The sequence below is a fragment of the Bradyrhizobium sp. USDA 3240 genome (genome assembly GCF_054063295.1).
In genome coordinates, this window is the sequence record NZ_JBSSGD010000002.1 from 892912 (window position 1) to 1341372 (window position 448461).

At 64.6% G+C, this 448461-nt stretch carries 427 protein-coding genes, 1 tRNA gene, 12 pseudogenes and 3 riboswitches (2 of these 443 cut by a window edge); of the genes and pseudogenes, 194 read left to right on the forward strand and 246 right to left on the reverse strand.

The window, feature by feature from the left end:
* Positions 1-314, forward strand: partial view of an N-acetyltransferase family protein gene (locus tag ACVIGA_RS04875; RefSeq protein WP_456665501.1) — the 3' portion only. The gene continues 247 nt to the left of window position 1, outside the view; only the last 314 of its 561 coding nucleotides appear in the window; the start codon falls outside the window, past its left edge; its stop codon occupies positions 312-314.
* Positions 315-658: 344 nt separating this feature from the next.
* On the opposite strand, the gene ACVIGA_RS04880 is transcribed toward ACVIGA_RS04875, so the two are convergent.
* On the reverse strand, positions 659-880 hold the full coding sequence (locus ACVIGA_RS04880) for a dodecin (protein WP_456665502.1): 222 nt from the start codon (positions 878-880) through the stop codon (positions 659-661).
* Between the two features lie 240 nt (positions 881-1120).
* Between ACVIGA_RS04880 and ACVIGA_RS04885 the strand changes: the two genes are divergently transcribed.
* Entirely contained in the window at positions 1121-1702 is a 582-nt protein-coding gene (locus ACVIGA_RS04885) for an HdeD family acid-resistance protein (RefSeq protein WP_456665503.1), read from the forward strand.
* A 64-nt stretch (positions 1703-1766) separates the two neighbouring features.
* On the opposite strand, the gene ACVIGA_RS04890 is transcribed toward ACVIGA_RS04885, so the two are convergent.
* Together ACVIGA_RS04890 and ACVIGA_RS04895 are read right to left on the reverse strand one after the other, a co-directional pair.
* Positions 1767-2153, reverse strand: a complete 387-nt coding sequence (locus ACVIGA_RS04890) for a COG4315 family predicted lipoprotein (RefSeq protein ID WP_456665504.1) — start codon at positions 2151-2153, stop codon at positions 1767-1769.
* Between the two features lie 144 nt (positions 2154-2297).
* On the reverse strand, positions 2298-3038 hold the full coding sequence (locus ACVIGA_RS04895; RefSeq protein ID WP_456665505.1) for a bestrophin-like domain: 741 nt from the start codon (positions 3036-3038) through the stop codon (positions 2298-2300).
* 157 nt (positions 3039-3195) lie between these two features.
* Here ACVIGA_RS04895 and ACVIGA_RS04900 point away from each other — a divergent pair, with 157 nt between their 5' ends.
* Positions 3196-4140 carry an ornithine cyclodeaminase family protein gene (locus tag ACVIGA_RS04900; protein ID WP_456665506.1) on the forward strand — a complete coding sequence of 315 codons (945 nt, stop codon included), beginning with the start codon at positions 3196-3198 and terminating at the stop codon, positions 4138-4140.
* A gap of 109 nt (positions 4141-4249) precedes the next feature.
* Here ACVIGA_RS04900 and coaA read toward each other — a convergent pair whose 3' ends face one another.
* The 4 genes from coaA to ACVIGA_RS04920 all read right to left on the reverse strand — a co-directional run bounded on the left by coaA (position 4250) and on the right by ACVIGA_RS04920 (position 8966).
* Positions 4250-5212, reverse strand: coding sequence for a type I pantothenate kinase (coaA, locus tag ACVIGA_RS04905; RefSeq protein ID WP_456665507.1), 963 nt, complete (start codon positions 5210-5212; stop codon positions 4250-4252).
* Between the two features lie 151 nt (positions 5213-5363).
* Positions 5364-7622, reverse strand: coding sequence for a xanthine dehydrogenase family protein molybdopterin-binding subunit (locus tag ACVIGA_RS04910; protein ID WP_456665508.1), 2259 nt, complete (start codon positions 7620-7622; stop codon positions 5364-5366).
* A complete protein-coding gene (locus ACVIGA_RS04915) occupies positions 7619-8101 on the reverse strand; it encodes a (2Fe-2S)-binding protein (RefSeq protein WP_456665509.1) in 483 nt (160 codons plus the stop codon). The genes ACVIGA_RS04910 and ACVIGA_RS04915 overlap by 4 nt, the downstream gene beginning before the upstream one ends.
* A 4-nt stretch (positions 8102-8105) precedes the next feature.
* The gene (locus tag ACVIGA_RS04920) at positions 8106-8966 is read right to left on the reverse strand and encodes an FAD binding domain-containing protein (RefSeq protein WP_456670738.1); all 861 of its coding nucleotides are present in this window, start codon (positions 8964-8966) and stop codon (positions 8106-8108) included.
* A 356-nt stretch (positions 8967-9322) separates the two neighbouring features.
* Here ACVIGA_RS04920 and ACVIGA_RS04925 point away from each other — a divergent pair, with 356 nt between their 5' ends.
* Positions 9323-10933 (forward strand): ABC transporter substrate-binding protein, encoded by a 1611-nt coding sequence (locus tag ACVIGA_RS04925; protein WP_456665510.1) that lies wholly within the window; start codon positions 9323-9325, stop codon positions 10931-10933.
* A 318-nt stretch (positions 10934-11251) separates the two neighbouring features.
* Here ACVIGA_RS04925 and ACVIGA_RS04930 read toward each other — a convergent pair whose 3' ends face one another.
* Positions 11252-13261 (reverse strand): SPFH domain-containing protein, encoded by a 2010-nt coding sequence (locus tag ACVIGA_RS04930; protein WP_456665511.1) that lies wholly within the window; start codon positions 13259-13261, stop codon positions 11252-11254.
* Positions 13262-13613: 352 nt separating this feature from the next.
* Between ACVIGA_RS04930 and ACVIGA_RS04935 the strand changes: the two genes are divergently transcribed.
* Positions 13614-14519, forward strand: a complete 906-nt coding sequence (locus ACVIGA_RS04935) for a transglutaminase family protein (protein ID WP_456665512.1) — start codon at positions 13614-13616, stop codon at positions 14517-14519.
* Positions 14520-14573: 54 nt separating this feature from the next.
* Here ACVIGA_RS04935 and ACVIGA_RS04940 read toward each other — a convergent pair whose 3' ends face one another.
* Positions 14574-14837, reverse strand: a complete 264-nt coding sequence (locus ACVIGA_RS04940) for a GlsB/YeaQ/YmgE family stress response membrane protein (protein WP_223976434.1) — start codon at positions 14835-14837, stop codon at positions 14574-14576.
* 225 nt (positions 14838-15062) lie between these two features.
* Between ACVIGA_RS04940 and ACVIGA_RS04945 the strand changes: the two genes are divergently transcribed.
* The gene (locus tag ACVIGA_RS04945; RefSeq protein ID WP_456670739.1) at positions 15063-15812 is read left to right on the forward strand and encodes a potassium channel family protein; all 750 of its coding nucleotides are present in this window, start codon (positions 15063-15065) and stop codon (positions 15810-15812) included.
* 101 nt (positions 15813-15913) lie between these two features.
* Here the strand turns inward: ACVIGA_RS04945 and ACVIGA_RS04950 are convergent, their stop codons facing one another.
* The 4 genes and pseudogenes from ACVIGA_RS04950 to ACVIGA_RS04965 form a co-directional block, all read right to left on the reverse strand.
* Positions 15914-16762 (reverse strand): SDR family NAD(P)-dependent oxidoreductase, encoded by an 849-nt coding sequence (locus tag ACVIGA_RS04950; RefSeq protein WP_456665513.1) that lies wholly within the window; start codon positions 16760-16762, stop codon positions 15914-15916.
* Between the two features lie 196 nt (positions 16763-16958).
* A pseudogene (locus tag ACVIGA_RS04955) lies at positions 16959-18099 on the reverse strand (amidohydrolase/deacetylase family metallohydrolase).
* A 58-nt stretch (positions 18100-18157) separates the two neighbouring features.
* The gene (locus ACVIGA_RS04960) at positions 18158-20104 is read right to left on the reverse strand and encodes a cyclic nucleotide-binding and patatin-like phospholipase domain-containing protein (RefSeq protein WP_456665514.1); all 1947 of its coding nucleotides are present in this window, start codon (positions 20102-20104) and stop codon (positions 18158-18160) included.
* Between the two features lie 110 nt (positions 20105-20214).
* Positions 20215-21366 carry a zinc-binding dehydrogenase gene (locus ACVIGA_RS04965; RefSeq protein WP_456665515.1) on the reverse strand — a complete coding sequence of 384 codons (1152 nt, stop codon included), beginning with the start codon at positions 21364-21366 and terminating at the stop codon, positions 20215-20217.
* A 75-nt stretch (positions 21367-21441) separates the two neighbouring features.
* On the opposite strand from ACVIGA_RS04965, the gene ACVIGA_RS04970 reads away from it, so the two are divergent.
* Positions 21442-22116: a hypothetical protein gene (locus tag ACVIGA_RS04970; protein WP_456665516.1), complete on the forward strand. Its 675-nt coding sequence runs from the start codon at positions 21442-21444 to the stop codon at positions 22114-22116.
* Positions 22117-22142: 26 nt separating this feature from the next.
* Here the strand turns inward: ACVIGA_RS04970 and ACVIGA_RS04975 are convergent, their stop codons facing one another.
* On the reverse strand, positions 22143-22634 hold the full coding sequence (locus tag ACVIGA_RS04975) for an MBL fold metallo-hydrolase (RefSeq protein ID WP_456670740.1): 492 nt from the start codon (positions 22632-22634) through the stop codon (positions 22143-22145).
* Positions 22531-22806, reverse strand: a complete 276-nt coding sequence (locus tag ACVIGA_RS04980; protein ID WP_456665517.1) for a hypothetical protein — start codon at positions 22804-22806, stop codon at positions 22531-22533. Before ACVIGA_RS04980 ends, ACVIGA_RS04975 begins: the two co-directional genes overlap by 104 nt.
* A gap of 172 nt (positions 22807-22978) precedes the next feature.
* On the opposite strand from ACVIGA_RS04980, the gene ACVIGA_RS04985 reads away from it, so the two are divergent.
* The 4 genes from ACVIGA_RS04985 to ACVIGA_RS05000 all read left to right on the forward strand — a co-directional run bounded on the left by ACVIGA_RS04985 (position 22979) and on the right by ACVIGA_RS05000 (position 27428).
* The gene (locus tag ACVIGA_RS04985; protein WP_456665518.1) at positions 22979-23932 is read left to right on the forward strand and encodes an acyl-CoA desaturase; all 954 of its coding nucleotides are present in this window, start codon (positions 22979-22981) and stop codon (positions 23930-23932) included.
* Between the two features lie 243 nt (positions 23933-24175).
* The gene (locus ACVIGA_RS04990; protein ID WP_456665519.1) at positions 24176-25714 is read left to right on the forward strand and encodes an FAD-dependent monooxygenase; all 1539 of its coding nucleotides are present in this window, start codon (positions 24176-24178) and stop codon (positions 25712-25714) included.
* A gap of 149 nt (positions 25715-25863) precedes the next feature.
* Positions 25864-26481: a PilZ domain-containing protein gene (locus ACVIGA_RS04995; protein ID WP_456665520.1), complete on the forward strand. Its 618-nt coding sequence runs from the start codon at positions 25864-25866 to the stop codon at positions 26479-26481.
* A gap of 332 nt (positions 26482-26813) precedes the next feature.
* Positions 26814-27428: a transglutaminase-like cysteine peptidase gene (locus tag ACVIGA_RS05000; protein ID WP_456665521.1), complete on the forward strand. Its 615-nt coding sequence runs from the start codon at positions 26814-26816 to the stop codon at positions 27426-27428.
* 130 nt (positions 27429-27558) lie between these two features.
* Here the strand turns inward: ACVIGA_RS05000 and ACVIGA_RS05005 are convergent, their stop codons facing one another.
* Positions 27559-27969, reverse strand: a complete 411-nt coding sequence (locus tag ACVIGA_RS05005; RefSeq protein ID WP_456665522.1) for a hypothetical protein — start codon at positions 27967-27969, stop codon at positions 27559-27561.
* 101 nt (positions 27970-28070) lie between these two features.
* Between ACVIGA_RS05005 and ACVIGA_RS05010 the strand changes: the two genes are divergently transcribed.
* From ACVIGA_RS05010 to ACVIGA_RS05020, 3 genes are all read left to right on the forward strand, one after another.
* Positions 28071-28700, forward strand: coding sequence for a TetR/AcrR family transcriptional regulator (locus ACVIGA_RS05010; RefSeq protein ID WP_456665523.1), 630 nt, complete (start codon positions 28071-28073; stop codon positions 28698-28700).
* A gap of 33 nt (positions 28701-28733) precedes the next feature.
* Positions 28734-29264 (forward strand): bifunctional 3-hydroxydecanoyl-ACP dehydratase/trans-2-decenoyl-ACP isomerase, encoded by a 531-nt coding sequence (fabA, locus tag ACVIGA_RS05015; RefSeq protein WP_456665524.1) that lies wholly within the window; start codon positions 28734-28736, stop codon positions 29262-29264.
* A 161-nt stretch (positions 29265-29425) separates the two neighbouring features.
* Complete coding sequence (locus tag ACVIGA_RS05020; protein ID WP_456665525.1) at positions 29426-29917, forward strand: hypothetical protein; 492 nt, start codon at positions 29426-29428, stop codon at positions 29915-29917.
* Positions 29918-30316: 399 nt separating this feature from the next.
* Here the strand turns inward: ACVIGA_RS05020 and ACVIGA_RS05025 are convergent, their stop codons facing one another.
* The gene (locus tag ACVIGA_RS05025; RefSeq protein WP_456665526.1) at positions 30317-30466 is read right to left on the reverse strand and encodes a hypothetical protein; all 150 of its coding nucleotides are present in this window, start codon (positions 30464-30466) and stop codon (positions 30317-30319) included.
* A gap of 849 nt (positions 30467-31315) precedes the next feature.
* Positions 31316-31627 (reverse strand): hypothetical protein, encoded by a 312-nt coding sequence (locus tag ACVIGA_RS05030; protein WP_456665527.1) that lies wholly within the window; start codon positions 31625-31627, stop codon positions 31316-31318.
* Positions 31628-31714: 87 nt separating this feature from the next.
* On the opposite strand from ACVIGA_RS05030, the gene ACVIGA_RS05035 reads away from it, so the two are divergent.
* Positions 31715-31969, forward strand: a complete 255-nt coding sequence (locus ACVIGA_RS05035) for a hypothetical protein (protein WP_456665528.1) — start codon at positions 31715-31717, stop codon at positions 31967-31969.
* Positions 31970-31973: 4 nt separating this feature from the next.
* On the opposite strand, the gene ACVIGA_RS05040 is transcribed toward ACVIGA_RS05035, so the two are convergent.
* Positions 31974-32504, reverse strand: a complete 531-nt coding sequence (locus ACVIGA_RS05040) for a gamma carbonic anhydrase family protein (RefSeq protein WP_092115174.1) — start codon at positions 32502-32504, stop codon at positions 31974-31976.
* 98 nt (positions 32505-32602) lie between these two features.
* Entirely contained in the window at positions 32603-32932 is a 330-nt protein-coding gene (locus ACVIGA_RS05045; protein ID WP_092115175.1) for a DUF6949 family protein, read from the reverse strand.
* Between the two features lie 220 nt (positions 32933-33152).
* On the opposite strand from ACVIGA_RS05045, the gene ACVIGA_RS05050 reads away from it, so the two are divergent.
* Positions 33153-33863 carry a hypothetical protein gene (locus ACVIGA_RS05050; protein WP_456670741.1) on the forward strand — a complete coding sequence of 237 codons (711 nt, stop codon included), beginning with the start codon at positions 33153-33155 and terminating at the stop codon, positions 33861-33863.
* A gap of 64 nt (positions 33864-33927) precedes the next feature.
* Here ACVIGA_RS05050 and ACVIGA_RS05055 read toward each other — a convergent pair whose 3' ends face one another.
* Together ACVIGA_RS05055 and cysE are read right to left on the reverse strand one after the other, a co-directional pair.
* Complete coding sequence (locus ACVIGA_RS05055; RefSeq protein ID WP_223976396.1) at positions 33928-34146, reverse strand: DUF3126 family protein; 219 nt, start codon at positions 34144-34146, stop codon at positions 33928-33930.
* Positions 34147-34284: 138 nt separating this feature from the next.
* Positions 34285-35112: a serine O-acetyltransferase gene (gene cysE, locus ACVIGA_RS05060; protein ID WP_097674153.1), complete on the reverse strand. Its 828-nt coding sequence runs from the start codon at positions 35110-35112 to the stop codon at positions 34285-34287.
* Positions 35113-35308: 196 nt separating this feature from the next.
* Between cysE and ACVIGA_RS05065 the strand changes: the two are divergent.
* Positions 35309-36697 (forward strand): annotated as a pseudogene (locus ACVIGA_RS05065) (hypothetical protein); the annotation flags it as partial.
* Positions 36698-36703: 6 nt separating this feature from the next.
* Here ACVIGA_RS05065 and ACVIGA_RS05070 read toward each other — a convergent pair.
* Both ACVIGA_RS05070 and ACVIGA_RS05075 read right to left on the reverse strand, forming a co-directional pair.
* Positions 36704-37456, reverse strand: a complete 753-nt coding sequence (locus ACVIGA_RS05070) for an alpha/beta fold hydrolase (RefSeq protein ID WP_456665529.1) — start codon at positions 37454-37456, stop codon at positions 36704-36706.
* Between the two features lie 90 nt (positions 37457-37546).
* The gene (locus ACVIGA_RS05075; RefSeq protein ID WP_456665530.1) at positions 37547-38680 is read right to left on the reverse strand and encodes a hypothetical protein; all 1134 of its coding nucleotides are present in this window, start codon (positions 38678-38680) and stop codon (positions 37547-37549) included.
* 249 nt (positions 38681-38929) lie between these two features.
* On the opposite strand from ACVIGA_RS05075, the gene ACVIGA_RS05080 reads away from it, so the two are divergent.
* Both ACVIGA_RS05080 and ACVIGA_RS05085 read left to right on the forward strand, forming a co-directional pair.
* Positions 38930-39175, forward strand: coding sequence for a zinc-finger domain-containing protein (locus tag ACVIGA_RS05080; protein WP_092115185.1), 246 nt, complete (start codon positions 38930-38932; stop codon positions 39173-39175).
* Positions 39176-39182: 7 nt separating this feature from the next.
* Positions 39183-40385 (forward strand): FAD-dependent monooxygenase, encoded by a 1203-nt coding sequence (locus ACVIGA_RS05085; RefSeq protein WP_456665531.1) that lies wholly within the window; start codon positions 39183-39185, stop codon positions 40383-40385.
* Positions 40386-40434: 49 nt separating this feature from the next.
* Here the strand turns inward: ACVIGA_RS05085 and ACVIGA_RS05090 are convergent, their stop codons facing one another.
* Entirely contained in the window at positions 40435-40869 is a 435-nt protein-coding gene (locus ACVIGA_RS05090) for a twin-arginine translocation pathway signal (RefSeq protein WP_456665532.1), read from the reverse strand.
* Positions 40870-41093: 224 nt separating this feature from the next.
* On the opposite strand from ACVIGA_RS05090, the gene ACVIGA_RS05095 reads away from it, so the two are divergent.
* A tRNA-Leu gene (locus ACVIGA_RS05095) sits at positions 41094-41180 on the forward strand.
* 18 nt (positions 41181-41198) lie between these two features.
* Here the strand turns inward: ACVIGA_RS05095 and ACVIGA_RS05100 are convergent.
* Positions 41199-43115 (reverse strand): phospholipase D-like domain-containing protein, encoded by a 1917-nt coding sequence (locus ACVIGA_RS05100; protein ID WP_456665533.1) that lies wholly within the window; start codon positions 43113-43115, stop codon positions 41199-41201.
* Between the two features lie 123 nt (positions 43116-43238).
* Positions 43239-43526 (reverse strand): PilZ domain-containing protein, encoded by a 288-nt coding sequence (locus tag ACVIGA_RS05105; protein WP_456665534.1) that lies wholly within the window; start codon positions 43524-43526, stop codon positions 43239-43241.
* A gap of 279 nt (positions 43527-43805) precedes the next feature.
* Between ACVIGA_RS05105 and ACVIGA_RS05110 the strand changes: the two genes are divergently transcribed.
* Positions 43806-44126, forward strand: coding sequence for a hypothetical protein (locus ACVIGA_RS05110; RefSeq protein WP_456665535.1), 321 nt, complete (start codon positions 43806-43808; stop codon positions 44124-44126).
* A gap of 81 nt (positions 44127-44207) precedes the next feature.
* On the opposite strand, the gene ACVIGA_RS05115 is transcribed toward ACVIGA_RS05110, so the two are convergent.
* Positions 44208-45827, reverse strand: coding sequence for an ABC transporter substrate-binding protein (locus ACVIGA_RS05115; protein WP_456665536.1), 1620 nt, complete (start codon positions 45825-45827; stop codon positions 44208-44210).
* Positions 45828-46096: 269 nt separating this feature from the next.
* On the opposite strand from ACVIGA_RS05115, the gene ACVIGA_RS05120 reads away from it, so the two are divergent.
* The 11 genes from ACVIGA_RS05120 to ACVIGA_RS05170 all read left to right on the forward strand — a co-directional run bounded on the left by ACVIGA_RS05120 (position 46097) and on the right by ACVIGA_RS05170 (position 60300).
* A complete protein-coding gene (locus tag ACVIGA_RS05120; RefSeq protein ID WP_456665537.1) occupies positions 46097-47227 on the forward strand; it encodes a M20/M25/M40 family metallo-hydrolase in 1131 nt (376 codons plus the stop codon).
* Positions 47228-47318: 91 nt separating this feature from the next.
* Positions 47319-47423: riboswitch (glycine riboswitch) on the forward strand.
* Between the two features lie 3 nt (positions 47424-47426).
* Positions 47427-47541: riboswitch (glycine riboswitch) on the forward strand.
* Positions 47542-47609: 68 nt separating this feature from the next.
* On the forward strand, positions 47610-48917 hold the full coding sequence (locus ACVIGA_RS05125) for a D-amino acid dehydrogenase (RefSeq protein ID WP_456665538.1): 1308 nt from the start codon (positions 47610-47612) through the stop codon (positions 48915-48917).
* Positions 48918-49043: 126 nt separating this feature from the next.
* Complete coding sequence (locus ACVIGA_RS05130) at positions 49044-50360, forward strand: ArgE/DapE family deacylase (protein WP_456665539.1); 1317 nt, start codon at positions 49044-49046, stop codon at positions 50358-50360.
* A 262-nt stretch (positions 50361-50622) separates the two neighbouring features.
* A complete protein-coding gene (locus ACVIGA_RS05135) occupies positions 50623-51564 on the forward strand; it encodes an ABC transporter permease (RefSeq protein WP_223976367.1) in 942 nt (313 codons plus the stop codon).
* 3 nt (positions 51565-51567) lie between these two features.
* Positions 51568-52455 (forward strand): ABC transporter permease, encoded by an 888-nt coding sequence (locus tag ACVIGA_RS05140; protein WP_223976365.1) that lies wholly within the window; start codon positions 51568-51570, stop codon positions 52453-52455.
* Between the two features lie 147 nt (positions 52456-52602).
* Positions 52603-54252, forward strand: coding sequence for an ABC transporter ATP-binding protein (locus ACVIGA_RS05145; RefSeq protein ID WP_456665540.1), 1650 nt, complete (start codon positions 52603-52605; stop codon positions 54250-54252).
* A gap of 240 nt (positions 54253-54492) precedes the next feature.
* On the forward strand, positions 54493-56013 hold the full coding sequence (locus tag ACVIGA_RS05150) for a M81 family metallopeptidase (protein WP_456665541.1): 1521 nt from the start codon (positions 54493-54495) through the stop codon (positions 56011-56013).
* A 6-nt stretch (positions 56014-56019) separates the two neighbouring features.
* The gene (locus ACVIGA_RS05155) at positions 56020-57192 is read left to right on the forward strand and encodes a M20 aminoacylase family protein (RefSeq protein ID WP_223976362.1); all 1173 of its coding nucleotides are present in this window, start codon (positions 56020-56022) and stop codon (positions 57190-57192) included.
* A complete protein-coding gene (locus tag ACVIGA_RS05160; protein ID WP_456665542.1) occupies positions 57185-58603 on the forward strand; it encodes an amidase in 1419 nt (472 codons plus the stop codon). Before ACVIGA_RS05155 ends, ACVIGA_RS05160 begins: the two co-directional genes overlap by 8 nt.
* A gap of 135 nt (positions 58604-58738) precedes the next feature.
* The gene (locus ACVIGA_RS05165) at positions 58739-59629 is read left to right on the forward strand and encodes a crotonase/enoyl-CoA hydratase family protein (protein ID WP_456665543.1); all 891 of its coding nucleotides are present in this window, start codon (positions 58739-58741) and stop codon (positions 59627-59629) included.
* Positions 59626-60300 (forward strand): esterase/lipase family protein, encoded by a 675-nt coding sequence (locus tag ACVIGA_RS05170; protein ID WP_456665544.1) that lies wholly within the window; start codon positions 59626-59628, stop codon positions 60298-60300. Before ACVIGA_RS05165 ends, ACVIGA_RS05170 begins: the two co-directional genes overlap by 4 nt.
* Before the next feature lie 85 nt (positions 60301-60385).
* On the opposite strand, the gene ACVIGA_RS05175 is transcribed toward ACVIGA_RS05170, so the two are convergent.
* From ACVIGA_RS05175 to ACVIGA_RS05185, 3 genes are all read right to left on the reverse strand, one after another.
* Positions 60386-61360: an NADPH:quinone oxidoreductase family protein gene (locus ACVIGA_RS05175; RefSeq protein WP_456665545.1), complete on the reverse strand. Its 975-nt coding sequence runs from the start codon at positions 61358-61360 to the stop codon at positions 60386-60388.
* On the reverse strand, positions 61360-61971 hold the full coding sequence (locus ACVIGA_RS05180) for a DsbA family protein (RefSeq protein ID WP_456665546.1): 612 nt from the start codon (positions 61969-61971) through the stop codon (positions 61360-61362). The genes ACVIGA_RS05175 and ACVIGA_RS05180 overlap by 1 nt, the downstream gene beginning before the upstream one ends.
* Before the next feature lie 99 nt (positions 61972-62070).
* Positions 62071-62775: a glutathione binding-like protein gene (locus ACVIGA_RS05185; protein ID WP_456665547.1), complete on the reverse strand. Its 705-nt coding sequence runs from the start codon at positions 62773-62775 to the stop codon at positions 62071-62073.
* A 99-nt stretch (positions 62776-62874) separates the two neighbouring features.
* Between ACVIGA_RS05185 and ACVIGA_RS05190 the strand changes: the two genes are divergently transcribed.
* Entirely contained in the window at positions 62875-63897 is a 1023-nt protein-coding gene (locus ACVIGA_RS05190) for a methionine synthase (RefSeq protein WP_456665548.1), read from the forward strand.
* 15 nt (positions 63898-63912) lie between these two features.
* On the opposite strand, the gene ACVIGA_RS05195 is transcribed toward ACVIGA_RS05190, so the two are convergent.
* The 3 genes from ACVIGA_RS05195 to ACVIGA_RS05205 form a co-directional block, all read right to left on the reverse strand.
* Positions 63913-64536: a hypothetical protein gene (locus ACVIGA_RS05195; RefSeq protein WP_456665549.1), complete on the reverse strand. Its 624-nt coding sequence runs from the start codon at positions 64534-64536 to the stop codon at positions 63913-63915.
* Between the two features lie 164 nt (positions 64537-64700).
* Positions 64701-65228 (reverse strand): xanthine phosphoribosyltransferase, encoded by a 528-nt coding sequence (gene gpt, locus ACVIGA_RS05200; RefSeq protein WP_223976341.1) that lies wholly within the window; start codon positions 65226-65228, stop codon positions 64701-64703.
* 6 nt (positions 65229-65234) lie between these two features.
* Entirely contained in the window at positions 65235-65987 is a 753-nt protein-coding gene (locus ACVIGA_RS05205; protein ID WP_223976339.1) for a competence/damage-inducible protein A, read from the reverse strand.
* 225 nt (positions 65988-66212) lie between these two features.
* Between ACVIGA_RS05205 and ACVIGA_RS05210 the strand changes: the two genes are divergently transcribed.
* The 4 genes from ACVIGA_RS05210 to ACVIGA_RS05225 all read left to right on the forward strand — a co-directional run bounded on the left by ACVIGA_RS05210 (position 66213) and on the right by ACVIGA_RS05225 (position 70221).
* Complete coding sequence (locus tag ACVIGA_RS05210) at positions 66213-67631, forward strand: circularly permuted type 2 ATP-grasp protein (RefSeq protein ID WP_223976336.1); 1419 nt, start codon at positions 66213-66215, stop codon at positions 67629-67631.
* Positions 67632-67639: 8 nt separating this feature from the next.
* A complete protein-coding gene (locus tag ACVIGA_RS05215) occupies positions 67640-68584 on the forward strand; it encodes an alpha-E domain-containing protein (protein ID WP_456665550.1) in 945 nt (314 codons plus the stop codon).
* A gap of 149 nt (positions 68585-68733) precedes the next feature.
* Entirely contained in the window at positions 68734-69576 is an 843-nt protein-coding gene (locus ACVIGA_RS05220; RefSeq protein ID WP_456665551.1) for a transglutaminase family protein, read from the forward strand.
* Positions 69577-69810: 234 nt separating this feature from the next.
* On the forward strand, positions 69811-70221 hold the full coding sequence (locus ACVIGA_RS05225) for a carboxymuconolactone decarboxylase family protein (RefSeq protein ID WP_456665552.1): 411 nt from the start codon (positions 69811-69813) through the stop codon (positions 70219-70221).
* Positions 70222-70381: 160 nt separating this feature from the next.
* Here the strand turns inward: ACVIGA_RS05225 and ACVIGA_RS05230 are convergent, their stop codons facing one another.
* Complete coding sequence (locus ACVIGA_RS05230; RefSeq protein WP_456665553.1) at positions 70382-71977, reverse strand: ABC transporter substrate-binding protein; 1596 nt, start codon at positions 71975-71977, stop codon at positions 70382-70384.
* 271 nt (positions 71978-72248) lie between these two features.
* Between ACVIGA_RS05230 and ACVIGA_RS05235 the strand changes: the two genes are divergently transcribed.
* Complete coding sequence (locus ACVIGA_RS05235; RefSeq protein ID WP_050406373.1) at positions 72249-73010, forward strand: proteasome-type protease; 762 nt, start codon at positions 72249-72251, stop codon at positions 73008-73010.
* Between the two features lie 12 nt (positions 73011-73022).
* Positions 73023-73784, forward strand: a complete 762-nt coding sequence (locus ACVIGA_RS05240; protein ID WP_223976325.1) for an SDR family oxidoreductase — start codon at positions 73023-73025, stop codon at positions 73782-73784.
* Positions 73785-74044: 260 nt separating this feature from the next.
* Here the strand turns inward: ACVIGA_RS05240 and ACVIGA_RS05245 are convergent, their stop codons facing one another.
* Positions 74045-75268, reverse strand: coding sequence for an MFS transporter (locus ACVIGA_RS05245; protein ID WP_456665554.1), 1224 nt, complete (start codon positions 75266-75268; stop codon positions 74045-74047).
* 116 nt (positions 75269-75384) lie between these two features.
* Here ACVIGA_RS05245 and ACVIGA_RS05250 point away from each other — a divergent pair, with 116 nt between their 5' ends.
* The gene (locus tag ACVIGA_RS05250) at positions 75385-76635 is read left to right on the forward strand and encodes a NupC/NupG family nucleoside CNT transporter (RefSeq protein ID WP_456665555.1); all 1251 of its coding nucleotides are present in this window, start codon (positions 75385-75387) and stop codon (positions 76633-76635) included.
* Positions 76636-76768: 133 nt separating this feature from the next.
* On the opposite strand, the gene ACVIGA_RS05255 is transcribed toward ACVIGA_RS05250, so the two are convergent.
* Entirely contained in the window at positions 76769-77335 is a 567-nt protein-coding gene (locus ACVIGA_RS05255; protein WP_456665556.1) for a cupin domain-containing protein, read from the reverse strand.
* A 110-nt stretch (positions 77336-77445) separates the two neighbouring features.
* Positions 77446-77736, reverse strand: a complete 291-nt coding sequence (locus ACVIGA_RS05260) for an usg protein (RefSeq protein WP_212309910.1) — start codon at positions 77734-77736, stop codon at positions 77446-77448.
* 380 nt (positions 77737-78116) lie between these two features.
* Between ACVIGA_RS05260 and ACVIGA_RS05265 the strand changes: the two genes are divergently transcribed.
* From ACVIGA_RS05265 to ACVIGA_RS05275, 3 genes are all read left to right on the forward strand, one after another.
* Positions 78117-78431 carry a co-chaperone GroES gene (locus ACVIGA_RS05265; RefSeq protein WP_223976313.1) on the forward strand — a complete coding sequence of 105 codons (315 nt, stop codon included), beginning with the start codon at positions 78117-78119 and terminating at the stop codon, positions 78429-78431.
* 55 nt (positions 78432-78486) lie between these two features.
* Positions 78487-80127 carry a chaperonin GroEL gene (groL, locus tag ACVIGA_RS05270; RefSeq protein ID WP_223976311.1) on the forward strand — a complete coding sequence of 547 codons (1641 nt, stop codon included), beginning with the start codon at positions 78487-78489 and terminating at the stop codon, positions 80125-80127.
* Positions 80128-80295: 168 nt separating this feature from the next.
* Complete coding sequence (locus tag ACVIGA_RS05275) at positions 80296-80583, forward strand: GIY-YIG nuclease family protein (RefSeq protein WP_456670742.1); 288 nt, start codon at positions 80296-80298, stop codon at positions 80581-80583.
* A gap of 71 nt (positions 80584-80654) precedes the next feature.
* Here ACVIGA_RS05275 and ACVIGA_RS05280 read toward each other — a convergent pair whose 3' ends face one another.
* Positions 80655-81557 carry a DUF3313 domain-containing protein gene (locus ACVIGA_RS05280; protein WP_456665557.1) on the reverse strand — a complete coding sequence of 301 codons (903 nt, stop codon included), beginning with the start codon at positions 81555-81557 and terminating at the stop codon, positions 80655-80657.
* Positions 81558-81762: 205 nt separating this feature from the next.
* Between ACVIGA_RS05280 and ACVIGA_RS05285 the strand changes: the two genes are divergently transcribed.
* Positions 81763-82374: a TetR family transcriptional regulator gene (locus tag ACVIGA_RS05285; RefSeq protein WP_456665558.1), complete on the forward strand. Its 612-nt coding sequence runs from the start codon at positions 81763-81765 to the stop codon at positions 82372-82374.
* Between the two features lie 187 nt (positions 82375-82561).
* Here the strand turns inward: ACVIGA_RS05285 and ACVIGA_RS05290 are convergent, their stop codons facing one another.
* Positions 82562-83401: a LysR family transcriptional regulator gene (locus ACVIGA_RS05290; RefSeq protein WP_456665559.1), complete on the reverse strand. Its 840-nt coding sequence runs from the start codon at positions 83399-83401 to the stop codon at positions 82562-82564.
* Between the two features lie 128 nt (positions 83402-83529).
* Here ACVIGA_RS05290 and ACVIGA_RS05295 point away from each other — a divergent pair, with 128 nt between their 5' ends.
* On the forward strand, positions 83530-84123 hold the full coding sequence (locus ACVIGA_RS05295) for a cysteine hydrolase family protein (RefSeq protein ID WP_456665560.1): 594 nt from the start codon (positions 83530-83532) through the stop codon (positions 84121-84123).
* Positions 84124-84133: 10 nt separating this feature from the next.
* A complete protein-coding gene (locus tag ACVIGA_RS05300; RefSeq protein ID WP_456665561.1) occupies positions 84134-84763 on the forward strand; it encodes a glutathione binding-like protein in 630 nt (209 codons plus the stop codon).
* 22 nt (positions 84764-84785) lie between these two features.
* On the opposite strand, the gene ACVIGA_RS05305 is transcribed toward ACVIGA_RS05300, so the two are convergent.
* From ACVIGA_RS05305 to ACVIGA_RS05350, 10 genes and pseudogenes are all read right to left on the reverse strand, one after another.
* Positions 84786-86282, reverse strand: coding sequence for an AMP nucleosidase (locus ACVIGA_RS05305; protein WP_456665562.1), 1497 nt, complete (start codon positions 86280-86282; stop codon positions 84786-84788).
* Between the two features lie 99 nt (positions 86283-86381).
* Entirely contained in the window at positions 86382-86732 is a 351-nt protein-coding gene (locus ACVIGA_RS05310; RefSeq protein ID WP_456665563.1) for a DUF779 domain-containing protein, read from the reverse strand.
* A gap of 86 nt (positions 86733-86818) precedes the next feature.
* A complete protein-coding gene (gene adh / locus ACVIGA_RS05315; protein ID WP_456665564.1) occupies positions 86819-88336 on the reverse strand; it encodes an aldehyde dehydrogenase in 1518 nt (505 codons plus the stop codon).
* A 187-nt stretch (positions 88337-88523) separates the two neighbouring features.
* Positions 88524-89480: a GAF domain-containing protein gene (locus ACVIGA_RS05320; RefSeq protein ID WP_223976281.1), complete on the reverse strand. Its 957-nt coding sequence runs from the start codon at positions 89478-89480 to the stop codon at positions 88524-88526.
* Positions 89481-89671: 191 nt separating this feature from the next.
* Positions 89672-90799 carry a tlde1 domain-containing protein gene (locus ACVIGA_RS05325; RefSeq protein ID WP_456665565.1) on the reverse strand — a complete coding sequence of 376 codons (1128 nt, stop codon included), beginning with the start codon at positions 90797-90799 and terminating at the stop codon, positions 89672-89674.
* 424 nt (positions 90800-91223) lie between these two features.
* Positions 91224-91917: pseudogene (locus ACVIGA_RS05330) on the reverse strand (DUF899 family protein).
* A 79-nt stretch (positions 91918-91996) separates the two neighbouring features.
* Positions 91997-93500, reverse strand: a pseudogene (locus tag ACVIGA_RS05335) (glycosyltransferase family 39 protein).
* Between the two features lie 7 nt (positions 93501-93507).
* A complete protein-coding gene (locus ACVIGA_RS05340) occupies positions 93508-94641 on the reverse strand; it encodes a glycosyltransferase (protein ID WP_456665566.1) in 1134 nt (377 codons plus the stop codon).
* Between the two features lie 276 nt (positions 94642-94917).
* Entirely contained in the window at positions 94918-95127 is a 210-nt protein-coding gene (locus ACVIGA_RS05345; RefSeq protein ID WP_456665567.1) for a hypothetical protein, read from the reverse strand.
* 68 nt (positions 95128-95195) lie between these two features.
* Positions 95196-95567, reverse strand: a complete 372-nt coding sequence (locus tag ACVIGA_RS05350) for a hypothetical protein (RefSeq protein WP_375775474.1) — start codon at positions 95565-95567, stop codon at positions 95196-95198.
* Between the two features lie 141 nt (positions 95568-95708).
* Here ACVIGA_RS05350 and ACVIGA_RS05355 point away from each other — a divergent pair, with 141 nt between their 5' ends.
* The 3 genes from ACVIGA_RS05355 to ACVIGA_RS05365 all read left to right on the forward strand — a co-directional run bounded on the left by ACVIGA_RS05355 (position 95709) and on the right by ACVIGA_RS05365 (position 98021).
* Positions 95709-96548 carry a DUF72 domain-containing protein gene (locus tag ACVIGA_RS05355; protein WP_456665568.1) on the forward strand — a complete coding sequence of 280 codons (840 nt, stop codon included), beginning with the start codon at positions 95709-95711 and terminating at the stop codon, positions 96546-96548.
* Between the two features lie 10 nt (positions 96549-96558).
* Positions 96559-97020, forward strand: coding sequence for a DUF488 domain-containing protein (locus ACVIGA_RS05360; protein ID WP_456665569.1), 462 nt, complete (start codon positions 96559-96561; stop codon positions 97018-97020).
* 146 nt (positions 97021-97166) lie between these two features.
* Complete coding sequence (locus tag ACVIGA_RS05365; protein ID WP_456665570.1) at positions 97167-98021, forward strand: hypothetical protein; 855 nt, start codon at positions 97167-97169, stop codon at positions 98019-98021.
* Positions 98022-98228: 207 nt separating this feature from the next.
* Here the strand turns inward: ACVIGA_RS05365 and ACVIGA_RS05370 are convergent, their stop codons facing one another.
* The 9 genes from ACVIGA_RS05370 to ACVIGA_RS05410 form a co-directional block, all read right to left on the reverse strand.
* On the reverse strand, positions 98229-99146 hold the full coding sequence (locus ACVIGA_RS05370) for a PhzF family phenazine biosynthesis protein (protein WP_456665571.1): 918 nt from the start codon (positions 99144-99146) through the stop codon (positions 98229-98231).
* Between the two features lie 92 nt (positions 99147-99238).
* The gene (locus tag ACVIGA_RS05375; protein WP_456665572.1) at positions 99239-100138 is read right to left on the reverse strand and encodes an amidohydrolase family protein; all 900 of its coding nucleotides are present in this window, start codon (positions 100136-100138) and stop codon (positions 99239-99241) included.
* A 15-nt stretch (positions 100139-100153) separates the two neighbouring features.
* Positions 100154-101398: an MFS transporter gene (locus tag ACVIGA_RS05380; protein ID WP_456665573.1), complete on the reverse strand. Its 1245-nt coding sequence runs from the start codon at positions 101396-101398 to the stop codon at positions 100154-100156.
* Positions 101399-101443: 45 nt separating this feature from the next.
* Positions 101444-102172 (reverse strand): GntR family transcriptional regulator, encoded by a 729-nt coding sequence (locus ACVIGA_RS05385; protein ID WP_456665574.1) that lies wholly within the window; start codon positions 102170-102172, stop codon positions 101444-101446.
* Positions 102173-102243: 71 nt separating this feature from the next.
* On the reverse strand, positions 102244-103557 hold the full coding sequence (locus tag ACVIGA_RS05390) for an adenylate/guanylate cyclase domain-containing protein (protein ID WP_456665575.1): 1314 nt from the start codon (positions 103555-103557) through the stop codon (positions 102244-102246).
* A 72-nt stretch (positions 103558-103629) separates the two neighbouring features.
* On the reverse strand, positions 103630-104793 hold the full coding sequence (locus ACVIGA_RS05395) for an ABC transporter permease (protein WP_456665576.1): 1164 nt from the start codon (positions 104791-104793) through the stop codon (positions 103630-103632).
* A gap of 5 nt (positions 104794-104798) precedes the next feature.
* Positions 104799-105758 (reverse strand): ATP-binding cassette domain-containing protein, encoded by a 960-nt coding sequence (locus tag ACVIGA_RS05400; protein WP_456665577.1) that lies wholly within the window; start codon positions 105756-105758, stop codon positions 104799-104801.
* Positions 105755-106540 carry an HlyD family secretion protein gene (locus tag ACVIGA_RS05405; RefSeq protein WP_456665578.1) on the reverse strand — a complete coding sequence of 262 codons (786 nt, stop codon included), beginning with the start codon at positions 106538-106540 and terminating at the stop codon, positions 105755-105757. The genes ACVIGA_RS05400 and ACVIGA_RS05405 overlap by 4 nt, the downstream gene beginning before the upstream one ends.
* The gene (locus tag ACVIGA_RS05410) at positions 106537-107160 is read right to left on the reverse strand and encodes a TetR/AcrR family transcriptional regulator (RefSeq protein ID WP_456670743.1); all 624 of its coding nucleotides are present in this window, start codon (positions 107158-107160) and stop codon (positions 106537-106539) included. The genes ACVIGA_RS05405 and ACVIGA_RS05410 overlap by 4 nt, the downstream gene beginning before the upstream one ends.
* Between ACVIGA_RS05410 and ACVIGA_RS05415 the strand changes: the two genes are divergently transcribed.
* Positions 107072-107275, forward strand: a complete 204-nt coding sequence (locus ACVIGA_RS05415; RefSeq protein ID WP_456671013.1) for a hypothetical protein — start codon at positions 107072-107074, stop codon at positions 107273-107275. The genes ACVIGA_RS05410 and ACVIGA_RS05415 overlap by 89 nt on opposite strands.
* Positions 107276-107613: 338 nt before the next feature.
* On the opposite strand, the gene ACVIGA_RS05420 is transcribed toward ACVIGA_RS05415, so the two are convergent.
* Positions 107614-108024, reverse strand: a complete 411-nt coding sequence (locus ACVIGA_RS05420) for a DUF2000 family protein (protein ID WP_456665579.1) — start codon at positions 108022-108024, stop codon at positions 107614-107616.
* A 54-nt stretch (positions 108025-108078) separates the two neighbouring features.
* Complete coding sequence (locus ACVIGA_RS05425; protein WP_456665580.1) at positions 108079-108849, reverse strand: Crp/Fnr family transcriptional regulator; 771 nt, start codon at positions 108847-108849, stop codon at positions 108079-108081.
* Positions 108850-108941: 92 nt separating this feature from the next.
* Here ACVIGA_RS05425 and ACVIGA_RS05430 point away from each other — a divergent pair, with 92 nt between their 5' ends.
* A complete protein-coding gene (locus ACVIGA_RS05430) occupies positions 108942-110375 on the forward strand; it encodes a serine hydrolase domain-containing protein (protein WP_456665581.1) in 1434 nt (477 codons plus the stop codon).
* Between the two features lie 25 nt (positions 110376-110400).
* Here ACVIGA_RS05430 and ACVIGA_RS05435 read toward each other — a convergent pair whose 3' ends face one another.
* From ACVIGA_RS05435 to ACVIGA_RS05480, 10 genes are all read right to left on the reverse strand, one after another.
* Positions 110401-110757, reverse strand: coding sequence for a DUF4189 domain-containing protein (locus ACVIGA_RS05435; protein WP_456670744.1), 357 nt, complete (start codon positions 110755-110757; stop codon positions 110401-110403).
* Positions 110758-110922: 165 nt separating this feature from the next.
* Entirely contained in the window at positions 110923-111864 is a 942-nt protein-coding gene (locus tag ACVIGA_RS05440; protein WP_456665701.1) for an IS110 family transposase, read from the reverse strand.
* A 273-nt stretch (positions 111865-112137) separates the two neighbouring features.
* A complete protein-coding gene (locus tag ACVIGA_RS05445) occupies positions 112138-113742 on the reverse strand; it encodes an NTP transferase domain-containing protein (RefSeq protein WP_456665582.1) in 1605 nt (534 codons plus the stop codon).
* Positions 113739-114440 (reverse strand): XdhC family protein, encoded by a 702-nt coding sequence (locus ACVIGA_RS05450; protein ID WP_456665583.1) that lies wholly within the window; start codon positions 114438-114440, stop codon positions 113739-113741. The genes ACVIGA_RS05445 and ACVIGA_RS05450 overlap by 4 nt, the downstream gene beginning before the upstream one ends.
* A 2-nt stretch (positions 114441-114442) precedes the next feature.
* Positions 114443-114766 carry an XdhC family protein gene (locus tag ACVIGA_RS05455; protein WP_021077800.1) on the reverse strand — a complete coding sequence of 108 codons (324 nt, stop codon included), beginning with the start codon at positions 114764-114766 and terminating at the stop codon, positions 114443-114445.
* A gap of 29 nt (positions 114767-114795) precedes the next feature.
* Positions 114796-115998 carry a vWA domain-containing protein gene (locus ACVIGA_RS05460; protein ID WP_375775489.1) on the reverse strand — a complete coding sequence of 401 codons (1203 nt, stop codon included), beginning with the start codon at positions 115996-115998 and terminating at the stop codon, positions 114796-114798.
* Positions 115999-116139: 141 nt separating this feature from the next.
* Positions 116140-117045: an AAA family ATPase gene (locus ACVIGA_RS05465; RefSeq protein WP_223976218.1), complete on the reverse strand. Its 906-nt coding sequence runs from the start codon at positions 117043-117045 to the stop codon at positions 116140-116142.
* 97 nt (positions 117046-117142) lie between these two features.
* The gene (locus tag ACVIGA_RS05470) at positions 117143-117949 is read right to left on the reverse strand and encodes an FAD binding domain-containing protein (RefSeq protein WP_456665584.1); all 807 of its coding nucleotides are present in this window, start codon (positions 117947-117949) and stop codon (positions 117143-117145) included.
* Positions 117950-117998: 49 nt separating this feature from the next.
* Entirely contained in the window at positions 117999-118484 is a 486-nt protein-coding gene (locus tag ACVIGA_RS05475) for a (2Fe-2S)-binding protein (RefSeq protein ID WP_021077804.1), read from the reverse strand.
* A gap of 155 nt (positions 118485-118639) precedes the next feature.
* Complete coding sequence (locus ACVIGA_RS05480; protein ID WP_016840413.1) at positions 118640-119086, reverse strand: SRPBCC family protein; 447 nt, start codon at positions 119084-119086, stop codon at positions 118640-118642.
* Between the two features lie 211 nt (positions 119087-119297).
* On the opposite strand from ACVIGA_RS05480, the gene ACVIGA_RS05485 reads away from it, so the two are divergent.
* From ACVIGA_RS05485 to ACVIGA_RS05495, 3 genes are all read left to right on the forward strand, one after another.
* Positions 119298-120653 (forward strand): 3-carboxy-cis,cis-muconate cycloisomerase, encoded by a 1356-nt coding sequence (locus tag ACVIGA_RS05485; protein WP_456665585.1) that lies wholly within the window; start codon positions 119298-119300, stop codon positions 120651-120653.
* 102 nt (positions 120654-120755) lie between these two features.
* Positions 120756-121538 (forward strand): 3-oxoadipate enol-lactonase, encoded by a 783-nt coding sequence (gene pcaD, locus ACVIGA_RS05490; protein ID WP_456665586.1) that lies wholly within the window; start codon positions 120756-120758, stop codon positions 121536-121538.
* 126 nt (positions 121539-121664) lie between these two features.
* On the forward strand, positions 121665-122057 hold the full coding sequence (locus tag ACVIGA_RS05495) for a carboxymuconolactone decarboxylase family protein (RefSeq protein ID WP_173637433.1): 393 nt from the start codon (positions 121665-121667) through the stop codon (positions 122055-122057).
* On the opposite strand, the gene ACVIGA_RS05500 is transcribed toward ACVIGA_RS05495, so the two are convergent.
* Positions 122037-122579 carry a hypothetical protein gene (locus tag ACVIGA_RS05500; protein WP_456665587.1) on the reverse strand — a complete coding sequence of 181 codons (543 nt, stop codon included), beginning with the start codon at positions 122577-122579 and terminating at the stop codon, positions 122037-122039. The genes ACVIGA_RS05495 and ACVIGA_RS05500 overlap by 21 nt on opposite strands.
* 183 nt (positions 122580-122762) lie before the next feature.
* On the opposite strand from ACVIGA_RS05500, the gene ACVIGA_RS05505 reads away from it, so the two are divergent.
* From ACVIGA_RS05505 to ACVIGA_RS05535, 7 genes are all read left to right on the forward strand, one after another.
* Entirely contained in the window at positions 122763-123521 is a 759-nt protein-coding gene (locus ACVIGA_RS05505) for a hypothetical protein (protein WP_456665588.1), read from the forward strand.
* A 380-nt stretch (positions 123522-123901) separates the two neighbouring features.
* Positions 123902-124819, forward strand: a complete 918-nt coding sequence (locus ACVIGA_RS05510; protein ID WP_223976205.1) for an ABC transporter permease subunit — start codon at positions 123902-123904, stop codon at positions 124817-124819.
* A 10-nt stretch (positions 124820-124829) separates the two neighbouring features.
* Positions 124830-126155: a high-affinity branched-chain amino acid ABC transporter permease LivM gene (gene livM, locus ACVIGA_RS05515; RefSeq protein WP_275945293.1), complete on the forward strand. Its 1326-nt coding sequence runs from the start codon at positions 124830-124832 to the stop codon at positions 126153-126155.
* Entirely contained in the window at positions 126152-126985 is an 834-nt protein-coding gene (locus ACVIGA_RS05520; protein WP_223976203.1) for an ABC transporter ATP-binding protein, read from the forward strand. The genes livM and ACVIGA_RS05520 overlap by 4 nt, the downstream gene beginning before the upstream one ends.
* A complete protein-coding gene (locus ACVIGA_RS05525) occupies positions 126982-127731 on the forward strand; it encodes an ABC transporter ATP-binding protein (protein ID WP_456665589.1) in 750 nt (249 codons plus the stop codon). Before ACVIGA_RS05520 ends, ACVIGA_RS05525 begins: the two co-directional genes overlap by 4 nt.
* Before the next feature lie 166 nt (positions 127732-127897).
* On the forward strand, positions 127898-129016 hold the full coding sequence (locus ACVIGA_RS05530; protein ID WP_456665590.1) for a branched-chain amino acid ABC transporter substrate-binding protein: 1119 nt from the start codon (positions 127898-127900) through the stop codon (positions 129014-129016).
* Between the two features lie 206 nt (positions 129017-129222).
* Positions 129223-130218, forward strand: a complete 996-nt coding sequence (locus ACVIGA_RS05535; protein WP_456665591.1) for a P1 family peptidase — start codon at positions 129223-129225, stop codon at positions 130216-130218.
* Here the strand turns inward: ACVIGA_RS05535 and ACVIGA_RS05540 are convergent.
* A complete protein-coding gene (locus ACVIGA_RS05540; protein ID WP_456665592.1) occupies positions 130215-131042 on the reverse strand; it encodes an EF-hand domain-containing protein in 828 nt (275 codons plus the stop codon). The two genes, ACVIGA_RS05535 and ACVIGA_RS05540, sit on opposite strands and share 4 nt — an antisense overlap.
* A gap of 251 nt (positions 131043-131293) precedes the next feature.
* On the opposite strand from ACVIGA_RS05540, the gene rpe reads away from it, so the two are divergent.
* The gene (gene rpe, locus ACVIGA_RS05545) at positions 131294-131995 is read left to right on the forward strand and encodes a ribulose-phosphate 3-epimerase (protein ID WP_223976193.1); all 702 of its coding nucleotides are present in this window, start codon (positions 131294-131296) and stop codon (positions 131993-131995) included.
* Positions 131996-132006: 11 nt separating this feature from the next.
* On the opposite strand, the gene ACVIGA_RS05550 is transcribed toward rpe, so the two are convergent.
* From ACVIGA_RS05550 to ACVIGA_RS05580, 7 genes are all read right to left on the reverse strand, one after another.
* The gene (locus tag ACVIGA_RS05550; RefSeq protein ID WP_456665593.1) at positions 132007-133467 is read right to left on the reverse strand and encodes a serine/threonine protein kinase; all 1461 of its coding nucleotides are present in this window, start codon (positions 133465-133467) and stop codon (positions 132007-132009) included.
* Positions 133468-133472: 5 nt separating this feature from the next.
* Positions 133473-134213, reverse strand: coding sequence for a metallophosphoesterase family protein (locus ACVIGA_RS05555; protein WP_456665594.1), 741 nt, complete (start codon positions 134211-134213; stop codon positions 133473-133475).
* A gap of 106 nt (positions 134214-134319) precedes the next feature.
* Positions 134320-134913 carry a TetR family transcriptional regulator gene (locus tag ACVIGA_RS05560; RefSeq protein ID WP_456665595.1) on the reverse strand — a complete coding sequence of 198 codons (594 nt, stop codon included), beginning with the start codon at positions 134911-134913 and terminating at the stop codon, positions 134320-134322.
* Positions 134910-135044, reverse strand: a complete 135-nt coding sequence (locus tag ACVIGA_RS05565; protein WP_016843141.1) for a hypothetical protein — start codon at positions 135042-135044, stop codon at positions 134910-134912. The genes ACVIGA_RS05560 and ACVIGA_RS05565 overlap by 4 nt, the downstream gene beginning before the upstream one ends.
* A 623-nt stretch (positions 135045-135667) precedes the next feature.
* Complete coding sequence (locus ACVIGA_RS05570) at positions 135668-136276, reverse strand: hypothetical protein (RefSeq protein WP_456665596.1); 609 nt, start codon at positions 136274-136276, stop codon at positions 135668-135670.
* A complete protein-coding gene (locus ACVIGA_RS05575) occupies positions 136269-136958 on the reverse strand; it encodes a hypothetical protein (RefSeq protein WP_223976185.1) in 690 nt (229 codons plus the stop codon). The genes ACVIGA_RS05570 and ACVIGA_RS05575 overlap by 8 nt, the downstream gene beginning before the upstream one ends.
* Complete coding sequence (locus tag ACVIGA_RS05580) at positions 136955-137734, reverse strand: MotA/TolQ/ExbB proton channel family protein (RefSeq protein WP_456665597.1); 780 nt, start codon at positions 137732-137734, stop codon at positions 136955-136957. The genes ACVIGA_RS05575 and ACVIGA_RS05580 overlap by 4 nt, the downstream gene beginning before the upstream one ends.
* 221 nt (positions 137735-137955) lie before the next feature.
* Here ACVIGA_RS05580 and ACVIGA_RS05585 point away from each other — a divergent pair, with 221 nt between their 5' ends.
* The 4 genes from ACVIGA_RS05585 to ACVIGA_RS05600 all read left to right on the forward strand — a co-directional run bounded on the left by ACVIGA_RS05585 (position 137956) and on the right by ACVIGA_RS05600 (position 142867).
* Positions 137956-139326, forward strand: a complete 1371-nt coding sequence (locus tag ACVIGA_RS05585; protein WP_456665598.1) for a sensor histidine kinase — start codon at positions 137956-137958, stop codon at positions 139324-139326.
* 40 nt (positions 139327-139366) lie between these two features.
* Complete coding sequence (locus ACVIGA_RS05590; protein WP_375775503.1) at positions 139367-140011, forward strand: response regulator; 645 nt, start codon at positions 139367-139369, stop codon at positions 140009-140011.
* A gap of 163 nt (positions 140012-140174) precedes the next feature.
* Positions 140175-141482 (forward strand): adenylosuccinate lyase, encoded by a 1308-nt coding sequence (purB, locus tag ACVIGA_RS05595; protein ID WP_456665599.1) that lies wholly within the window; start codon positions 140175-140177, stop codon positions 141480-141482.
* Between the two features lie 212 nt (positions 141483-141694).
* Positions 141695-142867 carry a M20 aminoacylase family protein gene (locus ACVIGA_RS05600; protein WP_456665600.1) on the forward strand — a complete coding sequence of 391 codons (1173 nt, stop codon included), beginning with the start codon at positions 141695-141697 and terminating at the stop codon, positions 142865-142867.
* 160 nt (positions 142868-143027) lie between these two features.
* Here the strand turns inward: ACVIGA_RS05600 and ACVIGA_RS05605 are convergent, their stop codons facing one another.
* Positions 143028-144053: an agmatine deiminase family protein gene (locus ACVIGA_RS05605; protein ID WP_456665601.1), complete on the reverse strand. Its 1026-nt coding sequence runs from the start codon at positions 144051-144053 to the stop codon at positions 143028-143030.
* 93 nt (positions 144054-144146) lie between these two features.
* On the reverse strand, positions 144147-144746 hold the full coding sequence (locus tag ACVIGA_RS05610; protein ID WP_456670745.1) for a cytochrome b: 600 nt from the start codon (positions 144744-144746) through the stop codon (positions 144147-144149).
* A 173-nt stretch (positions 144747-144919) separates the two neighbouring features.
* Here ACVIGA_RS05610 and murI point away from each other — a divergent pair, with 173 nt between their 5' ends.
* Positions 144920-145717, forward strand: coding sequence for a glutamate racemase (murI, locus tag ACVIGA_RS05615; protein ID WP_456665602.1), 798 nt, complete (start codon positions 144920-144922; stop codon positions 145715-145717).
* Between the two features lie 59 nt (positions 145718-145776).
* The gene (locus tag ACVIGA_RS05620) at positions 145777-146553 is read left to right on the forward strand and encodes an HpcH/HpaI aldolase family protein (RefSeq protein WP_456665603.1); all 777 of its coding nucleotides are present in this window, start codon (positions 145777-145779) and stop codon (positions 146551-146553) included.
* 60 nt (positions 146554-146613) lie between these two features.
* Here the strand turns inward: ACVIGA_RS05620 and ACVIGA_RS05625 are convergent, their stop codons facing one another.
* The 8 genes and pseudogenes from ACVIGA_RS05625 to ACVIGA_RS05660 form a co-directional block, all read right to left on the reverse strand.
* The gene (locus ACVIGA_RS05625) at positions 146614-147639 is read right to left on the reverse strand and encodes an ABC transporter substrate-binding protein (protein ID WP_456665604.1); all 1026 of its coding nucleotides are present in this window, start codon (positions 147637-147639) and stop codon (positions 146614-146616) included.
* Position 147640: 1 nt separating this feature from the next.
* The gene (locus ACVIGA_RS05630; RefSeq protein WP_456665605.1) at positions 147641-149743 is read right to left on the reverse strand and encodes a cache domain-containing protein; all 2103 of its coding nucleotides are present in this window, start codon (positions 149741-149743) and stop codon (positions 147641-147643) included.
* A 113-nt stretch (positions 149744-149856) separates the two neighbouring features.
* Complete coding sequence (locus ACVIGA_RS05635) at positions 149857-150882, reverse strand: SphA family protein (RefSeq protein ID WP_456665606.1); 1026 nt, start codon at positions 150880-150882, stop codon at positions 149857-149859.
* A gap of 49 nt (positions 150883-150931) precedes the next feature.
* Positions 150932-151933 (reverse strand): DUF1254 domain-containing protein, encoded by a 1002-nt coding sequence (locus tag ACVIGA_RS05640; protein WP_456670746.1) that lies wholly within the window; start codon positions 151931-151933, stop codon positions 150932-150934.
* A pseudogene (locus ACVIGA_RS05645) lies at positions 151922-153304 on the reverse strand (DUF1254 domain-containing protein); the annotation flags it as partial. The gene ACVIGA_RS05640 and the pseudogene ACVIGA_RS05645, both read right to left, overlap by 12 nt.
* A gap of 84 nt (positions 153305-153388) precedes the next feature.
* On the reverse strand, positions 153389-154405 hold the full coding sequence (locus ACVIGA_RS05650; RefSeq protein WP_456665607.1) for an HAD family hydrolase: 1017 nt from the start codon (positions 154403-154405) through the stop codon (positions 153389-153391).
* A 72-nt stretch (positions 154406-154477) separates the two neighbouring features.
* Entirely contained in the window at positions 154478-156166 is a 1689-nt protein-coding gene (locus tag ACVIGA_RS05655) for an arylsulfatase (protein ID WP_456665608.1), read from the reverse strand.
* A gap of 26 nt (positions 156167-156192) precedes the next feature.
* On the reverse strand, positions 156193-157194 hold the full coding sequence (locus tag ACVIGA_RS05660) for a formylglycine-generating enzyme family protein (protein ID WP_456665609.1): 1002 nt from the start codon (positions 157192-157194) through the stop codon (positions 156193-156195).
* 939 nt (positions 157195-158133) lie between these two features.
* Between ACVIGA_RS05660 and ACVIGA_RS05665 the strand changes: the two genes are divergently transcribed.
* From ACVIGA_RS05665 to ACVIGA_RS05680, 4 genes are all read left to right on the forward strand, one after another.
* The gene (locus ACVIGA_RS05665) at positions 158134-158523 is read left to right on the forward strand and encodes a cupin domain-containing protein (protein WP_420964847.1); all 390 of its coding nucleotides are present in this window, start codon (positions 158134-158136) and stop codon (positions 158521-158523) included.
* A 112-nt stretch (positions 158524-158635) separates the two neighbouring features.
* Positions 158636-159421, forward strand: a complete 786-nt coding sequence (locus ACVIGA_RS05670; RefSeq protein WP_456665610.1) for an acyltransferase — start codon at positions 158636-158638, stop codon at positions 159419-159421.
* Between the two features lie 270 nt (positions 159422-159691).
* Complete coding sequence (gene rpsD, locus ACVIGA_RS05675) at positions 159692-160309, forward strand: 30S ribosomal protein S4 (RefSeq protein WP_456665611.1); 618 nt, start codon at positions 159692-159694, stop codon at positions 160307-160309.
* A gap of 92 nt (positions 160310-160401) precedes the next feature.
* Positions 160402-161469 (forward strand): threonine aldolase family protein, encoded by a 1068-nt coding sequence (locus tag ACVIGA_RS05680; protein WP_456665612.1) that lies wholly within the window; start codon positions 160402-160404, stop codon positions 161467-161469.
* Between the two features lie 22 nt (positions 161470-161491).
* Here the strand turns inward: ACVIGA_RS05680 and ACVIGA_RS05685 are convergent, their stop codons facing one another.
* The 4 genes and pseudogenes from ACVIGA_RS05685 to grxD all read right to left on the reverse strand — a co-directional run bounded on the left by ACVIGA_RS05685 (position 161492) and on the right by grxD (position 165076).
* Positions 161492-162754: a serine hydrolase domain-containing protein gene (locus ACVIGA_RS05685; protein ID WP_456665613.1), complete on the reverse strand. Its 1263-nt coding sequence runs from the start codon at positions 162752-162754 to the stop codon at positions 161492-161494.
* A 104-nt stretch (positions 162755-162858) separates the two neighbouring features.
* Positions 162859-164146 (reverse strand): annotated as a pseudogene (locus tag ACVIGA_RS05690) (serine hydrolase domain-containing protein).
* A 49-nt stretch (positions 164147-164195) separates the two neighbouring features.
* The gene (locus tag ACVIGA_RS05695) at positions 164196-164741 is read right to left on the reverse strand and encodes an O-acetyl-ADP-ribose deacetylase (protein ID WP_456665614.1); all 546 of its coding nucleotides are present in this window, start codon (positions 164739-164741) and stop codon (positions 164196-164198) included.
* 2 nt (positions 164742-164743) lie between these two features.
* Positions 164744-165076, reverse strand: coding sequence for a Grx4 family monothiol glutaredoxin (grxD, locus tag ACVIGA_RS05700; RefSeq protein ID WP_212309969.1), 333 nt, complete (start codon positions 165074-165076; stop codon positions 164744-164746).
* Between the two features lie 292 nt (positions 165077-165368).
* On the opposite strand from grxD, the gene egtB reads away from it, so the two are divergent.
* From egtB to ACVIGA_RS05715, 3 genes are read left to right on the forward strand one after another with little or no spacing between them, the layout of a single operon-like run.
* Positions 165369-166622: an ergothioneine biosynthesis protein EgtB gene (egtB, locus tag ACVIGA_RS05705; RefSeq protein ID WP_456665615.1), complete on the forward strand. Its 1254-nt coding sequence runs from the start codon at positions 165369-165371 to the stop codon at positions 166620-166622.
* Positions 166623-166675: 53 nt separating this feature from the next.
* Positions 166676-167644 carry an L-histidine N(alpha)-methyltransferase gene (gene egtD, locus ACVIGA_RS05710; RefSeq protein ID WP_456665616.1) on the forward strand — a complete coding sequence of 323 codons (969 nt, stop codon included), beginning with the start codon at positions 166676-166678 and terminating at the stop codon, positions 167642-167644.
* 33 nt (positions 167645-167677) lie between these two features.
* Positions 167678-168073 carry a DUF4345 domain-containing protein gene (locus ACVIGA_RS05715; protein ID WP_456665617.1) on the forward strand — a complete coding sequence of 132 codons (396 nt, stop codon included), beginning with the start codon at positions 167678-167680 and terminating at the stop codon, positions 168071-168073.
* A gap of 8 nt (positions 168074-168081) precedes the next feature.
* On the opposite strand, the gene ACVIGA_RS05720 is transcribed toward ACVIGA_RS05715, so the two are convergent.
* Together ACVIGA_RS05720 and ACVIGA_RS05725 are read right to left on the reverse strand one after the other, a co-directional pair.
* On the reverse strand, positions 168082-169263 hold the full coding sequence (locus ACVIGA_RS05720) for a low temperature requirement protein A (protein ID WP_456665618.1): 1182 nt from the start codon (positions 169261-169263) through the stop codon (positions 168082-168084).
* A 30-nt stretch (positions 169264-169293) separates the two neighbouring features.
* Positions 169294-169530: a BolA family protein gene (locus tag ACVIGA_RS05725; RefSeq protein WP_021077843.1), complete on the reverse strand. Its 237-nt coding sequence runs from the start codon at positions 169528-169530 to the stop codon at positions 169294-169296.
* Positions 169531-169740: 210 nt separating this feature from the next.
* On the opposite strand from ACVIGA_RS05725, the gene ACVIGA_RS05730 reads away from it, so the two are divergent.
* Positions 169741-170100, forward strand: a complete 360-nt coding sequence (locus ACVIGA_RS05730) for a DUF427 domain-containing protein (RefSeq protein ID WP_097675699.1) — start codon at positions 169741-169743, stop codon at positions 170098-170100.
* Between the two features lie 129 nt (positions 170101-170229).
* Here the strand turns inward: ACVIGA_RS05730 and ACVIGA_RS05735 are convergent, their stop codons facing one another.
* Positions 170230-170403 carry a DUF1328 domain-containing protein gene (locus ACVIGA_RS05735; RefSeq protein WP_021077845.1) on the reverse strand — a complete coding sequence of 58 codons (174 nt, stop codon included), beginning with the start codon at positions 170401-170403 and terminating at the stop codon, positions 170230-170232.
* 186 nt (positions 170404-170589) lie between these two features.
* Here ACVIGA_RS05735 and ACVIGA_RS05740 point away from each other — a divergent pair, with 186 nt between their 5' ends.
* Both ACVIGA_RS05740 and ACVIGA_RS05745 read left to right on the forward strand, forming a co-directional pair.
* Complete coding sequence (locus ACVIGA_RS05740) at positions 170590-171774, forward strand: acyltransferase family protein (protein WP_456665619.1); 1185 nt, start codon at positions 170590-170592, stop codon at positions 171772-171774.
* 302 nt (positions 171775-172076) lie between these two features.
* Positions 172077-172337 carry a GlsB/YeaQ/YmgE family stress response membrane protein gene (locus ACVIGA_RS05745; RefSeq protein WP_456665620.1) on the forward strand — a complete coding sequence of 87 codons (261 nt, stop codon included), beginning with the start codon at positions 172077-172079 and terminating at the stop codon, positions 172335-172337.
* 110 nt (positions 172338-172447) lie between these two features.
* Here ACVIGA_RS05745 and purL read toward each other — a convergent pair whose 3' ends face one another.
* The gene (purL, locus tag ACVIGA_RS05750; protein ID WP_456665621.1) at positions 172448-174679 is read right to left on the reverse strand and encodes a phosphoribosylformylglycinamidine synthase subunit PurL; all 2232 of its coding nucleotides are present in this window, start codon (positions 174677-174679) and stop codon (positions 172448-172450) included.
* Positions 174680-174865: 186 nt separating this feature from the next.
* On the opposite strand from purL, the gene ACVIGA_RS05755 reads away from it, so the two are divergent.
* Together ACVIGA_RS05755 and ACVIGA_RS05760 are read left to right on the forward strand one after the other, a co-directional pair.
* Positions 174866-175357 (forward strand): PaaI family thioesterase, encoded by a 492-nt coding sequence (locus tag ACVIGA_RS05755; RefSeq protein WP_456665622.1) that lies wholly within the window; start codon positions 174866-174868, stop codon positions 175355-175357.
* A gap of 271 nt (positions 175358-175628) precedes the next feature.
* Positions 175629-177863, forward strand: a complete 2235-nt coding sequence (locus ACVIGA_RS05760; protein ID WP_456665623.1) for an alkaline phosphatase family protein — start codon at positions 175629-175631, stop codon at positions 177861-177863.
* A 73-nt stretch (positions 177864-177936) separates the two neighbouring features.
* Here the strand turns inward: ACVIGA_RS05760 and ACVIGA_RS05765 are convergent, their stop codons facing one another.
* Positions 177937-178650, reverse strand: a complete 714-nt coding sequence (locus ACVIGA_RS05765) for a glutathione S-transferase family protein (RefSeq protein WP_456665624.1) — start codon at positions 178648-178650, stop codon at positions 177937-177939.
* Positions 178651-178757: 107 nt separating this feature from the next.
* Between ACVIGA_RS05765 and ACVIGA_RS05770 the strand changes: the two genes are divergently transcribed.
* Entirely contained in the window at positions 178758-179132 is a 375-nt protein-coding gene (locus tag ACVIGA_RS05770) for a winged helix-turn-helix transcriptional regulator (protein WP_342728147.1), read from the forward strand.
* 185 nt (positions 179133-179317) lie between these two features.
* Positions 179318-180268 (forward strand): DMT family transporter, encoded by a 951-nt coding sequence (locus ACVIGA_RS05775; RefSeq protein WP_456665625.1) that lies wholly within the window; start codon positions 179318-179320, stop codon positions 180266-180268.
* 8 nt (positions 180269-180276) lie between these two features.
* On the opposite strand, the gene ACVIGA_RS05780 is transcribed toward ACVIGA_RS05775, so the two are convergent.
* The 5 genes from ACVIGA_RS05780 to purC all read right to left on the reverse strand — a co-directional run bounded on the left by ACVIGA_RS05780 (position 180277) and on the right by purC (position 183582).
* Complete coding sequence (locus ACVIGA_RS05780) at positions 180277-181251, reverse strand: tripartite tricarboxylate transporter substrate-binding protein (RefSeq protein ID WP_456665626.1); 975 nt, start codon at positions 181249-181251, stop codon at positions 180277-180279.
* Between the two features lie 5 nt (positions 181252-181256).
* A complete protein-coding gene (gene purQ / locus ACVIGA_RS05785) occupies positions 181257-181958 on the reverse strand; it encodes a phosphoribosylformylglycinamidine synthase subunit PurQ (protein ID WP_223976121.1) in 702 nt (233 codons plus the stop codon).
* 4 nt (positions 181959-181962) lie between these two features.
* The gene (locus ACVIGA_RS05790; protein ID WP_456665627.1) at positions 181963-182274 is read right to left on the reverse strand and encodes a hypothetical protein; all 312 of its coding nucleotides are present in this window, start codon (positions 182272-182274) and stop codon (positions 181963-181965) included.
* A gap of 282 nt (positions 182275-182556) precedes the next feature.
* Positions 182557-182799, reverse strand: a complete 243-nt coding sequence (purS, locus tag ACVIGA_RS05795; RefSeq protein WP_456665628.1) for a phosphoribosylformylglycinamidine synthase subunit PurS — start codon at positions 182797-182799, stop codon at positions 182557-182559.
* Between the two features lie 15 nt (positions 182800-182814).
* Complete coding sequence (purC, locus tag ACVIGA_RS05800) at positions 182815-183582, reverse strand: phosphoribosylaminoimidazolesuccinocarboxamide synthase (RefSeq protein WP_016843454.1); 768 nt, start codon at positions 183580-183582, stop codon at positions 182815-182817.
* A gap of 347 nt (positions 183583-183929) precedes the next feature.
* On the opposite strand from purC, the gene ACVIGA_RS05805 reads away from it, so the two are divergent.
* Complete coding sequence (locus tag ACVIGA_RS05805; RefSeq protein ID WP_456665629.1) at positions 183930-184253, forward strand: DUF1476 domain-containing protein; 324 nt, start codon at positions 183930-183932, stop codon at positions 184251-184253.
* A 33-nt stretch (positions 184254-184286) separates the two neighbouring features.
* Here the strand turns inward: ACVIGA_RS05805 and ACVIGA_RS05810 are convergent, their stop codons facing one another.
* Positions 184287-185231, reverse strand: coding sequence for a LysR family transcriptional regulator (locus tag ACVIGA_RS05810; protein WP_456665630.1), 945 nt, complete (start codon positions 185229-185231; stop codon positions 184287-184289).
* Positions 185232-185346: 115 nt separating this feature from the next.
* On the opposite strand from ACVIGA_RS05810, the gene ACVIGA_RS05815 reads away from it, so the two are divergent.
* The gene (locus tag ACVIGA_RS05815; protein ID WP_456665631.1) at positions 185347-186174 is read left to right on the forward strand and encodes an isocitrate lyase/PEP mutase family protein; all 828 of its coding nucleotides are present in this window, start codon (positions 185347-185349) and stop codon (positions 186172-186174) included.
* 186 nt (positions 186175-186360) lie between these two features.
* A complete protein-coding gene (gene purB / locus ACVIGA_RS05820; protein ID WP_456665632.1) occupies positions 186361-187791 on the forward strand; it encodes an adenylosuccinate lyase in 1431 nt (476 codons plus the stop codon).
* Positions 187792-187850: 59 nt separating this feature from the next.
* Here purB (ACVIGA_RS05820) and cynS read toward each other — a convergent pair whose 3' ends face one another.
* From cynS to ACVIGA_RS05840, 4 genes and pseudogenes are all read right to left on the reverse strand, one after another.
* The gene (cynS, locus tag ACVIGA_RS05825; protein ID WP_050629156.1) at positions 187851-188339 is read right to left on the reverse strand and encodes a cyanase; all 489 of its coding nucleotides are present in this window, start codon (positions 188337-188339) and stop codon (positions 187851-187853) included.
* 99 nt (positions 188340-188438) lie between these two features.
* Positions 188439-189317 (reverse strand): sulfurtransferase, encoded by an 879-nt coding sequence (locus tag ACVIGA_RS05830; protein WP_456665633.1) that lies wholly within the window; start codon positions 189315-189317, stop codon positions 188439-188441.
* A gap of 46 nt (positions 189318-189363) precedes the next feature.
* Positions 189364-190491 (reverse strand): annotated as a pseudogene (locus ACVIGA_RS05835) (acyl-CoA dehydrogenase family protein).
* A gap of 35 nt (positions 190492-190526) precedes the next feature.
* Complete coding sequence (locus ACVIGA_RS05840; RefSeq protein ID WP_298374753.1) at positions 190527-191069, reverse strand: OsmC family protein; 543 nt, start codon at positions 191067-191069, stop codon at positions 190527-190529.
* 267 nt (positions 191070-191336) lie between these two features.
* On the opposite strand from ACVIGA_RS05840, the gene ACVIGA_RS05845 reads away from it, so the two are divergent.
* Positions 191337-191996 (forward strand): TetR/AcrR family transcriptional regulator, encoded by a 660-nt coding sequence (locus tag ACVIGA_RS05845; protein WP_375781187.1) that lies wholly within the window; start codon positions 191337-191339, stop codon positions 191994-191996.
* 16 nt (positions 191997-192012) lie between these two features.
* Here ACVIGA_RS05845 and ACVIGA_RS05850 read toward each other — a convergent pair whose 3' ends face one another.
* The gene (locus ACVIGA_RS05850) at positions 192013-192861 is read right to left on the reverse strand and encodes an aminoglycoside N(3)-acetyltransferase (RefSeq protein ID WP_456665634.1); all 849 of its coding nucleotides are present in this window, start codon (positions 192859-192861) and stop codon (positions 192013-192015) included.
* Positions 192862-193206: 345 nt separating this feature from the next.
* On the opposite strand from ACVIGA_RS05850, the gene ACVIGA_RS05855 reads away from it, so the two are divergent.
* Positions 193207-194424: a diguanylate cyclase gene (locus tag ACVIGA_RS05855; RefSeq protein ID WP_456665635.1), complete on the forward strand. Its 1218-nt coding sequence runs from the start codon at positions 193207-193209 to the stop codon at positions 194422-194424.
* Between the two features lie 45 nt (positions 194425-194469).
* Here the strand turns inward: ACVIGA_RS05855 and ACVIGA_RS05860 are convergent, their stop codons facing one another.
* From ACVIGA_RS05860 to ACVIGA_RS05870, 3 genes are all read right to left on the reverse strand, one after another.
* Positions 194470-195753, reverse strand: a complete 1284-nt coding sequence (locus ACVIGA_RS05860) for a tetratricopeptide repeat protein (protein ID WP_456665636.1) — start codon at positions 195751-195753, stop codon at positions 194470-194472.
* 104 nt (positions 195754-195857) lie between these two features.
* Positions 195858-196586, reverse strand: coding sequence for an SDR family oxidoreductase (locus tag ACVIGA_RS05865; protein ID WP_456665637.1), 729 nt, complete (start codon positions 196584-196586; stop codon positions 195858-195860).
* Between the two features lie 103 nt (positions 196587-196689).
* On the reverse strand, positions 196690-197580 hold the full coding sequence (locus ACVIGA_RS05870) for a LysR family transcriptional regulator (protein ID WP_456665638.1): 891 nt from the start codon (positions 197578-197580) through the stop codon (positions 196690-196692).
* Positions 197581-197729: 149 nt separating this feature from the next.
* On the opposite strand from ACVIGA_RS05870, the gene ACVIGA_RS05875 reads away from it, so the two are divergent.
* The 6 genes from ACVIGA_RS05875 to ACVIGA_RS05900 all read left to right on the forward strand — a co-directional run bounded on the left by ACVIGA_RS05875 (position 197730) and on the right by ACVIGA_RS05900 (position 203175).
* A complete protein-coding gene (locus ACVIGA_RS05875; RefSeq protein ID WP_456665639.1) occupies positions 197730-198191 on the forward strand; it encodes a PACE efflux transporter in 462 nt (153 codons plus the stop codon).
* Positions 198192-198432: 241 nt separating this feature from the next.
* Positions 198433-199659: an ABC transporter substrate-binding protein gene (locus ACVIGA_RS05880; RefSeq protein WP_456665640.1), complete on the forward strand. Its 1227-nt coding sequence runs from the start codon at positions 198433-198435 to the stop codon at positions 199657-199659.
* Between the two features lie 118 nt (positions 199660-199777).
* A complete protein-coding gene (locus ACVIGA_RS05885) occupies positions 199778-201442 on the forward strand; it encodes a thiamine pyrophosphate-binding protein (RefSeq protein WP_456665641.1) in 1665 nt (554 codons plus the stop codon).
* A gap of 100 nt (positions 201443-201542) precedes the next feature.
* Positions 201543-202313 (forward strand): SDR family NAD(P)-dependent oxidoreductase, encoded by a 771-nt coding sequence (locus ACVIGA_RS05890; RefSeq protein ID WP_456665642.1) that lies wholly within the window; start codon positions 201543-201545, stop codon positions 202311-202313.
* A gap of 96 nt (positions 202314-202409) precedes the next feature.
* Entirely contained in the window at positions 202410-202604 is a 195-nt protein-coding gene (locus ACVIGA_RS05895; protein ID WP_456665643.1) for a hypothetical protein, read from the forward strand.
* A gap of 181 nt (positions 202605-202785) precedes the next feature.
* Complete coding sequence (locus ACVIGA_RS05900; protein WP_456665644.1) at positions 202786-203175, forward strand: DUF1330 domain-containing protein; 390 nt, start codon at positions 202786-202788, stop codon at positions 203173-203175.
* 534 nt (positions 203176-203709) lie between these two features.
* Here the strand turns inward: ACVIGA_RS05900 and ACVIGA_RS05905 are convergent.
* The gene (locus ACVIGA_RS05905; protein WP_456665645.1) at positions 203710-204909 is read right to left on the reverse strand and encodes a TrmJ/YjtD family RNA methyltransferase; all 1200 of its coding nucleotides are present in this window, start codon (positions 204907-204909) and stop codon (positions 203710-203712) included.
* Positions 204910-205225: 316 nt separating this feature from the next.
* Here ACVIGA_RS05905 and ACVIGA_RS05910 point away from each other — a divergent pair, with 316 nt between their 5' ends.
* From ACVIGA_RS05910 to ACVIGA_RS05920, 3 genes are all read left to right on the forward strand, one after another.
* Positions 205226-206953 (forward strand): alpha/beta hydrolase family protein, encoded by a 1728-nt coding sequence (locus ACVIGA_RS05910; RefSeq protein WP_456665646.1) that lies wholly within the window; start codon positions 205226-205228, stop codon positions 206951-206953.
* Positions 206954-207147: 194 nt separating this feature from the next.
* Positions 207148-208362 (forward strand): NADP-dependent isocitrate dehydrogenase, encoded by a 1215-nt coding sequence (locus ACVIGA_RS05915; protein WP_298374716.1) that lies wholly within the window; start codon positions 207148-207150, stop codon positions 208360-208362.
* 36 nt (positions 208363-208398) lie between these two features.
* Positions 208399-208899: a DUF3455 domain-containing protein gene (locus tag ACVIGA_RS05920; RefSeq protein WP_456665647.1), complete on the forward strand. Its 501-nt coding sequence runs from the start codon at positions 208399-208401 to the stop codon at positions 208897-208899.
* A 94-nt stretch (positions 208900-208993) separates the two neighbouring features.
* Here the strand turns inward: ACVIGA_RS05920 and ACVIGA_RS05925 are convergent, their stop codons facing one another.
* Positions 208994-210241 (reverse strand): cyclic nucleotide-gated ion channel, encoded by a 1248-nt coding sequence (locus tag ACVIGA_RS05925; protein ID WP_456670747.1) that lies wholly within the window; start codon positions 210239-210241, stop codon positions 208994-208996.
* Positions 210242-210252: 11 nt separating this feature from the next.
* Positions 210253-212925 carry an alanine--tRNA ligase gene (gene alaS, locus ACVIGA_RS05930; protein ID WP_456665648.1) on the reverse strand — a complete coding sequence of 891 codons (2673 nt, stop codon included), beginning with the start codon at positions 212923-212925 and terminating at the stop codon, positions 210253-210255.
* Positions 212926-213128: 203 nt separating this feature from the next.
* A riboswitch (glycine riboswitch) is annotated at positions 213129-213217 on the forward strand.
* 141 nt (positions 213218-213358) lie between these two features.
* Here alaS and gcvT point away from each other — a divergent pair.
* The 4 genes from gcvT (at position 213359) to ACVIGA_RS05950 (ending at position 218405) form a co-directional block, all read left to right on the forward strand.
* Complete coding sequence (gene gcvT / locus ACVIGA_RS05935) at positions 213359-214504, forward strand: glycine cleavage system aminomethyltransferase GcvT (RefSeq protein ID WP_456665649.1); 1146 nt, start codon at positions 213359-213361, stop codon at positions 214502-214504.
* Between the two features lie 20 nt (positions 214505-214524).
* Positions 214525-214890 (forward strand): glycine cleavage system protein GcvH, encoded by a 366-nt coding sequence (gene gcvH, locus ACVIGA_RS05940; RefSeq protein ID WP_223970335.1) that lies wholly within the window; start codon positions 214525-214527, stop codon positions 214888-214890.
* 22 nt (positions 214891-214912) lie between these two features.
* A complete protein-coding gene (gcvP, locus tag ACVIGA_RS05945) occupies positions 214913-217786 on the forward strand; it encodes an aminomethyl-transferring glycine dehydrogenase (protein ID WP_456665650.1) in 2874 nt (957 codons plus the stop codon).
* A 181-nt stretch (positions 217787-217967) separates the two neighbouring features.
* Positions 217968-218405 carry an acyl-CoA thioesterase gene (locus ACVIGA_RS05950; RefSeq protein WP_456665651.1) on the forward strand — a complete coding sequence of 146 codons (438 nt, stop codon included), beginning with the start codon at positions 217968-217970 and terminating at the stop codon, positions 218403-218405.
* 159 nt (positions 218406-218564) lie between these two features.
* On the opposite strand, the gene recA is transcribed toward ACVIGA_RS05950, so the two are convergent.
* The gene (gene recA / locus ACVIGA_RS05955) at positions 218565-219653 is read right to left on the reverse strand and encodes a recombinase RecA (protein WP_223970326.1); all 1089 of its coding nucleotides are present in this window, start codon (positions 219651-219653) and stop codon (positions 218565-218567) included.
* Positions 219654-221268: 1615 nt separating this feature from the next.
* Here recA and ACVIGA_RS05960 point away from each other — a divergent pair.
* The gene (locus ACVIGA_RS05960) at positions 221269-221475 is read left to right on the forward strand and encodes a hypothetical protein (protein WP_456665652.1); all 207 of its coding nucleotides are present in this window, start codon (positions 221269-221271) and stop codon (positions 221473-221475) included.
* Positions 221476-221497: 22 nt separating this feature from the next.
* On the opposite strand, the gene ACVIGA_RS05965 is transcribed toward ACVIGA_RS05960, so the two are convergent.
* Together ACVIGA_RS05965 and ACVIGA_RS05970 are read right to left on the reverse strand one after the other, a co-directional pair.
* Positions 221498-221728 (reverse strand): hypothetical protein, encoded by a 231-nt coding sequence (locus tag ACVIGA_RS05965; RefSeq protein WP_223970324.1) that lies wholly within the window; start codon positions 221726-221728, stop codon positions 221498-221500.
* 197 nt (positions 221729-221925) lie between these two features.
* A complete protein-coding gene (locus ACVIGA_RS05970) occupies positions 221926-222234 on the reverse strand; it encodes a hypothetical protein (RefSeq protein WP_223970322.1) in 309 nt (102 codons plus the stop codon).
* Between the two features lie 88 nt (positions 222235-222322).
* Between ACVIGA_RS05970 and ACVIGA_RS05975 the strand changes: the two genes are divergently transcribed.
* The 4 genes and pseudogenes from ACVIGA_RS05975 (at position 222323) to ACVIGA_RS05990 (ending at position 225919) form a co-directional block, all read left to right on the forward strand.
* Entirely contained in the window at positions 222323-222637 is a 315-nt protein-coding gene (locus tag ACVIGA_RS05975; RefSeq protein WP_456665653.1) for a hypothetical protein, read from the forward strand.
* Positions 222634-224109 (forward strand): amidase, encoded by a 1476-nt coding sequence (locus ACVIGA_RS05980; protein ID WP_456665654.1) that lies wholly within the window; start codon positions 222634-222636, stop codon positions 224107-224109. The genes ACVIGA_RS05975 and ACVIGA_RS05980 overlap by 4 nt, the downstream gene beginning before the upstream one ends.
* A 388-nt stretch (positions 224110-224497) precedes the next feature.
* Positions 224498-225294 (forward strand): annotated as a pseudogene (locus ACVIGA_RS05985) (formylglycine-generating enzyme family protein).
* 163 nt (positions 225295-225457) lie between these two features.
* Positions 225458-225919: a PaaI family thioesterase gene (locus ACVIGA_RS05990; RefSeq protein WP_456665655.1), complete on the forward strand. Its 462-nt coding sequence runs from the start codon at positions 225458-225460 to the stop codon at positions 225917-225919.
* A 59-nt stretch (positions 225920-225978) separates the two neighbouring features.
* On the opposite strand, the gene ACVIGA_RS05995 is transcribed toward ACVIGA_RS05990, so the two are convergent.
* Positions 225979-226272 (reverse strand): HdeA/HdeB family chaperone, encoded by a 294-nt coding sequence (locus ACVIGA_RS05995; protein ID WP_223970317.1) that lies wholly within the window; start codon positions 226270-226272, stop codon positions 225979-225981.
* A gap of 492 nt (positions 226273-226764) precedes the next feature.
* On the opposite strand from ACVIGA_RS05995, the gene ACVIGA_RS06000 reads away from it, so the two are divergent.
* Positions 226765-227742, forward strand: a complete 978-nt coding sequence (locus ACVIGA_RS06000; protein ID WP_456665656.1) for a Bug family tripartite tricarboxylate transporter substrate binding protein — start codon at positions 226765-226767, stop codon at positions 227740-227742.
* A gap of 152 nt (positions 227743-227894) precedes the next feature.
* On the opposite strand, the gene ACVIGA_RS06005 is transcribed toward ACVIGA_RS06000, so the two are convergent.
* From ACVIGA_RS06005 to ACVIGA_RS06020, 4 genes are all read right to left on the reverse strand, one after another.
* Positions 227895-228434 carry a hypothetical protein gene (locus ACVIGA_RS06005; RefSeq protein WP_456665657.1) on the reverse strand — a complete coding sequence of 180 codons (540 nt, stop codon included), beginning with the start codon at positions 228432-228434 and terminating at the stop codon, positions 227895-227897.
* Positions 228435-228787: 353 nt separating this feature from the next.
* The gene (locus ACVIGA_RS06010) at positions 228788-230812 is read right to left on the reverse strand and encodes a pyrroloquinoline quinone-dependent dehydrogenase (protein WP_456665658.1); all 2025 of its coding nucleotides are present in this window, start codon (positions 230810-230812) and stop codon (positions 228788-228790) included.
* 72 nt (positions 230813-230884) lie between these two features.
* Positions 230885-232315, reverse strand: a complete 1431-nt coding sequence (locus tag ACVIGA_RS06015) for a caspase family protein (RefSeq protein ID WP_456665659.1) — start codon at positions 232313-232315, stop codon at positions 230885-230887.
* A gap of 129 nt (positions 232316-232444) precedes the next feature.
* Positions 232445-232672 carry a hypothetical protein gene (locus ACVIGA_RS06020; protein WP_176530277.1) on the reverse strand — a complete coding sequence of 76 codons (228 nt, stop codon included), beginning with the start codon at positions 232670-232672 and terminating at the stop codon, positions 232445-232447.
* A 181-nt stretch (positions 232673-232853) separates the two neighbouring features.
* On the opposite strand from ACVIGA_RS06020, the gene ACVIGA_RS06025 reads away from it, so the two are divergent.
* From ACVIGA_RS06025 to ACVIGA_RS06035, 3 genes are all read left to right on the forward strand, one after another.
* Entirely contained in the window at positions 232854-233285 is a 432-nt protein-coding gene (locus tag ACVIGA_RS06025; protein ID WP_375775572.1) for a hypothetical protein, read from the forward strand.
* 224 nt (positions 233286-233509) lie between these two features.
* Entirely contained in the window at positions 233510-234694 is a 1185-nt protein-coding gene (locus ACVIGA_RS06030; RefSeq protein WP_456665660.1) for a GNAT family N-acetyltransferase, read from the forward strand.
* 86 nt (positions 234695-234780) lie between these two features.
* Positions 234781-235614, forward strand: coding sequence for a transglutaminase domain-containing protein (locus ACVIGA_RS06035; RefSeq protein ID WP_456665661.1), 834 nt, complete (start codon positions 234781-234783; stop codon positions 235612-235614).
* Between the two features lie 247 nt (positions 235615-235861).
* Here ACVIGA_RS06035 and ACVIGA_RS06040 read toward each other — a convergent pair whose 3' ends face one another.
* From ACVIGA_RS06040 to ACVIGA_RS06050, 3 genes and pseudogenes are all read right to left on the reverse strand, one after another.
* A complete protein-coding gene (locus ACVIGA_RS06040) occupies positions 235862-236500 on the reverse strand; it encodes an NIPSNAP family protein (RefSeq protein WP_456665662.1) in 639 nt (212 codons plus the stop codon).
* 85 nt (positions 236501-236585) lie between these two features.
* Positions 236586-237252, reverse strand: a pseudogene (locus ACVIGA_RS06045) (DsbA family oxidoreductase).
* Between the two features lie 62 nt (positions 237253-237314).
* Positions 237315-238140 (reverse strand): annotated as a pseudogene (locus tag ACVIGA_RS06050) (helix-turn-helix domain-containing protein).
* A gap of 94 nt (positions 238141-238234) precedes the next feature.
* Between ACVIGA_RS06050 and ACVIGA_RS06055 the strand changes: the two are divergent.
* Together ACVIGA_RS06055 and ACVIGA_RS06060 are read left to right on the forward strand one after the other, a co-directional pair.
* Entirely contained in the window at positions 238235-238459 is a 225-nt protein-coding gene (locus ACVIGA_RS06055) for a hypothetical protein (protein ID WP_223970294.1), read from the forward strand.
* 26 nt (positions 238460-238485) lie between these two features.
* Positions 238486-238884, forward strand: coding sequence for a hypothetical protein (locus tag ACVIGA_RS06060; protein WP_375775579.1), 399 nt, complete (start codon positions 238486-238488; stop codon positions 238882-238884).
* Between the two features lie 59 nt (positions 238885-238943).
* Here the strand turns inward: ACVIGA_RS06060 and ACVIGA_RS06065 are convergent, their stop codons facing one another.
* Both ACVIGA_RS06065 and ACVIGA_RS06070 read right to left on the reverse strand, forming a co-directional pair.
* Positions 238944-239102: a hypothetical protein gene (locus ACVIGA_RS06065; RefSeq protein WP_223970292.1), complete on the reverse strand. Its 159-nt coding sequence runs from the start codon at positions 239100-239102 to the stop codon at positions 238944-238946.
* Positions 239099-239560, reverse strand: a complete 462-nt coding sequence (locus ACVIGA_RS06070; RefSeq protein ID WP_456665663.1) for a group III truncated hemoglobin — start codon at positions 239558-239560, stop codon at positions 239099-239101. The genes ACVIGA_RS06065 and ACVIGA_RS06070 overlap by 4 nt, the downstream gene beginning before the upstream one ends.
* A gap of 83 nt (positions 239561-239643) precedes the next feature.
* Between ACVIGA_RS06070 and ACVIGA_RS06075 the strand changes: the two genes are divergently transcribed.
* Positions 239644-240078, forward strand: coding sequence for an RrF2 family transcriptional regulator (locus ACVIGA_RS06075; protein ID WP_456665664.1), 435 nt, complete (start codon positions 239644-239646; stop codon positions 240076-240078).
* 29 nt (positions 240079-240107) lie between these two features.
* Here the strand turns inward: ACVIGA_RS06075 and ACVIGA_RS06080 are convergent, their stop codons facing one another.
* Positions 240108-240830 (reverse strand): SET domain-containing protein, encoded by a 723-nt coding sequence (locus ACVIGA_RS06080; RefSeq protein WP_456665665.1) that lies wholly within the window; start codon positions 240828-240830, stop codon positions 240108-240110.
* 165 nt (positions 240831-240995) lie between these two features.
* Here ACVIGA_RS06080 and ACVIGA_RS06085 point away from each other — a divergent pair, with 165 nt between their 5' ends.
* Complete coding sequence (locus ACVIGA_RS06085; RefSeq protein ID WP_456665666.1) at positions 240996-241598, forward strand: hypothetical protein; 603 nt, start codon at positions 240996-240998, stop codon at positions 241596-241598.
* 25 nt (positions 241599-241623) lie between these two features.
* Here the strand turns inward: ACVIGA_RS06085 and ACVIGA_RS06090 are convergent, their stop codons facing one another.
* On the reverse strand, positions 241624-242346 hold the full coding sequence (locus ACVIGA_RS06090; RefSeq protein WP_456665667.1) for a TetR/AcrR family transcriptional regulator: 723 nt from the start codon (positions 242344-242346) through the stop codon (positions 241624-241626).
* A 113-nt stretch (positions 242347-242459) separates the two neighbouring features.
* On the opposite strand from ACVIGA_RS06090, the gene ACVIGA_RS06095 reads away from it, so the two are divergent.
* The 5 genes from ACVIGA_RS06095 (at position 242460) to ACVIGA_RS06115 (ending at position 246182) form a co-directional block, all read left to right on the forward strand.
* Complete coding sequence (locus ACVIGA_RS06095; protein WP_456665668.1) at positions 242460-243863, forward strand: carotenoid oxygenase family protein; 1404 nt, start codon at positions 242460-242462, stop codon at positions 243861-243863.
* A gap of 147 nt (positions 243864-244010) precedes the next feature.
* A complete protein-coding gene (locus tag ACVIGA_RS06100) occupies positions 244011-244424 on the forward strand; it encodes an MAPEG family protein (RefSeq protein WP_456665669.1) in 414 nt (137 codons plus the stop codon).
* Between the two features lie 139 nt (positions 244425-244563).
* Positions 244564-245139: a hypothetical protein gene (locus ACVIGA_RS06105; RefSeq protein ID WP_456665670.1), complete on the forward strand. Its 576-nt coding sequence runs from the start codon at positions 244564-244566 to the stop codon at positions 245137-245139.
* A 58-nt stretch (positions 245140-245197) separates the two neighbouring features.
* Positions 245198-245752, forward strand: a complete 555-nt coding sequence (locus ACVIGA_RS06110; protein WP_223970279.1) for an inner membrane-spanning protein YciB — start codon at positions 245198-245200, stop codon at positions 245750-245752.
* Positions 245753-245885: 133 nt separating this feature from the next.
* Positions 245886-246182, forward strand: a complete 297-nt coding sequence (locus tag ACVIGA_RS06115; protein WP_097676020.1) for a hypothetical protein — start codon at positions 245886-245888, stop codon at positions 246180-246182.
* A gap of 10 nt (positions 246183-246192) precedes the next feature.
* Here the strand turns inward: ACVIGA_RS06115 and ACVIGA_RS06120 are convergent, their stop codons facing one another.
* Positions 246193-246867 carry a DUF429 domain-containing protein gene (locus ACVIGA_RS06120; RefSeq protein WP_456665671.1) on the reverse strand — a complete coding sequence of 225 codons (675 nt, stop codon included), beginning with the start codon at positions 246865-246867 and terminating at the stop codon, positions 246193-246195.
* Positions 246864-248516, reverse strand: coding sequence for a fumarate hydratase (locus ACVIGA_RS06125; protein ID WP_456665672.1), 1653 nt, complete (start codon positions 248514-248516; stop codon positions 246864-246866). Before ACVIGA_RS06125 ends, ACVIGA_RS06120 begins: the two co-directional genes overlap by 4 nt.
* 233 nt (positions 248517-248749) lie before the next feature.
* Here ACVIGA_RS06125 and ACVIGA_RS06130 point away from each other — a divergent pair, with 233 nt between their 5' ends.
* The 4 genes from ACVIGA_RS06130 to ACVIGA_RS06145 all read left to right on the forward strand — a co-directional run bounded on the left by ACVIGA_RS06130 (position 248750) and on the right by ACVIGA_RS06145 (position 250830).
* A complete protein-coding gene (locus tag ACVIGA_RS06130; RefSeq protein WP_456665673.1) occupies positions 248750-249067 on the forward strand; it encodes a Kazal-type serine protease inhibitor family protein in 318 nt (105 codons plus the stop codon).
* A 123-nt stretch (positions 249068-249190) separates the two neighbouring features.
* Entirely contained in the window at positions 249191-249634 is a 444-nt protein-coding gene (locus ACVIGA_RS06135) for a hypothetical protein (protein WP_223970351.1), read from the forward strand.
* Between the two features lie 152 nt (positions 249635-249786).
* Positions 249787-250461 (forward strand): methyltransferase family protein, encoded by a 675-nt coding sequence (locus ACVIGA_RS06140; protein ID WP_456665674.1) that lies wholly within the window; start codon positions 249787-249789, stop codon positions 250459-250461.
* Between the two features lie 9 nt (positions 250462-250470).
* Positions 250471-250830, forward strand: a complete 360-nt coding sequence (locus ACVIGA_RS06145; protein WP_223970270.1) for a GFA family protein — start codon at positions 250471-250473, stop codon at positions 250828-250830.
* A gap of 35 nt (positions 250831-250865) precedes the next feature.
* Here the strand turns inward: ACVIGA_RS06145 and ACVIGA_RS06150 are convergent, their stop codons facing one another.
* A complete protein-coding gene (locus ACVIGA_RS06150; protein ID WP_456665675.1) occupies positions 250866-251573 on the reverse strand; it encodes a glutathione S-transferase in 708 nt (235 codons plus the stop codon).
* Positions 251574-251726: 153 nt separating this feature from the next.
* Here ACVIGA_RS06150 and ACVIGA_RS06155 point away from each other — a divergent pair, with 153 nt between their 5' ends.
* Entirely contained in the window at positions 251727-252134 is a 408-nt protein-coding gene (locus tag ACVIGA_RS06155) for a DUF3606 domain-containing protein (RefSeq protein ID WP_456670748.1), read from the forward strand.
* Between the two features lie 181 nt (positions 252135-252315).
* Here the strand turns inward: ACVIGA_RS06155 and ACVIGA_RS06160 are convergent, their stop codons facing one another.
* The 9 genes from ACVIGA_RS06160 to flgB form a co-directional block, all read right to left on the reverse strand.
* Positions 252316-252942, reverse strand: a complete 627-nt coding sequence (locus tag ACVIGA_RS06160; RefSeq protein WP_223970349.1) for a lectin — start codon at positions 252940-252942, stop codon at positions 252316-252318.
* A 199-nt stretch (positions 252943-253141) separates the two neighbouring features.
* Positions 253142-254101: a Tim44 domain-containing protein gene (locus tag ACVIGA_RS06165; protein ID WP_456665676.1), complete on the reverse strand. Its 960-nt coding sequence runs from the start codon at positions 254099-254101 to the stop codon at positions 253142-253144.
* Positions 254102-254349: 248 nt separating this feature from the next.
* A complete protein-coding gene (gene cckA / locus ACVIGA_RS06170; protein WP_456665677.1) occupies positions 254350-256929 on the reverse strand; it encodes a cell cycle histidine kinase CckA in 2580 nt (859 codons plus the stop codon).
* 141 nt (positions 256930-257070) lie between these two features.
* Entirely contained in the window at positions 257071-258144 is a 1074-nt protein-coding gene (gene flhB, locus ACVIGA_RS06175; protein WP_223970264.1) for a flagellar biosynthesis protein FlhB, read from the reverse strand.
* Positions 258145-258156: 12 nt separating this feature from the next.
* Positions 258157-258927, reverse strand: coding sequence for a flagellar biosynthetic protein FliR (fliR, locus tag ACVIGA_RS06180; RefSeq protein WP_456665678.1), 771 nt, complete (start codon positions 258925-258927; stop codon positions 258157-258159).
* An 18-nt stretch (positions 258928-258945) separates the two neighbouring features.
* Complete coding sequence (fliQ, locus tag ACVIGA_RS06185) at positions 258946-259209, reverse strand: flagellar biosynthesis protein FliQ (protein ID WP_050401183.1); 264 nt, start codon at positions 259207-259209, stop codon at positions 258946-258948.
* A gap of 130 nt (positions 259210-259339) precedes the next feature.
* A complete protein-coding gene (gene fliE / locus ACVIGA_RS06190) occupies positions 259340-259651 on the reverse strand; it encodes a flagellar hook-basal body complex protein FliE (RefSeq protein WP_244067853.1) in 312 nt (103 codons plus the stop codon).
* 26 nt (positions 259652-259677) lie between these two features.
* Positions 259678-260103: a flagellar basal body rod protein FlgC gene (flgC, locus tag ACVIGA_RS06195; protein ID WP_223970258.1), complete on the reverse strand. Its 426-nt coding sequence runs from the start codon at positions 260101-260103 to the stop codon at positions 259678-259680.
* Between the two features lie 27 nt (positions 260104-260130).
* Positions 260131-260541: a flagellar basal body rod protein FlgB gene (gene flgB / locus ACVIGA_RS06200; RefSeq protein WP_456665679.1), complete on the reverse strand. Its 411-nt coding sequence runs from the start codon at positions 260539-260541 to the stop codon at positions 260131-260133.
* 370 nt (positions 260542-260911) lie between these two features.
* On the opposite strand from flgB, the gene ACVIGA_RS06205 reads away from it, so the two are divergent.
* The 4 genes from ACVIGA_RS06205 to ACVIGA_RS06220 all read left to right on the forward strand — a co-directional run bounded on the left by ACVIGA_RS06205 (position 260912) and on the right by ACVIGA_RS06220 (position 264777).
* Positions 260912-261850: a flagellar biosynthetic protein FliO gene (locus ACVIGA_RS06205; protein ID WP_456665680.1), complete on the forward strand. Its 939-nt coding sequence runs from the start codon at positions 260912-260914 to the stop codon at positions 261848-261850.
* Positions 261847-262599, forward strand: a complete 753-nt coding sequence (fliP, locus tag ACVIGA_RS06210) for a flagellar type III secretion system pore protein FliP (RefSeq protein ID WP_456665681.1) — start codon at positions 261847-261849, stop codon at positions 262597-262599. The genes ACVIGA_RS06205 and fliP overlap by 4 nt, the downstream gene beginning before the upstream one ends.
* Positions 262600-262684: 85 nt before the next feature.
* Entirely contained in the window at positions 262685-263572 is an 888-nt protein-coding gene (locus ACVIGA_RS06215) for a hypothetical protein (RefSeq protein WP_456665682.1), read from the forward strand.
* Positions 263573-263625: 53 nt separating this feature from the next.
* Positions 263626-264777, forward strand: coding sequence for an aminotransferase class V-fold PLP-dependent enzyme (locus tag ACVIGA_RS06220; RefSeq protein ID WP_456665683.1), 1152 nt, complete (start codon positions 263626-263628; stop codon positions 264775-264777).
* Here the strand turns inward: ACVIGA_RS06220 and ACVIGA_RS06225 are convergent.
* From ACVIGA_RS06225 to ACVIGA_RS06240, 4 genes are all read right to left on the reverse strand, one after another.
* A complete protein-coding gene (locus tag ACVIGA_RS06225; RefSeq protein ID WP_456665684.1) occupies positions 264774-266015 on the reverse strand; it encodes a YbfB/YjiJ family MFS transporter in 1242 nt (413 codons plus the stop codon). The genes ACVIGA_RS06220 and ACVIGA_RS06225 overlap by 4 nt on opposite strands.
* A 130-nt stretch (positions 266016-266145) precedes the next feature.
* Positions 266146-266856: an SDR family NAD(P)-dependent oxidoreductase gene (locus ACVIGA_RS06230; protein WP_456665685.1), complete on the reverse strand. Its 711-nt coding sequence runs from the start codon at positions 266854-266856 to the stop codon at positions 266146-266148.
* Positions 266857-266944: 88 nt separating this feature from the next.
* Positions 266945-267904 carry a LysR family transcriptional regulator gene (locus ACVIGA_RS06235; protein ID WP_456665686.1) on the reverse strand — a complete coding sequence of 320 codons (960 nt, stop codon included), beginning with the start codon at positions 267902-267904 and terminating at the stop codon, positions 266945-266947.
* 25 nt (positions 267905-267929) lie between these two features.
* A complete protein-coding gene (locus ACVIGA_RS06240; protein ID WP_050631036.1) occupies positions 267930-268166 on the reverse strand; it encodes a hypothetical protein in 237 nt (78 codons plus the stop codon).
* A 270-nt stretch (positions 268167-268436) separates the two neighbouring features.
* Here ACVIGA_RS06240 and ACVIGA_RS06245 point away from each other — a divergent pair, with 270 nt between their 5' ends.
* On the forward strand, positions 268437-269282 hold the full coding sequence (locus ACVIGA_RS06245; RefSeq protein ID WP_456665687.1) for a glyoxalase superfamily protein: 846 nt from the start codon (positions 268437-268439) through the stop codon (positions 269280-269282).
* A 112-nt stretch (positions 269283-269394) separates the two neighbouring features.
* Here the strand turns inward: ACVIGA_RS06245 and ACVIGA_RS06250 are convergent, their stop codons facing one another.
* A complete protein-coding gene (locus tag ACVIGA_RS06250; RefSeq protein ID WP_456665688.1) occupies positions 269395-273204 on the reverse strand; it encodes a tetratricopeptide repeat protein in 3810 nt (1269 codons plus the stop codon).
* A gap of 213 nt (positions 273205-273417) precedes the next feature.
* On the opposite strand from ACVIGA_RS06250, the gene ACVIGA_RS06255 reads away from it, so the two are divergent.
* Positions 273418-273627, forward strand: a complete 210-nt coding sequence (locus tag ACVIGA_RS06255; protein WP_456665689.1) for a hypothetical protein — start codon at positions 273418-273420, stop codon at positions 273625-273627.
* A gap of 22 nt (positions 273628-273649) precedes the next feature.
* Here ACVIGA_RS06255 and ACVIGA_RS06260 read toward each other — a convergent pair whose 3' ends face one another.
* Genes ACVIGA_RS06260 through fliL form a run of 4 tightly spaced genes read right to left on the reverse strand, consistent with a single transcriptional unit; the run spans position 273650 to position 276626 of the window.
* Positions 273650-274453: a MotE family protein gene (locus ACVIGA_RS06260; RefSeq protein WP_456665690.1), complete on the reverse strand. Its 804-nt coding sequence runs from the start codon at positions 274451-274453 to the stop codon at positions 273650-273652.
* Entirely contained in the window at positions 274450-274923 is a 474-nt protein-coding gene (locus ACVIGA_RS06265; RefSeq protein ID WP_456665691.1) for a DUF6468 domain-containing protein, read from the reverse strand. The genes ACVIGA_RS06260 and ACVIGA_RS06265 overlap by 4 nt, the downstream gene beginning before the upstream one ends.
* On the reverse strand, positions 274920-276119 hold the full coding sequence (fliM, locus tag ACVIGA_RS06270; RefSeq protein WP_223970241.1) for a flagellar motor switch protein FliM: 1200 nt from the start codon (positions 276117-276119) through the stop codon (positions 274920-274922). Before fliM ends, ACVIGA_RS06265 begins: the two co-directional genes overlap by 4 nt.
* A gap of 18 nt (positions 276120-276137) precedes the next feature.
* A complete protein-coding gene (gene fliL, locus ACVIGA_RS06275) occupies positions 276138-276626 on the reverse strand; it encodes a flagellar basal body-associated protein FliL (RefSeq protein WP_223970240.1) in 489 nt (162 codons plus the stop codon).
* 382 nt (positions 276627-277008) lie between these two features.
* Between fliL and flgF the strand changes: the two genes are divergently transcribed.
* The 8 genes from flgF to ACVIGA_RS06315 all read left to right on the forward strand — a co-directional run bounded on the left by flgF (position 277009) and on the right by ACVIGA_RS06315 (position 282535).
* A complete protein-coding gene (gene flgF, locus ACVIGA_RS06280; RefSeq protein ID WP_456665692.1) occupies positions 277009-277773 on the forward strand; it encodes a flagellar basal-body rod protein FlgF in 765 nt (254 codons plus the stop codon).
* Between the two features lie 16 nt (positions 277774-277789).
* The gene (gene flgG, locus ACVIGA_RS06285) at positions 277790-278578 is read left to right on the forward strand and encodes a flagellar basal-body rod protein FlgG (protein WP_173637555.1); all 789 of its coding nucleotides are present in this window, start codon (positions 277790-277792) and stop codon (positions 278576-278578) included.
* Positions 278579-278580: 2 nt separating this feature from the next.
* Entirely contained in the window at positions 278581-279636 is a 1056-nt protein-coding gene (gene flgA / locus ACVIGA_RS06290) for a flagellar basal body P-ring formation chaperone FlgA (protein WP_456665693.1), read from the forward strand.
* A gap of 5 nt (positions 279637-279641) precedes the next feature.
* Complete coding sequence (flgH, locus tag ACVIGA_RS06295) at positions 279642-280394, forward strand: flagellar basal body L-ring protein FlgH (RefSeq protein WP_223970235.1); 753 nt, start codon at positions 279642-279644, stop codon at positions 280392-280394.
* Between the two features lie 267 nt (positions 280395-280661).
* The gene (locus tag ACVIGA_RS06300) at positions 280662-281096 is read left to right on the forward strand and encodes a hypothetical protein (protein WP_456665694.1); all 435 of its coding nucleotides are present in this window, start codon (positions 280662-280664) and stop codon (positions 281094-281096) included.
* A gap of 96 nt (positions 281097-281192) precedes the next feature.
* Positions 281193-281486 (forward strand): antibiotic biosynthesis monooxygenase, encoded by a 294-nt coding sequence (locus ACVIGA_RS06305; protein ID WP_176530232.1) that lies wholly within the window; start codon positions 281193-281195, stop codon positions 281484-281486.
* Positions 281487-281641: 155 nt separating this feature from the next.
* Entirely contained in the window at positions 281642-281980 is a 339-nt protein-coding gene (locus ACVIGA_RS06310) for a hypothetical protein (protein WP_456665695.1), read from the forward strand.
* Between the two features lie 147 nt (positions 281981-282127).
* Positions 282128-282535: a hypothetical protein gene (locus ACVIGA_RS06315; protein WP_223970230.1), complete on the forward strand. Its 408-nt coding sequence runs from the start codon at positions 282128-282130 to the stop codon at positions 282533-282535.
* Between the two features lie 26 nt (positions 282536-282561).
* Here ACVIGA_RS06315 and ACVIGA_RS06320 read toward each other — a convergent pair whose 3' ends face one another.
* The 7 genes from ACVIGA_RS06320 to ACVIGA_RS06350 form a co-directional block, all read right to left on the reverse strand.
* A complete protein-coding gene (locus ACVIGA_RS06320) occupies positions 282562-283617 on the reverse strand; it encodes a phosphatase PAP2 family protein (RefSeq protein ID WP_456665696.1) in 1056 nt (351 codons plus the stop codon).
* Between the two features lie 194 nt (positions 283618-283811).
* A complete protein-coding gene (locus ACVIGA_RS06325) occupies positions 283812-284312 on the reverse strand; it encodes an N-acetyltransferase family protein (protein WP_456665697.1) in 501 nt (166 codons plus the stop codon).
* Between the two features lie 40 nt (positions 284313-284352).
* Complete coding sequence (locus ACVIGA_RS06330) at positions 284353-284787, reverse strand: DUF1801 domain-containing protein (RefSeq protein WP_456665698.1); 435 nt, start codon at positions 284785-284787, stop codon at positions 284353-284355.
* Positions 284788-284820: 33 nt separating this feature from the next.
* Positions 284821-285054, reverse strand: a complete 234-nt coding sequence (locus ACVIGA_RS06335; protein WP_456665699.1) for a hypothetical protein — start codon at positions 285052-285054, stop codon at positions 284821-284823.
* 162 nt (positions 285055-285216) lie between these two features.
* On the reverse strand, positions 285217-285648 hold the full coding sequence (locus ACVIGA_RS06340) for an SRPBCC family protein (protein WP_456665700.1): 432 nt from the start codon (positions 285646-285648) through the stop codon (positions 285217-285219).
* A complete protein-coding gene (locus ACVIGA_RS06345; RefSeq protein WP_050403489.1) occupies positions 285645-285968 on the reverse strand; it encodes an ArsR/SmtB family transcription factor in 324 nt (107 codons plus the stop codon). The genes ACVIGA_RS06340 and ACVIGA_RS06345 overlap by 4 nt, the downstream gene beginning before the upstream one ends.
* A 292-nt stretch (positions 285969-286260) precedes the next feature.
* Positions 286261-287202 carry an IS110 family transposase gene (locus tag ACVIGA_RS06350; RefSeq protein ID WP_456665701.1) on the reverse strand — a complete coding sequence of 314 codons (942 nt, stop codon included), beginning with the start codon at positions 287200-287202 and terminating at the stop codon, positions 286261-286263.
* A gap of 370 nt (positions 287203-287572) precedes the next feature.
* Between ACVIGA_RS06350 and ACVIGA_RS06355 the strand changes: the two genes are divergently transcribed.
* Both ACVIGA_RS06355 and ACVIGA_RS06360 read left to right on the forward strand, forming a co-directional pair.
* On the forward strand, positions 287573-288319 hold the full coding sequence (locus ACVIGA_RS06355) for a carbonic anhydrase (protein ID WP_456665702.1): 747 nt from the start codon (positions 287573-287575) through the stop codon (positions 288317-288319).
* Between the two features lie 97 nt (positions 288320-288416).
* The gene (locus tag ACVIGA_RS06360) at positions 288417-288776 is read left to right on the forward strand and encodes a ClpXP protease specificity-enhancing factor SspB (protein ID WP_456665703.1); all 360 of its coding nucleotides are present in this window, start codon (positions 288417-288419) and stop codon (positions 288774-288776) included.
* A gap of 36 nt (positions 288777-288812) precedes the next feature.
* Here the strand turns inward: ACVIGA_RS06360 and ACVIGA_RS06365 are convergent, their stop codons facing one another.
* Positions 288813-289598: a 2-keto-4-pentenoate hydratase gene (locus ACVIGA_RS06365; protein WP_456665704.1), complete on the reverse strand. Its 786-nt coding sequence runs from the start codon at positions 289596-289598 to the stop codon at positions 288813-288815.
* A 109-nt stretch (positions 289599-289707) separates the two neighbouring features.
* Positions 289708-290736 carry an SDR family oxidoreductase gene (locus ACVIGA_RS06370; RefSeq protein WP_456665705.1) on the reverse strand — a complete coding sequence of 343 codons (1029 nt, stop codon included), beginning with the start codon at positions 290734-290736 and terminating at the stop codon, positions 289708-289710.
* Positions 290737-290833: 97 nt separating this feature from the next.
* Here ACVIGA_RS06370 and ACVIGA_RS06375 point away from each other — a divergent pair, with 97 nt between their 5' ends.
* Positions 290834-291262 (forward strand): winged helix-turn-helix transcriptional regulator, encoded by a 429-nt coding sequence (locus tag ACVIGA_RS06375; protein ID WP_456665706.1) that lies wholly within the window; start codon positions 290834-290836, stop codon positions 291260-291262.
* Positions 291263-291292: 30 nt separating this feature from the next.
* On the opposite strand, the gene ACVIGA_RS06380 is transcribed toward ACVIGA_RS06375, so the two are convergent.
* From ACVIGA_RS06380 to ACVIGA_RS06390, 3 genes are all read right to left on the reverse strand, one after another.
* The gene (locus ACVIGA_RS06380; RefSeq protein WP_456665707.1) at positions 291293-292099 is read right to left on the reverse strand and encodes a phytanoyl-CoA dioxygenase; all 807 of its coding nucleotides are present in this window, start codon (positions 292097-292099) and stop codon (positions 291293-291295) included.
* 257 nt (positions 292100-292356) lie between these two features.
* The gene (gene dksA, locus ACVIGA_RS06385; RefSeq protein WP_021077973.1) at positions 292357-292722 is read right to left on the reverse strand and encodes an RNA polymerase-binding protein DksA; all 366 of its coding nucleotides are present in this window, start codon (positions 292720-292722) and stop codon (positions 292357-292359) included.
* A gap of 222 nt (positions 292723-292944) precedes the next feature.
* Entirely contained in the window at positions 292945-293556 is a 612-nt protein-coding gene (locus ACVIGA_RS06390) for an NAD(P)-dependent oxidoreductase (RefSeq protein ID WP_456665708.1), read from the reverse strand.
* 102 nt (positions 293557-293658) lie between these two features.
* Here ACVIGA_RS06390 and ACVIGA_RS06395 point away from each other — a divergent pair, with 102 nt between their 5' ends.
* On the forward strand, positions 293659-294045 hold the full coding sequence (locus ACVIGA_RS06395; RefSeq protein ID WP_029085377.1) for a winged helix-turn-helix transcriptional regulator: 387 nt from the start codon (positions 293659-293661) through the stop codon (positions 294043-294045).
* A gap of 25 nt (positions 294046-294070) precedes the next feature.
* Here the strand turns inward: ACVIGA_RS06395 and ACVIGA_RS06400 are convergent, their stop codons facing one another.
* Complete coding sequence (locus ACVIGA_RS06400; protein WP_456670749.1) at positions 294071-294484, reverse strand: flagellar assembly protein FliX; 414 nt, start codon at positions 294482-294484, stop codon at positions 294071-294073.
* A 266-nt stretch (positions 294485-294750) separates the two neighbouring features.
* On the opposite strand from ACVIGA_RS06400, the gene ACVIGA_RS06405 reads away from it, so the two are divergent.
* From ACVIGA_RS06405 to ACVIGA_RS06420, 4 genes are all read left to right on the forward strand, one after another.
* Positions 294751-295875, forward strand: a complete 1125-nt coding sequence (locus ACVIGA_RS06405) for a flagellar basal body P-ring protein FlgI (protein ID WP_223970201.1) — start codon at positions 294751-294753, stop codon at positions 295873-295875.
* Positions 295875-296231 (forward strand): flagellar assembly peptidoglycan hydrolase FlgJ, encoded by a 357-nt coding sequence (gene flgJ / locus ACVIGA_RS06410; protein ID WP_456665709.1) that lies wholly within the window; start codon positions 295875-295877, stop codon positions 296229-296231. Before ACVIGA_RS06405 ends, flgJ begins: the two co-directional genes overlap by 1 nt.
* A gap of 23 nt (positions 296232-296254) precedes the next feature.
* Positions 296255-296752, forward strand: coding sequence for a hypothetical protein (locus ACVIGA_RS06415; protein WP_456665710.1), 498 nt, complete (start codon positions 296255-296257; stop codon positions 296750-296752).
* A 160-nt stretch (positions 296753-296912) separates the two neighbouring features.
* The gene (locus tag ACVIGA_RS06420; protein WP_456665711.1) at positions 296913-297299 is read left to right on the forward strand and encodes a hypothetical protein; all 387 of its coding nucleotides are present in this window, start codon (positions 296913-296915) and stop codon (positions 297297-297299) included.
* A gap of 18 nt (positions 297300-297317) precedes the next feature.
* Here the strand turns inward: ACVIGA_RS06420 and ACVIGA_RS06425 are convergent, their stop codons facing one another.
* From ACVIGA_RS06425 to ACVIGA_RS06435, 3 genes are all read right to left on the reverse strand, one after another.
* Positions 297318-297680 carry a hypothetical protein gene (locus tag ACVIGA_RS06425; protein WP_456665712.1) on the reverse strand — a complete coding sequence of 121 codons (363 nt, stop codon included), beginning with the start codon at positions 297678-297680 and terminating at the stop codon, positions 297318-297320.
* 28 nt (positions 297681-297708) lie between these two features.
* Positions 297709-298074 (reverse strand): flagellar biosynthesis regulator FlaF, encoded by a 366-nt coding sequence (flaF, locus tag ACVIGA_RS06430; protein WP_212310070.1) that lies wholly within the window; start codon positions 298072-298074, stop codon positions 297709-297711.
* A 228-nt stretch (positions 298075-298302) separates the two neighbouring features.
* Positions 298303-299472: a flagellin N-terminal helical domain-containing protein gene (locus tag ACVIGA_RS06435; RefSeq protein WP_212310071.1), complete on the reverse strand. Its 1170-nt coding sequence runs from the start codon at positions 299470-299472 to the stop codon at positions 298303-298305.
* Between the two features lie 363 nt (positions 299473-299835).
* Between ACVIGA_RS06435 and flbT the strand changes: the two genes are divergently transcribed.
* On the forward strand, positions 299836-300267 hold the full coding sequence (flbT, locus tag ACVIGA_RS06440) for a flagellar biosynthesis repressor FlbT (protein ID WP_223970197.1): 432 nt from the start codon (positions 299836-299838) through the stop codon (positions 300265-300267).
* A 133-nt stretch (positions 300268-300400) separates the two neighbouring features.
* Here flbT and ACVIGA_RS06445 read toward each other — a convergent pair whose 3' ends face one another.
* The 5 genes from ACVIGA_RS06445 to ACVIGA_RS06465 all read right to left on the reverse strand — a co-directional run bounded on the left by ACVIGA_RS06445 (position 300401) and on the right by ACVIGA_RS06465 (position 308393).
* Positions 300401-302281: a flagellar protein gene (locus ACVIGA_RS06445; RefSeq protein WP_456665713.1), complete on the reverse strand. Its 1881-nt coding sequence runs from the start codon at positions 302279-302281 to the stop codon at positions 300401-300403.
* A 7-nt stretch (positions 302282-302288) separates the two neighbouring features.
* The gene (flgK, locus tag ACVIGA_RS06450) at positions 302289-304166 is read right to left on the reverse strand and encodes a flagellar hook-associated protein FlgK (protein WP_456665714.1); all 1878 of its coding nucleotides are present in this window, start codon (positions 304164-304166) and stop codon (positions 302289-302291) included.
* Between the two features lie 46 nt (positions 304167-304212).
* Positions 304213-306048 (reverse strand): flagellar hook-basal body complex protein, encoded by a 1836-nt coding sequence (locus ACVIGA_RS06455; RefSeq protein ID WP_375775624.1) that lies wholly within the window; start codon positions 306046-306048, stop codon positions 304213-304215.
* Positions 306049-306317: 269 nt separating this feature from the next.
* Positions 306318-306818 carry a peptide-methionine (R)-S-oxide reductase MsrB gene (msrB, locus tag ACVIGA_RS06460; protein WP_212310076.1) on the reverse strand — a complete coding sequence of 167 codons (501 nt, stop codon included), beginning with the start codon at positions 306816-306818 and terminating at the stop codon, positions 306318-306320.
* 78 nt (positions 306819-306896) lie between these two features.
* A complete protein-coding gene (locus ACVIGA_RS06465) occupies positions 306897-308393 on the reverse strand; it encodes an NAD(P)/FAD-dependent oxidoreductase (RefSeq protein ID WP_456665715.1) in 1497 nt (498 codons plus the stop codon).
* Between the two features lie 94 nt (positions 308394-308487).
* Between ACVIGA_RS06465 and ACVIGA_RS06470 the strand changes: the two genes are divergently transcribed.
* The 3 genes from ACVIGA_RS06470 to ACVIGA_RS06480 all read left to right on the forward strand — a co-directional run bounded on the left by ACVIGA_RS06470 (position 308488) and on the right by ACVIGA_RS06480 (position 310151).
* Positions 308488-309030: a SixA phosphatase family protein gene (locus tag ACVIGA_RS06470; protein ID WP_223970187.1), complete on the forward strand. Its 543-nt coding sequence runs from the start codon at positions 308488-308490 to the stop codon at positions 309028-309030.
* A gap of 156 nt (positions 309031-309186) precedes the next feature.
* Positions 309187-309612, forward strand: a complete 426-nt coding sequence (locus ACVIGA_RS06475) for a universal stress protein (protein WP_163159795.1) — start codon at positions 309187-309189, stop codon at positions 309610-309612.
* A gap of 416 nt (positions 309613-310028) precedes the next feature.
* Complete coding sequence (locus tag ACVIGA_RS06480; RefSeq protein ID WP_456665716.1) at positions 310029-310151, forward strand: hypothetical protein; 123 nt, start codon at positions 310029-310031, stop codon at positions 310149-310151.
* Positions 310152-310376: 225 nt separating this feature from the next.
* Here ACVIGA_RS06480 and ACVIGA_RS06485 read toward each other — a convergent pair whose 3' ends face one another.
* Complete coding sequence (locus ACVIGA_RS06485; RefSeq protein WP_456665717.1) at positions 310377-310637, reverse strand: hypothetical protein; 261 nt, start codon at positions 310635-310637, stop codon at positions 310377-310379.
* A 611-nt stretch (positions 310638-311248) separates the two neighbouring features.
* On the opposite strand from ACVIGA_RS06485, the gene ACVIGA_RS06490 reads away from it, so the two are divergent.
* Positions 311249-311929, forward strand: coding sequence for a Crp/Fnr family transcriptional regulator (locus ACVIGA_RS06490; protein WP_456665718.1), 681 nt, complete (start codon positions 311249-311251; stop codon positions 311927-311929).
* A 440-nt stretch (positions 311930-312369) separates the two neighbouring features.
* On the opposite strand, the gene ACVIGA_RS06495 is transcribed toward ACVIGA_RS06490, so the two are convergent.
* Positions 312370-312504: a hypothetical protein gene (locus ACVIGA_RS06495; protein WP_420967075.1), complete on the reverse strand. Its 135-nt coding sequence runs from the start codon at positions 312502-312504 to the stop codon at positions 312370-312372.
* A gap of 655 nt (positions 312505-313159) precedes the next feature.
* Here ACVIGA_RS06495 and ACVIGA_RS06500 point away from each other — a divergent pair.
* Complete coding sequence (locus ACVIGA_RS06500; protein WP_212310088.1) at positions 313160-313378, forward strand: hypothetical protein; 219 nt, start codon at positions 313160-313162, stop codon at positions 313376-313378.
* A gap of 300 nt (positions 313379-313678) precedes the next feature.
* On the opposite strand, the gene ACVIGA_RS06505 is transcribed toward ACVIGA_RS06500, so the two are convergent.
* Both ACVIGA_RS06505 and ACVIGA_RS06510 read right to left on the reverse strand, forming a co-directional pair.
* Positions 313679-313945: a hypothetical protein gene (locus tag ACVIGA_RS06505; RefSeq protein ID WP_456665719.1), complete on the reverse strand. Its 267-nt coding sequence runs from the start codon at positions 313943-313945 to the stop codon at positions 313679-313681.
* Between the two features lie 95 nt (positions 313946-314040).
* On the reverse strand, positions 314041-315621 hold the full coding sequence (locus tag ACVIGA_RS06510) for a winged helix-turn-helix domain-containing protein (protein WP_456665720.1): 1581 nt from the start codon (positions 315619-315621) through the stop codon (positions 314041-314043).
* A 149-nt stretch (positions 315622-315770) separates the two neighbouring features.
* Here ACVIGA_RS06510 and ACVIGA_RS06515 point away from each other — a divergent pair, with 149 nt between their 5' ends.
* From ACVIGA_RS06515 to ACVIGA_RS06535, 5 genes are all read left to right on the forward strand, one after another.
* A complete protein-coding gene (locus ACVIGA_RS06515; protein WP_456665721.1) occupies positions 315771-316010 on the forward strand; it encodes a DUF1127 domain-containing protein in 240 nt (79 codons plus the stop codon).
* A gap of 273 nt (positions 316011-316283) precedes the next feature.
* The gene (locus ACVIGA_RS06520; protein WP_456665722.1) at positions 316284-317216 is read left to right on the forward strand and encodes an AraC family transcriptional regulator; all 933 of its coding nucleotides are present in this window, start codon (positions 316284-316286) and stop codon (positions 317214-317216) included.
* A gap of 128 nt (positions 317217-317344) precedes the next feature.
* Positions 317345-317761, forward strand: coding sequence for an SPW repeat domain-containing protein (locus ACVIGA_RS06525; protein WP_456665723.1), 417 nt, complete (start codon positions 317345-317347; stop codon positions 317759-317761).
* 64 nt (positions 317762-317825) lie between these two features.
* Positions 317826-318743: an NADP-dependent oxidoreductase gene (locus ACVIGA_RS06530; RefSeq protein ID WP_456665724.1), complete on the forward strand. Its 918-nt coding sequence runs from the start codon at positions 317826-317828 to the stop codon at positions 318741-318743.
* A 99-nt stretch (positions 318744-318842) separates the two neighbouring features.
* Positions 318843-319496, forward strand: a complete 654-nt coding sequence (locus ACVIGA_RS06535) for a nitroreductase family protein (protein ID WP_456665725.1) — start codon at positions 318843-318845, stop codon at positions 319494-319496.
* Positions 319497-319829: 333 nt separating this feature from the next.
* Here the strand turns inward: ACVIGA_RS06535 and ACVIGA_RS06540 are convergent, their stop codons facing one another.
* The 5 genes from ACVIGA_RS06540 to ACVIGA_RS06560 form a co-directional block, all read right to left on the reverse strand.
* The gene (locus ACVIGA_RS06540) at positions 319830-321215 is read right to left on the reverse strand and encodes a serine hydrolase domain-containing protein (RefSeq protein WP_456665726.1); all 1386 of its coding nucleotides are present in this window, start codon (positions 321213-321215) and stop codon (positions 319830-319832) included.
* Between the two features lie 246 nt (positions 321216-321461).
* A complete protein-coding gene (locus ACVIGA_RS06545; protein WP_456665727.1) occupies positions 321462-322607 on the reverse strand; it encodes an acyltransferase family protein in 1146 nt (381 codons plus the stop codon).
* Between the two features lie 33 nt (positions 322608-322640).
* Positions 322641-323732, reverse strand: a complete 1092-nt coding sequence (locus ACVIGA_RS06550; protein ID WP_456665728.1) for a helix-turn-helix domain-containing protein — start codon at positions 323730-323732, stop codon at positions 322641-322643.
* 291 nt (positions 323733-324023) lie between these two features.
* On the reverse strand, positions 324024-326567 hold the full coding sequence (locus ACVIGA_RS06555; protein WP_456665729.1) for an EAL domain-containing protein: 2544 nt from the start codon (positions 326565-326567) through the stop codon (positions 324024-324026).
* 254 nt (positions 326568-326821) lie between these two features.
* Positions 326822-327058, reverse strand: coding sequence for a DUF1127 domain-containing protein (locus ACVIGA_RS06560; RefSeq protein WP_456665730.1), 237 nt, complete (start codon positions 327056-327058; stop codon positions 326822-326824).
* A 181-nt stretch (positions 327059-327239) separates the two neighbouring features.
* On the opposite strand from ACVIGA_RS06560, the gene ACVIGA_RS06565 reads away from it, so the two are divergent.
* Positions 327240-328583, forward strand: a complete 1344-nt coding sequence (locus tag ACVIGA_RS06565) for an aminotransferase-like domain-containing protein (RefSeq protein WP_456665731.1) — start codon at positions 327240-327242, stop codon at positions 328581-328583.
* A 277-nt stretch (positions 328584-328860) separates the two neighbouring features.
* Here ACVIGA_RS06565 and ACVIGA_RS06570 read toward each other — a convergent pair whose 3' ends face one another.
* The 3 genes from ACVIGA_RS06570 to ACVIGA_RS06580 form a co-directional block, all read right to left on the reverse strand.
* Complete coding sequence (locus tag ACVIGA_RS06570) at positions 328861-329217, reverse strand: hypothetical protein (RefSeq protein ID WP_456665732.1); 357 nt, start codon at positions 329215-329217, stop codon at positions 328861-328863.
* A gap of 87 nt (positions 329218-329304) precedes the next feature.
* Positions 329305-329898 carry a YdcF family protein gene (locus tag ACVIGA_RS06575; protein WP_456665733.1) on the reverse strand — a complete coding sequence of 198 codons (594 nt, stop codon included), beginning with the start codon at positions 329896-329898 and terminating at the stop codon, positions 329305-329307.
* 72 nt (positions 329899-329970) lie between these two features.
* A complete protein-coding gene (locus ACVIGA_RS06580; RefSeq protein ID WP_456665734.1) occupies positions 329971-330624 on the reverse strand; it encodes a hypothetical protein in 654 nt (217 codons plus the stop codon).
* A gap of 44 nt (positions 330625-330668) precedes the next feature.
* Between ACVIGA_RS06580 and ACVIGA_RS06585 the strand changes: the two genes are divergently transcribed.
* Positions 330669-331103: a hypothetical protein gene (locus ACVIGA_RS06585; RefSeq protein ID WP_223970159.1), complete on the forward strand. Its 435-nt coding sequence runs from the start codon at positions 330669-330671 to the stop codon at positions 331101-331103.
* On the opposite strand, the gene ACVIGA_RS06590 is transcribed toward ACVIGA_RS06585, so the two are convergent.
* The 3 genes from ACVIGA_RS06590 to ACVIGA_RS06600 all read right to left on the reverse strand — a co-directional run bounded on the left by ACVIGA_RS06590 (position 331100) and on the right by ACVIGA_RS06600 (position 337153).
* Positions 331100-333502 carry an EAL domain-containing protein gene (locus tag ACVIGA_RS06590; protein ID WP_456665735.1) on the reverse strand — a complete coding sequence of 801 codons (2403 nt, stop codon included), beginning with the start codon at positions 333500-333502 and terminating at the stop codon, positions 331100-331102. The two genes, ACVIGA_RS06585 and ACVIGA_RS06590, sit on opposite strands and share 4 nt — an antisense overlap.
* Positions 333503-333649: 147 nt before the next feature.
* On the reverse strand, positions 333650-335656 hold the full coding sequence (locus ACVIGA_RS06595) for a S9 family peptidase (RefSeq protein WP_456665736.1): 2007 nt from the start codon (positions 335654-335656) through the stop codon (positions 333650-333652).
* 78 nt (positions 335657-335734) lie between these two features.
* The gene (locus ACVIGA_RS06600) at positions 335735-337153 is read right to left on the reverse strand and encodes an MFS transporter (RefSeq protein ID WP_456665737.1); all 1419 of its coding nucleotides are present in this window, start codon (positions 337151-337153) and stop codon (positions 335735-335737) included.
* 618 nt (positions 337154-337771) lie between these two features.
* On the opposite strand from ACVIGA_RS06600, the gene ACVIGA_RS06605 reads away from it, so the two are divergent.
* Both ACVIGA_RS06605 and ACVIGA_RS06610 read left to right on the forward strand, forming a co-directional pair.
* A complete protein-coding gene (locus tag ACVIGA_RS06605) occupies positions 337772-338848 on the forward strand; it encodes a lysylphosphatidylglycerol synthase transmembrane domain-containing protein (RefSeq protein WP_092115450.1) in 1077 nt (358 codons plus the stop codon).
* A 103-nt stretch (positions 338849-338951) separates the two neighbouring features.
* A complete protein-coding gene (locus tag ACVIGA_RS06610; RefSeq protein WP_456665738.1) occupies positions 338952-340910 on the forward strand; it encodes a hypothetical protein in 1959 nt (652 codons plus the stop codon).
* A 63-nt stretch (positions 340911-340973) separates the two neighbouring features.
* Here the strand turns inward: ACVIGA_RS06610 and ACVIGA_RS06615 are convergent, their stop codons facing one another.
* Both ACVIGA_RS06615 and ACVIGA_RS06620 read right to left on the reverse strand, forming a co-directional pair.
* Positions 340974-341546, reverse strand: coding sequence for a DUF2147 domain-containing protein (locus ACVIGA_RS06615; protein ID WP_456665739.1), 573 nt, complete (start codon positions 341544-341546; stop codon positions 340974-340976).
* Between the two features lie 128 nt (positions 341547-341674).
* Positions 341675-342703 carry an NAD(P)/FAD-dependent oxidoreductase gene (locus ACVIGA_RS06620; RefSeq protein WP_456665740.1) on the reverse strand — a complete coding sequence of 343 codons (1029 nt, stop codon included), beginning with the start codon at positions 342701-342703 and terminating at the stop codon, positions 341675-341677.
* Positions 342704-342865: 162 nt separating this feature from the next.
* Here ACVIGA_RS06620 and ACVIGA_RS06625 point away from each other — a divergent pair, with 162 nt between their 5' ends.
* Positions 342866-343327 (forward strand): acyl-CoA thioesterase, encoded by a 462-nt coding sequence (locus ACVIGA_RS06625; RefSeq protein ID WP_456665741.1) that lies wholly within the window; start codon positions 342866-342868, stop codon positions 343325-343327.
* Positions 343328-343431: 104 nt separating this feature from the next.
* On the opposite strand, the gene ACVIGA_RS06630 is transcribed toward ACVIGA_RS06625, so the two are convergent.
* Together ACVIGA_RS06630 and ACVIGA_RS06635 are read right to left on the reverse strand one after the other, a co-directional pair.
* Positions 343432-343752 carry a 2Fe-2S iron-sulfur cluster-binding protein gene (locus ACVIGA_RS06630; protein ID WP_092115454.1) on the reverse strand — a complete coding sequence of 107 codons (321 nt, stop codon included), beginning with the start codon at positions 343750-343752 and terminating at the stop codon, positions 343432-343434.
* 162 nt (positions 343753-343914) lie between these two features.
* Positions 343915-344292: an Hpt domain-containing protein gene (locus ACVIGA_RS06635; protein WP_092115455.1), complete on the reverse strand. Its 378-nt coding sequence runs from the start codon at positions 344290-344292 to the stop codon at positions 343915-343917.
* A 380-nt stretch (positions 344293-344672) separates the two neighbouring features.
* Between ACVIGA_RS06635 and ACVIGA_RS06640 the strand changes: the two genes are divergently transcribed.
* Complete coding sequence (locus tag ACVIGA_RS06640) at positions 344673-350642, forward strand: apolipoprotein A-IV repeat region-like domain-containing protein (protein ID WP_456665742.1); 5970 nt, start codon at positions 344673-344675, stop codon at positions 350640-350642.
* A 221-nt stretch (positions 350643-350863) separates the two neighbouring features.
* Here ACVIGA_RS06640 and ACVIGA_RS06645 read toward each other — a convergent pair whose 3' ends face one another.
* The 3 genes from ACVIGA_RS06645 to ACVIGA_RS06655 all read right to left on the reverse strand — a co-directional run bounded on the left by ACVIGA_RS06645 (position 350864) and on the right by ACVIGA_RS06655 (position 353761).
* Entirely contained in the window at positions 350864-351733 is an 870-nt protein-coding gene (locus tag ACVIGA_RS06645) for an MlaD family protein (RefSeq protein ID WP_223970151.1), read from the reverse strand.
* 121 nt (positions 351734-351854) lie between these two features.
* Entirely contained in the window at positions 351855-352625 is a 771-nt protein-coding gene (locus tag ACVIGA_RS06650) for an ABC transporter ATP-binding protein (protein ID WP_456665743.1), read from the reverse strand.
* Positions 352626-352627: 2 nt separating this feature from the next.
* Complete coding sequence (locus ACVIGA_RS06655) at positions 352628-353761, reverse strand: MlaE family ABC transporter permease (protein ID WP_456665744.1); 1134 nt, start codon at positions 353759-353761, stop codon at positions 352628-352630.
* A 141-nt stretch (positions 353762-353902) separates the two neighbouring features.
* Between ACVIGA_RS06655 and dgcA the strand changes: the two genes are divergently transcribed.
* Positions 353903-354904, forward strand: a complete 1002-nt coding sequence (dgcA, locus tag ACVIGA_RS06660; RefSeq protein ID WP_456665745.1) for an N-acetyl-D-Glu racemase DgcA — start codon at positions 353903-353905, stop codon at positions 354902-354904.
* Here dgcA and ACVIGA_RS06665 read toward each other — a convergent pair.
* Positions 354901-356073 (reverse strand): MFS transporter, encoded by a 1173-nt coding sequence (locus ACVIGA_RS06665; RefSeq protein ID WP_456665746.1) that lies wholly within the window; start codon positions 356071-356073, stop codon positions 354901-354903. The two genes, dgcA and ACVIGA_RS06665, sit on opposite strands and share 4 nt — an antisense overlap.
* 75 nt (positions 356074-356148) lie before the next feature.
* Between ACVIGA_RS06665 and ACVIGA_RS06670 the strand changes: the two genes are divergently transcribed.
* On the forward strand, positions 356149-357480 hold the full coding sequence (locus tag ACVIGA_RS06670; RefSeq protein ID WP_456665747.1) for a hypothetical protein: 1332 nt from the start codon (positions 356149-356151) through the stop codon (positions 357478-357480).
* A gap of 10 nt (positions 357481-357490) precedes the next feature.
* Positions 357491-357727 (forward strand): annotated as a pseudogene (locus ACVIGA_RS06675) (ADP-ribosylation/crystallin J1); the annotation flags it as partial.
* A gap of 90 nt (positions 357728-357817) precedes the next feature.
* On the opposite strand, the gene ACVIGA_RS06680 reads toward ACVIGA_RS06675, so the two are convergent.
* From ACVIGA_RS06680 to thiD, 4 genes are all read right to left on the reverse strand, one after another.
* Positions 357818-358807 carry a threonine/serine dehydratase gene (locus tag ACVIGA_RS06680; RefSeq protein ID WP_456665748.1) on the reverse strand — a complete coding sequence of 330 codons (990 nt, stop codon included), beginning with the start codon at positions 358805-358807 and terminating at the stop codon, positions 357818-357820.
* Positions 358808-358849: 42 nt separating this feature from the next.
* Positions 358850-359941, reverse strand: a complete 1092-nt coding sequence (locus ACVIGA_RS06685; RefSeq protein WP_456665749.1) for a glycosyltransferase family 4 protein — start codon at positions 359939-359941, stop codon at positions 358850-358852.
* Entirely contained in the window at positions 359938-360750 is an 813-nt protein-coding gene (locus ACVIGA_RS06690) for a UDP-2,3-diacylglucosamine diphosphatase (protein WP_375775652.1), read from the reverse strand. Before ACVIGA_RS06690 ends, ACVIGA_RS06685 begins: the two co-directional genes overlap by 4 nt.
* Before the next feature lie 440 nt (positions 360751-361190).
* On the reverse strand, positions 361191-361988 hold the full coding sequence (thiD, locus tag ACVIGA_RS06695) for a bifunctional hydroxymethylpyrimidine kinase/phosphomethylpyrimidine kinase (RefSeq protein WP_456665750.1): 798 nt from the start codon (positions 361986-361988) through the stop codon (positions 361191-361193).
* A gap of 193 nt (positions 361989-362181) precedes the next feature.
* On the opposite strand from thiD, the gene ACVIGA_RS06700 reads away from it, so the two are divergent.
* Complete coding sequence (locus tag ACVIGA_RS06700) at positions 362182-362427, forward strand: Lrp/AsnC ligand binding domain-containing protein (protein ID WP_044539700.1); 246 nt, start codon at positions 362182-362184, stop codon at positions 362425-362427.
* Between the two features lie 43 nt (positions 362428-362470).
* On the opposite strand, the gene ACVIGA_RS06705 is transcribed toward ACVIGA_RS06700, so the two are convergent.
* A complete protein-coding gene (locus tag ACVIGA_RS06705) occupies positions 362471-363076 on the reverse strand; it encodes a TetR/AcrR family transcriptional regulator (protein ID WP_456665751.1) in 606 nt (201 codons plus the stop codon).
* 124 nt (positions 363077-363200) lie between these two features.
* Here ACVIGA_RS06705 and ACVIGA_RS06710 point away from each other — a divergent pair, with 124 nt between their 5' ends.
* Together ACVIGA_RS06710 and ACVIGA_RS06715 are read left to right on the forward strand one after the other, a co-directional pair.
* Positions 363201-363875 (forward strand): hypothetical protein, encoded by a 675-nt coding sequence (locus ACVIGA_RS06710; protein WP_456665752.1) that lies wholly within the window; start codon positions 363201-363203, stop codon positions 363873-363875.
* Positions 363876-363895: 20 nt separating this feature from the next.
* Positions 363896-364249, forward strand: a complete 354-nt coding sequence (locus ACVIGA_RS06715) for a DoxX family membrane protein (protein WP_456665753.1) — start codon at positions 363896-363898, stop codon at positions 364247-364249.
* Positions 364250-364273: 24 nt separating this feature from the next.
* On the opposite strand, the gene ACVIGA_RS06720 is transcribed toward ACVIGA_RS06715, so the two are convergent.
* Positions 364274-365212, reverse strand: a complete 939-nt coding sequence (locus ACVIGA_RS06720; RefSeq protein WP_375775656.1) for a c-type cytochrome — start codon at positions 365210-365212, stop codon at positions 364274-364276.
* A 166-nt stretch (positions 365213-365378) separates the two neighbouring features.
* Here ACVIGA_RS06720 and ACVIGA_RS06725 point away from each other — a divergent pair, with 166 nt between their 5' ends.
* Entirely contained in the window at positions 365379-365801 is a 423-nt protein-coding gene (locus tag ACVIGA_RS06725; RefSeq protein ID WP_223970130.1) for a CHRD domain-containing protein, read from the forward strand.
* Between the two features lie 81 nt (positions 365802-365882).
* Here ACVIGA_RS06725 and ACVIGA_RS06730 read toward each other — a convergent pair whose 3' ends face one another.
* The 6 genes from ACVIGA_RS06730 to ACVIGA_RS06755 all read right to left on the reverse strand — a co-directional run bounded on the left by ACVIGA_RS06730 (position 365883) and on the right by ACVIGA_RS06755 (position 374382).
* Positions 365883-366329 carry a c-type cytochrome gene (locus ACVIGA_RS06730; protein ID WP_456665754.1) on the reverse strand — a complete coding sequence of 149 codons (447 nt, stop codon included), beginning with the start codon at positions 366327-366329 and terminating at the stop codon, positions 365883-365885.
* 102 nt (positions 366330-366431) lie between these two features.
* Positions 366432-368741: a xanthine dehydrogenase family protein molybdopterin-binding subunit gene (locus ACVIGA_RS06735; protein WP_456665755.1), complete on the reverse strand. Its 2310-nt coding sequence runs from the start codon at positions 368739-368741 to the stop codon at positions 366432-366434.
* A 128-nt stretch (positions 368742-368869) separates the two neighbouring features.
* Positions 368870-370399 (reverse strand): murein biosynthesis integral membrane protein MurJ, encoded by a 1530-nt coding sequence (gene murJ / locus ACVIGA_RS06740; RefSeq protein ID WP_456665756.1) that lies wholly within the window; start codon positions 370397-370399, stop codon positions 368870-368872.
* 102 nt (positions 370400-370501) lie between these two features.
* On the reverse strand, positions 370502-371653 hold the full coding sequence (locus ACVIGA_RS06745) for a DegT/DnrJ/EryC1/StrS family aminotransferase (RefSeq protein WP_456665757.1): 1152 nt from the start codon (positions 371651-371653) through the stop codon (positions 370502-370504).
* Between the two features lie 50 nt (positions 371654-371703).
* Complete coding sequence (locus ACVIGA_RS06750) at positions 371704-372720, reverse strand: Gfo/Idh/MocA family oxidoreductase (RefSeq protein ID WP_456665758.1); 1017 nt, start codon at positions 372718-372720, stop codon at positions 371704-371706.
* Between the two features lie 249 nt (positions 372721-372969).
* On the reverse strand, positions 372970-374382 hold the full coding sequence (locus ACVIGA_RS06755; RefSeq protein WP_456665759.1) for a mannose-1-phosphate guanylyltransferase/mannose-6-phosphate isomerase: 1413 nt from the start codon (positions 374380-374382) through the stop codon (positions 372970-372972).
* Between the two features lie 351 nt (positions 374383-374733).
* Between ACVIGA_RS06755 and ACVIGA_RS06760 the strand changes: the two genes are divergently transcribed.
* Positions 374734-375699, forward strand: coding sequence for a lysylphosphatidylglycerol synthase transmembrane domain-containing protein (locus ACVIGA_RS06760; RefSeq protein ID WP_456665760.1), 966 nt, complete (start codon positions 374734-374736; stop codon positions 375697-375699).
* Positions 375700-375707: 8 nt separating this feature from the next.
* The gene (locus tag ACVIGA_RS06765) at positions 375708-376718 is read left to right on the forward strand and encodes a glycosyl transferase (protein ID WP_456665761.1); all 1011 of its coding nucleotides are present in this window, start codon (positions 375708-375710) and stop codon (positions 376716-376718) included.
* A 51-nt stretch (positions 376719-376769) separates the two neighbouring features.
* Here the strand turns inward: ACVIGA_RS06765 and ACVIGA_RS06770 are convergent, their stop codons facing one another.
* The 6 genes from ACVIGA_RS06770 to rfaD form a co-directional block, all read right to left on the reverse strand.
* On the reverse strand, positions 376770-377711 hold the full coding sequence (locus ACVIGA_RS06770) for an NAD-dependent epimerase/dehydratase family protein (RefSeq protein ID WP_223969274.1): 942 nt from the start codon (positions 377709-377711) through the stop codon (positions 376770-376772).
* Positions 377708-378922, reverse strand: a complete 1215-nt coding sequence (locus tag ACVIGA_RS06775) for a glycosyltransferase family 4 protein (protein ID WP_456665762.1) — start codon at positions 378920-378922, stop codon at positions 377708-377710. Before ACVIGA_RS06775 ends, ACVIGA_RS06770 begins: the two co-directional genes overlap by 4 nt.
* 48 nt (positions 378923-378970) lie before the next feature.
* Positions 378971-380884, reverse strand: coding sequence for an SDR family NAD(P)-dependent oxidoreductase (locus ACVIGA_RS06780; protein WP_456665763.1), 1914 nt, complete (start codon positions 380882-380884; stop codon positions 378971-378973).
* 83 nt (positions 380885-380967) lie between these two features.
* Positions 380968-382248 (reverse strand): O-antigen ligase family protein, encoded by a 1281-nt coding sequence (locus ACVIGA_RS06785; protein WP_456665764.1) that lies wholly within the window; start codon positions 382246-382248, stop codon positions 380968-380970.
* Between the two features lie 8 nt (positions 382249-382256).
* Entirely contained in the window at positions 382257-383729 is a 1473-nt protein-coding gene (gene rfaE1 / locus ACVIGA_RS06790; protein ID WP_456665765.1) for a D-glycero-beta-D-manno-heptose-7-phosphate kinase, read from the reverse strand.
* 18 nt (positions 383730-383747) lie between these two features.
* Positions 383748-384728, reverse strand: a complete 981-nt coding sequence (gene rfaD, locus ACVIGA_RS06795) for an ADP-glyceromanno-heptose 6-epimerase (protein ID WP_456665766.1) — start codon at positions 384726-384728, stop codon at positions 383748-383750.
* Positions 384729-384863: 135 nt separating this feature from the next.
* Here rfaD and waaF point away from each other — a divergent pair, with 135 nt between their 5' ends.
* Positions 384864-385928 (forward strand): lipopolysaccharide heptosyltransferase II, encoded by a 1065-nt coding sequence (waaF, locus tag ACVIGA_RS06800; protein ID WP_456665767.1) that lies wholly within the window; start codon positions 384864-384866, stop codon positions 385926-385928.
* Here waaF and ACVIGA_RS06805 read toward each other — a convergent pair.
* Complete coding sequence (locus tag ACVIGA_RS06805; RefSeq protein ID WP_456670750.1) at positions 385910-386950, reverse strand: glycosyltransferase family 4 protein; 1041 nt, start codon at positions 386948-386950, stop codon at positions 385910-385912. The genes waaF and ACVIGA_RS06805 overlap by 19 nt on opposite strands.
* A 137-nt stretch (positions 386951-387087) precedes the next feature.
* Between ACVIGA_RS06805 and galE the strand changes: the two genes are divergently transcribed.
* A complete protein-coding gene (galE, locus tag ACVIGA_RS06810; protein WP_456665768.1) occupies positions 387088-388101 on the forward strand; it encodes a UDP-glucose 4-epimerase GalE in 1014 nt (337 codons plus the stop codon).
* Positions 388102-388209: 108 nt separating this feature from the next.
* Entirely contained in the window at positions 388210-390021 is a 1812-nt protein-coding gene (locus tag ACVIGA_RS06815; protein WP_456665769.1) for an ABC transporter ATP-binding protein, read from the forward strand.
* Positions 390022-390034: 13 nt separating this feature from the next.
* Here ACVIGA_RS06815 and ACVIGA_RS06820 read toward each other — a convergent pair whose 3' ends face one another.
* The gene (locus tag ACVIGA_RS06820; protein ID WP_456665770.1) at positions 390035-391219 is read right to left on the reverse strand and encodes a dipeptidase; all 1185 of its coding nucleotides are present in this window, start codon (positions 391217-391219) and stop codon (positions 390035-390037) included.
* Positions 391220-391366: 147 nt separating this feature from the next.
* Between ACVIGA_RS06820 and ACVIGA_RS06825 the strand changes: the two genes are divergently transcribed.
* Entirely contained in the window at positions 391367-392068 is a 702-nt protein-coding gene (locus ACVIGA_RS06825; protein ID WP_456665771.1) for a fumarylacetoacetate hydrolase family protein, read from the forward strand.
* A gap of 69 nt (positions 392069-392137) precedes the next feature.
* Here ACVIGA_RS06825 and ACVIGA_RS06830 read toward each other — a convergent pair whose 3' ends face one another.
* Positions 392138-392371 (reverse strand): hypothetical protein, encoded by a 234-nt coding sequence (locus ACVIGA_RS06830; RefSeq protein ID WP_456665772.1) that lies wholly within the window; start codon positions 392369-392371, stop codon positions 392138-392140.
* Positions 392372-392577: 206 nt separating this feature from the next.
* Here ACVIGA_RS06830 and ACVIGA_RS06835 point away from each other — a divergent pair, with 206 nt between their 5' ends.
* A complete protein-coding gene (locus tag ACVIGA_RS06835) occupies positions 392578-392850 on the forward strand; it encodes a hypothetical protein (protein ID WP_456665773.1) in 273 nt (90 codons plus the stop codon).
* 36 nt (positions 392851-392886) lie between these two features.
* Here ACVIGA_RS06835 and ACVIGA_RS06840 read toward each other — a convergent pair whose 3' ends face one another.
* Complete coding sequence (locus ACVIGA_RS06840) at positions 392887-394590, reverse strand: NAD-dependent malic enzyme (RefSeq protein ID WP_456665774.1); 1704 nt, start codon at positions 394588-394590, stop codon at positions 392887-392889.
* A 496-nt stretch (positions 394591-395086) separates the two neighbouring features.
* Here ACVIGA_RS06840 and ACVIGA_RS06845 point away from each other — a divergent pair, with 496 nt between their 5' ends.
* Positions 395087-395242, forward strand: coding sequence for a hypothetical protein (locus ACVIGA_RS06845; protein ID WP_198964751.1), 156 nt, complete (start codon positions 395087-395089; stop codon positions 395240-395242).
* A 385-nt stretch (positions 395243-395627) separates the two neighbouring features.
* Here the strand turns inward: ACVIGA_RS06845 and ACVIGA_RS06850 are convergent, their stop codons facing one another.
* Positions 395628-396557: an aspartyl/asparaginyl beta-hydroxylase domain-containing protein gene (locus ACVIGA_RS06850; RefSeq protein ID WP_456665775.1), complete on the reverse strand. Its 930-nt coding sequence runs from the start codon at positions 396555-396557 to the stop codon at positions 395628-395630.
* A 358-nt stretch (positions 396558-396915) separates the two neighbouring features.
* Here ACVIGA_RS06850 and ACVIGA_RS06855 point away from each other — a divergent pair, with 358 nt between their 5' ends.
* The 5 genes and pseudogenes from ACVIGA_RS06855 to ACVIGA_RS06875 all read left to right on the forward strand — a co-directional run.
* Positions 396916-398118 (forward strand): ABC transporter substrate-binding protein, encoded by a 1203-nt coding sequence (locus ACVIGA_RS06855; RefSeq protein WP_456665776.1) that lies wholly within the window; start codon positions 396916-396918, stop codon positions 398116-398118.
* A gap of 10 nt (positions 398119-398128) precedes the next feature.
* Positions 398129-399847, forward strand: coding sequence for an FAD-dependent oxidoreductase (locus tag ACVIGA_RS06860; protein WP_456665777.1), 1719 nt, complete (start codon positions 398129-398131; stop codon positions 399845-399847).
* Positions 399844-400608, forward strand: coding sequence for an SDR family NAD(P)-dependent oxidoreductase (locus ACVIGA_RS06865; RefSeq protein WP_456665778.1), 765 nt, complete (start codon positions 399844-399846; stop codon positions 400606-400608). Before ACVIGA_RS06860 ends, ACVIGA_RS06865 begins: the two co-directional genes overlap by 4 nt.
* 29 nt (positions 400609-400637) lie before the next feature.
* Positions 400638-401432: an IclR family transcriptional regulator gene (locus tag ACVIGA_RS06870; RefSeq protein WP_456665779.1), complete on the forward strand. Its 795-nt coding sequence runs from the start codon at positions 400638-400640 to the stop codon at positions 401430-401432.
* A 355-nt stretch (positions 401433-401787) separates the two neighbouring features.
* A pseudogene (locus ACVIGA_RS06875) lies at positions 401788-402777 on the forward strand (IS30 family transposase); the annotation flags it as partial.
* Between the two features lie 110 nt (positions 402778-402887).
* On the opposite strand, the gene ahcY reads toward ACVIGA_RS06875, so the two are convergent.
* The 3 genes from ahcY to ACVIGA_RS06890 all read right to left on the reverse strand — a co-directional run bounded on the left by ahcY (position 402888) and on the right by ACVIGA_RS06890 (position 407054).
* Positions 402888-404315 (reverse strand): adenosylhomocysteinase, encoded by a 1428-nt coding sequence (gene ahcY / locus ACVIGA_RS06880; RefSeq protein WP_456665780.1) that lies wholly within the window; start codon positions 404313-404315, stop codon positions 402888-402890.
* A gap of 126 nt (positions 404316-404441) precedes the next feature.
* Positions 404442-405638: a methionine adenosyltransferase gene (metK, locus tag ACVIGA_RS06885; protein ID WP_223969238.1), complete on the reverse strand. Its 1197-nt coding sequence runs from the start codon at positions 405636-405638 to the stop codon at positions 404442-404444.
* 60 nt (positions 405639-405698) lie between these two features.
* On the reverse strand, positions 405699-407054 hold the full coding sequence (locus tag ACVIGA_RS06890) for a hypothetical protein (protein ID WP_092115496.1): 1356 nt from the start codon (positions 407052-407054) through the stop codon (positions 405699-405701).
* A 184-nt stretch (positions 407055-407238) separates the two neighbouring features.
* Here ACVIGA_RS06890 and ACVIGA_RS06895 point away from each other — a divergent pair, with 184 nt between their 5' ends.
* A complete protein-coding gene (locus ACVIGA_RS06895) occupies positions 407239-408963 on the forward strand; it encodes a caspase family protein (protein WP_456665781.1) in 1725 nt (574 codons plus the stop codon).
* A gap of 202 nt (positions 408964-409165) precedes the next feature.
* Here the strand turns inward: ACVIGA_RS06895 and ACVIGA_RS06900 are convergent, their stop codons facing one another.
* The 7 genes from ACVIGA_RS06900 to ACVIGA_RS06930 form a co-directional block, all read right to left on the reverse strand.
* Positions 409166-410746: a serine hydrolase gene (locus ACVIGA_RS06900; RefSeq protein ID WP_456665782.1), complete on the reverse strand. Its 1581-nt coding sequence runs from the start codon at positions 410744-410746 to the stop codon at positions 409166-409168.
* Positions 410747-411004: 258 nt separating this feature from the next.
* Complete coding sequence (locus ACVIGA_RS06905) at positions 411005-412123, reverse strand: cobalamin-independent methionine synthase II family protein (RefSeq protein WP_456665783.1); 1119 nt, start codon at positions 412121-412123, stop codon at positions 411005-411007.
* Positions 412124-412142: 19 nt separating this feature from the next.
* On the reverse strand, positions 412143-412859 hold the full coding sequence (locus ACVIGA_RS06910) for an ABC transporter ATP-binding protein (RefSeq protein ID WP_456665784.1): 717 nt from the start codon (positions 412857-412859) through the stop codon (positions 412143-412145).
* Positions 412852-413604 (reverse strand): ABC transporter ATP-binding protein, encoded by a 753-nt coding sequence (locus ACVIGA_RS06915; protein WP_456665785.1) that lies wholly within the window; start codon positions 413602-413604, stop codon positions 412852-412854. Before ACVIGA_RS06915 ends, ACVIGA_RS06910 begins: the two co-directional genes overlap by 8 nt.
* Positions 413601-414632, reverse strand: coding sequence for a branched-chain amino acid ABC transporter permease (locus ACVIGA_RS06920; RefSeq protein WP_456665786.1), 1032 nt, complete (start codon positions 414630-414632; stop codon positions 413601-413603). The genes ACVIGA_RS06915 and ACVIGA_RS06920 overlap by 4 nt, the downstream gene beginning before the upstream one ends.
* A 7-nt stretch (positions 414633-414639) precedes the next feature.
* Positions 414640-415509, reverse strand: a complete 870-nt coding sequence (locus tag ACVIGA_RS06925) for a branched-chain amino acid ABC transporter permease (RefSeq protein ID WP_456665787.1) — start codon at positions 415507-415509, stop codon at positions 414640-414642.
* Between the two features lie 103 nt (positions 415510-415612).
* Positions 415613-416794 (reverse strand): ABC transporter substrate-binding protein, encoded by a 1182-nt coding sequence (locus ACVIGA_RS06930; RefSeq protein WP_456665788.1) that lies wholly within the window; start codon positions 416792-416794, stop codon positions 415613-415615.
* Between the two features lie 374 nt (positions 416795-417168).
* Here ACVIGA_RS06930 and ACVIGA_RS06935 point away from each other — a divergent pair, with 374 nt between their 5' ends.
* Positions 417169-417441, forward strand: a complete 273-nt coding sequence (locus tag ACVIGA_RS06935; RefSeq protein ID WP_456665789.1) for a hypothetical protein — start codon at positions 417169-417171, stop codon at positions 417439-417441.
* Positions 417442-417445: 4 nt separating this feature from the next.
* On the opposite strand, the gene ACVIGA_RS06940 is transcribed toward ACVIGA_RS06935, so the two are convergent.
* A complete protein-coding gene (locus ACVIGA_RS06940) occupies positions 417446-418231 on the reverse strand; it encodes a metallophosphoesterase (RefSeq protein WP_456665790.1) in 786 nt (261 codons plus the stop codon).
* Between the two features lie 61 nt (positions 418232-418292).
* A complete protein-coding gene (purU, locus tag ACVIGA_RS06945; protein WP_456665791.1) occupies positions 418293-419156 on the reverse strand; it encodes a formyltetrahydrofolate deformylase in 864 nt (287 codons plus the stop codon).
* 135 nt (positions 419157-419291) lie between these two features.
* Between purU and ACVIGA_RS06950 the strand changes: the two genes are divergently transcribed.
* Positions 419292-420134 carry a uroporphyrinogen-III synthase gene (locus ACVIGA_RS06950; RefSeq protein WP_456665792.1) on the forward strand — a complete coding sequence of 281 codons (843 nt, stop codon included), beginning with the start codon at positions 419292-419294 and terminating at the stop codon, positions 420132-420134.
* Between the two features lie 9 nt (positions 420135-420143).
* Here ACVIGA_RS06950 and fcl read toward each other — a convergent pair whose 3' ends face one another.
* The 3 genes from fcl to ACVIGA_RS06965 all read right to left on the reverse strand — a co-directional run bounded on the left by fcl (position 420144) and on the right by ACVIGA_RS06965 (position 422998).
* Positions 420144-421100 (reverse strand): GDP-L-fucose synthase, encoded by a 957-nt coding sequence (gene fcl / locus ACVIGA_RS06955; RefSeq protein WP_456665793.1) that lies wholly within the window; start codon positions 421098-421100, stop codon positions 420144-420146.
* Positions 421081-422181: a GDP-mannose 4,6-dehydratase gene (gmd, locus tag ACVIGA_RS06960; protein ID WP_456665794.1), complete on the reverse strand. Its 1101-nt coding sequence runs from the start codon at positions 422179-422181 to the stop codon at positions 421081-421083. The genes fcl and gmd overlap by 20 nt, the downstream gene beginning before the upstream one ends.
* A 142-nt stretch (positions 422182-422323) precedes the next feature.
* Positions 422324-422998 (reverse strand): Crp/Fnr family transcriptional regulator, encoded by a 675-nt coding sequence (locus tag ACVIGA_RS06965; RefSeq protein WP_223969213.1) that lies wholly within the window; start codon positions 422996-422998, stop codon positions 422324-422326.
* Between the two features lie 415 nt (positions 422999-423413).
* Between ACVIGA_RS06965 and ACVIGA_RS06970 the strand changes: the two genes are divergently transcribed.
* The 6 genes from ACVIGA_RS06970 (at position 423414) to ACVIGA_RS06995 (ending at position 430589) form a co-directional block, all read left to right on the forward strand.
* On the forward strand, positions 423414-424235 hold the full coding sequence (locus ACVIGA_RS06970) for an ABC transporter ATP-binding protein (protein ID WP_375775695.1): 822 nt from the start codon (positions 423414-423416) through the stop codon (positions 424233-424235).
* Positions 424232-426160 (forward strand): AMP-binding protein, encoded by a 1929-nt coding sequence (locus ACVIGA_RS06975; RefSeq protein WP_456665795.1) that lies wholly within the window; start codon positions 424232-424234, stop codon positions 426158-426160. The genes ACVIGA_RS06970 and ACVIGA_RS06975 overlap by 4 nt, the downstream gene beginning before the upstream one ends.
* Positions 426161-426302: 142 nt before the next feature.
* Positions 426303-427196: a branched-chain amino acid ABC transporter permease gene (locus ACVIGA_RS06980; protein ID WP_223969207.1), complete on the forward strand. Its 894-nt coding sequence runs from the start codon at positions 426303-426305 to the stop codon at positions 427194-427196.
* A gap of 3 nt (positions 427197-427199) precedes the next feature.
* Positions 427200-428273, forward strand: coding sequence for a branched-chain amino acid ABC transporter permease (locus tag ACVIGA_RS06985; protein ID WP_456665796.1), 1074 nt, complete (start codon positions 427200-427202; stop codon positions 428271-428273).
* Between the two features lie 53 nt (positions 428274-428326).
* Positions 428327-429610: an ABC transporter substrate-binding protein gene (locus ACVIGA_RS06990; RefSeq protein WP_420965081.1), complete on the forward strand. Its 1284-nt coding sequence runs from the start codon at positions 428327-428329 to the stop codon at positions 429608-429610.
* Between the two features lie 139 nt (positions 429611-429749).
* On the forward strand, positions 429750-430589 hold the full coding sequence (locus tag ACVIGA_RS06995) for an ABC transporter ATP-binding protein (protein WP_097674824.1): 840 nt from the start codon (positions 429750-429752) through the stop codon (positions 430587-430589).
* Positions 430590-430653: 64 nt separating this feature from the next.
* Here the strand turns inward: ACVIGA_RS06995 and ACVIGA_RS07000 are convergent, their stop codons facing one another.
* The gene (locus ACVIGA_RS07000) at positions 430654-431802 is read right to left on the reverse strand and encodes an AGE family epimerase/isomerase (RefSeq protein ID WP_456665797.1); all 1149 of its coding nucleotides are present in this window, start codon (positions 431800-431802) and stop codon (positions 430654-430656) included.
* 95 nt (positions 431803-431897) lie between these two features.
* On the opposite strand from ACVIGA_RS07000, the gene ACVIGA_RS07005 reads away from it, so the two are divergent.
* Together ACVIGA_RS07005 and ACVIGA_RS07010 are read left to right on the forward strand one after the other, a co-directional pair.
* Complete coding sequence (locus ACVIGA_RS07005) at positions 431898-433121, forward strand: phenylacetate--CoA ligase family protein (RefSeq protein ID WP_456665798.1); 1224 nt, start codon at positions 431898-431900, stop codon at positions 433119-433121.
* Positions 433122-433219: 98 nt separating this feature from the next.
* Positions 433220-433750, forward strand: coding sequence for an HAD-IIIA family hydrolase (locus ACVIGA_RS07010; protein ID WP_456665799.1), 531 nt, complete (start codon positions 433220-433222; stop codon positions 433748-433750).
* A 31-nt stretch (positions 433751-433781) separates the two neighbouring features.
* Here ACVIGA_RS07010 and ACVIGA_RS07015 read toward each other — a convergent pair whose 3' ends face one another.
* Genes ACVIGA_RS07015 through ACVIGA_RS07025 form a run of 3 tightly spaced genes read right to left on the reverse strand, consistent with a single transcriptional unit; the run spans position 433782 to position 436415 of the window.
* Positions 433782-434879 (reverse strand): DegT/DnrJ/EryC1/StrS family aminotransferase, encoded by a 1098-nt coding sequence (locus ACVIGA_RS07015; RefSeq protein WP_456665800.1) that lies wholly within the window; start codon positions 434877-434879, stop codon positions 433782-433784.
* Between the two features lie 10 nt (positions 434880-434889).
* On the reverse strand, positions 434890-435357 hold the full coding sequence (locus tag ACVIGA_RS07020) for an acyltransferase (protein ID WP_456665801.1): 468 nt from the start codon (positions 435355-435357) through the stop codon (positions 434890-434892).
* Entirely contained in the window at positions 435354-436415 is a 1062-nt protein-coding gene (locus ACVIGA_RS07025; protein WP_456665802.1) for a Gfo/Idh/MocA family protein, read from the reverse strand. Before ACVIGA_RS07025 ends, ACVIGA_RS07020 begins: the two co-directional genes overlap by 4 nt.
* A 364-nt stretch (positions 436416-436779) precedes the next feature.
* Here ACVIGA_RS07025 and ACVIGA_RS07030 point away from each other — a divergent pair, with 364 nt between their 5' ends.
* A complete protein-coding gene (locus ACVIGA_RS07030; protein WP_456665803.1) occupies positions 436780-438141 on the forward strand; it encodes a hypothetical protein in 1362 nt (453 codons plus the stop codon).
* 34 nt (positions 438142-438175) lie between these two features.
* Here the strand turns inward: ACVIGA_RS07030 and ACVIGA_RS07035 are convergent, their stop codons facing one another.
* The 8 genes from ACVIGA_RS07035 to ACVIGA_RS07070 form a co-directional block, all read right to left on the reverse strand.
* On the reverse strand, positions 438176-439480 hold the full coding sequence (locus tag ACVIGA_RS07035) for a nucleotide sugar dehydrogenase (RefSeq protein ID WP_456665804.1): 1305 nt from the start codon (positions 439478-439480) through the stop codon (positions 438176-438178).
* A 209-nt stretch (positions 439481-439689) separates the two neighbouring features.
* Positions 439690-440739: a non-hydrolyzing UDP-N-acetylglucosamine 2-epimerase gene (gene wecB / locus ACVIGA_RS07040; RefSeq protein WP_456665805.1), complete on the reverse strand. Its 1050-nt coding sequence runs from the start codon at positions 440737-440739 to the stop codon at positions 439690-439692.
* A 138-nt stretch (positions 440740-440877) separates the two neighbouring features.
* Positions 440878-441660 carry an NAD-dependent epimerase/dehydratase family protein gene (locus tag ACVIGA_RS07045; protein WP_456665806.1) on the reverse strand — a complete coding sequence of 261 codons (783 nt, stop codon included), beginning with the start codon at positions 441658-441660 and terminating at the stop codon, positions 440878-440880.
* A gap of 7 nt (positions 441661-441667) precedes the next feature.
* Positions 441668-442879 (reverse strand): class I SAM-dependent methyltransferase, encoded by a 1212-nt coding sequence (locus ACVIGA_RS07050; protein WP_456665807.1) that lies wholly within the window; start codon positions 442877-442879, stop codon positions 441668-441670.
* Positions 442816-444678, reverse strand: a complete 1863-nt coding sequence (gene asnB / locus ACVIGA_RS07055) for an asparagine synthase (glutamine-hydrolyzing) (RefSeq protein WP_456665808.1) — start codon at positions 444676-444678, stop codon at positions 442816-442818. The genes ACVIGA_RS07050 and asnB overlap by 64 nt, the downstream gene beginning before the upstream one ends.
* Before the next feature lie 6 nt (positions 444679-444684).
* Positions 444685-445866 (reverse strand): glycosyltransferase, encoded by a 1182-nt coding sequence (locus tag ACVIGA_RS07060; protein ID WP_456665809.1) that lies wholly within the window; start codon positions 445864-445866, stop codon positions 444685-444687.
* A 9-nt stretch (positions 445867-445875) separates the two neighbouring features.
* Entirely contained in the window at positions 445876-447423 is a 1548-nt protein-coding gene (locus ACVIGA_RS07065; RefSeq protein ID WP_456665810.1) for a glycosyltransferase family 4 protein, read from the reverse strand.
* A gap of 22 nt (positions 447424-447445) precedes the next feature.
* Positions 447446-448461 carry the 3' portion of a glycosyltransferase gene (locus tag ACVIGA_RS07070; protein WP_456665811.1) on the reverse strand. The gene runs 382 nt beyond the window's last position, so the window shows 1016 of its 1398 coding nt (coding positions 383-1398); the start codon falls outside the window, past its right edge; the stop codon is at positions 447446-447448.

The window sequence follows — 448461 nt, forward strand, 5'->3', positions numbered from 1 at the left end:
CGGCCTATCGCTACACGGTGAAGCATTCGATCTATATTCACCACGGCTTCACCGGCAAGGGCGTCGGCGGCCGGCTCTTGCAGGAACTGGTCGACACTTGCGCCGCTTCCGGCTTCCGCCAGATGATCGGCTATATCGACAGCGACAATGCCGCGTCGCTGGCGCTGCACGAGCGCTTCGGCTTCACGCGCGTCGGCCATCTGCCCGGCGTCGCCTATCGCTACGGCCGCTGGTCCGACACCGTGATGGTGCAACGCTCGCTCGCCGCCGGCGCCACCGCCCCGCCCCCACCCGCGCCGCTGTCGCGGCGGTGATGGGGGATGGGGACAACTTTCACCACTCGTCGTCCTGGCGAAAGCCAGGACCCATAACCACCGCGTTCGGTGATGAACGGGACGACGGCCCCAGCGTCGCACAACAATTGAGATTTGGGGTAATGGGTCCTGGCTTTCGCCAGGACGACGATGAGGATGGTTCTCGTTTCAAGCCATCACACACGGGGTGTCATCACCCGCGCATGCGGGTGATCCAGTATTCCAGAGACGGCTGTGCTTGAGCCGAGAAGCCGCGGCGTACTGGATCGCCCGGTCGAGCCGGGCGATGACAGTTGTGGATGCGATTCAGCTTCGCGCTCTCACGTTAAGCTGCCCTGAGCGCCCTATTCCAGCGTAAACCCGACCCGCAGCGACACCTGGTAGTGGCGGACCTTGCCGTCTTCGATATGGCCCCGGGTCTGCACCACCTCGAACCATTTCATTTCCCGGATCGTCTTCGAAGCACGGGTGACGGCGTTCTCGATCGCCGCCTCGATGCTCTTGTCCGATGATCCGACCAGTTCGAGGATCTTGTAGACGTGGTCCTTGTCGTGCGTGGTGGGCATGTCGACCTCCTGGGGTGGATGCGCGATCCGGACAATTTGCACTCCGATCCGGACAGTCCGTCGTCCGGTACGGGCTGTCGTCAAACCACGAATGCTGCGCGGCAACACACCGGTTGACTTGAATCAACGTGTTACAGCGCCTTTGGTGCCAGCATGCATTTGGTGCCAGCCGGGCGCCTGCCCTTGTCCGCGCCTTGACCTATGGTAGCATGGTTTGACCAAGTATTCGGGAGCGATACGATGTCGACAGCGTCCAGCTCACCCGCCACACCTCCTCACAGCCTCGGATCCGGGCTTGCCAACCTTCGCGCGAAATGGGGCTGGATCGTCGCCCTTGGCGTGATCTACCTGATCGCAGGCGTGTTCGCCTTCGGCAGCGTGTTCTTTGCCACCGTCGTCAGCGTGCTGTTCGTCGGCGCCATGATGATCGTCGCCGGCGTTGCCGAGATCATCAACGCCTTCCAGTTCAAGACGTGGGGCAAGTTCCTGTTCTGGCTGCTACTCGGCGCGCTCTATGTCGTTGCCGGCTTCATCACCTTCGAGAACCCGCTGCTCGCCGCAGCGACGCTGACGCTGTTCCTCGGCATCGCGCTGGTGGTCTCCGGCATCGTCCGCATCTTCCTGGCGTTCGGCATGAACTCGGCGGCGCCGTGGGGAATGGTCGCGATCTCCGGGCTGATCACGCTGGTGCTCGGGGCCATGATCCTGGCGCGCTGGCCGGTGTCGAGCCTCTATGTGCTCGGCATCTTCCTCAGCGTCGACCTGATCTGCGCCGGCGTCAGCTGGATCAGCATGGGCATGGCGCTGAAGCAGCGAGCGTGAGGCGAGATCGCAGGGAAAACGTAGGGCGTGTTAGCGAAGCGTAACGCGCCCTACGCAGTCCGCCCTACGGCTGCACGAGGTGCCAGGCGCCGTTGAGAAAGCCGTCGCCGGTGATGTCGCCGGCCTTCTGGTCCTTGGCGAAGGTATAGAGCGGCTTGCCCTTGTAGGCCCACTGCTTCGAGCCGTCGTCACGGGCGATGATGGTGTAGCCGCCTTCGGCCTTGTCGCTGGCTTCCGCCTTCAGCACCGGCCAGTTGGTCGCACAGGGACCGTTGCAGGCTGATTTTCCGTCGGTGTCCTTGTCGAAGGTGTAGAGCGTCATGCCCTTGGTGTCGGTCAGAACCGAGCCCTTCGCCGTGGTGCCGGTCTTGGTCGGCGGCGCGGCAAGCGCGGCGGATGCGAGTGCGAACGAAGCCGCGGCGGCGAGCGCGAGTGCGAGCGTTGTCTTCATGAGATCTCCCTTTCGAATGCAAATGGCTTGCATGCGTAGGACGCCGGAAGGCGCGCGCTATTCCGCCAGCGGCGCGGAAACAATTTCGGGCCGAGCGACGGGCGTAAGGGGAATAAAGCCGAGAACGCGTGCTGATACCGGCAGCTACCGCCTGATCTCCTCGGCCGCGCGCACCAGCGGGCGGTCGGAGAGCTGGATCGGGCCGGAGAACGGTGTGCTCATTTCGAGGATCAGATAGATCGCGGCCGCGACCAGCGCCGCGGCGGCGACATAGGTCGAGACCACGACCGCGTTACGCGGCGCGCGAAAGCCCAGCGTCGCGAACATCAGCGTCAGCCATCCGACCAGGATGCAGATCAGCGGCGACGGGAACGAACTGTCGGACTGCTCGACAAAGGTCCAGCGCTGCTGCACCGCCTGGCGATAGACCGACCGGGCCTCGTTCCACAACGCGATCTTCTGCTCGTCGTTGAACTTCAGCTCGCGGAGACTGGTGCCGACCTCGTCGAGCAGATGTTCGGACACCTCGTTCGCGCGCGAGATCGGGGCATCCTTGAGCGCCTGCTCGACATAGGCGACCAGCCGCTTGCGCGGCTCGTCGGCGCTGGGGCCGAGCGGCCGCAGGCTGCGGTCGAGCAGGATGAGGTCAGTGGCGAAGACGTGCAGATTGCGGTCAACCGCCGCATAGGTGTTGGCCGAATTGTTCATCATCAGACCGAGCAGCAGGGACGGCATGGTGACGAACAGGGTCGCGACCAGGCGTACCGAGGTATTGGTCTCGTCGCTGCGGTGATGCTCGCCGAGCCGGCCATGGACCGCCATGGTCGCAAGCGCGGCGCCGCCGAGCAGCATGAAGATCAGGATGGCGACGACGACTGCAACCACGGCTTGCAAGGACCTGCGAGAGAATCAGGCGCGCAGGATAGCAAGTGCCGCGCGGCGGCGCATGCCCGGTTGACTGGCCTTCCCTACGCGCTATCCAGTCCGGAGCGGCTTTGGCGCGCGCCGGCAGGCGCGCAAGGGCGCCCTGGGAGAGCAACACGTGCATATTGTCGACGACCACGAGGTCAACCGCGTCCTGACCTTTCCGATCCTGATCGAGGCGATCGAGGCCGCGCACCGGCGACCGAAGATCGCGGTGCACGACAGCTATCTCGGCGACGACAAGGGCCAGCAGCTGGTGACCCGCAGCGCGGTCGACGCCGGCCGCTTCATGATGACCAAGCTGTACACCAGCTTCCCGGGCAATCTCGCGCACGGCAAGCTGCCGGCGGTGCAGGCGGTCTGCGTGCTGTTCGACGGCAATGACGGGCGGCCGCTGGCGGTGATGGACGCCGCCGAGATCACCCATTGGAAGACCGCAGCCGACTCCGCGCTCGGCGCCAAGCACCTGGCGCGGCCGGATGCCGAGACGCTGCTGGTGGTCGGCGCCGGCGAGATGGCGCGCTGGCTGGTGCGCGGCCACCACACGGTGCGGCCGTCTCTGAAGCGGGTACGGATCTGGAACCGGACGGTCGAGCGCGCGCAGGAGCTCGCCGCACAGCTTGAAAGCGACGGCATCGCCGCCGATATCGTCACCGATCTCGACGCCGCGACACGCGAGGCCGACATCATCACCACCTGCACCCGCTCGCGCGAGCCGCTGGTGAAGGGCGCGAACCTGAAGCCCGGCACCCATCTCGATCTGGTCGGCGGCTTCACCCCCGACACCCGCGAGTCCGACGACGAGGCGGCGCGGCGCGCGCGCATCTTCGTCGACCGCCGCGAATCCGCTTTCGACGGCGTCGGCGACATCCTGCAGCCGATCGCCAGCGGCGCGATCAAGGAGAGCGACGTGCTCGGCGATCACTATGACCTCGCGACCGGCAAGGTCGCCGGCCGCCAGTCGGCCAGTGACATCACCTTCTTCAAGAACGCCGGCGGCGGGCATCTCGATCTGATGACCTGCGAGACGGTGCTTGCGCAGCTGGGGAAGGAGTTAGGGTGAGGATCGTAGGGCTGGTTAGCGAAGCGTAACCCGCCGACGTAACTCGATACGCGGAAAGGACGGCGGGTTACGGCTTCGCCTAACCCGCCCTACGCCATCATTCTCTACTTTACGTCTCCCGCAGCCAGACCTCGCCGATCGAATGGTCGGAGCGCTTGCGCAGCACGACGTCGGCCCGCGTCCGCGTCGGCAGGATGTTCTCCCTGAGGTTGGCGCGATGATGCTCACGCCACAGCCGCTCCGCGACCTCGCGCGCGTCGCCGGGCGGCAGGTCCCTGTAGTGGTGGAAATAGGAGGCGGGGTTCCGGAACGCGGTCGGCTGCAGCCTGAGGAAGCGCTCGACATACCAGGATTGGATGTCGGCCTCATCGGCATCGAGGTAGATCGAGAAGTCGAAGAAATCCGACACCACCACCGGCGCCGCGCCGCGCGCCAGCAGCACGTTGAGGCCCTCGAACACCAGGATGTCCGGCTGCTGGATGACCTGCCGTTCCGATGGCACGATATCGCCGATCAGATGCGAGTAGACCGGCAGCTCGAGCTCACCTTCACCTGCCTTTGCAGCCGCGAGAAACCGCAGCATCCGTGGCAGATCGTAGCTCTCGGGAAAGCCCTTGCGCCGCATCAGGCCGCGCTCTTCCAGAACAGCGTTGGAATGCAGGAAACCGTCGGTCGTCACCAGCGCGACGCGCGGGTGATCGGTCCAGCCGGCCAGCAGCGCACACAGCACACGGGCAAAGGTGCTCTTACCGACGCCGACACTCCCGGCCAACGCGACAATGTAGGGCGAATGGCGCGCCGGCCGGCCGAGAAACTCCGCCTTGACCTGCATCAGATTGCGCGCCGCCGAGAAATGCAGGTTCAACAGGCGCGTCAGCGGCAGATACACGTCGCTGACTTCGGCAGACGTGATCGGCCCGTTCAAGCCGCGGAGCGCCGTGAGATCGGCATCTGACAGTGTCAGCGACGTGCTGGAGCGCAATGCCGCCCAGTCGCCGCGGCCAAACATCATGTAGGCAGAGAGTTCGTCGGGGTGGGTCATTCTCATCCGTTCACGGTGAGCCTGATGCATCCCATCGATCTTGCCGAGGTGAAGCCGGATACGTCAATGGCCGTTGTGCGAAACGGAATCGTAGGGCGGGTTAGCGTTAGCGTAACCCGCCGCAACTCGACGTACGGAAAGACGGCGGGTTACGGCTTACGCCTAACCCGCCCTACGGTCCCTACTCCACGGCTTGCTGCGCCGGTGCATCCAGCGCCGCCGAGACCTTCGGCGGCGACATCGGCAGGCTGTAGAAGCGTTTGCCGAGCGCGTTGTGGACGGCGTTGGCGACTGCGGCCATGACGGGGACCAGCGGCACTTCGCCGACGCCCTTGACGCCCTGCGGATGCTTCGGGTTCGGCACCTCGACCAGCGCGCAGTCGAGCATCGGCAGGTCGGAACAGACCGGCATCCGGTAATCGAGGAAGCCCGGATTATCGACCTTGCCGTCCTTGTTGTAGATGTACTCCTCATTCAGCGCCCAGCCGATGCCCTGCGCGACGCCGCCCTGCAGCTGGCCCTCGACATAGCTCGGATGCACGGCACGGCCGACATCCTGCACGGCGGTGTAGCGGATCACGCGCACGATCCCGAGATCGACATCGACCTCGACGTCGCAAATGTGCGTGCCGAAGCCGCCCTCGGCGCCTTGGGTGTTGAGCTGCACGCTGGCGCCGATCGGGCCGCCCTGCGACGGTGCCTTCTCGGCGAGGTCGGCGAGCGTCAGCGGCTCGAACTGGCCGGCGTTTGGACTGACGGGATGCGCGGCGCCGTTCTCCCATTTCACGGCCTCAGGGTCGATCTCCCAGATCTTCGCCGCGCGCTCGCGCAAGGTCGCGATCACCTTGTCGGCCGCCTGTGTCACCACCATCGAGGAGGCGAACAGCACGCGGCTGCCGCCGGTGAGGTTGGAGAAGCCGACCGTCTGGGTGTCGCCGATGATCACCGAGATGCGCTTGTAGTCGATGCCAAGCAGTTCGGCACAGATATTGGCGATGCCGGCGCGCGAGCCGCCGATGTCGGGATGCCCCGTGGTGACGACGACATTGCCGTCCTCGGTGATGTTGACCTGCGCGGAGGATTCACCGCCGGCGTTGAACCAGAAGCCGGAGGCGACGCCCCTGCCCTGATATTTGCCGAGCGGCGCGGCATAATGCGGATGGTTCTTGGCGGCCTCCAGCGTCTCGATATAGCCGATGCGCGGAAACACCGGGCCGTGCGCCGCCTTGGTGCCTTCCTTGGCCGCGTTCTTCAGCCGCAGCGCCAGCGGATCGATCTTGAGCGCCTCGGCTAATTCGTCGAGCACGCATTCCACCGCATAAGCGCCGATCGGCGCGCCGGGCGCGCGATAGGCCGCGACCTTGGAACGGTTGGAGCAGACGTCAAAGCCTTCCGACAGCACGTGCGGAATGTCGTAGGGTGCAAAGCTGCACCCTACCGCGCCACGGATCGGCGAACCCGGGAAGGCGCCGGCCTGCAGATAGAAGCTGCCATGGGCAGCAACGATGGTGCCGTCCTTCTTGGCGCCGATCTTCACCGTGCTCTTCGAGCCCGAGGTCGGCCCGGTGGCGCGCATCACCTCCTCGCGGGTCATCACCATCTTGACCGGGCGGCCGGATTTCTTGGCAAGCAAGGTCGCGAGCGGTTCGAGATAGACGATGGTCTTGCCGCCGAAGCCGCCGCCGATCTCGGCGGGGATGGCGCGGATGTCGTTCTGCGGGATGCCCGTCAGCATCGACGTCATCGCGCGCACCATGAACTGGCCCTGGCTCGACGACCAGATCGTGGTCTTGCCGTCGGCCGCGACCGAGATCAGGCAGGCATGCGGCTCGATATAGCCCTGGTGCACCGGGCGCGTGGTGAACGAACGCTCGATGACGATTTCGGCTTCCTTGAAGCCTTGCGCGATGTCGCCCTTCTTGGATTCGATGCGGCCCATGATGTTCGAGGGCTTGCCGTCGAATCTGTTGAACTCGTGCAGGATCGGCGCGTCAGGCCTGAGCGCGTCGTCGATCTCGATCGCCCAAGGCAGCACCTCGTAGTCGACCTCGATCAGCTTGCAGGCTTCCGCGGCGATCGCCTCTGTGGTCGCGGCGACGGCGGCGACGGGGTGGCCGGGGAACAGCGCCTTGTCGCGTGCCATCACGTTGCGGCACATCCAGCGCATGTCCTGGATGCCGAGCATCACTGCGCCCTTCGCGATCGTGAAGTCGACGATGTCGCGCGAGGTGACCACCGCTTTCACGCCGGGCAGCGCCTCGGCCTTCGCGGTGTTGATCGACTTGATGCGGGCATGCGGATGCGGGCTGCGCAGCACCTTGCCCCAGATCATGCCCGGCATGGTGGTGTCGGCGGCAAACGCCGCGCGGCCGGTCACCTTGTCGACGCCATCGGGCCTGATGGTGCGCTGGCCGATCCATTTGTTGTTGACGACGTTCATGGCCGCATCTCCCGCATTTCGGCGGCGGTCTCCATCACCGCGCGGACGATCTTGTCGTAACCGGTGCACCGGCAGAGATTGCCGGCGAGCCAGAAGCGGACTTCCTCTTCGGTCGGATTAGAATTTCTGGCCAGCAGCGCCTCGGAGGCCACCAGCATGCCCGAAGTGCAGATGCCGCACTGAAGCGCGGCGTGCTCGAGGAATTTCTGCTGCAAGGGATGCAGCTTCTCGCCCCTGGCCATGCCCTCGATGGTCCGGATCTCGTGGCCCTCGGCCTCGGCCGCGAGCATCAGGCAGGAGCAGATCAGCCGGCCGTCGAGCGTGATCGAGCAGGCGCCGCAATCGCCGGAGGCGCAGCCCTCCTTGGAGCCGGTCAAGCCCAATTGCCCGCGCAAGGCGTCGAGCATGGTCTCATACGGCTCGCACAGGAATTCGACCGGCTCGCCGTTGACGGAGGTGGTGACGTGCAGTTTCGGCATGGTGCTAGTGTCCTCCCGCGCGCTGGGCGGCGATCGCGGCGGTGCGCTTGAGCAGCACGCCGGCGGTTTTTATCCTGTAGGCGATGGTGCCGCGCTTGTCGTCGATCGGACGGCAAGCGGCGCGGCAAGCAGCAGCGGCAGCCTCCAACGCAGCGTCGTCGAGCTTCGAGCCGAGCAGCGCCTGCGCAGCCGGCGTGACCAAAAGCGCGGTCGGCGCCACCGCGCCGAGGCCGACGCGGGCCGCGGTGCAGACGCCGTCCTTCAGGGTCAGGCTGACGCCGATGCCGACCACCGCGATGTCCATCTCGGTGCGCGGAATCATCCGCAAGTAAGCATCGCCCGAGCCTTTGGGTCGCGGCGGCAAGGTGAAGCTGACGAGGATCTCGCCCGGCTTGAGGTTGGTGCGGCCGGGTCCGGCCGGCACGTCCTCGACCTTGAGCTCGCGGCGGCCGTTCGGGCCCTGCACGGTGACGACGGCGCCCGCCGCGATCATCGCCGGCACGCTGTCGCCGGCCGGCGAGCCGTTGCAGAGATTGCCGCCGGCGGAGGCGCGGCCCTGCACCTGCTTGGAGCCGATCAGGTTCACGGCCTCGAGCACGCCGGGCCATACCTTGCCGAAGCGCGCGTGATCGGCGAGCTCCATGCCGGAGACGGCAGCGCCGACGCGGAAGCCGCCATCGGCGGCCTCGGTGATCTCGGTCATCTCGCCGATCTTCTTGATGTCGACGATCAGTCCCGGCCGCACCAGGCCGGAGCGCATTTGCACCAATAAGTCGGTACCCCCCGCCATAATGCGGGCGGCACTCCCGGCGGCAGCAAATGCGCCAATCGCTTCATCAAGCGTGCGCGGTGCTACGTATCGGATATCGGTCATGACGGTTCTTCTGGACTCCCTCGGCTGCTTGTTCCCATAGATTGTGCGGGATATGGCCTTATTGCTGGCCGGCAGACCACAAGCCTACACGGCGGATCGGGGTCCGAACAGCCTGTGAGGTGCGGCAGGAAGCGCAGGCTCCTATGCAGGATGCGCGCTTGCGCGGTGCCTGCCGTGCGCGCGACGGCCGCGGTCATCGAACGTTCACGTCACGGTCCACGCCAACCCGCCGCCGAAACCCTGAGATTGGCGGCATGGCCCTTGCTTGCTTTCAGTAACAGATTGGTGAAGCATGCGGGCCGCTGCGGCCTACGTGCCGGCGCAACGACAAAATCGGGGGACGGCGAATGGTCGATGTTTCGCGCAGAACGCTCCTCAAGCTCGCGGCCAGCGTGCCGCCGGTCATCGCGGCCCCGGCTATCCTCGCATCGAGAGCGATCGCCGCCGGCAAGGGCAAGACCATATCGGCGGTGATGCATTCGGACCTGCGCATCATCGATCCCGGTTTCACCACCGCCTATATCACCCGCGACCATGGCTACATGGTCTACGACACGCTGCTCGGCATCGATTCAAGCTTCAAGGTCCGGCCGCAGATGGCGGACTGGACGATCTCGGACGACAAGCTCACCTACACATTCACGCTGCGCGACGGCCTGAAATGGCATGATGGCGCGCCGGTCACGGCGGAGGACTGCATCGCATCGCTGAAGCGCTGGACCGTCGTCGACGGCATGGCGCAGAAGCTGGCTGAGTTCACCGCCTCGCTGGAGGCCGGCGGACTGAAGACGATCGTGCTCAAGCTCAAGGAGCCGTACGGCCTGGTGCTGGAGTCGCTGGCAAAGCCCTCCTCCTATGTCGCCTTCATGATGCCGAAGCGGCTCGCGGAGACGCCGGCCGGCAAACAGATCGCCGAGCAGATCGGCAGCGGGCCGTTCAAGTTCGTGCAGGCCGAATTCCAGCCGGGCGTGAAGGCGGTCTATGAGCGCAACGCCGACTACGTGCCGCGCAAGGAAAAGCCGGACTGGCTGTCGGGCGGCAAGATCGCGAAAGTCGATCGCGTCGAATGGATCACGATGCCGGATGCGCAGACCGCGATCAACGCGCTGCAATCCGGCGACATCGATTTCCTGGAACAGCCGTCGATCGACCTGGTGCCGGTGCTTGAGGCCAATTCCGATCTCACCGTGGCCGTGCTGAACAAGTTCGGCTTCCAGATCGAGGGCCGGATGAACTTCCTGCACCCGCCATTCGACAATCCCAAAATCCGCCGCGCGGCATTCCTGGCGATGAACCAGAAGGACGTGCTCGACGCCACCGTCGGCAACGCCAAATACTACGAGATCTGCGGCTCCTATTTCGCCTGCGACACACCGCTCGCCAGCGACGCCGGCGCGGAGACGCTGATCAAGGGCAACGGCATGGCCGAGGCCAAGAAGGCGCTGGCCGCCTCCGGCTATGACGGCACGCCGGTCGTGATCATGATCCCCGGCGACGTGCAGACGCTGAAGGGCCCCCCGACCGTCGCGGCGCAGCTGTTGCGCGCGGCCGGCTTCAATGTCGACGCGCAGGTGACCGACTGGCAGACCGTGGTGAGCCGCCGCGCCAGCCAGAAGCCGCCCAAGGAAGGCGGCTGGAACCTGTTCTTCACCTTCACGGGTGCGACCGAGGTGATGAACCCGATCGTCAACAACCAGATCGCCGCGAATGGCAAGCGGGCCTGGTTCGGCTGGCCCGAGGACGCCAAGCTCGAGCAGATGCGCGACGCCTACGCGCGCGCCACTTCCGCTGAGGACCAGAAGAAATTCGCGGTGGAGATCCAGAAGCAGGCCTATGATCAGGTGATCTATGTCCCGCTCGGCCAGTTCCGCTTGCCGAGCGCCTGGCGCAAATCGCTGACCGGCGTGCTGGAAGGCCCGGCGCCGCCGGTGTTCTGGAACGTCGACAAGACTGAATAGGGTCGGCGGCGCGATCTTTGTGCCGCAGATTATCGTTCGGTTAGCCGCGCAGCACGCAGGCAGGTTGATCGGCTTTCTCCACAACGTGGCTCGCGGAGAGAGCCCACCCGAGGCCGCCCCACTGCGCGCCGCCAAAATATCGAAAACAACCCCATGCAAAGTAGCCGACGGCTGCCGCCGTCCCACCGGGCAACTTGACACGTCGGGCAAATCACCGATATATTTCTAATATTCCGAATTCGTGCAAATACCCCTCCCCCGCAAGCGGGAGAGGGAGTGCACTTGTCTGCTATTCGACTTCGCCTGAGTATCGCCACCTCACTGACCGTTGGTGCGGCGCGCGGCCTTCGGTGCCTCGTCCCTCAACTTCTCCAATGCGCCGGGCATCATCTGCCCGAACATCGAGCTCAGCATCGCGGTCGGGATCAGGCCCGCATTGCTGCTCTCTTGCCCCTGCCCGCCCGACATCAGGAATTGCGGCACCAGCGGCTGGTTGATCCGTGTCAGCGCATCGGCGAACTTCGCGAAGTTCTGCTCGGCCAGGCGATATTCCGGCCCGCCATAGGCATCGACCGACAGCTTGGTCGCCTGCGCGTTGGCGGTACCGACGGCGAGCACCCGGTCGGCCTCGCCCTGGCCTTCCAGCCGCGACTGCTCGCCGACCGCGGCTGCGGTCACCTTCCTCGTCTCGGCGTCCTTCTGCGCACGGGCCAAGGCAGCGGCGCCCTCGTTCTCGTTGACCTTGACCTGGATCAGCGACTGCGTCAGCGCCGTCTGCGCCGCCGCCGTCGCCTTGGCTTCGTTCAGCGCGCGCTCCTGCACCGCGGCCTTCTCCTGCTCCTGATAGGTCTCGATCTGCTCGCGCGCGATCTGGCGCGAGCGGAGCTGGATCAGGATGTTCTCGATGGTGTGGTCACCAGGGGCCGCGCGCGGCGTGCCGATCAACACCTCCTGAAGGTCGAGCGAATAGCTCTCGAACCTCGCCTTCATGTCGTGGGCCGCTTCCTCCTGGATTGCGGCGCGGTTCTGCAACAGCTCGATCAGCGTCATCTTCTGCGCGATGTTCTTGAAGAACGCGCTGACCATCGGGTCGAGCGTCTGCTCGACCAGCTTCTTCACATCGCCGAAGCGCTGGATGATCATCGGTGCCTTCTTGTAGTCGATATGCATCACCACCGAGAGCGGCAGCGTCGGCTCGAACGCGTCCTTGGTGATCAGCGAGATTTCCGACAGGTTCTCGTCGAGCTTCATCGATCCGACCTCGCCGCGCATCCATTTCAGGATGAAGTTGACGGTCGGGATCACCTCGATCTTGCCGGCATAGGTGTTGAACGCGTACTTGCCCGGCAACAGCGGGTCCTTCCAGACGCCGCGGCTGCCGTTCAGCACCAGCTCGCCGTGGCGATACTGCTCGCCGGAAACGTCGTCGGTGCGCGGGCCGGTATAGAAGATGACGACGCCGACATTGCCGACCGGGATCACCGTCTTCGGCACCGCCTCGACGGTCGCGAACAGGCGGTTGATGTACCAGGTTCCCTCGACGATGACCTGGAGCTGGCGGCCGCGATAGCCGCCGGCGCTCAGGAATTTCTCGGGCTCCTGGAAATTGTTGTGGAAGGTCGCCGCGTCGCGCAGCTCGATGCCGACTTCGGGCGCGATGATCTCGCCCGGGGGCAGCGACGGGCCGTCATGCACGGTGACGATGCCGACCAGATCGTGATCGGCCGCCAGCACGACCGGCGCAAAACCCCAGCGTTCGGTGATCGTGAGCTGCATGCTCTCGAGCACGCCGCGTTCCCGCTCGCTGAGCGCATGACCATAAACGCGCTCGTCGGTGATGACGGCGAACTGCGTCGTGTTGATCGCATAGGTGCCTTCGCGCAGGATCTTGCGCTGCGGACCCTTCTGGCCGCCGCCGATCAGGAAGCGGCGCGCGTCCTGGAAGTCCGACTTGTCTTCGGTGTCGTTGGCGCCGAGCACCTGCGAAGGCTCCAGCACCGCGCCGTCGCGCGCGAACACATAGGCGATCTTGCCCTGGCCGACGGTGACGAGGTCCGAGCGGTGAATCCGGTACATGAAGGGAAACATCACATGCAGGCCGCCGCGCAGCACCTCCGGCTCGTAGCCGGCCTCACCGTTCAGCGCGATGAAGCCGTTCTCGATCGAGCCCCTCATCGCCCACATCTTCTCGACGATGCCGACCTGGTTGTTGGGAATGTAGCGAAATACGTTCGATATGCGCAGCAGGATCACACATGCGACCGCTGCAGCGATCCAAATGGCAGGCTGAGTCAAACCTGAACCATTAAGAAAACCGAGGAAGTCCATAGTCCATCTCCACAATTCGCAACTGGGCGGTTTGGGAGCCAAACCTCACCCAAGAATTGCGGTGCGGAGATGTGGTGCGGCCTTGGCGGCGCAAGGCGTGAACATTATTCGCACTGCCGATCTTTTTTTGATGACAGCATGAACCGGCGAACCGGTCGCGCGACATCGATCGGCGCGATTGGTTTGCTGCGACTGCGCATCATTCGCAGCACAGGGATGTTGACCTAGATCAAGATCAACTTCCTTTCGTCTGCATGAAGTCCGGTTGGCGGCGCGTTCCACTGCTTCGGCCACGCACTAACCCGATCTTCGTTCTTCCTCGACGCGACAGTCGAACCGGGAGAAGGCTCGTATGGCGATGCTCGGCGAAATAAGCCATACCACCACCTACCGATACGCTGCGCCTGTCACCTTCGGTACCCATCGAGCCATGTTCCTGCCGCGGCGCGGCGCTTCTGCGCGGTTGCTGAGCTGGTCGGTAAAGACCAGCGTGCCGTCAACGATCCGCTGGGTTACCGACCCCCGGACCAACGCCATAACGGTGATGGACTTCAGCGAGCGATCCAGTGAACTCAAAATCGCGTTCAAGGTTCGCGGAGTCTATTTCGGGGTGAAGGGGATTGAGGCGTTTCCGCTCGAGTCTCGGGCCGACGAGGTGCCGGTACAGTACACCCCGGATGAGTGGACCGATCTCGCCGGTTATCTGCGGCCTCACGCGGACGATCCCGACGGCAGCGTGTCAGCATGGACGAAGAGCTTCGTCGCGGGTGACCAGGATCGAACAACCGATGTTTTGCAGCGCCTGCTCGGCTCGTTTCGCGACTCCTTCCGCTATTGCGCGAGGGATGCCGAGGGGACGCAATCGCCAGGCGATACTCTCCGCACAAGGTCTGGCACCTGCCGGGACTTTGCCTGGCTGATGATCGAGACCTTGCGCCGGCTCGGGTTTGCGGCGCGCTTCGTCAGCGGCTACCTCTATGACGCAACCGTGGACGGTGGCGCGGTTGGCATGACCGGGTCCGGCGCAACGCATGCGTGGCTGCAGGTGTTTCTTCCCGGTGCCGGTTGGCTGGATTACGACCCGACCAACAGCATCAGTGCCGGATTTGATCTGATCCCGGTGGCGATTGCGCGCTATCCAGGCCAAGCGATCCCATTGGCTGGTTCATGGTTTGGCGATGCGAAAGACTATCTGGGGATGTCGATCGACGTCGCCGTACGCAAGATCGGCGAGTTTCGCGATCCTTCCGAAGGGTAGTGGCCAGCCGCAATGATCGCCCGCCTGTAGCGACGACCGCCGATGGCCAATCAATCAAGCGCGCCCTTGGCGGCCCATCACGAGGCCGTAGAGAAACAGCAGAATGATTGAGCCGACAACAGCACCGATGAAGCCTGTGCTCTCCCCGGGTGCGTACCATCCAACGGCCTGGCCAAGGTAGGTCGCGACGAAAGCGCCGACAATTCCAAGGACGGCCGTGAGAATGAAGCCCTTGGGCTCCGACTTGTCGCCAGGCATGATGAACTTGGCGATCACTCCGACAATAAAACCAATAATAATCGTCCAAATAACGCCCATTGGATTTACCCCACAGCTCTGGCAACAGACTGTCGGAATTGACCGGGACCAGTTGCTCCCGCCTTGACCTACATCAAGCTTCGTCATTTGGCGTGGTTGCAGGAACGGTTAGGCCAGGTGCCGGAGGCTGGCAGGCCACAGCCTGTGGAGGCGACAAGCGTGTCAGCACTGGGAGTGCAGGCTGAGGGCTCTCCCCGAACGCCGCTTTCACGATTTCGGACTTCGATGCGCCACCTGTACTGTGGACGCAGCGCTAATTCGCGTCGCTTTCTCTATGCGCTTCTGGTCTTTGATTTGGCCTCACTCCTGTTCATCATCGGCACGTCGTTCCTGCCGCGCAGTGCTTTGGTACGTGGCCTCGATGTTGCCTTTGGTGTCGCCTTTCTGGTCGAGTTGATGTTGCGCATGGCAGGAAGTCGTCGGGTGAGCCGCGAACTGCTCAGCATCACGACCTGGACCGACGTCGCTGCGATCGTATCCTTGCTGGCGGCAACAGCGAGCGAAGCCGCGGCCTTCCTGCGCGTACTCCGCACGTTTCGGCTGTTGCGAACGTACCGGGTGGTACGATTCCTCCGTGAGGACAGCGTCTTCTTTCGTCGCAACGAAGAACTGCTGGTCGCAATCACCAATCTGTCCGTCTTTGTTTTCATCATGACGGGCGTGGTTTACGAAACGCAGCGAGGTGTGAACCCCGGCATCAAGAATTACGCAGACGCACTTTACTTCACGATTACCGCGCTCACGACCACGGGCTTTGGCGATATCACTTTACCGGGAACGCCGGGTCGCATGATTACAGTTGTGATCATGATATTCGGTGTCACACTCTTCCTGAACCTGGCAAAGGTGTTGTTCAGCCCAAGCAATGTGCGGTTCAGATGCCCATCCTGTGGCCTTCTTCGTCACGATATCGATGCGGTCCACTGCAAAAGCTGCGGCATCGTGTTGAATATTCCCGACGAGGGCGCCGTCTAGGCGCGATCTTGCGATCACCGGAGCGCCATCGCGGCATTGACAGTGGACGCAGCGATCAGGTCGGGTAGTAGCACCACCTTCTTCACCCGCGCCCTGCGCACTCAACGTTTCGGGTTGCGCCCGCGGATGTGGTCAAAGCCTTGCTTGATTGCAGCGAAGCGCGCGTCGACGATCGGCTCGAATTCGAGGTCGGTGAAGATATAGGGCCAGTCGTTTTCGACGCCTTCGCGGACGAGTTCACCGACATACATCGGATCGATGCCCTGAGAGACGCGCTCGCGCACCAGATTGATCCGCTCGGCAATCGGGCCTGAAGTCGGCATGGCACGGACCGCCCCCTCGAAGCGCTTGGGTAGGTTGCGCCCTGAGTTCACGATTTGAGTGCGGATGAACCCGGGACACAGCACCGATACGCCAATCCCGCGCGGCGCAAGTTCAGGCCGCAGGCCTTCGGACAGCGCGACCACGCCATATTTTGAGACGTTGTATGCAGTGCTCCCCCCTGAAATAAGCCCGGCGAGCGAGGCTGTGGAGACGATGTGTCCACCCTCGCCATGCTGCTCGATCAACGGCCCGAAAATCTCGATCCCCCAAATGGTCGCCATCAGGTTGACGCCCAGGGTCCAATTCCATGACGCGTCGGTCCAGGTGCCATAGGGGCCACCGCCGCCGACGCCCGCGTTGTTGACGAGGATATGCACCTTGCCGTAGCGGGCCGTCGTGGCTTCAGCCGCCGCCGCGAGTTCGGCTTTGAGCGAGACGTCGGCTTTCACGCCGTCGACATCGACGTTGGTGAGCCTCAGTTGCTCGAGCGCCGTGGACAGGGCCGCTTCTTCGATATCGCAAAGCATGACTTTCACCCCCGCCTGGGCGAGAGCTGTCGCGATTCCCAATCCAATGCCTGACGCTGCACCGGTCACGAACGCGGTCTTTCCAGCGAGTTCCTTCACGCGCATTCTCCCCGTGCAGGCGGGCACCGTGGGCCCAAGACACCAAGTGTCACCGGACGCCATATGACCGCACTTTCAAGCGATTGGAAAGTGTGCGGGATATGTGCTGCTGGCCCTTGGCCGACATTCATTCAGATCGGCTTCCATGTCGCCTTTATGAAGGGCGAAGCGGACGCGGATCTTGTGAGGACGCGCGCTATCTCGGATGCCACCAGCGTCCGCCGATCACGACGCCTTCGGAGACGATCTTGCGATCGCCGGTCAGGTGTTCGCCGACGACGTCGACATAGTCGAACTGCCCTTCTTTGATCGAGATCAGCGTGGCGTCGCCGACGCTGCCGGGCTTGAGGCTGCCGAGCTCCGGGCGACGCAACGCCATCGCGGCGTTGACGGTGGACGCCGCGATCACGTCCGGCAGCGACATCCCCATGCAGAGGAATTTCGACATCGTCGTCACCTGGTCGAAAGCCGGGCCGTCGATGCAGAGCTGATGGATGTCGGAAGAGATGGTGTCTGGGTAGAAGCCATTGGCGAGCATCGCGCGCGCGGTCTTGAAGGCGAACGAGCCCTTGCCATGGCCGATATCGAACAGCACGCCGCGCTCGCGCGCCTCCAGCACCACCTTCTTCACCGTGCCTTGCGCGGTCGCGGGCGTGTTGGGAAACGGACGGAACGCATGCGTCAACACATCGCCCGGACGCAGCCGCGCGAGCACCTCCTCATAGCTCGGCGGCGGATGGTCGATATGCGCCATCAGGGGCATGCCGACCTGTTCGGCAACCTCGAGCGCGATCTCGAGCGGCACCAGCCCCGAGGTGCCCGAGGCGAACAGGCCGACCCGCACCTTGATGCCGACGATGAGGTCGCGGTTCTCGTCCGCCACGCGCGCCGCGTCGACCGGATTCATCAGCCGCAACTCCTCGCTCTCGCCGACCATCACGCGGTCGGAGAAGCCGAAGATGCCGGCATGCGAGACATGCAGATAGGCGAGGATGCGGACCTGGCTCGGCTCGATCACGTGCTTGCGGAAACCGGCGAAGTTGCCGGGCCCGGCGCTGCCGGTATCGACCGACGTGGTGACGCCGGACGTCCGGCAGAACTCTTCCGCGTCGATGCCGAGCGAGGTGCCGCCCCAATAGACATGGGTGTGCAGGTCGATGATCCCCGGCGAGACGATCAGCCCGGAAACGTCGCGGACCTCGGTTGCGGGATCGGCCTTCAGCTCCCGGCCGACCGCGGCGACCTTGCCGCCGGCAAAGGCGACATCCGTCACCGCATCGAGCTTTTGCGACGGGTCGACCACCCGTCCGCCGCGCAGAAATCAAATCGAAAGGCATCGTCATCTCCGGATTTCGGCCGGCACGATGATCGACTTCGACGCCGCCTGCAAGACGTTCAGCCGACGCGGGCCTGATGGGAAATGGGTGCGGTCACAGTCGTCGTCTGATCCGCACTGTTGTCCGCGGACAAGTCGGTGCCCGTGTCCGTTACCTTGGCCGACGCGACGATCGCTGCAATGGCCGGATGATGCGCCGCCTCCGAGGCGGCAATGGTCTCTTGCGCCCAGCGGTACGAGGATTCGAAGATTTCCTGATGACGGTCGAAGTCGGTCACGTCGACGCCGTCAGGCGTCGGCGGGCGCATCACGAAGTCGAGCGGCGTCGTCGGCAGCGTATCGTAGCGCTGATGCGCGACGAGGCTTCGCCACAACACGTTGACGGCGCTCGGCGCGGCAGGAAGCGCTTTCCGCCGGAACGGCGTCAGCAGCGACGCGAGCAGCTCGAACCTTCCCGGCAGCGCGGCATAGTCGACGTCGAACATCTCGGTCGCCGGCTCGCCGAAATGCACCACCAGGTTCGGTCCGCTCTTCATCTGATGCATTTGCGCCAGCGGAACGTTGTCGACGAGACATCCGTCGACCAGCATCGAGCCGTCCTTCGTGTAGAACGGCGGCAGCAGGCCGGGGATGGCGCTGGATGCCCGCACCGCCTGCCAGAGCAGGCCGGTTCTGATCAATTCGAGATTGTGCGTCGACAGGTTGGTCGCGACCGCCGCGAACGGCCGCCAGCAATCCTCGATCCGGCAGGTGTGGCCGTATTGATCGGCAAGCGCCCGATCGAAGGCCTTGTGGTCCAGCAGCGCGTAGCGCGGCCAGGTCGGGCGGCGGAAGCTGCGGCTGGAGACGAATATCTCATGGGTACCGCGCTCGAGATGCTCGGCGTCGTAATTCTTGGCAAAGCCGGCCGCCATCGCCGAACCGACGCTGGTGCCGACAAAAATATCGAACATCGCGCCGCGCTCGCGAAACGCCTTGTAGACGCCGACATGCGCGGTGCCGAGGCTGCCGCCGCCGCCGGCGACAAACCCGACGGCACGGCCGCACAGGAAGCGCACCAGGCTCTCGATATCGATCTGGTCCTCGAGCGCGACATGGTGATGCATGAAGCAAGGCAGCCGCGCGAGCCAGGCCGCGGTGCCGCTGACCTCGTGTTGCCTGATATCATGAACGCGAACCAGGCGCCGCGCCGACGCCGGATGCACGCCGCAGGCGAAGCTTTCGATCTCGGTGAGAACCGGTGGCGGAGCATCACCGCGGCAGGCGAACACCACGAGGTCGGCCTGGCGAATGGTCTTGCGCGCCCATTCGGATGCTTCAGCACCACCGAAATAAGCCACCAGCGGCGCGTCATACTCGATCCGGTTGAGCCAGTCGGCGACCTCGGATGAATCGAGCGCGCGGCCGGGGAACATGGCCTGAATGCGCGCGAGATCGACGATCTCGGCACCTGCGGCGGAAAGGCCTTCGCGCAACCTCTGTTCGAAGGCAGGCGGCACCGGCTCCCGCCCGCCCGCAATCAGCGCGACGGTCCGTGCCTTCGGCGACGCCCGGGCCGGCAACAGTCGCGCGGTCTGGACGGCAAAGCGCTGTGCAAGGGCGGCAAGCACCGCCTCGACGATGCCGGGCGTTTCCTGCACTAGCCGCGCATAGGCCGCCCGCGTCAGCACCAGCACGCTGGTATCGCGGATCGCGATCACGTTGGCCGTGCGCGGGATATTGGCGAAGAAGCCGATCTCGCCGACCAGCTCGCCAGCGCGAAGCTCCGCAATCGGCTCGGGATGATCGGTCCGGTACACCGCGAGTGCGCCGTGCAGCACCAGGAACAATGAATCCGAAGCGCCGCCCTGCTCGACCAGCAGCTCGCCACGCACCAGGTCGCGCCGGGTCATCGCACCAAAGGCGATCAGCCGCTGCTCCGCGCTGAGCGTACGGAACAGCGCGAAGTCCTCGGACAGGTTTCCCCACGCAAACGTTACACTCGGCGGCACACGGTTCGATTGCATGGGCGGATGTTAGCGCCGCACCGTCGTCCCGGCGAGCGATATCACGGCCATCCCCGGCAGGCATTCTTGAGGGCACTGCAACAGGAATAGCGCCGCTTCCATTTCCTGCATCACCCGACCAGCTCCGGCCACAGCACGATGGTCGACTTCACCGTCTTCATCGCCATCGCGTCCGCGACCGCCTGCGCGACGCCGTCCTCGGTAAACGGATAGATCGTCTGCATATCGAGCCAGGGGTATTTGTTGCGCGTGCGGTAGAGCATGTCGACGCCGAGCGGCAGGTCGTTGCCGGTAAAGCCCCAGGAGCCGAGCACATTGAGGTCCTTGGTGCAGATGCGATGCCACGACGTATTGATCGAACCGGCGTCGGTGAACTGTCCCATCTCGACATAGGTGCCGCCGTCGCGCAGCATCTCGATGCCCTCGGGGCCGGCGGTCGGATGGCCCGAGCAATCCATCACGAGATCGGCACCGAAGCCGCCGACGATATCGCGCACCGCCTTGATGCGCTCCTCCGGCGTCTTGAGCTGCTCGATATCGACGGTCGCCTCGGCGCCGAACTTGCGCGCCAGCGCCAGCCGCGGCACCTCCGGCGCGCCGACGCAGATCACGCGCCCTGCTCCCATCTCCTGCGCGGCCGCGACCGCGAGGATGCCGATCGGCCCGGAGCCCTGGATCACCACCGTGTCGCCCCAGCTGAAGCCGCCGGCGCGGCTGGCGCGGTTGAAGGCGCGGATGCAGGACGTCAACGGCTCCGAGAGCGCGCCGAGCCGCAGCGACATGTCGTCGGGCAATTTGTAGATCTTGGTGCCGGGCAGCATGTCGAGATCGACATAGACATATTCGGCCCAGCCGCCCCACATGTGCGGCGCCTTGTCGAAGCCGAGATAGCGGCCGTAATACACCGGCGTCAGGCACTTGTTGGCGCTCGCGGGATAATGGATGCAGTAGTAGCAGCGGCCGCACGGCATCAAAGGCGGGATCATCACCTTCGATCCCACCCGCAGCGGCTTGCTCATGAAGTCTTCGGTGAACTCCGGACCGCATTCGACGATCACGCCACCGAGCTCATGGCCGAGCGTGAACGGCCATGGCAGTGGCTTCGGCCAGTGTCCCTTCAGGATGTGCAGATCGGTTCCGCAAACACCGCAGGCGCCGACCTTGATCAAGGCCGCCTTTTTGCCGACATCCGGCCATGGCACCGTCCGGATTACGGGCTTGGCTCCAGGTCCGTCATGCGTGCAGACGCGGATCTGCTCCATCGGTTCGCTCTCCCTGTCCTTGTCATTGGGCCGGGTTCGGCCGCACCGACTTTAGGTCAGGACGATCGGGATGTCATGAACGCCTGTCATGAAGGTCCTCGTGACTGGTCTTGGCGGGAAGAGGCGCTTCAAGTCTTGACGGAGCATTATCCCGCAAGCAAGCATCGATTTGTGAACGCTACCGAGGGCAAACAGGATTGTAGCATTGCGGGGAACGACACCATGAATCCTGGTATCGAAGGTATCGTCGGCATGTACGTCAAGTTGGGCGAGCTGGACACGCTGCAACGAATGAAGGCGCATCGACAGAACCTGCTCAAGCAGTGTGTCGATACGGCGAATTTCAGTTTCGATGTGACGCGATCGATCTACGAGAGCGACCTCGAGGTGATCGAGGCCGGCATCGAGAGCCTGTATGGCGAGATCACCGGCCATGTCGACGTCTTCAACGAAAAGCGGATTGCCGGCTGGGCCCTGTACAACCAGCACCCCGACAAGAGGGTACCGATTGATATCTACTTCAACGGTAACCTTGTCGGCGAAGTCGTTGCCGATCAGTTTCGCAACGATCTGCTCAAGCTCAACAAGGGCGACGGACACCATGCCTTCACGTTCGAGCCGCCGGCCGGGTCCTATCAGCTGCCGTTGCAGCTCGAGATCCGCGCGGCAAAGCGCAAGGTGCTAAAGGCCGTGACTATTGAACCACCGGCGGTGCCGGCCGAACCGGCCATGGATGCCGAAGCCAAGTAACCCGCCGCGCGGCTTCGCACGGATCGTCACTTCATCGCGGTGCCGTCGGGCGCAAAGCCCTCGACCTTGTCCGAGATCACGAACGACATCAGGTCGTGCCCGATCACCAGCGGTCCCTGATAGGTCGTGCGCGTCCGCTTCAGCAGCGCGTCCTCCGGCACATCCTGCGTCGGCGGCTGGCTCGCGAACACGATGTGCGAGTAGACCGCAAGCTTCGGCCTGGCCTGCGCGAAGATCTTGCCGGCCTCTTCCGGCGAGGTGTGATGGTTCTCGATCGCCCGATAATTCGGATAGGCCTTGAACAGGTCGGGATCGATCACCGCGACCTCGTGAATCAGGAGATCGGCACCCTCGGCCGCCTTCGCCACCCGCTGGTCCGGCCTGGTGTCGCCCGACAACACCACCTTCTTGCCGTCATACTCGACGACGTATCCGAACGACGGCTTGATCTTCTCGCCGTGATTGACCTCGATCGCGGTGACCTTGACGCCGTTGTTCTCGTAGACCGGGCCCGAAATCGAAGATCAGCTTCTCGGGCCCCGCCTCGACCAGCGTCGCGGCGCTGAAGCTCGAGAGCCGCGGCGTCGGCGTACCGGTGCCGAGCAAGGTGACCCGCATCTCGGCGGCGCGTGCCATGCCTGTTCCGGCGAGGATCGCCGCAACGAGTGCAAACCAGAATTTCAGTCGCATGATCGAACGTCTCCGCCCCAAACGCTGACTAAGCCGATGAGCTACTAAGCCACGTCAGGCTAGGTGAAGCGGCCGGAGATGCCAATGCGGACTGCGACATGACGGAGGCGCGTGGCGGATTGACAGCAACGGCTACTCCATCCAAACCTGCGGTACAATTTCAGGTTACGGAATGAAGCTGCAACCCGGATCCGAACGCATCTTCGCGGACGACGGCACCGACCCGCTGGATGGGCGCGTGCAATGGGCGCCGGCGAAGTCGTTGTGGCTCGGCGGCATGACCGCGGTCGCGATCGTGTTCGGACCGCTACTGTTCTCGTGGAGCGCATTCGCGCTGTTCATCGTGACCAGCGCGATCACGCTATGCTTCGGCCATTCGGTGGGCATGCATCGCCGCCTGATCCATGCGAGTTTCGACTGCCCGCTGTGGCTAGAACGACTCTGCATCTATCTCGGCACGCTGGTCGGGATGGCCGGCCCCTACGGCATGGTGCGGCTGCACGATTTCCGCGACTGGGCGCAACGCCAGGCGGCGTGCCACGCCTACTCCCGCCACGCCGCCGGCTTCTGGCGCGATGCCTGGTGGCAAATGCACTGCACCCTCGTGCTGAAGCACCCGCCGGTCTTCCGGCTCGAACCGCGGCTTGCCGACGACCGCTTCTATGCCTTCGTCGAGCGCACCTGGATGTGGCAACAATTGCCCTTGGCGATCCTGTTGTTTGCCATCGGCTCGTGGAGCTGGCTGGTCTGGGGCATCTGCGTCCGGGTCGCCGTCTGCGTCACCGGCCACTGGCTGATCGGTCATTACTCGCATCGCAAGGGCGGACAGACCTGGGTCATCGAAGGCGTTGCCGCCCAGGGCTACAATGTCGGCATCGCCGGGCTGATCAGCATGGGCGAGAGCTGGCACAACAATCACCACGCCTATCCGGGCTCCGCCAAGCTTGGGCTGTTGCCGGGTCAGATCGATCTCGGCTGGTGGCTGATCAAGGCCTTCGAGGCCGCAGGCCTCGCCAGCAACATCAAGACGCCGGACAATCTTGCACCGCGCCCCGGCTCGCGCCGCGTCGACGGTCCCGATAATGCCGATGCGGCCGCACACGGCGGCCGTGCGTTGTTCCCATAACCCGCACGCACAGATCGCCATTGCGGATCTGCCGCGACGCCGCTATATCGCCGGTGTCGGAAAAGGCAGACTTGGTTTGATAAGCCCAAGTCCTTTCGCAAACGAAGCGAAAGCTCTGGTCTCCTGCCTCGTGCACGAGATCCCCACGACGAACACCGGACGCCGTCGAAGCGTCCATTGTTCGTCCGTGTGGTTCTCAACCCGACGAACCGCTCCGGTCGAACATCGACAAAGGAGCAGTTCATGCACCACCCCCTCCCCCATGATGTCGTGATCGCCGGCGCCGGCCCGGTCGGCCTGCTGCTTGCCTGCGAGCTGCGGCTCGCAAAGCTCTCAGTCCTGGTGCTCGAGCAGGCCGCGGACCCGCGCTCGCCGTTGAAGCGGCTGCCGTTCGGCATGCGCGGCCTCTCGGCGCCCACCATCGAGGCCCTCTATCGTCGCGGGATGCTGGACGACATCGCGGCGCCGCAGCGTACGAAGGATGACGCGTCGAACGGCGCGCATTGGATGCAGCAGCCGCGCCGCCCGGCCGGCCATTTCGCCGGCATCCAGTTTTATCACGACGATATCGACACGTCGAAATGGTCGTATCGCCTGCCGGGTCCGGCCGGCACCAGCATGGCGGTCGACATGGAGACGCTCGAAGCCGCACTCGCCGCGCGCGCAATCGCGATGGGCGTCGAGATCAGGCGCGGCGCGGGCGTCGAGGGGTTCGATCAGTCGGATGACGGCGTGATCGTTCGCGCCGGCGGCGAGACGTTTCATGGACGCTGGCTGGTCGGTTGCGACGGCGGCCGCAGCACGGTGCGCAAGGCGGGCGGCTTTGAGTTCGTCGGCACCGATCCCGAATTCACCGGCTATTCGGTCGAGGTCGAGATCGCCGATCCGGACACGCTCCGCCCCGGCCGCCACTACACGCCAACGGGCATGTATACCTATGCGCATCCCGGCACCATCGCGATGGTCGACTTCGACGGCGGCGCCTTCCACCGCACCCAAGAGATCACGCGCGAGCATGTGCAGGCGGTGCTGCGCCGCGTCTCCGGCACCGACGTGTCGTTGACGGCCCTCCAGCTCGCCACCACCTGGACAGATCGCGCCTGTCAGGCGACGGCTTACCGGAACGGACGCGTGTTGCTCGCCGGCGATGCCGCGCACATCCATTCTCCGCTCGGCGGCCAGGGGCTCAACCTCGGGCTTGGCGATGCGATGAATCTCGGCTGGAAGCTCGCGGCCACGATCCGCGGCGACGCGCCGGCGGATCTGCTCGACAGCTATTGCAGTGAACGGCATCCGGTGGGTGCGCAGATCCTGGACTGGTCGCGCGCCCAGGTCGCGCTGATGCGGCCGAGCCGAAGCTCACGCGCGCTCGAAGCCATCATTCGCGATCTGATCGCGACATCAGACGGCGCGACATATTTTGCCGAGCGCGTCTGGGGCGTTTCGCTGCGCTACGATCTTGGCGGCGGCCATCCGTTGGTGGGTCGCAGCGCACCCGACTTCGAGCTCGCCTGCGGGATGCGACTCGGCGAACTGCTCAGAGATGGACGCGGCCTGCTGCTCGACTTTGCGCCGCGCTCTCCCCTGCGCGCGCTGGCCGAGCGCTGGCGTGGGCGGTTCAACTATGTCGCAAGCGATGCCGGCGATCGGCTGGGCTTGTGCGCGGTGCTGGTGCGTCCCGATGGGTTTGTGGCGTGGGCCACAGACATCGAACCGGGTCTGGAGGAGACTGCACAAGCCGCAGCGGGATGGTTCGGAGAACCTGACGCGGCATCTGAATGAGCCTATCGTCCCCAGGTACGGCGCACGTGAGCTTCGCTCATCGCTCTCGCACCGTGTCCGGGTTCCCTTTCACAACCGTAACGCCCCGTTAACCCTATCAGCCTTAGGGTCGTCGGGGCTCCGAATGGACGGTGGTCGGGTTTGTTGTGATGTCGTTTGCACAGAAGAAAACTACCGTCGTCCCCGTTGCCGAGGAGCGGCGGCGCTTCCAGCGCGTCAAGGTGCACCTGCTCGGCCGCTACATGCTGCCCGACCGGCGCGAGTTTCCCTGTCAGATTATCAACATGTCCCCGGGCGGTCTCGCCTTGCTGGCGCCCGGCATCGGCAATGTCGGCGACCGCGTGATCGCCTATCTCGACCATATCGGCCGGGTCGAGGGCCGCATCACCCGCATCATCGACAACGGCTTTGCGATGACGATCGGCGCGACCGCGCGCAAGCGCGACAAGCTCGCCGCACAGCTCACCTGGCTCGCCAACCGCGACATCCTCAATCTGCCCGAGGATCGCCGCCACGACCGTATCGTGCCGCGCAACCCGATCGCCCTGCTCACCCAGGAAGACGGCACGCGGATGACCTGCCGCATCATCGACCTTTCCCTGTCCGGCGCCGCCATTGCGGCGGAGAACCGCCCGCCGCTGAAGTCGCTGGTGATGCTCGGCCGGGTGCAGGCCCGCGTCGTGCGAAATCTCGAAGAAGGCTTCGCGCTCGAGTTCGTCCACGAGCAGTCTGCGGAAACGCTCGAAGAGAGCGTTACCGTGAGGTAAAGCGAAAAACCGCTCACGACCCCGTTTTCGGCCCGCGAAGGCGGCCTCCGGTGCACCGGTGGCCGCCTTCGCGGCGTTTGGCGCCGTGAAATCGGCGGTTAACGGCCCGAGCGTTTGAGGCAACAAACCGTGCAGGCGCAGCGCTTGCCGCGTTAATAGATAAAATTTGAATCAATTGCAGTTGTTTCAAATTTTACGCGATTTCGATTCAAGTAAAGATCGAATTCGCCGCAGCTTTTACCAGTATTCGCGTCAAATCTACTTCACGCACTTAGCGGCGGCGCAAAAGCTTTGTGCGAAACGTGGTCCCAACAAGAAGAACGGGGGCCACGATGTTTGGGTTCAGGGGACAGGGGAAAGGTTTGGCGGTTGCCGCCATTCTGTTTGCGACGTGCGTGTCGGCTAAGGCCGGCGACATGGTCTACGCCAGCTTGGGTGACGTTGCGCGCTCGCCGATCGGCTGGGTCGAATTCTGCACCGACAATCCCGCCGAGTGCCGCGGCGGCAAGACGCAACCACGCGACATCGTGTTGTCGCAGACCGCCTGGCGCGACCTCGTGCGGGTCAACAAGTGGGTCAACGAATCCATCAAGCCGATGACCGACATGGATCATTGGGGCGTGATCGAGAAATGGTCGTTGCCGACTGACGGTTACGGCGACTGCGAGGACTACGTGCTCCTGAAGCGCAAGATGCTGATGGATGCCGGCTGGCCGCGCGAGGCGCTGCTGATCACGGTGGTGCGCGACAAGAAGGGCGAAGGCCACGCGGTGCTGACGGTGAAGACCGACAAGGGCGAGTTCGTGCTCGATAACCAGAACGAGAGCATCGTCGCCTGGACGGAGACCGGCTACCGCTTCGTCAAGCGGCAATCGCAGAGCGATCCCAATGTGTGGGTCTCGCTCGGTGACAACCGCCCGGCAGTTTCAACCGCAAGCTCGCGCTGAGCGGCAACAAGGAATCGAGTTCGCGACCCGGTCACATCCCCACCCCTCCCCGTCCCAGACCGGTTCGCGCGCGGCCAGCCTTCCCCCAAAGGCTGGCCGCAACTTTTTGCGGGGACACGGCTGTGGCCGATCAGAAGAACCGATCGAGGAACGCCGCCGTCTCATCCGTGATGCCGACGATCTTGTTGGTGGCCTGGCGATAGAACTTGAAGTTGAGCTCGGTCTCTGGCCGGCCGTCGTCCCAATCCTTGAAGCGCTTGAGCTCGTCGCGTCCCAGCGGCCGCTTCGCCAACGCAACGCGCCTGACCGCGATACTGACCCGCGGCGTCTGCCTGGCGATGTCAGGCTTGCGCGGCACCGGTTCGGCTGAGGTCACCACCGCGCGGGCGATCAGGCCGTTGCCGCCCTCGTTCTCGCTCGCGAACACGAACACGATGTCGCCGGCCGCGATCAGCTTGCCGCCGTACATGGTCTTCTGCGCGGTGAAGATGAACGCATTCGCCCGCGGTTCGGAGATCCCGGTCTTGATCGCAAACGCCATTCGCTAGCCCCGCACCGGCACGCTCGGCCATTCGGCGCCCAGGCTTGACATCCTAGCATCCGCCAGTTTGAATTGAATTCAATTCAAACGATGAGCCGACGATGAGCGCAACGAGCCAGGGGACACGGGAGCGACTGCTCTCGGCAGCCCAAGAGGAGCTGATCGAAGGCCAAGGGCATATCGAGATGCAGGCCGTCGCGAGACGGGCCCAAGTCTCGGTCGGGCTCGCCTATCACCACTTCGGATCGAAGGCCGGCCTGATCGCCGCCGTGGTCGAAGACTTCTATGAACATCTTGATGAGGCCGCATTCGGCGGCGCCAAGCTGTCCGCCAGCAACTGGGCGGACCGGGAGAAGGCGCGGATCGGCGCCTATGTCGCGTTTCACTATGAGCACCCGTTTGCGCCGCTGGTGATCGGACCGCTGAGCCGGGCGCCCGAAGTGCTTGATGTCGAGACCGCCTTCACCAGCCGCCAGCTGGCAGCCGGGGCACGAATGATCGAGGCCGCTCAGCGCGACGGGATCGTACCCGGCAACCTCGACTCTCACCTCACCATCGCGCTGATGATCGGCGGCATCCGCCAGGCACTGATCGGCGCGCTCACGGCCGACCGGCGGCCGGATCCGGCAAGGCTGACCGGCGACGTCTGGGCGTTCATGGCCGCGGCGCTGCGCCTGCCTGCCAGGTCCCCGCCGGTGAAGCCAAAAGCCACGCGGCGCAGCCGCTCCTAACGTTCAACCATAACCCCAAGGTCGGTGGCCATCTTGTTCAACCCGCATGATTTTCACACACCGCAATCGTCCTACACGAGAGAAGATCTGCTGCGATCGAGCGCGGGCGGCTATTTCGGCCCCGGCAATGCGCAGCTGCCGGCACCACCGATGCTGATGATGGATCGCATCACCGACATCGGCATCGACGGCGGCGCCTTCGGCAAGGGCCGGGTCGCCGCCGAACTGGACGTTGCGCCGGACCATTGGTTCTTCGCCTGCCACTTTGCCGGCGACCCCGTGATGCCCGGCTGCCTCGGGCTCGACGCGATGTGGCAGATCATCGGCTTCTGGCTCGGCTGGTCGGGCTCGCCGGGCAAAGGCCGCGCGCTCGGGGTCGGCGAGGTCAAGTTCAGGGGCCACATCACGCCGGACGTCAGGCTCGTGCGCTACGAGATCGACATGCGTCAGGTCAGGCGCGGCCGGCTGGTGCTGGGCATCGCCGACGGCCGCGTGCTGGCCGACGGCGCTTGCGTCTATCTGGCGAAGGACATGAGGGTCGGCCTGATCGCGCCGACGGGCTGAACCACGAACGCGCGCCGGGCAGTCCCGTTTTGAGGCAGGAGCCCCCGGAATTTGCGGCGAGTTTTGCACTCCCCTCGCCACCTGCTTGAATCCCCGGGGGTTTTGCCCGCGCCGAGGTTGTGCTATTCGGAACCTTTCAATTGATGTCCGGTTCTGGTCGCATGGTCGAACTTGCCCCCCGGAATGCACAAGCCAGCAGCCTGATCGGCGTGCAGCCGATCGCGATCGGCGCCGTGGCACTGGTGCTCGTGCTGTTCGGGATCGGCTCGATCGCGCTGTGGCGCAGTTTCAGCGGCAACGTGCCGGAAACTGACCGGATGGTCGCCGCCCGTCAGTTGCAGGCGCGGACCGCGCAGGTCTCCGAGGCCCTGGTGGAAAAGACCAAGGGCATGGAGGTGACCCAGCAGGAATCCATCGACCAGTTGCAGGAAGTGCAGGACCAGCTGCTGAGCATGCGCAAGCAGTTTGCCGCGCAGCAGGCCGACGCCAAGAAGCTGTCCGACCAGGTCGCCGCACTGACCGAACAGGTCGAGGGCCTGCGCCAGTCGCTGGCGAGCGCGCAGGCCAATGAGCCGGCCGCCGACCCCGAGCCGCGCAAGCGGTCGAAGGCCACTCGGAGCGCCAACCGGAAGCGCCACAGATCGCGCGGTTGAGGATTGATGGCGGCCGAGCGCCCTGTCACCGGCCCGGCCATCAAAAAGCGCCAAATCCCGAGCAACATCAGGACCTAAGGTGGAACTTCCAGCTCCAGGCCTGCCGACAGCAGCCTCGCAAGAGTGCCCGTTACCGTGAATTAATCCGGACTTTGTGAACTGGTTCACATATCCGACTTCGAATCCGAGTCATCCTTAAACACCGGATGGCGTGAGCCGATTTCAATATCCGGGGCTGGCAAGGTCGTTGACGGTATACTACGTCGACGGCCTTGTTCTTTTGGGGCCGTGAATTCTCCCTATCTCTGGATTGCCAACCCGAAAACGCGCCGCGCTGAGCTGACGCTCTGCACGCGCAACGTTGCTGCGGCTGAAGCCGCGGCGATCCGCCGTTGCCGTCTACCTGGTGCGGTCACGCAAGACGCGCTCGCCCCGCTGCCGCAGCCGTGCAAGCTTCGGCTCGAGCTCGTGGAGCATGTAGACGAATGCGATGGCGAGGCCCGAAACAACGACCATGAACAGCAATGTCAGATCAGGAGTGGTCAGCATCTCTGATATCCTCTGAGGCCCGGCTCCAATCGCAGCCGGACCGTTTGTTTTCGCGACGCGTTCACGCACAGACTGCTGCGATGCGGTGCAAGCCGCATACCAATGCGCGACGGCCCCGGCATCAAAACACCGAGGCCGCGCCGATCATTCCAACATCATCGGCATGGCGATCCAATGGAGCGGCCATGCGTCAGCAGATGTCTCAGTTGCAAACCTGCACGGGCCGGACCTGCCAGCCATAGGGCGTCAGCATGCGACGGCGCACGACGTAGCAGCCGCCGTCACCATATCCATAGCCGTAGCCATACCCGTCATCGTAGCCGTAACCGGCGTAGTACGGGTTGCCGTAGTAGCCGTCATAGTAATCGTAGGCGCCGTAGCCCAGGCCGAAGCCGATCGCGGCCGCCGCGAACGGATAACCCCAGCCACGCCGATGCCAGCCGCCGCCGTGCCAGCCTCCACCATGCCAGCCGCCGCCGTGCCAACCGCAGCCGACCGGAAGCCACCGCCCGCGCCCATGGCGCGGAAAGCGCCGCCACCACCGTGGAAGCCACCAAAGCCCCCACCACCGTGGAAGCCACCACCGCCGTGGAAACCGCCACCACCAAAACCACCTCGAGCCGACGCGGCATCGACCGTGAACAGGCCGACCATCGCCGTCGCCAGCAAGGCAATCATCGTTTTACGCAACATCACCCGTCACTCCTCTGTCCAAGGCTTTTCTTTGCAAGCCTCCTCCGCCGCGTCCCGCCCATGCTAACTCAATGTAGGACCGCGGCTTCAGCCGCGCGCTCATGTCGCGCTCACATCTGCGCGACCCGCGTTCATCAAAGGCGCGGCCGCCAAGAGTTAACAGCCGCGGCAGATGCCGTTGACCCGGCGGTCGACCGTCCTGTTCTCGTCGGCGATCGCCTTGTCGAAGCTTTCGCTCGACGCTGCGCCGGTGGTGACGCCCTCACTGGTGTTCAGCCGGCCGGCAGATTGCGCCGTGCCGGCGCTGTTGGTGCCGGGCGGCGGTGACGCGACTTGCGGCGATGTCGGGCTGACTGACGAGGGGCTGCCGGTCCCGGTGCCGCTTCCGTTACCTTGGGCGACGCTAACGGTGGGCGCCAGCAGAATGGCGATTGTCGCGAACACGGCGGTGGCGGATAATTTGCGCATGGCAATTCTCCCTTGCGGACATCAACGGGTCCGCAAAACGCCGGTTCCCACAGGCGTTGGGGCAATACAGTTTGGGAGCAATGCAATTTGCGCAAGCTAATCGAATTTGACGACGATACTGCCGACAAGCTGAAGCAGCTTGGGCGCGATCGGATGGCGACGTTGCAGGAGCTGGCGGACGAGGCCTTCGCCGACCTCCTCAAGAAGCACGGTATTCCGATCGACCTGAAGGATGCGCTGCGCAAGAGCGCAAGACTTCAGGAGACAGCAGGACTGCAGCAAGCAGCCAAGCCAAGCCCCGCACCCCCGAAGGGCGCACGCAAGCAGGGCCGGAAGCGCTAAGGCTTCAGCCGATCTTCTTCAGTCCGGCCTTGTACTGCGGGCCCCTGATCGCGTAGGACTTCGCCGGCCGCGACAACGCCTCTGCCTGCGCGGCGTCCAGCGTGCGCACCACGCGCGCGGGGGCACCGATGATCAGGGAATTTTCCGGAAACTCCTTGCCCTCGGTGATGACGGAGCCGGCGCCGACGACGCTGCCGCGCCTGATGCGCGCGCCGTTCATCACGATCGATCCCATCCCGATCAGCACGCCGTCTTCCAGCGTGCAGCCGTGCACGATCGCGTTGTGGCCGATCGTGACGTTGTTGCCGATGGTCAGGGGAAAGCCGGGATCGACATGCAGGGTCGAATTGTCCTGGACGTTGGAGCCCTCGCCGATCTCGATCCACTCATTGTCGCCGCGCAGCACAGCGCCGAACCAGACGCTCGCCGCGGATTTGAGGCGCACCTTGCCGATCACAACGGCATTGTCGGCGATGAAGTAGCTGCCGTCGGCGGGAAGATCGGGCCCCTGCCCGTCGAGTTCGTAGATCGCCATGAAGGTCTCCTTGGATCAAGGTGACCTTGGCACAGCGGACGACGTGGTTTCAAGCAAGTGCAGTCATGATCCGGACACGGATCAGGATCAGGCGCGGATCACCCGATCACACCGGCAGCGCGCAGCGTCATCACGAAGAAGGTGCCCGACATCAAGCTCCAGAAGCCGGAGATGACGGTCGCCATCATCACGAACTCGAAGCGGCGGCGCTCGATGCGCGCACCGCGCAGCGTGTTGCGCATGATGATGAACGGTGCGGCGAAGACGAGAAACGGGACCGCAGCGAAGGTCCTCGGCGCCACGCCCTCCTGCAGCAGGCCGAAGCCGGCCGGACGCTCCGCCATCGCCTGATAACCGCTGGCCAATGCGCCGGCGAGCGCGAAGCCAATGAAGAGCGAGAACAGGGAATTCAAGGTATCGGGCGACATCGGGACTTCCGCTACGCAACAGGCCACTCACACCTGCTTCGCAGAATTGGCGGCGGGCCGCCACATCATCCTTAAGGAAAGGTTAACCGGGGACACCAGGCGCGGCGTTTGCGCATGACCATTCGCTCCGGGATTCCGTTGCAATCGTACGGAAATTCCGCGTCACGTGGCATATTCGGCAGGTGATTCGGCCACTCCCGGTCTGCTGTTTGCCTCGCTCATGACGCTACTCTCGACTGCCCAGCATCTCGCCCGCGACACCCGCCGCAATCCGCGCGCGCATCTCGTTCCGATCATCGCCTCGGCCGTCATCGCGGCCGGTGCGATTGCCCTCGTCGCCTATCTGTTGTGGCCGACCTATACGACCGTGCCGCCCAGCGATCCGTCGCGGCTGCCGGTGAGCGTCGGCGGCACGCTGTTCAACGTGCCGACCATGGCGGTGCGCATGAAGATCCAGCGCCATTCCGGGCCGCAGGAGCGCGTCGATCTGAGCTTCCTCTATCCGTCGCTGGAGGCGCCTGCCGCGCCGAAGCACTACAGCGCCGAGACGGTCGAGGACAAGGTGCAGCCGATCGACAGGATCTTCGTGTCGATCGCGGCACATCACGATTCACTCGCGCCGGACATGCGGCTGCGCACGATCTATCCGCGCTATCTCGACGAGCGCGCGAACACCGATGACGGCCTGACGGCGCGCGCGTTCCGCGACGGCACGCCCTATGGCGGCGAAGATTTGTTCACCGCGACCGAGCCGCAGCTGATCGCGCGCTGCACGCACGATACCTCCACGCCCGGCATGTGCCTGAGTGAGCAGCGCATCGAGGGCGCCGACCTGACCTTCCGCTTTCCGCGCAGCTGGCTGGCGCAATGGCGCGACATCGCCACCGCGATGATCCGCCTCTCCGCGCAGATGCACAGCGCGAAGGGGTAACGCCGTCATTGCGCCTGAGCGACGCCCGCTCCGCGGGTTCCTCGCAATGACGGCCTTAGGCTGTTCAGCCCTGGTCGCCCAGATCTTCTTCCAGGATGGCCATCTGGAACTGGAACGAGCGATCATCGTCCTCGTCGTCGACGAACAGCACGCCGATGAACTCCTCGCCGATATAAACCTCGGCCGAGTCGTCCTTCTTGGGCCGCGGCACCACGCGGATCTTGGGATTGCTGAACACGCGTTTGAGATACGCGTCGAGCTTCCTGACTTCCTGTACGTCCACAGCCGTCTCCAATCGGGTCGATGATTTTCGGGGGAGTTTTAGGACGAGACGGCAAAGATCGCCAGAGCCTTTTCAGGCTTTGGCGACGTGATGTTGCGCACAGGCTAAAGCGCGGTACCGATCAGAAAGCGAATGAAATCAAAGCCCGATCGCATTGAGCATCTGGTCCATGGTGCGCGACGGCTCGGCACAGCCGGCCTCGCCGACGATCTTCGCCGGCACGCCCGCAACCGTGACGTTGTGCGGCACGGGCTTGACAACGACGGAGCCCGCCGCGATGCGCGCGCAGTGACCGATCTCGATATTGCCGAGGATCTTGGCGCCGGCGCCGATCAGCACGCCGTGGCGGATCTTCGGATGGCGATCCTCGTTCTCCTTGCCGGTGCCGCCGAGGGTGACGCCATGCAGGATCGAGACATCGTCGTCGATGACGGCGGTCTCGCCGCAGACGAAACCGGTGGCATGATCGAGGAAGATGCCGCGGCCGATCCTGGCCGCCGGATTGATGTCGGTCTGGAACACCGCCGACGAGCGGCTCTGCAGGTAGAAGGCAAAATCCTTGCGGCCCTTCTGATAGAGCCAGTGCGCGAGACGATGGGTCTGCAGCGCGTGGAAGCCCTTGAAGTAGAGCAAGGGATCGATGAAGCGCGAGGTCGCGGGATCGCGGTCATAGACGGCGACGAGATCGGCGCGGAAGGCGTTGCCGATATCGGGCTCATCGCGCAATGCCTCGCCAAAGGTCTGGCGGATCAGGTCGCCCGACAGCGCGGCGTGATCGAGCCGCTCGGCAATGCGATGGACCACGGAATCTTCCAGGCGCTCATGATGCAGCACGGTCGCATAGATGAAGGATGCAAGCTCCGGCTCGCGCCGCAGGATGTCTTCCGCCTCGCCGCGAATTCGATCCCAGATCGGATCGAGCGCCGCCAGCTTGCTCCCCTGCGGATTGACCTGATGAACTGCCATAGCTGCTCTCGCAATTCGGTTGTTCTGATGTGCGTTATAGCACGGTGACCCCAGCGCGTCCCGGGAAGGCTCGGTACGGTAAACCCCAGCCGAACGGCCCCGGGCCGACGTCTAGGGGAATTGGTCGGGATTTTGCCGAAATCAAGCCGTGCTTCTGCAACTATTGGCGGATTTCGTCCCGAGTGTGGTTTTGGGCATGGTCGGCCCCAATAAAAAGGGGGGAAATACCATCAATACCCAGACGTTACGTGGGCGCCTGACCGATGCACGGTCGGTCTGGATCGCCACCATTGCCATTCCCCTCCTGCTGCTCGCGCCTGCCTTCTGGAACGGCTATCCGCTGCTCCAATGGGATACCGGCGGCTATCTGGCGCGCTGGTACGAGGGCTATCTGGTGCCGAGCCGGTCCACGGTGTTCGGCATCTACCTGCACGTCGGTGAGACGTCGGGCTTCTGGCTCAACCTCGGCATCCAGACCCTGGCAACGCTGTGGATCCTGCAACTGACCCTGCGCATGCTCGAGCTCGCCCGGCCGGTCCGGCTGATCGCGATCAGCCTTGCGCTGATCGCAACCACCGCCCTGCCCTGGCTCGCCAGCATGCTGCTGACCGACATCTTTGCCGGCCTTGCGGTGCTCGCGCTCTTCGTCCTCATCCTGCACGGCGACAGGATCTCGACCCTGGAGAAGGCGGTGCTGTTCGGATTCACAGCGTTTTCTGCCGCCACGCATAGCGCGACGCTCGCGGTGCTGCTCGTCCTGTGCTGCGTCGGCTGGATGCTGCGTCCGTGGCTCGGCCGCCGCGTCCCGGTCGCGGGGCTCGTGCAGGGCAGCCTGACCATCGTCACCGGCGCGGTGATGCTGCTGGCGGCGAACTTCGCGCTGTCGGGACAGCTTGCCTGGACACCCGGCGGCTATGGCGTCGCCTTCGGCCGCATGCTGCAGGATGGCATCGTCGCGCAATATCTGCGCGATCATTGCGCGACGGAGAACCTGAAGCTCTGCCCCTATCGCGACGAGTTGCCGCCGACCGCCGACGACTTCCTGTGGGGCCACAGCATGTTCAACACCCTCGGCCGCTTTCAGGGACTGAATGACGAGATGGGCCACATCGTGGTGCGCTCGCTGGCCGAATATCCGACATGGCAGGCCAAGGCGGCGCTGAAAGCGACCGCCGACCAGCTGTTGGATGTCGCGACCGGCGAAGGCTCCTCGGGCTGGATCCCGCACACCTACGGCATCATCGGGCGCTATATTCCCAAGCAGGTCGCGCCGATGCGCGCCGCGCGGCAACAACAATGGGCCCTCGACTTCACAACGATCAACCGCATCCACGTGCCGGTCGCGTTCGGCTCGATGCTGCTGGTCGTGATCCTGTTCGGCCGCGGACTGTGGCAGCGGCGGCTCGACGATCTGACGCTGTTGGCGGGCACGGTGACGCTCGCTCTGCTCGGCAATGCCGTCGTCTGCGGCGTGATCTCGGGGCCGCACGACCGCTACGGCGCGCGCCTGGTCTGGGTTGCGACCTTCGTGGTGTTGATCGCAGCGTCACGCGCCTTCGCCAAGGACGATGCCGAGAGCGATTCCGACGAGCTATTTTCGATGCGACAGGAAGTCGATGACGCCGGTCTTGTAGACCTTGTCACCGACCGCCCGCATGTGGTCGCGGTTCGGAATGTCGAGCACCTGCGATCCCGGAATGACCCGGCCGAGCGCTGACGCCGAGCCCGCGATCTCATCCTTGCTGCCGACTGCGATCAGAACCGGCACGCCGATCCCGGCGGCCTCCTCGCGCGTCATCAGGCGGCGCGAGCCGCGCAGGCAGGCGGCGAGCGCGCGGCGGTCGGAACGGGTCTGATCGGCGAAGGCGCGGAAAGTGCGGCCGACCGGATCGGTGACATCGTCGAGCGACGGCGCCTCCAGCGCAAGCGCGACGGCCTCGCCGGGGCCGCCGCCCTCGATCAACCCGATGCCGATGCCACCGAGGATCGCCGAACGCACCCGATTGGAATTCTCGAGCGCCAGGATCGCCGTCATCCGCGAGCCCAGCGAATAGCCCATGATGTCGGCGCGTGCGATTCCGAGATGATCCATCAGCGCGATCACGTCGCTTGCCATGGTCGCGATCTCGTACTGCGCGGCGTCGTAGAGCTTGGCGGATTCACCGTGGCCGCGATTGTCGAGCGCGATGACGCGCCGGCCGGCCTTGACGAGCTCCGAGACCCAGGTCGGATAGATCCAGTTGACGTTCTTGCTCGAGGCAAAGCCGTGCACCAGCACGATCGGCTCGCCCGCGCCTTCGTCGATATAGGCAATCTCAACATCGCCGTGGTGGAAACTCGGCATCTTCGATTCCGTTTTTTCTTGAGACTTGGGATTTGAGACTTGGGATTTGCGATTGGCGATCGACCGGCGACCGCAAGCTTAGCGTGAAATCTAGCCTTGGGCGGGCATACTCGCCAAGGTAGCCTGGGCAGCCATCTGCCGCTTCAGGCGCAGCGCCTTGCTGCGTCTGAGCCACCATGCCGTGGCTCGCTCGGTGGTGGCCTTGATCGACGACAGGAAGCCGAACAACGCGAGCAGCGCGCCGAACAGCCACATGGTGAGATTGAATGTGCCGGCCACGAGCAGCAGGGCGCCGCGGCCGAGCAGCTTGATGATCGCGCGGGTCTGGCCGCCCTTCGTCTCCGCGATGCGGGCCGCGCGCGCGATCTCCTGCGGGTTCTCCGCGACCTTCAGCGTGTCGCGCGCGGCACGAACCCCGGCCGCCTCGCCGATACGCCCGACGTCCTTGGCGACGCGCACCAGTGCGCCGGCCTTCTCGGCGCGAAATGCCGCGCGGATCGCGGTTGCAGTTTCCGCCGGCCGCAGCACCGAGCCGGAGGCGACCGCCTCACGGAGCGCCGGCTGATCGACCACCTCGCGCGTCGAGCGCCCGGCCCATTCGATCATCCCCTCGCTCAGCCGTCCGGCCTTGCGCGTATCCTTGACCAGCGTCAGTCCGGCGCGCAGCGGCGCGGCGCCGCCGATCGACACATAGGTGGCCGCGGTCACGGCGAGCCCGGCGGCCGCAAGGCCGAGCACCAGTTGGTCGGTATCCTCGCCCATCACGAGATGCTTGCCCTCGCGCACGACGTCCCTGACGTCACCGAACACGAACAGGTCGCCTGCGACCGTGCCGGACAGGCTTGCGACATCGTCGGCATTGCCGGTCACGAGGCCGGTGGCAAATCCCTTGGCGAAATGCGTGGTGGACGACTGCTCGGCCCGCGCGTCGTCGACGCGTTTTGCGAGTTCATCACTGAGTGCGATGTTCTGCTCGCTTGCGAGCGCGACGAAGCTGGTCGCAAGATCGGCATCTCCCGAAGCGAGTGCCGCCTCGATATTGTCCGATATCAACGCCGGGTTGTTGCGCAGGACGGAATTGAGCCTGAGGTCGGCGAGCGCAGCCGGATCGTTCCGCGCTGACAGCACCATGCCGGCGTCCCGGGCGTGCGGCCAAATGGCCGCGCCCACGGCAGCGCTTGCTGCCAGGCCGGCCACCGCAAGACTGAGGCGCACGCCGTTCATTCCGCTGAAAACCTCAAGTTTAATTCGTCTTGTTCAGTTGGCCTTGGAAATAGTGTGCCGTTTTTGCGACACAACGGCTCCGACCAAAGAAGGGCTTCTCTGGGACGACAAGATTGTGTCGAATTTGCATGAGCAAATGAGCCATCGGGGCTCTAGGAATCAACTGTTCCCGCCAGTATGGTGCGCGGCATTTCGCGATGCCGCATGCAGTTGATTGCGTCTGCCCATCGTTGCTACCAAGGTGAGAATATGTCCGACCACGTCGTCCCGCACTTCCATAACGATGCCGGTGTCTCGGTGATCGAGATCGGGTCGCAGGAGTTCATGTGCGTGGGCGCCAACCCTCCGTTCGACCATCCGCACGTGTTCCTCGACCTCGGCAACGACAGCGAGATCATCTGCCCGTACTGCTCGACGCTCTATCGCTTCGCATCCGACCTCGCTGCCGGCGAAGCCCGGCCGCCGGAATGCGTGCTGAAAGACAAGGTCGCCTGACCGCCCCGTGGCGCTGACGCGAACCGTCATCGTTGCCGGCGCCGGGATCGGAGGACTGACGGCGTCGCTGACCTTGACGGCACAAGGCTTTCGTGTCGTCGTGCTGGAAAAGGCCGAGCGGCTCGAGGAAGCCGGCGCCGGAATCCAGCTCTCTCCCAATGCCAGCCGCATCCTGGTCGAGCTCGGGCTCAAGGAACCGCTTGCGCGCCGCGCGGTCACGCCGGAATCCGTCAACATCCTGAGCGCGCGGGCCGGTGGCGAGATCGCACGGATGCCGCTCGGCCAGGCCGCCGAGTTCCGCGCCGGCGCCCCCTATTGGGTGATCCACCGCGCCGATCTGCAGGCCGCGTTGCAGGCCGCCGTCAATGAGCATCCCGATATCGACCTGCGGCTCGGCTGCCAGTTCGAGGACGTGACCAAGCATGCCAAGGGCCTGACGGTGGTGCAGCGCCGCGGCAACGCACGGCAGGAGGAATTGGCGGTTGCGCTGATCGGCGCCGACGGCATCTGGTCGTCGGTCCGCGGACATTTGTTTCCGGATGTACAACCGAAATTCTCCGGCCTGATCGCCTGGCGCGGCACGCTGGACGCGACCGCCCTGCCGCGCGAATACACCGCGCCGCGCGTGCAGCTGTGGATGGGACCGGACGCGCATCTCGTGGCCTATCCGATCTCGGCCGGGCGCCAGGTCAACGTGGTCGCGATCATGTCGGGTACCTGGAACCGGCCGGGCTGGAGCGCGCCCGGCGACATCAACGAGATCAAGGGCGCGTTCGCCACCGCGCGCTGGCCCGCCACGGCGCGGATGCTGATCGGCGCGGTCGACGGCTGGCGCAAATGGGCGCTGTTCACCCTGCCCGACATCGGCCGCTGGAGCGAAGGCGCGGTGACGCTGCTCGGCGACGCCGCGCATGCGATGCTGCCGTTTGCCGCGCAAGGCGCCGGCATGGCGATCGAGGATGCGGCCGTGCTCGCCAAGGCCCTGGCCGACTGCACCGGCGAAAACACCGCAGGGATTCCCGCCGCGTTGAAGCGCTACGCCGAGATGCGGCGCGGCCGCGTGCTGAAGGTGCAGCGCATGGCGCGGCAGCAGGGCCGCATCTATCATTTGAACGGCCCCCTGGCGATCGCGCGCGATCTCGCGATCCGCGCCATCGGTCCGCAGCGCATGCTGGCGCGGCAGGACTGGATCTACGACTGGCGCGCCTAGCCACGCGCGCTTGCACGCACACAGCACCGGGTCGTATGGAAACGTTGACTTAGTGAACGAGGCCTCGCGGCGCGCGCGGGCCCTTCGCCCCCGGCGCAGGCGCCGCGGGTGCGGCCGCCGCAGGCGCATCCGGCGGGCTCCCATGGCACTTGTTGGCGCGCCAGGCCTGATCCACCAGCCTTTGCTGGGCGTGGATCGAAATCAGCTCGTTGCGATAGACCATCTCGGAGACCACGGTACCGCCGACGCCGGTCTCCGCCTTGGCCATCAACTTTTCCTGATCCGTCGCGCGAGACGCGAGATTCTTGCGCTCGGTCTCGAGCTGCTTGCAATCATACAAATCGTATTTGGCGGGATCGGCGAATGCACCCGGCACGCTGTCGCCGATCTGCGCGCAGCCGGAAACGCCCGCAGCCGAGGCGAGCAGCGCAACGATGGCTGCCGCGCGCGACAGATTTGGGCGGCGGGGAAGACGAACAGACATTCAGCTTTCTTAATCCGACAGTGTTGAGATTGCCTAAAGCAGCCGCCGGTGTCCGGATTGAGGCTCAATCGCGGCGGCGCGCTGCTTATCCCAATGCTCGGCCGCCGAAGCAAATGGAATTGCAGGCCACGCCTTAAGCCTTTGAATGCGCACCTGTTAGCAGCGGATAATGGCAATTCCACTCCGCCGGCAAACGCGCTAGTAATCGGCGCGCCTGGCGCAATGCGGACGTGGCGGAATTGGTAGACGCAAGGGACTTAAAATCCCTCGACGGCAACGTCATGTGGGTTCGAGTCCCACCGCCCGCACCAGCCCGTTGCGCACCGCTCTTACTTCTTGGCCTTCGCCTTCTTTGCCTTGGCCTTCTTCGTCGTTCGGGCCTTGGCTTTCTTTGCCTTCGCGGCCTTTGCCGGCTTGCCGGCCTTCGCCTTCTTCGCCGATTTCTTGGCTGACTTCTTGGCAGCTTTCTTGGCCGATTTCTTCGGGGCTTTCCTGGCAGCTGTCTTCGTCGAAGCCCTAGCAGCCACTGCGGGCCGTTGCGCCGCGCCGACGCTGCCCGCGCCACGCGTCGGGCGCGGCGGCACCGGCTCCTCCATCCAGAAATCCAGCTCCTGCTCCTTGCCGCCGCCCGGCTTCCAGCCGTCGAGCGAATAGATCTGATCCGGATTGCCGCCGCTGCCGAGATAGCCGCGCCAGGAATAGTGGTCGTAAACGCCGTTGATGTGCAGCGCATAGGCCTGGGCAAGCTGCTTGTTGCCGCGGATGATCACCAGATTCTCGTCATTCTTCTCGGAGGCCGCGACCGAGAAATTGTGCGACCCGGTGATGACGGCGCAATTGTCCGAGAACGGATCGATCACGATGGTCTTGGAGTGAACGATCGCGATCATCCCCGCGTTGCGGATCTGCTGGACGCTGAATTCGACGTCTGCCCATGAAGGTTCGTTGGTGGCGCTCACGCCATGCGGCAGCTGGACGTCGTCATGAAAGGATTGCTGCGGCGCGCCCGATTTGACGACTTCTCCGCCGACCGAAACGATGTCGCCGTTCTTGCTGGGCATCATGGTCGACACCACGCCACGAACATAGACGTCGTTTTGCTGTGCGCGGTCCAGCAGGGCATCCAGCAGCGGCGATTGCCCCGGCATGAACATCAGGAAGAGCGCGCCGTCCTTGGCGTTCTTGATCAGGTCCAGCACCGGCTTGAATTCCGCCTCGCCGTTGGTCGCGGCGAAATAGACCGAAATGTTGCTGTCGCTGGTCGGAGTGGAATTCGACGTCTTCAGCGCGGGCGGCATGGCGTTGCCGGCAGCGACCAGCTTGCCCCACTGATCGAGATAGCGCTTGGCGATTACCGCATTCTCGATGATCAGCACGTTGTTGAGCTGCGTGCACAGCCCGGTGGTGGTCCAGTTGGTGCTGCCGGTCAGCACGCGGATCGCGTTGCCGTGCGCGTCGCTCTCGACCACGAACTTGTTGTGGACGCTGGGCGACGACCTGCCCGCATTCGACAGATCGCGATGCTTGACCGTCAGGCCGGCGCCGCTGAGCTCGCCCGCGATGTTCGGCTTGGTCGCGCTGCCGTTGCCGAGCAGGACGTTGCCGCGGCTGCCGAACGGCTTCAGCGCGCCGACCAGCTCCTCGTCATTCATCTCGTAGATCGCTGCATGGATCTGGCTGCCGCGGAGATCGGCATCGTGCAGGAAGGCCAGGATCTCGTGCAGGGCATCGCCCGAAAGGTAGCGCCGCGCCTGGTTGGCCGGGTCGGACAGGCCCTTGACGAAATTGCGCAGCGAGTCGTCGGACGCATCACCCTTCACGAAGCGGCTGACGATCTGGGACATCAGGGTGCCGCGGTTGAAATAGGCCGACAAGCCGCCGCCCGCATCGCCGGAAGCGACCGCCGGCGTCGTCCAGGCGGACACCGAGGCGGCATCGGGCGTGAACGTCCCGTTCGCGGCGCTCTTCATCGCTGTCACGCGATACGAGACATTGTCGGTGTCGACGACGCTGTGATCGGTCCAGATGCAGCGCCGGAACGGCGATTGCGTCGAGGAGATGCCGGCGTCCGCCACCGGCTTCTCGCCGGGCTTCGGCGGAATGCGGTTCGACAGCACGGTCGTCTGTTGCGTGATATTGTTGCGCCGCTCGAGCTGGAAACCGACCCAGTCGTTGGACCAGGTGTCCGGCTGCCAGGCGATCAGGATATCATCGGCGTTCGCGTAAGCCTTGACATTGATTGTCATCGCAATTTCCCCGAGGCTGGGTATCGGCCCGGCGGACAATACTCCGCTAACCTTGGGTAGTTTGTGAAATAGACGACAACTTTTCGTGCAAATCGGCGCGGAGCGGACGCCGGGCATCGAGCCCTACTCGAACGCCAGTCCCAGCCGCTTCTGCTTCTTCCATACGATGCGGCATGGCCACCGCTGGCCGTCGACGGCGAGAGTGAAGCGGTCGGGAAACCACAGCGGCGAGTTCACTTCGATGCAGGCGCCCTGAGGCGAGAGATTCCGGACCGTGCAGGCGATCACTTCATTGCCGAACTCGATCGCTCCCGACTTGAGGACGCGGCGGTGTGCGCCGGCACGGCGCTGCTCGGTCGGCATTGGCTGTTGCGCGCTGGCCGGTGCGGGCCTGCTATCGTCGTCGGCCATGGGCCCGTCGCGGTAGGTACACAGACTGGCGGTCAGGTTACGATCCAATACTGACAGGAACCTTAAGCCGCCGCCAACCGAATTGGTATGCCAGGACGTGCCAGCGGGCTGGGCAGATGCGCACGGCATCGTGGTCTCGCATCACCTCATCGTGTCTTTCTACTGTGGCGCGCTTCACATGCCGCGATCGCTGACTGTGGTAGTGTCGGCCCGTTGGAAAATTCTGGCCGCACATTTCGCGGCCGTCACATTTCGAAATCAATGAGTTGGAGATAGGCGATGACGATTGCGGATCGCAATCGGATTGCCAGTCGCAATCAGATTGTCGGCAATACCGCGCCCGATCACGGTGCTTCCATCCTCGAGCACAGCGACGACGCGGCTCACTGCAGCAACGGGCTCAACGCACAGAGATTCCTCGATGCGACGCCCAACGATCGTGCGATCTACCGGCGATGGATTCGCAGCGCGGTCGTGGCGTGCGGATTGTTGGCGTTCGCCGCGGGCGCAATGGTCTGGATGAACGGCGCCAGCGTCGGACAGACCCAGCTCTCGAGCCTGTCGAGCACGAGCAACGCGAAATCGGGCCACGGCAATTAAGGAACGCCGTCGCGCAGACGGCGCGAAACGAAAAATGGCCGGGACAAGTCCCGGCCACTCGTATTGCGTCAAGCTGCAAGCTTACTCGGACTTGTCGACATTCCAGAAGATCGGCGTCGCCGGACCATCGAGCACACCGGACAGCGACTTCCGCCAGGCGCTCGGACCCTGATACTGACCGAGCGGAATGTAGATGACCTGCTCGTAGGCTTCCTTCTGGATATCGGCCGCGATCTTCTTCTGCTCGTCGAGCGACGGCGCGCGAACGAAGGCGTCCTTCAGCTGTTCGATCTTCGGATCGTCGGCCCAGCCGAACCATCCGCCATTCTTGCCCTGGCCGCCAATCGAGAGGTTGGAGATCGGGTTGGAGACGTCGGCACTGACCCAGTTGGTGAAGAACATGTTCCAGCCGCCATCCTTCGGCGCCTTCTGGCTGGCGCGGCGGGTCACCACGGTCTGCCAGTCGGTGGCCTGCAGGTCGACCTTGAAGCCGGCGTCGCGCAGTTGCTGGGCCACAACAACCGGCTGCGCCTTGAGCGTGGTGACATCGCCAGGCGCCATGATGACGACGGGCGTGCCATCATAGCCCGACTCGGCAAGCGCCTTCTTGGCCGCCGCCATGTCGCCGCCCTTCAACAACGTCTCACCGCCGACCTCGGACGCGAACGGCGTATCGCAGATGAAGAAGGAGACGCAGGTCTTGTAATACTTGGGATTGCCGACCAGCGCGTCGAGCACCTGCTTCTGGTTGATCGCCATCAGCGCCGCCTGGCGAACCTTGATGTTGTCGAACGGCGGATAGAGGAAGTTCATGCGGCCCAGCGTCTGGAAGCCGAACTTGTTCAGCGTCTCGACCTTCAGGTCCTTGTCGCCTTCCAGGATCGACAACGTGTCGAACGACGGGTTCTCCAGGAAATCGATGTCGCCGGATTGCAGCGCATTCATCGCCGTCTGCGCGTCGGCCATCGTGACCCACTCGACGCGGTCAACCTTCACGACCTTGCCGCCCGCGGTCCAGCTCGCCGGCTCCTTGCGCGGCACGTAGTCCGTGTTCTTGACATAGACCGCCTTCACGCCCGGCTGGAATTCAGCCTGAACGAATTTGAACGGGCCCGAGCCGATCTGCTCCGGGATCGGCTTGTCCGGCGGGGTTTCGGCCAGCCGCTTCGGCATCATGAAGGCAACGCGCGACGACGGCTTGCCGATCGAATCCAGCACCAGGCCGTAGGGCTCCTTCAGCTTCAGCGTGATCGTCTTCGCGTCGGTGGCCTCCAGGCTCGCCGTGAAGTCCATCAGCTTCTGGCCCATGCCGTCGACCTTGGCCCAGCGCTTCAGCGAGGCGACGCAGTCTTCGGCAGTCACCGGCGTTCCATCGTGCCACTTCAGGCCGTCGCGCAAAGTGAACGTGTAAGTGAGCTTGTCGTCGGATACCTTCCAGTCGGCCATCTGCGGCTGGATCTTGAAGTTGGAGTCGGTCGCCACCAGCGTGTCGAAAACCATGTAGCCATGGTCTCGCGTGATGTACGCCGTGGTCAGGATCGGATCGATGACGCGCAGATCCGAATGCATCACCGCGGTGATGGTCTTGCCCGCGGCCATGGCCTGCGGTGCAAGCGACAATTCCTGCGGCGCGAACGACAACGCTAGCGCCGTCAACGCAGCCGCTAGCGTGCGGTGCTTCCAACGCGAGATAGGCAACATGCAATTTCTCCTGACGTGTAACTGGTCAAAGCCGGCTTATTCGTTATGCATGCGGTTCGTTATTTAGGCGAACTAACATGCTGTATGGCTTGTGAAATCGAGACTTGCATCAAGCGCAATGCGCGTCAATCGGTTTTGGGCAGGATCAAACGTATACGAACGAATGAGCGGCGGGTGCAGCGCATTTGACTTTACAAACGCGTCTTCCGAGCTTTTCGTACGGCACGCGAACCCGTATCGGCGCGAACAAACAACAAGAGAGAAAAGACATGAACCCCGCCAATCTTCCTTTTGATTCCGAAGCGATGCTGCAGGGGCTGCGCAACTGGGTGGAATGCGAGAGCCCGACATGGGACGCGGCCGCGGTCGAGCGCATGCTCGACCTCGCCGCGCGCGAAATGGCGGTGATGGATGCGACGATCGAACGCATCGCGGGACGCCAGGGCTTTGCCGGCTGCGTCCGCGCCCGCTTTCCCCATCCGAAACAAGGTCAGCCCGGCATCCTGATCGCCGGCCATCTGGACACCGTGCATCCGGTCGGCACCATCGAGAAGCTGGCGTGGCGGCGCGAAGGCAACAAGTGCTTCGGGCCCGGCATCTTCGACATGAAGGGCGGTAACTATCTGTCGATCGAGGCGATCCGGCAATTGGCGCGCGCGTCCTTTACGACGCCGCTGCCAATCACGGTGCTGTTCACGCCCGACGAGGAGGTCGGCACGCCGTCGACGCGCGACATCATCGAGGCGGAAGCCGCACGCAACAAATACGTGCTGGTCCCGGAGCCCGGCCGGCCGAACAACGGCGTCGTCACCGGCCGCTACGCCATCGCACGCTTCAATCTGGAAGCTGTCGGCAAGCCGAGCCATGCCGGCGCGACGTTGTCCTCCGGCCGCTCCGCGATCCGTGAAATGGCCCGGCAAATCATAGCCATCGACGGCATGACCACCGAGGACTGCACCTTCTCGGTCGGCATCGTGCATGGCGGGCAATGGGTCAATTGCGTCGCAACGACCTGCACCGGCGAAGCGCTCAGCATGGCCAAGCGCCAGGCCGATCTCGACCGCGGCGTCGAGCGCATGCTGGCGCTGTCGGGTACGGCAAATGACGTGACATTCAAGGTGACGCGCGGCGTCACGCGCCCGGTGTGGGAGCCGGATGCCGGCACCATGGCGCTCTATGAAAAGGCAAAGCGTCTCGCCGCCGATATGGGTCTTGATTTGCCGCACGGCAGCGCCGGCGGCGGTTCTGATGGCAACTTCACCGGCGCGATGGGTATCCCCACCCTCGATGGCCTCGGCGTTCGCGGCGCTGACGCCCACACTTTGAACGAACATATCGAAGTCGAGAGCCTCGCCGAGCGCGGCCGCCTGCTGGCGGCACTGCTGGCGACGCTCGATTAACTCGATTTGCACTGCACAACACGTTGGCACTGCCGGACCGAAATTTAGCCTTGTCCAATTTTTTGGCTTCGCCTACGGTCCGGCCGTCCAACACGACGATGCGGGAGAGATCGAAGCGACAACATTCGTGTTGTGCTTCGGCGCCGACGGAGCAACCGCCCCGGAAACTCTCAGGCAAAAGGACTGTATCGTCAGGACGATCTGGAGAGAGACGGCATGGCCAAATGGAAACGGCCATGACGTCCACCGAAGGGGATAGTCTGCTATTGGGCCGAGGCCCAATGCGGATCAAGCTCTCAGGTACCGTGACAGATGGGGCGTCGAAACAGCCGGTTTCACCGGTGGTTCGGCGACTCTAACCCACGGGAGCCTGAAGACCACCATGCCTCACATCGCAATCATTGGCGCCGGCATCACCGGCGTGACGACGGCCTATGCCCTGCTCGAACGCGGCTACCGGGTGACTGTCCTCGACAGGCATCGCTACGCTGCGATGGAAACCTCATTCGCCAACGGCGGACAGCTTTCCGCCAGCAATGCGGAAGTGTGGAACAGCGCCGCGACCATCCTCAAGGGGTTGCGCTGGATGCTTCGAAGCGACGCGCCGCTCTTGATGAATCCGAAGCCGAGCTGGCACAAATATTCCTGGATCGGCGAGTTCGTCGGCCACATCGGCCGCTATCGCACCAACACCATCGAGACCACGCGGCTCGCAATCGAAGCGCGCAAGCATCTGTTCTCGATCGCCCAGCGCGAGAACATCGCTTTCGATCTCGAACGCCGCGGCATCCTGCACGTCTATCACGACAAGGCCGGCTTCGAGGCGGGCCTGCGCGTTAACACGCTGCTGCAGCAAGGCGGGCTCGACCGCCGGCCGGTGACGGCGGACGAAATCCGCAGCATCGAACCCGCGCTGCAGACCACCTGCTATGGCGGCTTCTTCACGCCGTCGGACGCCACCGGCGATATCCACAAGTTCACGCGCGGCCTCGCCGACGCCTGCATCCGCCGCGGCGCGAGCTTCGTCCATGAAGCCGACGTCGACGCGATCGCGCGCGGCGATGACGGTTTCCGCATCGGCTGGAACGATACCGCCTCGCACGATGCTGAGGTCGCTACGCGACACGAGTTGCAGGCGGACGGCATCGTGATTTGCGCCGGTGTCGCGAGCCGCCACTTCGCCGGCCTGCTCAACGACCGCGTCAACGTCTATCCGGTGAAGGGCTATTCGATCACCGTGCAGCTCGATGCGCCGCAAAGCCGGGACGCCGCGCCTACCGTCAGCCTGCTCGATGAAGCCGCGAAGATCGTCACCAGCCGGCTCGGCGCCGACCGCTTCCGCGTCGCCGGCACGGCCGAATTCAACGGCTTCAACCTCGACATTCGCGCCGACCGCATCCAGCCGCTGGTGGATTGGGTGCGGCAGCATTTCCCCGGTGTCGACACGTCGAAAGTCGTGCCATGGGCCGGCCTGCGCCCGATGATGCCGAACATGATGCCGGTGGTTCGCGCCGGACGGATTCCGGGCGTGTTCTACAACACCGGCCACGGTCATCTCGGCTGGACGCTGTCCGCCGCGACGGCGCAGATGGTCGCAGGGGCGATCGATGACTGGCGCGACCTCGTCACGCCCTCGATGGTGCCGTCGCCGGTCGATACGACCGAGACCACCCGCGCAGCTTTCCTCTAATTATCCGGCCGGCGAGGAAGAATATGAGCGTATTTGTGTGTAGCCAAGTCGGAATTCGCAGAGAAACACCGCATGACAACGACTAGCGTCACAATGGGGCAAAGCGCTTCAGCGCGGGAGGGGACAATGCGCATTGGGGTGGCGGACACGCGTGAGACGCTGACCAAGCCGGATCAGATTGCCGCGGAGCTGTGCGCGGCCGTCGATCGAAACTTCAACGATCAGGTCGCGTTCCTGTCGCGCATGGTGCAGTTCCGCAGCTTGCGCGGACAGGAAGCGCCGCAACAGGCTTGGCTGGCGGAGCAATTCGCAAAGCGCCGCTACGACGTCGATACGTTCAGCCTTGCCGACGTCAACCTGATGAGTCATCCGAAGGCTGCACCGATGGACGGCATCGACCTTGCCGGATCGCAGCAGGTCGTTGCGACGCTCGACAGCAAAGGCAGCGGACGCAGCCTGATCCTGCAAGGTCATATCGACGTGGTGCCGGAGGGGCCCGCCGATCTTTGGGAACAACCGCCGTTCTCGGGCGCCGTGCACGACGGCTGGATGTTCGGGCGCGGCGCGCAAGACATGAAGGCCGGTGTCTCGGCAATGATCTTCGCGCTCGATGCTATCAGAGACGCCGGCTATGCCCCGGGCGGACGCGTCCATCTGCAAACCGTGACCGAGGAAGAGAGCACCGGCAACGGCGCGCTGTCGACCTTGATGCGTGGCTATCGCGCCGACGCCTGCCTGATTCCCGAACCGACCGGACACACACTGACGCGCGCCCAGGTCGGCGCCGTCTGGTTTCGACTGCGCGTCCGCGGCACGCCGGTGCATGTCGCCTATTCCGAGGCCGGTACGAGCGCCATCCTGTCGGCGATGCACCTGGTGCGCGCATTCCAGGATTACACCAAGGCGCTCAATGCCCGGGCGCTCGACAACAGCTGGTTCCGCAGCGTCAAGAACCCGATCAAGTTCAACGTCGGGATCATTAAAGGCGGCGATTGGGCCAGTTCGACCGCGGCGTGGTGCGAGCTGGATTGCCGGCTTGGTCTCCTGCCAGGCGAGACACCGCAGCAGGCGATGCGTGGCATCGAGGAATGCCTGACCGAAGCGCACAAGGCCGACGACTTTCTGTCCGACAATCCGGCCGAGCTCGTGTGGAGCGGTTTTCAGGCAGACGCGGCGGTGTGCGAGCCTGGCAGCGAAGCGGAAGCGGCGCTGACTGCCGCGCATCACTCCGTATTCCAGGCCCCGATGCAGGAGCGCCTGTCCACCGCCGTCAACGACACCCGCTACTATTGCGTCGATTACGGCATCCCTGCCCTTTGCTACGGTCCGTACGGTATCGGCCCGCATGCGTTCAACGAACGCGTCGAGCTCGACAGCCTTCGCAAGACAACGCAGAGCATCGCACTGTTCGTCGCCAATTGGTGCGGCGTGGCGAAAGCGTGAATAGACTTCCCGTTTCAGGTCGGTGGCACATGGCGACATGTGCAATTCGAAATAGCAACTTCAGACCAAAGGAGGCTCCGACGGCCTGAACCGCGCCTTGATATGACGTCGCCATTGGCACAGTATTTGCCTGCAAATTCATCACGTTCGCGCTAGCCTTGAGACAAGACGCAGAAGCGCATGAGACACATCACGGGGACACCATGAGTATGATGCGGCCCAGCCTTCGCCTCGCACCGTCTGACGGCAGGAGATAGCAGCGATGATCGGCTATCTCCTCCGCCGAATCCTCGCCGCCATTCCCGTGATGGGCGTGGTGGCACTGTTCGTGTTTCTGTTGCTGCGGCTGACGCCGGGTGACCCGGCCGCAATTCTTGCCGGCGACAATGCGACACCGGAACAGCTCGACCGCATCCGCACCTCGCTTGGTCTCAACGAGCCGATCTACATCCAGTTTTATACCTGGGTCGCCAAGCTGCTGCACGGTGACCTCGGCGTCTCCCTGATCTCGAACAAGCCAATCCTCGAAATGATCGGTCCGCGCCTCGAGCCCTCGATCTCGGTCGCGCTCGCCACCATCGTCCTCTCGATCCTGGTGGCGGTGCCGCTCGGCGTGATCGCGGCGTGGAAACACGGCACCTGGATCGATCGCTTCGTGATGGGGCTCTCCGTGCTCGGCTTCTCGGTGCCGGTGTTCGTGATCGGCTATGTGCTGATCCAGGTGTTTGCGATCGATCTGCGCTGGGTGCCGGTGCAGGGCTTCAAGAGCATCTCGGCCGGCTTCGGTCCGTTCTTCGAACGCATCATCCTGCCAACCTGCACCCTCTCCTTCATCTATGTCGCGTTGATCGCGCGCATGACGCGGGCCTCGATGCTCGACGTGCTGGGCGAGGACTACGTGCGCACCGCGCGCGCCAAGGGCATCGGCGAGAGCGGCGTACTGATGCGCCATGCGCTGCGCAACGCCGCGGTTCCGGTCATCACCGTGATCGGCTCCGGCTTCGCGCTGCTGATCTCGGGCGTCGTCGTCACCGAGAGCGTGTTCAACCTGCCCGGCATCGGCCGCCTCACCGTCGATGCGGTGCTGGCGCGCGACTATCCGGTGATCCAGGCCATGATCCTTTTGACATCGGGTATCTATGTCGCGGTCAATCTCTTGATCGACCTCGCCTACACCCTGCTCGATCCTCGCATCCGGTACTGAGCAATGGCGATCGAAACCCTTCCCGAATCCTCTATCCCCGTCACCCGGCCGTTCCGCGTCAAGTTCGGCTTCCTGGCGTCGACGCCGATCATCGCGGTTGCGACGATCTGCCTCGTCCTGATCATCCTGATGGCGATCTTCGCGCCGCTCCTTGCGCCTCATGATCCACTCTTGCTGACGCCGTCGCAGCGGCTGAAGCCGTCGAGCGCGCAATACCTGCTCGGCACCGACGCCTACGGACGCGACCTGCTGTCGCGCGTCATCTACGGCGCACGGATCTCGCTGCTGATCGGGCTCGGCGCCGCCGTCTGCTCGATCGCCATCGGGCTCTTGATCGGCCTCGTCGCCGGCTTCTTCCGCTGGGTCGATGCGGTGATGATGCGCGTGATGGACGGCTTGATGGCGATCCCCGCGATCCTACTCGCGATCGCCGTGGTGTCGCTGTCGGGCGCCAGCATCTGGACCGTGATGATCGCGATCACCATCCCCGAGATCCCGCGCGTGGCGCGGCTGGTGCGCTCGGTGGTGCTAACCGCGCGCGAGGAGCCCTATGTCGAGGCCGCGATCTCGCTCGGCTCGAGCCTGCCGAAGATCATGTGGCGGCATTTGATGCCGAACACGATCGCGCCGCTGATCGTGCAAGGCACTTACGTCTGCGCATCCGCGATCCTGACCGAGGCGATCCTGTCGTTCCTCGGCGCCGGCATCTCGCCGGAAACGCCGACCTGGGGCAACATCATGGCCGAGGGCCGTGCCTATTTCCAGGTCAAGCCGTCGCTGATCTTCTGGCCGGGCCTGCTGCTCTCGATCGCCATTCTCAGCGTCAACCTGATCGGCGACGCCGCGCGCGACGCGCTCGATCCCCGCATGAAACAGCGTGAGGGCAAATGATGGCTTCGATGCCAATTGAAGCCGTCATCCCGGGGCGGTGCGAAGCACCGAACCCGGGATCTCGAGATTCCGGGTCTGGTGCTTGCGCACCGTCCCGGAACGACGGTGACGGACCCATCGTGCCTCCTCGCAACACGAGACCCTGACATGACCAACGTCGTCCTCGACATCAACAACCTCGTCGTCGGTCTCGGCCGCAAGACGGACGCGCACCGCATCATCGACGACCTCTCGTTGCAGGTGAGCGAAGGCGAGACGCTTTGCCTTGTCGGCGAAAGCGGCTCGGGCAAGTCGGTGACCTCTTTGACCACGATGGGCCTGCTGCAGAAGGGCACACTGGTGCCGTCGGGCGGCAGCGTCAAACTGGTCGGCGAGGAACTGCTCACCGCGAGCGATCGCCGCCTAAGGCAATTGCGCGCGACGCGGATGGCGATGATCTTCCAGGAGCCGATGACCGCGCTCAATCCGGTGGTGCCGGTCGGCCGCCAGATCGACGAGGTGCTGCGCGCCCATACCGATCTCGACTCCCGCGCGCGACGTCAGAAGATCCTGGCGATGATGGAGCATGTGCGGCTGCCCGATGTCGAGCGCATCTTCTCCTCCTATCCGCACCGCCTCTCCGGTGGACAGCGCCAGCGCATCATGATCGCGATGGCGCTGGTGCTGGAGCCGAAGCTTTTGATCGCGGACGAGCCGACCACCGCGCTCGACGTCACCACCCAGAAGCAGATCCTCACCTTGATCCGCGACCTGCAACGCGACCACGGCACCGCTGTCCTGTTCATCACCCACGACATGGGCGTGGTGGCCGAGATCGCCGACCGCGTCGCGGTGATGCGCCATGGCCGGCTGGTCGAGACCGGCGCGCTGCAGGACGTGCTGCGCAAGCCGACGATGGAGTACACGCGCAACCTGCTCTCCGCGGTGCCGAGCCTCGTGCCGCGCGCGCCGCGTCCGGACACCACCGAGCCCGTGGTGCTGGAAGCCAACGAGCTCAGCAAGATCTACCGGGAGCGGTCGCTGTACGGCAAGGCCCGCGAGGTCGCCGCCGCCAGCAACGTCACGCTCACTTTGCGCAAGGGCCGCACGCTCGGCATTGTCGGCGAAAGCGGCTCCGGCAAGTCGACGGTCGCACGCTGCATCGTCCGCCTGATCGATCCGACCTCGGGCGGAGTGCGGCTCGCCGGCCGCGAGATCTCCGACCTGTCGCGCCGGCTGTTGCAGCCGCATCGCCAGAAGATCCAGATCATCTTCCAGGACCCCTACCGCTCGCTCAATCCGCGCGTCACCGTCGGCGAGAGCATCGCGGAAGGCCCGATCAACTACGGCATGCCGCGCAAGGATGCGCTGGCGCGGGCCCGCGAGCTGCTCGAGCTCGTCCACCTGCCGCCCGACGCGATCTCGCGCTATCCGCACCAGTTCTCCGGCGGACAGCGCCAGCGCATCGCGATCGCGCGCGCGCTGGCGCTCGATCCCGACGTGCTGGTCGCGGATGAGGCGGTGTCCGCGCTCGACGTCTCGGTGCAGGCGCAGGTTCTCAATCTGCTCGACGAAATCCAGCGGCGGCTCGGCATCGCGCTGCTGTTCATCACGCATGATCTGCGCGTTGCCGCACAGATCTGCGACGACGTCGCCGTGATGCAACATGGCCGCGTCGTGGAACAGGGACCGGCGGCCGAGGTGCTGACCAATCCGCAACAGGCCTACACCCGTGCGCTGCTCGAAGCAGCACCGGGGCGCGGCTGGGATTTTGCGAATTTCCGCCCGGTTTCGGAAGGCCTCGTGGCAACGGCCTAGGTCTTTAGACTTAATCTCGCGACGTACCTTTGGGCCTTTCAATACGCCCATAGGGCATGCAAATCCGGAGGTGCTCCCCGGCTTGCGCTTGGCGCGACGACACGCTTAACGTCGCGCGCTAGGGCATGCCCTGGAAGGTGGACGCCGGTCTTCCCGAAAGAACACGCTCAAACCAACGAGATCGTGGCGCGAACCGTTCCGATCGCATCACGACCGAAGAAACGTATCGAGACCAACTTGATGACCCGCATTGCCGTTGGCGGCTTCCTGCACGAGACCAACACCTTCGCGCCGACGAAGGCAACCTATGACGACTTCGTGCACGGCGGCGGCTGGCCGTCGATGACGCATGGCGCCGAGGTGCTCAAGGTCATGCGCAAGATCAATGTCGGCCTCGCCGGGTTTGTCGAGGCTGCCGAAGCCAATGGCTGGGAGCTGGTGCCGACGATTTTCGCGGCGGCCAGCCCGTCGGCGCATGTCAGCAAGGATGCGTTCGAGCGGATCGTGACCGAAATGGTCGACGGCATCGTCGCGGCCGGCCCGATCGATGCCGTCTATCTCGACCTGCACGGCGCCATGGTCACCGAGCATTATGACGACGGCGAAGGCGAAACCCTTGCCCGCGTGCGCAAGGCGATTGGCCAGGACCTGCCGCTGGTGGTGAGCCTCGATCTGCATGCGAACGTCTCGCCCAAGATGATCGAGCATGCCGATGCGCTGATCGCCTACCGCACCTATCCGCATGTCGACATGGCCGACACCGGCCGCGCCTGCGCCCGGCATCTGGCGCTGATGCTGAAAACGGGACAGCGGTTTGCCAAGGCATTCCGGCAATTGCCGTTCCTGATCCCGATCAGCTGGCAATGCACCAACGACCAGCCCACCAAAGGCATCTATCAAAAGCTCGCCGCCCTCGAGAGCGACGCCGTGCCGACGCTGTCGTTTGCGCCGGGCTTTCCGGCCGCCGATTTCAGGGATTGCGGGCCGAGCGTGTTCGCCTACGGCCGGACCCAAGCCGATGCCGATGCGGCGGCCGACAAGGTCGTCGCCCTGGTCGAGAGCCATGAGGACGATTTCGACGGCCGGATCTATGCGCCCGACGAAGGCGTGCAGTTGGCGATGCAACTGGCGAAGTCGGCGAGCCGGCCGATCATCATCGCAGACACCCAGGACAATCCCGGCGCCGGCGGCGATTCCGACACCACAGGCATGCTGCGCGCGCTGGTGCGCAACAGAGCGAGTGCCGCAACCGGCGTGATCTACGACCCGCAATCGGCCAAGGCCGCGCACACGGCCGGCGTCGGCGCCACCGTCACGCTCGAGCTCGGCGGCAAGTCCGGCATTCCCGGCGACGCGCCGTACCGGGAGACTTTCGTGGTCGAGCAGCTCTCCGACGGCAAGTTCGTTGCGCCCGGCCCGTATTTCGGCGGCCGCGACATGGACATGGGGCCCTCGGCCTGCCTGCGGGTCGGCGACGTCCGCGTCGTCGTCGGCTCCTACAAGGCGCAGCTTGCCGACCAGTCGATGTACCGCTATGTCGGCATCGAGCCGACCGCGCAGAAGATCCTGGTCAACAAGAGCTCGGTGCATTTCCGCGCCGATTTCGAGCCGATCGCCGAGAAACTGCTGATCTGCGCTGCGCCCGGCGCCATGCCGGCCGATACCGCCACGCTGCCGTGGAAACATTTGCGACCGGGCATTCGTATCAAGCCTAACGGCCCCACGTTCACCCCCTCCTCCCCATCACGCACAAACGGATAGAGAGCCATGCCGACCATTGAGCGCATCGACAGTTTTGCCGACGAACTCACCGCCATCAGACGGGATCTGCATGCGCATCCCGAGATCGGCTTCGAGGAGGTCCGCACCTCCGGCATCGTCGCCGACAAGCTCACGAGCTGGGGCATCGAGGTGCATCGCGGCCTCGGCGGCACCGGCGTGGTCGGCGTGCTCAAGGGCAAGGGCAACAGCAGCAAGAAGATCGGCCTGCGCGCCGACATGGACGCGCTGCCGATGGAAGAGAACACCAATCTGAAGTGGCGCTCGACCATCCCCGGCCGCTTCCACGGCTGCGGCCATGACGGCCACACCACGATGCTGCTCGGCACGGCGCGCTATCTCGCCGAGACCCGCAATTTCGACGGCACCGTGCATTTCATCTTCCAGCCGGCCGAGGAAGGCCTCGGCGGCGCGCGCGCCATGATCAAGGACGGCCTGTTCAAGCAGTTCCCCTGCGACGAGGTCTACGGCCTGCACAACGCGCCCGACCTCAACCATGGCGAGATCGCGATCCTGCCGGGCCCGGCAATGGCCGCAGCCGACTTCTTCGACATCAGGATCCAGGGCTACGGCGCGCATGGCGCGATGCCGGAGCGCTCCAAGGACGCGGTGGTGATCGCAATGACGCTCGGACAGGCGTTGCAGTCGATCGTCAGCCGCAACGTCGATCCGCTGCAGGCTGCGGTGCTGTCGATCACCCAGATCCATTCCGGGTCGGCCTACAACGTCATTCCCGGCGAAGCCTGGATGTGCGGCACGGTGCGCTGCTTCTCCGACGAGATCCGTGAACTGATCCGCAAGCGCATGCGCGAGATCGCCGCCGGCTTTGCCGTGGCCTATGGCGCCGAAATCTCGGTCGAGATCCGCGACGGCTTCAGCGTATTGGTGAATCAGGAAGAGCAGTCGCGCGTCGTCGAGGAAGTCGCGCGCACCGTGGTCGATCCGGCCAAGGTGATCACCCGCTCGACGCCCAAGATGGGCAGCGAAGATTTCGCCGACATGATGCAGGCCATTCCCGGCGCGTATTTCTGGGTCGGCCATGACGGTTCGGTGCCCGTGCACAATCCCGGTTACGTTCTCGACGACAAGATCCTGCCGATCGGCGCCAGCATGTTCGCCCGCATCATCGAGAAACGTATGCCGGCAGGTGCGCATGCATAAGCCGAAAGGGGACGCCATCACGTCGCTGCACGATCTCTCGGCCGTCGACCTGCTCGCCGGCTACCGTGCCAAGCAGTTCTCGCCGTCCGAAGTGCTCGAGGAAATCATCTCCCAGGTCGCGACCTGGGAGCCGCACATCAAGGCGCTGTATCTGTACGATCCCGAAGGCGCGCGGAAGGTCGCCAAGGCCGCGACTGAGCGTTGGCAGCAGAGCGAGCCGGTCGGCACGCTCGACGGCGTTCCCGTCACCATCAAGGACAACGTCGCGACCAAGGGCCAGCCGGTGCCGCTGGGTGCGGCGAGCGTCAAGCTCGCGCCCGCGGAAAAGGATGCGCCTCCTGCCGCGCGGCTGCGCGAAGCCGGCTGCGTGATCTTCTCCAAGACCACGATGCCGGATTACGGCATGCTGTCGTCAGGGCTGTCGTCGTTCCATCCGCTGACCCGCAATCCCTGGGATGTCAGCAAGAACCCCGGCGGCTCGAGCGCAGGCGCAGGCGCGGCCGGTGCTGCCGGCTACGGCCCGCTGCATCTCGGCACCGATATCGGCGGCTCGGTGCGGCTGCCGGCCTCCTGGTGCGGCCTCGTCGCCCTGAAGCCGAGCCTCGGCCGCGTGCCGATCGATCCGCCCTATGTCGGCCGCGTCGCGGGACCAATGACCCGCACCGTGGACGACGCCGCGCTGATGATGAGCGTATTGTCGCGCCCTGATCGCCGCGACGGCATGAGCCTGCCGGCGCTCGAGGTGAACTGGAAGGCGCTGGAGAAGTCGCCGCGCAAGCTGCGCATCGGGCTGATGCTCGACGCCGGATCCGGCCAGAAGGTCGAGAAGGACGTTCGCGAGGTCGTCGTCAAGGCCGCGAAGGCGCTCGAATCCGCCGGCGCCGTCATCACCGAGATCGACGGCATCCTGACGCCTGAGATGCTCGAGGGGCTCGACAATTTCTGGCGCGCACGAACCTGGGACGAATTGTCGAAGCTGTCGCAGGCCGACCGCGGCAAGACCCTGCCTTACATCCTCAACTGGGCCGAGGCCGGCGCAAAGCTCTCCGGCGTCGACGTGGTGCGCGGCTTCAACCAGACGATGGCGATCCGCGCGGCCGCTGCGAAGCTGTTCTGCGAGGTCGACTATGTGATCTCGCCGGTGTCGCCGGTCGTGAACTTCCCGGCGGAATTCGCCGCACCTCTCAACGACCCCACGAAGCCGTTCGAGCACATCTGCTTTACCGTGCCGTGGAATATGTCGGAGAACCCGGCGCTGTCGATCAACGCCGGCTACGACAAGAAGGGCTTTCCGATCGGCGTCCAGATCATCGGCCGCCGCTTCGACGACATCGGCGTGCTCGGCATCGGCAAGGCGTTCGAAGGCTTGCGCGGCCCGCAGAAGCCGTGGCCTGCACCACCGAAGAAGTAGCGCCTCAACGCAAGTCAGGATGCGCGGAACCACGCCGCGCATCCCTCTTCTTCACAAGGGATGATTGCCGGGTTAACTGAATGGAGACGCGCGTCAGCGCCGTTCATTCAAGAAAACCGAGAGGAAATCATCCCCATGGCGTATGAGACGATCAAGTACGAGGTCGCCGAGCAGATCCTGACCATCACGCTGAACCGGCCCGACAAGCTCAACGCCTTCAACGCCACGATGCAGCAGGAGCTGATCGACGCGTTCGACAAAGCCGACAAGGACGACGACGTCAGGGCCATCATTGTCACCGGTGAAGGCCGCGGCTTCTGCGCCGGCGCGGATCTATCCTCCGGCGCCAACACCTTCGACCGCGATGCGCGGCGCGGTCCGGTCAAGCGCAATGCCGACGGCAGCGTCGACTACAGCGATCCGCAGGTGCGTGACGGCGGCGGCCAGGTGACGCTGCGCATCTTCAAGTGCCTCAAGCCTGTGATCGCCGCCGTGAACGGCCCGGCGGTCGGTATCGGCGTCACCATGCAGCTTGCGATGGATATCCGCATCGCCTCCGAAGCCGCGCGCTTCGGCTTCGTGTTCTCGCAGCGCGGCATCGTGCCGGAGGCCGCCTCGAGCTGGTTCCTGCCGCGCATCGTCGGCATCTCGCAGGCGCTGGAGTGGTGCTACTCGGGCCGCGTCTTCCCGGCGCAGGAAGCGCTCGCCGGCCGTCTCGTCAGCAAGGTGGTGCCGCCCGACGATCTGCTGCCGACCGCGCGTGCGCTCGCCAAGGAGTTCGCGGCCAAGACCGCGCCGGTGTCGGTGGCGCTGATCCGCCAGATGATGTGGCGCATGATGGGCGCCGACGATCCGATGGAGGCGCACAAGGTCGACAGCCGCGGCATCTATGCCCGCGGCCGCTCCGAGGACGTCAAGGAAGGCGTGGTGTCGTTCCTGGAAAAGCGTCCGGCGGAGTTCAAGAACAAGGTGTCGTCGGACATGCCCGACTATTTCCCGTGGTGGCAAGAGCGCGACTATAAGTGACCGAACGGCGTCCCGCCGCGTCCACGACTGACGGCGTCGTCCTGCTGCACGGCATCAGCAGGACGGCGCGTTCGTTTGGCAGGATGGAGCTGGCGCTGCGCGATGCCGGCTTTGCCACCCTCAATCTCGACTATGAGAGCCGGCGCAAAGGGCTCGATGCGCTGGCGGAGGACATCCATCCGTCGCTCGATCGCTTCGCGCAGAGCCTCGACGGCTCCGTGCATTTCGTCTGCCATTCAATGGGCGGCCTGCTGGCCCGCGTCTATCTGGCACGATATCGCCCGGCGCGGCTCGGTCGCGTAGTGATGCTGGGCACGCCGAACGGCGGCAGCGAGATCGCGGACCGTTTGAAACACCTAGCCGCCTATCACGCCTTCTTCGGCCCGGCCGGCCAGCAGCTCGTCACCCGCCGCGATACCGCAACCAGCGCGCTGCTGCCGGCGATCGATTATGAGGCCGGCATCATCGCCGGCAACCGCTCGGTCTATCCGATCACGTCCATGGGACTGCCGCGGCCGCACGACGGCCGGGTGTCGGTCACCAACACCCGGCTCGACGGCATGGCCGATCACATCGTGATCCGCACCTCGCATCCCTGGCTGGTGCGCAACCGGGATGCAATCGCGCAGACGATTGTGTTTTTGCGGCAAGGCAAGTTCACGCCGCACTAACCGTCATTGCGAGGAGCGAAGCGACGAAGCAATCCATACCGCCCACACGGTGACTATGGATTGCTTCACTCGCAATGACGAGCTACTACTGCATCATCAGCGCCACACGCCCGATCGCCTTGCGCTCGATCAGCAACCGCATCGCCTTCGGGTAGTCTTCCAGCGGCAGCCGGTGTGAGATATTTGGCCGCACCCGGCCCGCCTCGGCCCATTCGCTCAGCGCCTTGAACCTGACCTCGCCGAGCGCGGGGTCCTTCCGCACCGCCTCGCCGGCGCGAACGCCGAGCACGCTCGCGCCCTTGATCATCAACAGATTGGTGCGGGCAAGACCGATGCCGCCGGTGAAGCCGACGACGAGAATGCGCGCGCCCCAGTTGATGCAGCGCATCGAGTTCTCGAACACCTCGCCGCCGACGGGATCGAACACCACATCGGCACCACGACCATCGGTGATACGCTTGACCGCGTCGCGGAACGGCTCGCGCGCGTAGAGCACGAGATGATCCGCGCCACGTTGTTTGGCAATCGCAAGCTTCTCCTCGCTCGAGGCCGCCGCGATCACGGTGGCGCCGAGCAGCTTGCCGATCTCGACCGCGGCGAGCCCGACGCCGCCGCCGGCGCCATGCACCAGCAGCACTTCGCCCGGCTTGATCTGCCCGCGATCGATCAGCGCGTGATACGCGGTGCCGTGTGCGGCAAGGAAGGTCGCGCCTTCCGCATAGTCGAAGGTCGACGGCACCGGCACGAGCTGCGACCGTGTCGCGACGGCCTCGTCGCAATAGGCGCCGAAGCGCATCTTGACGATCACCTTGTCGCCGACGGTGACCCCGGCTGCGTCATTGACCTCGACGACATCGCCGGCAGCCTCCGAGCCCGGCGTGAACGGCAGCGGCGGCTTCAGCTGATACTCGCCGGCGGCCATCAGGATGTCGGGGAAATTGATCCCGGCGGCACGGATCGCAACGCGCACCTGCCCCGGCTGCAGCGGCAACGAGGCAAAATTCTCGAGGTGAAGGCGCTCGGGCGGGCCGAGCTCGCGGCAGACGACGGCTTTCGGCATCAGGCGGCTCGCGCCTTGAGGCGTGCGAGCGCCTCGCGGATCAGCGGCAGGCGGTCGTTGCCGAAATACATGTCGGTCTTGTCAAGATAGATCGTGGGCGAGCCGAAGCCGCCGCGCGCCATCACCTCCTCGGTGTTGGCCTTGAGCTGATCCTTGATTGCCTGGTCGCCGATGCCGGCAAGGAATTTTTCGGGATCGATCCCGAGCTTGGTGCAGATCTCGGTCAGCACGGCATCCTGCGAGATGTCCTTGTCATCACCCCAATAGGCCTCGAACACCGCGCGCGCGAACGGCACCATCTTGTCGTTGCCGAGAAGGATGCAGCCGCGCATCGCCTTGACGCTGTTCACCGGGAACACGGTCGGCGGCATCTTGATCGCTAGCCCAGCCGAGCGCGCCCAGTCGCCGAGATCCTTCTTCATGTAGCGCGCCTTCAGCGGCACCGGCGTCTCGCGCTGCGCGTAGACCGACGGATTGACGGTGTTGAAGATGCCGCCGACCAGGATCGGCCGCCAGCTGATCGGCGCGTCGAACTCCTTCGCCAGCGGCTGGATGTTGTGCCAGGCGAGATAGGTCCACGGGCTGGAACAGTCGAAGAAGAATTCGATCATGGCGTTTCCCTTTGTCTTTTCCACATTCATTGTCGTCATTCCGGCATGCGCCGCAAGGCGCAGAGCGCGCGCCTGTGTCACGCCACGGAATAACTGCCATTATTTCTTCTCGACCAGCTCCTTCGCACGCTGGCCGAACATGTTCTTGCGTGATTCCTCGTCGAACGGCTCCTTGACGAATTTTCCGATCGCAAGGCCCGCCTGCACCTGCGGCCGGGCGCGCACGGTGGCGTACCAGCGCTTGATGTTCGGGTAGTCGTCGAGGGTAAAACCCTGCGCCTTGTGGGTCATGGTCCAGGGGAAGCAGGCGATGTCGGCAATCGAATAGTCGTCACCGGCGACATAGGCGCCGGTGTTGCCGAGCTGACGGTCGAGCACGCCATAGAGCCGCGCCGTCTCGTCGCGGTAGCGCTCGATCGCGTAGGGAATTTTCTCGGCCGCATAGAGCGCGAAATGGCCGTGCTGGCCGAGCATCGGCCCGAGGCCGCCCATCTGCCACATCACCCATTGGATGACGTTCGACCGCGCACGCAGCTCCCGCGACAGGAAGCGGCCGGTCTTGTCGGCGAGATAGATCAGGATCGCGCCGGTCTCGAACACCGAGAACGGTCCACCGCCGTCTGCAGGCGCACGGTCGACGATCGCGGGAATCCGGTTGTTCGGGCTGATCGCCAGGAATTCGGGCCGGAACTGCTCGCCGGCGCGGATGTTCACCGGGACCACCTGATAGGGCAGCCCCAGTTCCTCCAGCATGATCGAGATCTTCCAGCCGTTCGGAGTCGGCGCGTAGTGCAGGTCGATCATCGGCGTCCTATTCCCCGTCCTGAAGACTTTTGTTGTTCTGTACGTCTACCTTAGGACATGGCACACAGGCGCTCAATCAGAACCCACCGGGAGGCACCCATGCTGTTTCCAACCACGATCGCAGGCTCCCTGCCGAAGCCGGAATGGCTCGCCGAGCCGAACATGCTGTGGGCGCCGTGGAAATCGGAAGGCGCCGAACTCGCCCGCGCCAAACGCGATGCCACGGTGCTAGCGGTCAAGCTGCAAGAGGATGCCGGCGTCGATATCGTCACCGAAGGTGAGCAGGCGCGCCAGCACTTCGTGCATGGTTTCCTGGAGCGGATCGAGGGCATCGATTTCGCCCACAAGGTCGAGATGGGCATCCGCAAGGACCGCTATAAGGCCATGGTGCCGCAGGTGGTCGCGCCGCTGCAACTCAAGGGCCGCGTCCATGAAGGCGAAGCGCGTGCGGCGCGCGCCCACACCAGGAACCGGCTGAAATTCACCCTGCCCGGTCCGATGACGATCATCGACACCATCGCCGACCAATATTACGGCGACCGCGTGAAGATGGCGTTCGCTTTCGCGGAGCTGTTGAACCAGGAGGCCAAGGCATTGCAGGCCGACGGCGTCGACATGATCCAGTTCGACGAGCCGGCCTTCAACGTCTACATGGATGAGGTGCGCGACTGGGGCATCAAGGCGCTGGAGCGCGCCGCCGAGGGCCTGACCTGCGCCACCGCCGTGCACATCTGCTACGGCTACGGCATCAAGGCCAACAACGACTGGAAGCAGACGCTCGGCGGCGAGTGGCGGCAATATGAAGAGACCTTCCCGGTCATCGACAAGAGCACGATCCAGCAGGTCGCGATCGAGTGCCGCAACTCGAAGGTGCCGATCGAACTGCTCGCGGCGCTCCCCGGCAAGATCGTGCAGGCCGGCGTCATCGACGTCGCCAGCGACGAGGTCGAGACTGCGGAGGATGTCGTCAAGGTGATCGAAGCCGTCGCAAAGCATGTCCCGAAGGGCAACATCATCGCGACCACCAATTGCGGCATGGCGCCGATGCGCCGGGATATCGCCGAAGCCAAGCTGATCGCGCTCGGCGCCGGCGCCAAGCTGGCGCGGCAGCGGCTGGCGTAAGGCAGCGCCGACGGCTCAGCCGCGCGCCATCTCCGTGCTCGGATGCAGCACCGGCCGATAGCCGGCCTGAAACGCACGCACGGTTGACGGCGGCGTCAGCAACATCGCGGGAGCGGTCACATTGGCTCGCTCGTAGCCTGCGAATGACCAGCGCAGCGTCTTGCCGTCGGCAATGAGATAACTCTCTGCTCCTGCCTTCACCATTGTCCCGTCGGGCAGTTCGTCAATCGGCAGCGGCAGCGGATGCAACCGCTTCTTGCCGCGGTCGAGCCGCTCGGCGTGCAGCACCGCATCCATCGCCTTGGCGCTGAGATCGCTCGTGCCGTTACCTTCCTCCCAGCGGCTGCGAAACCGCTTGGCGTCGTCGCGGCGGCAGTAGAAGCAGGGCCGGTGTCCGGCCGCGAATGCGGTGGCTTCATCGAGGAAGAACAGCTCGGTCCAGCTCTTCCGGGTCATCACCTTGCGTCGCCGTCCCCTGAACTCGCAGACGCAGGTGAGCCACGCCGGGCTCGACCAGCGCTTGTTCAACAGTGTGCGGGTCGCCGGATCATGGATGATACCGCGATTGCCGGTGAAGGTGCCGCGATGTTCGGTCGCGACAATGTCGCCGGTGGGGGTGACGCGGTTTTGCAGGGGCATGCTTCTTTACTTCCCCCTCGCCCCGCGCTTGCGGGGAGAGGGTCGGGGTGAGGGGCTGCTTCCGCAAAGATAGTGAGAGATAGACACGTGGTGAATCCCCCTCACCCGGATCGCATCTAACGATGCGATCCGACCTCTCCCCGCACGCGGGGCGAGGTGACTCTTTATGCCGCCCCATCCCGGATCGGCGGCTGGAACGACAGCGCGGTGTCCCAGGGAAAGAAGATCCAGGTGTCCTGCGACACCTCGGTAATGTAGGTATCGACCAGCGGGCGGCCCTTCGGCTTGGCATAGACCGTTGCAAAATGCGCATCGGGGAGCAGTTCGCGCACCAGCCTGCCGGTCTTGCCGGTGTCGACGAGGTCGTCGACGATCAAGAGCCCCTTGCCGGTGCCGCCGCCGAGCTTGGCGGTCTGCTCCGAAATTCCCTTAAGCACCTTCAGGTCGCCCTGCTTGTCGTGGTCGTAGCTGGCGACGCAGACGGTATCGATCACCCGCAAGCCGAGCTCGCGCGCCACGATCGCCGCCGGCACCAGCCCGCCGCGGGTGATCGCGATGACAGCATGGAACGGGCCGACCTCGTTGAGCCGCCAGGTCAGCGCCCGGCAGTCCCGGTGGAATTGATCCCACGAGACCGGGAACGGCCTGCCGGCCCGATCCTGTGCACTCGGTTCAGAATCTCGTTCAACCATGTCGCTTCAACCCGCCGGCTTCTTCTGCGCGGCCTGCACTTGCTTCAGCATCTCCTTCACCGCGGCCATCGCCGCGGCGAGCTTCTCCGGATCGCGCGAGCGGACCACCAGATTGGTGTTCGGTTTCTGGTTCTCGTCCTGGAACGGATAGCTGCCGATGATGGTGTCGGGATTGGCTTCCGCGATCGCCCGCAGCGGGCCGCCGATGTCGCCTTCCCTTGCGTCGGCGCGGACCGAGTCCGACAGCATCCGCACGCCGGATTTCAGGGTCGGCGCCACGATGTCCATCATCGCCTGCATGATGGTGGGGATGCCGGCCATCACGATGACGTTTCCGAGCTTGAAGCCCGGCGCGAGGATGGTCGCGCTCTGGATCAGCTCGGCGCCATCGGGCACCCGGGCCATCCGCAGCCGCGCCTCGTTGAGGTCCTGCTCGGTCCAACGCTCCCTGAACCGCGCCACCACGTCGGGATGATGGTGGATCTCGACCCCGAACGCCTTCGCCACACTGTCGGCGGTGATGTCGTCATGGGTCGGCCCGATGCCACCGGTGGTGAACACGTAATTGTACCTATGCCGCAGCGCATCAAGGGCGGACACGATGTCAGCCTCGTCGTCGGCGACGACGCGAACCTCCTTCAGGTCGATGCCGATATTGGTCAGGTATTCGGCGATGAAGCCGATGTTCTTGTCCTTGGTCCGGCCGGACAGGATCTCGTCGCCGATCACCAATATCCCCGCCGTGACGATCTCGCTCATGGTCTCATTCCCTTAACTTGATCCCCTGACATTGCCGATCCAATGCCTTGATGTCACGGGGTTTTGCCGCCGAATTAAGCAGACCTCAGCCGGTTTTTCGGGCAGGCCTTCCGCCTCCCCCTAGCAAATGCCACGAGCCAATGCATATCGCGCTGGCCCGCCCCTTGCTACCATCCCATCAAGTCATGCACTGTGTCACATGGCTTGGGAGGGCAGTCGGGATATATGGCAGTCGCGTTCGATGAGATGAACGGCCTCGGCGAGGATCTTCGCCCGGCCTACCAAGAGCTCTCCCGCTGGCTCAAAGAGACGCCTCCGGATGCGCTCGAGTATCGGCGCCAGGAAGCGGAGCTGCTGTTCCGCCGGATCGGCATCACCTTCGCGGTCTACGGCGATTCCGAGGCCCAGGAACGGCTGATCCCGTTCGACGTCATCCCGCGCATCATGTCCGCGACCGAATGGACGCTGCTGGAGAAGGGCCTCAAGCAGCGCGTGCTCGCGCTCAACATGTTCCTCAAGGACATCTACCACGGCCGCGACATCCTGCGCGCCAACATCATCCCCGAAGACCTGATCTTCCAGAACCCGGTGTTCCGGCCGGAGATGAACGGCCAGGACGTGCCGCACGACATCTACGTCCACATCGCCGGCATCGACATCATCCGCACCGATCCGGACAACTTCATCGTGCTGGAGGACAATGCGCGGACGCCGTCCGGCGTCTCCTACATGCTGGAAAACCGCGAGATCATGATGCGGCTGTTTCCGGACCTGTTTTCGCGCCACCGCGTCGCGCCGGTGGAGCGCTATCCGGACGAGCTGCTGTCGGCGCTGCGATCGGTGGCGCCGCACAGCGCCTCGGCCGAGCCGACGGTCGCGCTGATGACGCCCGGCGTCTACAACTCGGCGTACTACGAGCACTCCTTCCTCGCCGACAAGCTCGGCATCGAACTGGTCGAGGGGCGCGACCTCATCGTCAAGAACGACGAGGTGTTCATGCGCACCACCGAGGGGCTGAAGCGGGTCGACGTGATCTACCGCCGCGTCGATGACGACTTCCTCGATCCCCTCACCTTCCGTCCGGATTCCGCGCTCGGCGTCCCCGGGCTGATGTCGGCCTATGCGGCCGGCAACATCACGCTCGCCAACGCGGTCGGCACCGGCATCGCCGACGACAAGGCGATCTATTCCTACATGCCCGACATCGTGAAGTTCTACCTCAGCGAGGAGCCGATACTGAAGAACGTGCAGACCTGGCGCTGCCGCGAAGCGCAGGATCTGTCCTACGTGCTCGACAACCTCGCCGACCTCGTCGTCAAGGAGGTGCACGGTTCGGGCGGCTACGGCATGCTGATCGGTCCCGCCGCCACCAAGGCGACCATCGAGGCGTTCCGCGACAAGCTCAAGCGCGAGCCGGAGGGCTTCATCGCGCAGCCGACGCTGGCGCTGTCGACCTGCCCGACCTGCACGGACAAGGGCCTGGCGCCGCGCCATGTCGACCTCCGCCCGTTCGTGCTGACCGGCTCCAGCCACACCACCATCGTGCCCGGCGGGCTGACGCGGGTGGCGCTGAAAGAAGGCTCGCTCGTGGTCAATTCGAGCCAGGGCGGCGGCACCAAGGACACCTGGATACTGAGCGAGTAGTTGAAAGCATGCTGTCGCGCACCGCTGAAAACCTGTTCTGGCTGGCCCGTTATGTCGAACGCGCCGAGTATCTCGCGCGCACGATCGACGCCACGCTGCGCGTCACCGCGCTGCCCGCGGCCTATATCGGCAAGACCAATGAGTGGGACTCCGCGCTGCTCACCGCCGGCGTCGGCGCGGCCTTCTACGACCATTACGAAGAAGCCAACGAGCGAAACGTCGTCGAGTATCTGTCCTTCTCGTCGGAAAATCCCTCCTCGATCAAGAACTGCATCGAATCTGCGCGGCTCAATTCGCGTTCGGTGCGCACCGCGCTGACGTCGGAGATGTGGGACACCATCAATTCGGCGTGGATCGAGTTGCAGGCGGTCTGGAACAAGGGTCCCGCCAACCGCGAGGAGCTGGCCAAATTCCTGCGCTTCGTGCAGGAGACCTCGCTGCGCTTCGACGGCTCGGCCTACCGCACCATGCTGCGCAACGACGCCTACTGGTTCTCGCGGCTCGGCGTGCATCTCGAGCGCGCCGACAACACCGCCCGCATTCTCGATGTGAAGTATCACATGCTGCTGCCCGAGGAGGAGCATGTCGGCGGCCCGCTGGATTACTACCAGTGGACCTCGATCCTGCGCTCGGTGTCGGCGACGACCGCCTATCACTGGGTGTACCGGGAAACCCTGAAACCCTGGCTGATCGCCGACCTCCTGATCCTCAACGACACGCTGCCGCGGTCGCTCGCCAGCTGCTACAGCAACCTGGTGCGCAATCTGGACCAGATCGGCGTCGCCTACGGCCGCCAGGGGGCAGCCCAGCGCCACGCCCGCGGCATCAGGAACCGGCTCGAGCACAGCCACATGGACGACATCTTCCAGCACGGCGTGCACGAATTCATCCAGGAATTCCTCGCGGACAATTCGCGGCTGGGTGAGATCGTCACCAAGCAATATTTGATCTGACCTCTGCGGCGGAAAAAGTGCTCAAAATGTCGTCATGACCGGGTCGATCCCGGTCACCCATGTCTTGCTTTCGCGGCCGATTAGGGAGAAAGACGTGGGTGCCCGGGCATGACGTTCCTGCCCCAGACCGACTGAACTCCGGTTGAGCCATGCGCCTGCGGATAGCCCACACCACCACCTATCGCTACGAGCCGGCGGCCTCGGGCGTGATCCAGATTCTGCGGATGACGCCGGGCAGCCATGACGGCCAGTATGTCGCCGACTGGCAGATCGACGTCTCGACCGATTCCCGGCTCGACATCCATGAGGACGCGTTCGGCAACGTCACCCATGTGCTGACGCATGGTTCGATCACCGACCTCACCATCCATTGCGAGGGCCTGGTCGAGACCCAGGACACCGGCGGCGTGCTGAAAGGCAGCGACGAGCGGTTTCCGCCGAGCCTGTTCCTGCGCCCCACGCCGCTGACCGACCTCAACCCGGCGATGACGAGCTTCGTGCGCGAGCTGCGCGCGGAAGCAGCTAGCGACGTGCTCGGTTTCCTGCACGCGCTGATGGTGCAGATCTACGAGCACATGACCTTCGACGAGGACCCGACCAACAGCGCCACCTCGGCCTCCGAGGCGTTCGCGCTGAAGCGCGGGGTCTGCCAGGACTACGCGCACATCCTGATCGCCTGCGCGCGCGCCGGCGGCGTTCCGGCGCGGTTCGTCTCCGGCCACTTCCTGCGCTCCGACGGCATGGTCAACCAGCAGGCCGGCCACGCCTGGGCCGAGGCCTTCGTGCCCGACCTCGGCTGGATCGGCTTCGACGCCGCCAACGGCATCTGCACCACCGACGCCCATGCCCGCGTCGCGATCGGCCTCGACTATCTCGGCGCCGCCCCGGTCCGCGGCACCCGCTATGGCGGCGGCAACGAGACCCTGTCGGTCGCGGTCAAGGTCGACCTTGCCGGCCGCCCCGGGCAGTGGCAGAGCCAGTCGCAGTCGTAAGAAGCCTACTCCCCATCGTCATTCCGGGGCGCGCCGTTTGGCGCGAACCCGGAATCCATTCGTCCGCACAATCGGTGGCGCGATGGATTCCGGGCTCTCGCGGAGCCAGTCATCGGACGCGCGTTCGCGCGACCCGTTGGCGAGCCCCGGAATGACGATGGTGAGACCGGTCAAGTCGACAACGGTTCGGCCGTGATATGATCGCCGCTGCAAACCGGATCAGCGAGAGAAACCATGGCAACTGTGAAACTGCTTTCCGACGACGAACTCTCGGCCGACGCACGCGCCGTCTTCGACGACATCCGCAAGACGCGGAACTCGGACTTCATCAACAATTTCTGGCGCGCGCTCGCGCATGATCCGAAGACGCTGCGGCGGACCTGGGAAAGCATCAAGGAGGTGATGGCACCGGGCGCGCTCGACCCGAAGGTCAAGGAGATGCTCTACGTTGCGGTCTCGGTGGCGCATGGCTGCAGCTACTGCATCCATTCGCACACCGCGAGCGCCCGCGCCAAGGGCATGACCGACGCCGAATATCAGGAAATGCTGGCGATCGTCGGCATGGCCGCCGAGACCAACCGGCTGGTCACCGCGCTCGGCGTGCCGGTCGATGAGGCGTTTCTGGTCGGGGCGGCGGATACGTAGGTTCGACACGCTTTGCTTTGCCCACCCTCATCCTGTCATTCCGGGGTGATGCGAAGCATCGAACCCGGAATCCCGAGATTGTTGATCGAGATTCCCCGATGCGCAATTGCGCATCTGAGGTTCGCGCTTAGCGCGCCCCGGAATGACCGCTATATCGCGGTCACTTGTCCAGCCAGACATCCTCGAAGCGCAGATTGTTGTACTGGCTGTTGTCGTGCGGACGAAAGTTCTTCACGTAAGGCTGCCAGCAATTGCCGGCCGATGAGTGCAGGATGACCGGACGCGCCGCGTCGTCGACCAGCAGGCGCTCGATGTCGAACACGATATTTCGGCGCTTGTCCTTGTCGACCTCGCGCGACTGCGCGGCGAGCAACTTGTCCACCTCGGCATTGCAATACTGGGTATAGTTGCGCTCCGAATTGCAGGAATAATTCTCGACCAGATTGCCGTCGGGATCGTCGACGCTGACGCCGGTGACGTTGAGGCCGATCGTGTAATCCTTGCGTTGCAGCCGCGAGTACCAGCGCGGCGTGTCGACGATATCGAGCTCGGCGACGATGTAGATCTTCTTGAGCTGGTCGGCGAGGATCACCGCCGGGTCGCGATAGGTCGGCAGGTTGCGGGTCTGGATCTTGATCGACAGCGGCTTGGCGTCGCTGTAGCCGAGCTTCTGCATGATCGCCTGCGCGTCCGCGAGGTTCTTCCCGGTATCGGGACCATAGCCCATCAGCGTCGACAGGATCTCCGGCGGCATGCCCCATTCGCCTTCCGGCTTGGCCTGCATCGCGCCGCCGAGCCGTCCGGTGCCTTCGAACAGGATGCTGTTGAAGGCCTGGCGATCCAGCGCCAGCGACATCGCCTTGCGGATCTCCGGATTGTCGAACGGCGGATTGACGCGGTTGACCAGCAGGTTGATCTGCAGATTGGTCGAGGTCATCTCGCAGATCGCGTTCGGCGCCCGCGCCTTGACGTCCTTCATCAGGGGAATGCTGACGTCGGACGGAAAGGTGATGTCATAGTCGCCGGTCGCGAACGCCAGCATGCGCGTGGCGCGGCTGTCGATCGAGCGCACCGTGATCTCGTCGAGATACGGCCGGTCCTTCTTGAAGTAATCGGGGTTGCGGACGAGACGGATCGAATCGCCGCGCCGGAATTCGACAAATTTGAACGGCCCGGTGCCGATTGGCTTGGTGCGCATCACCTGCTGCGGCACGTGGCAGGGATAGACCACCGAGAAGGCGCTGGCGAGTAGCGCCAGCAGGCCGGGCTGCGGCTCGGTCAGCTCGAAAGTCGCTTCATCGTCGCCATTGATGCTGATGTCCTTGAGCTTCGAATACCAGACCTTACGCGGATTGCGCTTGAAGTCCTGTGTCTCGCTCTTGCCGATCAGCATCCGCCAGGTGCACTGCACGTCCTTGGCCGTGAACGGCTGGCCGTCATGCCACTTTACGCCGTGATGCAGCTTGAAGGTGAGCTTCGTGTTGGTAGAATCCCACGACCAGCTCTCGGCGAGATCGGGGATCACGGTGTCGATGCTTTCATGCACCTTGGCCGGATCGAACACCACGAGGTTGTTGAAGACCGCCGCGAACGGCATCACCGAGGCGATGGTGGATTCCTCGAGCAGCGAGGTCGAGGGCGGATTGTCATTGTGATAGAGCCGGAGCGTGCCGCCCTTCTTCTGGGCCGATGCAGGGCTCGCAGCCATCACGGCTGTACCCAATGCCATGATGAACATGGCCAGCTTGAACGACATTCTCGCCTCCCGGAATTCTTGTTGTTCTTGTCGATTGCAGGCAGTCGACCACAACGCCAGGTGCCTCGCAATGAGACGAGGCGCCGATCATTGCCGGCTGCGTGCAACGCAGAACGAGGCCGGGGCACGAACCGCGATTTCAGGACGGGTCCTGACACGGACCGTCGCCGGCCCCCTCGTATGTCCCGTCACGGGGAATTGGGGTTGGATGCGACCTCGAAATTGGCTACACGTTTGGCGCCGAGAAACTCGGACCGTTTGAGGGCTGTAAATGACCTATTGCTGCGGAATTCTGGTGCGCGACGGCCTCGTCATGATCGCCGATACCCGCACCAATGCCGGCCTCGACAACGTCTCGACCTTCCGCAAGCTGCACATCTTCGAAAAGCCCGGCGACCGCATCATGGCGATCGCCAGCGCAGGGAATCTCGCAATCAGCCAGTCGGTGCTGTCGACCCTGACCGAGGGCATGGAAGATCCGCACACCGGCGAGCTCGAGACGCTGATGAATGCGCCGACCATGTTCCAGGCGGCGCAGCGGATCGGCCGCGCCATCCGGTCGGTGCATGCGACCGAGGGCGATGCGCTGCGTTCCGAAGATATCTCCTTCGACGTCTCATTCCTGTTCGGCGGCCAGATCAAGGGCTCGCGGATGCGCCTGTTCATGGTCTACACCGCCGGCAACTTCATCGAGTGCACCACCGACACGCCCTATTTGCAGATCGGCGAGCACAAATACGGCAAGCCGGTGCTCGACCGCGCCATGCATTACGACGTCGAGCTCTACGAGGCGCTCAAGACAGGCCTGATCTCGATGGATTCGACGATGCGCTCCAATCTCGGCGTCGGCCTGCCGATCGACGTGCTGGTGGTGCGCACCGATGCCTGCGAGGCCGATCTCAATCACCGCATCGAGGCCGGCGAGCCTTATTTCCACGATCTGCGCTCGCGCTGGTCGGCGGCGCTGCGCGCGGCGCACCAGAACATTCCACGCCCACCCTACAAGAACGAAACCGAAGCAAAAACCAAGTAAGAGGAAACTCGGATGACCGAAGCAACCAGCAAGATCGCACTCGTCACCGGCGCCGGCACCGGTGTCGGCCGCGCGGCATCGCTCGCTTTGATGGACAAGGGTTACACCGTGGTGCTCGTCGGGCGCCGCCTGGAGATGCTGGAAGAGACCAGCAAGCTCGGCCCCGCCGGCAAGAGCCTGTGCGTCACCGCCGACATGGCCAACCCGGCCGCGATCGCCGCGCTGTTCGACAAGGTGAAGGCGACCTACGGCCGGCTCGACGTTCTCTTCAACAATGCCGGCATGGGCGCGCCGCCGGTGAACTTCGAGGATCTGCCGCTCGAGCAGTGGCAGGCCGTGGTCAACACCAACCTCACCGCGCCGTTCCTGTGCACCCAGCACGCCTTCCGCATCATGAAGGACCAGACGCCGCGCGGCGGCCGCATCATCAACAACGGCTCGATCTCGGCGCATGCACCGCGGCCGTTCTCGGCGGCCTACACCTCGACCAAGCACGCCATCACCGGCCTGACCAAGGCCTCCAACCTCGACGGCCGCATGTATGACATCGCAGTCGGCCAGGTCGATATCGGCAACGCCGCGACCCCGATGACCGACCGCATGGTCAACGGCCCCGGCGTGCTGCAGCCCGACGGCACCACCAAGCACGAGCCGCGCATGGACGCCAAGGCGGTCGGCGACGCCGTCGCCTACATGGCCGGCCTGCCGCTCGACGCCAACGTGCTGTTCATGACGGTGATGGCGACCAAGATGCCGTTCGTGGGACGGGGCTGATCTCTCGTCGGCTTGGCCGGGCTTGTCCCGGCCATGCCGTCCCAGGGGCACACTGCCAAAATATCGAAAACAACCCCATGCAAAGTAGCCTGCGGCTGCCGGAGTACGGCACGGCAACTTGACACGTCGGGCAACTCAGTCGTATTTTTCCATTATTCCGAAATTGCGCGCCGTCATTGCGAGCGAAGCGAAGCAATCCATGCCTCCGCATGTGGCAAGATGGATTGCTTCGCTTCGCTCGCAATGACGGGCGGAAAAACCTACTCCAGCTTCTCGACATCCCGTAGCGTCGGGAACAGCTTCATCCAGAGCAGCGCGACGGCGACCGTCGCAACGCCGCCGAGCACGGCCGACGGCACGGCGCCGAGCAGCGCCGCGGTGACGCCGCTCTCGAACTGGCCGAGCTGGTTCGACGCGTTGATGAACAGGAAGTTCATCGCCCCGACGCGGCCGCGCATCTCGTCCGGAGTAGCAAGCTGCACCAGCGAGAAGCGGATCACGACGCTGATCGTATCGGCGGCGCCGAGCACCGCGAGCGCCAGCGCCGACAACCACATCCATTGCGACAGCGCGAACACCACCGTTGCGACGCCGAACACGATCACCGACTGGAACATGCGCATGCCGACGCGGCGGTTGATGGTGTGCCGCGCCAGCACCATGGTCACCAAGAGCGCGCCGACCGCGGGCGCGGCACGCAGGATGCCGAGCCCGAGCGGGCCGGTCTGCAGGATGTCGCGCGCGTAGATCGGCAGCAGCGCGGTGACGCCGCCGAACAGCACCGCGAACAAGTCGAGCGAGATGGTGCCGAGGATCGCCGGGTTGCTGCGAACGAAGGTGACGCCGGCATACAGGTCGTCCGACACCTCGCCGTTCTTCGCCGTCGCCCGCTGCAGCCGACCGATGCCGCCGGTCAGCACCGCGCCGAACAGCCAGAACACCATCATGATGCCGTAGGGCGCGCTCGGCATCAGCGCGTAAGCGAAGCCGCCCAGCGCAGGTCCGGTGATGGTCGCGACCTGCGCCGCGCCGCTCGAGATCGCGGTCGCCCGCTGCAGCGAGCCTTGCGGCGCGATCAGCGGCAACAGCGCGGCGGTCGCCGGGCTCTCGAACGCGCCGGCTATGCCGAGCACGAAGGTCGCAGCGAAGATCTGGATCTCGGAGATGGTGCCGGCGAATGTGCTTCCGGCGAGAAACAATGCGGTCAGCGCCTCTGCGACCTGGCAGGCCTGCACCACGCGCTTGCGTTCGAAGCGGTCGGCGGCGTGACCGGCGACGAACACCAATAGCGCCGTCGGTAGAAACTGCACCAGGCCGACCATGCCGAGGTCGAACGCGCTGCCGGTCAGATCATAGATCTGCCAGCCGATCGCCACCGCGCCGATCTGGCTGGAGAAGCGCGACAGGCTGCGCGACGACAAGAAGAACAGGAAAGGTCGGTGGCCCAGCAGATCGCGGGCGCCGGCCGGCGTGACGGAGGACATGCATGATTGCGTGGCTGAGCTCCTGCAACTTGTCAATGGATTCGGGATCAACGCGCAACAGCATTGCGCTGCGCGAGGCCCCTGCCCATAATCGCCCGAGGGTTCTTGGGGGCGTGATGCTGCAGTTGCAATCGGCGTTCGGCGTGGTGGCGTTGCTGGTGATCGCCTGGGCGTTGAGCGAGAATCGCTTGAAGGTGTCGCTGCGGCAGGCCGCGATCGGGCTTGTCGTCACCGTCGTCACCGCGCTGGTGCTGATCAAGGTGCCGCTGGTGACGCAGGCCTTCGGCGCGATCAACGATGCCGTCGGCACTATCGCCGCCGCAACGCGCGCCGGCACCGCCTTCGTGTTCGGTTATGTCGGCGGCGGCCCGGCACCATTCGATCCCAAGGCGCCCGGCTCGGATTTCATCCTCGCCTTCCAGGCGCTGCCGATCGTGCTGGTCATGAGCGTGCTGACGACGCTGCTGTTCTATTGGCGCGTGCTGCCGCCGGTGGTGCGCGGCATGGCCTGGATTCTCGAGCGCACGCTCGGCGTCGGCGGCGCGGTCGGGCTCTCCACCGCGGCCAATATCTTCCTCGGCATGGTCGAAGCGCCGCTCTTCATCCGCCCCTATCTGGCGCAGCTGACCCGCAGCGAATTGTTTCTGGTGATGACCGGCGGCATGGCCGGGATCGCCGGCACCGTGCTGGTGCTATACGCAACACTGCTGGCGCCGCTGATCCCCGATTCGGCCGCGCATTTCGTCATCGCCTCGGTGCTCGGCGCGCCGGCCGCCATTCTGGTCAGCCTGATCATGGTGCCGGAAACCTCCGCCAAGCGCACCGGCGGGTCGCTCGACGATCCCGATGTTCAGGTGTCCTCGACGATGGACGCGATCGTGAAGGGCACCGCCGCCGGGCTCGAGCTGCTGATGAACATCATCGCGATGCTGCTAGTGCTGGTGGCGCTGGTGTATCTCGCGAACGCGATCATCGGGCTGCTGCCCGAAGTCGGCGGCGCGAAGATCTCGCTGCAACGGCTGCTCGGCTACGTCATGGCGCCGGTGTGCTGGCTGATGGGCCTGCCGTGGCCGCAGGCGATCACGGCGGGAAGCCTGATGGGCACCAAGACCGTGCTGAACGAGCTGATCGCTTATGTCGACCTGTCGAAGCTCGGCCCCGACGCGCTCGATCCACGCTCGCGGCTGATCATGCTGTACGCGATGTGCGGTTTTGCCAACTTCGCGAGCCTCGGCATCATGATCGGCGGCCTCGGCATCATGGCGCCCGGGCGGCGCGACGAGATCAATGCGCTCGGGCTGAAATCGGTCGTCTCGGGCACGCTGACGACGTGCCTGATGGGGGCAATCGTGGGGATGATGACGTGACTTTTTCTTTGTCATTCCGGGGCGGCGCGCAGCGCCGAGCCCGGAATCCATCAAGCCGCAAGCCAAGTGGAGAAATGGATTCCGGGCTCGATGCTTCGCATCGCCCCGGAATGACGGCGGAGGGTGGCGGCGCCTACGCCTTCAGCTCCACCGTCTTGAACTCGGCCGGCAGGATCACCTCCAGCAGTTCGACGTCGTCGGAGTAGTCCAGGATCATGTGCCGGATGCGTGGCGGCTGGGTCCAGGCGCTGCCCTCTTTCATCAGCGTCTCGCCTTCGCCTTCCATGTAGGTCTTCACCCAGCCCTTGAGCACGTAGACCATCTGGAATTCGACGTCGTGGAAGTGCAGCTTCGACACTTCGTCCGGATTGCACGGTCCCTGCAGCCGGATGACATGCGCCTGCGCGAGGCCATGGGATGCTGCTGATATGCCGAGGTCGCGATACTTGGCGTAGGTGCGCAGCCCGTCGGCCTTGAAATCCTCTTCGCGGTGATGGCTGACGGCGACGCGCTGCTTGGGCCGCGCCTTGCTTGTCGCTTTCGGCGCGCTCTTCTTGGCCGCGGTGACGCGGCCCTTGGACTTGATGGTCTTGCGCGCGGACGATTTCGCGGATGATTTCTTGGCGCCGGCGCCAAGCCCCGACCATTTCTTCTTCACCGCGGTCTTGGCTGCGGATCTCGATGCCGTCTTCTTGGCCATTGTTCGCCTCCGTCTTTTTGTGACTGATGAAGGCTAACACAAGTCGCGCCGCACGAGGTGGGCAAAGGCGCATGCTGCGCCTTGCCCCCTTGCCTTGCCCGCTTTGCGGATCAATGCAGCCGGAACACGCCGTCGACGGCGCGCAGTTCGGCCGGCTTGACCAGTTTGGAATGCGCCACCGTCACCGAGAACAACGGGCCTTCGAGCTTCTCCTCCCAGAAGGCGAGGAAATCCCGCAGCGCCGGAAATTTCGGAAACAGGTCGTAGTTCTGCCAGACATAGGTTTGCAGCAACGAGGGATGGTCCGGCATCCGATAGAGGATTTGCGCCGTCGTTAGCCCATACCCCAGCAACTGCTTCCGGAAATCGTCGGAAACAACCCCACCAACTCGCGAGACCATGCCAACCTCCTGTGACGGAGCGCATTCACATGGCGGCCGACCCCCGCCGGACCACCGGCAATGGATGCGCTCACATGATACAAATGTGACGCACGCGACTGCCCCATCTCAAGCCTAAATGTTTAATAGGTTGTTGAAATTTCTTGCGTTAGCAGCAGCTTACCGCATCTGCTAATAGCCCTGGCGGCCTCCGCTGGCGGCATTAAGGATGCCGAAATGAAGCTGGCAGCCGTCATTCGCGAGTGCCAATTTTTCTGCTACAGCCACTTGCCCGCCGCCAAGGCTTGGCCTATCTCCTGCCCAGTCGGTCTGGCACTCGCTGGGCTGGACTGCTAAAACTCCAAAAATCTACAGAATCCGCAAACGTTTAGGAGGACTGCATGAAATTCCGTCCGCTTCACGACCGCGTCGTGGTCAAGCGTATCGACGCCGAAGAGAAGTCTGCTGGCGGCATCATCATTCCGGACAGTGCCAAGGAAAAGCCCTCGCAGGGCGAAGTGACCGCCGTCGGCCCGGGCGGCCGCGACGAAGCTGGCAAGCTGATCCCCATCGACCTCAAGGTCGGCGACCGCGTCCTGTTCGGCAAGTGGTCCGGCACCGAGGTCAAGATCGACGGTGAAGACCTGCTGATCATGAAGGAAAGCGACATCATGGGCGTGCTCGACGTCCCCGCTTCCAAGAAGAAGGCGGCCTAAGCGCCTCCTCCCTCCCCAAGATTCCTCTAGGACAACCTTCCAAGGAAAAATTCAGATGGCAGCTAAAGAAGTCAAATTCTCCGTCGATGCGCGCGACAAGATGCTGCGCGGCGTCGACATCCTCGCCAATGCGGTGAAGGTCACTCTCGGCCCGAAGGGCCGCAACGTCGTGCTCGAGAAGTCGTTCGGCGCTCCCCGCATCACCAAGGACGGCGTCACCGTCGCCAAGGAGATCGAGCTCGAGGACAAGTTCGAGAACATGGGCGCGCAGATGGTGCGCGAAGTCGCCTCCAAGTCCGCTGACGCGGCCGGCGACGGCACCACCACCGCCACCGTGCTCGCCCAGGCGATCGTGCGTGAAGGCGCCAAGTCGGTTGCCGCCGGCATGAACCCGATGGACCTGAAGCGCGGTATCGACCTCGCGGTCGAAGCCGTCGTTGCGGACCTCCAGAAGAACTCGAAGAAGGTCACCTCGAACGAGGAGATCGCCCAGGTCGGCACCATTTCGGCCAACGGCGATGCCGAGATCGGCAAGTTCCTCGCCGACGCCATGAAGAAGGTCGGCAACGAGGGCGTGATCACGGTCGAGGAAGCCAAGTCGCTCGAGACCGAGCTCGACGTCGTCGAGGGCATGCAGTTCGATCGCGGCTACATCTCGCCCTACTTCGTCACCAACGCCGACAAGATGCGCGTTGAGATGGACGACGCCTACATCCTCATCAACGAGAAGAAGCTCTCCTCGCTGAACGAGCTGCTGCCGCTGCTCGAGGCCGTGGTGCAGACCGGCAAGCCGCTGGTCATCGTCGCTGAAGACGTCGAAGGCGAAGCCCTCGCCACCCTCGTCGTCAACCGCCTGCGTGGCGGCCTGAAGGTCGCGGCCGTCAAGGCTCCGGGCTTCGGCGATCGCCGCAAGGCCATGCTGCAGGACATCGCGATCCTGACCGGCGGCCAGGCCATCTCGGAAGACCTCGGCATCAAGCTCGAGAACGTCACGCTGCAGATGCTCGGTCGCGCCAAGAAGGTGATGATCGACAAGGAAAACACCACGATCGTCAACGGCGCCGGCAAGAAGGCCGACATCGACGCCCGCGTTGCCCAGATCAAGGCGCAGATCGAGGAGACCACCTCGGACTACGACCGTGAGAAGCTGCAGGAGCGTCTCGCCAAGCTCGCAGGTGGCGTCGCGGTGATCCGCGTCGGCGGCGCGACCGAGGTCGAGGTGAAGGAGCGCAAGGATCGCGTTGATGACGCGATGCATGCGACCCGTGCGGCTGTCGAGGAAGGCATCGTCCCGGGCGGCGGCGTCGCCCTGCTCCGTGCTTCCGAGCAGCTCAAGGGCCTGCGCACCAAGAACGACGACCAGAAGACCGGCGTCGAGATCGTGCGCAAGGCGCTCTCCTCCCCCGCTCGCCAGATCGCGATCAACGCCGGTGAAGACGGTTCGGTCATCGTCGGCAAGATCCTGGAGAACAAGGCCTACAATTACGGCTTCGACTCCCAGACCGGCGACTATGCCGACCTCGTCAAGAAGGGCATCATCGACCCGACCAAGGTCGTCCGTACCGCGATCCAGAACGCTGCCTCGGTTGCCGCGCTGCTGATCACCACGGAAGCGATGGTTGCCGAGCTGCCGAAGAAGAACGCCGGCGGCCCCGCGATGCCTCCGGGCGGCGGCATGGGCGGCATGGACTTCTAAGTCCAGCCTCTCAAGGCGATTTACGGAATGCAAAACCCCGGCAGCGATGCCGGGGCTTTTGTTTGCGGGGAGCGCGTATTGATTACGCATGCAGGTCCGCCTTACCATCCACCGTCATTCCGGGGCGCGCGCAGCGCGAGCCCGGAATCCATAACCACGACTACCGGGATGGCTTACTACGTCTATCTCCTTGCGAGCAGGAAGCACGGCACACTCTATCTGGGTGTGACAAACGACATTGTGCGTCGTGTCCACGAACATCGGACGAAAGCCGCTCCGGGCTTCACGTCGCGATATGGCGTCGACAAGCTGGTCTGGTTCGAAGTCTACGACGACGCGACAAGCGCTATCACGCGCGAGAAAGAACTGAAAAAATGGCGGCGCGATTGGAAGATCCGGCTGATTGAGGAGCAGAATCCCGGTTGGGAGGATCTGTTTCCAGGGATATCCAACTAGCTTTCGTGGTTATGGATTCCGGGCTCGCGCTACGCGCGCCCCGGAATGACGAATAGTCGGAGGCTGAGCCCTCACTCCATCTTCGCCGCAACCGGTCCCTTGTCGGTCCAGTCCGGCGGCACGCCGGCGCTGTCGCCGACCATGCCGACGAGACCCGGCGCGCGTCCGAACGCTTCGCAGGCGGGAAATTTCGGCGCGCCGCCGAGCAGGAAGCCCAGCCGCTGCATCGAGGGCATCGATGGCACGCCGCCGAACGGCGTCACGCCGGTGACCAGCATCTGGCTGAAATCGCCGCCGAACGATGCCGCAAGGCCGTACGCATCCCCCTCCTCCGACATCCGCCCGTTGTCGAAGGCACTCGCCGCACGGCCCCAGACCATCGCGGCCTTTTGCTGTCCGGCCGGATCGCGCGCCTCGGCTTCAAGCGACAGGCTGCCGAGCCCCACCGGAATGCGCGGAACGGGCACCGGCACGCCGGGCAGCAGAATCGTCTTCGCGACCGACACGCCCTTGGAGACGCCGACCGCGGTCGGATCGGTCGGCACCACATGCGTGATGACGGCGTGAACGGTCAGGTCGGCCGGCTCGGACGCAACCACGTAGAAGCGTTCGCTCAGGCCCGCACACAATGCGCGGTCGGCGGCGTTGGTGACGAGCCTGCGCTGTACGGCCGTGAAGGGCACCGACGTTCCGTCGGAGAACACGGTGGGCACGATCCTGATCGTCTTCGCCGCCAGCACCTCGTCCTTGCTCACCCGCAGCTTCGAACGGGTCAACATCCCGTCCGATTGCTCCATATTGTCGTAGGAGCGCAGTGAACCGGCCTGATCCAGCGTCGCCGTCGCGCAGCCCGAGACCAAAAGACCGAGCAGGTTCGCCGCCGCCCAGCCGCGAAAGAGTGCCCCGCGCTTGCGCACAAATCCATCTGCCGCCGGAATCAGCTTGATCCGGCCTACGCGCGAGCAGGTTGTCATTGGGGCCCCACTGACTTACACTTGGTGTAATTATTACACTTGGTGTAATTATTGTGTTGGGCGGTTTTATGGCCGCGACCGCCGGCTGCGACCGGATGACGCGCATCCAACTGCGCCGCTTCGCGCGTTGACGCCGACGGCCGCGCGAACCCTTGAGGCCACGAATTGCTTTTGCCCTGATTGCCTGTTCAGGAGAAGGCCGCCGATGCCCGAGACATTGACGAAAACCCAGACGCCTGCAAAATCCGAAGGCCTGCGCGAGCGAAATCGCCGCGAGACGCTGCAACGCATCGCCGATGTCGGCATGGAGCTGTTCCTGGCCAACGGCTTTGATGCGACGACGCTGGATGAGATCGCGGCGGCGGCCGGCATCTCGCGCAGGACCTTCTTCTACTATTTCAGGAGCAAGGACGACATCCTGCTCGCCCACATCGCCGGCTATGACGACGCGCTCAGGGCATCGATCCGCGACCATGCCGTGGCCGGTGCGCCGATCGACGTCGTCCGCGACGCCTTGCTGGATGTGTGCGCCCGCTTCCAGACGTCGCGGACGGTTGCGATTTCGCGCCTGATCCGCGAGAGCGAAGTGCTGAGCTCCCGCAAGCATCGGAGCGATCAGCATCGGGAGCAGGTCGTCTACGAGACGCTGTGCGAATTGTGGCCGGGCAAGGACCGCCGCGACCGCCTCCGCCTCGTCGCGATGGCCGCGAGCGGCGCACTGCGCATCGCAGTCGACGCCTGGCTCGAGCAAGGCGGCAAGCGCCAGCTCACCAAATATGTCCAGGACGCCTTCGCCAATCTGAAAGCGGCGATTTGAGCCCTCTCCTCGTCATTCCGGGGCGCGCCTCTGCCGCGAGCCCGGAATCCATAACCACAAATCTCAGTTGGATATCCCCGGAAAGAGATCCACCCACCCGGGATCATCTCGACCATCGTGGTTATGGATTCCGGGCTCGCGACTTCGTCGCGCCCCGGAATGACGGAGGGTAAGTCCCGTCGCCACCTCACTCGCTGCGCGCGACGTCCTGGAAGCAGGCGCGCAGCCAGTCGATGGTGACGCGCGTCGCCGCATCGCGCTTGAGGTGGCTTTGCACCAGAAGCCAGACGTCGCGCCGCCTCGGCAGCAGCGTGGCGCGCAAACGGCGATCCGTCATCAGATCCACGCAGCTATGCTCCGGCAGCACGCCGACCGCCCGATGCGACTGGATCAGCCTGTGGATGATCCGGACATTGTCGGTCACGCAGCGCGCACGAAGTCGCTTCGCGCGCAGGAACTGCATTTCCGGAATCCCGCCGAGCTCATCGGGATAGACACACGTCACCGCCTCTCCCGCGGTCGTCGCGACCGGCTCGAAGAAATACAGCCTGACCTCGGCGAGCTTCGAGATCGCAAAGTCGCCCTTGTCGGGCTTGCGCAGGCGGATCGCCAGATCGGCCTCCCAGCGCGAGAATTTGACGTTGTCGCTCGAGGTCAGGAATTGCAGCGTGAGGCCCGGATTGGCACGCAGCAATTCGCTGGTGCGCGGCGCCAGCACTTCTTCCGCGATCGCATTGGTGGAAGCGATGCGCAGCCGGCCGACCGGGCCGGGGAGGCTCTCGCCAATCCGGCCGATCTCCTCGGCATGCGCGGCCATCGCCTGGACGTGCGCGAGCACCACGTCGCACTGCCGGGTCGGCTTGCGGACGCCGTCGGCGGCCTCGAACAGCCGCAGGCCGAGCGCCCGCTCGATCCGCGCCAGCCTGCGGCCGACGGTAGTCTCGTCGATGCGTAGCCGCGCGCTGGCGCCGGCATAGGTGCCCTCGTCCCTGACGGCCGCGATGATGCGAAGGTCGTCCCAGTTCATGGCGTCAGGCTACACCGCCTCTGGCTTACCTGCAATAACGCAGCCACCGGCTGCAATATCCCTGCATAACGGCAGGAAGGTCCGCGGCTATATTTTCGCAAGACACATCCGCTGGAGATCGCAGGACCATGACCGCAGCCAAAACCTTGATGCAGCTTGCCGGTATCGACCTCACCCCGCCGCGCCTCGGCGATGCCTGCCTGGTGCTGATCGATATCCAGAACGAATATCTCGCCGGTCCGCTGGCCCTGCCCGACGCCAGCCCCGCGATTGCGCGCGCCACCGCATTGCTCGCGCGCGCGCGGGAGAGCGGCGCCGCCATCATCCACATCGCGCACAAGGGAGCGCCGGGAAGCCTGTTCGATCGCAGCGCCGAGCGGGGCGCGATCGTGGCGCCGCTCAAGCCGCGTCCCGGCGAGATCGTGATCGAGAAGCAATTGCCGAACGCCTTCGCCGGCACCGACCTGAACGCGCAGCTTGCCGCGACCGGTCGCAAGGAGCTCGTGCTCGCCGGCTTCATGACCCATATGTGCGTGAGTTCGACCGCCCGCGCCGCCCTCGACCTCGGCTTCCGCACCACCATCGATGCCGACAGCTGCGCCACCCGCGACCTGCCCGACGGCATCGGTGGCGCGATTGCCGCAAAACTCATTCACGACGTCGCGCTCGCCGAACTGTCCGACCGCTTCGCGATCATCGCGCGCGGCAACGCCCTCGCCTGAGACCACCACCATGCTCGAGCTCTATTTTTGGCCGATGGCCTGCTCGCTCGCCAGCCGGATCGCGCTGATGGAGGCCGGCATCGACGCGCGCTATCACATGGTCCATCTCTGGACCAAGAAGGTGCTGGAGGACGACGGCGACTTCCGCGCCATCGCGCCGAAGGGCGCGGTGCCCGTGCTGGTGCTCGAGAATGGCGAGCGGCTGACGGAGAGCGCGGCGGTGCTGCAATATATCGCGGACCTCAAGCCCGAACTCGGCCTCGCGCCACCGGCCGGCCATCCGGATCGCTACCGGTTGCAGGAATGGCTGAGCTTCATCGGCACCGAGATCCACAAGGGATTTTTGTTTCCGACCTTCTGGTACAAGGATGATGCATCGCTCGCCAAGCCGCGTGCCAGGATCGGACAGACCTTGTCGGTGCCATCAGCCCATCTTTCCGACCGCGAATTTCTGGTCGGTAACCGCTTCACCGTAGCGGACGCGCATCTCGCCTGGGCTCTGCTGTTGCTTCGCTCCGCCGGCGTCGATGTGGCGCAATGGCCGCCGCTGGCCGCCTATCTCGGACGCATCCAGGCGCGGCCGCAGGTCAAGGCCGCGATCGGCACCGAGATGCAATTGTGGAAGAGCGTCGCGGCGTGATCGCCGCGCGCCCGGCGCTGCGTTACTGAAACGCGACCTCGGCAAAGCTGCGCAGCTTGCGCGAATGCAGCCGCTCGGACTCCTGCTGCTTGAGCCGCTCCAGCGCTTTCAGGCCGATCTGAAGATGCTGGCCGACGCGCTGGCGATAGAACTCGCTCGCCATGCCCGCCAGCTTGATCTCGCCATGTAGCGGCTTGTCGGAGACGCACAGCAGCGTGCCGTAGGGCACGCGGAAGCGATAGCCGTTGGCGGCGATCGTCGCCGATTCCATGTCGAGCGCGATGGAGCGCGATTGCGACATCCGCCGGATCACCTGCGGCCCGCTGATCTCCCAATTGCGGTTGTCGACGCTCGCGACGGTGCCGGTGCGCATCAAGCGCTTGAGCTCGAAGCCGGTGAGCCCGGTCACCTCGCCGACCGCCTCCTCGAGCGCGACCTGCATCTCGGCGAGCGCGGGGATCGGCACCCAGAGCGGCAGTTCGTGATCGAGCACGTGATCCTCGCGGACATAGCCGTGGGCCAGCACGTAATCGCCGAGCCGCTGCGTGTTGCGCAAGCCGGCGCAATGCCCGATCATCAGCCAGGCATGCGGCCGCAGCACCGCGACATGATCGGTGATGTTGCGCGCATTCGATGGACCGATCCCGATATTGATCAGGGTGATGCCGCGATAACCGGGCTCGACGAGATGAAACGCCGGCATCTGCGGCACACGATCCGATGCCGTCCCGATGGTGCCGCCGCCTGCCAGCGCGTTGTGCGTGATCACATTGCCGGGCGCGACGAACGCCTCGAGGCCTTCCTCACCCGTCGCGAGACGCTGCAGGCTCGATTGCGCGAAGGCGTCGACATAGAACTGGTAGTTGGTGAAGATCACGAAATTCTGGAAGTGCTCCGGATCGGTGCCGGTGTAGTGATAGAGCCGGCGCAGCGAGTAATCGACGCGCGCTGCGCGAAACAGCGCCAGCGGCTCGGGCGTGCCCGGCGTCAGTTCAAACGTGCCGTCGGCGATCGCATCGTCCATCGCGGCAAGGTCCGGCGTGTCGAACACGTCGCGCAGCGACCTTGTAAAGGCCGAACTGTCGGCGATGGTCAGCGCCGCCTCGATATTGATGTCGCGCCGGTAAGCGAAATGGATCGGAATCGGTTCGTTGGACTCGCCGATCTCGACCGCCACGCCATGGTTCTTGATCAGGAGCCCGATCTGCTCGGTGAGATAGGTCCGGAAAATATCCGGCCGCGTGATGCTGGTCTCGTGGACGCCGGGTCCGGCGACAAAGCCGTAGGCTAGCCGGGAATCGAGCCGGGCATGCGACGAGGTCGTGATGCGGACGAACGGGTAATGCGCCCGCACCCGCGTCGTGAACGGCACCCCGTTGACATAGGCCTCGAAGCGACTGCGCAGGAATCCGGTGTTGCGCTCGTAGATCTCCTCGAGACGGGCAACGGCGGCGCTAGCATCGACGAACGCTTCGGTCGTGATCGGCGGCGGGGTTTCGATGGGAGGTGTCGGAGACATGTTCGCTTTGCACCGGATCCGCTGCCGAGTCGGGACTCGCCCTGGATCAGTGCAGTATAGCGACAATGGCCTCCAGTTCCAGATCGACGCCGGACCGCCCTAGTCGGGCTCGCGCGGCGGCAGCGTGCAGATCTCGGACCGGGTCAGGAACCGGCGTTCGCGGCCATTGTCGAGCGAGAACATGCCGCCGCGGCCGGGCACGACGTCGATGATCAGGTCGGTGTGCTTCCAGACGTCGTATTGCGAACCGCTGATGTAGAACGGCGCCCCGCCGATCTCGCCGAGCTTGACGTCATGATCGCCGATCAGGAAGTCACCTTGCGGATAGCACATCGGCGACGAACCGTCGCAGCAGCCGCCGGATTGGTGAAACAGCACCGGCCCATGATCGGCGACGATCTCGGAAATCAGCTCCAGCGCAGCCGGCGTCGCGGTCACCTTGTCAGCCATCTCGGCCTCCGTGATGGAGGCTCCGGCGGGACACTCCGCCGAAGCCTGTCGCCTTCGTGCCCTCAAACGCGGGGGCAGTCGGGATATCAGAAGAAGCCGAGCTTCTTCGGGCTGTAGCTCACCAGCATGTTCTTGGTCTGCTGGTAGTGGTCGAGCATCATCTTGTGGTTCTCGCGGCCGACACCGGACTGCTTGTAGCCGCCGAACGCCGCATGCGCGGGATAGGCGTGGTAGCAATTGGTCCACACCCGACCTGCCTGGATGGCCCGGCCGAACCGGTAGCAGCGATTGACGTCGCGGCTCCAGATGCCGGCACCGAGGCCGTAGAGCGTGTCGTTGGCGATCGAGAGCGCGTCCTCGTCGTTCTTGAAGGTGGTCACGGACACCACGGGCCCAAAGATCTCCTCCTGGAAGATGCGCATCTTGTTGTGGCCCTTGAACACGGTCGGCTTGACATAGTAGCCGCCCGACAGCCCGCCGCCGAGATTATTGCGCTCGCCGCCGGTCAGCACCTCGGCGCCTTCCTTCTTGCCGATGTCGATGTAGGAGAGGATCTTCTCGAGCTGCTCGGAGGACGCCTGCGCGCCGATCATCGTGGTCGGGTCGAGCGGGCTGCCCTGGGTGATCGCTTCGACACGCTTCAGCGCGCGCTCCATGAAGCGGTCATAGATCGATTCCTGGATCAGCGCGCGGCTCGGACAGGTGCAGACCTCGCCCTGATTGAGCGCGAACATCACGAAGCCCTCGACCGCCTTGTCGAAGAAATCATCGTCTTCTTCCAGAACGTCCTTGAAGAAGATGTTGGGCGATTTGCCGCCGAGTTCGAGCGTCACCGGGATCAGGTTCTGCGAGGCATACTGCATGATCAGCCGGCCCGTCGTGGTCTCGCCGGTGAAGGCGATCTTGGCGATCCGGTTCGACGAGGCCAGCGGCTTGCCGGCCTCGAGGCCGAAACCGTTGACGACGTTCAGCACACCCTTCGGCAGCAGGTCGCCGATCAGCTCGAGCAACACCATGATCGAGGCCGGCGTCTGCTCGGCCGGCTTGAGGACGACGCAGTTACCGGCGGCGAGCGCCGGTGCAAGCTTCCAGACCGCCATCAGGATCGGGAAATTCCAGGGAATGATCTGGCCGACGACGCCGAGCGGCTCGTGGAAGTGATAAGCGATCGTGTCGTGGTCGATCTCCGAGATCGAGCCTTCCTGGCCGCGGATTGCGCTCGCGAAGTAACGGAAGTGATCGATCGCGAGCGGCATGTCGGCGGCCATCGTCTCGCGGATCGGCTTGCCGTTGTCCCAGGTCTCGGCGGTGGCGAGCTTTTCGAGATTGGCCTCCATCCGGTCGGCGATCCTGTTGAGGATCAGCGAGCGCTCGGCGACACTGGTCCTGCCCCATGCGTCTTTGGCCGCATGCGCCGCATCGAGCGCCGCCTCGATGTCCGACGCGTCGGAGCGCGGGATCTCGCAGACCGGAAGGCCGGTCACCGGCGAGATGTTCTCAAAATACTTTCCGGAGCGGGGCTCGCGCCATTCGCCGCCGATGAAATTGCCGTAGCGCTTGGCGAACGGCGCCTTGAGCACGGCCTGTATGTCAACCTTGTTCATGTGTTCCTCCGTTGGCACGCCGATGGGCACGGCGTTGGGTCGGAACGCTCGGTCAAAACCACGATACAGAACAGGGGGAGACCGCAACGGCCGCAGGGGAACTGTCGCAAATCTGAGACAGGGTGCGCCGCAAATTGGCACAGGCGCGCCAGCGGTCCGGATGCTGGTTTTGAGCCTCGGTTATGCTCTAGCGATGCAGGCCGAGCTGCTTGAGCTTGCGGTGCAATGTGGCGCGGGACATGTCGAGATCCTTGGCGGCTTTCGACACGTTGCCGCCGGCGCGCGCCAGCGCGCGCTGCAACGCTGCGCGCTCCGCGGCAGCAAGACCGCCATCGTCGCGGGTCTCGCCGATCAGATCGGCCGCCGGCAATGGCCGCGCCAGCGACGCCGCGTTGAGGCCAAGCGCGCGGCGCGCGGCGCGCGTTGCACCGATCACGAGATCGTCGCGATCGACCGCGAGCAGCGAGTTGACGGCGCGCTCGCTGCGCGGTGTCAGCAGGATTCGCGCATCGGGAAACGCGCGGCGGAAATTCTCGGCTTCGATCGCGCGCGCGGCGTCCGTCACCGTGGTCGCGATCAGCCGGGAAAATCCGTCGGTCAGATCCGCCCGGCAGGACGAGACATCAAGCGCGGCGGCAAGCTCGCCATGCTCATCGAAGATCGGCGCGGTGGTGCAGAACAGTCCGGAATTGCGGGTGAAGAAGTGCTGCTCGCGGTCGATCGACAGCGGACGCTTCTCGACGATGCAGGTGCCTATGCCGTTGGTTCCCTCGTACTTCTCGCTCCAGACCGCACCGGTCCAAAGCCCCCAGGCGTCGAACGTCGCATCATCGGCGCCCGCACCGCGCCGGTCGACGACGACGCCGTCGCGGTCCGCGAGCAGCACCGAACAGCCGACCCCGCCCACCGCAAGGAACAGCCGGTCGAGCGTGCTCTGGGCGACCTTCAAGAATTCACCGAGGCGCTGCTGTGCAGCGGCGATTTCAGCCTGGCCGAGACGATGCGAAGGCAGGCGGCTCGCCGGATCGAGCGCATGCAAATGGCCGGACCGACGCCACGACGCCGACAGGTCGGATGGCGCTCCGCCTCCGGCCAGCACGTCGAGAACCTTGTCCGCGTGCACGACGCCTGGCGACCGGCTCATGCTTCCCTCCCCTGCTCCCCGGGTTCTGTGACCCACGGGAGCGCGGCGCTGTTGGCCCTGGCACCCTTGTATTTTGCAGGATATAGCGCTGCCAGCGGCCTTTCAAGGGACGGGACTGCGACCTTCGGACAGGTACGGGGGCTGCATCGCTCGTTCACGCCGTGGGGGCAGCGCCCCCGCCAGGACGGCGCTTACTGAACCCTCGCCAAGACTGCGAGGCGGCGGATGCCCTTGTTACGGTAGGCGTCGAGGAACGCGTAATAGTCCTTGAACGAGACGCAGCCGTTGGAGTCGCCGTTCGGGCCGAGCATGAAGGTGTGTGCGAGCAGGCCGTCGCGGTTGAAGATCTTGCCTTCGCCGCCGATCGGATTGAGTCGCAGCGCCGGCACGCCGTGGAACAGCGCCTCACGCGGCTTGAGCTCGTAAATGTGCGGCGGCGTCACGCCGACCATCTTCATATGCGAGGACCTGGGATCGTCGAGCCGGGAGCCGAGGCCGGAATGCGCCTCGAGGCGCGTGCCGTCCGGCAAATACACGGTCTTGGCCGAGATGTCGTAGACCGCGGTCTGGCGGTCATAGGGCGGCGAGCCGCCGAGCATCGGGTTCTGGTCCAGCGTCGAGGGGATGCTGCCGGTGACACTGGCATCGGCGGAAGCGAAGGAGAGCAGCCCGCCGCTCGACTCGCGCTTGCCCCACAGCTTCTCGACCATGGTCTGCCGCTCGCTCGATGCGATCGACAGCACCGCGGCCTTGGCGCGTGCGGCCATGTCACGGACGCCTGCGGATTTCGTCGCCAGCTTGGCGTCGGGCGCCTTCTCGGCCGCTTTGGGCTCAACCGTTGTGGCGGGATCGTTGAGCGCCACCTTCAGATTGGCCGCGGCTTGCTTCTTGGCGGTCTCGACCGATTTCGGCGCCGGCAACGGCTTCGATGTCTCGGCGAGCTCTGCCGTCGCCACCGCCCTCGCCGCTACGGCGACCTTGGGTTCAGCGGCCTGCTTGATCGGGTCGATCTGCGGTGCGGCGTCAGCCACGACGCTGGACGCGACGCCCCCAGGCGAGGCGGCCGCAAACCGATCGTTAAACATAAGTGAGGGTGTCGGGGCTTCCGACTTCGCGACCTCGGTCTTGGCGGGCGCCGCCGGCGCCGGCGTCAGGGACGCGAACACCTCGTTGAATGCGGGTGCGGGCCGCGCGGCAACGGCGGCCGGCCGCTTCGCCACCGGCGCGTCAAGCGACGCATTGCCGACCGACGGATAGACGCTCGCCGCAAAAATGTTGGCATAGACGGTCCAGGCGCAGCCCAGCACCAGCCCCGCCACCGCGGCGCTGCCGAGGAAATGCTGTGGGAGGATTTTTCGGGAGGTTTTCTTGCGGCTTGGTGCCCCAAGAACATACGCACTCGCACTCGTACTCATACGCCCGGCGCTCAAAACAGGTCCACCTTTGTCCCTCACTCGACGCATCGTCGAACGATGTTCGGCTCAACGTCGCGCGGGGCACAGACGGCCATTAAGGCGACTTTTAGTTAAATGCGACTTAACCGGATGTGATCCCCTGCAACGCGGGAAGTGCCTGTGGCGTAGGGCTTTTTTAAGATGGCATTGGACCGCCGAAGCGGCTTTTTTGTCCCATGATGGGACATTCCGGCACCCGGTTCCGCTACCGCATGCCGAGATAAATCCTAGGGAGAATTTCCTTGCCGATCGCCCCGTAATCGAGCGGGGATCGAGCAAAAACCATCTCTCAATAGCTGAGCTTCGGATACCAGTCCGCGCCGCGCCCCTCGCGCGTGGTGTCGAGCAGGGTCCAGAGCGGATCCATGTCCGGCGCCGCGCGGGTCCTGGCCGGGATCGACGGTGCCGGCCCCCATCTCGCCGGCCCAGAAATGCCGGATCACGCCGCTCTGGCGCGTGAAGACATTGTAGCCGGGCACGTCGCTGTCATCCTTGCTGACATAGTCACGCGTGTAATCGCCCGATGCATCCGAATAGACCTTGTGACGCGTCCAGCCGCGCGCCTTCTTCGCCTCGATCAGCCGCGCGATCGGCGAGCGCGCCACGAACACCAACGCAACGCGCTGCTCGATATCCGGCAGCTTCTCCTCCCATGTGCTCATGAACGATGTGCACATCGGGCACGGCTTCTCGCGCTGCGGGCCGAACATGTAGCTGTAGATGATCAGCGTCTGCTTGTTGCCGAAGAGGTCGGCGAGTGAGGCCGCGCCGGACTCGCCCATGAACTCATACGCCCTGGTCACCTCGCCGCCCGGCGGCAAGGCGCGACGCAGCTCGGCGACGCGCGCGATGTGCCGGCGCAGCTCGATCTCCTCGACGAGCAGCGCCTGGCGCGCCCGGCGATACTCGGCGCTCTCATTGGGAAAGCGCCTTGCGTTGGTGCTGGCGAGCTCGGCGGCGGGCTTGAGGACGGAACTGGTCATGGTTGGAACCTCGCATGGTTGACGGGCTCCCTGGAAGACGAGCCGGAACCGGACGATCCGACACGTAACGGCGAAGGTTTTACTGCAGTTCCGGCGGCGGCGACCGGTCGAATACGTCGCCCTTGGCGCCATCAAGCAGATCGAGCGCGTAATTCTCGATCACCAGCGGCCCACGCATGCGTTTGGCCTCGGCCACCGTTTCGACATGGGCGAAATTGTCGCGCACCGAGGCCGGCATCGGCTGCTCGACCTCGTGCACATACAGCAGCTTGCCGGCCAGTTGCGCCGGGCTCGGCTCGGGCATATTGACCCAGCGAATGCGCTGGCCCTGCTGGGCGACGCAGGTGCCCTTGGGGAGATAGAAGGCAAGCCAGCCGGTGGTGCCGTAGTCCGGCGACAGCACGCAGGTCGCGCCTGTGCGCGCGCGCACCGCCTCGATCTCGCCCGCGAGCTCCTGCCAGCCGACGCCGACGCTGCGCACGGTGGCGTCGCGGCGATAGCCCGAGAGCATGCCGGTGTTGGCCTGCACGATCAGCAGCGCGAACAGCACGACGCCGGTGGGCGCGGCCCAGCGGCGGCAGAAATCGATCGTGCGCTGCTCGCGCGGCGCCCACTGCACCTGGATCGCCGCGACCGCGGCCGCCACCGCAAAGGCCGGATAGACCGGGCGCGAACCAATTGGCCTCGACCCGCGCATGCAGCGCGTGCCAGGTGAAGTAGACCACGATGGTCCAGAACATCGTGTTGACCAGCACGCGTGCGGGCATCGCGCCGGCGCGGCGCCGGTAGAGCGCATAGAGGCCCATCACACCGAGGATGAAGACCAATGGCGTCGCGAACGCAAACTGCGTCGGGATCAGCTCGGCGATGTAGTTCGGCCGGAAGTCCTCGATCCGGGCGCGGCCCATCTGCTTGATGAACGACACCCAGTGGTGATCGGCATTCCAGAGGATAACCGGCGCAAACAGGCCGACCGCAACCAGGCCGCCGAGATAGAGCCATGGCGAGAGATACCAGCGCCGCAGCTTCGGCACGACAGCAAGCCAGATCAGGATCGCGGGTCCGAAGAACAGCGCCGTGTATTTCGACAGCAGCGCCAGGCCTGCGCTGACCCCGACCGCAAGCCACCAGGCGCCGCGGCCGCTCTCCAGCACCTTTGCCAGCGAATACAGCAGGAAGCTCGCGGCAACCAGCAGCGGCGCATCCGGCGTCACGATCAGCGTGCCGACGGCGGCCATCAGCGTGACATTGAGCAGGATGGTTGCGCTCGCGGCGATGCGCCGGCCGCCGAACAGGATCTCGGCCGCGCGGTAGATCGCCCAGCTCATCGGCAACGCGAGCAGGATCGACACCAGCCGAACGCCGAACGGCGTATCGCCCGCGATCATGGTGCCGAGCCGGATCACGACCGCCACCATCGGCGGATGGTCGTAATAGCCGCCGGCGAGCGCCTTCGACCACATCCAGTAATAGGCTTCGTCGAAGGTCAGCGGCGTCCATGCGGCGGCGGCCAGCCGCAGGACGACCAGCGCGCACACCGCAAGAGCGGTGTTCCGGGCCAGCCGCGCCTCGTTCGCGTTCATGCCACCGTCATCGCTTGCGCCAGACGAACAGCCCGGACATCGCGTAGTTCCACACCACGCCCATCAGCGCGCCGGCCGCGCCCGCAAGCCACCAGATCGGCTCCTGGTCGTAGACCGAGAATGCGACGCCGACATTGGCGAGCAGGCCGACGCTGCAAACCAGATAGAACAGCAGCAGGCCGCGCAGGATGCCAAAGCCCTTCAGCCGCTGGTCGCGATAGGTCAGGAAATTGTTGAGGATGAAGTTGCTGGTCATGGCGACGATCGCGCCGGTGGCCTGCGCCTCCGGGAACGGCGCCTTGAACAATTCCAGCGCGATGAACAGCACGCTGAGATGCACCAGCAGGCCGAGCCCGCCGACGGCTGCGAACAGAATGAAGCGCAGCGAGATCAGATCGTTGGTCAGCTTCGCCAGCACCAGGCCAAGGAAGTCGAGCGCGACCATCGAGTCAAGCTTGCTCTCGCCATGCTGGCGGGCACCGAAGGTGTAGGGAATCTCGACCGCGCGCAGCTTGCCCTCGGCCGTTGCCACGACATCGAGCAGGATCTTGAAGCCCTGGGTCGAGAGCTGCGGCGCAAGCTGTTCGAAGCGGTCGCGGCGGATCATGAAGAAGCCGCTCATCGGATCGGCGATCTCGACCTTCAACGAGCGGCGCGCGATCTCGGTGGCAAAGGCGCTGGCGCCGGCGCGCTGCTTGTTGAAGCCTTCGGTCTTGTAGCCCTCGATATAGCGGCTGCCGACCACGAGCTCGGCCTCGCCGCTTTGCAGCAGCGCGACCATCTTCGGGAGCTGGGTCTCGTCATGCTGGAGGTCGGCGTCCATGACCGCGGCAAAGGGCGCGCTCGACGCCAGGATACCCTCGATGCAGGCGCCGGACAGGCCGCGCCGGCCGATCCGGCGGATGCAGCGCACGCGGGAATCCTTCCGCGCCAGGGCGCGCACCACGTCCCAGGTCCCGTCGGGCGAATTGTCATCGACGAAGATGACCTCCCAGGAGACGTCCTTCAGGGTCGCGTCGAGCCGCCGGTACAGCACCGTGACATTGTCGCGTTCGTTGAAGGTCGGGACGACCACCGAAAGCTGCGGCAAACTTGCTGCCTGCGAGGCGGCTTCGGGGGCTAGCTTGATGGCGTCATTCATGAGCGCCAGCGTATAGCCGCAGCCTCCCCCGCTGCCAAGGCGGGCCGACCCAAACGCGGTCTCGGGAAGCGGGAAAACGGGGCAAAATACCCCTAAAAATGCCAACGACCACGAACAAGGGGCGCGCGTACATCCGGCGCAGCCAAACAATGTCGTGGTCGTCCCGGCGCCGGAGCCCTTAAGCTGCAACGTCGCCGTTATGAGCCAGATAGGAAGCCCCCATGCGATCCGCAAGGGGCGGTCTGCAAGGGGCGGTCTGCAAGGGGGGCAGAGGCGCTAGTTGTTCGGGACTTCCCGGATCACCGGGCCGCGTGGCACCGGGGCCGCCGGTGCGGCCTCGGCGGCGGGCGCCGCCTGCGGCTGCACGGCTCCGGGCTTGGTCGGGTTACGGAGCTGGCTCGGCGACGGCCCATAGATGAACGCCGCCGCGAGCGCCACGGCCGCGACCACTGCGCCCAGGAAGCCTGCCGTCGATTGTGACCTCATGCCGATCAATCCCCTCGCCTCCGCGGATTGATATCAAAAATCGGCCGGCCGCAACAGGATTCGGGAACCTATTTCGCCGCCGCCCTGCGGCGGGTGAAGGCGGTCACGATGTCCTTCTGCGCCAGTTCGATCGCGCGATTGGCGGTGGTCAGATTGGCGTCTGCATCCTGCTTCGGAAACTGCAGCGACAGGAAGTCGATCAGCGACACCCGAAAATTCTGCCGCTCCGAGGGACAGACATTGGCGATCAGCGAAGTGAACTCCTGGTCGGACAGCGCCTTGTTGCTGTCGCGCGGATATTCGCGGGCGAGACAATTCCAGTAGGCGTCGCGACCGGTGATCGCGAGCTTGTGCGCATCGTCGACCTCGTCGGCCATTGCAGCAGACGATATGGCGGCGGAGGACGTGATCAGGAGGGCGGCCGCAACCAGCATGCGCATGTGTTGTTCTCCATTTTCGCGCATCGTAGCGAAGAGCGACAACCACGATAAGCACCCGCGCGGCAATCTGGCAAACTGGCCAATCACGATTATTTTGACTACTCTCGATCCCTGTTCCCCCTCCTCGCGATGAGTGCAGTCGTGGCCAAAGCTCCCACCAAGGCGACCAAGACAGATACTAAGACAGACGCAGGCAACATCTATATCGGCATCGGCGGCTGGACCTTCGAGCCGTGGCGCGGGGTGTTCTATCCCGAGAAGCTGACGCAGGCGAAGGAGCTGTCCTACGCCGCCTCCAAGCTGACCTCGATCGAGATCAACGGCACCTATTACGGATCGCAGAAGCCGGAGAGCTTTCGCAAATGGGCCAGCGAAGTGCCCGACGGCTTCATCTTCTCGCTGAAGGGGCCGCGCTTTGCCACCAACCGCCGCGTGCTCGCCGAGGCCGGCGATTCGGTGAAGCGGTTCTATGATTCGGGCGTGCTGGAGCTGAAGGACCGGCTCGGCCCGGTGCTCTGGCAGTTCGCGCCGACCAAGAAATTCGACGGCGCCGATTTCGGCAAGTTCCTCGAGCTTTTGCCGCGCAAGCTCGACGGCCGCGCGCTGCGCCATGTCGTCGAGGTGCGTCACGACAGCTTTTGCGTGCCCGAGTTCATCGCCCTCATTCGTGAGCACCAGGTGCCGGTGGTGTTCGCCGAGCACGGCAAGTATCCGGCGATCGCCGACGTCGCCAGCGACTTCGTCTATGCCCGGTTGCAGAAGGGCAATGACGAATTGAAGACCTGCTATCCACCGAAGCAGCTCGACGCCTGGGCCAAGCGGTTTCAGGACTGGGCCGGCGGCAGCGAGCCGAACGATCTGCCGCGGGTCGACAAATCAGCGCCGAAGAAGGCCCCGCGCGACGTGTTCGCCTACGTAATCCACGAGGGCAAGATCCGCGCGCCGGCGGGCGCGATGGAATTGATCGAACGGGTGAAGTGAGGGAGACCCGATGGCGAAGGCAAAAAAGCTGTTCACCATCGGCTACGAGCAGACGCCGTCGAAGGCCGTGCTCGACGAGCTGGAGCACGCCGGCGTCAAGCTCTTGGTCGACGTCCGCGCGGTAGCCTCTTCGCGCCGCCCCGGCTTTTCCAAAACCCAGCTCGCCGCAGGCCTCGACGAGCGCGGCATCGGCTACGTCCACCTCCGCGGCCTCGGCACCCCGAAGAGCGGCAGGGAGGCGGCGCGCAGCGGGCAATATGCGCTGCTGCACAAGATCTATTCGGCGCACCTCAAGACGGTGCAGGCCAAGGAGGAGCTCGACGAGCTATCGGCGCTGGTGAAGAAGTCCGGCCCGGTCTGCATCCTCTGCTACGAGCGCGACCACGAGCACTGCCACCGCCGCTGGATCGCCGAGATCATCGAGGACCGCGACGGCGTCAAGATCGAGAACCTGGCCGCGCCGCAGGCTTAGCAGAAACTTCCTGCTCAATCAGAGCATTGCCGGTTTTGACCCGAAGCAGAATCGCACCGTGCGTAAATGCCACGATACTATTAGTCATTGTCGGCGTCTTCCGCTAAAGGTTGTCGGCGATTGACACGCAACTTTTGGATGATTTAGTGCAGGTCGAGAGAATTCTTCGGAGCCGCGCCGGCATATTTGTCGTCATCGGCTGGCTCCTTTTCGTGGTGTCGATCCCGATTTGCCTTTCGGTCGTCGTGGGTACGGCTATCAGTCTGACCTATTTCCCCGCAAGCCCGCAGGTCCCATTCGCTGCGTACGACAATCATGCTTCCTGGATATTTCTTGCTTCTGTCGCGTCTGCCGCGGTTGCGTCTACAATCGCGCTCGCTTTGAATTTCCGAGCCACCGCGTCCGCGTTGGTGGTTGTGACTTGGAGTATCACAATTGCCGGTATTCCGGTTGGTCGTTTGTTTGTGAAACCCGGACCGGAATATTTCGAGCGGCATGTCGGCCAGGAAGTCTTTCTGGTGCCTTGGAAGTATGTGCCGACCAGCCCTGGGGTGCCCCTTGATAAAATGCCGAAGGAGGTTGGTTTCTCTGCGAGTCTCTGTCTTTCCAATCTCGGGGCGCGCACGGACGTAGGCTGCGGTTTTATTCAGAGCGTCCATGTTTTGCCCAGCGAGAACAGTGGTGCTGATCCCGACCTAAGATCATGGCGCGAGTACCGATCTCAGATGAGTCGCGGCCTGGACCGCAACGGGTATCAGTCATTTGACTTGAGCTTTACGCAGTCTAACGGCCGTCCGATGGTCGGACATTACTTCGCTCGTCTGAACTCGAACGGACAGCTCACTCGGCTCGTCATCTGTGGCGCTAACAGCGAGAAATTCTGTACAACCCACGCGCTGGTAGGCAACTATTGGCTTCGATACCAAGCAGGCTTGGCAGAGGGCGATGAAGTGCTCGACGGCAAGCTCGCGGCGTTGATCGAGTCATGGCGACGCAATTAGCGTGTTTGAATGAGTACACGCCCGAGAGCATGATGAGATCAGGCTCGTCGGGAGCGGCAGGCGGGTTTATCTCTCCCTTGGGAAAGGTCGGCGCGTAGCGCCGGGTGAAGCACTACGGTCTCTGGTTAACACCGCGGCCCCCCCACCCGTCAGGGAAAGGTGAATTGCATCATTGGCCAAACCGATTCAACTTAACTTCATCCCGTTTTAGCTCTCCGCGCCCCGCAGGTTCAACGTCCCCTGCATCATCTGCACACAGGCCCCGCCGACATGCGCGGATAGGACTGCGCCATCCTGCTTGCGCACGCGGGTCAGCAGCAGGCTCGGCCGGCCCATGTCGAAACCCTGGCCGACCGTCAGCTTCAAGTCGCCGTCGCGCAATGGATCGAGCGTGGCAAGCAGCGCGGCCGCGGCGACCGTGGCGCTGCCGGTCGCCGGGTCCTCGATCAGGCCGCTCGATCCCGGAAAGAACATCCGTGCCTGCAGATCGCACGGCGCCTCCGCGACGGGGACGTCGCGCGTGTAGAAATACGCGGAGAAGGCTCCGTCACGCGGGAAGAAGCGCGCGAACGCTGCCGCATCCGGTTTTGTCCTCCGCACCGCATCGCGCGATGCGACCTCAAAGACCAGGAACGGCGTTCCGACGCCGACCACCTGCGGTGCCTGGCGATCCGTCCTGACGTCGTCTGCCGTGAGCGAGATCAGGCTTGCGACCTCGCCGGCGGAGAACTGCGCCAGGCGCGACAGCGGCTGCGGCGCGGTCAGCTCAGTGGCGACGACCTTGCCGCCCTCGCGCGCGATATCGACCGGGACCAACCCCGCCTTCTCCTCGAAGATCAGACGTGGCTTCGGCTCCTTCGCAAACTGCGCCAGCACGAAGGCGGTGCCGACATTGGGATGGCCGGCAAACGGCAGTTCTCTCACTGGCGTGAAGATGCGAACCTGGGCGTCGTTGGCCTTGTCCTGCGGCGGCAGCACGAAGGTCGTCTCGGAATAGTTGAACTCGGTCGCGATCGCCTGCATCGCTTCGCTCGACAGCCCTTCGGCGTCGAGCACCACGGCGAGCGGGTTGCCGCCGAAGGCGCGATCGGTGAAAACATCGACGGTGATATAGCGGCGCTGCATCTTGCGTGTCCTTGTGCCGGTCGTTCCGATGGCGTCATCGTAACACAGCAGCAACGACGCCCTTCAGAGCACTCGGTACAATCACCCGCGAGCTAGAAGCGAAACAGCTCGCGCGGCGATGCGAGCACGCGGGCGCGCTCATCGGCATCGGTGATAAGCTCGTCGAGAAATTTTCTGTTCTTGGCGTAGCTCTGCGTCGCCTCGAATTGGGTGTGCGGCCAGTCGCTGCCCCACAGCAGCCGGTCGACGCCGAAAGCCTGACGCAGCAGCGGATAGGCCTGCTTCGCGAACGCCTCGCCGGCCGCGCCGTTGCGATAGGGCGCGGAGATCTTGACCCAGACATTTCGCGTCGCGCCCAGCTTGAGCACCGACTGGAATCTGGGATCGTCGATGCCTAGCTTCGGATCGGGCAAGGCGAAATGATCGAGCACGACTTTCACGCCCTGGTCGAGCAGCTGAGGTGCGAGCGTTGCGAGATCGCCGGCGTTGCGCTGGATCTCGACCTGCCAATCGAGCGTCCTGATCTGCGCCAGCAGCGCCGTCCACTCGCCCGACGTCAGATCAGGCAGCTTCTGGCCGACCAGATTGAGACGGATGCCGGCGACGCCGGCACGATCGAGCGCGCGCAACTCGTCGGCGGTAGCGGCAACGTCGACCACGGCGATGCCGCGCAGGCGGCCGTTGGTCGCCGTCAGGCATTCGACCAGATAGGAATTGTCGGTGCCGAGAAAGCTCGGCTGCACCAACACGCCATTGGTGATGCCGTTCTGGTCGAGCTGCTGCAGATAGAGCGCAAGCGGCGCGTCGTAGTCCGGTGCGTAGCGCCGGCCCGGCGCGAGCTTCAGCCCGCGATGGAAGACGTGGGCGTGGGTATCGATCGCCAGTTTCGGCACCTCAGCCCTCGCCTTGCTCGCCAATGCACTCGCCGACAGCGCGGCAACCATTCCCGCGGCAAACCGGCGCCGCGTCAACCCGTGTTCGTCCGATGTCATGATCATTCCTCATCATCACGCGCGCGTGGCGGCGGCCTGCTCGAAAACCTTGCCGCGGGTTTCCGGCAGCATCAGCACCGCGACCAGCACCAGCGAATAGGCGAACGCCGCGTCGATCCCGATCGCAGCACCAAGGCCGATGTGATCGCTGAGGTAGCCGACCAGGAAGGGGAACGCCGCGGAGACGATGCGGCCGAAATTGTAGCAGAAGCCGACGCCAGTGCCGCGCACGCCGGCCGGATAGAGCTCACTGAACAGCGCCGCCATGCTGGCGGGGATGCCCGCTGAGAAGAAGCCAAGCGGAAAACCGAGCACCAGCATCTGCGAATTGGAGAGCGGCGCGAAGATGTAGACCAGCACCGTCACGACGCAGGCTGCCGCGAACAGCGTCACGTTGGCGCGCCGCCCGATCCGGTCGCTGATGATTCCCGAGACCACGCAGCAGCAGAAGAAGGCGACAATGATCACGGCGAGATAGGCGCTGGAGCCGAGCACCGAGAGATGCCGCACCTCGCGCAGAAAGGTCGGCAGAAATGTCGTCAGCGCCGCATAGCCGCCATGGGCGCCGATGCCGAACAAGCCTCCGATCAAGGTCGAGCGCAGCACGTCGCGATGAAAGATTCCGGCAAGCGTCGCGAAGAACGGCGGCTCGGCCTCGCGCGTTGCGGCGCGCGGCGGCTCCTTCAGCCCGCGGCGGATGTAGAGGATCAGGAGCGCCGGGATCAGGCCGACCGCGAACAGGATGCGCCAGGCGATATCGGCCGGCGCATAGGTGAAGACCAAAGCCGAGAGCAGCACCGCGGCGCCCCAGCCGACCGCCCAGGCGCTCTGCACGGCGCCGAGCGCCTTGCCGCGATGCTCGGCGCGAATGATCTCGGCCATCAGCACCGCGCCGCAGGCCCATTCGGCGCCGAAGCCGATGCCCTGAATGGCCTTCAGGACCACGAGCTGGCTGTAGTTCATCGCGAAGGCCGAGGCGAAGGTCGCGAGCGCAAAGGTCGCGACCGTGATCTGCAACGCCTGCACCCGGCCGAAACGGTCGCCGAGCGCGCCGCCAAGCCAGCCGCCGAACGCGCCGAAGAACAGCGTGACCGAGCCGAGCAGCCCGGCATCGGCCTTGCTGATCCCGAATGCCGTGATCAGCGCCGGAATGGCGAGGCTGAACATCTGGACGTCGAGCGCATCTAATCCCCAGCCGCCGAAGCTTGCCCAGAAGGTGCGCCGCTCGAGCGGCGAACATTCGCTGTACCAGTTTGCCATTTCTTCTCCCTGTGAATTCTTATGTTGTTGTGTTTGGTTGCCGCGCTACCTGATCTCGGCGTGGTAGCGGAAGCGATCCGCCGGCCCACGCGAGCGGCGCCATTCGATCGGCCGCCGCTCCAGATCGAAGGCCAGGCGCTCGATCACGATCAGCGGTGCGTTGGCCTCCAATCGCAGCAGGCGCGATTGCATCTCGGTCGCGATCTCGACGGTGAGGATTTCATCGGCGGAGACCACGACTTGGCCGCAGCGATCCTCGTAGAGCGGATACAGCAGGTCGCCGAACTCGGTGGTCGCCAGCGCGAGCAGCGCCTCGAAGCGCGACCTCTCGAGCCAGATCTCCTCGGCCAATAGCGGCACGTCGTCGATCAGCCGCAGGCGCGACAGGCTGATGACCGGCTCGCCGACGGCAATGCGCAGCGCGGACGCGACCGCCGACGTCGCCGGCATCGCCTTGCGCCGCAGGATACGGCTTTGCGGCACGCGGCGCTCGCCGCTCTCGGACTGAAAGCGGAAGAAGCGGAACAGCGAGGAATTGAAGCGCGCGCGGCGCACGAAGGTGCCGCGGCCCTGCTGGCGCTCCAGCACGCCGTCGCTGACGAGCTGATCGATCGCCTTGCGCACAGTGCCGATCGCGACGCCGTAACGCGCGCCGAGCTCGGCCTCGGAGGGGATCAGGTCCCCGGGACGCCATTCATTGCGATTGATGCGCGCCGCGAGGTCGTCGCGGAGACGCTGGTAGCGCGGCAGGCGGTCGTCGAGGGCTGAATTCATATAGTCATCTATATGAGTATAGCACACCGCGTCAATCGCTACCTTGATACCTCAAACCTAGATGCTGCGCCCTACCCCAACTGCCAGACCGGCACCGGGTGCTCGTAACCCCGCACCGGGATTTCGCCGCGCGAGACGGCATCCTTGCATTCGTCGCCGAGCGCCTCGCGCACGGCAGACGAGATCAGGAATTGCGAGCCGAGCTCCTTGTTAAGCGCCTCGAGCCGCGCGGCAAAGTTCACGGTGTCGCCGATCACGGTGTATTCCTTGCGCCGCGGCGAGCCGATACTGCCGGCTACGACCTCGCCGATATGGATGCCGATCCCGATGCGCAGCGGCCAGCTCGACGCCGCATTGGTGCGCTCATTGGCGGCCAGCATCTCGCGCGCGGCGGCGACCGCCTGATGCGCGGCGTCGCCGGTCTCGAACGGCGCGCCGAACAGCGCGAGAAAGCCGTCGCCGAGAAACTTGTTCACGATGCCGCCATGGCGATCGAGGATATCGACCAGTACGGCAAAGGCGCCGTCGAGCCGGTCGACCACCTCCTGCGGCGAACGCGAGCGCGCGCCTGCGGTGAAGCTGCGGAAATCGACGAACATCACCGCGACGCGGCGGATGTCGCTCGCGGTCGTGGCGCCCTCCGCCATCAGGCGTTCGACCACCTGCGGCGAGACGTGCTGGCCGAACAGATTGGTGATGCGGTCGCGTGCGGTGGCAGCCGCAATGCTGGCCGCGAATTGCCGTCGCAGTTGCAAGCCGACCCCTCCGGCCAGCACGCCGCAGATCAGGATGATCGTGCTGCGCGCGGCGTGATAATAGATGCCTTGATCGGCCGCGACGCCGTCAGCCGCATGGAAGAACACCGCCATGTAGAACAGCTCGGTCGCGGCGACGAATCCGGTGAAGGTCGAGAGCCAGAAATCGAGCCGCAGCGTCGAGAGGATGATGAAGACGAAATAGATCAGCGGGGCCACGAAACCGAGCGCCTCCTGGCGGCCCATGCTGTCGATATGCAGCGCCAGCACGATGGTCGGCAGCGAGGTCTCGACCAGCACGCCGATGTAGCGCCGGATCACCGGCAGGTCGCGGCCGTTGCGCATGTACCAGCTGATCGCCCCGTGCACCCAGAGCTCGAACAGGATCAGAGGAACGGTGACATAGAAGATGTAGGCGGGGTCGAGGTTGCCGTGCCAGACCCGGCTGACCGCTTCGGGCGCGAACAGATATACCAGCAGGCTGATCGCCCCAAGCACGATGGCGGTGCCGATCAGCACCTTGATGCGGAGCAGCTCGGTGGTCATCACCTCGCGCATCAATGCGTGGTTGAAATCGGCGGATACCGTCGTGCCTGCCGATGCGCTGTCAATATCCGAAGATTCCGCCATTTCCCCGCCCCGGTCATTCCGGGGCGCGAAGCGAACCCGGAATGACGATCATTGATGGCATCCATCATAGCCTCAATCGAGCGTGCGGCGGAAGCGCGTCACGGCGATGGTCATGGCGAACAGCATCAGGGCCACCAGCGCGATGGTGTCGTATTGCAGGTTCGGCATTGCCGCGCCCTTCAGCATGATGGCGCGGACGATACGGACGAAATGGGTCAGCGGCAGCCCCTCGCCGATATACTGCGCCCAGACCGGCATGCCCGCGAACGGAAACATGAAGCCGGACAGCAGGATGCTCGGCAGGAAGAACATCATCGAGAGCTGCATCGCCTGCAGCTGGTTCTGCACGATGGTCGAGAAGGTGTAGCCGATCGACAGATTGGTGGTGATGAACAGCGTGGTGAGCAGCGCCAGCAGCGTCAGGCTGCCGAGCACCGGCACGCCGAACAGCAGGATACCGATGGCGATGATCAGCGTGGCCTGGATGAAGCCGACCAGCACATACGGGATGATCTTGCCGAACATCACCTCGACCGGCTTGATCGGCATCGACAGCAGGCTCTCCATGGTGCCGCGCTCGATCTCGCGCGTCACCGAGAGCGCGGTGAAGATCAGCATGGTCATGGTCAGGATGGTCCCGACCAGGCCGGGCACGATGTTGAGGCGCGAGTCCGCCGCCGGGTTGTAGCGGGCATGAGCGCGGATCTCGAACGGCATGTCAGGGGGATCGCCGATGTGCAGATCATGCGCCAGCGCCGATTGCACCAGCGGCCCGAGCGTACCGAGCGCCGAACCCGCTGCGGTGGGGTCCGTGGCATCGGCCGCGACCAGCAGCGCCGGCTTGTCGCCGCGCCGCACCGAGCGCTCGAAGCCGCGCGGGATCTCGACCCCGAACAGCACCTTGCCGGATTGCAGGAGGTCGTCGAACTCCTCGACGGTGTGGACCTCGCGGACGAAATGAAAATAGGCGGTATTCTCCATCGCCTTCAGGATCGAACGGCCGAGATCGGTGTCCTCCTGGGTCAGCACTGCGGTCGGCAGATTGCGCGGCGTGGTGTTGATGGCGTAGCCGAATAGCGTGAGCTGCATCACCGGCAGCATGATGATCATGGCGAACGAGACGCGGTCGCGACGGAGCTGGATGAATTCCTTGACCAGCATCGCATAACTGCGCCGCCAGAAGCCGAACGCCGGCTCCCTCTCTTCATCTTTCCGGATCGCATCCGTCGCACTCATCGCGGTTATCCTTGGAAGTTGTCCTTGGAGCGCCCCATCAGATCGATGAAGACGTCTTCGAGCGACGGCTCGCTCGGCTGCCAGTGCCACTTCGAATTGCCGCGGTAGGGCGCGATGGCAGCCTCGAGCGCCACCTTGTCGCGGCCGGAGACGTGCAGGCTGGTGCCGAACGGCGCCACCATATCGACGCCGGGCTTGCCTGACAGTTCGGCCATCAGCCCGTTGAAGTCTTCGCCCGTCACCGTCCAGGTCGACAGCGCGGAGGCCGCGATCACCTCGTCCACCGTGCCGTGGGCCAGAAGATGGCCGTAGGCGATATAGGCGATCTCATGACAGCGCTCGGCCTCGTCCATGTAATGGGTCGAGACCAGCACGGTGAGGCCTTCGGCCGCGAGCGCGTGGATCTCGTTCCAGAAATCGCGCCGCGCCTTGGGATCGACGCCGGCGGTCGGCTCGTCCAGCAGCAGCAATTGCGGATTGGGCAGCGTGCAGGCGCCGAGCGCCAGCCGCTGCTTCCAGCCGCCGGAGAGATTGGCGGCGAGCTGCTCCTCGCGGCCCTTCAGCCCGATCCGCGCGATCATGTCGCGTGCGGCGCCGCGCGCGTCCGGCATGCCATAGAGCCGCGCGACGAACTCCAGATTCTCGCGCACCGACAGATCCTGGTAGAGGCTGAAGCGCTGCGTCATGTAGCCGACCTTGCGCTTGATCTTGTCGGCATCGCGCCGGATGTCGTAGCCGAGGCAGGTGCCCTCGCCGCTGTCGGGTGTCAGCAGGCCGCACAGGATGCGGATGGTGGTGGTCTTGCCGCTGCCGTTGGGCCCGAGGAAGCCGTAGATCGAGCCGCGCTTGACCTGCATCGACAGGTCGTGGACCACCTCGCGCCCATTGAACGATTTGGTCAGGCCCTTCACATCGATTGCGATGGAAGCTGCATTGGACTGTTCGCTGGTCGGACCGCCGTTCATCTGCGCTCCGCCATCGGCGTTTTGGGGTTGAGGTAGATGCTGATCGGCTGGCCGACGCGCAGCACATCGGGCCGGCTCGGCCGCGCCTGGATCAGATAGACCAGCTTGTTGCGCTCATCGAGGCTGTAGATGACGGGCGGCGTGTACTCCGCCGTGGTGGCGATGAAGTAGATCTTCGCGGTGAGATCATTAGCGCAATTGTCGCAGGTCACCCTGACCTCGTCACCGAGCGCGAGCTTCGGCAGCTCGGTCTCCGGCACGAAGAAGCGCAGCTTCATGTTGCCGGGCGGCATGATCGACAGCACCGGCCGCTGCGCCTGCACCATCTCGCCCTCGCGGAAATAGATCTGCTGGATCGCACCCGCGATCGGCGCAAAGCCCTTGCGGCGGTCGAGCCGGGTCTGCGAGGTGACGACGCGCGCTTCCGCGACGCGCAGCGCCGAGACGGCGGAATCCAGATTGGCCTGGGTGCCGGCACCGGTGCCGCGCAGCGAGGCCGCACGGTCATAGCTCTGCTGCGCGTTGGCCAGGGTCGCGTTGTTCTGGTTGAGATCGGCGCGCTGCAGATCATCGTCGACCGAGTAGAGCTGGTCGCCGGGCTTGACCTCGTCACCCTCGCGCACGTTGAGCTTGATGACGCGGCCGGATTCATCCGGACTGACGAAGATCATGTCGGCCTCGACCCAGCCCTGGAAGCCGGGATCGCGCTTCTCCTTGCAGCCGGAGAGCGCCGCCGCCAGCGCGACGGCCGCGATCAGCTTCATCATGCGCGACGCGGTCATGTCTTCCTCCGTTCGCCGAAGATCAGATCGAGATGAACCTTGAACATCGCGAGCCCGTCGAGCGGCGCGTGCCGGGCAAACAGGCTCTGCCAGATCACCGCGACGATCGCGGGCGCGACGACCAGTTGCGGGAAATCCCCGAGCTCCCGCTGCTTGATCTCGCCGCGCGTGATCGCGAGCTGGATCAGCGCCTTCATGCCGGCCAGGCCCTTCGACACCACCTCGCGGAAATAGAAATCGGCGATCGCCGGGAAGCGCGGCCCTTCGGAGACAATCAGGCGGATGATGTCGCCGCGCCGGGTCGCCACGACCTCGCGCATGAAGGTCTCGGCAAACCCCTCCACCGCGTCGCGCACCGGACCGGTGATGGTGGGCAGCGCGGTCAAGCGGCCGATCAGCGGCACCAGCGCGGTGCGGATCAGCTCCTCGAACATCGATTCCTTGTCCTTGAAGTAGAGATAGAGCGTGCCCTTGGCGACGCCTGCCCGCTTGGCGACGTCGTCGAGCCGCGTCGCAGCAAAGCCGCGTGCGATGAACTCGTCCATCGCCGCCTCGATGATCGCCGCGCGCCGCTCGGCGGATTTCCCGGCGCGGCTCGCAGCCGGCTTCGCCTCAGGCAGTGTTGCCGAGGCCACCTTCGGGATCCTCGCCGCCGCGGCCCGGATGGTGGTCCGGCGCTCGGCGGGCTGGGTGCGGGTCGGCTTCTGGGGGCGCTTTATCATGGCCACAATATGACTGACTGGTCAGTCATTGTCAATGAGATCGAGGAAAACGTCCGCCGGCGCCAGCTGTTCCTGTTGCGGGTTCAGGCTGGCATCCGCGCATACGACCGCGATCCCGCGGCCTAACCACCCGAGCTTGCTACTTATTCCCACCCATCTGTGGATCAGGGGCGCAGCGAAAGGCGGGTCCGATCGCCACATGGGTTCCGCACAACAAGCAACACCCTCTTCGTCATTCCGGGGCGTGCGAAGCACGAGCCCGGAATCCATCGGACCACAAAACAGATGGTTGCATGGATTCCGGGTTCTCGCTCCGCGAGCCCCGGAATGACGACGGAAGGAGTTGGGTCGCTACGTGTGAAACTTCAGCCCATCGAGGATCTTGTCGACCACCTTGCGCTCGGCGCGGAAGGCGAGGCCGACCAGGTTGAGCTCGCTGCGCGCCACCGCCTTCACCACCTCGCGGTTGGCGGCATCATGCGTGGTCCTGAACATGTCCTCAGTGTAGAGCGCAGGTTTCACGTCGCGCGCCAGCGCGCGTTCCAGCGCGCGCGACAACTGCGCGCGGTCGGCGCCATAGATCAGGATCGGCTGGCCGATCAGGGACAGATATTTGGTCCCCGAGCCGTCCTCGTAATTCTCGCCGATGCATTCGGGGAAGGAAGCTGCGATGCCACCGGCGAGAAACGACGCCACGTTGAGCTTCTGCCAGACTTCCAGGTCGGTGCGGATCACGACCGCGATCTTGGTGTCGAACTGCATGAGGCAAGTCTAGCCGCACGCAGGTGGCAAGTACCAGTCCGCACGGTGCAGATCTCATCTGCCCATCGGGCGCTGCCGTTCGTTTCCTGCAGCGCCGCCGTGCGCGACCTCGGCGAGCTGCCCCAGGTCGAGGATACGGACGCCGCCGCGCCGGCATTGAATAACCTCATCCCGCTCGAGGTGTCGGAGCAGCTCGTTCACGGTCTGGCGGCTGAGCGAGAGCATCATGCCGAGCCGCTCCTGCGAGACGCGCAGGCTGTATGACGGCGCGGCCTTGCGCTGGCCATAGCCTTCCAACAGGTTGATCAGGCAGCGCGCCAGCCGCACCCGCGGCGGCTCCAGCGCCATATCCTCCAGCAGCGTGAGCGCGATCCGCAGCTTGCGCACCAACAGCAACCCGAGTTGCCGCCATCGCCCGGGATCGTCGGCGAGGATCTTCGTCAAGTGGCGCAGCGGCAGGTGCAGCACGGTCGAGGTGAGGTCGGCGAGCGCATCGTGGGTGCGCTGGCCGCCGTCGAACAGCCCGATCTCGCCGAACCATTGCGGCGCCTCGACCAGCGCGGCGATCGATCCACGGCCCGATGGCGCGCTGCCGCTGAAGCAGACCGCGCCCGATAGCACGCAATAGATCCCGTCGCACGGATCGCCGCGGTGGAACACTGCGCCACCGGCCGGCAGCGTCATTACGCGCGACGACACGACGATCGCCTGCTGGAATGCAGGATCGAGCGCGGCAAACCATTCGCTGCTCTCGAGCACGGCGCGTTGGGCTGGCGTCATCGCAACCGATCGGCCGGCCTCGCTCGTCGCTGCTTTCGCCTGCATCACATCCCCGTGCTCTGTGTCGGCCCGCCGACAGACGGCCGGTGCATGATGCGGTTATGCCACGGCCCACGCAACATCAGTGGGTGCCGTGAATGATCTCGATACGAAGGAACTGGAAGCTCGCTTCGGCCATGGCCTGCCTTGGATCGGCCGCCGCATTCGTCGGCCGCGACGCCCTGGCCCGTGCCGCCGGCGTTCCCGTGCATTTTGCCAGCCACCAGCTGTGCTCGGCGACCTTCGTGGCCGGCCTCGACCCGACGCAATTCTTCGACGAGGCGATCAAGCCCAAGCTCGGCCCGCTCGGCGGTCTGCTGCGCTACGAGGTCGACCGCCAGCACCGGGAGGTGCGGACCAGCCTCGCCGGCCTGATCGAGAGCCGTGCGGTGCATGACGGCCCGTTCGGATGCCGCGTGCTGCATCCCGGACGCGAGGCGCGCTTCTTCCGCGGCGACGCCGACGATCCGACGTCGTCAAGCGCGGGGCTACCGCCGCTCGCAGGTCCCGACGTCGTCGCGCCGGTGAACGCCGGATTGGCCGATGCGCTGGACCATGCGTTCGCCGAATCCGACACAGGGCCGCGCCGTTTCACCAAGGCCGTCGTGGTCCTGCAACACGGTCACATCGTCGGCGAGCGTTATGCGCCGGGGGTAACGCCGGCGACGCCGTTGATCGGCTGGTCGATGACCAAATCGGTGACCAATGCGTTGCTCGGGATTCTGGTACGGAGCGGAAAGCTCGACATGCATGCGCCGGCGCCGATCGCCGAATGGTCGAAGCCGCAGGACCCGCGGCGGCCAATCACGCCAGATCAGCTGCTGCGCATGACGAGCGGTCTCAGCGGCGGCGACTCGGCGCACACCTCGGGATTCTCGACCATCTTCGATCCCGACACCCAGATGGAATACGACATGGCCGACCAGTCGGGCTTCGCGGCCAGCCTGGGCTTGCGGGCAAAACCGGGCGAGGAGTGGCGCTACACCAACTGCAATTTCGTGCTGCTGTCGCGGATCATCCGCAACCTGGCCGGCGGGACGGCCGACGCCACACGGCAGTTCATCACGCGCGAATTGTTCGAACCGCTCGGCTTCCGGCACGCCACGCTGGAATATGACAGCGCCGGCGTTCCGCTCGGCACGATCCATCTCTGGGCCAGCGCCCGCGACTGGGCGCGTTTCGGCCAGTTCTACCTGCGAGACGGCGTCACCGAGCGCGGGCGTCGCCTGCTGCCCGAGGGCTGGGTCGATTATTCGTCGACGCTGACGCCGCCAAGCGCCGAGGAATACAGCTACGGTGCCGGCTTCTGGACCCAGCGCGGTGATGCGCCCGCCGCGCGCAGCCGCATCGCCGGCGGCTTTCCGGCCGACAGTTTCATGGCCGCCGGCAGCCAGGGCCAGTACACCATCGTAATTCCGTCGCAGGATCTCGTGATCGTCCGGATCGGCTGGTCCTATACGCCAAACGACGACCGCGTCGCGACCGAGCGGCTGGTGCGGGAAACCATCGCGGCGTTGCAGGTGGAGAAATGATCAACGTATGGCGCGCCGGGTTCAGCTACCCCTTGGCGTCGCAGGCCCAGGCGCGGATCACGCATTCCTTGCCGCCATAGTCGTAGCATTTCTTGGTCGCGGCATTGAGCGAGCTCGAGATCTTCGGCGCCACCGCGTAGCCATGGGCGCCGCAGGGATTTTTCATGTCGATCGCAAGCGCGGCACAGGCGCGCTTCATGGTGACGGTGGCGCAATCGCCCTTGCACTGCTTCAGCGCCGCGGCGCGCGCCGCGCCCTCCGCCGGATAGTCGTAGGCCTGGCCATACGCCCCGCATTTGCCGACCGCGAACGCGCCGGCGGCGTGAGCCTTGGGGACGAAGGTTTCCACGGAAAAACGCGTGGCACCGAGCAGCAATGTCAGGACGAGAATCGTCAGCGCGCGACGCTGCGCGGCGGCGGTCGAAATGATCAAGCGGAAATCCCCCAAAGTCCGGCGCGGACTGTACGCAGGGGTCGTTTCCAGATGGTGAATGACGGGTTGAAGCGAGTTCTATCTGCACGTCGTCCCGGCGAAGGCCGGCAACTGTTATGTTGGTTTGGTTTGCAGGTACGGCTTTCGGTCTCGCATGATGGCATTGAGGACCGTCAGCAGCTTCCTGGCGACGGCGATGAGGGCGAGTTTGGCTGGTTTTCCGGCCTGTCGCAGTCGTGCATAGAAGGCCTTGAACGGATCAGCTCTGCGGACTGCGTTGAGGGCCGCCATATAAAGGGCGTCACGAACGCGCTTTCGGCCGCCCGCAATCTTGCGCTTGCCGCGGAAGGCGCCGCTGTCGACGTTGAAGGGGGCAAGGCCAGCGAGCGCTGCGAGTTGTTTCGGTCCGATCCGCCCGAGTTCCGGCATCTGCGCGATGAGCTGCATGCAGGCCACGGGACCCACGCCGGGCAGCGAACGCATTAACTTCGCATCGTCCGCGATCTCCGCTTCGGCTTTAATCAATGCGCTGATGTCGGCCTCGATCTCGGCGATCTCGCTGTCGAGGACCTCGATGAGGCGGCCAATGCGTTCGGCCATGGCGCGATCGTCGGCCTCGCTGCGCCGGTTCTTCTCCTGGGCGCGCATCAGGACCAGCTGATCCCGCCGTTTTGCAAGCCTCGCCAAGGCGTTGCGTGCAGGATCGGCGACCTGCTCGGGGGCGGGCTGCATGGCCCGCGCAAAGGCTGCCAGCATCCGCGCATCGATCGGATCGGTCTTGGCGAGCAGGCCGCTAGCCCGTGCAAAGTCGCGGGCACGGGCCGGGTTGATCCGTGCGAACTGGATCCCGGCCTGACGTAGCGCCTCGCGAAGCGCGAGGTCATAGATACCCGTCGCCTCGAAGACGACCAGCGCATCGCATTGCCAACGCGCCACCTGCTGTGTGATGGCCTGTGTCGCGTTGGCAATGCGCCTCGGCACGCCGTCAGCCTCATCAAAGATATCGAGGTGTTTTTTGGAGATGTCGATTCCGACGTAACGAAGAGCTATGATCACGGGCCTGTCCCTGTGATGCGAGGTCTGTTGGCGCAGCCTCGTGCAACTGTTCAGGTTTGTAGATGGAACGGGCGGGAGACCGAGCCGGCTCACGGCGTCAAGCGCCAAGGACCCAACGGCTTCCCGCCCACCCCATCATGACAGACTTCCAAGACACAGGGACCCATAACCACAGGGTCGCGTTATTGAAAGAAGCTGTGGCCCCAACGGCGCACAACAATCACCTTCGGTGGTAATGGGTCCCGGCCTTCGCCGGGACGACGGTGGATGGAGCTAGCCGCGCCTTGCCGCTTCCAGCGCCTGCGGTGTGTCGATGTCGAGGAAGGCGCTGTTGCCTTCGACCGGGACCTCGGCGACCACCTCGGTGTGCTTGGCGATCAGATGACGGGCGCCGATGTCGCCGTCGAGCGTCATCAATTCCCTGAAGAAGCGCCGCGACCACAACACCGGATTGCCGCGGCGGCCCTCGCTGACGGGGACCGCGATCAGATGGCCGCGGTCGGGCGCGAAGTTTTCGATCAGGCGATCGATCAGCTTCGCATCGATCAGCGGCATGTCACCGAGGCAGACCACCGCGCCATCGACGCCGTCGGAGACCGCCGAGATGCCGGCTTTCACCGAGCTGGCAAGGCCACCGGCAAAATCCGGGTTGCGGACGAACCTGACCTTGAGTCCATCCAGCGCCTGCTCGACCAGCGTGGCCTGGTGCCCGGTGACGACGATCACCTCCGAGGCCTTCGAGGCCAGCGCCTGCTCGGCGACGATGCGCGCGAGCTTCTTGCCGTCGAGCTCGGCGAGCAGCTTGTTCGGACCGCCCATCCGGGTCGAACGTCCGGCAGCGAGCACGATCGCCGCGACGTTGCGGTTGCCTTCGGTGTCGGGGACGGTGCGCGGCTGCGGCCGCGTCACGATCTCCATGAGAAGACCGCCGACGCCCATGCCCGTGAGATCCGACCGCGTCACCTTGATGCCGGCGAGCAGCCGCATCAGCACCCAGTCAAACCCGTTCTCGACCGGCGAGCGCGCGCAGCCCGGCGCGCCCAGCACCGGCACGCCGCCGGCGCTGCCGATCAACAGCAGATTGCCGGGATCGACCGGCATGCCGAAATGCTCGATCGCGCCGCCGATCTCGGTGATTGCGGCCGGGATCACGTCGCGGCGGTCGGCGATCGCCGACGCCCCGAACACGATGACGAGCTCGGCCCCCAGGCCAAGCAATTCCTTGATCGAAGCCGCGAGCACCGTCTCGTCATGCGGCACGCGGCGCTCGGCGATGATGGTGGCGCCGGCCGGCGCCAGCCGTTCGGCGGTGACGCGCAGCGTCTTGTCGATCACCTTCGGTGCGAGGCCCGGCAGCAAGGTCGAGACCACGCCGACCTTCTTGATCGTGTAGGGCGCGATCCGCAGCGTGTCCTTGCCGGCGACGGCCACGGCCGCATCGCGTAAGCGTCCCTCGACGCCGAACGGGATCAGCTTGACGGTCGCGATCATCTCGCCTTCGACCACCGGCTTGAACGCCGCAAGGGTTGCAAAGGTGATGGCCTCGTCGACGCCGTTGATGCGATCGACCGCGGCGCGGTCGACCACCAGCACGCCGGGGCGCGCCGCGAACAGATTGGCGCGGCCGGTGAAGGCGCGCTCGACATTGACGCCCTCGCCCGCCACTGCCTGCGCGATGCTGGCGGCCGCGACGTCCTCGGAGACATCGCCCTCCTCGAGCCGCACCACGACAACATCCTTGACGCCGGCCTTGGTCAGCGCCTCGACCTCGTCAGGGCCGATCGTGGTGCCCTTCTTGAGCACCAGCGTGCCCTGGCGGAGCGTATGCACGGTGACGCCGCCAATCGCGTCGGCCGGACTGGCGGGACCGAACTTCATGCCGCTTCTTCTTTTTCCTTGGGAGGCAAACGCAGCTGCGCGGTGATTTCGGCCATGATCGCGACCGCGATCTCCGACGGCGACACCGCGCCGATGTCCAGCCCGATCGGCGCGTGCATGCGCGCGATGTCGCTGTCCTTGGCGCCCTGTGCGCGCAGCCGCTCGGCGCGCTTGGCATGCGTCTTCCGCGAGCCGAGCGCGCCGATATAGAAGCAGTCGCGGTCGAAGGCGTGCAGCAGCGCCGGATCGTCGATCTTCGGATCATGCGTCACCGCGACGAACGCCGTGTAGTGATCGACGTTGAGCGGCGGCAGCGCGACGTCGGGCCATTCGGCGACCAGCGGCACGTCGGGGAAACGCTCCGGGCTTGCAAACGCCGTGCGCGGATCGACCACCGTCACGTCATAGTCGAGCGAGCGCGCCAGCGGCGCCAAGGCCTGGCTGATATGGACCGCGCCGATGATCACGAGCTTTGCGGTCGGCGCGTAGACGTTGAGGAACAGTTTTTTGCTGGATACCTCGACATTGCCGCTCTTGCCCATCCGCAGCTGCTTGGCGAGCTCGGCACGCAGCGGATCTGCGGCGATGTCCGCAGCCTTGACCAGGCGCTGCTCGCCATTGGCGGTGTCGGTGACGATGATGACCGGACGGCGCGCGGCGCGTTCGGCATTGAGCTCTTTGAGAATCTCGAGTTTCACGGCTAACCGACCTTCTCGACGAACACGCGGATGGTGCCGCCGCAGGACAGGCCGACATTCCAGGCCGTCTCGTCGGCGACGCCGAATTCGAGCATTTTTGGCTGGCCGCTCGCGATCACGTCGAGCGCCTCGGTGACGACAGCGCCCTCGACGCAGCCGCCGGAGACGCTGCCTAAGAACGTGCCGTCATCATTGATGACAAGGCTCGACCCGGCCGGGCGCGGCGCCGAGCCCCAGGTCTCGACCACGGTGGCGAGCGCCACGCCATGGCCCTGCTTCTGCCAGGTCTCGGCGGCCTGAAGGATATCTTCGTCGCGGTTCAGCATGGTGGCCTCCTGCTATCGGGTCAGGCTTCTTAGGCTACAGAGCGGATCAGGCTGCGGTGGTGCGCCGGCGGCGGGGACGACAGCGCCCCGATCAAGCCCTTGATGGACGTCAAGTTATGCACCGGGCGAAATTCGTCAACGTGGGGCAGCATCATTTTGATGCCCTGCGCCTTGGCCTCGAAGCCCGAATAGCGCAGCAGCGGGTTGAGCCAGATCAGGCGGCGGCAGGAGCGGTGCAATCGGTCCATCTCGAAGGCCAGTTTGGCATCGGCCTCGCGTTCTAGTCCATCGGATATAAGGAGGACGATGGCACCCTGCCCCAGCACCCGGCGCGCCCAGAGCTGGTTGAAGGTGTGCAGCGAGGTCGCGATCCGTGTCCCGCCGGCCCAGTCCTCGACGGAGGACGTGCAACTCGCCAGCGCCTCGTCGGGGTCACGCGCCCGTAACGCGCGCGTCACATTGGTCAGGCGGGTGCCGAACAGGAACACCGAGACCCGCTTGCGGTAGTCGGTGATGGCGTGCAGGAAGTGCAGGAACAGGCGGGTGTACTCGCTCATCGAGCCGGAGATATCGAGCAGCGCCACGATCGGCGCCGGCTTCTCGATCCGGCCAAGTTTGCGGATATCGATGATCTCGCCGCCGGTGCGCAGCGAGTTGCGCACGGTGCGGCGCATGTCGAGCCGCAAGCCGCGCGCGTCGGGCTGGTAGCGGCGGGTCACGAGCTCGGCCTGCGGCAGCCGCATCCTGGCGATCTCGCGCGTCACCTCGGCGATCTCCGCCGCGGTCATCTGCGCGAAATCCTTCTTCTGCAGCACCTCCTTGTCGGAGACCGAGAGCTTCAGCTCCTGCTCCTGGGCCTGCGGCCGCTCCTCGCTCTTCGCCGGCTGCGCCATCGCCTCCTGGACGCGGCGCGAGGCCGGCGGCGGCTTCTTCTTGGCGTGGTCGGGCAGCGGGACGGAATCCAGCATGCTCTTCCACTCCTCGGCGGCGCGGAAGAACAACTCGAAGGCCTGGCGGAAGATCAGCGCATGCTCATGGCGCTTGACGAAGATCGCCTCTAGCGTGGCGTAGAAGTCCAGGCGATGGCCGACCTCGATCAGCTGCAGCGCGTCGAGCGCATCGATCACCGAGCCCGGCCCCACGGGAAGCCCGGCCGCCCGCAGCGCGCGGGCAAAGCCGATCACGTTGTCGGCCATGTGGCCGGTCGGAGGCGCGAGGTGGTTGATGGGCATCGAACTATCCACTCCCGTCATTCCGGGGATCGCGAAGCGAGAGCCCGGAATCCATACTCACGATGGTGGTTATGGATTCCGGGCTCGCGCCAAGTGGCGCGCCCCGGAATGACGAACGATGTTGTAACGCGCGCGACCCAGCTAGTCGCTCGTCGCTTCCTTCAATGTCTTCTGCAACGCATCACCCTGCATCCGCGCGATGTCGTCCTGGTACTTCAAGAGCGCGCCCAGCGTGTCGCCGACCACCTGCGGCGTCAGCGAGCGGGCGTCGAGCTCGGACAGCGCGGTGGCCCAGTCGATGGTCTCGGCGACTCCAGGCGACTTGTAGAAATCCTGGTTGCGCAGCGCCTGCACGAAGCGCACCACCTGCTGCGACAGTTTTGCGGAAATGTTCGGCACCCGCGACTTGACGATCGCGAGCTCGCGGTCGGCCGTGGGATAATCCACCCAGTGATAGAGGCAGCGCCGCTTCAGCGCGTCGTGGATCTCGCGGGTGCGGTTCGAGGTGATGATGACGATCGGCGGCGCCGGCGCCTTCACGGTGCCGAGCTCGGGGATCGTGACCTGGAAGTCGCTGAGGATTTCCAAGAGATACGCCTCGAACGCCTCGTCGGCGCGGTCGAGCTCGTCGATCAGCAGCACCGGGGGCCCCGCAACATCGGGCTCCAGTGCCTGCAGCAGCGGCCGCTTGATCAGGAAGCGCTCGGCGAAGATGTCGCTCGCGAGCTGGTCGCGATCGGTGTCGCCGGAGGCTTCCGCGAGCCGGATCGCGATCATCTGCGCCGCGCTGCTCCACTCATAGACGGCGGAAGCGACGTCGAGACCTTCATAGCATTGCAGGCGGATCAGCTTGCGCCCGAGCGCCGCCGACAGGACCTTTGCGATCTCGGTCTTGCCGACGCCGGCCTCGCCTTCGAGGAACAGGGGCCGGCCCATGCGCAGCGCGAGATAGGTCACGGTCGCGAGCGACCGTTCGGCAAGATAGCCGCGCGACGTCAAGAGCTGCTCGAGCGCATCGACGGAAGTGGGTAACGCCGATGCACTCATGGAACAGCCAGTCTTCGAACAGGGGTTAGCAACATCACGCGTCAGATCTAGTCCTTGGGATCGAGTTCGGATCTAGTCCCTTGGATCTAGTCCTTAGCTAGTCCTTGGCGTTGGCGGCTTCCACCGCCCTGCGCGTCAGAACGCCGATCAGATGCGCGCGGTATTCCGCGCTGCCGTGCAGGTCGCTGTTCAGCCCGTCGGCGGGAACCGCGATGCCGTCGAGCACCTTGTGCGAGAAGCGCTTCTTCAGGGCCTCTTCGAACGCGGTGACACGGAACACGCCGTCCGAGCCTGCACCGGTGACCGCGACGCGCACGTCGGACGGACGCTTGGCCACGAACACACCAACCAGCGCGTAGCGCGAGGCCTGGTTGCGGAACTTCACATAGGCCGCCTTCTTCGGCAGCGGGAACATCACCTTGGTGATGATCTCGTCGGCCTCCAGCGCGGTCGTGAACAGGCCCTGGAAATACTCCTCGGCCTTCAGGCGGCGCTTGTTGGTGACGATGGTCGCGCCCAGCGCCAGAACCGCGGCCGGATAGTCCGCGGTCGGGTCGTTGTTGGCGAGCGAGCCGCCGATGGTGCCGCGGTGGCGCACGGCGGGATCGCCGATCATGCCGGCAAGCTCGGCCAGCGCCGGGATCGCCTCGCCCACGATCGCGGAGTTCGCGACCACGGCGTGCTTGGCGGTGGCGCCGATCACCAGCGAGCGGCCCTTCATCTCGATCGTGTCGAGACCTTCGATATGGGAGAGGTCGACCAGATGCGGCGGGCTTGCGAGCCGCTGCTTCATGACCGGCACCAGCGTGTGACCGCCCGCGATCAGCTTAGCGTCCTCGTTCTTCACCAGCAGATTGGCAGCCTGCCGCACGGTGCCGGGACGATGATATTTGAATTCGTACATTGGAATGTCCTGATCGCTTGTCGCGATGAATTGCTGACTAGGCGAGGTGTTAAGCCAGGTCCGACTTGGCCATCGCCTTGGCGCCGGCGGCGATCGAAGCAACGATGTTCTGGTAGCCGGTGCAGCGGCACAGATTGCCTTCCAGCTCCTCGCGGATCACCTCGTCGGAGAGGTCGTGGCCCTTGCGATGGACGAGGTCGACGGCGGTCATGATCATGCCGGGCGTGCAGAAGCCGCACTGCAGGCCGTGATGCTCGCGGAAGGCCTCCTGCATCGGATGCAGCGGCGCGCCATCGGCCGCCAGCCCCTCGATGGTCTTGACCTCATGACCGTCGGCCATCACCGCAAGCGTCGTGCACGACTTCACCGCCTTGCCGTCCAGATGCACGACGCAGGCGCCGCACTGCGAGGTGTCGCAGCCGACATGGGTACCTGTCAGCCGCAGATTTTCGCGCAGAAACTGGACCAGAAGGGTACGGGGGTCGACATTCGCGTTAACGGGGTTGCCGTTCACGATCATTGAAATCTTGGCCATCAGCACTCTCTTATCTGCCCCACCGCATATCGGCGAAGCAGGCGGTTTAAAATCATTCCAGACGGCATAATATGGGCGCGCCCCGCGATGGGCAATCTTTCGAGCCACCCATCCAGGACATGGCCGGACTTAAATAATCCAGCCGGAAAGCAGGGCTAACCCTGCACCGCTTTGGCGAAATTTGCAAAAAATTCGTCCGCCAGCTTCTTGGCGGCGCCGTTGATCAGGCGCTGGCCGAGCTGGGCGAGCTTGCCGCCGATCTGCGCCTCCACGTTGTAGCTCAACAGCGTGCCGCCATCCTTGTCGGCGAGGCCGACGGTGGCGCCGCCCTTGGCGAAGCCGGCGACCCCGCCCTCGCCTTCACCCGAGATCTTGTAGCCGTTCGGCGGGTCGAGATCGCTCAACGTGACCTTGCCCTTGAAGCGGGCGGAGACCGGGCCGACCTTCATCTTGGCGGTGGCGCGGAAGCCGCCCTCATCGGTCTTCTCGAGCTCTTCGCAACCGGGAATGCAGGCCTTCAGCACTTCGGGATCGTTGAGCTTGTCCCACACAGCCTGGCGCGGCGCTGCAAGCTGGACTTCGCCGGTCATTGTCATGGCCATGGGGGACCTCCTCGATCGCAAGAAACCTTTGCCCCCAAGTAAAGCAGCCGGGGCGCAAAGGAAAGGCCACCTTCGGAGGATGAGCGATGCATATTCGCAACCGCAGCAAGACGCACCCGCGGTTCACAAAATCGCGCGATCGGCGCTGCCGAAATTGGCGGCAGCGGCGGGGCATTGGCAGGAGCGCGCGACAGTGGTTAGGTCGCGCGCCATGAGCACAGCCCTCTCCCCCCTGCTTGCGCCAATGCTATCGAGCGCCGCGATGCGCGCGGTGTGCGACGACGCCGCCACCCTGCAAAACATGCTGGATTTCGAAGCCGCGTTGGCCCGTGCCGAAGTGGCCTGCGGGGTGATTCCCGCGGCTAGCGCGGGACCGATCGCCGCGGCCTGCAAGGCCGAATCATTCGACCGCGCCGCGCTGGCCGATGCCGCGACGCGATCGGGCAATCTGGCGATCCCGCTGGTGAAGGCCCTGACCGCCAACGTCGCCAAAAAGGATGCCGACGCGGCGCGCTATGTGCATTGGGGTGCGACCAGCCAAGACGTGATCGACTCCGCGACCATGCTGTCGCTGCGCGCCGGCATCGATGCGCTGCTCACAGACCTCGACCGCGCCGTTGCGGGCTTTGCCGGGCTTGCGCGTACCCATCGTGACACCGCGGTGGTGGCGCGGACCTGGCTGCAGCATGCGCTGCCGATGCCGTTCGGCCTTAAGCTCGCCGAATATGCCGCGGCCCTGCATCGCTCCCGCAAGCGCTTGCTCCGCCTGCGCCGCGAGACGCTGGCCGTGCAATTCGGCGGCGCCGCCGGCACGCTCGCCGCGCTCGGCGACAACGGCCTCGCGGTCGCCGCAGCGCTTGCGAAAGAACTGGACCTGCCGCTGCCGGATGCGCCCTGGCACACCCACCGCGACCGCATCGCGGAGGCCGCGTCGGTGTTTGCGATCCTCGCCGGCAGCTGCGGCAAGATCGCCCGCGACGTCTCGCTGATGATGCAGACCGATGTCGGCGAAGCCTTCGAGCCCGCGGGCGCCGGCCGCGGCGGCTCCTCCACCATGCCGCACAAGCGCAATCCCGTCTCCGCCGCGAGCGCGCTGGGGGCTGCGACCATGGCGCCGAACCTCACGGCCACGATCTTCGCTGCGCAGGTGCACGACCATGAGCGCAGCGCCGGCCCATGGCATGCGGAATGGCCGACACTGCCCGGCCTGATGCTGGTGACCTCCGGCGGGCTCGCCGCCATCGTCGATCTCGCCGAAGGGCTCGAGGTCGATGCGGCGCGGATGCGCGTCAATCTCGATGCGACGCAGGGGCTGATCATGGCGGAAGCCATCACCTTTGCGCTCGCCGAAAAGGTCGGCAAGAGCGACGCTCATCATCTGATCGAAGCCGCGAGCAAGAAGGCGGTCGCCGAGAAGAAGCATTTGCGCGACGTGCTGTCGGCGGATGCAAAGGTCACCGCGCATCTCGACACCAAGAAAATCGCGGAGCTGTTCGAGCCGATGGCCTATCAGGGCGCCTCGCAAGCGCTGATCGACCGTTTGCTGGCTTCGCTGGACGAGAAATAGCGAAGGTGTCATTGCCGGGCTTGACCCGGCAATCCATCATCGCAAAGAGACTCATTCTCGATGGATGCGCGGATCAAGTCCGCGCATGACAAGGAGTGCAAGATGCCGATGATCAACGCCGACGGATGCCTGCTCAACGTCCAGGTGGATGGCCGCGACGGCGGACCGACCCTGATGCTGTCGAATTCGCTCGGCTGCACCTTGCAGATGTGGGAGCCGCAGATGCGGGCGCTGACGCAGATGTTCCGCGTCATCCGCTACGATCGGCGCGGCCACGGCAAATCCGGCGTGCCGGCGGGCCCCTACTCGATGGAACGGTTCGGCCGCGACGTGCTCGCGATCCTCGACGACCTCAACATCGAGAAGGTGCACTGGTGCGGCCTGTCGATGGGCGGCATGGTCGGGCAATGGTTAGGGGCCAACGCGCCGGACAGATTCGGCAAGATCATCTTGGCGAACACCGCCTGCTACTATCCCGATCCGACCAACTGGCTGAACCGCATCAAGGCGGTGAAGGAAGGCGGCATCGCCGCCGTCGCCGACGCCGTGATCGCGGGCTGGCTGACCGCCGACTTCCGCGAGCGCGAGCCGGAGATCGCGGCGCGCATGAAGGCGATGCTGCTGGCCTCTCCCGTCGAGGGCTATCTCGCCTGCTGCGAGGCGCTGTCGACGCTCGACCAGCGCGCGCTGTTGCCCAGGATCAAGAGCCCGACGCTGGTGATCGCGGGAAAGCAGGACATGGCGACGCCGGTGTCGGCGGGTGAAATGATCCGCAGCGGCATTCCCGGCGCCGGCATGACGCTGCTCGATGCCGCGCACATCTCCAATGTCGAGCAGTCGCACGCCTTTACCGAAGCCGTGGTCGGCTTCCTGACGCAACGGTAACGACCATCGTCATTCCGGGGCGATGCGAAGCATCGAACCCGGAATCTCGATCCGCATCCACAACTTCGAGATTCCGGGTTCGGTCCTGCGGACCGCCCCGGAATGACGTACCCCGGAGAGACATCAATGGACGACAATCAACGCCGCGACGACGGCATGACGCAGCGCCGCAAGGTGCTCGGCAATGAATGGGTCGACAAGTCGATCAAGAACCGCAACGCGTTCAACACCGACTTCCAGGACCTGATCACGCGCTATGCGTGGGGCGACATCTGGACCCGGCCGCATTTCGATCACCGCACGCGCCGCGTGCTGGTGATCGGCACCATGGTCGCGCTGGGCCAGTGGGACGAATTCCGCCTGCACGTGCGCGCAGCGCTCAGCGAAGGCGGCTTCACGCCCGAAGACATCAAGGAGATCCTGCTGCAGCAGGCGATCTATTGCGGCGTGCCCGCGGCCAATCACGCCGTCAAGGAAGCCGGCGCGATCATCGCGGAACTAGGGCTGCTGAAGGGATAGCTCGCCGGCCGGTGCGCGCGTCTCGGCGGCAGGTGCCTCGGCAGCGGTCGGCTGGGCGGTTCGCTTCGGCGACGTCTCGAACAGCATCACGATCGCGGTGCCGAGCAGCATCAGAAGCTCGGCCGCATGCATACGTAATGCTTCGATCTCGCCGACCTTGGACGCCATCATCATGCTGGCGAAGCTCAGCACGCTGCCGAGGCATAGCGCCACCGCCAGCGCCTCGTCGCCGCCGCGGCTATTCTTGCGCAGCGGCGAGAACGCGGTCATCGCGAGGAAGACCGCAAAGAACGCCACCACCGTGATCCGCGCCAGCGCCAGCAGCCATGCCAGCCGCACCGTCGCCATCTTGCCGAGGTGCAGATAGTCGTTGGCGTAGAACGCGATGGATACGCTCGGCCGCTCATAGAGGCCGTGGATCGGCGACACCATGATGCTGAAGGCGATGATGGTCCAGACCGGAATGAAATAGGCCGCAAGCAGCGCGCCGTTGAAGGAGCTGATCCGCCAGTTGCTCGACATTGCCGCTTCCCGCTTCTCTCCGGCGCCCTTTGGAGCGGCGACGGTTCAGCCTGCGAGGTAACGCCGATCGATTGCCGGCAGCAATTTAAACCCTTTGTTAAGGTTAAGCGCGGTGCGATGGTTCCGGATCGATGCAGATCGGGCTCGGCCAGCAGCTGCGCCGGGCAGGAATAAGGGGGTAAAATGACCGAAAGAACCCGCGTTTTCGTCGCAACGCCGTGCTTCGGCGGCGACCTGAAGATGGCCTATGTGCTGTCCGCCCTGAAGCTTCAGGCCGCAGCCACTGCCCGGGGCATCGACATCCAGTTCCACCTGATCGGAAACGAATCGCTGATCGTGCGCGCCCGGAACGAGCTGGCCCACCAGTTCCTCGTATCCGGCGCCAGCCATCTCCTGTTCATCGATGCCGATATCGGGTTCGAGCCCGAGTCCGTGTTCCGGCTGCTGGATTGCGACGCCGAGGTTTCGGCCGCGGCCTACCCGCTCAAGCACATCGATTGGGCAAAGGTGCAGCGCGCTGCTGAGGCCAAGCGGCAGAACCTCGCGTCATCCTCGCTGGACTATGTCGTCACATGGGAGGGCGATCAGATCACGGCGCGCGGCGACGGCTTCGCGAAAGTCCGATATGCCGGAACCGGCTTCCTGATGATGAAGCGATCCGCCCTCGTCCGGCTGTGCGACGCCCATCCCGAGCTCAAATATCGGGCGAACCACAAGAGCAACGACTTGAACACCGGCGACCTGGTTCGCGCCGACCTCGACCGCGTCTCGCTGTTCGAATGCATGATCGACAAGAAGACCGGCGAGTATCTGTCCGAAGATTACGCCTTCTGCCGGCGCTGGCTCGATCTCGGCGGCGAAATCTGGCTCGACCTTCGAAGCGAGCTCACGCATTTCGGTTCATACGCCTTCCGCGGCCGCTTCGCCGATCAGTTGGCCTGAACAGAGAGCAAAAACAAATGAGCTAACAAGAAGGGGCTTCGCCGTTCGGCGAGACCCCTCTTGTTGCATCTGCTCAATTGCTCGGCACCAGCGCTCCGGATGGGGCTTCCGGCCTTGCCGGCCGGGGCCCTGCGGTCTCCCCGCTTCTGACCGCCGCCGTGGCTCGGCCAACACGGGTTCCGGCGTGATCATTGCAAGGCAACGAGGTGTCGCCCCTGTGACATCGGAACCGCACCCGCCGAAGTAGTTATGTACAAGCCCTTATCTGCTGCTGCCACGCTGTTGCCGCCGCCGGGGTTCCACTGTTAGAAAATACCACGACGCGACGGATCAGGCTGCCGGGGGCCCTCGGCGCGTCACCCCTCGAGTTACGGCAGCGCATGGACTATTTCGCCCAGCAACTGATCAACGGCCTCGTGCTCGGTTCGATCTACGGCCTGATCGCCATCGGCTACACGATGGTCTACGGCATCGTCGGCATGATCAACTTCGCCCATGGCGACATCTTCATGATCGGCGGCTTCATCGCGCTGATCTCGTTTTTGGTGCTGGTGTCGCTCGGCCTCACCGCGATCCCCCTGATCCTTCTGATCGTGCTGCTGGTCTCTATGGCGATCACCGCGCTCTATGGCTGGACCATCGAGCGCATCGCCTACCGGCCCTTGCGGCATTCGTTCCGCCTCGCGCCGATGCTGTCGGCGATCGGCATGTCGTTCGTGCTGACCAACTTCTCGCAGGTGTCGCAGGGCGCGCGCGTCAAGCCGGTGCCGCCGATCATCACCGGCGGCTACACGCTGCATGAGGGCGCGCAAGGCTTCGCCGTGCAGCTCTCCAACATCCAGATCATGGTCGTGCTCGCCACCATCGTGGTGCTGGCGCTGTTCACCTGGCTGGTGTCGCGCACCCGGCTCGGGCGCGACATGCGCGCCTGCGAGCAGGACCAGACCATGGCCGCGCTTCTTGGGGTGGATGTCGACCGCACCATCTCGATGACCTTCGTGATCGGTGCCGCGCTCGCCGCCGTCGCCGGCATGATGTACCTGCTGTATTATGGCCTGGTCGATTTCTTCATGGGCTTCGTCGCCGGCATCAAGGCGTTCACCGCCGCCGTGCTCGGCGGCATCGGCTCGCTGCCGGGCGCGATGCTCGGCGGGCTTGCGATCGGCCTGATCGAGACTTTCTGGTCGGCCTATTTCTCGGTGGAATACAAGGACGTCGCCGCGTTCTCGATCCTGATCGTGGTGCTGATCTTCATGCCGACCGGCCTGCTTGGCCGTCCCGAAGTCGAAAAAGTCTGACAGGCACTTCGTGAGCGCGAACTCAGCCCGCCCATCGCCCGCCGCGCAGCCCTCGGGCAGCGCCTTCATTCTCAAGAAAGCCCTGATCAGCGCATTGGTCGCGCTGGTGCTGTTCTCGCTGATGATCGGCGTGCGCACCGAGGCCGGACCGCAAGGCGGCCTGATCTACTGGACCCGGTTCGGCGACCTCGCCGCTCTCGTCGGCGCGGTGTTCGGCGGCAGCATCATCGTCGAGCTGCTGCGGCAATGGTGGGGACCGGTCGACAAGGACAGCATCGTGCCGAAGCCGGTGCAATCGGCGATCTCGTTCGCCGGGCGATGGCTGGCGCCTGCGCTCCTGGTGTTCGCGTTCCTCGTGCCGGTCATCTTCTACAACCAGCGCTACATTCTCGACCTGTCGATCCTGGTCCTGACCTATGTGATGCTGGGATGGGGCTTGAACGTCGTGGTCGGCCTCGCCGGCCTGCTCGACCTCGGCTATGTCGCATTCTATGCGGTCGGCGCCTATTCCTACGCGCTGCTCGCGACCAATTTCGGATTGTCGTTCTGGGTCTGCCTGCCGCTCGCCGGCATCCTGGCGGCATTCTGGGGCGTGCTGCTCGGCTTCCCGGTGCTGCGGCTGCGCGGCGACTATCTCGCGATCGTGACGCTCGCCTTCGGCGAGATCATCCGCCTCGTCATCATCAACTGGCAGAGCCTGACCGGCGGCCCCAACGGCGTCTCGGGGATTCCCCGCCCGACCATGTTCGGCATTCCGCTGACGCCGGGCGACGACGGGCTCGCCGCCAGGCTCGGCATCGAGTTCTCGCCGACCCACCGCCTCGTCTTCCTGTTCTATCTGATCCTGGCGATGGCGCTGCTCACCAACTGGGTGACGATCCGGCTGCGGCGGCTGCCGATCGGCCGCGCCTGGGAGGCGCTGCGCGAGGACGAGGTCGCTTGTCGCGCGCTCGGCATCAACACCACGACCACCAAGCTGACGGCGTTCGCGACCGGCGCGATGTTCGGCGGCTTCGCCGGCGCATTCTTCGCCACGCGGCAGGGCTTCATCAGCCCGGAGTCCTTCACCTTCCAGGAATCGGCGCTGGTGCTGGCGATCGTCGTGCTCGGCGGCATGGGCTCGCAGCTCGGCGTCGCGCTTGCCGCGCTCGCCATGATCGGCGGCTTCGAGCTGTTCCGTGGTTTCGATCAGTACCGCATGCTGGTGTTCGGCATCGCGATGGTGCTGTTGATGATCTGGCGGCCGCGCGGTCTGATCGGCCATCGCGCGCCCACCGTGTTCCTGGAGCGCAACCAGGCGATCTCCTCCGACCTCGTCAAGGAGGGCCACGGATGAGCGGCGACCACATCCTCACCGTCGACCGCCTGATGATGCGCTTCGGCGGCATCGTCGCGGTCAACGAGCTCTCCTTTGCGGCCGAGCGACGCAAGATCACCGCGCTGATCGGGCCGAACGGCGCCGGCAAGACCACCGTCTTCAACTGCATCACCGGCTTCTACCGGCCGAGCGGCGGCGCGATCCGCCTCGCCCATGATGACGGCCGCACCATCCAGCTCGAGCGGCTGAACGATTTCCGCATCTCCAAGCAGGCCAAGGTGGCGCGCACCTTCCAGAACATCCGGTTGTTTCCCGGCATGACCGCGCTGGAAAACCTAATGGTCGCCCAGCACAATGCGCTGATGCGCGCCTCGGGCCTCACCCTGCTCGGCCTGCTCGGCCTGCCGTCCTGGCGCGAGGCCGAGCAGCGCGCCATCGAGCTGGCGCGGACCTGGCTCAACCGCGTCAGCCTGCTCGACCGCGCCGACGACGCCGCAGGCAATCTGCCCTATGGCGACCAGCGGCGGCTCGAGATCGCGCGCGCGATGTGCACCGAACCTGCGCTGCTTTGTCTCGACGAGCCGGCGGCCGGACTGAACGCACGCGAGAGCGGCGGGCTCAACGAGCTCTTGCTGTCGATCCGCAACGAACAGGGCACCTCGATCCTCTTGATCGAGCATGACATGTCCGTCGTGATGGAGATCTCCGATCACGTCGTGGTCATGGACTACGGCGTCAAGATCGCCGAAGGCACGCCGCAAGCCGTGCGCGACGACCCGAAGGTGATCGCCGCCTATCTCGGCGCCGACGAGGAAGAGGCGATCGCCGTGATGGAGAGCGGCACGTGAGCGCGGCAGCGGCAACCACACCCCTGCTCGCGGTGCGCGGCGTGCGTGCGGCGTATGGCAAGATCGAGGCGCTGAAGGGCGTCGACATCGAGATCAATCGAGGCGAGATCGTCGCCCTGATCGGCGCCAACGGCGCCGGCAAGTCGACGCTGATGATGACGATCTTCGGCCGGCCGCGCGCCCGCGCCGGCCGCATCGAGTTCGACGGCGACGACATCACCGGCGTGCCGACCCACGAGATCGCGCGGCTGCGCATCGCGCAATCGCCCGAGGGCCGGCGGATCTTTCCGCGCATGAGCGTCGCGGAAAACCTGCAGATGGGCGCCGATGCCACCGAATGCAGCGACGCCGAACGCGAAGCCGGGCTGGAGCGCGTATTCGCGCTGTTTCCGCGGCTGAAGGAGCGCATCGCACAACGCGGCGGCACGCTGTCGGGCGGCGAGCAGCAGATGCTCGCGATCGGCCGTGCCCTGATGAGCCGGCCGCGCCTGCTGATGCTGGACGAGCCGTCGCTCGGTCTTGCGCCGCTGATCGCACGCCAGATCTTCGACGCCATCCGCACGCTGAACCGGCAGGACGGCCTCACCGTGCTGATCGTCGAGCAGAACGCCAACCATGCGCTGAAGCTCGCCCATCGCGGCTACGTCATGGTCAACGGCCTGATCACGCTGGCCGGAACCGGCGCCGAATTGCTGCAGCGCCCGGAAATCCGCGCCGCCTATCTGGAAGGCGGCCGCCGCGGCTAGCTAAACCACGAGCGCCGCCCGTTGCAGCAGGATGCGGCTGATACAGCGTCGATTTGCCTGAAAATTGCCGGTGACTTCGCTGCGAAATCAGCCGAGAATGCCGCCGGTTTTGGGACCCGGCGTGCCGGGCCCTTCCGCAAGAGGCAACGACCACGAGGGACGTCTCATGAAATCACTGAAGCTGATCGGCCTGGCACTGGGCGCGTCGTTCGCATTATCGGCGAGCGCGTTCGCGCAAGACATCACCATCGCAGTCGCGGGCCCGATGACGGGCTCCGAATCCGCTTTTGGCCGGCAGATGAAGAATGGCGCCGAGCAGGCAGTCGCCGATATCAACGCCGCCGGCGGCGTGCTCGGCAAGAAGCTCGCGCTGGAAGCCGACGACGATGCCTGCGATCCGAAGCAGGCGCGCTCGATCGCGGAAAAGATCGGCTCCTCGAAGATACCGTTCGTGGCCGGCCATTTCTGCTCGTCGTCGTCGATCCCGGCCTCCGAGGCCTATGCCGACGCCAACGTGCTGCAGATCACCCCGGCCTCGACCAATCCGCTGTTCACCGAGCGCAAGCTCTGGAACGTGGCGCGCGTCTGCGGCCGCGATGACCAGCAGGGCCTGGTCGCCGCCGACTACATCATGAAGAGCTTCAAGGGCAAGAATGTCGCGATCCTGAACGACAAGACCACCTACGGCAAAGGCCTCGCCGACGAGACCAAGAAGGCGCTGAACAAGGCCGGCTTCCAGGAGAAGATGTTCGAGTCCTACAACAAGGGCGACAAGGATTTCAACTCGATCGTCTCGCGCCTGAAGCGCGACAATATCGATCTGGTCTATGTCGGCGGCTACCATCAGGAAGCCGGCCTGATCCTGCGCCAGATGCGCGACCAAGGCCTGCAGACCGTGCTGATGGCGGGCGATGCCATGAACGACAAGGAGTTCGCCTCGATCACCGGCCCCGCCGCCGAAGGCACGCTGTTCACGTTCGGCCCCGATCCGCGCAACAAGCCGACCGCGAAGGCGATCGTCGAGAAGTTCAAGGCCAAGAACATCGATCCCGAAGGCTACACGCTCTACACCTACGCCGCGATGCAGGTGTGGACGCAAGCCGTCGCCAGGGCCGGCACCACCGACGCCAAGAAGGTGATGGAGACCATCAAGGCCGGCGACTGGGACACCGTGCTCGGCAAGATGGGCTTCGACGCCAAGGGCGACATCAAGGCGATCGACTACGTCGTCTACAAGTGGGACGCCAAGGGCAACTACACCGAGATCAATCCGAAGGGCTCCTGAGCATTTTCCCACCCTTCGCCGTCATTGCGAGGAGCGATAGCGACGACGCAATCCATCTTTCCGTGTGATCGGTGACAATGGATTGCTTCGCTTCGCTCGCAATAACGGGATAGAGTACTAGACGCCCCGGCTCGCCGGGGCGTTTTGCTTATCCGCCGCGGCTGCTATACCGGATCGATCGGACAGCAGGCGAACGGACTTAAATCGTGAAAAACCTTCTCACCGATATTGCCGGCGTCAGCGTCGGCCACGCCGACGACGCCGTGATCGCCTCCGGCGTCACCGCCATCCTGTTCGAGCGGCCGGCGGTGGCCTCGATCGATGTCCGCGGCGGCGGTCCGGGCACCCGCGAGGACGCGCTGCTGTCCCCGCATAACGTCGTCGAGGCGATCGACGGCATCACGCTGTCGGGCGGCTCGGCGCTTGGGTTAGATGCGGCCGGCGGCGTGCAGGCCTGGCTCGCAGAACGCGGCCGCGGCTTTCGCATCCGCGATGCGGTGATCCCGATCGTGCCGGGTGCGATCTGCTTCGACCTGCTCAACGGCGGCAACAAGGCGTGGGGACGCTTTCCGCCCTATCGCGATCTCGGCTACGCGGCCGCCAATGCCGCCTCCGACAATTTCGAGCTCGGCAGTGTCGGCGCCGGCATGGGCGCGACCACCGCCAACCTCAAGGGTGGCCTCGGTTCGGCGTCCGCCGTAACCGACGACGGCGTCAAGGTCGCAGCGCTCGCGGTGGTCAACGCGGTCGGCAGCGTCACGGTAGGCAATGGTCCGTGGTTCTGGGCGGCGCCGTTCGAGGTCGATGGCGAATTCGGCGGGCGCGGCTTGCCGCCCGCATTCACGCCGGACATGCTGAAGCTGCGGCTGAAGGGCGGCGCGGACGCCACCGCCGCCGAGAACACCACGCTCGTCGTTGTCGTGACCGATGCGCAGCTGACCAAGCCGCAGGCCAGGCGCCTTGCGATGATCGCGCAGACCGGCATGGCGCGCGCGATCTATCCGGTGCACGCCCCGCTCGACGGCGATGTGGTGTTTGCGGCGGCCACCGGCGTAAAGCCGGTCGATCCGCTGTTCGGCCTAACCAAGCTCGGCGGCATCGCCGCCAACACGGTGGCGCGCGCGATCGCCCGCGGCGTTCATTCAGCCACCGCGTTGCCTTTCCCCGGCACGCTGCCGAGCTGGCGGGACAAATTCGGTTAGGCGCTGACCGACAGCGACGACGAGGCCTGGGCCGAGACCGCCTGCGACTGGCGCTGGATCAGCTGCTCGATGAAATTGTAGGACGAGGTCGCGTTGCTGCCCGCAGAGGACGAGGTCGCGCTGCTGGTGGTGGAAGCCGCGGCCGGCGACGTCATCGACACCTTGGAGCCGTCGGCATAGGTCATGGTCGTCGTGGTCGAGCCGTCGCTGTTGGTCACCGACGTCGAGGTCGCGCCGTTCAGCGCCTGCATCAACGGATCGGAGCTCGATCCGCCCGCGCCGCTGCTGGCGCCGGATCCGTCAGTCGCACCGCCGGCCGCGTGATGATGGTGATGGCCGCCGCCCTTGTGGCCCTGCAGGGCCTGCGACATCTCGTCGAGGCTGACGCTACCGTCGCCATTGGTATCGAGCTTGGAGAACACGTCGTCGGCCTGCGCGGTGTTGGTGCCGCCGGCGCCGAGCGCCTTCTCGAATTCCGCTTTGGTGATCTGGCCGTTGCCGTCGGCGTCGATCTGCGAGAACAGGTCCTTCAGCGCATCCGACCGGCTGGTCGGGGTCGCACTCGTCGAGCCCGTGGTCTGCGACTGGCTCTGCGCGTCGAGCAGCGCGCTCATGGTCAGCGGCGAAATCTGCGGGGAGCTGCTGCTGCCCGAGCCGGCGCTCGTGCTGCTGCTGGCGGACGTCGAGCTACTGGTCGCGGCCGAGAACAGCCCGGTCGACTGATTTCCCTGCGTGGAGCTGCCGGTCTGTGTCGTCGACTTCGACGACATCAGCGAGCTCAAGAGATCAATGGCGGATGACGCAGCGCCAATGGCAAATAACATGGCAATACTCCAACAAGGCCGCACATGGCGGCTCAAACGCTTGGCAAAGGCGCAGCAAGCGGCGTGCCATGGCAAAAACCCAATAAAACCAGGCCTTGGCGCATTGTTGCGGGTTCCGCGAACCCGGCAAGAGCTGCCGCCGGCGGCAGAATTTTCCGGCTCCGAGGTACCGTCCGCTCGCATTGCCCGCCACGCGTCCGCGTGTTAGGCGGGATCACCCGTCGCCCCCTGAAGCCTTTCGGAACTGCGCTATGACTCAGTCATTCACCCCGCGTCCCCTCGTTATCGCCCCGTCGATCCTGGCGTCGGATTTCTCAAAGCTCGGCGAGGAGGTCCGCGCCGTCGACCAGGCCGGCGCCGACTGGATCCATCTCGACGTGATGGACGGCCATTTTGTGCCGAACATTTCCTACGGCCCCGATGTCATCAAGGCGATGCGGCCGCATACCAAGAAGATCTTCGACGCCCACCTGATGATCTCGCCCTGCGACCCTTATCTCGAGGCGTTCGCCAAGGCGGGCTGCGACCACATCACGGTGCATGCCGAGGCCGGCCCGCATTTGCATCGCTCGCTGCAGGCGATCCGCGCGCTCGGCAAGAAGGCCGGCGTCTCGCTCAATCCGGCAACGCCTGTGAGCGCGATCGAATATGTGCTCGACCTGATCGACCTGGTGCTGGTGATGTCGGTCAATCCCGGCTTCGGCGGCCAGGCCTTCATCCGCTCGGCGATCGGAAAGATCTCCGACGTCAGGGCGATGGTCGCGGGCCGACCGATCGACATCGAGGTCGATGGCGGCGTTGCGCCCGACGTTGCAGGCCAGCTCGCCGCCGCCGGCGCCAACGCCTTCGTCGCGGGATCGGCCGTGTTCAAGGGTGGCACCGTCGAGGCCTACAAGACCAACATCGCCGCGATCCGCCACGCGGCCGCCGAAGCGCGCGGCGAAGCGATCTAGCCGACCAAGGATTAGAACAACGCGGGCGGCGTCGCAGCGGCATCCGCCGTGTCGTCGCCCGCCTCCGTCGCCGGCATCAGCCGCGACGGCCGCACCACGGTCACCGTGCACGGCGCTTCGCCTGCGACCTTGGCGGAGACGCTGCCGAGCAGCGCGCGCCGCACCGAGTTCTGCCGCGCGCCGATGATGATGTGGTCGACCAGATTGACCGCGGCGAATTCCAGGATGGCGGCGGCGGGATCGATCGCCTCCAGCACATGCACGGTCAGCCGCCCCTCCTCGAGCCTGAACGGTCGCGCCCAATGCTGGAGCGCCACCAGGCGGTCGACATGCTTGTTCTGGCCCTGCTCGTCATGGGTGCGGTCGATCGCCAGGCGATTGAGCTTCAGCACGTTGACGCAGGCGAGCCGCGCCGACGGCGACGTCGACAGCACCTGCTCGGCGGTGACGCGGATGGTCTCGTTCAGCACCTCGGTCCCCTCGCCGAGATCGAGCGCGACCGCAACGATCGGGCTCGCTGCGAGCTGCGCCGCGGCATTGGACTTCGGCTGCGGCGGCATCGCGCCGAGATTGAAGCGGCGGCGCCAGACCGTGCCGAGCGGATCGCGATCGAGCCGCTGCGCCCGCGCCGTCAGCTTGACCTGCTCGGGGTGGGCAAGATCGAAGGCAAGCTGCGCCGCGGTCGGATAGCGCGCGGCTGGATCGATCTCCAGACAGCGCAGCACGATCTCCTGCAACCACGGAGGATAGTCGGATCGCAGCCTGCGCGGCGGATACGGATCACGCCACAGCCGCCGGCGCATGCCGCGCAGGGTCTCGGTCTCGCCGAACGGGCGGACGCCGGTGGTGAAGAAATACAGCAGCACGCCGAGCGAGAACAGATCGCTGCGCGGATCGTCGCGCACGCCGAGCAGGCGCTCCGGCGCCATATAGGGCGCGGTGCCGTAAGGCAGGCGAAACTCCTCCTGCAACAAATCGGGCAGATGCTGGTGATGCGAGAGGCCGAAATCGCTCAGCACGGCCTCGCCGCGCTCGCGGAACATGATGCTGCTCGGCTTGATGTCGTGATGGATGACGTTCTGCCGGTGCAGGCTGGCGAGGGCAGTGGCGACCTTGCCGCCGATCACCCTCACTTCCTCATACGGCAACGGCAGCCCGCCGAGCCGCCTGTAGAGCGTCTGCCCGGGAATGCGCTCCATCACCACATAGGCCTGGCGCTCGAAATCGCCGCTGCCGAAACAGGCCGGCACGTGCGGCCCCGACAGCCGCGGCAGGATCATCTGCTCCATCTCGAAGCTGACGATCGCGGCCGGATCCTCGCCCTCCGAGGTGAGCGGCACCTTCATCAAAAGCGGCACGGTGATGCCGGGATGGGTGACGCTCCACAGCGTCGCCATGCCGCCGCGGTGCACGCGCTCGCCGATGGTGAAGCCATCGATCTCGGCGCCCGGCTGCATCGTCAGCGCCGCCATCGGCATCACCTGCCGACGGCGAGGCGATCGGCGAGCCAGAGCGGCAGGCCGTTGGCCTTGATCCGCGCCGCGGCAGTCGCGACGTCGTAGGGCACACGGTGATAGGTGATCTCGCGGCTTGCGGTGTCGAACATCGCAAAGGATGCCGCGGGATCGCCGTCGCGCGGCTGACCGACCGAGCCGAGCACGGCGAGCCAGCGCCGGCCGGTCAGCAATTGAACCGCGACGCCCGCGGTCGGAACGAAGCTCGTCATCTTCGCGGTCGAGGACATCGAGTAGAGGCCCGGACGATGGATGTGGCCGCAGAAGGTGATCTGCAATTCAGTTGCCATCATGCTGCGCGCGGCATCGGAGGTATCGCGGACGTAGCGCCACTTCACGGGGTCGGACGCTTCGGAATGCACGTAGAGCCGGTTGTCCTCTTCCCGCGACATCGGAAGCTCGGCGAGGAACTGCTTCTGCTCGCCGTTGAGTCGGCCGCGGGTCCAGTCGATGGCGGCCTGCGCGTCGGCATTCATACTGTCGCTCGGCACGCCGATCGCATTGTCATGGTTGCCGCGCACCGCGATCGCGCCATCAGCGACGAGGTCCATCACCGTGTCGACGGCCCATTCCGGATCGGCGCCGTAGCCGACGATGTCGCCGAGGCAGATCAGCCGCTCGGCGCCGCGCGCACGCGCGGCATCCAGGCAGGCCGCGAAGGCCTGTCGGTTGGCATGAATATCGGCAAAGAGTGCAAGCCGCATCGTGGTCCGCGTGACTGATCCTGCCCGATATCAAGCACACGCAGCCCCGTGCTCGCAATCGGGCCAAAGGCATCAGGTGGTCAGAGGATGTTGGAAGAAAGGTCGGTTAGTGCTTGCACACCTGCACGCCCCGCAGCAGCAGCGCGATCAGGGCGTCGATCCGCGACGGGCATTCCGGCTTGGACCATTCCTCGGCATGCGCCGGGTGATGGTAACGGACGGTTGCGTCGAACACGGCGCGCGCGGTCGCCTTGACATCATCGACCTCGAACACGCCCTGCGCGACACCATCTGACAGGATCTTCGCGATCAGATCGACCTGCTTGTCCTTGTAGGCTTCCACCACCTCACGCGCGCCCTGGGCCAGCGCGAGATAGGTCGCGAACATCTCGGGATCGTCGCAGACTTTCTTCTGCTTGATCGTGAAGGCGGTGCGCAGCCATTTCTCCAGCCGCTCCGGCGCCGGGCCATCGCCGGCTGCGAGCTTGCACAGCGGCTCATTGGCGCGGTCGAGCCAGCGTTTGGCGACCGCGTCACGGAGCGAAGCTTTGCTCGGGAAATGGCGGTACACGCTGCCGTGGCTGACATCCAGCGCGCGAGCAACGTCGACAACGGTGGCCTTGGCGAGCCCGAAGCGCCTCAAAACATCCTCGGTTGCTTCGAGGATCCGCTCCGGAGTCAAAACCACCGCCTCGTTCATGCGTTTACCGTCTGGTTATCGCTGTCCTGCCCGCGCGTGAACTTGGCGGCCTGGGCTGCCAAATGGCGGGCGACGCGAAGGTTGAGCCACTGTTGAATCTGGGCGGTCAATTGAAAGATTTCTATCGTCATGGAGGTAGTCCTTCGAGGTAGTCAAATTAAGTACGGCTCCCCCGGCCAAACGCCGGAACAGCCACTGGGCGCCCTCCTCCCTTGGGCTGTTGAGTATATACACCATCTCGCTGACAGATCTCAATATCTGTCAGACAAACTTTGCGAGATGACAGCTATGCGGCCTGGATGGGCCCATCGGGGCCGCTGGCCCGGGCCCTGGATGGCGAGCAACAACGTTCCGTGAGCAGCCGGGCAACCCGCCGGTCCGTGCCTATGTCTCCTACGGTTACCCCGGGAGAGGCTGCCATGGACCGGCCGATGACCTTCAAGGAGATCGCCAAGATCACCGCGGGCGCGGTGGTCTCGCTCGTCATTGTCGGGTGGCTGATGGTTCTCGCGATCGCATTCCTGACGGTGCTCTGAGGCCGCCTCACGGCACCGGAACCGGGTGCCGGAATCGAAAGGGGCCGCCTCACGCAGCGGCCCCTTTGCCGGGAAAATGGCTTGGGGATGAAATCTAGCCCCGGTTATCCACAGACTACACGGTTCAGCGAATTGAGGAATTCCGGTTGACTACTGTCCACCCCGCTGACCGATTATTGGCGATCCCTATTTTTATGCCATTCGCCGGGTGCGCGCCCCTATCGCTGCTCGTCCTTGGGCGGCATTCGGGGCGGTGGCAGCGGCGTGAAGACCGACCCTTGCGCGCCGGCCGGCGGCGGCACGAAGGTTCCCGTTGTGGAATCGCCGCCCGTGGTCTCCACGATCGTCTTCGGGGTGATGTACTCCCTGACGAAATCCATGATGGTGCCGTCGCCGCCGCCGAAATCCGCCGCGCGCCCGCCCTGCGGATGCCCGGCCTTGATCTCGTTGTCGGCGGTGTGGGTCTGCTCGGCGAGTGCGTCGCTGTAGGGAATCCGGAAGGCGCGCGGCACGGCGCTCGGCCGGTTGTCTTCATCGAGCTCCTCAACCCAGAGATAGATCGAGCCCGGATCGCCCTCCAGCGAATGCGGTTCGACGATCCGCGTCGACAGCAGCTTGAAATTCGCCGGCAGCTTCTCCGCGGAGGCCCAGCCGAGCAGCCCGCGCATGCCGCCGAAGCTGACGAAATAGAACGCGCTGGTGACGACGATGACGACAGCCTTCAGCGACCAGTGCAGCCGCGCATAGACCAGCACGATCAGCAGCAGCGCACCGACCATCGCGTAGGCCACCGCGAGCGTGAGGACCACTGATTGCAGGCTAATCATTGCGGAGCACCCTGACGCCGGATTTCGGGACGCCGGTGTTCGGATCGAGGTCGGCGCCGTTGCGCCAACTGCTGCGGAAGGTTTCCAGCAGCGATTTCGGCCGCCGGTCGACGTTGATCACCTTGCCCTCGGCGTCGAGACGAAACCTGACCGCAGTCTTCTCGTCGCCGGTGTGGTCGACGGTCAGCTTGTCGTCGAAGATCACCTGCGCGGTCGGGTTAAGTTTCTGCACCTTCACATTGGCCTGTACCGGCTCGCCGGTCGTCGCCTGGAAATGCGAGACGTTGACAGTGTATTCGCCGGCGACGACGCCGCGCAAGGTGACGATCTCCTCGCGAATCGGCGAGGCGATCTTCTTGCCGTTGACCACGATGAAGTCGTTGGCGCCGCCGCGATCGTCGCGATCGAGCGTCAGGAAGCCGGCCTCGCGATGCCGGTACCAGGCGATGTTGCCGGCCGGGTCCTGCACGAACAGGTCGAGATCATCGGGGTGGTTGTCCGGCCAGTCCATCGTGATGATGAACTCCGCCTTGGAGTCGATCTTGCCCTCCTTGGAGTCCGGCGACACCGAAAGCAGCGCGAGGAAGAACAGGAAGGCGATCACCTGCAGCGCCTTGAACAGCATGACACCGAGCGGATCGAACGGCTCCTCGCGCGGATAGAGCCCGAACTCGTCCATCATGGCGGCGATCCAACGGACGTACCAAGGCGGCGCTCCAGCGCCGGGGTGACGTGCGTCTCGGTAAGCACCACGGCGTCGGAGAACACCCGCTGGGTCGCCGAATCCAGCATGTAGTACTGGATCCTGACCAGGATCGATCCGATCAGCCCGGCCAGCGTCGTGTACATCGCGACCGCCATGCCGTCGCTCATCAGGCCCATCGACGATTTCATCGCGACCTTGTCGGCGGCATCGAGGGATGCGATCGGCGCCAGCATGATGATGAAGCCGATGATGGTGCCGAGCAGGCCGAGCTTCATCAGAGTGTCGGAGACGAAGGCGCCAAAACCGTTCGAGCCGCGCAGGCGGTCGGCCAGCGTCCGCAGCAGCAGGGTCTGGTCGATGCGGCCTTTGGCTTGCGCATCGGCCTTCTGCACCAGGCTCCTGATGTGATCGGTGACGAGGCCGCCGGGCAGGCCGCGCGCGTCTGACGCCAGCACCTTGGCGCCGTCGGGCGCGGCGAGGATGGCGCGGCAGCCGCGCGCAACCTCCCCTTCCCGCGCAATCGCCCGCGTCCGCCAAAAGCAGTGGATGCAAGTGACGATGTACAGCACCGCGATGACGCTGGAAATGTAGGTGCGGTCGGAATTGACCATCAGGCGGATCAGCCCGTAGCGCCACAGCAGGAAGGCGGCGAACACTGAAAGGCCGGTGAAGATCATCCAGAGCAGCAGGACGCTACGCTCCGCCGCATCCGTGCCGGCCGATGCGACGGCGGCGCCGACCTTGGCATTCATGCTGCGCGAGCTCCCTGTGGCGATTGTTCCATGAGGCTCCGCGGCGGCCTCGCCCTCCGTTAGAGCAGAGCCTGTGAGCGCCGTCCAAAGACATCTGCCCAAGTTTCGTCGGGCAAATTTCCCGACCTGCATGGCTGGGCATGCTTGCACTTGCCGGGAACAGGGTTGCTGTTACGCTTCGCCCCTCTTTCTGGATCATGCCCCGGCTGTGGAGTGATCGCATGCGCCTCGTGCTTCAACTGGTCGCCCGCCTGCTCGTCATCGTCGCGCTGTGCCTCGGCGCGGCCACCGGCTGGGCCACGATCGATGCCTATCGCAGCGTCGATCGCGCCACGTCGGCGTCCGCCGAGCGGGTCTCGCAGGCGCTCGAAGCGTTGTACTGGCGCGAATTGCTGCTGCGCAGCAACCGGATGCGCGAACAACTGCTGCCGGCGCCGGACTGGCGCACCATCGAAACCATGGGACTGATCGCGCCGGGGATCTGCGTGCAGTTCGAACCGGCCGGCGCCTTCGAGAAGCCGCTCTGCGGCCAGAGCAAGGGGATCGGTAGGGCGCCGCCGCGCTGGTTCGCGGCAACCGTGCAGGCGGTGCTCGGCGATCACGCCACCGTCGAGCGGCCGATCAGCGCCCGCACTGCCTCCGCTGGAACCGTCCGCGCCATCTCCGATCCGGACGCCGCGATCGCGCTCGCCTGGCAGCACATCCTGGACAACATCCATGTCGCGCTGCTGATGGCGCTGGCCATCGCGCTGCTCGCCTCGCTCGCGATCGCGCATACGCTGGCGCCCGCCCACTCGATCGTGTCAGCGCTGCGGCGCATGGCCGAAGGCGAGTACCGCACGCCGCTGCCGCGCGTCCGCTCGATGGATCTCGCGATGATCGGACGCGCCGTCGGCGATCTCGGCGACCGCCTCGCGCAGGCCGAGGAGGAGCGTACGATGCTGACGCGGCGGCTGCTCGAGATCCGCAGCGACGAACGCCGCGCGCTGGCCCGCGAGCTGCACGACGAGTTCGGCCAGAATCTCACCGCGATCCTCGCCTTCGCCACCACGATTGAGGCAAGCGCCGGCGACAAATACGCCGCCGGCACCGAAATTGCGCAGGATGCGCGGATGATCTCGCAGGCCACGCGCCGCATCGTCGCCTGCCTACGCGATACGCTGAACCGCCTGCGCCACCCGCCGGCCGAGGAGCTCGGGCTGGAGGCGAGCCTGGTCGATCTCGTCGATAGCTGTCGATCGCGCACCACGCAGCCGATGATCCAGCTCGATATGCAGGGCGATCTCGCCGACATCAGCGGCACGGTCGCCGCGACCGCCTATCGTATCGCGCAGGAATGCCTGACCAATGCGCTGCGCCACAGCTCAGCGCGCGAGATCGTGCTGCGGATCGAGCGGCGCACCGGAGCCGAGAACGCGCTCTTGGTGCGCGTCGAGGACGACGGCGGCGGCGATGCCGCCAAGGTGGCGCAGTCGGCGGGCTTCGGCCTTACCGGCGTCAGTGAGCGCGTCGCCGCACTCGGCGGTTCGCTGTCGATCGCGCGGGCCAGCCGCGGCCTCTCGGTCGCTGCCACGATTCCGCTTGCTGCCTGAGATGACGACCGCGAAGACGATGGCCGCGAAGACAACGAACGTGAACAGTCGCAGCATCTCGATTCTCCTGGTGGACGATCATCCCGTCGTCCGCCAGGGCTACCGGCGCGTGCTCGAGCATCAGGACGATTTCAGCGTGGTCGCCGAGGCCGACAACGCCGCCAATGCCTATCGCGCCTTCAAGTCGCACCAGCCCGATGTGGTGGTGATGGACATCTCGATGCCCGGCGCGAGCGGACTGGAAGCGATCCGCAACATTCGCGCGCGCGATGCCGACGCCCGCATCCTGGTCTTCAGCATGCACAGCGAGGCCGCCCAGGTGAAGGCGGCGTTCGGCGCCGGTGCCTCTGGCTTCGTCACCAAGGGCAGCGAGCCGGCCGAGCTGATCGCGGCGATCCGCTCGGTGGCGCGCGGCGAGCATGCGATGAGCGACGACGTCGCCCGGGTGCTCGCGCTGGAGAGCCTGGCGCCGTCCAAATCGGCGCTCGACCAGCTCGGCGAGCGGGAGATCGAGATTCTCCGGCAGTTCGCGGCAGGCCACACCAAGGAACAGATCGCTGTAAACCTCAACCTCAGCACCAAGACCGTGCAGAACTACCACTATCTGATCAAGGCCAAGACCGGCATGCGGACCGATGCCCAGCTGGTCCGCCTGGCCGTCGAATGCGGGCTGGCGAATTTGTAGCCGCTTGGTAGCCCGGGTGAGCGCGGCGATACCCGGGGTCCGCCGGGAGGCCCCGGATATCGCCGCGCTCACCCCGGCTACGGCCACTACGCCGGCTATTTGGCCGGTTTTCCGCACTATATTCCCTGTGCGTGGTCCCGCCCCGCTCGATTCGGAGCTCTCGATGATCCCCCGTTATACCCGCCCGGAAATGGCTTCCATCTGGGAGCCGCAGACGCGTTTCAAGATCTGGTTCGAGATCGAGGCGCATGCCGCCGACGCGCTGGCCGAGCTCGGCGTGATCCCCAAGGAAGCCGCCAGGACGATCTGGGCCAAGGGCAAGGACACCACCTTCGACGTCGCGCGGATCGACGAGATCGAGCGTGAGACCAGGCACGACGTCATCGCCTTCCTGACCCATCTCGCCGAGATCGTCGGCCCCGAGGCGCGCTTCGTGCACCAGGGCATGACCTCCTCCGACGTGCTCGACACCTGCCTCAACGTCCAGCTCAAGCGCGCCGCCGACCTTTTGATCGCCGATCTCGACCGGGTGCTGGCGGCGCTGAAGACCCGCGCCTTCGAGCACAAGTTGACGCCGACCATCGGCCGCTCCCACGGCATCCATGCCGAGCCGGTCACCTTCGGCCTCAAGCTCGCCTATGCCCATGCCGAGTTCGCACGCGCACGCGCCCGCCTGGTCGCCGCGCGCGACGAGATCTCGACCTGCGCGATCTCGGGCTCGGTCGGCACCTTCGCCCAGATCGACCCGCGGGTCGAAGAGCACGTCGCGAAAGCGATGGGCCTGCGGCCGGAGCCGGTCTCGACGCAAGTCATCCCGCGCGACCGCCACGCAATGTATTTCGCCACTCTCGGCGTGATCGCCGCCTCGGTCGAGCGGCTCGCGGTGGAGGTGCGCCATTTGCAGCGCACCGAGGTGCTGGAAGCGGAGGAGTTCTTCTCCGAGGGCCAGAAGGGCTCTTCATCGATGCCGCACAAGCGCAATCCGGTGCTGTCGGAGAACCTCTCCGGCCTGGCTCGCATGGTGCGCGCCTATGTGACGCCGGCGCTGGAGAACGTCGTGCTGTGGCACGAGCGCGACATCTCGCACTCCTCGGCCGAGCGCATGATGGCCCCCGACGCCACCGTGACGCTCGACTTCGCGCTGGTCCGGCTCGCCGGCCTGATCGAGAAGCTCGTGGTCTATCCGCAGAACATGCAGAAGAACCTCGACCGGCTCGGCGGCCTCGTGCATTCGCAGCGCGTCCTGATCGCGTTGACCCAGAAGGGCGCCAGCCGCGAGGACGCCTACAAATTCGTGCAGCGCAACGCGATGCCGGTCTGGCGCGGCGAAGGCGACTTCCAGACGCTGCTGAAGAACGACCCCGACGTGAAGAAATACCTGACGGACGCCGAGATCGAGGAGAAGTTCGACCTCGGCTATCACCTCAAGCACGTCGACACGATCTTCAAGCGGGTGTTCGGCGAAGCGTGAGGATCTGCCTACGTCGTTCCGGGGCACGCGCACCGCGCGCGAAATCCGGAATCTCGCGCTGCAACCTCTGGATTCCACAGTTCGCAGTTGCGAATTGCGGCTCGAATCGCCCCGGAATGACGGTCGCTTTCGCGTGACAAGCCGGCGGGTTACGCTACGCTGACCCGCCCTACACGGTTCACTACAAAGCTCACAAGAAACGGACGCTCCACATGCCCATCGTCAATCGCGTTGCCGCCCTCTCGGATGAAATGGCCGCCTGGCGCCATGACTTCCACGAGAATCCCGAACTGCTCTATGAGGTGCACCGCACCGCCGGCATTGTCGCCGAGAAGCTGCGCGAGTTCGGCTGCGACGAGGTGGTGACGGGGATCGGGCGCACCGGCGTGGTCGGCGTGATCCGCGGCCGCAAATCCGGTTCGGGCAAGACCATCGGGCTGCGCGCCGACATGGACGCGCTGCCGATCGCCGAGGCCTCGGGCGTCGCCTATGCCTCGAAGGTCCCCGGCAAGATGCACGCCTGCGGCCATGACGGCCACACCGCGATGCTCCTGGGCGCCGCGAAATACCTCACCGAGACGCGCAATTTCGACGGCACCGCGGTCGTGATCTTCCAGCCTGCCGAGGAAGGCGGCGCCGGCGGCAAGGCGATGGTCGACGATGGGCTGATGACCCGCTGGGGCATCCAGGAGGTCTATGGCCTCCACAACATGCCCGGCCTGCCCGAGGGCTATTTCGCGACCACACCGGGCCCGATGCTGGCCTCGTCGGACACCTTGAAGATCGTCGTCCACGGCAAGGGCGGCCACGCCGGCGCGGCCCCGCACGAGGCGGTCGACAGTGTGCTGATCGGCGCCCAGATCATCAATGCGCTGCAATCGATCGTGTCGCGCAATGTCGATCCGCTGAAATCGGCTGTCATCTCGATCACCATGTTCGAGGCCGGCGCCGCGTTCAACGTGATCCCGGAGACCGTCACGCTGGGCGGCACCGTGCGCACGCTGGATCCCGGCGTGCGCGATCTGGTCGAGCGCCGGATCGGCGAGATTGCCTCCAACATCGCCAAGGCCTATGGCGGCTCTGCCGAGACCGACTATGGCCGCATGTATCCGGTGACGCTGAACCACGCCCGCGAGGCCGGCATCGCCGCCGAGGTCGCACGCGATGTGGCCGGCGCCGAACGCGTCAACGACAATCTAGTGCCGGTCATGGGCGCCGAGGATTTCGCGTTCATGCTGGAGGCGCGCCCCGGCGCGTTCGTCTTCCTCGGCATGGGCGACGGCCCGATGTGCCACCACCCGGCCTACAAGTTCAACGACAACATCCTCGGCCACGGCGCGTCCTACTGGGTGCGGCTGGTCGAGAAACAGATGCCGGCGGGTTAGCACCGCTAGAGCTTCGGTTCTGACAGGATCAGAACCGAAGCTCTAGGTTGTTGTTTTGACGCGTTTTCTTCACGCGAACCGGTGTCCACTTCGCTCGAAAACGCTCTAGTGCAATCGATGAACGGCCCGGCCGCGATCCGTCGCGGCCGGGCCATTCACATCAACGCGGCTGCTGTTGCGTCGTGCAGTGAATGCCGCCGCCGGCAGCGATGCCGTCAATGTTGAGCTGGATGATCTCCCGGTCGGCAAACAGGTCGCGCAGGATATCGTGCGCGTTGCGGTCGGCGGTCGCGTCGCCGAACTCGGGCGCGATCACGGCGCCGTTGCAGACATAGAAGTTGATGTATCCGGCGGCGAAGTCCTTGCCGCCGTGCTTTGGACGCACCGTCGACGGGCTCTCCAGCACCACGACCTCCAGACGCCGGCCCTTCGCATCGACAGCGCCGCGCAGGATATCGAGGTGTCGCTTGGTCACCGCATGATCGAACGACGACGGATCCAGTTCCAGGCCAGCCACGACAACGCCGGGACCGGCAAAGCGCGCGTAGAAGTCGGTATGGCCGTCGGTGATGTCCTTGCCCGCGATGCCGGGCAGCCAGATGATCTTTTCCAGCCCGAGCAGGCCAGACAGTTCGGCCTCGCATTTGTCCTTCGACACACCCGGATTGCGATTTGGGTTGACGACGCAGCTCTCGGTGATGATGGCTGTCCCCTCCTCGCCGTCGACCTCGATCCCGCCGCCTTCCAGCACGAGGCCCGCCTTGATGAACGTCGCCTTCGCGGCTCGGGCGACGTGCGCGGCGACCTCGGCATCGAGCGCGTGGCGTTGCTTGTTGCCCCAGCCGTTGAAGTTGAGACCGACCGCGCCAAGCTGCCCCGACGGGTCCCTCACGAACACCGGTCCGGTGTCGCGCATCCACACGTCGTCGACCGGTTGCACGACGAGGCTGACCGCGGGACCGCACAGCCGCGCGGCAATCTCGCGGTCCTCCTCGCGCACCGGCATGTTGACGCGTTCATAGGCCGCGATCGCCTTGGCAATGTTGGCAAGGTTTTCCCGCGCCACCGGAAGCAGCCTGCCGCCCCAGATCGCGGCGCTGGCGCCGAAGGCCATCCAGGTCGCGGCATGCGGCGTGCCCTCGTCCGGCATCCGCCAGTTCAGATTGTCCCGCGCAAGATCGTCCACGAGCGTCCTGGCCGCGATGGCCCTCCCGGATTGACCGCCAGACTAGCGCCGGCGCCGGTGCGATGCCATCACCTGGCCGTCAAGACTCGGCGGTCATCCGCTCGCCCTCGGCGTCGCCGCCCGCGCCGCCTCATGGGCGCCGTCGGCCTCGCCCGCCCCCATCATCCGCGCGGCGACCCGGTCGCGCTTGACGAAATGATGGAAGGCGACCGCGGCGAGGTGCAACACGATCAGCGCGAGCAAGACGTAGGCGAAGAAGATGTGGCGATCCTCGTAGGCATCCGCCGCCGCCTTGTCCGGCGAGGTGATCTGGGGAACATGGAACAGGCCAAAGAAGCTCGAATAATCCTGGGTGCGGGATCCGGAATGCGCCCAGCCCAGCATCGCGACCAGGATGGTGACGGCATAGAGCGCGCCATGGCTGACGCGGGCGGCGATCCGCTGCCAGGAAGGCATCTCGGCCGGCAGCGTCGGCGTCGGGTTGACGCTGCGCCAGAGCAGCCGCAGCACGGTCAGCAGCAGCACCATGTAGCCGATATCGGCATGAATCGACCGGTAGAAGAACTTGTCCGCCCGTGCCGGGAAGTGGTTCATCCACCAGCCATAGGCCAGCATGCCGATGATGGTGATGCCCAGCACCCAGTGGAACGCACGGGCGAGCGAGCCCCAGCTCGCGGTGGTATTGCGGATCATGGTCGAATGGCCCCGTTTGGATTTCGCACGTCGCAGCAATAGTTTGCCGTGATACTTGCAGGGATAGGTCAAGGCCATATGAAATTCCCGCCTTCACCGCCTTTTGTCGGCCCCAGTGGCCGGATAGCCAGAAACAACTGAATGGTAACCCTGCCTCGGATAGACTTTTCACCGTGCCCACTCCCCCGACCATCCTCATCTTCGATTCCGGCCTCGGCGGCCTCACCGTGCTGCGCGAGATCGTCCGCGCCCGGCCCGACGCCCACTATGTCTATGTCGCCGACGATGCCTTCTTCCCCTATGGCCACCACACCGAGGACGAGATCATCGCCCGGGTGGTGCCGCTGGTCGGCGAGCTGATCGAAGCCCACGCGCCCGACCTCGTCGTGATCGCCTGCAACACGGCGTCCACCCTGGTCATGTCGCATCTGCGCGACGCCTACCGCCTGCCCTTCGTCGGCACGGTGCCGGCGATCAAGCCGGCCTGCGCCTCGTCGAAGACGCGCCGCGTCTCGGTACTCGGCACCAGAGGCACTGTGAAGCGGGAATATACCCGCAAGCTGATCTCGGATTTCGCGCAGGGCTGCGAGGTGACGCTGGTCGGTTCCGGTGAGCTAGCTTCGCTCGCCGAGGCCGCGCTGAGCGGCCAGAGGGTGCGCGACGAGGACATTGCCGCCGAACTGGCCCCCTGCTTCGTCGGCGATGGCGCCAATGACCCCGCGCGCACCGATACCGTCGTGCTGGCCTGCACGCATTATCCGCTGCTGCTGGAACGGCTGACCCGGCTGGCGCCGTGGCCGGTCGACTGGATCGATCCGGCGCCGGCGATCGCCCGCCGCGTCGCCGATTTACTCGGCCCGGCCGGCACAGAGAGCGATGAGGCCGGCGCCGAGATGATCTTCACCTCGAAGCGCCCGCACAAGCTGACCGAAGCGCTGACGCCGTTCTTCGGCGGCCGAGTCCCGGCCTGATCCTTTTCGCCGTCACGACGCGCTGCTAGCCTCTGCTCGCCTTCGAGGGAGGACCGCATTTGACCACAGCCCCGCTGACGCCGCTCAATCGCCTGCGCCAGGCCTGGCGCGACAAGCGCCCGACCTTCGGCGCGATCGCGACCATTCCGAGTATCCAGACCGTGCAGATCATGGCGCAGTCGCTGGACTGGATCATCGTCGATCTCGAGCACGGCCCGATCGACCTCGGCACCGCGCATGCGATGATCGTGGCCACCTCAGGCACGCCGTGCGTGCCGATGGTGCGGATCGCCGCCAACGAGCCGCACCTCGCCAAGGCGCCGATGGACATCGGCGCGCTCGGCATCAACTTCCCGATGATCTGCAACCGCGGCGACGCCGAGAAGGCCGCGCGCAGCGTGCGCTATCCACCGAACGGCGACCGGCTCTGGGGCCCGTTCCATGCGCCGTTCCGCTGGGGCGTCTCGATGAACGACTACATGGCGACCGCCGACGACGACATGATCTGCATGATCACGATCGAGCATGTCGATGCCGTCAATCGCATCGACGAGATCATGGCGACACCGGGCATCGACCTGGCGGTGATCGGGCCCGGCGATCTCGCCACCTCGATCAACAAGCGCGGCTTTCCTGACGATCCCGAAGTGGTCGCACTGATGCAGCGCGCGGAAGAAGGCATCATCAAGAGCGGCGTGCCGATCGGCGGCGTCGCGCGCACCGCCGAGCAGGCCAATGCGATGATCGAGCGCGGCTACCTTGCGCTCGCGCTCGGCTTCGACTGGTCGTTGTTCCAGCGCGGCATTACCGCCGCATTCGCCGGGATCAAGCGATAGCTTCTTTTTCTTGAGCATGATCTTGTCGGAAAACCGCTACACACTTTTCCGGATCATGCTCTAGATCGTCGCCAGATAAAGGCTCGGATCGAAATATTGCGTGGCCGGCGTCGCGGCCGCGAGCGGCGCTTCCGTGACGAAGAAATCACTGACCTGCTGCAGCCATCTGGCCACCGTGCCGTCGGCATAGAGCCGCTTCCACTCCCGCGACGAAAACATCTTCTGCGCCGCCAGCGCCTCCTCGATATCGGCGATCGACGCCTGCGGATAATGGTTCTTCTGCAACGCACCGGCCGCGGCCTTGCCGTTGCGCAGCATGTGGTCGTTGGCGTCGGCCCAGCCGCGGATGACCCGGGCGAAGACGTCGCGGTTGGCGGCGAAATAGTCCTGCCGGGCGACCCAGCCGCCAACGACGGCGGATTGCGGATAGTAGGCGGATGCGTCGACCAGCTTGACGGCGCCGGGGACCTTTTCGCGCACCGCGGTATTGAACGGCACCCACAGCGCGACGGCGGGCACCTCGCCGGCGATGAACGCGTCCACCGCCGCAGACATGCTGCTGCTCACGATTTCGACATCGGCCGGCGCGAGACCGTTGGCGCGCAGCGCACGATCGAGGAAGATGTGGGCCGTGCTCATCCGCGTGGTCGCAATGCGCTTGCCGCGGAGGTCAGCGAACGTCCGCACGCCCTTGTCGGGCCGCACCCAGAGCTGCGCGGTCGCGATCTCGATATCGTTGACGAGGAATGCGGTGTAACCGCCGCGCGGCAGCAGGCTCGAGATCACGGCGCCGGCCGACAGCACGTCAAGCTTGCCCGCGGCCATCGCCTGCACCACCTCGAGACCGGTGTTGAACTCGACCAGATCGAAATCGATCCCTTCGCGGTCGAACGAGCCGCGGTCGAGGCCAGTGAGGATCTGGCCGTCGACGGCAACGACATGAAGATAGCCGAGCCGCAGCCGGGCTCGCTCTCGCGCGATTGCGGGTGCGACGATCGCCGCGGCACTCAGCGCCGCGCCGATGGTTCCGCCGAGGATACGTCGCCGGCTGATCTTGCGGGGCAGCACGCGGGCCTCGGTGAGCATCTCAGTGCACCGGATGATCGAGCAGCGGTTGCTGAACGGCATCGCGCAGCCGTTCGGCATGGTATTGCGCGACGCCGTCTCCGGGATATTCGGCCAGGAAGTCGGCAATGTGCAGCAGCGCCGTGGCGGGTTCCCCGCCGCGGATCGCAGCGTAGACGGCCTCCCAGAATGCGCAGAACGCCAGCTCGGAACCGCCGCGCGCGCCGCAGAGCTCATAGACCGTGATCGCCTCGGCAAAGCCCTTCGGCCGGATCTGGTCGACGCTGCGGAACGCGAATTTGTGCTCGGCGCGCGCCCGCACGGCCGCGCTGACCAGGACTTGGGTGCCGTAGTTCTTGTTGAGCCCTTCGAGCCGCGAGGCCAGATTGATGGTGGCACCGAGCGCGGTGTAGTTCATGCGGTCGGCGGAGCCCACATTGCCGACCACGGCGTCACCGAGATGCAGGCCGAACCGCGTGGTGTAGGCCGGCCAGCCCTCGCTGCGGAACGCCCGGTTGAGCTCGGCGTTGCGCTGCAGGCAGTCCAGCACCGCCTCGCAGGCGTGAATGACGTGATCGTCGTCGTCGTCCGGCGCATTCCACAGTGCCATCACCGCATCGCCGATGAACTTGTCGATGGTGCCGTGGTGCTTCATGATCGCCTCCGACATCGCGGCGAAATAGCGCGAGGTGAAGATCATGACCTGCGACGGATCCGCTTTCTCCGTCTTCGCGGTGAAATCAGCGACGTCGGTGAACAGCACCGTGACCTCGCGCCGGACGCCGCCGAGCTGTAACGAGGCGCCCGACGCCATCAGCTGGCGGACGATCGGCTGCGGAATGAAGCTGGAGAAATTGCGCACGACGGTGCGCATCGTGAACACCGAACGGCCGAGCTCGTCGATCTCGTCGATGGCCGATTGCATGCGCGGCCGGTCAGCGAGCTGAAAGCGCTGGATCTCGTCGGTCTGCCGCGCCAGCTCGCGCAGCGACCGGGCGAGCAGCGAGCCGAGCCAGAACGCGAACGGCAGCATCGCGATCACAAAGCCGAGCGCGATGGCGAACAGCGCGCGCCGCTCCGAGATGATCTTGGCAAAGAATTCATCGAGCGGGGCGATCACCGCGAGGCGGATGTTGGCCGCCCCGGCGGTCTCGATGCGGTGAAAGGCTGCAACCAGCGTCCGCCCGTCGCCGTCGGTGAAGAACTGCTGGGCGCTGCCATCGCTGCGCCAGGACGCAATCGCCGCAGACAGGCCGGGAAGCTTGAGGGCCTCGATCCGGGGCAGCGCGTCACGCCGCTCCGCCATCAGATCGCGCATCTCGGGATGGCCGACGATGCGGTCGGCATCGTTGAACAGGAAGGCCAGCCCGGACTTGCCGAGCTTCTGCCGGCTCAGCATCTCCTCGAGGCGATTGAGCAGGAGATCAGCAGCCACCACCCCGCGGCGGCCCTCCCTCAGCGGGATGCGCAGCGTGTAGCCGGGCTCGCCGGTCGCATAGAACACATAGGGCCCGGTGAGCAGCGTCTTGCGATCCTTGAAGGCCTCGACATACCAGGGACGCTGCCGCGGGTCGTAGCTGTCAGGTCCTGCGACTTGCGCGACCTGGATCAAATTTTCCGACAGGAACAGCGTCACCGGCGCAGCAGCAGACGCCCCGGTGCGGGCGATCACGACCACGCGGTAGACCGCGTCGGCGTCGACATTCAACGCCGTGCGGAATTGCGGCTTGGCGCGATCGATGACGTCCATCTCGAGGAACGAGCCGTCTTCGTATCCGACATAGAGATTGAAGATCTGCGGATTGTTGCGCAGCATCGAGGCCAGCAGGCCGTAGAGCCTGGTGTTGTCGGCGATGTCGGCCTCCTGGATCGCCGGCAGCCCCGCCAAAATCTCGAGATTGTCGCGCACATTCTTGAACTGCGCGTCGATGCGGTCGGCACCGAGTTGCCCGACCTTGTCGATGAACGTGCTCGCCGCCATCTGCGTGATCGAGGAGACCCGCCTGAAGCTGAGATAGACCAGCGTCAGCCCGACCACTAGCACGGCGGCGATGAACACCGTGATGATGGAAGTGCGGAAGCCGATCCGAACCGGCCGCCGGCTGGTCGCGCGCGCATCACTCATCGGGTCTGTCGTTCGCCTCCTTCAAAGCGTTTTCGAGCGAAGTGGGCACCGGTTCGCGTGAAGAAAACGCGTCAAACAAAAGGTAGAGCTTCGGTTCGATCAGAACCGAAGCTCTAATACTTCCGTACGATCGGCTTTGCCGGCGCCGTCTGTGGCGCGGCGGTCGAGAGCTGGAACGTGACCCAGGCCGTCCATCCCTCCGCGCGGTTCTCGGCGGCGAAATCCTTGTAGCCGCGGACGTTCAGATAGCCCTGATAGCCCTCGCCGACCGGAAAGATGAATCCGACCTGCGGTCCGATCCCGGCGACGCGTCCCTTGAAATCGCCGAGCTTGGCGCCGGCCCCGCTATCGCCGGTGAGCTGCTGGAAATAGTAGCCGGCAACACCGACATGGACGTTCTTCTCGATGAACTTCGAAAGTCCCCAGTCGACGTGGAAGTCGATGCCGTTCTGGTACTGCAGATCCTTGTTCATTCCATTGTAGGTGACGCCGGCCAGCACCGAGAACTCCTGGCCGGATTCCGGATTGAGATAAGTATAGGCGCCGCCGACGTCGATCGCGACGAATCCGAAGCTGAGATTGGCGAGACGGGTGCTGTCATAGGTCCCGCTCGGGATGTTGCCAAAGATATAGAACATCTCGTTGTTGACACCCTGATTCCATTTCAGGGTGCCCTGGTAGAAGACGTCAGAGACCGTGGTGCGGTTGTCGGTTGCGACGCCCGAGAGCGTGTTGCCGCGCGGGCCGGTCAGCGTCGCGTCGACGCCGACACCGATATTTCCCGGCGCAGTCAGGAAGGTCACCGCCGCCTGCCCGCCAAGCACGGACTGCGCCCAGGTATAGGTGAAGCCTTCGATCAGCACGTCCGCATGGGCGTTGAGCCCGGCGACGACGGATCCCGGCACGCGGTTGCCGATGACGAAATTCTTGCTCGCGTTGGCGCTTTGATCGAGGTGAATGTAGATCGTCTCATACGCCCAGCCGGGCATCGCCGGCGCCGCCGTCAGGCTGGCGAACGCGCCGGGCAGCCAGAAGCTCAGCCCACCGGCGTCGGCCAACGCCGTGCGCGGCACCGCCGACAGCGCGAGCGCGCCGATGATACCGAGTAAAGCGCGCCTGTGAAGTTTGAGCATCGTCATCTGAACCTCCCCACCTCGTTCAAGACACCGTAACGGATTCGCGCGCACTTCAGTTCACCGCCTGCGCCTCCGGGAATTTCCACTTTCCGTTCAGGATTTCCGGACGCGGCCGATAGAGCCTGACCGTGTAGTTCCAGCCCTTCATGATCGGCAGGCAGTTCGGAATCTTGCCGTCGCAGCCGCCGAACTGGACGGCGATCGAACCGTCGGCGGATTTCTTCGCCGTGATGTTGTTCAGCGTATAGGCGTCGTAGGGATTCTTCTCGAAATATCCCTTCGCGTCGTAGACGCTGATCGACCAGAACGCGTCGACTGGAACATCCTTGACGGTCAGCCTGTAGACCGTGGCGCCGTCGTTCTTCGCCGGCGTGATGCTGAGGTAGGACGCGTCCTTGTCGGGATTGCCGCCCCAGCCGGCGGCGGTGCCGATCAGATGCCGCACCGGGTCGACCTGCCCTTTGGGCCCGAACGCATGGGCGAAGCCGCCGGTATGGTCATTCAACGCCAGCAGCGCGTCGCGGATGCTCTTCTGGCTGACCTGATCCCAGTTCGGCAGCTCAAGCTTGCCTTGTGCCTTCTGGTCGACCTTGATCGCATCCTGCAACGCATGAACCTGCGCGAGGTCGTTCGGGTCGTTCGGATCGACCAGCGTGCGAATCCCGGCCACCGCGTAGCGCGTGCCGACATTCTGGCGCGTCAAGGTGCGCTTACCGGCGCCGTAATACACCGCGGGCACGTAGTGATCCTCGTTGATCACCTGCAGCGACATGAAGCGTTTGCCGGCGTCCGGCATCGTGATCGTCACGGGACCTTCGTCGAGGTCGAACACGCCGGACGTATAGAGCGTATCGCGATTGAGCCGGATGACCGACTGCTTGTCGATGCTTGCCGGTTCGCGACGGTGGCTGAGCTTGCCAAGGCCGGCCTCCTTGGCAAGGTTGTTGATGTAGAGATCGGACTCCGCACGGGCAAAGTTGTCGACGGTGACCGGCACGGCGCCGCCCGCGGCCGGCGCCGCTCCGACCGTGGCATCCGCGACCCGCTGCAGCAGCGGCCGCTTCCATTTGCCGTTTAAGGCCTCGGCCTTCGGCCAGTACAGCCGAAGCGCCATCAGGAACGGGCCGTTCGGCGCCGGCAGCCAGTTCGCCTCCTTGTCCGCGCCGGGCGACTCGCGCTGGACATAAAGCGTCAGGCCGCCGTCCGCATTCCTCTTCAGGTTCTGCAGCATCGGCGAGTTGATGAGGTAGCGATGCAGCGGGTTGGCGACGAGGTAGCGCTGCGGCAAGTCGTACATGGTCAGCGACCAGAACGCATTGACCGGCGGCAGCTGGCCGGGCGCAAACGTCATGGTATAGCGGCCGGCGGTGCCGTCGAGGTGCTGGCCGGCAGCGTCGATGACGTAGCCAGGATAGATCGCCTCCTCTTTCGAATTGCCGTAGATGCCGTCGACAGCGCCGATCATGCGCTTGAGGTAGTCGTTCTTCAGGAACGCGCGCGTTCCGAACACATCGGCGCTGGTCATCTCGCCGGTAGCCATCTTCTTGTCGGCGGCCGCATACTGTTTCCATGCATCGGCCATGCCGTCCTGCACCGCCTGGCGGATGTCGGGCGCCAGTTGATCGGCATTGAAGGGCTTGCCGGCCGCGACGCCGAGCTTTGCGAAGCGTGCCCGCAATGCGCTCTCCGTGGGATTCACTGGACAGAATTGCAGGACAAAATTGAGGACGCTGAAGAACTCGGGCGAATTCTTCTGCTGCTGCGGCGTCAACGGCTTAACGAAGTCGATCGCCGGCGCCGCGGCAGGAGCAGGCTTGCCGAGGAATTGCGAAAACGGCTGCACCTTGTAGCCGGTCTGGACTTTCTTCACATTGTCGATGTCCTCAGGACCGAACAGCTGCGTCCGGTACAGCACGAACGCGAAGTCCGTTTCGGACCGCAGCACGCCGCTGATGCCCTTCGGCGTCTCGCCCTTCCAACCAGGTCCCGCGAGCAAGTAACTTCCCGGACCGTTGCCGGTGGCGCGGCTGCCGACATAGGCGAAGTTGAAGGTGTACTGGTCGATGAACTGCAGCGAGTAGTAACGGCGCTTCTCGACCGCCGGCACGGTGAAGACCAGCGGCTCGGCGCGCAAATCCGCGCCGACATAGGAATACGGCGTGTCCGAGTTGGGGGTCTGGATCGCCTTGTCGTCGGGCGTATAGACGCGCGCGTTGTTGTACAGCGTATTCGCGGGCGCCTTGTATTCCGGTCCGGCACGATCGACGAAATAGGAATATTGAACGCGATAATTGTCGACCAGCGGAAAGCCGTAGACATAAGCATCGCGCGCGATCGCCCGCGCCTCTTCCGGCGTCGTCTGCGCCGAGGCCGACGCGAGGGTCGACATCATGACGAGCGCGGCAAGTGCGATTTCCTTCATCATGGCTACTCGCATTGGATCACCTCAAAACGGATTGACGTTGTTCGGCCGCTCATGGCTTCGGCTCCTTCGCAGCACCCGTTGTGATCAGGGGCGGAAGATCTCCTTCCAGTCCTGCTTCATGTCGACCACGGTCCAGCCGCCGGTTGTGGCCGCGTCGAGCGCCTTGTCGAGCTTGCCGATCTTCGACTGCCGGTCGTAGGCATATTCGCGGGCGCTATCTGTGTGGTGCACGATGCCGGCGAACCGCGGGCCCTCACCCGCGGCGGTCCATTGCAACATCTGCAGGTCGCCATCCGAATTGCCGAACGCGAAGATCGGGCGGCGGCCGATGAAGCGGTTGATCCCGACCGGCTTGCCCGGGCCGTCGTCGATGAACTCGACCTCGGCCTCCTTCATCAACTCGGGCTTGCCGTCGGCTCCGATCTGGAATTTCACCACACCCGACGAGCCGACCACCTGCTCCGGCGGGATGCCGTAGACCCGCTCCATCCACGGCCGCATGAATTCGACGCCGCCGCCGGAGACGACGAAGGTCTTGAAACCGTTGGCGCGCAAATAGGCGAGCAGTTCCAGCATCGGCTGATAGACCAGGCTGTCGTAAGGACGGTTGAAGCGCGGATGCCTTGCCGTCGCGAGCCAGTCGCGGACGGACTGCGCAAAGGCATCCGTGGTCATGCCGGCATGGGTCGCCGCCATGATCTGCAGCACCCCCTTCTCGCCGGCGGCCGCAAGCGCGCCGGTGCCTTTCTCCAGCAGCGCCTTGAACGGCTGCTGCGTCCTCCACTCGGGATGATCCGGCGCCATCGCCTTGACGCGATCGAGCGCGAAGGCGAGCTGGAAATAGAACGGCTGCTCGGTCCACAGCGTGCCGTCGTTATCGAACGTGGCGATGCGCTCGGCGGGCGGTACGAAGTCCGCACCGCCTTGCGTCGTTACCCGTGCGACGAAACTGGTGATCGCCTGCTTCGCCGCGCCGTCGTTCCAGGACGGCAGCGGATCGTGCTGCGCCAGCGCAAGGCGTCCGTCGAAACCGCAGACAACAACGGCGACCAGCGCGGCGAGCGCGCTCCGGCGGGTCGGCCCTCTCAATTCGATTATCATCGCAATTCGCAGACGGTTCGATTGGTACAAGCGCCAGCCGGCATCAGCGCCGGCTGGCGACTTCATCGCCGGCTATTTCGGAATCTTGGAGTCGACCGCGCGGTGCATGTCCTCCATCAGCCCCTCGACCGAGAAGCTCGCGGGCTTCTGGCTCGGCGGATAATCCTTGTAAGTCTCCAGATATTTCGCGATCTCCGCCACCGCGCCATATTGGATGTAGGCGTGATCCATCAGCCAATCCCAATAGGTGTTTGAGGTGATGTCCGCCCGTTCGAACGGGTCGGCATGCAAATCATAGAACTTGGCAAGGCGAAGCTTAGTGAACGGCTCGCCCCAGACCAAGAGCGTACCCGGCGCGCGCTGCTCCTCGAACACCAGCTTCCAGTTTGCAAACCGCATCGCGACCAGATCGGCGTCGTCGTTGAAATAGATGAAGTAGGGCCGCGCCGACTTGTCCTGCTGACCCGTCAGATACGGCAATTGGTTGTAGCCATCGAGATGAACCTTGAACGTCTTGCCGGCCGCCTGGTAGCCGGTGAGCAGCTTCTCCTTCACGTCGGGTTCGCCGGCTGCCGCAAGCAGCGTCGGGCACCAATCAAGGCCGCTGACGAGTTCATGCGAGATCTGCCCCGGCTTGATGCGGCCCGGCCAGCGGATCATGCAGGGAACGCGGAACGCGCCTTCCCAGTTGGTGTTCTTTTCGCTTCGGAACCAGGTCATGGCGCCGTCCGGCCAGGAATTCATGTGCGGACCGTTGTCGGTGCCGTAGATCACGATGGTGTCGTTGGCGATGCCGAGGTCGTCGAGCTTCTTGAGTAGCAGGCCGACATGATTGTCGTGCTCGATCATGCCGTCGGCATATTCGGTTCGCGCGGAAATCCCGGGCTGGTCGCGGTGCTCCGCACGTACGTGGGTCCGAAGATGCATCCGCGTCGCATTGAACCAGCAGAAGAACGGCTTGTTGCCCTTGGCCTGCCGGTCGATGAAATCGGCCGCGGCGGCCGAGGTCTCGTCATCGATGGTTTCCATCCGCTTCTTGGTGAGCGGACCGGTATCCTCGATCGTCTGCTTGCCGACGCGTCCGAAACGCGGATCCTCGGTCGGATCGTCGCGATCGCTGGCCTTGCATCTCATCACGCCGCGCGGCCCGAAATTGGCGCGGAAGGCAGGGTCTTTCGGATAGTTGAAATTCTCCGGCTCTTCCTCGGCATTGAGGTGATAGAGATTGCCGAAGAATTCGTCGAAGCCGTGCACGGTCGGCAGGAATTCGTTGCGGTCGCCGAGATGGTTCTTGCCGAACTGGCCCGTGGCGTAGCCTTGCGGCTTCAGCAACTCCGCGATGGTGGCATCGCGCGCCTGCAATCCGACCTTGACGCCGGGAACGCCGACCTTGGAAAGGCCGGTACGGAGCGTCGCTTGGCCGGTGATGAAGCTCGATCGGCCCGCCGTGCAGCTCTGCTCGGCGTAGTAGTCCATGAACATCATGCCCTCGCGCGCGAGGCGGTCGATGTTCGGCGTCTGGTAGCCCATCAGGCCATGCGAATAGGCGCTGATGTTCGCCAGACCAATGTCGTCGCCCCAGATCACGAGGATGTTGGGCTTGCGTCCGGATGGTGCCGGCGTCGCGCTTTGCGCCTGCGCCAGCGCATCGGACGTCAGTGCCGCCGCGGCCACCAGGGTCGATGTCCCCAGCAACAGATTGCGGCGGTCAATCGCCTGCTTCGTGCCGTTCTGCTTGTTGTTCTCGGCGTCGCTGCTCATCAGACACTCCCTTCGTTGCAAGGCATTCATTTCGGCGGGCGAGAAACGTCGGCGGAGGGCCGCACCACGCACCTGAACCCGACATGGCTGGTCGAGGTATCGACCGGCTCGGCATGACGCGCGGCTGGGCGATAACGGCGGCAGTAATTCGGCGCGCAGAGGTGCGAGCCGCCCTTCAGGACCTTGCGCGGAATCCTGATCGCGGGCTGGCAGGAATCGTAACTCGCGTCCTCGCGGCCGCCGCGCGGGTTTTGCGGGATGCAGCAGGGTTTTGCCGCGTCGGCCTCGTGGCGCGCGGACCACCAGTCGGCGGTCCACTCCCAGACATTGCCGATCATGTCGTGGACGCCGTAACCGTTCGGCGGGAATGCGGTCACCGGCGAGGTTCGGTCAAACCCGTCCTCGCAGAGATTCTGCAGCGGGAAATTGCCCTGCCAGATGTTGGCCATGTGCTTGCCGCCGGGCGTCAGCGCATTGCCCCAGGCATATTCCTCATCGTCGAGCCCGCCACGTGCCGCGAACTCCCACTCCGCTTCGGTCGCAAGCTCCTTGCCGGCCCATTTGGCGTAGGCGAGCGCATCGGCATAGGCGACGTGGACGACGGGATGGCTGCCGAGCACATTGATGTTGCTGCGCGGGCCATAGGGACGACGCCAGTTCGCGCCGCGCAGGAAGGTCCACCATTGGCTCCAGTCGCGCAGCGTGTGGACCCGGCGCGGCGGCGAAAACACCAGCGAGCCGGCGTACAGCATATGCGGCAGCGCGCCCGGATATTGCACGGGATCGGGCGGCCGCTCGGCTATGGTGATGTGGCCGGTGTCCCGCACGAAGTCGCGGAATTGGGCGTTGGTCACCGGTGTACGATCGATCCAGAAGCCATCGACCGAGGCCCGATGCGACGGCGCCTCCTCGGGATAATGATGATCCGACCCCATGCGGAAGGTGCCGCCGGGAATCCAGACCATGTCGTCGGTCTGCATCCGGTCGTCCGGCCCTGGTTCAGCGGAGGTGATCTCTGCCCGGGACATGGCGATGCACCTGTTCGCGCGCTACCGTGGGCAATGGTCCCGGAAGCCCTGCGTTCTCGGTGGGGCGGTGACTCCGATGACCGCTCCGAGGAAAATCTTGCTGAAGATGGCAGCCTTGTAGATCACAGGCTTGTAGGTCACGGGCTTGGGTTCGTGGGGATCCAACGTCGTGCTCGATTGCATTGTCGCGCCCTTCCATTTTTCTGTGCTGCACTTCTCGGCAGCGTTGATTACGTCAGGCCCGCTTCCCCTTCTCTCCTCGTCGTTACCGGTGCGCGCATCCACACGCGCGACCGCTCCTGCGGCGCGTGATCCGTCCCGCCGGACGCTGTCACGAGCTGTTTCGCTTTGAGATCAAACGATAGCGCAACGCGTCATGCGTGTGATGTGCACTTTGTGCCAACCGCAACCCCAAGGCGTGCAGCCTTAACGAACGATGTCCCAATTCCATCAATCCGATGTCGTCGTCGGATTCTCTTTCTCGAAAAAACAAGCGAAAAACTGCGCGTTTGCGAAATCCGCTCGACGGGCTCACGGTACGAGCCCAACCGAGCGAGGCACGATGTCGCAGGGCGCTCGGTGCGCTGACTTCAACCGACTGCACTCAATCGATCGATCGCGCTGCCTTTGGAAGCGTGGATTCGTCGCGGCATTCACCTGGATCGAGCGTAGACGCGAAGCCACCGGCCTCGTCCAGGCAGCTGCCGGTGAGCAAGCTCCTATCAGGTCGAGAAACCGGTGTTCAAAGCCGGGCATCGGACCTGCGGTGGAACACCGCAATTGCCTGGACAGCGTGTAAGCCCCGCGTAAGGATGACCGCGTCCAATTCCATGAACAGCCGGCGGACTTATCCGAACGTCGCACGCGCAGATCACACTTCGCCGGCTTTCCGCCGCGATTCCGCGCTGCTAGAGTTTCGCGCCTTGGGGAGGAAAATGCATGTTCAGGAAGTTGCTGCTTGGTCTCACCGTGATTGCGTTTGCCGGTACCGGCGCTGCCTTTGCGCAGCAGAGCGGCATCAAGCGAACACCGCTGCAGAAGGTCGATTTCCCGGCGGGCTACAACACGGTCACGGCGATTGCCGAGGTTCCAGCCGGGGGTGCGTCGGGTCGTCACAGCCATCCCGGCGCTGAAACCGGCTATGTGCTCGAAGGCGAGCTGGAACTTGTGATCGACGGCAAGCCGCCGCTGAAGCTCAAGGCAGGCGATTCCTACCAGATCCCGGAAGGTGCGGTGCACGATGCCAAAACTTCCGGCGACAAGCCGCTCAAGGTGCTAGGGGTCTACGTGGTCAAGGCCGGCGAGCCCTTGGCCAAACCGGCGCCGTGACCTGTTGGCCTCCGATCAGTTGGTTCATGTTGGCTTCAGGTGCGGCGAGCAACCATCCGAGCTCGCCGGGCCTTTTGATTTTTGCCTGATTGCAGGGATATGAACCGAACAGATGCGCGGTAAATTTCGTCGGATTTCATTGCCGCGCCGTCTCGTCGCCGATCTGATGTACGCGTCGGCCGGCGTGCCGTTCGTCTCCCTGACACGCTCGCTGAACGTTCGTGCGGTGGTCGAGGCCCGCGCACGCGCGGCGCAGGCGCCGGGCTGGGCCGCCATCTTCGTCAAGGCATTCGCGCTGGTCGCCAAGACCGAGCCGACCCTGCGCACCCTGCACGTCAAATGGCCCTGGCCCTGTCTCTACGAGCTGCCGTGCAGCGTCGGCATGGTGGCCATTGCGCGCGTTGAGAAGGGCGAGGAATGCGTACTGTTCGAACGCGTCCGGGGCGCCGACGAGATGGCGCTTGGCGATGTCGATGCGCTGATCCGGCGCGCCAAGACCGCGCCGCTGCACGAGATCCCCTCGTTCCGCAAGATGCTCTGTGTGACGCGCCTGCCGTTTCCGCTGCGCCGCCTGGCATGGGCGATCGGGATGAATTTCGGCCGGCAGCGCGCCAATTTCTGCGGCAGCTTCGGCGTCACCTCGGTCGCGGCCTATGGCCCGGGCGAGTTGCACGCGCTGAGCCCCGGGCCGTTCCTGCTGAGCTATGGCGTGATCAAGCCGGACTTGACCGTCGACGTGGTGCTGCGCTGGGACCATCTGGTCTGCGACGCCGCCCTCATTGCCAAAACCCTGACCCGGCTTGAGCAGGTGCTGGGCGGCGAAATCGCCGCGGAATTGGGCGCGATCCGGCCGCAAGCCGACGCCCGGCCGGTTCGGGCGGCCGGAACCCGGCTTTGAGTGGCGAAACCGGCCGATTTTGACGCCGATTCGGCCCAAATCGTCCTGTGTTTTGTTTGACAGAGCCGGACTTTCTCCTTAAGACGACCCTTGCTCGCGGGCCGGTTTCGGCCCGCGATGCGTTTCGCGACCCGTGGTTCTCCCCGAGCTTTCGAGGCGGACCTGTCGGTACGGGCCTTTTTTGGCCGGTACACAGGAGGGCGCGTCTCCTCAAATCTGAAACTGACAAAACGCCGGGCGCTTCGTGCGACGGCTATCAAAGAGGACGCGATGACAAAGCGCAGTGAGGCGAAGTACAAGATCGATCGCCGCATGGGCCAGAATATCTGGGGCCGCCCGAAGAGCCCCGTGAACCGCCGCGAATACGGCCCCGGCCAGCACGGCCAGCGCCGCAAGGGCAAGCTCTCCGACTTCGGCGTGCAGCTCCGCGCCAAGCAGAAGCTCAAGGGCTACTACGCCAACATTTCCGAGCGCCAGTTCCACGGCATCTATGTCGAGGCCAGCCGCCTGAAGGGCGACACCGGCGAGAACCTGATCGGCCTGCTCGAGCGCCGTCTCGACACCGTGGTCTATCGCGCCAAGTTCGTCGCCACGATGTTCGCTGCGCGCCAGTTCATCAACCACGGCCACGTCAAGGTGAACGGCCGCAAGGTCGACATCGGCAGCTACAAGCTGAAGATCGGCGACACCATCGAGGTCAAGGAAGCCTCCAAGCAGCTCACCCCGGTGCTGGAAGCCGCCCAGCTGCCCGAGCGCGACCTGCCCGACTTCCTCGAAGTCGATCACGGCAAGATGACCGCGAAGTTCGTCCGCATCCCGGCGCTCGGCGACGTGCCGTTCCCGGTGCAGATGGAGCCGCATCTGATCGTCGAATTCTATTCGCGCTGATCACAGCACGCATGCGAGATCCGAAAGGCCCCGGTTTTGCCGGGGCCTTTTTGTTTGGCTAAAGTCGCGGCACACCGACCGAGAGAACCATCATGCACTACACCCCTGCCCGGCCCGATCCCAAGGCGCCCGCCGTCCGCATCAACCTGTTGTCGGACACACAGACGAAACCGACGCCCGGGATGCGCGAGGCGATGGCGCGGGCGGAGGTCGGCGATGAGCAGGTCGGCGACGATCCGACCACCAATGAGCTCAACGCCCGCGTCGCCGATCTGCTCGGGAAGGAAGCCGCCGTCTTCATGCCGTCGGGCACGATGTGCAACGTCGCGGCGACGCTGGCCTATTGCCGCCCCGGCGACGAGATCCTGGCGCACGCGACCGCGCATATCATCGCCCGCGAGGGTGGCGCGCATGCCGCGCTCGGCGGTTTCCAGATCACGCAGCTGCCGGGCGATGACGGCCAGTTCACGCCGGAGACCTTCCGCGCCGCGCTGCATCCGCGCACCCGCTACCAGCCGCCGCAGGTGCTGGTCAGCGTCGAGCAGACCGCCAATATCGGCGGCGGCACGATCTGGAAGAAGGCCGCGCTCGACGAGGTCGTGCGCATCGCCAAGGACCATGGACTCATAACCCATATGGACGGGGCGCGCCTCCTGAACGCGACCGTCGCCTCAGCCATCTCGCCGCGCGACATGACGGCGGGCTGGGATTCCGCCTGGATCGATTTCTCCAAGGGACTCGGCGCGCCGATCGGCGGCGTGATCGCCGGCAGCCGCGCCTTCATCGACGATGTCTGGCGCTGGAAGCAGCGGCTCGGCGGCTCGATGCGACAGTCCGGCATCTGTGCCGCCGCCTGCATCTACGCGCTCGATCACCATGTCGACCGTCTCGCCGACGACCATGCCAATGCGCGGGCGCTGGCGCGCGGGCTGGCGCAGATCAACGGCATCGCGGTGCAGGCGCCCGAAACCAACCTCGTCTTCTTCAAGCCCGACGGCGCCGGCGTCTCCGGCGACAAGATGGTCGCCGAGCTGCGCAAGCGCGGGGTGACGCTCGCGATGATGGACGGCCGGATCAGGGCCTGCACGCATCTCGATGTCACGGCCGCGATGATCGAGGAAGCGGTCGGTCACGTCAGGGACATCGTCCGCGGGGCGTAGCTCCATCCGGCTACGAAGCCGGTTAGTGCCCCATCGCCCGGTAAATCAGCGTCTTCAGCTCCTGCTGGATCCGGCCGCGCTGTGACGGCGTCTGCACCATGAAGATCCCGAACAGATCGTCGGCGGGGTCGATGAAGAAGAACGTGCCGCCGACGCCGTCCCAGCGATATTCGCCGAGCGGCCAAGACGTGTTCTCCGGCACCGAGGTGCGGACCGCGAAACCGAGGCCGAAGCCGGAGTTCGGCCCCGGATAATAGTTCTTGTCGCGCACGACGCCGGTTTCGGGACCTATGTGATCTGACGCCATCAGCGCGATGGTTTCCGGTTTCAGATAGCGCTTCCCGCTATAGCTGCCGCCGTTCAACAGCATCTGCGAGAAGCGCGCATAGTCGCCGATGGTGCCGACCATGCCGCCGCCGCCGGACTCCCAGCGCAGCGGCTTGCGCGGGTCGCGAACCTCGGCCACCGGACTGATGGTGCGATCCTTCGGCATCGGCTCGGCGATCAGCGGCCATTTCGCCTGGTCGGCAACATAGAATGCGGTCTCGTTCATCCCGAGAGGACCGAGCAGCCGCTCCTTCTCGAACTGGAACAGCGATTTCCCTGTTATCACCTCGATGATGCGGCCGAGCAGATCGGTGGAATGGCCGTAATCCCATTGCGTGCCGGGTTGCTCGGCAAGCGGCAGCGCCGCGAGCCGCGCGGCGAATTCGGCATTGTCGGGATCGTTGTCGAACAGGCCGGCATCGGCGTAGGTCTTGTTGACGACACCGCCGCCATAATAGCCGTAGGGCAGTCCTGCCGTGTGGCGCATCAGGTCTTCGATCGTGACCGGACGCTTGAGCGGCTCCAGCGTCATCGTCGCCTTGCTCTCATCGCCGCGCTTTTCGACGCCGACCTTCATGTCGGCAAAGGCCGGAATGTATTTCGACACCGGATCGCTGAGCGCAAGCCTGCCCTCCTCCACCAGCATCATGGCGACGACTGTCGTGATCGGCTTCGACATCGAATAGAGACGGAAGATGGTATCCGCGCTCATCGAGAACTCGGTTGCGATATCGCGAACCCCGAACTTCTCGTAGTAGACCGGCTTGCCATGCTGCTGCAGCAGCAGGATGGCACCGGGAATCTTTCCGGTCACGACCTCGTTCCGGACATAGTCGGAGACCTTGGCGAGGCCCTCCGCCGAGAAGCTGTGCGCGGCTGGCCCCGCGGAGCCGGCCTGCGCAACCGTTGCGACGAGGGCGAGCGCGAGTGCCGCGACGAACGCGCGGCACCCACGCATATAAGAGCATGCTCCGATCCGATTGGACCGGATCATGCTCTTATGGTTTTGCTTTTGACGCGTTTTCTTCACGCGAACCGGTACCCACTTCGCTCGAAAACGCTCTAGTTTTCCATGGCTTCATAGACGAGTTGCTTCAACGTCCGCTGGATGCGCTGACGCTCGGTCGGCGTCTGCTCCAGGAGGATGAAGAAGAAGTCCTGCTTGCGATCGATGATGTAGTAGCAGCCGCTGGCGCCATCCCATTTCAGTTCGCCGAGATCGCCTGGAGGCGGCGGCTTGGCATTGCCCGGATCGGTACGCACAGCGATCCCGAGCCCGAAGCCGAAGCCCGTCGCCGGGGAAATAGAATACGTCGCGCGCAACGCCTGAGCCCGGGCCGACACGATCGGTGGTCAATTCCTTGAACGTCTCGGGCTTCAGGATGGTCTTGCCGTCGAGGGTGCCGCCATTGAGCAGCATCTGGGCGAAGCGCGAATAGTCCGCCATGGTCGAGACCATGCCGCCGCTGGCGGACTCCCATTTCTTAACCTTGGTCGGATCGTTGATCCGGCCGACCCGGAAGTCGCTGTCGTTCGGCATCGGCTCGGCCATCAGCTTCTGCTTCTCGGGATCGGTGACGAAGAAGCCGGTGTCCTTCATGCCGAGCGGGTCAAGCAGCTTCTCGCGTTCGATCGTCGAGAATTTCTCTCCGGTGGCCACCTCCATCACGCGCGCCAGAATGTCGGTGGAATGGCCGTATTGCCAGAGCGCGCCGGGCTGGTTGTGCAGCGGCAGCTTGGCGATCCGCTCGGCGAATTCGGCGAGATCGAAATCTCCGCCGTAGATATTGGCGTCCTTGTAGGCCTTGCGGACCAGGCTATCACCATAGAACCCGTAGGTGATGCCGGACGTATGCGTCATCAGATCGAGGATCGTCATCGGCCGCTGTGGCGGCACCAGTTCGAGCGTCTTGGTGCCGTCCTCGGCCTTCTTCTCGACGCCGACCTTCACATCGGCAAAGGACGGGATGTATTTCGAGACGGGATCGTCGAGCTTGTACTTGCCCTCCTCCAGAAGCTGCATCGAGACCACGGCGGTGATCGACTTGGACATCGAGGCCAGGCGGAAGATGGTCTGGTCTGATATCGGCGCCTTGCTGACCACGTCCTGCACGCCGAAGGCCTCGTGATAGACCGGCTTGCCATGCTGCTGGATCAGGACGATGGCGCCGGGAATCTTTCCGGTCGCGACCTCGTTCTTGAAGAACTCGCTGATCCTGGCGAGCTTGTCGGGGTTGAAATGCGCGCCCGCCGGAATCTCGTAGGTGCCCTCGGTGTGCGCGTACGCCAACGATGCCGCCAGCAACACCGCGGCGGCTGCGGCGGCGCCCTTCAAACGAAATGAATGCATTTGAACTATCCCTCCCCGGAAATCACGAGGAAGTGTAGCGGCGGTATCATCAGGCACAAGGGCTCCCAAAGGAGGCCAAAGCGGCCTCGTGCAATTCGGCGCTGGGGGCGGAGAAGCAGCAGAAGACCACGTGCTCGACGCTGGGAGCAGTGGCCAGCGTGTCGACGACAGTCCTTACGGCGATCTGGGCCGCGCGATCCGCGGGGAAACGATAGATGCCGGTCGAGATTGCTGGAAAAGCGATCGAAGCGAGGCCATGCTCTTCGCAGAGGTCCACCGAGCGCCGATAGCAGGATGCAAGCAGACCGTCCTCGTCTAGCTTGCCGCCATTCCAGACCGGGCCGACCGTATGGATCACGTACTTGGCAGGCAGCCGATACCCTTTGGTGATCTTGGCCTGGCCAGTCTCGCAGCCGTGAAGCATACGGCATTCGGCGACCAGATCAGGTCCGGCGGCGCGGTGGATCGCGCCATCGACGCCACCGCCCCCGAGCAGCGACGAATTGGCCGCGTTGACGACGGCGTCAACGCGCAGGGTCGTGATGTCGGTAACGATGACTTCGAGCCGCGCCTTGCCAATCTGGCGCGCCGTCAAGGTCAGGCAACCACGTCGACCGGGATGCCCTTGTCGGCAAACAGCTGCTGCAATTCACCGGCCTGGAACATCTCGCGGATGATGTCGCAACCGCCGACGAACTCGCCCTTCACATAGAGCTGCGGAATCGTCGGCCAGTTCGAATAGACCTTGATGCCGTCGCGCAGCTCGGCCGATTCGAGAACGTTGAGGCCCTTATAGCCGACACCGATGTGGTCGAGGATCTGCACGACCTGACCGGAAAACCCGCACTGCGGGAATTGCGGCGTGCCCTTCATGAACAGCACGACGTCGTTCGACTTCACTTCGTTGTCGATGAATTGCTCGATGCTCATTTTCGCTTCCTTCGGGGGCGGCGCTCTCAAGACTTGTGGGCCGGCCCACCCTTCTAACCCGTGACTGGACATATATGTAGCTCAAACCATTGTGCATCCAAAGCAAAATGGCGGAAATCAGGCATGCGGCGGGAGCCGGACCGCACCGCAAAACGGGCCGGGATTATCTGACGCGCCCAATATCATCATGGGGGAGGCTTTTTTCCCGTAACGGAGCCCCTATCTAGGACGAACTGTCCGTCTGGAACCAGTTTACCGAAGCAACGTTCTCCCCTTGAATCGGAGACCATCGTTGACGAAACCAGCCTCTGCCGCGGCCGCCGTTCCCGGCACCTTCCCGTCATTGTCCTCCGAATCCGGGTCGCTCGCGCAGCGGCTGGTGGACGCCTATCGCACGGTCCGCGACGAGACCGAGCGCCGGGTCGCGCCGCTGTCGGCGGAAGACCAGCTGATCCAGTCGATGCCGGATGCGAGCCCCGCCAAGTGGCACCGCGCCCATACCACCTGGTTCTTCGAGCAGTTTCTGCTCGGGGAGCACGTCAAGGGCTACACGCCCTTCCATCCCGACTACGCCTATCTGTTCAATTCCTATTACGTCAGCGCCGGTCCCCGGCACGCCCGCCACCAGCGCGGCCATCTGACTCGCCCGACATCAGACGAAGTCACCGCCTACCGCCGCCATGTCGACGCCGAGGTGGTGAAATTCTTCCAGACCGCCCCGACGGACGAGCTCGAGGCGCTGGTGCCGCTGGTCGAGGTCGGGCTCAATCACGAGCAGCAGCATCAGGAGCTGATGTACACCGACATCCTGCATGCCTTCGCGCAGAACCCGATCCCGCCAGCCTACGATCCGGCGTGGCGCTTCCCGGCATCGCAGCGCGGGCCCGAGGAATGGGTGACGCTCAACGAGGGCATCCACACCGTCGGCCATGCCGACGACAGCTTCCATTTCGACAATGAGAAGCCCGCGCATCGCGCACTGGTCGGCCCGGTCAAGCTCGCGAAAAACCTCGTCACCAATGCCGACTGGCTCGCCTTCATCAAGGACGGCGGCTATTCCACCGCCACGCTGTGGCTGATGGACGGCTTCGGCACCGTGAGCAACGAGGGCTGGCAAGCGCCGGGCCACTGGCGCGAGATTGACGGCGAGTGGAAGATCATGACGCTCGGCGGCCTGCAGGCACTCGATCCGCAGGCCCCGGTTTGCCATGTCAGCTATTACGAGGCCGACGCCTTCGCCCGCTGGGCCGGCAAGCATCTGCCGGCCGAGATGGAATGGGAGGTCGCCGCCCGCGCCGGCCTGCTCAACGACGCCTACGGCATCGTCTGGCAATGGACCCGCAGCGCCTATGCGCCCTACCCCGGCTATCGCGCCATCGAAGGCGCGCTCGGCGAATACAACGGCAAGTTCATGGTCAACCAGCTCGTGCTGCGCGGCTCGTCGCTGGCAACGCCGGCCGGTCATAGCCGTGTCACCTACCGCAACTTCTTCTATCCGCACCATCGCTGGCAATTCACGGGGTTACGCCTCGCCGACTATGCCTGATTGAGTCCTGTCGACATCGATGACGCGTCGGTAAGCGCGTTCGGGAGAGTATCATGAATGTGCATGCCGCCGCTTTGGCCAAAGCGTATCCGTTCGACGAAGCGACCTCGGCGTTTGCCGGCGATGTGATCGGCGACCTCGCCCGTCACCCGAAACGGCTGTCGCCGAAATATTTCTACGACGCCACCGGCTCGGAGCTGTTCGAGCAGATCACGGTGCTGCCGGAATATTATCCGACGCGCACCGAGCTCGGCATCCTGCGCGACCGCGGCAGCGAGATCGCCGCAATCATTCCGAACGGCGCGGCGCTGGTCGAGTTCGGCGCCGGCGCGACCACCAAGGTGCGCCTCTTGCTCGAGCACTGCGAATTCGCAGCTTACGTGCCGGTCGATATCTCCGGAGATTTCCTGAAAGCCCAGGCCGACGGGTTGCGGCGGGATTTCCCGGGTCTTGGCATCTATCCGGTCGCGGCCGATTTCACCACGCCGTTCGCGCTGCCCGAGGCCGTCGCCGCAATGCCGAAGGTCGGCTTCTTCCCGGGCTCGACGCTCGGCAATTTCGAGCCGAGCGAGGCCCTAGCCTTCCTGCGCAGCGCGCGAAAAATCCTCGGCCACGGCGCGCAGATGATCATCGGCGTCGACCTCGAGAAGGACGAGCGGGTGCTGTACGACGCCTATAACGACGCAGCCGGCGTCACCGCGCGCTTCAACCTCAATGTGCTGGTTCGTATCAACCGCGAGCTCGGCGGCAATTTCGACCTGTCAGGCTTCACGCACCGCTCGATCTACAACCGCGACCGCCACCGCATCGAGATGCACCTGATCAGCCGCAAGGCGCAGACCGTGCGCATCCTCGGCAACACCTTCGCGTTCCGTCCCGGCGAGAGCATTCATACCGAGAACAGCTACAAATACTCGCTCGAGCGGTTCACCGCGCTTGCCCGCAGCGCGGGCTGGACGGTGCGCGACAGCTGGACCGACGCCAACACGATGTTCTCGGTGCACGCGCTGGTCGCGGACTAGCTCGGACCAGAAGCGAGGGATGAGGCAACGATCATGGGCAGGCGCGCGCTGCAGATCGCCACGGCCCTGCTCGCCCTCGTCCCTGTCCTGACCGGCCTCATCACGATGCTCGGCGTGAGCGATCCGCTGTACGCCTCGTCGGGCGTTCCCGCGCTGCCGGTGCTCGACAGCAATCTGCGCTTCTTCGGCGGGGTCTGGCTCGGTCTCGGCCTCGCTTTGCTCTGGCTGGTGCCGCGCATCGAAAGCGAGAGCGTACTGTTCCGCGTGATCTGGGGCGGCATCTTCCTCGGCGGCATCGGCAGGCTGCTGTCGATGGCGATGGTCGGCCTCCCGCCGCTGCCCTTCGTGGGCTTCACCGCGCTGGAGGTGATCGGCGCGCCGCTGTTCGTCTATTGGCAGCACCGCGTGGCCACGGCCGGTCGCAGGTAGCGCCCCGGCTATTCTTCCTCCCCGCTCGACCGCAGCGAGATCGATTCCCACGCCGCGACCACGATCATGATCGCGGTGGTGACGATCGAAAGCACCAGCGGTGACATCTCGCGAGCGAAATAGGCCGTGATCGCCAGCGCCACGATGCCGACGCCGTGTGAGAGCTGCAGGAAATTGCGGATGACGTATTTGAACAGGATGGTCCCGACCAGGAACAGCGCGGCGCCGCCGACCGAGCTCACAATGGTCTTCAGGTCGGAATGGCCGCCGGGATGCTTCAGCACCAGCTCGTCGGCAACCGCGGTCAGGATGATGCCGCCGACGATCGGCATGTGCAGATAGGTGTAGGCGATCCGCGCCACGCGGCCGGATTCCTCGGACTTGGAGATCATGTCCGCGCCGGCCTCGGCGCCCTTGTGGAAATAGATCCACCACATCGCGATACTGCCGACCAGCGCCGAGATGAATGCGGCGACATTCTCCGGCGTCCAGGTCAGCTCGGCAAAGGTCGCGCCGTCGACCACGATCGCCTCGCCGAGCGCAATGATGATGAAACCTGCGCAGCGCTCGGCCATGTGGCCGCCCTCGACCGACCAGGCCTCCATCGAGGAGAAGCCGAGCCTGGGGGTCCAGAACCGCAGAGCCGGCGCGACATATTCGATGGCCAGCGCCGCGATCCACAGCCACATCCGTGTCTCGTGCTCGGCCAAGCCACCGAGAATCCAGAGCACGGCGGAGCAGGACAGCCAGGTCAGGATGCGGATGGCGTTGTGGCGGACTGCCGTTCGCCGCCGCGGCGTCGCCAGCAGCCAGAACGCGGTGCGGCCAACCTGCATCGCTGCATAGGTCCCGGCAAACCACAGCCCCCGTCCGTCGAAGGCGGACGGGATCGAGGTCGACAGCAGCAGCCCGCCCAGCATCAGGACGAACAGCAGCAGGCGGACCGGCGTCAGGTCGGGATTGAGCCAGTTGGTGACCCAAGTGGTGTAGACCCACACCCACCACACTGCGAGGAACAGCACCGTGACCTGCACCGCGCCCAGCGGGGTGAAGTGGTGCAGCAGCGCATGCGACAGCTGCGTGACGGCGAAGACGAAGACGAGGTCGAAGAACAGCTCGGCATTGGTGACGCGGCTGTGCTGGTTCGGCACGATGACGCGAAACATCGCGCCGCGCGGATTATCTGCCATCGCTTGGGGCCCCCGCCCGCTGGCCGGGGCCTAGCCTTCCGGCACGCCGGTCTGCAAGGCCAGCGCGTGCAGCACGCCGCCCATCTGGCCCTTCAGCGACTGGTAGACGATCTGGTGCTGCTGAACGCGGGACTTGCCGCGGAATGACTCGGAAACGACAGTGGCCGCGTAGTGGTCGCCGTCGCCGGCCAGATCACGGATCGTCACCTCGGCATCAGGGATCGCTGCCTTGATCATCGATTCGATATCACGGGCGTCCATCGGCATCCCAGTCCACCTCCGTCAGGTCATTCGAATCAGGGCCGATTCGGCCAGGAAAACCAAGACAAACCTCAAGGCAAAACCCAAGATAAAACCTGGAGCCTGAGGTCTTCTAGGTCATTCCGGGGCACACTATATTCCCATTCCCAGCGATTTAAACCTGCATCAATCGGTCACAAGCCATCACGCCGAAATGACCAGAAGAGGCGCGGAATCATGAAGCTCCCCGGCCCCGACCATCCGATCACGATCACGCCGAATGCCAAGCGTGTCCGCGTCACCGCCGACGGCGTCGTCATCGCCGAGACCACCCATGCGCTGACCTTGAAGGAAGCGAGCTATCCGGCCGTGCAATACGTCCCCCGGCAGGACGCCAACATGGAGCTGTTGACCCGCACCGAGCGGACCACGCATTGCCCCTATAAGGGGGATGCGAACTACTTCAGCATCAAGGCCAACGGCAAGACGCTGGACAATGCGATCTGGACCTATGAGGCGCCCTTTCCGGCCATGACCGAGATCGCCGGCCACCTCGCCTTCTATCCGGACAAGGTGAAGATCGAGGAAGTCGCCTAGACCCATCCCGCCTGCCGCGCGCGCCGGGACCTCGCCCGTCCGTTTCGGCGCGTGGCCACCCAGCCTGAAAAGCGGAAATGCCCGGGCGAGGCCCGGGCATGACGACGGGAGTGTTCGGCCGGTTCGCCGCTAGACCCTGAAGATCGTGAGCCCAAGGATCAGCAGCACCAGGAAGATCACGACGAACACGTAGAACAGGAAACGCGCAATGTCGGCGGAGGCAGCGGAAATGCCGGTGAAGCCGAGCAGGCCCGCGATGATCGAGACGACGAGGAAGACCAACGCCCATTTCAGCAGTGTCATTGCTTGCTCCACAAACCGCGCGCGCCGTACGCGTCCGCCCGACAACGCCCGCCGCCGACCCCGGTTCCAGAACGAAACAGATCCACTGAAATGACCGACCTCGACACCACGGAATCGGGACGATTGGGCCTTGCTGAATCGGGTTCCCGATTGCAACATCCGGCTGCAGACCCGGCTGGGGGCACCATGAAATCGATTGCTCACGCGGCTCCGGCCGTCGACGTTCAGGCAGCACCGAAGCTCCACAAGCGCAATGTCGCCCTCGACCGTGCGCGCACCTTCCTGACGCTGATCGTGCTGCTGCATCATGCGGTGATCCCCTACACCCATTTCGGCCACACCGATCCGACGTCCTGGATCGGCTTCGATTGCGTGGTGCTCGCCACCGACAGCTTCTTCATGGCGATGTTCTTCTTCCTGTCGGGGCTGTTCGTCTGGCCCGGGCTCGGCCACAAGCCGTGGCTGATCTTCCTGCGCGACCGGCTGCTGCGACTCGGCCTGCCCTTTGTGATCTGTGCGTTCACCGTGATTCCGATCGCCTATTACGCGATCGCGCTGCGTGCGACGCCGGACCTGACCTTCTCCGAGTTCTGGCGGAAGACCATGATTTTCGGGCCCTGGCCGAGCGGCCCGATCTGGTTCGTCTGGGTCCTGATGACCTTCGACCTGACGGCGAGCGTGCTGTACCGGGTGTCGTCGCGCCTGCTCGAACCGATCAACCGCCTGTCGATCAAGGGATTTGAGCGTCCCTCGAAGTTCTGGCTGTTCCTCGTGGTCGTCAGTGCCGCCGCCTATCTGCCGATGCTGGTGCATTACGGCCAGAACTACTGGTTCGAGCTCGGACCGTTCTCGGTGCAGGCGAGCCGGGTGCTGCTATATGCGTCCTATTTCTTCATCGGTGCGGGGATCGGGGCGGCGAATCTCGAGGGTGGCCTGCTCAGCGCGCATGGACGGCTGACCGAGCGGCGCTGGTTCTGGACCGGGATCACGCTGATCCCCTACTGCTTGATGTGGGTGATGATCTACATCAAGCGCGGGATCATCGGTAACCCCGATCCGCTGCCGGGCTGGTATCTCGCGTTCTACGGCACCTTCTACGTGCTGTTCAGCGCCTCGATCCTGTTCGCGATCCTGGCCTACTTCCTGCAATCGAAGGCGCCGGGACCGACGCTGCTCGACCGCATGCAGGGCGACGCCTACGGCATGTTCCTGGTGCACTATCCGATCGTGCTGTGGCTGCAATACTGGCTGTTCGACATGGAGTTGCCGGCGATCGCCAAGGCCGCGATCGCGTTCTTCGCCACCGTGGCGCTGAGCTGGGCCGCCACCGCCGTGCTGCGCAAGATTCCCGGCTCGAAATACGTGCTGTAGCTTCGGTTATGATGCGCAATCGCATCATAACCTCCCTCCTTTTCTGAGCATGATCTCTGCGCAAACGCTTCGCGTTTGTCGCGGGAAAACCGGCCTCCACTTTTCCGGATCATGCTCTGTGCAGCGATCTCGCCCCGCGCCGCCCCCGCATCCTGATCACGGCGGCCGAAAGCCGGCAGCGCCGTGGGCGACAGGCCTGAGCCCGTCGCCAACAAGTTGCGCACAACCTGCCATTGGTCACATGTGACCATGTGATTCTCGGTTATGCTGGCCGCACTGCTGACCTCAAGGAGAGTCCTGGGATGAACGACCCTCAAGTTGGATGGATCGCCGCAATCATCGTCGGCGGATTGGCCGGCTGGCTCGCCGAGATGTTCATGAAGACCGGAACCGGCATCTTCATGAATATCATCCTCGGCATCGTCGGCGCGGCGCTGGCGAACTGGCTATTGGGTCTGCTCGGCGTATCGCTCGGCGGAGGATGGATCGGCTATCTCGTCGCCGGCTTCATCGGCGCAGTGATTATCATCTTTGGCTGGCGCGCGATCCGCGGCGCAACCTAGCGCTTGATCCGAAGGGATCGCGCCTCGACATAAGGCAATAGCGCGATGATGGGTTCATCGCGCTATTGAGATCGTGTTCGCTCGGCGTTGCAGCGCCTGATCGATCCGGATCAGGCGGCAGTACCGTGCATGTAGTTCGGCAGCCAGTGCTCGAAGGCGCGGGACAGGCTTTCGATCGTCACCGGCGGCTCGCCGGCGACCGCAATCGCGTCGCCGCCGGTGGTGCCGATGCGCGCACAGGGCACGCCGGCGCCCTTCATCTTGGCCAGCACGAGGCCAGTGTCGGCCGCAGGCACGGTGACGATGTAGCGCGCCTGGTCCTCGCCGAACCAGTAGGCATGCGGCACGATCGAGGACGGCGCCGCCAGCAGCTGCGCGCCGATGCTGCTTGCGATCGCCATCTCGGCGAGCGCGATCAGGAGCCCGCCGTCGGACACGTCATGCACCGCACTCGCGGTGCCGGCGCGGATCATGCCACGCACCACGTCGCCGTTGCGCTTCTCGGTGGCGAGATCGACCGGCGGCGGAGCGCCCTCCTCGCGGCCGCAGACATCGCGCAGGTAGACCGACTGGCCAAGCCAGCCTTGCGTGTCGCCGACCAGCAGGATCGCCTCGCCCGCGGCCTTGAACGCCAGCGTCGCCGACTTGGTGAAGTCGTCGAGCACGCCGACGCCGCCGATCGAGGGCGTCGGCAGGATGCCGCGTCCGTTGGTCTCGTTGTAGAGCGAGACGTTGCCGGACACGACCGGGAAGTCGAGCGCGCGGCAGGCTTCCGAGATGCCCTTCAGGCAGCCGACGAACTGGCCCATGATCTCGGGCCGCTCCGGATTGCCGAAGTTGAGGTTGTCGGTGATCGCGAGCGGACGGCCGCCGACCGCGGTGATGTTGCGCCAGGCTTCCGCCACCGCCTGCTTGCCGCCTTCGAACGGATCGGCCTCGCAATAGCGCGGCGTGACATCGACGGTGAGCGCAAGCCCCTTCGGCCCGTCCTCGACGCGGACCACCGCGGCATCGCCGCCGGGACGCTGCATGGTATTGCCCAGGATGACGTGGTCGTATTGCTCCCAGACCCAGCGCTTCGAGCACAGTTCGGGCGTGCCGATCAGCTTGGTCAGCGCCTCGGCGATGCCGAGCGGCGGCTTGACGTCCTGGCCGCGGATCACCGGCAGCGCAGTCGAGGCGACATGCGGACGGTCATAGACCGGCGCCTCGTCGCCGAGCTCCTTGATCGGAAGATCGGCCATCACGTCGCCGCCATGCTTGACGACGAAGCGCTTGCTCGGCGTGGTGTAGCCGACGACGGCGAAATCGAGCCCCCATTTGCGGAAGATCGCCTCGGCCTCTTTCTCCTTCTCGGGCTTGAGCACCATGAGCATGCGCTCCTGGCTCTCCGAGAGCATCATCTCGTAGGCGCTCATGCCGGTCTCGCGGGTCGGCACCGCATCGAGATCGAGGTCGACGCCGAGGTCGCCCTTGGCGCCCATCTCGACCGCCGAGCAGGTCAGGCCGGCCGCGCCCATGTCCTGGATCGCGATCACGCAATCGGCTTCCATGATCTCGAGGCAGGCTTCCAAAAGCAGCTTCTCGGCGAAGGGATCGCCGACCTGCACGGTCGGGCGCTTCTCCTCGGAGGCGTCGTCGAATTCGGCCGAGGCCATCGAGGCGCCGTGAATGCCGTCGCGGCCGGTCTTGGAGCCGAGATAGACGATCGGCATGTTCACGCCGGAGGCCGCCGCGTAGAAGATCTTGTCGGCGTCGGCGAGGCCGACCGCCATCGCGTTGACCAGGATGTTGCCGTCATAGCGGGTGTGGAAGCGCACCTGGCCGCCGACCGTCGGCACGCCGAACGAATTGCCGTAGCCGCCGACGCCCGCGACTACACCGGACACCAGATGCCGGGTCTTGGGATGCTCGGGCGCGCCGAAGCTCAGCGCATTCAGGCAGGCGATCGGGCGCGCGCCCATGGTGAAGACGTCGCGCAGGATGCCGCCGACGCCGGTGGTCGCGCCCTGGTAGGGCTCGATGTAGCTCGGGTGGTTGTGGCTCTCCATCTTGAAGACCACGGCCTGGCCGTCGCCGATATCGATCACGCCGGCATTCTCGCCGGGGCCCTGGATCACCCAGGGGGCCTTGGTGGGCAGCCCGCGGAGATGGATGCGCGACGACTTGTACGAGCAATGCTCGTTCCACATCGCCGAGAAGATGCCGAGCTCGGTGAAGGTCGGAACCCGCCCGATCAGCTTCAGGATGCGCTCGTACTCGTCCGGCTTCAGCCCGTGGGCGGCGACCAGTTCGGGGGTGATTTGAGGCTCGTTCTTGGGGTCGTTCTTGGGCGCGGTCATGGGACCCTTAATAGGTAGATCGAACGGGGGCGAAAAGGCCTTTTACGGCCCATTTCCGGCCTGTCCAGAGCTTTGCGGCGGTTGGACGCGGCCCGGGATTTGCAGCCTGGATCTGTGCCTGGGATTTGCACAATGGGGATGGATCGGATTTAAGGTCCCGGACCCGATAATTGAAGGCCAGATTTCGTGAACGAGCTCGCCAAGACCGCACTCACTACGGCGTTCAACCGCCGCCCCGACCTGCACGTCGAAACCGAGGGCGAATTCGCCGGCTGGCGAACCTGGACCCGGGACAGTTTCGAGACCCATACCGGCCCCTTCTACCACCGCATGGACGAGAACGGCCGCATCGCCTGCGCGTTCCGGGTCGGCCCGAAGCACCTCAACGGCTCCGGCAACGTCCATGGCGGCTGCCTCATGACCTTCGCGGACTACTGCCTGTTCGCGCTCGCCTCCCCGGTGCTCCAGGGCCCCGGGGTCACGGTCTCGTTCGCCTCGGAATTCCTCGATGCGGCCCGCGAGGGTGACCTGATCGAATGCACCGGCGAGGTCACCCGCGCCGGCGGGTCGCTGATCTTCGTGCGCGGCATGCTGACATCGGCCGAGCGGCCGCTGTTCAGCTTCTCCGGCACCATCAAGCGGACGAAGCGCAAGGCACCGGCGGAGAAGGCAGCGTAACGCTCACGACCAGCTCGCGCAAAACGCGCAGGGTTCGTCGACACACGCCGTCATTCAACCGTTACATCGGCGCGGATTAAATCGAAAGCACAGCGCTAGCGCGTTGTGTTCGCGCGCGTTCTTCGCGTGAAGCAATGCGAACGCCAGTTGTGACGCGACGACATGCTGTCGTTGCGTCGTCGCGCACGCGTCACATGCGCGTCAGCCAAGCCCGGAATATTGCTGAACGGTTTCCGTTTGTGCGTTCGCGCAGCGAAGTTGGGGCATTCTCATGAAATTGAAGACGTTTGTTTCCGTCACGTCGGCGATGTCGCTTGTCGCATCGCTGGCGTGCGTTGCAACGCCGTCGCGTGCCGGCCAGGACGGCGACAATGGCGATCGCGGCGTCGGCGAGTCCCGCGGTCACGATCAAAACCAGGATCAAGATCATGACGGCGGCCATCACGGCCGCAAGCCGCGCGTGGTGTTGATCTCGCTCGATGGTGCCAAGCCCGATTTCATCCAGAAATTCATCGAGGAAGGCGTGCTGCCGCGCGACGGTGGCCTCGCCCGGCTCAGCCGGCGCGGCGCAGTGGCGCTGCAGAACGTGACGGCGTCGCCATCGCTCACCGCAGTCTCGCATATCGCGATCGCGACCGGTTCGACGGCGGTCCATAACGACATCCCATCCAACACGTTCCAACCGATCGTCGGGCCGATCTCGAGCAGCATCAGCGGCTTCGCGGCGCCGATCGGCGGTTACAGCGAGAGCCCGCTCGGGCCGTCGGCGCACCCGACAGCACAGCCGCTGTGGGTGCAGTTGCGCCAGCAGGGCAAGAAGGTCATCACCGCGACGTGGCCCGGCGGCGACGGCGCCGACATCTCGATCAACAAGACCGTGGTGCAGCCGGCCCAGCCCATCCGCGTGACCGACTTCACGGTGCCGTTCGGCGCATTCGGCGGCATCGGGGCACAGGGCTTCTCGCTGTCGCGCAGCGACTTCGCGACCGATCCGGGCATCGTGGCGGCGCTGCAGGCTGCCGGCCATTTCTCGTTCAGCCCGGTGCTGGTGACCTCGGCGCCGATCGAGACGTTCTCATGCTCTCAGGCTGCGACCGCGACCTGCACCAGCGCCGCGACGCTCGACGTCAAATATTCGATCCGCGTCGCCGCGATCGACACCACCAATGACCGCAAGGTGAACTACGACACGCTGGTGTTCTTTGACGCCAACCGCGGCATCACCGCAGGACCGTTCCACGCACCGTCGACCGGGCCGGCCTACGTCAAGTTCGGCGGCGAGAATGCGCCGTTCTTCTTCGAAGGCAGCGGGGCCAAGGTCGGCGCCGCCTACTTCGTCTCGGCGCTGTCGCCCGATCTTTCGACTGTGCGCTTCGCCCGTTACGGCGCCAACTTCATCCCGCGCAACACGCCTGTCCTCGCCGATGTCGACGACATCAACAACAACATCGGCTTCTGGCGTCCGCAGGCCGACTTCCGCATCCCGGAGCGCCTGAGCCCGGGCTTCACCAATTTCCCCGACGTCGAGATCGAGACGATGTTCGAGGACATGGTGAAGACCTTCGTGCGCTACCAGGCCAATATCGGCGAGCGCGCGATCAAGACCCATCCGGACGCCGATCTCGTCATGGTCTATATCGAGCAGCCCGACGGCTCCGAGCACCAGTTCCTGCTGACCGATCCGCGCCAGGGCACCAGCCCGACCGACCCGAACTCGATCGGCGCCAACCAGGATCCTGCCAAGGTCAAGCGCTACGCGTCCTACATCCGCTTCGCCTACCAGACCGCAGACAGAGCGGTGAAGCAGATTGCCGATGCGGCGGGCCATGACAGCAATGTCGTCGTGGTGTCGGACCACGGCTTCGCGCCGTTCCACACCTCGGTCAATCTCACCAACATCCTGCGCAACGCGGGGATCGACACCAGCAAGGTCGGGATCCGCACCTCGGGTCCTGCCGCCGACATCTACGTCAACCTGCAGAACCGCGAGCTCGGCGGCACCGTCGATCTGGCGACCTACCGTAACCTGGTGGCGCAGATCACCGACGCGGTGAAGAACGCGGTCGATCCCAATGCGCGCTTCAACTATTCGCTGAAGGACCAGCACATCTTCACCGTCGTCGAAACCCGGCCGCTGCAATGCGACGCGGGAACCGGACAGTGCATCAGCAAGACCGTCGGCCAGGACTATGGCGACGTGTTCGCGCTGATGGCGCCCGGCTACAATTTCGACGGCATCCAAAACCCCGGCGTCGCGCGCCAGGGCGATGCGCCGTTCAATTCGGCAACCACCGCGTTGTCGATGCCGAACTTCTACGGCGCCCACGGTCACGATCCCGAGCTTCCAGTGATGAGCGCGACCTTCATCGCCGCGGGGCCGCACATCCGAAGGGACACCGTGGTGCGGCGCATGCGCAATATCGACGTGGCGCCGACAGTCATGCGACTCCTCGGCACCACACCGCACCAGGTCGATGGCGAGGTGCTGAGCGAGGTCCTGCGCTAGGGTACTCGCGCCAATTCAGTGCGGTGGACGTCAGACCGGCGTCCACCGCCTCGCCAATCACGGCCCGCAATCCTTACGCGCGTGGCGTGCCGAACCGCTCGATCACCTCGGCAAGCGAAACGTGACCGGCGCAGGCGCCGGATCCCGCACTGCTCTCGCCGCTCTCCAGCGCGGTCGCGTAGATCACGGCCGGATCGGCCTCCAGTCGCGCGCGAAGTGCGGCCAGTTTCGGCCAGCGATCGCGGTCGGCGACGGCGTGGAAATCGAGCCAGCGCGCGACACCGATCAGCAGCCCATCCGCCAATGTCGGATGGTCGCCGAGCAGGAACGGCGCATCGCCGATCAGTTCCTCGAGCCTGTCGTGGCGCTGCACGACATTGCCCTTCCCCCACTGCCGCAGCGCGGACTGCATCGCCGGGTTCGGCGTTTGCATCTCCAGCGCCGCCCACAGCGGACTGAACGCCGCGGTGACGCCGGTGTTCACGAAGGCCATCAGCTGATGCATCCGGTCGGCCTGCGGCGACAACGGATCGAAGCTGATGCGACGCTCGGTATCCCGTGCCGCGAGCCAGCTTGCGATCGCCATGTTCTCGGTGAGCACCTTGCCGTGGTCCGTGACGAAGGCCGGCGTCTCATGCCTCGGATTGATCCGCGCATAGGAGGGATCGCGCATCTCGCCGAGCATGTCGACGCGGCAAAGGCGATAGGGCTTGCGCCGCCATTCGAGAGCTGCAACGAGCCCCATGGAGCTTCCGAGCGGGAAGCCATAGATGAGGATAGGTTCCATGATGTGGTCTCCGGTGATGTCAGACGATCACGCTGCGCAGCGGAGCCGGACCCTATTCGCCACATCCGTGAAGTAAATTACGCACCTTTTTGTAACCACGAGCCGCCATGAAATCTCTCGTCTCCCGCTGCCCGATCGAGGAAGTGATGCAGATCCTGAGCGGCCGCTGGCCGACGCTGCTGATCTATTATCTGAAGCAGGGCACCAAGCGCTTCAGCGACCTGCGCCGCGACAACCCGACCATCTCGCACAAGATGCTGACCCTGGAGCTTCGCAAGCTCGAGGACGCCGGCATCGTCGAGCGCACCGAATTCGAAGGCTATCCGCTGCGCGTCGAATACCAGCTCACGCCGCCCGGCCATCGGCTGGTGCCGCTGATCGACGCGCTAGGTGAATGGTGGGAAACGACGTCGGATGCCGGAGCACAGTCCGGCTCCGCGGATGCCGAGCCGGTCATTCCGAATACCGTCTCGCGGGATTGAACGGCACGAAGCGCCGTCAAACTTGCGCTGGCATCGGATAAGCTCCCGAAGTATCAGTTTTGATGCGCGGCAGTGCGCGGGGAGCCAAACCAAGGTGCCGAAGAGCACAGCCAGAGCATGATCCGGAAAAGTGCGAAGCGGTTTTCCGAAAAGATCGTGCTGAAACAAGGCGCGAGGACGGGCGCGTGACGGCTCCCGCGATCACGCCGACTTCGACCACCACGCCCGGTGCGCGCGGCTGGCGCGATTATGCGCTGCTGCTGGCGCTGGCCTGCTGCTGGAGCTCGACCTATCCGCTGACCAAGATCGGGCTCGGCTCGATCCCGCCGGTCACCTTCATCTCGGCGCGCTCTTTGGTCGCCGCAGCCTTCCTGCTCGTGGTGCTGCGGATCCGCGGCATCCGCATCCCGACCGACATCAAGGCCTGGAAGCTGTTCGCCTTCCAGCAGACCATCAACTCGACGATCCCGTTCCTGGTGATCACCTGGGCGCAGCTCTATGTGCCGGCATCCAGCACGGTGGTGCTGGCCTCGACGACGCCGATCTTCGCCTTCCTGATCACGTGGGCGATCACGCGGCACGAGCCGGCCTCGCCGCTCAAGTTCGTTGGCGCGGTCCTCGGCCTCGCCGGCACGGTCGCGATCATCGGCCTCGACGCGCTCTCCGGCTTCGGCAAGGAGATTGTCGCCGAGATCGCGATCCTGCTCGCCACCGTCTCGTTCGCCTGCGCCACGATCTTCGGGCTTCGCCTCTCCGACTATGACCCCATGGTGGTGGCCGCCGGCTCGCTGTTGTTCGGCGGCACCGTGCTGCTGCCGGTCGCCCTGATCGTCGACCACCCCTGGACGCTACACCCGACGCCGCAGGCGCTGGTCGCCACCGTCGTGATGGGCATCTTCTCCAGCGCGTTCGGCCTGATGCTGTTCTACATGTGCCTGACGCGGCTCGGCACGCTCACGACAAATGCGCAAGGTTACTTGCGGATTCCGATTGGCGTCGCGCTATCGGTGATCCTGCTCGGGGAATCCGTGCCGTCGAATCTCGCGCTCGGCCTCCTGCTGGTCATGGCCGGCGTCGCCGCGATGACAATCCCGGGCGAAGCCGTGAAACGCTGGCTAGGCCGGTTGCGAGGATAGTCTTCCGGCTACTTCTTGTCGTCCGCCAGCAACGCGCGGTATTTCGCGACGTCGCGGGTCACGAGTTGCTGCAGCACCTCAGGTGCGAGTTCATCGGCGTCAGGCGCAACGGTCGACAACTCGACGAAGCGCTTCTTCACCGCCTCGCTCGCGACCGCGGTGCGCGCGGCGGCATTGAGCTTGGCGATGATGTCAGGCGGGGTGCTCTTCGGTGCGAACAGGCCGTTCCAGCCCTGCGCCTCGAACTCGGCCAGGCCGGCCTCGGCCGAGGTCGGCAAGTCCGGCAGCGAGACGAGCCGCACGGTCGAGCCGACCACGACCGCCTTCACCAGTTTGTCGTCGATCGCCTGCGACACCGAAGCGGCGGCATCGCAGACGCCGTCGATCTGGCTGCCGATCGCGTCCGTCAGCGCGAGCGCCGCGCCGCGATAGCCGACCAGTTGCACGTCGATCCCGGCGGCATGCACGAAGCTCTTGCAGATCAAATAATTCGAGGAGCCGACGCCGGCATGGCCGAGATTGACCTTGCCCGGATTCTTCTTGGCGTAGTCGATGAATTCCTTGAGGTCCTTGGCCGGAAAATCCTTGCGCAGCGCGACGATGCCGAAGGTCTTCGCGACCACGGCGATCGGCGCGAAGGAGTCCGGTGTGAACGTCAGCTTCGGATAGATCGTGTAGGTCGCCGCGTTGGTGCCGGCGTTGCCGATCGCGATCGTATAGCCGTCCGGCTCGGCGCGTGCGGCGCGGGTCAGCGCGGTCGAGCCGCCGGCGCCGCCGACATTCTCGATGATGATGGTCTGGCCGAGCGCAGCGCTCATCTGGTCGGCGACCGCGCGGGCAATCACATCGGAGGTGCCGCCGGCCGTGAACGGCACGATCATCGTGATCGGACGCTTCGGGAAGTCCAGCTTCGAAGTATCCTGGGCATGCGCGACCGTCGCAAGCAGCAGCAATGCAGCCGCGGCAAAGCACCTTCCAAACATGACGGTCAGGCCGCCTTCTCGTGATGCTGGACCAGGCCTGCGAAAAGGCCGCGGCCGTCGGTGCAGCCCATGATCTCTTCGACGTGGTTTTCCGGATGCGGCATCATGCCGAGCACGTTGCCGCGCTCGTTAACGATGCCGGCGATCGAATGCGCGGCGCCGTTGAAGTTGGAAGCCTCATCGACCTCGCCCTCGGCCGAGCAGTAGCGGTACAGCACCCGCCCGTCGCCCTCGAGCCGCTTCAGCGTCTCCTCGTCCGCCTCGTAATTGCCCTCGCCATGCGCGACCGGCACGCGGATCACCTGGCCGGCATTGTACCCGCGGGTGAACGGCGTGTCGGAGCGTTCGATTCGCATATGCACGTCGCGGCAGACGAATTTCAGCCCGGCATTGCGCATCAGCACGCCCGGCAACAGCCCGGACTCGCAGAGGATCTGAAAGCCGTTGCAGACGCCGAGGACCAGCCCGCCTTTGGCGGCGAAGTCACGCACCGCGTCCATCACGGGCGCGCGGGCCGCGATCGCGCCGCAGCGCAGATAGTCGCCATAGGAGAAGCCGCCGGGCACCACCACGAGGTCGGTGCCCTTGGGCAGCGCGGTCTCGGCGTGCCACACCATCGCGGTCTCATTGCCGGATGCAAGCTTGAGCGCGCGCGCCATGTCGCGCTCGCGGTTGATGCCGGGGAAGACGAGGACGGCTGATTTCATTGCATCACCTGGTTTTGGGCGCCAGCACGAGCTTAACTGCGGCGACAAACTTCGCGTAGTTGTCGTTGCTGGCCTTTTCGTCGCGCGCCGAGCTGATCAGGCTGGCGGAGCCTTGTCCGGCAAGCAGCAAGCCGCTGACCTGATACTCGCTTGCGCCGTTGGCTGCCACGGTCAGGCGCCGTGCCTTGAACATGCGCGGCCCCGCCGTGCCCTTGTCGCCATCAACGCCGAGCAGCGTGATGCGCTGCCCCGGCGTCCGCTGCTCCAGCGCCTTGATGATCTGCTCCTGCCCCTCGCGGAACTGGTCGAGCGTCATCTGTTTTCCGCCGGTATAGTACCGGTAGCTCACCTTGGAGCCCGCGCCGCAGGCCGATTGCGCGCAGCGGAACATATGCACATCGGAGCCGCGGCGCTCGTAGCTCCATCCGCTGACCGTGAATGGTGGCGCCTGCGTCGTCGCGGCAGGCGCTGCCGGCGCCGGTTGAGCCGAAGCCCCGCCGATTCCGGCTACCGTCAGCAAGCCGACCACGAGCGCTCGGACGAAGATTTGGTCTCTGCGAGCAGAGGTGGGAGCGGCTGTCATCATTTGGCTCGCTCGCTAGCTCAGAACCTCGACCCGGTAATTCTCGATCACGGTATTGGCCAGCAGCTTGTCGGCGGCGGCCTTCAGCGCCGCCTCCGCCTTGTCCTTGTCGGTCGCGGCGAGCTCGATGTCGAACACCTTGCCCTGGCGAACGCTGGCGACGCCGTCGACGCCGAGCGATTTCAGCGCGCCCTCGATCGCCTTGCCTTGCGGATCGAGGATGCCCGACTTCAATGTCACAGTTACACGTGCCTTCACGGTCGCCCCTTAAGCTTAGCTCTTCACCAGCACCGGGCCGCTGCCGGCCGGCCGCTCGTTTTCGATCAGAATGCCGAGCCGCTTCGCGACCTCGGTGTAGGCCTCGAGCAAGCCACCCAGATCCCGGCGGAAACGGTCCTTGTCGAGCTTCTCGTTCGACTTGATGTCCCAGAGACGGCAGGAGTCCGGCGAGATCTCGTCGGCGACGATGATCCTCATCATCTCGTTCTCGAACAGCCGCCCGCACTCCATCTTGAAGTCGACGAGGCGGATGCCGATGCCGAGGAAGAGACCGGTCAGGAAGTCGTTGACGCGGATCGCCAGCGCCATGATGTCGTCGATTTCCTGCGGCGTGGCCCAGCCGAACGCGGTGATGTGCTCTTCCGACACCATGGGGTCGTTGAGCTGGTCGTTCTTGTAATAAAACTCGATGATCGAGCGCGGCAGCTGGGTGCCCTCCTCGATCCCGAGCCGCTGCGACAGCGAGCCGGCGGCGACGTTCCGCACCACCACCTCGAGCGGCACGATCTCGACCTCGCGAATCAGCTGCTCGCGCATGTTGAGGCGGCGGATGAAGTGGGTCGGCACCCCGATGTCGTTCAGGTGCTGAAACAGGTACTCCGAAATCCGGTTGTTGAGGACGCCCTTGCCCTCGATCACCTGGTGTTTCTTGGCGTTGAACGCGGTCGCGTCGTCCTTGAAGTGCTGGATCAGGGTTCCCGGCTCGGGGCCTTCGTAAAGCACCTTGGCCTTGCCTTCATAAATACGGCGTCGACGGCTCATTGGGATGTACCGTGTTTTGTTGAAATCCATGGATTTGGGTGCTCCGGATGACTTGGGGTTACGACCCACGACGGAGCTGCCGCGGAGGCCTGGAACCTGGGCAATCCAACTGGAAACAGAACAAGAACCATGCCTGTTGGCAACCTATCCGATTGGCCCTTCCAGCACAATCGATAGTGCCCCATGCAGGGCACTTATACCGCCCTATCAAAAAGGCCCGATTCCGCCTGTTTGCCTGCGGCTTAACGGCTCGTTGTCTTGCCGATTCCTCCCACTTATCTAGGCAGGCATCGGGGCTGCCGCAACGAGCATCGGCCCGCCATTCAGCAGGGAAATGGAACTTCGGCATGAACGAATTCAACAAGCGCGAGGAAGGTTTCGAGAAGAAGTTCGCCCTCGACGAGGAGCTGAAGTTCAAGGCCGAAGCGCGCCGGAACAAGTTGCTCGGCCTGTGGGCGGCCGAGAAGCTCGGCATCACGGGCGATGCGGCCGGCGTCTATGCCAAGGAAGTGGTGGCCGCCGATTTCGAGGAAGCCGGCGACAACGACGTTCTGCACAAGGTTCTGAGGGACCTCACCGCCAAGAGCCAGGCCACGACCGAGCGCGACGTCCGCGCCAAGATGGACGAACTGCTGGCGGTGGCTGTGGCCCAGGTGAAAGCGGGCACCTAGGTTCTCGCACCGCCAGAGCTCCAATTCGACTTTTTACCCGCGCCGGACACCGTTCCGGCGCGACGTGTTTGCGCCCCTCGCTTTGGTGAAGTCGGCCCGGATGATGTCGAGCAGGCGGCGCGACGCGGCGCTGAGGAAGCCGCCATGCCGCGTCACCGCGACGACCTCATGACTTGCGGTGAGATCGCCGACGCGGATCGTCGCGATCGACCCGGCGCGCAGCTCCTCCGCTGCGTTGCTTTTTGACAGCAGCGCGATCCCGAGTCCGGCCTCGACCAGCCGCTTCTGCGCCGTGAGGCTGTCGACCGGCGTCCAGTCGACCTCGCCGAGCCCGTGGGTCAGGAACAGGGCGAACACGTGCGAGGCGGTGATCTCGCGCCGTCCGGGCACCTCGGGAAAGGCGATCCAGCGCTCGTCCCTGAGATCGGCGAGACGGCCGACCCGGCGTCCCGCCAGCGGATGGTCCGGCGCGCAGACCACCCCGAGCGGCTCGGCGAACAGCACCTCGCAATAGAGCTCGCCCGAGCGGTCGCGGTCGTAGCGCAGCCCGATCGTCGCCTCGCCGCGCCGGATCAGATCGCTGACCTCGGCACTGGTCGCGGTGCGCAATGTCAGCGCGACATCCGGATGCCGGCGGGCAAAGCGCTTCAGCACCTTGGAGAGCCGCTCGCCCGCAAGCGTGCCGGTCACCGCCAGCGCCACCGGACCGGAATTGTCGCGCAACAGCGCGCGCACCGCATTCTCGGCATCCTGCGCCGCCGCCACCGCGCGTTCGGCATAGGGCACCATCACCCGCCCCGCATCGCTCAGCCGCGTCTTGCCCGCGATCCGCTCGAACAGGGGCACACCGAGTTCCTGCTCGAGCAGCGCGATGCGCCGGGAGATCGCCGGCTGCGAGCGGTGCAGTGCCTTGGCGGCATTCGAGACGCCGCCGCGCCGGTGCACCATCAGGAACGTGTTGAGCGCGTCGCTGTCCATTCACCAGGCCTCATGCAAAAAGCTGATGATATCGAAAGAAATAACAAATTTGTCTGATGGCCGAAACCGCCCTATCGCTGCTTTCAGACGCTTTTTTCAACCCTCAGGAGTTCACATGCGCACCCAGGCAGACAAGGCAGCACGCTTTCGCGAGCTGCATCAGCGGCCCGGCGCCTTCATCATTCCAAACCCGTGGGATGCCGGCACGGCGAAGCTGCTCGCGGCGATGGGTTTCGAGGCGCTTGCGACCACGAGCCTCGGGCTCGCCAACACACTCGGCCGCGCAACCGTCGGCCTCGACGAGATCATCGAGAACTGCCGGGCGATCGCTGATGCCACCGACCTGCCCGTCAATGCCGATCTGGAGAATTGCGGCGCCGACATGCCGAAGCTCGCGGCCGAAGCGATCCGGTTCGCCGCCGAAGCCGGCGCAGTGGGCGGCTCGATCGAGGATTCGACCGGCGATCGCGAGCGTCCGATCTACGACTTCACGCTGGCGGTCGAGCGGGTGCAGGCCGCCGTCGAGGCGGCACAGGCGCTGCCCTTCCCGTTCACGCTGACGGCGCGCGCGGAGAACTTCCTCTGGGGTCGCAAGGATATCGACGACACGATCAGGCGGCTGCAGGCGTTCGAGGCCGCCGGCGCCGACGTGCTATATTCGCCGGGCCTCTACGACATCGACACCATCAGGACCGTGGTGTCGTCGGTCAAGAAGCCGTTCAACCTCGTGATGGGCTTCGCCGACCCGACCCTGACGGTCGAGCAACTGTCCGCCGCCGGCGTCAAGCGCATCAGCGTCGGCGGCGCGATGGAGCGTCACGCGCTGGCCGCGTTCCTGCGCTGTGCCCGCGAGATGAAGGATCAGGGCGCGTTCAGCTTCGTCCGCGACATGGCGCCGGTGAAGGAGGTGCGCGAGGCGTTTGCTGCCGCGAAAGGCGCGTAGCGCGTGGGCCTGCCCAGCGCCAGGGAATGCCGGCGCCGCCCCGGGACTTTGCCTGAGGCGGCCTATCCACTGATCTGGTATGGTAGCGCCAACACCGCAAGTCCGGCCAAGGCGCTACCAGACCTGACGATTCATGACAGGTCGCGACTTGCAGGCAGCCTCAGGCAATGCCAAGAGAGCGGGATCATGTCCCAGGATCACATTTCCAACGTTCTTGCTGAACGTTATGCCTCACCCGCCATGCGCGCCATCTGGAGTGGCGAGGGCAAGGTTCGCCTCGAACGCGACTACTGGATCGCCGTGCTGAAGGGCCAGCGCGATCTCGGGATTCCGGTTCCGGACGGCGTGATCGAAAGCTACGAGCGCGTCAAGGACCAGATCAACCTGGCCTCCATCATGCAGCGCGAGCGCGTCACCCGCCACGACGTCAAGGCGCGCATCGAGGAGTTCTGCGATCTGGCCGGTCACGAGCACCTGCACAAGGGCATGACCAGCCGCGACCTCACGGAAAACGTCGAGCAGTTGCAGGTCTACCGCGCGTTGCAGCTGGTCGAGACCAAGAGCATCGCCGCGCTGATTCGGTTTGCGAAGCGCGCGCAGCAATTGCGTGACATCCCGTTCACCGCGCGCACCCACAACGTGGCCGCGCAGGTCACGACGCTCGGCAAGCGCATCGCCATGTCAGGCGAAGAGATGCTGCTGGCGCATCAGAGCCTGGTCAACGTGCTGCAGACCTACCCCGCGCGCGGCCTGAAGGGCGCAGTGGGCACCCGTCTCGACCAGATCACCTTGTTCAATGGCGATGCCGGCAAGGCGCGCGCGCTCGAGGAGCGCATCCTCGTTCACCTCGGCTTGCCGAAAGCGCTCGACTCCGTCGGCCAGGTGTATCCGCGCAGCCTCGACTTCCGTGCCGTCAGCGTGCTCACCGAGCTCGCCAGCGGTCCCGGAAACTTCGCCAAGACCATCCGCCTGATGGCGGGCCACGAACTCGCCAGTGAAGGTTTTGCCAAGGGCCAGGTCGGGTCCTCGGCCATGCCGCACAAGATGAACAGCCGCTCCTGCGAGCGCATCAATGGCCTGCATGTGATCCTGAAGGGCTATCTCGCCATGGCCGCAGGCCTCGCCGGCGATCAATGGAACGAGGGCGACGTCTCCTGCTCCGTCGTCCGCCGCGTCATGCTGCCCGATGCCTTCCTCGCCACCGACGGCCTGCTTGAGACCTTGCTCACCGTGCTCGATCAGATGGAGGTGTTCGAAGCCGTCGTCGCGACCGAGCTCAACCGCTATCTGCCCTTCCTGCTGACCACCACGGTGATGATGGAAGCGGTCAAGAAGGGCGCCGGCCGTGAAGGCGCCCACGAGGCGATCAAGGAGCACGCCGTGGCCGCCATCGGCGACCTTCGCACCGGCAAGATCGTGCAGAACGATCTGCTGCAGCGTCTCGCCGCCGACCAACGGCTTGGCCTCAGCGAGGCCGAATTGCAGCTCGTGCTCGCGCAAGGTCGCGCCAACTCCGGCGACGCCGGCGCCCAGGTCGATTTCTTCGCCGAGCAAGTCCACGCGCTCGCCCAGGCCAAGCCCGAAGCGGCGAGTTACGCGCCGGGCACGATCCTGTAATGTCATTTGCCATTGGCGAGTAACGATTCCGTTCGCTACTCGCCATTCGCGCTATCGTCTCAGCCTTCCTTGAAGCCATATTCCGGCACGTTGCCGCTGGCGCCGTAATATTTGTACGGCAGGAACTTGCCTGACATCGTGATCTTGACGCGGTCGCCCTTCGGATTGGCGACGCGTTCCATCGCCATGTCGAAGTCGATCGCCGACATGATGCCATCGCCGAATTCTTCCTCGATCAGCGCCTTCCACGCTGGGCCGTTGACCATCACCATCTCGTAGAAGCGATAGATCAGCGGATCGGTCGGCGGCATCGGCGTGCCGGTGCCGCGCATCGGCACCTCGTTGAGCATCGCGGTCTCGGCCTTCGACAACCCGAACAGCTCGCCGGCATTGGCCGCCTGCGGTTTTGTCAGCTTCATCTGGCCGAGGATCGCACCCACGATCAGGACCTCGGAATAGCCGCCGATCTTCTCGCAGATATGCTTCCAGCTCCAGCCCTTCTCGCGCTTGATGTCGAGCAGCTTTTCGGTGAGGTCTTCGCGTTTCATGAGGCTTCCTCCTTGGGGATCGGCGCGCCGTGCCGACGCCGGCATTGATCGGCGTCCGGCCGCATTTTACGCCGCCGGACGCCGCCAAACATGCAGATTCTATGCCGCCTTGCCCGTGACAACGGCAGCGGTCGGCAGACCCTCGTCGATCGGCAGCGCCGGGTCGCGCGACCACTCGTTCCAGGAGCCGAAGTACATCCGCACGTCCTTCACGCCGGCGTTCTTCAGCGCCAGGAAGGTGTTCGAGGCGCGCGCCCCCTTGAAGCAGTAGAGGTAGACCGGCGTGGTCTGCGAGATGCCGACGGTGGCGCACTCCGCCAGGATCTCGTCCTTAGACTTGAAGCGCGGGCCTTCGCCGGTCGGCTTCATCATCCGGTACCATTCCAGCCAGACGGCGCCGGGGATGCGGCCCTTGCGCGGGCAGAAATCCTTGCCGTAGGGCGAGGAGCTATCGCCGATCCACTCGTCGACATCGCGCACATCGAGGATCGCAACGCCGGGCTTGCCGACCGCGGCCAGCATCGCCTTGGCGTCGATCATGATGTCGCCGGCCTCCGGCACGATCGCAAAGGAAGCCTTCGCCGGAACCGCGACGTCGGTGGTGACCGGGAGATCGGCGGCCTTCCAGGCATCGAAGCCACCATGCAGCACCTTGATCTTGGGATAACCCAGCATCGTGAGCAGGTAGTAGCCGCGACAGGATTGGCCGAAGCCGGAATTCATCGACTGCTCGTAGATCACGGCGGTCTCCTTGCCGGAGAGACCGGCGGCGCCGAACGCGTCGGCGAATTTGGTCTTCAGCTCGTGGATTCCCTCCGGCGTCGAGGTCGCGAGGAACGTGAAGACGTCATGCACATTGACGGCACCGGGCAGATGGCCCTCCGCATAGGCATCCGGATTCCGGGTGTCGATGATGACACACGGCTCTTTCTTGACGAGCTCGGCAAGTTCGCCGGCGGTGATCAGAACGTCCGTCATGGCTCTCTCCTGTTTGTGGTTGCAGTTGTGGTGGTCCCAAACTCCTTCAACCGTCAGCCAGCATCTTGCGCAGCTGCTTGGTGGCGGGCGTGACGATGGCGACGAAATAGGCTTCGCGCAGTCTGCGCTGTGCGCGATGGCTCATCAGATAGCCGCGCGCGCCGCAATGGAGCATCGCCGCATGCGCGACCGCGACACTGGCATCGCCGATCCGCAGCCTGAGCGCGACGACGCGGCGCCAGTAGCTGTCGTCGGCGTTATAGGGATCGCTAGCCAGCGTCATCGCCTCCTTCTCGAACTCGGCATAGAGCTCGCGGAATTGCACCGGCTGCTGCGGCAGATAGCGGTTGACGTGACCGAGCGGCGCATGGACCTCGTCCATGATGTTGATGCAATCCCTCATCAGGCCGAGGCCCATGCCGGTCTGCAGCAGGATGAAGCCGGCGCGGACCTTCTTGACGAACGGCGCAGCCGGCTCGGCCAGGATCAGCTCGTCAGGCAGGAACACGTCGCGGAACTGGACGCTGTAGGTGCCGGTGCCGTCCATCGCCAGGAACGGCTTGCACGGCGTCAGCGTGATCGCTGGGTCGGAGCAATCGGCAAGGAACATGACCGTGCTGCCCGGCTCGCCGTTGGTGCCGTCGTCCTCGCGCTCGAAGATCGTGCCGAAGTAGTGGTCGGGGCCGAGATTGGACACCCAGGGCAGCGCGCCGCGCACGACGTAACCGCCATCGACCTTGCGGCCTTTCAGCTTCAGCCGCTCGATGCCGAAGAAGCTCTTCATCGGGTTGGAGAGCCCGGTGCCGCCGAGCGCACGCCCGCTGGAGAAGCAGTTGCCGAAGCGCGCGGCGAGCTTCACGTTGGTGGAATTGGCGACGTACCAGACCAGCGTGTTCTGGCACCACGCCATGAAGGCGGTGGCGCCGCAGACCTAGCCGAGCGCGGCCATCGACTGGATCGCCCAGCGCAGGTCGGCAGGGCCCTCCTGCGGCACGTGGCTGCTCCACGCGCCGGTCTTGCCGAGCCGGCGCAGGAATTCGCCGGGATAGACCGAGCCGGCATCGATCGCGGATGCGAGCGGTGCCAGCTCCTGACGGGCGAGGCGCGCGACCTCGTCCGTGATGGTCGGTGCGGGATCTTGAGCTGCGACCCGCGATAAAGCCAGTGAACCCATGGTTGGTCTCCGCACCTTGAATTGCCGGTCGCGCCTTACGCGCTGACCTCGAGATTGACGGGACGGGTGAAGGTGTTGGCGACCGGCGACCACTTCTTCACATGCGCCACCAGCGCGTCGATCTCGCTCTGCGCGACGCCCTCGCATTCCATGTCGACCTTGACGCGGACATCGGTGAAGCCGACCGGCTTCTCGCTGACGTCGCCGGTGCCCCACACCGCGGTGATGTTGAGATCGCCCTCGAGCTCCAGCTCGAGCTTGTTGACGATCCAGCCGCGATGCACGGCGTTGGCGTGCAGGCCGACCGCAAGGCAGGAGCCGAGCGCAGCGAGCGAGGCCTCCGACGGATTGGGCGCGGTGTCGTCGCCGAGCAGGCCCGGCGGCTCGTCGACGATGTAGGGCGCGAGGTTGCGGATATAGTTGGCGTGGCGGAACTTGCCCTCGGCCACCGTTCTGCACTTCAAGGTCTTGATCACCTTCGGGTTGGCCTTGCCGTTGGCAATCAGCTGCTCGAGCCCGCCTCTGTCGATCGGCGCGAGGCAGCCGGTCAGTGCGGTTTTTTGAGCGACAGCGGTCATCAGTTTTCTCCCTGGGAGCGATGGATTTGGTCAGGATACCGAACGGTCTGTTTCCTGCACGAAGCGTGCCAATCCTCCGCCGAATCAAAAGCTGAAATCGCGCAGGCGGTTAGCTCTGCCTGCCCGCGGATTGATCAGGCCGCGGCTGCTCAAACGCGGTGCATCTGCCGCGCCGCCGCGATTACTTTGAGCGCAGGACGGCGCACATGCCCGCCCCCGTGAAGATGCGGCTTGATGATTTTGACGCGCTCCGATTTACTACCGCGCATGGCCAAATCGCTTGCGAAGAAAAAACCTGCCGCCGCGTTCGCCGCCGGCGATGACGAGTCCGCGCGCGGGCGCCTGCTCAATGCGGCGACGCATCTGTTCTGCAAGAACGGCATCAACGCCACCGGCATCGATGCGATCATCGACGAAGCCGGAACCGCCAAGACCACGCTCTACAAATTGTTCGGCTCGAAGACCAACCTCGTGCATGCCGTGCTGGAAAGCGAAGGCAAGCAGTGGCGTGAGTGGTTCATCGGCGCGATCGAGGCCGGCGGCGGCGATCCGCAGACCAAGCTGTCGCGGATCTTCCCTGCCCTCAAGACCTGGTTTGCCGAGGAACGCTTCTACGGCTGCCCGTTCATCAACGCGGTCGCTGAGCACGACAAGGACGCCAAGCAGTTCCGCAACATCGCGCTGAAGCACAAGAAGGTGGTGCTGGCGCATATCGAGAAGCTCGCCGGCGAGATGGGCGCGACCGAACCGGCGGTGCTCGCGCATCAGCTCGCGCTGTTGATCGACGGCGCCATTGTCGCTGCCATGGTGTCATGTGACCCCACGGTCGCCGACACCGCGGGCCTCGCCGCAAGCAATCTGTTCGCACCGGCCAAGCTGAAGAAGGCGAAGCGCGCGGGCCGCGCGGACGAACTGGTGGCGGTCTAGGCGCCGCGCGCCCGTTTCATTTGAACGGAAATGGCTGCGCCGCCATGATCTCGGCGGCCGCATCGACGATGCGCGGCAATGACATCAGATGGCAGGTGGCGGCGCCGACGCTGCCGCTCCGAACGAGCCCCTGCCGGAGCAATTGCTCGCCGATCTCGGGAAAGCCGTCCGGATATACTGCCGCGATGTCGAACCGTACCCACCGGCGCTCACCATCCACGACCATGGGCGAGCCTTCCGCGATGCGCGGCAAGCCCGGCCACGCCCTCTGCTCGGCCAAGTGGAAGGAGGTGCAGGCTTCGAAGCCCGCACCCAGCAGCAGGACACGCGCCGCCGATCGATAGAGATATCCGAGCGGCCCCTCGTCACCGAACGGCGCACTGAGCGGCTGCTGCGCGGTGATCTTCTCCGCCTCGGGTCCGAGCGCGGTGAACGAGCAGGTCGGATGCAGGCTCCGGTGTGCGCCCGGCCAGGTCCGGAACAGCTCGGCGACCGCGCCCATGTCGCGGGTCGGCGTCGTGCGCGGGTCGAAGGCTGGCAAATTCGCACGGATCGTCTCGATCCATTCTTGCGGAACGGCCGGCGCGCGCCAGTTGGCCGGGTCGCTAAGCTGCGATGATTGCGCGGGCATCACCAGCGTGCCGGCGTCGGTGACCGCGCCGAGCAACGCGCGCACCACGGCTTCCGAGCCGCCGGCAACCCAACCAAGCCTGCTCATGGCGCAATGAACCAGCAGTGTCTCGCCCGGCTGCACGCCGAGGCGAAGCAGATCACAGATGAGGCTGTCCCGGGTTCGCGGCGCGCTGCTTGCAGCGACGAGGTTATGTTCTGTCATCTGAATCGGTATCGGCGTCATGCCGGCCATCAACCGGTTGAACTGGCCGCCGAACGCCGCGACGCCAGACGCATTGCAGATAGCCGGCACCCGTTGCTGTGTGCCCGGCAGGCGGGATGTCGCGTCTGCCGGCTCGACTCATAGGATCACCGCGGTGTCAGCGCAACACGCGGCCGCCGCCGCCCGAAAATTAACCGCCGGCCGAATGGACGTCGCGACCATCGGCCGCATCGCAGCTTCCGGCATCGGTATTCGGCGGTGCGATCGCCCGCCGGGTTTACCGGTCGTCAATCACACCGCGCGATCCGCCGCAGCCTTAAACGCCTGTTAGGTCCGCCCGGGTCAGTTGCGCCGTGAAAGTACGAGGCAAGAATAATGCAGTCCGAAAAAGGACGATACAGCCAGCCGCGCTGGGGCGTGACGCGCTGGCTCGCCGATGCGGGTCCGGGCGTGCCCGATGACATCCGCGCGGCATTGATCGGCGATCTCTATGGCTCGCTGCCGGTGTTCGCAGCCGGCGCGGTCAATACGGTCGCCGTCGCGGCCGTGATTGCGATCCGCGAGCCGACCGCGCCGTTCATCACCTGGGTCATCCTCGAGCTCGTCATCTGCCTCTCGCGACTTGCGGTGCTCGTGGCAGCGCATCGCGCGGCACGCGAGGGGCGGCCGACGCCGACCGATCTGCACCTCGTCCTCGCGGTCGCCTGGAGCGCCAGCGTCGGCTTCGGCATGCTGATCAGCCTTGCAAGCGGCGACTGGGTGGTTGCAATGCTGGCCTCGCTGTCGGCGGCGGCGATGGTCGGCGGCATCTGCTTCCGCAACTTCAGCGCCCCGCGCCTTGCCGGCGCCATGATCTTGCTCAGCCTCGGCCCGATCGTGCCCGGCGCGGCGCTGGCCGGCGAGCCGCTGCTGTTCATCGTGTTCCTGCAGGTGCCGATGTATCTCGCGGCGATGACGGTCGCGGCCTTCCGCCTCAACAAGATGCTGATCGCAACCATGCGCGCCGAGCGCGAGAACGGCCATCTTGCCCATCACGACACCCTGACCGGACTGCGCAATCGCGCCGGCTTCGTCGCCGCGCTGAACACGAAGCTCGCGGCTCCGGCCGGACACGACAGGCCGTTCGCGCTGCTGTTCCTCGACCTCGACAATTTCAAGCCGATCAACGACACCTATGGCCATGCGGCCGGCGACCAGGTGCTGATGCTGGCCGCCGAGCGGCTTCGGCGCACTCTGCCCGAGACCGCGGTGATCGCGCGGCTCGGCGGCGATGAATTCGTGGTGCTGGCGAACGGCGTCACCGCCGAGCAGGCACTCGGGATCGGCCAGCGCATCATCCAGGCCGTCACGATGCCCTACCGGCTGGCCGACGGCATCTTCGCAAAGGTCGGCGTCAGTGTCGGCGTCGCTGTCTCGCCCGAGCACGGCACTGAGGCCGAGGAGCTTTTGGCCGTTGCCGATGCCGCGCTGTACGAGGCCAAATCCGACGGCAAGGCGCAGTGCCGCCTGGCGTCCGTCGCCACCAACGTCGCGGCGCTGCGCCGGCTGACGCAAAAGGACCCCACGCCGGCGTTCGATCGCGGCGCCGCCTGAAGCGACGTCCGGCAGGAACGCGGCCTAGCGATCGGCAAAACGTCGTCAGTGTCTGGTGTCGAGCTTGCGCAACTCGGCATGGGCTGGCGCCCATTCGACGTAGGTCTTCGGGCATCCGTCCACGGCGAGGCGAAGCAGCCGCACGGCCTCGTCCGTCGCACCTTTCGCCAGCGCCAGCTCACCACCATAGAAATGCGCTTCGCAGAGCTGCCCTCTCATCTTGACCGGATTGGCATCGTCGGCGGCCTTCACGACATCCTCCAGCGTTATGGCGCCGAGGAACAAGCGAACGATCGGCGCCGGCCAATTCGACAGGTCAAGCCGCCCGGAGGCTTCATCAAGTCCGCTCGGTTGGCCGGTCTTCTGGCGCACGAGATCGAGCCATAGCAGTGTGTAAACATCCTTCCGATCGAGCTCGCTGGCGCGGACGAACTCGTCGTGCGCTTCCGACAGGAGCCCGCCTTGAAAGTAAGCGCTCCCCGCCCAGCGATGAAGTTGAGGATCGTTCGGGGTCAGCTCGATCGCCTGTTTGATGTTGGATAGTCCGAGTTCGAGGTCGCCGCGAGCGCGAAGGATGCTGGCGCGGCCAACATAAGGCAGGGGATTTTTTGGGCTGAAACCGATAGCTTGATTGAAGTCGTCCAATGCGAGCTCGATGTCGCCTTTGATGATGTGAGCGTGTCCGCGGCAAATGAGGCCCACCCCCGCCCCGCGTTCCGGGCTGATCTCGATCGCACGATTGCAGTCAGCTATCGCCCGATCTGGCTCGCCCTTGAGATTGTAGGCGCGCCCGCGGCCGACATACGCAGCCACATTGTCGGGATGGGTTAGAAGGGCTCGGCCGTAGTCGTCGATCGCGCTGTCGACATCCTGCTTGATCAGGTAGGCGCCAGCCCGTCCCAGGTATGCGTAAGTGTCTTTTGGAGCGAGTTCTATGGCTCGACCGTAGTCGGCAAGCGCTGTATCGACCTCGCCCTTCCGTTTACGCGCCCATGCCCTGCGGAAAAGGGCGATCAGATTGTTCGGATCGCGCTCGATGACGTAATTGTAGTCCTCGATTGCCCGATCAACGTCGCCCTTATCAAGATAGAGCGCGGCGCGGCGAAAATGTGCGGAGATCGCTCCTTGCAAATTGGTCGACATCGCCTCGATCAAGGCAGTGCAACCCGCGATGCGATCATCCAGGCTGATATTTCCGGCCACGGTGCACTTGGCCGGCAGGAGAAGCTGTGCACGTGCAGCCGGAATTGGCGCCAGCAGCACGCCAAACGCGATCATCATCGCCCTGGCGGCGAATGCACGTTTTGCCCGTTCTGTCACTTTGTCCACCCCCCGCCCACCGGGAGACTAGTAGCAAAGCCCCTGCCTGCAACACAACCTTCCGTTGCCTGTGCCGCAACGGCGCGCCGGCGACGGTATTGGCGCGATGTTGCCTACAGATCGAAATTCGTCGGCAGCATCACGACGTCGCGGATGGTCATGCCGCGCGGCCGGGTCAGCATGAACATCACGACCTCGGCGACCTCGCTCGCCTCCAGCAGGCTGCCCGCCGCCTTGGCTTCCTCCAGCTTCTCCGCCGGCCAGTCCGCGAGCAGCGCGCTGATCACGGGCCCGGGCGAGATCGAGCCGACGCGAATGCCGTGCTTGAACACCTGGCGTCGCACCGTCTGGACGAAGCAGTTGATCGCCCATTTCGACGAGGCATAGACCGGCTCCCACGGCGTCGGGAAATGCGCGGCGAGCGAGCTCGTCACGATGATGTCGCCGGTCCCGCGCGCGATCATGTGCGGCAGCACGTCGTGGACGTTCTTCATCACGACATTGACGTTGAGGTTCAGCATCCGGTCGATCGCGCCGGTATCGGCATCGACGAGATCGCCGCCGACATAGATCCCGGCATTGGCGTGCAGGATGTCGAGCTGGCCGGCCTTCTCGAGGATCCTTGGCAGAAGCGTCGCGCAGGCCTTCGGATCGAGCAGGTCGATGACCAGCGGAATCACCGCATCGCCGTGCTTGCCGGCGAGCGCCTGCAGCGCGGCCGCGTCACGGTCGACCATCGCCACGCGCGCGCCCGCGGCCAGCATCGCCTCGCTGCTCGCAAGTCCAATGCCCGACGCCGCGCCGGTCACGGCCGCGACCTTGCCTTCCAACTGCTTCGCCATCGTCTCCACCCTGTCCGGTCAGTGCGGCACACATGGCAAACACATCGCGGTCGCGATGTCAGCTCCCATGCGGCCAGCGACGTTGTCCGACGCGCATGTCCCGTCACATGCGAAGCATCGGCGGCCGCGTTGCGAAACGGCGACGCAGCCATTTTGCCGCGGGTCCGGCCGGCCGCTGCTTGTGCCAGACCACTTCGAGCGCGACGGGATGCGCGCCCTCGTCAAATTCCAGCTCGGGAATTGCCAGTTCCTCGGCAATCTGCGAACTCGCCATGATGTGCGCCGGGATCAGCGCCCAGCCGACGCCCTGCTTGAGGATCTGCAGGATCACCCAATGGCTCTCGACCCACCACACCTCGGCTGCGACACGCAGCCGGTGCCGCTCGGTGCCTTCGTTGCGCACCGTGACCATGATCTGGCGATGCCGCTTCAGCTCCTCCCAATCCACCCGCCCATGCGCCAACGGATGGTTCTTGCCGCACACGAGCTGCAGCGGCACCCAGCCGATGGTCTTGAAGCCGAGTTCGGGCGGCAGATGCTCCTGCCGCCACATCACGCCCACATCGGCCTTGCCGTCGAGCACGAGACGGCTGACGTCCTCCATGATCGGAAACAGCAGCTCCACTTCGACATGGGGAAAGCGCTTGGCGAATTCCGCAAACAGCTCGCCGACCGCGCTCTCCGGATAGAGCTCGTCGATCGCCGCCACCAGCCGCTTCTCGACATGCGCCTCGAAACTGCTGGCGACACCGATCAGGTGTTCGCGGCGATCGAGGATCAATCTTGCTTCCGGCAACAGCCGCACACCGGCTTCGGTCAGCACCGGGTTGCGCCCGGTCCGATCGAACAGCGCAATCCCGAGGTCCGTCTCCAGATTGGCGACGTGGGTGCTGACGGCCGATTGCGCTTTCTTCAGCAGCCGCGCCGCACCGGAGAACGAGCCCTGCTCGGCCGCCGCCACGAAGGATTCGAGCTGGTCCATGGAAACGGCCATCTATCTCTTTTCCAGATATTACCTAACTTTCTAATCCCACAATATCAGATAGAAACCCGGTCACAACGACAAGAGCGTTTTCAAGCGAAGTGGATACCGGTTCGCGTGAAGAAAACGCGTCAAAACAAGAATCAAGAAAGGGTTTCAAAATGTCTATGCGTTCCTTCTCCGACCGGATCAGGCACGCAGTCCTGTTCGAACTGATCGGTATCGCCATCTTCACGCCGGCAGCCGCCTGGCTGTTCAATCAGCCGGTCGCCCATATGGGCGTCATCGGCGTCGTCTCGGCGACGGTGGCGACGATCTGGAACTTGCTGTTCAATCTCGGCTTCGACCACGCGCTGGTCCGCGTCACCGGCCGTGTCGCCAAGACGATGCCGATCCGCGTCGCGCACGCGATGCTGTTCGAGGCCGGCCTGATCGTGCTGCTGATTCCGTTCGTCGCCTGGTATCTCGGCATCTCGCTGTGGGCCGCGCTGATGATGGATATCTCGATCGTCGCGTTCTATCTGGTCTACGCGTTCGTCTTCAACATCGCTTACGACCGCGTGTTTCCGGTGCGCGAGCTCCGCCCGCACGGTCGCACGGCAAGCCGGGCCCTGCCGGCCTGATCGGCCCTCGGTACTCGGCGCGGCGCTTCGGATCATGTGATCTGTCGCGCCGCGCCGGACCCTGACACCACTCCAATATTCCTGATGGTAGCGACTGCGCACAAGTTCCGCCGGGCTGAGCTCATACACTGGCTTGATCCGGCTCGAGCGCGGTACAATGCTTGAAGCCGACATGCCCGTCAGAGGCTGCCAAACGGCCAACAATGCCAAAACGGCCAACAAGAAGAAGCGGAGGACTACAATGCCAAGGAACCGTTCACCCCAGCTCACTCGCCGTGATCTTATCAAGGGCACGGCTGCCACGTCAGCCACGCTGCTGCTCGGCAAGCCCGCCATTGCCAAAGGCAAGACCGAGATCGTGATCGGCAACATCGACGCCTATTCGGGACCGGCTGCGGTCTATTCGTCGATCGGCCGCACGCCCGGCGGCTATTTCAAGATGATCAACGAGCAAGGCGGCATCGACGGCCGCATGATCAAGTACATCACCTATGACGACGCCTACAGCCCGGCCAAGACCGTCGAGCAGGCGCGCAAGCTGGTCGAAGGCGACGAGATCGACGTGCTGTTTGCGCCGCTCGGTGCGCCGACCAATGCGGCGATCATGAAATACATGAACCAGAAGAAGGTCCCGCACCTCTTCATCGCCTCGGGCGCCACCAAGTTCGGCGACTACAAGAACTTCCCCTACACCATGGGTTTCCAGCCCTGCTACCAGATCGAGGGCCGGGCCTTCGCGCAGCATGTCCTGTCGACTCAGAACGATCCCAAGATCGGCATCGTCTACCAGAACGACGATTTCGGACGCGACGTGCTGAAGGGTTTCAAGGACGGACTTGGCGGCAAGACCTCCGCAATCGTGGCGGAGTTGTCCTATGAGACCGCGGATCCTACCATCGACAGTCAGGTGGTCCGCTGCAAATCCGCCGGCGCCAACGTGTTCATGAGCATGACCACGCCGAAATTCGCCGCGCAAGGCATCAAGAAGATCGCCGAGCTCGGCTGGCAGCCGGCGCATTACATCGGCAACAACGCTTCCTCCGCCGGCTCGACCCTGAAGGCCGCAGGCTTCGATGTGTCCAAGGGCATCATCTCCAGCGCCTATTTGAAGGATCCCGTCGATGCCGCCTGGGACAGCGATCCCGCGATTCAAAAATGGCGCGGCTTCCTCGACAAATACGATCCGGCCGCGGCCAGGAACGACATCTACGCGGTCACCGGCTATCTCACCAGCCAGATTCTGGTTCAGGTGCTCAAGCAGTGCGGCGACGACGTCTCGTCGGAAAACATCATCAAGCAGGCGGCGAATTTGAAGGATGTCGAATCCGACATGCTGCTGCCGGGCATCAAGATCAACACCTCGCCGACCGACTATTATCCGCTCGAGCAACTGCAACTGACGCGCTTCAGCGGCGAACGTTACGAGCCGCTGGGTCCCGTGATCGACGGCGGCATTTCAAAAGCGTGATCGTCCACGGCGCTCCGTGAAAGACAGCGCGGCGTACGCAAACCGTGTCGCAGTTGCCATCGGCCGCTCATCGGCCGATGATGCGCAAAACGGATCAGAAACGACCGGGAGGAAGTGAATGCGTGGACGCCGTGTGCTGATGGAATCCTTCGTGTCGCACGGCGTGCGTCACATCTTCGGCAATCCCGGCACGACGGAAACACCGCTGCTCGACAGCCTGCCGGCATTCCCGCAACTCGAATACATCATGGCGCTGCACGAAGGCGTCGCCGTCAGCGCCGCCAGCTTCTATGCGCAGGCATCGGGACGCGTCACCGTCGCCAATTTGCACGTCGCTCCGGGCCTTGGCAACGGCATCGGCTCGCTCTACGGCGCGCTGAAAGCAAATTCGCCCGTGGTCGTGACCGCGGGTCAGCAGGACACGCGCATGCGGCTCAACAATCCGCTGCTCGGCCACGACCTCGTTGCGATGGCAGCACCGGTGACGAAGTGGAGCGTTCAGATCGAGCGCGCCGACGAGATCGCACCGATCATGCGTCGCGCGTTCAAGGTGGCGACCGATGCGCCGCAGGGGCCGGTGTTCGTATCGCTCCCGATCGACGTCCTGGAACAGGAGACCGCGGTCGATGCATCGACACCGGACAATCTGTGGCGATCGACACGCCCCGATCCGGCGGGCATCGAGGCTCTGGTCGGGCTGCTGCTGAAGGCGAAGAATCCGGCCATCATCGCCGGCGACGACGTGGCGCGCTCGGGCGGCGAGCAGGCACTTGTGGCACTGACAGAGACGATCGGTGCCACCGTGTGGTTCGAAGGGTTGCGGCATCACGCGCCCTTTCCGACCCATCATCCGAGCTATCGTCAGTCGCTCCCCGGCGACGCCCGGCAGGTACGCAAGGCACTCGGCGAGACCGATCTCGTGCTGCTCGTCGGCGGTCCCTTCTTCGAGGACATCTGGTTTGCGCCTGATAGCCACATTCCCCACGGCGCCTCCGTGCTCCAGATCGAGGCCTCGGCTGAGCGTCTCGCGCTCAACAACCGGCTCGATGCCGGCATTGTCGGCGACATCGCGGTCAGCATCAGTGCATTGACCGACGCGTTACGCGCCAAGGCGAGCGCGGACTTCAGGCAGGCTGCGCAAAACCGCAATGCTGCGCTGGCCGAACTGCAGGCGAAGGAGAAGGAAGCCTATCGCGCGCGCGTCGAGAAGAGCTGGAACCGCGAGCCGAGCTCGATGCCGCGCGCCACCGCCGAACTGCGCCGCGGCCTGCCCGATGATGTGGTCATCGTCGATGAGAGCATCACCGCGAGCCTCGATCTCGCCCGCGCCTTTGACTATCGCGGCTTCGGCGACTATTTCGGCGGACGTGGCGGCGGCATCGGCCAGGGTCTTGCCGGCGCGATCGGCGTCAAGGTCGCAATGCCGGACCGTCCGGTTGTCGCGATCTCCGGCGACGGCTCGGCGATGTACGCGATCCAGGCGCTGTGGACCGCCGCGCACCACAGGCTTGCGATCGTGTTCGTGGTGCTCGCGAACCGCGAGTACCGCATCCTCAAGCACAATGTGGACGTCTGGCGGCAGAATTTCGAAGCCGGCACCCAGCATCCCTACCAGAACATGGACATCACCGGCCCCGCGCTCGACTTCGTGCATCTCGCGGCCGGCATGGGCGTCGAGGCGGTCAGGGTTGAAAAGGCGGACGACATCGCCGGTGCAGTCGCAAACGCTGTCGCGGCGCAGCGCCCGTACCTCGTCGAGATCGCACTCGAAGGCAAGCGCTAGAGCATGATCCGGAAAAGTGCGCAGCGGTTTTCCCTCGCGACAAACGCGGAACGCGTTTGCGCGGAGATCATGCTCAAATAAAAAGCTGGAGGAGCTTCTGATGGCAGGCATTCTGGACGGCAAGGCTGCGTTGGTGACGGGCGGCGGCTCCGGCATTGGCCGGGCAACGGCGATTGCCATGGCGCGCGAAGGCGCGCGCGTCGCGGTGTCCGACCTGTCAAAGGACGGCATCGAACAGACGGTCGCGCTCATCAACGCCGCAGGCGGCCAGTCGATTGCGATCCAGGGCGACGTCACCGACGAGGCCGATGTCGCCAACATGGTGGCCCGCACGGTATCGGCGTTCGGGCGCATCGATTGCGCGTTCAACAATGCCGGCGTGGCCGGGCGCTCCGTCGGCCCGCCCGGCCAACGCATCCATGAGCTCACGCAGCCCTCGGTGGCGAAGATGTTTTCGGTCAATCTGATGGGCGTGTTCCTGTGCCTGAAGTACGAGGTCGCGCAGATGCTCAAGCAGGGCGGCGGCGGCGCGATCGTCAATACCGCCTCGATCGCCGGGCTGGTCGGCCTTGCCACGTCGGCGCACTATGTCGCGACCAAGCACGGCGTCGTCGGGCTGACCAAGTCCGCTGCGATCGAATACGCCCAGGACGGCATCCGCGTGAATTGCGTCAATCCCGGATACATCAAGACGCCGATGACCAAGGAGACGATGGACGAACGATACGACGAAATCATCGCCAAGGTGCCCGCACGTCGCCTTGGGGTACCAGAGGAAATCGCCGAGGCCGTGGTCTGGATGTGCTCGGACAAGGCGTCGTTCATGACGGGCGCATCGCAAGTGGTCGACGGCGGCTACAGCGCTGCCTGAGCTTTGCGAAAGAGGCGACAGGAACCGTCGGGGCGTGACCGCGACGGGGCGAAACAAGTCCGTATCTGCAATCGTCCCGTTGTCTGGCTATGACGCGTGAGTGCGAGCCTGGAAATTTGTGGAAACGATTTGGCCGGGTTTGGCATCTTCCAAACGCGAATTGAGAGCGATACGCTTGATCGCCTGCGCGTCAAGTGCGGCTTGCCTACGCGGTTGAACGGCGAGAGCCGTATCATCGTGGATTTGGATCAATCCCTTTTTAGTGCCTCGCCATTCGTCGTGGAAAGCTGAACCATCCGGCCCTGACTGAGGATGATTGTGATTGTACGTCCTGCATCACGCATGACGGTACGAAATCATACAGATCGCCGGCGATAAGAACGCGTTTTCCCGCTTGCTGTGGCGCTGCCGATTTCGAACCGGGCAGCGTGCGCCCCGGCGTCCGCGCACGCGACGAGGGAGGACAATGGCAATGAAGTCTGTTTCCAAGATTGCAACGGCTGCAATCGCCAGCTTTGTTCTGGGCGTCGGCGCCGGCAGCGTCCTGTACGCGCAGGCCAAGATACCCGCTTACTCGGTTGCGGAAATCGATGTCAGGGATCAGGACGGCTACGCAAAGGATTTTCTGCCGAAGGCGCAAGCCAACATCAGGGAGCACGGCGGCAAATACCTCGCGGGCGGTCTGAACAAGACGATCACCATGAACGGGGCGCCGCCACCAAATCGCGTGGTGCTGATCCAGTTTCCCGATATGGACTCGCTAAAGGCGTTCGGTGCCACGCAGACCCAGCTCGAGGCAGACGTCGGCAACAAATATGCCAGCTTCCGTGCAATCGGAATCGAGGGCGTCGAGCAGAAATGACGACGCGAAAGGCGGCGGGCCCGGCCCGCCGCCCGAAGCCCCGCTACTTTTCAAATGGTGCCAAGTCTAGCCGGGTCCGATCGCAATCGACCGATCCGTTGCAAGGCACCCGGCTTTCCCTGCACCCTCTGCTCAATGAGAGGTCGGAACGAAGAGCAAGACTCGAACAGATGTGTGACTCGCGGACCGCATAACGCATTCGGTGTCGTCCCTGCGAATGCAGGGACCCATAACCACAGATGCTCATTGCTGAACGATACTGCAACGGCGAGTCCCGTTCACAACACCGGCCGCGGAGTATGGGTCTCGGCCTTCGCCGGGACGACGATTGAGGATGTCGGCAATGCCACATTCAGTGTCGTCCTGGCGAAAGCCAGGACCCATTGCCCCAAGTCTCAATTGTTGCGCGACGCTGGGGCCGCGATCCCATTCATCACCGAATGCGGTGGTTATGGGTCCTGGCTTTCGCCAGGACGACGTGTGGAGAGGCCCGCGGTCGATCTCGACGCCATTAGACTCTCAGCCGGCGAAAGCTCACCGCTCCTGCTGCAAACTCCCCTCCAGCCGCGCCAGCTCGCCGTCGAGGTCGCGCTCGACATCGACCGCCTGCACGTCGACCACCCGATAGTCGCGCGCCTCGAGCCAGGCGCGGCGATTGGCGCGGTCCGTGCCGATGGCGTCGCTCTCGTTCGGATTGACCAACTCGATCGCGAGCCGGTGCACGAACGAGACGAAGTCGGGGATGTGGCGGCCGACCGGGGTCTGGCGCTTGAACTGGCCGGCAAAGCGGCGGTCCCGCGTCAGCGCCTGCCACAGGATCCGCTCGGCGTCGGTCGGGTTGCGGCGGAGCAGCCGGGCGAGTCCACGCACCGTGCTGGAATTGTCGGCGGCGGCACCGCCCTGCCCCTGCTCGGCGAGCAGCGCCCGCAGACGCGTCGCCTGCGCGCCGTCGAGCACGCCGCCCTTGGCCGGGCCCTTGCGGCCCTCGGCGATCGCCATCACCACGCCGTGCAGCGTGTGCATGTCCTGCTTGGTCGGGTCCATCCGGGTGAAGATGTTGCGCAGGTTCACCAGCATAGTGTCGCGCTTCTCGGCCGGCCGCAGGAACTCGACCTTGTCGAGCTCGGCGACGAGGTTGTCGAAGAACGCCTGCATCTGGTGCTGAGAGGCCGGCTCGGACCGCTCGGGCATCGCGAAGGGAAGCGCGCCCGCGGTCGAGAGCTTGAACCATTCGTACCCCATCAGCAGCACCGCCTGGGCGAGGTTGAGCGAGGCGAAGCCCGGATTGACCGGAAAGGTGATGATGCGGTTGGCGAGCGCGACCTCGTCATTGGTCAGGCCGGAGCGCTCCCGCCCGAACAGGATGCCGGCCCCGCCGCCGGATGCGACATGGCTGACGATCTCGTTCGCCGCGCCTTCGGGCCCGACCACCGGCTTGGCCTGATCGTGGGCGCGCGCGGTGGTCGCAAACACCAGCGTGAGATCGGCGATCGCCTGCTCGACCGTGTCGAACAACTCGACGGAACCGATGATGTGGTCGGCGCCGGCGGCGGCGCGTTGCGCGGCGACGTTCGGCCAGCCGTCACGCGGATTGACGATGCGCATCCGGGTCAGCGCGAAGTTGCCCATCGCGCGCGCGGCCATGCCGATGTTCTCGCCAAGCTGCGGCTCGACCAGGATGACGACGGGACCGGCAAGGTCGTGCCCTGCCTTGGTCTTGTCGGTGCCGGACATCTCACTTCACTTTCTGATTCAACGTCTGAAGATTTTGAATCAGCTTCCGAAGCGGCTGATTCAAACTCTCATGCAGGGCGGCGCAACCAGCTTTGCACCGGTTTTGCGCGGGACCATTTTCTCCAAGGAGATAACAGGGTTAGCGGCGTTTGCGAATCCTCAATCGGAATCCCAATCGCAGGAAGCGAGGACTGCCGCTTGCGCGCGCTTGGCCTTCGGATAGGCTATCAACCACAACCAAAGCGAAGCTGTAAAGGCACGCTTGAGACGCCGGTTGAACGGCGAGGCACTTGGGTCGAAGCACTGGGGGACGACGATGCGGGGCAGATGGACGCTGGCGATTGTGGGCGTGGTCTTGATCGTGGCGGGGGGCCTGCTCGCCCACCTCACGCAGACCGCAGGCGGCATCCGGATCGAGGATGTCAGGTTCAAGGGCGCCAAGGGCAACACCATGAGCGCCCTGCTCTACGTCCCGCCGAACGCGACGCCGCAGATCCCGGCACCCGGCATCCTCGCCGTGCACGGCTACATCAATTCGCGCGAGACCCAGGACGGCTTCGCCATCGAGTTCGCGCGCCGCGGCTATGTGGTGCTGGCGCTCGACCAGACCGGCCACGGCTATAGCGACCCGCCCTCCTTCGCCAACGGTTTTGGCGGACCTGACGGCCTTGCCTATCTGCGCAGCCTGCCCTTCGTCGATAAGGAGAACATCGGGCTCGAGGGCCATTCGATGGGTGGCTGGACCGTGCTGGCGGCTGCCGCAGCTCAGCCCAACGACTACAAATCGATGGTGCTGGAGGGCTCGTCGACCGGCAAGCCGTTCGCCGCCGAGGGCACCGCGACATGGCCGCGCAACACTGCGCTGGTGTTCGCCCAGTACGAGGAATTCCCCGAGCTGATGTGGGGCGTCGACCTCGCCCGCGACGTCACCAAGAGCCCGAAGCTCTGGGCGCTGTTCGGCACGCAAGGCGCGGTCGAGCCGGGCAAGGTGTATGGCGATCCGGCCAACGGCACCGCGCGAGTGCTGTACACCCCCGCGATGACCCATCCTGCCGAGCACATCTCGCATGAGGCGATCGGCTACAGCCTCGACTGGTTCGCCAAGACATTGAAGGGCGGCACCCCTCGTCCGGTCGACGACCAGATCTGGTTCCGCAAGGAGCTCGGCACCCTGATCGCGCTGATCGGCTTCGTGGCGCTCATGATCGGGACGTTCGACGAGTTGCTGGAGGCACCGATGTTCTCCCGCCTGCGGCTGCCGGCGGTTGCCGACGGCACCATGCCGCCGCACGAGGCCGCCAAAGGCCGGCGCTGGACCACGGCGTTCATCCTGTCGGCCTTCATCCCGGCGCTGACTTATTACCCGGCCTTTGCGCTGGGCGGCGCCTTCGTGACCCCGAGCGCGTTCCTGCCACAGGGCATCACCAACCAGATCCTGGTCTGGGCCGTCATCAACGGCCTGATCACGCTGGCCCTGATGTGGTTCGCCCCGAAGCGCACCAGCCGGGCCGGCCTCGTCGGTCAATCCGTCGTGATCGCGGTGGCCTCGGTTGCGGTGGGCTACGCCGCGCTCTGGCTCGCCGACCTCGCCTTCAAGATCGACTTCAGATTCTGGATCGTCGCACTCAAATTGATGAGCGCGAAGCAATTCCTCATCTTCCTGATCTATCTGATTCCGTTCACGGCATTTTTCGTGGTGGCGCTGCACGTGCTGCACCGGAATTTCTCGACCATGGGCGCGCCGCGCGGCGCGCTCTATCTGACCAACATCCTGGCGCTGACGCTCGGTTTCATCGTGTTGCTGGTGCTGCAATACGGCACGCTATGGCTGACCGGTAACCTGTTCAACCCGATCCCGGACCCTGGATTCGTGCCGCTCTCGACCATTGTCGCGATCCAGTTCGTGCCGCTTCTGGCGATCGTCGGCGTGATCGCGACCTTCACCTGGCGGCGGACCGGATCGAGCCTGCCGGGGGCTCTGATCGCGGGCCTGTTCGTGACTTGGTACATCGTGGCCGGGACCGCGACGCAGGTCCCGTTTTAGAGGGGTCCAGGCGAGGAAAACCCGCCCAGGACAAGGAGCGAGAGCCGCCGTCAGAATGGCGGTTCTCGGTGAAAAGATGGGCTGAAAGTGCATAACCGGTGCGCTTCCGCCCGTCCGCGGGCGGTGCTATAGCGCAGGCGTATTTTCCACCCCCGCCGTCAAAAGCGCGCCGTTCCCAAGAGGGCCTCCCCGTCATGGCTAAAATCAAGGTATCCAACCCCGTCGTCGAGCTCGATGGCGACGAGATGACCCGGATCATCTGGCAGTACATCAAGGACAAGCTGATCAACCCGTTCCTGGATGTCGAACTGCTCTATTTCGATCTGGGCATGGAATACCGCGATGAGACCAATGACCAGGTGACCATCGACGCGGCCGAAGCCATCAAGAAGGTCGGCGTCGGCGTCAAATGCGCCACCATCACCCCCGACGAGGCCCGGGTGAAGGAGTTCGGCCTGAAGCAGATGTGGAAGTCGCCGAACGGCACCATCCGCAACATCCTCGGCGGCGTGATCTTCCGCGAGCCGATCATCTGCAAGAACGTGCCGCGCCTGGTTCCCGGCTGGACCAAGCCGATCATCATCGGCCGCCACGCCTATGGTGACCAGTACCGCGCCACCGACATCAAGTTCCCGGGCAAGGGCACGCTGTCGCTGAAGTTCGTCGGCGAAGACGGCACCGTGATCGAGCGGGAAGTGTTCAAGGCGCCCGGCGCCGGCGTCGCGATGGAGATGTACAATCTCGACGACTCCATCATCGATTTCGCCCGCGCCTCGCTCAATTACGGCCTGCTGCGCAACTACCCGGTCTACCTCTCGACCAAGAACACGATTCTGAAGGTCTATGACGGCCGCTTCAAGGACATCTTCCAGGACATCTACGACCGCGAGTTCAAGAAGGAATTCGAGGCCAAGGGCCTGACCTACGAGCACCGCCTGATCGACGACATGGTGGCCTCGGCGCTGAAATGGTCCGGCGGCTATGTCTGGGCCTGCAAGAACTATGACGGCGACGTGCAGTCCGACACCGTGGCCCAGGGCTACGGCTCCCTCGGCCTGATGACCTCTGTGCTGCTCACCCCGGACGGCAAGACGGTGGAAGCCGAAGCCGCCCACGGCACCGTGACCCGCCACTACCGCGAGCATCAGAAGGGCAAGGAGACCTCGACCAACTCGATCGCGTCGATCTTCGCCTGGACCCGTGGCCTCGCCCACCGTGCCAAGCTCGACAACAACGAGGCGCTGGCGAAGTTCGCCACCACGCTGGAGAAGGTCTGCGTCGCGACCGTCGAAGAGGGCTACATGACCAAGGACCTCGCGCTCCTGGTCGGCGCCGACCAGCGCTGGCTCTCGACCACCGGCTTCCTCGACAAGGTCGCCGACAATCTCGGGAAGGCGATGGCGGCCTGACGGCCGCTGTTTCCGGACACAATAGCGAGCGTGACCATGACCCTTCTCGGCCGGGTGACGCTCGCATCCTTGTTGCTGACCGGATCGGCGGCACTCGCTGCCGATCCCCTGCCCGACGTCGTCGCGGCGCCCGACGAGACCGCGGTCCTCACCGTCCATGCCGAGGGCGTGCAGGTCTATGAGTGCAAGCCGGTCACCGACGGCAAGTTCGCCTGGTCGTTCCGCGAACCAGTCGCCACCCTAATCGCCGGTGGCCGCACCGTCGGCCGGCACTATGCCGGCCCGAACTGGGAGCATGTCGACGGCAGCGCCGTGACCGCCCGCACCGCTGGCAGCGCGCCCGGCGCAACGTCAGCTGACATTCCCTGGCTGAAGCTCGAGGTGATCGCCCACCGCGGCAACGGCCTGCTCACGAGCGTCGCCACCGTGCAGCGGATCAACACCTCGGGCGGCGAAGTCAGCGGCGCCTGCGACAAATCAGGCGCGTTGAAGAGCGCGGCGTATTCGGCGGATTACGTGTTCCTGCGCCGCGACTAGAGCGTTTTCAAGCGAAGTGGGTACCGGTTCACGTGAAGAAAACGCGTCAAAAGAGGAATCTAAAGCCTCGTTCCGATTTGATCGGAACGAGGCTTTAGTCGCGGATGCCGCCGTCGGTCTCGTGCGGCGCCTGGGCGATCTCGCTGGCGGCAAGGTCACCACCGGCGGTGAGCGGATCGGCGAGCCGCACCTCCGCCGTCTCCCTGACATGGGCGGCGAGCGCCGGCATCCGCTCGATCAGGGCATGGAAGTCCTGCGCATCGAGCAGCAGCAGCTTGGTCTTCCGCATCGTCACTGTGCCGGAACGGTTGGTCCGCCGGAGCAGCGCGATCTCGCCGAAGAACGCGCCGTCGGCAAGCCGCACCCGCTGGCTCGGCAGGTCGATCTCGACCTCGCCGGCGGTGATGAAATACATCGACGACGCCGCATCGCCGCGCCGCACCAGCACCTCGCCTGCCTCGATGGTCTGTGACCGCAACAGCCGCATGATGTCGGCGATGTCGGCGGCGTTGAGGTGCGAGAACAGCGGCACCCGCGCCAGCATGCCCCAGGTCACGACGAAGTCGCGGCGCCGCACCTCGTCGGCGAACGCAGTCGAGACGATCGCGACGGGCAGCGCGATCATCGCAAAGCCGACCACGATCGCAACCACCGTGACGATGCGGCCGAGCGGCGTCACCGGCACGACGTCGCCGTAACCGACGGTGCCGAGCGTCACGATCGCCCACCACATCGCCTGCGGCATGGTGCCGAACTTGTCCGGCTGCACCTTGTGCTCGATGGCATAGAGCAGCGCGGCGAACAGCAGCACCGCACCGGTCAGGATCACGACGCAGCCGAACAGCGTGCGCCGCTCGGCATGCAGCGCCGCCAGCAGCGAGCGCATCGCGGTCGAATACCGCACCAGCTTCAGGAATGGCAGCATGCCGAACAGCACCAGCGCGGTCTTGTCACCGATCGCAAGCGCGATGGCCGACGGCAGGAAGGCGAGCAGGTCGATGACGCCGAGCGCCGAGAAGGCGTATTCCAGCCGTGCCTGCAACGGCGTCATGTCGCGCAGCGAGCGGCCGACCACACTCCAGAGCCGCGCGGCATATTCCAGCGCGAAGGCGATAACGGCGGCGATCTCGATCGCTGTGAACAGCCACCCGAACTGCGCATCGATCTCCGGCACCGACGCCAGGATCGCGGCCAGCACATCGACGGTGATGATCGCGACGACGAGCCGGACGAAGCGCGAGCCGACCGAATATGGCAGGTGGTCCTGCTCGAGCAGCTCGTAGAGACGCTCGCGCAGCCCGGGATCGCTGATCGTGGGCTTGAGCGGAGCCGTCGCCACGATCAGCCTCTCCGTCAGGCGCCGGCCATCGCTTGTTCAATTGCCGACAGCGCGGCGTCCGCCTTGGCGCCGTCGGGGCCGCCGGCCTGCGCCATGTCGGGCCGGCCGCCGCCGCCCTTGCCGCCGAGCACCTCGGAGCCCTTGCGCACCAACTCGACCGCGTTGAAGCGCGAGGTCAGGTCGGCGGTTACGCCGACCACGATGCCGGCCTTGCCGTCCTCGGTGACGCCGACGATCGCGACCACGCCGGAGCCGATCTGCTTCTTGCCGTCGTCGACGAGGCTCTTCAGGTCCTTGGTCTCGACGCCCTCGACCGCGCGTGCGAGCAGCTTGACGTTGCCGACCTCGCGAACGCCGGAGGCGGCACCGTTCGACGACGAACCGCCGCCCATCGCGAGCTTCTTGCGGGCATCCGACAGGTCGCGCTCGAGCTTCTTGCGCTCCTCCATCAGGGCTGCAATGCGCGCCGGCACGTCCTCGATCGAGGTCCGCAGCTCGGCCGCCGCGGCCTTCGCCAGCGTCATGGTATCATTGGCGTGCTTGCGCGCATGATGCCCGGTCAGCGCCTCGATGCGGCGGACGCCGGAGGCGACTGCGCTCTCGCCGGTCACCGAAATCAGGCCGATATCGCCGGTGCGGCGGACATGGGTGCCGCCGCAGAGCTCGACCGACCAGCCAAGCGCGTTCTGGCCGTGCTCGCGGGCGCTCTTGCCCATCGAGACGACCCGAACCTCGTCACCGTATTTCTCGCCGAACAGCGCGCGCGCACCGGCCTCGCGGGCATCGTCGACACCCATGATGCGGGTCGTGACCTCGTCATTCTCGAGCACGACGTCGTTGGCGATGTCCTCGACCCGGGCGAGCTCTTCCGGCGTGATCGGCTTCGGATGCACGAAATCGAAGCGCAGGCGATCGGGCGCGACCAGGGAACCGCGCTGCGCGATGTGATCGCCGAGCACCTGGCGCAGCGCCTCGTGCAGCAGATGCGTCGCCGAGTGGTTGGCGCGGATCGACGAACGCCTCGTGTGGTCGACCTCGAGCTGCAAGGCCGTGCCGACGTTCAGCGTGCCCTGCTCCACCGTGCCGACATGCACGAACAGGTCGCCGGCCTTCTTCTGCATGTCGGTGACGCGGAACTTGACGCCCTCGCCCGTGAGAATGCCGACGTCGCCGACCTGACCACCGGACTCCGCATAGAATGGCGTCTGGTTCAGCACGATCGCGCCGCTCTCGCCGGCCTTGAGGCCGTCAACCTCGGCGCCGTCCTTGACCAGCGCCGTCACGACGCCTTCCGCGCTCTCGGTCTCGTAGCCGAGGAATTCGGTTGCGCCGAGCTTCTCGCGCAGCGGGAACCAGATCGTCTCGGTCGCCGCCTCACCAGAGCCGGCCCAGGAGGCGCGCGCCTTCTCGCGCTGGCGGTTCATCGCGTCGGTGAACGAGGCCTGGTCGACGCTGATGCCGCGCGACTTCAGCGCATCCTGTGTCAGGTCCAGCGGGAAACCGTAGGTGTCGTACAGCGTGAACGCGGTGTCGCCGTCGAACATGTCGCCCTTCTTGAGGCCGGCGCTCTTCTCGTCGAGGATCGATAGTCCCCGCACCAGCGTCTTGCGGAAGCGGGTCTCTTCCAGCTGCAGCGTCTCCTCGATCAGCTTCTCCGCGCGCACCAGGTCCGGATAGGCCTGGCCCATCTCGCGGACCAGCGCCCAGACCAGACGATGCATCAGCGGCTCGCTTGCGCCGAGCAACTGCGCGTGGCGCATCGCGCGGCGCATGATCCGGCGCAGCACGTAGCCGCGGCCTTCGTTCGACGGCAGCACGCCGTCCGCGATCAGGAACGCCGAGGAGCGCAGATGGTCGGCCATCACCCGGTACGACGCCACGTTCTGCGCGTTCGGCCCATGGCCGAGGGCCGAAGCGGCCGCATCGATCAGATGGCGGAACAGATCGGTCTCGAACACGCTCTCGACGCCCTGCAGGATGCAGGCCATGCGCTCCAGCCCCATGCCGGTGTCGATCGAGGGACGCGGCAGCGCCACGCGCTCCTCCTTCGTCACCTGCTCGTACTGCATGAACACCAGATTCCAGAATTCGAGGAAGCGATCGCCATCCTCCTCCGGGCTGCCCGGAGGTCCGCCCCAGATATGCTCGCCGCGATCGATGAAGATCTCCGAGCACGGACCGCACGGGCCGGTATCACCCATCGCCCAGAAATTGTCCGAGGTCGGGATGCGGATGATGCGGTCATCCGAGACCCCCGCGATCTTCTTCCAGTAACCGGCCGCCTCGTCGTCGGTGTGGTAGACGGTGACGAGCAGCTTGTCCTTCTTCAGCCCGAAATCCTTGGTGATCAGATTCCAGGCGAGCTCGATCGCGCGCTCCTTGAAGTAGTCGCCGAACGAGAAGTTGCCGAGCATCTCGAAGAAGGTGAGATGGCGCGCGGTGTAGCCGACATTGTCGAGGTCGTTATGCTTGCCGCCGGCGCGGACGCACTTCTGCGACGTCGTGGCGCGCTGATAGCCGCGCTTCTCGACGCCGGTGAAGACGTTCTTGAACTGCACCATGCCGGCATTGGTGAACATCAGGGTCGGGTCGTTGCGCGGAACCAGCGGCGACGACGCCACGATCTCGTGGCCGTTCTCCTTGAAGAAGTTCAGAAATGTCGACCTGATGTCGTTGACGCTGCTCATGTTCATCCAATCGGAAAAAGGGGCCGGCCAGCCGCAAAAAGGCGTCATTTTCCGGCCGAACGCTTTTAGACATTGCCAGCTGCGGTGTCCAGAAACTGTGCAGGCAGATCATGGGCTTGCCGCGGCAGCACAAAGCCCATTGGATAGTTGTTGCAGCTGCGTTGACAGTCTTGGTGGCGCCGTGTTTTCTACCTACCTGTTACCCCGTCACGTCGGGAGAGACCGGCCTTACCGCCGGCGCCGAAGGAGCAACCGCCCCGGAAACTCTCAGGCAAAAGGACCGCGTGACGTCTGACATCTGGAAAGAGGCGCTGGGGTTCTCCCCGACGCGCCCGCCGACGGGATAATACTCTCAGGCACAGCGACAGATGGGGCTTTCTGCAGGTTTCTCAAGGGGAAATAGGTCCCCGGCGGGAACCGCGAGGGCCCTGTGATGCTTGCGCGCGAAACCTCTCCGCTGAAACAGACCCCGCTGCACGCGCTGCATCTGGCGCGCGGCGCCAAGATGGTGCCCTTCGCCGGCTACGACATGCCGGTGCAATACACGGCCGGCGTGATGAAGGAGCACCTGCACACCCGCAAGGACGCAGGCCTGTTCGACGTGTCCCACATGGGACAGCTCGTGCTGAAGGCCAAATCCGGTAAGGTCGGTGACGCGGCACTCGCGCTGGAAAAACTGGTGCCGCAGGACATCGTCGGCATCGCGCCGGGACGGCAGCGCTACGCGCAATTCACCAACGACGACGGCGGCCTGCTCGACGATCTGATGGTGGCGAATTTCGGCGATCACCTGTTTCTGGTGGTCAACGCCGCCTGCAAGGCCGAGGACGAGGCGCATCTGCGCGCGCATCTCTCCGAAGCTTGCGAGATCGTGTCGCTGGCCGACCGCGCGCTGATCGCGCTGCAGGGGCCGAAAGCCGAGTCGGCGCTGGCGAAACTTTGCCCAGATGTCAGTTCGATGAAATTCATGGACGCCGGACCGCGCCGCGTCGCCGACATCGACTGCTTCGTCTCGCGCTCCGGCTATACCGGCGAGGACGGCTTTGAGATTTCCGTGCCCGCCGACAAGGCGGAAGCCCTGGTCACCGCGCTGCTGGACAATCCCGACGTGCTGCCGATCGGGCTCGGCGCGCGCGACAGCCTGCGGCTCGAAGCCGGGCTTTGCCTCTATGGCCACGATATCGACACCACGACGACGCCGGTCGAAGGCGCGCTGGAATGGTCGGTGCAGAAGGTCCGCCGCAGTGGCGGCGCCCGCGCCGGCGGCTTCCCCGGCGCCGACAAGATTCTCACCCAGTTCGCACAAGGCGCTTCCCGCCGCCGCGTCGGGTTGAAGCCCGACGGCCGCGCGCCGGTGCGCGAAGGTGCCATGCTGTTTGCCGATCCGACCTCGACCGAGCAGATCGGCAAGGTGACCTCGGGCGGCTTCGGCCCGAGCCTCAACGCACCGGTTGCGATGGGCTATCTGCCGACATCGCTTTCCGCGCTCGACACGACCGTTTTTGCCGAAGTGCGCGGCCAGCGGCTACCGCTGAAGGTCGCCGCCACGCCCTTCGTTCCCAATACCTACAAACGCTAAACGCCAAAGGATCGATCCCCATGACGACGCTGTACACGTCCGACCACGAATGGCTCCGCATCGAGGGCGACGTCGCCACGATCGGGATCACCGATTACGCGCAATCGCAGCTTGGCGACGTCGTGTTTGTCGAACTGCCCAAGGTCGGCCGCAGCCTGAAGAAGGCCGAGGCCGCCGCCGTCGTCGAATCCGTCAAGGCCGCCTCCGACGTCTACGCGCCGATCACCGGCGACGTGGTCGAGGTCAACGAGGCGCTCGCGGCCGAGCCCGCGCTGGTCAATTCGGATGCCGGCGGCAAGGCCTGGTTCTTCAAGCTGAAGATTGCCGACAAGAGCGAGCTCGGCGGCCTGATGGACGAGGCCGCCTACGCCGCGCACACCGCCTGAGGATCAAGCCGAGGACCACGTCATGAACGCGCCCTTCAAGCCGATCAACGAAGCTGCCACCGATTTCGCCCGCCGCCACATCGGACCGTCACCGCGCGACGTCAACGCGATGCTGGAAACGGTCGGCGCCGCGAGCCTGCAGGCGCTGATGAATGAGACCCTGCCGGCGTCGATCCTTCAGAAGGCGCCGCTCGATCTCGGCCGGGCACTGAGCGAGACCGAAGCGCTCGCGCATATGAGCGAGCTCGCCACGCAGAACCAGGTGTTCACCTCGCTGATCGGCCAGGGCTATTCCGGCACCATCCTGCCCGCGGTGATCCAGCGCAACATCCTGGAGAACCCGGCCTGGTACACCGCCTATACGCCGTATCAGCCGGAGATCAGCCAGGGCCGGCTCGAAGCCCTGTTCAACTTCCAGACCATGATCTGCGATCTCACCGGCCTCGACGTCGCCAACGCCTCGCTGCTCGACGAGGCGACCGCGGCCGCCGAAGCGATGGCGCTCGCCGAGCGCCACTCGCAGGTGAAAGCGAAGGTGTTCTTCGTCGACAAGGAAGTTCATCCGCAGACGCTGGCGGTGATGCGCACGCGCGCCGCGCCGCTGGGCTGGGCGCTGGTGGTCGGCGATCCCCTGACCGAGCTCGACAAGGCCGACGTGCTCGGTGCCCTCTTGCAATATCCGGGCACGACGGGCGCGGTGCGCGACCTCCGGCCGGCGATCGCATCGCTGCGCGCCAAGGGCGCGCTTGCGATCGTCGCGGCGGATCTGTTGTCGCTGGCCCTGCTGACCTCACCCGGTGAGCTCGGCGCCGACATCGCAATCGGCTCGGCGCAGCGGTTCGGCGTGCCGATGGGGTATGGCGGACCGCACGCCGCCTACATGGCGGTGCGCGACACGCTGAAGCGCTCGTTGCCCGGCCGCATCGTCGGGCTTTCGGTGGATTCGCGCGGTGCACCGGCCTACCGACTGGCGCTGCAGACCCGCGAGCAGCATATCCGCCGCGAGAAGGCGACCTCCAACATCTGCACCGCGCAGGTGCTGCTCGCCGTGATCGCCTCGATGTATGCGGTCTATCACGGTCCCGAAGGCCTGACCCACATCGCACGCGGCGTGCATCGCCGCGCCACCGTGCTCGCCGCCGGCCTGCGCAAGCTCGGCTTTGCGCCGACCAGCGACGCCTTCTTCGATACGGTGACCGTCGAGGTCGGCGCGAAGCAGATCGAGATCGTCTCCCGCGCGCAGGCGGAGCGGATCAATCTGCGCATCGGCGCAACCACGCTCGGCATCGCGCTCGACGAGACCACGACGCCGGAGACGGTCGAGGCGGTATGGCGCGTGTTCGGCGGCAAGCTCAGCTTTGCCGAGATCGAGGCGGCCGCGCGCGAGGCGCTGCCGAAGGAGCTGCGGCGCACCAGCGCCTTCCTCACCCACCCGGTGTTCAACACCCACCGTTCGGAGACCGAGTTGCTGCGCTACATGCGCAAGCTCAGTGATCGCGACCTCGCGCTCGACCGCGCGATGATCCCGCTCGGCTCCTGCACGATGAAGCTCAACGCCACCACCGAGATGATCCCGCTGACCTGGCCGGCGTTCGGCAATCTGCATCCGTTCGCCCCCTCAGATCAGGCCAAGGGCTATCACGCGCTGTTCAAGCGGCTGGAGCAGTGGCTGTGCGACATCACCGGCTATGACGCGATCTCGCTGCAGCCGAACTCCGGCGCGCAGGGCGAATATGCCGGGCTGCTGGCGATCCGTGGCTATCACCTCGCGCGCGGCGAGCCGCACCGCAAGGTGTGCCTGATCCCCTCCTCCGCGCACGGCACCAATCCGGCCTCGGCCGCGATGGTCGGCATGGATGTCGTGGTGGTGGCGTGCGATGCGCGCGGCGACGTCGATGTCAGCGATCTCCGTGCCAAGGCGGAGAAGCATTCGGCCAATCTCGCCGCCGTGATGATCACCTATCCGTCGACCCACGGCGTGTTCGAGGAGCATATCAGCGAGATCTGCGACATCGTGCATGCGCATGGCGGACAGGTCTATCTCGACGGCGCCAACATGAACGCGCAGGTCGGGCTGTCGCGGCCCGGCGACTACGGCGCCGACGTCAGCCATCTCAACCTGCACAAGACCTTCTGCATCCCGCATGGCGGCGGTGGCCCCGGCATGGGCCCGATCGGCGTGAAGGCGCATCTTGCGCCTTATCTGCCGGGTCATCCCGCAACTGACGGCGCGACAGCACACGCCATCGGCCCGGTGTCGGCCGCGCCGTTCGGCTCGGCGTCGATCCTGACCATCTCCTACATCTACATCCTGATGATGGGTGGTGAAGGCCTCACGCGCGCCACGGAGATCGCGATCCTGAATGCCAATTACATCGCCGCGCGGCTGCAGCCGCACTTCCCGGTGCTGTACCGCAATGCCCGGGATCGCGTCGCGCATGAATGCATCATCGACCCGCGCGCCCTGAAGACAACCAGCGGCGTCACCGTCGACGACATCGCCAAGCGGCTGATCGACTACGGCTTCCACGCGCCCACCATGAGCTTCCCGGTGGCGGGTACGCTGATGATCGAGCCGACGGAATCGGAATCGAAGTTCGAGATCGACCGCTTCTGCGATGCCATGATCGCGATCCGGGGCGAGATCGCGGAGATCGAGAAGGGCCGCTGGAAGGTCGAGGCCTCGCCGCTGCGCCACGCGCCGCACACCGTCCACGACATCGCCGACGACGCCTGGAGCCGGGCCTACACCCGCGCCGAGGGCTGCTTCCCGGCCGGCGTATCACGGTCCGACAAATACTGGAGCCCGGTCGGCCGCGTCGACAATGTCTACGGCGATCGCAATCTGGTGTGCTCGTGCCCGCCGATCGAGGATTACGCGCAGGCGGCGGAGTAGTCGGGCGACGTGTCTCGGGAGGCGCGCGCGTCGCCCGGATATCAAAGCGCAGGTTGAGCCCTCCGGCTCAACCTGGCATCTACAACGATAAGAATTCGGCGTTTCGCTCGTCCTCGACCTGCACCGGTCGAAGCGGACGCGAGACCAACGATAGCAAGGGCCGCCCGCGGCAGGAGGAAACATGCGCGAGGAATTCTGGTTTCATTTCCCGTTTCGCGTCCGCTACTCCGAAGTCGACGCCCAAGCCGTGGTGTTCAACGCCCACTACCTGACCTATTTCGACACCGCGATAACGGAATATTTCCGTGCACTCGGCTACGACTATCTTGGCGAGGTGGCGCGGACCGGCATCGACTTTCACACCGTGAAATCAGTCGTCGAGTACAAGGCGCCGATCCGGTTCGACGAAGACATCGAGGTTTGCGTGCGCGTGGCACGGATCGGCCGTTCCTCGATCGTGCTTACCCTCGCGATCTTCGCCAAGAGCTCCGAGGATTTGCGCGCGACCGGCGAAATCATCTGGGTCGCGACCGACCAGAAGACCCATCAATCGGTCGCGGTGACGGAGGATCTCCGCGCGCTGATCGCGAGCCGGGAAAAGGCGCTGGCCCGCGGATAAGCGCCAGATATTGGTTCCGACGCTGCACAAAACCAAACAGGCGCCGAAGACGTCGGCAACTCAACGTCCTCAGCGCCCGCTTGCAGCGAAATGATTTGATCGTTTGAGCATGATCCTCTCGGAAAACCGCTTCGCACTTTTCCGGATCATGCTTGCGGCTTACTCCTCGGCGGGCTCTTCGCCTTCGGCATCGCGCTCGGGCGTACCGGCAAGGATCTGCTCGGCGATCAGGCCGGAGTTCTGGCGGATCGCAGTTTCGATCTTGGCGGTGATGTCGGGATTCGCCTTCAGGAACGCCTTGGAGTTCTCGCGTCCCTGGCCGAGCCGCTGGCTGTCATAGGAGAACCAGGCGCCCGACTTCTCGACGATGCCGGCCTTGACGCCGAGATCGAGGATTTCGCCCATCTTGGAGACGCCCTCACCGTACATGATGTCGAATTCGACCTGCTTGAAGGGCGGCGCCAGCTTGTTCTTCACCACCTTGACGCGGGTGGTGTTGCCGACCACCTCGTCGCGCTCCTTGATCGCGCCGATGCGGCGGATGTCGAGACGGACCGAGGCATAGAACTTCAGCGCGTTGCCGCCGGTGGTGGTCTCCGGCGAGCCGTACATCACGCCGATCTTCATGCGGATCTGGTTGATGAAGATCACCATGGTGTGGGACTTGTTGATCGAGGCGGTGAGCTTGCGCAGCGCCTGGCTCATCAGGCGCGCCTGCAGGCCCGGCAGCGCATCGCCCATCTCGCCCTCGAGCTCGGCCTTCGGCACCAGCGCCGCAACCGAATCGATCACCAGCACGTCGACCGCACCAGAGCGCACCAGCGTGTCGCAAATCTCCAGCGCCTGCTCGCCGGTGTCCGGCTGCGAAATCAGGAGCTCGTCGATGTTGACGCCGAGCTTGCGCGCATAGACCGGATCGAGCGCGTGTTCGGCGTCGATGAAGGCGCAGATGCCGCCCTTTTTCTGGCCTTCCGCCACGGTGTGCAGCGCCAGCGTGGTCTTGCCCGACGATTCCGGCCCGTAGATCTCGACGACACGTCCCTTCGGCAGGCCGCCGACGCCGAGCGCAATGTCGAGCCCCAGCGATCCCGAGGACACCGTCTCGACATCCATCGAACGGTCGTTCTTGCCGAGCTTCATCACCGAGCCCTTGCCGAACTGACGCTCGATCTGGGAGAGCGCGGCTGAGAGGGCCTTGGACTTGTCCATGGAGGATCCTTCGACGATACGCAGTGCAGTAGCGGACATTTGGGATGTGCTCCTTATGGCGGGGATTCGCTAGCGGGAAAAACGGGCGATGAGATCGGGCGGAACGCGTTTGTTGATAGGAATCTCGTACCACGTTTGTTCTGTGTTCGCAATATGTTCTTTCCGACGTGTCGGTGCTGTCCGTATTTAAGCCCCGGAGTTCTGGTTTGATTTCGGATTCATAGTTGCGCGGATTAAACGAACAGAAACCATGACTTAGCTGATGTTCTCAGTAGGACTACCGAGACGGCATAGTAAATGTTCTAGCCCCATCATTTTCCATGGGACGCTATCTGTTCTTCCAGGCTTTACAGCCGGAACAACTTCCACCCGCCTTAAATCGCCATTCGTTCCACGCGTTGCGACAAAAGGCCTGAAACAGATAGCTCGCTATTCCTTCCAGACAGGTACACAGTAAGTCCATCACCGCCCGCCCGTGGCTGTCATCGGTGATGAGATCGCCCGGTAGCGCTCCCGCCTTCCTCCAACGGAACGGAGCGCGCCATGGTCATGAAGCGACCGCGTCTCACGCACACAGAATCACTTGAAGAGCGTCTCAACATCGAGGCACAGCGGCTCCGGAAGGAGGCGTGGGGCACTCCCCCGGGCGTCGAGCGCTCCCGCCTTATCCGCAAGGCGCGTCTTGCCGAAACCGCCTCACAGTTGAGCGACTGGCTGCGGTCGCCGGGTTTGCGAGCGCCGATATGAGGGGCCGATACCGTTCGAGAGTAGGCTCCGCAGGTAAAGAGGCCATCGCACTCTAAACGTGGAATATCCGGGATTTTGTTCGTACCCTCTCGGGCTGGAAGGCCTATGCCGCCTGTAAGATTTTCAAACGGGCGGCATGGCTTTGTTTAGGCGGTCTCAACTGGCTGCCGAGGCGCCTCAATCGGCGGTCTTTGTTCAAGTTATCCGGCGCGCCTTTGCGTGACGTCTGCGCCAACGGCAACGCGGTGAAGCGCCGAGGCAGCGCGGTCCGGATTGATCGCCGTGATAGCCAATTTGGGACATGTCCTGTGGCACAAATTGTATAGGCTTCCAGCTATCAGGATTTTGCACACCTTCCTGGGGCTAGGGCCAGCGCCGTCCGCAAGCATTTCAAGCGGGCGGCGTTGTGCTGTCAGGCATAGGCCTGAATGAAACCGGGGCGGATCCAAGCGCGCTGACGGAGCCATTATCGAAGCGTCTGGGCCGTGGCGCGGCGCGATCCGTAGTTCTCCGGGGCAGAACAAAGTTCCGCGAGCAGGCGGCACTGCCCTCGTCCCAACTGCATCACATTATCAACGAGTTACCGAAGGATTTGGCGCGGCCGGATCACGATTGGCACAATCTGCATACTACCTTGGTACCCCTCCTGACGCGCCCAAAAACTACGTAGCCTTCACGGGAAGACTCGGGTTCCGCCAGTGTTCGTAACATTGGCTAGTCCGGCCCAGCGCACCGATAGCGTGTCGCGAGGCAAGGCGGCGCCGCCGCCGAACGGATCCCCTTCGGGATCCATAACGACGTCCGAACGGGCGCGACGGTTCACTTCATCCTTGGACGGGTGTTAATCATTGCTACAACCTTTGATTTAAATATCGACGACCGCCATCCATTCGCGGAACCGTTCCAGATGATCCACAAGGGCGTCGAATTCAGCGTCACGCAGCTCATGCCCGGCGTCTGGAAATGGCGTTTCCAGATCGGCGATCGGGTCTTTATGGGCAAGACCGAAGCAAAACTCGACCTGTTGGCGATCCGCCGCGTGCAGCTACGGATCGACCGCGAGCTGAACAACCTCGGGCTCGGACGGAGCCGCGGGCACCGCGATCAGGACTGAGGCGCAGTCCGTCCGGCAGGCTTCAGTCCGCGCTTGCCAGCCGCCGCATCGTGAACTCGATGTCGCCGCCGGGCAGCTCGCGCCAGCTTTCGACGGCGCTCATATAGGCGGCCTTCGGGTAGCGTTTGAGAAAGTCGCGCGCCCGCAGGCGGGCTTGATCGCGCGGCAGGCTGAAGGTCTCGCGCAGATAGCCGTCATCCGGCTTGCGCCGTGCGGCCATCCGGCTGGCGAGATCGCGCGGACGCAACACCATTGCCGCAACTCCGGAATAGAGCCCCGTTCCGATTGAATCGGAACCGGGCTCTAGATTCTAGTTTTGACGCGTTTTCTTCACGCGAACCGGTATCCACTTCGCTCGAAAACGCTCCAACTGACGACGCCCCCAATATAGGGGCGGCGTCACAAGAATCCGAGTCTGCGGGAAGCCGGCGAGGCCGGCAGGAACGGGGCTTACTGGCTGCGCTGCGCGGAGCTTCCGGGCTGCGCCGAGCTTCCCGTCTTGGTCTTCGGCTTGGCGGGAGGATGGGCTGCCGCCTTCGGCGGCGCATCGCTGCGCACCGCGCCCCAGGGATCGGAGGATCCCTTGGCGTCCGGAATCTTGCTCAGCGAGTCCTTGTAGGCCCGGTCGTTGACCGCGTCCCGATCCTTCTCGTCCTGGGTCTTGGTCTTGACCTCAGGCATCAGATTGACGTTCGGCATTTGCGCATAGGCCGGCGCCGACAACAGCACCGCAACCGCAACTGCGCTCAAAACTCTCATAAGAACGCTCCTTGCATTTTCGTCAGCGGTATATCACCGCAAGAAAGCCGCCGCCAAGCGCCCGTCCCTGCCCTAGAGGTGGTCTGACTTGCAGGATTTCGGCGACTGCATCCAGTCGTCCCAGATCGGACCGCATCGCGTGCAGCTACCGAGCGCAAGCCCGATCGCGATCGCGCCGCCCAGCAATACCAACCTGCGGAACATGGACGCCCCCACCACTGACGAGGGGCAATTGGGCGCCAAAACTGGGGCATTTTCAAGCCGGGCACGGCGCTTGCAACGCAGCGCAAGCGCGTCGGACAGCAGCGCGGGCCGCGTCGGAGCGCAGCGGTCGCGCGATGGGTTTGACCGGGCAGCCCCCCAAACTACACTGCGCAACAAAGCAGAAAAGGAATCGAAATGACTTTGGCGATGAGCTGGGACGAATGGACGCGTCATGACGGGACGGCGCTCGCCGAGCGGGTCCGGAATGGCGAGCTGACGCCGCGGGAGCTCGCGGCACAGGCTGCCGCCGCCACAGCCAAGGTCGATCCCGCGCTCTCCGGCATGGTCGAGCTGTTCGACGACGTGATCGCCGATCCCGCGCGCGACGGCGCCGATCTCAACGGCCCGTTCGCCGGCCTGCCCTTCCTGATGAAGGATCTCGGCCCCACGCTGAAGGGCCGACTGCAGGAGATGGGCTCGCTGATGATGCGCGGCAACCGCGCCGCAGCCGACACCTTCCTGACCACGAAGCTGCGCAAGGCCGGCCTCAACCTGATCGGCCGCACCACCACGCCGGAGTTCGGGGTCTGCAGCTCGGCCGAGAACCCCGCAGTCTATGTCACGCGCAATCCCTGGAACACCGACTACACCACCTGCGGCTCGTCGGCCGGCAGCGCGGCGATGGTTGCCGCGGGCGCCGTTCCGATCGCGCATGCGACCGACGGCGGCGGCTCGATCCGGATCCCCGCCGGCGTCAACGGCAATATCGGGCTGAAAGTGTCGCGCGGCGTGTTCTCGCTCGCGCCGCATCTGTCCGATCTCACCGGCCTCGTCTCGATCCAGGGCTGCCAGTCGCGCTCGGTGCGCGACACCGCAGCCTTCGTCGATGCCTGCCGTGGCCCGGCGCCTGGCGAGTTCATGCCGTTCTGGACACCGCCGGAGCCTTATACCGCGATGATCGCGCGCGACCCCGGCCGGCTCAGAATCGCGCTGTCGCACACCTGGGGCGACTATCGCGCGACACCGCACATCGCAGCCGAGCTCGAGCGGGTCGGCCGCTTCCTCGAGGGCCTCGGCCATCAGGTCGACTACGCCCTGCCGTCGATCGACTACGCGGAAGCCTTCGCGGCGCAGACCACCTGCTACATCAGCAATTTCGCCGTCGTGATCGGCAATATGCTCGCGGCACGCGGACTGACGCGGCCGCCGGCGGACCTGATCGAGCCGATCAATATCCGCATCTGGGAGCACGGCCGCGACTTTAGCTTCGCCGACCGCGCCCGCATGCAGGCCGTGTTCAACACCACGGCGCGCGGCTTCGGCGCCTTCTTCGCGGATTGGGACATCATCCTGACGCCGATCACCGCGCTACCGACGCCGAAGATCGGCACCACGGAATATCTCACCATCAGCGACAACCCGTCGGTGCTGGACTGGTTCGGCAATCTCTGGCGCAACTTCGCCTTCACGCCGCTCGCCAATCTCTGCGGCATCCCGGCGATCTCGCTGCCGCTCGCGACCAACGAGCGCGGCCTGCCGCTCGGCATCCAGGCGATCGGCAAGCAGGCCGATGACGGCCTGCTGCTGCAGCTCGCCGCCCAGATCGAACGGGCGATCGACGGCAAATGGAATGACGGCAAGACGCCGCGCGTGCATGTCACGAGCAACTAGGGCGCGTATGCGGATTCGTAGGCTCTGCTTCGCTCTCTTGAGGCGATCTTGGGCTAGGAGCGAGATGCGCGGGTCTGGCACCATTGCATCAGCAAGCATGTTTGGTCGCTAGACCGGGAATATGTCCTGTGATTGGTCTCTTTTGTTTTCCCGACTCTCTGGGTTGGTTTCGCGCCAAACGATGTGACGCTCCTCAACGGGGGCCGTCATGATACGAATGTTGCATTTGCCGGGCATCTGGTTAGCGGCGCTTGTCTCGGCATCGTCAATTGCTTTTGTCGGGGTGGCCGCCGCTGGATCGAAAGGCGAAGTGCAGCAATCGGGCCAGACGTTTCGCGACTGCTCTGACTGCCCCGAGATGATCGTGATCCCCGCGGGAAGCCTCCTTATGGGATCGTCCGACGAGGAAACGGCGCGCGACTCTGAGGCCGTTGCGCCAAGCAATGAACGCAAATTTGCACAGAGAGACATGGCGTACGAACATCCCCAGCATTCGGTCAGCATCAGCCGCCCGTTCGCGCTGGGGAAGTACCGCGTCACGCGAGGCGAGTTCGCAGCCTTTGTGCGTGAGACCGGATATCTAACGGAAGGTGGCTGCACGCTCTGGACGGATCACAGTTATCCGGTGAAGCCGGAAGCTGCGTGGCAAACCCCCGGCTTTCCGCAAACGGATCGCGATCCCGCGGTGTGTGTCAGTTGGCAAGACGCGAAGGCCTATATCGCTTGGTTGAACGGCAAGTTGCATGGTCGCATGCGCTCGGGCAGCGATGACCCATATCGACTCCCGAGCGAAGCCGAATGGGATATGCGGCCCGATCCGGTACCCGGACGGCGCGATGGTGGGGTGATTCCATAGGTTCGGGAAATACCGACTGCGACGGATGCGGCAGCCGATGGGATAAACAACAACCGGCTCCGGCCGGCAGCTTTCAGGCCAATGCATTCGGCATGTCGGATGTACTTGGCGGTACGTCGGAATGGAATGGAGATTGCTGGCACGAGACTTATGCCGGAGCACCGCAAGATGGCAGCGCGTGGACGACCGGAAAATGCGATTTGCGCGTGGTGAGAGGAGGCAACTGGACAAACCATCCTTGGGTCCTGCGGTCTGCTCTTCGTACCCGAGCAAAGCCCGATGAGCGCACAAACTACATCGGATTTCGAGTCGCTCGAACGCTGCCGTGAACGGGGACAACAATTCAATCTTGTACAGCTCATTTTGGACTATTAGCCGCGGTCGTGACCCAATCGGGCGACTTCCGGATTATCGTCAAGAGCCGGTACTGGTGAGTACAGGCTCTAGGAGATAAACAGCAAACAAGAACATCAGCGGAGGGAACGGAACGTCATGCAGCAGGCCGGTGAATTCGGGATCGACGACGCGAAACGTGTGCTCGGCGACGTCTTTGCGCCATGGGTGCAGGACCTCAATCTGTCGATCGAGCAGTTCGACATCGCGCCGCCCGCGGGCGGCGATGCCGACTGGCAGCCCGGCGCCATCCTGCGCTTGCCGTTTTCCGAGCGGCTGTGCCGCCAGGGCGGCATCGTCTGCGGCCAGGCGCTGATGGCGTTCGCCGACACTGCGATGGTGCTGGCCAATCTCGCCGCCAACAAGGGCTATCGTCCGATGACGACGGTCGACCAGACCACGCATTTCATGCGCGCGGCGACCGCCTCCGATGTGCTGGCCGACGCGCGCGTGGTCCGGCTCGGCCGCACCATGAGCTTCGGCCGCGTCACGCTATCCTCCGCCGCCGACAACAAGCCGGTGGCGATGGTGTCGAGCGCATTCGCGATGCTGCCGGGATAGAGCATGATCCGGAAAAGTGCGTAGCGGTTTTCCGAAAAGTTCATGCTCAAACAAGAGGCTTACTTCCCGAGCACCGCCTCGGCGGCGTTGACGATGCTGATGGTCGGGTTCTTTCCGCAATAGGTGCCGAACTTCTTGGCGTTCTCGACGAACACGTCGGTGTCGATGATCGCCTCGTCGGAATCGCCCTTGTACCAGCCGTCCATCCAGACCAGCACCATCTTGATGGTGTCGTCGCCGCCTTCGACGAACTGCTTGCAGGTCATGGTCGAGAGATCGAGGACGGTGGCATTGGCCGGCGCCGACGACAGCGCGAGTGCGGCAGCAAGCATGATCGAGGCAGTGATCTTCATCGCAATCTCCATGGGCAATGATCTGAAAATGAACAGGCGCCGGAAGCCCGGCGCGTCCGCTCGCGACCTCGTAAGCGAAGCGCCGCGGCGAACGCAAGCATGACATCGTGCGCGCATGCCCGCACGTCGTTTCGGTGCACGGATTGAGAATTCGCGTTTCTGATTTGTGACGGCGCCGCGCTAAAGCGCGATGAGAACAGGGCGTGTACTCAAAATCCAGTGTATGCGAGCGGAGATAGCGAAGTCCGTGTCGCTCTCAAAGCCGACATCGGCGATGCTTTGGGGAATGTCCGCCCAGGGTCGAACTCGGAAATCGGACCGCGCAGCTGTGAGGTCCGCTTCACTCCCCGACACCGGACTTTCGGTAGCCAGCGCGGCGCTTCCGAGGCCGCGAGCTGACATTTCCGGCGGCAAGCTCCGTTGTTAGATGTGTCGCGGTGCAAAATACGCTAGTTTCTACCGCTCGGAGCTTTCCAAGACCGGGAGTGATGCATGATGCGACAGTGTCTTGTGTTGCTGGTGGCTGCCGGAGCGGCGGCCTGGTCGGCGGCGGCGGAGGCCCAGTCCTATCCGGCGCGCTCCATCACCATGGTGGTACCCTACGCGGCCGGTGGCGTATTCGATACCATCGCACGTATTATCGGAGCGCGGATGAGCGAACTGCTCGGCCAATCGGTAATCGTAGAGAACGTAACTGGCGCAGGGGGCATCATCGGCGTCCAACGCGTGATCAATGGCAAGCCGGACGGCTATACGGTACTGCTCGGGACTGTCGGCACCCACGCCTATAACCAATCGATATACCGGAAACGCCGCTATGATGCGGTGAGCGACTTCACCCCTGTCACTCTCTTTTCTGACCAGCCGATGGTACTCGAAGGCCGCAAGGATCTGCCTGCCAACAACTTCACAGAGTTTATCGCGCTGCTTAAGCAGAACGGCACGAAGATGCAGTACGGCTCGGCAGGCGTCGGATCGACCACGCATCTTGCTTGTGCGCTGCTCAACGCGAGGATCGGCGTCGAGGTAACTCACGTTCCCTATCGTGGCGGCGGCCCAGTCGCCAACGACCTAATCGGCGGCCAGATCGATTACATGTGCGGCAACATGGGGACTTCTGTTGTGCGTGCGGCCGCAAAGCAATCGAAGCCTCTCGCGCTGTTGTCTCGCGAGCGCACGCCGCTGATGCCCGAACTTGCGACGGCGCACGAGCAGGGTATCAATGTCGATGTCGTGACTTGGACGGCTTTCTTCCTGCCAAAAGGCGCGCCGAAGGACATTGTGGTCAAGCTCAACGAGGCAACCCATGCGGCAATGGATACGCCTGCGATCAGGGCACGATTTAACGACATCGGCGTAGTCGGCGTTGCCCCCGAGCGGCGTGGGCCGGAATACCTCGCCAACTACGTGCTTGAGGAGATCACACGCTGGGAAGGTCCAATCAAGGATGCCGGTTTGCAGGTAGACTGATCCTGCTCACTGCGGTCCCCGTCACCCACGCGGGATGTCAGCTTTGGGTCAAAAGCTGACGTCTATCCGCGCCAGCCTCAGGTCTGCTTGGGGGCCAGAACCGGACATTCCTTCAGTCTGCTGCTATTGCAGAACGTCTTCGCTTCAAAAAACTAAGCGCCGCTCTTGGGATGAACGCGGCGAACCTCTAGTTCGTCCCACCGCGTCATGACTTTCGCGTTGAAGCGCGCCCGATCAAACCTGACTTCGCCGTCATCCTCGACCAGAAAAATATCATCTTGGGACGCGACGGCTTCGAGGAAACGTGGCGACCGAATGCTGAGATCGACTTGCCCACGAAATTCAAAATGACTATGCAGCATTTCAAAAGAGTTCATCGCGACACAATAATTGTCGAAGGTCTCGAACCTTGAAAAATCCGTCACCGCGCACTCGTCCAAGCCAATCACTGGGTAGAAATTCGGTCCCCAGAGACCAGAAGTTGGTTGGAGAAGCTTTAGAATGCCGATTTCCTCCAGCGTGCCGGCGAGCCACTCCCAAGTATTCATAAATTCATGGAAGAATGCCTCGCGTGGCGTGCCATGCTCATCAGGAAAGGATCGGAACAGCCCGCCCTTTCGATCGAGTTCCATCTTTCGATAGACCTCGAACAGAAGCTCGTAAACAAGCGCGGCCACTGTCGCGTTTTGCATCCATCAATCTCCTGATACCGGCTCAGGCTCGTCCGTCAGGATTATTTGCCAATCCCTAAGAAATCCGCCGAGAGATGACACGGATTATCCGCTTTGGGTCAAATGCGGCGGTCGAGGATCGTTGATGAGAAGTCCGGACTGCACACAATACCGGACCAGTCAGAGGCGGCGAAGAACCTGAATTCATCGCGCCTTGACGCAGCGAGGCGGCGCTCGCACAATTTCGGAATATTAGAAAATGCCCTTGAGTTGCCCGACCTGTCAAGTTGCTTTTCGAACGCCCGCAGCCGCCGGCTACTTTGCATGGGGTTGTTTTCGATATTTTGGCGGCGCGCACCTGCGGCAGGGAGCACCTAAGCGGATCGCGAGCGACGGCTGTGCCGCCAGCGCCACCACAGCGCAATGAGGGCCATGAGCACCACACCGGCCGCGAGCGCCTTCGCGGCAAACCGTCCGCCGGGACGATCGATCAGGCGCGTGAGAAGTGAAACACCCTCGCCCTGGCGCGGCAGGCGAAATGCCACCACGCTGTCGCCGATCGAGGTGCCGCCTTCGGAATGGCCGCCGGCGCCGATCACGACATACTGCTCGCCCTTCCAGAGATAGGTCATCGGATTGGCGACGCCCGGCACCGGAAGCCGGCCGAGCCACAACTGCCGGCCCGACTTGACATCGAACGCGCGCAGATAGGCGTCCATCGCACCGGTGAACACCAGTCCGCCCGCAGTGATCGCGACGCCACTGAGCAGCGGCGTGCCGGTATTGAGCGCGATGCCGAGCGGTGCGAGATCCTCGCTGGTGCCGACCGACGTATGCCAGAGGATCTTGCCGGCCTTGAGATCGACCGCCACCGTCTCGCCCCATGGCGGCTTGTTGCAGGGCGAGCCGACCGCCGTACTCGCCAGCGCCCGCGACATCGCAAACGGCGCGCCCTGCTGCTGGCCGAAATCGTGGCCGGGCGGCGGATTGAAGCCCTTGGCCTGGTCGCGCGGAATCAGCGTGATGACATGCGCCGCGTGACTGACATTAGCGAACAGGATCTGGTTGACGGGATCAAAGGCCGCACTGCCCCAGTTTACACCGCCGCCGGTCATCGGATAAATGATCGTGCCCTGCGTCGACGGCGGCGTGTAAAGCCCCTCATTGCGGGATTGCGCGAGCAGCTTGTCGCACGCCGCGCTCCCGACGCCCGGCAGCAGGCCACCGACATCATCGGCCGTCATCCGCTGGGTCAGCAGCGGCGGCACATGGGTCGGGAACGGCTGCGTCGGCGACAGTGTCTCGCCCTCGGCGCCGTTCTGCGGCACCGCGCGCTCCTCGACCGGCCACACCGGCTTGCCGGTGTCGCGATCGAGCACGAACACGAAGCCCTGCTTGGTCGCCTGGATCACGACGTCGCGCATGCCGTTGCCAGTGTCGATCCGCGCCAGCGTCGGCTGTGCCGGCAGGTCATAGTCCCAGACGTCGTGATGCACGGTCTGGAATGCCCATGCGAGCTCACCGCTCTCGATCCGCAGCGCGACGACGGAATTGGCGTGCTCGTCATTACCGGGACGCTTGCCGCCCCAGAAATCCGGACTGGGCGATGTCGTCGGCAGGAACACCAGGCCGCGCTCCTCGTCGACCGACATCGGCGCCCAGACATTGCTGTGGCCGGCCTCGACGCCGGCATGCACCAGCGGGTCGAAGGTCCAGCGCGGTTGGCCGGTCCGCGCATCGAAGGCGCGCACCGCGCCAACCGGCGCGTCGACCCGCCGGTTGTCGCCGATCGCGGACCCGACCACGACCACGCCGCGTCCGGTCACCGGCGCCGACGTGATCTGAAACTCGCCGGGCCATTCCAGCTTCATGCCGGCGTCGATCTTGATCTCGCCGTTGTTGCCGAAATCGGCGCAGGGCTTGCCGGTCCTGGCATCGAGCGCGATCAGGCGCGTGTCGTTGGTGCCGGTGAAGATGCGCGACTTGCAGGCCGCACCTTCAGCGGCACGATCATCGGTCCAGTGCGCGACTCCGCGGCAGACAAAGCGATTGGCCGGCCGCTGTGCCATGCTGATCTTCGGATCGAAACGCCATTTCTGCGCACCGGTGCCGGGATCGAGCGCGATCACCTCGTTGAACGGCGTACAGAAGATCAGGCTGTCCTCGACGAACAGCGGCGTTACCTCGAACTTGGTGCGCTTCATCACCTCCGGCGGACGCGCGTCGAGATCGCCGGTGCGGAATTCCCAGCCGCGCACGAGCGTGCCGACATTGTCTGTTGTGATCTCTGTCAGCGGCGAGAAGCGTGTGCCCCCACTGTCGCCGCCCCAATACTCCCAAGCGAGCGCCGGCTGCACGTAAAGCACAAGCGCGGCAAGCAGGCGAAACAGCGACCGCATTGCGTCCTCCCGCGAGATGCGATCATCGGATGCCGCATCTCATGCGGGGAAAGCCTTTACGCGATTGGCGCGTCAGTATCCACCCCTGCGATAACCGCCGCCATAGTTGCCGCGATAGCCGCCGCCGATGCCAATCCCGATTCCGATCGGCGGTCCGACCGGCTCGTAGACCACGGCCGGAGGCGGCCGACGCACCACCACGACATCGTCCTCGACCACGACGCGCGGCGGGCGCTTGCCGGCGCGGCGCGGCGGCGGATCGGGATCGGCACGCTTCTTCACAGGCGCGGCCGCCTTCTGCTCCTGCTGCGGCGGCGCGGTGTTGCAGGGACAGGTCGGCGCCGCCAGCGCGACGTTGGTCGCGGGCACGCTGAGCGCGGCGGCCGGTGTCAGATCGGGACGGTAGCGCAACCGTTCGATCATCTTGCGCGCGGTCGCCGTCAGATCGCTGTCGGGGTACAGCACGAGGAAGCTGCGATAGGCCGCCGCCGTATTGGCGAGAATGGCGTCGTTCCAGGCCACCATGCGGCGATGCCGGTCGAGCCAGTCGCGCGCCTGCGGGCCCCGCGGCGTGCCGGCGAAGATCGCGGCGAAGGCGTCATAGGCTTCATCGGTGCCGTCGACCACCATCATTTCGTTGGCAACCTCGATCGGCTTGCCCTGCAATTCGCGTTTCCACTCATCGACAGTGCGCTTGGTCGCGGCTGGCACCTGCGTGGCCGCGGGCGACGCTGACGTACCTGCCATAAAGCGGAAATCGTCGGTGAGCGACGAGGAATCCCACGGCGTCTGGCGGCCGTCGGTCGCCTTGTTGACCGCGAGACGAACGCGCTTGAAGGTATCCTCGATCGGAATCCCCGGCTCCTTCGCCGAAGCCAGCAACGCGGTCGTATAGGGGCTGTTGGCGCCGCTGCCGTCCTCGGCCTCGGCGCCCGGTGACGTCGAGAATGAGACAAAAGTGCCGGGCGCGCCGATCCTGGCATCGACGATGGCAAGCCCATGCCCGGCGGTCTTGTTGAGCTCCGGGAACGGATTGTTGCGGCAGGCGTCGAGCAGCACGATGCGCATCCGGCTCGGCACCGAGGTCAGCGTGTTCAGGATGTCGTTGAGGCGAACCGCCTGGATCGGGATGTCGGCCTCGCGCTTCGGGTCGACATCGACCGGCACCAGATAGTTCTCGCCATCGATCTGCAGGCCATGCCCGGCATAGAACACCAGCGCGACGGTGTCGGCGCCCTTCGCCGCCACCTGGCCGGCGAAGTCGCTGATCCTTGCGCGCATCTCATCCTGGGACAGATCCGATGCCGTTGTCACCGCAAAGCCGGCATCGGTCAGCATCTGTGACATCGCCCTGGCGTCGTTGGCCGGATTGGGCAGCGCGGGCACCGACTTGTAGGCGGACTGCCCGATCACCAGCGCCAGACGGCTTTCCGCCAGTGCCGGCACGGCACCGAACAGGATCGCAGCCGGAACGATCAGGTTGAGGAGCGAACGGCGAAGCATGGCGGCCTCCGACAATGGCGTCGGAGATGGGTCGGAAGCCGTCAGGTGAAGGTTCATGCCGTGCGGCAATCTGCTGCCGCCGGCGCCGGTTGTTGGGCCTGAATTGTCGTAGGGATCAGATGGGCCCGGCTATTTCGGCTTCTTCGCTGGATCCGCGGCCGGCTTGGTGACGCCCCAGGGATCGTATTTCTCCTTGGGCTCGGGGATACGGTCGAGCGCGGCCTTGTAGGCCTTCTCGTCGATCTGGGGCTTCTTCTCCGTCTTCTTGTCGTCGCCCCCGCCGCCTCGCCGGCCCTGGGCCAGGGTCGGTGTCGCAATCAACGCCAGAATGACGGCAGCAACCGTGAAGCTTTTCATGTCAGTCTCTCTCCCCCGCAGCCGTAGAAACATCCGGCAACACCTCGACCCCGAACATAGCTTGTCGCTCGACATTTGTTGATCGACAAAGCGCCGCGCGATGCGGATTCAGCCCCACCAGGGGGGCGCAACGTGGGCGGCGGCACATTAAATTAGTTCGATGGGACAGGGACAGGTACAAGTGGCGGCGCTGCTGGCCGGCGCCGCCTTGATGTTGAGCGGCTGCGGGCTGGCGGACAGCCACGCGGTATGGCCTGACATGCTGAAGGTCAAAGCCACCGAGCCGGCGCCGCTCGAGACGCCTCCCGATGTCAAGCGGCTGGTGGCTGGCAAGCTGGATTCGGTGTTCACCGCCGGCTCGCAGCCGGCCCATGTGCGGGTCTCCGCCCCGCTGCACGACCCGCGCGGCACCGGCTGGACCGCCTGCGTGCGCGCCGAACTGACTTCGGTGATCGGCAAGCCGCTCGGGACGCAGACCTATCGCGTCTTCATCAATGACGGCGCGATCTTCGATCGCCGGCAGGTGGAGGCTGACGACAATTGCGTGACCGAGACCTACGAGCCGGTCGACAGCGCCGTTCAGCTCGAAGCGCAGCGAAGTCCCAAGCCGTAGCAGCCCGATGCTCACCGCTGTCAGTGCATCGTTGTGAGCTCTCGCGATCTCCGGTGCCACGTTGTCGCAACACCAAGCGCACAACCGCGGTATGCTGAATGCCGCGTTAACCTGATCGCTCAAATTGCCGGATGGCCTCAACGGCATTTTCCATCTCTCTCCGCTAGCGTTGCCCGCGATGAACGCAAAGCCGATCAGCCTCGCAGACCGGGGAAACATGGGACGTGGCCGATATTGCTGACCAGGCAATGATCCGCCGTGCATCGCGCAAGGATGCCACGGACGATCGCGCGTTGCCGCCGCTGTCGGCCGCGCCGGTCGGCGCATGGCGGGCGCTTGCCGAGCGCGCGATCGAGGCCAATGGCTACTACCAGCCCGACTGGGAATTGGCGGTCGATGCCTCCGCGCGCGGCCGCACCGGCGCATCGCTGCTCAGCGCCACCGGCGATGCCGGGCAATTGATCGGGCTGTTGCCGGTCGTACCGTTGCGGCGAATCTACCGGATCCCCCTGCCCGCGCTGGTCGGCGCCGAACCCTACGGCACGCTGTGCACACCGCTGCTCGACCGCGATGCCGCCGAGCAGGCCGCCGGCAAGATGCTGCAGCAGGCGCGCAATGCGGGCGCACATGCGCTGATCCTGCGCACCATGTCGCTCGAGGGCCCGGCCATGGCGGCGATCCGCGCGGTGCTCGCGCGCGACGGTTTGGGGCCGCGCGTGCTGAGCTCCTATCAGCGTGCACAGCTCGATGCGACGCGCGACGCCGATGAATTGCTGCGCGACGCGCACGGGCCCAAGAAGCTGAAGGAGTTGCGCCGCCAGCGCCATCGCCTGTCCGACCACGGCGCGGTGCGCTTCGACGTCGCCCGCACGCCGCGCGACGTTGCGGCGGCGCTCGAGACTTTCCTGGCGCTCGAAGCCGGCGGCTGGAAGGGCCAGCGCGGCACCGCGCTCAGCCAGCATGCCGGCGACGCAACCTTCATCCGCCGCGCGACCTCGGCGCTGGCCGAGACCGGCCGCTGCGAGATCGTCATGCTGCATGCGGGCGGCACGGCGGTTGCAGGCGGCATCGTGGTGCGGCACCAGGACCGCGCCTTCTTCTTCAAGATCGGCATCGACGAGCGTTTTGCGAAGCATTCGCCAGGCGCACAATTGACGCTGGAGCTGACGCGCCATCTCTGCGCCGATCCCGCGATCAATTCGGCCGATTCCACCGCGGCGCCCGGCCACCCCATGATCGACCCGATCTGGCGCGGCCGCTTCGCGATCGGCGACGTGCTGCTGCCGCTGCGGCGGCGCGATCCGCTGGTCACCGCCGTTCATGCGGCATTGACCCTGAACAATCTCGCCTACGAGACCGCGCGCGGCGCGGTCCGTTTCATCCGCAGCCGGCGCGGCAAGCCCGGATAACACGGCCCCCCTTTGCGCGAGCCCGCACGGATCGATAGGCTGCGCATGACGGCTTCGAGCCGGTAACGTCATGATCGGGCTGGAACGTGACGATCCAGGAATGCTACGTCCGGCAGGACGCGTTGACCGACCCCGGCGAGCTGGCCGGTGCGTATGACGATTTGCCCGCAACGGTCTCCGGACTGTGCGAAGTCATCTCGGGGCTGATCATTCACGTTGCGCTGGCTGAGCGGTACGGCATTCCGCCTGATTTCCCGATGCTCCGGCAAACCCAACCTGTTGCAGATCGCTTGAAGCTGATCCAAGCGTCGTTCGCCGGTCCGCTCACCGCGGCACGCCCGCCACGCAGCCGCACGTTCGGCACCTGTCGCGACTACGCGCTCCTGCTGTGCAGCATGCTCCGAAGCCGATCGATCCCCGCGCGGGTCCGCTGCGGCTTTGCGACCTACATCGCCGACGACATCTATCATGATCATTGGATCTGCGAATATTGGTCACCGGGCGACCGGCGCTGGCTGCAGGCCGACGCGCAGCTCGATGCGCTCCAGATCGACCAACTGCAGATCACGTTCGACGGCGCGAACCTGCCGCGCGATGCGTTTCTGACGGCATCGCAGGCGTGGCGGATGGCGAGAAGCAACGCGGTGGCTGCCGGAGCGTTCGGTCACGGCGCGGCCACCGGTCTGTGGTTTCTTCACGTCAACGTCTACCGCGACCTGCTGTCGCTCACGAACCGGCAAATGTCGGCCTGGGATAGCTGGCGCGACGCTGCGCCGGCCAGCAAGGTCTTGAAGGTCGACGCCCTTGCCGAGCTCGACCGGCTCGCCGACGTGGTCGCGGCGTTCGAGGATGGCTCGGACCAGTTCGCCACGCTGGACGACGCGGCATCACGCAACTTGGTGCCGCCCTGGTCTCGGTAGTGCGGCGGGCGGCCCGGCACAACGGCACGCCGAGCTTGCCTCGTTCATCGTGGCATATGGTTTACCTTTTCGTAGCCATGCAGACATATCGGGAAACAACAAGTTTCCGCCGTCAGGTTGGTGTCAGCTAGCCCTTCTAGCGTTGCGGCGCGCTGTTTCTCAGGCAGTGCATGCCCTTGCCTGGAAAGCCTCATCCGATGGAAACATCGGGTGAGGCTTTCTGCCGGCGTTCTCGGCGAGTCTCGCCTTACTGCAGTGGCGAGTGCGGGGCCGGCAGCATGATGGTCGAGTGCATCTCCTCGAGCAGCTGCGTGCCCTTGCCGAGGAATTCCAGCCAGGCCGGATCCTTCATCGCACCACCGCGCGCCGCGGCGCGGGCGTTGAGATCGGGATAGGCCCAGATGTGGCAGACCTCGTTGGGCTGCCCGGAATCGGTGTGCCAGAGGCCGACGATCTTGGAATATTTCTCGCGCTCCGGCAGCACGCCGGTGATCAGGTCGAGCCATTGCTTGACGCCGCCGAGTGGCTTGGCGCGATAGTTGCGGAATTCGTAGATGTTGCCGGTCGTGGCCGGCGCCACCGGCGGAATGATCGCATTCAGCAGCCGGACCTCCTGGCGCACCAGGAGCGGACGGATCGCCGGAATGTACTCGCCGGTCCAGCGCGGATTCTTCGCAAGCTCGGCGCGCAGCCGGGCCCGCTCGTTGAGGTCGGCGTAGCTCCACATGTGCATGACCTGATTGAGCGGCCCGATCTCGGTGATCCAGTAGCCTTCCAGCTTGCCGAAATTGTCGGCGCGGATGTCGCGCGAGATCGTGCTCGCCGCCTTGACCATCTCGCCGACGGTCCCTGGACGTACCGTGTAGGTGCGCAGCTCATAGATCATGATTGTCTCCCTGGTTGTTTCCGATGGATCGTGTGGGCAAACGAAAAAGCCCGGCATGTGCCGGGCTTTCGTGAAGGACTTCGGACTACTCGGCCGCCTGCGCGTTGATCTCGGCCGAGACCTCGCGGATGGCGCGGGCGAGCTGCTCGGCCGGCTGGGCGCCGGACACCGCATACTTCTGCGCGAACACGAAGGTCGGCACGCCGGAGATGCCCTTTTCGGAGGCTTCCTGGGCCTGCGCGGACACCAGCGCCACATCCTCGTCGGTGGCAAGACGCTTGCGCGTGTCGGCGGCGTCGAGGCCGACATCGGCTGCCGCCTGCACCAGCACGTTGGTGTCGGTGAGATCGCCGCCGTCGCGGAAATACAGCTCCATCAGCCGCTGCTTCATCTCGGCCGCCTTGCCCTTGGCCTCGGCCCAGTGGATCAGGCGATGGCAGTCGATCGTATTGGGCTGCCGCTTGACGAGCTCGGGATGGTAGGTCAGCCCCTCCTCATTGGCGGCCGCGACCACGCGGCCGGCGATGCCCTTGTAGGCGTCGACCGAGCCGAACTTTGCCGTGAGATATTCGTCGCGGCTGATTGCCCTCGCGCGGCACCCAATTGTTCAGGAAGAACGGCCGCCAGTGCACCTCGACCGGCACATCGGGCACCAGCTTGAGCGCATCCTCGATGCGATGCTTGCCGATGTAGCACCAGGGGCAAACGACGTCGGAGACGATATCGAGGCGAAGCGGCTTCAGATCGCTCATGGCAGGGTTCCCGGCGGAATTGGAACCCCAAAAGTAGGCCGAAAGCGCCCCGAGACAAGCCGCTATTTCATACTGGCTGCCATCTGCCGCATCCGCTCGGCGGTCAGTTCGTCGGCCGGGAAGAAGGTCTCAAGCGCCAGTTCCTGCAACGTAATGTCGACCGGGGTGCCGAACACCATGGTGGTCGAGATGAAGCTCAGGATCTCGCCATTGAGGCGGAGCTTGAACGGCAACGCGACGTTGTTGTCGGGGGTGATCGGGGCCGACCGCGCCGGGATCGGATAGGACTTCAGGTCCTGATAGAGCTTGAGCAGCTCCGGATCAGCCGTTGCCCTCGCACTGCCGATGCAGCCGCTCCAGGAGATGCGCGGCCCATTCCGCCAGGTTCACGGTCCGCGGCGCGAGGCCCTCCGGGTGGAAGGCCAGCCGCAGGATGTTGAAGGGCTGGCCGAGCAGCCGCTGCGGCACGCCCTCGAGCAGCGGCGCCACCATGCGGTTGGCGGAGACCAGATTCCAGTGCCGGTCATAGGCCAGCGCCGGATTGGGCTCATGCGCCTTCAACACCAAATTGATCGCCTCGCGCGCCGATTTCAGCGCGGGATCCTCCAGCGAGCGTTGCGGGAATGCGGGTGCGAAACCCGCGGCGACCAGCAGCACGTTGCGTTCGCGTAGGGGCACGTCGAGGCGCTCCGCCAGTTTGAGGACCATGTCGCGCGACGGCGCCGAGCGGCCGGTCTCGACGAAGCTCAAATGCCGCGCCGAGATCTCGGCATCGACAGCGAGGTCGAGCTGGCTGAGATGACGGCGCTGCCGCCATTCGCGCAGGTGCTCGCCGATCAGGACGGGTTTCGCGGGCTCGGCCCGCGCCAAGGATGCATGTGCGTTCATGGTGCAAAACCTACCATGCGAAATTCGCCCGTTCCATTACGCCTGAGGTAATCGAATTGGCGCGCAGGCCGGCTCATCTTCCACTGCACAGGAGATGACCATGCTGATGCTGTCCCTTATCCGCGCCTTCGCCGTCCTGATCCCGTGGCTGGTCCATCTGGCCACCTGGCTGGTCGCGCGCTCGCTCAACATGCCCCAGCCGATCGTGCACGACACCGGCATGTTCGTGTTCGCGCAGGTCTATGCGGTCGAGATGAGAGTCGGCAAGGCGCTGTGCCCGTTCCGGCTGTGGCGCGAGCTGCAGTCCCTGTTCCGCTAACCACCCCAACCCGAGGAGACCCTGCCATGATCCACTCGTCCCAGCTGCTGCGCCGCGCCTTGCTTGCCGATGCGGTCTTCAGCGGCGTATCCGCCATCGCGATGGTGCTCGACACCGCAGCCCTGGCCTCGCTGCTCGGCCTGCCGGAAGCGCTGCTGCGCGAGACCGGGCTGTTCCTGATCGCCTACACCGCGCTGGTCGGTTGGCTCGCCGCGCGAACCTCGCTGCCGAAAGGACCTGTGATCCTCGTGGTCGCCGGCAACGCGGCCTGGACGCTTGCCAGCATCGCGCTGCTACTCTCGGGCGCCGTATCGCCGAACCTGCTCGGGACTATCGTGATCCTCGCCCAGGCGATCGCCACCGGCGTGTTCGCCGAGCTGCAATATGTCGGGTTGCGCCGCAGCGGCGAGACGGTCGCGGCGTAAGGCGAATGCAGAACGTTGCGAGCGGCCGTCGCGGCAAACGCGGCGGCCGTTCTCTTCTGTCAGCTCAGAACCACCGCGACTATCATGCCCGCGAAGGTCAGCGCGAGGCCAATGATCAGCATCGGCACCAGGCTGCTGCCGGAAAACGGATCGGCCTGATCCTGTTGAAACCACGCACCGTCGATTGCACGTGCGATCGCTTTCGCCCTGTTCCTCATTGCACTGCTCCTGCTTCGCTTCGCCTGTAACGTTCCCCAACCCCAAGCATCACGCCTTGCCCGCTGGCGACGCCCATCTCAAGACTCGCCGCGATGCGCCGCGCGCGCTCGATGAAATGAAGCGCCGCGACCGGCGGGCACAGCTCATGCGCCGTCGCCTCGAACAGTTCGAGCCAGCGGTCGAAGTGCGCGGCATCGACCGGCAGCTTCATGTGCTTGACCATCGGCGTGCCGTGATAGCGCCCGGTCATCAGCGCGACCGATGACCAGAACGCGCACATCTGGGCCAGATGCGGCTCCCACTTGCTGATCCTGACCTCGAACACAGGCCCGATCATCGGGTCCTTGCGGACCTTGGCGTAGAAGGCGTGCACCAGCTGCTCGATCATGGCCTCCGTGATCCCGGTCCGCGCGACAATCTCGGCGGTGATCTGCTCGCGGCGCTCTGCTGCTGTCATGCCTCACATCCTAAATAGGTATTTTAAATACATATTTAGACTGCTATAGCGGATCCGCCAAGTGCTGATTTCGAAGGGCTTCCATGCGCCTGACATCATTCACGGATTTTGCGCTGCGCGCGCTGATGCGGCTGGCCGGCGAGCCGGACCGCTCATTCGCGACCAGCGAGATCGCGGCCGAGTTCGGCATTTCCCGCAATCACCTCGCCAAGGTGGTGCGCGACCTGGCCGAGGCCGGCTTCATCGCGACCCAGCGCGGCGCCGGCGGCGGATTTTCGCTGGCGCGCGCCCCGCAGGCGATCACGCTCGGCGACGTGGTGCGTGCGCTCGAAGGCGGCAGCGCACTGGTCGAATGTTTCAGGGATGATGGCGGCGATTGCGTGCTGCTGCCGCGCTGCCGCCTGAAGGCGAGGCTCGCGGCGGCCCGCGAGGCCTTCATGCGCGAGCTCGACGGAACCACGCTCGCCGAATGCGCCTATCTGCCGCGTCCCGCGCGCCATCCGGCACGCGCATCATGACGATCGCCGAGCAGGATTAGTTTCGGAACTCAGGCCTGCAGCACGCGTGAGGCGCCGCGCTTTGAAGGGGCCGCCCGCTTGCCGGGCGCGGCCATCAGGTTGTGGCCGTTGAGGTGCTTGCCGTTCAGAGCTTTGCCGTTCAGGGTCTTGCCATTCAGCGCGGTGCCATTCAGCGTCGTGCCGTTGCCGAGCTTGCCGTTGGCTTTGGCAGCTTTCTTCGCGCCGGCCTTCCTCTGCCTGGCCCGCGCCTCGGCGAGCCTCTCGGCCTCGCGCTTGGCTTTCCGCTCGGCCTTTTCCTTCAGCCGCAGCCGCTCCGCCCTCGCCTCCGCGCGCTTCTTCTTGCGCTTCTTCTCGCAGGCATCGCACTTGCAGCCGATCGGCTTCAGATAGGCTTTGAAATAGTCGGTTCCGTAGTCGTAGTTGATTTCGTCGCCCGGCTCGATGTCCTTGATGGCGCGGATGAACACCTTGCGCTTGCGCGGCTTGACGTCGGATTCTGCATTCGGCCGGCAGGCGTGGTTGATGTAGCGGGCGACATTCTCGCGGATCGAGCCGTCGATGGTCCAGCGGTTGGTGAGCTCGAACAGATACTTGTTCTCGATCGCGTCCTCATCCTTCTTCTTCGAGTCGAGGAGCGGCCCGAAATAGCGGATGATCTTGGTCCCCTTCTTGATCGGCTTGGTGGCGAAAAGGCCGAGGCCAGTACGGGAACGGCCGACGCGATAGGGCTTGTGCGAGAATGATGTGGTCATGACGATCGAGATTACGGCACGCAAGGTGCACACGACAGAAATTGCGAAGCCGCCCTTCTAGGACGATTCCGCGCGCCTGTCAGGTGTTTCCCGCGTGTCTGTTGAACCTTCCCCAGATTGCATATGTCAGACACAAAGTAACGTCCGGATCGCAGGTTTCCCCCGATGAAATACCCTGCTTTTGCAACAATCGTTGTGGCGCTCGCCAGCGCAAATCCTGGTCAGGCTGGCGCCCAAACGATCAGCAGCTTCTATACGTCGACCGCGCCGAAGGCCTGCCGGATGATCGGCAAGCCCAACGAGGACGACGGCAGCGCTACGCGGGTCTGCCCGGGGAGATCCGGCCTGGTAGTGCTGATCAACGAGGGCGATCTGCGCGAAGTGGTGTCGGTCGGCCGAAACCGCGCGGCGGCAGCCAGGGAACCGGCGGCGCAGGCCTGGTTCGGCCCGTTCAGCTCGACCGGCGATACGGTCGAATGGCGTGCCGCCGGCGGCAAGCCCTTCGCGATCATCCAGCGCTGGCAGATCGCCGACAGCAGCGAGCAGGACAAGAAAGGCAGCCCGGTCTCACGGGCGATGCTCGCCGTGACGCGGCTGCCGCCCGGCGAAGTCTGCCATGTCGCCTATGTCGACGTCGCCGCCAACCCCAACGCCAATGAGCTGGCGCGGCAGGCCGCCGACGATTTCGCCCGCGATTTCAAATGCGGCGCGGACCAGGTGAAGACGATCGGGCAGAGCGGCCGCTCCACGTCGCTGACGAAACGCTAGAACGCCGCCCCAGGCGCAATATCGGTTACGGCCGCGCTGAGCGGCCCGCGGACAAACGCAGCATCGCGGTCAACAACGCCTCCACGGATGTGCCCTCGGGCGACCGATCCAGAATCGTCTTGAGGCGGCCGTCGAGCAGCAGCATGGTGAAGCCATGCACCAGCGACCAGGCGGACGCGATCGCGGCTGCCTGGTCCAACGTGAGCTGCTCCTTGGAAATCTGCTCATGTCGGCTGGCGCCGACACCGCGGGTCAGCCCGGCGAACGACGCCTCGGACGCCTCGTGCAGCGACGGCCGCGCATGATCGAGCCGCTCGCTGCGGAACATCAACCCATACATGCCGGGATGCGCCTGCGCATAGGCGACATAAGCCTTGGCGCTCGCCGCTCCCTTTTCAGGCGGTGTCGCCGCTGAAGCGTCCGCCGCTGCCATCGCCTGGCCGAATTGCCGGAAGCCGATCGCCGCGAGCTCACTGAGCAATCCGGTGAGATCGCCGAAATGATGCGTGGGAGCGGCGTGCGATACCCCGGCGTCGCGCGCCACCGCACGCAGTGTCAGTCCGGCCAGTCCATCACGCTCGAGCACACGCTCCGCGGCCTTCAATAGCGCTTCATGCAGATCGCCATGATGATACGGCGTGTCATTGGTCCGGCGCCGCGGGGCCGAGCGATCGGCCACCCGCGCAACCCGGCGGGTCGGAGCACGTGTTGGCCGAGTCGCCTTGTTTTCTTTGGATAATCTTGCCATGCGGCCCTTATATGTCGCAATTTTTACACTGTAAAGATTTTGCTTGACGATCGATGGCGTCATCCCTACTGATATCTTTACGGTGTAAAGATCAAAATGCAGGGAGATGCGGAATGCTCGACCAGGTCACATCCAACACGGCGCGAACCAATCTGGCGCCGATCCCGTTTGAAGCCGATGCGCCGTTCCTCAAGATCACGGGCGAATTGCCGCGCGAGCTGAACGGCACGCTGTACCGCAACGGTCCCAATCCGCAGTTCGAAGCGCCGGGCGCGCACTGGTTCGTCGGCGACGGCATGCTGCACGCCTTCCACCTCGAGAACGGCCGTGCCAGCTATCGCAACCGCTGGGTCCGCACCGCAAAATGGCAGGCCGAGCATGACGCCGGCCGCGCGCTGTTCGGCGGCTTCGGCCGCAAGATGCCGGACGCGCCCGCCGACATCACGACCGACGGCGGCGTTGCCAACACCAACATCATCTTCCATGGCGGCCGTCTGCTCGCGCTCGAGGAAGGCCATTTGCCGACCGAGATCGAACCCGGCACGCTCAATCGCCTTGGCTATTGCGACTACAAGGGCGCGATCTCGGGCCCCTTCACCGCGCACCCCAAGATCGATCCGGTCACCGGTGAGATGGTGTTTTTCGGCTATAACGCCGCGGGTCCGCTGACGCCGGCGCTGTCGTACGGATCTGTAAGCTCATCCGGCGTGGTGACGCGCTTCGAGCGCTTCGAGGCGCCCTACGCCAGCATGGTGCACGACTTCATCGTCACCGAGAACCATGTGCTGTTTCCGATCCTGCCGATCACCGGCAGCATGCAGCGCGCGATGCGCGGACAGGCGCCCTACGCCTGGGAGCCCGAGAAGGGCGCCTATGTCGGCGTGATGAAGCGCAGCGGCGCCTCGAAGGACATCGTCTGGTTCCGCGCCGAGACCTGCTACGTCTTCCATGTCATGAACGCGTGGGAAGACGGCAACCGCATCATCGCCGATGTAATGCAGTTCGAGGAAGCGCCGCTGTTCAACCATCCCGACGGCTCGCAGACCGATCCGAAGAAGAACCGCGCCCGCTATTGCCGCTGGACGTTCGATCTCTCCGGCAATACCGACCGCTTCACGCAAACCTACCTCGACGATCTCACCGGCGAATTCCCCCGCGTCGACGATCGCCGCGCGGGATTTGCCAGCAATCACGGCTGGTACGCCTGCGCCAATCCCGATCTGCCGATGTTCGGCGCGTTGTCGGGCATCGTGCATGTCGACGGCCGCGGCAGACGGCTCGGCAACTATCTCCTGCCCGCCGGCGACACCATCTCCGAGCCCGTGTTCGTCGAGCGTAGCGCTGACGCGGCCGAAGGCGACGGCTGGCTGCTCGCGGTGGTCTGGCGCGCCCGCGAAAACCGCAGCGACCTCGCCGTGTTCAACGCACAGGATGTCGAGGCGGGCCCGACCGCGCTGGTTCATCTCGGCCACCGCGTGCCGGATGGATTCCACGGCAATTGGGTGGGAGCCGAGTAGCGTCGCACCTCCGTCATTCCGGGGCGGCCCGCAGGGCTGAACTCGGAATCCGGAGATTGTCGGTCAAGAGATTCCGGGTTCATCGCTGTGCGATGCCCCGGAATGACGTTGTGGGAGACATGTCGACGACGCACCGAGGAGGTTCGCATGCACATGCCTTCGATCACGGCAGGCTACCTTGCAATCCTCGCCCTGCTCTACGCGGTCCTCGCCTTGCAGGTGATCCGGCTGCGGCGAAGCAGCCGAGCGCCGTTCAGCGACGGCGGCAACCTCGCGCTGCGTAACGCGATCCGTGTCCATGCCAATTTCATGGAGTATGTTCCGATCATCACGCTGATGGTCGCTTTCCTGGAAATGGCGGGAGCATCGTCGTCGCGCGTGCACCTCTTGATGGCGGCGCTGCTGCTGTCGCGGCTGATTCATCCGCTCGGGATGTATGCGGCGCCCGGCTCGCTGCGGTTCTCGATCGGGCGGGCCGGCGGCATCTTCATCACCATCGGCCTGCTCATCACCTGTGCGGTGACGACGCTGTCGCGGATCAGTTCGGGCGGCATGAATTGATTGCTCGCGAGCAACTCATTGATAAGTCTTACTTCCTCTATCCATCACGATTTTGACACTGTAAAGATTTCACTTGACGCTTACCCTGCCCGCCCCTAGTTTATCTTTACGGTGTAAAGATTAGCCTTCGAGGCTCCTAATGACGATCTTCCTGATCCTCGCTCCCTACGGCGCCTTCGCCACCCTGATGCTGGTGACCTCGGCCACGGTCAGCCTGCTCGCTGCCGCGCTGATTTGCCTTGCCGTCATCGCGTTCGATATCGCGCGCGGCCGCAGCATCAAGATCCTCGGCGTCGGCTCGGTGATCGTGTTCACCGCCGTCGGCAGCTACCTCACCTTCATCGATCCGACGCCAAGCACCATCGCGGTGAAGATCGCTGTCGATGCCGGCATCCTGGTGGTGTCGTTCGCCTCGATCCTGATCGGCCATCCCTTCACGCGGCAATATGCGCTGGAGCAGGTCGATGCCGAGATCGCGAAGCAGCCGGGCTTCCTCTATGCCAACTACCTGATCACCGGAGCCTGGACCGCTGCGACGCTGTTGATGTTGATCGGCAACATCACGGTACTCTATGTGCCGGCCCTGCCGCTGTGGACCGGCCTCTTGATCGCCTTCGCCGCGCGCAATGCCGCGGTGTACTTCACGCGCTGGTATCCGCAATATCGCGCGGCCAAGTACGGGACGCCGCCTACGGGCGCACTGCCGTCACGCTAGACGCTGCAATAGCAACATCACAACGATCATCCTGCCCGACGAAACGGAAAGCACGACGATGAAGAGCGTATTTGCCAGGCTCGCGAGCGACTTCCTCTCCACCATCGTGTTCCTGGTGGTCTATCTCGCCACCGACAATGTCCTGATCGCCACCGCTGTTGCGATCGTGGGTGCGATTGCCCAAGTGGTCTATGCGCGCGTGAAGGGACAGGCGCTCGGCTACATGACCTGGGCGAGCCTTGGGCTGGTGATCGTGCTCGGCGGCGCGACACTGCTCACCAACGATCCGCGCTTCGTGCTGGCGAAGCCCGCGATCGGCCACATCGCGATCGGCGCGATCATGCTCAAGCGGGGCTGGATGCTGCGCTACCTGCCGCCGATCGTGACCGAGACCATTCCGGAATACGCCACCCTCGCCGGCTACGCCTGGGCCGGGCTGATGTTCATCCTCGCCGCCGGCACCATCGCGATCGCGGCCACCGGCGACATGAAGCTGTGGGCGTTCTACGTGTCGGTAGTGCTGGTCGGCGCCAAGATCGCCGCCTTCGCGATCCAGTATGTCGCTTTCCGCTTCCTGGTCGGCAACCGGCTGCGCGCCGCCGCCCGCGCCTGATCGCCGCAGCCGCGAACTAGGCGCGCGCGGCAAGATGGGCTATACCCGCGCACGCTCTGGTTTGACGCGTTTTCTTCACGCGAACCGGTAGCCACTTCGCTTGAAAACGCTTTCACCTGGAGGGGAGACATCAATGGCGGTGGACGGAAACTGGAATCTCACGATGACGACGCCGATGGGCGAGCGCAAGGCGACGCTGTCGCTGGCAAGCTCCGGCGGCACGCTCACCGGCACGCAGGGTGCCGAGGGCAACTCCACCGAAATCTTCGACGGCACCGTGAACGGCGACAGCGTCGCCTGGAAGGTCTCCATCACCAATCCGATGCCGCTGACGCTCGAATTCTCCGGCAAGGTCGCAGGCGACGGCATCTCCGGCGAGATGGGCATCGGCCCGATGGGCAGCTTCCCCTTCACCGGCACTCGGGCGTAAGCGTCCCCATCTAGAACCAGATCTGCATCGGCAGATCATGCGCATCCAGCGGCTGCGGTCCCCCGGGAACGCAGCCGCTTGGTTCATGAGCAGCCAGCGCCACGGCGCAGGCATCCAGCACATCGTCGCGCTTCGCGCCGGTGCCGATCCGCACTTCGGTCAGCCAGCGATCGATCTCGCTGAAGCCGGCGCTCTTCAAGAGCTTGCGGCGAAGCGCGTCGCCCTCCTCCGACTTCTTGCGCGGCAAAGGCTCGCCGCCGTTCAGCCGCAGGAACACCAGTTCGGGATGCACCTCGCGGATGTCGCGCGCGGCGTTCGCGCGGACGAACGCGTCGACCTCCATGATCTTGTTGCCGAGGTGCCAGAGCTGGCGTGAAACGCGGGTCTGGCCGCGGCGCAGCGCTTCATGATTCGCTGCATCGGGATCGTCAAATTCCTGCCACAGCCAGCGCCGCGCACCCGTGAAGACGCGCGAGGTGTGCGGGCGCAGCCGCGTGCGGGCAAGCAGGTCGCAATCGCGCTTGCCGTCCTCGGCCATGCCGATCGGGATATCGATCCCGGCACGATCGAACGGACGCGCCAGCGCGTCCGCAACATCGCTGTGAAAGGAAAGCGTACGGCGGTCGCCGTCGATGCTGACGGCGACCCAGCCTTTGGAGAATCCGTCGAGGCCTGTTGCCCTCAACCCAGATTCAATTCCTTGAAGAAGTCGTTGCCCTTGTCATCGATGATGATGAAGGCCGGGAAGTCGACCACCTCGATGCGCCAGATCGCTTCCATGCCGAGTTCGGGATACTCGACCACCTCGACCTTCTTGATGCAGTGCTCGGCAAGATTCGCCGCAGCACCACCGATCGAGCCGAGATAGAAGCCGCCGTGCTTCTTGCAGGCCTCGCGCACCGCGACCGCGCGGTTGCCCTTGGCGACCATCACCATCGATCCGCCCGCGGCCTGGAATTGGTCGACGAAGGAATCCATGCGTCCCGCCGTAGTCGGGCCGAACGCGCCGGAGGCGTAGCCGTCGGGCGTCTTGGCGGGACCGGCGTAGTACACCGGATGGTTCTTGAAATAATCCGGCAGCGGCTCGCCCTTCTCCAGCCGCTCGCGCAGCTTGGCGTGGGCGGAATCGCGCGCCACGATCATGGTGCCGGTCATCGAGACGCGGGTCTTGATCGGATATTGCGACAGCGTCGCTAAAATCTCCTTCATCGGCTTGTCGAGGTCGATCTTGACGACCTCACCGCCGAGCGACTGCTCGATCGCGGGCAGATACTGCGCCGGGTTATGCTCGAGCTCCTCGAGATAGACGCCGTCCTTGGTGATCTTGCCGAGCACCTGTCGATCCGCCGAGCACGAGACGCCGAGCCCGATCGGCAGCGAGGCGCCATGGCGCGGCATGCGGATCACGCGCACGTCGTGGCAGAAATACTTGCCGCCAAACTGCGCGCCGACCCCCAGGCTTTGCGTCATCTTGAGGATTTCCTGCTCCATCTCGAGATCGCGGAACGCATTGCCGTCAGCCGAGCCGTGGGTCGGCAGCGCATCGAGATAGCGCGCGGAAGCCAGCTTCACGGTCTTCATGCAGAGCTCGGCCGAGGTGCCGCCGATCACGATCGCCAGGTGATAGGGCGGACAGGCCGCGGTGCCGAGCGTCAGCACCTTCTCCTTCAGGAACGCCAGCAGCCGATCTTTGGTCAAGACCGACGGCGTCGCCTGGAACAGAAAACTCTTGTTGGCGGAGCCGCCGCCCTTGGCCATGAACATGAACTTGTAGGCATCATCACCCTCGGCGTAGATCTCGCACTGCGCCGGCATGTTGTTGGCGGTGTTCTTCTCCTCGTACATCGACAAGGGCGCGACCTGCGAATAGCGCAGGTTGCGGCGCAGATAGGCGTCGCGCGCGCCTTCGGAGAGCGCGGCCTCGTCGTCGCCGTCGGTGATGACGTTGCAGCCCTTCTTGCCCATGATGATCGCGGTACCGGTGTCCTGGCACATCGGCAGCACGCCGCCGGCGGCGATGTTGGCGTTCTTCAGGAAGTCGAAGGCGACGAACTTGTCGTTGTCGCTGGCTTCCTTGTCTTCGAGGATCGAGCGCAGCTGCTTCAGATGGCCCGGCCGCAGATAGTGGTTGATGTCGCCGAAGGCGGCCTCTGACAGCGCCCGCAGCGCCTCGCGCGACACCACCAGCATGTCCTTGCCCAACACCTTCTCGACCCGGACGCCCTCGCTCGTCACTTTCTTGTAGGGCGTGGTATCGGCCCCCAGCGGGAACAGCGGGGTGTGCTTGTAGGGCGGAACGGGCTTCTGGTCGGGGAAGGCTGAGGGGGCGTTCATGAGCTGCTCTTTGGGCTTGCAGGTCGGGTTCGTGAGGCCGGTCCGGCCGTGCGGCCGCCGGAATGTAGAGCCGTTCTAAGCCTTTTTCGGCCAAAGGAAAGGGAAGCCGGCCGCCTTCCAGCCATGCACGGGACCGGCAATCCATGTGTTACCTTTCATCCGTCGGTAATCTCTGGTTGCCACAACGCTTCAGTGATCCGCGAAGCGGTCAAGAAAGCCATCGGGAGACCATCATGAAGACAGCGCTTTTCGTCTGGTTCGCGGCGCTGGCCTTGTTGATCGCGGTCCCGACCGACGCCGATGCGGCCCGCCTCGGCAAGTCGTGCGGCGGCCTTGCCGGCGTTCAATGCAGCCGTAGCGGCCAGTTCTGCCAGTTCAAGCCGGGACAGTGCGGCCGTGCCGACCAGACCGGCAGCTGCGCGTTCCGGCCGACGATCTGCAACAAGATCTTCAAGCCGGTGTGCGGCTGCGACGGCAAGACTTATGGCAATGATTGCGAACGCCGCGCCGCCGGCGCCTCCAAGGCGCAGGACGGCAAGTGTGCATCCTGACGGACCGGCCGTATTGACGCGCTGCGCGGGAGCCTGCATGTAGCTTCGCGTATTTTCATACCGCGGGGGTATTTCGTGACAGCACCGTTGCGCCGACGCTTTCCCTTGAGCATCCGCTCCATCATGCCGGCCGCCTTGATCGCGCTGGCGACAGCCTTCACTGCCGCGCCGGCGCATGCCGATCCCTGCGAGGACATCGCCAAGCAGCTCGCCGGCCAGATCGACGGGCTGAAGGTCAATTTCAGCGCCGCCAACATCACATACCTCACACATCCGGCGGCGAAGGAATTGTCGCTCGGCTGCCGCGGCAAGGACTATTCGATCGAGCTCTTTGCCAAGACCGATCGCAAGATGAAGCCCGAGTTCTTCAACCTGGTCGGCTCCGCCACCGCGCTGGTCTTCACCGTGCCGAAGGACGACGCCGCCACCGGCACCTCGCGCTGCCTGAAGCGCATGGGCATCCTGCGCGGCAACACCATCACGATGCGCTATCGCCGCCTCAACCTCGAATGTACGCGCAACCGGACCGATGCCTCGATCACGGTGCGTCGCGGCAAGAACGAGTGACCGGCCGCATCGCGGCACGCCAATGTTGCCTATATAATTGTCAATGCAGGGGCCGCACCGGAACGTTCCTCCCGCTCCGAAAGTTGATAATTGCGGTCGCATGTTTGCCGGAAAGCGGTGCGATAATCGTGGCCGGAATCACGGAGCCGCCCATGATAGCAAAGCTCCTCCTGCAGAATACTTTCTTCGTCGTCGCAATGGCCGCGCTGCTATTTGCCTTCGCCGGCACGCTGCACTGGCCCGGCGCATGGGCTTATCTGATCGCCTCGGCGCTGATCGGCCCGGCCTGCGGGCTGTGGCTTGCCAAGGTCGATCCCGGCCTGCTGGCCGAGCGCATGCGGCTCACCGCGCGCGAAGGCCAGCCCGCCGAGGACAAGCGCTTCATGCTGGTGTTCCTCGTCATTGCCGTGCTGTGGTTCGTCGCGATGGGCCTCGACCGCCGGTTTGGCGGCGCCAATGCCGGCGTGCTGCTGATCGTGCTCGGCCTCGTGCTGTATCTGGTCTCGACCGCGCTGATCCTGTGGGTGTTCCGCACCAATTCGTTCGCAGCTCCGGTCGTGAAGGTACAGACCGAGCGCGACCATCACGTGATCTCGACCGGACCCTACGCGCTGGTCCGCCATCCGATGTATGCGAGCGTGATGCTGTTCTTCATCGGCGTGCCGCTGACGCTCGGCTCCTGGTGGGGCCTTGCCTTCGTGCCGGTGTTCTTCGCGATGTTCGCGTTCCGCACCGGGATCGAGGAACGCACGCTGGTGGCGGGATTGTCAGGCTATGCCGATTATGCGGCACGGGTGCGCTATCGCCTCGTGCCCGGACTGTGGTGAGGGACCATCATGGCAGAGAGCAAGACCTACACCGGCGGCTGCCATTGCGGCCAGGTGCGCTTCGAATGCACCACCGACATGGCGATGGTGACCGCCTGCAACTGCTCGATCTGCACCAAGAAGGGCCTGCACTTCGTGTTCATGCCGCCGTCGAGCTTCCAGCTTCGCGCCGGCGCCGAGAACCTGAAGGAGTACCTGTTCAACCGCCATGCGATCCGCCACCAGCTCTGCGTCGATTGCGGTGTCGACGTGTTCGCGCGCGGCAAGAAGCCCGATGGCGCCGACATCGTCGCGCTCAATGTCAACTGCATCGACGGCATCGACCTGTCGAAGATCGCGATGACGCCGGTGGATGGGAAGAGCCGGTAGTTTCCTATCCACCCTTCGTCATTCCGGGACGGTCGTCACAAATCCAGCGCCTTGTACCGCCGGAAAATCCCCTCCTCGTTGAACGGAATCCGCCGCTCGCTCGCCAGATACGCCTTGATGTTCGGCCGCTCCGCGACGCGATCGCGCAGTGCGATCAGGCGCGGGACCTTCTTCTCGAACACGGCCATCCGCTTCGGAAAGGCGTAGCGCAGGCCTTCGACGATCTGGAACAGCGACAGGTCGACGTAGGTCAGCCGGCGCCCGGTGACGAAGCCGCCGCCATTCGCCTGCACGAGATCCTCGAAATAACCGAGATATTTCGGCACCCGCGATTTCCAGAACTCTTCCGTGCGTTTCTTCGCCGGCGCCTTCTGGTCCTCGTAATACAGCGACGGGCCGAGCGGGTGATGGGTGTCGTGGATCTCCAGCACGAAGTCCGCGATCGTCAGCTGCAACTCGTGCACCCAGAGCTTTCCCGCTTCCGCCTTCGGCGCGAGACCATGGCGCGCGCCGAGATAGAGCAGGATATTGGCAGTCTGCCCGATCACGAGTTGGCCGGCCTTGAGGAACGGTGGTGCAAAGGGCGGCGTGCCCTTGTGCGCGTCCATCATTTTCATTATGGCGCCGGTACCGCCCTTGCCGCGCGCGACATCGGTATATTCAGCGCCCGCATCCTCGAGCGCGAGGCGAACATATTCGCCGCGGCCCTGGATCATCGGCCAGTAGTAAAGCTGATAGTGCATGCACTTACCTCCACAAACTTCACCGCATCGCCTCGATTCACGGTGATCGTAGCCGTGCCGCGGCCAGATCGTCTACCGCGCACCGGCCGCCTGTCCGAACCACGCGCGGACTGCTAAGATTACAGCATCGAGTCTTCGATGAAGGATCAACTTATGGCGGACAACAAGAAGAAGCGGGGCGCACAAGATCGCGCCCTGATCGCGTTGAGCGAGTCCTACGAAGTTGCGTACTGGTCCAAGAAGTTCAAGGTCACGCCGGCAAAGCTCAAGGCGGCCGTCAAGAAGGTCGGGCACTCCGCCAAGAAGGTGGAAGCCCACTTCAAGGAGCAGCGGCACATGGCCGCCGACCGCGCGCGGATCGCGATCAGCGAGCCCTACGAGGTCCGCTACTGGTCGAAGAAGTTTAAGGTGACCCCTGCCCGCCTCAAGGCCGCGGTGGCCGAAGTCGGACATTCCTCGAAGAAGGTCGAGGCCCATTTCGCGAAGAAGAAGAAAACCGCGAGGAAAAAGAAGGCGGCCAAGAAGACTCTCAAGAAGGCCGGCAAGCGCAAGAAGAACTGAGCGGTCGAGGGTACGCCGCTCTCGCCTCGTCATTGCGAGCCAACGGGTCGGCGCGCAGCGCCGCCCGATGACAGGCTCCGCGAAGCATCCACCGCACCGCATTTGCGGAAAGATGGATTGCTTCGTCGCTATCGCTCCTCGCAATGACGGGGGACGGGCTCCGCCCCGTTCGCCGCTCCCCTCAATTCGCCGCGAAGCAGTACAGCAGGCCGTCGCCGCCGGTGCTCTTCAGATCGGCTTGCGAGCAGCCGCCGTCAGGACCGCGCGAGGGATGCGACATGTTCCAGGATTTTGACGGCTCGTCATCCCGCAGGCCCTTGCGGTCGAAGTGCCCGACCATGGCGGCGCCCTGCGTACTGCTTGTCCAGTTCTTGCAGGTGCGGTCCTCACCGGCTGCAAACGCCGTACCATCGGCCTGCGATCCCGTCAGCACGTCGTGGCGGTTCGGCGTGTCGCCGGCACCGTTGATGACGTCGCCCTTCTCGGACAGGGCGGTCTGCTTGGTGAGATTGTTGCCGGCGCTGTGCAGGTCGGCGACGTCCTTGGCGACCACGACGCCCTTCACGTTCTTCCACGGGCCCTTGCCGATGCGATCGCGCGCGTTCACCGCTGCCTTGCCATCGGCCGCCTGGGTCGAGAGATAGGCGCGCCATGTCTTCGGCGCACCGAAGCCCGCGGCCTGCGCCAGGGTCTGGCAATGATTGTCGGCGCCGGCGAGGCCGCCGAGATTGCCGCCATTGCCGATGCCGTTGCTGGTGACGAAGAAGCTGGTGTCGGCGGTCTGCGCCACTGCCGGCGGCGCGGCCATGACAACGAACGCAAGACAGGCAGGAACCGCGATATGCGCAATGAACTTCATTTCGATCTCCCGATGGTTATTCTGGCCCGCTGACACCAACCCGCAGCCTGTCCGGATATTCCGGCGTCACGACACGCAAATGAAGCCACAAAACAAAAGCGCCGCGGACGATGCCGCGGCGCTTTGTATTGTCATGCCAGGCAATCGATCAGTTGGTCTGCTGGATCGCCGAGAGTTCCCAGCTGCCGCCGCGCTGGCGCACGAAGGTCCAGACCTCGGTGATCTCCTCCGGCTGCCCGCCACTGACCTGACGGCCGGTGCCGCGCTCCAGCATGGTGTCGACCAGCGAGTAGCGCATCGCGACCGTCGCATATTCGCTGTCGCCTTCGCGCCAGGCTTCCGCCAGATCGCCCTGCAGCAGCTTCACATTGGACGTCTTGTTGGTGACGTTGCGCGCCTTGTTCTCCTCGAGATCCTTCGAGAAGTACGACACCATTTCCGGCGTCGCGAGCGTGTGCAGCTTGGCGATGTCTTCGTTCGACCACGCGGCCTGGATGTCGCCGAGCAACCGCTCGAATGTCTCGTAGTCACCAGGCGTGATCTCGACCGGCGCGTTCGATCCGCCGCCGAGGCCGAAGCCGAAGCCCGAACGGGCGTTCGCCTGCGGACCGGGGCCGACGTCGGGTCCGCCCGCGTAGGCGGCGGCCGGCGCATTGCGCCGCTGCCACCACGACATCGCGAGCCGGACCACGAGCACGATCAGACCGATCTGCAGCAGCAGGCCGAGCATCGACGACAGGCCGCCGAGACCCGAGAACAGGCCGCCGCCGAACAGCATGCCGAACAGGCCGGCGCCAAGGAAGCCCGCGGCCAGGCCGCCGAGCAGGCCGCGACCCATTCCGCCGCGACCAAACAGGCCGCCGGAATTCGCCGCCGCCGGCGAGCCCATGCCGGGGCTACCAGGCTGGCTGAAGGTACGGTTCATCGGAGCAACCGAGCCCGGCGCTGTGCTGGTCGAGGGCGGCGCGGAGAATGTCCGCGAGCCGCGCGAGCCGCCGCCGCCGACGCGGGCGTCGGCCGCCGAAACGGTCATCATCACGGGCAGCGCCAGCGCCATCGCGACGGCGATCGCCCGGACAATTCCACGCGTGCGTTGCGAGAAATTCATGTTGGTTTCCTCAAAGGATTCCCCGGCATGGGGAAACGCCCCTAACATGGGCAGAGCGGGTTAAAAGTGAAGCGGGAAACGGGAACCGCGGCTGCGGCCCTCGGTCGCGGCGATGTGACACTATGGGCCTTGTGGATGCGACAGTGCGTCCTAGCCCGAGATGGGGCTCAGGTTCAACCGCGACCGCATTGCAACATTAGCTCTGCTCCGCGCGAAAGCGAAGGGATATCGGGGCCCATCGCCCGGGCCTAGTTCGCCGTCATGGTTTCCTTCACCGCAGCAACCAGCTGCGTCAGCGTGAACGGCTTCGGCAGGAATGCGAACTGCTGGTTCTCCGGCAGGCTCTTCTCGAAGGCGTCTTCGGCATAGCCGGAGACAAAGATGATCTTCAGCTCCGCATTACGGCTGCGCATCTCCTTCAGCAGCGTCGGCCCGTCCATCTCCGGCATCACGACGTCGGACACGACGAGATCGACCTTGCCGTTGTTCTCCTCGAACGCCTCCAGCGCCTCGACGCCGTTCGCCGCCTCGATCACGCTGTAGCCGCGCGAACGCAGGCCGCGCGCATTGAGCGAGCGCAGGCCGTCCTCGTCCTCGACCAGCAGGATGGTGCCCTGCCCGGTGAGATCCGGCTTCGGCTTGGCGGCATCCGTGGCGGCGGCTTCCTTGGCCGCGCCGTTGCCGGCATGCGCCTCAGGCGCAACCTCCTGCTCGTGATGATGCCGCGGCAAATAGATCCGGAACGTGGTGCCGCCGCCCGGCACGGAATCGACATAGACGAAGCCGCCGGTCTGCTTGACGATGCCGTAGACCGTCGACAGGCCGAGGCCGGTGCCCTTGCCGACTTCCTTGGTCGAGAAGAACGGCTCGAAGATCTTGTCGATGATCTCGTGCGGAATGCCGGTGCCGGTGTCCGAAATCTCGATCTTCACATAGTCGGCCGCCGGCATGCCCTTGTTGGCGAGCTGGGCGGCTTCCTCGGTCGACACGTTGGCGGTGCGGATGATCAGCTTGCCGCCGTCGGGCATCGCGTCGCGCGCGTTCACCGCGAGATTGACCACCACCTGCTCGAATTGCGAGACGTCGACCTTGACCGGCCACAGATCGCGGCCATGCACCAGGTCCAGCTTGACTTTCTCGCCGATCAGCCGGCGCAGCAGCATGGTGAGGTCGCTCAATGCGTCGCCGAGATCGAGCACCTGCGGCCGCAGCGTCTGGCGGCGCGAGAACGCAAGCAGCTGCCGCACCAGCGTCGCGGCGCGGGTGGCGTTCTGCTTGATCTGCATGATGTCCTGGAACGACGGGTCGGTCGGCTTGTGCGCGTTCAGCAGGAAGTCGTTCGCCATCATGATGGCCGACAGCACGTTGTTGAAGTCGTGCGCGATGCCGCCGGCGAGCTGGCCTACCATCTCCATCTTCTGCGACTGGTTGATCTGGTTCTCCAGCGCACGCCGCTCGGTGGTCTCGAGCATGTAGACGATCGCGGTCTCGGCGTCGCGCTCATCCTTCTCCACGGTGGTGACGAAGAACTGGGCGGAGCGCTCCTTGGGCCCGTCGAGCATCGCCTCGACCGGCGCGATGTCGCCCTGGCCTTCGGCAGCCTGGTTGATCGCGGCGATCAACAGGCCGCGGTCGCGCGGATTGACCGCGCGGAAGATCGACTTGGCCGCGCCGCCGTCACTGTTCAGCCCCTGCGCCAGCTTGGCATAGCGCGCATTGGCGCCGACCACGTTGCCGCCGCGATCCACGGTCGCGATCGCCATCGGCGTATGGTCGAAGAAGCGCATGAAGCGCACCTCGGCGGCGCGCTCCGGATCGGAATGCTCGTCGCGGGCACGGCTGATCACCAGCGTGCGCGAGGCGCCCGCCGCGCCGTCGGCGCCGAAGGCGAGCTTGTGATAGAGCCGCACCGGCACGGTCTTGCCGCCGCGCATCCGCAGGTCGATGTCGAACACCTCGGTCTTGACCTCGCCGGGCACAGGCGCGATCGAGGTCAGCAGCGCCGCGCCGTCGCCCGAGACGATGTCGGTCAGCTTCAGGCCGCCCGAGCCGATCTCGGCGAGATCGTAGTCCAGCCAGTTGGCCAGCGTGGCGTTGACATAGGCGATCTCGCCGGCCGGATTGACCGAGAAGAAGCCGCACGGCGCATGATCGAGATATTCGATCGCGTGCCGCAGCTCCTGGAACACGTCTTCCTGGCGCTCGCGGTCACGGGTGACGTCGGCGATCGACCACACCGCATATTTCGCGTCGCGCTTGCCCTCGCCGAGCGGGCGAACCCTGAGCCGCAGCCAGCGGCCTTGTCCACCACCTTGCCCGGCCTCGTGCCCGGCGACACGGACCTCCTCCTGCTGCCGCTTGCCCTCGCGCGCCGCCTTCAGGAGGCGGAACACCGCCTCGGAGACGTCTGGGTTGCCGATGAAGACGCGTTCGACGGGGCGGACGTCTTGCGGGCCGGCCGCGCCGGTCAGCGTGAGATAGGCGGCGTTGGAGTAGACCACGTGGCCGCGGGAGTCGGTGACGACGAGCCCTTCATGGGCGTGGTCGGCAATCCGCCCCATCACCGGGTCGTCGCTCGTGCGGTCGGAGAAGCGGATGATGCCGGCGGCAAGGGCGAACAGGTTGAACAGCCCGACGGTGGCGAGCAGCGCCAGCACAAAGAGGATATAGGGCTGCGCCTGGGTACGGCCGATGGTCATGAGCCAGACGGCCACCGCGACGATGCCGGTGGCGATCAGGAGCACCAGCAGGATACTGCCGCTCCGCCGCGCTGGCCCGTGAGCCACGAACGGCTCGGTCGCGGGAGGATCGTTGCTATCGGCGGTCATCTGGAGAGACATGGCTCGTCTGCATCACGAAGGCGACCGGCCGGCCACCTCGCCCCTGAGTGCCTGAATCGGACCCGAAAACGCAAGTCCATCAGGCGGCTATTTCGCAAGTTACGCGCATTTCAAGCGGTTTTCCGCCCCTTACTGGCGCAGGCCGGACAGGCCGCGCCTCAGCCGCATCACGTAGCCGATGATTTCGGCAACCGCATGGTAGTGCTCGACCGGGATTTCCTTGTCGATTTCGACGGTCGCATAGAGCGCCCGGGCCAGCGGCACGTTCTCCACGATCGGAATGTCGTGCTCCTTGGCGATCTCCCGGATCTTGAAGGCGAGGTTGTCGACGCCCTTGGCGACGCAGATCGGCGCCGACATGCTGCGGTCGTAGGCCAGCGCCACCGAATAGTGGGTCGGGTTGGTGATGATCACCGAGGCCTTCGGAACCTGGGCCATCATGCGCTTCTTGGCGCGCTGGACCCGCAACTGCTTGATCCTGCCCTTGACGTGCGGGTCACCTTCCGACTGCTTGAACTCCTCCTTCATCTCCTGCAGCGACATCTTGTGACGCTCGTACCAGGTCCGGTACTGGAAGAAGTAGTCGGCGATCGCGACCGCAGCCAGGATGGCGACCACCGCCGCCAGCAGGTGCACCGTCATGCCGGTGATGGCGGGCAGTAGCTCGGCCGGATCGACCCGCAGGAACGATTCCATCCGCATCCGATCGGGCCACAGCACCATGACCATCACGACGCCGAGCGCGATCAGCTTGAACAGGCCTTTCAGGAAGTTCGCCACCGCCTGCTTGCCGAACAGCCGCTTGAAGCCGGCCGCCGGCGAGATCTTGGAGAATTTCGGCTTGAGCTGTTCGCCAGACCACACCAGCTGATGCTGGATCATGTTGCCGGCGATCGCAGCCAGCGCCAGCATCAGGAACGGCACGCCGATCGCTGCGACCACCGCGTAGCCAAGCGTCTGGGTCAGTTGCAGCAGGCCGGCACCGTCGGTGCGGATCATCCATGAATTGGCGATCAGATTGCGCAGCGGCATCAAGATGCCGCCGCCGACCGAGCCCGAGAAGGTCGACAGCACCAGCGTGGCGCCGGCGATGACGAACCAGGTGTTGACCTCCTGGCTCTTGACGACGTCGCCTTTCTCAAGGGCGTCGTCGAGACGTTTTTGCGTAGGGTCTTCTGTTTTGTCTTCGGTATCGTCGGCCATCTCTTCTCCTGATTAATTCATCGGAGCGAGTTGGCGCATGACGCCGTTGAAGTAGTCGAAATAGGTATTCATCATCGCGGCGAGCACGACGGCGAAGATCAGGAAGCCGACCACGATCGAGAGCGGCACGCCGACGAAGTAGACCTGCATCTGCGGCATCAGTCGCGCCAGCACACCGAGCCCGATGTTGAACACGAGGCCGAACACCAGGAACGGCGCCGACAGCTGCAGGCCGATCTTGAAGGCGGCGGAGAACGCGGACGTCGCAAGCGCGGCGACGTCGCCGGTCGGCATGATCTCGCCTGGCGAGAAGATGCGGTAGCTCTCGCTCAGCGCCGCGATGACGAGATAGTGGCTGTCGGTGGCGAACAGCAGCGTCAGGCCGAGGATGGTGAGGAAGTTGCCGATGATCTGGCCCTGCTGCCCCTGGGTCGGGTCGACCGCGGTGACGAAGCCGAGGCCGAGCTGCTGGGCGATCACGGAGCCCGCGACGTTGAGCGCCGACAGCGTCACCCGCGCGGTCGCGCCGAGCACGATGCCGATGATCAGCTCATGCACCATCAGGACGCCGAGCGAGGAGATCGACGTCAGGTCGACATGATAGGCGTTGCGATGCAGGGGAAGGATGATCAGCGTCAGCAGCAGCGCGATCGACAGCTTGACCCGTGCCGGGATGTTGCTCTCGCCGAAACCGGGCAGCAGCATCACCATCGCGCCCACACGCGCAAAGACCAGCACGAAGATTGCGGCCAGCGCCGGAAGCAGGGAGACATCGATGCGCATGACCGCGGCATTAGTGCATCAACCGCCGATGATTCGCGACGAAATCCGCATCATGTGGCTACTGAGCGCGTCCGCCATGAACGGCAGCGCCAGCAGCAATGTGACGAAGATCGCGAGAATCTTCGGCACGAAGACCAGCGTCTGTTCCTGGATCTGGGTCAGCGCCTGGAACAGCGACACCACGACGCCGACCACGAGGCCGACCACCATCAAAGGCGACGACACCAGCACGATGGTCCAGATCGCATCGCGCGCCACGTCGAGAGTTTCAGGACCGGTCATTGTTGTGTTCTCGCTGTCTGCTGTTGGTTTTCGTCATTCCGGGGCTCGCGAAGCGAGAGCCCGGAATCCATACTCCCGACCGTGGTTATGGATTCCGGGCCTGGTCCTTCGGACCATCCCGGAATGACGGCTAGATCGGCATCTTCATGATGTCTTCATAGGCCTGGATCACGCGGTCGCGCACCGAGACCAGCGTCGACACCGCAACGTCGGTGTCGGCGACCGCCGTCACCACGTCCATCACATTCGCCTTGCCGGAGGCCATCGCCATGGTCTGCGCGTCGGACTTCTTGCCCGCTTCCAGCACGCTGCCGACGGAGTCCTTCAGCAGCGCGCTGAAGGACGGGCCCGCGACGGCCTGCCCGGCTTTCTCGACACCACCGCGCTCCATCATTTTCGCGAGGTTGGCGTAAGCGTTGGCGGCGACTGTCGGTGTAGCCATGATTTACGTTCCCTGTTCTTGTTGCGTCAGGATTTGAGGATGTCGAGCGTGCGCTGGATCATCCGCCGCGTCGCACTGATGATGTTGAGGTTTGCCTCGTAGGAGCGCTGGGCGTCGCGCATGTCGGTCATCTCGACCATCGGATTGACGTTCGGATATTTGACGTTGCCGGAGGCGTCCGCCGCCGGATTGCCCGGCTCCTGCTTGATGCGGAATGACGACTGGTCGGGGCGTATCCGGCCGAGCGTCACGACCTGGGCGTCGAGCGAACGATCGAGCGCGGAGGAGAAGGTCGGCACCTTGCGGCGGTAGGGATCGCCGCCCGCGGTCTGCGCCGTCGAATCGGCGTTGGCGATATTTTCCGAGATCACCCGCATCCGCCCCGCCTGCGCGCGCAGGCCCGAGGTCGCGATGCTCATCGAGCGGGCAAAATCGCTTGTTCCATCTGCCATGGGATCCTCCTTGCGCCGTCAGGCGGCCTAGCCCTTGCCGATCGCGGTTTTCAGCAGATGCAGGCTCTTGCTGTAGAGCGAGGTGGCGGCCGCGAAGTCCATCTGGTTGGCGGACACTTTCAGCATCTGCTCCTCGAGATTGACCGCGTTGCCGGCCGGGCGGGTCTGGAACCCGCTCTTGCCGCGATCATTGTCGAATGTGTCCGGCGCGCCCGACGCCGCCATGTGAGTGGCGCTGGTCTGCGTCATCGGCAGCGTTCCCATGCCGCCGCCGACCGCGGCGCCGGCCCGGTCGAACTTCGGCTCGACCAGGTCGCGGGGCCGGAAGTTCGGCGTGTCGGAATTGGAAATATTCTCGGCGAGCACTCGCTGGCGCTCCTGGTGCCACTGCATCTTGCTGCGCAACGCCGACAGGATCGGCAGATCGTTCATGGACATCGCCGCGGCTCCGTTAACCTCTTGGGCGCCTCTTCGGCCTTCCGAGGTAGGCAGAATTTGCCCGGTGTATGGTTAACGGGTGGTTAAAATGTCGGACGGAGCCGTGGAGAACGCCTTAACTGCGGCCGGCGAGCGCATTTTCGCCACGAATGCTGCGTTAACCAGCACGAACCAAGACAGCGTGGGGCGCTGAGAAGTCGTTTTGGGACAAGCGATTCTTGGTTTATTAATAGAACAGTCGGCTGCAAGCCGCTGGGAATTAAGAAATAAGGCGAATCTCGGGCGCGATTCGCTGCGCAAACCGCACCTATCAATCCGCGCTCGTTGATGGCGGAAGCTGAGGAAGGCCACCATGGCCGGGGACTCCAATATGCAGGTCATTACATTCGTCTTGGCATTCGTTGTCGTGCTGGCGCTGATCGGCGTCACCGCATGGCTCGTCCGCCGCTTTGCCGGAAACCGCCTCGGCGCCAACGCCAACCGCGGACGGATGCCGCGACTTGCCGTGATCGACGCCGCTGCCGTCGACGGCCGCCGCCGGCTGGTGCTGGTCCGCCGCGACAACATCGAGCATCTCCTGATGATCGGTGGCCCCACCGACATCGTCGTCGAGCCGAATATCGTCCGCGCGATGCCGGGGCGCGATCAGATGTCGACCCGCCCAGCGGTTGCGGCCGATGCCGCGCCGCCACGCGTAGCACCGCTTCCGGATGCCGCCTGGAACGAGAGCGAAGCCGCCCGTTCCGACAATTTCGACCTTCCCGAACCGGAGCTGCCGCCGCGTCAGGCACGCCCCTCCTTTGCCGACGAACTGCGCCGGCCTCCGCCGCCGATTGCCGAGCGTCGCAACGATCCGCTGACGAGCTTCACGGCCGAGCGCAGCGAACCGCGGCCCGATCCGATGCCGCCGCGCCTGCCGTCGCGCTCCGAGCCCGTGATCCCGCGGTCGCCGCGCGCTGCCGAGCCGCCGAAGGCGCCGCCGCGGGCGCCCGAGCGCGCCGTCACGCCGCCGCCACCACCTCCCCCTGCTCCGCCGCCGGTCGTCGCTACACAGGCGCCTCCGCCGGTGCCGCCGGCATCGAATGCCGATGCCAATTTGGCCGAGATGGCGCAGCGGCTCGAGGCGGCACTACGCCGCCCGACCGGCGCCAACGAGACCGTCGCACCGCCGGTTGCGCCCGAGGCGCCGCCGGTTCGCGCGCCGCGTAGCGAGCCGCCTGCCCCGCCCGCCGGCGGACAGAAGAGCGGCTTCGAAAATCTCGAGGACGAGATGGCATCGCTGCTCGGCCGACCGAAGAATCCTTCGTGAGGTTCGGGTCGGTCCCGCGTAGAGTTGTTTTCATCGCTGTCCTGATCGCCGCCGGATCCTTCGCCGATCCGGCGATGGCGCAGGATATCAGCATCAATCTCGGCGGCGGCGATGGCGGCGTGACCGAGCGCGCGATCCAGCTGATCGCGCTGCTCACGGTGCTGTCGATCGCGCCGTCGATCCTGGTCATGATGACCTCGTTCACGCGCATCGTGGTCGTGCTGTCGTTGCTGCGCACCGCGCTCGGCACCGCGACCGCGCCGCCGAACTCGGTGATGATCGCGCTCGCGATGTTCCTCACCGCCTTCGTGATGGGGCCGGTGCTGCAGAAATCCTATGACGACGGCATCAAGCCGCTGGTCGCCAACCAGATCGGCGTCGAGGAAGCGCTGCAGCGCGCTTCGGTCCCGCTCCGCGGCTTCATGCAGAAGAATGTCCGTGAGAAGGATCTGAAGCTGTTCATGGACCTTTCCGGCGAGCCGCCGCCGGCGACACCCGAGGAGATGTCGCTGCGCATCCTGGTGCCGGCCTTCATGATTTCCGAGCTGAAGCGGGCTTTCGAAATCGGATTTCTCCTATTTTTGCCGTTCCTGATCATCGACCTCGTGGTCGCCTCGGTCCTGATGTCGATGGGCATGATGATGCTGCCGCCGGTGGTGGTCTCGCTGCCGTTCAAGCTGATCTTCTTCGTGCTGGTCGACGGCTGGGCGCTGGTCGCCGGCAGCCTGGTGCAGAGTTACGGGGGGTAGCCCCGCGAAACATTCATGGCCTCATCGCTGGATCGGCCGTGCCGTTGCACTATCATGCGCGGCACCGCATCCAGGGAGCCGCGCCGTGCAGCAGCCATTCGACCGCGCCGCAGAAGACCTCGGCAACGCCATCCATCTCGAGCATGTCAACGTGCAGGTGCCGGACCAGCGCCTCGCCACGCTGTTCTACGTCGCCGGCATCGGGTTGACCCGCGATCCCTATTTGATGGTCTCCGACAGCAACATGTGGGTGAATGCCGGCCGCAGCCAGTTTCATCTGCCGAGCGGCCGGCCGCAGGTGCTGCGCGGCCACACGGCAATCGTGATCGCCGGACGGCAGCCCCTGCTCGCGCGGCTTGCCGCGGTCGCGCCCAAGCTCGAAGGCACCGCGTTCGGCTATCGCGAGCACAACGATCACGTCGAGGCCATCTGCCCCTGGGGCAACCGGCTGCGCTGCTTTGAACCGGACGCCGCGCGGTTCGGCCGCATCGCGCTCGGCATGCCCTATGTCGAGTTCGAGGTGCCGCGCGGCACCGCCGAGGCGATCAGCCGGTTCTATCCCGAGATCATGGGCATCCCCGCCAGCGTCGTGAACGGCGATGCCGTCGTCGCGCGCGCCAAGGTCGGCAAGGACCAATATCTGCGATTCCGCGAGACCGACCACGCGCAGGGTGAGTTCGACGGCCATCACGTCCAGATCTACATCACCGACTTCTCGGGCCCCTACAAGCGGCTGCGCGAGCGCAATTTGGTGTCTCGCGAGGACAATCAGTACCAGTATCGCTTCTGCGACATCGTCGATCCCGCCGACGGAAGACACCTGTTCACCGTCGAGCACGAGGTGCGCAGCGCCACCCATCCGATGTATCTGCGGCCGCTGGTCAACCGCAATCCGGCGCAGACCAACCGCACCTTCGCCAACGGCTACGATCAGGCGCCATGGGCGATGGGGCCGGACCAGTATGACGGATGAGCGCGCGCTGATCCGCATCGCGACATCATCAGCAATCCCAGCCACGAGACGACATGCTTCCCTCCCAGCGCCATCTGTTCGAGATCCCACGCGAGGTCTGCTACCTGAACTCCGCGTCCTACAGCCCGCTGCCCTTGAAGACGCTCGACGCCGGCCGCGCCGCAGTCGGACGCAAGGGCCAGCCCTGGACGATCGATGCTGGTTTTGCCGGCCGCCAGCATGAACGGGCCCGCACCGCGGCCGCACGCCTGATCAATGCCGATGCGAATGACGTCGCACTGATTCCTGCGATCAGCTACGGCATCGCGACGGTGGCGAAGGCGCTGAGCATTCCACGCGGCACCCGCGTCATCGTGCTGGAGAACGATCACTCCTCGCCGGTGCTGGAATGGCATGCCCGCGCCGAGGCGCAGGGTTTTGTCGTCGACACCGTGCGCCAACCCACCGACGGCGACTGGACGTCGGCGGTGCTTGCAACGATCGACCGGCCAGGCGCGCCGCCGGTCGGCCTCGCCTCGATCTCCTCAGTGCACTGGTCGGACGGCGGCATCATCGACGTCGACAAGGTGCAAGCCGCACTGCGGCGGCATGGCGCCATGTTCGTGATCGACGCGACGCAGAGCGCCGGTGTCGTGGCGATGGACGTGACAAAACTCGACCCCGACGCCGTGATCTTCCCGACCTACAAATGGCTGATCGGCCCCTACGGCCGCGCCTTCCTCTACGTTGCAAAACGTCACCAGAACGGCGTGCCGCTGGAGCAGACCTCGTCCGGCCGCCGCGACGTCAATTCCGAGAAGCCGGTCTATTTCGGCGACCTCGCCTATGTCGACAATGCCCGGCGCTATGACATGGGCGAGCGCGATCATTTCATCACGCTGGAGATGGCGTCGATCGGCATGGAGATGATGGCGGAATGGGGCGCTGCCGCCGTCAGCACGCGGCTCGCGATGCTCAACGAACGGATCGCCGATGGCGTGCGCGATCTCGGGCTCAATCAGCCGGCGCGCAGCATGCGCGCGCCGCATATTCTGAGCCTCGGCATGGCCGGCGGCATTCCGAAGGAGCTGATCGCGCGGCTCGCCGCCGAAAACATCCATGTCGCGCTACGGCTCGGCCGGATGCGGATCTCGCCGCACGTCTTCAACGACGAGGCCGATGTGGATCGCCTCGTCGCCGTCTTGACCAAAGCGCTACGCGCCTAATTCCGCTTGCGCCCCAGCACGACGACGTTGACCAGTTCGATCGCCAGCGCGACAGCGACTCCGGCCGCGCCGATCACGAACAGCAGCGCGTAGTTGCCGCCGCTCTGCGCGAACAAATAGGACAGGCCGTAGGCACCCGCCGCCTGGAACAGCGCGAAGGTCGTGGTCGCCTGTGCCCAGGCCGAGCGCTGGCTCGCGGCGGAATGCGGGATCAGCTCGTGGATGCGGCCGATCACCAGCGGCACGATGCCGGGCGTGAAGCCGCCGACGATGAGGCTCGACACGATCAGCGCGGCAGGCGACGTAGTCACGGCGGGCAGCGCGACCGCAACTGCCTCGATCAGGAACGCCGCGCGCAGCGCCGCGGCGAAGCCGGCGCGATCGGCGAGATGTCCTGTCAACAGCGGTCCGATCACGGCGCCGATGCCGTACAGCACCCAGTAGTACGATCCTGCCGCGATCCCCTGTCCGAGGCCGCGGGCGACGTAATCAACCAGGAACACCATGTGCGGCACCAGCGCCAGCGCGTTGAGGCCATATTCCACGCACAGCGCGATCAGCAGCGGCGAGCGTACGCGATGCGCAGCAACGTGCGGCTCGACAGCACCATGCGCGGCGGGCACGTCCGCCGGCCATGCCTTCCAGCTGACCAATGTCAGCACTGCCGACAGCACGCCAAGGCCGTACCAGGCCTGCTTGACGCCGTGCTGCAGCAACAGCGGCACCAGCGTGCCCGACGCGGCGACACCTAGTCCGACACCGGCGAAGATCACGCCGCCGATCAGGCCGCGCTTGCTCGGCGCGACCTGCGGCAGGATCGCGGTCGCCGCTAGCACCATGATCACGCCACCCGTGACGCCGGCGAGAAAGCGGAATCCGAAGAACCAGATGAAGGAGATCGGCACTGCGCAGGCAAAGCAGGTGGCGGCGGCCAGCACCATCATGCCGCGCAGCGCCCACACCGAGCCGATCCGCGCGCCGAGATCGCGGGCGATCAGCGCGCCGGCGAGATAGCCGGCCAGGTTGGCGGCACCGAGATAGACCGCTTCCGCCGGCGTGAACCATTTGGCTGCGATCAGCGCCGGGATCAGCGGCGTGTAGGCAAAGCGCGCCAGCCCGAGCCCGACCAGCGAGGCACAAAGCCCCGCGGCTGCCGACAGCCACAGTGGCCCGCCTGCATCGCGATGCGGCTCGGCGTGACGGCGCCTGACATGATCGACATTGGCTGACATGGACATGGCAGTAGGCCCTCCGGCCGTTCGTGAAAAATGATTAGTTGCGATCGCAGCAATCGCTCGCAGCGATCACACCTCACCTCTTCCGGTCGGGAGAGGCGCAAAGTTCGATGTTGCAAAAGCCGTGAGCCGCTTAGTGGCCGGCGCTCTGGCCGCCGTCGACGTGCAGGATCTCGCCGGTGACGAAGCCCGCGCCTTCCAGGAACAGCACGGCGTCGACGATGTCCTTCATCTCGCCCATGCGGCCGACCGGATGCAGCTTGGCGAGGAAGTCGTGGGTCTCGGGAGCGTGCATCGGCGTCTTGATCACGCCGGGCGCCACTGCGTTCACGCGGATGCCTTTGGCGGCGTATTCGATCGCGAGCGACTTGGTCGCCGCGCTGAGCCCACCCTTGGTCAGCGACGCCAGCACCGAAGGCACGTTGCTGTTGGCGTGGTCGACCAGGCTCGTCGTGATCTGCACGATATGCCCGGATCCCTGCTTCACCATCTCCTTCGCCACACGACGGGTGATGCAGAAGAACCCGTTGAGGTTGGTGGCGAGCACCGACGCGTAGTCCTGGTCGGTGTGATCGGTAAACGGCTTGGCGACAAAGATGCCGGCATTGTTGACCAGCGTGTCGACACGACCGAAGTGCGCCAGCGCCTGCTTGACGATGCGATCGGCGACCTCGGGATCGCCGATATCGCCCGCGACCGCCAGCACATCGGCATCGGTCGACGGCTTGATGCTGCGCGAATTGGCGACGACGCGATAGTTCCGGTCGCGATAGCCCCTGACGAGCGCCTCGCCGATCCCCTGCGACGCACCGGTGATGATGGCAACCTTCTGCTCTGCACCCATGATCTCTCTCCATCCGTTGGTGAGGCTGCAACAGCGCCGCCTCGATGGAGAGCAAGCTAGATACATCCGCATTGCGCGCGAATGCCCGCTATTCGGCAGACACTCTTCCGCGGCGCGAACGACTGGCCCGGCTGGCCTCGCGTGACAGCCGCTCGAAATAGCGTTTCAGCCGCGGCGTCGCGAAATCGACGAAGGCGCGCACCTTGGGCACGTCGAAGCGCCCCTGCGGCGCCAGCAGATGCACCGGCAACGGCGGAGGCTCGTCGCCGGCTAGCAGGATCCGCAGCCGTCCGTCACGGATTTCCTCGGCGATATGATACGAGAACAGCCTGGTGACGCCGTGCCCCTCGCTGGCCGAGGCGACCGCCGCCCGCACCGTGTTGACGACCAGCCGCGGCGCGAACTGGACCGCGCGCGCGACCTTCGACTTCGCGGCCGGGGGGAAGCTCCAGGAGTCGAGCCCGAAATGCGTCATCGCAATGATCTGGTGCCTTGCGAGATCGGCCGGCTCGCCGATCATGGGATGCTGCGCAAGATAACCGGGCGACGCCGCGACCACGCGGCGCACCTCGCCGAGCTTGATCGCGATGAAGTTGGAATCGGCAAGATGGGCGATGCGCAGCGCAACGTCGATGCCCTCATCGATCAGGTTGACGGTGCGATCGAGCATCGCGAGCCGCACCGACACCGCCGGATGCTCGGCCACGAAGGCATCGAGCAGCGGCCGCAGCACGTCCTCGCCGACGACGACCGGTGCGGTGATGGTCAGCGTGCCGCGCGGCGCCGACCGCTCGCCGCCGGCCGAGATGTCGGCCTCCTCGAGCTCGCTGAGGATTCGCCGGCACGCTGCCGCGTAACGCTGGCCGGCCTCGCTCAGCTTCAGCGACCGCGTGGTGCGATGAAGCAGCTCGGCGCCGACATGATGTTCGAGGAACGCGATCGCCCGACTGACCGCCGCCGGCGAGCGCCGCAATTTCCGCCCCGCGCCGGCAAGGCTGCCCTCGTCGACCGCCGCGACGAAGACCTTCATGGCGTCGATGCGGTCCATCGCTCTCCCCGGGCCGCGGCCGCCGCTAACCCTTCACGTCATACTGCTTGCTGAGGTGATCGCCGATCTGCACCAGCATCGCGACGCATTCGGGGTATCCGGGCCGCGCCACCGTGGCCTCGTTGGCGCTGGCGCGGAATTCCCAGCTGTCGCCGTCGCGCAGCACGGAGATGTCGATGCCGTCGGGGCAGTCGGCATGGACTTTCAACTCGGCCCGCGCCATCGCGATGAGTTCGGCTTCGGTCTTGATCGGCTTGCTCATGTGACGACGTCCTCCCAGCTGGCGACATCAGCCATGGTTGCCGATTTGGCAGCGAAATGTCGAGAGGACGTGCCCGATCACGGGCTGTTGCAATTGACAAATTGCAGGTCCCCGGCGAACATCGGACCGGGTCGATACCACCCGCCGCTTGCACCCCGCCCGGGGACGGTAAACGTATCAAGCCAGGTTTCAGGCTTCCTTTGCCCGCACGAACGGGTCAGCAACGCAAGCCCCTGACGCTTTCCGTTCGTCGATGCAAAGGTTGATCTCATGCGCGACTTTCGTGATGCCAAGGCGATGGCGCAGACGCTGCGCGAAGCGCTCGCCGCCAAATCGATCCCCCTCACCCACAGCGACAGCCTGGAGCTGATCGCTAGATTGTTCGGTCAACGCGACTGGAACACGCTGGCGGCGCGGATACAGGCCGCCGGACCGCCGAGCACGCCGGCACCGGCTGCAGACTCCACTGCAGAATCACCGCCGATCGCCGCGCGGCAGGAAATCGCGGTGGATTCAGCCGTGCTCGACAATTATGCCGGCTTCTACCGGCTCAACGACCGCGCCGTGTTCACGGTGACACCCGACGAACATCATCTGGTGATGCAACTGACCGGGCAGCGCTCGGTGCGGTTCTTTGCGGAGAGCACGACCGAATTCTTCGCCAGGATTGTCGACGCCCAGGTCAGCTTCGTCGTCGGACCGGACGGACGAGCCACCTCGCTGATTCTGCATCAGAACGGCAGCGATATTGCGATGACGCGTATCGATGCCGCGGCGGCACGGAAGATCGCCGATCAGACGGCGGAGCGCGTCAAGAACCAGTCGGCCAGTCCCGGAACCGAGGCCGCACTGCACCGCCTGATCGATGGGATCGCCTCGGGGAATCCCAACTACAATGAGATGAGCCCGGCGCTGGCGGCAGCGACCCGCAAGCAGATGACGTGGCTTCAGCCCCTCGCGGACCTCGGCACGATCCAGGCGATCCGCTTTCTCGGTGTCGGCGAGCAGGGCGAAGACGTCTATAGCGTCAGACAGGCGAACGGCGCTGCGCACTGGCGCATCGCGCTTGACGACAAGGGCATCATTTCGACCGCGTGGGTGACTCCCGGCCCGTAGCAGCCCGTGCCACCAGAGCGTTTTCGAGCGAAGTGGACACCGGTTCGCGTGAAGAAAACGCCTCAAGACTAGAATCTAGAGCTTCGGTTCTGATTCAATCCGAACCGAAACTCTACGGCGTCGCGCCGGCGCGGCGCTCGCCCTTGATGACCGGGAGCGTGCTGACCGGCGCGGCCTTTGGCCCGTCGGGCAGCGATCCGGTCGTGACCGGATCGGGCAGCGGCGCGCGGGCGGTGGCGTCGGGGAAGCGGGTCTTCATCTCGCGGATGAAGCCGTCGAGCGTGTCGACGCTGGCGGCCATCCGCGCGATCTGGGCGAATTCCGCGCTCGAGGTGGCAGCCGGCTTGCTGGCCGAGTCGAACGCGAGCCTGTCGGCATCGCCGGACATCAGCGGCGCGTATTTTTCGCGGAACCGGGACAGCCCGATGGCATCCTCGGCGAGCGCGTAGCCGACCACGGCGCGGATGATGTCGGCCTTCTCGCTCGGGTTGAGCGGGGTGAAATCGCGCCAGCGGTCGCCGTAATAGAGCTCGATCTGCTCGGACGCCTCGCGCCAGTGCCGCGACGCCCAATAGATGTCCGAGCGCAGCCGGATCGCCTCGCGGCCGGTGATGTTCGAGATGATGTCGAGCGCGAGGTCGTGCCGGCCGACGTCGCTCTGCGCGCGCGCCTCGAGCAGCAGCCGTTGCTGGCGCAGTTCGCCGGAGAGGTCCGCGATCCGGGTCGAGCGCAGCGCGCCGATGGCGCGGTCGGGCTTGCGGTTCATCAGATAGACCATCGCAAGCCGCGCGGCGACCTGGGCGCGCGCCGCGCCTTCGAGCCGCTTGTCGACCTGGTACTGCAGGAGGTCGGCGGCCTGGTCGAGCAGATCGACGCCGACGAGACGGTCGGCGAGACGGCGGATCATCTCGTCGCCGCGGCGGCCGATCGGCGTCAGCTCGCGATAGTCGTAGAAGGTGCCGAGCGCATCGATCGGCGCCATCTCGTCGCCCTTCGGGCCCAGATAGAGCTGCACGAACAACGCCGAGGCGGCATCTTGCGCCTGGCGCGATTCCGGCGCGTTCGGTTGCAACCGGGTCGCCGCACGGGTCACCGCGAAGGCATCGGCATAGCGCGCGGTCTCGGCATAGATCTTCGACAGCACGTACAGCGTCTTCAGCTCGATATTGTCGCCGCGCCACAGCATCGACAACAGCTCGAACTCCTTCAGCACATCGTCGCGGCCGATCTCGCCGCGTTTCTGACGCAACAGCGTTTCCAGCAGTCTGCCTTCGGCGGCGGCTTGACGGTCGGGCGAATTGGCGGCGAAGCGGTAGGCGTCGAGCGCATCCTTCTCCTGGCCGAGCGCTTCGGCGAGCCGGCCGCGCAGCACCGCAACCGCGGGCTTGAGCGCGTCGGGAACGCCGACCACGTCGAGATCGCTCTTGCGCCGCGCGGCGCCGGCATAGTCCTTGACCTCGAGCGAGGCCTTCATCGAGTCGATCGTGACGATGCGCTGCAGATCGGGCGGCAACGTCGCGACTGCGAATTCGGCGTTCTTGAACTTTTCGCGCGCCTCGGGCCATTTGCCCTCGCGAGCGAAAGCCAGCCCCTTCCACAATTGCGAATCGTAGCCATTGCCGATCACGGGATTGGCGAGGTCCTTGAGACCCTGCGCCGGGTGCCCGATCAGGATGCTGGCAACCGCGTGCACCATCACGACGGAGGCCGCCTCGCTGCCGCGCTTGCTTTCGGACAGCATCAGATTGGCGACACCATGGGCTTCCTGGTACATGGCGCGCGCCATGTAGAAATCGGCGAGATCGAGCCGCGCCTGCGGCAGCTGCTCGGCATTGGCCGTCGAAGCCGCCGCAATCAGGCCGTCGAGCTGCTTGAGGAAATTCTCCGACTGGTTCTTGCGCCACTCGTCCGGATCGAACAGCGGCTTCACCGCCGCGGTCGCGCGCTCGGCGGCGACGTCGGCCGATGACAGCGTCAGGCCGCCGGGCCGGCCCAGCGTCACCTTGTCGGCGCCGACCTCCGCCTTGACGTCGTCGGCGTTCGGATGAACCACGACGCCGTGAATCGATTCCAGCAATGAGAGCTCGACGAAATCCTGCCGCTTGATGATGCCACGGGTCGGCGGCGGTGCGGTCACGACCCAGAGCGTATCGCCCGCGTCGGGATCGATCAGCCTGTGGAGCTGGCCGGGATTGGCGAGCGGCACGCTGACGTTGGCGAGCGAGGGCTCGCTGATATTGCGTACCACGCTGAGCGGCAGCGGCGGCTTCTGCACCCGGTCGGCGAAGGTCAGCGTCCAGCTCACGCCGCGCGAGCGATCGTCGCTCTCGAGCGACGGCATCTGCGGCCGGTTGAGGCGGAAGCGCACTGCCTGCCCCTTCTCCAGCGCGATCCGGCTGACGTCTGATATCAGCGAGCCGGCCCTGGCGCGAATCGGATCGACGTCGATCGCCTCAGGCGTGTCGAACACCATCCATACCGTGTCGGCGCGACGGAACAGTGCCGCCGGCGTCGCGCCGGGGAATGAGAACGTCACCCGCAACCCGTCGCTGTCGCGCTGGGCTTCGACCGCGGAACTGGCAGCAGACTCGGCGCCGGCGCGAGCCTCGGCAGGCGACGATGGCGCCGCCGCCGGCTTCGGTGCCTCCATGGCCGGCGCGGCCGCGGCGGCAGGCGCAGGCTTTGGCGCGTCGCTCTGTTCGGTCGGAGTGCCGCCCTCGCGCGGCGCGGCTGGTGCAGCGGCCTTCTCGACCTCGGCCGGCGGCGCCGCGGCGATCTTCGGCAGCTCCGAATTGGGCTGCTCGGACCTCGGCTGTTCCGATTTGGCGGGCGCGGGCGCCGGTTGTTCGGGCTTGGCCGGCTCGGACTTTACCTGTTCCGACTTTGGCTGTTCGGACTTGGCCGGCTCCGCCTTTGATTGCTCAGATTTGGGTTGCTCGGCCTTGATCTCGATCTTGGCCTGCTGCGCGATGCTCTCCGATGTCACCGGCGCGATCGCAGCCGCACCTTTCGATTTGCCGCGCTGCGTGGGCAACAACGAGCTCAGCGAAGGCTTCGCCGCCTGCTGCTGCTCGGCCTGCTGGAAGGCGACATCGACGATGTAGTTCTTCTCGTCGCGGAACGAATGCACGTCGACATCGCCAATCAGCGTCACGTCGACCGCTGAGGTATCCGTGTCGGCGCGCGAGCTGATCGATGCGACGTTCGGGGGAGCGGCGACCTTGGCATCGGCCAGGTCGAAGGCCAGGACGGAGTTGAAGGACAGCGTCAGTTTCTGCTCGTTCAGCACCGAGGAGACGCTGACCCCGTCGGGCACTTCGAACACGAAACGCACGAAGGTGGGCTGCACCAGTGCGCGGACACGGATCGGCGGCTTCTTCTTGGCGACATCGGCCGCGCGCTGGATGCGCAACAGACGCTCGGCGGCGCGGGCGCGCTCCGCCAGCTCGCGGATCACCTCCTGCGGCAGCGACGGCGGCGGGCCCGTCCAGCTGTCGGGCAGGAAGTCGACGAAGATGCGCTCGCCGGCGGTCATGGTGTTGATGGTAACGCGCCGCGCCAGCGACAGGCGGATCGCCGAACCGTCCGGATCGCGGCGCGCGGCGCCGACATAGTCGGGCACCGCTTCGGAGAGTTTCTCGACGGGGATATCGACCGGACGCCTGAAGCGGATCACGATGATCGAGCCAGCGGTCGTGACCTCCGACTCGACATCCTCCTTCAGCTTCAGCACCAGCCGGGCATAGCCGTTCGCGGCCGAGAATGTCGCCTCGCCCGGCACGGGCGGCGGGTCTTGGGCCCGCACCGTGGCTGGATATGTGAGGGTTGTAAGGGCAAGGCCGGTGGCAAGCAGACACAGACGCGCGGTCCGCGCCCAGGCGCGGCCTAGCGACCATGTTTCAGCGGCAGCCGTTCGCGCCATCTCGAAACGTCTTCTCGGACCTCAGCCATACCAGCGCGAAGCGCCCTCGCCCACGCGTCCCGATCTTGGATCGGGCGGCGTTAAGGAGCTGTTAACGTCAATAGATTGTTTAGGGGGCTGTGAAGGAACCAGGCACCTGCGCTACCGGCAATGGGTGTTTCAGACCACGGTCGAACGTGCTTGTGGTATGGTTAAAGAACACTTGCCATCACATTGGAATGGCTCGCGGAAACTGGGTGGTTCAGGCTGCTGCTCAATACGCAGAGATTCGACATCCAGGAACATCGGAAAACACTTGAGCAGCAAACCGCTTGTATTGCAGCGGCGCTGGATGAGGACGATCCATCTCTCGTCGCGACGGCCATCGCCGACATTGCGAAGGCGCGTCGCCTGGCTCGCGGGCGCAAACCCACCGAAAGTTAGCCTCTGAGGCTAGCGCGCTCCGTCAATTCGTCTTCGGCGCGAGCATCTTGCCTTCGATCTTGGGAAGATCGTCTGTCGATGCCGACTTGTCGCCGCCGGCGCGGCGGGCGAGTTCGACCGTGAGCCGTTCGGCAGCCTCGGGCTGCATCAGGCCGAGGATGTCCGACATCTTGCGCGGCTGGATCTGCGAGGCGATCTGGTAGAGCACGGTCATCTCCAGCCGATCGAACACCTTGGCGGCGTCCTTCGGCTTCATGTTCTCGTACATGGTGATGATGCCCTTGAAGCGGGCGGCGTCGGCTTCGACCTTGGCTGCTGCATCGGCATTCGCCTTGGCATCGTTGGCCTTGGCCTCCTCGACCTTGGCCTCGATGCGCTTCTCGGCGGCCTTCAGGAGGCTTTCGCGAATCTCGACCTCGCGGGCGCGCGTCTCGAGCTCCTGGCGGCGCGACTGCAACCGCTCCAGGATCGCGCGTTCGGAAGCCGACACCGGCGGCGGCGCATCCAGATTGACCACCACGCCGTCGGGCTTGGGCGCCTCCGCGGCCGGTGCGGCCGGTTTCGGTGCCTCGTCCTTCTTTTCTTCCTTGCCGTGCACCGACCCCGTGATGTCATTGGGGTCGGCCTTGAACTTGCTGTCGGCAACTGCCTTGGGCGCGCCGGGGAAGTTGAAATTCTGCTGCGCCCAAGATGGACCGGCCGGCGGTGCGTCCTCGGCAAACACGTAACCGCCATCGAGCACCAGGCCCGCGACCTTCAGCACCATCAGGCCGAAGATCGCGACCAGCACCACAGGCATTACTCTGATGTCACGAAGCAACTTCATGCAGCGAGGCCGCCGGCCCTCCTGCGCTCGGTGAAGGCTTCAGCCGCCGCGGCAACCGCGCGCGCGGCCGAAACCCTGGGCGCCTGCGCCACCGGCGCGGCGGGCGCCGCTGCTGGTGCCGGCGCACACGCGGGCTCAGCCGGCCGCGCGGCCAACGCGATCTTGGACAGGCGGCGCACCACATGGTCGCCTTCCGCCAGCTGGTTCTTCAGCTGCGCCGACATCTGCACCGCCGCATCGAGCTGATTGCCGAGATTCTCGTTGACGTCCCGCACCGCGTGCTTCAACCCGCCGATCGCCCGCTCGGCGATCTCGGTCGCGGTGATCAGTTCGGCGATCGTCGCCTTCAGCGAATGTTCGTCCGCCTTCAGCCGCTGCAGGCGCTTGTTGAGCAGCCAGCAATAGCCGATCGTCAGCATCAGCAGCATGGCCACCAGACTCTCGATTGCTAGTCCAAGCACATGACTCATGGTGCCTCCATCATCTTGGTCCGCTCATCCGCCTTCTCGAACATCGCGAAGGTGGTTTGGGGTTTACGCAAATTCTTGGTGACGCGGATCGCGACGCGGTCGCCGACGCGGCCCATGCGGCCTTCCGTCAGGGTGACGTTGCCGCAACGGACCGAGACCAGCGCGTCGGAGCGGATGTCCAGCGGCAGCGTGTCGCCGACCTTGAGCTTCATCAGCTCCTTGAGCGGGATATCGGCCTCGTACAGCACCGCATCGACCGCAATCTCGGCCTGCGCCACCTCGGTGGCGAAATGGCCTTCCCAGATCGGATCGCGGCCGAACTTCTCGCCCATGAACATCTGCAACAGCACGTTGCGGATCGGTTCGATGGTGGCATAGGGCAGCAGCAATTCGACATTGCCGCCGCGGTCTTCCATGTCGATGCGCAGGCGCACCAGGATCGCGGCATTGGCCGGGCGGCTGATCGCGGCAAAGCGTGGGTTGGTCTCAAGCCGGTCGATCGAGAAGGTCACCGGCGACAGCGGCCGGAACGCCTGCTCGGCATCCGACAGCACCACCTCGACCAGCCGCTTCACGAGGTTGGTCTCGATCGTGGTATAGGGCCGGCCCTCGATCTTGAGCTGGGTCTGGCCGCGGCGGCCGCCGAGCAGCACGTCGATCATCGAATAGATCAGGTTGGAGTCGACCATGGCGAGGCCGAAATTCTCCCACTCCTCCGCCTTGAACACCGAGAGCACCGCCGGCAGCGGGATCGAGTTCATGTAGTCGCCGAAGCGCACCGAGGTGATGCGATCGAGCGAGACTTCGACGTTGTCGGAGGTGAAATTGCGCAACGATGTCGTCATCAACCGCACTAGGCGGTCGAACACGATTTCGAGCATCGGCAGACGCTCGTAGGACACCATCGCGGAATCGATGATGGCGCGGATGCCGGAATGATCGTCGAGGCTGACGTCGCCGACCGTGAAGCCGAGGAGATTGTCGATCTCCTCCTGCGACAGCACGCGCTCGCCGTTAGTCTTGCCGCCGAAGTCGCGGCTGCCGTCCTCGACCATGGCGGCCCATTGCAGCGCCATGTTCTCGGTGAGCTCGTTCTTGGCAGCTTCCGCCGCGGCCGCCGCGGGATCCTCGGAATCGAGCGAGGCTTCCCATTGGGCCGCAATGGCGTCCTGGTCCATCTGGTCGTTGCCGGCCATGGCTTTACATCCGCCCCGTCACTGGATCACGACTTCCTTGAACAGCACCGCGTTCACCTGGTTGGGCGCCAGCGCGAGGTTGACGCGCTTGGTCAGCTCTTCCTTGAGACGGAACAGGCCGGCCGAGCCGTTGAGATCGCTCGGGCGCAGCTCGCGCATATAGGTCTGGAACAGGTCGGTGACGCGCGGCAGCGCCGGCTTGATCGCTTCGACCTGCTTTTCTTCCTTGATCTCGAGCACGAGCTTCAGCTTGAGATATTGCACCCGCTCCCCGGGCGCGCCGACCAGATTGACCAGCATGTCGGGCACGTCGACGAAGCTCGGCGGCTTCGGCGGCGGCGCTTCGGCGTGCTGCTCCTCGCCGTGACCGCGCATGAAGAAGAACCATCCGCCCGCGCCCGCGCCGAGCACGACGAGGAAGCCGACGACGGCAATGATCAGCTTGAGCTTGCCCTTCTTCGGAGCGGCCGCGCCCTCGCCGCCTTCCGTCTTTTCCTCATCCGCCATCGTCCGCTCGCTTCAACCCGAAGGATGCGAACGCGATTTGCCCCAGCTTTGGCTTGAAGACGCGATACAAAGGCCGCCGGCGCACACGCGCCCCAATGCCGGCAACACTGGGGCCATAATGGTTAACGGAAGCTTAGGATTTAACTTCCACTAGGAAAAAACTGCCGGGCAAACATGGTCAACAAGACCTTTCTGCCGCCCGGCTGGCGCCCTGCAAAACACCTAACCAATTCAAATATCTCATTATTTCAAGTTGGCACGGGTTTCGCTGAGAGGACGACGTAACTGGCGGGTTTGGGAGAACCCAATGGTTACCGACGGTCCGGCGTGAAGGTTTGGGAGAACCTTTCGCATCGGATCACCTCACAGGGGAGAACCACCGATGCAGAATACGCTTCTGGTCGGACTATCGAAGCAGATGGTGCTGGAACGGCAGTTGGATGTCGTTTCCAACAACATCGCGAACATGAACACCAACGGCTACAAGGCCGACCGGTCGCTGTTCCAGGAATATTTGTCCTCGAACGCGCATGAGGACAATTTCGCGTCCTCCGACCGCCGCGTCTCCTTCGTGCAGGACCGCGCGACCTTCCACGACTTCTCGCAGGGCCCGACCGAAGAGACCAAGAACCCGCTCGACGTCGCGATCGACGGCAACGCCTTCCTGGTGGTGCAGACCCCGGGCGGCGAGCGCTACACCCGCGACGGCAACCTCGCGATCAACAATCGCGGCCAGCTCGTCACCGCCTCGGGTTACCAGGTGCTCGGCACCGCCGGCCCGATCACGTTCCAGCAGACCGATCACGACGTCAACATCGCCCCCGACGGCAACGTCAGCGTGCTCGAGGGCACGTCCCGGCTCGACTCGATCCGCGGCAAGCTGCGGCTGGTCTCGTTCGCGCAGGCCCAGCGCCTGCTCAAGGAAGGCTCCAACCTCTATGTGCCGGGCGAAGGCGCGACGCCGTTGCCGGACACCAAGGCGCAGATCCGCCAGGGCTTCATCGAGAAGTCGAACGTCAATTCCGTCGTCGAGATGAGCCGCATGATCGAGATCACGCGGACCTACACCCAAATCGCCTCGCTGCTCCAGCAGCAGAGCGACCTGCACAAATCGGCGATCGAGAAGCTCGCCGACGTGCCGAACTGATCCGGGGGATTGAACGATGCGCGCACTTTATACCGCGGCGACCGGAATGGCGGCACAGGAACTCAGCGTTCAGGTGATCTCCAACAACATCGCGAACCTGCGCACCACCGGCTACAAGAAGCAGCGCGCCGCGTTCCAGGACCTGATCTACGACCATGTGCGCCGGGTCGGCGCGCAGGCCTCCGACCAGAACACCATCATGCCGATGGGCATCGACCTCGGCGGCGGCGTCAAGACCGTCGGCACGCCGCGGATGATGACCCAGGGCACGCTGTCGCCGACCGGCAACGATCTCGACATCGCGATCCGCGGCGAAGGCTTCTTCAAGATCCTGATGCCGGACGGCACCTTCACCTACACCCGCGACGGCTCGTTCCAGATGGACAACCAGGGCCGCATCGTCAACGCACAGGGCAATCTGGTGCAGCCGACGATCACGATCCCGCAGAACGCCTCCGGCCTCACCATCAATGCGCAAGGCCAGGTCTCGGTGACGCTGCCGGGCCAGACCGCGTCGACCACGATCGGCCAGATCGGCCTGACCCGCTTCATCAACAAGGCCGGCCTGATGCCGATCGGCGACAACCTGTTCCAGGAAACGCCGGCCTCCGGCCAGCCGCAGGACGGCATCGCCAACACCGACGGCTATGGCGACATGCAGCAGAGCAACCTCGAACAGGCCAACGTCGAGGTGGTCTCGGAGATCTCCGACCTGATCGCCGCGCAGCGCGCCTATGAGATGAACTCCAAGGTGGTCTCCGCCGCCGACCAGATGATGCAGTCGACCTCCAACCTGTTCCGCTGAGGATGATGTCGATGATCGCCCGCTCATTCCTGATCGCAGCCGCACTCCTCGCGGTGACCGCGCTACCGGCCACAGCGCAAGTCCGCGGCGAGACCATCGCGGTGCCGACGCTGCGCGCCAGCGTCACGGTCGCGGACGACATCGTGCGGGTCGGCGACCTCATCGACAACGCCGGCAGCGCCGGCAGCGTCGCGATCTACCGCGCGCCCGATCTCGGCACCACAGGCACGCTGCCGGTCGCACAGGTGCTGAACCTGCTGCGCACCCATCAGGTGATCGGCGTCGACACCCGCGAGCTGAAGGAGATCACCGTCACGCGGCTGGCGCGCACCATCGACAGCAAGGAGATCGAGCAGCAGCTGTCACGCGCGCTGGAAGGCCGCCACGGGCTCGGCAGGGCCGGCAATATCGCACTCACCTTCGACCGCGATCCCGGCGATATCAGGCTCGAGGCAACCAACACCGGCGCGATGCAGCCCGTCGCCGTGCGCTACGACCCGCGCTCGACGCGTTTTGACGTCACCTTCGAGGTCAGCAACGAAGCCGGCACGGCGCCGTACAAACTGCGCCTCACCGGCACCGCGATCGAAACCATCGAGGCCGCCGTGCTGACCCGCAATGTCGAACGCGGCGATGTGCTGAAAGCCTCCGACGTGGCGGTCGAGCGCCGTCCGAAAGCCGAAATCGGCAACGACGCGGCGGCGCGCGACGGCGCCGTCGGCATGCAGATGCGCCGCCAGATCCGCGCCGGCCAGGCGCTGCGCACCGCCGACATGGCAAAGCCCGATCTCGTCACCCGCGACCAGAACGTCACACTGGTCTACCGCACCTCCGGTCTCTACCTCACGATCCGCGGCAAGGCGATGGATGGCGGCGCCGAGGGCGATGTCGTCAACGTGATGAATTTGCAGTCCAAGCGCGCCGTCACTGGCGTCGTCACCGGCCGCGGCGAGGTTTCGATCTCGGTCGCGACCCCGCGCGCCGCGCCGGCCGCCGACGCCGCCTCTTCAGATTCCGCTCCCGTCAAGCTGAGTTCAGTCGCACCAAACGCCGAGTAAAGTTCATGTCCCAGTACCGCATCAACCGCCTCATCCTGACCGGTGCGCTGCTCGCACTCGGAACGATCGCCAGCGGTTGCTCGTCGATCGACCGTCTCTCCCAGATCGGTGAAAAGCCGAAGCTGACGGAGATCGAGAACCCGACGGCGCAGCCCGGCTACAAGCCGGTCCAGATGCCGATGCCGAAGCCCGAGGTCGCCTCCTACAGCCCCAACTCGCTGTGGCGCAGCGGCTCACGCGCCTTCTTCAAGGACCAGCGCGCCGCGCGTGTCGGCGACATCCTGACCGTCATGGTGAACATCACCGACAAGGCCGCGATCGCCAACGAAACCCAGCGCAGCCGCACCAATTCCGAAGATTCCGGGGTGACCAACTTCCTGGGCTCGCAGACCATCACGCAGGCGAACAAGATCCTGCCCGGCCGCATCCTGACCGCCGACTCCACGGCTTCGAGCGACGGCAAGGGTTCGGTCAACCGGCAGGAAGCATTGCAGACCAACGTCGCCGCCGTCGTCACCCAGATTCTTCCGAACGGCAATCTTGTCGTCGAAGGCAAGCAGGAGATCCGCGTCAACTACGAAATCCGCGAGCTGGTCGTGGCCGGTATCGTGCGCCCGGAAGACATCCAGAGCGACAACACCATCGACTCCTCGAAGATCGCCCAGGCCCGCATCGCCTATGGCGGCCGCGGCCAGATCACCGACGTGCAACAGCCGCGCTACGGCCAGCAGGTTCTCGACGTGCTCTTGCCCTTCTAGCTTCTCGAGCTCCCACATCTCGTCGCGAACCTAGGCGCGGCGCGGTGTACCAACACGGCCCTCGCTAGCTCCCCTGGCGAGGGCCGTGGCGTTCTTGTGACCGGTCGCATGCACTCGCGCGATCGTCGCGCACCAGTCCGATACTGCTTCGTGCAAGTCGTGCGATCGCTTTCTCGGTTCGTTAACCGTTGCAGCAACCCGCAGTAGCAGTCCCGACGCTTGCAACGTAGCTAGACGACAACGCAGGGTTTGCAGTTCGTGACGGTCATGCAAAGAGACGGTCGATATGCGGCGTGGTTTCGCACGCCGCGCGGCGAAGGCACCGGAATAGTCCAGCTCGCAAACGGCAGGATCTCAGGCGGCGACGCCATGTTCACCTATGGCGGCTCCTATCAGCTCGATGAGGACCGCTTCACGGCGGTCCTGACGACGCACAGATATGCCGACGGCCCGTTCACCACCGTGTTCGGATGCGACGAGGTCGAGGCGCAGCTGACCGGCACCTTCAGCGGCAATCGCGCGGTGTGCTCGGGCAGCGCCAAGCAAGCCCCCGGCGTACTGTTCGAGGCCACGCTGTTTCTGCAGCAACAGGAGCAGGCGCCCGCCGGTGGTCCAAAGACCACGACGACCCGCGCGGATGTGACGAGGCTGCCGAAGCCCCCCGACCGCCGCACGACCGTCGTGACAAGGCGTTTCAGCTGATCCGTCCGCAATCGCGATGGCATCTCCGCGCCTTCAGGCGTACCATCGGCCATGCGCGAAGCGCAGCCCGATCGATGCAGCCGGAAGGAGGAACGCATGTATGCCGCCATCCGTCACGCCAAGGCGAAGACTGGTAGCGCCGAAGAACTCGCGCGCCGGATTAAGGAAGGCGCAATTCCGATCATCAGCGACGTCGAAGGCTTCATGGCCTATTACGTGGTCTATGCCGGCGACGACACGGTCACCGCGATCAGCGTCTTCAACAATCATGCCGGCGCCGAGGAAGCCAACCGCCGCGCATTGGCCTGGATCGATGACAATCTCGGTCCATTGCTGGTCGGGCAAGTCACCGCGATTGCGGGTCCAGTGATCGTGCATACCAAGGCGTGACGGCCGCTTCCCCGGCAAGGTTCGCCCGGCAGAACTTTCCTGCGGCACGGTTGGCGTGTGCCGCTTCGTCGCGATCTCCTTGAAATTGCTGATGCGCCGGATGGCACGCCAATTGCTCCGCGGCTGCAGCATTGCAACGGGGACAGCGCGCGCAGATGACGTCGATCTCGGCCTTTGGACCAGTCACAGCCAGCATGACGACTGGCACACTGAAGAAGCCGCTGACGGCCGACGCTAGCGGATCCACGCAAGCCGCCAGCGGCAGCCCATCCGACGGCACCATCGAGCAGGAATTTCTCAAATACGCGCAGATGAGCCCGATGGACCGCATGCGCGCGAACATCCTCAAGAGCATGGGTCTGTCGGAGCAGGACCTGAAGGCCATGACGCCGGATCAACTCGCCGCGGTCGAGCAGAAGATCAAGCAATTGATCGAGCAGTCGTTTCAGAAGAACGCCGGCAAGGCCGGCCAGGCAGTCGACATCTCGGCGTAGCGACGTCGCGCGGCGGGGGCCCGGACGGAGCTATCGGAGCTCCGATCCACGCGACAATCGCCGGGGTTCGCGGTATGATGGCGCAAACGCCACATGGGCCGAACGATCACGGACACGACCGCCATGGGCACCAGGCCGAGCACGGTCATGAAGCTCGTCGCACATGCGTCCTGCGGCGCCGTCGGCGCCTTTGTGTTCGGCCTGTGCCTCGCAGCCGCGATCAGGCGCTTCGATGGCCTCTATCTCGCTGTCACGGTTCTATTCGCGATCCCTGTCGTCTCCGACTGGTTCTGGACGCGCCGTGAGGTTCGCCAGCTCGCTGCCGGCGATGCCGCCAATCAGCAGGCAACTCAATTCCTCTGGTCATATCTCTTCATCACCATGCTCTCGTCGGGCTTTGGCATCGCCGTGATGGCCGTGGTCTTGCAGTCGGCAGACTTCACGCGAACATTCGGCGCAATCGTGTTCGGCGTGCTTACGTGCATCGGAATCTACCCGCTGGTCCGCGACGCAAAACGCCTTGCCGATACAGTGGAGCCGCGAACGATCCCTTGATCGTTCATCCGCTCCACGCTCGCGCGCTAGGCGGACACGGCTTCCGGCATCGGCATTTCGCGCAAGGTCATGAACGATCTGCCGAGCATCGCCTCGATCTTCGTCGCCGCCAGCCACAGCAGCGCACCGCAGGTCAGGTCGATGACGTAATGGCCGCCGATCGGAAGCGTCGAGACGAGGACGAGGAGATTCCAGATCAGCGTGATGCCGAACAGCCACCGTGTGCCGATCGTCGCGAAAATCGTCATCAAGGCAAGACAGGTGTGGAACGACGGAAAGGTCACCACGCCCTGCAGATTGCTCAACGACAATTCCGGAGACGCCCCGTTGCGGAAGTACTCGAACTTCGCGAGATGATAAATCCCCGCGTGCTCGGGCAGCGCATCGAGGATCGCCACGGGATGGTCGAAATAGACAAAGGCCCCCTTGGCGGGCCAGAACACCGAAAACATCGTCGATGCAACGATCGTCAGGGCAAACACGAACGCCAGTTGCCAAAGCTTGTCGAAGCGCTTTGTCGCCGCCAGCAGCACGAACAGCGCGGCCACCTGGACGAAGGAGCTGCAATAGGCGGCGGCGAGCAACTCGGTCAGCCAGGGATGGTTTGCAAACCACAGGATGATGGACGGCAAATCGATCCCGATGACGCGATCGGCGTCGGCGAGACTGTCATCGATCAGGGGAAACTTGTATCTCAGGCCAACCAGGCTGATCGTTGCGGCCGCCGCAGCCGACCAGAAGAACACGGCAACCGCTCCTGCCAGGTTGGACAGAACCGGCGCGGAGCGCCATCTGCCATAGACGATATCGACGGCAAGGAGAAACCCCATCGGGCCCAAGAACAGCGCCAGACTTTCGGGTTCGACGGCGATCTCGAATCTCCAGAGCAGGAAGCCGGCGAAACCGCTCGCCGCGATGCCGATCAACCACGCGCCGCGCTCGACCCGCTGATGGGGTTGCGGGATGCGAGTTTCCTCGCTCGTGGCTGCTGTTCTCGGAGAGGCCTGCTGTGCGACATCGGTCTCGACCGACGGCGCGGTCCGTGACGGACCAAACAACTGACTGAACATTGCGACTGCCATTCCAGCGGGCGCCTCGACACGAGGCCCGCTCATTCCACAGCCACAGGTTTAGCAGCCACCCCTGCGATTGCATTGGTAATCCGATACAACCCGTGGTAGGTCGCCGGTCTTTCGTATCCGATGGTGAATGATTTATTTCCCGATATTGCTGACAGCGGGACTGGAGTTCCCGTGCGCAGAACTCAGGGTCCGGGCTATTTGGGGGCGGGCCCGTCGCTTAGGACCACGAAAACCTTGCCGCCGAAGTCGTATCGCGCGACCTCGCGCATGCCGAGCCGCAGATGCGCCTTGAGCGAGCGCGGATTGTCTTCCCTGATGAACAGGATCGCTTCGCGGGCGGGAAAAATTGCCTGAAGCCTTGCGTAGAGCGCGTCGAGAACGCCGAGGCCGCGCGCGTCAGGGGAGACGCACACAGGGCCATACACATACGCACCGGGGCCGCCCGGCCAGGCCTTCAGCATGGCTTGCACCGGCGCGGCCTCGCCGAACCCTTTCTCCGACGTCAGGAGCGCGCCGAGCAACCTGCCCTGATCGCCGGTCGCGATGACGATCGATTGCCCGCTTGCGATGCGCGTTGCAATCACCTCGCGCGGCCATTGCCCGAGCAGCATGCCGCCGCGGTCGCCTGCGTTAGCCGTCAGCAGCGCTGAGATCGCTTCCGCATCCGAAGATGTAGCGAGCCTGGTCTCGATCATCTCGGACGGACCGAAACAGCGGGCCACATGCCGGCGCAGTTCATGCCTTCTTCTTCGCGGTTGCGCGAGCGCCCGCGGCCGCTTTCTTCGCCGGCTTCTTCGCAGTTTTGCTGGATTTGGCCTGGTTGAGCTCGATCGCAGCCCGGATCAGGGCCTTCAGCGCGCGATCATTGATCTTGTCGCCCTCGAACAGGTCGATCGCGCGCCGCACATTGCCTTCGAAGCCGGTGTTGAACAGCTTGTCGGGGTCCGGAAGTTGCGCGCCGTACATGAAGGTCAGCTTCACCTTGCCCTTGTGGGCGTTGCCGACCGCGATGATGCCGTCGCGCGACCACACCGGGCTGCCCATCCACTTCCATTCCTCGATGATTTCGGGGTCGGCGGCGAGGATGCTCTTGCGCAGGCCGGCGAGCGTCTTGCCGCGCCAGTCGGTGAGATCCTCGATCATCTGGTCGATACGTTCCGATGCCGTCATTGCTGCCTCGTGGTCCCAGCCTGTCCCATGCAATCACACTTGTGATGCGGAGGTCGATCCTCCCTGCATCCGCCGCGGCGCCAGATAGGGCAACGCGAACAGATACAGGCCGCTGAGCAGCATCAAGATCAGCGGGAACAGCGCCAGCAGGCCGATCCAGACGGCTTGCTGCTGCAGCACCATCGCGGCGATGTTAATGATGACGGCAACCGTAAAGGCGATCGAGAGCCAGCGGTGAAATTGCCTGATCCAGTTGTTCCAGTTCAATGTGACCTCCTGTTGGATGATGTGTGTAAAATCGTCATTGCGAGGAGCGAAGCGACGAAGCGATCCATCTATCCGTACATGCGGCACGATGGATTGCTTCGCGGAGCCTGTCATCGGGCGGCGCTACGCGCCGACCCGTTGGCTCGCAATGACGAGAGACGGTCAGCCTTCCCGCACCAGCAGCTGATCGAGATTCTCCAGGAACTGTTTCCAACCGGCATGGGCGCCGCCATAGGCCTGCTTCTGATGCGGCTGGAAGCCGGACTGCTCGACGCGCAGATGGGTGCCCTTCGCTGTCGGCGTCAGCGTGAAGACCACCACGCTCTCGAGATTGTAGGCGGCATCCGCGTGCGCGAAATTCCAGGTGTAAGACAGCGTCTTGTGCGGCTCCACGGCCAGCACCTTGCAGTCCAGCACGCCGCCCCACTCGCCGCGCAGATTGAAACTGTGCCCGACCTCGGGCTTAAAGTCGTTCTTCATCAGCCACTCCTCCATCAGTTGCGGTTGCGTCAGTGCGCGCCAGAGCTTTTCCGGCGGATGGGGAAATTCGCGCTCCACGATTGCGGAGCGCGTCTCAGGGGTGGTCTTGTTCATTGGTCCATCCTTTTGAGAAGATCTTCGAGGTGGTCGAACCGGTTCTGCCAGAAGCCCGCCATCTGGCTGGTCCAGTCGATCAGCGGCGCCAGCGCGCCGAGTTGTGCGCTGTAATGCGTCTGCCTTCCTTCATGGCGATCGCGCACCAGCCCGGCCTGCTTCAGCACGCCGAGATGCTTTGACACCGCCGGCTGCGAGATTTTTGCCCGCGCCGTCAGCGCACCGACGGTCTGCTCGCCCTCGCGGCACAGGCGCTCGAAGATCGCCCGGCGGGTCGGGTCTGCGAGGGTTCGAAACAGCACGTCGTGAGCGTCCGGCATTTTGCGATCAATAATCCGCTGGCTATGGATTAACGTATAACTGAGCAGCTATGGATTGGTCAAGCGAGAAGTTGGGGAAAATCCACCGGCGCTCTGACTGTCCTATTCTAGGCTAGTTTGGCGCAAATCAACCGCGCCGACGCACTCATAACTGACTGGCTATATCCTGGCCGCTGAGTTGCCCGTCGGGCAACGATGCAAGACTCGGACAATCCTTGTCGCGAGAACGCGGATGTGTGGCTCACGGATCGCCCCACACATTCACCGTCGTCCCGGCGAAGGCCGGCAACTGTTATGTTGGTTTGGTTTGCAGGTACGGCTTTCGGTCTCGCATGATGGCATTGAGGACCGTCAGCAGCTTCCTGGCGACGGCGATGAGGGCGAGTTTGGCTGGTTTTCCGGCCTGTCGCAGTCGTGCATAGAAGGCCTTGAACGGATCAGCTCTGCGGACTGCGTTGAGGGCCGCCATATAAAGGGCGTCACGAACGCGCTTTCGGCCGCCCGCAATCTTGCGCTTGCCGCGGAAGGCGCCGCTGTCGACGTTGAAGGGGGCAAGGCCAGCGAGCGCTGCGAGTTGTTTCGGTCCGATCCGCCCGAGTTCCGGCATCTGCGCGATGAGCTGCATGCAGGCCACGGGACCCACGCCGGGCAGCGAACGCATTAACTTCGCATCGTCCGCGATCTCCGCTTCGGCTTTAATCAATGCGCTGATGTCGGCCTCGATCTCGGCGATCTCGCTGTCGAGGACCTCGATGAGGCGGCCAATGCGTTCGGCCATGGCGCGATCGTCGGCCTCGCTGCGCCGGTTCTTCTCCTGGGCGCGCATCAGGACCAGCTGATCCCGCCGTTTTGCAAGCCTCGCCAAGGCGTTGCGTGCAGGATCGGCGACCTGCTCGGGGGCGGGCTGCATGGCCCGCGCAAAGGCTGCCAGCATCCGCGCATCGATCGGATCGGTCTTGGCGAGCAGGCCGCTAGCCCGTGCAAAGTCGCGGGCACGGGCCGGGTTGATCCGTGCGAACTGGATCCCGGCCTGACGTAGCGCCTCGCGAAGCGCGAGGTCATAGATACCCGTCGCCTCGAAGACGACCAGCGCATCGCATTGCCAACGCGCCACCTGCTGTGTGATGGCCTGTGTCGCGTTGGCAATGCGCCTCGGCACGCCGTCAGCCTCATCAAAGATATCGAGGTGTTTTTTGGAGATGTCGATTCCGACGTAACGAAGAGCTATGATCACGGTGCCTGTCCCTGTGATGCGAGGTCTGTTGGCGCAGCCTCGTGCAACTGTTCAGGTTTGTAGATGGAACGGGCGGGAGACCGAGCCGGCTCACGGCGTCAAGCGCCAAGGACCCAACGGCTTCCCGCCCACCCCATCATGACAGACTTCCAAGACACAGGGACCCATAACCACAAGAGGATGTTGTTGAGCGCCGCTGGAACGACGAGTCCCGTCAAATACAATTGCTGCGGCGTATGGGTCCCGGCCTTCGCCGGGACGACGATTGTGGATACAGCCGACACGAGCGTACGAGTGCAATCGTTGCGACGGCGCTGCGCATGACCTACACATATCGCGCTGATGCGGTCCTTGTTCACGGAGAACCTTGATGTGCCAGCTCTGCGAGATCACGCCTCCCAGCCGAACCTCCCGGCGCGTCTTCCTCGCTGCTGCGGCGTGCACCGCAGCCAGCCTCGCCCTGCCACCGGCTGTGACGGCCAAGGAAACAAAACCGTCGCCGAAGCCGCAGAACGTGCTGCCGCCGGACGCCGCGCTCGACCGGCTGGTGAAGGGCAATCTCCGCTATGTCGAAGGCGTCTCGCGGCGGCATGATTTCAAGCACGAGCGCGAGGCGCTTGCCGGCGGACAGAACCCGTTCGCCGGCATCCTGAGTTGCGCAGACTCCCGCATCGCGCCGGAATACGCCTTCGACACCGGCCGCGGCGACCTGTTCGTCTGCCGCGTCGCCGGCAATTTCGCCAGCGACGAGATGATCGCGAGCCTGGAATATGCGAAGTCCGTGCTCGGCGTGCCGCTGTTCATGGTGCTTGGCCACGACAGCTGCGGGGCGGTCGACGCCGCGATCAAGTCGGACAACACCACCCTGCCCGGCCATCTGCCCGAGCTGGTCACCGCGATCGCGCCTGCGGTAAGGGCGACCGAGGGCAAGCCGGGCGACCGGCTTGCCAACGCCGTCAGGCAAAACGTCATCGACAACGTCGCGAAGCTCAAGACGGCAACGCCGATCCTCAGCGCCGCGGTCGATCAAGGCAAGCTCAGGATCGTCGGCGCGGTCTATCGGCTGACCGACGGCAAGGTCGAGCTGGTCACGGACGCCAAGCGACCGGCGACTTGAACCTCGGCGCCACCTGCGACCACTTGAAGCCAAGAATGACATCGCGTGAGCGACATGGAGAAGGCGGATGTGGCGCCGGCGCGGGTGGATTGCTGGAGTGCTGCTTCTGGCCGTGGCCTCGTTGCCGGCGCGCGCCGGCGTCGAGCCCTGCAACACGGCGCAGAAGCGGATCGAAATGACCGCGTTGCTCCGCCATGCCGCGGAGGATCGGCCGGTCAACATCACCTTCGCAACCCGGGCCGATGGCGTGAAGCTGCCCGCCGCCGTGATCGAGCAATATCCCGAGGAGATCACGATCATCCTGCAGCACGAATTCGATCGCCTCGTGGTGACGGATGACGGCTTCGAGGTCGGCGTCTGGTTCAGTCGCAAATATGCCAGGCTGGCCGTGCCGTTCGACGCGATCAGGAGCCTGTGGGACGGCAAGGTTCTGATGTGCACGAACAATCAACTGTAGGAAACAGTGACGTCGCGGCGCAGAAAGCATGCAAAGTCAGATGAACGCCGCTTCCACCTTGCCGAGCCCATCGAGCTCCATCACGACGGTATCGCCGGCCTTCAGCCACAGCGTCTTGACCAGGCTGCCGGTCAGCACGATCTGGCCGGCATGCAGGCCACGGCCTTCGGCGGCGAGATGATTGGCGAGCCAGGCGAGCGCGTTGTGGGGATGGCCGAGCACGTCGGCGCCGGTGCCGCGTCCCTCCTCCTTGCCGTTGACGAGCGCGCGTCCGGTGACCTTGCGCAGATCGGGCACGGTGATGCGCGGCACGGCTTCGCCGAGCACGCAGCCGGCGGCGAAGAAGTCGTCGGCGATCAGCGTCGGCGCGCCGAGCGTCTCCCATTTGACATAGCGGTCGTCGACGATCTCGATCGCCGGATGGTAGGCCTCAATCGCTTCCGCGACCCATTCGGCGGTGAACGGCGCTTCGCCGGGCGCGAGACTGCGCGCCAGCCGCACCGCGATCTCGCATTCGACGCCGACATGGACGAAATCGGCCGCCGGCAGCCGCACGCCGCTTTCATGCACGACCTTCTCGAACACGCCGCCGCCGCAGGGGTGCGGGATGTTGATGTATTCCTGCATCACCGCGCTGGTGCAGCCGATCTTGTAGCCGACCAGGCTGCCGACCTGTGGCTGCAGCAGATCGTGCAGCGCGTACTGCACCTGATAGCCTTCGGCCTCGTCGCGCGGCACGATGTCTTTGGCGAGCGCCTTGAGCGGCGCGCGGCTGCGGCGCGCGCTGGCAATCGCCTTTGCGGCCGCGAGGATCCGTTCCATCTGCGCAGCCTCCCTGAAATTCTCCGGCGGAGCGGTGGCGCCTCCGTCTGCTCACGGCAATTCAGCACTCGCCGACCCGTCTGGCAAGCACGCTGGACGGGAGCGGCCGTCAGGCCTTGACCAGGCCGAGCCTGATCAGGCTCTCGGCGGTCGCGACGATCATCTCCTCATTGCCGCGCGGACGCCAGCCGAGCAGGTTCTGCGCCTTGACGCTGGTCGAGCGGCGCACCTTGCCGAGCAGCGGCAGGCTGGCGCGGGCTAACGGGTTGCGCCGCGCGGCGAGCCGGATCATCCAGTCCGGCGCCTGGAACCGGGGCACGCGCCGCGCCTTGCTGCCGAGTTTCCTGCGCAGCAGGCGGGCCACCTGCAGCACCGATAGGGTCTCGCCGCCGACCGCGAGGAACCGCTCGCCGCTGGCCTTGGGCGAGGTCATGGCGCGCAGATGCAGGTCGGCGACGTCGCGCACGTCGACGAGGCCGAAATGGATCCGGGGCACCGCCGGCATCGCGCCGTTGAGCAGCGCCTTGATGATGCCGATCGACTCGGAGAAATCAGGCCCGAGCGCCGGGCCGAACACCGCGGTCGGATTGACCACGGCAAGCTCGAGGCCACTGCCTTCGCGCGCGATGAAATCCCAGGCGGCGCGCTCGGCCAGCGTCTTGGATTTCGGATAGGCCTGCACGTCGGGGCCATCGAGATTCGACCAGGTGGTCTCATCGAACGGCTTGGCTTGCGGCGGATGGCCATAGCCGATCGCCGCGAACGACGACGTCACGACCACGCGCTTGACGCCGGCGTCGCGCGCCGCGCGCAACACTCGCAGCGTGCCTTCGCGCGCCGGAACGATCAGCTCGTTCTCGTCCTCCGGCACATGCGCGCCGAGCGGTGACGCGACATGCAGCACGTAGTCGCATCCCGCGGCCGCCTCGCGCCAGCCGGCATCGCGCGTGAGGTCGGCGGTCACGAAGCCGACCTGGTCGGCTGCAAGCGCGCCACCCTCGCGCAGCATCGCGATCACGTCCTTGCTGCGATCCGGATTGCGCAGCGTGGTTCGCACCGTATGCCCGTCGGCAAGCAGCTGCAGAATTGTATGCACGCCGATGAAACCGGATCCGCCCGTGACCAAAACCGTGCTCATGTCCCTGCCCTCTTCATGGTTCGGCAGATGGGGCACACATTGCGCCGCCCACCCTGCACAGGCCGCATCTGGTCACTATCTGACGTTGGACAAGTTAATGAAATTCGAGACCGGTATGGAAAACAATACCAGCGAACTGTGTGACGGCGGTGAATGCGAGACCTGCCCGACCGACCCCAATCTGCTGATCGAGTTCAAGGGCGCGATCCACGCGCTCGGCGGCAAATGGAAGCTCGAGATCCTGTTCACGCTGATGAACGGCGGCGTGCGGTTCGGCGCGCTGCGCCGCGCGCTGCTGCCGATCACCCAGCATATGCTGACCGCGCAACTGCGCGAGCTCGAGCGCGATGGGCTGGTGTCGCGCAAGGTGCTCGCTGAAAAGCCGTTGCAGGTCGCATACGAGCTGACGGATTCGGCCTGGGGCCTGACGCCGGCTTTCCGCGAATTGCTGGCGTGGTCGAAGACCTACGGCCCGCGCCGTCACGCGGAGGCAAGCGAGACGACACTCGGGGCCGGACTGGCCTGAACGTCGTCTCGCCTTCAGAGCGGCACGCGGTCAACCCATGCCGAGCGCGCGCCGGATCGCGATCTCGACCGGCGAATAATCGCCCTCGTCACGCTCGAGCCGGTACGGTTCGGCGGGACTGAGCGATGGTTGCGCCATGAAGCGCGGCCTGGTGCCCCGGTGCTTCTGCGCGGCATGCACCAGGAAGGGATGGCACAGATAGACCGTGCCTGCTTCACCCGTCGCCAGCGCAAGCTCGCACTCGGCGCCCATTTGCGCGAGGTTCATCCGCGCGCGTCCGGCGTCGCCCGCCGGCGCCAGGTAACGCGCCATCGGAAAGTGCGAACCGACCCTGATCCGGGTCGGCGCATCGTCATCGCCGACATCGGAGAACAGGAACAGCATCAGCAGCGCCCGGCCGCGCGAGTTGACGTTCACCCGCCATGCCGAGAAGTCGCTCCGTTCGTTCGGATCGCAATCGTCGCCGGGAAAGCTGACATCGACATGCCAGCCGGCGTCACCGGGATCATCCGGATGCGGGAACCGCACCGGGAAGGTCCCGATGTTGTGGCGCGGAGACCAGCGGCCGGGGCCTGCGATCTGGTCGAACGCCCGATACAGCAGCGGCGAGTTGATCGCCAACCGGAACGGTTCCTCGCCATAGCCGGGTAGCCGCACCACCGGTCGCGTCCAGGTCGAGGGATCATGCTCGCTGCACTGCAGGTCGCGCCGCATGATGGCGCGTCCCGCATCGGCGAGTTCGCGGGGAAAGGCGTTGTCGATCCGGACAAAGCCCTGTTCGATGAATTGCTCGATTTGCGCGTCGCTGAGCGCACGCGTGTCGTCTCGATCGGTCATGATTGTCTCTCAAATCGTCGCCAGCCGTCGATGCTCCGCTGTGCGCGGAGTTGGCCGGCTCATTCGGTTCACTGGAATCCCGCGAGCCCGAGCGCGCGGGGACGATCAGCGCTTCCGTGCGGAAGCGTGTTTCCGTGCGGAAACGAGATCAGCCCAGGAAGAAGACCGTTCCGATGTTGAGAGTGCGTGTCATCATGGCGGCGCGAACCTACAACCGGTGCGCGCCGGAATCAATCAGTGGGGGCGATCCGCCACCACTACTCGTCGCGGTAGACCTTCTCGCGCTTCTCGTGGCGTTCCTGCGCCTCCACCGACAGCGTCGCGATTGGGCGGGCTTCGAGCCGCTTCAGCGAGATCGGGTCACCGGTCTCTTCGCAATAGCCGTAGGTGTTGTCTTCGATGCGCTGGAGCGCCGCGTCGATCTTGGAGATCAGCTTGCGCTGACGATCGCGGGCTCGAAGTTCGATCGCGCGGTCGGTTTCCGAGGAAGCTCGGTCCGCGAGGTCGGGGTGGTTGACGTTCTCTTCCTGCAACGTCTGCAGCGTGACCTTCGATTCGCGGAGGATCTCATCCTTCCAGGCCAGCAGCTTGGCGCGGAAATAATCACGCTGCCGCTCATTCATGAAAGGCTCTTTTTCAGTCGGCCGGTAGTTCTTCAGCTTTTCCAAAGGCAGCCATGTCCCTGTCTGGCGGAGGGAACAAAACCCCTCCGCGCGGCGCCTTATATAGCCACGTCATGTGACAGACAATATCTGCCACCGCGAAAGGCGGGCTCCCCCCAAGGCCTTGCACAGGCAAACTTATCCGCCCTGCCTGGAGCCAGCCCTTCCGCCTCTCCTCGCCCGTCAGTAGCCGACCGTAAAACGCTGCCGAATATGGGCCGGGCGCTCGATTTCGTCGGCGAGTGCAACTGCGAAGTCCTCGAACGAGATCGAGCTCTTCCCGTCGGCTGCGGTCAGAAGCTGGTCGGACCCGAGCCGGAACTTGCCGGTCCGCTCGCCCGCCACGAACAGCGCCGAGGGCGACAAAAAGGTCCAGTTCAGGTCCGTTTCCTGGCGCAGCAGGTCGAGGAACTCGGCCCCCTTCGAGGCCTCGGCCTTGTACTGGGCCGGGAAGTTCGGCGTGGTCACCAAGCGGACGCCCGGGGCCACCTCGAGGCTGCCGGCGCCGCCGACCACGAGATAGCGGCCGACGCCGGACGCCTTGGCCGCCCCGATCAGCTTGACCGGGTCGCTGACGCTGAAATGGACGGAACTGATCGCGGCATCGTGGCCGGCCCACAGCGCGGCCAGGGCGGCCTGGTCGTTCACATCCCCCTTCACGGCGGTGACACCAGGCAGGGTTGCGATCTTCTCCGGGTTGCGGGCGATGGCGGTGACGGCATGGCCGCGGCGGGCGAGTTCCGCGGTGAGGCGCGAGCCGGCCTGGCCGGACGCGCCGGCGATGGCGATCTTCATCAAAGTCTCCGATTGCTGGTTTCCAATGGTGACTAGATAGCGAAATGGATGTAGGTGTGAAGAAGGCACTCTTGTCTCACCTGATTACGCCGGAGTAACCCGATGAAAGCCGCCAGCCTGAAACCGGACGCCTATGCCGCCAATTGCCCGACGCGCCAGATCCTCGACCGGGTCGGCGACAAATGGGCGGTGCTGATCCTGCTGCTGCTGCGCAGCGAGCCGATGCGCTTCAACCAGCTTCGCCGCGCCATCGAGGGCATTTCGCAAAAGATGCTGTCGCAGGTGCTCAAAAGCCTGGAGCGCGACGGGCTGCTGCGCCGCCGTGCGATCGCAACCGTTCCGGTCACCGTGGAGTATTCGATCACGCCGCTCGGATCGACGCTCGCCGAAGCGGTCGATCCGCTGCGCGACTGGGCTGAGCAGAATCTGAAGGAGGTGCTGGCCGCGCAGCGCCGCTACGACACGCAGCGCAAGGCACTGGCGGCTTGATGTAGGTTAATTGATCGAGAGGGGCCTAGTATTGCCCGGCCTTGGCGAGCTCGACTTCGACGCGCAGCTCGATCTCGCCCAGCACGGCATCGAGGCCGGGGTCACCGGAGGATTCCTTCAGGCTCGCCGCAGCATCACGCAGCCGGTTCACGGTGGAGGAATCGAAATTGCCGGAGAGCAGTCCGAGCTTCAGCGCGTCGAGCACGTCGAGCGCACCCTTGCCACGCGCCACCGAGCGCTTGCGGCGTTCGGTCGGGTCTTCGACGCCCTGCAGCGCGAGCAGTGCATCCAGGCTGGTGGCCGCCTTCGGCGCAGTGGTGGAGCGAACCTCCTCCTGCGCGCTGGTCGCATCCGGCAGCGAGAAGCCGCTCGACGAGGTGCGCCGCGTCGAGCTGGTCGACGTGCCAAGCGTGGTGCCGTTCGGTCCGTAGATGCGCATCGTCATGATCCCGCAGGCCTGAATGCCCCAGAGCATCGCCGTTTTATGGTTAACGGTGCGTAAACGACCCGGCAATTTCTGCCGCCGCACGGCAGTTTCGCGCTCCCTTGCGAACCGGAACCGAATGGCTGTCCGACAATTTCGATAAATATATCAATACATTGCCTCAACGAAACGAAGTGGCACGCGGCTCGCATGGTTAATGGCGGATCGCCGTCATGGGAGTGTCGCGTGATCCGCGAGTTGCAGTTCGAGGGGAGCATTGGATGCCCGGCATCCGCATCGTAAGCATATTCGGGTTGGCCTGCGCCGCGCTGCTGGCGCTGGCGGCCTCCGTCATGCCGGCGGCCGCGACGTCGCGGATCAAGGATCTCGCCAACATCGAGGGCGTGCGCCAGAACCAGTTGATCGGCTACGGCCTCGTGGTCGGCCTCAACGGCACCGGCGACACGCTGAACAACATCCCCTTCACCAAGCAATCGCTGCAGGCGATGCTCGAGCGCATGGGCGTCAACATCCGCGGCGCCACCATCCGCACCGGCAACGTCGCCGCCGTGATGGTCACCGGCAATCTGCCGGCGTTCGGCACCCAGGGCACGCGGATGGACGTCACCGTCTCCGCGCTCGGCGACGCCAAGGATCTGCGCGGCGGCACCCTGCTCGTCACCCCCCTGCTCGGCGCCGACGGCAACGTCTACGCCGTCGCGCAGGGCACGCTGGCGATCTCCGGATTCAACGCCGAGGGCGAGGCCGCCAAGGTGGTGCGCGGCGTGCCGACGGTCGGCCGCATCGCCAACGGCGCCATCATCGAGCGTGAGATCGAGTTCGCGCTCAATCGCTTGCCCAATGTCCGCCTCGCGCTGCGCAACGCCGACTTCACCACCGCCAAGCGGATCGCCGCCGCGGTCAACGACTATCTCGGCGTCAAGACCGCCGAGCCGCTCGATCCCTCCACGGTGCAGCTCTCGATCCCGCCGGAGTTCAAGGGCAACGTCGTCGCCTTCCTGACCGAGATCGAGCAATTGCAGGTCGAGCCCGACCTCGCCGCGAGGATCGTGATCGACGAGCGCTCCGGCATCATCGTGATGGGCCGCGACGTTCGCGTCGCCACCGTCGCGGTGGCGCAAGGCAACCTCACCGTCACGATCTCGGAGAGCCCGCAGGTCAGCCAGCCTAATCCGCTATCGCGCGGCCGCACCGTGGTGACGCCGCGCAGCAATGTGCAGGTCACCGAGGACGGCAAGAAGTTCGCCGTCGTCAAGGACGGCGTCTCGCTGCAACAGCTCGTCGACGGCCTCAACGGCCTCGGCATCGGACCGCGCGATCTCATCAGCATCCTGCAGGCGATCAAGGCCGCCGGCGCGATCGAAGCCGACATCGAGGTGATGTGATGGGAAGCCTGATCAACAGCACCACCGGCAGCGTGCCGAACAAGGCGCTGATGCCGATGTTCAATGGCCGCCCCGATCCCGTGCTGCAGGATGCGATGAAGAAGGTCTCGCCGCAGCAGATCACCAAGGCGAAGGCGACCGCGACCGATTTCGAATCGATGTTCCTCAATACGATGTTCTCGCAGATGACCACCGGCCTGAAGGGTGAAGGCCCTTACGGCGACACGGTCGGCACCGGCGCGTGGCGCTCGATGCTGACCGACGAATATTCGAAGAACTTCGCCAAGGCCGGCGGCGTCGGCATCTCCAACGAAGTGTTCCGCTCGCTGATCCTGCAGCAGGCCAACAAAAGCTAATTCGGTTTTCAAGGAGCAGCGCGATGAATCAGCGTCCACAGCAGCATCGGCCGGCCGCCCCCGCCGCGCGGCCCGCGACGTCGACGCCTCCCGACATCGCACGTCTCGCCAACGAGCTGACCGAAGTGATGAGCGCACTGCTCGCCGTCGTCGAGCAGGAAACCGAGCTCGTCCGTGCCGGCAAGATCCGTGAGGGCATGCAGCTCGAGGCACGGAAGTCGGAGCTGTCGCGGCGCTACATGCTCGCGGTGGAGCACCTGAAGTCGATGCAGAAGATGCTGTCGCAGACCGAACCCGAACTGCTCGCCACGCTGCGGCGTCATCACGAGACGTTCCGCGCGATGCTGCAGGTCAACCTGACCGTGCTTGCGACCGCACACGCGGTCTCCGAAGGCATCGTGCGCGGCGTTAATGCCGAGGTGCAGCGCCGCAACATCCCGAACACCTATACCGCGAACGGACAGCGCGCCACGCCGGGTCCGCGCAACATGACGCCGATCGCCGTCAGCCGCACGCTCTGACGCGCACGCCGACAATTTAGTTCAATTCGGCGCGCTTGCGGCAGCGCGGCATTCAGCGTGTTCCCTAACAGCCTGTTGAGAGGTTCCCCGTAGAGTTGCGGATCGTGAGGGGTTGGGATTTGACTCAAGCAAACTAGTGCCTGTGCACTACGAGGCTGCCATGAGTACAGATTTCAACATCAAGCCGGTGGGGGCACCGGTTGCAGCGCCGATAATCACTCCTGTGAGTGATACGGCGCAGAAGGCGGTGAAGACCGAATTGCCCGCGAGCCAGAGCGTCACTGCTCCGGAGCCGAGCGTGCGCGTCACGATCGATCCCAACGCCGCCAATGCGTCGCTCTCAAATCAGGCGCCATCGGTCACCGACCAGGTCATCATCGACCGCGACGCGCGTGCCGTGGTCTACCAGGTGGTCGACAATCGCACGAACCTGGTGGTGAGGCAGTTTCCGGAAGAAGCCGTATTGCGCCGCCGCGCCTATTTCCACGCGCTCGATCTCAGCAAGGACGCGCCGACGCGGGTGCGCGCAACCGACCGCCGCGCATAACGCAAGCGATCGGAACCCTCACTTCTGTGTGGCGTAGGCCTTGTCGAGATAGGTCGATCCGGTGGCCGGATCGGTGACGACATTGGCGATCAATGCCGTCCCCTGCTGCACCAGCGAAAACTTGGTATCGCCGACCCGGAACGAGCCGTCCTTGATCAGCACGTCCTGATACTTGCTGGTGCCGTCGCTCTGATAGTGGACCTTGGCGCGGAAGCCATCGACGTTCGACACCGAGAGGTTGAACGACTTGTTGTTGGCGTACTTGCCGCTCCAGCTGCCCTCATAGAGCTTCGGATCGACAGCCACATACGGCGTCTTCGACGGAACCGTCAGGCCGGCGGCCTTGTAGTTGGCCGACAAGATGCTCAATACGTCCGCCATGCCGAGGGCTCCGTCGTGAACCGGTCGATCAGGCGCGGCCCGAGAGGCCAGCGGCAATATTGCAGTTGATGTCGATCAGCGACTTCAGCTTCGCCGGGTCCGGATTCATCTGGATGTCGATGGTCTGCTTCATCACGAACACGCTGATGTTCGCGATCTTCTGACGCACCTCGAGCGGTTGCGGATTGTCGGCGCCCTCTGCGGCGCTGAGGAAGATCGACCACAGGCGGCGATTGAACAGCAATGCATGATCGAGCGCCTTGTCGAGGCCATTCCAGTTCGCCTGGACTTCCTGCAGCTGCCGCGCGGCCTTCAACAACGCCTGCGCTTCGATTTCACGGGGGGAGGCCGTCGTCGTTGACGTACGGGCGTAGGCCTGGGCTGCATTCGACATTAATGACCTCGATGGGATGCGGATTTCTCGGGCCGCGGAGACGCAATTCTAGCGCTCGATATTTATGCATCCGGCGCCTTTAAATATGGTTAGCAGGCGTTACGAAATGCGCCGTTCTGACGGCAGGGAAAGACACCGTAATATCCCGGAGACAAAGAAAAAATATCCCGGAGACAAAGAAAAACGGCGGGGTTTCCCCCGCCGTTGTCGAAGTGCTTGTCGGTGCGTTTAGCGGAGCAGTTGCAGCACGCTCTGCTGCGACTGGTTGGCCAGAGCAAGCGCGGACACCGCGATCGACTGGCGGGTCGACAGCGCCTGGCTGTTGGCCGCTTCCTCGTTGGTGTCGGCCAGCGTCAGGTTCGACGAACCGGTCTGCAGCACGTTGATCAGGTTCTTCGAGAAGTCCTGACGGATCTGCACGATCGACAGGTTCGAACCCAGCGTCGAGGCTTCGCTGCGCAACGAGGAACTCGCCGAGCTCAGCGACGCAATGACGCTGTTCGCCGAGTTGTTGTCGAGGAAGTCGGTGCCGGCGGCCAGCGATTTCAAGCCGAGGCCGGTCGCATTGAAGGTGACGCCGCTGATCGCGAGCGTCGACTTGCCGGTCTCGTTGAAGGTCAGCTTCAGGTTGTCGCCGTTCAACAGGTTGATACCGTTGAACGAGGCGTCCTGCGCCGTGGTCGTGATCTGCGCGATGGTGTTGTTGTACTGCGTCACCAAGGCGGCGCGCGCCGACTGCGAGGCCGGATCGGCAACCGGAGCCGTGCCGGCTGCGCTGAACGTCGCAGTGCCGCCGCCGGTGTTGGTGAAGGTCACCGCACCGATCGTCGAGGACGCCGCATCGTTGGTCGTGGTGATCACGAGCTTGTTGGAGCTGTCGAGGCTGGCAGTCAGGTTGCTGGCCGCGAGCGACGCGTTCAGCTGCGTCAGCGAGCTGCTGGCCCCGAAGGTGAAGCTGAAGGCGGGCTGACCGGCCGAGGCCGCGATCGCCAGCACGTCGCCGCTCTTGATCGTGGTGCCGTCGACGAGGTTGGCGGACGTGCCGCCGAGCGCCGCGGTGGAGGTGACCTGCGACCTCGTGGTGTAGCCGGTCGGGCTCTGCAGCACCTGGTTGGCGATCGACTTTGCGGTATCGACCAGCTTCTGCAGCGAGGTGATGCCGGTGTTGGCAGCCTGCAGCACCTGCACACCATTGCCGATGCCATCGAGCAGGTTATTGATGTCGCTGGCGCGGTTGTCGAGCGACTGTGCGGTGAAGAAGTTGGTCGGGTTGTCGAGCGCCGTGTTGACCTTCTTGCCGGTGGCGAGACGGTTCTGCGTGGTGGAGAGCAGATCGGCGGTGGACTGGAGGGAGAGGAGGTTCTGACGAACGGAGGAGGAGAGAATGATACCGGACATTTTCATACCTTTCTGGTGTGAAACTGAGGAAAAAGCCGCGCCAATCCTTTCTGATCGGGCGGATGGCCGATCCTGCCGGTCAAGCCTCGAAGGAAAAAGAAATCTCCAACGCGGCATTTAAGGCAAATGCCGAAGAATAAAATTGTCGCCATTGGGCGATGTTCGCCGCGAAAACTACTGAGACGATTGCCGATTTCGGCCGAGGGCTGCTCCTCGCGCGGCCCCGCCGTTCACCAAGCGTTAACCATCATGGGAAAGGATCGCTGTCGCATCGGCCCCGGGCCGCAACGGCGGCTGCTAAGCAGCGCCGAACATGTTCCGCTAGCGGCGACATCGCGCGACTGCCGGCAAAGGAGAACGGTCATGGCCCTGAAGGTTGAACTGAAACCGAACGAGCGCATCATCGTCGGCAATTGCGTGATCACCAACACCGATCAGCGCGCCCGCCTATTGATCGACGGCGACCGCATCCCGATCCTGCGCGAGAAGGATATCCTGACGCCGGAGACCGCGGACACGCCGGCGAAGCTGATCTATCTCGCGGTGCAGCTGATGTATCTGTCGCCGGACCCGATGGCGCACCACCCGACCTATTTCAGCCTGGTGCGCGACATCATCACCGCGACGCCCAGCGCCTGGCCGTTCATCGAAAGCGTCAACAACTTCATCCTCAACGGCGATCTCTATCACGCCTTGAAGGAATCCAAGAAGCTGATCGCGCACGAGGAGAAGCTGCTGGAAACCGCGCGCGGTCGGCAAAACGGCAATCAGGACGATACCCGCAAGAGCGCGTAGAGCTTCTCGTTCCGGCGCGCTTTTCTTCCCGCGAACCGGCATCCACTTCGCTTGAAATCGCTCTAGCCCTCGCCTGAACGAAAAAGGCCTCCGCGAGGAGGCCTTTTTGCTGGCTGGAGATGAGAGCGAGCGTTCAACCGGGCGGCAGATATTTCAGCAGCGTGGTCTGATACAGCATCGACGTGGTCTGGTACGACGCCTGCAGGCTGGTCTGCAGCGCCAGGATCTTGGTCGCGACCTCGTCCTGATTGACGCCCTCGACCGAGTCGAGCATCGTTTCCGCCATGGCCTTGAGCTGGGTCTGACGATCGGTGGCCGCCTTGGTCGCCGTCTGCGCGCCGGCGAACTCGGCCTGCACGTCCTGGATCTGCTGTTGGCCGTTCTGCGGCGCGAGGTTCGCGCCGACGCGCTGCGCGAGCGCCGTCACCTGCGCGCTTGCATTTGGGTTGCTGGCGTTGGTGGTCACCGCCGCATACACCGCAACATTCTGCAGCAGATACCGGAACGCCTGTTCGTTGGCGCGCGCGCCATACTGCACGGTGATCGACTGATCGACCTGCGCGACGGCGGTGCCGCGCGCCGATCCCGGGCCGTTCTCGCCGGTGTACCAATACACGGTGTTATCAGGCGTGCCCGCGACCAGGTTGGTCGCCGTGTCGAACGGCGGTCCCCCTACCCTGAGCGGCGCCGGGGTCGCGGTCGTGTTGTTTGCGATGCCGAGCGCGCCGAGTGCGGCCGTGTTGGAGCTCGAGATCGAGAGGCTCGCGCCGTCGGCGCCATGGAGCGTGATCGCACCGTTGCTGATGGTCGACGGGTTCTTGGTGCCGCTGACCTGGTCGATCTTCGCCATCAGCGTCTGCACGCTGTCGGTGATGTTGAGCTGGTTGCCGGTGGCGCCCGAGGCGACGAAGGTGATCGGGGTGCCGTTGACCGTGATGGTGTCGCCGGCCGCGAAGCTCGTCGACAGCGAGTTGGTGCCCGCTGCGCCCGAAAGGGCCGTGGCGCCGCTGATCGGCGCCGGTGGCGCGTTCTGGTTGTTGACGGCGGCGCCCGCGACGGTCGCGACCGGATTGAAGAAGTTGTTGGACGCCGCGACCGCGGAGGCCGCCACCAGCGACGTGTCGCTCAGCGTCTTGATGGACGACGTCAGCGTCGACTGAAGGTTGGCGGTCGTCGCCGTGGTGTCGGCGCCGATCAGAAACGAGCCCGCCGGCGGCGGGTTCGTGGTCGTCGCCGTCAGCTCGATCGCATCGGTGGTGCCGTCGGGCAGCGTGAAATTGAACTTGATCTTGTCGCCATCCTTCGGATTGACGGCGCCGAGATCGACCGAGGTGGACTTCGGCGTACCGGCCGGCTGGGTCACGGTGGCGCCCGTGAGTGACGATTGCACCGACAGCAGCTTGAGGCCGAACGGCGAGCCGTCCTCGGCGACGCTGGTCACTGTCGTGGTCGCCGGCGGCGACGAGACGCTCAGGCGTCCCATCAGGCTGGTGCCCTGGTCGGCCTGCTTGCGCTCGTTGATGAGCTGGGTGAGGCCGGCCTGGGTTGCCGTGCCCTTCAACATGGTGTCGGCGGACACCGTGGCCGGCGTATCCATGGCGCGGCCGGAGAACAGATAGCGGTCGCCCGACTGGCTGTTCAGCATCGCAACCGCATTGGAGAACGCGGCCTGCGCCGTGATCTGGCCCGACGTCTGCCCGCTATTGTTGAGCGTCAACGTCGCGGTCGTCGCGGCGTTCTTCACCTGGCTCCCGACGTCGGACAGCCCCTGCAGTGTGAGGTTGGCGACACCCAGCCGCGTGTTGAGGTTGGTCGCGGTATCCGAGAACGCGTTGATGCCGCTGATCTGGGCGCGCAGGCTGAGCGCGAAGCCGCGATCGAGCCCCTGCCCTGCATAGGTCGTCGATACCTTGCCGGTCGCAAGCTGAGTCGTCAGGTCATTGAGCTGACTGCGCAGGTTGAGGATCGTGGTGCCGATATAGGAAGTTCTGCCGCTTACGCCGTCGATCGACATGTTACCCTCACGTGAGCTGCAGCAGCGCGTCGTACATCTGCTTGATCGACGACATCACGCGCGCGTTGGCGGAATAGGCATTCTGCAGCGACAGCAGATGCGCCATCTCCTCGTCCATGTTGACGCCGGAGGTCGAGTCCATCTTGGTCTGCAACGTATTCAGCACGACGTCCTGACCATCGGCCAATTGCTTGGCCGCCGTCGCCGATTCGCCCTGCTGGCTGATGAACTGCTTGGCAAAGTTCAACAGCGTACCGGTGAACGGCGCGCCTGACGTACCGAGGCCGGTCTTCGGCGAATAACTGTACGACGCGTTCGACAGCTGGTTCAGAATCAGGTTGGCGCGCGTGGTGTCGCCGGCCGGGGTCTGCGGATTGGTCGAGTACACGACCATGCGCGAGGGATCGCCGACCAGGGCGGTGTTGACGCTGATGCGCGCGGCAAGGCCGGTCGACTGCGAGCCGTTCGCGGTGATCGCGCCGGTGTAGAGCCCGCCATTGTCGGTGAACAGCGGAAGCTGCGGATCGCCCGACGTCAGGGACGAAACGGTCGACGTGACCGACGCCGCGGTCACGTCGGCCTTGTTGGCGGCGCCGTCGTCAAGCACGCGCAGCGTCGACCCGGAGGGATTGGAGAATTGCAGACCGGTTCCGCCGAGCGCGCCGTTGAGCTGCGACAGCACCGAGCTCATGCCTCCGGAGAAATCCACACCCAGCACCTCGTCGTTCGGATCGACGGTCGCGGTGTTGCTGAGCGGCAGCACGCTCGGATCGTCGACGCGGACGAGCGACAGATTGTGCGTGATGCCGGTGGTGTTGTCCTTGTAGGAGACGTGAATGGTGTTGCCGCTCTGCAGCCCCGAGAGATCGAGGTCGAAGCCGGACTGTGCTCCCGCCGTCGCCGCGGTGCCCGCCGTCGTCTTGTCCGACACCGCGCTCGACATCGCGGCGGCGAACTGGTCGATCTGCGTCTGGGCCTGCGCCAGCGTGTTGTCGCGCAGCTCGAGGTAGGCGGCGATCTTGCCTGACCGGATCGAGTTGGTCGACACCATGTCATAGGTGCCGCCATGCGGGAAATTGATGGTAATGGTGCCGACGGTGCTCTTGGTCGGGTCGGTATTGTATTGCGTGTTGGGCGTCATCGTGCCCTGGGCGTTGAAGCTGAGCGTCGCCGCCTCGGTGCCGACCAGCTGCACGCCGGAATTGGTGAACACGGTCACCTGGTTCTGGCTGTTGGTAACGGTGCGGATGTCCATCAGCTGCGAAAGCTGGGTGACGTAGCGATCGCGCTGATCGAGCAATGCCGCGGTCGAGGCGTCCTGCGTGCCGCCAGTGGCCTGCAGCTGGACATTGAGGCGCGCGATCTGCTGCATCGCATTGTTGGCCGTGGTGACGGAGTCGCTGATGCCCGCCTCGGCGTTGGCGCGCAGCGACTGGATTCCCTGCGAGGTCGCGTTGAGCTGCTGCGCCATGGATTGCGCGGCATTGACGACGCCGATCCGGGCCGACTGCGAGTCCGGGCTGGTCGACAAGCCCTGCAGCGCAGTCAGGAACTTGTTGTAGGCGTCCTCGATCGTGCCCGTGGAGTCGGGATTGCCGTAGACGCCCTGCAGATTGGCAAGGAAGCTGGAACGGACGTCGGCGTAGGACGCGCCCGACGTCTCGGTGCGAAGCTGGGTCTGCAGGAATTCGTCGAGCTGGCGGTTGACGCCGGTGATGAGAACGCTCGACCCGAACTGGCCGGTGGTGCCGGTATCCTGGTTCAGCGTCTTCCTGACGTAGCCGGGCGTCTCCGCGTTGGCGACGTTCGACGACACGAGCGAGAGCGAGGCCTGCGTGGCGCGCAGGCCGGACATCGCGGTGGAAAGGGCTTGGCTCAAACCCATGATGTGTACTCGCCTTTACTGCTTCACACGTGCATGACAGCTGCGATCAGCGCACGACGTTCAGGAGATCCTGCACCATCGAATTCGTTGTCGTGATCACCTTGGTGTTGGCCGAATAGGCCTGCTGGGTCACGATCAGCTTGGTGAACTCGTCGGCGATATCGGTGTTCGAGCTCTCGAGCGATGAACCGACGATGGTGCTGCCGCCCTTGCCGAACAGCGCGCCACCGGACTCGTCGGTCGCCTCGAACGCACCACCGTCGATGCGCTTCAGGAAGTTGGTGCCGTTGAATGTCGCCACCGAGATTTCGGCAAGGTCGATGTTGCGGCCGTTGGTGTAGTTGCCGACGATGCGGCCGTTGGTGGAAACGCTGACCGACTGCAGCTGGCCGGCCGGGAAGCCGTCCTGCTGGATCTGGTTGACCTGGACGTTGCCGTTGGCGTCCGCGAACTGGGTCACGCCGCCGGAGCCGAAATTGATCACGGGGCTGCCGAGCGACACGCCGTTGACGACGGCATTGTTGAGCGCCACCGAGGAGATCGCCGGCGACATCTGGCCGTTCGAGGCGAAGGTGAAGTTGATGTTGGCGTTCTGCCAGGAGACTTGCGTGCCGGTTGCATTGGGATTGACCTGATAGAACAGGTTCCAGCTGTCGGTATGTCCGGAGCCCAGCGAGGAGCTGTCGGTCTTGGCCCATCGGAATTGCAGGTTCACCGGCGCACCCGACACGTCGTAAGCCGTGACAGCGCCGCCCGAGACGGATTGGTTCAGGAAGGTCGAGTTGTCGTTGCCGACCACCTGACCGGTGCCGACCGTGCCGCCGCCGCCGCGGGTCGCAACCGCCGAGCCGGTGAAGCCGAGCGCCGCGAGCGCGGTCGAGTTCGAGCTGGTCACGTTGAGGTCGGCCGACGTGCCCGAATGCAGCGTGATCTTGCCGCCGCTGATCGTCGATGGCGTCGCGGTGCCGGTAATCGCGTCGATCTTGGCGAGCATCGTTCCGATGCTGTCGGTGACGTTGAGCTGGTTGCCGGTCGCCCCCGAGGCCACGAAGGTGATGACGGTGCCGTTGACCGTGATCGTATCGGCGGGCACCACCGGCGGGCCGGCCGAGCCGGCGCTGAAGCTCGCATTGATCGAATCGCTGCCCGCAGCACCCGAAAGCAGGGTCGCGGCGGTATTGGCGACCGACGGCGTCGCCTTGTTGTTTTGCGCGGTGCCGGTGACGGAGGAATCGGTATACGGCGCGGCCGGTGTGCCCAGCACCAGCGGGTTATGTCCGGCGCTGAATGCGCCCGGCCGGATCAGCTCGGAGCCCGGAACCGAGGTGTCGTGCGCGGTGGTCAAGGGATAGGACGCGAGGTTGGCGCGATAGTCGATCTTGGTGGTCTGCTGCGCCGGCAGGAAGTCGTTCTTGAACCGCAGCGTTTGCGGCGACGAGCCCGAGGGGTTGCCGGTGGTCGGATCGATCGGGACGCCCTCGAGATAATAGCCGGCGCCGTTGACGAGGTAGCCGTCCTTGTTGAGCTGGAAATCGCCGCGGCGGGTGTAGCGGTCGACGCCGTCGAACACCGGCGAGCCGTCGGTGAAGCCGCCGGGCTTTTGCACCGCGAAGAAGCCGTTGCCGTTGATCGCCATGAAGGTCGCGACCGACGCCGACTGCACGTCGCCCTGCACCGAGTTGGTCGAGCGCGACTGCGCCGTAACGCCGCCGGCGAGCTGCGCGGTCAGCGCGGTCTGCGGAACGAGGTCGAGAAACGAGGTATCGATGCGCTTGAAGGCCGTGGTCTGGGAGTTGGCGATGTTGCCGGAGATGTTTTCGAGCGCGTACGACCCTGCGCGCAAACCACCGACCGCCGTCGTAAGAGCGCCGAAGATACCCATGACATGTTCTCCAATTCGATTCCCGGCGGCTGGCAATCACAGGAATGGCCGCATCGGCGGAGCATGTCGCAAAGGTCGTGCCACGAAACGAAACGTAACAAAATCATGCGCTTGAAAAAAAAGCCCCGGCCGTTTAACCGGGGCACAATTGCCGGGCAGGCAACAATTGCCGGGACGGAGCGCAGTTCTGGCCGCGCTCCATCCCTCCTGTTTTAACGCGTTTTCCTAGCGCGAACCGGTAGCCGCCTCGCTCGAAAACGCTGTGGGCGTCAGGTCGCCGAGGGTGCGGCCGGGTGAAACACCAGCGCAAAACCGTCCATGCAGTAGCGCAGCCCGGTCGGCTTCGGCCCGTCGTCGAAGACATGGCCGAGATGGCCGCCGCAGCGGCGGCAATGCACCTCGGTGCGCAGCATGCCGAAGGTGCGGTCCGACGTGGTGCCGATCGCATTGTCCAGCGGCTTCCAGAAGCTCGGCCAGCCGGTGCCGCTCTCATACTTGGTCTCGGACGAGAACAGCGGCAGGTCGCAGCCGGCGCAGGCGAAGGTGCCCTTGCGGTGCTCCTTGAGCAGCGGGCTCGATCCCGGCCGCTCGGTGCCCTCCTTGCGCAGGATCTCGTATTGCTGCGGCGTGAGCTGCGCGCGCCATTCGGCGTCGGTCTTCTCGATCTCGAATTTCTCGGCGGCCTGCGCCGGCGAGGCGCGCAGCCAGCGGAAGGCGGCGAGGCCGAACAGGCTGGCGACGGAAGCAAGCAGGATGCGGCGATCGATCATCAATCATCTCCGATGCGGGCGGCCAAAGCTGGCGAACAAGACTGGCTTGCCACCAAATACGAACCCCGCCGCCAGACGTTACATCCGCCCGTCGGAGATCCGCTCACTTTCTTGCGAGGCGTGGGGATGCGGCTGCTCACCGTCCTCAGCCTGCCGGGGCGCGGGCGGCGGCGCCGGCCGCACGGCGGACGGCGGCGGACGGCGGGGCGCCGGCCCCCGGGTTCCCGCCTTGAGATTGGCCTCGGCCAGCCGCGCCTCGCGGCGGCGCTCCTTCGCACGTGCACCCTCGCGGTAACGCGCCAGAACGCCCGCTGCGGATGCGGCGCCCCTCGCCCACAGGCCGATGAAATGACCGGCGACGCGGCCGGTGGCGCCGCCGGCCCAGACCAGCTCGAACGGTGAAAACAGCCGCCAGCGGTCGTCGCCCCACAGGATGCTGCGGGCGATCAACTGGCCGGCGAGCGCCGAGGTGTTGAGTCCCTGCCGGCCGAAGCCGCTCGCCACCCAAAGGCCTCGGCGCAACTGCCCGATCTGCGGCATGCCGTGCACGGTGACGCCGACCGCGCCACCGAACGTGTCGGCGATCGGAACCTTGCCGAGCTGCGGAAACACCGTGGCGATGCGACGCTGCACCGCCGCACCAAGCCGCTTCGGCCGCGCCTCCCAGGTGGTTTCGGGACTGGCCCACAACAGGCGATCGCCATCGACGACGCGGAAATGATCGATGCCTTCGCTGTCGACGACCGAGCCGGAAAAGGCGATCGCCTCCGCCAGCCGTTCGCCGAGCGGTTCGGTCAACGCCGCGTAGCGCCACACCGGCAGCAGCGTATCGGACAGACGCTTCAGCGGCGCGCCGAGATGGATATTGCCGGCGAGGACAATATGGTTGGCACGCAGTCGCGCCGTCGGCGTCACGATGCGTTTGCGGATGCCGGAAAAATCGATGCTGACGACAGGCGTTTCCTCGAATATCCGCACCCCCGCCCGCATCGCCAGCGCGGCGAGACCGTGCACATATTTGCGGCCGTCGATCTGGAACGCTTTCGGATAATAGATGCCGTGGAAATAGCGTCCGGTCCTGAGCACGCTGCGCACGCGATCGACCTGCCAGCCTTCGACCTCGGTGGCAAAATCCTCGCCCAGCGTCTGCAGGCGGCTGATCAGCGCTTCGCCGACATCGACATTGGAGACCTCCAGCGCGCCGTCGCTCGGGTCGATGCCCGGTATCAGCTCCTCGGTGGCGGTGGCGCGAACATAATCGGCGCCCTCCTTCGACAGCGCCCACAATTCGCGGGCATCATCAAGGCCGACGCGCTCGATCACATCCGATATCGGCAGGCCGAAGCCCGGCATCACGGTGCCGAGATGGTGGCCGGAGGCATTCCAGCCGACCTGGCGGCCCTCGAGCACAGCGACGCTGGCGCCAAGCCGCGCCGCCTCGCGTGCCACGGTCAGGCCGGCCAGCCCCGCCCCGACCACGCAAATGTCGACGTCGAGGTCGAACGCCAGGCGGTCGCGGGACGGCGAGGCCGCCTCGTCGGGGCCGTCTGCCGCACTTGTGGAAGTCTCGCTCATGTCGTTTCTTACGAACCGCTGCGGCGCTTGTCACCTTGTCCAGGGCATGCGCCTGTAGAATTAATTCGACCAGACCGAATCGAGATGGAAGTCCATGCGCCGTTTGCTGCTGCTGCGTCACGCCAAGACCGAAACCGACGCGCCTTCGGGGCAGGACCAGGACCGTCGTCTCGACGAGCGCGGCCACCGCGATGCGGCGGAGATCGGCGGCTGGATCGCCCGCCACCCGCCCCTGCCCAATCTGGCGCTGGTGTCGCCGGCGGCCCGCACCACGCAGACCTGGGAGATCGTGCGCGAGGCGCTGAAGGGCGCCGGACCTGCGCCGAAAGTCGAATTCGTGCCGGAACTCTACGGCGCCGATCCGGCGCAATTGCTCACCGCGATCCGGATGGCCTCCGTCACCGACCCGAAGCGGCTGATGCTGATCGGCCATAATCCCGGCATGCACGAGCTCGCGCTGACGCTGACCGGCAGCGGCGACGAGGCCGCCAAGCGCGCGCTCGGCGACAACCTGCCGACCTCGGGGCTCGCCGTCTTCGACTTCGCGACCGACGACTGGAACGAGGTCTCCTTCCGGCGCGGCAAGCTCGTGCTGTTCGTTAGCCCTAAACTGTTGAAGCAGGCCTCGCGCGGCTGACGCAAGCGGACAACGCAGCTCTGCCATGCTATATTGATGTTGGCGCGACAGGGGGACCGGTTCGCGGCGACACGACGAGCTACCGAAGAAAAAGAAGGCGCGCGTCCCGGCACAGGGACCAAACGGCTCCAGACCAATCGCGGACAGGAGGCGCAGATGTACAAGTCAATTCTCGTGCCGATCGACCTCGCCGATACCGATCTGGCGAAGCCTGCGATCGCAACCGCTGCGACGCTGTCGCAAACCTGGAACGGGGCGGTGCGTCTGCTCAACGTATTGCCGATGACGCCGGTGATGCTCGCCGAATATGTCCCGGCGGATTTCGACAGCCAGCAGCGTGAGACATCGGAAGAAGCGCTCGCCATCGTCGCGCGCGAATCCGGCATCGCGCCCGGGCGCATCTCCGGCGTGGTCCGCCAGGGCGGCATCTATCACGAGATCCTCGAAGAGGCCGCGAACATGAAGGCCGACCTGATCGTGATGACCTCGCACCGCCCGGCGATGCGCACCTACTTCCTCGGCTCCAATGCCGGGCACGTCGTGCGCTACGCCAAATGCTCGGTGCTGGTGGTGCGGCACTAAAGCAGGATGAGTTACGGGGCCGTCGCAGGCGGCGCCGCCAAAATATCGAAAACAACCCCATGCAAAGTAGCCGGCGGCTGCCGGCGTTCGACCAGGCAACTTGACACGTCGGGCAACTCGGGGATATTCTTCTAATATTCCGAAATTGCGCACGAAGATGCCGTTGAGGACGCGGTCATATAGAGCTTTATGGGGCTGAAGAGGCGGTTCATGTCCGAGGGCTCTGGAGCCCCGCGCCTTGCCTTCCGGGTCGCGGCAGTTGCGCCCAAATCGTTAATTTCTTTTCGAGGGTGGTCAAAATTGACCAGCCCTGGAACGTCGGCTTGTTCCAATCTTGGGCCATCACCGCCCTGTAACGGCGTCTGCCGGTGACTGAGAGCGTTCGCGCTCCCCGCCCAGAGACAAGGGAGCGTGGCATGGTCGAACAGCCCCATTTCGATTCATATTCAATCCCGGCACGCGTCAGTCTTGGCATTGCTATTTTCGGCGGCACACTGCTTATCGCGGTGATGCTTACGGGTGCCTTCATCGTGCACTGAGACCACCTGAGTTGGCGACCTCTTTCATCTATTGATGCGATGCCATTTCGCCTCTTGGCCCTTTTTCGGACCTACGGGAGCGGTCTGATGATGTCGGCTCATCGGTATCACCCGGACCTCGCAACTGCGCGCGCAAGTCCGAAAATGCATCCGTCGGGCAGCATAGTTGGCGGGGCTCAGTAGTTTTGTGGGACCGATAGACCCCCCTGTACTCGCGCCGTCACTTCATTGCTTGCAAGTCTTATCAGCCATCAAGGCTGTTTGTAATGATGCCTGTGTCGGATGTGCCGTACCGATGACCTTCATGTTGCCGCCAGCGGCAGGCTGGGCATTGACAATTTGACACTTCATCGTCGCGGTATCTCGAGCCACGTAGAACGACGAAGCACTTGATGGTGGCGCTTGACCGGTAGTTTTGTCCTGCTGCGCGAATGAAGGCGCAGTGAATGCGATAACAGCAACCGTCGCCAAAAGAACTTTCGTCATCTGTCTACCTCCCGGTTAGAGACAGAGCGCAAATAGAGTCAGTCGATAAGAGGTTCCTGCGACAATGGATTTATTTCATGTGCGGGTTGGAGTTGATTTCGTGCGCCTTCGTTTAACTTTTCCGATGTGAGCAATATTGACCAGCCTCGCATTGGCGCATTGGGCTAGACCGGCTTCATCGCCGTCCGAATAGGCAGTTACCGGCGACGGAGATAATGCTCCCGCCCAATACAGGGGAAAGCATGATGTCATCTGTCCAACCAAATCCGCTATTCAGTCGCGCGGAGATTGGAATTCTTCCGTGCTCCAGGTGTGGCAAGCCTATGCGGTTGGCTTGCATCGAACCTGCTCAACCCGGTCATGAAGTCCGCACCTTCCAGTGCCCGGAATGCAAGACGACTGGAAGTTTTGCAGTTGCGATCTAGCCGCCACTCTAGTCGGTGTTTGCGATCTGGGGTCCGGCTCGGACTTCGCCTGCCGACCGCTCCATCAGCTTGTCGGCAGCCCGGTGCTCCCATTCCGGCTACGCTTCCATTTGCGGCACTTTTACTTCGAACGCCGGCGGCTGAATGGTAAGCTAGGCGTCCCACCGCGCGGGGACGAAACGGGACATGCCAAAAAATACCAACCACGCAATATTTGATCCCAAGGAATTTCTCGCCAAGGTAGGCGAAGGGAAGAGCATTCTCGCGTTTCGCAAGGATGAGATCGTCTTTGCGCAGGGCGACGTGGCAGATACGGTTTTCTATATCCAGAAAGGCCGGGTCAAGGTTGTTGTCATATCTGAGCAAGGCAAGGAAGCCGTGGTCGGCATTTTGGAGCCCGGCCAGTTCTTTGGCGAAGGCTGCATGAACGGCCATTCGCTGCGTATCGCGACGACGACAGCGATGGAGGAATGCCTGGTGACCGCGATAACGAGGACCGCCATGGTCGCGGCATTGCACGATGAACCCAAATTTTCCGAGCTGTTCATGGCCTATCTGCTGATACGCAACAGCCGGATTGAAGAGGACCTGATCGACCAGCTCTTCAACTCCAGTGAAAAACGGTTGGCGCGCCTGCTGCTCCTGCTGGCGAATTTCGGCAAGGAGGGCAGCCCTCAACCGATCAGTCCAAATATCAGCCAGGAGACATTGGCCGAAATGATTGGAACGACGCGATCCCGCGTCAGCTTCTTCATGAACAGATTCCGCAAGCTCGGCTTCATCAGCTACAACGGAAAAATCGAAGTCAACAGTTCATTGCTGAACGCGGTCTTGTACGACAAGCCCGAGATCAAGCGCGAATTGTAAGAGCGGGAGGACGTACGTGAAGATTCTCCCGGCCGGAAACGACCTGTTCGCCTGAAAAGAAAAAGGACCGCGTCACGCGAATGAGGATCCTTTGGAGCGCCTTGCGCGTTGAGGCTCTATCGAGGGGTGGACCTGAAGGTGGGTTATGAGCGACGTTCCTCGCGATATTCAAAGAAAGTTCGAACGGCGGTGGGCCGCCAGATTTGCGCGGCCAGTGGAAGCGGGCCGGCCCGAAAGGCATCAATCTAAAAAGCCGGATCAGCCCCTCGCCGTTCCCCCCAAAACCGACAGAAAAACCCGCCGAATTGAACCGGCGGCCTTGAGGCGTGCGAGCGCGGAACCGTAAGCGGCACCGTTGTACCGCTTGCCAGCTGGCAGCTGTTGGTCGAGCGGTCGAGAAAGCGCCGCAGATGAAACCTCTTCGCATTCGCCGCTCGGCCTTACTTTTTCGGTTCGGGATGTAGCTCGCGCTTCTCGGCTTCGTACTGCTCGATCAAGAGCGAGAGGCCGCTTAGGGTCAGTTGATCCGTGATCCGCATCCTGAGCGAACGGTAGTGCGCGATCTTCTCGTCCAACTCCGAGCACTTGTTACACATAACCGGACTTCCGAACTGACACCAATAATGAAAAACCAACTCAATTTGAGTTAGTTCCGCCATTGGCTGGCGCAACCGATGACCTGGTTGCCCCGTAACTTGGGTGTCGGCCCATTCTTCCCATTTTAGTACCGCGGGCTGGCTGGGGCCGTTCGGTCCGTCCCGGTCACGAACGGCCCTATTTTTTGTTCATCCATACTGGCGAAGACGAGGATTAGGATCAGCAAGGTAAGTGCGATCGAGACGCAACCGGCTATCGTTATGGCGTCCTATTTCATGCGCGCCGTTAACTTCTGTCGATGTGGTCAATATTGACCAGTATGTCGGCTACCGGACATGCCAGATTACCCCGATCACCGCACCGCCTTGTTGGCCCCACGGTGATGAGAACGCCATCACGCGCTCCCGCCTTCTCCAACAGAGGAGCAGCGACATGCAGCGACGCCGTTACCAGCCGCAAGGCGAACCTCTATACAACCGCCTTGCCGATGAGGCAGAGCGACTTCGCAAGCTAGCGAGGGGCACTCCGCCAGGTATTGAGCGTGAGAGGTTGATCCGGAGAGCACGGCAGATTGAGACCGCCTCGCACATGACCGAGTGGCTTGCCTCGCCCGGCCTGAAGGCTCCGACCTAAATGCGCACCTCATTCAGCGATAACTACACCTTGGGTAAGTTCAACCCACCCTCCTACGCGAGCTGGCTTGCCGAACTTCGCACCCTGTTTCCTGTCCCGGAAGAATTCCTTTTGGCGGACGCGATCTTCAGTTTCGCAAGCGCATTCAAGGAAGGAAAGACGCCGCAGCAGGCTTACGAGGTGTTCGATGTTTTCGTCAGCGCAGAGGCTTCAACCTGAACGACAATAGATAGGCCGCCTCAGTTGTCTTCCGTGATCTTGCCCTTGGCTTCGCAGGTCTTGCATTTGACCGGATAGATTTGGTGGCCGGCTGTACCGGCTACGCAACCGGCGGGAAGCCCGTTCCATTGTAGGCCGGGCAGATATGCTCTCTGATCTTCCGCCGCATTTTTTAACCTCTTCGGCCGCCTCGGTTGGCGGCCTCTTTCATTTGTCGATGTGATCCTAAGTCGCCTGCTGGCCCTTCACGAACCTCCGGCGAGGTCCGCCTTCTCGCCGCTATCAGGGCGAGAGCGGACGTCAAGCGCCCTTCATCCAACTCCGATTGATGAGTACACAGCCTAGCGATCGGTCAGCGACCACATCGAGGCGAAGCCAGAGCAAAAGAATGCTGCCAAAGCAGTGTTCGCCTAGAGGCGATTCCGTTTTGGCTGGATACGGCACGCCGCGCGGCTTGTTGGGCAGCATCGGCTCGATGGCAGTCCATTCATCGTCGGACAGTTCGTGGCGCATGATTCGGCCCCCTTCGGTCAGGCGCTGGAACCACGGCTCGGCAGTCAGGCTCAATGAGGCGCTGACCGACGGCGATTGGTCGCTATGGACCGAAAAGCGGACGCATTGTGCTCACGTTGAGTTCTTCAATTTTTTACCCGAAGGCGACATCAGCCCTCGGGCACCCCAGCCAGGCGCATGCCCTGATAGGCGCGCTCGCGTCCTGCGAGATATACGGGATGGTTGCTTGGGACGTAGGCGCGATAGCGGCGAATACTGAAACTCGGATTCAGCGCAAGGCCAGCCTGCGCTGTGGCCCGTGCCTCATCCGGCTCGCCGACCTGCGCCAAAACAGCCGCGAGAAGGAGGTGTGTCATGGGGTAATTTGGGTTGGCCTCAAGGCTTCGGCGCAGCCAAGCAATCGCCTCTGCATCGGCGCCGTGCCAAAACTTGGCGAGGCCGACAAAAAAGGTCCAGGCATAGACGTAGGTATCGCGGGGAGAGAGGCGGAGCGCCTGCTCAATATGGCCTTCAGTCTCCACGCCCCGCCCGAGACAAAGCTTCCCATACCCGATGTTCGCGTGCGCCGTTGCCAAATTCCGATCCAGTGCCAAGGCCCGTTCGCATTTGCCGATCCCTTGGGTCGCGCGGTTCGTATAAGTTTGCACTATGCCTAGGATGTTATGAGCCGCCGGATGGTTCGGTGCCAAGGACAGCGCCTTCGTGGCGGCCGTCTCGGCTGCGGTGAGATGTTCTATCCGATCGTCAGTGAAAAAGTTGCTGACTGTTGCAAGATTGGCCAGCGCCGTGCCGACCAGTGCCTCGACATTTCCCGGTTCGAGGGCCAAGGCGCGTTCAAAGAAGCCGCGCGCTTGTGTCATGTATTCGGGGGTTCGGCCCCTGCCGATCACCGCTGCGCCTTGGAAACATAACTCAGTCGCGTCTGGATGGGGGGAGCGCTCGGCGCGCCGCGCTTCGACCGCAATCAATTGCGATTTCAGCGTATTGGCGAGCCGCGATACGATTTCGTCCTGCATGTCAAAGAGGTCGGCAACGGGCTTGTCAAAACGCTCTGCCCAAAGGTGGTTGCCGGTTTCGGCATCAATCAATTGCACGTTCACCCGCAGGCGGTTGCCACTCCGTTGCACTGAGCCTTCAAGCACGTAGCGGACGTTCAGTTCACGTCCGAGCTTCTTTACGTCAACGGGTTTTCCTTTGAACGTAAACGCGGTGTTGTGCGCAATCACGAACGCGTCGCTGATGCGCGACAAGTCTGTGGTGAGGCTCTCGGTCACCCCATCGACGAAGTACTCTTGACCGGGATCGCCGCTGAGATTTGCGAAGGGCAGCACAACGATGGAAAGACGAGGTGGAGAAACCGGCGTTGGCGGCGTTTCGCTGCTACGCGGCACCGAGCCAGCCGGCTCAACTGCGACAGTCTGGGCTTCCTGCACCGCACCGACGAAGCGAACGCCTTTGCGCGGAAGAGTTTTGATTAGGCGCTGTTTCTCGCCGCTGTCGCCGATTGCGGTGCGAGCGGCATTCAGGCGAGTCGTCAGCGCGGCGTCAGACACGATGCGTCCATTCCAAACGGCGCTGATGAGATCGTCTTTGCTGACGACCCGCTCCCTGTTGCGGATCAGGTAGTCGAGCAGGTCGAACACCTGAGGTGTGACAACAATCACGCCCGTTGCGCGGTGCAGTTCGCGCCTGTCGGTATCCAATGCGTAATCCTCAAAGAGATAACGCAAGCCGCCATTCCTTTCCGCGGTCAGCTCGGAAGCCCGAGGAGCGCAAAGAATAAGCTGCCGGTGAGGAAAATGTAAGCCAGCTGTTAAGCGCGCCAGCGGATGTGCTGGCAAATTTTGCTTGGTGCACAGCCCAACTTGGACACACCGCTATGAGCACGATCCACGGGACCACTGAGTTCGGACCGGCAATCGCAAGGCGACAATATTACAGCCCCCTCGAAGCGTATTGGGATGCGTTTCGTGAGTGGCGCAAACGCGAGAAGCTGCGAACGCAGCTGTGCCGGCTGACGGACGGCGAGTTGATGGACATCGGCATCACGCGTGGTGAGATCGACTACGTTGCCACAAATCGCGCTGTCGACCCGCGCGGCGCCGTCCTCTCGCCGTGAACAAGCCCGCGCGCCACGGTTCAAACTGAACCGGCCCTCGAAGGCCTCGCCTCCCGAAGGTACCAAGAGCAGCTGTAGGTGCGTCCGAACCAACGGGCGTAGACCATATGGGTAACCTTCTGGACTTGTGTCGGCTTTCGAACAATTGACGACGAAGTTTGCTCCTTTTCGATCAAAGCGACGGGCGCAATTGACCCCATCGGCGACATGCGAGGCGAAGTCTGCTATCATGCAACGCGGGTGCGGGGAGTCTAGCTGAACGAGATGGCCCGCATGTTCGACCTCTTGAGTGATGTCTTTGAGACCATCAGGCTCAAAGGAACACTTTATTTCCGTACTGACTATTCGCCACCTTGGGCCATTACCGTTCCGGCATACGAGCAAGCGGCGCGGTTCCATTTTGTGATCCAGGGCTGCTGCCATGTGAGTCTTCCGTCCGGCCGCAATATCGTTCTTGAACCAGGCGATGTCGTATTGATTCCCCGCGGTCGGGGGCATGTCCTTGCCGATCGTCTCGGCCGAGCACCGGCGCCGTTAGAACGCGTGATCCAAGAATCGGGTTACGACGGCAAGGGCGCGTTCGTGATTGGCAAGGGCGACCCTCAGGCCACGACGCAAATGGTTTGTGGTCACCTGGGCTTTTCGCAGGGTGCCGATCATCCGCTGCTTGGCGCATTGCCCGAAGCAATCCTGATAACCCAGCCCGACCGCGGTCGCTATCCCCTGCTTGACGAGACACTGGGCCTGGTTGCGCGGCGAGCACTGAGTGACGAGGTTGGTGCCGCCGCTTCGATCGCGCGTCTGTCGGAAATCTTTTTTATCGAGGCTGTGCGGGCAAGCGTCGAACGTCATCCGCCACTGGCCAACGTCATGACCGCGATGACGGATCTTCATATCGGCCGCTCTCTTGAACTGGTGCACAAAGCGCCCGGCGATCCATGGACGGTCGAAACTCTCGCCAAAGCAAGCGGCATGTCGAGGAGTCGCTTCGCGGAGCGGTTTACGGAACTCGTCGGTGTTGCGCCTATGGCCTATGTCACGGAATGGAGATTGCAAAAGGCTTTGGCCAGGCTCAGCAGTTCCAAAGCAAGCGTGAAAGAAGTTGCAGCTCAGGCCGGATACCAATCGGCCGCCTCCTTTGCGCGGGCATTTTCCCAACGCTTTGGAATTCCTCCGACCGATACTCGTGGTCTTGAATCGTCATAGGTTTGCATATCGTCCCAACTGTCTTGCAGACAGTCCGTACTTTGTTCGCGTGTCTTGCTCCTGCCTCCTGCGCGATCCTAGGTGAGTGGTGTTGCGAACAGTCGCCACGCAAACCAAAGGAGTCGATCGTGCAAATCACTCAACAAGCCAACCAGACCTCTACTCGCTTCGATCCCAGGTTCGTCACCAAGACGCTGCACGCTTACCTGGACTATCCTGTTGCTGCGAGCTTGATCGCCTTGCCCTTCGTACTCGGACTCGGCGGTTCAAATGCTTCGGCAAAATGGATCGCTGTCGTCACTGGCGTGGCGGCGATCGTTTTGACGTTCTTCACGGATCACAGGACGGGCGTCATCCGGATTATCCCGTTCTCATTCCATGTCGCGGTTGATGCTCTCGTCGGCATCATCTTCGTGACGGTGCCGTTTGTACTCGGCTTTACCGGTCTCGATGCCTGGTACTACTGGGCGAACGGCGGAGCGCTGTTGGTGGTGCTCTGCTTGCAGAAGCCCGACGCGATGCCGATGCGGACCGCAAGCGCTTGAAGCCCACTTGCTCCAACGCTGCAACATTTCCAGCAAAGAGACAGATTTCTCGGGAGAAATAACCATGAAGGCAATTGTGGTAACGGACCAGGCTGCGGGAAAGGCCGGAATGAAGCTGGCGGAGCGGCCCAAGCCGCAGGCAGCGATAAACGACGTCGTCGTTCAGGTTCATGCGTCGGGATTCGTCGGGACTGAGCTGGAGTGGCCCTCGACCTGGACCGATCGCCTCGACCGCGATCGAACACCGTCGATCCTCGGACACGAACTGGCCGGAGTGGTCACCGCTCTCGGCTACGGCACGACGGGGCTGTCGCTGGGACAGCGAGTGTTCGGCCTCGCCGACTGGTATCGCGACGGCACCCTGGCGGAGTATGTAGCCATGGAGGCTCGCAACCTCGCGCCGCTCCCGGGCGACGTCGATTTCACGGTGGGCGCGAGTCTGCCAATCTCGGGCCTCACGGCGTGGCAGGGACTCTTCCAGCACGGCCGCCTTCGGGCGGGCAAGAGCCTCCTCGTGCACGGCGCGGCTGGCGCAGTCGGTTCGATGGTGACGCAGCTCGCACGAGAGTTCGGCGCCTACGTCATCGGCACCGGACGCGCCGCCGACCGTCAGAAGGCGCTCGACTTCGGCGCGCAGGAATTCGTCGACCTGGAGAACGACGCCTTGGGAGACGTCGGTGGCGTCGATTTGGTGTTCGATCTCATCGGCGGCGACATCGGGAAGCAATCCGCGCGTCTGGTTCGAGCCGGAGGAACGCTGGTGTGCGTCGTTGGGCCATGCGAGGCACGGCCCGCCGACGGCCTGGCAGTCGATTTCGTTGTCGAGTCTGATCGCGCCCAGCTGAGTGAGATCGTCCAGCGGGTGCGTGACGGACGACTGCGGACGAACATCGGCACCGTGGCGATCCTCGACGATGCCGTCGCCGCTCTCAATCCGACCAAGCGGATCAGCGGGAAGACGATCATCCGCGTTCGTCCCTGAGCGACACACGCCCATTGATCCACGCAGCCGGCTGGCGCGCGTCCCATACAGCGAAAACACTCCCGTATTCAACCTATCCCTTCACCCAGAGGAATCACCATGACCGACGGAATCCCCACGAGCGACGGAATCACCATGACCAACGCCGTCATCGAATGCATCCTGAGCCGCAGCGCCGCCAAGTACTACGACCCCGATGCCACCTTGAGCGACGGCCAAATCCGCGAGCTGGTGCGAATCGGCACCACCGCGCCGACGTCCTTCCACTTGCAGAACTGGCGCTTCATCGCCGTACGCACGTCTGAAGCCAAGGCTCGGTTGCGTCCGATTGCCTGGGATCAGCCTGCGATCACCGAAGCCGCCGTTACCTTCATCGTCTGCGGCCAGTTGGCCGATGCCAGCGTAATACCAGGGCGCCTGGCACCGTTGGTGGAAGCGGGCATCATGCCGGCAAAGATGGTGCCGGATTGGGAGATCCCGGCACGCGATCTATACATGGAGTACCCGCAGCGCCAGCGCGACGAGGCAGTCCGCACCGCCACGTTCGGTGCGGCGGCGATGATCTATGCGGCCCGCTCGCTGGGCCTGGGTTCGACGCCGATGATCGGTTTCGATGCCGAAGCAGTGCACCGCGAGTTCGAACTGGCCGAGGACGAAGTGCCGGTCATGCTGTTGTGCGTGGGTCCGGTCCGTGCGGGAAACTGGCCGCAGAAGCCGCGCCGTCCGGTGGCCGATGTGCTGGAACTCGCATAGTTGCGGAGTCCGGCCTTAGCAGGCGGGTGATGGTGACAGTGCACTCAATTTCCGATGATCAATCGTCGTACGCCGCGGATAGCTTGGGCCCGCGTTTGCCAAGCGAGTCAATTGAGTGCGCTGTCACCGGTTCGGCTAGAAGGGCGGCCCCCTTAGCTGCCCTCAAGCGTTACCCTGCAGAAGGTCCCCAACCCTTTCGAGCCGCCGTACGGGATCGAGGGTCGCAAGCAGCGCCTGCTTATCCGGGATCGAAAGCTCGATATAGCTGGCCGACTGTAAAAAACGACGCGATTGACCCTGAACGGACGTCGCGAGCCGATTGCTGTATGCAGATCACTGAGGCAGCGCCACCCCGGCGATCTGCATGACGCCAAGCTGGTCGAACAACTCAATCTGTTCACCGTTCAGCACTGGAATGTAGCAGCGACGTCTGGCACCCAAGATACAGAGCTTATCCTCCGCGACCGTCCATGTCCCGACTGCAGGTCCAAGGGCCTCGTTCCAGTGCGGATAGGTCATCCGGCCGTCGGGCTCGAATCGCATTGTGAACGGACCATCCTTGAGCTTGGTACCGAAGCTGATCGTCTTGCCCTGGAATTTTGCGGCCAGGGTCTCACCTGTCGGTCGTTCTCCAGTCTCTGCGGTGAGCGAGGCATCGGGCCCCGGATCATAGCCCTCGGCCTTCAGGATCAGCCAGAAGAGCCTGCCAATACTGCGCATAGAAGGTTCGGTGAAGGGCGTGTCCTGGTCGACACGATGCACCACGACGAGGTCGAGCGCAGGCACGACCAAGGCGTATTGGCCGCCGAACCCTTCGGCCAAAAAGCTGCCCTCGGGCAAAGTCACCGTAGGCGCAACGGCGCCGCCCAGAAAACCGATCCACCAGAGATAGCCATAGCCCATCCCGGACGCCGCTCTCGAATAGCCACGCGTGCTCTCTTCCACCCACTCCCGCGGCACGATCCGGTGTCCGGCCCAATTGCCTTTGTGCAGATAGAGAAGTGCAAAACGCGCCAAGTCCCGTGCGCTCATGCGGATCGCATAGGCGGGGTGGATAGACGCTTCGCCCCGGACGTAGCTGCCATCCTGTTGCCGGTAGTCCTGCATGCCGATTGGCTTTGCGATCTTTTGGTCGAGCGCCTCGAAGATGCCGCTGCCGGTTGCGTGCTCGTAGATCGTGCCCAGCGCGTTGAAGTCCCAATTGTTGTAATACCAGAGGGTGCCGGGCGGGTGGCTGCCGCGCGGCGGTCTCATCTTGGCCATGTCCGGTGTTTCATAGAGCGCCGCGTGGTAGACCCCGGAACGCGCTTTGAGGAGTTCGCGTACCGTCGCGCCCTTCTCGATCCCGGTCAAGCCAGGCGGATTATCGTCGATGCCGAGTTCGCCAAGCGTGCTGTCGAGGTTGATCAGGTGATCCGACACTGCGATGCCGATCAGGGCGCTGAGCAGGCTCTTGCGGATTGAAGCGAGCTCCGTTGGCTTCGTCGTATTGCCCCACTCGGCCACCACCTTTCCGTGCTGAACGATCACAACCGCGCTCGAGCGAATCTGATCCGAAAAGGATCGCGCTTGGGCCAATTCGGTCTCTGACCAGCCCAATTCTGCAGGGGTGACGCGCTCCCACTCCGTTGCCGGGAAGCCATCTTCAGCTGTGGCAGCCCCGAACCGAACCAAAGCGCCGAGCAGCACGACGGCGAAAACAATCTGGCGAATATACATTGGAACCCACGTGCTGCGAGCTTGACCTGATCGCAGCACAATACTCATTAACGAAGCTAGAACGGAGCCAGGCAGAACGCCTGTTGAAGTATTTTCATTGGATTCCCGTCAACGCGTTCTCATAGCGACATCTCTTGTTAGCTCGCCGCCGAAGTCCACTCGCTTGTCAGCACGTCAGCTCGTTTGGGCAGAGCGGACGTTGCTCGGTTTGGCCGCAATAGGCGGCTTTTGACCCACAGCAGACGTTCAGAGAACTGCGCGCAAACCAGGCGTTCGCCGGGCCACAAAGCCGACAATGAGAAAGCTTGCCAAAATGCCGCCCAGACTGGCGAGCGCGAACTTGAGGGCAATTGAAGCGGATAAAAAGTGCAGCAAACGGGTGATCGCGACCAGGATCGGCGCGTGCAAGACGTAGACGCCAAACGCATTGCGCGTGAGGAAGCGAGCGATGGGTCCTTGGCCGTCAAAGCGGTCTCGGTAGAGGACGATTGCCCCGAGCGAGAGAGCAAGACAGGTGAATGAGCGCCAGGCGTCGATGCCGGCAGCCTGCCAGTGCCAGCCCCCGCCATAGGGGGACACGTCGCCGCGCATGGCACCGCCCGCAGCGACGAGGATGATCCACAGCGCACCACCGATCCAAATGCCATTCCACAACCAACGCCTTCCGACGCGTGAAGGTATCTGGCGCAACCAGTCACCCTTCCATGCGGCAATTCCGGCAGCATACATGAACGGGTATTGCGGAAAGTCGTGGACGTCGATGTTGAGAACCGTCGTCGCGTTCGGAAAAGCAGCGCCGACGACAAAGGTCACGATGGCAATCAGGGCCGCGTAACCTAACACGGCCCCTGCCGAAGGCGGATCACGCGGAGCGAACTGTATCGGGCGTACCTGGCACACGACTGCGTAGGCGGCAGAGAACAGGAGAAGGACCAGGCAGAACCATAGGGGTCCCGAGCCGTCGAGCAGCTCCCCGGAACGAAGGTGCAGCCACCAGTCCTGGATGAACGTTCGCGGCGGGCTCGACCGCCACGACCCTGCGACGAAATATTCGGTCAGCGGACCGATCAAGATCACATAAAGCAGTAATGGCAGGCCAAGTCTTTGCAGCCGCTCATAGATGAAGCTGCGGACGCCATTGCGTGCAACGGCGCCGGCTGAAAAGAAGCCTGCCAGACCGAACAGCAGACCCATAGCCACCGCGTGCTGGAAGGATTGATAGGCAGCGAAGGCAATCTTCGCTCCGATACCCAGCTCCGGATGCTCACGGTAGTACCACTCGCCAAACGGCGAGTAGGTCACGGCCGCGTGCATGACGACGACCATGCTGATCGCCGACCAACGCAGGTTGTCGATATATAAAAGGCGATGGCTCGGCCTCTCTCCAGGCATGACCTGTCCTCCGGTTTGCGCCGGGATCAGGCCTTAAGCCGAGGTCGGGGTCTTGCCAGAAGTCGCGTCGGACCTGGCTGATACTGGCAAAACATGGCCGATTGCGAAATCGGCCAGCGCGCGACGGCGAAACTCAGTGGGGGTCTGCCCGGTTTGACCCTTGAAGGCGCGATTAAACGGACCGATCGATCCCCAACCGGCATCGAGGGCGATGGTGAGGACCGGGACGCGCGATTGCGCAGGGTCGGACAACGCCTCCCGCGCCTCTCTCAACCTGTGCTCGTTGACGAAATCAGTGAAGTTCCGATAGCCGAGGCGCTGGTTGATCGTTCGCCGGAGACGATATTCAGGCACTCCCAACTGCTCGGCCAGTCGATCCACCGAGAGCTCCGAGTCGCGGTAGGCACGGTCTTGCTCCATCGCCCGTCGCAGCCGCTCCGCCAGTTGGCGCTCCTCAGCGCTCATTTCCGTTGCCGCGATGGGGATCGTAAGGCCCCCTCGCGCAGCCGGCGCCGGTTCAAGCGTTGGCTCAGGCAAGACAGCACGCAGACGTGTCATAGCGGCGACTATGGCCAAACCCAGCACCGCCGAAAGCCCGGGGAGCCAGCTGACACCGGCTGCGTCGAGCACCGTTGTTGCCAGAATGACCAGACCCACAGCACAGGCGAAAATAATCCGAAAGCGCCGTCGCCCCTCAACCAGGTCTACTTTACGTCCTGCAAGTACCCGCGCGGTTTCGATGACGACCACGATGAGCGTCACAGCATGCGTCGCATTCCACGCCAGGCTCGAGCCGGACAAGGTTGCCACGGCTGCGAGCGGCAAAACGACAACGAAGACCGCCCACCGCCATGGCGTCGCCGCGGATGCATCACCGAACACTGTCTCGGCCCACACAACGAAGATGCCTGCGATTGAGTTGCTGAGAATCCGCAGTGGAATGATCCACCAGACGAGCTCTTCGTGTATTCCGGGAGCTGTTTCGATGAGGAACGCGATTACGCACAGGTCGAACAGCAGTGTGGCGCGACCGATCGACGATCGAAGCGTGCCAGGAAGACCAATGATCGCAAGTAAGCCGAGCAGCGCCAGTGCGGCGCCTCGGAGCCCCGTTTCGAGCAGCATTGACGAACCTTCAAAGCCTATCGGACTTGAACAATAACCGGATGCAAGGCCTCAAGACACTGCGAAAGGCTGATCGTTGCATCGATGTGCTCATCACCGTCCGGTTGCCATGTCGCCTGTTGGCCCTTCTCGAACCTCCGGCGAGGTCCGCCTTCTCGCCGCTATCAGGGTGAGAGCGGACGTCGCCCTCATCCAAATTCCGATTTGTGAGTAAATGGCCTAGCTAATCGGTCAGCGGCCACCATCGAGGCAAAGCCACGGGCAAAAAAATGCTGCCAAAGCGGCCTTCGCCTAGAGGCGATTCCGTTTCGGCTCGATCCGGCGCGCCTCGCGCTCGATGCCGGCGGCCACCAGCGGCGCCTTGTCGGCGGCGACGGGCGGGGAAAACACGAAGCCCTGCACCAGGTCGCAATCGAGCCCGCCGAGCACGTCCACTTCGGCCGCTAATTCGGCCCCCTCCGCCACGACGGTCATGCCGAGCCCGTGCGACAGCGCGATGATGCCGCCGAGCAGCTTGCGCTTCTCCGGGGCGGTGGAAATGCCATCCACGAAGGCGCGGTCCACCTTCAGCCAGTGGAACGGCAGGCGCGTCAGATAGCCGAGCGAGGAGTAGCCGGAGCCGAAATCGTCCAGCGCCAGCCGGACGCCGAGACCGGAGAGCGCCGTCAGCGTCCGGCTGATCCGCTGCTCGGTATGATCGACGAACAGGCTTTCGGTCAGCTCGAGGCAGAGCAGCTTCGCCGGAAAGCCGGTCTCAGCCAACACCGCCGAGACGGCCGCATCGAAATCCACGTTCCAGATCTGCGCCGGTGAGACGTTGACCGAGACGGAGCGCGGCGGCAACCCGGCATCGAGCCAGGCGCGGCCCTGCCGGCAGGCCTCGCGCAGCACCCACAGGCCGAGATCGACGATGAGCCCGGTGCTTTCGGCGATCGGGATGAACTCGGCCGGCGAAATTGGTCCGCGCTCGGGATGGGTCCAGCGCAGCAGCGCCTCGAAGCTGGTGACGCGGCCGGTCCTCAGGTCCACCTGCGGCTGGTAATGGGCCTCGAGGGTGCCGGCCTCAACCGCGTGGCGCAGATGCCGGCCGAGATCGAGCCGTTGATCGACGGCCTGGGCATAGACCGGCTCGAACAGTTGCGCGCGGCCGCGCCCGGCCTCCTTGGCCATATAGAGCGCGAGGTCCGCGTTGCGCACGGCGGTCTCCGCCGTCGCCCCATGCTCCGGCAGGCGGGCGATGCCGATGGTGGCGCCGACGAAGGCCTCGCCCTCGGCGAGATCGACCGGGACCGACAGCTTGCCGATGAGCCGATCAGCAAGCCTGGTGAGCGCTGTGTCGGACGTGCCGCATCCCTCCGCCAGCACGGCGAATTCGTCGCCGCCGAGCCGGGCGATGAAGGCGCGCGGCCCCAACTCCTGCCGCAGCGCAGCCGCCACCTGGATCAGCAATTTGTCACCGGCGGCATGGCCGAGGGAATCATTGACCTCCTTGAAGCGATCGAGATCGATGAGCAGCAGCGCGGCGCGTCGGTCTTGCCGGGTGCAGCCCTCGATCGATGCTGCGAGTTGGCGCGTGAACAGCGCGCGATTGGCGAGCCCGGTCAATGGGTCGGTATAGGCGAGCTGCTCGAGCTGGCGTTCAGCCTCCTTGCGCTCGGTGACGTCCTGCACGGTGCCGATGATGCCGACGACCTTGTCGTGGGCAACCTCCGCCTTGCAGATGACAGCCAGATCGCGGGCTGTGCCGTCCGCGTGCAGGATGCGCAGGTCGGTGGCCTCGGTCCTTCGGGTGCGGACGACCCTCCTCTGCAGGTCCTTGAAGCGGTCGGCGTCGCCGTCCAGGAAATAGGGCCCCATGCTCTCGTCGGTCGGCTCGAACGTGTCGGGGTCGAAGCCGAGCAGCTGGTAGAGCTCGGGCGCCCAGGTCGTGCGGCCGGTGTCCAGGCGGTAGCCCCAGGTGCCGATCTTGCCGAGCCGGTGGGCTTCCTCCAGCGCCCGCGTACGCTGGTCGAGCAATGCCTTGGCCGCCCTGAGCTGGGTGATGTCGCTGGACGTGCCGCGATAGCCGAGAAAGCTGCCATCATCGGCGTAGATCGGCTTGCCGCTGGTGCAGATACTGACGCGCGACCCGTCCTGGCCGATCAGCGTATAGATGAAGTCGCGAAAAGGGCGATGGGCCTCCATATCGGCCCGGTGCCGCGCCATGGCCTCGCCGTCCTCGGGTGCGTAAGCCAGTTCCCAGCGCGCCTTGCCGCCGGAGGCCACCGTCTGGAAGGCGGCATTGCCGGCCAGTGATTTGGGATAGGGCAGCAGCCGATGGGCGGCGTCGCTCTCCCAGCACCAGTCCGAGGCGGTCGAGACAAAATCGGCCAGCCGTTGCTCGCTCTCCGTCAGGCGCCGCAGCGCGGAAGTCTCTTCGGTGACGTCGCGGACGATGCCGGACACGCGTCGGACCTGACCGCGCGCGTCGAATTCCGGTTCGCCATGCACCACGCAGTCGAGCACGCTGCCATCGGAACTGCGGAGCCTCGTCCGCACCGCATAGGGCTGTCCCTCCGCCCAGCACGCCGCGTAATGCGCCTCCAGTACCTTGCGGCTCTCGGGCAAGTAGCGCGCGCGCACCGTGGCGATGGGGATGTAGCCGTCGACCGTCTCGAATTCGTAGAAAGCGGCAAGCTCGGGCGATATCCAGAGATCGGTCGCGGCGGCGCTCTGCGATTCCCAGTAGCCCATGCGGGCCAATCTGATGGCGCACCGCAGCGACCGCTCCTCGTGCCAGCGGCGGCGCGCTTCCCGGGTCGGGGCCTGCCCTTGCGACAATTTGCGAGCGGCCATCGGTCCCCAACTACAACGCTAGCGTACGCAACCAATACGTTAGCATGGAGCGTCACAACCTTGCAGCGACGGCGATCACATACCGGGGCTCTTCCGCATCTTTGGTGTAGTTTCGGTGAATTCTGCAACCGGCACCTGGTGTCCAGGCGTGGCCCAATCTGAACAGTCCTTCGCCACGCTCAAACACTGGACCATCGCGGCCGTCTGCGATGCGACCGCTCCGATCACGCGAAGCCGTCGCACCACGCCGCTGCTCAGCGGATCCGCACCAGCTCGATATCGAAATCGCCGGTGACGGCGGGCTCGATCTGGCAGCGCGAGATTCCGATATCGCGCAGCGTCCGGTCATCGAGCTGCCGCAGCGTCTTGATCGCCTCGCGGCGCACCCAATAGGTCGCGAGTGCATCGCCCCACGATCGGAGCAATCGGAGCAATCCGCCCATCATACTGGACCGCGCGGGCGATGCGGCGGCTGAGGATATCATCGTCATTGTCATCTCCTTCGATGCCCAAACGGCAAAGCTATGCCGTTGACACAAATGTCGTTTCGACACCTGCGCCGTCGTAACCTCGGATCGCTTGCGCGCTCTTCGGTGCAATCATGGGCTTGTTCCCTCTTAAATGATCCGGTACATTGCTCGGAGCAAGTAAAACATTGCTCTCGGTGCAATAATGTCGCGGTTCGAATATCTGAAACTGGCGGATGCGGAGGCCGCCGAGATCGCCAGCGGCGCGCTGAAGGCGGGCGACCGCCTGCCGCCGCAACGCCATTTCGCCTATGACCGCAACATCGCGGTCTCGACTGCGAGCCGGGTCTACACCGAGCTGTTGCGGCGCGGGCTGGTGGTCGGTGAGGTCGGCCGCGGCACCTTCGTATCCGGCGAGGCGCGTCGCGGCATCGCCGCTCCTCCCGAACCGCGCGGCGCCCGCATCGACCTCGAATTCAACTATCCGCTGCTGCCGCATCAGGCGACGATGATCGCCAAGAGCCTCGAAGGGCTGGAGCGGCCCGAAGTGCTCGAGGGCGCGCTGCGGCCGGCGACCAGTTTCGGCACGCGGGCGGCGCGAACCATTTCCGCGGAATTCCTGACGCGCAAGAGCTGGGCGCCGAATCCCGACCAGATCGTGTTCACCGCCAATGGCCGGCAATGCATCGCCTCGGCGCTCGCCGCCGTCGTGCCGCCGGGCGGACGCTGCGGCGTCGAGGCGCTGACCTATCCTTTCGTCAAAGGCATTGCCGCACGGCTCGGCATCGCGCTGGTGCCGCTTGCGATGGACGAGCACGGCGTGCGCCCTGACGCAGTGCAGAAAGCGCACCGCGAGGCGCATCTGTCCGCGCTCTACATCCAGCCCACCATCCAGAACCCGCTCAGCATCACGATGCCGGCCGAGCGCCGCGCCGAGCTGTTGCGCGTGGTGGAGAAGCTCGGCCTCGTCGTCATCGAGGATGGCGTCTACGGATTCCTCGACGATGAGATGCCGCTGGCCGCGCTTGCGCCGGACAGCTGCATCGTGCTCGACAGTTTGTCGAAGAAGGTCGCACCCGGTCTCGCGCTCGGCTTCATCGTCCCGCCGCCGCGGCTGCGCGAGAACATCATGGCCGCGGTGCGCTCGGGCGGCTGGACCGCATCGGGCTACGCCTTCGCTGCGGGGCAGCGTCTGATGGCCGACGGCACCGCCGCCGAACTGTCACGGCTGAAGCGGATCGACGCCGGCCGCCGCCAGCAGATCGCGGCCGAGCATCTGGCCGATTTCGAGATCCAGACTAACCCGAAATCCTATCATCTGTGGCTGACCTTGCCGCCGCACTGGCGCTCGCAGACCCTGGTCGCGGCCGCGGCGCGACGCGACATCGCGCTGACGCCGTCGACGACCTTTGCCGCCACGCCGGGGCACGCGCCCAATGCGGTGCGACTCGCGCTTGCCGCGCCGCCGATGGAGCAACTCGACCTCGGCCTGCGGACCCTGGCGGGAATGCTGAGCGCGACCGAGGAGGATTTTGATTCGACGGAATGACGTCGCATCTACACTGCGAGGCAGCGGCCTTCTTCCGTCCACAATAGCAGTCCGGTGAACACTCTCACCTCCGCAATTCTTGTCGAGCACGACCTCGGCCCGATACGTCGTCAGCGCCCCGTAAGTCCCGCGTCAGCGGCGGAAGGTAGCGTCGCGCAAGGGGGCTCTGATGGGCGATTGGCTCGTAAGCGGCGCAACAGTTCAGAACTGGATACTGGTCGCGCTCGCGATCACAGCTGTTGCAGCGGCCTATTCGTGGTGGTCGGAGCGCTAGGCTTCAAAAGCCACAGGCCGCATAGGTCTTTCTGGCGAGACGAAAATGCCCGCCGTCGGCGACGAAGTCCACATCCAGGCATTGGCTGCCTCTGCGATATTCCCCGATCACGCCGCATTGCAGATATTCGAGGTTGATCCGCCAGCGCTTTTCTTGCGGCGAGTAGGTCGCGAAGTCGTGCTGTGCGACAGGCGTTCCCTCGCAAATTCCGGCAATGTACTGCCGCACATCGAGGGGCAGGTTGTCGACGTGATTGTGGTCAAGCGGATCATGTTTGTTGCCTACGCTGCCCTTGGAAAGAGCCGGGGCGATGCTCAGGAGCACGAGGCATAGAGCCAAGAATGGAGTCCGGATCGTCATCTGACACTCCAGCCAAAAGCAGATCAGGCGCCGAGTTTACAGCGCGTTGCTTACAGCCTGCTTACAGTCCGGTCGCGAGCGGTGCCTTCAGGCAACTGGCCACTCCGCGATGAACCCCCTCGCCTTGTACGGCTCGATCTTGTCCCATTCGCTCAGGACCCGGCGGCGAAACTCGGGAATGGTGTGCCAGTGCGTACGCGGCACCGCAAAATGATCCACCGTCACCAGCATCTTCTCAACCTCCGGCCAGTGCCGGTGCAGCGTCATCGGATAGCGCCGCGCGGTCCAGCTGTTGCGGAGGCAGATCACGCTCCTGATATTGGCGAGCCCCAGCGCCGCGTCGATCACCGGCAGCGAGAAGATCACGTTCTCGCCGGTGTTCTGCGCGCGATGCTCCTCGAGGATCCGCTCGGCGGGCACGCCGCCCGCCACCATCGCAGCCTTGATGATCTCGCATTCCGAGCGGTCGTCGCCCGGCGTCACGCCGCCGCTCACGATCGACCAGCGCGCAAAGCCGTCGCGCCAGAGCCGGACCGCCGCGTCGACCCGACCGGCAACATCGCCGCGTGTGCCGAAGACGAACAACAGATCGGCGGGCTTGAGCGGCGTCTCGATCAGGTGCCGGGCATTGATCGCGGCGATCTCCTCGCGCGACGGCGTCCGCAAACTTCGATCGTCCATGCCGATGTTCGCTCCGCCGGCCACACCATGCGCCGACGATGCCGCGCACGGACGACCGCACGAAGTCACATTTCATTGCGCTTGATTGCGATCAGCCTTCGGCAAGAGCCCATCGGGCAACTGATCGAAGCTGTAGCGCCGCGGGCGGTTGCGGGTGACGAAGCCGCCGACCTGCCAGGTGAACAGCGCGGCAAAGCCGACCAGGAACAGCGCGCCCATCCAGTTCGCAGCCAGCAGCGCCATCACCAGCAATCCGGTCATTGCCACCGCAAGACACGCCAGCAGCGCCAGCGCGGCGGTGTATGTCTTCGGCCCGAGGCCTCCGACCAGCCTCGCCGTGCTGCCCGCCGTCTGCATCCGGCGATGCAGTTCGACAATGAAGTCGCGGTAGAGATGTCCTTGCGGCGCGACCAGCGTCGCGGTCTGCCAGGTGGTCGACAGGATCGCGATCCGCCCGCCTTTGGCGTTGTCGATGTCGGCGCGAAACCGCTGCTGCTGCATCGAGACCGGACGGTAGGACAGTTTGACGGCGGAGATGTCAGCGTAGTCCCACACGCCCGACCTGCCGGCGATCCGCCACGACAGCCCAGCCCCGGTCAGCTCGAACTGGTGCGCCGAGCCGACCAATGAGGCCTTGTAGGCATAGCGCACGGCTGCGCCCTCACCCGCCTCCGATCGGTCCTGCAACGTTGTTGGCAATCCGCCGTTCCACCTGTTCAGACGCATCCGCGCGCTTGCATGGGATGTCGCGCCTATCCTACAAGCGAGCCATGCCCGAGACGACCTATTTTCCGCGTTACCTCATCCTCGGCGGCGCGATGATATCCGGCGTGCTGCTGGCGCTTGCCGTGCACATGCTCGGCGCGCGCTACGGGCTGGATCTCGGCGGCCTGTGGCGCTCCGATACCCACGAATTCATGCCGGCAGGCGCGGCTATCGCCTGGTGGCTGATCGCGAGCGTCGGGTTTTCGGGCGGCTACTTCACCGCCAACCTGATGCACAGCGCGGCGGCCGGCCAGATCCCGCAGCGGATGCGGCAGTTCCTGATCGTCGTCGGCGTGCTGATGCTGGCCGGCGCCGGCCAGGCCGCGGCGGCGCCGAGCACGGTCTCGACCATTTCCGCCGTGCTCGCCGGTCTCGCCGCCCTGTGCCTCGGCGCAGTGATGGCGTTTTGCGGCGCCTATTTTGCCCAACGCAGGAGCTAGGCGACCGATCGTTCCGGCACCCGGCGCAACATCTTGGCGACGTCAGCCGCCGGCCGCGGCGGGCTGAACAGGTAGCCCTGCGCCTGCGTGCAGCCTTCCTGACGCAGCAGGTCGAACTGGGTATCGGTCTCGACTCCCTCGGCGGTGGTGACGATGCCGAGGCTTTTGCCGAGACCGGTGACGGCGCGCACGATCGCCATCGAGTCCTCGCGCGTCGCAAGGTCCGTCACGAAGGAACGGTCGATCTTGATCTTGTCGAACGGGAAGCTGCGCAGATAGCTCAGCGAGGAATAGCCGGTGCCGAAATCGTCCAGCGAGATCCGGACGCCGAAACCACGCAGCTCGTGCAGAACCGCGAGCGTCGCCTCGCTGTTCTGCAGCAGCACCGATTCGGTGATCTCGAGCTCGAGCCGGTCCGCCGACAGGCCCGACGCTTCCAGCGCCGCCTTCACCGACGACACCAAGTTCGGATTCTTGAACTGCACCGGCGACAGGTTGACCGCGACCGCGATGTCCGCAGGCCATCTCACGGCCTCGGCGCAGGCCTTGCGCAGCACGATCTCGCCCAGCGGCACGATCAGCCCAGTTTCTTCGGCGACCGGAATGAAATTGTTCGGCGCGATCAGCCCGCGCAGCGAATGATTCCAGCGCGCCAGCGCCTCGAAGGCGACGACCCGGTCGCCCACGACATCGCGGATCGGCTGATAATAGACCTCGAACTCGTCGCGCTGCAGCGCAAGCCGCAGGTCGCGCTCGAGCAGGCGGCGCGCCTGCGCCCGCGCATCCATCCCGGTCTCGAAGAACCGATAGGTGCCGCGGCCGTCGGCCTTGGCGCGGTACAGCGCCAGATCCGCCTTTTGCAGCAGCTCGTCGGGATCCTTGCCGTCCTCGGGCGCGAGCGAGATGCCGATGCTGACGCCGATCACGAGCTGATGGCCGCCGATCTCATAGGGTGCGGCGATCCGCTCGACCACCGCACTTGCCAGTGACGACACCACCGACGGCTCGCAGTTGCTACAGAACTGCACGATGGCGAATTCGTCGCCGCCGAGTCGCGCCACGGTGTCGTGCTCGGTCACGCATTCGCCCAGCCGCCGCGCAACCTCGCGCAGCAGCGCGTCGCCGATCGGATGTCCGAGCGTGTCGTTGATCTCCTTGAAGTGATCGAGATCGAGGCAGAGCACCGCCAGCTGGTCGGAGCGCTTGGCCAGCCGCGAAGCCTTCTCGAGCTGCTCACGGAAAAGCGTCCGGTTCGGCAAATTGGTCAGCGCGTCATGCCGCGCCATGTGTGAAATCTGTTCCTGGGCCTGCTGCCATTCGGTGATGTCTTCGAAGGTCGCGACCCAGCCGCCACCCTTCATCGGCTGATCGACGACACGAATCGCGCGCTCGTTGCGGCTGACGACCCGCGTCGCGCCGTGGCCGGCCTTTGCCTCGGCGATAAGCGCGCTGCAGAATTCCTCGGGATCACCGTCCCATTCACCGATCGAATGCAGGTCCTGCAGCACGTCGATCAGCAGACGCCCCTGCAGCGGCACGCGATTGCGCCCCATGATCTCGCTGTAGCGCTCGTTGAACAGCATGATGCGGCCATCGGCATCGAACATGCACAGGCCCTGCGACATGTTCTCGAGCGCGGTATCCAGCACCAGCTTCTGCTTGTGAAGCTCGGTCTTGGCGCGACGATCGAGGATCGAGGCGATCAGCGAGAGGCCGAGGATCGCGAAGGCCGCAACCGCGGTCATGAAGGAGAGCACGCGCGGCGAGACCGCAAGTCCGTCGGGAGCGATGGTCGGATCCGGCACCAGCGTCACCGCACCCATCCCGGTGAAATGATGCGAGACGATCGCAACGGTCAGAAGACCGGTCGCCGCCGCCGTGGTGCCAAGGCGTTCGCCGCGCGTGGCAACGACCAGCGCGAGCGCGCCAAACAGGCTTCCGAACACGATCGATGTGATGACGATGCCCGGCGACCAGACGATGCGCGCGGGCAGTTCCAGCCCCAGCATGCCGGTGTAATGCATCGCCGCGACACCGACGCCGACGATCGCGCCACCGGCTGCAACCGTCTGCCAGCGTTCGTTGAGCGTTGCGACCGCCAGGCCGACGGCCAGGATCGCAACCGCGAGCACCAGCGACAGCAGCGTGATCGGAATGTTGTATCCGGCCTCGATGCCGGGGTCGTACGCCAGCATGGCGACGAAATGGGTGGCCCAGATGCCGCAACCGCCAACCGCCGCATCGAGACCGATCCAGATCTCGCGGGCCCGGCCCTCTGCCGCGCGAGCCCGGTGAAACAGGCTGATCGCGACGGCGCTGGCGAGCAGACAGATCACACCACCGAGGACGACCAACCGCCAGTCATGTTCCAGGGTGAGACAGGTAAAAACGCGATACATTATAGGCCCCATTTATGGACCCATAAAAACAGGCGCATTCGTGTATGAACGGTAACCGCACCGCAACAAGGCTCCACGCATGGTGAAGAAGCCTTGAATGCAGGCGAGACAACCAGGGAAAACCGCAATCCGCCGGTGTAATTGGCCCTAACCGTGCAGCCCCGGCACCAGTTCGGCCCCGGTCTCGACCTTGAGCGACGAGCCGGTGAAATCGTTTCCGATCGGCTGGCAATTGCCGCCGAGATGCTTGGCGAGGAACGCTTCGGTGACGCCATAGAAGGCAAGCCGATTTTCCGGCCGCACAAAACCGTGCCCCTCGTCGGCAAATGTGATGTAGGTCACGGGGACGCTGCGCTGCTTGAGTGCATCGACCATCTGCTCGGACTCGGCCGCCACGACCCTCACGTCACGCATACCCTGCGCGATCAGGATCGGCTTCACCGCACGCTCGATGTGGGTCAGCGGCGAACGTTCGACCAGGAACGCGCGGCCGGTCTCGGTGCCGGGATCGCCGAGCCGGTTTTTCCAGACGCTGATCCACGGGCCCCAATAGGGCGGGATCGTCGCCATGAAGGTGACGAGATTGGAGATGCCGAACAGATCGACGATGCAGGCGAAGACGTCGGGCGTCTTGGTCGCGGCGACCAGCGCCGAATAGCCGCCATAGCTGCCGCCGAAGAAGCCGACGCGTTTCGGATCGGCGATGCCTTGCGCGATCGCCCAATCGACCGCGTCGATCAGGTCGTCATGCATCTTGCCGCCCCATTCGTGGTCGGCGGCAGTGATGAAGGCTTTGCCGAAGCCGGTCGAGCCCCGGTAGTTGACGGCAAGCACCGCATAGCCCCGGTTGGCGAGCCATTGATGGACCGGGCTGAACCCCCAGGTGTCGCGGTAATACGGCCCGCCATGGATCACCAGCACCAGCGGCACCGGTCCGGCCGCGGCTTCGACCGGCCGGGTCAGGTAGCAGTTGAGGCGCAGGCCATCGCGTGAGGGGATCACGACCGGCTCGAGCTTGCGCAGTACAAGGCCGTCGAGCGTGTGGCGCTGGGTGAAGAGCTTGCGCACCTCGCGCGTTTTGCGGTCCAGCAGCGCGAATTCACCGCTCTCGGTATCGCGCTCGAAATGGATCGTGCCGAGCCGGAGATCATCGCTGTTGCTGACAAAGCTGACGTCGCCGGCGCCATAGCGGCTAAGATCGGCGAGGTCGTTGGCGACGCTCTGATCGACGGCGTGCCAGCGCGTCCGGTCTGTGATCGCCAGCGCAGCCAATGGCCGGCGATTCTCGTCGAACATCGCCCGCACGATGTCGGCATCATCATCGGCGGCAAGCAGCGTGGTCTGGCGCGTCGCCATGTCGAGGGCGAACAACGCCGCCTTGTCGCGGCCGCGTGAATCGATCAGGTACAGCGTCTTGCCGTCCTCGCTGAAATCCAGCAGCTGGGTCGTATCGGTCTCGGCGATCGGCACGGTCATGAACGGCGCCCAGCTGCCGTCCGGACCGCGCTCGAACACCTCGGCGGAGCCGTCTGCGATCAGGCGCGACGCCAGCCGCAACTGGAATGTGCTGTCGGTGATCAGCGCGATATAGTCGTGGTTCTCGTAGACGAGCGCGCTCGCGCCGGTCACGATGTTGACGCGGTACATGTCGAAGTAGCACTTGTCGCGCTGGTTGTGCCGCAGCAGCATCTCCTCGGGGAATCTGCGATCGGACTCCTGCAGGAAGGCTTTGACCCCGGTTTCCGGCGTCAACGGCACAATCTTGCCGTCGGTGATGTCGACGCTGGCGGCACGCCAGTTCTCGTCGCCGTCGCGCTCGCGGAAGAACACCACATGGCGGTTGGTATGCGCCCAGCGATAGCCGGCCGAGATGTTGCGATCGGTGACGCGGGTCACCGGCCGCGCCGCCTTGGGATCGGACAGCGGGGCGACCCAGAGATTGTTCACACCGTCGAGCGGCGCGACATAGGACAGCTGCGTCCCGTCCGGGCTGAGGCGGACATTGATGTAATCGGGATTGTCGAAGAACACCCTGCGCGCGATCAGAGCGGACGCCTCTCCGCGCGCCGGAGCGATCAGGTTGGCAAACGGCAGCGAGGCGCCGAGCATGGCGGCGCAGCGCAGCAGCAGACGACGGTCGATCGGCGCAGGCATCTGGTCAGCCCCCTCGGCGACAGTCCCCGACGCCGCAAGGTTAGATGCCGCGCCGTGACCGCGCAACGACGGCCTCGCTCATTGCCGCGGTTGTGATGATGCACCGATCCAGATCAGCGCGGCGGCGGCAAGCAGCACGCCGGCGGAGATCACGAGTGCCGCATGCAGGCCGGCGATGAAGACCGCGGACCGGCTGACCACCGAGCCGAACAGCGCGACACCAAGCACGCTGCCGGTCTGCCGGGTGGCGTTCAGCACCCCGGCCGCGATCCCGGCGTGCTGCGGGTCGGCACTGCCGAGCAGCGCCGATGTCAGGGGCGGCACCAGCAGGCCGAGGCCGCCGCGGATCGCCAGCAGTTGCAGGCAGATCGCGAGATAGCTGGTAGCGGGACCGATGAACAGCATCGCCAGGCATCCGGTGGCCGAGAGCGCCGCGCCGAGCGCGATCGTCCGCGGCGCGCCGATCCGCTCCGCGACATGCGGCGCGATCAAATTGGCGGGCAGCACGGCGCCGAGCATCGGCACGAACGCGAGGCCGGTGGCGAACGCCGACAGCCCGTTGACCTGCTGGAAGTAGAGGCTGAGCACGAATATCAGCCCATAGAACGCAACGTTCACCAGCAGGCCGACCAGTGAGGTCAGAGCAAACATCCGGTGGCTGAACAGCGAGAGCGGCAGCATCGGCTGTGCGGCGCGCGCCTCACGCCAGACGAACAGCACGGAGAAGACGGCCGCCAGAACGAAGCCTGCGACCACGAACGGGTTGCCCCAGCCGAGCGCGCCGCCCTCGATGAGCGCGCCGGCCAGCGTGCCGAGCGCGGCGATCGCCGCAATTTGTCCCGGCAGATCGAGCCGGTGCTGATGATGGCGCGTGGTTTCGCCGGCAAAGCGCCAGGCAAGCCACAGCCCGGCCAGGCCGATCGGCAGATTGACCAGGAAGATCGCGCGCCAGCCGACCAGCGTGATCAGCGCGCCGCCGACGAACGGGCCCGCGGTCAGCGCAAGGCTCGCGCCTGCGGCCCAGATGCCGACGGCGCGTCCCCGCGCCTTCTCGTCCGCATAGGCGTGGCGGAGCAGCGCGAGCGAGTTCGGCACCAGGATGGCCGCGGCCAGCCCCTGCACGCAGCGCGCGGCGATCAGCGTCACGGCATCAGGCGCGACGGCGCACCCAACCGACGCCGCAGTGAAGATGGCAAAGCCGGCCATGAAAATGCGCTTGGCGCCGATCCGGTCGCCGAGCGCGCCCGCGGTCAGGATGAAGGCGGCAAAGGCGATGGTGTAGGCGCTGACCACCCATTGCAGCTCGGCGACGCCGCCGCCGAGCGAACCGCCAATGGCGTTGAGCGCCGTGTTGACGATGGTGACGTCGAGCTGCACGACGCCGTAACCGAGACTCGTCGCGGCGAGCGTCAACGTCGCCGCAAGCCCGGTCGGCTGCTGCTGCGACGCCGTGCGCCAGTCCGGCAGGCGCGGGAGGTTCAGGGATGTCTGTTGCATGGTCTTGACCTCGCTTCTCGGCAACCAATGCGAGAGATAGGTCTTCGTTTCTCAATGATCCTTCGTTGCGGATCGAAGTATGGTATCGTCAGGCCGGCCGGGGCCATATAGCCGCGGCGATGTTGCGCGGCGTTTTGCCTCAATAGACCTACGGACCGCCCCGCGGGCGCCTCATTGCGGCCCGAACCGCGGTCCACAGCCCGATCACGCAGTTGCGCACAGCGACTTCACACTTTGGTAAACGCCGCAGCCTGCCCGGACCTCCCCCACGCTGATGCATATCGTCTATTCGCTCCGCTCCGACGGCTCCGCAGTGCCGCTGCGACGGCGGCAAAATCGGCAAAAATACCGACGAAATCGCATGGAATGGCTGAAGGACGGTGGAACATGCAGTGGTCACGTCGCGGACCACGACATGGCAGCGACTCACATTCCGCAGAGCGAGAACATATGTAGCCAGTATGACAACAACGCTGGACGGGAGCCGAAGGTTGGCTTGTCAAGGGCTGCACAACGCATCGGTTTTGCCTTATGGGTCATCGCGTACGGTGCGTTTGCCCGTCACCCGTCGCTGTTCGTGACCGGGTCCCACTGAAATTGTCCCTGCCGGGAGGATGAATGCTTCGGCTGCTGACCACGCTTGGGCGTGGCTTCAAGGAAAAGATCGGCTGGAAACGGCTCGGGATCGCTGCGAGCGTGCTCATCATCGTGTTCGCGGTCACGACGCTGGTCCACACCCTGAAGGGCGTCGACACCGGTATCATCCTCACCGCGCTGACTGACATCGCGCCGCACCGGATCGCGCTCGCGGCGCTCTGCGTGGTCGGGGCGTTCTGCACGCTGACCTTCTATGACTTCTTCGCGCTGCGCACGATCGGCAAGACCCACGTCCCTTACCGCATCGCAGCGCTGTCGAGCTTCACCAGCTACACGATCGGCCACAATATCGGCGCCACCGTCTTTACCGGCGGCGCGATCCGCTTCCGGATCTATTCCGATTACGGCCTCTCCGCGATCGACGTCGCCAAGATCTGCTTTCTCTCGGGCCTGACGTTCTGGCTCGGCAATCTGTTCGTGCTCGGCTTCGGCATGGCCTGGCACCCCGCGGCGGCATCGGCGATGGACCTGCTGCCGCCGGCGATGAACCGGCTGATCGCGCTCGGCTGCCTTGCCGGCATCGGCGCCTATTTCGTCTGGCTCCTGACTGGCGAGAAGCGCCGCGAGCTCGGCCAGAACGGCTGGAAGGTGGTGCTGCCTTCGGCCAAGCTGACGCTGCTGCAGATCATCATCGGCGTGGTCGATCTCGGCTTCTGCGCGCTTGCGATGTATCTTCTGATGCCGACCGAGCCGCATATCGACTTCGTTTCCCTGGCGGTGGTGTTCATCCTGGCGACGCTGCTCGGCTTTGCGAGCCACGCTCCCGGCTCGATCGGCGTGTTCGACGCTGCGATGCTGGTGGCACTGCCGGAGTTCAGCAAGGAGCAATTGCTGGCGACGCTGGTCGTGTTCCGTATCCTCTATTTCCTGATCCCGTTCGGGATCTCGATCTCGATCATGGGCATGCGCGAGCTGTGGCTCAACGTGGTGCGGCCGTGGCAGGAACGAAAAAGACTCAGCCAAGCCTGCACGGCTTCGGCGACCGTGCGGCAACCGATCGAAAGCCGGCAGCAGCAGATCAGGCGGCTGAGACGGTAACAGCGAACGTTATCGGTCCCTCGCCCCGGTGTCTCGATCCCGGATTTTGGTCTCTGCGGCCGCTTCTCTTATTTTCGCCGTACCACTCGCGTCAAACCGCGCCATGATTGGCTCTTTGGTTCGCTATTCGTTTCATGCAACGGTCTGCAGCGTGCTGCTCGGCAGCGCGCTCGCGGCGGTATTGGCTTCGGCCGCGGACGCGCAGGATACCCAGCTCTCGATCTCCTGGGAGGTCCGCAACCGCTTCCGGCTGTTCCGCGAGGAACGCGACTTCCGCTTGCATGTCGAAAGCGGGCTCGGCCGCAGCGTGCTGGCCTCGGAACAGGCGCTGGAACTGCAGAGCGACGGCCGCGGCTGGGCGCGCAATACGGTCAACCGGCTCTGCATCGACCTGCAAGGCCGCGTCAGCGAGCCCTGCACCCGCGACAACGTCAAGGAAAGCTATCTGACGCCGATCGATCACCCGATCGTGGTGCGGCTCGCGGGTCCAGTTCCGGTCGGCGCGACCTGCGCCTGGTCGTTCGACGACGGCGACGGGCCGCAATCCCAAACATTCGATTGCGCCGAGCCGGTCAATCTGCGGGTCCGCTACGGCCGTACCACGGTCGCGACCGTCGACGTCGCCAGCGGCTCGGATGCCAACCAGCGCGTGACGACCCAGATCGCGGTACGCGATTTGCTGATCGCCGGCCTCGGCGACAGCATCGCATCCGGCGAAGGCAATCCCGATCGCGCCATCGCCCTCTCCGACGAGGGGTTCTGCTTCCGCTCCTATCTCGGCGGGGCCCAATACTACCGGCCGAGCCGCGCCGGGTTCAAAGGCGGCCGCGCCTGTGAAGCGCCGGACACCCTGACCAACTGGCAGCGCCAGAGCGCGCTGTGGCTCAACTCGGCCTGTCACCGTTCGCTGTACAGCTACCAGACCCGCACCGCGCTTGCGCTCGCCGTGCAATATCCGCACATCGCGGTGACCTATCTGCCGCTGGCCTGCACCGGCGCCACCATCGCCGACGGCCTGCTCGGCTCGCAGCAGGCGCGGGAATGTCTGCCGACGAAAACCGCCAACACCTGCTCGGGCACCGTCAACGGCCAGATCGCGGAGCTGCGCACGGCGCTCGCAGCCGCCAAGCGCCGGCAGCCCGACCGCACGCTCGATCTCGTGCTGCTGTCGGTCGGTGCCAACGACATCTACTTCTCCGGCCTCGTCGCCAACGTGATCGTCGACACACCGACCGAACGCGCACTGTTCAGCCAGGGCGGCTCGATGGCCAGCGTCGACGATGCCCGCTCAGCCTTGGCGCGCGACCTGCCGGCCGATTTCGCCAAGCTGCGCGATGCGCTGAAGCCGTTGGTCGGCGGCGACCTCTCGCACGTGGTCTACACGGCCTACGCCAATCCGGCGCTGGCTAATGGCGGCGCGCCCTGCCCCGGTGGCCGCGCCGGCTTCGAGATCCATCCCTCGTTCAACGCCGATCCGAAGCGGCTCGCCGCGGTCTCTGGCTTCGTACAGAACGAGTTCCTGCCGCAGCTCAAGGCGATCGCGCAGTGCCAGTCCGGCATCATCTGCCGCAATCCGCAGGCCGACCGCATGACCTTCGTCGACGCGCATCAGGATGCGTTTGCAAGCCACGGCTTCTGCGCACGCGCGTCGACCGATCCGGAGTTCGACCGCGACTGCTTCGCCGCCAACGGCGACAGCTTCGTCTCCGACATCGTCGCCGCAGCCAGTCAGCCGCTCAAATGCGGCCGCAGCGCCGGCGAATACCGCGCCTATCTGCCGCGTGCGCGCTGGATCCGCGACGCCAATGACAGCTATTTCGCGGCGATGACCTACCCGCAGGGGCTGCCGTCCTCGATGCAGCCAACCGACATCCACGATGCGACATGGGGCATCCTGTCGGCGGTGTATGGCGGCGCCGTGCATCCGAGCGCCGAAGGTCATGCGGCGATGGCCGATGCCGCGATCCCCGCAGCCGCCGCCGTGCTGCGCTTGAACACCACGGTGCCTGAGGTGATCTCCGAGCCCGTCGCGCCGTTGCCGACCGCACCGGAGCAACGCTGAACGCTCCACGCTTGCGACGCCGCACGCGTGCGGCCGCGAACGAACCTGATCCCAATGAGAGTCCTAGTGCCGCTTCGTCGCGGGCAAAGGCGCCGGCGGCGGCGGCTTCATCGCTGCGGCTTGCGCGGGCAGATATTTGGCTACGATTGTAGGATCGAGCTGCGCCATCGCCGTGTCCGGCAGCCGGGTCCAGACCTCGTCCTTGCCGAACAGCGAGATGCCGAGATAGCCGCGCATGGTCAGCGTCTGTCCATCGGCGCTCAGCGTCATCTTGGCCTTGTAGATCTTGCCGTTGCGCGGATCGAGCACGTTGCCCCCTTCATAGGCGAGCCCGTTGCGCTTCATGTCGCGGATCAGGGGAATGCCAAGCCACGGCATGTCCTTGCGATCGTCGGTGCATTTCGAGCAGACCGGGTTGGGCGGATCGCCGGGCGCCGAGAACATCTTTGCGATCATGCCCTCGAACAGGCCGTTGCGCTCGATCACCAGGAACCAGCCCTCGGGCTTGCCGTCTTCGATCTTCTGCCAGAGTCCGGCCGCCGACAGCTCGGCCGCGGAAGCTGCAAGCGGAGCAGCTAGCGCAAAGGCCGAGGCGATCGCCAGGATCAGCCGAAGTCTGGATAGCGTGTTCCGCATCATCATCACCTGATCAATCGACAAATCTGACTACGAGCAGACTACGGCCATTTCGCGGAGTGTTCCAGTACCCGCGCCCGCACGGGCAATGGCCCATGCCCCTGGCATTGGTCGCTGCTGAAGTGGAATCAGTTCACTCCAAGCTTCTTCTGCAAACTTGATGACGAGGTTGTGTACTGGAACACTAGGCGCTTGTCCGGATACACGTAGCGATGTGCCTTCTGCGCCATCAGCGCGCCCTCATGGAAGCCGGAGAGAATGAGCTTCAGCTTGCCCGGATAGGTGTTGATGTCGCCGATCGCGAAGATGCCTGAAACGTTGGTCTCGAACGCTGCGGTGTCGACCGGCACCAGGTTGTTCTCCAGCGCCACGCCCCAGTTCGCGACCGGGCCGAGCTTCATGGTGAGCCCGAAGAACGGCAGCATCGTATCGCAGGCGATCGTCGACATCGCATTGTCGTTGGCCTTCAGCGCAGCGCCCGAGAGTTGACCGTTGGCGCCTTCGAGCCCGGTGACCTGGCCGATCTTCAGATCCATCTTGCCGCCGGCAACCAGCGAGCGCATCTGCTCGACGCTGTGCGGCGCTGCGCGGAAATCGTCGCGCCGGTGCAGCAGCGTGATGCGCTTGGCGATCGGATGCAGATTGAGCGTCCAGTCGAGCGCGGAGTCGCCGCCGCCGACGATCAGGATGTTCTTGTCGCGGAATTGCTCCATCTTGCGCACGGCATAGAACACCGACGTGCCTTCATAGGCCTCGATGCCCGGCACCGGCGGACGCTTCGGCTGGAACGAACCGCCGCCCGCGGAGATCACGACGACCTTGCACTCGAACTCCTTGCCGGCATCGGTCTTCACGCGGAACAGCGGATCGCCGATCTTCTCGATGCTCTCCACCATCTCGTTGAGATGGAAGGTCGGGCCGAACGGCTTGATCTGCTCCAGCAGCTGCTCGGTCAGGCCCTGGCCGGTGACAAAGGGAATGCCGGGAATGTCGTAGATCGGCTTCTCGGGATAGAGCTCGGCGCACTGCCCGCCGATCTTGTCGAGGATGTCGACGAGATGCACCTTCATGTCGAGGAGGCCCAGTTCGAACACGGCGAACAGTCCGCAGGGGCCCGCGCCAATAATCAGCACATCGGTCTTGATCGCTTCGCTCATGTCCGCTTCTTTTCAGTTGAGATCGACTGGACGGCTCTCGCCTGCCCAGCCAAATGGGCCGGATCGGGACATGCATAATAGGGACAGTGGCTGGCGCGGCAACCCCTTGCCGAGCCTGCGTAACTCGGCTGTATGGGCGGGAAACCGATGGAGATCCCCCTCGTGAATGCCCCTGTCCGCGCCGACGAGGCGCTGCGCCTGGAAGACTTTCCCTATCGCCTGTCCGACAATGTGCGCTTTGCCGATCTCGACCCGAACGGGCACGTCAACAACGCCGTCTATGCGAGCTATTTTGAAACCGGCCGTGTCACGCTGGTGAAGGACCTCAGCATGGGGCTGATGCCGGCCGGGCTTGGCTGGATCATGGTGCGGCTCGACATCCATTTCCGCGCCGAGTTGCACTGGCCGGGCCAGATCGAGCTCGGGCTCGGTCTCGTCAAGTTCGGACGGACGTCGACCACTTTCGATCAGGTGGTATTTTCGGAAGGGAGATGCGTGGCGTCGGCGAAGGCGGTCACCGTGATGATCAATGAGGCCACGCGCAGACCGACGCCGCTGCCGGCGGAGGTCAAGGAGAACTTCCGCCGCTGGGTCCGTCGCGGTGTGAACCCGGACGGCGAATAGAGACCACAGAGCGTTTTCGAGCGAAGTGGATACCGGTTCGCGTGAAGAAAACGCGTCAAAACAAGATCCAGAGCCTCGTTCCGATTCAATCGGAACGAAAGGCTCTAGGCTTGGCGCTCGGGCGTCGACACGACCAGTCCGTCGAGATCGTCGGTCACCTTGATCTGGCAGGACAGCCGGGAATTCGGACGCACGTCGAAGCCGAAATCCAGCATGTCTTCTTCCATCGGCGACGGCGCGCCGACCTTCTCGCGCCACGCGTCATCGACATAGACATGGCAGGTCGCACAGGCGCAGGCGCCACCGCATTCGGCTTCAATGCCGGGAATGGCGTTGCGGATCGCGCCTTCCATCACCGTCGCGCCGTTCTCGATATCAATGGAGCGTTTCTCTCCGGAATGGTCGATAAAGTGGATTTTGGCCATGATTGCTCGTGCTGCCGGAATGCGCCGGACGATGGTTGGAAAGGTCCCGGGCAGTCGTATAACGGGTCGATCTTCACAGCGCTAGCGCGGAGACCGAAAACCTGCCGGCCGGCCGGGACGGCGCCCAGACCGTTGCCGCAGGCCGTGGAGCTGCTGGAAAGCCTAGGAGCGGCCCAGAATCAGCTCGATCGCCGTACGCGCCTCGGCGATCGCGGCCCCGAGCGCGGCGAGCGGCTGGGCCGGGTCGGAACCGGCGGTCAGCGCGGTTTCCAGGTTGGCGGCAGCCTCGGCGACACCGAAGGCGCCAATCGCCCGCGCCGATCCCTTCAGGGTGTGGGCGTGGGTCGGAGCCTCGGGCGGCAAGGCAGCCAGCTCGCCAAGGATCCGGGCCGACTGGGTCGAGAACATCGCCAGCACTTCCCGCTCCAGCCCCGGGTCGCCCAGCGTCATCCGTCGCAGGTGATCGACGTCGATCGGCCCGTCGCCCGGCGCGAGCGGCGGCGATTGCGTCCATTCAACCCGTTCGAGATGAAGCGGCATGGCCTGTCCCTGTCGTCTCTGCCGGGCTTCACCGGCGGACCGTTCGCCCAGCCAATCACGAAACTGGTTAACGAATTGTTGTCGGGATGATCGGCAAAACCGCCCGATTCTGGACAATTTCCGGACACAATCAGCCCTCTCCGGCGGGAATTTCGAGCACCCATAAGGCCTTATGGCGCAAAGCTGTTAACGATGATTAAGAAAGTATTAATCGCAAGCATTTCATTCGCATCGCTCTCCCAATAGGATGTTTGCGGATGTAGCGGACAAGCCGCCGAGGGGGCGCTTGCGCTCCGCTTGTGGGCACCGGCTTCGAGCTTGCGCGGGGACGTTTCGCAGGCTCGCCGACGCGTAAAATAGTGAGAGGGCTCAGACTGAACATGGCGAACACTCCCAAGAAGGTCAAAGATCCCACCGAGGTCGCGCTTTCTGCCATCCAGGAAGCCCTCAACATCGGCGAGCAAGGCGCTGAGAGCCGCAGCCCCCTCAACGAAGGCGCCGCGCCGCCGAACCTGCCGCCATCAGCTCCGGATTTTTCAGCCGCATCGTTCGAGTCCCGCTCGAATAGCGATCGTTCGGTGTTCGAGCCGAGCGAGGAACCGCGCGCGCCGCGCCGCGCCGCCAATGACGATCGCGAGACCATCGGCCAGATGCTGCAGACGCTGCAGGGAGGCCGCGCCCGCAGCGCCTTCACGCTGTTCTTCGTCTGCTCCGGCGCCTGGCTGCTCGGCGGCGTCATCCTCACCATCGCGTTCTGGCCGGCCCTGCAGGCTTCGATGGCCCAGGGCACCGGCGTGCTGGTGCTCGCCGGCCTCGCCGCGCTGTTCGCCGTTCCGGTGCTGCTGTTCTATTACCTCGCCAGCCTCGCCTCGCACGGCCAGCGCATGCAGATGATCGCGCAATCGATGGCGCAGGTCGCGATGCGATTCTCCGAGCCGGAAAACGCCGCTGCCGATTCGATGGTGACGGTCGGCCAGGCGATCCGCCGCGAGGTCGCGGCGATGGGCGATGGCGTCGAGCGCGCGATCGCGCGCGCCGGCGAACTCGAGACCCTGGTTGCCAACGAGGTGGCGGCGCTGGAGCGCGCCTATTCCGACAATGAAGTGCGCATCCGCGCGCTGCTGCAGGACATCGCCCACCAGCGCGACAATCTGGTCGGCCAGGCCGAGCAGGTGCGCAGCGCGATCTCCGGCGTGCAGATCGACCTGCGCCACGACATCGCGCTGATCTCGGACGCGATTGCCTCGCGCGTCGACGAGGTCGCCAAGAGCATCACCGGCGCGCTGGAAGAGCGCGGCCAGCACATCACGACCGCGCTGAGCCATGCCGGCGACAACATGATCCTCGCGCTCGGCGAGCGCGGCGGCGACCTGCTGGACCGCCTCGAGGAAGCCAGCGCCGAGACCACGCGCGCGGTGATGGACGCCTCCGAGCGGCTCACCACCAGCCTCAACTTCAAGACCGGTCACGTCCATGACGAGTTCGTCGATCTGGCCGATCGCGTCCACGAGATGCTGAACGAGCGCATCGACCGCATCACCGGCGAGTTCGAGCAGCGTTCGTCCGCGATCGTCGACGGCATCTCCGACCGCACCGAAGAGGTCCACGACTCCCTGAAGAACTCCGCGGACTCGCTGCTGCTCGAGCTCGAGCTGCGCAGCAACGACCTCGTCAGCAAGATCGACGACGCCGGCAACCGCCTCGCCGGCCAGATCATGACCTCTGGCGACAGGGCGAGCGAAGCTCTCGACGTCACCGTCAACTCGCTGGTCGCCAAGGTGGTGGGCCAGACCGAGACCGCGCACGACTCGCTGTCGCTGCAGATGAGCGCGTTCGACGACCTGGTGAAGAACCACGGCAGCGAGCTCGCCGAGAAATTCGCCCGCGACTCCGGCACGCTCGGCGCGCTGATCACCCGCCACATCTCGGAATTCGACCGCACCGTGAAAACATTCGGCGGCGACATCGTCGAGCGCATGGGCCAGCGGACCCAGGACATCGCCGACAGCCTGAAGACCTATGTCGACACCTTCGACAATCGCGTCACCTCGAATAGCGGTGAGATCACCGCTTCGCTCGACCAGCGCCTGCTGCAGTTCGAGACCACGCTCGGCAGCCGTGTCACCAATCTCGACGCCTCGCTGACCGACAAGCTGTCGTCGTTCGACTCATCGCTCGCCACCAAGATCGGCTCGTTCGACGGCCGCCTGCAGTCGCTGGATGACGCGATCGACGGCCGCATGAGGTCGCTCGAAGTCACCTTCGAGAGCCGCGCCAAGTCGGTCACCGACACCATCGACGGCCATCTCGGCACGCTCGCGACCCAGCTGACCGAAGGCGCCACCCAGGCGATCCACTCGATCGACTCGCGCCTCGGCCTGCTGACCACGACCCTGACCGAGGGCACCGTGCAGGCGATCGCCGCGGTCGACCATCGCATCAACGGCGTCACCGAGACCATCGACGGCCACAGCAACCGCCTGGTCGACACCATCAACGGCCACAGCACCCGCCTCGCCGATACCATCGACGGTCACAGCACCCGCCTCGCCGATACCATCAACGGTCACAACACCCGCCTCGTCGAGACCATCAGTGGTCATAGCTCGAACGTGACCGACACCATCTCGGCGCGCTTCGCCGACATCCAGCAGGGCATCGAGAGCCGCGTCGGCGCCATCGCCGGCGACATCGACACCCGCGTCGCGCAGTTCGAGGACCTGCTGGGCTCGCGCGTCGAGGCCGTCGCCGGCCGCATCGAGAGCAGCGGCCGCCAGGCGAGCGAGGACATGATGTCCCGCGCCGAGCTGCTGTCGTCGAGCATCAAGTCCCATGTCGAGGACGCCGAGCGCTCGCTGACCAACCTCGTGGTCAACACCAGCGAAACCATCCAGACCGGCGCGCGCACCGCGCAGCAGGCGCTGCTCACCGTGTCCGCGGATGTCGGCAACCAGCTCAAGCTGAGCTCGGCCGAGGTCGAGGGCGTGCTGACCGCCGTCGGCACCAGCGCCGCCAACTCGATCCTCACCAGTGCCCGCGACGCCCAGGTGTCGCTGGTCTCCGCATCCGGCGACGTCGCCTCGCAGATCAAGGCGCTGTCGGAGGACGTCGAGCGCACGCTGCAGGCGGCCGGTAGCGCCACCGCAGCCTCGGTTCTGTCGGGCGCCCGCGACGCACAGACCACGCTGGTCTCGGCCTCGATCGAAGCCGCAAGCCAAGTCAAGTCGCTCGCCGCCGATGTCGAGCAATCGCTGTCGATGTCCGGCTCTGCCGCTGCCGAAGCGATCATGACCGGCGCCCGCGAGGCCCAGACCACGTTGATCGCGACGTCGAACGACGTCACCGGCCAGGTCAAGTCGCTCGCCAGCGACGTCGAGCGCTCGCTGTCGATGGCCGGTTCCGCGACCGCGGAAGCCGTCGTCGCCTCCGCCCGCGAAGCCCAGAGCACGCTGGCCGGCGCGTCGACCGAAGCCACCAACCTCGCCCGCACGCTCGCGGCCGACATCCAGCACTCGCTCTCGACCGCCGGCACCGCGACAGCGGAAGCCGTCGTCGCCTCCGCCCGCGAGGCCCAGAACACGCTGGCCGGTGCGTCCACCGACGCCACCAATCTGGTCCGCACCCTGTCGGCCGATATCGAGCGCTCGCTGTCGATGGCGGGCTCCGCCACCGCGGAAGCCATCGTCGCCTCGGCGCGCGAGGCCCAGAGCACGCTGGCCAGCACATCCACCGAGGCCACCGATCTGGTCCGCACCCTGGCGGCCGACATGGAGCGCTCGCTGTCGATGGCCGGTTCCGCCACCGCGGAATCGATCACGTCAGGCGCGCGTGAAGCCCAGAGCATGCTGGTCAACGCATCGACCGAGTCTGCGACAAAGGTGTCGGCGCTTGCCGCCGATATCCAGCGCGCGCTGTCGATGGCCGGTTCCGGCACCATCGAGGTGCTGACGGCCGGCGCTCGCGAGGCGCAGAACACCCTCGTCACCGCGTCGACGGAAGCAGCCAACCACGTCAAGTCGCTGGCAGCCGATGTCGAGCGCACCCTGACGTCGGTCGGCACCAACACCGCCCAGACGATCGTCGGCAGTGCCCGCGATGCCCAGAACTCGTTCGTGGCAACGTCGAGCGAGGCCGCAAGCCAGATGCGCGCGATCTCCGTCGAGATCGAGCGCTCGCTGACCGCGGCCAGCGCCGAGACCGCACAGACCATCCTGGGCAGCGCCCGCGAGGCCCAGAGCTCGTTTGCGGCGACCTCCGCCGATGCCGCCGCCCAGATCCGCACGCTCTCGACCGATATCGAGCGCGCGCTGGGTTCGGTCACGGCCAAGACCACCGACAACATCCAGACCTCTGCGCAGAACGCACAGGCCGCGCTGATCACGATGTCGAACGAGGTCTCGACCAAGGTCAAGACGACCTCCGCCGACATCGAACGTTCGGTGCTGTCCGCCTCCAGCGCATTCGGCTCGGCGATGACCGGCAAGACCGACGAGATCGTAACCTATGTGCAGCAGCAGACCGAGCGCCTGTCGCAGATGGTCGACGGCCGCCGCGGCTCGCTGGTCGAGGCGCTGACCGCCAAGACCACGCAGCTGTCGAACGACATGGATCGCGCCACCGCGGACGCGTTGAAGGCGATCGAAAACCGCGGCCTCGCCTTCTCGCAGTCGATGGCGGCGCATGGCGGCGACGTCGCGCGCAACATCACCTCGGCCGGCGATCAGGCGACCGGTGCGGTGGCAAAGTCGCTCAAGGAGCTCGAGCATGCCTCCCGCGCGGCGATTGACCAGTCGCGCCAGGTCTCGATCTCGGCCGTCACGGAGATGCAGGAGACCAGCAAGATCCTGCGCACCGACACGGTGGCGCTGTTCGAGCGGCTGCGCGAGGGCAACATCCTGCTGCAGGAAGTGTTGACCGGCGCCCACGACAACCTCAACTCGCTGGAGCGCGCGCTGGTGACCCGCGTGGCCGACTTCGTGTCCGCCATGAACGACGTCACCTCGCGCAACGGCGTGGCGACCCAGACGCTGGAAGACCAGCTCACGGTGTTCAACAGCAAGACCGGCAAGGCGCTGGAAGATCTCGGCGCGCTGTCGAGCCAGTTCGAGACCCATGGCAAGGCGCTGATCGATGCGGCTGCCGTGGTCGAGCAGGCCAACCGTTCGACGACGACCTCCGTCAGCGAGCGCAAGTCGGCGCTGGAATCGCTGGTCACGACCATCGACCTGCGCACCACCGATCTCGACCAGCGGCTGTCGCGCTTCACCGGGCTGCTCGATGAATCGCTCGGCGCGGCCGAGGAACGCGCTCGCGACATCGCGCGCGTGGTGGCGGAGACCGCAGGCGCAGGTTCGGCTGCGATCAGCAAGCAGTTCGAGGCGGTGCGCATGGCCGCCGAGAACGAGCGTCAGCAGACCGTCGACGCTATGAACGACCTCTACCAGCAGAGCAATGCCGAGACCGATGCGATGTTCAGGGAATCGACGGAGAAGTTCTCCGCGATGGTCACGGCGATGAAGCAGATGGCGAGCGAGATGCACAGCGAGCTCGAGGCCACCCGCAACGAGCTGCGCCGCGGCGTGCTGGAAATGCCGCAGGAGGCCGCCGAAAACACCGCGCAGATGCGCAAGGTGATCGTCGACCAGATCGAGGCCCTGGCCGAGCTGAACCGCATCGTCGCCCATCACGGCCGCGGGCTCGACGTGGTTTCGACCAACCGCACCAGCGTCCGCCACGAGGAGCCGGTGATGGCTGCCGCCGGCGGCCGCGCCGACGTGCGGATGCGCGACAGCGTGCGCGACAATGGCAACAGCGCCTCGACGCTGCCGCCGCCTGATCTCGGCATGGCGACCTCGCGCCGCACCGAGGCCCCGTCGGTGAGCCCGGCCGGCCCCAACAACAACGGCGACGGCTGGCTGTCCGACCTGCTCAACCGCAGCGACGCGCCGCCGCCTGCCCCGCAGGGCCGCGACGCCCAGCAGCGCCCGCGTCCGCAGCAGCCGCAGCCGGCCGCCAATCCGCTGGAGTCGCTGTCGCTCGACATCGGCCGGCTGATGGACCGCACGCTCGCCGCCGAGATGTGGGATCGCTACCAGCGCGGCGAGAACAAGGCGTTTTCCAAGCGCCTCTACACGCCGGCCGGCCAGAAGGCCTTCGATGAAGTGGCCCGCAAGTACCGCGCCGACCGCGGCTTCAAGCAGACGGTCGACCGCTACATCGCGGAGTTCGAGCGCCTGCTCGACGAAGTCGCCCGCGAAGGCCGCGGCCAGCAGGAGCTGAGCAGCCACCTGACCTCGGAGACCGGGCTGGTCTACACCCTGCTCGCCCACGCGGCAGGACGGCTGGGGTAAGCTGCGACTAGCGAATGGAGAACGGAGACCTAAAGGTCTCCGTTTTTGTTTTGGCTAAGGCGAACGGCTCGCGGAGACGCGATGGAGAACAACCGTCATTGCGAGCGGAGCGAAGCAATCCACCTCTCGACTCGGCGCACGATGGATTGCTTCGTCGCTCGCTCCTCGCAATGACTGGCCTGGCAGCGGGGAAAAGAGCTACTCGCTACTCGCGCAACCTACTACCGCCGCCGCGGCCCGGTCGGTGCTGCGGCTGGAGCCGGCGCGGGCTCGGGTGCGGCGTTGTTGCTGCCGCCGAAGATCACCCGGCTCGGGTTGCGGTCGAAATTGTTCACGGCGCGGCTGATGTCGGACAGCGTGCGGCGGCCGTCGTTGATCAGCAGATTGGACCGCTTGTCGACGTTGTCGGCGAGCTCGCGGATCGACTTCACCATCAGGTTCAGCTCGCTGCCATTGTTGCCGCCCGCGATCGCGTTGAGGCCCAGCATCAGATTGTCGGCCTTGCCCATCACGCCGTCGACCTTGAGCATGACGTTGTCGATCTTCTCGGAATTGCGCGCCAAGGCCTGGGTGAAGACCTCGAGATTCTTCAGCGAATTCTTCACCGACTGCTGATTGTCGGCGACGATGCGGTTGACGTTTTGCAGAGTGGCGCGGATCGCCTCGGTGACGTCCTGCAACGCGTTCGGGTCGGCGGTCAGAACCGGGATGCCGTCCTCATCCAGCGGCACCGGCGGGGCGGCCTCCTCGCCACCTTTCAGCGAGATCGCGGCGACGCCGGTCAGGCCCTGGAATTCGAGGCCGACGAGGGTGTCCTTGCGCAGCGGTGCGTTGTTCTCGATCATCGCCAGAGCGACCACGCGGCGTGGGTTGTCGAGCTTGACCGAGACGACCTCCCCTATCCTGATACCGTTGAAATTGACGTTGCCGCCGTTGCGCAGGCCCGACGCCGGCCCCTCGAAGATCACCCGCAAGGGGCTGCGCTGCTTGGTGGTGTGCAGGCTCTGGAACCACAGCACGAAGCCGAACGCCGCGGCGATTACCGCCAGCGTGAAAGCCCCGATCAAGACGTAGTTCGCCCGCGTTTCCATCAATTGCTCGCGTTCATCACTCTTGGGCGCTCACGCAGTCGGCCTGCGTTCGAGCCCGTCGAATTCCCTGTTGGCGCATGATCTCGTCCGAAAACCGGTCTTTTCGTTTCGGGATCATGGGCTAAGCCACAACGGCGCGGGCGCGCTTGCCGTTGAAATATTGCTGCAGCCACGGATGCTGCGATGCCTTCATGTCGGCGATCGATCCTGCAGCAATGATCTTACCGTTCCCTAAAACGGCGATACGGTCGCACGCCGTGTAAAGACTGTCGAGATCGTGGGTTACCATGAAAACGGTCAGCCCCAAAGTGCGCTGCAGGGTGCGCACCAGCTCGTCGAAATCGCCGGCGCCGATCGGATCGAGGCCCGACGTCGGCTCGTCGAGAAACACGAGCTCGGGATCGAGCGCGAGTGCGCGCGCCAGCGCGACGCGCTTGATCATGCCGCCGGACAGTTCCGACGGATAGCGATCGGCGACCTCGGGCTTCAGCCCGACCATTACGAGCTTCGCCACCACGATCTCGTCGAGCAGCCGCTGCGAGACGCGCAGGTATTCGCGCGCCGGAAACTGGATGTTCTGGCGCACCGTGAGCGAGGAGAACAGCGCGCCCTGCTGGAACAAGACGCCCCAGCGCCGCTCGACGCCGCGGCGCTGCGCCGAGTTCGCGGCATCGAGATCGACGCCGAACACCTCGATGCGGCCGGAGACCTTCGGCACAAGGCCGATGATGGTTCGCGTCAGCACCGACTTGCCGGCGCCCGACGGCCCGACGAAGCCGAGGATCTCGCCGCGCTTGACGTCGAGGTCGAGGCCGTCGAGCACGCGCGTGCTGCCGAATTGAACCGTGATGTCGCGGACCCGGATGATGGCGTCGACGTCCTGCTCGGCCATGATCACATCCCGATCGAGGCGAAGAAGATCGCGAACACGCCGTCCATCACGATCACGAAGAAGATCCCCTTCACCACCGACGCGGTGGTGTGCTGACCGAGCGACTCCGCCGAGCCCTGCACCGCAAGCCCCTCGACACAGGCGACGATGCCGATCACCGCGGCCATGACCGGCGCCTTGACCATGCCGACGATGAAATGGTCGATCGATATGGCATCACGAAGGCGGAGCAGGAACGCCTCCGGATCGACGCCGCCATAGAGCCTGGCCACCAGGCCGCCGCCATAGAGCGCGGCCATCGCGCCGAGGAAGGCCAGGATCGGCAGCGCCAGCACCAGCGCCAGCATGCGCGGCAGGATCAAGACCTCGATCGGATCGAAGCCCATAGTGCGCAGCGCGTCGATCTCCTCGCGCATCTTCATCGAGCCGAGCTCGGCGGTATAGGCCGAGCCGGAGCGGCCCGCGACCATGATCGCGACCAGCAGCACGCCGATCTCGCGCAGCACCAGCACGCCCAGCATGTCGACCACGAAGATGTCGGCGCCGAACCTGCGGAAATGGAAGATGCCCTGCTGCGAGATGATGCAGCCGATCAGGAAGGTGATCAGCACGACGATCGGCACCGCGCGCAAGCACACTTGCTCGAGATGATGCACCGTCGAGGTCAGACGGAAGCTGCGCGGATGGATCAGCACCTTGGCGGCGGCGGCCAGCACCGCACCGAGCATATCGACCAGCCCGATGATTGTCCCGCTGACCCCGGCCACGGTGCGGCCGATCTGCTCGAGCATGCCCGTGATCGACAGCCGGTCGCTGACAACCCTGGGCGCAGGGCCGACGCGGCGCACCTCGTCGACCAGGCTGGAATAATTGGCGGAGAGGCCCGCGATCTCCGCTTCGGCGCTGGCATCGCTCAGGCTGCGGCGCAGCCGCTCGATCAGCCACGCGCCGAACGTGTCGAGGCTCGCGACCTGCGACACATCGATGAAGATATGGGAACGGCTGCCGCGCAGTTTCTCGGCGTCGGAGACGATCCGCTCAAGCGCGGGAGCAAAGCGGGCCGTCCAGTTGCCCGCCGCGCACAACGCCAGTCCTTCGCCTTGGGCTATCCGCTCCAGTGTCGGGTCGCCGCTCACCTTATGCCTACCCCTCAAGCCGGCTGGCCGCCGCTCACGTAGATCTCCGGCGATGCCGGATCGGCTTGTCGAATCTGTCGCTAACCAGCCATAGTTGGTTGCGCGTCGCAAGCTACGGTTCAGGAAATAGTAGACTTTAAAATGACTTCCACCCCTCCCGGAGCGATTTCCCTGACCACGCGGATCGAGCGCTGGCCGATCGCCGGGACCTTCACGATCAGCCGTGGCGCCAAGACCGAGGCCGTCGTCGTGGTGGCCGAGGTGAGCCAGGGCGGCCTCACCGGCCGCGGCGAATGCGTGCCCTACCCGCGCTATGGCGAAACGCCCGAGGCGACGCTGCAGGCGATCCAGGCGATGCAGGAGCCATTCGCCAATGGCATGGAGCGGATCGCCTTGCAGGCCCGGATGCCGGCCGGCGCCGCCCGCAATGCGCTGGACTGCGCGCTGGCGGACCTTGAGGCCAAGCGCGCCGGTCAGCGGATCTGGAACCTGCTCGGCCAGCCTGCGCCCGAGCCGCGCACCACCGCCTATACGATCTCGCTCGGGACATCAGAGGCGATGGCGGAAGCCACCGCGAAGGCCGCGCATCGCGCGCTGCTCAAGATCAAGCTCGGCGGCGATGGCGACGCCGCGCGGATCGCCGCCGTGCGCAAGGCGGCGCCCACCTCCGAACTCATCGTCGATGCCAATGAAGCCTGGACCGAGGACAATCTCGCCGCCAATCTCGCGGCCTGCGCCGATGCCGGCGTCACGCTGATCGAGCAGCCGCTGCCGGCCGGCAAGGACGAGGCGCTGCTGCGGATCAAGCGCCCGGTCGCGGTCTGCGCCGACGAGAGCGTGCATGACCGCGCTTCTCTCGAGGGCCTGCGCGGCCGCTATGATGCCGTCAACATCAAGCTCGACAAGACCGGCGGACTGACCGAAGCGCTGGCGATGGCGGACGCCGCCCGCGCGCTCGGCTTCGAGATCATGATCGGCTGCATGGTCGCGACCTCGCTGGCGATGGCGCCGGCGATGCTGATCGCGCAAGCCGCGCGCTTCGTCGACCTCGACGGCCCGCTGCTGCTGGCCAGGGATCGCGACAACGGCCTGCGCTATGAAGGCAGCCTGGTCTATCCGCCCGACGCCGCGCTCTGGGGCTAGTGGGTTAGTCGCTTGCGCGCGAACCACATCACCAGCCCGCCCGTCGCCGCCATCGCCGCCATCATGTCGTAAACGCCGAGCCCGAAGCGCGCATAGACCAAGCCGCTGACGATCGCCGTGGTGCTGGCGACGATGCCGCCGCAGGCGGTGAGGTAACCCTGCGCGCGCGCCATCACATGAACCGGCACATGATGCACCATCAGCCCCATGATGCCGACCTGGGTCAGGCCGAAGCTCAGCCCGTGCCCGAGCTGGACCACGGCCAGCACCGCAAGCGGCGGATCCTGCGCGGTGATCGCCCAGCGCGCCATAGCGCTGGCGGCCGCGATCATCACCAGCACAGCCGACGGCAGCGTGAAGCGCGGCGAGGCCGCAAACAGCACGATCTCGGCGATCACGCCGAGCACCCAGAGGGCCGCGATGGTCAGGCCGCTGAAGCCGGCCTGCTGCCAGGCGATCGATGCGAAGATGTAATAGGCGCCGTGGCTGCCCTGGATCAGCGCCGAGGACACGATGATCGCGAGGAATGTCGGATTACGCAGCAGCCTCGGCACGCCGGCCGCGTGCGCGACTGTAGCCACCGGGCGGCCCAGCGGCCGCAGCGTCAGCCCGACCAGTGCGCCGAGCACGGTCACGGCGGTGATGATCCAGATCAGATCGACCTCGGCGACATAGCGCAGCAAGAACCCGCTGATCAGCGCGCAGACCGCGAAGGCGGCCGAGCCCCACAGCCGCAACGGTCCGTAGCTCAGGCCGAATTGCCTGACGCCGCGCAGTGCGTAGGCGTCGGTGAGCGGCACCATCGGCGTCCAGACGCAGCAGGTCAGCGCATAGACCGCGAGCAACACCAACGGCTGGTGCTGGGTGCCGATCACGGCAAAGCCCACCGCGGTGGCGAATCCCGTGGCGATCATCGCGCCGCGCAGCATCTGGCGCCGCTCCGCAGCCGCGGTGACCAGCGGCAGCACGGTGAAGCGCGTCACCGGCGGCACCGCCGTGATGAGGCCGATCCAGGTGGCGTCGATCCCGATCGCCTTCAGCCACACCGTGAAAAACGGCAGGTGGACCCCGGTCATCCCGAACGTCGTGGCATAGAACGCCGCGAGGCTGCGCGCGAATCGCCGCGACGCGACCTTTGCTGCAATGGGGATTTGTGATTCGGAAGACATCAATTCAATTGCGATTCGCGCGATATCGTGGTGATCGTTAGCGTAACGCGCAGTGATTTGCGCGGAGAGATTGTGATGGCCGAAGAAGCATTCGCCCTGTCGCCGATTTCCGCCCGCGCGGCCCTGCCGAGCGAGGAGGACTATGCTGCGATCAGCGCGGCCTTCATGGAGACCTCGCGGGGCCGCTGGTTCCTCGGCGAATACGCCAAGCGCAACCGCAATGCGGATACCCGCATGGTGCTCGATGCCGTGGCGCGGATCGAGGACAGCCTCAGCGCGCAGCGGCAAGCCGCCGCAGCGGCCATCAGGGACGAGCAGCTGGCGCAGGCGCTGGCCGCCCTGCGCGGCGCGATCGAGGCCGCCCAGGCCTCCGCCATCGCGGCGCTCGACGGCATCAGCTTCGAGCCGAACCTCGCGCCGGTGCGCAAGGGCGTGCGGGTGATTCGGGAGATCTCCTGGCGGCTGCGCGAGATCGGCAATGACGGCCGGATCTGCGACATCATCGATTCGCAGGCCAGCGCGATCGAGGCCGGTGCGACCGAGGTTTCGATGGACGACGCCAAGGCCGTGCTGGATGCCGCCTTCGCGGCGCTGGCCCGCCGGCTCAGCGAATTCGATCCGGATCAGACGGAAACGCCCGTGGCTGAGCGAGCGGCCGTAGCCGAAGCACCGGTTGCGGAACCGCTCGTTGCTGCGCCCTCGCCGCAACCGGTAGCCGAAGGCACTGCCGCCGAGAGCGCTGCGCCCGACGCCACGATCGCCGCCACGCCGCCGGCGCCGCCTCAGGAAGCCGTCGCGACGCCGCCCGCCGAAGCCGCCGTGCCTGCCGCAACGCCGAGCATTGAGGCTGCCGCCACGCCTGAGCCGAACGAAGCATGGCTCAAGGCGGAGGCCGCGCTGGCCGAAGCCGAAGCCGCAGAGCTCGCCCGTGTCACCGAGGCCGCCGCTGACGCCCAGGACGAAGCGATGCTCGACCTCATCGCGATGGAGATGGGCGCGCCCGATCCGATCGACGAAGAAGCGATCGCCGAAGAGATGCGCGCCGCCGAGGAGATGCGCGTCGCCGAGGCAATGGCTGACGAACCCGAGATGGATGCACCGGCGATTCAGCCCGAGCCCGCACCGGCGCCTGAGCCGATCGAGGTCAAGGTCGAGCCGCCGCTGATGGCCGCAGCGCCAATTGCTGCAGCGCCAGTTGCTGCAGCACCGGTTGCCGCGGCTCCGGCCGCCGTGCCGCCGCCCCTCCGGCCCGCCGTCGAGGCTGCCGCGGCTCCCGCGGCAGAAATCTCACTCGGCTCGACCATCATCGCGAGTGGGCTTTTGAAAAAGCCGAGCGTCGCAGCCAACGATCCGCTCGCGCCGATCCGCCGTATGAGCCAGGTCGAGAGAATCGCGTTCTTCTCGTAAGCGCGGTCCGATGCCCGACGAAACCGACACGATCACTCTTTGGCGGCCGGTGGGCCCCCAGGAGCTCGCGCTGATCGAGCAGGGTGGCATGCGTGCCTTTCCGCCGCGGCTTCCCGATCAACCGATCTTCTATCCGGTCCTGACGGAAGAGTACGCCGCAAAGATTGCGCGCGACTGGAACGTGCCCGCAAGCGGCGCCGGATTCGTCACACGGTTTCAGGTCAAACGAAGCTTCATCGATCGCTATGGCGGCTTCAGACATTGATCAGCGGCGGCGCACAACGAAACGGGGCAGAGCGACTACGGCCCTGCCCCGTTTCTTTTCAAGATGCTGGTCTCAGGCGACGAGCTTCGCGAACAGGTCGGCGTCGACATTGCCGCCCGAGAGCACGATGACGACGTTCTTGCCCTTGGCGTCGATCCGTCCCGCGAGCAGCGCCGCGAGGCCGACTGCGCCGCCGGGTTCGACCACGAGCTTCAACTCGCGATAGGCAAAAGCGACGGCAGCACCGACCTCGTCGTCGGAGACGCTGACGCCGTTTGCGAGCAGCTTGCTGTTGATGGCGAAGGTGAGCTCGCCCGGCATCATCGCCATCAGCGCATCGCAGATGGTGCGCGGCGCGACCGCATGCGCCTCGCGATGGCCGACCTTGAGCGACAGAGCATGATCGTCATAGCCCGCGGGCTCGGCCACGATCACCTGGGACTGGGGAAATTTCGCCTTCACCGCGGTGGCAACGCCCGCGATCAGGCCGCCGCCGGAAGCCGGTGCGACGACGATGTCGGGAACGAGCCCGAGCGCCGCCATGTCCTCGGCGATCTCGCGGCCGGCTGTGCCTTGGCCCGCGATCACGAAGGGATCGTCATAGGGACGCACCAACGTCGCGCCGCGCTTGCTGGCGATGCCATTGGCGATCGCCTCGCGGTTGTCGCGATCGCGATCGTACAGCACGACCTCGGCGCCATAGGACTTGGTCCGCTCGCGCTTGGTGATCGGGGAGTCCGCAGGCATCACGATGGTCGCCTGCATGTTGAGAATCTTCGCGGCCGCGGCAACGCCCTGGGCGTGGTTGCCCGAGGAGAACGCGACGACGCCCCCGCTCCGCTTGTCCTGCGGTATCGAGGCGAGCTTGTTGAAGGCGCCGCGGAACTTGAACGATCCGGTCCGCTGCAGCATCTCGGGCTTGAGGAAGACCTGGGTGCCGACGCGTTCGTTGAGAACCGGGAAAGTCAGGAGCGGCGTGCGCACCGCGAACGGCGCGACCACCCGTGCGGCGGCATCGATGTCCGCGGCAGCGACGGGTGGATTGAGAGTGATGTCCGTCATCCACGATTTGTATCGCGGCGGCGGCCCGGCGGGCAAGACGCTTTAGCGTGAGTTTGGCTGTGGCGCCGGCAATGCCGCAAAATGGTGCTCTTCGGCGCCGAATTCGAACGCCTCCCCCTCGCCGTCGGGAGCGACGGGGCGGACGTTCATGCAGCGGTCGATGAACACCCGGGCCGACGCCTGCCAGGTGTGGAGCGCGGCAAAATCGACGCAAGCCTGCCGCGAGATGCCGAGCGCCTCCAGGCAGGCGTGGTGCAGATCCTCGTCGAGCACCCCGACCGGCGCCGCGCCGATCACGTCGCGGGGGCCGGTGACCGGAAAAGCGGCAACCGGCAGGCCGCTGGCCAGCGCTTCGAGCAGCACCAGACCGAACGTATCGGTGCGGCTGGGGAAAACGAACACATCGGCTGCGGCATAGATTTCAGCCAATTCTTCCCCATGGCGGGCGCCGAGGAAGACGGTCTCCGGATATTTCCGCTCCAGCGCCGCCCGCGCCGGGCCGTCGCCGACCACGATTTTGGTGCCGGGCAGGTCGAGATCGAGGAACGCCTCGAGGTTTTTCTCCACCGCCACCCGGCCGACGCTGAGATAGACCGGCTGCGGCAGGCAGAGGTCCACGTCGCGCGGGTGGAACAGCGCGGTGTCGACGCCGCGCGACCATAGCACCACGTTGCGGAAGCCGCGCTGGCGCAATTCGGCGGCCAGCGCCGGGGTCGCGGCCATCACTGCCCGGCTCGGCCGATGGAACCAGCGCAGCGCGCGCCACACCCAGGCCTCGGGGACCGGCGTCCGTGCCGAGACGTATTCGGGAAAGCGGGTGTGGAAGCTTGTCGTGAACGGCAGGCCCTGCTTGCGGCAATAGCGGCGGACCGACAGCCCGATCGGGCCTTCGGTCGCAATATGGATGCTGTCGGGCTTGGCGGCCTCGATCAGGCTTGCGACCTTGGCCTGGTACGGCAGCGCCAGCCGGAGGTCGCGATAGCTCGGCATCGCGAAGGTACGGAACTCGTCCGGCGTCAGGAAGCTCACCTCGACGCCGAGCGATTTCGCCGCCTGTGCCATCATGGTCAGCGTGCGGACAACCCCGTTGACCTGGGGATGCCACGCATCGGTCGCGACCAGGATATGCGTCATGCAGCGCGTGCCGTCACTCGCGGAACTGGCGCGATCCGGCGTACCGGGTCGGTCCAGGTGATGATCTCGAAATGGCCGTCCTCATGCTCGGCGAGCGCCGTGCAGCTCTCGACCCAGTCGCCGCAATTCATGTAGCGGATGCCCTGCTCGTCATGAATCGTCGCGTAGTGGATGTGGCCGCAGATCACGCCGTCGCAGCCGTGACGCCGCGCTTCGCCTGCAAGCGTCGCCTCGAATGCGCCGATATAGTTCACCGCCTTCTTGACCTTCAGCTTGGCCCATTGCGACAGCGACCAGTACGGCACGCCGAACATCTTGCGGAAGAAGTTGACGAAGCGGTTCATCTGGATCGCGAAGTCGTAGGCCTTGTCGCCGAGGTGGGCGAGCCAGCGCGCGTTCTGCACCACGAGATCGAAGATGTCGCCGTGGATCACGAGGTAGCGCTTGCCGTCGGCGCCGGTGTGAACGGTGTTCTCCACCACGTCGATGCCGCCGAAATGCGTGCCGTAATATTTGCGCAGGAACTCGTCGTGGTTGCCCGGGACGTAGATCACCTTGGCGCCCTTGCGCGCCTTGCGCAGCATCTTCTGCACGAAATCATTATGGGTCTGCGGCCAGTGCCAGTTCGACTTCAGCGCCCAGCCGTCGACGATATCACCAACGAGGTAGATCGTGTCGGCATCGTGGGAGCGGAGGAAGTCCAGCAGGCGGTCGGCTTGCGAACCGCGGGCTCCGAGATGGACATCGGAGATAAACAAAGTGCGAAAGCGCCGCTCGGGGCTTTCTTCACTCAAGGAGTCACTTCCCATGCCTGTGCACCTAACAGATTCCTGTGACAAGGCGATGACGACCCTCGCGACCCAAGGCCTCACTAACAGTTAACGAGAATCAGCCGCACGCCCCCTTCCCTGCGGATAACAGCGGCGTGCGACAATCTGGCGACATGGGTGGACGAAGCTGTGCGGAATAGGCGTTGAAATGCACAGGAACGCCGATCCACCGTCATTGCGAGCGAAGCGAAGCAATCCATAGCGCCGCAAGCGGGGAAGTGGATTGCTTCGTCGCTATCGCTCCTCGCAATGACGGGCTTCCTCTTCGATGAACGAAGACTACTTAGCCCGGATGGAGCGCAGCGCAATCCGGGGTCTTGCGTCCACGGATGATCTGGTCCCGGATTTCGCGGAGCCTGTCATCGGGCGCGCATTCGCGCGACCCGCTGGCTCCATCCGGGCTACGCAGCGGCCGCGCTTCAATAATATTTATGGAAGTGATGCACCGGCCCGTGGCCATGTCCGACGGCGAAGCGATCGGCGGCGGCGATCGCTTCCGTGATCCAGGCCTTGGCGTTGCGCACGGCGGTCTCCAGGCCTTCGCCTTTCGCGAGTCCGGCTGCGATCGCCGATGACAGCGAGCAGCCGGTGCCGTGCGTGTTGGCAGTTTCAATGCGCGGCGCCGCGAGCGCGATGCTGCGCTCGCGATCGATCAGATAGTCGATGCTCTCGGCGCCGTGCCCATGGCCGCCCTTGACCAGCACCGCGCGACATCCCATCGCCAGCAATTGCCTGCCCTGTCGCGCGACGTCGGCCTCGCTTGAGGCGACCGGCTCGTTCAGCAGCGCCGCCGTTTCCGGCAGGTTCGGCGTGATCAGCGAGGCCAGCGGAAACAGCATGGTCTTCAGCGCATCGATCGCCTCGGCAGCGAGCAGCCGATCGCCCGAAGTTGCCACCATCACCGGGTCGAGCACGATGTGGCGCGGCGCCCAGCGTTTCAGCCCGTCGGCGATCGCCACGATCGTCTCGGCCTGCGCCACCATGCCGATCTTCACCGCGCCGACGTCGAGGTCGGAGAACACCGCATCGATCTGGGCCGTGACGAACGAAGCGGGCACCGGATGGATGCCGCTGACGCCGGTGGTGTTCTGCGCGGTCAGCGCCGTGATCGCGGAGGCGCCGTACACCCCGAACGCGGCAAAGCTCTTGAGGTCGGCCTGGATGCCCGCCCCGCCCGAGGAATCCGAGCCGGCGATGGTGAGCGCGACCGGCGTCATTGCGCGGCACCGGCGGTTGGGACGAATGAGACCGTTGCGAACAGGATCATGGCCTGTCCTAGCCCGGCCGCCCATCGGCAGCAAGTTCGCCTGACTTTACCGCAAGTTGGCCTTGTTGCCCGCTTGCCTTGCCCCCTTGCCTTGGCGGCCGGTTTTTGGCCTATAGTCGCGGAAATCCCCGGAGACGACTTTGATGGTTCCTTTCTTCGTCCAGATCAAATGCAAGCTCGGCCAGTCCTACACCGTCGCCAACGCGCTGGCGGAAGCCGAGATTGCGTCCGAGATCTATTCCACCGCGGGCAATTACGATCTGCTGGTCAAGTTCTACGTCGACCACGACACCGACATCGGCCATTTCATCAACGAGAAGGTTCAGGTGCTCCCGGGCATCCAGGACACCCTCACCATCATCACCTTCAAGGCGTTCGGCGCGAAGTAGCGCATCGATCTTCACACACGCCCGATTGGCGAGGCGCGCGCCGCTAGGCGGCCGGCGCTGAGTCGATCAGCGCCTTCAAGAACGTGACGACCATCCGGCCGCTGCGACTGACCTCGCCACCCCTCGACAACAGCGCCATGCCGCGGCCCAATGCGATGAAGCAGGTAGCGATCTCCACGGGATCGGCGGGCGCCTGCTTGCCAAGCACCTCGAACAGGCGCGTCACCAGCACGCCCAGCGCGCGGCGGTGCTTGCGGTTGAGTTCATTATAGCCTTGCGCGAAAGTCGGGCTGCGCAGCGCCTGCAATTGCAGCTCGATCGCCAGCACGGCAAACCCCGGATCCGAATTGGCGGTGGCGGCCCATTTTTCGAGGCCCGCCATCACCTTCGCTGGCTCGCCCGGCGTCTGCCCCAACACGCTTTCGATTTTTGCACGCTCCTCGGATTGGTGCTGTTGCACCAGTTCCAGGAGGATCGCCTCCTTGTCGGGAAAATTCGAATAGAACGCGCCCTGCGAAAATCCGGCTGCGTCGGCGATGTCGCGCACGGAGGCCTGCGCAAACCCCTTCTTGATGATCTCCTCGCGCGCCGCCTCGATCAGGAGACTCTTGGTACGGGCCTGACTTTCCTCGCGATTTAGCCTGGGCAACGGACAGGGCTCCCGAACTTAAAATACCAATTGATTTTCAGATATCGTCTGATATCTATTTTCAGATAGCAGTTGATATTTGTAACTCGACGAGTCGGCTTTACGCACACGGAGTAGCTATATCATGCAGATCAGCCGATTGGACCGCACGCTCGCGATTCTGGCGACGCTCGCGGCGTCGACCGTCGCGGCCATGGTGATCGGTATCCTCACCACCAAGGGTTCGCAGGATTTCTTCCAGACCGCACGCTCCGTCGAAGCCTATGGCGCGTATCTCGGGACCCCGCTGGTGCCGTTCGGCCTGCGGCTCAATCTCGGGCTCGATAATCTCTTCATGATCTTCTACGGCGCGTTTTTCGCCGTGCTGGCCGCCCGGCTGCGCACCATCATGGACCCGTATCTGCTGGGCATCGCGCTCGCCTCCATGATGCTCACGGTGATCCTCGATTGCGTCGAGAACCACCACATCATGACCATGGTGCATGCGATCCAGAACGGATTGCCGCTGTCACCGGCCGATGGGGAGCTGCAGATGATCGCCTCCCAGGTCAAGTTTCACGCCAGCTATCTCGCAGTCTTGCTGTTCTCGTTCGGCTTCCTGCAGTTCGGCAGGCTCGGCAGCACCATCGCGGTTGTGCTGTGGTGCTACATCCCGTTCGGGGTCCTGATCTCGGTCACGCCGGTTGAGCAGGCGAAGGCGCTGGTCCTGGGACGGACAACCTTCTTCGTCTTTGCCTTCATCCTGTCCGCCGTCCTGTTCGCTTCACAGGCCAGAAGCCACGGTCAAAACAACCAATAACAAGCCCGGAGGATCCCCCGATGCCGATCACGATGGTCACGATTGCCGGACGAAGCCTGCTCGCATTGCTGTTCATCCTTGCCGGCGGAGCCAAGATCGCTGGCCCGAAGCCGTTCCTCGACCACATGGCGGCATACCATATTCCCGGCATACTGCTGCCGCTGGTCATCGCACTCGAGCTTGGTGCGGGCCTGGCGTTGCTGATCGGCTGGCAGTCGTCATTCGCCGCCGGCGCGCTGGCGCTGTTTTGCCTCGCGACCGCGTTCGGGTTTCATCTCGACCTCGCCAACAAGGTGGAACGAACGCTATTCTTCAAGGACCTGGCGATTGCGGGCGGCTTGATGGTCATTGCCGCCAGTGCTTGGCGCGGATAGCAGGCCAAGCATCGCCCGGCGCCATCAGGAAGGATCAGTCTTGTCCGTCTTGCGCGTCGGCTTCGGCGGCCCGTCGACCGGCGGCAGCGACTTGATGTATTCGGCGATCGCATCGCGATCGCTTGTTGAGAGCTGCGAGGTGTTGCGGATCACGCGCACCATCGATCCGCCGGCGCTATCGCCGTCCGGCGTCTGTCCGCTCTCGAGGAAATAGGCGACATCCTTCGCGCTCCAGTCCGAGAGCCCCCGCGGCGTGATGTTGGGCACCCAGCCTTCGCCTTCCGGATTCGGGCCCCCGGCGAAGCGCTGCGAAGTGATGATGCCGCCGAGCAAATTGCGCGGGCTGTGACACTCGGCGCAATGGCCGAAGCTGTTGACGAGATAGGCGCCGCGATACCAATGCGCCGAGCGGCTCGCATCCGCGACGAACGGCTTGCCGTCCATGAACAGGAATTTCCAGACCCCGACATTGCGCCTGATGTTGAAGGGAAACGGCACGTCGTGGTCGCGCACCTTGCCGGCGACCGGCGGCAGGGTCTTCAGATAGGCGAACAGGTCGCGCACGTCGTTGACCCTGGCGTGCTGATAGGACGTGTAGGGAAACGCCGGAAAATAGTGCGTCCCCGCTGGCGAGGTGCCCTTCATGACCGCGGTGACGAAATCCGCCTCGCTCCAGCGGCCGATGCCGTCGTTCGGATCGGGCGAGATGTTCGGCGCATAGAAGGTCCCGAACGGCGACGGTATCGCGAGGCCGCCGCCGAGCCTGGTGCGGTCGTCCTGCTTCGGCACCGCGTGGCAGGAGGAACATCCTCCCGCATTGAACGTTGTGAGCCCGTTGGCCAGATTGGGCTGGTAGGCGGGCAGCGCGCTCGCGGCGACGGTCGCGGGGATCGTCAGCCACCAGAACACACCGAAGCCGATCAAGCCGGCCAAACCGGCCAGGAGGAGAATTCGTCGCAACATTCACCGATCCGTCATTGGTCGCGTCAGTTCATCAACCAGTATGATGGCAACCGTTCGCACAAGCTCGCATCAAATTTGCCGCACTCACGATCATTTTGGGAATAAATCCGGAGAGCCGCGGTTTGAAGATTTGCAACTATCGTGTGACGTCAAAGGGGAGAGAACCATGCCAAACAAGACCTTGCTTGCCACGCTGACATTGGGCGCCGCAATCGCCCTCGCCGGTCCGGCCTTCGCCGAGAAGCTGACGGCGAAGCTGGACGGCAAGTCCGAAGTGCCTGCCAATGCCAGCGCCGGCACCGGCACTGCCGACATCGACTACGACGCGGCCTCCAAGAAGCTGAGCTGGAAGCTGACCTATTCCGGCCTGTCGGGCCCTGCGACCGCCGCGCATTTCCACGGCCCCGCAGAAGCCGGCAAGAATTCCGGTGTCGCGGTTGCCATCCCGAACGCGACGTCGAGCCCGGCCGAGGGCAGCGCGACGTTGACCGACGCGCAGGCCGCCGATCTCCTCGCCGGCAAGTACTACGTCAACGTCCACACCGCGGCCAACCCGGGCGGCGAAATCCGCGGCCAGGTCACCAAGTAGAGGCACACCAGCAAGAAACGGCCGGCACAAAAAAGGGCGGATGCTTCACAGCGTCCGCCCTTCTCGTTGACCGAATGGCGATCAGCCCTTCTTCAGGCGATAGGTCTCATGGCAGCCGCCGCACTGCTTGCCGATCACGGTCAGCTCGGCCTTCAGCGTGTCGACATCCTTGATCTTGCCCTTGGCGTCGGTGACGGATTTGGCAAAGCTCGCGATGTGCTGCTCGAAGCCGGCCTTGTCTTCCCAGATCTTCGGCCCGGCGGAGTAATCGCCTTCCGTCTTGAGGCCCTTGCTGCTGTCAGGGAAGAGCGTCGGCAGCTTCTTGGCGGTGTCCTCGAACTTCGCCAGCGCGGCGTCGACCGTTGCCTGGTCGTAGGGCTTCTCCCCCTTGATGATGGCGCCGAGCGCACCGGCGTTCTTGCCGGTTTCCTTCATCTGGGCCTGGGTCACCTTGACCTGCTCCTGGTCGGCCACCACCGCCCCCGCACTCAACGCAAGCATCGCTGCAACGACGACAATCCGCTTCATCGGTAAAACCCCTCAATCCTGCTCTGTCCCGGTCCGCAGGACGCGGCCGGCCTGGTTTGCAAACACCGCAGGCGGAATCTTCATTCCGCCTGCGACAATTCATCAAAGATTATGGCGGCGCTGGGCCTCGCGGATCGCGATCCAGACCCGCTCCGGCGTGGCCGGCATGTCGATGTGGTCGATCCCGAACTCGCGATGCAGCCCCTCGACGATCGCGTTGACGACCGCCGGACACGAGCCGATCGCGCCGGCCTCGCCTGCGCCCTTCACGCCGAGCGGGTTGGTCGTGCACGGCACGTTGTTGGTCTCGAACACGAAGGACGGCCCGTCGGCGGCGCGCGGCATCGCGTAGTCCATGAAGGTGCCGGTGACGAGCTGACCGTCGGTCGGGCTGTAGACCGCCTGCTCCATCAGCGCCTGCCCGATGCCCTGCATCGCGCCGCCATGCACCTGGCCCGCGAGCATCAGCGGATTGAGCGTCACGCCGAAATCGTCGACGATGACGTAGCTGACGATCTTGATGATGCCGGTGGCGGGATCGATCTCGACCTCGGCGAGGTGCGTGCCGTTCGGATAGGTGCCGTCGGCGCTGGCGAAGGTCGCGCTCGAATTCATCTTCGACGTATCGCCGCCGGGACGCTTGGCGAGATCGGCAAAGCTGACCGAGCGGTCGGTGCCGGCGATGCGGATGCGGCCGTCGGCGATTTCGAGGTCGCCGGCGCCGGCTTCCAGCGCCTGCGCCGCAAGCTCCTTCAGCTTGTTGCCGAGCTCGTGCGTCGCCCGCTGCACGCTGACGCCGCCGGACGGGATCGATGCCGAGCCGCCGGTGCCGAGGCCGGTCGCGATCTTGTCGGTGTCGCCCTGCAGCACATGGACGCGCTCCGGCGGCACGCCGAACTGCTCGGCGACGATCTGCGCATAAGCGGTCTGGTGGCCCTGCCCGCTCGACTGCGTGCCAATCAGGATCGAGATATCGCCGTTGGGATCGAGCGCCACATTGGCGGTCTCCTCGCCCATGGTGCCGCAAACCTCGACATAGCTCGCCATGCCGATGCCCCGCACCAGGCCATCCTTCTTGGCGGCCTTGGCGCGCTTCGGAAACTCCTTCCAGTTGGCGATCTCCATCGCGCGCTTCATATGCGCGACGAAGTCGCCGGAGTCGTAGACCTTGCCGGTCGCGGTCGTGTAGGGCAGCGACTTCGGCGGGATGAAGTTCTTCCGCCGGATCGCATCCGGCGTCATCCCGAGCTTTCGCGCGGCAGCATCCACGAGCCGCTCGATGACATAGGCGGCTTCCGGTCGGCCGGCACCGCGATAGGCATCGACCGGCACCGTGTTGGTGAACACGGTGCGGACGCGGCAGTGGAAGGCCTTGATGTCATAGAGGCCCGGCAGCATGCCGGCGCCGCCATGGGGGATGTAGGGCGCGAACGTCGAGAGATAGGCGCCCATGTCGCCCATCAGGTCGACATCCATGCCGAGGAATTTGCCGTCTTCCGCGAGCGCCATCTTCGCAGTGGTCAGATTGTCGCGGCCCTGCGCGTCGCCCATGAAATGGTCGGAGCGCTCGGCGGTCCATTTGACGGACTTCTTGAGCTTGCGCGCCGCGACCGAGATCAGCGCATACTCGCGATAGGGAAACAGCTTGGTGCCGAAGCCGCCGCCGACATCCGGGCAGATCACCCGCATGTTCTCCTTCGGCATCTTCAGGATCATGTCGCAGAGGATCTCGCGCAGGCGGTGGCTGCCCTGGCTGCCGATCGTCAGCGTCAGATGGTCCTTCTTGGCGTCGTATTCGGCGACCGCGGCGCGGGTCTCCATGAAGTTCGTGATGACGCGTGGATTGACGATGGTGATCTCGGCCACCGCATGCGCCTTGGCGAAGGCGGCCTCGGCCGCGCCCTTGTCGCCGATCGAGACGTCGAACAGCAGATTGCCGGGCTTGTCCGGCCACACCTGCGGCGCGCCCTTCTTCACCGCATTGATCAGGCCGGCCACCGCCGGCAGCGGCGTCCATTTGACGTCGATCGCCTCGATTGCGTCGCGAGCATGATCGAGGGTATCGGCGACCACAAAGGCGATGGCGTCGCCGACATGGCGCACTTCATCCTTGGCGAGGATCGGGTAAGGCGGTGCGGTGAACGGATCGGTTTCGAGATTGAACAGGCACGGCAGGCCGCCGAGCTCGGCGACATCGGCCGCGGTCAGGATCAGCGCCACGCCGGGCATGCCGCGGGCCTTGCCGGCATCGATCGTGTAGGTCGCATGCGCATGCGGCGAACGCAGCATCAGCGCGTGCAATGCGGGAGACGGGGCGACGTCGTCGGTATAGCGGCCCTTGCCGCGAATCAGAGCGTCATCCTCCTTGCGCCGCACACTTTGTCCGACGCCGAACTTGATGGGAGCTGCCATCGTCTCTCCAATTTCCTTGGTTGTTTGCGCGCATATTGGCGTGGTTGTCAGCGAAGCGCAAACCGCTTTCCGCCGCACGCGGCGCTATCCCACGGCCAACTCCTATGCATTTGATTTGACAGGTAAAACTATACGCGCCGCAGCGTGAACAACCAGCCGCGGCCGAACAGCGTGAGGATCAGCAGCGCGTAGACGAAGGCGCCGACCGTGATCAGCAACAGCAGGATCATCTCATCGCGAAAGATCTGCATCGGCGCGAACCACACATAGGCGAAATGCGAGGTCAGCCACAGGGCAAGCGCGAGCAGCACGCCGCACAGTGCAAAAGTGCCGAACGAGCGGATCAGCGCGCGATCGAACACGAGATAGCCGCGGCGCACCGCGAACAACAGCACCAGCAGCAGATTGACCCAGGCCCCGACCGCGGTCGCGAGCGCCAGCCCGACCTGCGCCAACGAGCCGACCAGCGCGATCTTCAGCGCGACATTGACCGCGACCCCGGTCAGCGCCGCTTTCACCGGAGTTGCGGTATCCTTGCGCGCGTAGAAGGTCGCGACCGCGCTGCGGATCATCACAAAGGGAATCAACCCAACCGCATAGGCAGCGAGCGTCGCACCTGCGCTGGCAGCATCGGCCTTCGAGAACGCGCCGCGGGCAAACATCGCGCGCATGATCGGATCGGCAACGGTCAGGAACGCCGCCACGAACGGCACCGAGAACAGCAGCGTGAAATCGAAGGCGCGGCGCTGGGCGGCCATGGCGCCTGTGTGATCGTCGGCTGACAGGCGCCGCGACATCTCCGGCAGCAGCACGGTGCCGATCGCGATCCCGATGACGCCGATCGGCAGTTGATTGAGGCGGTCGGCATAATACAGCGCCGACAGCGCGCCTGCGGGGAGAAACGTCGCGATGATGGTGTCGGCGAACAGCGCCACCTGCGTTCCCATCGAGCCCAAAGTCGCCGGCCCCAGCGCGCGGAAGAAGGCGCGGACGTCCTCGTCGAGCTTGAGCGGCGCGAATCGCGGCAGGCCACCGTGACGCCCGAGGTCGCCGGCAAGCAGGGCAAACTGCAGGAAGCCCGAGATCAGGACGCCCCAGGCCGCGGCGTGGCCGGCGCTGGGGAAGAACGCCGCGAGCGCCAGCGTCATCATCATGGCGAGGTTGAGGAAGATCGGCGCCGCGGCGGCGCTGGCGAAGCGGTGCATCACGTTGAGCATGCCGCCATAGAGCGTCACCAGCGTGATCAGCAGCAGATAGGGGAAAGTGATCCGCGTCAGCTCGATCGCGAGCTTGCGCTGCGATGCGTCCTCGGTAAAGCCCGGCGCGAGAATGCTCATCGCCTGCGGCATGAACGCCATCGCCACCGCAAGCAGGACCACTTGCGAGGCGAACAGCAGCGTGAAGATGCGGTCGGCGAACAGCCGCGCCGACGCCTCGCCGCGCTCGCCATGAACATGGGCATAGGCCGGCACGAAGGCGGCGTTGAAGGCGCCTTCGGCAAAGATCGCGCGGAAATGATTGGGCAGCCGCAGCGCCACGAAGAAAGCGTCGGCGAGCGGCCCGGCACCAAGGATCGCCGCGAGCATGATGTCGCGCGCGAACCCGGTGACCCGCGATAGCAGGGTATAGCCGCCGACGGTGAAGATGCGCCCAAGCATGGGCTGCTTCTAGCGCATCATCACCCTACGTCAAAATGACGTATCAGGACGCTAACGATTTAGGCATGATCCAGCCCGAAAACCGGAAGCCACTTTTCGGGATCATGCCTGTAGCGCGCTGCGCACAGCCGCGATGACGCGGTCCTGCGCCGCCTCGTCGAGATAGGGGTGCATCGGCAGGGCGATGACGTCCTTCGACAGGCGCTCGCTGACCGGCAGGCCGCCGTCGGCGACCGGATAGTGGCTGTAGGCCGTCTGCTGGTGGACCGACTTCGGATAATAGATCATGGTCGGCACGCCCTGCGCCTTTAAGGCGGCCGCGAAGGCGTCACGATCGATGCCGTTGGTCAGGCGGATGGTGTATTGCGCCCACACCGAGGTGCAGCCGGGAGCAAGGCGCGGCACCGCGACCAGGTTGCCGAGCGCCCGCGAATAGCGTTCCGCCACCTTGTTGCGCGCCGCGATCTCGTCGTCGAAGATCTTCAGCTTCTCGAGCAGGATCGCCGCCTGCATGGTGTCGAGCCGCGCCGTGAGGCCGAGCCGCACGTTATCGTACTTGTCCGAGCCCTGGCCGTGAACGCGGATGCTGCGCAGCGTGCGCGCCAGCTCCTCGTCGTCGGTGAAGATCGCACCGCCGTCGCCGAAGCAGCCGAGCGGCTTGGCCGGGAAGAAGCTGGTGCCGGTCGCGAGGCCGAAGGTGCCGAGCTTGCGGTTCTTGTAGGTTGCGCCAAAGCCCTGCGCGGCGTCGTCGAGCACGAACAGGCCCTCGGCCTCGGCGACCGCACCGATCGCGTCGTGATCGGCGCTCTGGCCGAACAGATCGACCGGGATCACGGCAACCGGCTTCAGCCCGCGTGCCCGCGCCGTCGCAATGCCGCGCTTCAGCGAATTGACGTCGATGTTGAAGGTCTCCTCATCGACATCGACGAAAACCGGCGTCGCGCCGGTCAGCGTCACGACTTCGCCGGTCGCGCAGAAGGTGAAGGTCGGGCACAGCACCGCATCGCCCGGCCCGACATTCTTCGCCATCAGGACCATCAGCAGCGCGTCGGTGCCGCTGGCGCAGCTCACCACATGCTTGGCGCCGCTATAGTCCGCCAGCGCCTTCTCCAGCGCGATGACTTCCGGACCGTTGATGAACTGGCAATGGTCGAGCACGCGCGCGACCGCGTCATCGATCGACTTGCCGAGCCGCCGGCGCTGCGCGACGATATCGATGAAGGGAATGGGCTCAAGCTGCATATGCTGGTTCATGGAAGCTCTTTGCACGTGTTGAATGAATGACAATCAGCCAGTGAAGGCAATCAGCCGGCGATGCGGCGCGGTCCCTTGCGCATCGTCGAGGCGGCGGGCCGCGCCGGCGATTCCAGGCAGCGGATCGCGATCTCGAGGCTCGCCACGCCTTCGTCGCCGGACACCGCCGGCACCTTGCCGCTGCGGACGGCTTCGAGGAAGGCGATCAGCTCGGCGCGCAGCGGCTCGTCGTGACCGACCGGCAGATGGCGCATCGAATAGCTGCCGTCCGGCTTGAAGCCGAAGCATTCGGTAACCTGACGGGTGAGCAGGTCGCCCATCACGTACTTGCCGCGGGTTGCGACCGTCACGTTGCGCGCCTTGAACGGCGTCAGCCAATTGGTGTTGATGTGGGCGAGCACGCCGGACGCCGTGCGGAACTGCAGCAGCGCGATGTCCTCGCGCTCGGCGACCGCGCTCGAGAGCTGCGGCTGCACCTCGACGATGTCGGACTCGGTGAACCAGCGGATCAGATCGATGTCGTGCACGGCAAGATCGATCACGACGCCGACATTGGACATCCGCGGCGGGAACGGGCCGACCCGGGTGATGCCGATCGACAGGATATCCTCGCCCGAGATCGCCTGCTTGATCGCGGCGACCGCGGGATTGAAACGCTCGACATGACCGACCATCAGCGTGACACCGGCCCGCTCGGCGGCCGCGACGATCTCGCGGCCCTCTTCGACCGTGGATGCGACCGGCTTCTCGACCAGGATGTGGATGTTGCGCGCGATGCAGGCGAGCGCGATCTCGTGATGCAGGTGGGTGGGTGCGGCGATCGTCACCGCATCGACGCCCTCGGCAAGCAGCTGATCGAGGCTCTCGAAGGCGCGGCAACCGACCAGGTCGACGGCGCGCGCCCGGTGCTCCGGCAGCGGGTCGACGATGCCGATCAGCACGACGCCGGGCAGTCCGGCCAGCACGCGGGCATGGTTGCTGCCCATTACGCCGGCGCCGATCACGCCGACGCGCAATGCGCGGCCGATATCGGCCCTCGCGCCGGCTGCGGACACTTTTGCATTCATATCGTAGACCCCAAGTAGCGTTCTGGCGGTTGTCCCGGCTCCTCAGGGAGCCATCCCGGCTCCGAGGGAGTAAGACCAAGGCCCCTCGTCCCGATCTGCGCCTCTGGCGCAAATCACCCCGCTTCGTTGGCAGCCGCTATAGCACGGCGTCACAAATGTGGCGAATGCCAAGGACGAAATCCGGACACGTTTTGATTCAAAGAGTTACATCGTCCCGCGCCCGGCGATCGGCGCGGGAACCGGCTCGCCTCAGCTGCGCCGGTAGTCGTCCTCGATGCGGATGATGTCGTCCTCGCCGAAATAGCTGCCGGTCTGCACCTCGATCAGCTCGAGCTGAATCTTGCCGGGATTCTCCAGCCGGTGCACCGCGCCGATCGGGATGTAGATCGACTCGTTCTCGTGCACCGTCTTGACCAGCTCGTTGACGGTGACCTGCGCGGTGCCGCGCACCACGATCCAGTGCTCGGAACGGTGATGGTGCTTCTGCAGCGACAGCCGCCCGCCCGGCTTGACGATGATGCGCTTGACCTGGTGGCGGTCGCCATTGTCGACCGACTGATAGGAGCCCCAGGGGCGATGCACCTTGATGTGGTTCTCGGTCACCCCGGGCGCCGCCACCTTCAATTTTGCGACCAGCCGCTTCAGCCCGTTGGCGTCCTTCTGGCGTGACACCAGCACGGCGTCCTGGGTCGCGACCACGACGAGATCGTCGACGCCTTCGAGCGCGACCAGCGCCCGGTCGGTCGAGACGTTGCAATTGCGGGAGTCCTCGAACACCGCCGCGCCGCGCGCCGCGTTGCCGAGACTGTCCTTGTCGGAGAGCTCCCAGACCTGACGCCACGAGCCGATGTCGGACCAGCCGCACGCCACCGGCACCACCGCGGCATGCGCGGTCTTCTCCATCACGGCGTAATCGATCGAGATCGCCTTCGCCGCACCGAACGCCGACGCATCGAGCTTGACGAAGCCGAGATCGCGCGTCGCTGACGCAACCGACTGCTCAACCGACGCAATGCTGTCGGCATCGACATTGCGATACTCGTCGAGCAGCACGCTTGCGCGGAACATGAAGTTGCCGCTGTTCCAGAGATAGCCCGCATCGATATAGCCTGCCGCCGTCGCGGCATCCGGCTTCTCGACGAATTTTGCCACCGCGCGCACCTCGCCGGCGACCACCTCGCCCGGGCTGATATAGCCGTATTCGGTGGCGGGCCGTTCCGGCTTGACGCCGAAGGTCACGATGCGGCCGGCTTCGGCAGCCACCAATCCGCCGCGGCAGGCGGCGACGAAGGCCGCCGTATCCCGCACCAGATGGTCGGCGGCGAGCGCCAGCACGATCGCTTCGCCGTCACGGCTCTGCGCGAACGCCGCACCGGCCGCGATCGCGGGCCCGGAGTCGCGGCGCATCGGCTCCAGCAGCACATCGGCCTCGCGGCCGATCTCGGCGAGCTGCTCCAGCACCATGAAGCGATAGGCCTCGTTGGTGATGACGATCGGCCGCTCGAACAGGCCGGCGTCGGAGACCCGCAGCAGCGTCTCCTGGAAGGTCGAGCGCGCCCCGAACAAGGACAGGAACTGCTTCGGATGCACCTCGCGCGACGCCGGCCAGAGCCGCGTCCCTGCGCCGCCACACATGATCAGGGGAATAATTCGCTGGTCCATCGATGCCTCAAGTCCTGTCGTGCCAGTCCAGTCGTATCCATCCGCAGGCGGCACACCAAATTGGCCCGGGCTGCCGTGGCCGGCAGCCCTGTTACCTGGGAGGCACGATCCGGGCAGTCACGCGCCCCCACGCGTCTGGTCGGATCTTACCGGTCTTGTAAACTCCCGGTGAACGGCTGGCCGTCCCCCGTTCCGGCATCTTTAGCCGCCCCTTCGCACCTGCCGCAATAGGGACCAGTACGGGTATTGCCAGATCGGTGCGGAAACCATACCAAGGCGGCGAATTTGGGCGCGCGAAAGCGTTTTGCGCTGTTTTTGACACATTCTGAAAACCTGGCAGCGCGAACGGAAATGCGCCGAATCCTGCTTTCGACCGTCAAGATCCTGATCTCGGCTGCGCTGCTGTATTTCTCGCTGCGCAAGGTCAACCTGTATGACCTCGCCTCCCGCATCCAGGTCGAGAGCCTGGGCTGGCTCGGCCTCGCGATCGCGGTCACGTTCCTACAGATCTTCCTCGGGGTGTTGCGCTGGCGCGAGATCAGCGTGGAGTGCGGCGCACCGCTGGAAACCGCGCAGGCGATGCGCTTCAACGTGATCGGTACCTTCTTCAACCAGACACTGCCGTCCTCGATCGGCGGCGACGCCGTGCGGCTTTGGCTTGTCGCGCGCGCCGGTGCGGGCTGGCGCGCCGCCACCTATTCGATCTTCGTCGATCGCGCAGTCGGACTGATCGCCCTGGCCGTCGTCATCGCGGCCACCCTGCCCTGGAGCTATCGGCTGATCGCCGATACAAACGGCTGGATGGCGTTGCTGCTGCTCGACCTCGCCGCGCTCGCGGCCGGATTTGGTTTCCTCGTGATCGGCCTGTTGCCGTGGCCCTGGCTGAAGCAGTGGTGGGCCACGCACCACATCCACGCCTGCGCGGTGATCGCAAACCGGGTGTTGTTCAGCCGCCAGCATGGATTGCGGGTCGCGACCCTTTCGATCGGCATTCACGTGGTGACCGTCGTGATCGGCTGGTGCGTGGTGAAATCGATCGCGGCCCCAGTCACCTTCGGCGAGATCTTCCAATTGTTGCCCCCGGTGATGCTGATCACGATGATGCCGATCTCGATTGCGGGCTGGGGGGTGCGCGAGGCCACGATGGCGCTCGCCTTCGGCTATGCCGGCCTGATCGCGAATGAAGGCGTCAACATCTCGCTGCTGTTCGGCGCAGTGTCGTTCGTGGTCGGTGTGTTCGGCGGCCTGGTGTGGATCCTGAGCCCGGAAAAGGCCGCCAAGGGCGCCGAGCCGATCGAAGTCCCGGGATCTCAGTGACCGGACCAATGAGCAGTTTCGAGACCCTCCTGTCATTGATCGCGGCGGTGCTGGCCGCATCGATCTCGGCCGTCCTGATCCAGGCGACGCGGCCCCTGCTGCTGCGCGTGGCACTGGCGAAGCCAAACGCGCGCTCGTCGCACCGCATTCCAACGCCGCAGGGCGCCGGCATCGCGGTCATCGCAGCCACGCTGCTGGCGGGCGGGCTCGTCATCGTGCTGGCCGGATCTCCGGACCTGACGATACCTTTCACTGTGTTCGCGGCCTGCCTGTTCATCGCGGTGGTGGGCTTTGCCGACGACATCCGCTCGCTACCCGTCGTGCCGCGGCTGTTGCTGCAGGCCGCCGCCGTCGCAGCCGTGGTGTTTTCGGCGCCGGCCGATCTCAGGCTCGTTGCGGCCTGCCCGGTCTGGCTCGAACGCGGCCTGCTGCTGGTCGCCGGCCTCTGGTTCGTGAACCTCGTCAACTTCATGGACGGGCTCGACCTGATGACGGCGGCCGAGGCCGTGCCGATCACGGTGGCCGTCGCCCTGCTCGGCAGCTTCGGCCATGTGCCCGCTGCTTGCGCGCTGGTCGCGGCGGCGCTGTGCGGCGCGTTGCTCGGCTTTGCGCCGTTCAACAGGCCGGTGGCAAAGATATTCCTTGGCGATGTCGGCAGCCTGCCGATCGGCTTGCTGCTGGGCTGGTGCCTGCTCGAGCTTGCCCTGCATCAGCAATTCGCCGCCGCGCTGCTGCTGCCGCTATATTATTTGACCGACGCGACGGTCACGCTGTTTCGCCGCATCGCGCGGCGCGAGCCATTCTGGTCCGCGCACCGCTCGCACTTCTATCAGCGCGCGACCGACAACGGCTTTGTGGTGTGGCGCGTCGTCGGCGAGGTCTTTGCGCTCAACGTGGTGTTGGCGCTGCTCGCATTCGCCTCGGTCGCCCTCAATTCCCTCGCAGCAGACATCGTCCTGCTGCTGGCCGGCGCGCTCGCCGTCGCCTGGCAACTGCGCCGGTTCGCGCGGCCGCTCTGACCGGGCCAGAGCGTTTTCCAGCCGCGTGAAGAAAACGCGTCAAAATAAGATCTAGATATCCGTTCGGCGCAGCGCGCGCCGCAGCCCCTCATCGAGGCTGATCGGCTGCTGCCATCCGGTGCCCGCGACCTTGGACAGATCGAGTTCAAGCGAGGCGAACAGGCTGTCGTAGGCTTCCTTGCGGCCGCCCACCGTGAGCGACACCTTCAGGAGCGGCGACGGCAGCCAGAACAGGCGCGGCGAGGTTTCTGCCGCGCGGGCAAGGCGCTCGACGAACTCCCGCGTCGAGACCTGCTCGCGGTCGGCCACCAGAAACACGTCGAAATCATTTCCCGGTCGCGACAACCGATACAGGATGAACGACGCGAGGTTTTCCGCGGACAGGAACGCGCGGCGGTTCTTCACAAAGGCGAGCGGAAGCGGCATGCGATTGATCACCGCACGCTTGAGCAGGGCGAAATTTCCCTTCGCGCCGGCGCCGTAGATCAGCGGCGGCCTGATCACGGTCACCCTCATGCCGCTGCCCGGCACAATCCCCTTCAGACCAACTTCGGCGGCCGCCTTCGAGTTTCCGTAGAGGCCGCGCGGTGTCAGGACATCGTCCTCGCGAAACGGCGGGCGGCCGTAATTGCTGCGCCCATGCACCAGGATCGTGCTGACAAAAATGAAATCCCGAACGCCCGCCGCAACCGCCGAACGCGCCAGATGCAGCGTGCCTTCGATATTGACGTTGCGGTAGAGCTCGATCGCTTGTTCGTCGGACTGCTGGTGAACGCGAGCCGCGAGATGAACGACGGCGTCCACCCCGTCGAGCGCGGCGCGCCAATCGGTGGCCGGACTGAGCGAGCCGATCGCCACGTCGTTTGCGTCCTGCAGCGGGGTACGCACCGCGCGCCGCACCAACCAGCCGTTCTGCTCCAGCTCAGGCACGACGTGGCGACCGACAAAGCCGCTCGCACCCGTCACAAGAACCGTCGGCCGGTGATCATTCATGCTGTCCGCTCCACATCGTGATTGGATAACAGCTCCGCAACGAGCGCGGCGTAGCTCGACAGGGCCCGCTCGGGACTGAAGGTTCGCGCGGTCGCCACGGCGCGCTCGGCCATCGCGGCGTCCTGCGATTGCGACGCCATCCTGATCGCATCGGCGAGTTGGTCGGGCCGTCCCGGCGTGACGACCCAGCCCAGCCGGTTTTCGCTGACGGTCAGCGCGGCCTCGGCTTCGGGCTCGGAGACCAGGATCACGGGCCGGCCGGCCGCGAGCAGATTATAGAACCGGCTCGGGACCGATACGCCGGCAACGTCCTTGCGATAGGGAATGAGCCAGACGTCCGCGCTGGAGAGCAGCGCATCGAGCTCGCCATCCGCGACGCGCTCGACCAGCGTGACGTTGGCGAGTTGCGCCTCGGCCTGCATCTCCTTCAGCCGCGCAAAGCCCATGCCCCATCCCGACAGCAGGAAATGGATATCGCGCTCGTCGCGCAACAGCCGCGCGGCCCCGAACACGATGTCCGGATCGTGGGTGAAGCCGAGATTGCCGGACAGGCCGACGACGAAGCGGGCGGCGATCGCCTTGCGAAACGGATTGTCGGGGCTGACCGGACGATCGCCGGGGGCGAGCGTGGCCCAGTTCGGGATGAACCTGATCTTGTCCGGTGTCATTCCGCGATAGCGCAGCAGCAGCTTCTCGGCGTCGCGGCCGATCACGATGACGGTGTTCAAGGCACGGAACATCAGCGCGTTGATCGCGCGCATCGCCCGCGCGACCAGCGATGACGGCCGCAGCAGCCCGGCCATCACGAGAACATCCGGAAACAAATCGTGCAGGATCAACGCCGACTTGGCCCCCTTCAACCTCGCCGCGGCGGCAACCGCATAAGGAAGCGCGAAGGGAGCCGTCACCGTCAGCGCCACGTCGCCGCGCTGCAGCCGCGACAACAACGCAAAGAACATCCGCACCGTGAACAGCGCCTCGGCCAGCGCGCGCTTGAGCAGCGCCGCCTTGCCCGGCAGCCGGTTCCTGATCTCGACGACGACGGGCCGCCCCGGCGCCGGCGCCCGCGCCGAGCCCGGCATCCCGGAGACCACCACCACGTCCGCCTCCTGCGCGATCCGTTCTGCGATCGCGGCCATGATCGCGGCGGTCGTGCTGTGGTCCGGCGGATAATGCTGGCTGGCGACCACGACTTTTCGGGAGCTGGGCATCAATGGCTTTCGAAACAGTCCTGCCTGATCGCCCGCAGGACGGCGCGGTCAGGCGGCATTCGATCCGAACTCGGGCACGGCGTCCTGAAGGACGGCACGGATGGTCACGCGGTCGTCTCTTTCGATCGCATCTTCCAGCGCCGCGAGCCACTTGCGCAACGTCGACATCGGAGGCTGGTTCGGCTTGGCGGCCATCACGCCAGCAACGCCGATTTCGAGCGTCGGCTCCTGGCTTGCGAACAGGATCTCGTTCAGCCGCTCGCCGGGACGGATGCCGCTGAACACGATCTCGACGTCGACGCCCGGTTGCAGGCCCGACAGGCGGATCATCCGCTCGGCGAGATCGACGATCTTCACCGGCTGCCCCATGTTCAGCACATAGACCGAGACGTCGGGCCGCGCCGGCGTCATGGCGTGCGTCGCGGCGGTGATCACGAGATCGCAGGCTTCGCGGATCGTCATGAAATAACGGACCATGTCCGGATGGGTCACCGTGATCGGTCCGCCGGCCTCGATCTGGGCCTTGAATTTCGGCACCACAGATCCGTTGGACGCCAGCACGTTGCCGAACCGCACCGAGATCAGCCGCATATGCGACCTGCCCTTGGCCTCGGCCATCAGATCATGATCCATCGCCTGACAATACATCTCGGCGAACCGCTTGGTCAGGCCCAGCATCGACACCGGCTCGATCGCCTTGTCAGTCGAGATCATCACCATGGCGCTCGCGCCCGCCGCACGCGCCGCGTCGGCGACGTTCACGGACCCGAAGATGTTGGTCTTGACCCCTTCGCTCCAGTCGCGCTCCAGGATCGGCACATGCTTGAGCGCCGCAGCATGGAACACGATGTCGGGCTTGAACTCGCTCATCAGGCGCGTGATGCGCTCGCGATCCCTGATGTCCGCGATCCGGCCCTCGATCTCGGGGCCGATGTCGCGTGCGGACAGCGCTTCGGTGACCGCATAAAGCGCCGGCTCCGAGTTCTCGACGACCAAGAGGCGCGCCGCGCCGAAGGTCGCGACCCTCTCGCAGATCTCCGCGCCGATCGAGCCGCCGCCGCCGGTCACGATGACGGACTTGCCCTTCACCAGCGTCTCGAGCCGCGCATAGTCGATCTTCTGGCTCGGGCGCAGCAGCAGGTCTTCGACCGCGACGTTGGTGAGCCGTGGCGTATCGCCACCCTCCAGCGACGGCAGGCGGCTAACCATCAGACCGAGTCGCTTGGCGCGCATCAGCACGCTTTCCGGATGCGCATCCGGCTCGAAGGCCGAGGGCATCATGACCACGCGCTTGATCGGCCGCTGGCGGCTCTCGAAATCCCGAATCACGGCTTCGATATCGTCGACGCCGCCGACCACGGGAATGTTGCGGATCATCTGGCCGCGGTCCGCGGCCGACGGCGAGAGCACGCCGACCGGCCAGAGCCGCTTGATGGCGCCGTTCTCGATGCCGCGCAGCACGACTTCGGCGTCGGCCGTGCGTCCGACCAGCAGCGCCGACGCGGCATCGTCGGATCGGGCATGAAGACGCGTGCGCGAATAGCGGAAGTAGCGATAGCCGAGGCGCAGCGCGCTCAGCGCGAACACCTCGAGGAAGAAGAACAGGATGATCGTGACGCGGCCGAGGAACACCGGACTTGGCGAATTCGCTCCGGTGAAGAAGTAGATGTAGTCCACCACGACCAGTGCCAGCGTCAGCACCGCCGCGACCCGCAGGATGTTCATCGCGTCCGGCAGCGAGGTGAAGCGCCATTTCGCCGTGGTCAGATTGGAGAAATAGCTGACCACGATGCTGAACAGCACGAACCAGGGCAGAATGCGCAGCAAATGCGGCAGCCGATCGGTAAGCAGGCTGCCCTCGAAGCGCAGATAAAAGCTCGCCAGCAACGCGAACGTCGTCGCCAGCGCGTCATGTGCCAGGATCAGGAAGTTGCGCGAGGTGAATTGTGAAAGGCGCGTCATCTAACGGACGGGTTGCTGGCAACTGGGAGTTGGCGACGGGACATTGGCAGGCTGTAGCGTATCTGCGGAGCCCTTGCCAGCGATCATGGACGGATCGGAGGCTCGGGTTCCATATCCGTCCCCAATCGCCCTTTCAACGCCATACCGCCCGCAACGCCGACGCCCAGCACGTACATCCAGCCTTCATGAAAGTCGAAGATGTGTGAATTAAACAACGAACTTGAAATATTCTGTACCACGACGAGAAGCCCGATCCAGTTGACGAGACCGTCGCCGCGGAACAGCAACAGGTGCAGCAGCCACATCGCGTACAGTATCGCTACACCCACAATGCCCCACTGCACGGCGACGTTCAACGTTTGATTGTGGGGGTTTCCGATCACTTCGCCGGAAGCCTGGTTCACGCCGCCGGCCGCGACGCGCTCGAACAGGCCCCGCGTCGAGCCGGTGCCGTGGCCGATGACCGGAGCCTCGGCAAAGAAGCCGAGCGACTTGCGCCAGAATTCGAGCCGCAGACCAAGCGACGTCGGTTCGTTGCGCTCCATGTAGAGCTTGTAATCGCGCTGGAATGAATCGGCCGTCGCGCGCAGTTGTGGCGATGCATACCACGCCGCAACGGACAACGCGCCGGCCGCACACAGGATCAGGGCGATGCTGCGCCAACGCAAATGCAGCAGCGCAAATACCGCGAACATGATCGGAATGGTCACCAGCGCGGTCCGCGACACCACCACGAACGCCATGTTGGCAAGCAGGCTGAGCGCGATCCCGACCAGCAGCACGGCCGGCAGGACGCGATTGGCCCGCAACAGCATCACGATCGGATAGGCCAGCGCGACCGCACACAGCGTGAATTCCTGGCTCTGGTCGATATAGTTCTTGACGAAGACGCCCTGCTCGCCGGGGGCCGGCGCCCGCAGCGCGAGGTGGGGATAGGCCAGCACCAGCCACGACATCAGCATCAGCAGCGTGCAGGAGACGAGGAAGGCCACGAACACCCATGTCCCGCGGCTCGAGCGCTGGAAGTGATAGAGCAGGACCGGAAGCACCAGGAGCTTTGCGGTCGGCCCGACCGCGTACAATCGCGCGCCCCAGGCGGCGTCCGACCAGAGCGTTCCGGTGAGCGCAAGGCAAAACAGCGCGATCGGCGCCACGCAGATCGGCCGCTTCAGCAGTGTCCAGAACGCCCGCAGGTCGACGGTCGGCGCAATCGAGATCAGCAGCATCACGCCGAAGATGCCGACCAGCGAGGTCGACCACGGCAGCGACAGCGCAATCAGGACCGCGACCACGTCGGTCGTGGCCTGCCATCGCGCCGGATCGCGCCAGGCCGGGCACGCCGCGGCGCCTGCCGGCGATGCCATGCTCGCGCTCACGCCTTGCCCTCGCGGGCCCGCGCAACCAGCGACGTCGTGCTGTGGCCCTGCAGGATCTCGACCAGCACCACCTCGCCGCCGGCGGCCTCGACGATCTCATGGCCGACCACCTGCTCGCGGGTATAGTCGCCGCCCTTGACCAGCACGCTCGGCCGCACCTTCGTGATCAAATTGATCGGCGTGTCCTCCTCGAAGATTGCGACGAGGTCGACGGCTTCCAGCGCCGCCAACACCTCGGCCCGGGCGCGCTCGTTCTGCACCGGACGCCCTTCGCCCTTCAGCCGCTTCACCGAGGCGTCGCTGTTCAATCCAACGATCAGGCGGTCACAGGCGCCGCGCGCGGCGGTCAGCACCTTGACGTGGCCGGGATGCAGGATGTCGAAACAGCCATTGGTAAAGCCGATCCGCAGATCCTGCCTGCGCCATTCCTCGAGAGACGCGTCGACATCGCCGCCGGCCGGGACGATCTTGTCCTCGGCGGCCAACGTAGCCTGCGGCAGGATCCTTCGCCGCAACTCGGCGGACCTGACGATCGCGGTACCGGTCTTGCCGACCGCAACCGCGGCTGCGGCACTCGCGATCCGCAGCGCGCCGTCCCAGTCGGCACCACCCGCCAGCGCCAGCGCCAGTGCAGCAGCAACGGTATCGCCGGCCCCGGAGACGTCGCGCACCTTGACCGGCAGCGCCGGCACATGGATCGAATCACCCTGCCGCGTCACCAGCGTCATGCCGCGCTCGCCCTGTGTCACCAGCATCGCCTCGCAATCGGCGAGGACCATCGCATCGGGCGCGGCCTGCGCGATGCTGTCCTGGCTGTCGGCGCGGCTACGGGTCGCCTCGGCGAATTCCTTGCGGTTCGGCGTCAAGACGGTCGCGCCGCGATAGATCGCGAGATTGGCGCTCTTCGGATCGACGATCACGCGCTTGCCCGCCTGGCGCGCGGCGTCGATCACATTGCGGATCACGCGGGCGGTCAGCACGCCCTTGGCATAGTCGGACAGCAGCACGATGTCGGCGCGCGCAAGGTGCGGCAGGATCGCGTCGATCAGTTGCTGCTCGATGGCGGGCGCGGCTGGCGCGGCCAGCTCCCAATCGGAGCGCAGCATATGGGTCGAGAATTGTTCGGAGACGAAGCGCACCTTGCGCGTGGTCGGGCGCGCGGCGTCGCGCACCAGCACGGTCTCGATCCCCGCCTCTTTCGCCAGCGCCTCTGATAGAACCGTTCCGGCGGCGTCCTCGCCGATCAGGCCGACGAAGATGCAGCGGCCGCCGAGCGCGGCGATATTGCGCGCAACGTTGCCGGCGCCGCCGATATTGATCTCGCTGCGCCTGACCGCGATCACCGGCGCCGGCGCCTCCGGCGAGATCCGCGACACCTCGCCATACACGAACTCGTCGAGCATGAGGTCGCCGACACAGAGCACGGTCTGGCCGGACATCGCACGCGAGATCGCTTCAAAATCGAACATCAGTCACCGTCATCCACTCTAGCGATAGCGATCCGCGCGATCGAGAAAGCCGTTCACATAGGCCCCGACTGCGTCTTCCAACTGCGTAAAACCGCCATTGTATCCGGCGCGCCCGAGACGATCGACGACGCTCTGGGTGAAATATTGGTAACTGCCGCGAATCTGCTCGGGCATGTCGACATACTGGATGTTCGGCTGCAGGCCGAGCGCGCCATAGGCCGAGACGATCAGGTCCTTGAAGCTGCGCGCCTTGCCGGTGCCGACATTGAACAGTCCGGAGACCCGCGGCGTCGCGACCAGCCACATCATCACCCGCACGACGTCGTCGACATAGATGAAGTCGCGGCGCTGGTCGCCGTCGGCGATGCCCTCGTGATGCGACTTGAACAGCTGCACGACGTGGCCCGCTTTGATGTCGTCGAAGCGCCGCGCCAGCACGCTCATCATCGTGCCCTTGTGATATTCATTCGGGCCGAACACGTTGAAGAATTTCAGCCCCGCCCATTGCGGCGGCAGACGTTCGCCTTTCGCCGCGCGCTCGGCGACGGCGAGATCGAACAGGTTCTTGCTCCAGCCATACAGGTTCATCGGCCGCAGACGCTTGAGCGCCTCCACCGAACCGTCGTCGTCGAAGCCCTGGTCGCCGTCGCCATAGGTGGCGGCCGACGAGGCATAGATCAGCGGGGTTCCGGTCGCGGTACACCAGTCGAGCAGCCGCATCGAGAGACGGAAATTGGTCTCGATCACCAGATCGCCGTCGGTCGCGGTGGTCGCCGAGATCGCACCAAGATGGAGGACGGCATCCAGCCGCCGGCCCTGCAGCCAAGCCATCAACTCGGCCGGCGGCACGAAATCGGCGATCTGGCGCTTGGCCAGGTTCCGCCACTTGCCGTCGTCCCCAAGTATGTCGCAGACCGCAACGTCGCTGCGCCCAGCGTCATTCAACGCGGCCACGACGTTCGATCCGATAAAACCGGCGCCCCCGGTTACCAGAAACATGATGAAATCCCGCCAGATTCCTTTGCAGCCGCCAGCTTTGCCCCACTCCAGCGCTACAGGCAACGACGGCTTTACCTCACATCGCGAACCGGTTACCGACTTGGCCGCACCGATCCGGCTTTGGCCCGTTTAGAAATGAATATTGATTCAATATCTGACATCGAAACACAGGATACCGAGGATACCAGACCGATCCTCGTCGTGCCCTATGTTTGGATCGGCGATTTCGTGCGCGGCCACACCGTGGTCAGGGTGCTCCGCAAGCGCTGGCCCAACCGGCCGGTCGACCTCCTGACATCCAGGCTTTGCGCCCCGCTGGTCGATTATATGCCCGGCGTCCGCGCCGCCGTCGTGTTTGACCTGCCGCGCAGCCGGCTGGCGCTGGCCCGGCAGCGGGCGCTGGCGGCCGAGTTTCGGAAGCGGAACTACGCCACCGCGCTGGTGCTGCCGCGCACCTGGAAGGCCGCGATCGCGCCGGCCCTGGCGGGCATCCCGGAGCGGGTCGGCTTCTTCGGCGAAGCGCGGTTCGGCCTGATCAACGCCATGCGATGGGGCGAAAAGAAGCAGCCGCGCTTTATCGACAAGAACGCCATCCTGGCGCTGCCTGATGGCACTGCTCGGCCGCCCGAATGGCCGGTGCCGCAGCTGCGGGTTCCCACCGACGAGGTCAACCGATGGCGGCAGGCCAACGGCCTCGGCACGGGTCCGGCCATCGCACTCGGACCCGGCTCGGTCGGGGTCTCGAAGCGTTGGACCTATTATCCGGAAGCCGCGCGGCTGTTCGCCGAACACGGCTTCGACGTTTGGGTGGTCGGCGGCCCCGGCGAGAAGGCGCTGGCGCAGGAGATCGCGGCTGTCGGCGGCGCGCGGGTCCGCGATCTCACCGGCACCGATCTGCGCAACGGCGCGCTGGCGATGGCCGCGGCCAGCGTCGCCATTACCAACGACTCCGGGCTGATGCACATCGCAGCCGCGATCGGCACGCCGACGATGGGCATCTTCGGCCCGACCGATCCCTATCTCTGGGCGCCCCTCAACGGCCTCGCCGCCACTGTGCAGCAGACCAGGAGCAAGCTGCCATGCCAGCCGTGCCAGCGCACGGTCTGCACCATGAACGACCATCGCTGCATGCGCGACATCGCAACCGAAGAGGTCGTCGGGATCGCCGAGCGCGTGCTGGCTCAGATCAGCGTGCGATAGACCGCGGCGATCGCGTTCGCCTCCGCATCGAGGCTGAACTTATCCACAACTCGTTGGCGCGCCCGCGCCCCCATGGCCGCGGCCGACGCCGGATCGCGCATCAAGGGCTCGAGCGCGGCCGCCAGCGCGTCGGCATTGCCGGGCGGTGTCAGCACGCCGGTCGTGCCGTCCTCGACCACGAACTCGGCAGCGCCCGCGCGTGCCGCCACCAGCGCCGCGCCGGACGACATCGCCTCGATCAAGGTCAGGCCGAAACCCTCGTTGCGCGAGGTGAAGGCGTAGATCGTCAGCCGCTGGTACCAGCGCACGACATCCTCGATCGGCAATTCTCCGGTGATGATGATGCGCGATTGCAGCCTGGCGGCCTCGATCTTCCGCTTGAGCTCATTGGCAAAGGCCAGCTGCTCCGGCACCACCGCGCCGACGATGACCGCAGTGAAATCGGGATAGCGCGGCAGCAGCCTGCACATCGCCTCGACGAACACGTCGCTGCCCTTCTGCGCGCGCACCCGTCCGAAGCAGCCGATCGCATAACGGCCCGGCAATCCGCTTTCGGCGAAGGCGCTCGCGCGATCGGCCGGCGGCGCATAACTGATGGTATCGACGCCGTGCATCACCACGGTGGCGTCGCGCTTCAGATACGAGGCCGAGAGCGGGCTGGTGGCGATGATCGCATCCTGGTTGCGGATCAGCCAGCGCGTCAGCCAGGTGTGATGGCGCTGCGCGGCCGACGTGAACAGCAGTTTCAGCGGCCAGCCGAGCGCGCGTAGCGCGAGCCCGACAATCATCTCGTCATTGCGTCGCGCGTGCCAGATCACAGGCCGGGCGCGCCGCCACAGCCGCATCAGATCGACAAATCCGATCGCGTCGATGCCGTCCGGCCGATGCGAGCCGAGCCAGCCTGCGCGAAACATCTTGGCAAGCTTCGGCGCGACCATGCGATTGGTCGCGGTGACACCCGAATAGCGTCGGTGCAGATTGGGCACGATGAGCACGAGCTCGCCGGCAGGTGTGTTCTCGATCGGCACGCAAGTCTCCGTTTCGTGCCAGTTCCTATACGCAACATTAAGCATAGTGGCCAGTTCGGCCGCCGCGAAACCCCCTCTTCACCGCACTGCCGCTAGCATCGCCCGTTAAAGATATCGGGAGAGCTCTATCCATGACCGTGCTTGTGACCGGCGGTGCCGGCTATATCGGAAGTCACATGGTTCATGCGCTGGTCGATGCCGGCGAGAGCGTCGTCGTCGTCGACAATCTTTCCACCGGCTTCTCCGCGTTCCTGCCCGAAAGTGTTCCGCTGTTCATTGGCGATGCCGGCGATGAGAACCTCGTCGAGGGCGTGATCGCACAGCACGGCATCGACAGCATCATCCATTTCGCAGGTTCTGTCGTGGTGCCGGACTCGATGCGCGATCCGCTCGGCTACTACCGCAACAACACCATGACGACGCGCAGCCTGCTCAATGCTGCGGTGAAGGGCGGCGTCAACCGCTTCATCTTCTCCTCGACCGCGGCCGTCTACGGCAATCCCGACCAGGTGCCGGTGCCGGAGATCGCGCCGACGCGTCCGCTGTCACCCTACGGCTCGTCGAAGCTGATGACCGAGATCATGCTGCACGATGTCGCCTCCGCCCATGGCATGAGCTACGTCGCGCTGCGCTATTTCAATGTCGCCGGCGCCGACCCGAAGGGCCGCGTCGGTCTTGCCACCATCGGCGCCACCCATCTGCTCAAGATCGCGGTCGAGGCCGCGACCGGCCAGCGCGCCAAGATCGATGTGTTCGGCACCGACTATCCGACCCAGGACGGCAGCTGCGTGCGCGACTTCATCCATGTCAGCGACCTCGTCGAGGCGCACCGCGCGGCGCTGTCCTATCTGCGCGGCGGCGGGCAATCGGTGACGATGAACTGCGGTTACGGCCGCGGCTATTCCGTGCTCGAGACCATCGAGGCGGTGCGCCGGGTCTCGATGCGCAATTTCGCGGTCGCCTATGCCGCGCGCCGGCCCGGCGACATCATGACCATGGTGGCCGATACGACCCGGATCCGCTCACTGCTCGACTGGACGCCGCGCTACGATGATCTCGAGACCATCGCGAGCCATGCGCTGGCTTGGGAGGAGAAGCTGTTCCGGGACCGCGGGGGCTCCGCGCGACAGGCAGAATCGGCCTAAAAATCAAGCCGTTATCACGCTGTTATTATGCTTGAAAAAGCCCCGCCAAGCGGGCAAGGAGGTCCGCAACCCTGATGGCCGGCGCTGCCCGCCGTCAATGGAACGCGGATGGCTCAGTTTCCAAAGAAAATTACCGACGATCCCTATGGCGCGGCGATCCTGATTCGCCGCCTGGTCACGGAACAGGGGATCACCTACTGGCGGCGCTATCTGACGGCGTTCGCCCTGATGGCCGTTGCGGCCGGCTCGACGGCCGGCGCCACTTACGTGCTCGGCCAGGTGATCAACCAGGCCTATGTCGACAAGAACATCCCCGGCATCGCGATGTTTGCCGGGGTCACCGTGGTGCTGCTGTTCATCAAGGGCGTGGCGACCTACGGCCACATGGTGATCCTGTCGAAGATCAGCAACGCCATCCTGGCGCGGAACCAGCGGCAATTGTTCGCCAAGCTGATGAGCGAAAGCATCGGCTTCTTCTCGCAGCGGCACTCGTCGGAATTCCTGGCGCGGCTCACCGCCGGCGCCAAGTCGATCACCGACGTGCTCAACATGCTCGTCAATGCGATCGGCCGCGACTTCCTGATGCTGATCAGCATGGTCGCCGTCATGGTCTGGCAGGATCCGCTGATGTCGTTCATCGGGCTGGTCGCGGTGCCGCCGGCGATGCTGGTGCTGCGCAAGCTGGTGAAGCGGATCAAGGGCCTCGCCTACAACCAGTTCACCGGCACCGCCGACATCATGGAGACGATGCAGGAATCGCTGCAGGGCATCCGCACCGTGAAGGCGTTCACGCTGGAAGGCGCCATGCAGCAGCGGATCGACGAGAACATCGCGATCGTCGAGCGTAACGCCAACAAGATGGCGCATGTCGCCAACCGCTCCAATCCGCTGATGGAGATGCTCGGCGGCTTCGCGGTCGCCGGCTGCCTGATGTATGGCGGCTACAGCGTGGTGGCGCTCGGCTCCACGCCGGGCCAGTTCTTCACGTTCCTGACCGCCTTCCTGATGGCGACCGAGCCGGCCAAGCGCCTGGCGCGGCTCAACATCGACCTCAACAGCCAGCTGGTCGGGGCGCGGATGCTGCTCGAGGTCGTCGACAGTCCCGCAAGCGAGCAGGCCGACGACGACAAGCTGGCGCTCAAACTCTCCGACGCGCGGATCGAACTGCGCGACGTCAGCTTTGCCTATCGGCCCGGTGAGCCGGTGCTGAATCGCTTGAGCTTCATGGCCGAGCCCGGCAAGGTCACCGCACTGGTCGGTCCGTCCGGCGGCGGCAAATCGACGGTGCTCGCTTTGCTGCTGCGCTTCTACGAGACGCGCGAGGGCGACATCCTGATCGACGGACAGTCGATCCTGTCAGTCTCGCGCAAGTCGCTGCGCCGGCAGACCGCCTATGTCGGCCAGGACGTCTATCTGTTCCGCGACACCATCCGCGCCAACATCGCCTTCGGCAAGCCGGGCGCCACCGAGGCCGAGATCGTCGACGCCGCCAAGGCGGCCTGCGCGCACGACTTCATCATGAGCTTCCCGCTCGGCTACGACACGCCGGTCGGCGAGCACGGCGCGCAACTGTCCGGCGGTCAGCGCCAGCGCATCGCGGTCGCCCGCGCGCTGATCAAGAACGCGCCGATCATCCTGCTCGACGAGGCCACCGCCGCACTCGACTCGGAGTCCGAGAAGCAGGTGCAGGAGGCGATCGAGCATCTCTGCCAGGGCCGCACCACGATCGTGATCGCGCACCGCCTGCACACCATCATGCACGCCGATGCGATCCTGGTGGTCGAGGGCGGCACGATCGTCGAGCGCGGACGTCACGAGGAGCTGCTGCGCCGCGGCGGCCGCTACGCCTCGTTCTTCCGCCTGCAGCATCACCACGACCCGTCGCCGCTGGCATTGGCGCCGATCAGCGCCACCGGCTAGGGCTCATTGCTTTTCATTCCTTGGCCGCAATGCCTGCGCGCAGCACGCGCAGGACATTGCCGCCCATGACCTTGCGGATGTCATCCTCGGAGAACCCGCTCGACATCAGCGCCTGGGTCACGGCGGCAATCCCGCTCGCATCGAACCCTGTGGTGGTCGAGCCGTCGAAATCCGAGCCGAGGCCGACATGGTCGATCCCGACCAGGTCGCGGACATGGGCAATCGCCCGCGCCACATTGTTCGGATCGAGCGAGCAGACCGCGCCCTGCCAGAAGCCGATGCCGACCACGCCGCCGGTCCGCGCGACACCCCTGACCTCATCATCGGTGAGATTGCGGTTGACCTTGCAGGTCGCCTGAACGCCGCCATGGCTCGAGACCACCGGTCGCGTCGCCATCGCCAGCACGTCGGCGACCGCCGCGTGGCTCGCATGGGCGAGATCGACGATCATCCCCTTCGCCTCCATCCGCTGCACCACCTGGCGGCCGAGCGGCGTCAGCCCGCCTTTCGCAACGCCATGCATCGAACCTGCGACGTCATTGTCGAAGAAGTGCGCGAGACCGGCCATCCTGAATCCGGCGGCGTAGAGCACGTCGAGATTGTCGATGTTGCCCTCGAGATCCTGCAGACCCTCGATCGACAGCATTCCGCCAACCACCGTCGTGCCGTTCTTGCGATCCACCAGCAGGCGGTCGATGTCGGCCGGTGTCGTGATCACGCGAAGCCGCCCGGCCGACTTGTCGGCGAAGCTGTGCAGTTTCTCGGCATGCCACAGCGAGCGCTGCAGCAACGAGAACCAGGTCCGCATCGGCTGCAGATCGACGATGGCAAGGTTCGTGATCGTGTCGGTGTCGCCGGCGTTGGCATCGTAGTTCTGGCCCTTGGGCGACTTGGTGACCGACGAGAACACCTGCAACGCGTAGCGGCCCTCGATCAGCCGGGGCAGGTCGATATGGCCGCGATCGGACCGCGCGATCAGGTCGCGCTTCCACAACAGGCTGTCCGCGTGCATGTCCGCAACGTCGAGCGTCGCCTGCAAGGCCTGCGCGGCGGGTGTGATATCCAGCGCCACGCGCTGGACCTTGTTCTGCCCCCGGTCGATCCGTTCCGGGGTCACCACAAAAAAGCGAACAGCGGAAGCGAACAGGACCGCGGCAACCAGCGCAAGGCCGACCGAAAGCCATCTGCGCATCGGCATCACCGCTCTCGCCGGCCAAGGCCGCCCGCGCTCGGCGGAAAGCTGGCCTCACCTCTGCGTCGGGTGCAGCCGCAGCCCCTAGCCCCCAGCGCCGTAACCGCGTAAATACGGCCCGCGCTCCCTCCTTCAACCCTCCGGGACCCGTTCATGAACGCCGCCTCCACCGTCATTCCGCTTCCCCCGCAGCCCTCGCTTCCTGTCGTCGGCGAATCCGGCACCTATCCGGTCCGCCGCATCTGGTGCGTCGGCCGCAACTATCTCGAGCATATCAGGGAGATGGGTAATGACGAGCGTGCGCCGCCGTTCTTCTTCGGCAAGCATGCCGACATGCTGGTGCCGGACGGTGCGACGATCCCTTACCCGCCGCTGACCAAGGACCTGCACCACGAGGTCGAGCTGGTGGTGGCGATGAAGAGCGGCGGGCTCAACATTCCCGCCGACAAGGCGCTGGAGCATGTCTACGGCTATGCCGTCGGCATCGACCTGACCCGCCGCGACCTGCAGATCGCCTCGCGCAAGAAGGAGCGGCCCTGGGAGATCGGCAAGTCGTTCGACTATTCGGCGCCCTGCTCCGCGATCCAGCCGGCCTCAAAGATCGGCCACCCGAGCGCAGGCAAGATCTGGCTTACCGTCAACGGCAAGGAAGCGCAGAAGGGCGACCTCACCGAACTGATCTGGAACGTGCCTGAAATCATCTGGCAGCTCTCGCAGCAGGTGAAGCTCGCCGCCGGCGACATCATCATGACCGGCACGCCCGCCGGCGTCTCGCAGCTGCAACCCGGCGACAAGCTCGAATGCGGCGTCGACGGCATCGGCACGCTGAAGGTATCGATCGGCAAGCCGGAATAACCGACTTCAAGACTTGAGCTCAAGCCAAGAGCCCCGGACCTCGGTCCGGGGCTTTTTTGCTGCGCGCGATCAGCGCATCGTGCCGGGCATGCAGGGCGGCTCGGTGAAGGGCGCGGTTGCGAACGATCCGACGTTCGGCGCGCGCACGCAGTCGGTCGTCTTGCTGCTGACCGGTGTCGTCGTCGTGGTCGTCATCGAAGCATGGGCGCGCCGCACCGCAGCATTGTTGCTGGCCGCGGACGCCTGAGCCGAATACGCAGCTGCCGCAACCAGGGCAAGCGTCACGAAGGTCAATTTGGCCATTGGGTTTCTCCGCACGTGGATGAAGCCGACAAGCTCGGCTCCTGTGATCAATGAGTGTGGATGCCGAAGAATTATTTCATCACGCGCGATCACCGAACCGCGAGCGCCTGATCACATCAGATCGACCGGGGAATACCGGAACGCGAGAGCCACTCCATTTCATCAAGGCCGCGCGCAAACGCGGCGACGACTGTATGGAGATTCTGATGAGCGGTCTTCGACGACTTGGTAGAGGACCTGGCCTGGCTGCAATCCTGTCAGCCGCAATGGCGACCTCTTGCTTCGCACAGGCGACGGTCCAGCAGCCCAACGCATTTGCCTCAAATGAAACCGCGACGCGGCCATGGTTGGCGCCGGTCGGTCATCGCCAGCCGCGCGCCGCCGACATTCCGGCAGCGGCGGCGTCATCGCGGCAGATCATCGATCAGGAAGACGCGATCGTCGACCGCAAGATCAAGGGCATTTGCCGCGGCTGCTAGGATACACGCACCGCAGAATCCAACCTGCATCCGCGATCAGGATGCGCCGGCTGCCGTGCGCCGATACGGAACGTAGCGCGGCGTCCAGACCTTGGCCTGGATGCGCGCCTCGACCTGGTCGATCGGAATATCCTTGGCGAGCCCTTCCTTGTGCGCCTGGAGTGCGACCGCCAGCGCAACCGTCAGCGACACATCGCGCAGCGCGCTGACCGGCGGCAGCAGATTGTGCTTCGGGTTGTTGCGGGCCGGCGAGACGCTGGCCAGCGCCTTGGCGGCCGCCATGAACATCCCGTCGCTGACCCGGCTGGCGCCGACCGCGAGCGCGCCGACGCCGACGCCCGGGAAGATGTAGGAGTTGTTGGTCTGGTCGACCTTGAAGCGCGCGCCGTCGCGCGTGATCGGCGGGAACGGGCTGCCGACGCCGATCAGCGCCCGTCCCTCGGTCCAGGCTTCGATGTCGGAAGGCGTCGCTTCCTCGCGCGAGGTCGGGTTCGACAGCGGAAAGATCACCGGCCGCTGGTTGCACTCGGCCATCGCGCGGACGATCGGTTCGGAGAACGCGCCGGCCTGGCCGGAGACGCCGATCAGCACGGTCGGCCTGGCGTTGCGCACGACGTCGAGCAGCGCGATCTTGTCGGGATGGCTGAGCGGCCAGCCTGCGATCGCCTGCTTGCTCTGCACGAACGGAAGCTGGAACGGCGCGAGCCCGCTCATGCCCTCGAGCAGCAGCCCGTCGCGATCGACCATGAAGAAGCGTTTCGCCGCCTCGCTCTCGGACAGGCCGGCATCGACCATCGCAGCGCGGATCAGGCTGGCGATACCGCAGCCGGCGGAGCCCGCGCCGAACACCGCGACGCGCTGCTCGGTCAGCGGCACGCCAGTGACGTTGATGGCCGAGAGCAAGGCGCCGGTCGCGACCGCCGCAGTGCCCTGGATGTCGTCGTTGAAGGTCAGGAGGCGGTCGCGATAGCGCTCGAGCATGCGCGTCGCGTTGTTCTTGGCAAAGTCTTCCCATTGCAGCAGGACGCGCGGCCAGCGCTTCACCACCGCCGAGACGAACGCCTCGATGAAGTCGTCATAGGCCTGACCGCGGACGCGCTCGTTGCGCCAGCCGATATAGAGCGGATCGGCCAGGCAGTCCGGATTGTCGGTGCCGACGTCGAGCAGGATCGGCAGCGTCGTCGCCGGATGCAGGCCGCCGCAACCGGTATAGAGCGAAAGCTTGCCGATCGGGATACCCATGCCGCCGGCGCCCTGATCGCCGAGGCCGAGGATACGCTCGCCGTCGGTGACGACGATCGCCTCGACATGATCGAAGCGCGGATGGGCGAAAATGCGGTCGATCCGGTGCTGGTGCGGAATACTGAGGAACAGTCCGCGCGGCTTGCGAAACAGCCGGCTGAATTTCTGGCAGCCCTCGCCGACCGTCGGCGTGTAGACGATCGGCAGCAGCTCTTCCAGATTGCCGACCAGAAGCGCGTAGAACAGCGTCTCATTGGTGTCCTGCAATTCGCGCAGAAAGGCATAGCGCTCGATGTCGGTCTCGTAGCCGCGCAGCGCCTCGAGGCGGCGCGAGACCTGCTCGTCCAGCGTCAGGATATTGGGCGGCAGCAGGCCATGCAGGTCGAACGCCTCGCGCTCGGCCTCGGAGAACGCCGTGCCCTTGTTGAACTGCGGATCGGCCAACAGCTCGTAGCCGCTCAGCGCAGTGGTGGCAAAAGCTCCAGTGGTCTCCGACATGGCAAGGTCCCCTCAATGCGAAATGCCTGATGGGACCCTATCACGCCCGTGTAACGGATCGGAGCGCGAAGGCCCCCGCGCCGCACAAAGTTGAACGGCGCCGACCTTGCGGCTGGCGAGATGGACCTCGTGGAAGACCAGAGCAGCCGCCGAATTTTGGCTAAGGAGTCATCGGCGTCCGCCCGCACAAACGGCAACGCACTCCCGCCGCACCTCCGGACAGAACATACCTTGGTATAGCCTCTCTGATTCCTTGTGATGCCCCGAGCTTACCCTCGTACAGTTGAGCGATGGCGCGCGACTTTTATACTTGCGACTACTCCAACGGATGTGCAGCTCACAACTTCTCTCCGGGGAGCGACGAACGATAGCAATTCTGAGCGGCGCGAACTGCGATCCGAAATCTGTGATCGGGATCACTGCTCCGAGGCGTGAATCGCAGGATTATCATGCGTAGCAAGTGTCGACTGGACGCGGGTTCTCGAGGAACACTCACATGATCGTCAACATTCAGAAGCTGAATGGCCTGTGGCACCTCATCGTCGGGTCGTGCACGATCCGGACTCCGTTCCTGGAAACCCAGAACCGCGAGTGGGTCGTCGCCTACGCCAGGCGCGTCTACCCCGGCGCCAAGGTCTTCGAACGCGACTGATTTCAGCCATTGCGCCTAAGCTCGCACTTCGGCCGTCGTCATCTCTTGTATTCGCGGAACTGGCGATACCACTGAAACGGCCGCGCATCGGCACGAAGCAGACTTTCGGTCCGGCCGAACGAATTGGACTGAGCAGCGGCGCTCTTCACTCCCTGGACTGTCCATGCTCAGGTTCTGAGCGCATCGCGCCGCAGCCCCGGAACCATGCGCGTCAGAAGCAAGGCCTGGAGTTCGCTCCAGGCCTTGTCCTTGTCCAGCGCTATTCAGGGATCGAGGCACGGATTAGCCGCGAGGCTTGATCCGCCATGCTTCACTATCGATGACGCGGAGCAACGGGCCGCGCTTCGCGCGGACCCGCTTCGCTAATCCGCCCTCCACATTCATATCACCGCAGCGCCGACACCACGATCAGGCCGAGGATCAGCGCCGTCACGGAATACTTCAACGTGTAGTACACGTTCCGATTCCACTCCTTGACCTTGCGGCTGGCGAGATGGACCTCGTAGAGCTTGCCGAACACCTTGTTCAGCGCGCCGACATGCTCGCCGTCGACGTTCTGGGTGGCCGACGCCTTGACGATGTTGTGGCTGACCCAGCGATTGATCCGGGTCATGAAGCCGTACTTCATCGGGCGCTCGACGTCGCAGAACAGGATGATGCGGTTGACGTCGGTCTTGTTCTCGGCGCTGTGGATGAAGGTCTCGTCGAACATGAAGGCTTCGCCGTCACGCCAGACGCATTCGACGCCGTCGACCAGGATGCGGCACGCGTTCGAGTTCGGCGTCACCAGGCCGAGGTGATAGCGCAGCGAGCCGGCGAAGGGGTCGCGATGCGCCCCGAGCTTGCCGCCGGGCGGCAGCATCGCAAACATCGCGCCGTGCACGTTCGGGATCGAATTCAACAGCTCCACCGTCTTCGGGCACAGCGTCCGCGCCGACGGCAGGAAGTCGTCGTACCATTTCAGATAGAAGCGCTTCCAGCCGCTCTTGAAGAACGAATAGAAACCCCAGTCGTTGTTCCTGGAGGCGGCGCGGATGAAGCCCTCGTCGAACAGGCGGGTCGCCTCGTCGCGGATCGTCTCCCAATTGTCGGAGAGCTGCTTGAGCTCGGGAAACTGCTCGACCGGAATCACCGGCGTGTTGGGCACGGCGGAGCCCGCATACATCAGCACATTGTAGGGCGCGAGGTAGGTCGAGTGATCGCCGAGTTGGCGGGCGAACCGCAGGCGGTGCTTGCCGCGGAAGTGGACGTAGAGTGTAGAGGCCACCAGCACGTAGAGAATGACGAGCTGCGGCGCGAAGAGTTGTCTCAACATGATCCGTCTATGATCGCGGCCCGCCGATGCTCTCCATGCACCGTCCCGTAGCAGCCTGGACCCTTGATGGGCGGCTTAGCCCCGGGCGGCGAATAGCAACGCCGTGCGCGAAAATTCCCCTTGTTTCATAGTGACTTGGCATTGCCGCTGTATTCTGGCGCGAGCCCGAGGCCCAGCCGCGATGCCATCCCGGATGAGCCATGTAAGCGTCTACTCACCAGATGTGAAGCACCATCACATTCGAGCTGGCAACCGTGTGACATCATTCACACACGTATGATTCGCCATTGACAAACTGATTAGATAATTCCTAATCGAAGGACACTCCGCCTGAGAATGCGGACATCCAGAGGGAGGAATGATGAGACATTTTTTGGCGGCAGCCATTCTCGCGGCGATGACGACGGCCGCTCACGCCCAGGTTTCCGATGACGTCGTGCGCATCGGGGTGCTCACCGACCTGTCGAGCTGGGGACGAGACAATTCCGGTCCGGGCTCGGTCGAAGCCGCCAAGATGGCGGTCGAGGAATTCGGCCCCACCGTGCTCGGCAAGCCGATCGAGATCATCTCGGCCGACCACCAGATGAAGACCGATGTCGGCGTCCAGATCGTGCGCGGCTGGTTCGACAACGGCAAGGTCGACGCGGTCGTCGACATCCCCAACTCCGGCATTGCGATCGCCGTGCACAACATGGTGCGCGAGCGCAACAAGATCGCGCTGCTGTCCGGCCCCGGCGCGAGCTCGCTGACCGATGAATTGTGCAGCCCCAACACCGTGCACTTTACCTATGACACCTACGCGCTGTCGAAGGTGACGGCCTCGGCCGTGATCGCCGAAGGCGGCAAGTCCTGGTACTTCATCACCGCGGACTATGCCTTCGGCCAGCAGCTCGAGAAGGATGCGACCCGCTTCATCAACGAGATGGGCGGCAAGGTGCTCGGCAGCGTGCGCCATCCGACCAACACCGCCGACTTCTCCTCGTTCGCGCTGCAGGCGCAGAGCTCGAAAGCGGATGTGGTGGCGTTCGCCAATGCCGGCCAGGACACCGACAATTCGATCAAGCAGTCCGGCGAATTCGGCCTCGTGCAGGGCGGCCAGAAGCTTGTCGGCCTCCTGATGTTCGACACCGACGTGCATGCGATCGGCCTCAACGCCGCGCAAGGCACCTACATGACGACGGCGTCGTACTGGAACATGGACGAGAAGACGCGTGCATGGTCGAAGAAGTTCTACGCCCGCACCAACGTGATGCCGACCATGATCCAGACCGGCGTCTACGGCTCGGTGCTGCATTATCTCAAGGCGATCCAGGCCGCCGGCACCGATGACCCGCAGAAGGTGATGGCCAAGATGCGCGAGCTGCCGATCGAGGACACCTTCGTGCATGGCGGCAAGCTGCGCGAGGACGGTCGCGTCATCCGCGACATGTATCTGGCGAAGGTGAAGAAGCCCTCGGAATCCAAGGAGCCGTGGGACTATCTCGACATCATCAAGACGGTGAAGGGCGAGGACGCCTTCCGCCCGGTGTCCGAGTCCAAGTGCCCGCTGCTCAAGAAATAGGATCGATCGCGTGGCCAACGAAGAAACGTATGAATGCGACGCGCTCGTCGTCGGCTCCGGCTGCGCCGGGCTGTCGGCGGCGGTCACCGCCGGCCATCACGGCCTTAATGTCCTCGTCGTCGAGAAGGAGCCGCGCTTCGGCGGCACCACCGCGCGCTCCGGCGGCTGGCTGTGGATTCCCGGCACCTCGCTGGCCAAGGCCTGGGGCATCGCGGAAAGCCCCGATCAGGCCAAAACCTATCTGCGCCACGAGGCCGGCAACAGCTTTGATGCCGCGCGCGTCGATGCGTTCCTGACCGAGGGGCCGAAGGCGGTCGACTTCTTCACCACCAAGACCGCGGTTCGCTTCGACATGCCGCTGACCTTCCCGGATTATCATGCGGAAGCGCCCGGCGGCGCGCAGGGCGGCCGCTCGATGGTGACGCGGCCATTCGACGGCCACGAGCTCGGCGATGCCATCAAGGATCTCGGCAGCCCCCTGCCCGAGCTCACCGTGTTCGGCATGATGCTCGGCTCCGGCAAGGAGATCGTCCACTTCATGCGCGCGACGCGGTCGCTGACCTCGGCGGCCTATGTCGCCAAGCGGCTGTCGAAGCATGCGATCGACGTGATGCGCAACGGCCGCGGCATGACGCTGACCAACGGCAATGCGCTGGCCGGCCGGCTGGCGAAATCCGCTTTCGACCTGAAGATCCCGCTCTGGCTCAATTCGCCGGTGCGCGAATTGATCGTCGAGAACGGCGTGGTGCGCGGCGCGGTGATCGCGCGCGAAGGCCGCACCATCCGCGTCAACGCGACGCGTGGCGTCGTGCTCGCCTGCGGCGGCTTCCCGCATGACGTCGCGCGGCGGCAGAAAATGTTTCCGCACGCGCCGACCGGGAAAGAGCACTATTCGCCGGGACCTGCCGGCAACACCGGCGACGGTCTGCGGCTCGCGGAGGCGGCCGGCGGCCGCGTCGAGGACTCGCTGCCGAATGCCGCGGCCTGGGTGCCGGTCTCGGTTACCACCCGCAAGGACGGCTCGAAGGGCGTGATGCCGCATTTCATCGATCGCGCCAAACCCGGCGTGATCGCGGTGATGCGCGACGGCAAGCGCTTTGCCAATGAGGGCAATTCCTACCACGACTTCGTACAGGAGATGATCAAGGCGGCGAAGCCGGGCGAGGAGATCGCGGCCTATCTCGTCTGCGATCACGAGACGCTGCGCAAATACGGCCTCGGCTGCGTGCCGCCGCGCCCGATGCCGCTCGGCCACCATCTGAAGACCGGCTATCTCAAGCGCGGCGCGACGCTGTCCGAGCTCGCCGCGCAGTCCGGCATCGATGCGAAAGCGCTCGAGGCGACCGTCGCAGCGTTCAACGCAACCGCCGCAGAGGGCCGCGATCCCGCCTTCGGCAAGGGCTCGCGCGCCTATAACCGCTACCAGGGCGACGCACTGCACGGACCCAATCCCTGCATCGCGCCGATTCAGCACGGGCCGTTCTACGCCATCAAGATGGTGGTCGGCGATCTCGGCACCTATGCCGGCATCCGCACCGACGCCAATGCCCGCGCGCTCGACGCCGATGGGGAGCCGATTGCCGGCCTCTATGCTGCCGGCAACGACATGGCGAGCATCATGGGCGGCAATTATCCCGGCGCCGGCATCACGCTCGGACCTGCTCTCACCTTCGGCTACATCGCGGGCAAGCACATCGCCGGCGCGGCGGCAGAAAGCAGCGCGGCATGAGCACGATGGCGACGCTGCTGGCGGGCAAGCGCGCATTGGTGACCGGCGCCGCGCACGGCAACGGACGCGCCATCGCGCTCGGCCTCGCAGCGCATGGCGCCGAAATCGTGGTCGCCGACATCGATCGCGCCGGCGCCGAGCAGACCGCTGCCGACATTCGCCAGCGCGGCCGCGCGGCGTGGCCGTTCGAGCTCGACGTGACCGATGCCGAGGCCTGCGCCGCCCTGGCGCAGCGTGTGGCACGCGAGGTCGGGCCGATCGCGATCCTGGTCAACAATGCCGGCATCATCATCCGTGAGAGCATCTCTTCCCCGCGCGCGCACGACAATTGGCGCCGGGTGCTCGACGTCAACCTGACCGGCACGTTCAACGTCACCCATGCGTTCCTGCCGGCGTTGCGCGAGACGCACGGCGCGATCATCAATCTCGGCTCGATCGCCTCCTTCCTCGGCGTTGCCGATACGCTGGGCTACGCGCCGTCCAAGGGCGGCGTGAAGCTCCTCACCCAGGCGCTCGCCCGCGAGCTCGCCGGCGACGGCATCCGCGTCAATGCGATCGCGCCCGGCGTGATCGAAACCGCGATGACCGAAGCGACCCGCAACGACCCTGCCCGGCTCGCCGGCTTTCTGGGCCGCACGCCGCTCGGCCGTGTCGGACACCCGGAGGAGCTGGTCGGCCCGGTGGTGTTCCTGGCGTCGGAGTTGGCATCTTATGTGAACGGCGTGACCCTGCCGGTCGACGGAGGGTTTCTCGCCGTATAAGCACATTGTCGAAGAACTGACAGGGCGACATGACGAGAGAAAGCCGCGGCATCCAATCGATCGAGGTCGGCGGAGAATTGCTCCGCGCACTCGCCCGCAGCGGCGAGCCGATGATGCTGCGCGATCTCGCCCGCGAGGCCGGCATGCCGCCGGCCAAGGCGCATCCCTACCTCGTCAGCTTTTCCCGCATCGGCCTGATCGAGCAGGACGAGACCACCGGCCGTTATGAGATCGGAGCGCTGGCGCTCGAGCTCGGCCTGATCAGCCTGCGCCGGCAGTCCGCGGTGCGGATTGCGACGCCGCGGATCGCAACACTCGCCGACAGCATCAATCATGCGGTGTCGCTGTCGGTGTGGGGCACCCACGGCGCGACCGTGGTGCGGCTCGAGGAGCCGAGCCATCCCGTGCATATCGCGATGCGCGTCGGATCGGTGGTGGCGCTGCTCGAAACCGCGACCGGCCGCGCTTTCGCCGCCTTCATGCCGCCGAACGCCGTCAAGACGGCGCTCGAGAGCGGCCTCGATCGCCTCGGCGTCGGCTACAATCCGAAACGCGAGACCATCACCGCGAAGACCACGGAGATGCTTGCCGAGGTGCAGAGCCGCGGGCTCGCGCGCGCAATCGGAGATCCCCTGCCCGGCGTCAACGCCTTCGCCGCCCCGGTGTTCGATCACGCCGGCCACGTCGCCCTTGTCATCACCGCGATGGGACCGGAGGGCACCTTCGACGCCGGCTGGGACAGCGCGATCGCAGCCGAACTACGCGATTGTGCGAACGACATCTCGCGGCAGCTCGGGCACGGCTCGGTGCGGGTGCCGGGGTGATACTCCAGCGTTTCCGCCGTTATTCCTCGGTGCGAATGCGAAGCTGCGTCCCAGCACCCATCTGTCATCGCCCGGCTCGACCGGGCGATCCAGTACGCCGCGGCCTCTCGGCTCAAGCACAGGCGTCTCTGGAATACTGGATCACTCGCATGCGCGGGTGATGACACCGCACTGTTTGATATCTTGAATTGCGCCTCATCTTCATCGTCGTCCTGGCGAAAGCCAGGACCCATTACCCCAAATCCCAATTGTTGCGCGATGCTGGGGCCGCGATCCCCTTCACAATCAAGTGCGGTGGTTATGGGTCCCCTGAGTTCACAAACGAAGTGCAACACTTCCTTGAGGAGGTGTTGCCATGGGGCGGACTTACAAGCAGCTCTCTCTGGACGACCGATGCGAGATTGCCTGTCTATCGGCCAATGGCAGCTCGGTCCGGCAAATCGCGGCAGCTCTGGATCGCTCGCCATCAACAATCTCTCGGGAACTGAGCCGTAATCGGAGCGTTCAGGCTGGCTACAAGCCAAATTATGCCCAGCAACAGATGCGAGCGCGGCGCTGGACGGGCGGACGCCTCGAACGGGAGCCCGTCCTGCGCCGCGCGGTGTTGCAACGCCTTCGCCGAGGTTGGTCGCCGGAGCAGATCGCCGGCCGGCTGGCCCGCGAGTGCGGGCACAAGGTGATCTCCCACGAGACCATCTACCGCTTCATCTATGGCCAACTCAGGCGCACCACGAACTTCAACTGGCGACGCTACCTGCCGCGCGCCAAGAGCAAGCGCGGCCTCCGCGGCAAGCGAGGCGGCAGCCCCGCAAGCTTCATCGAAGGCCGTGTTTCCCTGGCAAATCGGCCCCTTGAGGTTGCCGACCGTAGCGTCGCCGGGCATTGGGAGGCCGATTTGATGATGTTCTCGAAGTACGGTCAGGCCGTGCTGACCGTGCATGAGCGCACCTCTCGCCTGCTGCTCGGCATCCGCCTTGCCAGCAAGGTTGCGCGCGGTGTCGCACGCCATCTCGTCCGCTTCTTCGCTGCCCTTCCACAAGAGCTGCGCCAGACCGTCACCTTCGACAACGGCACCGAGTTTGCCGGTCACTTGGCGCTACATCGCCTCTCGATCGAGACCTTCTTCTGCGATCCCCACGCGCCCTGGCAGAAGGGTGGTATCGAGAACGCCTTCGGCAGGATGCGCCGCTTCATCCCTCGCAAAACGGATCTCGTAACCCTCTCGACCGCCAGATTCCGCCAGTTCATCGCCACCTACAACAACACCCCACGCAAATGCCTTGACTACCGCACGCCTGCGGAGTCCTTTGCCGATCAAGTGTTGCACTTCGAGTGTGAATCCACCTCCTGGCTTTCGCCAGGACGACGAATGGAGAGAGCCGCTGCAAGTCAGCACAGCAAAAAGCCCCGGACGACGCCGGGGCTCTTCACTTCATCGATCGCGGTCAGCGCAGATCAGTAGCGGTAGTGGTCCGACTTGAACGGGCCTTCCTGCTTGACGCCGATGTAGTCGGCCTGATCTTTGCGGAGTTCGGTCAGCTTGGCGCCGACCTTGGCGAGGTGCAGGCGGGCAACCTTCTCGTCGAGCGTCTTCGGCAGCACGTAGACCTTCTTCTCGTACTTGCCGCTCTTGTTGTTGGCCCAGAGTTCGATCTGCGCCAGCGTCTGGTTGGTGAACGACGCCGACATCACGAACGACGGGTGGCCCATCGCGTTGCCGAGGTTCACGAGGCGTCCTTCCGACAGCAGGATGATGCGGTGCTTGTCGGGGAATTCGATCTCGTCGACCTGCGGCTTGATGTTGGTCCACTTCAGGTTCTTCAAGGTCGCGACCTGGATCTCGTTGTCGAAGTGGCCGATGTTGCAGACGATGGCGCGATCCTTCATCGCGCGCATGTGCTCGATGGTGATGATGTCCTTGTTGCCGGTCGCGGTCACGAAGATGTCGGCGCGCGGCGCGGCATCTTCCATGGTCACGACCTCATAGCCTTCCATCATCGCCTGCAGCGCGCAGATCGGATCGATTTCGGAGACCATGACGCGGCAGCCGGCCTGGCGCAGCGAGGCAGCCGAGCCCTTGCCGACGTCGCCGAAGCCCGCGACCATCGCGAGCTTGCCCGACATCATCACGTCGGTGCCGCGACGGATGCCGTCGACCAGCGATTCACGGCAGCCATAGAGGTTGTCGAACTTCGACTTGGTGACGCTGTCGTTGACGTTGATCGCCGGGAACAAGAGCGTGCCCTTGTTGGCCATCTCGTACAGGCGATGCACGCCCGTGGTGGTCTCTTCCGAGACGCCCTGGATGTTCTTGGCGATCTCCGCGAAGTAGCCCTTCGGCTTCTCCTCCAGCAGGCGCTTGACCAGCGCGTAGAAGATCTCCTCTTCCTCGGAGGTCGGCTTGTCGAGGAAGGCGGTGTCGCCCTGCTCGGCGCGATAGCCAGCATGCACCAGCATGGTGGCGTCGCCGCCGTCATCGAGGATCATGTTGGGCGTGCCGCCGCCATGCCAGTCGAACAGCTTGGCGGTGTAGTCCCAGTACTCGGTCAGCGTCTCGCCCTTGATCGCGAACACCGGAATGCCAGCGGCGGCGATCGCGGCCGCGGCGTGATCCTGGGTCGAATAGATGTTGCAGGAGACCCAGCGGATGTCGGCGCCGAGCGCAGCCAGCGTCTCGATCAGCACGGCGGTCTGAATCGTCATGTGCAGCGAACCCGCAATGCGCGCGCCCTTCAGCGGCTGGTTGGGGCCGTACTCCTCGCGGGTGGCCATCAGGCCGGGCATCTCGCTCTCGGCCAGCGAGATCTCCTTGCGGCCGAAATCGGCGAGCGCAATGTCCTTGACGATGTAGTCGGTGAAGCCGGGCTTCGTGGGGGCGTTCATGAGAGCGTCCTGTTGTTGAACTCATTGTTCCGGGGCGCCTCGCAGAGGCGAACCCGGAATCTCGAATTGATGAAAAGGGATTCCGGGTTCGCTCGCTCACGCGAGCGCCCCGGAATGACGCAAGTGTCAGAGCGCGCGCTTCAGCGGCTCGACGAGATCGGTCTTCTCCCAGGAGAAACCGCCCTCATTGTCGGGCGTGCGGCCGAAATGGCCGTAGGCCGAGGTGCGCGCGTAGATCGGACGGTTGAGGTCGAGATGGGTGCGGATACCGCGCGGCGTCAGATCCATCGCCTTGGCTGCCGCCTTCTCGAGCTCATCCTCCGACACCTTACCGGTGCCGTGGGTGTCGATGTAGATCGACAGCGGACGCGCCACGCCGATCGCGTAGGCGAGCTGCAACGTGCAGCGATCGGCGAGACCGGCCGCAACGATGTTCTTGGCGACATAGCGCGCGGCGTAGGCGGCTGAGCGGTCGACCTTGGTCGGATCCTTGCCGGAGAACGCGCCGCCCCCATGCGGAGCCGCGCCACCATAGGTGTCGACGATGATCTTGCGCCCGGTCAGGCCGGAGTCGCCATCGGGACCGCCGATGAAGAACTTGCCGGTCGGATTGATGTGCCAGATCGTCTTGCCGTTGATCCACTCCTTCGGCAGCGCCTCGCGCACATAGGGCTCGACGATGTCGCGGATCTGGCTGGACGAGAGGTCCTCGACCAGATGCTGATGCGACACCACGATCTCGCGAACGCCGACCGGCTTGCCGTTCTCGTACTGCACGGTGACCTGGCTCTTGGAGTCCGGACCGAGCACCTTCTCCTTGCCGGAGTGGCGCGCTTCAGAGATCAACCGCAGGATCTTGTGGGCGTAGAAGATCGGCGCCGGCATCAGGTCCGGCGTCTCGTTGGTGGCGTAACCGAACATGATGCCCTGGTCGCCGGCACCCTCTTCCTTGACCTCGCCCGGCTGCAGCGCGTCGACGCCCTGCGCGATATCGGCCGACTGCGGATGCAGCAGGATCTCGATGTCGCAGGTGTTCCAGTGGAAGCCGTCCTGCTCGTAGCCGATGTCCTTGATCGCAGAGCGAACCACGCCCTCGATCTGCTCGTTGGTGACGGAAGCCGGACCGCGGGTTTCGCCGGCGATCACCACCTTGTTGGTGGTCGCGAGCGTTTCGCACGCCGCGCGGATCTGCCACGGGTCGATGCCCGCCTTCGGCCCCTCGCGATAGAACAGATCGACGATCTCATCCGAGATGCGATCGCAGACCTTGTCCGGATGGCCTTCCGAGACCGACTCGCTGGTGAAGAGATAAGACGCGCGCATCAAGCAAACCCCTTGTTTCGTCGAAGTCCGACGTTGGTTGGTGAATATGTCCCCGGAATGTCAGTCTCGTCGCCGCGAGATGACGTAGGATTCGTCGTAAAACCACAGCCCGTTGTGTTTACGGAGAACCTCGCGTGTGGCCTCGAGAGCTCGTCCGTTTTCGGTCGTTTCAGTCAACCGCTCATCTTCGATCTGCGCGACATATACTGCTGCGTTCCAGGCGGCGAAGGCGGTCGAGGTTCCGATCGAGCCGGTCACCTCATTAGGCAGCGCTTCCATATCATATCGGAAGATCGAACGGTTATCGGCGTAGGCGTTGAAATTCAGCTCGCGGCCGGCCGAGCCCAACTCGTATTTCACCGCGCGCAGTATCTCATGACGGCTGACGGCGAAAGGATTTTCTCCGGGCCAGACGGCTTGAATGATTTCAAGTCCAGGATCGCTTCCGTGGGAGTGGATTCCTATCAGCCGCCCGCCGCCGCGCAGCGCGCGGGCCAGCGGCGCGATGATCCGCTTGGCGCGGAAATTCACCGAGGATTTGGCGCGATAGGGCTGCGAGGCGATCACCAGGTCGAAATTGGCCTCGGTCCGGCCGGCGCGGGGAATGATGGAATCGAGCAGGAACCGGTGATCGTCGCGGTACAGCACCAGCGCTACCGGCCGCTCATAGATCGGCATCGCATTGCCGGGGCTGAGATTGGCCCGCCAGTTCTGCTCCAGGAAGGGACCGAGTTCCGCGATCTGGGTCTCGAATTCGCCGGAGGACGCGCCGCGCAGGGCCACCTCGTGCCAGATCATGCTGGCGGCCGCCGCGGAGTTCTTGGGCGTCAGCCAGGGCGCCTCGGCGTAATACATGTTGGTGAACACGAAGACGCTCGCCGGGTGCTCGAACAGGCGGTCGGGGACCTTGTCGAGGGTGAGGCGGACGTCCTCCAGGCTCAGTTCCTTGCCGGCGACATAGAACGGCATATGTGGGAAGCGGCCATGCATGGCACGCAGGACCCTCGCCAGTACGGTGCCGTCGCCCATCCCGGCATCGAACACCCGCAGCGCCGGCGGCCGCGGGTGGATCGCGGCCAGTTCCAGCGCAACCCGGTCGGCGATCACCCGCTTCTCGCTGCAGGTGTGGACAAACAGCAGATAGCGCTGGCGGTTCTCGAAAAAGCGGAAATTGCCCCTCGGATCGCGCTTTTCCGGCGGCACCACGAGGCCGCGCGGCGGCGCGACTCCGCCCGGCGTCGAGGTCGCGATGAACGCATTGATGCGGTCGAGCGTATCGATGGTGATGCGCTTGCCCTCGCGCAGCCGGTGCACCAGCTTGCCGTCGTTGACGGCACGGCGGCCGAACGTCGTCTCCGCCATGTCGGAGTGACGGCAGAAATCCGTGATCTGACTGAGGATTTCGTCGTTCTTCATGGTGCCTGGAGTGGGCAGCGGCCGGTGGGACAAAAGTGGGCAGAGATAGTGTGCGGCGAGGTCTTATCACCATTTTCCCACCAGTTGAACCCCCTCCACGACCGATCACCAAACAGTCATGGATAGCCTCCTGGACCGCCTCGCCGCCGCCGACCACCGTGATGGCCCTACCCCTGGATGACCAATGCGCCGCCTGCTCCTGATCCCCTGCCTGCTCACGGCCATCCTGTGGTCGGCACCCTGCTTCGCGCAGGCGCGCTCCCAGCTCGGCCCACTCTGCACGACCGACACCACGCCGGCCGACCAGATGATCGACGCCTGCACCAAGATCATCGCGTTGAAGGTGTTTTCCGGCGAGAAGCTTGCGACGATCTATTTCTGGCGCGCAGTGGGCTGGAACAAGAAGGGCAACTACGCGCAGGTGATCGCTGACGCCACCGAGGCGCTGCATCTGAAGCCCAGCACCCCCGTCTACAATCTGCGCGGCTCGGCCTATTACGACAAGGGCGAGTACGACATCGCGATTGCCGACTTCAACGACGCGCTGCGCATGGGGCCGCCGGGCGGCATCATCTTTCACAACCGCGGCAATGCCTATCGCGGCAAGGGCGACTACGCCAAGGCGATCGCCGACTACGATGCCGCGATCAATGCCGGCCCGAAATCGGCGTTCTCCTATCAGAACCGGGGCGCCTCGAAGCAGGCGCTCGGCGATCTCGACGGCGCGCTCGCCGACATCAACGAGGCGGTCAGGATCGATCCGTCGCTGCCGCAGCCGCTGATCAGCCGCGCCGTAATCTGGCGCGCCAAGGGTGACATCGCGCGCGCGATTGCGGACACGACGGAAGCGATCCGGCTCGCGAAGGCGAAAGCGCCGGTCAACATCATGACGCCGCCCGGCAGCGTGCTGATCTCGGCCTACACCCAGCGCGGCCTCGCCTATGAGGCGAACGGCGATGCTGCGCGCGCCAAGGAAGATTACGCGTCAGTGCTCGAGGGCGTGGCATCCGACGCCGGCAGCAAGGCCAACCAAGCCACCGCCAAGGTGCGGCTCGCGCTGCTGAAGGAGGCCGACGCGGCGCCGCGCAAGACCGCTGCAGCGCCTGCCGCCGAAAGCAGCCCTGCGCCCGCACCGCCCGCGGCAGCAGCTCCTGCAGCACCAGCGGCGCGTGTGCAGGCCGCGGCCACCGGCCGGCGCGTGGCGCTGGTGATCGGCAACGGCGCCTATGCGCATGTGAAGGCGCTGCCCAATCCACCGAACGATGCCCGTGCCATCGCCAAGAGCCTGCGCGACATCGGCTTCACCGTCTCCGAGGGTCTCGATCTCGATCGCGACACGATGCAGAAGACGATCCATGACTTCCTGCGCGAGGCGGCGCGGTCGCAGATCGCCGTGGTCTATTACGCCGGTCACGGCGTGCAGGTCGACGGCCGCAACTACCTCGTGCCGCTCGATATCGCGTTCAAGGCGGGAGCCCGTATGACCGACGCCATGGTCGACATGGACACCATCATGGCCGGCCTCGACGATCAGATCCGTACCAACATTTTGATCCTCGATGCGTGCCGCAACAATCCGATGGCGCCGCAGGTGGCATCCGCAGGGCCGAGCCGCGGCATCGAAGCCGGCTCAGGCCTTGCCGCGCCCGCCTCGCTCGGATCAGGCTCGACGCTCGGCGCCGGCACGCTGATCGCGTTCGCGACCGCGCCGGGCCAGGTCGCGCTCGACGGCGAAGGCGCCAACAGCCCGTTCTCGGCGGCGTTGTCCCGCCATGTCGGCACGCCCGGCCTCGAAGTGCAGCAGATGCTGACGCGGGTTCGCGCCGAAGTCGTCGCCGCGACCAAGGGCAAGCAGGTGCCGTGGTCGAACTCCTCGCTGCTCGGGGAGGTCTATCTGGCGGAGCAGTGATGGCGTGCGCGAGAAATACCATCGGGGCGCGTCGGCGACGAGGCACCTACTCGTCCGTTCGCCGCGCCACGAATGTGCCACCCGGCTGGTAAACGATCATCTCGTCGATGATCGCCTCATCACCGCAAAACTCGACGAAGCCGGCCTGCCCGGCAATGCGAAACCTCCTGCCTTGCTCCGGCGCGAGGCGATAGGCCGGCTGTTAGTCGGACTTCAATTCGAGCACCCCCTCGCTATCCAGCGCGACGCGGTGCGTGATCGCGCCCCACTTGAAGCTGCCGACACAGCGCGTGCGGAACGCGACGTCGGTGCAGTCGCCGGCCGCCAGGCGCACGAACACGATATCAGCGACTGCCGGTTCGAGCGGCGCCGAAAGGCTGACTACGTTGCCGTCGCGATTGGTCAGGAACGTGATCGGAAGCGAGTCCGGCACATAGCGGTCCGGCACCTCGGGCGTTTCGAACGTCTCAAAGTGCCGGTGCACCAGAGCCGCAAACAGGCCGCGCCAGGACCAATGCAGGATGCCCTCCAGCTCCCTAATCGACATCACGCCGTAAGCAGGGTGTTCATAATCGCCGGCGTAGGCCGCAAGTTCGTGCGCCGGGTGTGTGTTGGCGCGGCGGCCCTTCTCCCGCATGCCCTTGTCGACCTGGATCTGCTCAAGGGCTTCGACACGCCGCTTCCGGAAACGCTCGCGCCATTCGATCGGCTCGCGGCCGCGCAGCCGGTCGATGATCTGCAAGGTGAGCGTCCATGGCACCTGGTTCGGACTGCGATTGGTGAAGACGGCAATGCCGATGCCGAAATCCGGTAGCAGCGTCATCTGCGTATTCCAGCCAATCCAGCCGCCGCCGTGCTCGACCAGTCGGTCGCCGCGGTAGCTGTTGCACTGGAAACCAAGGCCGTAATGCGCCTGGCCGAACTCCGCATAGCCCGGCAACGTATTGTAGACACGCGGCGCATGCAGCTCACCGATCAGCGCTGCCGGCAATATGCGCTCACCGTCGAACGCGCCCTGACCGAGATGCAGCCGCATCCAATTCGCGAAATCCGCGACCGAGGTGGTCATCGCGCCGGACGCGATGGTCGTGATCGGCAGACGGAACGCGGGCAGCCGCGTGTCCTCATGCATCATGTACGGCCGCGCCGGCTCCGGCGAGCATTCGAGATCATCAAGATTGAAGCCGACGTTCATGCGGAGCCGATCGGTCAGGCGCGTGCGGACGAACGCCTCATAGCTCTGCCCGCTCAGGCGCTCGATCAGTAAGCCCGCAACGTTGTAGCAGAGGTTGTTGTATTGAAATGCGCTCCGGATATCGCGGCTCAGTTCCAGATGCTGCATCAGGCCGAGCATGTCGGCCGGCGCGAGATCGCCGGGCTCGTGCACCCAGTCATGGCGTGGCACCCCGGTATGATGACACAACAGATCGAGCACGGTGACGCGCTCTGTCGCCACCGGATCGCTGAGACGAAACTCGGGGATATAGTCGCGTACCGGTTTGGCCCAATCGAGCCGCCCCTCATCGTGCAGCAGCGCGATCGCAGTGGCGGTGAAGGATTTGGTGATCGAGCAGATCGCGAACTGCGTCGCCGGCGTAACCGGCAAATTCGCCTCGACATCGCGCTGGCCGTAGGCGCGTGTGAGCAAGACCTTGTCGTCCTGCACCACGGCGAGCGCGGCGCCCGGCACCTTCCAGTCGGCCATGACGTCGGCGGCGAGACGATCGAGCTCGGGAATATAGGATGCAATTTGCGCACTGGACGCGTCGGATGATTGGGGCATGATGGCCTCTCGGCTTCAACAGCAACAGACGGCGCCTCACCAAAGCGAGGCGCGGCGGCGTTACGGCAACCCGGTCATTCGACCGGCCAACCGTTCGTCAGTGCTGGCTAAGCTCGAAAGCGATCAACATCGTTGGATCATCCTCAATAGGCCAAAGCTATCATGCGGCAAGAACGACTGTCCAGCCGCACAAGCTGACGCGGTATGCGCCTTCATTCCTGCACCTCGAAACTGCGAACCCGGAACGGCGAGCGAAACCTACTTGCGCCACACCTCGTTTGCGACCTCGACCGCAAGCCGCAGCTTGGCCCACTGCTCTTCCTCGGAGAGGATGTTGCCCTCCTCGGTCGAGGCGAAGCCGCATTGCGGGGACACTGCGAGCTGCTCGATCGGAGCGAATTTGGCCGCCTCCTCCAGCCGCCGCTTGATGTCGTCCTTTTTCTCGAGCTCGCCGAACTTCGAGGTGATGACGCCGACCACCACGACCTTGTTGCCTTTAGGCAGGAAGCGCAGCGGCTCGAAGCCGCCGGCACGATCGGAGTCATATTCGAGGAAATAGCCGTCGTAATTGGTGCCGGCCAGCATGGTCTCGGCGACCGGCTCATAACCGCCGGAGGAAATCCAGGTCGAGCGGAAATTGCCGCGGCAGACATGCGTCGTGATCACCATGTCGGACGGACGATCGGCGATCGCGTAGTTGATGACGCGGGCATAGATCTCCTGCAGGCCATCGGGATTGTCGCCGCGGTCGCGCGACTTCTGCAATTCCTCCTGCGAGCACAGATAGGCCCACACCGTGTCGTCGAATTGCAGATAACGGCACCCGGCGTCGTAGAACGCCTTCACCGCCTTGCGATAGGTCTTGCCGAGGTCCTGATAGAACTCTTCGAGATCGGGATAGACCTCCTTCGAGATCAGCTTGCGGCCGCCGCGGAAGTGCAGCACCGCCGGCGACGGGATCGTCATCTTCGGGGTGACATGCGCCTGGTCGGCGTACTTCTTCAGGAACCTGAAGTGATCGAGCATCGGGTGATGGTCGGAGAAGTCCAGCTTGCCGATCACCCGGATGGCGTCGTGCCGGGTCTGCACGCCCGCGAACTGGATGCCCATGTCGGGGTGGAACAGCTCGCAGCCGGTCAGATGACTGAGGAAATCGAAGTGCCACCAGGACCGGCGGAACTCGCCGTCGGTCGCAAGCTTGAGGCCAACCGAGGCCTGCTTGTGCACGACCTTCTCGATCTCCATGTCCTCGATCTTGCGCAGCTCGTCGGCCGAGATCTCGCCCTTCTCCAGCCTGGCGCGCGCTTCCTTGATCTTCGGCGGACGCAACAGGCTGCCGACCTCGTCGGCGCGGAACGGTGGCTTGGTTCGCTGCATGGTGAACTCCCTGAGGGCGTCAGTGTTTTTTGGTCCCGGCGACGCCGAGATGGCGCTCGAGGACGGCGGGATCGGCCTTCAGCGCGCTGCTTGCCGCATCGTGCACAATCGTCCCGCGTTCCAATATCACAACGCGGTCGGCGAGCCCGAGAATCTTTTGTGCATTCTGCTCGACGATGATCGAGCAGATGCCACCCGAGCGCGTGATGGTTCCGATCGCCTTTAACAATTCCTCAACGATGATCGGCGCGAGGCCTTCGGTCGGCTCGTCGAGCAACAGCACTTTCGGGTTCAACGTCAGCGCGCGGCCGATCGCCAGCATCTGCTGCTCTCCGCCGGACAGCTGGTTGCCGAAATTGCCGCGCCGCTCTTTCAGCCGCGGAAACATCTCGTACACCCGCTCGACCGTCCACGGCCCGGGCTGCGCCACCGCGGTCATGTTCTCTTCCACCGTCAGCGAGCGGAAGATGTTGCGCTCCTGCGGCACCCAGCCGATCCCGGCGCGGGCGCGCTGGTCGGGCCGCAGCGCCGTGATGTCGTGGCCCGCAAGCGCGATGCTGCCACTGAGGCGCCTGACGATGCCGACGATCGAATTGATCAGCGTGGTCTTGCCGGTGCCGTTGCGGCCGAGCAGCGCCAGCACCTGGCCCTCGGCAAGCGCCAGCGACATGTCGGGCAGCACCACCGCCTCGCCATATCCGGCGCGCAAGCCCTTGATGGAGAGCAGGTCAGGCATCGGCCGCCTCGCCGAGATAGACCGCCCTCACCTGCGGATCGCGCGCGACCTCGTCGGGCGCGCCCTCGGTGAGCAGGCCGCCATTGACCAGCACCGAGATGCGGTCGGCGAAGGAGAACACCAGATCCATATCGTGCTCGATCAGCAGCACCGTGACTTCGCGCGGCAGCGCCGCGACCGCCGCCAGGATATCGTGGCGCTCGCTCTCGGGCACACCGGCCGCCGGCTCGTCGAGCAGCAGCACCCGCGGCCTGGCGGCGATTGCGACCGCGATCTCGAGCAGGCGCTGCTTGCCGTAGGGCAATGTCGAGGTGAGCTCGGTCATCACGTCGAGCAGATGGAAGCGCGACAGGATCTCTGCGATCTCGGCATTGACGTCGCTACGCGTTCCCATTCGCCGCCACCAGTCGCCGCCGCGGCCCATCCGTTCGGAGACCGCAAGCCCGATGGTCTCGAGCGGAGTCAGGTCGGCATAGAGCTGGTTGATCTGGAAGGTGCGCGACAGCCCGCGCAGCACCCGCCTGTGCACGGAGAGGCCGGTGATGTCGCTGCCCTCGAGCAGGATTCGTCCGCGGTTCGGCGCCAGCACGCCGGTGAGCTGATTGATGACCGTGGTCTTGCCGGCGCCGTTCGGACCGATCAGCGCGTGGCGGGCGCCCTGCATCACCTTCAGCGAGAGGTCGTGGGTGACGCGAAGGCCGCCGAAGGACTTCTCGAGGCCGCGGGTTTCGAGCGCGATGGTCATGGCGCGTCGCCCTCGGGCATTGCAACGGCGGCCCTGCGGCCGGCGAACTGGCGGATGATCAGGTTCGGCACGAACAGCACCCAGCGGTGGATCCGCGCGCGGCCGACCATCACGATCACGACCAGCACGAGGCCGATCCAGAACAGCCAGTATTGCGGGGTGATGCTCTGAAACAGCTCCTGCAGCATCTTGAACACGACCGCGCCGATCAGCCCGCCATAGAGATAGCCGGTGCCGCCGATCACGAGCACCAGCATCAAATCGGCGGAGCGCTCGAAGGAAAACACGTCGAGCGAAGCCAGCGCCGTGGTCTGGGTGAACAGCGCGCCGGCGATTCCGGCATAGAAGGCGGCGAGCGTATAGACCGCGATCAGGCGGCGGTTGACCGGTATACCGATTGCGGCCGCGCGCAGCGGATTGTTCCTGATCGCGCGCAGCGACAGGCCGAACGGCGAATGCACCACGCGTCGAGCAAACAAGAACAGGATGAACAGCACGATCAGCGAGTAGAACAGCCCGGTCTTGCCGAACATGTCGAAGGCAAACAGCCCGAGGATCGGCTGCATCTCGATGCCCTGCAGGCCGTCAGTGCCGCCGGTGACATCAGAGAAGCGTTCGGCGAGCGCTTCCAGCAGCAGCGCGATGCCGAGCGTGACCATCAGCCGGGTCAGGTCGACGCCGCGGATGACGAGGAAGCTGGTCAGGAAGCCGAGCACCGCCGCGACGAGGCCGGCGGCGACCAGCGCAATGACCGGCTCGTTGATGATGCCGTGCAGCGCCAGCAGGCCGGCCGAATAGGCGCCGACGCCGAAGAAAGCAGCGTGGCCGAGCGAGACGATGCCGGCGTAGCCGAGGATCAGGTCGAGCGACAGCGCGAACAGGCCGAGCCGCACGATGTCGGTCATGATCAGATAGCGCGACGGGAACAGGAAGGCGCAGGCGAGCGCCAGCACCCAGAAGGCGACCTCGCTGATCCGCCAGCGCGCGCTGGCCATCGCGTGAGTGGAGACGTCGGACAGCGCGGTCATATCAGCCTCACCGCGCCGCGGTGCGGCCGAACAGACCGTTCGGGCGCCAGAGCAGGATCACGATCATGACAGTGTAGATCACGAAGGGGCCGACCTTGGGCACGTAGTATTTGCCGGCGACGTCGGCGATGCCGAGCAGCAGCGAGGCAAGGAATGGCCCCGTGATCGAGGAAGAGCCGCCGACGGTGACGACGATCAGGAAGTAGATCATGAACTTGAGCGGGAAGTACGGATCGAGCCCGAGGATCTCCGCGCTCAGCGCGCCGCCGAGCCCGGCGAGGCCGCAGCCGAAGGCGAAGGTGAACGCGAACACCTGCGGCACGTTGATGCCGAGCCCGATCGCGGCGCGCGGATCGTCGACCGCGGCGCGCAGGCGGCTGCCGAACCGCGTCTTGGCGAGGATGAGCTGCAGCGCCAGCGTCAGCAGGCCGCAGATCACGACGATCATCAGCCGGTAGCGTCCGATGCCGACGCCGAACAGATCGATCTGCCCTTCCAGCGCCGCCGGCAATTTGATGAAGACCCGCGACGATCCCATGATGTAGTCGACCGCCGCGACCGACATGAACACCAAACCGATCGAGAACAGCACCTGGTCGAGATGGCTGCGGCTATAGAGATGGCGGTACAGCGTGCGCTCCAGCGCGACGCCGATCGCGGCACTCCCGACAAAGGCGAGCGGCAGCGCTGCGAAGAACGGCCAGCCGGAATTGTTGACCAGCACGGCGCAGATGTAGCCGCCGGCCATGGCGAAGGCGCCATGCGCGAGGTTGACGAAGTTCATCAGTCCGAGCGTCACCGCAAGCCCGCAGGCCAGCACGAACAGCAGCATGCCGTAGGCGACGCCGTCGAACAAATTGGTGAGGATTGAGGCCATGAAGTCAGCTTAAGCGAGAGGGCGCAAACGACACCACGTCAACAGGATCGTCATGGCCGGGCTCGTCCCGGCCATGATGTGCAGCGAGCGGAGCTTTCGCGCGTCACTTCTTGGTCTTGCCGGAATCCTTGACGGCCTCGAAGGTCGCGAACTCGACGTTGTAGAGTTCGCCGTCGACCTTCTCGACCTTGCGGATGTAGATATTCTGGACGATGTCGCGGGTTTCCGGATCGATCGAGATCGGGCCGCGCGGGCTCTCCCACTTCATGCCCTTCATCGCCTCGATCAGCTTGTCGCCGTCGGTCGCACCATTGGTCTTCTTCAGCGCCTCGTAGATCAGATGGATGCCGTCGTAGCCGCTGACCGCCATGAAGCCCGGACGGTTGCCGTATGCCTTCTTGTAGGCGGCGACGAAATCCTTGTTCATCTGTGAGGGGTGCGCTGCCGAGTAGAGATGCGCGGTCACCGCGCCAAGCGCGGCATCGCCCATGTTGTTGAGCAGGTCGTCGTCCATCACGTCGCCGGGGCCGATCACCTTGATGCCGCTCTTGTCGAGCCCGCGTTCGGCATATTGCTTCATGAAGTTGCCGCCCTGCCCGGCGGGCACGAACACGAACATCGCGTCGGGCTTGGCATCCTTCATGCGCTGCAGGAACGGCGCGAAGTCGGGATTGGCGAGCGGGACCTTGATCTCTTCCACGATCTCGCCGCCGCCGGCAGTGAAGTGCTGCTTGAAGAAGGTCAGTGCATCATTGCCCGGCGCGTAGTCGGAGGTCAGCGTCGCGACCTTCTTGATGCCGTTCTTGACCGCCCAGTCGCCGATGATGGTGGAGGACTGCGCCAGCGTGAAGCTGGTGCGCACGATATAGGGCGAGCGCTCGGTGATGATCGAAGTGCCAGCGGCCATCACGACTTCCGGGATCTTGGCCTGCGTCGCCAGCGGTGCCGCGGCCAGCGCCGCCGGCGTCACGCCGAAGCCGGCGATGAAATTGACCTTGTCGTTGACGATCAGTTCCTGCGCGAGCCGCTTGGTGTTGTCGGGCACCGCGGCGTCATCCTTCAGGATGATTTCGATCTTCTTGCCGGCGACGGTGTCGCCCTTCTGCTGCATGTAGAGCTTGATCGCGTTATCGATCTGCTTGCCGGTCGAGGCCTGGCCGCCGGTCATCGGCAGGATCAGGCCGATCTTGACGGCGTCGTCCGCCCACGCCGGCACGCTGGCGCACAGACCCGGAAGCACGGCCGAAGCGGCGCCCCACAGCAACATTTTGCGACGACTGAACATCGACATCCCTCCCCCTTCCATTGTTCTGCGTCGAGCCGAGTGCCCGGCCCTTGCCTTACCCTAGCCCAAGTCACGGCCGAGCCGTAACGCGACAAGGCGTTTCCCCGCGTCCTCTGTCAATCGGACGATGGACGTGTGTCGCGCGCGCCGCGATTTGGCCCAGTCGCAGAAACAAGTATCAGGATACCAGAATCCGCCCCCGAAACTCAACGCCCCCACAAGTACCGATGTCGCTCGCTCAGGCGGCCGCCAGCTGAATTCATTTGTACGATCGTACAAATCAAGCAGCAATGTCAACAAACAAGCACAATTGCAGCCGAACGGTCGCGCCTGAGATCATCATCCATAAAGACCAGGGCTGTATGCTGCCGCCAATGCCGATCCTCACACGCCACATCCCTGTCCTGACTGCCCTCGCGCTCGCGGCCTGCGCGCTCGGGGGATGCAGCACCGTGAATCAAAAGGTCTCGGCCGGCATGGCCGACTACATTCCGGCCTGGGCCGGCGGTCTGCCCGCGGACGCGCCGCCGCGGGCGGGCACCCCCGAATACGACAAGTTCATGCAGGAGCGGGAACGCAAGCGCCTGATGCCGGCGGCGGAGCGCGGCGATGGCGCCAAGGCGCCGGCGCAGAACGCCACCCAATGACAGCCTAGCTGGGCGAATCCTCGCTGAGGATTTCGCCGCGGTAACCGAACTCCACCATATGCACGGTGACGTAGTCCGCGCCGATGAACGCCACGCCGTAGGACTCCGGCAGATCGGCGACGGTCAGGACCTTCGCGAACACGGGGTAGCTGGCGTGGTTCGTTCCGCGCAGCGAGGTCGAGGGGACACCGGCAACCGAACCACTCAGCACCATGTGGCAGTGACCGAAGAAGATATGCCGGATCTTGCTCCGGTGCTTCGCGACGATCGAGCGGAACGCGGCATCGTCGAGCAGGCCGATCCGGTCGACCGGGGCGATATGCGTCGGGAACGGATTGTGATGCATGAACAGGAAGAACGGACCGTCATGCTGCGATAGCTCCCGCTCCAGCCAGGCCTGCCGCCTCTCGCAGAAACTGCCGGCGGCGGTCTGCGGCTCATAGGTGTCGAGGAGCAGGCAGCGGCCGAACGAGGCGTCGTGCGCACCTTGCGCGAACCCGTCCGCGTCGGCGCATTCGGGAAACACGCCGAGAAACGTCTCGCGATGGTCGTGGTTGCCGATACAAAGCAGCGTCGGGATCGGAAACCGACTCAGGCGCTCGCGCAGCAATTGATAGTCGGCGAGGTCACCGAGATCGGAAAGATCACCCGAGATCACCATGAGCTCGGCATCGCGATGATCGGCAAGCACATGGTCGAGCGCACGCTCGAGGTTCAGCAGAGGATCACGGCCGAAGATCGTCCGCCCCGGCGCCGTCAGATGGATGTCGCTCATGTGGATGAGTTTCATGCAGCACCTCGATGCAGGGCGACACCATGGCCGTCAGCACGACAATCGGGTGAACGGCGGATCAGTCCACGAACACCACGGTCTTGCGCCCGTTGAGGATGACGCGGTCGGCGAGATGGTAGCGGATTGCCCGCGCCAGCACGCGGCGCTCGATGTCGCGGCCCTTGCGCACGAGATCCTGGGGCGTGTCGCGATGGCTGATGCGCTCGACGTCCTGATCGATGATCGGCCCCTCGTCGAGATCGCTGGTGACATAATGCGCGGTGGCGCCGATCAGCTTGACGCCGCGCTCATGCGCCTGGTGGTAGGGCTTGGCGCCCTTGAAGCCCGGCAGGAAGGAATGATGGATGTTGATGCAGCGGCCGGACAGCCGCGCCGACATCTCGTCCGACAGGATCTGCATGTAGCGGGCCAGCACCACGAGATCGGTGTTGGTGTCCTGGGCGAGCTTCCACACCGCGTCTTCCTGCTGCCGCTTGGTCTCTTTGGTCACCGGCAGATGATGGAACGGGATATCGCCGAAATCGAGCGAACCGTAGCTCTCGCGCGGATGGTTGGAGACGATGGCGGTCGGGATCATCTCGAGCTCGCCGGTGCGCCAGCGATAGAGGATGTCGACCAGGCAGTGATCGGACTTGGACACCAATAGCATCACCCGGCGGCGGCTGGCGCGATCGCGCATCTGCCATTCCATGCCGAAGCGTTCGGCAATCGCGGTAAAGCCGGTTTGCAGCGCAGCCAGCTCCACCGCGAGATCGGCCGCGGTGAACACCACGCGCATGAAGAACTTGCCGGTCTCGATGTCGTCGAATTGCTGGGCGTCCAGGATGTTCTGCCCATTATGCGCCAGGAAGGTCGAGACCGCAGAGACGATCCCCGGTCGATCCGGACAGGACAGGGTCAGAACGAATTGATGGTCGGGCATGCCAATTGACCAAAGCTTGAGCAGATATGTGGAACGGTCATTTTCGGCCCTCGTCTACACCGCAGGCGGCCTTGCGCCAATCCCGGCGCGGGGGTCAAATCGAACAAATGACGACAATGTTTGTTAGGGACCATCATGGCTGACCGGCTGAACGGCTACCGCATCCTGATCCTCGAGACGCGCGAGGAGGCGCAGTTTTCCCGCCTGCTCGCCGAACAGGGCGCCGACGTGCTGCAATGCCCGATGTTCACCATCCACGACGCGCCGGACCCGTCGCCGATCGAGGCCTGGATTCGCCGCGCCATCGAGCGGCCGCTCGACGACCTCGTGCTGATGACCGGCGAGGGCCTGCGCCGGCTGATGAAGGTGGTGCGCCGGATCGGGGTCGAGCCGGAGTTTGTCACGAGCCTCGGCAAGACGCGCAAATTTGCCCGCGGCCCCAAGCCCGGCCGCGCGCTGCGCGAGATCGCCCTAGAGCCGCAAATGACCACGGAGAAGCCGACCTCGGAAGGCGTCGCCGAGATGCTGTCGAAGCTCGACCTGAGCGGCCATCGGCTCGGCCTGCAGCTCTATCCGGACAAGGATCACGCCACCCTGATCGGCGCGATCAAGGCACAGGGCGCCGAAGTCGATACGGTGCTGCCTTATGTCTACGACGCGCAAGCCGCCGACGCCAACATCGTCACCGCGATCGAGGAGATGGCGCGGGGCCGCATCGACGCCATCGCGCTCACGAGTTCCGGCCAGGTTCGCCGCCTGCTCGAGGTGGCGCAGGCGCACAAATGCGAGGCGCAATTGCGCGAGGGCCTGCAGCAGACCCCGATCGCCTCCGTCGGACCGGTGGTGTCGGACGAATTGAAGACCTACGGCTTGCGCACCGACATCTACCCGGCGAACGATGCGTTCTTCATGAAACCGCTGATCTCGGCGATGGCGACGGCGCTGTCGAAGGCTCCGCCGCGCGCGACGGCGAAGTAACGCTCGGCGCTACTCCGCAGCCTGCTTGGTCTTGTTCAGATAGGCCTGGTAGGCGAGCTTGATGCCATCCTCGAGCGAGGTTGTGGCACGCCAGCCGAGCTTTGCGAGCCGGCTGACGTCGAGCAGCTTGCGCGGTGTGCCGTCGGGGCGCGAGGTGTCGAAACTGATCTCACCGCGATAGCCGACGGTAGCAGCGACCACGCGGGCGAATTCGGCAATGGTGATGTCCTCGCCGGTGCCGATATTGACCAGCTCCGGTGAGGAATAGGTCTTCATCAGATGGATGCAGGCGTCGGCGAGGTCGTCGACATAGAGGAATTCGCGGCGCGGGGTGCCGGTGCCCCACACCACGACACTGCCGGCACCGGAGACCTTGGCCTCGTGGAAACGGCGGATCAGCGCGGCGACGACGTGACTGTATTCGGGATGATAATTGTCGCCGGGACCGTAGAGATTGGTCGGCATCACGCTGATGAAATCAGCGCCGTATTGGCTGCGATAGGCCTCGGCCATTTTGATGCCCGCGATCTTGGCGATGGCATAGGGCTCGTTGGTCGGCTCCAGCGGGCCGGTCAGCATCGAATCCTCGCGCAACGGCTGCGGCGCCAGCCGCGGATAGATGCAGGACGAGCCGAAGAACATCAGCTTCTCGCACCCATTAGCATGAGCCGCCTGGATCAAATTGCTCGAGATCGCCAGATTGTCGTACAGGAATTCGGCCCGCAGCGTGTTGTTGGCGACGATGCCGCCGACCTTGGCGGCAGCGAGGAACACGGCTTGCGGCCGCTTCGCGGCAAACCAGGCATTCACCGCGGCCTGGTCGCGCAGATCAACCTCGCCGCGCGACACCGTCAGCAGCTCGGCCCCTTCGCGCGCCAGCCGGCGCATCAGCGCCGAGCCGACCATGCCGCGATGGCCGGCGACGAAGACCGTCTTGCCCTTCAGTTCAAACGCCGTGCTTGCCATTGGCCGCATCCTGCCTGGCCTCGACGAGATCACTGGCGACCATTTCCTTCACCAGCTGCGCGAACGGCGTCTTCGGTGCCCAGCCGAGCTTGGCGCGCGCCTTGCTGGCGTCGCCGATCAGAAGATCGACCTCGGTCGGACGGAAATAGACCGGGTCGATCTGCACCAGGGTGTTGCCGGTCGCCTTGTCGACGCCGATCTCCTCGACGCCCTTGCCGCGCCATTCGACGCTGCGGCCGACTTCCGCAAATGCCAGCTCGACGAATTCGCGAACCGAGCGCGTCTCGCCGGTCGCGAGCACGAAGTCGCCGGGCTCGTCCACCTGCAGGATCTTGTGCATGCCCTCGACATAGTCGCGGGCGTGGCCCCAGTCGCGCTTGGCATCGAGATTGCCGAGAAAGAGCTTGTTCTCCAGGCCGACCTCGATGCGGGCGACGGCGCGGGTGATCTTGCGCGTCACGAAGGTCTCGCCGCGGATCGGGCTCTCATGGTTGAACAGGATGCCGTTGCTGGCGAACATGCCGTAGGCCTCACGGTAGTTCACCGTGATCCAGTAGCCGTAGAGCTTGGCGACGCCATAGGGCGAGCGCGGATAGAACGGCGTGGTCTCCTTCTGCGGCACCTCCTGCACGAGGCCGTAGAGCTCTGAGGTCGAGGCCTGGTAGAACCGGGTCTCCTTTTCCATGCCGAGGATGCGGATCGCCTCCAGCAGGCGCAGCACGCCGATGGCGTCGGCGTTGGCGGTGTATTCTGGGCTCTCGAAACTGACCTGGACGTGGCTCTGGGCGGCGAGGTTGTAGATCTCGGTCGGCCGGATCTGCTGTACCAGCCGGATCAGATTGGTCGAATCGGTCATGTCGCCGTAGTGCATCAGGAACGGCACGTTGCCGGCGTGCGGATCCTGGTAGAGATGGTCGACCCGCGCGGTGTTGAACGAGGACGATCGGCGCTTGATGCCGTGCACGGTATAGCCGAGGCCGAGCAGATATTCGGCGAGGTACGCGCCGTCCTGCCCGGTGATCCCGGTGATCAGCGCAACGCGCCGCTTTGAGTCCTGAGCCGCCGAATCCTTAACCGCCATGTCATCTCCAGAGAGCGCGAAAACCGCGCGGTCCCGACGAGGCCGGTCTGTAGCATCCGGCCTGCTTTGAGTCTAATGGCATAATCGTTTGAAATCAGCACTTTAGAGCATCGCGAAATAGCCAGGTGCGAACTGGCCCCGGTCACTCCCCGTAGTGGCGCAGCCGGTCGAGCTCGATGATCGTCACCCCGCCATATTCGAGCCGCAGCAGGCCCTCGCGCTCGAGCCGTTTCAGGCACTGGTTGGCGTTCTGCCGCGAGATACCCGACAGCGCCCCGATCTCCTCCTGGGTGATCTCCAGGTGCAAGGTGAGCTCGGGGTAGAGAATCGGATTGAACAGCGAGGCGATCGAGCGCGCCAGCCGCGCAGTGGCGTCCAGCGTGCGGCCGTATTCGAGCAGCGCGATGAACTGGCCGAGCCGCTCGTTGAGCTGTCCCACCAGGAAGCGGTTGAAGCCGACGCTGTTCTCGAACAGCCAGACGAAGGTCCGGCGGTCCATCATCGCCAGCCGCGTGTCGCGCAGCGCGACCACGTCGTAGCGCCGCAGCTCGTTCTTGAGCACGGTGCCCTCGCCGAACCAGGCGCCGGCGGTAAGGCCCGCGAAGCTCGCCGCCTTGCCGCCGCGCGAGACGATGCCCATCCGCGCCAGCCCGGTGACGATGCCGGTCCAGTACTGGAAATTGTCGCCGCGCATGAAGATGAATTCGTTGGCGCGGTAGGCCTTCTCGGAAATGCCGGCGCGCGCGATTTCGATCTCTTGCTCGCTCAGCTCGCGCGACCAGGCCGCGATGCGCTTCAGGTAATCAGCAGCAATCATTCTAGCGACGGCATCCCACCCCAAGACACTGACTAAGATACTGGCACGATATTGCACCGCAGCAACGCCGTGCGCGAAGCCAGGAACCCGCTTCCTGGAATGCCAACGAAAATTCCTGACCAATTGTCGGGCACATGACAATTCAACCTATCGCTTTCTCGTATTCAGAGCCACCTCGCGTAACGCCGCGTGCAGCGCCTTGATGGAGCGCCGACCGCGGACGACGCGAGCGACGGGCTTGCAGGCGGGGTGCGGCGTTACCGCGCATGACGTAGGCGATCGGGGCGAGCAATGCTCCCGAACGCCGGCTTCATTAGTCGGATGGTCTCCCTCCGGCGGCCCATGTAAGATCGAAGTGTAAGATCGAAGCGAAGATAAAGAGCGCGCCAAAGCGCCCCTATCTGGAGGGAACAGGGTGGCCAACAGTCTCGAGGTGCGCGGAGTCTCATTGCGCTTTGGCGGCGTCCGCGCGCTGACCGAAGTCAGCTTCGGCGTCAACGAGGGAGAGCTGTTCTCCATCATCGGCCCGAACGGCGCCGGCAAGACCTCGATTGTCAACTGCATCTCCGGCCGCTACCGGCCGACCGAAGGCCAGCTGTTCTATCGCGGCCAGGACATCACTGCGCTCACCCCGAATGCGCGGCCCCGTCTCGGCATCGGCCGGACCTTCCAGAATCTCGCGCTATTCCACCATATGAGCGTGCTCGACAACATCATGGTCGGACGCCATCACCTCTTGAAGAACAACTTCATCACGGGATCGCTGTACTGGCTGACCGGCGCGCGCCGCGAGGAGCTGGAGCACCGCCGCAAGGTCGAGGAGATCATCGACTTTCTCGATCTGCAGTCGGTGCGCAAGGCGACCGCCGGCACCCTGCCCTATGGCTTGCGCAAGCGCGTCGAGCTCGCCCGCGCGATGGCGCTGGAGCCGCAGCTGATCCTGCTCGACGAGCCGATGGCCGGCATGAACTTCGAAGAGAAAGAAGACATGGCGCGCTACATCGTCGATCTCAACGAAGAGTTCGGCATGACGGTGATGATGATCGAGCACGACATGGGCGTCGTGATGGACATCTCCCACCGCGTCATGGTGCTGGATTTCGGCCGCAAGATCGCCGAGGGCGATCCGGCCGCCGTGCTCGCCGATCCCCACGTCAAGCGCGCCTATCTCGGCGAAGAGGACGAGGTGCTGGTCGATCCCGACGACAAGCCGGCGGTGCGGGAGAGCGCGGCATGATGGACTATGCCGGTCGCGCCGCGCAGGCCGACACCTTTCCCAAGATGCTGCGTCTCAACGCGAGGGAGCACGGCGGCGAGATCGCGCTGCGCGAGAAGGATTTAGGGCTGTGGCGCGAATTCACCTGGAGCGACTACCAGACCCGCACCCATGATTTCGCGCTCGGCATGGTCGAGCTCGGCCTCGGCCGCGGCGACGTGATCGGCATCATCGGCGACAACCGGCCAGACTGGGTCGCCGCCGAGATCGCGGCCCACGCGATCGGCGCGATGAGCCTCGGCCTCTACCGCGACGTGCTGGACGAGGAAGCGTCCTATCTCCTGATCTATGGCGAGGCCAAGCTGGTCTTCGCCGAGGACGAGGAGCAGGTCGACAAGCTGCTCGCCCTTGCCGACCGCGTGCCCAATCTCAAGCACATTGTCTATTCCGACCCGCGGGGTATGCGGAAATACGACGATCCGCGGCTGATGGAGGCGAGCAAGCTCGTCACGCTGGGCCGCGACCGCTCCGCGCGCGAGCCCGGACTGTATGACCGGCTGGTCGACGCCACGCGTGGCGAAGACGTCGCGATCCTCTGCACGACCTCGGGCACGACAGCCAACCCGAAGCTTGCGATGCTCTCGGCCGGACGTGTGCTGCGGCACTGCGCGACCTATCTCGCCTTCGATCCGAAGGGGCCGGACGACGAATATGTCTCGGTGCTGCCACTGCCCTGGATCATGGAACAGATCTACGCGCTGGGCAAAGCGCTGCTCTCCCGGATGAAGGTCAACTTCGTCGAAGAGCCCGACACCATGATGAACGACTTCCGCGAGATCGCGCCGACCTTCGTGCTGTTCGCGCCGCGGGTCTGGGAATCGATCGCGGCCGACGTCCGCGCCGGGGTGATGGATGCCTCGCCGTTCAAGCAGCGGCTCTACGATCTCGGCATGAAGACCGGGCTTGCGGCGCTCGCCGAAGGCAAGCACTCGATGTTCGCCGACAAGGTCTTGTTCCGTGCGCTACGCGACCGGCTCGGCTTCACGCGGCTGCGCTCGGCGGCAACCGGCGGCGCGGCGCTCGGGCCGGATACCTTCAAGTTCTTCCAGGCCATGGGCGTGCCGCTGCGCACGCTGTACGGCCAGACCGAGCTGCTCGGCGCCTACACGCTGCATCCCGAAGGCAAGGTCGATCCCGATACCACGGGCGTTCCGATGGCGGATGACATCGAGATCCGCATCGACAATGCCGATGTCAACGGCGTCGGCGAGATCGTGGTGCGGCACCCCAACATGTTCCACGGCTACTACAAGAACCCCGAAGCATCGGTCGCCGACATCAAGGGCGGCTGGATGCATTCGGGCGATGCCGGCTACTACAACGACAATCGACAGCTTGTCGTGATCGACCGCATCAAGGATCTCGCCGAGACCTCGCGCGGCGAGCGCTTCTCGCCGCAATATATCGAGAACAAGCTGAAATTCTCGCCCCATGTCGCCGAAGCGGTCGTGCTCGGCGCCGGCCGCGACGCGCTGGCTGCGATGATCTGCATCCGTTACTCGATCATCTCGAAATGGGCGGAGAAGAACCGGATCTCGTTCACGACCTATACCGACCTGTCCTCGCGGCCCGAAGTCTACGCGCTGCTGAAGAAAGAGGTCGAGACCGTCAATACCACCCTGCCGCCGGCGCAACGCATTTCGCGCTTCCTGCTGCTCTACAAGGAGCTCGATGCGGACGACGGCGAACTGACGCGGACCCGAAAGGTCCGCCGCGGCGTCATCAACGAGAAATACGCCGACATCATCGAGGCGATCTACCGCGGCAAGGTCAACATTCCCGTCGACACCCTGATCCGCTTCCAGGACGGCACCACGCAGCGCGTCCGCACCACGCTCGAGGTCGTCGATCTCGGCCGTGCCGTGATCGCGGAGGCAGCGGAATGACCATTCAAGCCGCGCGATCCGCATATTCGGCCGTCGTGCGCGGGCTTGACCCGCGCATCCATCCCCTTCGCAAGGGTCTTCATTCGCGATGGATCGCCGGGTCAAGCCCGGCGATGACGATCTGCAAGGTTGGCAACACCCCATGAACATCCAGTTCCTGATCCAGCTGATCGTCAATGGCCTCGTGGTCGGCACGCTGTACGGCGTCGTCGCGATGTCGTTCGTACTGATCTACAAGGCGACGCAGGTCGTGAACTTCGCGCAGGGCGAATTGCTGCTGGTAGGCGCCTGGGTATGCTGGGCGCTGCTGACGAAGTACCAGGTGCCGTTCTGGGTGGGCATGCCGATCACACTGGTGTTCATGTTCATCTTCGGCATCGCGATCCAGGTCGTGATCCTGCGGCCGATGATCGGCGAACCGATCATTTCCGTGATCATGGTGACGATCGGCCTCTCGACCGTGTTCCAGGCCGCGCTGAAGTGGATCTTCGGCGTCAACCCGCAGCCGTTCCCGCGCGTATTCCAGAGCCAGTCGGTCAGCCTGTTCGGACTGCAGATCCAGACTGTCTATGTCATGAGCCTCGTGGTCTCGCTCGCCATGATGGTCGGCATGGCCTGGTTCTTCCGCGCCTCCAAATACGGCCTGGCGATGCGCGCCACCGCCTTCAACCAGCAGGTCGCGCAGTCGCTCGGCATTTCCGTGAAGAACGTGTTTGCGATGGCGTGGGCGATCTCGGCCACGGTCTCGGCGGTCGCCGGCGTCGTGGTCGCCGTGGTCAACGGCGTGTCGTCCGGCCTCTCCGCCTACGGCATCAAGGTGTTTCCGGCCGCGATCCTCGGCGGGCTCGACTCGGTCGGCGGCGCGGTGCTCGGCGGCATCATCATCGGGTTGCTGGAAAACGTCGCCCAGTATGTCGACAGCGAATATCTGCACTGGGGCAATCTGTACGAGATCGCGCCGTTCTACGTCCTGATCATCATCCTGATGATCAAGCCGTACGGGCTGTTCGGCACCAAGGACATCGAGCGGGTCTGATCAATGGCAACGAGCACCCTCATCCCGTCGGGCGATTTCCGCACCAGCTACGCGGCCGACACCACGATCTTCCCGACCGCGACCAGCCGCAACTTCGCGATTCTGGGCATCGCGCTCGCCTGCTGCGCGCCGATGCTACTGTCCAACTACCTACTCTCGATCGCGATCCAGATCGGCATCTTCGCGATCGCAGCGCTCGGTCTCAATGTCCTGGTCGGCTTCACCGGCCAGATCTCGATCGGCCACGCCGCGTTCTTCCTGTTCGGCGCCTTTACCTCGGCCTACATCTCCAACAACGCACCGATCCCGGTGTTCTTCGCGATCCCCCTCGCCGGCGCGATCACGGCGCTGGTCGGCCTGGTGTTTGGCGTGCCAGCAGCACGGCTGAAGGGGCTCTACCTCGTCATCGCGACGCTCGCCGCGCAGTACATCCTGCTCGACTTCTTCTCGCGCGCCGATTGGTTCTCGGGCGGTTCGGTGCCGGCCAGCGCCAATCCGTTCTCGATCTTCGGCTACACGCTGCGCGGCGACAAACAGTATTTCTACGTCGTGCTCGCCTACATGGTGATCAGCTATCTGCTGGTCACCAATTTGATGCGCACCCGCGACGGCCGCGCGCTGGTCGCGATCCGCGATCACTATCTCTCCGCCGAGATCATGGGCATCAACCTGACCAAGTACCGGACGCTGTCGTTCGGACTCGCCGCCTTCTTCGCCGGCATCGCCGGCGCGCTCTACGCGCATTATCAGCTGGTGGTCTCCCAGGAAGGCTTTGGCATCGAGCGCTCGGTGCTGTTCCTTGCGATGGTGATCATCGGCGGCACCGGATCGGTGATGGGCACGCTGATGGGCACGGCCTTCGTGGTGCTGCTGCCGGAATCGATGGAATGGCTGAGCGCCTGGCTAAAGGGCAGCGCCATCGACAAGGCGCTGCAGCTCAACAACAACATCACCTTCCTGCGCGAGATCGCGATCGGCCTGATCATCATCGGCTTTTTGATGTTCGAGCCGGATGGCCTCGCGCATCGCTGGCGGCAGATCAAGGCCTATTGGAAGCTCTATCCGTTCTCGCACTGACGCTTGGAACAACTCAAATTCGGTTCAACGAATAAAAGCAGGAGGAAACACCAATGACGATTAGATCCCTTTTGAGCTCGGTCTCCCTTGCGCTGCTGATCAGCAGCGCGGCCGCCACCGCGCAGGCGCAGATCGCCATCGGCCATCTGCAGGACCTCTCGGGCGGCACCTCCGACGTCGGCACGCCCTATGGCCAGGGCGTCGCCGATACCTTCGCCTGGGTCAACAAGAACGGCGGCGTCGGCGGCAAGCAGCTCAGCGTCGACAGCAACGACTACGGCTACCAGGTACCGCGCGCGATCGCGCTGTACAAGAAGTGGTCGGCGTCCGACGCCAAGGTCGCGGCGATCATGGGCTGGGGCACGGCGGACACCGAGGCGCTGACCGGCTTCCTCGCCCAGGACAAGATCCCCGACATGTCGGGCTCCTACGCCGCAGCACTGACCGATCCCGAAGGCACCAGCGGCAAGGCCAAGCCCGCGCCGTACAATTTCTTCTACGGCCCGAGCTACTCGGATGCGCTGCGCGCCGAGCTGACCTGGGCGGCCGAGGACTGGAAGGCGAAGGGCAAGCCCGGCAAGCCGAAGTTCGTCCACATGGGCGCCAACCACCCCTATCCGAACGCGCCGAAGGCCGCAGGCGAAGCGCTCGCGACCGAGCTCGGCTTCGAGGTGCTGCCGCCGCTGGTGTTCGCACTGTCACCCGGCGACTACTCGGCGCAGTGCCTGAGCCTGAAGAGCTCCGGCGCCAATTACGCCTATCTCGGCAACACCGCGGCCTCCAACATCTCGGTCATGAAGGCCTGCAAGACCGCCGGCGTCGACGTCCAGTTCCTCAGCAATGTGTGGGGCATGGATGAGAATGCCGCCAAGACCGCGGGCGATGCCGCCGACGGCGTGATCTTCCCGCTGCGCACGGCGGTCGGCTGGGGCGGCAATGCGCCCGGCATGAAGACGGTGATGGAAATCTCGAAGATGTCCGATCCGTCGGGCAAGGTCTATCGCCCGGTGCACTACATCGCCGCGGTGTGCAGCGCGCTCTACATGAAGGAAGCGCTGGATTGGGCCGCCAAGAACGGCGGCGCCACCGGTGAGAACGTCGCCAAGGGCTTCTACCAGAAGAAGGACTGGGTGCCGGCCGGCATGGACGGCGTCTGCAATCCATCGAACTGGACCGAGAAGGATCATCGCCCGACGACGAAGGTCGACCTCTATCGCGCCAAGGTTTCCGGCGCGACCGATGGCGACATCAACGACCTGATGGGCAAGGGCACGATCAAGCTCGAGAAGGTGAAGACCGTCGAACTGCCGCGCAAGCCGGAATGGTTTGGCTGGTGAGGTTGTAACTCAGGAAGTCGTCATCCCCCGCGAAAGCGGGGGATCCAGTACGCCGCGGCCTCTCGATTGATCGCTGGCGCCTCTGGAATACTGGGTCACCCGCTTTCGCGGGTGACGACAGTGGAGAGTGATCAAGACCATGAACGAAACCCTCGAAGCCACCCGCCCGGTGCCGACGGCCGTCCCGCCGCCGCCACTGCTCAGCGTCAACAACATCGAGGTCGTCTATGACGACGTCATCCTGGTGCTGCGCGGCCTCAGCCTCGAGGTGCCGAAGGGCGCGATCGTGGCGCTGCTCGGCGCCAACGGCGCCGGCAAGTCGACGACGCTGAAGGCGATCTCCGGCCTGCTCAAGACCGAGGACGGCGAAGTCACCCGCGGCGAGATCCTGTTCGAGGGCCAACGCATCAACGGCATCGATCCCGACAAGATCGTCCGCCGCGGCATCTTCCAGGTGATGGAAGGCCGCCGCATCGTCGCCGACATGACTTCGCTGGAGAATCTGCGGCTCGGCGCCTTCACCCGGCGCGACGGCGAGGTTTCCGCCGACATCGACATGGTGTTCAAATATTTCCCGCGGCTGAAGGAGCGAACGGGTCTCGCCGGCTATCTCTCCGGCGGCGAGCAGCAGATGCTCGCAATCGGCCGTGCGCTGATGGCGCGCCCGAAGATGATCCTGATGGACGAGCCCTCGATGGGGCTGTCGCCGCTGCTGGTCAAGGAAGTGTTCGCGATCATCAAGGAGATCAACCGCGATCTCGGCGTCACGATCCTGCTGGTCGAGCAGAACGCGCGCGCCGCGCTGTCGGTCGCGAGCCACGGCTACATCATGGAGCAGGGCAAGGTCGTGCTCGACGGCTCCGCCGACGAGCTGCGCGACAATGAGGACGTCAAGGAGTTCTACCTCGGCGGCGCCGGCGACCAGCGCAAGAGCTTCAAGAACCTGAAGAGCTTCAAGCGGCGCAAGCGCTGGCTGTGAGGATATCGGGCGTTTTCGGGCGGAGATGCGTGTGCAGAAAACGCGTCAGACCAGGAAGGCGGTTCTATCCGAGCACCTGCTCGGCTTCAGTGACCGCGCAAAGCACATGGTAGAACGACGACGCCGGGATCGTGGCGACCAGCGAGCTACCGTCGCGATCGAACTGGTCGTACCAGCCGCCGGCCACGGGATGGCTGAGATAGTGCCGCTCCAGCAGCACCAGCGCCGCGCGGGCCTCGTCCGCCGCGCCGACTTCGCCCGACTCCGCCTGCGCGATCCAGGCCTTCGCCAGCTCGCTCTGCGGCCACAGCCGTCTGCTGTGGCGGCGGATGTTGCCCTCGGCATCGCCCTCGTCGATCAGGCAGCCGGTGGCGTCGCGATAGCGCAGCGCAGAGGCCAGCAGTTCGCCGCGCGGGCGTCCCGTGGGGCAGCCGGTGATCCGCTCAAATCCCTTCAGCAGCCAGACCCATTCCGCGAGGTGCCCGGGTTCGACGCTGACCGGCGGGATCCTCGACCAGTCCTCCTCGAAATATTCGCCGAGCGTGTGCGTCTGCTTGTCGTAGAGGTTGGCCAGGAACAGCGCGAAGAAATCGCCGGCGCGGTTCTGGAACGACAGATCATGCGTCGCGTCGAAGCAGGCGATCATCGCCTCGAACAGATGCATGTGCGGGTTCTGCCGGCGCGGCATCGACGGCGGCAGGCCTTCCTGGAAGCCGCCATGGGGCGAGCGCAGCTGGGTGTCGAGGAACGACAGCAGCGCGTCGATCTCGGCGCGGATCTGGGCGTCCTGGTCGAGGCCGTAGGCGGTCGCCAGCGCGAGCAGCACAAAAGCGTGGCCATAAGTGGCGCGCAGCGGGTTATGCACGCCGCCGTCCGGCGTCAGGCTGAACACGAAGCCCGGCCGGCCATCCGGCGCCTTGGCCTTGGCCAGCAAATATTCCAGCCCCTTCAGCGCGATCGCGCGTCCTTCGGGGTACCAACCCATCTGGGCCGCCTTGGCGTAGCAATAGATCTGGCGCGCCTGCACGAGCAGGCGGCGCGGCGCGGCGTTGTCGGCTGTCCCATCCTGGTGCAGCCGGTCGACAAAGCCGCCGGCCGTGGCGTCCCAGCCGACCGTCGACCACAGCGGCAAGGCATGGTCGATGATGCGGCGCTTCAACCTCGCGACGACGTCGGCGGCCCCGTCCGCCGCAACGCTCTCTGCCTCAGCCATCGTGCTCCCTGGAACCGTCCCAATGTCAGCGCTCACCGTCTGATAGCACGGGCGGACGGGCACGCCACCTGCGCAAATCCTCTCAAGGACCTGCCATGACCGATCATTACGACGCCCTTGAAACGCGCGATCCGGCCCAGCGCGAGGCCGCCCTGTTCGTCCGGCTGCCGGAGGTGCTGCGCAAGGCGATGGCAGCGCCGGCCTACGCCAACCTGCTGAGGGGCACCGATCCAGCGTCCATCACCAGCCGGGAGGCACTGGCGGGGCTGCCGGTGCTGCGCAAGTCGGAACTGCCGGCCCTGCACAAGGCGGCGCCGCCCTTTGGCGGCTTCGTGGCCGACAAGCCCGGCGCGTTCGCCCGGCTGTTCACCTCGCCCGGGCCGATCTTCGAGCCCGAAGGCCGCCAAGTGGACCCGTGGCGCGGCGCGCGTGCGCTGTTTGCGGCGGGCTTTCGCGAGGGGGACGTGGTGCTCAACACGTTCAGCTATCACCTCACCCCCGGCGGCTTCATCTTCGACGCCTCCGCGCGGGCGCTCGGCTGCGCGGTGATCCCGGCGGGCCCCGGGAATACCGAGCAGCAATTCGAGCTGATCGAGGCCTATCGCCCGGTCGGCTATAGCGGCACACCTGATTTCCTGAAGATCCTGCTCGACGCCGCCGCAGCTGATGGCCGCGACGTGTCCTCGATCAAGCGCGCTCTGGTCTCAGGCGCCGCATTTCCGAAATCGTTGCAGGAGGAGATGAAGTCGCGCGGCGTTGAGGCCTACCAGGCGTTCGGCACCGCCGATCTCGGCCTGATCGCGTTCGAGACGCCGGCGCGCGAGGGAATGACGGTCAATGAGGATTTGATCCTGGAGATCGTCAAGCCCGGCACCGGCGATCCCGTTACGCCGGGGGACGTCGGCGAGATCGTGGTGACCTCGCTCGATCCGCATCATCCCTGGATCCGCCTCGCGCTCGGCGACCTGACCGCCGCCCTGCCCGGCGCGAGCCCGTGCGGACGCACCAACATGCGCATCAAGGGCTGGATGGGCCGCGCCGACCAGACCACCAAGGTCAAGGGCATGTTCGTGCGCCCCGAGCAGATCGCCGAGATCGGCAAGCGCCATCCCGAGCTCGGACGGCTGCGCCTCGTGGTCACGCGCGCCGGCGAGGCTGACGCGATGACGCTGAAAGCCGAATGTGCTTCAGCGCCGGACCCCCTGCTGAACGAAGTCGCGGCCACGCTGCGTGCAGTGACAAAACTGGGCGGCGCCGTCGAGCTGGTCGGCGCAGGCTCGCTGCCGAACGATGGCAAGGTGATTGCGGACGAGCGATGAGCCGCCCACCCCGTGTGGTCCAATCCACATTGTCGCGCGCGGCATTGTGAACTATTGAGCTGGCCCATGCCTCGTGGACACGGACGGATCATCATCTCATGAGCAGCGCTTCCGAAAGTAAGCCGCGACGGCCCGCGGTTTTCTTCGATCGGGACGGCGTCCTGAACCACGACATCAGTTACCTGTTCGAGAGCCACAGGTTGATCTGGATCGACGGCGCGCGCGAGGCGGTGAAGGCCGTCAACGACATGGGCTATCTTGCGTTCGTCGTGACCAACCAGTCAGGTGTTGCGAGAGGCCTCTATGAGGAGGCGCAAATCCAGCAGCTCCACGACTGGATGGCCGCCGAGCTCGGCAAGATCGGCGCGCATATCGATGCCTTCGAGTATTGCCCGTTCCATCCCGAGGGAACCGTTGAGCGATATCGGCAGGTCAGCCCCCGGCGCAAGCCGTCGCCGGGCATGATCACCGATCTGCTGGCGCGCTTTCCGGTCGACGTCGAACGAAGCTTTCTGGTCGGTGATCAGCCTACCGATCTTGAGGCTGCGCACGCGGCTGGCCTGAAGGGCTACCTATTCTCAGGCCCCAATCTGGAAGTGTTCCTGAGGCCGCTGCTGCAGCGAAGCTGAGCCCCGCGCCCGTGCGAGGCCAGCATCGCGATCAGAACTTGCGAACCAGCTCGATCACCTCATCCTGCTGCGGGCGCGTGATCTCGGCGAAGATCGGCAGCGAGAGAATCTGGCCCTGATCGCGGTGGGCGTTGGGAAATTGCTCCGGCCGGTGGGCAAACCGGGCATAGGCCGGCAGGAAGGGCAGCGCGGTGGGGTAGTTGATCGCGGTCTGCACGCCATTGGCGTTGAGATGCGCGGCGAGCGCGTCGCGGCGCGGATGCCTGATCGTATAGAGGTGGTAGACGTGGCTGCGCGCCGGCGCCACTTCGGGCACCACGACGTCCTCGATCTGGTTGAGGCCGGTGTCGTAGACCTCCGCCGCGGCCTGTCGGGCCTCGGTCCATGCGGTGAGATGCGGCAGCTTGGCCGAGAGGATCGCAGCCTGCATGCCGTCGAGCCGGCTGTTGACGCCCTCGATATGGTGCTGGTGCTTCACCAGCCCGCCATGGCGCGCCAGCATCGCCATCTGCTCGGCGAGCGCCGCATTATTCGTGACGGCCGCGCCGGCATCGCCCATCGCGCCGAGATTCTTGCCGGGGTAGAATGAATAGGTCGCGGCCTCGCCGAACGTTCCGACCATGCGGCCCTTGTAGCGCGCGAGATGGGCCTGGGCGCAATCCTCGATCACCCAGAGCTTGTGCTTCTGCGCGATCGCCATGATTGCGTCCATGTCCGCGGGCTGGCCATACAGATGCACGGGGATGATGCCGACGGTGCGCGGCGTGATCGCGGCCTCGATCGCCGCCGGATCGATTGTGAACGTCGCGTCGTCGGTGTCGCAGAACACGACGGTGGCGCCGGAGTGGGTGATCATCGCCGCCGTCGAGATCCAGGAATGCGCCGTCGTGATCACCTCGTCGCCCGGCTTCACCTTCAGCGCCCGCATCGCGAGGTAAAGCGCATCGGTGCCGTTGGCGCAGGATACGCAATGAGCCACCTCCGCGGCCGCGGCGAATTCGCGCTCGAAGGCGTCGACATAGCTGCCGCGGATGAAGGCGTTGTCGCGGATCACACCGGCGATCGCCGCGTCGATCTCGCTTTTGATGGACTGGTATTGCAGTTGCAGGTCGGCAAACGGCACCGGCATCGATAGTCCCCTATTGGCTCGCCAGCAGCCGGCGCGCCGGATTACCGGCATAGGTGCCTGATATCGTGATGTCCTTGGTCACGACAGCCCCTGCGCCGATGACGACGTCATCAGTGATCCTGACCGGCATGATCGTGGCGTTGGAGCCGATCGACACCCGGTTGCCGATAACCGTCTCGCGCCACAGCTCCTTGCGTCCGCGCGCCGGGCCGCCGGTGGAGAACGTGTCGTTGACGAACATCACGCCGTGCCCGACGAAGCAGTCCTCGCCGATGGTGACGAGCTCGCACACGAAGGCATGCGATTGCACGCGGGTGCGGGCTCCGACGGCCACGCCCTTCTGGATTTCGGTGAAAGGTCCGATGAAGCAGTCGTCGCCCAGCGTGCAGCCATAGAGGTTGCAGGGCTCGACGATCTTGACGCGTTCGCCGAACGTCACGTCGCGCACGCTGGCCTGATGCACTTCCGGCCGATTCACGAAACGACACCCAGCCGGCTCAGCCGCGGCGTGAAGCGCAGCGCAACTTCCTCTCCGGTCTCGATCGACTCATAGAGGGCCGAGATCAGCTCCAAGCTCTTGCGGCCCTCGAGCCCGTCGACCAGCGCCGCGCGCTGGTTCTCCAGGCAATCGACCACGTGATGATAGTAGGCCTGATGGCCGAAGCCGTAGACGTTGGGCGGGTTGACCGAGAACTTCTCCACGACGTCCTTGTCCGACGGCAGTTCGTTGACGAAACGCCAGTGCCGAATCTGGTTGACCGCGAAACCGGAAATTTCAACGGTGCCCTTTTCGCCCAGGATCGAGAGCGAACCTTCGAGATCGGTCGGGCGCGCCGCGGTGGTCGCCTCGATGATTCCGAGCGCGCCGTTGCGGAACTTCAACGTCGCGACGGCGGTGTCCTCGGTTTCGATGCTGGCCAGCGCCGTCGTCGCGCGCGCATGCACGCTCACCACGTCGCCGAAGAACCATTCCAGCATATCGACATGGTGGCTCGCCTGATTGGTCAGCACGCCGCCGTCATAGGCCCAGGTGCCGCGCCAATCGTCCTGGTCGTAATAGGCCTGGTCGCGGCACCAGCGGACGCGCACCGTCCCCAGGATGAGCTTGCCGAAGCGGCCGGCATCGAGCGCCTCGCGCGCCTTGACCACCGGCACGTTGAAGCGGTTCTGCTTGACGATGAACATCTTGATGCCGGCTTCGTCGCAGGCCCGGATCATGTCGTCGGCGTCTTGCAAGCGCAGCGCCATCGGTTTCTCGACCACGACGTGCTTGCCGGCCCTGGCACAGGCGATCACATGCGCTGGATGTAGTCCGCTCGGCGTCAGCACGGCAACGGCGTCGATATCCTTGCGGGCGAGGAATTCGTCCATGTCGTAATGGGCGGGAACGCCGAACTTCCCGGCAATCGCATCGGCACGAGCACGAAGCGGATCGCAAACGGCAACCAGGCTCGCTCCCGCGATGTGATTGCCACCCAGGAGATCGGAATGGCGCTTGGCGATACGCCCGCACCCGAGCAGGCCAAATCTGATCATGCAACAGGCCCTGTCTTGTCTCGTGACCAGCCATTGCAGCCAGCCGAAGAGCCGAGGGAACAAGCGGCCTTGCGAGCCGCAGCATAGCGTCCATTACCCAGAAAACTCGGGATAAGGCAAGGCCTTGCCCCGATCAGGCAACACGGCCCGCGGCGGATTTGTTGCACAAGGCGACGCCGCTGCATCACCGGGGCAGGAAAAGCAGCACGAAGCACCAGCCTATCCTTGTCGTCCTACCGGTGCCGTGCCATGTCGTGGGGCCCAGGAGGCGTCATCGTGAGGCGATTGTTCGGACCCTGCCTGCCCGAATACGATCACCAACGAGACAGTCCAAACGCATGGCCCGGTACGGCGGCAAATGAGAATGAACCATCGCGTCATGCAACTGGAGCCGGATTTGGGCCGGCGCCAAGCCAGGCTTGCCCTGCTCGCCTATGCGCACGTCGCGATTTGCTGCATTTCGCTGTACTGCATCACGATCACGGATTCCTTCCCCGGCGTCATCGGCTTCGACAAGTCGCACCTGACATCGGCAATCCTGAACGTTCTGGTATTCAGTCCCGTCGTCATCCTGTTCGCATTCAGCCGCTTCAGCTTCGGCTATCTCGTCGGCTTCTACTTCTACATCATGGTTCTGGGATATCTCTGGCTGATCGAGTTCTCGCTGCTCGACTATGATCACCGCCTGGCGCTCATCTCGATCGTGCTTTCGGCGTTCGCCTTCCTTGCCCCCACGCTGTTTATTACCTCGCCAATGCGGCAGGTCGTCGTCATGCCGGCCCGCGCCTTTCACATGATGCCTTCCGTCATCCTGATCGCGTCGGCCGCGATCATCGGCATCGGCGCCCTCTACAACCTCAAGCTGGTCGACCTCAACGAGATGTACAAGTATCGCGCGGAGGTCGCGCTGCCGGGCATCCTGCGATATGCGGTCTGGATCGTCTCAAACGCCCTGTTGCCGCTCGCCTTTGCCTGCTTCGTCACCAGCAAGCGGTTCTGGCAGGCCGGGATTGCGCTCGTTCTGATGCTCCTGATCTACCCAATCATGCTGACCAAGATGGCGCTGTTCGCGCCGGTCTGGCTGCTGTTTCTCGCGCTCGTCTGCAAGCTGGTAGAGGCCAGGGTTGCAACGATCCTGTCGTTTTTCCTGCCGGTCCTGATCGGCATGATCCTGTTCGTGCTGGTCAAGACCGACTTGTTTCCACTGACCCCCGGACTGGTCTATTTCGGCACCGTCAACACCAGGATGGTTGCGATCCCGTCGCTCGCCCTCGAAATCTACAACAACTACTTCTCGGCACATCCGCTGACCCATTTCTGCCAGATCAACGCCGTGAAGCTTGTGGTCGCGTGCGCCTACAACGAGCCGATATGGGCCGTCATGGCCAGGTCCTATGATCTCGGTGCTTTCAACGCTTCGCTGTTTGCCACCGAAGGCATCGCTTCGGTCGGCCTCGTGCTCGCCCCGGTGTCCGCGCTGGGCTGCGGCCTGGTGATTGCCCTCGGCAATCGCCTCTCGTCCGGCCTGCCGCCGCGATTCGTGCTGCTGTCCGCCGGGCTTCTCCCGCAAGTTCTCCTCAACGTACCGCTTTCGACAGCCCTGCTCACGAACGGCACCGGGCTGCTCTTCTTGCTCTGGTACATTGCGCCGCGATCGGCCTTCGACCAGACGGCAGCGTCGACGGCCGCGGTGAGCGACCGTCGATCAGATGCTGAGGCCGCCTAGAGCTTCGGTTCTGGGCGAGCGCCCGCGCAGTCGCCTAGGCGCGAATGATATTGTCCGCCGGCTGAGGAAACTTTCCACGGCAATCGACCAGCAGCGGCGCGTGCGCGCCGAGCAGTTGATAGTCGAACTTGTCGTGGTCGGTCGCAAGCAGGACGCAATCGAATTGCCGCAGACTGTCCTCGGTGAGCGTGACGCTCGACAGATCGAACGAATGCGCCCGCATCTTCGGGAACACGGGGACGTGCGGATCGCTGTAGGACACCTTGGCGCCGAGATCGCGAAGCCGCTCCATCAGCGCCACCGACGGCGATTCGCGGACGTCGTCGACATTCTTCTTGTAGGCAATGCCGAGAACAAGGATCGAGCTGCCGCTGATCGACTTGTGCCTCTGATTGAGCGCCAGCGAGATCTTTGACACCACGTAGTCCGGCATCGAGGAATTGATCTCTCCGGCGAGCTCGATGAAGCGTGTGTGCATGCCGTATTCCCGCGCTTTCCACGTCAGGTAGAACGGGTCGATCGGAATGCAGTGACCGCCGATGCCGGGACCGGGGTAGTACGGAACGAAGCCGAACGGCTTGGTTGCCGCCGCGCGGATCACCTCGTGAATGTCGATCCCCATCTTGTCGGCAACCATCTTCATCTCGTTGACGAGACCGATGTTCACCGAGCGATGGATATTCTCCAGGAGCTTCGTCAGCTCGGCGGCCTGCGTCGAGCTCACCGGAACGACCTTGTCGATCACCTGACGATAGAGCGCGATGCCGGCCTCGAGACATGCCGGCGTGCAGCCGCCGCAGACCTTCGGGATCGAACGCGTCGTGAAATTCTGGTTGCCGGGGTCTTCGCGTTCCGGCGAGAACACAAGAAAGACGTCCTTGCCGACGGTGAAGCCGCACTTTTCGATGCGCGGCTTCAGTTCCTCCTCGGTCGTACCGGGATAGGTGGTGCTTTCCAGCGACATCACCATTCCCTGGTGGAGATACGGCAGCAGCGACTCCGTGGTGTTCAGCACGAAGCTGAGATCGGGCTCGCGGTACTTGTTGAGCGGCGTCGGAACGCAAAGGATCAGCGCATCGACCTCGCGGGCGCGCGAGAAATCGGTCGTCGGCTCGAACCCAAGCTCCGTCGCATTCTTGATGCTGGCGCTCGAGATATGCTCGATATAGGAGCGGCCGGCGCGAAGCGCGTCGACCTTGGTCTGGTCGATATCAAAGCCGATCACCTTGTAGCCGACCTCGCAATAGCGAAGCATCAGAGGCAGGCCGACATAGCCCAAACCGACGATGCCGATCTTGGCCGTTTTGTCGTTGAGCTTCGCGATCAATTCGGAATTCATTTCATCACTCGTACGGGGTTGTTACGGATAATCGGCCTGAAAACGATCTAACTGGGCCTCTGATAGCGCCATAGCGGCAAAGCCACAACCCTGGAAGGCCTGCTGGAGGCCTCCTCAAGCGCCGCGGTACGAAACCGAACGGGACCGTTACTTGCCACAACTGGCGGCAGCTCCGGACGGAGCGCCTGGTCAAATTCCTCGCGGCAAGGCTACCGCGGGCCGCCCGAGCTCAACAGGCGCGCGACATCGTAGGCGGCGCGACCGGTCCCATACTCGTCGATATCGCGCCGGACTGCCTGCGCCGGCTGCTTCCAGAGCCGGTTCCACCCGTGCGTGATGGTCTCCGTCCACTCGGTCTCGTCACGCAACGTGATGCACGGCACACGATGGAAATAGGCCTCCTTCTGCACCCCTCCCGAGTCCGTGTAGACTTCGAGGGCGTTGTGCAGAAGCTTCGCCATATCGACGTAACCCACTGGATCGATGACCTTCAGGCCGTCCAGATCGACCCCCATCGCCACAGCAGCCTGTCGGGTGCGTGGGTGCAGCGGGAGGACAACGGGAAATTTGCGCGACTGATCCTGCAGGAACTGCACGACCGCGAGAAGCTGCTGCCGATCGCCGGTGTTCTCGGCGCGATGGATCGTCGCGAGCGCATATGTCTTCGAGGCCAGCCCGAGATTGCTCAATATTGCCGAGCTCTTCTCTGCCTTGTCGGTCACGAACAGGGTCGCATCGTACATCACGTCCCCGACGTGATGTACGCCGGCCGTCACGCCTTCGGCGGCCAGATTGGTGACGGCGGTCGTCGTCGGACAGAGCTGCAGCGCGGAGAGATGGTCCGTCACGACCCGGTTGATCTCCTCCGGCATGCGGCGGTTGAACGATCGAAGTCCCGCTTCGACATGCGCGACCGGAATGTGCAGCTTCGACGCCGCAAGAGCGCCGGCCAGCGTCGAATTGGTGTCGCCGTAGACGACGACCCAGTCGGGCTTTTCCTCGAGCAGGATCGGCTCGATCGCCATCAGCATGCGTCCCGTCATATCGCCATGGCCGCCGCCATTGATATCGAGATGATGCCGAGGCTTGGGAATGTCGAGCTCTTCGAAGAAGACGTCGGACATGTTCGGATCGAAATGCTGGCCGGTGTGCACCATCACTTCCGAAAGCCCGTCGGTCTCCCGGATCGCGCGACTGACGGCCGCGGCTTTGATGAACTGCGGCCGGGCACCAACGATGGTCAGTATCTTCAGCGTCATGGGCTCTACTAACGGTGTTGCGATTCAGCCAGGCGATGATCCGACGCATCGACAGGGTTCGCCGAGATCGTCCTTTGGATTCCTTCCTTGAACTGCACAAAGCGTCGCAAGTCCAAACGAGATGCAAGGCGGCTCAGATCAGGAACAATGTCGACGGAGGGAGTGTTCGGGTTCACGAACTCGAACTTCGGTTCGATACCAAGCTGCTGACCTATCGTGTTCGAGATCTGTCGGATCGAGAGCGTCTCGGAGGCGGCTACGTTGAGCGTATCCGTCCAGGACGACGCAATGCTCGCAAGGATGACCTCGACGATGTCGTCGATGAAGGTCGGAGCGAGGCGAAATCCCCTCCGTGCCACCGGAGAGCTGGATCGCCCCGCCGTCCTGGATCCTGCGTACCAATTGCGGAATGAGCCGGTCGCGCTGGCCAGGGCCGTACGGAAAGAACAACCGCAGAATGCTCAAGGAAAAGATGCTGGAGAACGGCTTCGCAACGACTTCGGACGCAAACTTGCTCGCGCCGAGGAAGCCGGGGGGCGCCAGGCCGGCGTCCTCTCTCAGCGCTGCCGCGAACGGCTCATAGACCGCGCCTGACGAGAGCAGGCAAAAGTGCTTGACCGCGGCCTGCGCCGCCCAATCCAGCAGCCGCATCGTCATTCCGACGTTGACGTCGAACATCTCGCGCGAATCCGCGGGGAAATCACGATAGCGACGCGACTGCGCGGCATGAACGACAGCATCGATCGCCTTGGGGAAGCTGGAAGCTTCGATCGAAGCCGCTCCATCCCAAACCACCTTCGTTCCGAAGGCGACCGACGTACCGGGCCGGCAGACGCAGAAAAGCTCATGCCCCTCGGCCACCAACCGAGGGCCGAGAGCAGAGCCGACGAAACCGCTACAGCCCGTCAATAAAATCCGCATGCGCGTGTCAGACCGTTGGCTTCGTCAGCAAGACTGAAATCCCGTTCGGATTGGAGTCATTGAAGGCATAGTCCTTCACTCCGAGCTCCTTCATCCAACCCGCAACCTCGTCGTCACTGTGCTGCCAGGCGTTGTGCGGATGATACCAATCGAAGTTGACCATGTTGTTTGTTTCATAGTCGAACGCCTCGTTCCAGAAGCATTTCAGGAAATTATAGTACAGCAATCGCTGGACGTTGTGCGTTCCTGCGGGAATCCCGAGCACCGGAATCGGCTTCTCAAGCGTGATCGTGGCATTCAGCCGCGAAAGCTCCCGGCCCAGCTCCGTGATCCCTTCGCACGCCGCGTAGCATTCCTCCGCGGAGAGCGGCATGAAATTCTGGCGGACATGGTCGTCGGCGAAGACGCGCACGGCGCCCATCTTCCGATAGACGTAGAAGAAGAACTGGCCGCCGGGCCTGACCTTGCGGTACAGGGCCTCCACCGCCGCCCTGGTGTTGGGCGTGTGATGCAGCACTCCATCCGCGATGATGAAGTCGAACGTGTCATCGGGGAACGGAGCCTCCATCAGGTCGGCCTGGACGACCGAGCAGTTCTCGAGATCGCGGGTGTTCTCGAATGTCGTCAACGCTGCATCAGAAACGTCGAGCGCGAACACCTCGCCCGGACAGTTCTCGGCGATGAACCTCGTGTTGAAGCCCGACCCCGGACCGACCTCGAGCACGCGCTGCTTGGACCGGTAGAAAGCCTTCAAGGCGTCCAGATCGGGCAGCCCGAGCTTCTTGCAATACCAACCGAACAGGAATTCCTTGTGCTCGGGTTGCAGCCCATACTGCTTGAAGCGGCGCCACTTGTCCGAGAAGGTCCGATTTGTCTTGGCCTGCTCATGGGCTTCCGGCCGGCTCTGCGCGGTCAGCGGCTTCGGCAAGCGGTAGCGTGAACAGAAATCGGTCAGGTCAGGCTGCATCGGGCCGCTCAGGAAGCAGGGAACCCCGTGCAAAATCGGATACCATAGCGATGCATCGGGCGTCCGAAGCACGCCTTCGATGACCTGGCCTTCCTGTTGCGTGAAAGCCTCGAGCTGAAGCTCCATTCCGTTCGGACGGAGACGTGAAGACGCAACGGTTCGCATAAATCTAGCTCCTACAACTGCAACTAATGGAGGGCGCCGCCATAGGCACCATGTTGCTTGCACCAGGACTCGAAGCTGAGCAAACACCAGATCAACGCGACATGGTTTGCCTTTTGCTCGAAATGCTCGTCCAGAATCCGGCGTACGAAATCGTGTTGGAATACGCCCCGCTGCCTAATGCGGGATTCCGGGAGTTGCTCCTCGATCCATGAGCGCAGAATCCCTCTGTACCAAGACGCGTCCGGAGGACCAAATCCCATCTTCGGTTTCCGGTAAATGGTGTCGGGGACCAGCGGCCGGACGGCTTCGCGAAACAGGATCTTGCCCGTCGAGCCGTCGGACAGCAGGCCCCAATCCACGCCGAGCAAATAGTCGACCAGCTCGTTATCCAGAAGCGGCACCCTGGTCTCAAGGGAATGCGCCATGGACAGCTTGTCTTCCAGCGACAGAAGACCCGGAAGATAGGTCGTCAAGTCGACGTGCATGACGGCGTCCCAGGGATCCCGCGACGGAACCGACCCAATCGCATCTCCGATCGCAGCGAGCGGATCGAAACCACCTGCGGCGCGCAGAAACTCCGGCGTAAAGGCATCGCCGATCTTGTCGGCCGACACCGGGACGTTGAGGCTTGCCCGGTAGAGCGCAAACGGATCCCGCGAGGCCGCCGGATCTCCCGCCGCGGCACGAAACCGCTGCATGACACGCTGCATCAGGGAAGCCGGAGCCGCCCTCGGCACGATGGCGTATCTGCCGACATACCCTCCGGTGACTTCGTCGCCGCCCGTGCCCGACAGGACGACCTTGGCGTCCTGAGCGACCCGCTGCGCGATCAGATAGTTCACATAGGCCATTCCCATGCGAGGATATTCAATCGCGCCAACGGTTGCATCGAGATGACGCGCCAGGGCATCCTGCGGCACCATCAGCTCGACACGCTCGATGTTGAGCTGCTTTGCGACCTCGCGGGAGAACTCGCGCTCGTCTACGAACTTGTCGACACCGACATTCTCAAGATCGAAGATGCACGAATACGCGCGGACGACCGGATCGATCTGGTGCGCGCCTGCGGTGATCGCCGAACTGTCGATCCCGCCCGACAGATACGCCATGACCGGCACGTCCGCAGCCAGCTGCCTGCGCAGCGCCGCCTGCAATATTTCGCCGAATTCGCCCGACGCCCGCGCCAGACCTGGCGCGTATTTGCGATGGTAAGAGGCAGCCCAATAGGTGCCGCTCGAGCTCCCGCTCGCCGTTATTCGTTCGAACGTACCAGGCTTGAGGAGACGGACGCCGCGGAATGGCGTGCGCCCTCCCCAATTATTCATCAGCGTGAAGTACTCCAGCGTCGCTGATGCATCGAACCGCTTGTTCACCAATCCGCTGGCGTGCAGCGCACGCACTTCCGAGCCAAACACGAGGCCCTTGCCGGGCAACTCCGCGACGTAGACCGGCTTGATCCCGTATCGGTCGCGGGCGATCACCAGCTCACGCTGGTTTTCGTCCCAGATGGCGCAGGCGAACATGCCGTTCAGCTTGTTGAACAGCCTGTCCTTCCACTGCTCCCAGCCATGGACCAAAACCTCGGTGTCCGAATGGTCGGTCGCAAAAACGTGCCCGGCGGCCTCGAGCTCTTTTCTCAGCTCGCGGTGATTGTAGATCTCACCATTGAAGACCACCCATACGGTTGCATCTTCGTTGCTCATGGGCTGGTTGCCGGTGGCCAGGTCGACAATCGCGAGCCTGCGGAAGCCCAACGCGACGTCCGCCGTCACATGGAATCCAGCGTCGTCAGGGCCGCGGTGCTCGATACTGGCCGCCATATTCCGGATCCGGACGTTCGCGTCCGGACAGGCGCCAAAATGCAGAATACCAGCAATGCCACACATCTGAATCTACTCGACCTCGGCGCCCGCCGGCGCCAGCACGAACTTACTGTCAGGGCTGCGATAGGCTTCGATCATCGCCCCGGCAATATGATCAGGATCATGCCATCGCTCGACATAGCGACGAGCTCGCTTCCCCAGCTCCGTCCACTCGGAGCGACGCTCGAGAATAGCCGCGAGATCTTCCGTGAGCCGCCCGGGATCGACGTTCAAGATCGCAAGATCATCCCGCATGGCCGGCGGGACGAACTGCAGGTCGCTTTCCCTGATGTAGCCTACCACCGGCTTTCCCATAGCCATCATCTCGACGGCAAAGCCGCCGTACCAACCCGCAAGCACCTGGTCAATGGCAAGATCGGCGGACCTGTAAATGGCCATCGCCTCCTCATGGGTTTTCTTTTCGACCAGGATCAGCTCGAAGTCGAACCGGGACTTCAGGCGCTCCAACGCATCGAGTATCATCTGAGTGCCCTTGATACTCGGATCGCTCGGCGCGTGGACAATTCTCGGCCTGCCTTCAGCGCGGGGATACTCGGGCGAGAAATGACCGATCTCCACATTGGCGTAAGGCAGGAACTGGCCTCCCGGAACGACGTGCCCGAGCTCCGGATTGAGATAGAACACGCGGTCAAACAGCGGAAGCACGCGATCGATCAGGCGGGACCGACGCGCATCCAGCGACGTGACGCAAGTTTCATAGGCCGAGCAACGCCCGCTGGCGCACATCGTCCACGCATTTCGCCGATTGCCCTCGCCCGCCAGCCTTGCGTCGCAGCCCTGCAGGGTCATGAACCGCTTCTTGCCCAACCCCTTGGCCAGCTGGAGATCGATCGTCACGAGCCGGTTCAGCAGCGGCCCCATCCGGCCTACGCCCTCGAACGCATAGCCTGGATACAGGAACGTCGTTCCAAAATAGTAGTGCAGCACGTCGTAGCGCAGCAGCGCGGACAACCCGAACCACGCACTTCGGGCCACCTTCTGAAAGTCAGTTGCCGTGTCGTCATACAGAACCTTGTCGGCCGGGTATCGAAACCAGGTCCCGCTTCGGATGACCAGGTCGCTCGTGTTTCCGCGCCGGCGCTCGGCACGCGAGAGTGACCAGGGCTGATTGCCGATATTGAAGGGGCCGTGAAGGATTTTCATCTTGCTGAGCGAATGTGACGATCTGTGCGCGTCGCTGTCATGCTTCACGATGGCGTTTCAGACCCGAACGGATTCGATCTGCCGTCGATACGCTGCCAACTGCAACTCGACGATTCTCGCCGCGGAATGATACTTCTGGATCCAGGCTGCTCCGGCCGCACCGAGCCCATGCCGGTCATCCTGATCCGCGACGATCTTGCGAAGCGCCTCGGCGATCTCACTCTCGGTCGACGCCGACAAAGTGGGAGGCGCTTCGGAAAAGAATTCTTCGGCCGTCCCCGAATCCACGTTCGTGATCACCCGCCTGCCAAGCGCCAGTGCCTCAAAGGTAATTCCACCGAACGATGGCAAAACGAACTGATCCAGCACGGCGTGGCTGCGGAGATACGTCCTCCATAATTCCGGTTTGCGCATCGGCGCAAGCCACTGCACCTTATCGTCGAGCCCCAGACTTCGTATCAGCTGCCGCGAGGCGTCAAGGTCGCGTCCCCAGGCGATCATCGCAAGACGCAGCGCCGGCGCCTGCTGCGCAACGCGCGCGAAGGCGCGGATCAACCGGTCATTGCCCTTCACCAGACTGGGGTCCGCATCCCGCCAATCCTGTCGGGTCGGATGAAAGACAACGACCTGGTCGTCGGGCGGCCTGATCGCGCGGTTTCTGGCCCCGAATTCAACGAGCTTCGTATCGTCGAACGCATGCGGAAGCGGCGTGATCCGATCCGGCGGCACGCCAAGCCGTCGTGCGGCAGGCACGCAATCGATGTTGGTGATGAAGACGTGGTCGGCCCCGAGGAACACCGTGGCGGTGAGCCGCCCGAGGCCGTCGTCCTGAAACGGGATTGCGCGCAACGTTCCATGCTCATATGCAAAATAGGGGCGCTGAGCGAGCAGCGGCCAGGCACCGTCGGTCGCGTAGGCCTGGATGACATCAAACCGATCGAGCAGGCCCAAAAGCGGCGCGAGCCGCGCGCGGTAGCTGCCGAAGTCCGCGGCGCTTGGCGGAGAACCCGGCGCACGCCCTTGCCGCCAGACATCAACGAGCCGCTGCTGCTCCGGGTCATCCTTTGCCAGAACGCGTCGCATGACGATGTCGCGCGCCATTGCGGGGGAGCGACGAATCCTCCGCCTTATTTTCTGGCCAAGACGGATCACGCGGGCAGACGCTCGCTGCGAACACACGGACTGCCGGGCTCGATCCAGCGAGCGTCGGAATTCCTCGGCAATGTCCGGCTGCCCGCCAACTTCAGCGCCGATCATTGCGCAGCATAAATTCAGGGGCCCAGAGGCAAACCATCGCGGCCGCTGGTAGCCTCCGAGATCGACCCCGGTCCAGTCCGGAAAGAATGGATCTCCGAGATCTCCCTCAAACGTCGCCTCCTCCCATTCAGGCGAAGCCATGATGTGGTAGTTTTCGTAGGCAATGACATAAGCGTCAATGCCGTGCTGGCGCTGGATCCGGGCATTGTTGAACGCGTTGTTCGCGATGTTGCCGAGGTGCAGTACGCGCAGCGCTCGCCCATGCTGTTCCTGGAAACGACGATGCCAATCCAGGCCTTGCGGCTGCGGCGAACGCGCGATTGCGCCTGGCGTGTCGACCGATGTCACCGGAGATATCCTTGCGACCCGATCATCGGGGTGACGTCCCGGCGAGCGCACTGAGACCTTCCGAAGCAGGCCGCGTTGCGATCTGGAATGGATGCTGCCAATTCCTCGCCAGGGAAATGGCGTTGCGCCGTGCCTCCTCCTGCTCCTGCTGGCGCCGAATGCGATCGACGACGGCAGGCGGAAAGTTTGCCGTGTCCCGATAGAGCTGTCCAAGCCGCGCAGCGATCGCCGATATGCCGTGCCATCGCTCGACGTAGCGCCGGCCCTGCTCGCCGATTGTACGAAGGCTATCCCGATTGCGGATCACCCACAGCAGTGCCTGTTCAAGTTCATCCGGCGTTGCGTTGATGATCGGGCATTCCTCCGGCGCTTCGACCAGATCCGGACTTCTCACGAAGCTCAGGACCGGCTTGCCGAGCGCCATCGCCTCGAGCGCGGTGTAGCCGTAAGCACCGCCGATAAACTGATCCGCCACGATGTCAGACTGGGCGAACAGCGCGAGAACCTCGCTGTTGGGAACGCCTTGTACCTTGCAGTATTCGATGTCGTATCCCTGCACCTTCAGCCTGTCGATCGTCCGCTCCAGGTATTTCGAGCCCTTGAAGTGCGTGTGGTTTGGCGCGTGAGCGATGCGAAGGGGACCGGATGGCGGGGTATCCGGGAGAACTGCATTGAACCGATCCAGATCCAACGGCCAGTAATTGATATGTTTTGCCCCAGGCATGTAGGTCAGCATGTCGCCGAGCGAGACCAGGGCCGTTACGGACTTGGTCAACTCGGAAACATAGTGTTGAGCCTCTGCGTCGTGACAGGTGCAATATTTGGGCGGCTCCGTGCAGTCGACGCAGAAATTCCATCTGCCGAGGGCCAGGGTCGCAAGCCTGGTACGAACATCGGCACCGTACGCATAAACATAGACCCGCTTGCCGGCCCGCCGCAGAGCGGCAAGCTCCTCGGAATTGATCTGCAAACGCTCGGTCGAATCGAGCAACCCGCGGTCGGCGAAGAAGTGAAACACGTCATACCGAACCAGGGCCC

What these genes read in the sequence shown, in the direction of transcription:
- ACVIGA_RS04880 (WP_456665502.1), bottom strand. Translation starts at nt 880, where the DNA reads ATGCCCACCACGCACGACAAGGACCACGTCTACAAGATCCTCGAACTG.
- ACVIGA_RS04885 (WP_456665503.1), top strand. Translation starts at nt 1,121, where the DNA reads ATGTCGACAGCGTCCAGCTCACCCGCCACACCTCCTCACAGCCTCGGA.
- ACVIGA_RS04890 (WP_456665504.1), bottom strand. Translation starts at nt 2,153, where the DNA reads ATGAAGACAACGCTCGCACTCGCGCTCGCCGCCGCGGCTTCGTTCGCA.
- coaA (WP_456665507.1), bottom strand. Translation starts at nt 5,212, where the DNA reads ATGCATCAGGCTCACCGTGAACGGATGAGAATGACCCACCCCGACGAA.
- ACVIGA_RS04910 (WP_456665508.1), bottom strand. Translation starts at nt 7,622, where the DNA reads ATGAACGTCGTCAACAACAAATGGATCGGCCAGCGCACCATCAGGCCC.
- ACVIGA_RS04915 (WP_456665509.1), bottom strand. Translation starts at nt 8,101, where the DNA reads ATGCCGAAACTGCACGTCACCACCTCCGTCAACGGCGAGCCGGTCGAA.
- ACVIGA_RS04925 (WP_456665510.1), top strand. Translation starts at nt 9,323, where the DNA reads ATGGTCGATGTTTCGCGCAGAACGCTCCTCAAGCTCGCGGCCAGCGTG.
- ACVIGA_RS04930 (WP_456665511.1), bottom strand. Translation starts at nt 13,261, where the DNA reads ATGGACTTCCTCGGTTTTCTTAATGGTTCAGGTTTGACTCAGCCTGCC.
- ACVIGA_RS04935 (WP_456665512.1), top strand. Translation starts at nt 13,614, where the DNA reads ATGGCGATGCTCGGCGAAATAAGCCATACCACCACCTACCGATACGCT.
- ACVIGA_RS04940 (WP_223976434.1), bottom strand. Translation starts at nt 14,837, where the DNA reads ATGGGCGTTATTTGGACGATTATTATTGGTTTTATTGTCGGAGTGATC.
- ACVIGA_RS04945 (WP_456670739.1), top strand. Translation starts at nt 15,063, where the DNA reads ATGCGCCACCTGTACTGTGGACGCAGCGCTAATTCGCGTCGCTTTCTC.
- ACVIGA_RS04960 (WP_456665514.1), bottom strand. Translation starts at nt 20,104, where the DNA reads ATGCAATCGAACCGTGTGCCGCCGAGTGTAACGTTTGCGTGGGGAAAC.
- ACVIGA_RS04965 (WP_456665515.1), bottom strand. Translation starts at nt 21,366, where the DNA reads ATGGAGCAGATCCGCGTCTGCACGCATGACGGACCTGGAGCCAAGCCC.
- ACVIGA_RS04970 (WP_456665516.1), top strand. Translation starts at nt 21,442, where the DNA reads ATGAACGCCTGTCATGAAGGTCCTCGTGACTGGTCTTGGCGGGAAGAG.
- ACVIGA_RS04980 (WP_456665517.1), bottom strand. Translation starts at nt 22,806, where the DNA reads ATGCGACTGAAATTCTGGTTTGCACTCGTTGCGGCGATCCTCGCCGGA.
- ACVIGA_RS04985 (WP_456665518.1), top strand. Translation starts at nt 22,979, where the DNA reads ATGAAGCTGCAACCCGGATCCGAACGCATCTTCGCGGACGACGGCACC.
- ACVIGA_RS04990 (WP_456665519.1), top strand. Translation starts at nt 24,176, where the DNA reads ATGCACCACCCCCTCCCCCATGATGTCGTGATCGCCGGCGCCGGCCCG.
- ACVIGA_RS04995 (WP_456665520.1), top strand. Translation starts at nt 25,864, where the DNA reads ATGTCGTTTGCACAGAAGAAAACTACCGTCGTCCCCGTTGCCGAGGAG.
- ACVIGA_RS05000 (WP_456665521.1), top strand. Translation starts at nt 26,814, where the DNA reads ATGTTTGGGTTCAGGGGACAGGGGAAAGGTTTGGCGGTTGCCGCCATT.
- ACVIGA_RS05005 (WP_456665522.1), bottom strand. Translation starts at nt 27,969, where the DNA reads ATGGCGTTTGCGATCAAGACCGGGATCTCCGAACCGCGGGCGAATGCG.
- ACVIGA_RS05010 (WP_456665523.1), top strand. Translation starts at nt 28,071, where the DNA reads ATGAGCGCAACGAGCCAGGGGACACGGGAGCGACTGCTCTCGGCAGCC.
- ACVIGA_RS05020 (WP_456665525.1), top strand. Translation starts at nt 29,426, where the DNA reads ATGGTCGAACTTGCCCCCCGGAATGCACAAGCCAGCAGCCTGATCGGC.
- ACVIGA_RS05025 (WP_456665526.1), bottom strand. Translation starts at nt 30,466, where the DNA reads ATGCTGACCACTCCTGATCTGACATTGCTGTTCATGGTCGTTGTTTCG.
- ACVIGA_RS05030 (WP_456665527.1), bottom strand. Translation starts at nt 31,627, where the DNA reads ATGCGCAAATTATCCGCCACCGCCGTGTTCGCGACAATCGCCATTCTG.
- ACVIGA_RS05040 (WP_092115174.1), bottom strand. Translation starts at nt 32,504, where the DNA reads ATGGCGATCTACGAACTCGACGGGCAGGGGCCCGATCTTCCCGCCGAC.
- ACVIGA_RS05045 (WP_092115175.1), bottom strand. Translation starts at nt 32,932, where the DNA reads ATGTCGCCCGATACCTTGAATTCCCTGTTCTCGCTCTTCATTGGCTTC.
- ACVIGA_RS05050 (WP_456670741.1), top strand. Translation starts at nt 33,153, where the DNA reads ATGACGCTACTCTCGACTGCCCAGCATCTCGCCCGCGACACCCGCCGC.
- cysE (WP_097674153.1), bottom strand. Translation starts at nt 35,112, where the DNA reads ATGGCAGTTCATCAGGTCAATCCGCAGGGGAGCAAGCTGGCGGCGCTC.
- ACVIGA_RS05070 (WP_456665529.1), bottom strand. Translation starts at nt 37,456, where the DNA reads ATGCCGAGTTTCCACCACGGCGATGTTGAGATTGCCTATATCGACGAA.
- ACVIGA_RS05075 (WP_456665530.1), bottom strand. Translation starts at nt 38,680, where the DNA reads ATGAACGGCGTGCGCCTCAGTCTTGCGGTGGCCGGCCTGGCAGCAAGC.
- ACVIGA_RS05080 (WP_092115185.1), top strand. Translation starts at nt 38,930, where the DNA reads ATGTCCGACCACGTCGTCCCGCACTTCCATAACGATGCCGGTGTCTCG.
- ACVIGA_RS05090 (WP_456665532.1), bottom strand. Translation starts at nt 40,869, where the DNA reads ATGTCTGTTCGTCTTCCCCGCCGCCCAAATCTGTCGCGCGCGGCAGCC.
- ACVIGA_RS05100 (WP_456665533.1), bottom strand. Translation starts at nt 43,115, where the DNA reads ATGACAATCAATGTCAAGGCTTACGCGAACGCCGATGATATCCTGATC.
- ACVIGA_RS05105 (WP_456665534.1), bottom strand. Translation starts at nt 43,526, where the DNA reads ATGGCCGACGACGATAGCAGGCCCGCACCGGCCAGCGCGCAACAGCCA.
- ACVIGA_RS05110 (WP_456665535.1), top strand. Translation starts at nt 43,806, where the DNA reads ATGACGATTGCGGATCGCAATCGGATTGCCAGTCGCAATCAGATTGTC.
- ACVIGA_RS05115 (WP_456665536.1), bottom strand. Translation starts at nt 45,827, where the DNA reads ATGTTGCCTATCTCGCGTTGGAAGCACCGCACGCTAGCGGCTGCGTTG.
- ACVIGA_RS05120 (WP_456665537.1), top strand. Translation starts at nt 46,097, where the DNA reads ATGAACCCCGCCAATCTTCCTTTTGATTCCGAAGCGATGCTGCAGGGG.
- ACVIGA_RS05125 (WP_456665538.1), top strand. Translation starts at nt 47,610, where the DNA reads ATGCCTCACATCGCAATCATTGGCGCCGGCATCACCGGCGTGACGACG.
- ACVIGA_RS05130 (WP_456665539.1), top strand. Translation starts at nt 49,044, where the DNA reads ATGCGCATTGGGGTGGCGGACACGCGTGAGACGCTGACCAAGCCGGAT.
- ACVIGA_RS05135 (WP_223976367.1), top strand. Translation starts at nt 50,623, where the DNA reads ATGATCGGCTATCTCCTCCGCCGAATCCTCGCCGCCATTCCCGTGATG.
- ACVIGA_RS05140 (WP_223976365.1), top strand. Translation starts at nt 51,568, where the DNA reads ATGGCGATCGAAACCCTTCCCGAATCCTCTATCCCCGTCACCCGGCCG.
- ACVIGA_RS05145 (WP_456665540.1), top strand. Translation starts at nt 52,603, where the DNA reads ATGACCAACGTCGTCCTCGACATCAACAACCTCGTCGTCGGTCTCGGC.
- ACVIGA_RS05150 (WP_456665541.1), top strand. Translation starts at nt 54,493, where the DNA reads ATGACCCGCATTGCCGTTGGCGGCTTCCTGCACGAGACCAACACCTTC.
- ACVIGA_RS05155 (WP_223976362.1), top strand. Translation starts at nt 56,020, where the DNA reads ATGCCGACCATTGAGCGCATCGACAGTTTTGCCGACGAACTCACCGCC.
- ACVIGA_RS05160 (WP_456665542.1), top strand. Translation starts at nt 57,185, where the DNA reads ATGCATAAGCCGAAAGGGGACGCCATCACGTCGCTGCACGATCTCTCG.
- ACVIGA_RS05165 (WP_456665543.1), top strand. Translation starts at nt 58,739, where the DNA reads ATGGCGTATGAGACGATCAAGTACGAGGTCGCCGAGCAGATCCTGACC.
- ACVIGA_RS05175 (WP_456665545.1), bottom strand. Translation starts at nt 61,360, where the DNA reads ATGCCGAAAGCCGTCGTCTGCCGCGAGCTCGGCCCGCCCGAGCGCCTT.
- ACVIGA_RS05180 (WP_456665546.1), bottom strand. Translation starts at nt 61,971, where the DNA reads ATGATCGAATTCTTCTTCGACTGTTCCAGCCCGTGGACCTATCTCGCC.
- ACVIGA_RS05185 (WP_456665547.1), bottom strand. Translation starts at nt 62,775, where the DNA reads ATGATCGACCTGCACTACGCGCCGACTCCGAACGGCTGGAAGATCTCG.
- ACVIGA_RS05190 (WP_456665548.1), top strand. Translation starts at nt 62,875, where the DNA reads ATGCTGTTTCCAACCACGATCGCAGGCTCCCTGCCGAAGCCGGAATGG.
- ACVIGA_RS05195 (WP_456665549.1), bottom strand. Translation starts at nt 64,536, where the DNA reads ATGCCCCTGCAAAACCGCGTCACCCCCACCGGCGACATTGTCGCGACC.
- gpt (WP_223976341.1), bottom strand. Translation starts at nt 65,228, where the DNA reads ATGGTTGAACGAGATTCTGAACCGAGTGCACAGGATCGGGCCGGCAGG.
- ACVIGA_RS05205 (WP_223976339.1), bottom strand. Translation starts at nt 65,987, where the DNA reads ATGAGCGAGATCGTCACGGCGGGGATATTGGTGATCGGCGACGAGATC.
- ACVIGA_RS05210 (WP_223976336.1), top strand. Translation starts at nt 66,213, where the DNA reads ATGGCAGTCGCGTTCGATGAGATGAACGGCCTCGGCGAGGATCTTCGC.
- ACVIGA_RS05215 (WP_456665550.1), top strand. Translation starts at nt 67,640, where the DNA reads ATGCTGTCGCGCACCGCTGAAAACCTGTTCTGGCTGGCCCGTTATGTC.
- ACVIGA_RS05220 (WP_456665551.1), top strand. Translation starts at nt 68,734, where the DNA reads ATGCGCCTGCGGATAGCCCACACCACCACCTATCGCTACGAGCCGGCG.
- ACVIGA_RS05225 (WP_456665552.1), top strand. Translation starts at nt 69,811, where the DNA reads ATGGCAACTGTGAAACTGCTTTCCGACGACGAACTCTCGGCCGACGCA.
- ACVIGA_RS05230 (WP_456665553.1), bottom strand. Translation starts at nt 71,977, where the DNA reads ATGTCGTTCAAGCTGGCCATGTTCATCATGGCATTGGGTACAGCCGTG.
- ACVIGA_RS05235 (WP_050406373.1), top strand. Translation starts at nt 72,249, where the DNA reads ATGACCTATTGCTGCGGAATTCTGGTGCGCGACGGCCTCGTCATGATC.
- ACVIGA_RS05240 (WP_223976325.1), top strand. Translation starts at nt 73,023, where the DNA reads ATGACCGAAGCAACCAGCAAGATCGCACTCGTCACCGGCGCCGGCACC.
- ACVIGA_RS05245 (WP_456665554.1), bottom strand. Translation starts at nt 75,268, where the DNA reads ATGTCCTCCGTCACGCCGGCCGGCGCCCGCGATCTGCTGGGCCACCGA.
- ACVIGA_RS05250 (WP_456665555.1), top strand. Translation starts at nt 75,385, where the DNA reads ATGCTGCAGTTGCAATCGGCGTTCGGCGTGGTGGCGTTGCTGGTGATC.
- ACVIGA_RS05255 (WP_456665556.1), bottom strand. Translation starts at nt 77,335, where the DNA reads ATGGCCAAGAAGACGGCATCGAGATCCGCAGCCAAGACCGCGGTGAAG.
- ACVIGA_RS05260 (WP_212309910.1), bottom strand. Translation starts at nt 77,736, where the DNA reads ATGGTCTCGCGAGTTGGTGGGGTTGTTTCCGACGATTTCCGGAAGCAG.
- ACVIGA_RS05265 (WP_223976313.1), top strand. Translation starts at nt 78,117, where the DNA reads ATGAAATTCCGTCCGCTTCACGACCGCGTCGTGGTCAAGCGTATCGAC.
- groL (WP_223976311.1), top strand. Translation starts at nt 78,487, where the DNA reads ATGGCAGCTAAAGAAGTCAAATTCTCCGTCGATGCGCGCGACAAGATG.
- ACVIGA_RS05275 (WP_456670742.1), top strand. Translation starts at nt 80,296, where the DNA reads ATGGCTTACTACGTCTATCTCCTTGCGAGCAGGAAGCACGGCACACTC.
- ACVIGA_RS05280 (WP_456665557.1), bottom strand. Translation starts at nt 81,557, where the DNA reads ATGACAACCTGCTCGCGCGTAGGCCGGATCAAGCTGATTCCGGCGGCA.
- ACVIGA_RS05285 (WP_456665558.1), top strand. Translation starts at nt 81,763, where the DNA reads ATGCCCGAGACATTGACGAAAACCCAGACGCCTGCAAAATCCGAAGGC.
- ACVIGA_RS05290 (WP_456665559.1), bottom strand. Translation starts at nt 83,401, where the DNA reads ATGAACTGGGACGACCTTCGCATCATCGCGGCCGTCAGGGACGAGGGC.
- ACVIGA_RS05295 (WP_456665560.1), top strand. Translation starts at nt 83,530, where the DNA reads ATGACCGCAGCCAAAACCTTGATGCAGCTTGCCGGTATCGACCTCACC.
- ACVIGA_RS05300 (WP_456665561.1), top strand. Translation starts at nt 84,134, where the DNA reads ATGCTCGAGCTCTATTTTTGGCCGATGGCCTGCTCGCTCGCCAGCCGG.
- ACVIGA_RS05305 (WP_456665562.1), bottom strand. Translation starts at nt 86,282, where the DNA reads ATGTCTCCGACACCTCCCATCGAAACCCCGCCGCCGATCACGACCGAA.
- ACVIGA_RS05310 (WP_456665563.1), bottom strand. Translation starts at nt 86,732, where the DNA reads ATGGCTGACAAGGTGACCGCGACGCCGGCTGCGCTGGAGCTGATTTCC.
- adh (WP_456665564.1), bottom strand. Translation starts at nt 88,336, where the DNA reads ATGAACAAGGTTGACATACAGGCCGTGCTCAAGGCGCCGTTCGCCAAG.
- ACVIGA_RS05320 (WP_223976281.1), bottom strand. Translation starts at nt 89,480, where the DNA reads ATGAGCCGGTCGCCAGGCGTCGTGCACGCGGACAAGGTTCTCGACGTG.
- ACVIGA_RS05340 (WP_456665566.1), bottom strand. Translation starts at nt 94,641, where the DNA reads ATGAATGACGCCATCAAGCTAGCCCCCGAAGCCGCCTCGCAGGCAGCA.
- ACVIGA_RS05345 (WP_456665567.1), bottom strand. Translation starts at nt 95,127, where the DNA reads ATGAGGTCACAATCGACGGCAGGCTTCCTGGGCGCAGTGGTCGCGGCC.
- ACVIGA_RS05350 (WP_375775474.1), bottom strand. Translation starts at nt 95,567, where the DNA reads ATGCGCATGCTGGTTGCGGCCGCCCTCCTGATCACGTCCTCCGCCGCC.
- ACVIGA_RS05360 (WP_456665569.1), top strand. Translation starts at nt 96,559, where the DNA reads ATGGCGAAGGCAAAAAAGCTGTTCACCATCGGCTACGAGCAGACGCCG.
- ACVIGA_RS05370 (WP_456665571.1), bottom strand. Translation starts at nt 99,146, where the DNA reads ATGCAGCGCCGCTATATCACCGTCGATGTTTTCACCGATCGCGCCTTC.
- ACVIGA_RS05375 (WP_456665572.1), bottom strand. Translation starts at nt 100,138, where the DNA reads ATGACATCGGACGAACACGGGTTGACGCGGCGCCGGTTTGCCGCGGGA.
- ACVIGA_RS05380 (WP_456665573.1), bottom strand. Translation starts at nt 101,398, where the DNA reads ATGGCAAACTGGTACAGCGAATGTTCGCCGCTCGAGCGGCGCACCTTC.
- ACVIGA_RS05385 (WP_456665574.1), bottom strand. Translation starts at nt 102,172, where the DNA reads ATGAATTCAGCCCTCGACGACCGCCTGCCGCGCTACCAGCGTCTCCGC.
- ACVIGA_RS05390 (WP_456665575.1), bottom strand. Translation starts at nt 103,557, where the DNA reads ATGGCGGAATCTTCGGATATTGACAGCGCATCGGCAGGCACGACGGTA.
- ACVIGA_RS05395 (WP_456665576.1), bottom strand. Translation starts at nt 104,793, where the DNA reads ATGAGTGCGACGGATGCGATCCGGAAAGATGAAGAGAGGGAGCCGGCG.
- ACVIGA_RS05400 (WP_456665577.1), bottom strand. Translation starts at nt 105,758, where the DNA reads ATGAACGGCGGTCCGACCAGCGAACAGTCCAATGCAGCTTCCATCGCA.
- ACVIGA_RS05405 (WP_456665578.1), bottom strand. Translation starts at nt 106,540, where the DNA reads ATGACCGCGTCGCGCATGATGAAGCTGATCGCGGCCGTCGCGCTGGCG.
- ACVIGA_RS05415 (WP_456671013.1), top strand. Translation starts at nt 107,072, where the DNA reads ATGAACTCGTCCATCGCCGCCTCGATGATCGCCGCGCGCCGCTCGGCG.
- ACVIGA_RS05420 (WP_456665579.1), bottom strand. Translation starts at nt 108,024, where the DNA reads ATGCAGTTCGACACCAAGATCGCGGTCGTGATCCGCACCGACCTGGAA.
- ACVIGA_RS05425 (WP_456665580.1), bottom strand. Translation starts at nt 108,849, where the DNA reads ATGCAGGCGAAAGCAGCGACGAGCGAGGCCGGCCGATCGGTTGCGATG.
- ACVIGA_RS05430 (WP_456665581.1), top strand. Translation starts at nt 108,942, where the DNA reads ATGATCTCGATACGAAGGAACTGGAAGCTCGCTTCGGCCATGGCCTGC.
- ACVIGA_RS05445 (WP_456665582.1), bottom strand. Translation starts at nt 113,742, where the DNA reads ATGAAGTTCGGTCCCGCCAGTCCGGCCGACGCGATTGGCGGCGTCACC.
- ACVIGA_RS05455 (WP_021077800.1), bottom strand. Translation starts at nt 114,766, where the DNA reads ATGCTGAACCGCGACGAAGATATCCTTCAGGCCGCCGAGACCTGGCAG.
- ACVIGA_RS05460 (WP_375775489.1), bottom strand. Translation starts at nt 115,998, where the DNA reads ATGCCCATCAACCACCTCGCGCCTCCGACCGGCCACATGGCCGACAAC.
- ACVIGA_RS05465 (WP_223976218.1), bottom strand. Translation starts at nt 117,045, where the DNA reads ATGAGTGCATCGGCGTTACCCACTTCCGTCGATGCGCTCGAGCAGCTC.
- ACVIGA_RS05470 (WP_456665584.1), bottom strand. Translation starts at nt 117,949, where the DNA reads ATGTACGAATTCAAATATCATCGTCCCGGCACCGTGCGGCAGGCTGCC.
- ACVIGA_RS05475 (WP_021077804.1), bottom strand. Translation starts at nt 118,484, where the DNA reads ATGGCCAAGATTTCAATGATCGTGAACGGCAACCCCGTTAACGCGAAT.
- ACVIGA_RS05480 (WP_016840413.1), bottom strand. Translation starts at nt 119,086, where the DNA reads ATGGCCATGACAATGACCGGCGAAGTCCAGCTTGCAGCGCCGCGCCAG.
- ACVIGA_RS05485 (WP_456665585.1), top strand. Translation starts at nt 119,298, where the DNA reads ATGAGCACAGCCCTCTCCCCCCTGCTTGCGCCAATGCTATCGAGCGCC.
- pcaD (WP_456665586.1), top strand. Translation starts at nt 120,756, where the DNA reads ATGCCGATGATCAACGCCGACGGATGCCTGCTCAACGTCCAGGTGGAT.
- ACVIGA_RS05495 (WP_173637433.1), top strand. Translation starts at nt 121,665, where the DNA reads ATGGACGACAATCAACGCCGCGACGACGGCATGACGCAGCGCCGCAAG.
- ACVIGA_RS05500 (WP_456665587.1), bottom strand. Translation starts at nt 122,579, where the DNA reads ATGTCGAGCAACTGGCGGATCAGCTCCTTCAACGGCGCGCTGCTTGCG.
- ACVIGA_RS05505 (WP_456665588.1), top strand. Translation starts at nt 122,763, where the DNA reads ATGACCGAAAGAACCCGCGTTTTCGTCGCAACGCCGTGCTTCGGCGGC.
- ACVIGA_RS05510 (WP_223976205.1), top strand. Translation starts at nt 123,902, where the DNA reads ATGGACTATTTCGCCCAGCAACTGATCAACGGCCTCGTGCTCGGTTCG.
- ACVIGA_RS05520 (WP_223976203.1), top strand. Translation starts at nt 126,152, where the DNA reads ATGAGCGGCGACCACATCCTCACCGTCGACCGCCTGATGATGCGCTTC.
- ACVIGA_RS05530 (WP_456665590.1), top strand. Translation starts at nt 127,898, where the DNA reads ATGAAATCACTGAAGCTGATCGGCCTGGCACTGGGCGCGTCGTTCGCA.
- ACVIGA_RS05540 (WP_456665592.1), bottom strand. Translation starts at nt 131,042, where the DNA reads ATGTTATTTGCCATTGGCGCTGCGTCATCCGCCATTGATCTCTTGAGC.
- rpe (WP_223976193.1), top strand. Translation starts at nt 131,294, where the DNA reads ATGACTCAGTCATTCACCCCGCGTCCCCTCGTTATCGCCCCGTCGATC.
- ACVIGA_RS05550 (WP_456665593.1), bottom strand. Translation starts at nt 133,467, where the DNA reads ATGGCGGCGCTGACGATGCAGCCGGGCGCCGAGATCGATGGCTTCACC.
- ACVIGA_RS05555 (WP_456665594.1), bottom strand. Translation starts at nt 134,213, where the DNA reads ATGCGGCTTGCACTCTTTGCCGATATTCATGCCAACCGACAGGCCTTC.
- ACVIGA_RS05560 (WP_456665595.1), bottom strand. Translation starts at nt 134,913, where the DNA reads ATGAACGAGGCGGTGGTTTTGACTCCGGAGCGGATCCTCGAAGCAACC.
- ACVIGA_RS05565 (WP_016843141.1), bottom strand. Translation starts at nt 135,044, where the DNA reads ATGACGATAGAAATCTTTCAATTGACCGCCCAGATTCAACAGTGGCTC.
- ACVIGA_RS05570 (WP_456665596.1), bottom strand. Translation starts at nt 136,276, where the DNA reads ATGATTAGCCTGCAATCAGTGGTCCTCACGCTCGCGGTGGCCTACGCG.
- ACVIGA_RS05575 (WP_223976185.1), bottom strand. Translation starts at nt 136,958, where the DNA reads ATGATGGACGAGTTCGGGCTCTATCCGCGCGAGGAGCCGTTCGATCCG.
- ACVIGA_RS05580 (WP_456665597.1), bottom strand. Translation starts at nt 137,734, where the DNA reads ATGAATGCCAAGGTCGGCGCCGCCGTCGCATCGGCCGGCACGGATGCG.
- ACVIGA_RS05585 (WP_456665598.1), top strand. Translation starts at nt 137,956, where the DNA reads ATGCGCCTCGTGCTTCAACTGGTCGCCCGCCTGCTCGTCATCGTCGCG.
- purB (WP_456665599.1), top strand. Translation starts at nt 140,175, where the DNA reads ATGATCCCCCGTTATACCCGCCCGGAAATGGCTTCCATCTGGGAGCCG.
- ACVIGA_RS05600 (WP_456665600.1), top strand. Translation starts at nt 141,695, where the DNA reads ATGCCCATCGTCAATCGCGTTGCCGCCCTCTCGGATGAAATGGCCGCC.
- ACVIGA_RS05610 (WP_456670745.1), bottom strand. Translation starts at nt 144,746, where the DNA reads ATGATCCGCAATACCACCGCGAGCTGGGGCTCGCTCGCCCGTGCGTTC.
- ACVIGA_RS05625 (WP_456665604.1), bottom strand. Translation starts at nt 147,639, where the DNA reads ATGCTCACCGAGGCCCGCGTGCTGCCCCGCAAGATCAGCCGGCGACGT.
- ACVIGA_RS05630 (WP_456665605.1), bottom strand. Translation starts at nt 149,743, where the DNA reads ATGAGTGATGCGCGCGCGACCAGCCGGCGGCCGGTTCGGATCGGCTTC.
- ACVIGA_RS05635 (WP_456665606.1), bottom strand. Translation starts at nt 150,882, where the DNA reads ATGACGATGCTCAAACTTCACAGGCGCGCTTTACTCGGTATCATCGGC.
- ACVIGA_RS05650 (WP_456665607.1), bottom strand. Translation starts at nt 154,405, where the DNA reads ATGATAATCGAATTGAGAGGGCCGACCCGCCGGAGCGCGCTCGCCGCG.
- ACVIGA_RS05655 (WP_456665608.1), bottom strand. Translation starts at nt 156,166, where the DNA reads ATGAGCAGCGACGCCGAGAACAACAAGCAGAACGGCACGAAGCAGGCG.
- ACVIGA_RS05660 (WP_456665609.1), bottom strand. Translation starts at nt 157,194, where the DNA reads ATGTCCCGGGCAGAGATCACCTCCGCTGAACCAGGGCCGGACGACCGG.
- ACVIGA_RS05665 (WP_420964847.1), top strand. Translation starts at nt 158,134, where the DNA reads ATGTTCAGGAAGTTGCTGCTTGGTCTCACCGTGATTGCGTTTGCCGGT.
- ACVIGA_RS05670 (WP_456665610.1), top strand. Translation starts at nt 158,636, where the DNA reads ATGCGCGGTAAATTTCGTCGGATTTCATTGCCGCGCCGTCTCGTCGCC.
- rpsD (WP_456665611.1), top strand. Translation starts at nt 159,692, where the DNA reads ATGACAAAGCGCAGTGAGGCGAAGTACAAGATCGATCGCCGCATGGGC.
- ACVIGA_RS05680 (WP_456665612.1), top strand. Translation starts at nt 160,402, where the DNA reads ATGCACTACACCCCTGCCCGGCCCGATCCCAAGGCGCCCGCCGTCCGC.
- ACVIGA_RS05685 (WP_456665613.1), bottom strand. Translation starts at nt 162,754, where the DNA reads ATGCGTGGGTGCCGCGCGTTCGTCGCGGCACTCGCGCTCGCCCTCGTC.
- grxD (WP_212309969.1), bottom strand. Translation starts at nt 165,076, where the DNA reads ATGAGCATCGAGCAATTCATCGACAACGAAGTGAAGTCGAACGACGTC.
- egtD (WP_456665616.1), top strand. Translation starts at nt 166,676, where the DNA reads ATGAATGTGCATGCCGCCGCTTTGGCCAAAGCGTATCCGTTCGACGAA.
- ACVIGA_RS05715 (WP_456665617.1), top strand. Translation starts at nt 167,678, where the DNA reads ATGGGCAGGCGCGCGCTGCAGATCGCCACGGCCCTGCTCGCCCTCGTC.
- ACVIGA_RS05720 (WP_456665618.1), bottom strand. Translation starts at nt 169,263, where the DNA reads ATGGCAGATAATCCGCGCGGCGCGATGTTTCGCGTCATCGTGCCGAAC.
- ACVIGA_RS05725 (WP_021077843.1), bottom strand. Translation starts at nt 169,530, where the DNA reads ATGCCGATGGACGCCCGTGATATCGAATCGATGATCAAGGCAGCGATC.
- ACVIGA_RS05730 (WP_097675699.1), top strand. Translation starts at nt 169,741, where the DNA reads ATGAAGCTCCCCGGCCCCGACCATCCGATCACGATCACGCCGAATGCC.
- ACVIGA_RS05735 (WP_021077845.1), bottom strand. Translation starts at nt 170,403, where the DNA reads ATGACACTGCTGAAATGGGCGTTGGTCTTCCTCGTCGTCTCGATCATC.
- ACVIGA_RS05740 (WP_456665619.1), top strand. Translation starts at nt 170,590, where the DNA reads ATGAAATCGATTGCTCACGCGGCTCCGGCCGTCGACGTTCAGGCAGCA.
- ACVIGA_RS05745 (WP_456665620.1), top strand. Translation starts at nt 172,077, where the DNA reads ATGAACGACCCTCAAGTTGGATGGATCGCCGCAATCATCGTCGGCGGA.
- purL (WP_456665621.1), bottom strand. Translation starts at nt 174,679, where the DNA reads ATGACCGCGCCCAAGAACGACCCCAAGAACGAGCCTCAAATCACCCCC.
- ACVIGA_RS05760 (WP_456665623.1), top strand. Translation starts at nt 175,629, where the DNA reads ATGAAATTGAAGACGTTTGTTTCCGTCACGTCGGCGATGTCGCTTGTC.
- ACVIGA_RS05765 (WP_456665624.1), bottom strand. Translation starts at nt 178,650, where the DNA reads ATGGAACCTATCCTCATCTATGGCTTCCCGCTCGGAAGCTCCATGGGG.
- ACVIGA_RS05770 (WP_342728147.1), top strand. Translation starts at nt 178,758, where the DNA reads ATGAAATCTCTCGTCTCCCGCTGCCCGATCGAGGAAGTGATGCAGATC.
- ACVIGA_RS05780 (WP_456665626.1), bottom strand. Translation starts at nt 181,251, where the DNA reads ATGTTTGGAAGGTGCTTTGCCGCGGCTGCATTGCTGCTGCTTGCGACG.
- purQ (WP_223976121.1), bottom strand. Translation starts at nt 181,958, where the DNA reads ATGAAATCAGCCGTCCTCGTCTTCCCCGGCATCAACCGCGAGCGCGAC.
- ACVIGA_RS05790 (WP_456665627.1), bottom strand. Translation starts at nt 182,274, where the DNA reads ATGACGCTCGACCAGTTCCGCGAGGGGCAGGAGCAGATCATCAAGGCG.
- purC (WP_016843454.1), bottom strand. Translation starts at nt 183,582, where the DNA reads ATGAGCCGTCGACGCCGTATTTATGAAGGCAAGGCCAAGGTGCTTTAC.
- ACVIGA_RS05805 (WP_456665629.1), top strand. Translation starts at nt 183,930, where the DNA reads ATGAACGAATTCAACAAGCGCGAGGAAGGTTTCGAGAAGAAGTTCGCC.
- ACVIGA_RS05810 (WP_456665630.1), bottom strand. Translation starts at nt 185,231, where the DNA reads ATGGACAGCGACGCGCTCAACACGTTCCTGATGGTGCACCGGCGCGGC.
- ACVIGA_RS05815 (WP_456665631.1), top strand. Translation starts at nt 185,347, where the DNA reads ATGCGCACCCAGGCAGACAAGGCAGCACGCTTTCGCGAGCTGCATCAG.
- purB (WP_456665632.1), top strand. Translation starts at nt 186,361, where the DNA reads ATGTCCCAGGATCACATTTCCAACGTTCTTGCTGAACGTTATGCCTCA.
- cynS (WP_050629156.1), bottom strand. Translation starts at nt 188,339, where the DNA reads ATGAAACGCGAAGACCTCACCGAAAAGCTGCTCGACATCAAGCGCGAG.
- ACVIGA_RS05830 (WP_456665633.1), bottom strand. Translation starts at nt 189,317, where the DNA reads ATGACGGACGTTCTGATCACCGCCGGCGAACTTGCCGAGCTCGTCAAG.
- ACVIGA_RS05840 (WP_298374753.1), bottom strand. Translation starts at nt 191,069, where the DNA reads ATGACCGCTGTCGCTCAAAAAACCGCACTGACCGGCTGCCTCGCGCCG.
- ACVIGA_RS05845 (WP_375781187.1), top strand. Translation starts at nt 191,337, where the DNA reads ATGGCCAAATCGCTTGCGAAGAAAAAACCTGCCGCCGCGTTCGCCGCC.
- ACVIGA_RS05850 (WP_456665634.1), bottom strand. Translation starts at nt 192,861, where the DNA reads ATGGCCGGCATGACGCCGATACCGATTCAGATGACAGAACATAACCTC.
- ACVIGA_RS05855 (WP_456665635.1), top strand. Translation starts at nt 193,207, where the DNA reads ATGCAGTCCGAAAAAGGACGATACAGCCAGCCGCGCTGGGGCGTGACG.
- ACVIGA_RS05865 (WP_456665637.1), bottom strand. Translation starts at nt 196,586, where the DNA reads ATGGCGAAGCAGTTGGAAGGCAAGGTCGCGGCCGTGACCGGCGCGGCG.
- ACVIGA_RS05870 (WP_456665638.1), bottom strand. Translation starts at nt 197,580, where the DNA reads ATGGCCGTTTCCATGGACCAGCTCGAATCCTTCGTGGCGGCGGCCGAG.
- ACVIGA_RS05875 (WP_456665639.1), top strand. Translation starts at nt 197,730, where the DNA reads ATGTCTATGCGTTCCTTCTCCGACCGGATCAGGCACGCAGTCCTGTTC.
- ACVIGA_RS05880 (WP_456665640.1), top strand. Translation starts at nt 198,433, where the DNA reads ATGCCAAGGAACCGTTCACCCCAGCTCACTCGCCGTGATCTTATCAAG.
- ACVIGA_RS05885 (WP_456665641.1), top strand. Translation starts at nt 199,778, where the DNA reads ATGCGTGGACGCCGTGTGCTGATGGAATCCTTCGTGTCGCACGGCGTG.
- ACVIGA_RS05890 (WP_456665642.1), top strand. Translation starts at nt 201,543, where the DNA reads ATGGCAGGCATTCTGGACGGCAAGGCTGCGTTGGTGACGGGCGGCGGC.
- ACVIGA_RS05900 (WP_456665644.1), top strand. Translation starts at nt 202,786, where the DNA reads ATGAAGTCTGTTTCCAAGATTGCAACGGCTGCAATCGCCAGCTTTGTT.
- ACVIGA_RS05905 (WP_456665645.1), bottom strand. Translation starts at nt 204,909, where the DNA reads ATGTCCGGCACCGACAAGACCAAGGCAGGGCACGACCTTGCCGGTCCC.
- ACVIGA_RS05910 (WP_456665646.1), top strand. Translation starts at nt 205,226, where the DNA reads ATGCGGGGCAGATGGACGCTGGCGATTGTGGGCGTGGTCTTGATCGTG.
- ACVIGA_RS05915 (WP_298374716.1), top strand. Translation starts at nt 207,148, where the DNA reads ATGGCTAAAATCAAGGTATCCAACCCCGTCGTCGAGCTCGATGGCGAC.
- ACVIGA_RS05920 (WP_456665647.1), top strand. Translation starts at nt 208,399, where the DNA reads ATGACCCTTCTCGGCCGGGTGACGCTCGCATCCTTGTTGCTGACCGGA.
- alaS (WP_456665648.1), bottom strand. Translation starts at nt 212,925, where the DNA reads ATGAGCAGCGTCAACGACATCAGGTCGACATTTCTGAACTTCTTCAAG.
- gcvT (WP_456665649.1), top strand. Translation starts at nt 213,359, where the DNA reads ATGCTTGCGCGCGAAACCTCTCCGCTGAAACAGACCCCGCTGCACGCG.
- gcvH (WP_223970335.1), top strand. Translation starts at nt 214,525, where the DNA reads ATGACGACGCTGTACACGTCCGACCACGAATGGCTCCGCATCGAGGGC.
- gcvP (WP_456665650.1), top strand. Translation starts at nt 214,913, where the DNA reads ATGAACGCGCCCTTCAAGCCGATCAACGAAGCTGCCACCGATTTCGCC.
- ACVIGA_RS05950 (WP_456665651.1), top strand. Translation starts at nt 217,968, where the DNA reads ATGCGCGAGGAATTCTGGTTTCATTTCCCGTTTCGCGTCCGCTACTCC.
- recA (WP_223970326.1), bottom strand. Translation starts at nt 219,653, where the DNA reads ATGTCCGCTACTGCACTGCGTATCGTCGAAGGATCCTCCATGGACAAG.
- ACVIGA_RS05960 (WP_456665652.1), top strand. Translation starts at nt 221,269, where the DNA reads ATGATCCACAAGGGCGTCGAATTCAGCGTCACGCAGCTCATGCCCGGC.
- ACVIGA_RS05965 (WP_223970324.1), bottom strand. Translation starts at nt 221,728, where the DNA reads ATGGTGTTGCGTCCGCGCGATCTCGCCAGCCGGATGGCCGCACGGCGC.
- ACVIGA_RS05970 (WP_223970322.1), bottom strand. Translation starts at nt 222,234, where the DNA reads ATGAGAGTTTTGAGCGCAGTTGCGGTTGCGGTGCTGTTGTCGGCGCCG.
- ACVIGA_RS05980 (WP_456665654.1), top strand. Translation starts at nt 222,634, where the DNA reads ATGACTTTGGCGATGAGCTGGGACGAATGGACGCGTCATGACGGGACG.
- ACVIGA_RS05990 (WP_456665655.1), top strand. Translation starts at nt 225,458, where the DNA reads ATGCAGCAGGCCGGTGAATTCGGGATCGACGACGCGAAACGTGTGCTC.
- ACVIGA_RS05995 (WP_223970317.1), bottom strand. Translation starts at nt 226,272, where the DNA reads ATGAAGATCACTGCCTCGATCATGCTTGCTGCCGCACTCGCGCTGTCG.
- ACVIGA_RS06000 (WP_456665656.1), top strand. Translation starts at nt 226,765, where the DNA reads ATGATGCGACAGTGTCTTGTGTTGCTGGTGGCTGCCGGAGCGGCGGCC.
- ACVIGA_RS06005 (WP_456665657.1), bottom strand. Translation starts at nt 228,434, where the DNA reads ATGCAAAACGCGACAGTGGCCGCGCTTGTTTACGAGCTTCTGTTCGAG.
- ACVIGA_RS06010 (WP_456665658.1), bottom strand. Translation starts at nt 230,812, where the DNA reads ATGCGGTCGCTGTTTCGCCTGCTTGCCGCGCTTGTGCTTTACGTGCAG.
- ACVIGA_RS06015 (WP_456665659.1), bottom strand. Translation starts at nt 232,315, where the DNA reads ATGCTTCGCCGTTCGCTCCTCAACCTGATCGTTCCGGCTGCGATCCTG.
- ACVIGA_RS06020 (WP_176530277.1), bottom strand. Translation starts at nt 232,672, where the DNA reads ATGAAAAGCTTCACGGTTGCTGCCGTCATTCTGGCGTTGATTGCGACA.
- ACVIGA_RS06040 (WP_456665662.1), bottom strand. Translation starts at nt 236,500, where the DNA reads ATGATCTATGAGCTGCGCACCTACACGGTACGTCCAGGGACCGTCGGC.
- ACVIGA_RS06055 (WP_223970294.1), top strand. Translation starts at nt 238,235, where the DNA reads ATGACCATGCTGATGCTGTCCCTTATCCGCGCCTTCGCCGTCCTGATC.
- ACVIGA_RS06060 (WP_375775579.1), top strand. Translation starts at nt 238,486, where the DNA reads ATGATCCACTCGTCCCAGCTGCTGCGCCGCGCCTTGCTTGCCGATGCG.
- ACVIGA_RS06065 (WP_223970292.1), bottom strand. Translation starts at nt 239,102, where the DNA reads ATGAGGAACAGGGCGAAAGCGATCGCACGTGCAATCGACGGTGCGTGG.
- ACVIGA_RS06070 (WP_456665663.1), bottom strand. Translation starts at nt 239,560, where the DNA reads ATGACAGCAGCAGAGCGCCGCGAGCAGATCACCGCCGAGATTGTCGCG.
- ACVIGA_RS06075 (WP_456665664.1), top strand. Translation starts at nt 239,644, where the DNA reads ATGCGCCTGACATCATTCACGGATTTTGCGCTGCGCGCGCTGATGCGG.
- ACVIGA_RS06080 (WP_456665665.1), bottom strand. Translation starts at nt 240,830, where the DNA reads ATGACCACATCATTCTCGCACAAGCCCTATCGCGTCGGCCGTTCCCGT.
- ACVIGA_RS06085 (WP_456665666.1), top strand. Translation starts at nt 240,996, where the DNA reads ATGAAATACCCTGCTTTTGCAACAATCGTTGTGGCGCTCGCCAGCGCA.
- ACVIGA_RS06090 (WP_456665667.1), bottom strand. Translation starts at nt 242,346, where the DNA reads ATGGCAAGATTATCCAAAGAAAACAAGGCGACTCGGCCAACACGTGCT.
- ACVIGA_RS06095 (WP_456665668.1), top strand. Translation starts at nt 242,460, where the DNA reads ATGCTCGACCAGGTCACATCCAACACGGCGCGAACCAATCTGGCGCCG.
- ACVIGA_RS06100 (WP_456665669.1), top strand. Translation starts at nt 244,011, where the DNA reads ATGCACATGCCTTCGATCACGGCAGGCTACCTTGCAATCCTCGCCCTG.
- ACVIGA_RS06105 (WP_456665670.1), top strand. Translation starts at nt 244,564, where the DNA reads ATGACGATCTTCCTGATCCTCGCTCCCTACGGCGCCTTCGCCACCCTG.
- ACVIGA_RS06110 (WP_223970279.1), top strand. Translation starts at nt 245,198, where the DNA reads ATGAAGAGCGTATTTGCCAGGCTCGCGAGCGACTTCCTCTCCACCATC.
- ACVIGA_RS06115 (WP_097676020.1), top strand. Translation starts at nt 245,886, where the DNA reads ATGGCGGTGGACGGAAACTGGAATCTCACGATGACGACGCCGATGGGC.
- ACVIGA_RS06125 (WP_456665672.1), bottom strand. Translation starts at nt 248,516, where the DNA reads ATGAACGCCCCCTCAGCCTTCCCCGACCAGAAGCCCGTTCCGCCCTAC.
- ACVIGA_RS06130 (WP_456665673.1), top strand. Translation starts at nt 248,750, where the DNA reads ATGAAGACAGCGCTTTTCGTCTGGTTCGCGGCGCTGGCCTTGTTGATC.
- ACVIGA_RS06135 (WP_223970351.1), top strand. Translation starts at nt 249,191, where the DNA reads ATGCCGGCCGCCTTGATCGCGCTGGCGACAGCCTTCACTGCCGCGCCG.
- ACVIGA_RS06140 (WP_456665674.1), top strand. Translation starts at nt 249,787, where the DNA reads ATGATAGCAAAGCTCCTCCTGCAGAATACTTTCTTCGTCGTCGCAATG.
- ACVIGA_RS06145 (WP_223970270.1), top strand. Translation starts at nt 250,471, where the DNA reads ATGGCAGAGAGCAAGACCTACACCGGCGGCTGCCATTGCGGCCAGGTG.
- ACVIGA_RS06150 (WP_456665675.1), bottom strand. Translation starts at nt 251,573, where the DNA reads ATGCACTATCAGCTTTACTACTGGCCGATGATCCAGGGCCGCGGCGAA.
- ACVIGA_RS06155 (WP_456670748.1), top strand. Translation starts at nt 251,727, where the DNA reads ATGGCGGACAACAAGAAGAAGCGGGGCGCACAAGATCGCGCCCTGATC.
- ACVIGA_RS06160 (WP_223970349.1), bottom strand. Translation starts at nt 252,942, where the DNA reads ATGGCCGCGCCGCCGGCAGTGGCGCAGACCGCCGACACCAGCTTCTTC.
- ACVIGA_RS06165 (WP_456665676.1), bottom strand. Translation starts at nt 254,101, where the DNA reads ATGAATTTCTCGCAACGCACGCGTGGAATTGTCCGGGCGATCGCCGTC.
- cckA (WP_456665677.1), bottom strand. Translation starts at nt 256,929, where the DNA reads ATGACCGCCGATAGCAACGATCCTCCCGCGACCGAGCCGTTCGTGGCT.
- flhB (WP_223970264.1), bottom strand. Translation starts at nt 258,144, where the DNA reads ATGGCCGACGATACCGAAGACAAAACAGAAGACCCTACGCAAAAACGT.
- fliR (WP_456665678.1), bottom strand. Translation starts at nt 258,927, where the DNA reads ATGCGCATCGATGTCTCCCTGCTTCCGGCGCTGGCCGCAATCTTCGTG.
- fliQ (WP_050401183.1), bottom strand. Translation starts at nt 259,209, where the DNA reads ATGACCGGTCCTGAAACTCTCGACGTGGCGCGCGATGCGATCTGGACC.
- fliE (WP_244067853.1), bottom strand. Translation starts at nt 259,651, where the DNA reads ATGGCTACACCGACAGTCGCCGCCAACGCTTACGCCAACCTCGCGAAA.
- flgC (WP_223970258.1), bottom strand. Translation starts at nt 260,103, where the DNA reads ATGGCAGATGGAACAAGCGATTTTGCCCGCTCGATGAGCATCGCGACC.
- flgB (WP_456665679.1), bottom strand. Translation starts at nt 260,541, where the DNA reads ATGTCCATGAACGATCTGCCGATCCTGTCGGCGTTGCGCAGCAAGATG.
- ACVIGA_RS06205 (WP_456665680.1), top strand. Translation starts at nt 260,912, where the DNA reads ATGCAGGTCATTACATTCGTCTTGGCATTCGTTGTCGTGCTGGCGCTG.
- ACVIGA_RS06220 (WP_456665683.1), top strand. Translation starts at nt 263,626, where the DNA reads ATGCTTCCCTCCCAGCGCCATCTGTTCGAGATCCCACGCGAGGTCTGC.
- ACVIGA_RS06225 (WP_456665684.1), bottom strand. Translation starts at nt 266,015, where the DNA reads ATGTCCATGTCAGCCAATGTCGATCATGTCAGGCGCCGTCACGCCGAG.
- ACVIGA_RS06230 (WP_456665685.1), bottom strand. Translation starts at nt 266,856, where the DNA reads ATGGGTGCAGAGCAGAAGGTTGCCATCATCACCGGTGCGTCGCAGGGG.
- ACVIGA_RS06235 (WP_456665686.1), bottom strand. Translation starts at nt 267,904, where the DNA reads ATGGACCGCATCGACGCCATGAAGGTCTTCGTCGCGGCGGTCGACGAG.
- ACVIGA_RS06240 (WP_050631036.1), bottom strand. Translation starts at nt 268,166, where the DNA reads ATGAGCAAGCCGATCAAGACCGAAGCCGAACTCATCGCGATGGCGCGG.
- ACVIGA_RS06245 (WP_456665687.1), top strand. Translation starts at nt 268,437, where the DNA reads ATGCGCGACTTTCGTGATGCCAAGGCGATGGCGCAGACGCTGCGCGAA.
- ACVIGA_RS06250 (WP_456665688.1), bottom strand. Translation starts at nt 273,204, where the DNA reads ATGGCGCGAACGGCTGCCGCTGAAACATGGTCGCTAGGCCGCGCCTGG.
- ACVIGA_RS06260 (WP_456665690.1), bottom strand. Translation starts at nt 274,453, where the DNA reads ATGAAGTTGCTTCGTGACATCAGAGTAATGCCTGTGGTGCTGGTCGCG.
- ACVIGA_RS06265 (WP_456665691.1), bottom strand. Translation starts at nt 274,923, where the DNA reads ATGAGTCATGTGCTTGGACTAGCAATCGAGAGTCTGGTGGCCATGCTG.
- fliM (WP_223970241.1), bottom strand. Translation starts at nt 276,119, where the DNA reads ATGGCCGGCAACGACCAGATGGACCAGGACGCCATTGCGGCCCAATGG.
- fliL (WP_223970240.1), bottom strand. Translation starts at nt 276,626, where the DNA reads ATGGCGGATGAGGAAAAGACGGAAGGCGGCGAGGGCGCGGCCGCTCCG.
- flgF (WP_456665692.1), top strand. Translation starts at nt 277,009, where the DNA reads ATGCAGAATACGCTTCTGGTCGGACTATCGAAGCAGATGGTGCTGGAA.
- flgG (WP_173637555.1), top strand. Translation starts at nt 277,790, where the DNA reads ATGCGCGCACTTTATACCGCGGCGACCGGAATGGCGGCACAGGAACTC.
- flgA (WP_456665693.1), top strand. Translation starts at nt 278,581, where the DNA reads ATGATGTCGATGATCGCCCGCTCATTCCTGATCGCAGCCGCACTCCTC.
- flgH (WP_223970235.1), top strand. Translation starts at nt 279,642, where the DNA reads ATGTCCCAGTACCGCATCAACCGCCTCATCCTGACCGGTGCGCTGCTC.
- ACVIGA_RS06300 (WP_456665694.1), top strand. Translation starts at nt 280,662, where the DNA reads ATGCAAAGAGACGGTCGATATGCGGCGTGGTTTCGCACGCCGCGCGGC.
- ACVIGA_RS06305 (WP_176530232.1), top strand. Translation starts at nt 281,193, where the DNA reads ATGTATGCCGCCATCCGTCACGCCAAGGCGAAGACTGGTAGCGCCGAA.
- ACVIGA_RS06310 (WP_456665695.1), top strand. Translation starts at nt 281,642, where the DNA reads ATGACGTCGATCTCGGCCTTTGGACCAGTCACAGCCAGCATGACGACT.
- ACVIGA_RS06315 (WP_223970230.1), top strand. Translation starts at nt 282,128, where the DNA reads ATGAAGCTCGTCGCACATGCGTCCTGCGGCGCCGTCGGCGCCTTTGTG.
- ACVIGA_RS06320 (WP_456665696.1), bottom strand. Translation starts at nt 283,617, where the DNA reads ATGGCAGTCGCAATGTTCAGTCAGTTGTTTGGTCCGTCACGGACCGCG.
- ACVIGA_RS06325 (WP_456665697.1), bottom strand. Translation starts at nt 284,312, where the DNA reads ATGATCGAGACCAGGCTCGCTACATCTTCGGATGCGGAAGCGATCTCA.
- ACVIGA_RS06330 (WP_456665698.1), bottom strand. Translation starts at nt 284,787, where the DNA reads ATGACGGCATCGGAACGTATCGACCAGATGATCGAGGATCTCACCGAC.
- ACVIGA_RS06340 (WP_456665700.1), bottom strand. Translation starts at nt 285,648, where the DNA reads ATGAACAAGACCACCCCTGAGACGCGCTCCGCAATCGTGGAGCGCGAA.
- ACVIGA_RS06345 (WP_050403489.1), bottom strand. Translation starts at nt 285,968, where the DNA reads ATGCCGGACGCTCACGACGTGCTGTTTCGAACCCTCGCAGACCCGACC.
- ACVIGA_RS06355 (WP_456665702.1), top strand. Translation starts at nt 287,573, where the DNA reads ATGTGCCAGCTCTGCGAGATCACGCCTCCCAGCCGAACCTCCCGGCGC.
- ACVIGA_RS06365 (WP_456665704.1), bottom strand. Translation starts at nt 289,598, where the DNA reads ATGGAACGGATCCTCGCGGCCGCAAAGGCGATTGCCAGCGCGCGCCGC.
- ACVIGA_RS06370 (WP_456665705.1), bottom strand. Translation starts at nt 290,736, where the DNA reads ATGAGCACGGTTTTGGTCACGGGCGGATCCGGTTTCATCGGCGTGCAT.
- ACVIGA_RS06375 (WP_456665706.1), top strand. Translation starts at nt 290,834, where the DNA reads ATGAAATTCGAGACCGGTATGGAAAACAATACCAGCGAACTGTGTGAC.
- ACVIGA_RS06380 (WP_456665707.1), bottom strand. Translation starts at nt 292,099, where the DNA reads ATGACCGATCGAGACGACACGCGTGCGCTCAGCGACGCGCAAATCGAG.
- dksA (WP_021077973.1), bottom strand. Translation starts at nt 292,722, where the DNA reads ATGAATGAGCGGCAGCGTGATTATTTCCGCGCCAAGCTGCTGGCCTGG.
- ACVIGA_RS06390 (WP_456665708.1), bottom strand. Translation starts at nt 293,556, where the DNA reads ATGAAGATCGCCATCGCCGGCGCGTCCGGCCAGGCCGGCTCGCGCCTC.
- ACVIGA_RS06395 (WP_029085377.1), top strand. Translation starts at nt 293,659, where the DNA reads ATGAAAGCCGCCAGCCTGAAACCGGACGCCTATGCCGCCAATTGCCCG.
- ACVIGA_RS06400 (WP_456670749.1), bottom strand. Translation starts at nt 294,484, where the DNA reads ATGCGCATCTACGGACCGAACGGCACCACGCTTGGCACGTCGACCAGC.
- ACVIGA_RS06405 (WP_223970201.1), top strand. Translation starts at nt 294,751, where the DNA reads ATGCCCGGCATCCGCATCGTAAGCATATTCGGGTTGGCCTGCGCCGCG.
- flgJ (WP_456665709.1), top strand. Translation starts at nt 295,875, where the DNA reads ATGGGAAGCCTGATCAACAGCACCACCGGCAGCGTGCCGAACAAGGCG.
- ACVIGA_RS06415 (WP_456665710.1), top strand. Translation starts at nt 296,255, where the DNA reads ATGAATCAGCGTCCACAGCAGCATCGGCCGGCCGCCCCCGCCGCGCGG.
- ACVIGA_RS06420 (WP_456665711.1), top strand. Translation starts at nt 296,913, where the DNA reads ATGAGTACAGATTTCAACATCAAGCCGGTGGGGGCACCGGTTGCAGCG.
- ACVIGA_RS06425 (WP_456665712.1), bottom strand. Translation starts at nt 297,680, where the DNA reads ATGGCGGACGTATTGAGCATCTTGTCGGCCAACTACAAGGCCGCCGGC.
- flaF (WP_212310070.1), bottom strand. Translation starts at nt 298,074, where the DNA reads ATGTCGAATGCAGCCCAGGCCTACGCCCGTACGTCAACGACGACGGCC.
- ACVIGA_RS06435 (WP_212310071.1), bottom strand. Translation starts at nt 299,472, where the DNA reads ATGTCCGGTATCATTCTCTCCTCCTCCGTTCGTCAGAACCTCCTCTCC.
- flbT (WP_223970197.1), top strand. Translation starts at nt 299,836, where the DNA reads ATGGCCCTGAAGGTTGAACTGAAACCGAACGAGCGCATCATCGTCGGC.
- ACVIGA_RS06445 (WP_456665713.1), bottom strand. Translation starts at nt 302,281, where the DNA reads ATGTCGATCGACGGCGTAAGCGGCAGAACTTCCTATATCGGCACCACG.
- flgK (WP_456665714.1), bottom strand. Translation starts at nt 304,166, where the DNA reads ATGGGTTTGAGCCAAGCCCTTTCCACCGCGATGTCCGGCCTGCGCGCC.
- ACVIGA_RS06455 (WP_375775624.1), bottom strand. Translation starts at nt 306,048, where the DNA reads ATGGGTATCTTCGGCGCTCTTACGACGGCGGTCGGTGGTTTGCGCGCA.
- msrB (WP_212310076.1), bottom strand. Translation starts at nt 306,818, where the DNA reads ATGATCGATCGCCGCATCCTGCTTGCTTCCGTCGCCAGCCTGTTCGGC.
- ACVIGA_RS06465 (WP_456665715.1), bottom strand. Translation starts at nt 308,393, where the DNA reads ATGAGCGAGACTTCCACAAGTGCGGCAGACGGCCCCGACGAGGCGGCC.
- ACVIGA_RS06470 (WP_223970187.1), top strand. Translation starts at nt 308,488, where the DNA reads ATGCGCCGTTTGCTGCTGCTGCGTCACGCCAAGACCGAAACCGACGCG.
- ACVIGA_RS06475 (WP_163159795.1), top strand. Translation starts at nt 309,187, where the DNA reads ATGTACAAGTCAATTCTCGTGCCGATCGACCTCGCCGATACCGATCTG.
- ACVIGA_RS06480 (WP_456665716.1), top strand. Translation starts at nt 310,029, where the DNA reads ATGGTCGAACAGCCCCATTTCGATTCATATTCAATCCCGGCACGCGTC.
- ACVIGA_RS06485 (WP_456665717.1), bottom strand. Translation starts at nt 310,637, where the DNA reads ATGACGAAAGTTCTTTTGGCGACGGTTGCTGTTATCGCATTCACTGCG.
- ACVIGA_RS06490 (WP_456665718.1), top strand. Translation starts at nt 311,249, where the DNA reads ATGCCAAAAAATACCAACCACGCAATATTTGATCCCAAGGAATTTCTC.
- ACVIGA_RS06500 (WP_212310088.1), top strand. Translation starts at nt 313,160, where the DNA reads ATGCGCACCTCATTCAGCGATAACTACACCTTGGGTAAGTTCAACCCA.
- ACVIGA_RS06515 (WP_456665721.1), top strand. Translation starts at nt 315,771, where the DNA reads ATGAGCACGATCCACGGGACCACTGAGTTCGGACCGGCAATCGCAAGG.
- ACVIGA_RS06520 (WP_456665722.1), top strand. Translation starts at nt 316,284, where the DNA reads ATGTTCGACCTCTTGAGTGATGTCTTTGAGACCATCAGGCTCAAAGGA.
- ACVIGA_RS06530 (WP_456665724.1), top strand. Translation starts at nt 317,826, where the DNA reads ATGAAGGCAATTGTGGTAACGGACCAGGCTGCGGGAAAGGCCGGAATG.
- ACVIGA_RS06535 (WP_456665725.1), top strand. Translation starts at nt 318,843, where the DNA reads ATGACCGACGGAATCCCCACGAGCGACGGAATCACCATGACCAACGCC.
- ACVIGA_RS06540 (WP_456665726.1), bottom strand. Translation starts at nt 321,215, where the DNA reads ATGTATATTCGCCAGATTGTTTTCGCCGTCGTGCTGCTCGGCGCTTTG.
- ACVIGA_RS06545 (WP_456665727.1), bottom strand. Translation starts at nt 322,607, where the DNA reads ATGCCTGGAGAGAGGCCGAGCCATCGCCTTTTATATATCGACAACCTG.
- ACVIGA_RS06550 (WP_456665728.1), bottom strand. Translation starts at nt 323,732, where the DNA reads ATGCTGCTCGAAACGGGGCTCCGAGGCGCCGCACTGGCGCTGCTCGGC.
- ACVIGA_RS06555 (WP_456665729.1), bottom strand. Translation starts at nt 326,567, where the DNA reads ATGGCCGCTCGCAAATTGTCGCAAGGGCAGGCCCCGACCCGGGAAGCG.
- ACVIGA_RS06560 (WP_456665730.1), bottom strand. Translation starts at nt 327,058, where the DNA reads ATGACGATGATATCCTCAGCCGCCGCATCGCCCGCGCGGTCCAGTATG.
- ACVIGA_RS06565 (WP_456665731.1), top strand. Translation starts at nt 327,240, where the DNA reads ATGTCGCGGTTCGAATATCTGAAACTGGCGGATGCGGAGGCCGCCGAG.
- ACVIGA_RS06570 (WP_456665732.1), bottom strand. Translation starts at nt 329,217, where the DNA reads ATGACGATCCGGACTCCATTCTTGGCTCTATGCCTCGTGCTCCTGAGC.
- ACVIGA_RS06575 (WP_456665733.1), bottom strand. Translation starts at nt 329,898, where the DNA reads ATGGACGATCGAAGTTTGCGGACGCCGTCGCGCGAGGAGATCGCCGCG.
- ACVIGA_RS06580 (WP_456665734.1), bottom strand. Translation starts at nt 330,624, where the DNA reads ATGCGTCTGAACAGGTGGAACGGCGGATTGCCAACAACGTTGCAGGAC.
- ACVIGA_RS06585 (WP_223970159.1), top strand. Translation starts at nt 330,669, where the DNA reads ATGCCCGAGACGACCTATTTTCCGCGTTACCTCATCCTCGGCGGCGCG.
- ACVIGA_RS06590 (WP_456665735.1), bottom strand. Translation starts at nt 333,502, where the DNA reads ATGTATCGCGTTTTTACCTGTCTCACCCTGGAACATGACTGGCGGTTG.
- ACVIGA_RS06595 (WP_456665736.1), bottom strand. Translation starts at nt 335,656, where the DNA reads ATGCCTGCGCCGATCGACCGTCGTCTGCTGCTGCGCTGCGCCGCCATG.
- ACVIGA_RS06600 (WP_456665737.1), bottom strand. Translation starts at nt 337,153, where the DNA reads ATGCAACAGACATCCCTGAACCTCCCGCGCCTGCCGGACTGGCGCACG.
- ACVIGA_RS06605 (WP_092115450.1), top strand. Translation starts at nt 337,772, where the DNA reads ATGCTTCGGCTGCTGACCACGCTTGGGCGTGGCTTCAAGGAAAAGATC.
- ACVIGA_RS06610 (WP_456665738.1), top strand. Translation starts at nt 338,952, where the DNA reads ATGATTGGCTCTTTGGTTCGCTATTCGTTTCATGCAACGGTCTGCAGC.
- ACVIGA_RS06615 (WP_456665739.1), bottom strand. Translation starts at nt 341,546, where the DNA reads ATGCGGAACACGCTATCCAGACTTCGGCTGATCCTGGCGATCGCCTCG.
- ACVIGA_RS06620 (WP_456665740.1), bottom strand. Translation starts at nt 342,703, where the DNA reads ATGAGCGAAGCGATCAAGACCGATGTGCTGATTATTGGCGCGGGCCCC.
- ACVIGA_RS06630 (WP_092115454.1), bottom strand. Translation starts at nt 343,752, where the DNA reads ATGGCCAAAATCCACTTTATCGACCATTCCGGAGAGAAACGCTCCATT.
- ACVIGA_RS06635 (WP_092115455.1), bottom strand. Translation starts at nt 344,292, where the DNA reads ATGCCGCTTCATCTCGAACGGGTTGAATGGACGCAATCGCCGCCGCTC.
- ACVIGA_RS06640 (WP_456665742.1), top strand. Translation starts at nt 344,673, where the DNA reads ATGGCGAACACTCCCAAGAAGGTCAAAGATCCCACCGAGGTCGCGCTT.
- ACVIGA_RS06645 (WP_223970151.1), bottom strand. Translation starts at nt 351,733, where the DNA reads ATGGAAACGCGGGCGAACTACGTCTTGATCGGGGCTTTCACGCTGGCG.
- ACVIGA_RS06650 (WP_456665743.1), bottom strand. Translation starts at nt 352,625, where the DNA reads ATGGCCGAGCAGGACGTCGACGCCATCATCCGGGTCCGCGACATCACG.
- dgcA (WP_456665745.1), top strand. Translation starts at nt 353,903, where the DNA reads ATGACTTCCACCCCTCCCGGAGCGATTTCCCTGACCACGCGGATCGAG.
- ACVIGA_RS06665 (WP_456665746.1), bottom strand. Translation starts at nt 356,073, where the DNA reads ATGTCTTCCGAATCACAAATCCCCATTGCAGCAAAGGTCGCGTCGCGG.
- ACVIGA_RS06670 (WP_456665747.1), top strand. Translation starts at nt 356,149, where the DNA reads ATGGCCGAAGAAGCATTCGCCCTGTCGCCGATTTCCGCCCGCGCGGCC.
- ACVIGA_RS06680 (WP_456665748.1), bottom strand. Translation starts at nt 358,807, where the DNA reads ATGACGGACATCACTCTCAATCCACCCGTCGCTGCCGCGGACATCGAT.
- ACVIGA_RS06685 (WP_456665749.1), bottom strand. Translation starts at nt 359,941, where the DNA reads ATGACGCATATCCTGGTCGCGACCGATGCGTGGCATCCCCAGGTCAAC.
- ACVIGA_RS06690 (WP_375775652.1), bottom strand. Translation starts at nt 360,750, where the DNA reads ATGGGAAGTGACTCCTTGAGTGAAGAAAGCCCCGAGCGGCGCTTTCGC.
- thiD (WP_456665750.1), bottom strand. Translation starts at nt 361,988, where the DNA reads ATGACGCCGGTCGCGCTCACCATCGCCGGCTCGGATTCCTCGGGCGGG.
- ACVIGA_RS06700 (WP_044539700.1), top strand. Translation starts at nt 362,182, where the DNA reads ATGGTTCCTTTCTTCGTCCAGATCAAATGCAAGCTCGGCCAGTCCTAC.
- ACVIGA_RS06710 (WP_456665752.1), top strand. Translation starts at nt 363,201, where the DNA reads ATGCAGATCAGCCGATTGGACCGCACGCTCGCGATTCTGGCGACGCTC.
- ACVIGA_RS06715 (WP_456665753.1), top strand. Translation starts at nt 363,896, where the DNA reads ATGCCGATCACGATGGTCACGATTGCCGGACGAAGCCTGCTCGCATTG.
- ACVIGA_RS06720 (WP_375775656.1), bottom strand. Translation starts at nt 365,212, where the DNA reads ATGTTGCGACGAATTCTCCTCCTGGCCGGTTTGGCCGGCTTGATCGGC.
- ACVIGA_RS06725 (WP_223970130.1), top strand. Translation starts at nt 365,379, where the DNA reads ATGCCAAACAAGACCTTGCTTGCCACGCTGACATTGGGCGCCGCAATC.
- ACVIGA_RS06730 (WP_456665754.1), bottom strand. Translation starts at nt 366,329, where the DNA reads ATGAAGCGGATTGTCGTCGTTGCAGCGATGCTTGCGTTGAGTGCGGGG.
- ACVIGA_RS06735 (WP_456665755.1), bottom strand. Translation starts at nt 368,741, where the DNA reads ATGGCAGCTCCCATCAAGTTCGGCGTCGGACAAAGTGTGCGGCGCAAG.
- murJ (WP_456665756.1), bottom strand. Translation starts at nt 370,399, where the DNA reads ATGCTTGGGCGCATCTTCACCGTCGGCGGCTATACCCTGCTATCGCGG.
- ACVIGA_RS06745 (WP_456665757.1), bottom strand. Translation starts at nt 371,653, where the DNA reads ATGAACCAGCATATGCAGCTTGAGCCCATTCCCTTCATCGATATCGTC.
- ACVIGA_RS06750 (WP_456665758.1), bottom strand. Translation starts at nt 372,720, where the DNA reads ATGAATGCAAAAGTGTCCGCAGCCGGCGCGAGGGCCGATATCGGCCGC.
- ACVIGA_RS06755 (WP_456665759.1), bottom strand. Translation starts at nt 374,382, where the DNA reads ATGGACCAGCGAATTATTCCCCTGATCATGTGTGGCGGCGCAGGGACG.
- ACVIGA_RS06760 (WP_456665760.1), top strand. Translation starts at nt 374,734, where the DNA reads ATGCGCCGAATCCTGCTTTCGACCGTCAAGATCCTGATCTCGGCTGCG.
- ACVIGA_RS06765 (WP_456665761.1), top strand. Translation starts at nt 375,708, where the DNA reads ATGAGCAGTTTCGAGACCCTCCTGTCATTGATCGCGGCGGTGCTGGCC.
- ACVIGA_RS06770 (WP_223969274.1), bottom strand. Translation starts at nt 377,711, where the DNA reads ATGAATGATCACCGGCCGACGGTTCTTGTGACGGGTGCGAGCGGCTTT.
- ACVIGA_RS06775 (WP_456665762.1), bottom strand. Translation starts at nt 378,922, where the DNA reads ATGCCCAGCTCCCGAAAAGTCGTGGTCGCCAGCCAGCATTATCCGCCG.
- ACVIGA_RS06780 (WP_456665763.1), bottom strand. Translation starts at nt 380,884, where the DNA reads ATGACGCGCCTTTCACAATTCACCTCGCGCAACTTCCTGATCCTGGCA.
- ACVIGA_RS06785 (WP_456665764.1), bottom strand. Translation starts at nt 382,248, where the DNA reads ATGGCATCGCCGGCAGGCGCCGCGGCGTGCCCGGCCTGGCGCGATCCG.
- rfaE1 (WP_456665765.1), bottom strand. Translation starts at nt 383,729, where the DNA reads ATGTTCGATTTTGAAGCGATCTCGCGTGCGATGTCCGGCCAGACCGTG.
- rfaD (WP_456665766.1), bottom strand. Translation starts at nt 384,728, where the DNA reads ATGTTTCTGGTAACCGGGGGCGCCGGTTTTATCGGATCGAACGTCGTG.
- waaF (WP_456665767.1), top strand. Translation starts at nt 384,864, where the DNA reads ATGAATATTGATTCAATATCTGACATCGAAACACAGGATACCGAGGAT.
- galE (WP_456665768.1), top strand. Translation starts at nt 387,088, where the DNA reads ATGACCGTGCTTGTGACCGGCGGTGCCGGCTATATCGGAAGTCACATG.
- ACVIGA_RS06815 (WP_456665769.1), top strand. Translation starts at nt 388,210, where the DNA reads ATGGCTCAGTTTCCAAAGAAAATTACCGACGATCCCTATGGCGCGGCG.
- ACVIGA_RS06820 (WP_456665770.1), bottom strand. Translation starts at nt 391,219, where the DNA reads ATGCCGATGCGCAGATGGCTTTCGGTCGGCCTTGCGCTGGTTGCCGCG.
- ACVIGA_RS06825 (WP_456665771.1), top strand. Translation starts at nt 391,367, where the DNA reads ATGAACGCCGCCTCCACCGTCATTCCGCTTCCCCCGCAGCCCTCGCTT.
- ACVIGA_RS06830 (WP_456665772.1), bottom strand. Translation starts at nt 392,371, where the DNA reads ATGGCCAAATTGACCTTCGTGACGCTTGCCCTGGTTGCGGCAGCTGCG.
- ACVIGA_RS06835 (WP_456665773.1), top strand. Translation starts at nt 392,578, where the DNA reads ATGAGCGGTCTTCGACGACTTGGTAGAGGACCTGGCCTGGCTGCAATC.
- ACVIGA_RS06840 (WP_456665774.1), bottom strand. Translation starts at nt 394,590, where the DNA reads ATGTCGGAGACCACTGGAGCTTTTGCCACCACTGCGCTGAGCGGCTAC.
- ACVIGA_RS06845 (WP_198964751.1), top strand. Translation starts at nt 395,087, where the DNA reads ATGATCGTCAACATTCAGAAGCTGAATGGCCTGTGGCACCTCATCGTC.
- ACVIGA_RS06850 (WP_456665775.1), bottom strand. Translation starts at nt 396,557, where the DNA reads ATGTTGAGACAACTCTTCGCGCCGCAGCTCGTCATTCTCTACGTGCTG.
- ACVIGA_RS06855 (WP_456665776.1), top strand. Translation starts at nt 396,916, where the DNA reads ATGATGAGACATTTTTTGGCGGCAGCCATTCTCGCGGCGATGACGACG.
- ACVIGA_RS06865 (WP_456665778.1), top strand. Translation starts at nt 399,844, where the DNA reads ATGAGCACGATGGCGACGCTGCTGGCGGGCAAGCGCGCATTGGTGACC.
- ACVIGA_RS06870 (WP_456665779.1), top strand. Translation starts at nt 400,638, where the DNA reads ATGACGAGAGAAAGCCGCGGCATCCAATCGATCGAGGTCGGCGGAGAA.
- ahcY (WP_456665780.1), bottom strand. Translation starts at nt 404,315, where the DNA reads ATGAACGCCCCCACGAAGCCCGGCTTCACCGACTACATCGTCAAGGAC.
- metK (WP_223969238.1), bottom strand. Translation starts at nt 405,638, where the DNA reads ATGCGCGCGTCTTATCTCTTCACCAGCGAGTCGGTCTCGGAAGGCCAT.
- ACVIGA_RS06890 (WP_092115496.1), bottom strand. Translation starts at nt 407,054, where the DNA reads ATGAAGAACGACGAAATCCTCAGTCAGATCACGGATTTCTGCCGTCAC.
- ACVIGA_RS06895 (WP_456665781.1), top strand. Translation starts at nt 407,239, where the DNA reads ATGCGCCGCCTGCTCCTGATCCCCTGCCTGCTCACGGCCATCCTGTGG.
- ACVIGA_RS06900 (WP_456665782.1), bottom strand. Translation starts at nt 410,746, where the DNA reads ATGCCCCAATCATCCGACGCGTCCAGTGCGCAAATTGCATCCTATATT.
- ACVIGA_RS06905 (WP_456665783.1), bottom strand. Translation starts at nt 412,123, where the DNA reads ATGCAGCGAACCAAGCCACCGTTCCGCGCCGACGAGGTCGGCAGCCTG.
- ACVIGA_RS06910 (WP_456665784.1), bottom strand. Translation starts at nt 412,859, where the DNA reads ATGCCTGACCTGCTCTCCATCAAGGGCTTGCGCGCCGGATATGGCGAG.
- ACVIGA_RS06915 (WP_456665785.1), bottom strand. Translation starts at nt 413,604, where the DNA reads ATGACCATCGCGCTCGAAACCCGCGGCCTCGAGAAGTCCTTCGGCGGC.
- ACVIGA_RS06920 (WP_456665786.1), bottom strand. Translation starts at nt 414,632, where the DNA reads ATGACCGCGCTGTCCGACGTCTCCACTCACGCGATGGCCAGCGCGCGC.
- ACVIGA_RS06925 (WP_456665787.1), bottom strand. Translation starts at nt 415,509, where the DNA reads ATGGCCTCAATCCTCACCAATTTGTTCGACGGCGTCGCCTACGGCATG.
- ACVIGA_RS06930 (WP_456665788.1), bottom strand. Translation starts at nt 416,794, where the DNA reads ATGTTCAGTCGTCGCAAAATGTTGCTGTGGGGCGCCGCTTCGGCCGTG.
- ACVIGA_RS06935 (WP_456665789.1), top strand. Translation starts at nt 417,169, where the DNA reads ATGCCGATCCTCACACGCCACATCCCTGTCCTGACTGCCCTCGCGCTC.
- ACVIGA_RS06940 (WP_456665790.1), bottom strand. Translation starts at nt 418,231, where the DNA reads ATGAAACTCATCCACATGAGCGACATCCATCTGACGGCGCCGGGGCGG.
- purU (WP_456665791.1), bottom strand. Translation starts at nt 419,156, where the DNA reads ATGCCCGACCATCAATTCGTTCTGACCCTGTCCTGTCCGGATCGACCG.
- ACVIGA_RS06950 (WP_456665792.1), top strand. Translation starts at nt 419,292, where the DNA reads ATGGCTGACCGGCTGAACGGCTACCGCATCCTGATCCTCGAGACGCGC.
- fcl (WP_456665793.1), bottom strand. Translation starts at nt 421,100, where the DNA reads ATGGCAAGCACGGCGTTTGAACTGAAGGGCAAGACGGTCTTCGTCGCC.
- gmd (WP_456665794.1), bottom strand. Translation starts at nt 422,181, where the DNA reads ATGGCGGTTAAGGATTCGGCGGCTCAGGACTCAAAGCGGCGCGTTGCG.
- ACVIGA_RS06965 (WP_223969213.1), bottom strand. Translation starts at nt 422,998, where the DNA reads ATGATTGCTGCTGATTACCTGAAGCGCATCGCGGCCTGGTCGCGCGAG.
- ACVIGA_RS06975 (WP_456665795.1), top strand. Translation starts at nt 424,232, where the DNA reads ATGATGGACTATGCCGGTCGCGCCGCGCAGGCCGACACCTTTCCCAAG.
- ACVIGA_RS06980 (WP_223969207.1), top strand. Translation starts at nt 426,303, where the DNA reads ATGAACATCCAGTTCCTGATCCAGCTGATCGTCAATGGCCTCGTGGTC.
- ACVIGA_RS06985 (WP_456665796.1), top strand. Translation starts at nt 427,200, where the DNA reads ATGGCAACGAGCACCCTCATCCCGTCGGGCGATTTCCGCACCAGCTAC.
- ACVIGA_RS06990 (WP_420965081.1), top strand. Translation starts at nt 428,327, where the DNA reads ATGACGATTAGATCCCTTTTGAGCTCGGTCTCCCTTGCGCTGCTGATC.
- ACVIGA_RS06995 (WP_097674824.1), top strand. Translation starts at nt 429,750, where the DNA reads ATGAACGAAACCCTCGAAGCCACCCGCCCGGTGCCGACGGCCGTCCCG.
- ACVIGA_RS07000 (WP_456665797.1), bottom strand. Translation starts at nt 431,802, where the DNA reads ATGGCTGAGGCAGAGAGCGTTGCGGCGGACGGGGCCGCCGACGTCGTC.
- ACVIGA_RS07005 (WP_456665798.1), top strand. Translation starts at nt 431,898, where the DNA reads ATGACCGATCATTACGACGCCCTTGAAACGCGCGATCCGGCCCAGCGC.
- ACVIGA_RS07010 (WP_456665799.1), top strand. Translation starts at nt 433,220, where the DNA reads ATGAGCAGCGCTTCCGAAAGTAAGCCGCGACGGCCCGCGGTTTTCTTC.
- ACVIGA_RS07015 (WP_456665800.1), bottom strand. Translation starts at nt 434,879, where the DNA reads ATGCCGGTGCCGTTTGCCGACCTGCAACTGCAATACCAGTCCATCAAA.
- ACVIGA_RS07025 (WP_456665802.1), bottom strand. Translation starts at nt 436,415, where the DNA reads ATGATCAGATTTGGCCTGCTCGGGTGCGGGCGTATCGCCAAGCGCCAT.
- ACVIGA_RS07030 (WP_456665803.1), top strand. Translation starts at nt 436,780, where the DNA reads ATGAACCATCGCGTCATGCAACTGGAGCCGGATTTGGGCCGGCGCCAA.
- ACVIGA_RS07035 (WP_456665804.1), bottom strand. Translation starts at nt 439,480, where the DNA reads ATGAATTCCGAATTGATCGCGAAGCTCAACGACAAAACGGCCAAGATC.
- wecB (WP_456665805.1), bottom strand. Translation starts at nt 440,739, where the DNA reads ATGACGCTGAAGATACTGACCATCGTTGGTGCCCGGCCGCAGTTCATC.
- ACVIGA_RS07045 (WP_456665806.1), bottom strand. Translation starts at nt 441,660, where the DNA reads ATGCGGATTTTATTGACGGGCTGTAGCGGTTTCGTCGGCTCTGCTCTC.
- asnB (WP_456665808.1), bottom strand. Translation starts at nt 444,678, where the DNA reads ATGTGTGGCATTGCTGGTATTCTGCATTTTGGCGCCTGTCCGGACGCG.